We start from the raw sequence: 449,754 nt of genomic DNA on the forward strand, positions 1-449,754 counted from the left end.
GGTGCCGAGGGCGAAGTCCTGCGGGTTCTGCGTGCAGCCGTGCAGCATGAGCACCAGCGGCATCGGCGTGCCCGCGGCCGCGCCGGGGGGCACGCTGAGGTAGTAGTGGTCCTGCGGCGCGCCGGCCGGGCCAGCGAAGGCCACCCGCGTGAAACTGCCGGGAGCTTCCACACTCGCGTTGCGAGGCGATGGCGATGGCCGGTGCGCGTCCGGCGCCGGGGCGGCCGGCCGGTCGACCACCACCGCATCTTCCACGTCGGGCGCACCGAAGGGGGCCTTCCATGCCGCGGCAGGGCTGCTGGGCGCCGCGCCGAAGCGCTCGCGCCAGGCCGCCACACGCCCGGCGGCAGCGCTCCCCGCCGCGGTGGCTGCGGCCGTGCCTTGGCCGGCCAGGGCCTGCTGGATGGCGCGGGTGGCGTCGGCGAGCTGGCCGGTGCGCATCAGCGGGGTGACTTCGTTCAGAAGCTGCTTGACCTTCTTGTTCCAGTCCATGGGGAATCCTTTCGAAAAGCGGGCCACGGGGGCCCTGGCGTGCGGGGGCGGCACCGGGGCCCCCAGGGACATGCGTGCCGCGTTCGTCTCGTCGTGTCTCTTGTCTCGCCGCCGCCTTCAAATCGGGCCGGTCTGCCATGGTGGTCCGGTCGCCAGCGCCGAAGGCGCGGGTCCGTCCCTGTCGTCGTGTCCACCGGCGCGTGCGGGTGGGTGTCAGCCGATGCGGCCGGCCAGCGCGGCCTTGACCGCCGCGCTGGCGTGCAGCGCCCCCAGCACATGGACCGAGGCGATGGTCGCCTGGGCCAATGCAGGGGGCACGTCGTCGTCGATGGTGCACAGGCCCAGCACGCGGATCTCCAGCGTCTGCCCTGCGGCCTGGACGGCCTCCAGTTCGGCCCGGCCGAACCGCTGCAGCCCCAGCACCAGCGTCTTGCGGGCCACCACCTGCCGCACCGCATCGGCCTGGGCAACCAGCTGGTTGCGGATCGCGGTGCGGATGAAGTCCGTGCGGTTCGAATAGAACCCCTCGGACACCAGCAGGTCGATGTGGCCCAGGTCCACATACCCCAGGTTGATCGTCACCTTCTCCGAATCGGAAACCTTGTTGCTGCGCTCGAGTGCCGTCGTTGCCATAAAAACCTCGTTTTTCCATCCCATTGGATGGTAAATGGATGGTCTATGGAATCTTTCAAGGGCATCTGCGCGAAATAAAGGGGCCCGAAGGCCCCTGTCGTTGCCAGGGTGCGGCGGCTTCAGCCGGCGCCGCGCCCGCCCCCGCTGCCTGCCGCGCCCTGGCGCGACTGCACCTGGTTGCCGCTGCCGATGTGGGCATCACGGTCGTTCCGGCTTTCCGGCGTGCGCTGGGCTTCGTTCTTTTGGGTGGGCTCCTGGTTGCCTTGGCGGTTGTGGTCGTTTTCCACTTTGCCCTTGCCGGGCTCCTGCTTGTCGTTGGCCATGGTGTGTCTCCTTGCGAACGGGGGAATGAAACGATGGGATCGATGGGGGGCGAAAAAGCCGCCCTCAGGACAGCGACAGTTCCTTGTGCTCGCCCATGTCCTTGGGCGGGTTGCCCGTAACGGCCGCCTTGGCCATCTTGAACAGCTGGGTCATCTTGCTTTCCTTGACGTCCCAGTACTCGGCGTGGCTGATGTGGATGGCCAGCAGCACGAGGTTGGGGTCGTTCACGCCGTCCGGAAACCAGGCCTTCGCCATGGGCGACCACAGCGCCTCTTTCTTGGCGATGTCTTCGATGAAGCCGGCCGCGCCGGACAGCGAGACATAGCTGTCCTTCTCGGGGTTGGAGTAGGTCACGTTGACCTGGCTGTCCGAGCGCAGGCGTTCGAACAGCTCTCCGTCGCGCGGGATGAAGAAGAACAGTTGCGACTGCTCGTCAATGTCCTTGTTCTGAGTCGTCAGGGGGTGGGCATGCAGCATGCCGCTGGCGGCGCGGTGCGTGAGCATGCCGAAGCGGATGTCCTTGATCAGCCGCCACAGCGTGGCATGGGGGGAAGTGGTGTCGTCGTTGCTCATGGGTGTCTCCGGCAAGCAGGGAAGGAGGCCGAACGCCGCGCGCACAGGGCGCTCGGCGCGGGAGGGAGGTCCCAATGTAGGGGGGCCCTGCTGCGCGCACGGTCGGCTCGCGGCCCGGGGCCCTGTGGGGCATGTCCGACATCTCCGCGCGGGCCGGGCTCAGGCCGCCGGGCGCCGCTCCAGCGCAAACGGCGGCAACCCCTTCAGCAGCCGCTGCCCGTACGACGTGCGCACCAGCCGCTTGTCGTAGCAGTACACGTGGGCGCGGTCTTCCTCCGTGCGGATCGCGCGGCCCACCCACTGCGCCAGGCGGATGGCCGTGGCCGGCACCACCAGTTCGCTGAAAGGGTCGCGCCCCGCCGCCCGCAGCCACTCGGCGCGCGACTCGCCCACCGGGTCGTCGGGCGGCGCGAACGGCAGCTTGGTGATGAACAGCGATTCGCACAGCGCGCCCGGCAGGTCCAGCCCCTCGCCGAACGACTGCATGCCGAAGATGATGGACGGCTCGCCGCTGGCCACGCGCTCGCGGTGGCGCGCCAGCAGCTGGGTGCGGGGCAGCGCGGTCTGCACCAGCACGCTGCCGCGCATGGCGGTGGGCAGCGCATCGACGGCCTGGCGCATCTGGTCGCGCGAGGTGAAGAGCACCAGCGCGCCGGACTCGACCATGGCCAGGTCGGTCAGCAGCGCATCCACCATTTCGGCGGTGAAGGCCTGGGCCTCGCGCGGGTCGGCCACGGTCTCGGTGGCGATCAGCGTGCCCTGCAGCGCGTAGTCGAAGGGGCTGGGCACCTCCAGGGTGGTGACGGTCTCGTCGCCGAACAGCCCCGCCTCGCGCAGGAAGAAGTCGAACTGCCCGCAGCTCGTCAGCGTGGCCGATGTGAGCACCGCCCCGCGCACGGCCGACCACAGGTGGTGGCGCAGCGTGTTGCCCGGCAGGATGGGGCTGGCGTGCGCCTTCACGACGATGAAGTCGCCCTCCACCTCCAGCGTGAACCATTTGGCGGCGGGCACCGCGCCCTCGGGCGCGTCCTGCAGCAGCAGTTGCGCGGTGGCGTGCACGCCCTCCAGCCGGGGCGCGAGCGCGCCGACCTGGGCATAGAGCGTGGACAGGCGCCGCGCCTCGTCGGGCTTGTCGCGGATCTCGGCGCGCAGGGCCTTGGCGATGGCGCGCAGCGCGTTCAGAAAGCCCTCGGCGTGGTGCGCCATCTGGCCCAGCGGCTCCACCAGCGCCTCGGGCAGCACGCCGCCGGCCACGCGGGCCCGGGTGGGCATGCCGGGCGCCTGCGGGCGGGCGCGGCCGCCCCAGGCCGGCCTGGGGGCGCGCAGCTGCTCGCCGTACACGTCCATCACCAGCCGGGCCACGTCCTGCAGCGCGGCGCGCAGGCGCGCGGAATGGTTGGGGATGTCGGCGATCTCCTCCACCTCGACCAGCGCGCCGATGCGCAGCGCGCGGCTGGCCAGGCGGTCGATCCAGGTCAGGCGGGACAGGTCGGCCTCGCACGCGAACTGGTCGAGCGCGGTCGCGGGCAGGTGGTGCGCCTCGTCCAGCACCAGCAGGCAGTTGTCCAGCTCGGGCAGCAGCCGCGCGCCCAGCGAGGACAGCAGCAGGTCGTGGTTGGCCACGATGACCTGCGCGGCCACCAGCGCCTTGCGCCGGTCGTAATAGGTGCACTGGCTGAAGGCCGGGCAGTGCTTGCCGGTGCAGGAGCTGGCCTCGGCCGCCACGGGGCTCCACACCTCGGACTCGGGCGGCACCTCCAGGCTGTCGCGGTCGCCGTCCCAGGCGCCCTTGGCGAGCACGTCGGCCATGGTGGCGTAGAACTTCATGCGCGCCTCGGTCTCCTGGCGTGGGCGCGCGACGCGGGTAGCGGCCTCTTCCTCGGCGAAGAGGTCTTCCTCCTCCGGCGAATGGGCCTCGCCCGTGCCGGCGAGCCGCTCCAGCTTGAGCTTGCACACATAGCGCCCGCGGCCCTTGGCCAGGGCGAACTTGAAGGGCTGCTCCATGCGCGCGGCCAGGGCCGGGAGGTCCTTGTTGACGAGCTGCTCCTGCAGCGCCACCGTGGCCGTGGAGATCAGCACCCGCGTGCCGCGTGAGATCGCCATGGCGATGGCCGGCACGCTGTAGGCCAGCGATTTGCCGACCCCCGTGCCCGCCTGCACGACGGCGATGGAGCGCGTGGGCGGCGGCGCCTCGCCGTCGGGCCCCTCCTCCACCTTGCCCAGCTGCGCCACGCTGAAGGTGTGCGCCACCTGCTCGGCCATGCGCCGCTGGCCGGCGCGGCTGCGGAACCCCTCGGTGGCGCCCACCACCGCATCGAAAGACTGCAGGGCCTGCGCGGCCCATTCCTGTTGAGACATACAGTAGTGTGGCATGCCCGGGCCGGCCCCGGAAACGGTTCGGGTTCTCGACAGGGCACGGCCGGAGGTCCCTAAACTCCCGGGACGTCCCTTCGTTCCCACCCTCCAACCGACCGAAACGAGACCCCCATGGCAGAACACCTAGCCTCCATCACCTGGCAGCGCGGCAGCGACGCCTTCCTGGACCGGCGCTACCACCGCGCCCACCAATGGCAGTTCGACGGCGGGGCCACCGTCGCCGCGTCGTCCTCGCCGCACGTCGTGCCCCTGCCTTACTCCGACGCAGCCGCGGTGGACCCGGAAGAGGCCTTCGTCGCGGCGCTGTCGAGCTGCCACATGCTGTGGTTCCTGGACCTGGCCTGCCGCGACGGCTGGCGCGTGGACCACTACCGCGACGATGCGGTGGGCACCATGGCGCCTGACGACCAGGGCCGCCCCGTGGTCGCCCACGTGCAGCTGCGCCCCGTCACCCGGTTCGACCCGGCCCACGCGCCCAGCCAGGAGGCGCTGGAGGCGCTGCACCACCGGGCGCACGCGGCGTGCTTTCTCGCCAACTCGGTCCGCACGCGCATCGACTGCGCGCCCGTGCTGGAAACGGCGGACGCGGCCTGAGGGGCTTCGATCCCGCCGTGGATTGCGCGCGGGGCCGGCACCGCCGCGGCGGGCGGCCGGGTGCCGAAGCACCACCCGGTTGCTATCTAATTAATAGCAATACGCCCTAGTATTGATTGCACCAGCGGCCTGAAAGGCTTCAAATCGCTCCCGCCGTCGCCGGCTGTGCGCACCCGCCTACAGACGCCACCGGAGGGCTTTCCTAGCATCGAGGCCATGCCTTTTCGGCACAGCCACACGACAGGAGCCCCCCCGATGTCCACCCCCCGCGATTCCCTTTCCGACGCCCCGGTGCCCGAGCGCAAGGAGCGCCGCGTCGACACCACGCAGTCGCACCCCGCCCCCGACGCCGACAGCAAGAACCCCGACGGCCCCGAGCCCCGCCTGCCGCACGAGCGCGATCAGGCCGTGGAGATGACCGGCGGCGAGCCGTCCGAAGAAATGCAGCAGGCCTACAAGGACGTGAAGCGCGGCCTGCAGGACACCGACCGCGGCAAGCCGGCCCACGAGGCCTACCAGAAGCAAAAGCGCTGAGCGGACGGCGGCGGGGGCCGCGCACGCGCCCCGCCGCAGCAGCCCCCTCGCCCGCCCCCGTCGTCACTCCAGCATTTCCACCCGCAGCCGCACCGGCGCCTGCACGCACAGGCCCGGCACCTCGCGCAGTTGCTCCAGCACCGCCTGCACCTGCGCATCGACGGCCTCGTGCGTGAGCGCCAGCACCTGGTCCACGGCCGCATCGCCCTGGGCCGCCGCAACGGCATGCACCCTCAGCGATTGCACCGCGACTCCGGCGCGCGCCAGATGCTCCGACACCACCGCGATGGCATCCGCCCGCCCCGCCGCCACCGGCACGCGCAGGTAATGCCGCGTGCGCACATCCCCGATGGACTTCACCGCCCGGTCCTGCTGCGCATGCGGATGGAACGCCAGGTGCGGCACGCGGTGCGCGGCGCTGCCGTCGGCCGCCAGGCGCGCCACGTCCACCAGATCGGCCACCACGGCCGACGCGGTGGGCTCGGACCCTGCGCCCGCACCGTAGTACATCGTCACGCCACAGGCATCGCCCTTGACCAGCACCGCGTTCATCGACCCGTCCACCTGCGCCAGAAGGTGCCGCGCAGGCACCAGGGCGGGATGCACGCGCAGCTCCACGCCCTGGTCTTCGCCCTCGCCCTCTTCCAGATTCCGCCGCGCCATGCCCAGCAGCTTGATGCGAAAGCCCAGCGCTTCGGCGCACGCCACGTCGATTGCCTGCAGCCCGCGAATGCCTTCCACGTGCGCCCGCTCGAAGCGCACGGGCATGCCGAACGCATTGGCCGCCAGCAGCGTGGCCTTGTGCGCGGCGTCCACGCCGTCCACGTCGAACGACGGGTCGGCCTCGGCATAGCCCAGCGCCTGCGCCTGGCCGAGCGCCGCCGCGAAGTCCAGCCCCTCATCGCGCATCTGGGTCAGGATGAAATTGGTGGTGCCGTTGATGATGCCGGCCACCCACTCGATGCGGTTGGCCGTGAGGCCCTCGCGCAGCGCCTTGACGATGGGGATGCTCACCGCCACCGCCCCCTCGTAGGCCACCGCCACGCCCCGCTGCTGCGCCGCCGCGAAGATCTCGTTGCCGTGCACCGCCAGCAGCGCCTTGTTGGCCGTCACCACGTGCTTGCCGTGCGCGATGGCCGCCAGCACCCAATCGCGCGCCGGGCCGGTGCCGCCAGCGGCCTCCACCACCACGTCCACGCCGGGGTGGGTCGCCACGCGCAGCGGGTCGTCCGTCAACTCCACGCCCTCGGCGCCGTCCAGCACCGCCGCGGCCCGCGCCAGGTTGCGCGCCGCCACGGCCACGATCTCGATGCCCCGGCCCGCGCGCCCCGCAATGGCGGCCTGGTTGCGGCGCAGCACCCGCCAGGTGCCGGCGCCCACCGTGCCGATGCCGATCATTCCCACGCGCAGCGGACGCTGCATGGGGATGGGCGCGCGGGCCTCGCCAGGGCCGGCGGACCAGGGACTCAGGTGGGGGTCGTTGAACATGCTCACTCTCTCCAGAAACGGGCCACAAAACGGCCAACAAAAAACCCAGCTGCCAGGCTGGGTTCGTTCGGGGGAGGGAATGACACCAGGTGGCCGCCGGGACGGCCACCCTGCACCAAGGCTAGGTCGCCGCGGTGGTAATGGTGGTAATCATTCGTGCGTTCATCCGGGCCCGCGCGGTGGCGGGCGGCACCGCGGCGCGACCCGGGCGGGCAACGCGAGCGACGGTGGAGACGGAAGAACGGCACGACATGGGCGGCAAGTGTACAGGACGCGATGCACGCCCCACAACCGCTGCCCAAATGCTATTTAATTGATAGCAATATGCCCTAGTATCGCTTGTGCTGAAGGCCATTTCGGCTCCAATGCGCGGCGCCGGCCGCGCGGGCGGCACGGCGCCTGCCGTCAGGCCTGGAGCGTGGCGGTCAGCGTGATCTCGGGCACGCTCGCCAGGGCCTTGGACAGCGGGCAGTTCGCCTTGGCCTCGGCGGCGATCTTCTGGAACTGCGCCTCATCCACGCCCGGCACCTTGGCCGTCAGCGTGAGGGCGATGCGGTCGATCTTGAAGCCCTCGCCCTCCTTGGCCAGCCGCACCTTGGCGGTGGTGTCGAGAGTCTCGGTCGAGATGCCGGCCTTCTCGCAGGCAAACGCGAAGGCCATCGTGAAGCAGGCCGCGTGCGCCGCACCCACGATCTCTTCCGGATTGGTGCCCTTGCGGTCGTCGCCGAAGCGGCTGCCGAAACCATAGGGGTGCTGCTTGAGCGCGCCGGTCTCGGTGCTGATCTGGCCCTGGCCGGTCTTGCCAGCGCCTTCCCAATGGACGGATGCGGATTTTTCGGACATGCGGTGCTCCTTGTGCGGTGAACAACAAAACAAACAAGACGCGATCACAACACGCAGGGATCCGATCGCGGGTGGGCCCAGCGCCCCGACGCCTGACCCGATTTGTCCTACAGCACCCGCAGGCCGCTCAGCCGGTGCGCACCATGTCGATCGCATCGAACGGACAGCGCACCGCGCACAGCGCGCACCCCGTGCAGGCCGGCGCATCGTGCAGCACCGACTGCTTGCGCCCCCACGGCTGCGGGCCCGGCACCTGCAGCGACAGCACATGCGGCGGACACACGGCCACGCACCAGCCGCAGCCGGTGCAGCGGGGATCGATGCGGGGCAGGGCCTTGCGCGGGGCGTTCATCGCAAAACGAAGAAGAAAAGAAAACGGAGAAGAAGCGGAAGGGACGCGCGGGATCTTGCCGCTTCCTACCGTGCAGGCACAAGCAGGTAGCCCCCTTCGAATCGGGGAGACTGGGTGTCCACGCGCACGCAGGTCCTCGGCCGACCCTGGTGAGTGCACTGGGCGACCTCCAGCCCCGCGCCCGCCTTTCTGAGCCGATCCATGTCGGCCAACAGCGTCTGCCGCTCGGCGCGCAGTTCCTTCAGCTCTCTTTCGGTCGGAGACAGGTAGGCCATCGCCGCCGCGATCAGGACCACCACGGCCAGTGCCCCCGTGCAGGCATACGCCAGCATCTTCCACTGCAGTTTTTCCTGCGCCGCTGCGAAGGTCTTCGTGGCCTCGGCGGCCGCCGCGTTCGCCTGGGCCCAGGTGGCGGTCATCTTCGCTGCGGCTTTTTCCGCGGCCGGCTCGAGCACCGTTTCGATGGCGGCGCCCACGGTCAAGGGCAGCCGGTCGCTGGCCCGTTTCAGCGCGTCCGAGGCCTGGCGTGACTGGACCACGGAGGCATCGGCCTTTTGCTGCAGCACCGCCGCCTGTTGCATCAGCGACTGCAGCATGTCGGACAGCTGGTGGATGCGCTCCACGCTGCGTTGTGCATCGTTCATCACAGAGACAGGCCCTTCTCCTGGGGCTTGTGCTCCAGGGCGCGCTCCTGCGCGATGCTGGCGCTCCGCTCGTCCGCCTGCTGCCGGTGGACCTGCAACTCCTGGCGCAGCTCCCGGATGCTTTCGAGCGCGATGTAGTGCAGCGTCCCGTCCTGGCCCACGGACACCAGCAGCCCCGATGAGGATGTGCCCGACTTGCCGGAGAAAGCGGCCACCGCGTCCAGATAGTGCTGGATGAGGGCATTGGGAAACTCCTCGGCCTGCGCCTTTCCCACCGTCTCCGCCAGGGATTGCGTGAATGCTTGAAAGTCGAGTGGAGAGCTCTGGCCCCCCGCGAAGTCCAGGTAGGGGCAGACCCGGGTGCGCCAGTCCAATGGCCCCTTGGAGGACTCCACGTACCAATGGATGGCGCGGGACACCTGCTGCAGCGCCGGCTCGTTTTCAAGCGACAGCTTGAGGGTGTCGAGTTTGTCCGACTCCTTGTCGCTGTTGTTGGACGCCCGCTTGAACTCGATCAGCCGGACGACGCCTGGATAGCGGAGCAGCACATCCCCCAAGGGACCGTCGAGCGGCGTCTGCTGGAGCAGGTTCACCACCCCCGGCAACGGCTTGTCCGGAAACCGCCGCCCGATCACGAGCCCCAGGCTGTAGAGGAAATTGCCGATCAGGATGTTTTCGTAGGGGTCTTTCATTTCGTCTACCTCCCTGTGTCGTTGTTCATTCCATTGGCCTGAACTTTAACCAACGAGGCAACCACTTTTGGACAGCTCGCTTCCTGGAATAACCTCCCAGCTCGGGTAAAAGCAGTCCATCGGCCCACCACATGCCTACTCGATGCTTCCCATCACATCGCCAGATCTGACGCTAGCGCGGAAACCCCGCCTCGAACTTGCCCTGGCGCGATCTGAGCGCCGACAGTCGAAGTCAGAACAGGCTTCCGCTTTTAAGCACACGAAAGTCCCTCGGGTTCAGCAGCTTGGCGGTCCGAGGCGTCACATGAATGTCGCCTGCGCAGCTAACGACCTCGTGCTGCCGGTGCGCCATGATGGCCAGGTCGTAGTCGGTCACGCCAAGTTCAATCGCGACGTGTTTGTCTTGGTCCGTGACCTTTGTGGCCACCATCACCGTACCAGTCTCACTGCCTACCGGTCGGTCCAGCCGTTTGATAACTCCAGTGACCGTTCGATCAGGTAAAACGTAATTGTCCTTGTAGTACTCCGACGCCTTCGCGAGCGCGGTCACCTGCTTCGCGTCAAATGCGAAAACTTTGTTCTCGCCTTCAAACATGGGGCTTCGGGCCGCCGAGATGCGTATCTCGAAGGCCCTCTTACGATCCTGCCCGCTGAGTCCAAGCAATGCGTCGCACAAGTTCGAGCTTGCCCCGCGCTGTACCGCTGAATCGAAGGCAGTCAGGTCATGGCGCTGGCCGTAATCGGTCGTTGCAGCAGACAGAGCTTCAAGGCCTGAGGCAAGACTTGCCGTGACTGCGGTCGCTAATGGCACGGTCGGAACGCCCTCCGGGGTTGAGCTGGCTGAGGCGGGCGGGATCGGTGCAAAAACGTTGATGACATAGCTGCCAATCTCAGTCTGACCAAGAAGCAGCGAGTCGAGGTAGGCCTTGGCTTCGTCGGTCGGGTGACCGGAAAACTGCCGCCGCTTCGCGTACAAGGCCAGAGCAGCGGACTTAAGCATGTCCCGTGCGCGTGCCACAAGCAGGACGCCATCGTTGATTGGAATCGTCCCCTCGCTGGTGTCGTCATGAATGACGCGGACCGCAATCAGGTCGGCGAAGGCTCGTCTGACATCGATAAGCACCTCGCCAACTGGCCGTCTCTCATGCTCGGCTATCGAGTTGAGAGCATCTGAGATCCGTTGCTCGAAATCTTTCAGCGATTCCGCGGCCGGGAGCACGACCTCCGCGTTGCTGTCGTCTGAGCGACGCCAGATGGTGGCGACCTGCCGAAGCGCGCCCTCCATGCCCCATTGCTTCGAAACAAGATAGGACTGCAGCTGCGAAAGTGAGACCGGCTCACGCTTACGAGCGACGCCGCCGTTCATGCCGATTCCCCGTTGCTGGCCAGCTTCATCAGCTCGATCAACGCGCTCGTCGTCAAACGCTGGGCAAGCGGCACCTCCACCACGACCTGCGACGTATTGGTGCTGTCAGGGGCGTGCCGAATTGAGGTCCAGTAGCAGCAGTTGTGAAGTGAGATGTGCCCGTCGTGATGATGCAGCCAGTCCTCAGGGGTCTCAGGTACCAGTAGAACCGCAAGGTAGCGGGGACTAACAACGTTCTCGCCACGGAGGTCGTCGTAGTTCTTTTTCTTGAGAGGAAATTTGATGACCTCTCCGCTCAGGTAGTGCCCGGAGGTGCACTTGAGCTGAAGGTCGATCTTTGGGTTCCTCAGCAGCCCACCCGGGAAGTTCCTTGCGACGAGCGTGATGTCAACGCTATCGTCATCCACGAACAGCGACTCGTAGTTCAACCCAGCTTGCGCCGCCAGGGCGCAGACATACGCGACGTTGAACAGCTCCTTCCGTTTACCGATCTCCATCCCTGCGCTCCTGCGGCCTCTTTTCGGGCCGTAGCGAGATATTAGCCTGAGGCACGCCTAAGCTTCTGCCGGTTTATCTGAGACTGAATCGCCCCGGCTGAACTAAACACCCTCGAGCCTCAAACCTGAGGCCCAATAGGAGGTGCCATGACAAAGCAGCCATATCCCGAAGAATTCAAGATCGAAGCGGTCAAGCAGATCACGGAGCGAGGCCATCGGGTGGCCGATGTGTCCACCCGAATCGGCGTGAGCCAGCACAGCCTGTACAAGTGGATCAAGGCCTATGCGGTGTCCGGTCAGCAGTTGATACAGCAACACACCTAGGCTGTAGATGTCTCCGCGGAGTAGGGCGTCGAAGGTCCCCCTACGGGATGCGCATCCACCAGCGAAAGGTCGGATCTTTTTCCAGCTTTTCGTAGTTGCGAATCAGCTCGATGGAGGGCACTTCATCCACCGAATGGGTGCCGACGTTGGAGTGATCGCTAATTGAGCGGGGTGTGCTCGGTGTAGTCGCGGTTGTCGCGGATGACGTACCGGGCCATTTAGGAGCACGCGAAAAAAAGAGCCCGGCAATGCCGGGCCTTCATGCGTCATGTTTTTGAGTGGCTGAATGCCCGATGCGAGCCTCAGATCACCACGACGACCGGCAGAGCTTTGCGTTCAGAAAGGCAAAACGTTGTTCGCTTCCACACAAACGTGTTGAGCAACCCATAAGGCGCGAAACCAACCTGTTGGGAATCAATGACTTCCTCACCGACTGCAGGCATAACGTGAGAAATTTGCAGGCATAAGCGGAGAAATCGCTTCATGCGAAAACACGTCCAACCAGAAAAGTGATGGCGCTTTCATTGCAAAGCGCACTACTCCGGATACCGTTGCCTGCTGCGTGATGCAGGCTGGCGAAGACCTATCTATACCCCGAAACAGCCACTATTTTCAGGTAGTTTTCATTCAGCTCGGGGATCGGTGCCACATCGGCAACTGGTAGGTTATGGCCTAGACGCTGCATATTTCGACTCGACGTGGATACGTTTTTCTGATGCTCGTGAACAGAGAGTTTGGGAGATCGTGAGCGGGGGTTTCGAAACGGTGGTCAGCCGCGGGACTGCGTCCACTTCAGGCATTACTGTTGCGGCCGCCTTCTACCGTAGATTCGAAAGAACTGGCTGGACTGCCCCTTCCACGCTTCCGTCAGCTCTTCAATCGTCCAATACTGAACTGGCCAGCGAAGGACGTGGCGGCGCGATGCGGGGGCATTTACGCTGTGGCCCCTATCTGTGAATGGCAGTGACTCAGCATTCAACAACGTGCACGTCACAGCAATTGGCCCCTCCGGCCCTGCTGACTGCATCACTGCCTTAGCCACCATGAATGCATCACGGAAGGCAAAGTCATGAAACCATGAAGCTGCTGGCCTCCCTTCCACTTCAGGAAAGGTCCAGACGGCCGCAAAGAGATGCCCATCTTGATGAAGCTCTGTCCCATATCCAGAATCCTCTGTCGGGCTCCTTGACGCAATGCCGTCAAACACCAGCTTTGGCCGTCCTGAGCCCTCGAAAGCACACCACCAATGGTCTTCCCGAATGTCGCGTGCACCCTCAGACAGTGCATTAGTCAACTCGGCCTGCTCAAGGTCAAATACACATGGCATCTGCGGTTGGAATTGCCAAAGAATCAGTGGCTTTTCTTGAAGTCCATAGTCTGCGACGAAGCTCGCCCTCTTCTTTTCGAATTGGCGCTCCATACGGTCTTCAGGGTGTACTACGCTTTCAACATTCATCTTGCACCGCCATATGTCCAATTGTTGCGTTCAGATTTGGGCATTCCTGATGAACATTCCCCACAGCGCCTCTGCTGCGCCCTCTTGCGAAAGATTGGCATCTCTTTGCCCAGCTGACCAGCCCATGCTCATAGAGGACTTCATATGCATGGCTTGGTCTGTCACATCGATGCTTAGTAGCTCGTTGTATGAGCCTCGCTCCGTCGACGTGTCAGTGGAGTACGCGATGCCGTCCTCCCTGCCGAACCCATCAATCCGAATGGAGCATTGGGCAATGGTTTTGCCGTTGCGGTAGAGCATCGCAGCCATCCTGCGCGAGTCCACTTGTTCAAAATTTGACTCCAACTGGGGATTGCGGGCCTGCAGCTCCTGCAAGCTGCCCTGGAAGAACCGGCAGATGTACTCAAACGTCGCGCGCACGAACTGATGCCTGTCACGCTCAGTGAATTCTTGCTTAAGCCTCAGGTTGCTGGAACGCGGAAGGGATGCAGCACCAGCCACCGCGTTCATGGCACTCCCCTCGTCTGCCGCCTCCGGCAACCTCGCAGGAGCACGAGCTGCGGGAACAGCTTTCTTCGTCGACGTAGGTGTACCCACGAGGCGTCGAATCTGCGCAGCAACGTCTGCAAAGGCTTCGTCTTGGTTTGGCCACAGAGTGACGGCCCGCCCATCGCGTGGAACGGCTAGGAGCGTGCCAAACGGGGCAGAGTGCCAGTCACAGGGCCGCAGAATGACAGGTACTACTCGAGCTTCCCCTGCTTCATGCCGCTCAACTGCACGCTGCATTTCCTTCGAATAGCAGTAGGTCGACTTAATGAAGTCCGAGCTGATAAGCAACAGGATGATGTCAGCTGCCTCCAGCTGTACATCGATGGCAGTATCGATTTCGTCTCCAGCGCCGATCCTGCGGTCATGCCAGACTTCAATATGGCCTTGCTGCAGCAGCAGCCCAAGGTGGGCTTCGAGTTCGTTGCGCAGTGCTTCGTCTTTGTGGCTGTATGAGAAGAACAGTGTGGTCATCAGCTTGTCTCGATTAGTGAAATGAACCCGTTTCGAATAAGAGGCTAAGGACCGGCCTTGCTAAAGAATGCGGCCCAAGCAGGCAGATTTATCGAGGGTCCATAGATGTAGGCGATGGCGACTAAACCAGCCCACCGCCCCACGTTGCACACCTCGCGCACAACCAGCGCCCGGAAGCGGTACTTATCGTTCTTGAAGCCGCAGTAGGGATCGGTATCCTTGCTATGTGGCGCACTCTTTTCTTTTGTGCCATCGGCCATTTCATGCTCCCGTGGCATTGCGTTGACGTCTGGGGCGAACAGGCGAAGGCACGGTTTCACCTCCCCCTAAGGTTGCTGCGTTAAATACCGGACGACGACGCCCCCGTGACTTTTTAGAGGGTTCGTCATCAGCTTCTGACTCCGTCGCACCCGCCAAAACTACCGCCGGCCCTGGGGGAATCGGGAGCACTGTGGACACCGCAACAGCGACATCGGCTTTCTTTGACTGCTCTGCAGCGACGTGCTCCCTGGCCTGCTGCCAATAGAGGAGGCGGCCGCGTAAGCGGCCGTTTTCCTTTGTGTCACGCACGACGCACCTCCTGGATGAGGCTGGCAAACCGGCTCTCCAGACCTTCCAGCTCGGATCGGAGTTGTGCTCGCTCCGCACGAAGTGTTTCCAAGTCCACGTTACAGACCTGCTCTATGGCTTCCACATAGCGAACCACGTTGAGGTTGCAGTCGTTCTGCAGGATTTCTTCCAACGACACCAAGCGGGCGTAGCCCTCAACATCCGCCCTGGCTGCATAGGTGGACCCGATCTGAGCGAGGTCTTCATCGCGTAATTGGTTCTGGGGTTTCCCGTGCTCAAACTGGCGGCTGGCGTCGATGAAGAGCACGCGCCCGTCGCTCTTGTCCTTGCGTAGTACCAGAAGTGCAATCGGCAGCGGCGTGTTTGGAAGCAGCTTGACTGGCAGCGCGATCACTGTGTCCACCAGGCCTTCCTCCAGCATTTGCCTGCGAATCTGCAGCTCCGCACCGCTGCGGAAAAGGACACCATGGGAGACCACCACTGCCATTCGGCCGTGACCAGGCTTGAGCGTCTCCACCATGTGGCTGATGAAAGCGTAGTCAGCCGAAGCGCGCGGCGGAACTCCGCGTCGGTAGCGCATGTAGGGATCGGTTGCGGCGGCATCTTGTCCCCAATCCTTCACATTGAAGGGCGGGCTTGAAACCACCACGTCGAACGTCTGCAGTTGGCCTTGAGCCACCAGGCGCGGGTCTTTGAGGGTGTCTCCCCATGCCAACTGCGCGGCAAGTTCCCCATGCAAAAACATGTTGATTTTTGCGAGGGCCCAGGTGCTGCCGTTCTTCTCTTGGCCGAACAACCGACAGCCCTCACCGCCAGAGTGAGTACGCGCGAAGGCGCTGCAGGTCAGCAGCAACGTGCCAGAACCGCAGCATGGATCGCCAACGCTCTCGTCGACTTCTGGCTGGAGGATTTCGGCAATAAGCCGGGAAACCTCGGGCGGAGTGAAGAACTCGGCACCGCGCTTGCCAGCGACGGCTGCCGCCTCCTTAATGAGCGTTTCGCAGGCAAAGCCAGCCACTTCAGCACTTGCGCCGCCTCGAAAGTCGAACTCTGGCAAACCGAAGCAGCTCAGCAGATCAGCGATGAGGTGTTGCCTTTGCTTGGGTTCGCCCAGCAGGGATGAGTCGAAACGGACACTGTGAAAAGCGTCATGCAGCAGCGGGTGCTGCTTCTCCAATTCAGCAAGTGCCCGGTCAATGCGCTGCCCGATATCGGGCATGTGCTTTGCGTTGAGCAGTTGCTCAAACGACGGCGCCGATCCGCCATTCGTGCTGGGCAAAATCGCATGGCTAGCTTCTTCGGCAGTACGGTCAGAGGCGTATTTCAACACCAGCAATGCCAGTAGATGGTCACGGGCCTCTCCAACATCGGCCACGCCACGAACTGAGTCGAAGCAGCGCCAGAGTGCATGACAGATGGTCCGTTTTGCTTGGGCATCAAGCATAGTCGCCTCCAAGGTGCGAAAAGAGGCCGGCCATCTGAGTTACCTCAATCACATCCAGTTCTGTCAAACGATGCCGGATGGCAGCGATCCGCCCCGCGAGTTCAGCAATCTCCGCGATACGGCGTTGGCCTCCCATATTGAGGAGGTCCACCTCCAGCGTCTGAAGAGCCGTCTTGGTCAGCGCTTTGATACTGGTGCCGGTCAGCATTTGCTTGAGCTTGGCACCGGTGGTTGGCAGGTTGAGAAACCACACCAAGTAACCGGCATCCAATGTGGCAGCGGGTCGGATCACATTCAACTGACCCACCGGCAGAACTGGCAGGTCTGCCCCGGTAAAAAGCCATGCCCTGTAGTAGTCGCCCCGTGAGGGGATGACCACATCACCCTCTTGCAGGCAATTCGCGAGGTATTTTGCCGCCACAACAACCCGCGGCAGTTCGCTCCAGTTCACAGGAGTCGAAGACACAACATCCCGGATGGCCAACGCACGCACGTTGCCTTCGGGATGTTCTTGCGGTGCTTGATCGCGGAAGACCACTGCTGTGTGGAGTTCGGCCAAATCGCTGAGGGTATGGGCGGTTTTCATCAAATAACTCTACTGCTGGCAAAGTTTAGCGCCAGTTGCGCCGCAGTGCAAGCAGTAGAGTAATTTGTATGCTACAGGCTCAGCATTGGCCTGTCCGGCAAGTCAAGTTGCGTCTCCTTAACGATGCCAATCAAGAGCGACGGTCCCACAGCTTTCGCAACTTATGGGCCTCAAATTCGCGCCTTATGCCTCGCTCTACACCAACTCAAACGTCGATATTCCCCGCCCGCAAAGCATTCGTCTCGATGAAATCCCGCCGCGGCTCCACCTCGTCGCCCATCAGCATGGTGAACACCCGGTCCGCCTCGATCGCATCGTCTATCTGCACGCGCAGCAGGCGGCGCACTTCGGGGTCCATGGTGGTTTCCCAGAGCTGCTCGGGGTTCATTTCGCCCAGGCCCTTGTAGCGCTGGCGGCTGGTGGTGCGCTCGGCCTCGGAGATCAGCCAGGCCATGGCCTGGCGGAAGTCAGACACCTTTTCTTCCTTCTGCTTCTCGCCTTCGCCGCGCAGGGCCTTGGCGCCCTCGCCGACCAGGCCGCGGAAGGTGCTGGCGGCTTCGGCCAGGGCGGCGTAGTCGGCGCCGTGCACGAAGTCCTGGGTGATCAGGCTGCTCTTCACGTTGCCGTGGTGGCGGCGGCTGATGCGCAGAATGGGCTTGTCGGTGCGCACGTCGAACTCGCCGGCCACTTCGGCGGGGATGCCGTTGGTGGTCAGCTCGCGCAGCTTGGCCTGCAGCTGCACGGCGCTGGCTTCGGCGTCGGCCACGGTGTCCAGGTTCAGGCTCACGCCGTCGGCGATGGCGCGCAGGGCCTCCTTGTCCATGAAGGCGGACAGGCGGTGGATGACGGCCTCGGCCAACTGGTGCTTTTGCGCCAGGGCGGTGAGGGTGTCGCCGGTCAGGGTCTGCGGGCTGGCGCCGCCGGTGGTCACGCTGGCGTCCTTGAGCGCGATGCGCAGCAGGAAGGTGTCGAGCGCGGGGGCGTCCTTCAGGTACAGCTCTTCCTTGCCGGCCTTGACCTTGTACAGCGGCGGCTGCGCGATGTAGATGTGGCCGCGCTCGACCAGCTCGGGCATCTGGCGGTAGAAGAAGGTCAGCAGCAGGGTGCGGATGTGGGCGCCGTCCACGTCGGCGTCGGTCATGATGATGATGCGGTGGTAGCGCAGCTTGGCGGCGTCGAAGTCGTCCACGCCGCTCTTGCCGGATTCGACCGCGGCCTTGCCGATGCCGGTGCCCAGGGCGGTGATGAGCGTGACGATTTCATTGCTGGTCAGCAGCTTTTCGTAGCGCGCTTTTTCCACATTCAGGATCTTGCCGCGCAGCGGCAGGATGGCCTGGAATTTGCGGTCGCGGCCCTGCTTGGCGGAGCCGCCGGCGGAGTCGCCCTCGACGATGTAGATCTCGCACAGCGCGGGGTCTTTTTCCTGGCAGTCGGCCAGCTTGCCGGGCAGGCCCATGCCGTCCAGCACGCCCTTGCGGCGCGTCATTTCGCGCGCCTTGCGGGCGGCTTCGCGGGCGCGGGCGGCTTCGATGATCTTGCCGCACAGGATCTTGGCGTCGTTGGGGCGCTCTTCCAGGTAGTCGGTCAGCGTCTTGGCGACGATGTCCTCCACCGGCGCGCGCACTTCGCTGGACACCAGCTTGTCCTTGGTCTGGCTGCTGAACTTGGGCTCGGGCACCTTCACGCTCAGCACGCAGCACAGGCCTTCGCGCATGTCGTCGCCGCTCACCTCGACCTTGGCCTTCTTGGCCAGCTCGTGCGCGTCGATGTACTTGCCGATGACGCGGGTCATGGCGGCGCGCAGGCCGGTCAGGTGGGTGCCGCCGTCGCGCTGCGGGATGTTGTTGGTGAAACAGAGAACTTGCTCGCTGTAGCCGTCGTTCCACTGCATGGCCACCTCGACGCCGATCTCGGTGCCGGGAATGCCGCCGTAGGTTTCGGCCGGGCGCGCGCCCGTGGCGTAGAACGCGGTGGGGTGCAGCACCTTCTTGTTGGCGTTGATGAAGCCGACGAAGCCCTTCACGCCGCCGGCGCCGGAGAAGTCGTCTTCCTTGCCGGTGCGCTCGTCCTTCAAGCGGATGCGCACGCCGTTGTTCAGGAACGAGAGCTCGCGCAGGCGCTTGGCCAGGATCTCGTAGTGGAAGTCGTTGTTCTCTTTGAAGATCTCGGTGTCGGGCAGGAAGTGCACCTCGGTGCCGCGCTTGTCGGTGTCGCCGATGACCTTCATGGGCGAGATCTCGACGCCGTTCACGGTCTCGATGATGCGGTTCTGCACGAAGCCCTGGCTGAACTCGAGCACGTGCACCTTGCCCTCGCGGCGCACCGTCAGGCGCAGCATCTTGCTGAGCGCGTTCACGCAACTCACGCCCACGCCGTGCAGGCCGCCCGAGACCTTGTAGCTGTTCTGGTTGAACTTGCCGCCCGCATGCAGTTCGGTCAGCGCGATCTCGGAGGCCGAGCGCTTGGGCTCGTGCTTGTCGTCCATCTTCACGCCGGTGGGAATGCCGCGGCCGTTGTCGGTCACGCTGATGGAGTTGTCCGAGTGGATGGTGACGACGATGTCGTCGCAGTGCCCGGCCAGCGCCTCGTCGATGGAGTTGTCCACCACTTCGAAGACGAGGTGGTGCAGGCCCGTGCCGTCGGACGTGTCGCCGATGTACATGCCGGGGCGCTTGCGCACGGCCTCCAGGCCTTCCAGGATCTGGATCGCGCCTTCGCCGTAGCCTTCGCTGGCGCCCGCCTGCTGGGTGTCGATCTTGGTGAAGGGCTGCGCTTCGCCCGCGCCGTCGGAGGAAGGCTCGGGCAGGGTGTTCTCAGCGGTCATGGATGGCCTTGGGGTCCGTGGAAACCGGGGGGTTTCCTGAATGTTCAATAAGGGTCAAATCGGCCTCCAGCGCATATTCTTCTAGGGCATATAGCTACAAAAAACATAGCACTCACCCCCGGCGCTGGAAGACGGGTGCGTCAGATGCGCATGGGCATCACGACGTACTTGAAGGTCTCGTTCTCGGGGATGGTCAACAGCGCCGAGCTGTTGCCGTCCGACAGCTCCACCTTCACCATGTCCTGGCCCATGTTGGCCAGGGCGTCGATGAGGTAGGTGACGTTGAAACCGATCTCGATGGTGTCGCCGCCGTAGTCGATGTCGAGTTCGTCCACGGCCTCTTCCTGCTCGGCGTTGTTGGACGCCACGCGCAGGGTGCCGGGCTCCAGGTTCAGGCGCACGCCCTTGAACTTGTCGCTGGTCATGATGGCGGTACGCTGCAGGCTGGCCAGCAGCGGGGCGCGGCCCAGGGTCACGCTGTTCTTGTGGTTCTTGGGGATCACGCGGTTGTAGTCGGGGAACTTGCCCTCGACCAGCTTCGTGACGAACTCCATGCCGCCGAACGTGAACTTCGCCTGGTTGTTGGCGAACTGCATCTCGATGTGCGGCTGGTTCTCGCCGCCCGCATCCGACAGCAGGCGCTGCAGCTCCAGCACGGTCTTGCGCGGCAGGATGACTTCCTGCTTGGGCACTTCGACGTCCAGCGTGGCGCTGGCGAAGGCCAGGCGGTGGCCGTCGGTGGCGACCAGGCTCAGCTGCTGGCCTTCGGCCACGAACAGAATGCCGTTCAGGTAGTAGCGGATGTCCTGCACCGCCATGGCGAACGACACCTGGCCCAGCAGATCCTTGAGCACCTTCTGCGGCACGCTGAAGGCGGGGCCGAAGGCGGCCGATTCCTGCACCAGGGGAAAGTCCTCGGCCGGCAGCGACTGCAGCGTGAAGCGGCTCTTGCCGCCCTTGAGGATCAGCTTGGCCTGGCTCGACTCCAGGCTCACGGTCTGGTCGCCGGGCATGGTCTTCAGGATGTCGATCAGCTTGCGCGCGCCCACCGTGGTGGTGAAGTCGCCCGTGTCGCCGCCCAGCTCGGCGGTGGTGCGGATCTGGATTTCCAGGTCGCTCGTGGTCAGCTGCAGCGCGTTGCCCGTCTTGCGGATCAGCACGTTCGCCAGGATGGGCAGGGTGTGCCGGCGCTCGACGATGCCGGACACCGATTGCAGAACCGCGAGAACCTTGTCTTGTGTTGCCTTCAGGACAATCATGTCGTCAACCTTTGGTGGTTTTGGGAAACGTGCCAGGACGGCGGCATGGGCCATGCCCCCTCATGCCGTCCAGCACGCCATTTTGCCCGTGAACCGGGCGCGCTCCGTGGGGGTGCGGGGCCAATTCGGCATCAACCCTTGAGCGTCTGCTCCAGCACGTGCAGCTGCTGGTTCAGTTCGGTGAGCTGCTGGCGCTCGCCCGCGATCTTGCGCACCGCGTGCAGCACCGTGGTGTGGTCGCGCCCGCCGAACAGCTCGCCGATCTCGGGCAGGCTCTTTTGCGTGAGCTCCTTGGCCAGGTACATGGCGATCTGGCGCGGCCGGGCGATGCTGGCGGGGCGCTTCTTGCTGTACATGTCGGCGACCTTGATCTTGTAGTAGTCGGCCACCGTCTTCTGGATGTTTTCCACCGAGATCTGCCGGTTCTGGATCGACAGCAGGTCGCGCAGCGCCTCGCGGGCGAGCTGGATGGAGACTTCCTTCTGATTGAAGCGCGAGTACGCCAGGATCTTGCGCAGCGCGCCTTCCAGTTCGCGCACGTTGCTGCGCACGTTCTTGGCGACGAAGAAGGCCACTTCCTCGGGCATGTCGGCGCTTTCGGCGCGGGCCTTGTTGATCAGGATGGCCACGCGCATTTCCAGCTCGGGCGGCTCGATGGTCACCGTGAGGCCGGAATCGAAGCGCGAGACGAGCCGCTCGTGGATGTTGGCCAGGCCCTTCGGGTAGGTGTCCGAGGTCATCACGATGTGGCTCTTCTTGGCCAGCAGCGCCTCGAACGCGTTGAAGAACTCTTCCTGCGTGCGGTCCTTGTTGGCGAAGAACTGCACGTCATCGATCAGCAGCAGATCGAGGGAGTGGTAGTGCTCCTTGAACTCGTCGAACGTGCGCCGCTGGTACGCCTTAACCACATCCGACACGAACTGCTCGGCATGGATGTAGAGAACTTTCGCGTCGGGCTTGTCGGCCAGCAACTTGTTGCCCACCGCGTGCACCAGATGGGTCTTGCCCAGGCCGACGCCGCCATAGATGAAAAGCGGGTTGTACAGGTGGCCGGGCGAGCCCGCCACGTGCATGGCCGCCGAGCGCGCCATGCGGTTGGCCGTGCCCTCCACCAGCGTCTCGAACGTGAGAGCGGCGTTCAGACGCGAGCGGAATGCGCCGGCCACCGGCTCGTCGCTGGGCGCCGCGGCGGGCGTGGGCTCGGACGACACCACCTGGCCCGTCGGCGTGGATCGCACGTAAGTGCGGGCAACGGTCTCGCGCTGAGCGAGCGCTAACTCAAGCGACACCGGCTGGCCGTAGAGGCCTTCCAGCAGGGCTGCGATGCGGCCGGCGTATTGCGCACGGATCCAGTCGAGCTTGAAGCGGTTGGCCACCAACAGGGTGACCTTGGAGAAGTCGGGAGCGACCTGGGCGGTGAGCGGCTTGATCCAGGTGTTGAACTGCTGCTCCGGCAGGTCTTGCGCAAGCTGCTCGACGCAGGCTTGCCACAGTCCTTGTCCGGCATCGGCGCCTGGGTCGTTGTCGGGGCTGCGGGAAGGTTCCTCGGTCATTGATGGCGGTTCTTGTTGTGGATAGGAGGAACGATTCAGGGCCGCAGATTGTACCTTTTCAAAGGGTTATCCACAACCTCGGCCAGGGCGCCCACGGCGCGCGCCACCCGCGCCGCAAACCCCCTGTACTGCCGCCTCGCCATTGCCACGCCGGCACAAGCCTGCAATAATCGCCGGTTTCCCTGAATGCGTTCAGGGCAATAACGCCCGGGCCAAGCGCTTTGATCTTGATCGAAGTGCCGCATCCGGAGGGCCTGGAACCCGCATCTTGCGAGTTGCGCCCGGAACCTAACCCTCAAGGACATTGACCATGAAACGTACTTACCAGCCTTCCAAGACGCGCCGTGCGCGCACCCACGGTTTCCTCGTGCGCATGAAGACGCGCGGCGGCCGTGCCGTCATCAACGCACGCCGCGCCAAGGGCCGCAAGCGCCTGGCCGTCTAAGGCCGCCACGGCACTCGGCCCGGTTCCGGGCGGGAACCCTCCCATGCAACGGCTGAAAACCCGTCCGCAGTTCCAGGCCGCCATGGCCGGGGGAACGGTCTCCCGCACCGCACACTTCGCACTGCACCGACTGGGGCTCGCTCCCACCGGCGCAGCGGCCGCATCGCCTCCCGCACCTCCCACAGGGCCCGGCCCCTTGCCTTACGCGCAAGGGCCGCAGGCCCTGTTTGGCATGGCCGAGCCGCCCGGCGTCTGGATGGGCGCCATGGTGCCCAAGCGCTGGGCCCGCCGCGCGGTCACCCGCAACACCATCAAGCGGCAGATCCATGCCGTGGCCGCCTCGTTCGAGTCCCAGTTGCCGCAGGCCGCGCACGTGGTGCGCCTGCGGGCGACGTTCGACCGCAAACAGTTCACCAGCGCCACGTCCGATGCCCTCAAGCAGGCGGTTCGCGCCGAACTGCTGCAGCTGTTCGGCTACGCCGTGCGGCGCAGCGGCGGCGCTGCCACCGCCACTGGGGCACCGACGGCGGCGACCCACCAGCCCGCCCCGGCGCCTGTGTCATGATGCGCGCGCTGCTGATGGCGCTGGTGCGTGGCTACCGGCTGGTGCTGAGCCCCTGGCTCGGATCGGCCTGCCGTTTCGAGCCCACGTGTTCGGCCTATTCGCTGCAGGCACTTGAACGCCATGGCGCCGCGGCCGGAACTTATCTGACGCTGCACCGTCTGGCACGGTGCCAGCCCTGGTGCGATGGAGGGCATGATCCGGTGCCTGATGAACTGCCCCGCGCACTGCGGCTGTTCTCGCGCCTGTCTCCTTCCACGTCCTCCACCCCCTCCTCACCGAAGAAGTCTTCATGAACGACATTCGCCGCACCATCCTGTGGGTGATATTTGGCTTTTCCATGGTTCTGCTATGGGACAAGTGGCAAGTGCACAACGGCCACAAGGCCACCTTCTTCCCCGGTGCAACGCCTGCCGCCGTCGCGCCCGCGTCTTCGGCGCCAGCTGCCTCGGGCACCGCCGGCGCTTCCACCGTGCCGGCCCCCACGGCCGCAGCGGCGCCCGCGAATGCGCAGCAGGTGCCGGGCGGCGTGCCGCAGCCGGCAGCGGCGGCACAGCGCCAGCGCGTCACCCTGACCAGCGACGTGCTGCGCCTGACCTTCGACAGCGAAGGCGGCTCGCTCACGCATGGCGAACTGCTCAAGTACCCCGACATGGCCGACAAGTCCAAGCCGTTCATGCTGCTGGACGAAAGCGCGCAGCGCGTGTACGTGGCGCAGACCGGCCTGATCGGCGGCGCCTACCCCACGCACAAGACGGCGATGTCGGTGGTGGCCGGCAACCGCGACCTGCAGGACGGCCAGAACGAGATCAGCGTGCGCTTCGAATCCGCCGACCTGGGCGGCGTGAAGCTGGCCAAGACCTGGACCGTGAAGCGCGGCGCCTACGACGTGGCCGTGAAGCACGAGATCGTGAACACCGGCACCGCGCCCGTGTCGCCCCAGCTGTACCTGCAGTTGGTGCGCGACGGCAACAAGCCGCCGGGCGAGTCGTCGTTCTATTCGACCTTCACCGGCCCCGCGGTCTATACCGAAGCCAAGAAGTACCACAAGGTCGAATTCAAGGACATCGAGAACGGCAAGGCCGAAATCGACAAGTCCTCCACCAACGGCTACGTGGCCATGGTGCAGCATTACTTCGCCAGCGCCTGGTTGCTGGGCAACGACGTGCAGCGCGACCTGTTCGTGCGCAAGGTGGACACCAACCTGTACTCGGTCGGCATGATCACCCCGGTCGGCGAGATCGCACCGGGGCAGTCCAAGACGGTGGACGCACGCCTGTTCGCCGGCCCGCAGGTCGAGACGATGCTGGAATCGCTCACCCCCGGCCTGGAATTGGTGAAGGACTACGGCTGGCTCACCATCCTGGCCAAGCCCCTGTACTGGCTGCTCGACCAGCTGCACAAGGTGCTGAACAACTGGGGCTGGTCCATCGTGGCGCTGGTGTTCCTGCTGAAGATCGCGTTCTACTGGCTCAATGCGAAGGCGTACGCCAGCATGGCCAAGATGAAGGCCATCAACCCCAAGATCATGGAGATGCGCGAGCGCCTGAAGGACAAGCCGCAACAGATGCAGCAGGAGATGATGCGCATCTACCGCGAGGAGAAGGTCAACCCGATGGGCGGCTGCTTCCCCATCATGATCCAGATCCCCGTGTTCATCGCGCTCTACTGGGTGCTGCTGTCCAGCGTGGAAATGCGCAACGCGCCGTGGATCGGCTGGATCAAGGACCTGTCCTCGCCCGACCCGTTCTTCATCCTGCCGCTGCTGATGACCGCCAGCTCGCTGCTGCAGACCGCGCTGAACCCCGCACCGCCCGATCCGCTGCAGGCCAAGATGATGTGGTTCATGCCGCTGATCTTCAGCGTGATGTTCTTCTTCTTCCCGGCGGGTCTGGTGCTGTACTGGCTGACGAACAACATCCTGTCGATCGCGCAGCAGTGGATCATCAACACGCGCATGGGCGTGCCGCCGCAGTTCAACCTGCCGAAGTTCCGCTGACCCGCAACGCAGCGCGGACGCGCTGCGTTTGCGACACATTCCACGGCCGCTGTACAGCGGCCGTTTTTCATTGGGTACGATGCTTGCTTGCCACCTGCGGCATCTTTCATCCACTTTCGTTAACCGACGAGGAGACCTGGCCAATGAAACAGCAGCGTACGACTTTCAAATGGAGCGCACTGGGCATCGCGGTCCTGCTGGCAGCAGGATCGGCCCATGCCGCAACGATGCGGTGGGCCGGCGCCAACGACATCCTGACCGTGGACCCCCACGCCCAGAACCACCAGACGACGCATGCCTTCCTGCAGCAGGTGTACGAGAGCCTGGTGCGCTATGACGAGAAGTACCAGATCCAGCCCGCTCTCGGCACGAAGTGGACCCAGATCTCCCCCACGCAGGTGCGCTTCGAACTGCGCAAGGGCGTCAAATTCCACGACGGTGCGCCGTTCACGGCCGACGATGTGGTGTTCTCGCTCACCCGCGCCATGACGCCCCCCTCGAACATGCAGTCCGCCGTGCAGAGCATCAAGGAAGTGAAGAAAGTCGACGACTTCACCGTGGACCTGATCTTGAAGGGCCCCAACCCCGTGCTGCTGCGCGAGCTGACCGAGGCCCGCATCATGAACAAGGCCTGGGCCGAGAAGAACAACTCGACCAAAGCGCAGGACTATGCCGGCAAGGAAGAGAACTTCGCCTCGCGCAACGCCAACGGCACCGGCCCCTTCATCATGGTGGGCTGGCAGCCCGACGTGAAGGTCACGCTCAAGAAGAACCCGGACTGGTGGGACAAGCCCAAGGGCAACATCGACGAAGTCGTGTTCACTCCCATCAAGTCGGCGGCCACGCGCTCGGCCGCGCTGATTTCCGGCCAGGTCGATTTCGTCGTCGATCCGCCCACGCAAGATCTGGCGCGCATGAAGTCCAGCCCCGACATCACGCTGATCGAAGGCGCCGAGAACCGCACCATCTACCTGGGCCTGGACCAGTTCCGCGACGAACTGCCGGGTGCCGGCACGCCGGGCAAGAACCCGCTCAAGGACAAGCGCGTGCGCCAGGCGCTCTACCAGGCCATCGATTCGGCCGGCATCCACAGCCGCACCATGCGCAACCTGTCGGTGCCTGCCGGCACCATGGTCGCGCCCATGGTCCACGGCTGGAGCAAGAGCCTGGACGAGCGTGCCGCCAAGTACGACGTCGAAGCCGCCAAGAAGCTGCTGGCCGATGCGGGCTACCCCCAGGGCTTTTCGCTCAAGCTCGACTGCCCCAATGACCGCTACGTGAACGACGAAGCGATCTGCCAGGCCGTCACCGCCATGTGGACGCGCATCGGCGTGAAGACCACGCTGCAGGCCGCCCCCATGGCCCAGTTCGTCAGCCGCGTGATGAACAACGACGTGAGCGCCTATCTGTTCGGCTGGGGCGTGGCGACGTTCGACTCGCTCTATTCGCTGGATTCGTTGATGGCCACCAAGGCCGGCAAGACGGCTGCGGGCACCTACAACGGCGGCCGCTTCAGCGATGCCAAGCTCGACGAAATGATCAGCCAGATCAAGGTGGAGATGGATGCGCCCAAGCGCGACGCGCTGATCGCCGATGCCCTCAAGCTGGTCAAGGACGAGTACTACTACCTGCCCCTGCACCACCAGATCCGCCCCTGGGCGATGCGCAAGGGCGTGGAGACGCTGCACCGCGCGGACGACCGCCCGATGCCCAACTGGACCACGATCAAGTAAGCCCTCCGATCGGACCGAACGCAAAGCCCGCCCCTGGCGGGCTTTGTCTTTTGCGGGCGTGGTGCCGCGCCCCGTGCAGGGGTGTGCCATGCGAATGGCGCAGCTATCATGCCCCGGTCCCCCAGCCCACTCTCTTCGCATGCTGCCCCGCCACTCCGACCCCATCGCCGCCATCGCCACCGCACCGGGGCGCGGCGCCGTGGGCATCGTGCGGGTCTCGGGCCGGGGTCTGGGACCGCTCACCGAGGCGCTGTGCGGGCGCGCCCTGCGACCGCGCGAAGCCACGTACCTGCCCTTTCGCGATGCGGCCGGCCAGTCCATCGACCAGGGGCTGGCGCTGTATTTTCCCGCGCCCCACAGCTACACGGGCGAGGACGTGCTGGAGCTGCAGGCGCACGGCGGCCCCGTGGTGCTGCAGCTACTGCTGGCGCGCTGCCTGGAAGCCGCCACCCAGGCCGACGCGGCCAGCGGCCGGGCCCGCCTGCCCGGCCTGCGCCTGGCACAACCGGGCGAGTTCACCGAGCGGGCCTTCTTCAACGACAAGATCGATCTGGCGCAGGCTGAAGCCATTGCCGACCTGATCGATGCAAGCACCGAAGCCGCGGCGCGAAGCGCCAGCCGTTCCCTGGCGGGCGCGTTCTCGCACGAGATCCACCGCCTGCGCGATGCCCTCATCCACCTGCGCATGCTGGTGGAGGCCACGCTCGACTTTCCCGAAGAAGAAATCGACTTCCTGCGCAAGGCAGACGCCAGCGGGCAGCTGTCGAATTTGCAGCAGACGCTGGCCGCCGTCATGCAGCGCACGCGCCAGGGCGCGCTGCTGCGCGAGGGCATCAAGGTAGTGATCGCCGGGCAGCCCAACGCCGGCAAGAGTTCGCTGCTGAATGCCCTGGCTGGCGCCGAGCTGGCCATCGTCACGCCCATCGCCGGCACCACGCGCGACAAGGTGCAGCAGACCATCCAGATCGAGGGCGTGCCGCTGCACGTGATCGACACGGCGGGCCTGCGCGAGAGCGACGACGAGGTGGAGAAGATCGGCATCGCGCGCGCCTGGGACGAGATCGCCGCGGCCGACGCCGTGCTCTTCCTACACGACCTCACGCGCGCCGATGCGGCCGACTACCAGTCGGCCGATGCCGACATCGCCGGCACCATCGCCCGGACGCTGCCCAGCCATGTGCCGGTCATCGACGTGTGGAACAAAACCGATCAGGCACCGGGCCACAGCGCTACCGCCATGCCGGACCGACCGGCGGTCCACCTCTCGGCCCGCACGGGGGACGGGCTGGACGCACTGCGCCGCCTGCTGCTGGACGTGGCCGGATGGCAGTCGGCCCCCGAGGGCGTCTACATCGCTCGGGCGCGGCATTTGCAGGCGCTCCAGGCAGTGGACGGCCACCTGATGGAGGCCGCGGCGCAGCTGCATTCGCCAGGCCCGGCGCTCGATCTGCTGGCCGAGGAACTGCGGCTGGCGCAGCAGGCCCTCAATGCCATCACGGGGGAATTCACCTCCGACGATCTGCTGGGCGTGATCTTCTCCAGCTTCTGCATCGGAAAATGACGCACCCGCGGAACGGTTGCGTTTTGTAAGGAGTGGTAAAGAGTGCTTGTGCGCCGAACGCATCGGGCTTAACTTCCGCGCCACTATGAATGCTGTGCTGTCATCCCACACCCCAAAAATGGACCTCACGGGTCTCGTGCAGGCCATCGCCCAAGCGCCGGCGGAAGACAGCATGATGAACCCGCTGACCACGGAGCAATGGGACCTGCTGTCGGGCTACCTGCTGCCCATGTCACTCGCCACCGGCCACACCCTGTTCACGCAAGGCGCCAGCGACCGCACGCTGTACTTCGTGGAAAGCGGCAGCCTCAGCGTGCACTACGAAGACGAAAAAGACCGCCTGCGCCTGGCGATCGTCGGCCCCGGCTCCGTCGTGGGCGAGAGCGCCTTCTTCTCGCACAAGCCCCGCACCGCCACCGTGCAGGCAGGCGCTCCGTCCAAGCTCTGGAACCTGACGGCGCTGCGGTTTTCCGAGCTCTCCAACCGCCAGCCGGCCGTGGCCCTCAGCCTGGCCATGGCCATGGGTTCGGTGCTGTCCAAGCGGCTCGGCAACCGCCGCCGGCGTGTTGCTGCGACCTGACACCTGAGCCCCCATCGGGCCCGTGCCGGCGCCTGCGGACGCGGGAAAGCCATTGGCTCCCGGAGCGCGCGTTACACTCGTTTTCGAACTTTTGGCGCTATCCGAAAAAGGCACGGCATGTCACTTTTCAGTTGGTTCAACCGCAAACCCCCTGCGCCCCGGCAGCGCCCGGCGGTGGAGCCCTCCGGTCTGCTGAATGCAGACGCCACGGTGCCCCTGGTGCCCGGACGCGGCCCCGGCAAACCGATGGCCGAGCCTGCGGCAGAACACGCGGCCAACCGCAAGAACGAGCGCATGGAGCGGCGCGAACTGCTCTACACCGTGGTGCGCGATGCCATGGTCCGCGCGGGCGTGCTGTCCGCGGGCTACAAATTCAAGGTGCTGTCCCTGGACCAGCGCGGCCGCCAGTTCCTGGTGATGATGGACCTGGCCCGCGAATACGGCGGCGAGACCGTCCGCCTGAGCGAGATCGAGGCGCTCATCGCCCAGACCGCCAAGACCCGCTTCGACATTCTGGTGACCGCCGTGTACTGGCGCATCAACGACCACGTGGCCGTCGGCATGCCCAGCAAAGGCCTCGCGCCCCACGGCGTAGCCGGCCCTTCCGTGCTGCACGTGCCGGCCCCGGTGGCGCGTCCTCCGGCCCACGCGCCGGCCCCTGCACCCGTGGCCGCCCCGCCCATCGATCCGCTGCTCGCGCCGCGCAGCGCGCCCCTGGTGCCCCCAGCGCCGCCGGCCCGCGCCCCTGCCAAGGCGTTCGACCCGATTGAGGCCGACGAAGTGGCGGCCTTCAAGCGGGCCCTGGACAACGCCGCCGCGGCCAAGCCCCCCGCACCGGCACCGCGCACGGGGGTGTCCACGCGCTCGGGACCGCTGCTGCCTTCGACGCCCACCGGTTTCGAAGACACGGAAATGCCGGGCAGCGACGCGCGCTCACCCGATCTGAGCAACACGCAGTACGGCGACCTGCGCTGAGCCGCACCAGCGGCGGCACGGGCCTCATCCCCCAGCCGCCGCCGCGTGTCGGCCTGCAACGGATCAGTACACGTCGCGCCGGTAGCGGCCCTCGGTGATCAGCGCATCGACGGCATCGGCGCCGAGCACCTCCACCATCGCCGCGTCCACGCCGGCCGCCATGCCTTCGGCGCTGCCGCACACATAGACCACCGCGCCCTGCGCGATCCATTCGCGCAAGGGGCCCGCCGCATCGCGCAGCCGGTCCTGCACATGGCGATGGGCCTCCCCATCGCGGGAGAAAACCCGGTCCAGCCGTTCGAGAAAGCCCTGGTTCTGCCAGCCACCGATTTCTTCGGCGCACAGGTTGTCATGGGCCCGCTGGCGCTCGCCGAACAGCAGCCAGTTGCGCCGGTGGCCCGCACGCACCCGGGCCCGCAGGTGGGAGCGCAGGCCTGCCAGGCCCGATCCATTGCCGATGAAGAGGCAAGGTGCGTCGCCCGGGGCGGCATCGAAGCGCGGATTGGCCACCAGGCGCAAAGCCACTTCGGCACCCAGCGGGGCATGGGCGGTGAGCCAGCCCGACGCCAGCCCCAGCCCCTGGGAATGCCGCTCCTGGCGGACCAGCAACTGCAGCGCGCCGTCGCCAGGCAGGGAGGCCACGGAATAGGTGCGAGGCGCCAGGGCCACCAGCGCATCGGCACAGGCCTGGGCAGATGCCCCGGCAGCGTCCGACGGCGGCGGGGGCAGCACGCTCACCGCCAGGGCCTCGGCCAGCGTGGTCCTGCCGCCCCCGTGCTGCACCGGCGCAGCGCCATCGGCGCCCGCAGCTTGCAACCAGGCCGCGACGGCCCCGGGCGCGTGGCGCGGCAGCACCTCCACCAAGGCGCCCGGATGCCATTCGGCCGGGGTGCCTGCGGTGAACGACACCTCGAACAAGGGGTGGCCCAGGCTGCCCGGATTGAGGCAATCGCGCCGCTCCAGGCGCCACGGCGCGTAGATGGGCGCCATACCGCCTTCCAACGCCCCCTCCAGGGCCAGATGCGCGACGCCGTCCAGTGCGGCCAGGGCCTCGCTCCAGCGGGCCAGGGCCGCAGGATCTGCATCGTCCACTTCGATGAGCGGAAACAGCGGCACGGCGCCCGCCCGGCGCAGGCCTTCGTCCAGGGCGTGGCCGAAGCCGCAAAAGCGCTTGTAGTTGCGGTCGCCCAGCGCGAGCAGGCCGTAGCGCACGCCCTGCAGCGAGTCCAGCGGCTGTTGTGTCAGCAACCGGGCGAAACGGCGGGCGTTGTCGGGCGGCTCGCCCTCGCCGAAGCTGCTGGCCACCAGCAGCACGCGGCGGTGCCCGGCCAGCATCGCGGGCGTGAGCGCCTGCAGCGATTGCACAGCCACACCCAAGCCGGCGCGCTGCAATGCGGCCGCGCTCTGCAGCGCCATGCGCTCGGCTTGGCCGGCCTGGCTGGCGTAGGCGACCAGCAGCGTGTCGGCGCCCTGCGCCGCGCCGCCTGCCGCCAGTGGTGCGGGCTGCCCGTGGGCGGCGCGCGCGGCCTCCGTGGCACGGCGCTGGCGACGGCGCCCCAGGTAGAGCATCCAGCCGGTGACCGCGAAGAGCGGCATGGCCAGGCTGGCCACCATCACCGCCACCCGGCCGGGCAGGCCGAAGTAGGTGCCCATGTGCAAGGGATAGATGGTGGCGAGCGCGCGTGCCGCGGTGCTGCGCTGGGCATGGCGGTCGTCCAACGGTACCTCGCCGGTCAAGGGCTCGATGGACATCCGGTTGCGCTGGCGGTCATGCGTCGCGTCCGCGGCCAGCCAGGTGAACTGCACGGCCTGCGTGGGCCGCGCTGGCAGGCGCAGGCTGGCCTGAGTCCAGGGCCCTGCCCGCTGCTCGAACGTGCGCCAGGCGCGCGTGAGGTCCAGCGGCGCGGCATCGGCGGCATCGGGCCCGGCCTTGCCGCCCGCGCGCGGGGCAGGGGCTGCCGTGCGCGCTGGGCGCGGAATGCCGGCCCAGCCGTCCACCGTGTCGCGCACCGCATCGAACGCCCAGTAAAGCCCGGTGGCGGTGAGCACGAGGTACACCACCAGCGCCCACGTGCCGACCACCGAATGCAGCGCCCACAGGAGCGAGCGGCCCTTGAGCGCCGGATCGAACGTGAGCCAGGTGCGCCAGCGCAGCGGGTGGCGCGGCCAGCGCAGGTACAGGCCCGAGAGCGACAGTGCAAGCAGGCACAGCGCGAGCACGCCCGTGGCCACGCGGCCGGAGTCGCGCGGCAGCAGCAGCCAGCGGTGCAGCGCCTCGATCCATTCGAAGGCGTCCTGCCCCTTCAGCGCCGGCTGCAGCGCGCCGGTGTAGGGGTGCACGTAGACGGTGTCGCCCCGGCGCTCGCCGGGACGCGCCTGGAAGATCACCCGCGCCGCCGCACCGGGTTGCGATTGCACCGTCAGGGTGCTGATGCGTGGGTAGCCGGGCACGCGCGCCACAGCGTCCACGATCTGCTGCGGGGTGAGCATGGGCCCGGCGTGCGGCGTGACCTGGCGCACGCCGGGGTTGAGGGCGTCCAGGATTTCCTCATGGAAGGACAGCAGCGCCCCGGACAAGCCGATGGCCACGAGCACGGTCCCCGCCGTGATGCCCAGGAACCAGTGCACCTGGAACCACGCCTGCCGCAGCGAGGGCAGCGCCAGCCGGCGCCATGGTGCACGCCGGGCCTCCGATGCCCCGCCCTGCGGCTGGCAAGCCCCGTCAGGGGCCAACGCACCAGCGCTCCGGGCCAGCGGCTGGGATGTGGCGCCGTCGCGGTTCACAGGCCCGCCCCTTCGCCAGGTCCGGCGTGCGCCAGAGCCTGGCCGGGGGCGGAAAGAGAGACAGCCCGCAGGCCGGAGCGGCGCGGGTCGAACGGGACAAGGCGGGACATAGCGGACGGAACCCAGGAAAGAAGCGAACGAGAAAAGCCATTCCATCTGCAGCAGCGCCAACGCCCCACGCCGCGGCGGTCTCCAGCCGAACGCCGGAACGAATCCGCCGGATGAGAATGATTGCTAATTTTATCGCGCCTGCCCACCCAGGGGCCGTGGCGGGCCCGGCCAGCGGCTTTCCGTCCCGGACTCAGTGGCCGGCGAAGTCCACCAGCGTGTACAGCGGCAGGCCCGCGTCCCGCAGACGCTGCGAGCCACCCAGCTCGGGCAGGTCCACGATGGCCGCGCCCTCGGTCACCATCGCGCCCAGCCGCTCTAGCAGATTCTTGCCCGCCATCATCGTGCCGCCCGTGGCGATCAGATCGTCGATGAGCAGCACGCGGTCGCCCGGCTTCACGGCGTCGGCATGCAACTCCACGGTGGCGCTGCCGTATTCCAGTTCGTAGGTTTCCTCGACCGTGGTGAAGGGCAGCTTGCCTTTCTTGCGGATCGGCACGAAGCCCACGTTCAGCTCATAGGCCACGACCGCGCCCAGAATGAAGCCGCGCGCATCCAGCCCGGCCACCACATCGGGCCGCAGGGCCCGGTCCATGTAGCGGTGCACGAAGGCATCGATGAGCACGCGGAACACCTTCGGGTCCTGCAGCAGCGGGGTGATGTCCCGGAACTGCACGCCCGGCGCGGGCCAGTCGGGCACCGTGCGGATGTGCTGGCGAAGGTATTCGTTGACGCTGAGGGCTTGCATGGCGCGGTGGAGAAGGCTGGAAGGAAAAGGCCGCCCGCTCGCGGCAGCACAGGTGCCGCCACGCCAGGGGGAGGGAAAGAAGGGAAGGAATGCAGTGTATCGGCGGGGCAGCCGCTTGCGGCTGCCGGACGCTCACACCCGCAGCAAGGCGTCTTCCGCCAGCGCCAGCGCCGTGGGGTGGCCCGAGAGCACCAGCGTGTCGCCTTCCGCCAGCACCGTGGCATCGTCCGGCTGCGACATGCGGCCGTCCTTGTGGCGCAGGTTCACCACCCGAACGCCCATCGCATGCAGGGCCAGCGGCCCCAGCGTCTGGCCCAGCGGCCGCACCCCGGGGGGCAGCGTGATGGACGCCAGCCGCTCCTGGTCGCGCTCGGACACGGTGTCGTCGTCCGCCCCGTGGAAGTAGCCGCGCAGCAGGTTGTAGCGGGCATCGCGCTGGTCCTGCACCAGGCGCAGCACGCGCCGCATGGGCACACCGACCAGCGCCAGCGCATGGCTGGCCAGCATCAGCGAACCTTCGATGGCCTCGGGCACCACCTCGGTCGCGCCGGCGGCCTGCAATTTGTCGAGGTATTGGTCGTCCTGCGTGCGCACCACCACCGGCACCTGCGGCGCGTGCTCGCGCGTGTTGGCCAGCACCTTGAGCGTGGCGGGAATGTCCAGGTACGTCACCGCCACGGCACTGGCGCGCACCAGCCCGGCCGCCATCAGGGCCTGCAGCCGCGTGGCATCGCCGTACACCACGGAATCCCCGGCCGCCGCGGCCTGGCGTACCCGGTCGGGGTCCAGGTCCAGCGCCATGTAGGGAATGCCTTCGCGCTCCAGCATCCGCGCCAGGTTCTGGCCGCAGCGCCCATAGCCGCAGATCAGCACGTGCTTGCTGGTGTTGATCGACTTGCGTGCGATGGTGGTCATCTGCAGCGACTGCTGCAGCCAGTCGCTGGCGACCAGCTTCATCACGATGCGGTTGCTGTACAGGATGAGGAACGGCGTCGCCAGCATCGACAGCACCATCGCGGCCAGGATGGGGTTCATCAGCGCGGGCTGCACCAGCCCGTGCTCCTGCGTGAGCGACAGCAGCACGAAACCGAACTCCCCCGCCTGCGCCAGATACAGCCCCGTGCGCAGCGACACGCCCGTGGTGGCGCCCATGCCGCGCGCCAGCACCAGGATCACGCCGGCCTTGACCAGCAGGGGCACCACCAGGAGCAGCAGCACCAGCGCCCAGCGCTCCAGCAGGATGTGCCAGTCCAGCATCATCCCCACGGTGATGAAGAACAGGCCCAGCAGCACGTCGTGGAAGGGCCGGATGTCCGTGCCCACCTGGTGGCGGTATTCGGTTTCGGACACCAGCACGCCGGCGATGAAGGCCCCGAGCGCCAGCGACAGCCCCGCCGTCTCGGTCAGCCAGGCCAACCCCAGCGTGATGAGCAGCAGGTTCAGCATGAACAGCTCGTCGCTCTTGCGGCGCGCCACCAGCGTGAGCCACCAGCGCATCACCCGCTGGCCACCCGCCAGCAGCACGCCCACCAGCACCGTGGCCTTGAGCAGCGCCAGGCCCAGCGCCACGAACAGCTGGTCCGGCCGGGAGCCGAGCGCCGGGATCAACACCAGCAGCGGCACCACGGCCAGGTCCTGGAACAGCAGGATGCCCAGGACGCGGCGGCCGTGCTCGCTCTCCAGTTCCGCCCGCTCGGCCATCAGCTTGACCACGATGGCGGTGCTGCTCATCACCAGCGTGCCGGCCAGGGCCAGCGCCGTCTGCCAGCCCATGTCCCAGATGCCGCCCACGTAGCGCGACAGCAGCAGCACGCCCGCCATGGTGGCCGCCATGGTCAGCGCCACCTGCATCAGGCCCAGGCCGAACACGAACTGCCGCATGGCGCGCAGCTTGGACAGGCTGAACTCCAGGCCGATGGCGAACATGAGGAACACCACGCCGAACTCGCCCAGGTGGCGCACGCCTTCGGAGTTCTGGGCCAGCGCCAGCGCATGGGGCCCGATCAGGATGCCCGCCGCCAAGTAGCCCAGCATCGGCGGCAGCTTGAGGCTGCGGCACGCCACCACCCCCAGCACGGCAGCCAGCAGGTAGAGCAACGTCAAGGCAAGTGAGGACATGCACGGATGCTAGCCCAGGCGCGGCGCAGGCCCATGGTCCGGCCGATAGAATCCGCGCATGCTTTCCGCCCCCGCCGCGCCTGCGCCCTTCCATGCCGACCAGGCGCTGCGCCTGGCCCGCGAAACCTTCGATATCGAGGCCGCCGCCCTGACCGGCCTGTCGGCCCGTGTGGACGCGAGCTTCGCCAGCGCCGTCGAGCGCGTGCTCGCCACCACGGGGCGCGTCGTGGTGATGGGCATGGGCAAGAGCGGCCACATCGGCCGCAAGATCGCCGCCACCCTGGCCTCTACCGGCACACCCGCCTTTTTCGTGCATCCTGCGGAAGCCAGCCATGGCGACCTGGGCATGGTCACGCCGGGCGATCTGGTCCTGGGCATCTCCAACAGCGGCGAAAGCGCCGAGCTCACCGTGCTGCTGCCCGTGCTCAAGCGCTTGGGCGTACCGCTCGTGGCCATGACCGGGGGGCTTCAGTCCACCCTGGCGCGCCATGCCGATCTGGTGCTGGACTGCAGCGTGGACCGCGAGGCCTGCCCGCTCAACCTGGCCCCCACCGCCAGCACCACCGCGCAGCTGGCCATGGGCGACGCCCTGGCCGTCGCCCTGCTGGACGCCCGCGGGTTCCGGTCCGAAGACTTCGCGCGCTCCCACCCCGGCGGGGCCCTGGGCCGCAAGCTGCTCACGCACGTGAGCGACGTCATGCGCTCGGGCGAGGAGATCGCGCGCGTGGCGCCCGGCGCATCGTTCAGCGAACTCATGCGCGAGATGAGCGCCAAGCGCCTGGGCGCCTCGGCCGTGGTGGACGGTGCGGGCCGCGTGCTCGGCATCTTCACCGACGGCGACCTGCGCCGGCGCATCGAAGCCGGCGCGGAACTGCGCGGCGCCACCGCGGGCGAGGTCATGCACCCCGGCCCGCGCACCATCGCCCCCGACGCGCTGGCCGTGGACGCCGCCGAGATGATGGAGCGCCACGCCATTACCAGCGTGCTGGTGGCCCATCCGGACGGTCTTCTCGTCGGCGTGGTGCACATCGGCGACCTGATGCGCGCGAAGGTCATCTGATGGACCAGCCCCTCGCCCGCGCCACGGCCGGTGCGGCAACGCCCGCCAGCCAGCCGCTGCCGCCCCTGCAGCCCGCCCTGCAGTTCGATGCGCAACTGCTGCTGCGCGCGCAGGGCGTGCGCGTGGCGTTTTTCGACGTGGACGGCGTACTCACCGACGGCGGCCTGTACTTCAGCGAAGCCGGCGAGACGCTCAAGCGCTTTCACACGCTCGACGGCCACGGCATCAAGCTGCTGCAAAAGGCCGGAATCACCCCCGCCGTGGTGACGGGCCGCGATGCCCCCGCGCTGCGCCTGCGCCTGAAGAACCTGGGCGTGGTGCATGCCCGCTTCGGCACCGAAGACAAGCGCCCGGCCGCCGAATCCATCCTGGCCGAACTGGGACTCGACTGGGCACAGGCCGCCGTGATCGGCGATGACTGGCCCGACCTGCCTCTGATGCGCCGCTGCGCACTCGCCTGCGCGCCCTGCCATGCTCACATCGAGGCCCGCGCCGTGGCCCACCACGTCACCGCCGCAGCGGGCGGGGCCGGCGCGGCGCGCGAGTTCTGCGACCTGCTGCTGGTGGCCAGTGGCCGCTATGCCCAACTGCTGGAGGCCTACACCGCATGATCGCCACGCTGCGCCGGGGCTGGGACCGGCTGTCCATCTACCTTCCCGTGGCCCTCATGGGGCTCATGGCGCTGGGCACGTGGTGGCTGGTGCGCAACGCGCCCACACCGGCCAAGCCCGTGCAGGAACGCCCGCCGACGCACGAGCCGGACTATTTCATGAAGACCTTCTCGGTCAAGAGCTTCGATGCCACCGGCCGGCTGCAAAGCGATGTCCGCGGCGACTTCGCGCGCCACTACCTGGACACCGACACGCTGGAGATCGACAAGGCCCACATGCGCTCGGTCGCGCCCGATGGCCGCCTGACCATCGCCACGGCCGACCGCGCGCTCACCAATGCGGACGGCTCCGAGGTGCAGCTGTTCGGCAACGCCATCGTCACCCGCGAGCCCCTGGTGCGGCCCGGGCGCGAGCCGCTGCCGCGCCTGCAGTTCCGGGGCGAGTTCCTGCACGCGTGGCTGAACGACGAGCGGGTGCAGTCGAACCAGCCGGTCACGCTGACGCGGGGCAAGGACCAGTTCACCGCCGACACCATGGACTACAACAACCTCAGCCAGATCATGCAGCTGCAGGGCCGCGTGAAGGGCATGCTGATGCCGCCGGCCGGCAAGTGACCGGCACTGGACGGCGCACGATGCCTAACCACCCCTCAGGAGCCCCCATGCCTTCCAGCCCCCTGGTGTTCATCACCGGCGCATCCAGCGGCATCGGCCAGGCGCTCGCCCTGCGCTTTCACCAGGCCGGCTACCGGCTCGCGCTGGTGGCCCGCCGCACGGCAGAGATGCAATCGTGGGCCAGCGCAAACAACATCCCGGCAGATAGCTATCAAATTTATAGCGCCGATGTGGCACAGCCCGAAAGCATCGTGGCGGCGGGCCAGGATTGCATGGCCCGGCAAGGGGTGCCCGATGTCGTCATCGCCAACGCGGGCATCAGCGTGGGCATGGACACCGCCGTGCGCGAGGACATCGACGTGATGGCACGCACCTTCGCCACCAACAACATCGGCATGGCGGCCACGTTCCAGCCGTTCGTGGATGCGATGGCCCAACGCGGCAGCGGGGCGCTCGTGGGCATCGGCAGCGTCGCCGGCATCCGGGGCCTGCCCGGCCACGGCGCCTACTGCGGCAGCAAGGCGGCGGTCATCAGCTACTGCGAAAGCCTGCGGGGCGAATTGCGTTCGTCGGGGGTGCGGGTGGTCACGCTGTGCCCGGGGTACATCGACACCCCGCTCACCCGGCAGAACCGCTACGCCATGCCTTTCTTGATGCAGCCCGGTGACTTTGCCGACCGCGCGTTCGCCGCGATCCGCGCGGGCGCGAGCTACCGCGTCATTCCCTGGCAGATGGGCGTGGTGGCCAAGTTGCTGCGTGTGCTGCCGAACGGGCTTTTCGACCGCCTGCTGTCGGGCCGCCCGAGAAAGCACCGGCAAAAAAGCGGCGCCCCGCACTGACCGGGCACGGGGCCCGCCTCGGGGTTCCAGCCGGCGGCGCCCACAAAAAAGGCCCCTGACAAGGGGCCTTTTGTTCTTGCGCGAGAAGCCTTCACGGATGGGAAGGGCCCTCGCTGCGGGAGAGGATCAGTAGCCGCCGTTGCCGCCACCACCGTAGCCGCCACCGCCACCACCGTTGCGGCCACCGCCGCCGCCATTGCGCGAACCGGAGCCGTAGGGGCTGCGGAAACCGCCATCGCCGCGACCACCGCCGCCGCCATAACCACCACCGCCGCCTTCGCCGCGGCCACCACCACCGTAGCCACCGCCGCCGCCATCACTGCGGCCGCCACCGTAGCCACCGCCGCCGCCATCACTGCGGCCGCCACCGTAGCCACCGCCACCGCTGCGACCACCGCCGCCGCCGTATCCGCCGCCGCCACCACCGCCGTAGCCGCCACCACCACCACCGCCGCCAAAACCGCCGCTGCGGGGGGGACGGGGTTCCATGGGACGCGCCTCGTTCACCACGATGCTGCGGCCGCCCAGGGGCTGGCCGTTCATGCCCTGGATGGCGGCTTGCGCTTCAGGGTCGCTGCCCATCTCGACGAAGCCAAAGCCCTTCGAGCGGCCCGTGTCGCGCTCCATCATGACTTTGGCGCTCGTCACGGCTCCGAATTGGCCGAAGGCCTGCTCTAGGTCACTGTCACGCACCGAGTACGGCAAATTGCCGACGTACAGTTTGTTGCCCATTACGGGACTCCTCAAAAACACATTGATAAAGCGATGGAGTCCCGAAAACGCAGCCAGTGAATCACAAAGATGTCCCATGCGCGAAACTGACGGATCCCCGCAAACGTCGACGCGAAAAATATCTCGCCGATGCATTATGGGCCATAAATTCCGCAAAAAAGCAAGGTGCCGGACACGGGCCAAACGCGCTGGCTCAGCCATGAAAAAAGGGCCCCGAAGGACCCTTTTTTGAAATGCTGTCAGCGTGAGCTTAGTAGCTGCTGCGGCCACCGCCGTAGCCACCACCGCCACCACCGCCGCCGAAACCACCGCTGCGGCCGCCACCACCGCCGTAGCCGCCGCCACCGCCGTTGCCGCCACCGAAGCCGCCGCCACCGCTGCGGGGGGGACGGGGTTCCATCGGACGGGCTTCGTTGACCACGAGGTCACGGCCGCCGAAGTTTTGACCATGCGCGCCTTGGATGGCGGCTTGCGCTTCGGCATCGCTGCCCATTTCGACGAAGCCGAAACCCTTGGAGCGGCCGGTGTCACGTTCCATCATGACCTTGGCGCTTTGCACGGCGCCGTACTGGCTGAACGTTTGTTGCAGGTCGTCGTCGCGGAAAGAATAGGGCAGGTTGCCCACGTAGAGTTTGTTGCCCATGAAGGACTCCTAAAAAAACAAGAAAACGCGATGGAGCCCGACGCAATCAACAAACCTGTGACGACTTCAAAGACGCGAAACCGACCAATCACCGCTACTTGCGTTCCTGCTTGGCAGAAAGGCAAGGCCCATTATTAACCATCTATTCGGGGTCCAAGCACGAAAATTGGCGCGTCTGCAACGTTTTCGTTGGGTATTTACCCGAAGGCTGGAAGCGCATCGTTACAATCGGCCCGTCTTTGGGGAGTAGCCCGCCCGGCGCACAGACCGCACGGGGGCATGCATCAACAAACTCGGGCCTGCGCGGCCTGTGGTGCATGCGGTTCCATCGGAACTGGGCGAGACCATTGACTGCACACCGATCCCAAAGGCCGGCGTCGGGGTGCAGTCAATGCTCTGCGACCTGTCCGGCCGGACAACTCCCTGCCCCCATGGAAGCCTTTTTCGTTTCGACCGCCATCGTCGCCCTCGCGGAGATGGGGGACAAGACCCAACTCCTTTCCCTCGTTCTCGCGGCGCGTTTTCGCAAGCCCTGGCCGATCGTGCTCGGCATCCTGGTCGCCACGCTGGCCAACCACGCGCTGGCCGGCGCCGTGGGCGCCTGGGTGACGACCGTCGTGGGGCCGCAGGTGCTGCGCTGGGGTCTCGGGCTGTCGTTCATCGCGATGGCGGTGTGGATGCTCATCCCCGATCGGCTGGACGACGACGCATCGGGCGGCGCACCGCGCTTTGGCGTGTTCGGCACCACGCTGATCGCGTTCTTCCTGGCCGAGATGGGCGACAAGACCCAGGTCGCCACGGTGATGCTGGCCGCGCGCTACAGCGCCTACTGGTGGGTGGTGGCCGGCACGACGCTGGGCATGATGCTGGCCAACGCGCCCGTGGTGTGGCTGGGCGAGCGCATCACGCGGCGGGTGCCGATCCGCGCGGTGCACATGGTGTCGGCGGTGATCTTCCTCGCGTTGGGGCTGATCGCGCTTTTCGCACCCGCGGCCTGAACACGCACGGGCCCATGGCCGGCGCGCCCGGGCTTTGGTATAGTGCCCCTTGCGCCGATTTGCATAGCTTGCGGGCGCTTTATAAATACCGCTAAAGACCCGTCCGCCAAGTGACAGACACACCGACCCGGCCTCGTTTTTAGCGACGCCGGGTTTTTTCATGTCCTTCATTGCCACGCCCCAGTCCCTGCATTTCGCCGACGCGCTGCCGCTGCAGGGCGGCGGCGCCATCCGCGACTACACCCTCGCCTTCGAGACCTACGGCACGCTCAACGCCGACCGCTCCAACGCGGTGCTGGTGTGCCATGCGCTGAACGCCTCGCACCACGTGGCGGGCGTGTACGAAGGACAGCCCAAGAGCGAGGGCTGGTGGAACAACATGATCGGCCCCGGCAAGCCGGTGGACACGAACCGCTTCTTCGTGATTGGCATCAACAACCTGGGCTCGTGCTTCGGATCGACCGGCCCGATGGACACGCACCCGGACACGGGCGAGGTGTATGGCGCCGACTTCCCCGTGGTGACGGTGGAGGACTGGGTGAACGCGCAGGCCCGCCTGCTGGACCGCATCGGCGTGCAGCAGCTCGCTGCGGTGCTGGGAGGCAGCCTGGGCGGCATGCAGGCGCTGTCGTGGACGCTGCAGTACCCCGAGCGCGTGCGCCATGCGGTCGTGGTGGCCAGCGCCCCCAATCTCACGGCGGAGAACATCGCCTTCAACGAGGTGGCGCGCCGGGCCATCGTGACCGACCCGGACTTCCATGGCGGGCACTTCTACCGGCACGGGGCGATCCCGCAGCGCGGCCTGCGCATCGCGCGGATGATCGGCCACATCACGTACCTGTCGGACGACGTGATGAACGAAAAATTCGGCCGCCAGCTGCGCCAGACGGTGATGGAAGAGACGCTGCCGGCGGGCACCGCCCCCGGCACGCCCGGCGCAGGGCCGGGCTACCGCTACAGCACGCAGGACATCGAGTTCCAGATCGAGAGCTACCTGCGCTACCAGGGCGACAAGTTCAGCGAGTATTTCGACGCCAACACCTACCTGCTGATCACCCGCGCGCTCGATTACTTCGACCCCGCGCTCGCCTACGGCGGCAACCTCACGCTGGCGCTGGCGCGCGCGACGGCCCGGTTCCTGCTGGTGAGCTTCACCACCGACTGGCGCTTTTCGCCCGCGCGCAGCCGCGAGATCGTGAAGGCGCTGCTCGACAACCGCCGCGACGTGAGCTACGCCGAGATCGACGCACCGCACGGCCACGACGCCTTCCTGCTCGACGACGCCCGCTACATGGGCGTCATCGGCTCGTATTTCGACAGCATCGCCAAGGAGTTCGCATGACCGAGAAAGCCACCATGCATGCGATTTCCCGGCTGGTGCCGCACGGCGCGCGGGTGCTGGACCTGGGCTGCGGCGACGGCGCGATGCTGTCGTACCTGCAGCGCGAGCGCGGCTGCACGGGCTACGGCATCGAGATCGACGACGCCAACGTGCTCGCCTGCGTGCGCCGCGGGGTGAACGTGGTGCAGCTCAACCTGGAGGAAGGGCTGGCGATGTTCGGCGACAACTCGTTCGACCTGGTGCTGCAGATCGACACGCTGCAGCACCTGCGCAACACCGAGGTGATGCTGCGCGAGACGGCCCGCGTGGGCCGCGCGGGCGTGGTGGCGTTTCCCAATTTCGCCCACTGGCCCAACCGGCTGTCGGTGCTGCGCGGGCGCATGCCCGTCACGCGCCGGCTGCCCTACCAGTGGTACGACACGCCCAACATCCGCGTGGGCACGTTCAAGGATTTCGAGGTGCTGGCGCACAAGAACGCCCTGCGCGTGATCGACGCGTTCGGCCTGCAGGACGGGCGCGAGGTGCGCTTCCTGCCGAACGCCCTGGCGGGCACGGCGGTGTTCCACTTCGAGCACGCCTGACGGGCGCGGGGCTGCGGCCCGGAGGCCGACTTGCCGAGGCACGGGGCTGCGTCGGGCGCTGTCCCACGTGCCCAAGCTCCCCCGCACCGGGTCGCCAACACCGTGGAAGTGTCACGAGCACTACAAAACACTCGAACATCCGATTGCTATTATTAATGTAGCAATACGCCCTAGAAAAACATGCCCTGAAGGCATTTTTCGCCCCCGAAATCGCTGCTGCCAAGCAGACTGAATCCCTCAGTACATAGGGTTTTCCCTTAAAGGATTGCCTTCATCCTGCCAAAGTTACGGTTGCTTACGATGGGGTCGGCGTCTTCCGCAGCGCATCCGCCCCGTCTCCCTTCCCTGCGACCGAACCCAAAAAACCGCCATGAGTCCACCCGTCCGCACCCGATCGGTCGCCCGCCGCGTCACCCTGCTGGCCCTGTCCCTGGTGGCGCTGGCCCTCATTGCGGTGGGCATCGCGATCTCGCTCATCACCACGAAGGCCGCGCGCACGCAGATCACCGAAGGTGTGCGCGATGCGGTCGATGCGGTAGGCCAGTCGCTCAACGCGGTGGACGAGGCCAACCGCGAACTGGTGCGCCGCTCGGCCCAGGCGTTCCAGCGCGGCTTCGACCCCGGCATGCAGCTGGACGAGGCCAGCGGGCAGCTGACGAGCTTCGGCGTCGCGGTGAACGCCGATTACGGCACGGTGGACAAGTTCAGCCAGGACACGGGCGGCGTGGCCACGGTGTTCGCGAGGAAGGGCGAGGACTTCATCCGCATCACCACCTCGGTGAAGAACGAAAAGGGCGAGCGCGCCCAGGGCACGCTGCTCGACCGCGCCAGCCCCGCCTACCCGCCCATGCTCGCGGGCCAGCCGTACACGGGCCGCACCATGCTGTTCGGCAAGCCCTACATGGCGCACTACGCGCCGGTGAAGGACGCGGCGGGCAAGGTGATCGCCATCCTGTTCGTGGGCAACGACCTGTCGGCTTTCCAGGAGCAGATGCAAAAGCAGGTGGCCAGCATGCAGTTCTACGAGCACGGCGGCATGTACGTGATCGATCCGCGCAAGGGCCCGCAGGATGCGGTGTTCGTCGCGCACCCCACGGCGCGCGGCAAGAAGGTGCTGGAGGCCTATCCGGGCGCGGCCGATTTCCTCGCCGCCCTGAACACCAGCGCCGACGGCTTCGTGCCGCAGGCCGCCGCGCTGCTGCCCGCCCAGGGCGCGGACCCGTGGGCCATGAGCCTGCGGACCGGCTCGGGCTGGCAGGTGGTGGCCGAGGTGTCCGACCACGAGGCGCTGGCCAGCCAGCGGCGCGCGATGGGGGCGGTGTGGCTGGTGATGGCCGTCGCCCTGGCGGTGGTGGGCGCGGGCATCTTCGCGATGGTGCGCCGCGGCGTGAGCGAGCCGCTGCGCGAGCTGACCGGCGCCGTGACGCTGGTGGCGCAGGGCGACCTCACCCAGGCGTTCGAGACGCGCCGCGCCGACGAAATGGGCGCCCTGGTGCGCGAGGTGGAGGGCATGCGCCAGCGCTACCTGCAGGTGCTGCAGCAGGTGCGCACGGCGGTGGACAGCATCACCACCGCCAGCGCCGAGATCGCCACCGGCAACCAGGACCTGTCGGCGCGCACCGAGAACGCCGCCAGCAGCATCGCCCAGACGGCGCAGAGCATGGAGCAGCTGACGGGCACGGTGCGCCAGTCGGCCGACGCGGCGCGGCAGGCCAACCAGTTGGCCGGATCGGCCGCCGAGGTGGCCCAGCGCGGCGGGCGCGTGGTGGGCGAGGTGGTGTCCACCATGGCCGACATCGACGCCAGCTCGCGCAAGATCGCGGACATCATCGGCGTGATCGACGGCATCGCCTTCCAGACCAACATCCTCGCGCTGAACGCGGCCGTGGAGGCCGCCCGCGCGGGCGAGCAGGGCCGGGGCTTCGCCGTGGTGGCGAGCGAGGTGCGCTCGCTGGCCGGGCGCAGCGCCGAGGCGGCGCGCGAGATCAAGGCGCTCATCGGCAACTCGGTGGCCCGGGTGGAGGCCGGCACGCGGCTGGTGGAGGACGCCGGGCGCACCATGGGCGAGATCGTGGGCTCGGTGCAGCGGGTGGGCGACATCATCGGGGAGATCACCGCCGCCGCGTCCGAGCAGTCGGACGGCATCGTCACGGTCAACACGGCCGTCAACCAGCTCGACCAGATGACGCAGCAGAACGCCGCGCTGGTGGAGGAATCGGCCGCGGCGGCGCAAAGCCTGCGCGACCAGGCGTCGCAGCTGGCGGATGCCGTGCAGGTGTTCCGCCTGACCACGGCGCAGGCCACGCCGCTCGCTCAGCCCGCGCGCCCCGCCCTCGCGGCGGGCTGAGCCGAACACGCCCCTGCGCCAAGCGGCGCACCAACGGCTGCGCCGCTCGCGCAGCGCAGCGCTGCCGCGCCCAGCCATTCCACCCGGGCCAACCGGCCGGCCGGTGCGGTGGTATATGCTGCGGCCCCCGAGCTGCCCTGGCCGGCACGCCCCACTGCACCCGACATGCCCACTTTTGCCATCGATCTGCCCACGCTGCTGGCGATGACCGTCATCGGTTCCGTCGTCATGGCCGCCTGCCTGGTGCTGGTCGGCCACGAGCGTCGCCGCGATGGCCTGGGCCTGTGGGCCGCCGCCCTGGTGCTGCAGTCGCTGGCCTACGTGCTGCTGGCCCTGCGCGGCCGCGTGCCGGACATGCTCTCCATCGTGGTCGCCAACGGCCTGCTGTCCAGCGTGTTCGCCTGCCTGCTGGCGGCCGTGTGCCAGTTCCACCGCCGCCCGCTGCCCTGGGGGCGGCTGATCGGGCCGGTCGTGCTCACGCTGGCGCTCTTCCTGGCGTTCCTGCAGGACTACGAAATGCGCCTGGTGCTGGCGGGCGTGGTCTTTCCCGCGCAGCTGGCCCTGGTGCTGTGGACGTTGTGGCGCTTTCCGTCGCCCGGGCGCGGCGCCGGCCTGGTGGCGCTGGGCATCGTGCTGCAGATGTCGGTGCTGGTGGTGCGCGCCGTGGCCGCGGCGACGGGCGCCATGCCGCTGAACGGGCTGCTGCAGGGCGGCTGGCTGCAGCACGCCACGTTCCTGTCCACCTTCATCGCCGAGCAGGCCTCGTCGTTCGGCTTCATCTTCATGGCGCGCGACCGCGCCGACGACACCAACCGCCGCATGGCCGCGCGCGACCCGCTCACGGGCGTGGCCAACCGCCGCGCGGCCATCGCCGCGCTGGACCGCGACATCGCCCGGGCCATCCGCACGCGCGAGCCGCTGTCGCTCATGATGGTGGACATCGACCACTTCAAGCGCATCAACGACGGGCTGGGCCACCTCGTGGGCGACCAGGTGCTGTGCCGCGTGGTCGATGCCATGGGCGAGCGCCTGCGGGCGCAGGACATGATCGGGCGCTACGGCGGCGAGGAGTTCCTCGTGGTGCTGCCCGACACGCCGCTGCACGGCGCGCGGCAGCTGGCCATCCAGCTGTGCCGGGCGATCGAGCAGACGCGCTTCGACCTGGGCGGGCACACCGTGCCGGTCACCCTGAGCATCGGCGTGTTCGGCGGACGCATCGAGGAGGGTGACAGCTGGGACATGCTGATCGCCGCCGCCGACCGCGCCATGTACGAGGCCAAGCGCAGCGGACGCAACCGCGTTGCCGTCGCGGGCGATCTGCGCGGGGTGGTGCCCGCCTCCGCACTGCACGACAATCCGGAAACCCTTCCTCCACCGGAGCGGTGAACTGCAACGCACCGGCGCGCCCGCCGGATGCCGCGGCCGGTGGCAGGATCTTTTCCTGGAATGCCCCCGAGGAACCGCCATGAACGCCCGCACCGCCCCCGATCTCCTGCAACCCGCCGAAGCCCTGGCCCACGTCAGCCGCCAATGGGACGGCGACATCCTGCGCCAGCTCACCGAATACATCGAGATCCCCGCCAAGTCGCCCGGCTTCGCCCCCGACTGGGAGCAGCTCGGATACCTGGACCGCGTGCTGCGCAATGCCGCGAACTGGGTCGAAGCGCAGAAGGTGGCGGGCCTCACGCTCGAGATCGTGCGCCTGCCCGGCCGCACGCCGGTGCTGTTCTTCGAGGTGGCCGCCACGCAGCCCCAGTCGAGCCAGACCGTGCTGATGTACGGCCACCTGGACAAGCAGCCCGAGTTCGAGGGCTGGCGCAAGGACCTGGGCCCCTGGACGCCCAAATACGAGGACGGCAAGCTCTACGGCCGCGGCGGCGCCGACGACGGCTACGCGGTGTATGCCAGCATCGCCGCCGTGCAGGAGCTCAAGCGCCAGAACGTGCCGCACCCGCGCATCGTCGGCCTGATCGAGACCTGCGAGGAAAGCGGCTCGGGCGACCTGCTGCCCTACATCGACCTGCTGCGCACCCGCTTGGGAAGCGTGGCCCTGGTGATCTGCCTCGATAGCGGCGCCGGCAACTACGACCAGCTGTGGCTCACCACCAGCCTGCGCGGCATGGCCAGCGGCACGCTCAAGGTGGAGATCCTCACCGAGGGCATCCACTCGGGCGATTCGTCGGGCCTCGTGCCCTCGTCGTTCCGCATCATGCGTCAGGTGCTGGACCGGCTCGAGGACAGTGCCACCGGCCGCCTGCTGCCCGCCAGCTTCCACTGTGAAGTGCCCACCGACCGCCTGGCGCAGGCCCGCGCCACCGCCGGCATCCTGGGCGAAGAGGTGTACAAGCGCTTTCCCTGGGCGCACTACGACTGCGGCGGCTCCACCACCTTCGCGCTGCCCACCACCACCGACCCGGTGCAGGCCCTGCTCAAGCGCACCTGGGAGCCCACGCTCAGCGTGACCGGCGCCGAGGGCTTTCCGGCCCTGAAGGACGCGGGCAACGTGCTGCGCCCCTACACCGCCTTCAAGCTCAGCCTGCGCCTGCCCCCGCTGGTGGACGCCGCGCAGTGCGTGCAGGAGATGAAGGCACTGCTGGAGGACAACGCGCCCTACCAAGCCAAGGTCACCTTCGAGGGCGGCGGCGCGGCCAGCGGCTGGAACGCGCCCGACACCGCACCGTGGTTCGAGGGCGCGCTCAACGCCGCCAGCCAGGCCCACTTCGGCGCGCCGTGCGGCTACATCGGCCAGGGCGGCACCATCCCGCTCATGAACATGCTGAGCCAGGGCTTTCCGAAGGCGCAGATGATGGTCTGCGGCGTGCTGGGCCCCAAGAGCAACGCGCACGGCCCCAACGAGTTCCTGCACGTGCCCTACGCCAAGAAGCTCACCGCCGCCGTGGCGCAGGTCATCGCCAGCCTGCCGCCCGCCGGCGCGCAGGACAGCACGGCCGCGGCCGCCTGAAGCCGCTGCCCGCCGCCACCGTGGCCGCGGCCATCGCCAGAACCCGCCCGCGCCCCGGCGCGGGGCGCACGGGCTGACGCCGGCTGCGCCCACCCCCCTTTCACGCGCGCGCCACCATGGCGCGCCTTTTCCGACAAGCCCCCGCCCCATCGCATGGTCGATCCCGACGCCCCCTCAACCCTCAGCCCCTTCACCGCCGCCGATGGCGAGAACCTCGCCCTGCAGGACTGGCCGCTGCCCCATGCCGACGCGCGCGCCACCGTGCTGCTCGTGCACGGCCTGGGCGAACACGTGGGCCGGTACAACCGGCTCGCCCGGCGGCTGAACGCCTGGGGTTTTGCCGTGCGCGGCTACGACCAGTACGGCCATGGCGAATCGGGCGGGCTGCGTGGCGCCCTCACGCCGCCGAACCGGCTGATGGTGGACCTGGCCGACATCGTCGATGCGACGCGGGCCCGGATGCCGCCCGGCCAGCCGCTGGTGCTGCTGGGCCACAGCCTGGGCGGGCTGGTGGCGGCGGACTTCGTGGCGCAGGCGCTGCGCCCCGTGGATGCGCTGGTGCTCTCCTCCCCCGCGCTGGACCCGGGCCTGAGCTGGACGCAGAAGTTCCTGGTGGCCACGCTGCCCCGTGTGCTGCCGAACCTGCGCCTGGCCACCGGGATCGACCCCGCGCACCTGTCCCACGACCCCGCCGTCGTCGCGGCCTACCGCGCCGACCCGCGCTGCCACGACCGCGTCGGCGCCGGGCTCGCGCGCTTCATCGCCTACACCGGCCCGGCCGTCGTGGCCCGCGCCGCGCAGTGGAGCGTGCCCACCCTGCTGATGTGGGCGGGCGCCGACCGGCTGGTCAATCCCGCCGGCAGCCGGGCCTTCGCCCGGGCCGCCCCGCCGGGCGTGGTGCACGCGCAGGAGTTCGCCCTGGCGTACCACGAGCTGTTCAAGGAAAGCCCCGAGCACGCCGCGCCCGTGTTCGCGGCCTTGCAGCAATGGCTGGACGCCCGTTGCCCCCGCGCCAGCGGCCTGGAACAAAATCGGGCTCCAGCACAATAAATACTAGGGCGTATTGCTATATTTTTAATAGCAACTTGCAGGCATTGCGCCGGGCCGGGTCACAGGAAAGCGGGAGGCCCCTTGTCGGCCTTGCTTTCCACCGGGTTGGCCAGCAGCCAGTTGGCCGGGTACTGGCGCATGAACTCCCGCGCCTTCTCCGGCCGGGCCGACAGCCAGGCGCCGTAGGCGCCCTCGTTGAGCAGGGCCGGCATGCGCTTTTCGCTGCCGGGCGGCTGGTAGCGGTGGATCAGCGCATGGCTGTTGGCGTTCACGGTGAGCACGGTGTAGCTGACCAGCTCCTCGCCCTCGGGGCCGGTCCAGCGGGCCCACAGGCCCGCCGCGGCCATCGGCAGGCCATCGACGCGCGCGATGCGCGTGGGCACGGCCTTGCCGCTGCGCCAGTCGTCCTCGAAAAACGCCGCCATGGGCACGATGCAGCGCTGGCCTTTCAGCCACGCCTCGCGGAACGGCGTGGCGGTGGAGACCGTCTCGGAGCGCGCGTTCACCAGCTTGGGGGCGCGCAGCCGCCCGTCGGAGGCCGATTTCACCCAGTGCGGCACCAGCCCCCACTGCGCGTGCACCAGTTCGCGCGCCAGCCGGGGGGCGCCGTCCGCATCGGAACCGGCATCGGGATCTGCCCCGGCCGCCGATTCGGCATCGCCCGGCGGGACATCGGTCGGCGCCGGCCCTGGCGTGCCCGGCGGGGGCGCCAGGGCGCGGATGAAGAAGCCGGGCTTGCGGGGCTTCACGTAGCGTTCGCCGCGCGTGTCCGGCGGCTCCACGCCGAAGGCCTCGCGGTAGGTTTCGGGCAGGGGCAGGGTCTCGTAGCGCGTGGTCATCCGGGGATCGTACCTGCGGCCCCGGCCGCCCCCGCCCCTTCCTCGCACGGGGCCGCCCAGACCGCCCGGTCGCGCCCCTGCGCCTTGGCCGCATAGAGCGCGCGGTCCGCCCGCTCCAGCGTCTGCTCGATCGACTCGCCCACCACGTGCTGCGCCAGGCCGATGGAGACGGTCAGGTGGATCGGCGCCGACCCCGGATGCGTGAGCCGCAGCGCCGAGACGGTGCGGCGCACCCGCTCCAGCAGCGCGCTGGCATCGGCCGGCTGGGTGTTGCACAGCATCAGCACGAACTCCTCGCCGCCCCAGCGCGAGAGCACGTCGGAGTCGCGCACGCTGGCTTTCACCGAGCGGGCAAAGGCCTGCAGCGCGCGGTCGCCCGCCGCATGGCCGTGGGTGTCGTTGATGGCCTTGAAATGGTCCAGGTCCAGCTGCACGAGCACCAGCGAATGCCCGCTGCGCGCGGTGCGGCGCTGCTCCAGCCGCATCAACTCGATCATGTGGCGGCGGTTGAGCAGCCCGGTCAGCTCGTCGTGCGTGGCCAGCTCGCGGATGTGCTCCAGCGCCTCGGCCAGATCGTGCTTTTGCTGGCGCAGCTGCTGGCGCGTGGCCTGCACCCGCGTCGTGAGGAAGGTGCTGCCCAGCAGCACCACGAAAATCATGATCCCGTAGGCGGCGGCCATCGCGGGGCCCTGGTGCAGGTCCTCGCGCAGTTCCAGCAGCACGCCCCCGGCCCCGAACGCCGCCAGCGAATAGAACAGCACCCCCACCATCTGCCGCGTGGACAGCCCGAAGATCCCGAACATCAGGATCACCGCCAGGATCGGCAGCGTGATGCCCCGCGCCGGCCCCGCGATCACGAAGGCCGCGGCGTTGCAGGCCACGGCATAGAGCATCTGGAACAGCGTGAGCGAAGGGTCACGAAAGCGCCGCGACACCCCGCTGCGGATCAGCGCGAACACCCCGATCAGGCCCGAGACGCAAAACACCGTCCACGTGTTGACCCATTGCACTTCCGCGATGCCCGCCCGGGCCACGATGTGCATCGCCGCCACGCAGCACAGCATGAGCAGCCCCGCCAACCCCGCCATGGCCGATCGCACGCGCAGGCGCCGCTCGGTGCCCAGCAGCCCATCGAGCACGCGGGAGGGTGTACGGAACAGGGCGCGGTCGCGCCATCTCGCAAGCCGTGGCGGCAAGGGATCTCCTCGGAGTGGGTCGCAGGCCAGGCCGGCCATCGGGCGGCCCACGGAGGCGCCGGGTGGGCCAGCACCGATGGTGCCTGCGGAATTCTAGGAGTCCTGTCGCCTGCGCGGCCACCCGGCATGGGAGGGTTTATACCCATCCCTCTGGCCCGGCCTTGCAACGCGGGCCCTGCCCTGTCGCTGTCAGGGGACGGCCGCGAGCCGTTTCTTCATCGACGGTGCCGGGTGGAGCGCATAGCCCCTGCGCTCGTAGAACGCGATGGCCTCGGGCCGCGCGTCCAGGAACACCACGGCCATGGCGCGCGCCTGCGCATCGGCTTCGGCGTAGGCCATCAGCGCCCGGCCGGCGCCGCTGCCCCGCACGGCGGCATCCACCACGAGGTCATCGACATGCAGGTAGGCCCCGCGCGCCAGGGTCTGCACGGGCCGCATTCCCATGACCCCGACCAAGGCGCCGCCCTGGTAGGCGCCCACGAGTTCATAGCCGGCGCACGACTGCTGGCGCACGCGCCGCAGGAACTCGGCCTCGTCCAGCGCGCGCAGCTGCGCCATCACCGGATAGGCGTCCTTCCACTGCGCAGGCAAAAGCCTCCGGATTTGCAGGGCAGCGTCGGGGTCTTGGGTCATGGCAATGGCATCTTTCATGCGGGCACCGGCTCCAGCACCGGCACGCCGCGCCGCTTGGCCACGGCGATGGGTGGGGCCCAGCGCGAGCCCTGGGGCTTCTTGCTGGTCACCAGGGTGATCTCGGCGGGCTCGAAGACTTCCAGGTTGTGGGTGATGGGCGTGGTCAGCACGTATTGCGCCTGGGTGGAGCGCAGAAAGTGGCCGACCAGCTGGATGTTGCGCACGTCCAGGTGGGCGAAGGGCTCGTCGATGAACACGAAGCCGCCCGAGCCGCTTTCCTCGTCCTTGAGCAGTCCCACGAGCAGGATGAGCGACTTGATGACCTGCTGGCCGCCCGAGGCCTCGCCGTCGTTCATGCCGATGCTGCCCTTGCCGTCGAACGCGAAGTGCACCTTCAGGCCCGCCTGCGCGAGCACGGTGTCGTCGTTCTCCAGCAGCGGCAGGTCGGCCGCCACCTCCACGCCGGCGAGGGCACCCAGCTCCTGGATGTTCTTGCGGTAGCGGCGCACGGTGCTGCGCAGCACCTCGATGTAGCTCTCGCGCGCGTTGTGCACGGCGGTGCCGGCCTGGGCATTCTTGGCCTGGTGGTCCGACAAGCTCAGGGTCTGCTCGCGCACGGTGGTCTCCATGCGGCGGTGGCGCTCCTCGACGGTGGCGTCCTGCTCCCAGGTGTTGTGCTCCAGCTCCTGCTCCACGGACTGCAGCCGCAGGCGGGCCTGGGTGTCGTTGACGTATTCGTCCACCAGGGCCTCGCGCGTGGCCGGGGCGATCCAGCGCGGCGGAAAGCCGTGGCGCTGGCGCTGGCTGTGCCCGGCCGCGGCCACGTGGTTGCGCCGGCGGGCGGTCCATTCGTGCGCGGCGCGGTCGCTGTCGCTGCGGGCGCGCTGCAGCTGCTGCTCCAGGCGCTGGTGCTCGTCGGCGAAGGCGCGGTGGCGGTCGTGGGCGCGGGTGGCCTCGGTGTCCAGGCGCTGCCAGCGCTGGGCGGCGGCGATGCGCGCCTGCCTGGCCGCGGGCAGCACCTCGCGCGCCTGGGCGAACTCGTCGCTGCGGCGCGCCAGCTCTTCGGCGGCGCTGTGGCCTTCGAGCGCGCGGCGGGTGTCGGTGATCTGCCGCTTGAGCGCCAGCACGCGGTCCAGCACGGGTGCCAGTTGCGCATCGATCTGGGCCGCGTCGCGCTCGGCGGCGGCGCGGCGGGCGTGCACGGCGGCGGCGCCGAACTGGTGCTCGCGCGGCTCCACCCACATGGAGCGGGCGCCGCGCCCGTCGTGCATGTAGGCCTGCGGCGTGATCCAGGTGCCGCCCAGGCGCTTGCCCTCGCGCGGGTCGGCCACGCAGCGCAGCTGCTGCATCTGCTGCACCAGCCAGCGCGGCACGGGCGCGGTGAAGCGCACGTGGGACAGCAGCGTGCCGGGATCGCCCTTCAGGGCCTTCTCACCCGGGCCGACGAGGTAGTGGCGGTAGCGCTCGCGCTCGCCGATCTCGTAGGCCTCGGCCAGGTCGCTGTCCTTGTCCAGCAGCACCACCCAGCGGTGGCCGCGCAGCACGCCTTCGATGGCGGCGCGCCATTGCTCGTCGGCCACCTCGACCACCTCGGCCACGAACCGATGGCCGATGCCCTGGGCCACCAGGCGCTTGCGGAACTGCTGCACCTCGTGCGGCAGCGGCGGCAGGTGCTGGCCTTCCAGGGCCTGGAGGGCCTGCTGCGCGAGCTTGCGCCGCTGCTGCAGGGCCGATCGCTCGTCCTGCGCCTCGGCCTCTTCGGCCTGCAGCCGGGCCAGGTGGGACTGCAGTTCGTCAGCGTTGCTGCCCTTGTCCACCAGCGCCAGCAGCTCCTGCTCGCGCTTGGCGAGTTGCTCCAGGGGCGATTCGTGGCGCGTGGCGTCGTCCAGCGCGGTGCGGGCCTCATCGCGCTCAGCCAGCAGCCGGGTGGCGTCGGACTGGGCGCGGGCGCTTTCCTCGATCAGGGTGAGCAGGCGCTTGTTCTGCACGGCCTGGTCGGCCAGGGCGCTGCGGTGCTGGGTCTTTTGGCGGCGCAGCTCGCGCGCCTGTTTGGCCAGGGCCTCGCGCTCGCCGTGCCAGGCCAGCACGGGCAGCACTTCGGTGGCCAGGCGCTCGCGCTCGGCCACCTTGAACTGCCAGCTCTGGTAGCTGGCCACGCGGTTTTGCAACTCGGCCAGTTGCGCACGGCCGTGGTCCAGCTCGCGCTCGGCCTGGGCCATCTCGCGCACGAGCTGCTGCTGGTGCTCGCGCGCCTGGTCGTAGGCATCGAGCACCTGCTGGTCGCCGAACACGTCGAACACCAGGCGCAGCAGCTCGCGCGGGCTGAATTCGCACAGGCGGTCGGTCTGGCCCTGCTCCAGAGAGAGCACGCGGGCGATGGCGGGCGACAGGCCCGCCGCGCCCAGCACGCGGCCCCAGGCCTCCACGCCCATGAACCCGAGGTCTTTCTCGGGCGTGTCGCGCAGTTGTTCGATGCCCACGTCGCCGTCGAGCAGGCAGTAGCGGCGCTGCCAGTCGCCGCCGTTGCGGTCGATGCGGCAGGCCAGCGTGACCTGGTCGCCGTACAGCAGGCGCCGCGCGAACGGGCGGCTGGAGGTCTGGCGGCCCTGGGGCCGGTTGTCCACCACGGCGCGCAGCCAGGCGGTCTGCGCGCCGGCGTGGCGCGCGTAGGTGCGGTAGTCGCGCGGGGCCGAGCAGCGCAGGCCCAGCAGGGTGCGCATGGCATCGAGCAGCGTGGTCTTGCCCGAGCCGTTGGGCCCGGCGATGGTGATGATGGACGCATCGAGCGGCAGGGCCACGCGCTGGCAGTAGTCCCAGTGGACGAGTTCGAGGGTTTGCAGGTGGAACATGGGGCGCGGGGTTCGTCGTCGGTCAGGCGGCGGGCGCCGGGGTGGGGTCCGTGGCGGGCGTTGCAGCGCCCGGCGCGGCAGCGGCGGCCTCGCTGCGCTCGCGCGCCAGCACGTCGGCCAGGGCGCCGTCCAGGATGCGTGGGGCCATCACGTCGTAATCGAGCAGCACGTCCAGCAGCGGGCCTTCGGCGATCTCGTCCTGGCGGCGCAGGATGAAGCCGTGGCGCTCCAGCAGCTTGAGGTTGGCATCGAGCCGCATCTTCTTGCCCAGCTGGTTGCCGTAGTCCTCCAGCAGGGTCTTGTACGACAGCACGGGGCTCACCAGCCGCGCGGACGGCAGCGGCTTGGCGCCGGGGAACATGTCGTTCTGGCCCTCGTCGGCCTGCTCCACGCGGCTGGTCTGGCGCTCGCGCTTCGGTAAAACGATCAGCGCCCACAGCACCACCAGCAGCGCCTGCGCGTCGCGCGGCAGGTCCAGGTTGTTGTTGGCGTTGACGCCGGCCTCGCCCAGCACGGCGGTCTGCGCGGGCGGCAGCAGGGCCACGCTCACGTGGTCGGCGTAGATGCTGTCCATGAAGCGCAGGCCCACCTGGGCCAGGCGCTGCTCGACCAGGGCGAAGAGTTCGGCATCGACCAGCGCGCGCTTGACGCGCGGGTGGCTGCGCGGCAGCCAGCGGCGCGTGAGGAGTTCGGCAATCAGCAGGGCGGCATCGTCCATGGGGGTCTTCAAGGGGTCTCGGGGCCGGGGTTCGGCGAAGGGTCGGGCGCGGTGGCGGCCTTGGCCGATGCGTCGGCCGGCACGGCGGTGGCGGGCACCATGCGGCCCTGGCTCAGCAGCTCCACCTGGGGATGGTCGACGGCCTCGGTGGCGGCCTCCCACTGCACGCGCCAGGGCAGGCGCGCCAGCGCGCCGGTGGCGCCCGGCAGCACGCCGGCCTGGGGGTCGCCCAGCAGGGGCAGCAACTGGGCCTTGTAGGCGACCTGGGCGTAGCGGGCATCGGCGGGCGTGGCGCCCAGCAGCGCCGCGGCCACGCCGTGCGGCGCTGCCTCGCCGTCCCCTTCGATCGACCAGGCCTGCAGCAGGGCCGACAGGTCGCCCAGCTCGCTCGGCAGGGCCACGGCGGTGAGGTTGCCGGCCGGCGCCGGCTGCGCGCCGGGCAGTTCCTCGGCTGGGCCGGCGACGGGGCGATCGCGTTCGAACTCGGCCTCGGTCACGTCCAGCAGCTCGTGCGGGGCCAGGGCCGACAGGCCGGCGGGCACGCCCAGGGCGCCGTCCAGCAGCGCATGGGGCGAGCGCACGGTCTGCAGCCAGCGCTTGACGTCGGTGCTGGTGATGCCGGTGGTGCCCAGGGTCACGCGCTGGCGGTCCACCTGCTGCAGCGCGCGGTTGAACTGGCTGGCCATGGCCAGCAGCCGCGACTGGGCCTGCCCCAGCCCGCGCGCGGCGCGCTCCAGCGCGATGTGGCCGTGCGCGTGGCCGATGATGGCGGTGATGGCCTCGGAGGCGCGGTCGATCAGCACCGCCGCGCGGTCGTAGCGCTGGCGCGCGGCGCGCAGGCGGAACTCCGACCCGCTGGCGATGGCATCGGCGAATTCGCCGTGCAGCCGGGTGAGCTGCGCCTGCAGCAGCTGCACCTGGCCCGCATCCAGCGCGCCGAGCTGGTTGGCGCCCACCACCTGGCCGAGCAGCGCGGCCAGCTCGCCGCCGTCCTCGTCCCCGCCGCCATCGCTGGACAGGGGCGCCAGCAGGCCGGCCACGCGCTGCGCGAGCGGCGGCAGCGCATAGGTGCGGGCGCTGTCGTCCCAGGCCAGCAGGCCCACGTCGCGAAAGCGCTTGAGCACGGTGTCCAGCGCCTCGGGGCGCAGGGCGTGGAATATCTCGTCGATGCGCTCGCGCGCCAGCGTGGCCTCGCCCTGGCGCGCCAGCTGCAGGAAGGCCCACAGCCGCAGCTGCACCAGCGCCGCCGGGCCGTGGAACAGCCCGCTCAGCGCCTGGGTGACAGCCTGCTCGCGCGCAATGCGCCACAGCAGGGCCGAATCGCCCGCCGCATCGGCATCCCGGAAAAAGTCGAACAGCCCGCCCTCGTTCTCCGCCCCTCCAGGCCACGGCGCCTCGGCCGCCAACACAGTGCTCTCCATGCCGTCCTGTTCAGTGTTCCGTCGTCATTCGAAGGCCAACTGCGCCAGCGCGGCGACCGAGGCGGTCTCGGCCCGCAGCACGCGCGCCCCCAGGCTGGCCGGCGCGAAGCCGTGGGCCAGCGCCAGGTCTTCCTCCTGCGCGGTCAGCCCGCCCTCGGGGCCATGCAGCACCTGCACGCGGCCGGCACTGCCGACCGCCTCGCGCAGCGGGCGGGAGCCGTCCCGCAGCGACAGCACGAGGCGCGCCAGGCCGCCCTCCGCCGCGTGGGCCTCGGCCGCGTGCGCGCGCAGCCAGTCGGCCAGGGCCAGCGGGGCATGCACCTCGGGCACGCGGTTGCGCCCGCACTGCTCGCAGGCCGCCACGGCGATCGCCTGCCAGTGGGCCTGGCGCTTTTGCGCGCGCTCGCCCGACAGTTTCAGCACGCTGCGCGCGGCGGCCACCGGCTGGATGCTGGCCGCGCCCAGTTCGGCGGCTTTCTCCACGAGCCAGTCCATGCGCTCGTTGGCCGGCATGCCCACCACCAGGTGCACGGCGCGCGCGGCCTCGCGCTCCACGGGGTCGTGCGCGCCGACCTCCACGTCCACATCGGAGCGGCCCATGCGGGTGATGGTGGCGGCGTATTCGCCCCCGCGCCCGTCGAACAGCGTGATCGCGTCGCCGGGCTGCAGGCGCAGCACCTGCACGTGGCGCGCGGCCGAGGGCGGCAGCGCCAGCGCGGCGCCGCCCGCCAGGGGCAAGGGGCAATGGAAACGGGGCATTTGCTACTATTTTTATAGCTACACGCCATAGTATTGATTGCGGCGGTAGCGGTTTTGACTCAAACTCTTCCGAAAGCGAAGCCGGTGGCTTCCTGCATGCCTTCGATCTCGTCCACCAGCCGCAGCAGCGGCTTGAGCTCGCGGTAGCGGCTGGCCGTCGAGCGGATGTAGCCGATAAAACGCGGCGTGTCCGCCAGGTACTTGGGCTTGCCGTCGCGCAGCGTGATCCGCGCGAAGATGCCGGCCACCTTCAGGTGCCGCTGCAGGCCCATCCATTCGACCGCGCGGTAGAACTCGCCGAAGTCCGCGCCCCAGCCGCTGGCGCTCGCCGCACCGACCAATCCCGACTTTCGCGCCTTTTCCCAGTAACGCACGGTAATGTCGATGACGAAATCCTCTTCCCAGCTGATGAACGCATCGCGCAGCAGACTGGCGATGTCGTAAGTGATGGGCCCATACACGGCGTCCTGAAAATCCAGCACGCCCAACGGCCCGCCCGCCGGGGGCGCCATGAGGTTGCGCATCATGAAGTCGCGGTGCACGAACACGCTGGGGGCTTCCAGATTGTTGGCGACCAGCACGTCGAAGGTCTTGGCGAGCACGCCCTGCTGCGCCTCGGTGAGCGCCACGCCGCGGTGGCGCGCCAGGTACCAGTCGGGAAAAAGGGCCAGTTCGCGCCGCAGCAGGGCCTCGTCGTAGGGCGGCAGCACGCCGGGGCGCGAGGCCTGCTGCCACTGCAGCAGCACGTCGCTGGCCTGCAGGTACCAGGCGTGCGCCGCCTCGGGCGCCGCGGGGTCGAGCCGCTCGATGACCGTCTGCGCGCCCAGGTCGGACAGCAGCATGAAGCCGTGGGGTTCGTCCCAGGCCAGCACCTCGGGCACGTGCAGGCCCGCGTCGGACATCAGGCGCTGCACGTGGGCGAAGGGGCGGCAGTCCTCCTTGTCCGGCGGGGCGTCCATCACGATGCGGCTGGTGCCGTCGGCGGCATCGATGCGCAGGTAGCGGCGAAAGCTCGCGTCCGCCGAGGCGGGGCGCACGCTCGCGGGGTGCAGGCCGTGCGTGGCGGCCAGCGGCGCCAGCCAGGCCTCGAACGCGGTGCGGCGGGCGGCGTCGGGCCAGGCGACGGCGGGAAAGGCGGGAGCGGCAGCCGCAGCGCCGGCCGGGGCCGGATCGGCCACGATGGGGGAAGGAGGGTGGCTCATGGATAATCCGATTTTACAAACCCGGCCTGCCCGGACCGGGTGGCCTGCGGTGCCTGCTCCGCGCCGCCGACCGGCTGATTCCATGGACATCCCTTCCTTGCCCGATCCGTTCCGACCGACGCCCCCCTTCCTGCCCGCCCGCCGCGGCGCTGCGGCCCGCCGTCCCTCGGCGCCAGCGTTCGAGCGCCGCGCGGTGGCCCGCCTGATCGCCTGGATGCTGTGCGGCGCGCCCCTGGCAGCGCTCGCCCAGTCGGAGGCGGAGCCCGGCGCGCCGGCCGTGCCCGAGGCGGCGCCCGCCCTGCGCGCCAGCCCCCTGCTGCAGGAAAAGATCCCCGAAGCCGTGCGCCCGCAGCTGCCGATCTTCGTGAAGGGCGACAGCGTGACGGGCCAGCCGGACATCAACGCCGTCGTCGAAGGCAATGCCGAACTGCGCCGCGGCGACACCATCATCCACGCCGACCGGCTGGAATACGTGGTGCCCGACGACCTCGCCAAGGCGCGCGGCCAGGTGCGCATCAACCGCGCGGGCAACGTGTACGAGGGCTCGGAGCTGGAACTGCGGGTCGACGCCTTCTCGGGCTACTTCGATGCCGCCAACTACCGATTCCTGATGAACGGCGCCCACGGCGAAGCCAGCCGCGTGGACTTCATCGACCGCGACCGCTCGGTGGTGCACAACGCCACCTACACCACCTGCCAGAAGAACGACGAAGCCACCTGGCAGCCCGACTGGGTGCTGCGCGCGCGGTCGATCCGCATCGACAACGAAGAGCAGGTGGGCACGGCCGACGGCGCGGTGCTGGAGTTCAAGGGCCTGCCCATCCTGCCCATCCCGCACATCACGTTCCCGCTGTCCGACCGCCGCAAGTCGGGGCTGCTGCCGCCCACCGTGGCCATCGACAACGTGAGCGGCGTCGAGTACGCGCAGCCCTACTACTGGAACATCGCGCCCAACCGCGACGCCACCATCACGCCCACCGTCATGTCCAAGCGCGGCGTGAACCTGGGCGGCGAATTCCGCTACCTGGAGCCCACCTACCGGGGCGAGTTGCGCGGCGACTACATGCCGGCCGACAAGCTGCGCGACCGCGACCGCTGGGGCTACGGCCTCAAGCACAGCGGCACGTTCGACACGCCGCTGGGCGGCCTGAACTTCAACATGGACGTGAGCCGGGTCAGCGACGACAACTACTGGCGCGACTTCACGCGCAACGTGACCGGCATGACCCAGCTCACCCAGCGCCTGCTGCCCGGCGACGCCACGCTGTCCTGGGGCAAGGACGACATGTCGCTCAGCCTGCGCACGCTCAAGTGGCAGACGCTGCAGGACGTGAGCGCGCCCATCGTGCCGCCCTACGACCGCATGCCGCAACTGCGCTGGGGCTACAACCCCACGATGCTGCCCTACGGCCTGGATGCCAGCGTGGAGGCCGACTACACCAGCTTCCATGCGGACCGCTCCCTGACCGGCCAGCCCAACGCCCAGCGCAGCTACGCCATGGCGCAGATCAGCCGGCCGTTCCTCGCGCCGGCCGGCTTCGTGACCCCGCGCGTGCAGCTGCACGCCACGCAGTACCAGTTCGACAGCCCGCTGGCCAACGGCCAGCGCAACGCGCAGCGCACGCTGCCCACGTTCAGCCTGGACAGCGGCCTGGTGTTCGAGCGCGATGCGCGCTACTTCGGCCGCAACTTCCTGCAGACGCTGGAGCCGCGTGCCTTCTACACCTACACGCCCTACCGCGACCAGAGCCTGCTGCCGGTGTACGACACGGCGGCGAACGACTTCAACTTCGCCACCATCTACACCGAGAACGGCTACGGCGGCAACGACCGCCTGGCCGACAACAACCTGCTCACCCTGGGCGTGACCACGCGGCTGCTGGACCCGGACGACGGCGCCGAGGCGGCCCGCTTCGGCATCGCCCAGCGGGTGCGGTTCTCGGACCAGAAGGTCGTGCTGCCCGGCGAGTCCACCGTCAGCGAACGGCTGTCGGACGTGCTGCTGGGCGCGGGCCTGAACTGGACGAAGCAGTGGGGCTTCGACTCCACGGTGCAGTACAACCCCAAGACGGGCCGCTCCATCCGCTCCACCGTGGGCGCGCGCTACAACCCCAGCGCCTACCGCGTCATCAGCGCCGCCTACCGCCTGCAGCGCGGCACCAGCGAGCAGATCGACGTGGGCTGGCAATGGCCCATCAACGACCTGTGGGGCGACAAGGGCCAGGACCTCGGCCCGGGCCGCGGGCAGGGCCCCGGCCGCTGGTACACCGTGGGCCGCCTGAACTACAGCATGCAGGACCGCAAGCTGGTGGACACCGTGGTGGGCTTCGAATACGACAGCTGCTGCTGGGTCGGCCGCGTGGTGCTCGAGCGCCTGCAAAGCAGCGTGACCACCGCCAACACCCGGCTGCTGTTCCAGATCGAGTTCGTGGGCTTTTCCCGCCTCTCGCTCGGCTCCAACCCCCTCACCAGCCTGAAGCAGAACATCCCGCGCTACCAGTACCTGCGCGAGCAGACCAGCACGCCCAGCCGCTTCACCAATTACGACTAACCCGACACCTGCCAACCACATGAACCATCGCGCTTTCACCCTGGGCCTGGTGTGCCTGGCCACCCTGGCCACCCTGGCCTCCCTCGCACCCGCGGGCGCCTCCGCGCAAGGACTGCGCGCCTCGGGCGCTGCCAGCGGCACCGGCGGTACCGGGCTGTCCTCGCGCGCCCTGCCGCCCGTCACCGTGCCGGACGCCCGCACCGGCGCGGACCGCAGCGGCATCCGCCAGGCCGACTACATCGTGGCCGTGGTCAACACCGCCCCCATCACCAACAACGAGGTGCAGACCCGCGTGGCCCGCGTCGAGCAGCAGCTGGCCGCCCAGGGCGGCGAGCGCCCGTCCCGCGACGTGGTGGCGCGCGAAGTGCTCGAGCGCGTGATCAATGAAAAGATCCAGGTGCAGATGGCCAACGAGAGCGGCATCAAGGTGGACGACATCGCCGTCTCCCAGGCCGAGCAGTCGGTGGCGCGCCAGAACAACGTGAGCCTGGAGGAAATGCACCGCCGCCTCGCGATCGACGGCATCAGCAAGGACCGCTTCCGCGAAGAACTGCGCAACCAGCTGCTGGTGCAGCGCCTGCGCGAGCGCGACGTCGAAGCCCGGGTGCGCGTGAGCGACCTGGACGTGGACCAGTACCTGCGCGAGCAGCAGTCCGCCTCCGATCCCGCCAAGGTCGAACTGAACCTGGGCCACATCCTGGTGCTCGTGCCCGAGAACGCCAGCCCCGAGGTGGTGGAGCAGCGCCTGCTGCGCGCGCAGCAGGCGGCCGACAAGGTGCGTGCCGGCGACGATTTCGGCCAGGTGGCGCGCGAGTTCTCCGATGCGGCCGAAGGCGCCTCCGGCGGCCTGCTGGGCCTGCGTCCGGCCGACCGCTACCCCGAGCTTTTCGTGCGCTCGACCCAACAGACGCCCGTGGGCGGCATCGTCGGCCCCGTGCGGTCGCCGGCCGGGTTCCACGTGCTGAAAGTGGTGGAAAAGACCAATGCCGCAGCCCCCACCGTGGCGGTGCAAAGCCATGCGCGGCACATCTTGCTGCGTGCCAATCCGCAGCTGACCGAGACCGCGGCGGCCGCACGGCTGGCCGACTACCGCCGGCGCATCCTGGCGGGCCAGGCGGACTTCGCCACGCTCGCGCGCGAGAACTCGCAGGACGGCAGCTCCAAGCAGGGCGGCGACCTCGGATGGGCCAGCCCGGGCCGCTACGTGCCCGAGTTCGAGGAAGCGCTCAATGCGCTCAAGCCGGGTGAGATCAGCGAGCCCATCATCACGCGGTTCGGCGTGCACCTGATTCAGCTGCTGGAGCGCCGCGAGGCCAAGCTCACCCAGCGCGAACAGCGCGACATGGTGCGCGACGTGGTGCGCGAAAAGAAGCTGGACGAGGCCTACGCCACCTGGGCACAGGAAGCCCGGGCCCGCGCGTACGTGGAATACCGCGATCCGCCGCAATGACGCGCCGCCTGCCCACGCGCCTTCGCCGCGCAGCGCCATGAAGCACATCCCCCGCAAGCGCTTCGGCCAGCATTTCCTGTCGGACCACGGCATCATCGATGCCATCGTGCGCGCCATCGGCCCCGAGCCGGGCCAGCCCATGGTGGAGATCGGTCCCGGCCTGGCGGCCCTCACGCAGCCGCTGGTCGAGCGCCTGGGGCGCCTCACCGTGATCGAGCTGGACCGCGACCTGGCAGCGCGGTTGCGCCTGCACGGCCAGCTGGACGTGATCGAATCCGACGTGCTGAAGGTGGACTTCGCCCAGGTCGCCCAATCGCTGAACGCGCCCAAGGTGCGCGTGGTCGGCAACCTGCCGTACAACATCTCCACGCCCATCCTGTTCCATCTGCTGGAGCAGGTCGACGTCATTCAGGACCAGCATTTCATGCTGCAAAAGGAAGTGATCGACCGCATGGTGGCGAGCCCCTCGACCGGCGACTACGGCCGGCTGTCGGTCATGCTGCAGTGGCGCTATGCGATGGAGGATGTGCTGTTCGTGCCGCCGGAGAGCTTCGATCCGCCGCCGCGCGTGGACAGCGCCGTCGTGCGCATGGTGCCCCATGCCTCACCGGCCGCCGTATCGCCGGCGCTGCTATCGGAACTGGTGCAGGTGGCCTTCAGCCAACGCCGCAAGCTGCTGCGGCACACGCTGGGCCGCTGGCTGCAGGAGCGCGCCTTCCCGGGCACCTTCGATACCCAGCGCCGGGCCGAGGAAGTGCCGGTGCACGAGTACGTGGCCCTGGCTCAGTCACTGCACCCTGCCTGAGCGCAGGCGGTGCAATGCGGGGACCGGGCCACCCAGCCCCCTGCACTGAAAAGAGTCAAGCGCGGCAAGCAGTGGCCTGAGGGCCTCGCCTGCTGCGCACTACCGCCTGGGATCAGGCGGCGGCAAGCCAATAACCCGCGTTGAACGGGCTACTCATGCGCAGCGCCAGGGGCGATACGTCGACGAGCTTGTCGGTCGGCATTTTTTCCGCGGAAGGATCGACTGCGATTTCAATGGGCTGCGCTGCGGCGGTCTCGTTAGCCTCGTTCGCCCGTTCTGCCTGGCTGGTGGATGCAGAACGGGCTACAGAAAAGAATAGAAACACCGGAACGGTATCTTTCGATCGCTCCAGTAGTCCGCCGCTTCCCGGAAGATGTCGAGCAACTGCTCGCGTGCTTCCTTGTCGAACTTCACCGTGGTCGGAATCTGCTCCAGCACCACGATGAAGCCCGGTTGCGGGCCCGATTTATGCAATGGGTCCGTCATGCAGTCGTACAGCGCGTCGAAGTTCTTTCCGAAGTGCGCCGGGAACATGAACTGGCCTGCGATCAGGTCCAGCACGTCCTGTTTGGTTTGTGCGTGTGCAAGGTTGGCGTACAGGAAGTGTTGGCCGAGCGCCTTGGCCGACTCTTGCAGGTCTTGCACGCGAAAAGCGCGAATAGACTGCACGATGTTGGGGCGCACGCCACGCAATGGGTTTTCCTGATCGTTACGAAGTGGCATTTCCATCTCCGCTGCTCTTTCTTTATGTAGTCACCAATGAGGAATATCCGGAAGTTCGGTCCAGCGGCCCGCCACCAAGGCGGGGGGCCGACAGGCGGGCAACCGATCGCGGCAATGCCGGCGAGCGCTTTTGGCGTCCAGCGTCATTCAACAATTTTTCGAAAGCTCGCGTAGTGGTCGCCGGTGTAGTAGCAGGCATCGGGAACGCGGGGCGCTCCTCCGCACACGATGCGCCGGGCACCACGGTTCTTCGCACCCGGCGTTCTGACGGTGTATTCGCGGTAATAGCCCCGTTTTTCCAGGGGCAGCAACCGTTCGCGATTGCCGAACACCGAACCATCCTTGTCGTAAGGAAATGGTCCACCTTCGCGGATGAGCCCGTAGGTCGCCCGCCCTTGCGGGGGCAACTCGGCCAGTGCGATGGTGGTCACTCCGTCGGAAGACGGGGGTTTTCGGGCCTGTCCCGTGGTCGGGACCAGAACGAACGCGGCACCCAGTACGCACGCAAGACCTGTCTTGTACGCCTGGATGGCGATAGCCTTCAGCATCAACTACACCTTTCAGAAACTACGGGTTTACCCGAAATTTCGAGCCGTTAGTTTGACTTAATCGCCCCCAAAAAGCAAGCGCCTGCCCAATAATTGGGCAGGCGCTTTCAAGGCCAAACGCGTCTAAAAGTTAGCGCTTGCTACGTCATCACCGCTCTACCGGGAGGCATTTGCATCAGCCACCGTGAGTGCCGTCATGTTGACGATGCGGCGCACGGTGGCGCTGGCTGTCAGGATGTGCACCGGTTCCGCCGCGCCCAGCAGCACGGGGCCGATGGCGATGCCACCGCCGGCCGCCGTCTTGAGCAGGTTGTAGGAAATGTTGGCCGCGTCGATGTTGGGCAGGACCAGCAGGTTGGCGCTGCCGGCGAGCGTGCTGTGGGGCATGACCACGGCGCGCTGGGCCGCATCCAGGGCGACATCGCCGTGCATCTCGCCATCCACTTCGAGCCACGGCGCCTGGATGCGCAGCAGGTCGAGGGTCTGGCGCATCTTGACGGCGCTCGGCTGGTTGCTGCTGCCGAAGTTGGAGTGCGACAGCAGCGCGGCCTTGGGCTTGATGCCGAAGCGCATCATCTCTTCGGCCGCCATGACGGTGATCTCGGCCAGTTGCTCGGCCGTCGGGTCGTAGTTGACGTGCGTGTCCACCAGGAACACCTGGCGGTCGGGCAGCAGCAGGCCGTTCATGCAGGCGTAGGTGTTCACGCCGGCGCGCTTGCCGATCACCTGATCGATGTAGTTCAGGTGCAGCGCCGTGTGGCCCCAGGTACCGACGATGAGGCCATCGACCTCGCCCTTGTGCAGCAGCATGGAGCCGATCAGCGCCAGGCGGCGGCGCATCTCGATCTTGGCGATGGGCACGGTGATGCCCTTGCGCTCGGTCATGCGGTGGTAGGTCTGCCAGAAGTCGCGGTAGCGGTGGTCGTTCTCGACGTTGACCACGTCGTAGTCCACGCCTTCCTTCAGGCGCAGGCCGAACTTCTCGATGCGCTGCGCGATGATGGACGGGCGCCCGATGAGCGTGGGCCGTGCGACTTTTTCGTCCACCACGATCTGCGCGGCGCGCAGCACGCGTTCTTCCTCGCCCTCGGCATAGGCCACGCGCTTCTTGGCGGCCGTCTTGGCGGCGGTGAAGATGGGCTTCATCGTGGTGCCGGAGGCATACACGAAGGTCTGCAGATGGTCGCGGTACGCGTCCATGTCGATGATCGGGCGCAGGGCCACGCCGCTGTCGGCGGCGGCCTGGGCCACGGCCGGGGCGATCTTCATCATCAGCCGCGGGTCGAACGGCTTGGGGATCAGGTATTCGGGGCCGAAGGCCAGCGGCTCGCCCACGTATGCGGCGGCCACCACCTCGCTCTGCTCGGCCTGGGCCAGTTCGGCGATGGCGTGCACGGCGGCGATTTCCATCTCCAGCGTGATCGTCGTCGCGCCGCAGTCCAGCGCGCCGCGGAAGATGTACGGAAAGCACAGGACGTTGTTGACCTGGTTCGGGTAGTCCGTGCGGCCGGTCGCCATCACGACGTCGCCGCGCACGGCGTGGGCGTCTTCGGGCGTGATCTCGGGATTGGGATTGGCCAGCGCGAAGATGACCGGGCGCGCGGCCATCTTGGCCACCATGGCGGGCTTGAGCACGCCGCCAGCGGAGAGGCCCAGGAACACGTCGGCGCCCTCAATGACTTCGGACAGGCTGCGGGCTTCGGTCTTCTGGGCGAACAGGATCTTGTCCTCGTCCATCAGCTCGGTGCGGCCCTCGTAAACCACGCCGGCCAGGTCGGTGACGAACACGTTCTCGCGCTTCAAGCCCACCTTCAGCAGCAGGTTCAGGCAGGCGAGTGCTGCGGCACCCGCGCCCGAGGTGACGAGGCGCACGGAACCGATGTCCTTGTTCACCACCTTCAGGGCGTTGAGCATGGCGGCGGCCACCGTGATGGCGGTGCCGTGCTGGTCGTCGTGGAAGACGGGGATGTTCAGCCGCTTGCGCAACTCGCGCTCCACGTAGAAGCACTCGGGCGCCTTGATGTCTTCCAGGTTGATGGCGCCGAAGGTCGGCTCCAGCGCGGCGATGACCTCGACGAGCTTGACCGGGTCCTTCTCGTTGATCTCGATGTCGAACACGTCCACGCCGGCGAACTTCTTGAACAGGACGCCCTTGCCTTCCATGACGGGCTTGGAAGCCAGCGCGCCGATGTCGCCCAGTCCGAGAACCGCGGTACCGTTGGAGATCACGCCAACGAGGTTTCCGCGCGAGGTGTAGCGGAAGGCGGCGGCAGGGTCCTTGACGATCTCTTCGCAGGGAGCGGCCACGCCCGGGGAGTAGGCCAGCGCCAGATCGTGCTGGTTGACCATCTGCTTCGTCGCGGCGATCGCGATCTTCCCCGGCTTCGGAAACTCGTGGTACTCAAGGGCAGCCTGGCGCAGCAGGGCGCGTTTGTCGGGCGTGGCATTCACCGGGGGGGTCTCGGACATCAAGCGTCTCCAGCTCTATGAAATTCTGCCGAACCCCGCGCCACGGAGGGTTCCAGGGCGAGGTCACGTCTTCAAGGGTGTGAGATTGTAGTCAGCCCGCCGTAGAAACCCTGGTAAGCAATTCCGCTTAACCGGGGCAAAGCACCCATGACCTGGAAACCCTCAGCGCCGCTCCGCCGCTCAGGCCGGATCGAGCGGGAACACCGGCCGGCGCACGTTCCTGAACGGGAACAGCGCGTAGTTGGAACTCGTCACCCCTGTGGGACTGTCGCACTCGACCAGCGCGTGCGACAGCGGCACGAACACCGGGCGGCAGTACATGCGCGATTTGAGCAGCACGAAACGGTGGGCCGTGGGGTCCAGGCCCACGCAGGAGAACACGCCCAGGTCCCACGGCTCGTGCGTGCGCTCGGTCACCACGATGCGCGCCGCGCCGGTATCGAACAGCACCGTGCGCCCCATGGCGCAGCGCTGGCCGGTGTAGATGGGGCCGGTCACGGTGTATTCGCCGTCGCTGACGGCCACCACCATGCCCTCGACCGCCACGGGCGCCTTGGCCACGCCGAGTTGCGTGAGCGGCACCTTGTTGCCCAGCCGCACCGCGACGCGCGCGCCGACGCCGGCCGCCACCAGTTCGGCGACCGCCCCGGGGTCGCACAGCGGGCCCACAGCGATGTCTTGCAGGCCGTTGGCGAGCGCCGCCTGCAGCACGTCCATGGCATCGCAGGTGCCGCCGGACATGCAGTTGTCGCTGTGGTCCAGCAGCAGCACGGGGCGGTCCGCGCCCACGGCCAGGGCCTGCGCGCGCTGCAGGGACTGATCTAGCGGCTCGCTGTCGTAGACGAACTCGGCGCGCTCGCTCCAGATGGCGGCGGCGATGCGGTCGGCGGCCGCCTGGGCCGGTTCGGGATTGTCGGCCGGGGCCGTGACCACCACGCTCATGCACGGCGCCTCGATATCGGCGAGCGAAAAGCCGGCGAACACCGTCACCGCCGGAATGCCGCCGGCCTCGGCCGCGCGGGCCGCGTCCACCGCGCGGAGCATGGCACCCTGCAGCGTGGTGCTGCGCAGCGTGTGGCCCATCATGGGCAGCGGGTGCCAGCGCACGGTGTAGCGCGCCTGGCCGTGCAGCATGGCCAGCAGCAGGCGCCCGGCGTGTTCGCCGGTTTCGTACATGTCGATGTGCGGGTAGGTCTTGAAGCCCACCATCACGTCGGCATTGGCGACCATCTTGGGGGTGATGTTGCCGTGCAGGTCCAGCGCCACGCCGACGGGCACGCCCGGTGCGGCGGCCCGCACGCGCTCCAGCAGGTCGCCTTCGCCGTCGGGGCTGTTCTCGGCCACCATGGCGCCGTGCAGGTCCAGCAGGATGGCATCGCAGCCCGGGGCGGCGTCCACGATGCGGCGGGTCAGTTCATCGTAGGCCGCGGCATGCACCGGCCCGCTGGGGTTGGCCATGGCCGACACGGGCGTGACCAGTGTGGCGCCCAGCCCCTTGGCCAGGTCGATGAACGCCGCCATGGCCGTGCGCATGCCCTCGTTCTCCTGCAGCGCCTGCGCGCCATAGGCGGGCGAAAAGGCCTCCAGCGGCGTGGGCACGGGCGAGAAAGTGTTGGTCTCGTGGTTGAGCCGCGCGATCAGGATCTTCATTCCGCCACCCCCGCGCTGCGCAGCATGGCCTGCAGCAGCACGTTGCAGCCGGCCTCCAGGTGCTCGGGCTTGGCGTCTTCGATCTCGTTGTGGCTGATGCCGTCCGCGCACGGCACGAACACCATGGCGGTGGGCGCCAGCCGCGCCAGGTACACGGCATCGTGCCCGGCACCGCTCACCACGTCCATGGCGGTGTAGCCCAGGGCCTGGGCGTCGGCGCGCACGCCCTCGACCAGCGCCGGGGCGAAGGGCTGCGGCGGAAAGTACACGACCTGCTCCACGGCCACCGGCGTGCGGTGGGCCGCGCCGATGCGCTCGCAGGCAGCGCGCAGGGCCGCGTCCATCTGCAGCAGCACCGCGTCGTCGGCGGCGCGCAGGTCCACGGTCATGCGCACGCTGCCGGGGATGACGTTGCGCGAGCTGGGGAAGACGTCCAGCACACCCACCGTGCCGCGCGCGTGCGGGGCGTGGTCGAGGGCGATGCGATTGACTTCGGCCACCAGGCGACTCGCCGCCAGCAGCGCGTCGCGGCGCAACTCCATCGGCGTGGGGCCGGCGTGGGCCTCCATGCCCTGCACGGTCACGTCGTACCAACGCTGGCCGAGCGCGCCCTGCACCACGCCGATCACGCAGTCGTTGGCCTCCAGCACCGGCCCCTGCTCGATGTGCGCCTCGAAATACGCGCCCACCGCGGGCGTGGGGCCCGACGTGCCGGCATACCCGATGGCGGTCAGCGCCTCGGCCACGCTGGTGCCCTGTGCATCGCGCTGGGCCAGTGCATGTTCGAGCGTGAAGGCCCCGGCGAACACGCCCGAGCCCATCATCACGGGCACGAAGCGCGAGCCTTCCTCATTGGTCCACACCGCCACCTCGATCGGGGCTTCGGTCTCGATGCCCGCATCGTTGAGGCTGCGCACCACCTCCAGGCCGGCCAGCACGCCGTAGTTGCCATCGAACTTGCCCCCCGTGGGCTGCGTGTCGATGTGGCTGCCGGTCATCACCGGGGGCAGGGCATCGTTGCGGCCCGCGCGGTGCGCGAAGAGATTGCCGATGGCGTCGATGCGAACGCTGCAGCCGGCCTCGTGTGCCCAGCGCACGAAGAGGTCGCGGCCTTCGCCGTCCAGCGCCGTGAGCGCCAGCCGGCACACGCCGCCCTTGGGGGTGGCGCCGATGCGCGCCAGGTCCATCAGCGATTGCCACAGGCGCGCGCCGTTCACACGGGGCTGCAGGGCAGGAGAAAGGGTCTTCATGTCCACGGTGGTGATCCTGAAAGAGAAAGCAGAAGCAGAAAGCCGGTTTCGAACAGGCAGGCTCAGGCCAGGCCCACGCCCAGGTAGCGGTCCTTGGTGGCCTCGTCGGCCAGGAACGCGGCGTTGCCGGCCTCGTGCACGATGGCGCCCTGCTCGATGATGTAGTGGCGGTCGGCCAGCTGGGTGCAGACCTCCAGGTTCTGCTCCACCAGCAGGATGGCCACGCCAGCAGCCTTGATGGCTTGGAGCTGCGCCACGATCTCCTCGACGATCACGGGGGCCAGGCCCTCGACGGGCTCGTCGAGCATGAGCAGGCGCGGCGCGTTCATCAGCGCGCGGCCGATCGCCAGCATCTGCTGCTCGCCGCCCGACAGCTGCCCGCCGCCGTTGCGGCGCCGCTCTTTGAGGCGCGGAAAGATGCGGTAGATGTCGGCCAGTTGCCAGGGCGACTGCTTGCGCAGGCCCAGCAGCAGGTTCTCTTCCACCGTCAGCAGCCGGAAGATGCCCCGGTGCTCCGGCACCAGGCACACGCCGCGCTGGGCGATGCGGTGCGCGGGCAGGCCCTGCACGTCGTCGCCCATGAAGCGCACACGCCCCTGGCTGGGCGGCACCACACCGCAGATGGCCTTGAGCGTGGTGGTCTTGCCTGCGCCGTTGCGCCCGAGCAGCGTGACCAGTTCGCCATCGTTCACGTGCAGGTCCACGCCCTGCAGCACATGGCTCTTGCCGTAGTGGGCGTGCAGCCCTTCGATCTGCAGGATCGTCATGCCTTGCCCCCGGTGATCATGTTGCCCAGATAGGCGCTGCGCACCCGCTCGTCGCTGCGGATGGCGTGCGGGTGCCCCTCGGCCAGCACGCGGCCCTGCTGCATCACGGTGACGGTGTCGGAGATGTCCATCACGATGTTCATGTTGTGCTCGATGAGCACCACGGTGTGCTCGTCCTTGAGGCCCTGGATCAGGCGCTTCATCTCGTCCAGGTCGTCGATGCCCATGCCCGAGGTGGGTTCGTCCAGAAAGATCGCCTTCGGCCCCGCCGCCAGCGCCATGCCCACCTCCAGCCGCCGCTGCTGCCCGTGCGAGAGGTTGCCGACCGGCGTGTCCGCATGGCGCTCCAGGCCGAGGCGTGCCAGCACGCTGGCCACCACGTCGGCGCGGGAGCGGGCACCCACGGGCGCGCTCCAGCAGTTCAGGGCCTGCGCGGGCGCGGTGCCCTGCGCGGCCAGGCGCAGGTTCTCGCGCACGGGCAGGGTGAGGAACAGGCTGGTGACCTGAAACGAGCGGGCCATGCCGCGCTGCACGCGCCGGTGGTCGGGCTCGCGCGTGACGTCGTGGCCATCGAACACGATGCGCCCGCCGCTCACGCCCTTGGTGCCGGTGAGCATGTGGAACAGCGTGGTCTTGCCCGCGCCGTTGGGGCCGATCACCGAATGCACGGTGTTCGCGCGCACCTTCAGATCCACGCCCGAGAGCGCGGCGAACTTGTCGTAGCGCTTTTCCACGCCGATGGCTTCCAGCAGGATGGGTGCGGCGGTCATGCTTTGTCTCCCGTGCCGGCGGCGGTGGCGTTCGCGCCGCCCTGGAGGCCGCGCAGGCGCCCCCATACGGATTCCAGCAGGCCCCAAAGGCCGCGCTGCATGCCCAGGCTCACCGCCATCAGCACCACGCCCAGCAGCAGCAGCCAGCGCGGCCACAAGGTGGAGAGCCAGTCGCCCACGATGAGGTAGAAGGCCGATCCCAGCAGCGAGGCCAGCAGGTTGCCGGTGCCGCCGATCACCGTCATCACCAGGATCATCTCGCTCGTGTGGTACTCGGCGCTCGCCAGCGGGGCGATGCCGGTCATCATGGCGTGCAGCGCGCCGGCCAGGCCCGTCACCGCGCCCGAGATCACGAACGCCTGCAGCTTGAGCAGCCGCAGGTTGTAGCCGATGGCGCCCGCGCGCTCCTCGTTGTCGCGCACGGCCAGCAGCGTGCGACCGAAGATCGACGCCGACACCTTCTGCAGCAGCCAGAAGGCCAGCAGGAACACCACCGCCACGAAGCCGTAGTACTCCCAGGGCGACTGCAGCGGCCACAGCGTGAACCCGCCCACGGCCAGCGAGGGGCGCGGAATGTCCATCAGGCCGTTGTCCCCACCCGTGAGGCTGGGCAGGGAATAGGCCAGGAAATAGAACATCTGCGCGAACGCGAGCGTCAGCATCACGAAGTAGGTGCCGCGCTGGCGGATGGCCACCCAGCCCACCAGGGCCGCGCCCAGCGCGCCCGCCGCCACGGCGAGCGCCAGCGCGAGCGGCATGGGCAGCGGCCACCGCGTGAGCGTGAGGGCGATGGTGTAGCTGCCCAGCCCGAAGAAGATGCCCTGCCCGAAGGACAGCAGCCCCGTGTGGCCCAGCAGCAGGTTGCAGCCCATGGCCGCCAGGCCGTAGATCAGCACCTCGCTGGCGAGCGAGCCCGACTGCATGGTGAGCGGCATCGCCAGCACGAAGGCCAGGGCCAGCAGCAGGTGGAAGTGTTTGCGCAAGATCGTCATGGCGGTGTTCATCCTTTGCGGCCCAGCAGGCCATGCGGGCGCAGCAGCAGCACGGCGGCCATGGCGATGTAGATCATCAGACGCGCGCCCTCGGGCCACACCGTGCTCATCACGCTCTGCACGATGCCGATCAGCAGGCCGCCGACCAGCGCCCCGCCGAAGCTGCCCATGCCGCCCACCACCACGACCACGAAGGCCACGCCCAGCGCCTCGATGCCCATGAAGGGCTCGGCGCCGCGGATCGGCGCGGCCAGCACGCCCGCGATGGCGGCGGTGGCCGCACCCAGCGCGAACACCAGGCTGAAGATGCGGAACACGTTGATGCCCAGCAGCGACACCATCTCGGTCGATTCGCTGCCCGCGCGCACCGCGCTGCCCAGGCGCGTGCCTTCGAGCACCCACCACAGGCCCACGGCCAGCACGGCGGTGAAGCCGATCACGAAAAGGCGGTACTTGGGATACACGAAGCTGCCCCACATCACCACGCCCTGCAGCAGGTCGGGCACCGCCACGCTGTCGCCCAGCGGCCCCCACTGCAGGATGACCAACTCCTGGATCGCCAGCGCCAGGCCCACGGTGACCAGGATGTGGAACTCGTGCGGCTTGGCATAGACGTGGCGCAGCACGAGCTTTTCGGTCAGCCAGCCGAGCGCGCCCACCACGAGCGGCACCACGGCCAGCGCGAGCCAGAAGCTCAGGCCCCAGCGCGTCATCTGGTAGCAGAAATACGCGCCCAGCAGGTAGAACGCGCCGTGCGCGAAGTTCACGAAGCGCAGCAGGCCGAACACGATGGACAGGCCGACGGCCAGCAGGAAATACAGCATGCCGATGCCGATCCCGTTGATGACCTGTAGCAGGTAGATGCTCATGGAGGTGGGGCAGTCAAGGCTTTGGCCCCGCAGTTGCGGGGCGAACAGTGAGGGGCAGGGCGCGGGGCGCAGGAAGGCAGGAGCGAGCGGTCAGCCCAGCTTGCAGCCGGTCTGGTCCAGCGGCAGGAACGACTTGCCCGAACTCACCACGTCCACGTAGTCGTCCTTGTTGGCCATCCTGGCCTTGGGCTTGCCCTTGAGCAGGTAGTAGTTCTTGAGCACCTGGTGGTCGCCCTTGCGGATCTCTTCCTCGCCCGTGAGTCCCGCGTACTTCATGCCCTCCAGCGCGGCGATCACCGCCTTCTGGTCCACCGTGCCGGCCTTGAGGATGCCGTCGATCAGCAGCTTGGTGCAGATGTACGAGCCCGCCAGGCTGTAGTTGGGGTTGGACTTGAACTTGTCGTTGCTGCGCTTGACCAGTTCCAGGTTCAGCGGGGCGTCGGCGGTGTGCCAGTACTGCGCGCCGAAATACACGCCGTCGCACAGGTCCGCGCCCAGCGACTCGAACTGCTCCAGCCCCGAGGCCCAGGCGATCAGGATGGTCATGTTCTTGTGCATGCCGAAGCTCACCGCCTGGCGCAGCGCATCCGAAGACTGCGAGCCGAAGTTCAGCAGCAGCAGCACGTCGGGCTTGGCGGCCATGGCGTTGGTCAGGTAGCCGCTGAACTCCTTCTCGGCCAGCGAGTGGTAGCTGTTGCCCACGTGCTCCAGGCCCTTTTCCTTGAAGACGTTCTTGGCGGCCGACAGCAGGCCGTCGCCGAACACGTACTGCGGCGTGATGGTGTACCAGCGCTTGGCTTTGGGCAGCGCTTCGGCCAGCGGGCGCACCGTCTGCTCGATGGCGCCGAAGGTCGGCACCGACCAGCGGAACGTGGCGCTGTTGCAGTCCTTGCCGGTGATCTCGTCGGCCCCGGCCGTGGTGATGAAGATGCCGCCCGCCTTCTCGGCCTCCTTGCCCATGGCCAGCGATTCGGACGACAGGATGCCGCCCGCGAAAAAGCGCGTGCCCTGCTGCTGCGACGACTCCTGCACCTTGCGCACGGCCGTTGCGGGCTTGCCCTCGGTGTCCAGCACCGTGTAGGCCAGAGGGCGCTTGAGGGCCGAGCCGTACTGCTCGATGGCCAGCTTCATGCCCAGGTCGGCGAACTTTCCGTTGGCGGCGAAGGCGCCCGACATGGGCACCGGGCAGCCGAACTGGATGGCGCCGGCGGACTGCGCCCAGGCGCTGCGTGCCAGGCCCAGCGATGCGGGCAGCGCGCCCAGTGCGGAGATTTGCAAGAGTTGACGACGGTGCATGAAGGGGCTCCTGTGGGGGGTTGGGTCGGCCGGCCTGCAGGCCAGGGCACGGCTTTTTGCAAAGCACGCGGCGTGCCACGTGTTTTTCCTATTTATAGTGATAAATAGAACAAATCGCGTGCACGTAAACCCTGCCCGACCCGCCGCTGCACGGCCCTGGTGCATACACTGCACCACGGAAGCGACAGCCGGGTGCCAGGCACCGCGCTGCGCCTTGCCCCGTCTTCAACCCAGCAACGCACCCATGGCCACGAAACCGCCCGCCGGCAAGCCGATCAAGCCCCTGAAGCGCCCCGACCTGGTGGCGCAGGAGATCAAGCGGCTCATCACCGAAAAGAACCTGAGCCCGGGCGACCGCCTGCCGCGCGAGAGCGAGCTGCAGGCGCAGTTCGAAGTGAGCAAGGGCACCATCCGCGAGGCGCTCAAGTCGCTGGAGGTGCAGGGCCTGGTGACCATCTCCACCGGCCCCTCGGGCGGCGGCACCATCGCCGAGGTGTCGCTGGACCGCACGCTGCAGTTCCTGCAGAACTACCTGTTCTTCCAGGACGTGACGATCGACAACATCTACGCCGTGCGCCAGTTCCTGGAGCCCGAGCTGGCCGCCGGCGCCGTGCCGCACCTGACCGAGGCCGATTTCGAGGCGCTGGAGCACAGCATCGCCTGCTGCGACCCCAACTCCAGCAGCGAGGACCTGCTGAGCCAGCGCCGCGAGGACGTCAACTTCCACGACATCCTGGCCGCGGCCAACCCCAATCCGTTCCTGCGCTTCACCTGCGAGCTGATCAACGAGATGCTGCGCCAGCTCATCGTGTACGGCAACCGCACCCCGAAGTCCGAGCACCGGCGCTTCGGCGAGGCCAACGCCAACTTCCATCGCGAGATCGTTCAGGCGGCGCGCGCCCGGGACGCAGAGAAAGTGCGCGAACTGATGGCCCGGCACATGCTGGATGCGGCCAGCAGCGTCAAGCGCATGAAAGGCCGCATCCAGGGGCGCCTGATCCTGGACGCCGACACGCTGCGCAGCCCCCGTTCAGCCCACGTCCGCAGCCGCTGACCGGGGTCCCTGACTCCCAAAATCCCCAAAAGCTGGTGTTGGGGCGTGTTATTTTTGAATCAATTGGTATCTTCGGGAACCTTTGACATCGATTTCGCGGCTTCCGCGGCGACACTTCGCGCCTGCGGGCCCCCAATGACCGGGAAAGCGCGACCGGGAGGGCGCGGCCGGCTCGGGCACCCGATACATTCCATTTCCATTCTTTGATGCACCCATGAACGCAGTTCTTCCGTGGGCCGGCTGGCTGGCGGCCGCCATGCTGTCCGCTGCGGTCCACGCCGGGGCGAAACCCCCCATGGCGCTCGACCCCGCCCAGTGCCAGCCCCCGGACGCGGACCTTTCGCTGCCGGCGGCCTGGGAGCCCTACCGCGACGCGGTGCGCGCCTGCCCACTGGTACAGGGCGGCGCCGCCGGGAATGCGCCGGCCAAGGCCGCCAAGGTGCGCCTGCTGGCCGTGTTCACCGACGCCCACTACCGCGGCCTGCCGCCCGATGCGCCGTGGGAGCGCTTTCCGCTGCCCCTGCTGGTGGACGACACCGGCCGCTGCGTCGGCAAATTGACCCACCTCTTTCCCGCGGACCCGCCCGAGGAACTGGACGTGGTCCCCGGCCGCTGGCGCGACGGCGTGCCGCACGAGATCCAGCTCCAGGTGCGCTCGCCCGCCGTGGGTGGCGACTACCACCTGCCCACCCTGCGGTGGGATGCCAAGAACCGCCTGTACCGGCCGGCAGCCTCCGGGCCCGCCTCCGCCAAGCCCCCGACGCCCCCGGACCAGGACAAGACCCCATGCCCGTAGACGCCACTGCGGTCGCGAAGCTGAAGCAGGCCTGCGACCAGGCCGCCGACCTCCATCCCAACTCCTGCAGCCACGCCGTCTGGCACGTGATCAAGCAGTACCTGCCCGACCAGCCCTACATGAGCGCCAACGCGCTGATGGACCACGTGCAGGGGCAGCGCCACTGGCGCTCCGTGCCCGCCTCGCAGGTGGGCGACCTCGCGCGCGGCGGGGCGGTCATCGTCGGGGGCAAGAAGGAGTCAGGCAACGGCCACGTCATCGTGGTCTACCCGGGCCCCGACAAGGCCGCCGGCGGCTATGCCTACACCCGCGGCGGCAAGACCGAAACGCTGCGCACGCGCGGCAGCTACCCGCCCGCGATGTCCACCTCGCTGGGCAACTGGGAAGGCGCCCGCAGCAAGGGCGACAAGACCATCTGGGACCCCTGGGCGAGCGACGCCAAGTTCGCCAGCGTGACCTTCTGGCAGCTGGTGCAGTAAGCCCTTCGCCGCCCGCCGCCTCGCCCGGCCCCTCCCCCCGATCCGTTTTTTTCATTCACAGCAACAGGTGATCTCCATGGCCTCTCACAGCAAACTTCTGGGTCTTCTTTTCAGCGCCGCGCTCCTGGGCGGCTGCGCCAACACGTCCAACACCGAAGCCAGCACGGCGGCTGCAGACGCATCGGCCCAGGCGGCCGCAGCGCCCGCCCCGGCGCCCGTCGCGCCCCCGCCAGCACCCGAACCCGAGCCGCTGCGCATTCCCGAAGACGGCACCGTGGCCGAGTTCTCGGGCCTGGAGACCGAACTGCCGGCCGATACGCCTGCGCTGCTCGACATCCTGACCGCCGACAAGGCCGGCAACCAGCGCTGGGAGATCAAGGGCTACGCCGACCGCAAGACCGCCAAGAACGCCCGCGAGGTCGCCCTGGCGCGTGCCCTGGCCGTGCGCAAGGAACTGGTGTCGCGCGGCGTACCGGCGAAGAACCTGCGCGTGATGTTCAGCACCGACCAGGCCCGCAACGCGGTGACCGTGCTGCCGCGCTGATCGCGCGCGCATCCGTCGCCTGCACCGGGGTCATCGCCCGGGCAGGCCACCCGGCGGCCCGGGCGCCTTGCGCGCCCCGGGCCGCTGTGCTTCGTGGGGCTCAGCGGCTGCTCGGGAAGGCGAACACCGCACCTTCGCGCACGCCGGCCGAAGGCCAGCGCTGCGTGATGGTCTTGCGCTTGGTGTAAAAGCGCACCGCGTCGGGACCGTAGGCGTGCAGATCGCCGAACAGGCTGCGCTTCCACCCGCCGAACGAGTGGTAGGCCACGGGCACCGGCAGCGGCACGTTCACGCCCACCATGCCGACCTGGATGTGGTCGGTGAAATAGCGGGCCGCCTCGCCGTCGCGCGTGAAGATGCAGGTGCCGTTGCCGTACTCGTGGTCGTTGATGAGCTGCATGGCTTCCTGCAGCGTCTTCACGCGCACCACGCCGAGCACGGGGCCGAAGATCTCTTCCTGGTAGATCTTCATGCCGGGCTTCACATGGTCGAACAGGCAGGCGCCCAGGAAATATCCCGCCTCATGGCCGGCCACCTGCATGCCGCGGCCATCGACCACCAGCATCGCGCCTTCGGCCACACCGCTGTCCACATAGGCCTTGACCTTCTCGAAGTGCGCTTGCGTGACCAGCGGGCCCATGTCGTTGCCGCCGTTGTCGGTCTGGGTACCGGGGCCGACCTTCATCTTGGCGATCTCGGTCTTCAGGCCGGCGATCACCGCGTCGCCCACCGCATCGCCCACGGCCACCAGCAGCGGGATCGCCATGCAGCGCTCGCCGCACGAGCCATACGCCGCGCCCATCAGGGCGCTCACGGCGTTGTCCACGTCGGCATCGGGCATGAGCACCGCATGGTTCTTGGCGCCGCCCAGGGCCTGCACGCGCTTGCCGTGTTTGCAGCCTTCCGAATAGATGTACTCGGCGATCGGCGTGGAGCCCACGAAGCTCACCGCCTTCACGCGCGGGTCGCGCAGCAGCGTGTCCACCGCCGTCTTGTCGCCGTTGACCACGTTCAGCACGCCGGGCGGCAGGCCGGCTTGCAGCGCCAGCTGGGCGATGAACAGCGTGCTGCTCGGGTCGCGCTCGGACGGTTTCAGCACGAAGGTGTTGCCGCAGGCGATGGCCATGGGCCACATCCACAGCGGCACCATGGCCGGAAAGTTGAACGGCGTGATGCCGGCGGTGACGCCCAGCGCCTGGAACTCGCTCCACGAGTCGATGTTCGGGCCCACGTTGCGGCTGTGCTCTCCCTTGAGCAGTTCGGGCGCGTAGCTGGCGTATTCCACGTTCTCGATGCCGCGCTGCAGCTCGCCGTGCGCATCGCTCAGCACCTTGCCGTGCTCGGCGGTGATGAGGGCGGCGATTTCATCGGCGTGCTCTTCCAGCAGCACCTTGAGCCTGGACATCACGCGGGCGCGCTTGAGCGGCGGCGTGTTGCGCCAGGCAGGGAAGGCTGCTTCGGCCGAAGCGATGGCCTGCTCCACCGTCGCCTGCGAGGCCAGCGCCACGCTGGTGGACGACTGGCCCGTGGCCGGGTTGAACACGGGCTGCGTGCGAGCGGTGTCGGCCACGATCTGGCCGTCGATCAGGTGGCCGATGGTGGCGGTGACGTTCTGGTCTTGGTGCATGGGAATGGAGTTCAGGGTAAAAAGTGCCCCCAGTGCATATTCCACTAGGGCATACAGCTACAAAATAAATAGCAAACGCTGGCAGCGGGGCTCAAGCCGTCTCGGCCAGCGCATCGCCCAGGGCGCTCACCAGCCGGTCGATCTCGGCGCGTTCGCTGATGAACGGCGGCGCCAACTGGATCGTGTCGCCGCCGTAGCGCACGTAAAAGCCCTTCTTCCAGCAGTTCATGGCGATCTCGTAGGGCCGGCGGGCCGGCTCGCCCGGCAGCGGCGCGATGGTGAAGCCCGCGGCCAGGCCGTAGTTGCGGATGTCCAGCACATGCTGCGCGCCTTTCAAGCTGTGTACCGCCTGCTCGAAGTACGGCGCCAGTGCCTTGGCGCGGCCGGGCATGTCTTCCTTTTGCAGGATGTCGAGCACCGCCAAGCCGGCGGCGCAGGCCACGGGGTGGGCCGAATAGGTATAGCCGTGCGGGAATTCGAGCATGTACTCGGGCCCGCCCTGCGCCATGAAGGTGTCGTAGATTTCCTTGGAGGCCACCACGCCGCCCAGCGGCTGCGCGCCGTTGGTCACCTGCTTGGCGAAGTTGAGGATGTCGGGCGTCACGCCGAAGGCCTCCGCCCCCGTCCACGCGCCGCAGCGGCCGAAGCCGGTGATGACCTCGTCGAAGATCAGCAGGATGTGGTTCTGCGTGCAGATCTCGCGGATGCGCTCCAGGTAGCCCTTGGGCGGAATCACCACGCCGGCCGAGCCCGAGAACGGCTCCACGATCACCGCCGCGATGTTGGAGGCGTCGTGCAGCGCGATCACGTCCAGCAGCTTGTCGGCCAGCGCACGGCCGCCGTCCTCGGCCATGCCACGCACGAACGAGCCCATCGCCGGCTGCGTGTGCGGCAGGTGGTCCGCCTCCACGCCCTGGCCGAAGGTCTTGCGGTTGCCCACCATGCCGCCCACCGAGATGCCGCCGAAGTTCACCCCGTGGTAGCCCTTCTCGCGGCCGATCAGGCGCGTCTTGCCGGCCTGGCCCTTGGCACGCCAGTAGGCACGCGCCATCTTGAGCGAGGTGTCGGCCGACTCCGAGCCCGAGCCGGTGAAGAACACGTAGTCCAGCCCCGCAGGCGTGAGTTCCTTGATCTTGTTGGCCAGCGCGAACGACGCGGGATGGCCGAACTGGAAGGCCGGCGAATAGTCGAGCGTGGCGGCCGCCTTGCCGATCGCCTCGGCGACGTCCTTGCGGCCATGGCCCAGCCCCGCGCACCACAGGCCCGAGAGGCCGTCGAAGATCTTGCGGCCTTCGGAGTCGGTGTAGTAGGCGCCCTGGCCCGAGACGATCATGCGCGGCGCGGCCTTGAACTGCCGGTTGGCGGTGAAGGGCATCCAGTGCGCGTCCAGCCAAGCCGCGTCCATGCGCGGCGCGGTGGCTTCGGGAGCGGAGTCGAGGACGGTGAAGCTCATGGTCGGTCCAATCACAAAGAAAACAAAAGGGGCGCAAGGCGCTGCCGCACAGGCCGCGGGCGGCCCTGCCAGCGGGCTGGGTGGCCCCATTGTTCCGGCGGTCGATAATCCCTCCAATGGACAAATATCAATGTTTACTTGACGATTCATGCAAGTAAAGCCCACCCCGCTCAGCATGCCCGACGACGCCCCGCCCCCCGCCTCGCCCGCGCTGCCGACCCCAGCGCCCCAGGCCCCGCGCGAACGCGCCGTGCTCGGCCAGTTGAGCGACATGGACCTGCGCCTGCTGCAGGTCTTCAAGAGCGTGGTCGATTGCGGCGGCATGGCCGCGGCCGAGCTGGAGCTGAACATCGGCACCAGCACCGTCAGCCGCCACGTGAAGGACCTCGAAACCCGCCTGGGGCTGACCCTGTGCCGGCGTGGGCGGGCGGGCTTCGCGCTCACCCCGGAAGGCCAGCGCGTGTACGACGAAACCCTGCGCCTATTGGCCGCCGTGCAGGGCTTTCGCGACAGCGTGGACGGCATCCACTCGCGCATGGGCGGGCAACTGGCCGTGGCCGTCTTCGACAAGACCGCGAGCAACCCGGCCGCGCGCATCGGCGAGGCCATCGCCGCCTTCACCGCCCAGGCGCCGGACGTGCACCTACAGATGCACGTGGGCTCGATCAACGCCATCGAGCGCGGCGTGATCGACGGCACCTACCAAGTGGGAATCATCCCCGCCCACCGCGCATCGCAGAGCCTGCTGTACACCGACCTGTTCGGCGAGACCATGCTGCTCTACTGCGGCACGGGCCACCCGCTGTTCGGGGCGGACCACTCGGCGCTCGACTGGGACGCCGTGCGCGCGCACCCGTTCGCCGGCCTGGGCTACCACTCGCCCAACATGGAGCTGAGCCACCAGGCCCGCCTCACCCGCACCGCCACGGGCTTCGACCAGGAATCCATCGCCACGCTGGTGCTCTCGGGCCGCTACCTGGGCTTCCTGCCCGACCACTACGCCGAGGCGTTCGAGCGCCGGGGCCGCCTGCAGGCCGTGCGGCCCGAGGCGCTGCGCTACGACTGCCAGTTCGTGAGCCTGCTGCGAAGGTCGCCCGAGCCGCCGAGGGCGGCGCAAGCGTTTCAGCGGTGCTTGGTGGCGGCACACACCCGGCGCTGAGAGAGGCGGTCATCCGGGGGCATCGGCCTCGGCTTGGCTGGCCGCCGCGCCGCTCAAACTCCGGTCACGAAAGCGCTCGGCTCAGGGAGTCCACGATGCGGGACTGCTGGTCGTCGGTGATGCCCACCCACAGGGGCAGTCGGATCAAACGCTCCGATTGCCGTTGCGTGACCTCCAGCGGGCCATGGGATTTACCGTACCGCAAACCCGCGGGGGCCGAGTGCAACGGCACATAGTGAAACACCGAACTGATGCCATCCCGCTTCAACGAAGCCATGACCTCCGCACGGTTGGCATCCTCCGGCAGCAGGACGTAGTACATGTGCGCGTTGTGCTGGCACTCGGCCGGAATGATGGGCCGGCGCAGCAGGCCCCGGACCTCCATCGGTGCGAGCAGGGCATGGTATTGATCCCATCTCCCCAGGCGGCTTTCGGTAATGGCCTGCGCCTCTTCCAATTGAGCCCACAGAAACGCCGCGATCAATTCCCCGGGCAGAAACGACGAACCGACCTCCTGCCAAGTGTATTTATCCACCTCCCCGCGAAAGAAACGGCTGCGATCGGTGCCTTTCTCGCGAATCACCTCGGCCAACACCGCCAAGTCGGGATCGTTCACGATCAGCGCACCGCCCTCGCCGGAAATGACGTTCTTGGTCTCGTGAAAGCTGAACGCCCCCAGATCGCCGATGCTGCCCAACGCCCGGCCTTTGTAGAAGGACATGACCCCCTGCGCCGCGTCCTCCACGACCTTGATTCCGTGCCGGCGTGCGATGGCCATGATGGCATCCATCTCGCACGACACCCCCGCGTAATGCACGGGAACAATCGCCCGGGTGCGCGAGGTGATGGCGCTTTCGATCAGCGTTTCATCGATGTTCAGCGTGTCTTCGCGGATATCGACGAACACCGGAACCGCACCCCGCAACACGAAGGCATTCGCCGTCGATACAAACGTGTACGACGGCATGATCACTTCGTCCCCCGGCTGGATATGGATCAGCAGCGCGGCCATTTCCAAAGCCGCCGTGCAGGAATGCGTCAACAAAGCCTTTTTGCAACCGCATTGGTGCTCCAGCCAGCCATGGCATTTCTTGGTGAACGTGCCATCGCCGGCCAGCGCATGCAGGCCATTGGCTTGCGCGATGTATTGCAATTCCTTGCCCGTCATGAAGGGGCGATTGAAGGGGATTTTCTCAGCGTTCAAATCAGCCTCTTTGATCTGCATATTCATTCATTGGGCGGTGGAGCCGTTAAACGCGTGCCACGATGATGGTTCCGATCACGATGAAAGCGACGCCCAGCGATTTTTGAAAGGTAATCGGCTCGTGCAAAATCCAACCGCTCAGAACCAGCACGATGACGAAGTTCAGGCTCATGAATGGATAGGCGTGGCTCAATTCGAATTTGGAAATCGCCGCCATCCATGCCAAGGACGCCAGAAAAGCGGCAAAAAATCCAGAAAATACCCAGGGATCGAAAATCAGGAAAACCAGGAACCTGATCTTCTCAAAGAACTCGGTAGGCATCCCGGAAATTTGATTCATTCGCCACTTCAAGACCAACTGGCCATACACCGTGAAAAATATGGTGGCAGCCAGATACAGATAATGGGTTATCTTGATATTCATTTCGACTCCAGCACCGCCAGGCCCACGCCAGTCGCCCCGTAGCCATTCCCGTTGTACAGCATGAAGGTTTGGCCATCGTGCTGGAATACGTGCGGGTATTCGATCATTTCGGAATCCCACCCGGTCTCCGACACCGAAATGCCCGCCAGCGCATCGCGGCGGCTCCAATCGATGCCATTCTCGGATTCCGCATAGCCGATCCTGTAAGCCGCGCCCCGATGGGAATACCACATGCGCCAAAGCCCACCTGCGTAAAGGACAGAGGGCCGGGAAATGGCATATTCCTGCGAATCCCCAAAATCGATGGCCACCTGGCCTGTTCGGCGCCAATCCACTCCATCGTCGGACTCGGCATATTTGATGTGATAGTGGTGCGAAGGCCGACCGTCCCTGACCTCCCAGCCGGTACAGGACAAATACCACATTCGCCAAACATCAGCCCCTGGAATCACGCAGCAACTGGCGCAGAAATGAGGCTCACGCATCGTTCTGTCCACGATGGGGCCTTCGTATATTTTCTCGAAGTTGCGCGTTGGCGCACCCATTGCCAGACCGATGGAGTTTCGAAAGGGCACGGTCACGCCCAGATTCCAGCCGATGTAATACAGATAGCGCTGACCGTTCCATTCCGCCAGCCAAGTGGCCATGGCACCACTGTCGTCAAAGGTACCTAGCGCCCCAATGTCGAGAACCGGGTTTTCAGAAAGCTCCAGGATGGCTTGCGGTTTTTGGAGATCGATGACCACATAGCCGGTCCGGCTCCGATTGGTGGCGTCTCTCGTGCTGAAATAAATTCGGTAAAGGTCGCCCTCGATACGCTCTGCAATGGGGACGGCGGCATGGGTCTGCATCCAGCCGAAATTCTGGTTGGGGCAGAAGACCAACCCCCTTTTTTTCCATGCCTTCATATCTTCTTCAAGCGATGGCTTGGCACCTTGGATCTTTCGGTCGCCGTGCCGACATACAGCCCGTCAGGTTCGGTGTCCGACAGGATGAGCGCCCCGGCACCGATCACACACCGATCGCCGATCGTGATGTGATCCCGCAGCGTGGCATTCACGCCGATGAAGCACTGCTCGCCGATGGTCACCCCGCCGGACACCACGACATGGGAGGCGATGAAGGTGTGGCTCTTGATCACGGAGTGGTGCCCGATGTGGTTCCCACTCCACAAAGTGACATTGTTTTCGATCCTGACGAATGGCTGGATCGTGTTGTCTTCCAGGATGAAACAGTTCTCTCCCACGCGCCCTTCATTCAAAAGACTGGCGCGGGAGCTGATGTAGCTCGCGATGGAGTAACCCGCGGCTTTGGCATCCAGGTATTTCTGCTTTCGGATGGCGTTCAGCGCTGAGTAGCTCAGCGCCACGAAAAAATCGCAGGCCGCCGGAGGAAATCGGGCGATGGCCTCTTCCAGCGTGATGACGGGGAGACTGCAGAGCGTGTCGCTCGTTCGATAGGCCGCATCCACGACGAAAGCCGCCACGCCATAGGCGGAGTCCGACTGGAAATAGAAATGGGCAAGTTCTGCGATTTCGCCCGCGCCGAAAATCAGGAGCTGCTTTTTCAAACCGATTTCCTCACCAAAATAGTGAATTCATAAAGCCCGTAGTCATGCAAAAGCGATACGTGGCGCGAGTAATGGGTTTTGCAAAAATCGAACACCCAGCAGGGGTCCGCATAATAGAGGTAATCACGTTTTTTATCCTCGTCCGAATAAGACGTCAGGCAGTTGAACGCAAATCCCATGCGACTTGAGCGATCAAGGGCATCCAGCGTGCTCTTGAAATAGGGCACCCAATCTTCCACGCTCACACCCAGCTTGACATTGAAGAGACCGCTGGCCACACTGAAATCACATACATCCTCGGGTTGAGAGGCCTGCCTGAATTGGGCCAACGGGCGGTCCCCGTGTCGCTCTTTTGCAGCTGCCAGCATTTCGCTCGAAATATCGACGCCGAAATAATCGAATGCCTCATATTTCGCAAGCATATGATCCAGCAGGGCCGCGTAACCACAGCCGAGATCGTTCAACGAAAAATGACCAGGCCGATCGATGATGCGGCACAACTGCTCGAAGCGAATATTTTGGCTTTCGGCACCATTCCAATCTACGCCCCGTGCCGTGGCACCGTGCGTCGCCAGTTTTTCGGAATAGTATTCCGCCACCTCATTCATGAAACTATTCGGACTGGCTTGCATAGATTTTCCTGATGATGGTATAGGGACGCTGCTTGCTCTCGGAATAAATCTTGGATAGGTAAATTCCCACCACACCGATGAACGAGATGATCATTCCGCCCAGCAACCATATCGAGGCCATCACGGAGGTCCAGCCGCTCAAGGGCTTTACCAAAAAGGCCCACCGGAAAACAAGATACCCCGCATAAAGCGCCGCCAAGGTGGAAATGATCAGGCCCAAATAAAAGATGCCCATCAGCGGCGCCTGACTGAAAGAAGCAATGGAATTGGCCATGATGGCCACTTTTCGCCGCAACGTGTAGGTCGTCTCGCTGGTGCTGTGCTTTTTCACGATCCGGGCTCGCTGGTCGAACCCGGTGATGTGCCACAGGCCCGCGATGAAAATCTCCCGTTCCCTGTGGAGCACCAACGCCTCCACATACCGCCGGGTCATCAACCGGGCCGTCAGCACGTTTTGCGGCAGGGTGAGGCCTGTGAGAAGGCTGAACAGGGAATAGAACCATTGCCCCGTCCATCGTTCGAACCAGCGGCCTTTTCGCTTTTCCTGCATTCCGTAGACGACGTCGCAGTCTTCAGCCGCCATCTGCTCGGCAAAGGGAAGCAAATATTCCGGATCTTCTTCCAGATCGCTGTCGATCAGAAAAACATGCTCGCCCTTGGCATGGGCCAGCCCGGTCATCATGGCCTTGTGATGGCCGAAGTTGCGCGACAGGTCGATCACCACGACCTTGGGGTCTGATTTCGTCAGTCCGACGGCCAGTGCCAGGCTTTCATCGGGTGAGCCGTCGTTCACCATGATGATTTCGTAGTCGCCGCCGGCCTGTTCAATGGCCACCCGGGTGGCCCGCTGATAGAACTCGGTGATGTAGGGAGCGGACTGGTAAAGGGTCGTGACGATGGACAGCTTCATGGCGCGGACTTCTTCATGTAGTCTCGCGACCCTTTTCCGCAATTGAAGAAGAGATCGAGCACGCTGACTTCATGCACAAAATCGCCCCACAGCTGAGGGTATTGCGGATACCCTGAGTAATCGAACCAAGATACCTGGACGCCACTGGCCGCAAAAATGCTTTCATCGATATAGTCTTTCGCGGCAGGACCTGAGACATAGATGTCTCCATGGCATTGCTTGCACAAATCGACCAGGCGCTCGACTTTATCGTCTTGCAAAACATAATCCCAAGATTTGGTGATCGATGTGGTGATTTCCAAATAATCACAACAGGCCTCTATCAACGAACAATTCAATTCTGAAATGTTGCTCGGATAAGCGGCTTTGGCATACAGAGGCTGCAGCCACGCTGCTATTTCTTCAAAGAAGGGAGCACGTTTGTAATTTTGCTCCAAGGCCTTCCAATGCATCGATGCCCAGTCGGCTCCGTCGATTTGGGTGTCCCGTATTTTCTGGTGATAGCGGCCTTTGACCATGACGGGAACGGTCAGCCATTGGACACCCTGAGGTGTTTTTATTTTGTTGCGATTGCGCCAATCCCTGCGGGTATATTGCATGTCATCGTAGATAACCAACTCATCGACCGAGGCAATGATATCGAAATACCCTTTCCAGGGAATATAGTTCGATTGCAAAATGGCGACCTTCTTCATTGCTCGCGCTTTCTATTGGATTCACATGCCTTCACGGCCTGAACAGAATCCCGTTGGGGCCGATGAAGCCATTGCACTGTTTTTCTGACCGCGTGGACACTGCTGCCCACCACTTGGTAATCACGCTCCAGATCGGCGCCAAAGCCGTTCAGTATTTCAGGAGAAAGGGTCCCGATCCCCTTGGGCTCCGAAACCAGCCAGGCGGACACCAGCTGATCACAGGGGACTTTCTTGAGGGCTTCCTGCACATAGCCTTGGCTGCCTGGATAACCTCCCAGAGACCATGGCACGCCGATGCTGGTGGCCTGTAGTGCGAACAAGATTCCGGGTGAATTTCCGCTCAAGTCGAGCATCGGCGTGCCGGCGGAAAAACCGTGGTCCCGGGCCAACCGGTTGAACGACGTTACGTATTCGTTGTCGGCAAGCGAGAGGAGCAGGGTTTTGCCAGGTCCACCGAAATCCACGCGTTCCGCGCTACTGTAAAGCGGTTGCAATTGCCGATAAGGGAACAGGAAGGCCCCCTGGACCACGCCGGCCAGTGCGACTTGAAGCAAAAGCGTGTACAGCACCAGTTTCTGGGGGAAATGCGGCGTCGAGACCAGCGGCCTCAGCGACCAGGCCGCGGCCAGCGCGACGAAGAAAACAGCGCCGTTGATCGAAACCCAGTAGCTGTTGCTCGACCCGAAAGCGTAGGCGTACGGCAAAGCGGCGAGCAACACGCAAAGGGGAAGGGTTTGGCGAGCTCCCGAGCGCAAGGCGGAGAAAAATCCAGGCAACAGCGCACCGGCAGCCAACGCGAACAGAACCAACGCGCGGTTTTCACCCTGGATTTTGGAGAGGGCGAAATAGCCCAGGCCAGCGACGCCCACAAGCGCCACCACAGGCAGGGCGGCGCGGCCGGTCCTCGGGAGTGCTTCCAAGGGTTTCGTGGCCCACAGGCTGGCAAAGGACAAGGCAGCACCAAGGAGCAGCGCCAGGGCGGTGGCGAGGTCCATCGACAGTCCGTCCATCCTGAAAATTTTGCCGATGCCCCCGGCATTTGCATCAAGCAATCCCGCCAGCCGCAAGCCCTCGGTATTTCGGTGGATGAATGGCAGGACGCCTCCATCCGTCACCAGCGCAGTGACCAAGGCAGCGGCGGCGGCAGTGGCTGCGGGAATCCATGCCGCTTGCCAACGAAAGTGGCCGCTGAAGACCAGATAGAGCACGACCAGCACGGCCAGCGCAGCAGCCGAGGTCGGTTTGCCCAGAAAGGCAACCCAGCCGCCCAACCCGACGATCACGTAACCCAACGCGCTCGCGCGCTCCTGTCTCGGCGCGGCCATCAGCAGCCCTGTCAGGGTGATCAGCAGCCCCTGGAACGCCAATGCGTTGTAGCTGGGCGTGGGAATCCACATGCCTGCGAACACAGCGGACAGAAGCGTCAGGCAGGCGAGGCCCGATGCGACGACCAGCTTGGTCGCGACGTCGATTTTTTCTGCGAATGCCTTGCCCAGCAGCGTCCAGGCGGCGGCGCCTCCGAGCAACAGCGTGAAAAGGAAATTCAGTTGCCGAAGCGTGCCGATGTTTCCGTCCGCCAGCAGGTACAGCGGATGGTAGAAAAATCCGAACTGGGAAATCGAAGCGGAATACAGGAACGGATTGGAAATCCAGTTCAAATAAAAACCTTCATCCGTGTAGTCCACGCCGTGCCGAACATACAGAGCCACCCAGACGATGAACAAAGCGGTCAAGCAGGCAGAAAGTGCCAGCAATGGCGTTCCGGAGGGACTTTTGCCGACGCTTTGAACGGAAGCATTTTTTAAGCGAGGCATCGGTATTTCGTTTTCATATCGGGACAGGCAGACCCATGGTGCGCGAGGGGGTGCGGCCGCCCTGCCGGGCAATGGGCGTTCCGCGGCGAATTATCGATGGATGGAGCCCAGGCACAGACACTTCCTGCTCGCATACACATCACCGCACCTGCGCGGGCGCGTTCGGGTTGCCGCCGGCACACGGGCCAGGGAGGTTCAACGCAGCCTTTGAAACGCCGATGGCCCGCCAATGCGGGCCATCGGGGCGGGGGCCTTCATCGCGCCCGCGAACGGTCAGGAACGTCAGTCAATCCGCCGAAGCCCCCGACTTCTTCACCAGTTCCGCCCAGCGCGGAATCTCCTTGGCCATGTGCGCCGCCAGCGCTTCCGGCGTGCTGCCCACGATGTCCATGCCCAGCTGCGTATGCAGCTTGTCCACCACGTCCGGCTGCTTCAATGCCTTGACGATCTCGGCGTTCAGCCGCTGGACCACGGCCTTGGGCGTGCCCTTGGGGGCGTACACGGCCTGCCAGGACGACATCTCGAAGCCGGCCACGCCCGATTCGATCATGGTGGGCAGCTCGGGCGCGAGGGCGATGCGCTGGCCGGTGGTCACGGCCAGCAGCTTCACGCGGCCGGCCTTGGCCAGGGGCAGGGCGGCGGTCATCTGGTCGAACATGAACGACACCTGGCCGGCGGCCACGTCGGTGAGGGCGGGCGGCGTGCCCTTGTACGGCACGTGGGTGAGCTTCACGCCGATCAGGTCGCCGAACATCTCGCCCGCCAGGTGGGTGGAGGTGCCCGCGCCCGACGACGCGAACATGCGTTTGGACGGGTCTTTCTTGAGCAGCTCGATCAGTTCCTTCACCGAGTTCACGCCCAGCGCGGGGTTGACGATGAGCACGTTGGGCAGCGTGGCCACCAGGGCCACGGGCTCGAAGTCCTTGACCGGGTTGTACGACAGGTTCTTGTACAGGCTGGCGTTGATGGCGTGCGTGCTGATGGTGCCGCCGAAGAGGGTGTAGCCGTCCGGCGGAGCCTTGGCCGCGTACGAAGCGCCGATGCCGCCGGCCTGGCCGGGCTTGTTGTCCACCACCACCGATTGCTTGAGCGCCTCGCCCAGCTTGTTGGCGAGCACGCGGCCGATGATGTCGGTGGAGCCGCCGGGCGTGAACGGCACGACGTAGGTGATGGGCTTGGCGGTGGGCCATTCCTGGGCGCCCGCAAGGAATGGAGCCAGGGCCAGGGCGGCCAGCAGGGCGGTGTGTCGGATGAATCGCATGGGGTTTGTCTCCGGGTGTCGTTGTGGTGCTGCGATGTGGGGAACGGGGGAACAGCGGAAAAAAGCGGTGCGGGCGGTATGGGCCGGGTGTCAGCGACCTTTCTCGGCGCGCCAGGCGGCGAAGTCGCCGTGGGTGGCGGGGTCGGTGGGCGGGTACAGGCCGATGATCGAGCGGCCTTCCAGCACCTTCTCGGTCACGAAGTCTTCGAAGGCGGTCATCTCGGTGGCTTCAGCGGCGATCTCGTCGGCCAGGTGCGCTGGGATGACGATGACGCCCTCGCCATCGCCCACCAGCACGTCGCCGGGAAACACGGCCACGTCGCCGCAGGCGATGGGCCCGTTGATGTCGATGGCCTGGTGCAGCGTGAGGTTGGTGGGCGCCGAGGGGCGCTGGTGGTAGGCCGGCATGTCGAGCGCGGCGATCTCGGGCGTGTCGCGAAAGCCGCCGTCGGTGACCAGCCCGGCCACGCCGCGCTTCATGAGGCGCGAGGCGAGGATGGAGCCGGCCGATGCGGCGCGCGCGTCCTTGCGGCTGTCGATGACCAGCACGGCGCCGGGCGGGCAATCTTCCACGGCCTTGCGCTGCGGGTGGTCGGGGTTCTTGAACACGTCGATGGTGTTCAGGTCTTCGCGCGCCGGGATGTAGCGCAGCGTGAAGGCCTCGCCCACCATGTTGGCGCGGCCGGTGCGCAGGGGGTGCACGTTCTGCAGGAACTGGTTGCGCAGCCCCTTCTTGAAGAGGGCGGTGCACAGCGTGGCGGTGCTGACGTGGGCGAGGCGGTCGCGGGTGGCGGGGTTCAAGGGCATGTCTCCGGGGGTCAGAAGATGTCGGGCTCGGGCACGGGAGCGCCGAAGCCGGTTTCGAGGAAATCGAAGTCGCAGCCCTGGTCGGCCTGCAGGATGTGGCGGCTGAACATCCACCCGTAGCCGCGCTGGTAGCGCGCGGGCGGCGGCGTCCAGGCGGCGCGGCGGCGGGCGAGTTCTTCGTCGCTCACTTCCATGTGGATGCGGCGCGCGGGCACGTCCACGGTGATGAGGTCGCCGGTTTTCACGAGCGCCAGCGGGCCGCCGATGTAGGCCTCGGGCGCGGCGTGCAGGATGCAGGCGCCGTAGCTGGTGCCGCTCATGCGCGCATCGGACAGGCGCAGCATGTCGCGCACGCCCTGCTTCACCAGCTTCGCGGGGATAGGCAACATGCCCCACTCGGGCATGCCGGGGCCGCCCTGCGGGCCGGCGTTGCGCAGCACCAGGATGTGGTCGGCCGTCACGTCGAGGTCGGGGTCTTCCACCGCGGCCTTCATGCTGGGGTAGTCGTCGAACACCAGCGCCGGACCGGTGTGCTGCTGCAGGTGCGGCGCGCAGGCGCTGGGCTTGATGACGGCGCCGTCGGGCGCGAGGTTGCCGCGCAGCACGGCGAGCGCGCCCTCGGCGTAGATGGGGTTGGACAGCGGCCGGATCACGTCGTCGTTGAACACGGCGGCGCCTTCGATGTTCTCGCCCAGCGTGCGGCCGGTGACGGTGCGCGCACCGAGGTGCAGGTGCTGCGGCATGCTCGACATGAGGCCGGGCAGGCCGCCGGCGTAGTAGAAGTCCTCCATCAGGTAGGTGTCGCCGCTGGGCCGCACGTTGGCGATCACGGGCACGTGGCGGCTGGCGGCGTCGAAATCATCCAGCGTGACGGCGCAGTGCGCGCCCGCGCGGCGCGACATGGCCACCAGGTGGACGATGGCGTTGGTGGAGCAGCCCACGGCCATGGCCACGTTGATGCCGTTCAGGAACGATTCGCGGCTCAGCAGCTTCGCCGGGGTCTCGTCCTGCCAGACCATCTCGACGATGCGGCGGCCGCTCTCGGCGCTCATGCGCACGTGGTTGGCGTCCGGCGCGGGGATGGACGAGGCGCCCGGCAGCGTCATGCCGATGGCCTCGGCGATCGCCGTCATGGTGCTGGCCGTGCCCATGGTCATGCAGGTGCCGTGGCTGCGGGCGATGCCGCCTTCCACCCCGAGCCACTGTGTCTGCGTGATCTGGCCGGCGCGGCGCTCGTCCCAGAGCTTCCACGCGTCCGATCCCGAGCCCAGCACCTGCCCGTTGTAGTTGCCGCGCAGCATGGGGCCGGCGGGCACGAAGACGCAGGGCAGGCCCATGCTGATGGCGCCCATCAGCAGGCCGGGGCCGGTCTTGTCGCAGCCGCCCATCAGCACCGCGCCATCGACCGGGTGGCTGCGCAGCAACTCTTCGGTCTCCATGGCCAGCAGGTTGCGGTAGAGCATGGTGGTGGGCTTGACGAAGGCCTCGGCCAGCGAGATGGCCGGCAGCTCGATGGGAAAGCCGCCCGCCTGCAGCACGCCGCGCTTGACGTCTTCCACCCGCTGCTTGAAGTGGCCGTGGCAGGGGTTGATGTCCGACCACGTGTTGACGATGGCGATGATGGGCTTGCCCACCCAGTCTTCGGGCGCGTAGCCCATTTGCATGATGCGGGAGCGGTGGCCGAAGGAGCGCAGGTCGTCGGGGGCGAACCAGCGTGCGCTGCGCAGGGACTCGGGGGTACGGCGGGTCGTCGTCATAGGCTCCATCACAGGTTTCGGTGCATTAAAGCACTAATATATTAGTACATCAAAATCGTGCGGTGCGACAATCCGCCGCCTATGAACGTGAGAGACAAAGTCCACCTCGACCGGTCGCGCCACGCGGCGCCGCAGATCTTCGAAAAGCTGCGCGCGGCCATCGTGTCGCTGGACCTCACACCCGGCACCGTGCTGGCCCGTGCCGAACTGGCCGAGCGCTTCGGCATCAGCCAGACGCCCGTGCGCGATGCGCTGATGCGGCTGGGCGAAGAGGGGCTGGTGGACATCTTTCCGCAGCACGCCACGGTGGTGAGCCGCATCGACGTGGCCGCCGCACGGCAGGCCCACTACCTGCGCCGGTCCATCGAGCTGGAGGTGGTGCGCACGCTGGCGCTGCAGGGCGGCGAGGCCGTCGCCCGGCGCCTGCAGGCCCAGATCGGCGTGATGCAGGCCGCGGCCGAGCCTCTGGAGCCCGAGGCGTTCTCGCAGGCCGATCTGGCGTTCCACCGCCTGATGTACGAAGCTGCCGAGGTGCCGCGCCTGTGGGAGCTGGTGCGCAGCCACTCCGGCCATGTGGACCGTCTGCGCCACCTGCACCTGCCCAGCGCGGGCAAGGCCGCGTCGGTACTGGCCGACCACCGCCGCATCGCCGAGGCCATCGCGCAGGGGGACGCGCCTGGCGCCCAGGAGGCGCTGCGCACGCACCTGTCGGGCACGCTCAGCCAGGTGGACGAGATCTGCGCCCGCCATCCGGAGTACGTGAACGCCGACTGAAGGGCGGAGCGGACCCGGGCGGCTCCGGGCGAAAGGCACCGGCGCCCGTGCTGGCCCATGGTCAGCCCCATCGGCCTCCAGCGCAATATTTACTAGGGCATGCTGCTATTTAATTAATAGCAATCGAGATCAAGCGATGAACCGGATGGTCTGCGCCACCAGGCCGAAGGTGCCGGCGGCCACCTGCGCCTGGATCTCCACGGAGCGGTTCTCGGCCAGGTCGGACGCGGTGCCGCCCTCGAAGCGGGCGCTGGCGTAGTGGACCGGCACGCCGCGCACCACGATCACCGAGGCCGCCGGGATCACGCGCTGGATCGATCCCTTCACGTCGAAGCTGCGGCTGGCCAGGCTGCCGGCCTCTTCCAGCGCGATCTCGCTCGCATTGAACTGGCCGCTCACGAACACGCCCTTCACGTCCACGCGCCGGCCCAGCGCCAGGCCCGCAGGCGGGTTGGCCACGCCGCTGGCGTTCACCGGCACGCCGTTCACGCTGAAGGCCGTGTTGCTGGTGAACGCGGTGATGTAGCCCTTGAGTTCGACCGCCACGTTGTTGCCGCTGGGCAGCGTCACGCTGCTGGCGGTGGTGCGCAGGGCCGAGGCCACCCAGCGGCCGGACGCGTCGGGCGCCGTCTGCAGCTCCACGCGGGCGTACTGCCCGTTGGCGATGCCGGGGGCCTGCGACGCGACGGCGCCGTAGGCGATCACCGCGCCGCCGATGCGGAAGGTCTGCGCCGTGCCGTCCAGCGCGGAGACCACGCCGCGCAGCTTGTAGCGAGTGGGCACGGGCTCGTCGCGCACCACCAGCGTGGCGCTGTACAGCCCGTCGGGGTTGCGAAGGCCGAACACCTGCACCACCTGGCCCACCGCCAGGCTGGCCGCGCCATTGGGCAGGTTGTCGCTGTAGAGCGTGGCATCGGCCCACTGCACGGTCTGGCCCAGCACGGCGAAGGTGCGGGCGGCGGTGTCGATGGCGGTGATGGGCCCCTCGATCTCGCTGCGCAGGCTGATGGTCGAGGCCACGGAGCGGCGCAGCCCGCTGGCGTCCACCGCGATGCCCGAGCCGTTCACCTCCACCACCATGCCCAGCCGCAGGGCGGCGGTGGTGACGGCCTGGCCGGCATCGTCCAGGATGCGCGCGGCGGTGTCGTCGTAGCGCAGGTTGTTGACGATGATGGAGCCGAAGCCGCTGATGGGGCCGCTGGAGAACGACGCATCGGCCGCGCTGCCGACGCCGGAGACATCGCCACCGCCGCCGCCCCCTCCACCGCAGCCGAACAGCACCAGGGTGGCGGAAGCCGCGCCACCGGCCAGCAGGCGGCGGCGCGCAGGGGATGACGGGTGGACGGCGGGGAGCAAGGTGGACTGCATGGAAACCTCCGAAGGCGATGGGATGTTGAAACGGCGAGGCCGGGCGGCGCTGGCGGGTGCGCGGCCAGAACCGATGCCGCGCGCCACGCCAGCGCCTGGCATCTTGTAATCACCGGTCGCGCCAATGATTTCAATATGTGTACTTACTTGTTCAGTTTTAGAAGGGATTTGGCCACGTCGCCGACCGGCTTTGGCGGGGCGCCTGTCTCGATACCTCTCGATACCGCGCCCGGCATGCGCTGCGGCACGCAGCCGAACACCGGGCCGGCCGTGCGGCCAGCGCCATTTCATTTTGAAACACTCATGTACGGTTTAGCGTTTCGCTTCACGCCGGGCACTGCGTGCCGTGGTGAAAAAACCAACGTCTCGGCTATGCCGAGGCCAGCGCAGGGGCCTGCGCTCGTTCCAAGCCGTTTGCACGGCCGGGCTGGTCATTCCTGCACCTGCGGCGGATAATCCAGGCACTTTCTCGCCCTCCACCGGAGCACTCTCATGGCCTCTGTTTCCTCGATCGCCGCCTCCGGCCTGCGCGCTGCCCAGGTGCGCATGGATGTCTCCGCCAACAACGTCGCCAACATGAACACCCCCGGGTTCAAGCGCCAGACGGTGGACCAGGAGGCCGTGGCCTCCCAAGGCGGCGTGGCCACCACCAATGTGGGCCGTGCGGCGCAGGAAGGCGCCTCGCTCGAGGCCGATGCGGTCGATCAGATCTCGGCCACCTATGCGTTCAAGGCCAATCTGCAGGTTTTGCGCACCGAAGACCGCATGATGGGCTCGCTGCTCGACACCCGGGCCTGACCCGCCGAAGACGCCTCTTACCCGTCCGCTGGGCCAGCCTGGGCCGACGGCAGCCTGGCGGCCCTCTTTCGTTTTCCCTCTTCTCTCAGACCATCACAGCGCGCCGGCCAGGCCAGCCAGCCGCTCGATCAGCCAGTGCTGAAACGGCCCGGCCGCCTGCCGGGGGCGTGGATTCGGTGCGGTGTTCATGGCCGTGCCTCAAGCCGCCAGCGGCGCATCGCCGGCCGCTGCCGCGCGGCGTCGGGCCGCCCGCTCCCAGGCCTTTTCGTGGAAGAAGAACGCCACCGCCTGCACCGTGGGCTCCAGCAGGCTCAGCGTGATCGAGGCGATCAGGTTGCCGGTGACCGCGTAGGCCACCAGGGCCGCCACGCAGATGTGGATGAGGTAGTAGCTGCCCGTCTTCATGAGGGTGGGCAGGTTGCGGAGCGTGGCTTGGCGGATGCGGGACATGGCGGACTCCTGTAGGGCGATCTCGGATGGGGAACAGACGACTGCAAGAATGCTAGTGATTCGCATTGGCGAGCGCCAATTGATCGTGTCCAACGCCGCGATAGCCAAGCCCCGGGGCGCCGCTATGATGGCCGCACTTTCCAACCCCTCCGCACACCTCGAACGGGAGCACCGCATGGCCCTCATGGACTTCATCAAGAAACAGTTCATCGACATCATCCAGTGGACCGAGGACAGCGACGGCACGCTGGCCTGGCGCTTCCCGATGCGGGACATGGAAATCCAGAACGGCGGCACGCTCGTGGTGCGCGAGTCGCAGATGGCGGTCTTCGTCAACGAAGGCCAGGTGGCCGACGTGTTCGGCCCCGGCACCTACAAGCTCACCACGCAGACGCTGCCGGTGCTCACCTACCTGAAGAACTGGGACAAGCTCTTCGAATCCCCGTTCAAGAGCGACGTGTACTTCTTCAGCACACGCCAGCAGGTGGACCAGAAGTGGGGCACGCCCCAGCCCATCACCATCCGCGACAAGGACTTCGGCGCCGTGCGCCTGCGCGCCTTCGGCAACTACGCCTTCCGCGTGGCCGACCCCAAGCTGTTCCACACCGAGATCTCGGGCACGCGCGCCGAGTACACCGTCTCCGAGATCGACGGCCAGCTGCGCGGCCTGGTGCTGCAGAACATCAGCAACGCCATCGCGGGCAGCGGCCTGCCGTTCCTCGACCTGGCGGCCAACCAGGTGATGTTCGCCGAGGCCCTGGCCAAGGAGCTGCAGCCCGCGTTCGCCAAGATCGGCCTGCTGCTGGAGGGCATGACGGTGCAGAACGTCTCGCTGCCCGAAGAGCTGCAGAAGATCCTGGACCAGAAGATCGGCATGGGCATGGTCGGCAACGACATGGGCAAGTTCATGCAGTACCAGACGGCGCAGGCGATCCCGAAGTTCGCCGAAGGCTCGGGCAACGGCGGCGGCGGCATTGCCGGCGACGCCATGGGCCTGGGCGCCGGCGTGGCGCTGGGCCAGGTGCTGGCTCAGAACCTGCAGCAGGGCCTGCAGGGCCAGAACCCCGGCGCAGCCCAGCAGGCCGCCGCCGCGGTGGCGGCCGCGCCTGCGGCGGGCGTCAAGCCCGAAGACGTGATGGCCACGCTGGAGAAGCTGGGCGAGCTCAAGGCCAAGGGCATCCTCACGCAGGAGGAGTTCGACGCCAAGAAGGCCGAACTGCTCAAGAAGCTGGTCTAGATTTCGCTATTGATTGAATAGCGTCCTGCCCAATCGATACTAGGGCAGGAGGCCAAAAACACTCCAAAAAAACATGGCCGAGAGCGGCACCCAGCGTACCTACCGCGCGCCCTGCCCCGGCTGCGGCGCGCCGGTCGAATTCAAGAGCGCGCAGTCCACCCACGCCGTCTGCCCCTACTGCCAGAGCACGGTGGTGCGCAGCGGCGAGGTGCTCACGCGCGTGGGCAAGATGGCCGAGGTCTTCGACGACCACAGCCCCCTGCAGCTCATGGCCAGCGGCCGCATCGTGCTGGACGGGAAGGACCTGCCCTTCACGCTGATCGGGCGCCTGCAATACAAGGGCGACGCCGGCACCTGGACCGAATGGAACGCCTTCCTGGAGGACGGCAGCACCGCCACGCTGGGCGAGGACAACGGCGCCTACGTGTTCACGCGCCCGGCCGCGGCGGGGCGTGAGTTGCCCGCGGCCGAGCAGTTCCGCGTCGGCATGACCACGGCGGTGGCCGGCAAGCCCTACAGCGTGGCCGCCAACGTGCAGGCGCAGCTCATCTCCGCCCAGGGCGAGCTGCCCAAACTGCCGCCGCTGGGCCACCCGTTCAGCATGGTGGAGCTGCGCAGCGCCGACGGCGAGGTGCTGTCGATCGACTACGGCAGCACGCCCCCGAAGGTGGACCGCGGCCGGGCCGTGCAGCTCGACGATTTGAAGCTGCAGGGCCTGAAAGACGCGTCCGCCAAGGACGAGACAGGCCGGCAGTTCAACTGCCCCAACTGCGGCGCGCCGGTGCCCGTGAAGCTGGGCAGCACCAAGAGCCTGACCTGTCCGTCGTGCCACAGCCTCATCGACCTGTCCAGCGGCCTGGGGGCCGAACTGCGCCACGCCGTGCAGGACGAGCCGTTGAACCCGCTCATCCCGCTGGGCCAGACCGGGCAGCTGGAGGGCGTGCACTGGCAGGTCGTGGGCTTTCAACACCGCATGGGCGTGGAGCCGGGCGACGACGAGCATTTCGGCTGGGACGAATACCTGCTCTACAACCAAAAGCGTGGCTTCGCCTTCCTGGTGGACGCGACCGACGGCTGGAGCCTGGTGCGGCCCACCACGGGCGCGCCGCAGCTGACCGGCGGCGGCCAGAGCGCGACCTACCTGGGCACCACCTACCGCCTGTCCAGCCAGTACGACGCCGAGACCACCTACGTGGCCGGCGAGTTCTACTGGCCCGTGGAGCGCGGCCAGAAAAGCGCCAACCGCGACTTCGCCAGCAGCACCGGCCGCGGCCTGCTGTCGATGGAGCAGACCCCGCGCGAGATCACCTGGTCCAGCGGCAGCAAGATCGACAGTGCGGTGGTGGCGCAGGCCTTCAAGCTCGGCGGCCAGCAGGACATGTTCAAGCGCGAGGACGCCGCGCCCCTGGCCAGCGCCACCAGCCTGGGCTGCGGGACCATCATCGTCATTGCGATCGTGCTCATCATCCTGCTGCTGCTCATGAGCAACTGCTCGGGATCGTCGGGCGGCGGCTACCGCAGCTCGGGCGGCTCCTTCGGCGGGTATTCCAGCGGGGGCGGGCACAAATGACGAAACGGCGACGCCCCTGCGCTCCCTTGTTGCAACCCCTTTTCATCTGACGGAGGTCATCATCATGGCTCTTGAATGGCTGCGGCCCGCCGCGTTTTTCGGCTCCATCCTGTTCGCGCTCATCGGCGTGCTGGTGTTCTGGGTGAGCTTCATCATCATCGACAAGCTCACGCCCTACGACCTGTGGGCCGAGATCGTCGAAAAGCAGAACAAGGCCCTCGCCATGGTGGTGGCGGCCATGTGCCTGGGGATCAGCATCATCGTGGCGGCGGCGATGCACGGGGGGTGAGGCGCGGGGCAGGGGCGGATGGCCGCCCGAATGCCCTTTTTTCGGTCAGATTACAAATACGAATCGTTATCAGTAACGTTACAATTTTGCTCTTTCCGATACAAACGGCTGCCCCTGCCGGGCGGCCGTTTTCTTTTCCAGAGAGAGCGAATGACACATCCGGACCATGCACCAGCGGCCGCCGCCCTGGCCTTCTTCCATCCCCGGGCCACGGCCATCGCGGCGGCGCTGCTCGCCGGCATGGCGGGCCTGCCGGCCACCGCCCTGTCCCAGCCGCAGGCCGAAGCCGCGTCCCAGGCGGCCCTGCCCACCGTGCACGTCACGTCGGAGTACGACGCCGACGACGTGCGCCCCGAAGGCGTGACCACTGCCACCAAGACCTACATGGCGCCCAAGGACATCCCGCAGACCATCGACACGCTGGAGGTCAACAAGTACAAGAGCTACGGCATCAACGACCTGGCCGTCATGCTGGACGGCGTGCCCGGCGTGAACACCAAGTACGACATGCGGGGCGAAGGCGTGATGATCCGCGGCTTCAACGCCGACTCGGGCGACATCTACCGCGACGGCGTGCGCGAAAGCGGCCAGGTGCGCCGCAGCACCGCCAACGTGGAGCGCATCGAGATCCTCAAGGGCCCGGCGTCGGTGCTGTACGGCCGCAGCAGCGGCGGCGGCATCATCAACATGGTGAGCAAGCAGGCCCGCTTCGATGCCAAGAGCAGCATCAACCTGCGCGGCGGCTCGTGGGACAACGTAGGCGGCACGCTGGACATCAACCGCGTGCTGAACGAGAACGTGGCCGTGCGGCTGACGGCCGACCGCGAGCAGGCAAACAGTTTTCGCAGCGGCATCCGCAACCGCAATGAAATGGTCTCGCCCAGCATCCTCGTGGACACGCGCACCGGCCTGCGCTGGACGGGGCAATACACGTACGACACGGTGTGGCGCGTGCCCGACCGTGGCCCGGCCTACGACCAGCTGCCCGCCGGCGTGTCGATCCGCACCGGTTTCGCCCACCCCGACGACATGGTGGAAGACCGGCTGCGCGTGCTGCGCTCGGACCTGAGCTACGACTTCAACCCGGCCTGGAGCGTGCGCTGGGTGGCGAGCAAGCGCGAGGCCAGCCAGGACTTCGACCACTACTTCGCCGGCACCTACTGCAACGCCCGGGGCCGCACCTCCACGGGCGCCAGCTGCGACTACGCCGGCCGCGTGCGGCCCAACTACGCCTGGCAGCAGACGCGCAACGAGACGCTTTCCAACACCGTGGACCTCACCGGCAAATTCACGCTGGCCGGCCTGCAGCACGACCTGCTCGTGGGCATGGAAGCCAGCGAGGAAGAACGCCAGCCGCGCCTGTCCAGCGGCGCGGCCAGCTTCACCTACGATCCGCTGCGCCCCATTCCCTGGGCTCCCAAGCCTGCCCAGGGCGCGCCCACCCAGTACAACCTGCACGAGGCGCAGAGCCGCGCGCTCTACCTGCAGGACCTCGTGAGCCTGGGCACGCAGTGGAAGCTGCTGGCCGGGCTGCGCTACGACCGGTTCGACTTCCACAGCACCAACCTGCTCACGTCCGCCGGGCGCGGCTACGACGGCGACTCGGTCAGCCCCCGCCTGGGTGTGGTCTGGCAGCCGGTGCGCGAGCACAGCATCTATGCCTCGTGGAACAAGAGCTACTCTCCCTACGGCGGGCGCGGCATGATCACCGTGGACACCTCGGCCAGCGCCGTGTACGACGACGAGCCCCAGCATTCGCGCCAGTTCGAAATCGGCGCCAAGAGCGACTGGCTGGACGGAAAGCTGTCCACGCAGGTGTCGGTCTACCAGCTGGAGCACTACAACATCCGGTACCGCCCAGATGCGGTCAACGACCCGTTCACCTGGGCCGTGCGCGGCAAAGAGCGCTCGCGCGGCATCGAGTTCAGCGCGGCCGGCCGCGTGGCGCCCTCGTGGTACGTGCGCGGCGGCGTGGGCCTCATGAGCGCCAAGGTCACCGAGGACCGCAGCGCGCCCGCGAACGTCGGCAAGTACCTGCAGGACACGGCCCAGCGCAATGGCAACGTCTTCCTGCGCTATGCGCCGCAGAGCCCGTGGTACGGCGAGATCGGCGTGACGCACACCAGCGCCCGCTGGCTCAACGCGGCCAACACCTCGCGCCTGCCGGCCTACACCCGCTGGGATGCCATGGTGGGCTGGCGCGCCGCGCCCTGGACCGTGACCGTCGCGGTCACCAACCTGCTGGACAAGGAATACTGGCGCTCCGTCGACATGCCCGGTGCGCCGCGCGGCGTGCTGGTGAGCGCCACCTACCAGTTCTGACCCGGGGGCCCGGGCGATGCCGGGCGGGCGAAGAAGGCGCCTTCGCCCGGCGGGCCTGCGGCGGCCGCCGCCGGGGCCCATCCCGCAAAATAGCGGCTTGACCGCCGCTGCCCACCCCACCCCTTCCGCCGCGCCCGCGCCCCGCCCCATCGACATCGCGCTGCTCGCCAGCGTCTTCGTCGTCGCCGCCTGTGGCCTGCTCTACGAGCTGGCCGCAGGCGCGCTCGCCTCGTACGTACTGGGCGATTCGGTGCTGCAGTTCTCCACCATCATCGGCACCTACCTCTTCGCCATGGGCGTGGGATCGTGGCTGTCGCGCTACTTCGAGCGGCAATTGCCCGCGCACTTCCTGCGCATCGAACTGCTGGTGGCCCTGGTGGGCGGCGCGCTGCCGGCCACGCTGTTCCTGGCCAACGCCTATGCGCCGGGCGCGTTCCGCGTGCTGCTGTACGGCATGGTGCTGCTGGTGGGCACGCTGGTGGGGCTGGAGATCCCGCTGGTGATGCGCATCCTCAAGCGCAACGCGGTGCTGAAGGACCTGGTCTCGCAGGTGCTCACGTTCGACTACCTCGGGGCGCTGGCGGTGTCGCTCGCGTTCCCGCTGCTGCTGGTGCCGCACCTGGGGCTGATCCGCACGGGGCTGCTGTTCGGCCTGATGAACGCGGCGGTGGCGCTGTGGGCGGTCTGGCTGTTTCGCCACGAGCTGCGGCGCCTGCGCGCGCACGTGCTGGCCTGCGTGGCCGTGTTCGGCGTGCTGCTGGCGGGGCTGGTGGGGGCGGAGCACATCACGCGCTTTGCCGAGGACAAGTTCTACCAGGACCGCATCGTGGTGAGCCGCGCCACGCCCTACCAGCGCATCGTGGTCACCGAGGGCAAGGCGGGGCACCGGCTGTACCTCAACGGCAACCTGCAGTTCGCCGAGCGCGACGAGTACCGCTACCACGAGGCCCTGGTGCACCCGGCGATGGCGGCGTTCGCCTCGGGCGGCGCCGGGCCGCGGCGCGTGGCGGTGCTGGGCGGCGGCGACGGCATGGCGGTGCGCGAGATCCTCAAGTACCCCTCGGTCGAGTCGGTCACGCTGGTCGAGCTGGACCCGGCGATGACGCGCCTGTTCACCGACGACCCCACGCTCGCGCGGCTGAACGGTGGAGCGCTGTCCAACCCCAAGGTGCATGTCGTGAACACCGACGCGTTCCAGTGGCTGCAGCAGGGGAGCGTGGGGGCGCAAGACTCCAGCGCCGCCGGGCCGCCCCAAGGCGCGGGGGCCCCCTCGGGGGGCAGCGAACCACGCGCAGCGGGGAGCGTGGGGGCGCAAGAATTTTTCGACGTGATCGTGGTGGATTTCCCCGACCCGACCAACTTCGCCATCGGCAAGCTCTACACCAACAGCTTCTACGCCTTGCTGGCGCAGCGCCTGTCCGCGAGCGGCTATGCCGTGGTGCAGACCACGTCGCCGCTGGTGGCGCGCCAGAGCTTCTGGACGGTGGTGCAGACCATCGAGTCGCTGGGCCTGCGCACCGCCCCCTACCACGCCCATGTGCCCAGCTTCGGCGAATGGGGCTTCGTGATCGCCAGCCGCCGGCCCTGGCACCTGCCGCAGGCGCTGCCCGAGGGGCTGCGATTCCTGTCGGTTCCCACGCTGGCGCTGCTGTTCGACTTTCCGCGCGACATGGCGCGCGTGCCGGCCGAGGTCAACCGCCTGTCCAACCAGGTGCTGGTGCACACCTACGAGCAGGAGTGGGGTAAGGTGGCGGCCCACTGACCTCGCTGGCCGCCCGGCCGCACCGCCCACATGCAACGCCGCCAATTCCTCGCCGCCTCGGCCACCTCGGCCGCTGCCGCCGCCCTCGCCGGGTGCGGCGCCCCGCCCGAACTGGAGGGCGGCTTTGCCGGCATCGACATGGCGCGCGGCCATGCGCTGCGCGACCGGCTCCAGAAGGGCGGGCCGATCGAGCCCGACATCGTCCGGCGCACCCAGGTGGTGATCGCGGGCGGAGGCGTGGCCGGCCTGGCGGCCGCGCGCTCGCTGCGGCTGGCCGGCACCGACGACTTCGTGGTGCTGGAGCTGGAGGACACCGCCGGCGGCAACAGCCGCGCCGGCAGCGTGGCCGGGATGGCCTGCCCGCTGGGCGCGCACTACCTGCCCGTGCCGGGCGACAGCGCGCGCGAGGTGCAGGACCTGCTGGAAGAGCTGGGCCTGCGCCAGCGCGTGGCCGGGCGCTGGCGCTACGACGAACGCCACCTGTGCCACAGCCCGCAGGAGCGACTGTTCTTCCAGGGCCAATGGCAGGACGGGCTGCTGCCCGTGCAGGGAGTGGGCGCCGAAACGCTGGCGCAGTACCGGCGCTTTTCCACCCGCGTGGCCGAACTGGGCCGCGCGGCGCCCTTCACCATGCCGGTGGTCAAAGGATGGAAGCCCAATCAGCCCCTGGCGCAGATTCATCTAGGGCTTGACGCTATTACTTTCATAGCATGGCTGGAGCAGGAGGATTTCGACGACACGCACCTGCGCTGGTACCTGGACTACTGCTGCCGCGACGACTACGGCGCCGGCACGGCGCGCGTGTCGGCCTGGGCGGGCATCCACTACTTCGCCAGCCGCCACGGCTTCCATGCGCCCGGCGATGCGGCCACCGAAGACCGCGAGGGCGTGCTCACCTGGCCCGAGGGCAACGGCTGGCTCACCCAGCGCCTGGCCGCGCAGCTGCAGGCCGGCGGGCAGCTGCGCACCGGCAGCTCGGTGCTGCGCATCGAGGAAACCCGCCAGGGCGTGGAGGTGGACGTGTTCCACCACGCGAGCGAAAGCGTGGAGCGCTGGCAGGCGCGCCGCTGCATCGTGGCGCTGCCGGTCTTCATCGCGGCGCGCGTGGTGCGCAACCCGCCCGGCTTCCTGCAGCAGGCGGCGCAGCGCCTGTCGTGGGCGCCCTGGCTGGTGGCCAACATCCACATCGACGCCCCGCTGGCCGACCGCGAAGGCGCAGCCCCCGCCTGGGACAACGTGCTCTACGCCGACCCCACGCCCGGCGGCCTGGGCTACGTGAACGCCGGCCACCAGCGGCTGGACCCGCGCCCGGCCGCCACCGTGCTCACCTACTACCAGGCGCTGGGCGACGTGGCCGACGGCCGCCGGCAGTTGGCGGAGCAACCCTGGGCGCACTGGCGCGACGCCATCCTCGCCGGTCTGGCCGCGCCGCACCCCGAACTGGCCAAGCATGCGCGGCGCATGGAGATCACGCGCTACGGCCACGCCATGTCGATCCCGGTGCCTGGCACCCAGGCGTTCCTGGGCCGGATCGCCCCCCAGCGCCCGTCCAGCAAGCGCTACCAGCTATCGAACGGAGAGCGCGTGGCCGTGCCGCCCACGCCCGGCACCGCGCGGCTGGCGTTCGCGCATGCGGACTGGTCGGGCTATTCGGTGTTCGAAGAGGCTTTCACGCGCGGGCACGCGGCGGCGTTCGCCTGACCCTTTTGCGGCTGGGGGCATTGCGCAGTCGTTGGATTGCGCATCGTATTTCGATATATCTTATTGAAAAAGATATATCGGAAACACAATGAAAGACCTCGACATTTCCCAGCTGCACGGCGCCGGCGGGCGGCGCGGTGGCGGTGGCGGCCGCGTGTTCGGCCACGGTGGCCTGCGCCTCGTGCTGCTGCAGCTCATCGCCGACAAGCCGCGCCACGGCTACGAACTCATCAAGGCCATCGAAGACCGGCTGAACGGTGCCTACAGCCCCAGCCCCGGCGTGATCTACCCCACGCTCACCCTGCTGGAAGAGATGGGCCATGTCACCGTCACCGCCGATGGCGGCCGCAAGCTGCACACGCTGACCGATGCGGGGCGCGACCACCTGGCCGAACACCGCACCGAGGTGGATGCGCTGCTGGCCCGCATGGCCAGCGGCCTGCCGATGCGCGGCGGCGGTCACGGCGAGCGCCCGGCGCCCATCGAGCGCGCCGTGCACAACCTGCGCCATGCACTGCACCTTCGCCTGGCGCGCGAGCCGCTGGCCGAGGCGCAGATCCATGCCATCGCCGATGCGCTGGACGCCGCGGCGCGGCAGATCGAGCGCCTTTAGAACCAACCTGTTCCCCGCCGGCCTGCAGGACGCCCCAGAGCGACCGCCCCGGCCCCCGTTGCCCGGAGTGCGCCCCACGACGCCCTGGCCTCCCTCCGCAACGCCGGCATCGATCCGGCAGAAAGCCCTGAAATGACCCACCCGTCCCCGTCGACCACCCCAGCCGTCCCCTCCGCCGCCGCTGCAGCGCAGCAGCCTTCCGCCGAGCTCCTGGCGGCCCGCGCGCCCCAGCGCATGCGCCATGAACTGCGCCGGCGCATCCTAACCGTGCAAAGTGCCGAGCGCGTCACGCCGCACTGCGTCCGCATCGTCCTCACCGGCCCCGACCTGGAGGGCTTCGACAGCGCGGGCTTCGACGACCACGTAAAGCTCATCCTGCCCGACCCCGCCACGGGCCGGATCGACTTTCCCGTGCCGGCAGAAACCGGGGGCCTCGCGCCCGACTCGCCCCGGCCCACCATGCGCGACTACACGCCGCGCCACCACGACATCGCCGCGCGCACCCTCACCATCGACTTCGCGCTGCACGACGCGGGCCCGGCCACGCAATGGGCGCTGCAGGCCGCCCCCGGGCACACCGTCGGCGTGGGGGGCCCGCGCGGCTCCATGGTCATTCCGACCGCGTTCGACGGCTACGTGCTGATCGGCGACGACACTGCCCTGCCCGCCATCGCCCGCCGCCTCACCGAACTGCCCGCCGGCGCGCCCGTGCTGGTGCTGGCCGAGGTGGACGGCCCGGCCGACGAGCAGCCCCTGCCCACCGCCGCCGATGCCCGCATCGTCTGGGTGCACCGCCAGGGCACCGAGGCCGGCACCGCCGAGCCCCTGCTGCAGGCGCTGCGCGCGCAGACCCTGCCCGCGGGCGACTTCCACGCCTGGGTGGCCTGCGAATCGGCCGTGGCCAAGGCCCTGCGCGCGCACCTGGTGGGTGAGCGCGGCGCCTACCCCAAGTGGGTCAAGGCCTCGGGCTACTGGCGCCGGGGCAGCGCGGCCACGCACGACACGCACGAGGACTGACCGGCAGGGATCGGCAGGTGCCGCGCGGGCCCCTCATGCGGGCTGCGCGGCCAGCCCCTGCGCCACATGGTCGATCCAGGCCCGCACCCGCGCCGGCAGAAAGCGGTTGGGCGGGTACAGCAGCCAGGCCGTGCCGGAATACGCCGTGGTGTGGCGCCAGCCGGGCAGCACGCGCACCAGCGTGCCGGCCGCCAGGGCCGCCTGCGCCGTGAAGCCCGGCAGCGAGGCGATGCCCAGGCCGCCCAGGGCGGCCTCGCACCGCACCTCGCTGTGGTTGGCCACGTAGCGGCCGCGCACCTTCACCACGGCGGATTCCGCCGGGCCGCCACCGCCGGCCCCTCCGGCCCCTCCGGCCCCACCACCCGGCCGCTCGAAGCGCCAGTGCCGGTCGCGCTCGTCCTCGCCCAGGGGCAGGCAGTCGTGCAGCGCCAGGTCGCGCGGGTGCTCCGGCAGGCCGCGCTGCGCCAGGTAGGCCGGGCTGGCGCACACTACGTGTTCCACCGGCTCGAGCGGCCGGCCCGCCAGCCCCGGGGGCGGCGCGTCGGTGATGCGCACCGCCACGTCGATGTGCTCGGTGAACAGGTCCACGGTACGGTCGGTGATGACCAACTGCACGTCCACCTGCGGGTGCGCGGCCAGGAAGGACGGCACCAGCGGGTGCAGCCGCTGGCGTCCGTAGGCCTTGGGCGCGCTCATGCACACCAGGCCGCTGGGCACGTCGGCATGGTGGCCGGCCAGCGCCAGCACCTCGCGCGCGCACGACTCCAGCGCCTGGCAGCGCGCGAACGCCGCGTGGCCCGCCTCGGTCAGGCGCAGGCGCCGGGTGGTGCGCTCCAGCAGCCGCACGCGCAGCACGCCTTCCAGGCGCGCCACCTGGCGGCTGACGGCCGACGGAGTCAGGCCCAGTTCACGCGCCGCCGCGGAAAAGCTGCCCGCCGCCGCCACGCGGGCAAACACCGCCATGTCGGGCAGGCAGTCCAGGGCTTCATTTGTGCGCATGGGGAACCAATGTTGTTCTCTGAAGGGCCATTATCGATGGCATGGCATGAATCTACGATCGCCGCATGACCACGCTGCCCCTCGCCCGCCCCGCCACGCTGCTGCGCAGCGCCGACCTCGTCCTGCTGCTGGTGGCCGTGGTCTGGGGCACCAGCTACGGCGTGGCCAAGGGGGCGCTGGCGTTCTACCCGGTGCTGGGGTTCCTGGCCGTGCGCTTCCTGCTCACGGCGGCGCTGCTGGCCCCGGCGTGCCTGCGGGCCACGCGGGCGCAATGGCACGGCGCCCTGCGCGCCGGCCTGCCGTTGGGCGCGCTGCTGATGGCGATCTTCGTGTGCGAGACCTATGGCGTGGCGCACACGCAGGCCAGCCAGGCGGCGTTCCTCATCAGCCTGTGCGTGGTGTTCACCCCGTTCGCCGAATGGTGGATGCTGGGCCGGCGGCCGGCCGGCGCCGTGTTCGGCTTTGCGGCCGTTTCGCTGCTGGGCGCGGCGCTGCTGGCGGGCGGCGGCCTGCAGATTCGATGGGGCCTGGGCGACGGACTGATGCTGGCCGCCGCCGCGCTGCGCGCCGTGACCGTGTGCGCCACCAGCCGCCTCACCCGGCGGCATGCCCAGGCGCCCATGCTGCTGCTCACCGCCGTGCAGTCCGCCGTGGTGGGGCTGGGGTGCCTGCTGGTGGCCGTGTCGCTGCCGGGCGGTCTGCCCGCCCTGCCGGCCGAGGGCGCCTTCTGGGCCGCGAGCCTGTACCTGGTGCTGGGCTGCACGGTGTTCGCCTTCATCGCGCAGAACTGGGCGCTGAAACACACCGCCCCCAGCCGCGTGGGCCTGCTGATGGGCACCGAACCGGCCTGGGGCGCGTTGTTCGCCGTGCTGTGGCTGGGGGAGAGTCTGGGCCCGGTGCAATGGCTGGGCGGGGCGCTGATCGTGGGGGCGGCGTGGTGGACGCTCGCGCGCCAGCGCGCGGGCTGATCACCGGCTCGAAGCTCCCATTGCACCGCGACACTGCACGGCGATACTCCGGCAGACAACGCGCCCGCCCGAGCCGCCGTGGCGGCGCCGACCCCCACAAGGAGCTTTCCGATGACCGACCTTCGCGACATCCTGGCGCACCTGCGCGCAGGGCGCTGGAACGAGGCCCACCAGCAGGTGCAGTACGATGCGACGCCGCTGGGCGCATGGCTGCACGGCATCGTGCATCTGCAGGAAGGCGACCTGGAAGACGCCGAATACTGGTACGACCAGGCCCAGCGCCACTTTCGCAGCCGCGGCACGCTGGAGGAAGAGATGCAGCGGCTGGAAGCGGCCCTGCTGCAGAAGTAGCCTGGAAAGCGCCGCGCACAGGCGCGGCCCTGCGCCGTCATGGCCCTGTAACGGCGCGCCGGCATCGTTGCGGTTTTCGTTCGCCACAAGCCATCGCATGCTGCCCTCGTTCCGCCTCGCCCCCTTCGCCCTGCTGGCCTGCGCCGCCGCCCTGCTACCCGCCCACGCCCAGCAGGCTTTTCCCGCCACGCTCGCCGGCCATGCGGTGCTGCCGGCGCAGACCTTCATTCCCGCGCCCAAGGATGCCCCGGCCGATCTGCAGACCAGCGGCAAGTTCACCACGCCGCAGCGCGTGGACCAGCTGGGCAGCGTGGGAGGCACCTCCGCCGGCCGGCCCACGGGCGTGTCGCTGCCGTTCAAGGGCCAGCCCGCGCAGGGCCATTCGGGCATCAAGCGCATGGCCGACGGGTCGTTCTGGATCCTGACCGACAACGGCGCGGGGGCCAAGGCCAACTCGCCGGACTTCATGCTCTACCTGAACCACTACACGGTGGACTTCCAAAGCGGCCAGTTCAAGCGCCAGAAGACGGTGTTCCTGCACGACCCGGACAAGAAGGTGCCGTTCCGCATCGCCGAAGAGGGCACGAAGGAACGCTACCTGACCGGCTCGGACTTCGATCCCGAGAGCTTCCAGTTCGCCGGCGGCGCGCTGTGGATCGGCGAGGAGTTCGGCCCCTACCTCATCAAGGCCGATCTGTCCGGCCGCCTGCTGGCCGTGTTCGAGACGCAGGTGGACGGCAAGGTCGTGCGCTCGCCCGACCACCCGGCCATCACCGCCGCAGGCGCGCCCGATGCCAAGGCGCCGGCGTTCGAGATCAAGCGCTCCAAGGGCTTCGAAGGCATGGCGTCGTCCAGGGACGGCAGCAAGCTCTACGCGCTGCTGGAAGGCCCGGTGTGGAACGAATCGGCCAAGGCCTACGAAGCGGTGGAAGGCGGCAAACAATACCTGCGCGTGCTGGAGTTCGACGTGAAGCAGGAAAAGTGGACGGGCCGCCACTGGAAGTACGTGCTGGAGGCCAACCACCACGCCATCGGCGACTTCAACATGATCGATGAGAACACCGGCCTGATCATCGAGCGCGACAACGGCGAGGGCACGGCCGACAAGGCCTGCCCCGAAGGCCAGAAGCGCACCGACTGCTTCCACGACATGGCGAAGTTCAAGCGCGTGTACAAGGTGGAGCTGACCGATGCCAACGCGGGCGCCGAGCTGCGCAAGGTGGGCTACATCGACTTGCTGAACATCCAGGACCCGCAGCGCCTGGCGAAGAAGCCTCTGAACAACGGCGTGCTCACCTTCCCGTTCTTCACCATCGAGAACGTGGACGTGGTGGACGCCACGCACATCGTGGTGGGCAACGACAACAACCTGCCGTTCAGCTCCAGCCGCGAGCCCAACCGGGCCGACGACAACGAACTGGTGCTGCTGGAAGTGGGCGAGCTGCTGCGCGCGCGCTGAAACCCTGCAGGCGGCGGGCCCCGACCCGGGTGGCAAAATTGCCGCACCCTCGGGGCCGCCGGTTGCGCGGCGCTGCCCCCGGCGGCCTTTTTCCACGCACCGGGAATCCACACGCATGTTCACTGGCATCGTCCAAGCCACGGCGGCCCTCGCCGCCATCCATGACCGCGAAGGCCTGCGGACCTTCATCATCGATTTTCCGCCCGGCTTCTGCCAGGACCTCGCCGTGGGCGCGAGCGTGGCGGTGGACGGCGTGTGCCTCACGGTGACCGAGCTGCTGCCGCCCAACGCGGCGGCGTTCGACGTGGTGCTGCAGAGCCTGAACGTGACCACCCTGGGCAGCTACGCCGTGGGCGACCGCGTGAACGTGGAGCGCGCGGCCAGGGACGGCGCCGAGATCGGCGGGCACCCGCTGTCGGGCCACATCGACTTCGCCACCACGCTGCAGTCGGTGCGCGAGTCGGACAACAACCGCGTGTGGCGCGTGGACATTCCGCCCGCCTTCCGCAAGTACATCTTCGCCAAGGGCTACATCGCCATCCACGGAGCGAGCCTGACGGTCTCCGAGGTGAACCGCGCCGAGGGCTGGTTCGAGGTGTGGCTGATCCCCGAGACGCGCCGCGCCACGGTGTTCGAGCACAAGCAGGCGGGCGACCGCCTCAACATCGAGATCGAGCGCAGCACGCAGGTGGTGGTGGACACCGTGCGCGAGGCGGTGCAGGAAAGCCTGGGGGCCCTGCAGCCGGTGCTGGAGGCGCTGCTGCGCGACAAGGGCCTGTCGCTCGAAGACTTCGTGCAGCCGCCCGTGCTGCCGCGCTGAAGGGCCACCGGGCTCCGGGTGTGGCAGCCCGGCATCAAAACGGGCTTCAGCACATATTCCACTAGGGCGTATCGCTATTAATTCAATAGCAAACACCTGAACACGTCAAAGAATGACCAGCTCCCCGGCGCCCGTGTCCGCCCGGGGCTCGGCCAGCACCACGCGGTTGCGGCCCGTTTCCTTGGCGCGGTACATCGCCGCGTCGGCCTCGGACAGCAATTGGTCCAGCACCAGGCCGTGGCGGCCGGAATCGGCCACGCCGAAGCTCGCCGTCACGCGCAGCGGCTCGGGCGATGCCGGCAGCAGCAGCTGCAGGTTCGCCACCACCTCGCGCAGGCGCTCGGCCAGCCGCACGCCGTGCGCGGGGTCACAGTGGCTCAGCAGCACCACGAACTCCTCGCCGCCGAAGCGGCCCACCAGATCGCCCAGCCGCAGTTCGGCCCGCAGCGCGCGCGCCACCGACACGAGCGCCTGGTCACCCACCGCATGGCCCCACTGGTCGTTGAGCATCTTGAAGCGGTCCACGTCCAGGATGACGATGACCACGCCGAAGCCGTGGCGCCGGGCCTGCGCGAGCACGCTTTCCGCCGCGTCGAAGAAGGCGCGCCGGTTGGGCAGGCCGGTGAGGAAGTCGGTGTTGGACTGCTCGCGCAGCTGCGCGATCAGACTGTTGCGCTCGCGCTCCAGGGCCTCGCGCTGGCGGGTCTGCAGCTGCAGTTCGCGCGCGGCGCGGATCACCGCGGCCATTTCGTCGTTGGCGGCGGGCTGGGGCAGGGGCGCATCCAGGTCGTTGTTGGCCAACGCCTTCAGCGCCCGCGCGGTCTGCACCAGCGGGCGCAGGACGCGGCGGTCCACCATCGACAGCGCCACCAGCAGCAGCGCCAGCAGCACCACCGAGCCCGCAGCCACCAGGCCGAGCATGCGCACGGCCCGGGTGTATTCGGCGCTGGCGCGCTCGCGCAGCTGGTTGAGCAGCGTGTCGCGCACATCGAAGATGGTGTTCATGTCGGGTACGTAGAGCGCCGCGAAGCCCGCGGCGTCCAGCCCGTAGCGGCCGTTGCCCTCGCCGGCGGCGATCATGCGGTCGATGAGCGGCCCGGTGTCCCGGAAGTAGCGCTGCTGCACCGTCTGCCACGCCTGGGCGATGGGGCGCGGCTGCTCGGGGACCGAAAGCCGCAGCTCGATCAGGAAGCGCAGCTGCGCGATGCGCCCGCGCGTTTGCTCGATGGCCCGGCGCTCCTCGGCCGTGAACGGCTGCTGGCGCGCCAGCGCCGCCGTGAAATGCGAACCCAGCAGCCCCGCGAACTCCCGCAGTTCGGCCGTGAGGCGCGCGACCTGCACGTCATCGGCCAGGGCCGGATAGTGCTGCCGCGCGGCATTGGCCAGGCTGCTCGTGACCGGGGCCAGCAGCGGCACGATCGCCACCATGCCGTAGACGGCCGAACGAATCGACTCCGGCCCCCGCGCCTCGCGCGGCTGTGCCACCACCTGGTCGACCGCCGCACGGGCCGTGGCCAGCGCCATCTTGGCGGCGAGCACGCGCCGCGCGCTGTCGGCCAGCGTGGAATCGCCATTGCGCGCTGCCAGCACGCCATGCAGCGCGTCGAAGGCGCGGTCGGTGCGGGCGCGGGCCTGCGCCAGCGGCTGCTGCAGTTCCGGCGGCAGGGGCGACGGGCCGCCCAGCGCCCCGTTGGTGGGACCGCGCTCGCGCGACACCATCTCGGCGGCGAGCAGCCCCGCGCGCAGCTGGTCGATGGCCTCCACGCTGGCCGCCGACGCGCGCACCGACTGGTACTCCGTCGTGGCGATGCGGCCGACCAGCAGCATCGTAGCCAACACCACGAGGGCCCCGAAAAGGCGAAGGAATCGGCTTAAAGACATGGTGGTCTGGCATCAATACGGCAGGGCAGCGGTGTGGAAATTCTCTCACCTGCATCCGATCGGGGCGCTCCGGCCGCGAACGGATGGGCCAAATGGCGACGGTTTTCGGGGAATTGGCAACGAAAGGGTGCAAGAAATGCGCCTGCACGGGCCGGCGGGCACCGGCCGTAGGATGGAAGGCCTTCGCTGCCCGTACCGCCCCTTCGCACCGCCCACGCCCATGCCCGCCCACGCCCGATCCCACCCCCTGCCATCCGCACCGCCCCGGGCGCGCCCGCTGGCCGCGGCCGATCTGCCCGGCCTGCTGCAGGTGCAGCGCGCCTGCTATGGCGAGGGATTCGAGGAAAGCCATGCGGTCTTCCTGCGCCGCCTGGCGAGCCCGGCGCAGTGCTCGCTGGCCCTGGAGCGGGACGGCCACCTGGGCGCCTATCTGGCGGCCTACCGCTCGCTGCGGGGCAAGGTCACGCCGCTGCACGGCGATTTCGAGGCCGCCCAGGCCCCCGACACGCTGTACCTGCACGACATGGCCGTGGCGCCCGCGCTGGCGGGACAGGGCCTGGCGCAGGTGCTGCTGGCCGAGGCCTGGGCTGCGGCACGCAGCGAAGGGCTGCGCCACAGCGCGCTGGTCTCGGTGCAGGGCTCGCAGGGCTACTGGGCACGGCACGGCTATGCCCCCGCACCGCTGCAGGACGCTGCGCAGCGCGCACGGCTGGCCACCTACGGCGAGGGCGCGGTGTACATGGTGCGGGACCTGCCGGGGGATTGAGCGCCCCGCCCGCAGCAGGGCTCAAGCGCCGCCGCCGCGCTCCTGCCCGGCCTGCGCGACGATCCAGTCGCGGAAACGCCGCAGCTCCGGATCGATGAGCGCGGGCGCCGCATAGACCAGGTGGTACGCCAGCGGCGTGGCCAGCGCACCCGCCTGCACGCCGATCAAGGCGCGCGTGGCCAGCTCGCGGCCGATGAGCGCGCGGCGCACCAGCGCGAAGCCCCGGCCGGCCACGGCGGCTTCGATGGCGCCGTTGGAATCGGCGAACACCACGCCTTGTTCGGTGTTTACCCGGGGCATACGGTGGGCTTCGCACCACAGCCGCCAGTCGCCCCGGTGTTCGTCGTGCAGCAGGCGGGGGCCGTCGATGTCGCGGGCGCGCGCGATGCGCCGCGGCGCGATGAGGCGGGGGCTGCACACGGGCACGAGATCGTCGGCCAGCAGCGCTTCCGCCCGCAGGCCCGGGTACTTCCCCATGCCGTGGCGCACCGCGAAATGCACGCCCTCGCCGGCCAGATCGACCGTGCGGTTAGTGGTGCTCACGTGCACGTCCAGGCCGGCTGCGTGCTGCTGGAAGTCCTGCAGGCGCGGCACCAGCCACTGCACGGCGAAGCCGGGCGTGCAGCTGACCAGCACCACGCGCCGCGCGCCGGCGGCCACCCGCGAGGTGGCGTGGCCGATGACCGCGAGCGCATCGCTGCAGGCCGACTGGTATTCGGCACCCGCCCGCGTGAGCGCCAGGCCGCGCGGCAGGCGCTCGAACAGCGTGCAGCCCAGGAACTCCTCCAGCTTGCGCACCTGCTGCGACACCGCGCCCGGCGTGACGTGCAGCTCGGCGGCGGCGCGGCGCACGCTCAGATGGCGCGCAGTGGCTTCGAAAAATCGCACGGCGATGAGGGGAGGCAGGCGCATGACCGTTCAGTCAAAATAAACAGTCGCGCAGCATAAATGGTTTGCGCGAACCCACCGGATTTCGAAGAATGGGCCTCCAGCGCCGGGGGCGTCCCGGGCCCGCCAGGGCTCGGCGAAAGCCTTCGGTTTCGTCGTTTCGTTTTGCCGATTCGGCGGGGTCCGCGCCCCGCCGGCGCCGCCCATGACCCTCGCCAGCCTGATCCGCCTGTTCGCCCTGGCCGCCCTGTGGGGCGGCAGTTTTCTGTTCATGCGCATCGCCGTGCCGGTGCTGGGCGCGGTGCCCACGGCCTTCGGGCGCGTGGCGCTGGCGGCGGCCGGGCTGATGGCGTTGCTGGCGTTCGCGCGGCTGCGGCCGGCCTTTCACGGCAAGCTGGGCGCGGCGCTGGTGCTGGGCGTGGTCAATTCGGGGGTGCCGTTCCTGATGTTCGCGCTCGCGGCCCGCACGCTGCCGGCGGGCTACAGCGCCATCCTGAACGCCACCACGCCGCTCATGGGCGTGCTGATCGGCGCCGCGGCCTTCGGCGAGCGGATCACCGCCGCGCGCACGGCCGGCGTGCTGCTGGGCATGGCCGGGGTGGCCGTGCTGGCGCAGACGGGCCCCGTGGCCCTGTCACCGCAGGTGCTGGCAGGCATGGGCGCCTGCCTGGTGGCCACGGCCTGCTACGGCGCGGCGGGCTTTCTCACGCGCCGCTGGATCACCGCGCGCGGCGGGCTCGACAGCCGCCTGGTGGCGGTGGGCAGCCAGTGGGGCGCCGTGCTGGTGCTGGCGCCGTTCGCGGCCTGGGAGGTGTGGCGCCAGCCCGGCCTGCCCGCCACCTGGATGGCCGCGCCGCCCGTGGTGTGGGCCGCCATGCTCGCCATGGGGCTGCTGTGCACGGCCCTGGCCTATGTGCTGTATTTCCGGCTCATCGCCGACGTGGGGCCGCTCAAGGCGCTGTCGGTGACCTTCCTGGTGCCGCTGTTCGGCGTGGCCTGGGGCTGGCTGGTGCTGGGCGAGGCCGCCACCGCCGCGCACGCGGCCGGCGGCGGGCTGATCGCCGCGGCGCTGTGGCTGGTGCTGCGGCCGACGCCAGTGGCGAAACCTGGACGTTAGCCCGGCAGCGAGGGTGGGGCGGCCGGCGGTCCGCCCGCGCCGTCCAGCAGCCAGCGCCGCACCTGTGCGACCGATTCGGGGTGCCGTTGCTTGCGGGGGTGCACGAGGTAGTAGCCCGCGCCGGTGCGCAGGGCCTCGGGAAAAGCCAGCACCAGCCGCCCGGCCGCCAGATCCGGCGCCACGAATTCCTGCTGGGCCAGCGCCAGGCCCTGCCCCATGGCGGCGGCATCGATGGCGAGCGTGGTCTGGTTGAAATGCAGGGCGCGCGTCGCAGGCGGCCTGGCCTGCGGCGCGCACTGTTCGAAGTAGGTCTCCCATGGCGACTGGGCATCGTGCAGCAGCACCTGCTCGGCCTGCACGCCCGGCTCCCGCCACCGCGGGCTGCAAACGGCGACCAGGCATTCCTCGAACAGCAGATCGGCGGACAACCCGGGACCGAACGGGGGCCTGCCATAGCGCACGGCCAGGTCCACCGCTTCGTTGTGGAAGTGCGCCAGCCGCTCCGTGGCCAGGATGCGCAGATCGACGCCTGGGTGCCGGCGCGTGTAGCCGTCGAGCCGCGGGATGAGCCATTTGGTGGCGAAGGTGGGCGTCACGCTCACGGTCAGTCGCAGGGGCTGGGGGACCAGGCTCTCCGTGGCCTGGGCCAGCAGTTCGAAGGCCCGCCGAACGCCGACGATGTAGCGCTGGCCGTTGGACGTGAGCGCCAGCGCGCGGGGCAGGCGCTCGAAGAGCTTCAGGCCCAGTTCCGCCTCCAGGGCCCGCACCTGCTGCGCCACGGCGCCTTGCGTCACCCCCAGTTCCAGCCCGGCCAGCCGGAAGTTGAGGTGGCGGCTCGTGGCCTCGAAGGCACGCAGGGCATTGAGCGAGGGCATGCGCCCGAGGGGTTCTGTCATGGGTGCAGATTTTCTACTGATTCGAGGCAGGCGATCTGCCGGGCTCCATGCCCCCGAAATGCCTGGGCTGTCGAACAATCTCCAGGTGCCACTGGCGGCACGCAAGGACCGAAAAATGGCAGTAGAAAAAGTGGCGCTCATCACCGCCGGCGGCAGTGGCATGGGGGCGGCGGCCGCACGCCGGCTGGCCGCCGATGGCTTTCGCATCGGCATCCTTTCCTCCTCCGGCAAAGGGCAGGCGCTCGCCGAGGCGCTGGGGGGCGTGGGGGTCACCGGCTCCAACCAGTCGGTGGAGGACATCGGGCGGCTGGTGGACCAGGCCCATCGGCGCTGGGGCCGCATCGACGTACTGGTCAACAGCGCCGGCCACGGGCCTCGGGCGCCATTGCTGGACCTGTCCGACGAACAGTGGCTCGAAGGCATGAACACCTACCTGTTGAACGTGGTCCGGCCCACCCGCCTGGTGGCGCCCCTCATGCAAAGGCAGGGCGGCGGGGCGATCGTCAACATCTCCTCGGCCTGGGCACTGGAGCCCAGCGCGCTGTTCCCGGCGTCGTCCGTCATGCGCGCCGGCCTGGCCTCGTTCACGCGCATCTTCGTCGACAGCTTCTCAGCCGACAACGTGCGGATGAACAACGTGCTGCCCGGCTGGATCGACAGCCTGCCCGTGTGGGAAGAGCGGCGCACCGCCGTGCCGCTGCAGCGCTACGGCACCGTGGAGGAAGTGGCCGCCACGGTCGCCTTCCTGGCCTCCGACGGGGCGGCCTACATCACGGGGCAGAGCCTGCGGGTGGACGGCGGGCTCATGCGCGCGCCGTGATCCGTCCGGGCCCTTCCACGGCCACGGCGGCGGCCCTATGATCCGCGCACCGGGAACACAGCCTCCCGTCCCGCCCCGGGTAGACGGTGTCCCGTCCAAGTGCTGGCAGCTCTCATGGAATCGATCATGGACACCGCCTTGCCCGACGACGCCGCATCGGCACGCCCCCACTCGCTGCCGCTTTCCGAGGCCTTGCTTTTCTGGCTGAAGCTCGGCTTCATCAGCTTCGGCGGCCCGGCCGGGCAAATCGCCCTCATGCATGCCGAACTGGTGGAGCGCCGCCGGTGGATCTCGGAAAAGCGCTTTCTCCACGCCCTGAACTACTGCATGCTGCTACCCGGGCCCGAGGCCCAGCAGCTGGCCACCTACCTCGGCTGGCTGCTGCACCGGACCGGGGGCGGCATCCTCGCCGGCACGCTGTTCGTGCTGCCGTCGCTGTGCCTCCTCATCGGGCTGTCCTGGCTCTACATGGCGCATGGGGACATGCCGGTAATCGCCGGGGTGTTCTACGGCATCAAGCCGGCCGTCACGGCGTTGGTGGTGCAGGCCGCCTGGCGGATCGGAGGCAGAACGCTGAAGAACCGCTGGCTGTGGGGCATCGCGGTGGCCGCGTTTGTAGCCATCTTCGCGCTGCAGGTGCCGTTTCCCGCGATCGTGCTGCTCGCGGCGTTGGTCGGCCATGTGGGCGGCCGGGTGTCGCCACAGGCGTTTTCCGCCGGCGGCGCCCAAGGCGCGGCAGCGGCATCGGCCGGGCGGGCACTGATCGACGACGACACGCCCGCGCCGCCCCACGCCTTGTTTTCGTGGGCGCATTTCGCCAAGGTGCTGCTGGTGGGCGCGGGGTTGTGGCTGCTGGCGCTGGGAGGGCTCTGGGCGCTGTTCGGATGGCATGGGGTACTGACCCAGATGGGGTGGTTTTTCACCAAGGCCGCGCTGATGACCTTCGGTGGCGCCTACGCCGTGCTCCCCTACGTCTACCAGGGCGCCGTCGACCACCACCACTGGCTGAGCGCCACGCAGATGATCGACGGCCTGGCGCTGGGCGAGACCACGCCCGGCCCGCTCATCATGGTGGTGTCGTTCGTGGCCTTCGTCGGGGGATGGACCCATGCCCTCTTCGGGCCCGGATCGCTGTTCCTGGCAGGCGCCGTGGCCGCCACCGCAGTGGCGTTCTTCACCTTCCTGCCCTCGTTCGTCTTCATCCTGCTGGGCGGTCCGTTCATCGAGTCCACCCACGGCAACCTGAAGTTCACCGCGCCGCTGACCGGCATCACCGCCGCCGTGGTCGGCGTGATCGCCAACCTGGCGGTGTTCTTCGCCTATCACGTGCTGTGGCCGCAGGGCCTGGGAGGCCGCTTCGACGCCGCCTCGGCCGCCATCGGCGTGCTGGCCGCGGTGGCCCTGTTCCGGCTCCGATGGGGTGTGATTCCAGTGCTGGCGCTCTGCGGACTGCTCGGCGTCGCGTGCCGGCTGTCAGGGGTGTGAGCCGCTGCAGCGCGCAGCCACCGTCACTCCGGATTCACCAGCTTGATGGCGCGCGTTCCGATCTCCGCGCCCGTCACCGCATCGATCGCGATGGGCTGGATGTCGGTTCCCCGCTCGGCGTCCTGAAAGCGCACCAGCGGGCCGGTGCCCCGGTGCTTTCGCCCCCACGCGCCGATCATGAAAAGCACCGGCAGGTAGTCGCGCCCCGCCTGGGTCAGGACGTATTCCTCGCGCGGCGGGCGTTCGGAGTACTGGCGCTTTTCGAGCAGCTTTTCCTCGGTCATGGCGGCCAGCCGCTTGGTCAGCATGGTGGGCGCGATCCCGAGGCTCTTTTTGAACTGATCGAAGCGCGTGAGGCCGGCATGCGCATCCCGAAGGATCAGCATGGTCCAGGCATCGCCCAGAACCTGCAGGCTGCGCGCGATGGGGCAGGGGCTGTCGCCCGATTTTTCAGCGTTCATATCGTTTCGGTATTGACTAACTATTAAATCGATACTAACATGCGGACCTCTGCCAGTCCACCCATGGAAACCATCCCAATGCCCTATTTCACCCTGAATTCCTCGCCGTCGATCAAGACCCCATTGCCTGCTTCGCCCGCCGCCCCGGTACGCCTTCGGGCCACGGTGGCCGCGGCACTGGCGCTGGCGAGCGCCTTGGCGATGCCCACCCATGCACAGGAGCGCAACGCGACGCAGCAGCAACAGCCCACGCTGTCCCGCGCCGAGGTGATCGCCGACCTCGCCCTGTGGCGTCGCGCGGGCGCCGACCGGTACGAAGGGTTGTCGCGTTCGTACGGCCTGGAAACGCAGGCCTACGACGCGGCCCAGCAGGAGTACCTGCGCCTTCGCCAGAGCGAGGCATTCCCGGCGGAAGTCCGCAAACAGCAGGCAGCGGACGGCCAGTGAGCCCGCGCACGGTGGGACACGGCGGCGCCCTCGGGCGGCCTCCGCCTCACCCTGCGAGCAAGGCCTTGGCCGGCGCCACCTGCATCTGCGGCGGGATCGCCACCCCGTTGCGGACACTCAGCACCTCGGCCATGACGCTCACGGCGATCTCCGCCGGCGTCTTGCTGCCGATGAACAGGCCGATGGGCCCCTTCAACCGCGCCAGCGCCGGTGCGTCCAGGTCGAAGTGCTCGGCCAGCCGCTGGCGCCGCGCTGCGTTGTTGCGCCGGCTGCCGATGGCGCCGATATAGAACGCATCCGTCTTCAGCGCCTCCAGCAGGGCGAGGTCGTCCAGCTTGGGGTCGTGCGTCAGCGCGATCACGGCGCTGCGCCGGTCGGGCCGGAAGGCCAGCACCACGTCGTCGGGCATGCCGTCGGCCAACGCGGCGCTGGGCACCGACCACGCACCGCGGTATTCCACCCGCGGGTCGCACACCGTCACCGCGAAGCCGTTGAAGCCGGCCATGGTGGCCAGGTATTCGGCCAGTTGCCCCGCGCCGATCAGCAGCATGCGGTACTGCGGGCCGAAGGTGCTGGCCACCGTCTGCGCATCCGCATGGAAGGCCTGCGCGCCGCGGGCCTCGGACAGGGTGACCGCCCCATCGGAGAGCCGCACGCTGCGGCGCACCAAGCAGCCGTCGGCCAGCGACTCGACCAGGGCCTGCAGCGAGTCGAGCGCCGGATCGCGCTCTACCAGCAGCTCCAGCGTGCCGCCGCAGGGCAGTCCGAACCGGTGGGCCTCGTCGGCGGACACGCCGTACTTCAGGAGCACCGGCTTCGCCGGGTCCCGGGGCAGGGCATCGTCCCGGCCGGGCGTGCAGCACCGGGCGATCAGATCGTCTTCGATGCAGCCGCCACTGACGGAGCCCACGACCGCGCCGCGGTCCGACAGCGCGAGGATGGAGCCCATGGGCCGGGGCGACGAGCCCCACGTCCGCACCACGGTGACGAGCCAGCCGTGCACCCCCGCGCGGCGCCAGTCGAGCAGGGTGTGCAGCACCCGGAAATCGAGGTTGTCCACGGCGCGTTACCTCCAGCGTCAGGCCTGGGCCGGCAGGTGCGGCAGCAGCTTGTCCAGGGTGATGGGGTAGTCGCGCACCCGCGCACCCGTGGCGTTGTAGACCGCGTTGGCCACGGCGGCGCCGACGCCGCACAGGCCCAGCTCGCCCACGCCCTTGGCCTTCATGGGCGAGGAGATGGGGTCGGTCTCCGGCAGGAAGATGACCTCCTGGTGCGGGATGTCGGCATGCACCGGCACCTCGTAGCCGGCCAGGTCGTGGTTGACGAAGAAGCCCCGGCGCTTGTCCACGGCCAGTTCTTCCATGAGCGCCGAGCCCACGCCCATGGTCATCGCGCCGATGACCTGGCTGCGGGCGGTCTTGGGGTTGAGGATGCGGCCCGCCGCGCACACGGCCAGCATGCGGCGCACCCGCACTTCGCCCGTGTCCACCGCCACGCCCACCTCGACGAAATGCCCGGCGAAGGTGGACTGCTGGTACTGCTTGTCGAGGTCGCCGTATTCGATGGCGTCCTCGGCCACCAGGCCGGCCTCGCCCGCCGCCTCGCCCAAGGGCACCGAACGCCCCGCCGCGCGCACCATGCCATCGGCGAACACGGCATCGGCCGGCGCCACGCCGAGCTTGCGCGCGATCGTCTCGCGCAGCTTCATGCAGGCCGCGTACACGCCGGCCGTCGCATTGTTGGCGCCCCACTGGCCGCCCGAGCCGGCCGAGGCCGGAAAGGCGGAATCGCCCAGGCGCACGTCCACCTGCTGGAGCGCGACGCCCATCACCTCGGCGGCCGTCTGGCCCATGATGGTGTAGCTGCCGGTGCCGATGTCGGTCATGTCGCTCTCCACGGTCACGCGACCCGTGCGGTCCAGGCGCACGCGCGCGGCCGACTTCATCAGCAGGTTGTTGCGAAAACCCGCGGCCACGCCCATGCCCACCAGCCACCGGCCCTCGCGCCGCTGGCCCGGTGCCGCGCTGCGCTGGCTCCAGCCGAAGCGCTCCGCGCCCAGGCGCAGGCACTCGACCAGCTGGCGCTGCGAGAACTTGCGGCCCGGCTTCTCGGGGTCGGTCTGGGTGTCGTTGAGGACGCGGAATTCGATGGGGTCGATGCCCAGCCGCTCGGCCATTTCGTCCATGGCGATCTCCAGCGCCATCAGCCCGGGCGCCTCGCCGGGCGCGCGCATGGCATTGCCCTCGGGCAGGTCCAGCTGCGAGATGCGCAGCGCCGTATAGCGGTGGGCGCCGGCATACAGCAGCCGCGTCTGCGCGATGGCGTCCTCGGGATCGCCGCCGGGCAGGTTGCCGGACCAGCTTTCATGGCCGATGGCGGTGATGCGCCCGTCCTGGCCCGCGCCGATGCGGATGCGCTGGATGGTCGCGGGCCGGTGCGTGCCGTTGTTGGCCATGAGCGGGCGCTGCATCGCCACCTTGACCGGCCGGCCTGCCGCGCGCGCGCCCAGCGCGGCCAGCACGGTGTCGGCCCGCAGGAAGAGCTTGCCGCCGAAGCCGCCGCCGATGTAGGGCGACACCAGCCGCACCTTGTCCGGCGCCAGGCCCAGCGTCTTGGCCAGGTCGCCCGCGGTCCAGGCGATCATCTGGTTGGACAGCCACACCGTGAGGTGGTCGCCCTCCCACGCGGCCAGCGAGGCGAAGGGCTCCATCATCGCGTGGGTGTGGTCGGGCGTGGTGTAGGTGACATCCAGCCGCACCGGGGCCTCGGGATAGCGGCCGGCGAAGTTGCCGAACGCGCTCTCGGGCTTGGAGGACTTGGGCACGGTGGCGGAACCGCGCTCGGCCGCCAGGTCGAACGCGCCGGGCGTGCTGACGTAATCGATCTTCAGCAGATGCGCCGCGGCGCGGGCCTGCTCGAAGGTCTCGGCCACGACCAGCGCGACGGCTTGGTGGTAGTGCTCGATGCCGCTGCCGCCCAGCAGGCGGGCGACGTTCATCTTGCCCTTGCCGAGCTTGCCCGCGTTCTGGGCATTGACGATGGCCAGCACGCCCGGCGCGGCGCGCGCGGCGGTCAGGTCCATTGAGGCGATCCGCCCCTTGGCGATGGACGATCCCACGATGTAGCCGTACGCCTGGCGCGCCACGACGTCGTGCTGCTCGTAGGCATAGCGCGCCTGTCCGCTGGTCTTGAGCGGGCCGTCGATGCGGTCCAGCGGCTGGCCGACCACCTTGAGCTGGTCGATGGCATTGTGCGAAGCCGGGGTGTCGAATTTCATGATTGGCCTTTCGCCTCGGCCAGCACGCCGGCGAGCGTGCGCTCGACCAGGGCCACCTTGAATGCGTTTTCGTGGGTGGGGCGCGCCGCGCCCAGCAACTGCGCCGTGGCGGCCCGCGCGCCTTGCGGCAGGGCCGCGTCCGCCGACGCCATGCGCCAGGGCTTGTGCGCCACGCCGCCCAGGGCGACGCGGCCCGTGCCGTCCTTTTGCAGCACGGCCGCCACGGAAATGAGCGCGAAGGCGTACGAGGAGCGGTCGCGCACCTTGCGGTAGATGTGGGTGCCGCCCGTGGGCGCGGGCAGCGTCACGGCGGTGATGAATTCGCCAGCGTCGAGCGCGGTCTCGATGTGCGGGGTGTTGCCCGGCAGCCGGTGGAAGTCGGCAATGGGAATGCGGCGTGGCTGGCCGTCCGCCCGCACCGTCTCGACCACCGCATCCAGCGCCCGCATGGCGACGGCCATGTCGCTCGGGTGGGTGGCGATGCAGGCCTCGCTCGCGCCCACCACCGCATGCTGGCGCGTGACGCCGCCGATGGCCGCGCAGCCCGCGCCCGGCTGGCGCTTGTTGCACGGCATGTTGGTGTCGTAGAAGTAGGGGCAGCGCGTGCGCTGCAGCAGGTTGCCGGCGGTGGTCGCCTTGTTGCGCAACTGGCCCGACGCACCGGCCAGCAGGGCGCGCGACAGCAGGCCGTAGTCGCGCCGCACGCCGGCATGCGCCGCCAGGTCGGTGTTGCGCACCAGCGCACCGATCCGCAGGCCGCCCTCCGGCACGGGCTCGATGCGGTCCAGGCCCAGGCCGTTGATGTCGATGAGGTGCGTGGGCGCCTCGATCTGCAGCTTCATCAGGTCCAGCAGGTTCGTGCCGCCGGCGATGAACCGGGCCTGCGGGTTGCCTGCGGCGGCTGCTGCGGCGGCCTGCACCGAGGTCGCGCGTTCGTAGGTGAATGGCTTCATGCAGCACCCCCGTTCGTGGTGGCCACTTCGGTGATCGCATCCAGGATGTTGGAATAGGCCCCGCAGCGGCACAGGTTGCCGCTCATGCGTTCGCGGATCTCGTCGGCCGAGAGCAGGGGCTGCGCCGTGAGGTCGCCGCTCACATGGCTGGGAATGCCGGCCTTGATTTCCTGCAGCACCCCCACGGCCGAGCAGATCTGGCCCGGCGTGCAGTAGCCGCACTGGTAGCCGTCGTGCTTGACGAACGCGGCCTGCAGCGGGTGCAGCTTCTGCGGCTGGCCCAGGCCTTCGATGGTGGTGACCTGCGCGCCCTCGTGCATCACCGCCAGGGTCAGGCAGGCATTGATGCGGCGGCCATCGACGATGACCGTGCAGGCACCGCACTGCCCGTGGTCGCAGCCCTTCTTGGTGCCGGTGAGGTGCAAGTGCTCGCGCAGGGCGTCGAGCAGCGTCGTGCGGGTGTCCAGCGACAGGGTCTGCTGCTGGCCGTTGATGGTCATGCGCACCGGCAGGGTGGTCTCGCCCTGGGGCGTCAGCGCGCCGGGCTTTGGCGACGGTGAAGCGGCCTGCGCCGTGGTTCGGGCGGCGGCCCCGGTGGCGGCCACCGCCGAAGCCGAGGCGGCCCCCACGACGAACAGGTCTCGCCGGGTCAGCGCTGGGTCGGTGAAGTTTTGCATCGTGGGATCCTTTTTTGGGGGCAGGGCAGGGGAGCCCTCTGACCACTCGCCAGGGTGCGGGAGTGCGAGCGCGGGCATGTCTTTGCAAGCCTCGCCCGATCCATCTTGCGCAGAGGGCGGGGAAAAGGTTTGGAGGCCAATGCCGCGTCTGCCTGTCAGCCACGCGAAGCCACGCCAAGGGAGCGGTCCTCTTCATTCTGCGCTGCGCCACGCCCAAAAACAGGGCCTTGCCATCCCCAAAACGGATGGCATGCGTTCTCCAACCGGCATCGGTTCGCGCTGTCTTTCGGCATCCAATCGGTGCCTGAGGCCGGTCACCCGGCACACCGATCACACCGCCGAACGGCGGATCCACCAGCCCATCGGAAAGGAAACCCCATGAACCCATTCAACTTCAACCGGCGCGGGGCCGTCCAGGCGATGGGCCTGGCCCTCGCCGCAGCCGCAGCCGCCGCGGGCGGCGGTGCTGCGCGCGCGAGGGCGGCGCCCCCCGCCACCACGCCCTCCGCCTCGGGGGCGAACCCGAGCATCCTGATCGTGGTGTCGAGCCATGACCGAAAAGGCCAGGACCTGGTGGCGGGCTTCTGGTTTCCGGAACTGACGCACCCGGCCCAGGCGTTTGCGCAGGCCGGCCTCGCCTACGACATCGCCAGCCCCCAGGGCGGGATGCCGCCGTTCGACGGCTTCGACCTCCAGGACGAGGGCAACCGCTGGTTCTGGATTCAGCCGGAACTGAGGAACCGGCTGGCCAACAGCCTTCCCCTGTCCCGGGTCGATCCCTCCCGCTACGCCGCCGTGGTGCTCGTGGGCGGCCACGGCCCGATGTGGGACTTCGCGGGGAACGCCGGCCTACAGGCGATCGTTCGCTCGGTCTACGAGCGCGGGGGCATCGTGGGCGCGGTGTGCCACGGCCCGGCGGGCTTGCTGGACCTCAAGCTGTCCGACGGAACGCCGTTGATCGCCGGCCGCCGGCTGACGGCGTTCACCAACGAGGAAGAGGCCTCGCGCCAATACGACCGACTGGTCCCCTTCGCGCTGGAGTCGGCCCTGAAGGCGGGACGGGCCGTGTTCGAGGAAGCCGGCATCTTCCAGAGCCATGTGGTGGTCGACGGGCGATTGATCACCGGCCAGAACCCCGCTTCGGCCCGGCCGTTCGGCGAGGCGGTGGCCGCTGCGCTGGCAGCCCGGGCCCGGCCGTAGCAGGCCACGGGGCGACGCGTTTTCGGCATGGGAGCGCGACAATCCATGCCGATCACCGGGGCGCATGCCGCATGCGTCCATGCGCGCCCGGCCCATGCCAACGGAAGGAGGGGCGCAGCCCATGAACGACCTGCCGATCTCGGCTTTGCGGACCTTCCGCGCGCTCGCGCGCTGCGGCAGCTTCACGGCCACGGCCCGCGACCTGCGCGTGGCGCAGTCGGCCGTCAGCCGGCACATCGCGGCCCTGGAAGCGCATCTGCGCCAGACGCTGGTGCTGCGCGGCCACCGCCGCGTGCAGCTCACGCCGGCGGGCGAGCTGTACCTGGACACCGTGCAGCGGGTGCTGGACGAACTGGACCAGGGCGCCGTGCGGGCCGCCCGCTCGGGGGGCCGGCCGGTGGTCAAGATCCTGGCCATGCCGTCGTTCGCGGCCCGCTGGCTCGTGCCGCGGCTCGCCCGGCTGCCCGCCCGCATCGATGCCGAGATCGAGCTGGCGACGTCGATCTGGGATGCCGACTTCCACAAGGAGCGGTTCGACATCGCCATCCACTATGGGGACGGGGCATGGCCCGGCGCCCGCCTGCTCATGCACGACAGCCTCGTTCCCGTCGTCTCGCCGCGCCTGCTGGCCGGACCGGGGCTGCAGCGGATCGAAGACCTCGCCCGATTCTGCTGGCTGCACGACAGCCTGCGCAGCAGCAAATGGCCCCAGTGGCTCGCGGCGTTCCACCTCGGCGACCTCGCGAGCGAGCGGCACATGAAGCTGCAGGACACCGAGGCGACCCTCACCGCCGCCGTGGCAGGCCTGGGGATCGCGGTGGGCCACGCGGTCCTGATCGAGCACGACGTGAGCGAGGGCCGGCTGGCCGAGGCGTGGCCCGGGCACATGCCGCTGGCGGCGGGCTACCACCTGCTGCAGTCCAAGCGGTCGGCGCGCAATGCCGCCGCACAGGCGCTCGTCGCCTGGCTGTTCGACGAGGCCGAAGCGTTCCGCCGCACCCAACAGATCCCGGACGCCCGGCGTGGGGCTCCGCCCGGCCAGCCCTTCGCGAGGGGTTGAACCGGCTGCGGAAAATCAGCGCCCCCTGTCGCGCATCCCCTACACGGCCTGACATGCCCCCTCGTCATAATGGCCGCCATGCCGAACCGCTGGAAACCCAACGTCACCGTGGCCGCCGTCATCGAACAGGACGGCCGCTTCCTGCTGGTGGAAGAAGACACAGCCGACGGCCTGAGGCTGAACAACCCGGCAGGGCACCTGGACCCGGGCGAGTCGCCCATCGACGGCTGCGTGCGCGAGGTGCTGGAGGAAACCGCCTGCGACTTCACCCCCACGGCGCTGGTGGGCGTGTACCTCAACCGCTTCACGCGCACCCGCACGGGCGACGACATCACCTACCTGCGCTTCGCCTTCGCCGGCTCGGTGGGGCCGGTGCATGCCTGGCGCACGCTGGACGACGGCATCGTGCGCACCGTGTGGATGACGCTCGAGGAGATCCGCTGCTGCGCGGACCGCCACCGCAGCCCGCTGGTGATGGAGTGCATCGAGGACTACCTGGCCGGCAAGCGCTACCCGCTGGAGCTGATCCACACGGACGCCAGCGTGCTGCAGCCGCGCTGACCCCGGCGGGCCGCACGGCGCCCGCCACCGCCGCGTTTGGCCCTGATCGCCTCCATGCCGGCGGATTGATTGCCCTCTTTGCTATTAATTCAATAGCACAACAAATCTGACCGGATCGCATGCCCCGCGGCGCACCCGGCGTTCTGCCGGCACGCCCCCGGCCGCGGCGGCATAAAAAATACAATCCCGGCCATGACAGCAACCCCCAAGCACCGCGTCGTCGTCGGCCTGTCCGGCGGCGTGGATTCTGCGGTCACCGCCCATCTGCTGAAAGCCATGGGCCATGAGGTCGTCGGCATCTTCATGAAGAACTGGGAAGACGACGACGACAGCGAATACTGCGCCTCCAACATCGACTTCGTGGATGCGGCCGCCGTGGCCGACGTGATCGGCATCGAGATCGAGCACGTGAACTTCGCCGCCGAGTACAAGGACCGCGTGTTCGCCGAGTTCCTGCGCGAGTACCAGGCCGGCCGCACGCCCAACCCCGACGTGCTGTGCAACGCCGAGATCAAGTTCAAGGCCTTCCTGGACCACGCCATGCGCCTGGGCGCCGAGAAGATCGCGACCGGCCATTACGCGCGGGTGCGGCAGGACGCGGCGAGCGGCCTGTTCGAACTGCTCAAGGGCCTGGACCCCTCCAAGGACCAGAGCTATTTCCTGCACCGCCTGAACCAGGCGCAGCTGTCGAAGACGCTGTTTCCCGTGGGCGAACTGCACAAGACCGAGGTGCGCCGCATCGCCGAAGAGATCGGCCTGCCCAATGCCAAAAAGAAGGATTCCACCGGCATCTGCTTCATCGGGGAGCGGCCGTTCCGCGAGTTCCTGAACCGCTACATCGCCCATGCGGCGGGGCCGATCCAGGACGAGCGCGGGCGCACGCTGGGCCGCCACCAGGGCCTGAGCTTCTACACGCTGGGCCAGCGTCAGGGCCTGGGGATCGGCGGCGTGAAGGAAAAGGGCGCGCAGCGGGGCAGCGGAGACCACGCCCCCTGGTTCGTCGCGCGCAAGGACCTGGACAAGAACGTGCTGCGCGTGGTGCAGGGCCATGACCACCCCTGGCTGCAGTCGCACACGCTGCAGGCGGGCGATGCGAGCTGGGTGGCCGGCGCGCCGCCCGCCGCCGGCCTGCTGGCGGCCAAGACGCGCTACCGACAGGCCGACGCGCCCTGCCGCATCGAGCCGCTGGCGGACGGCGGCTTCGCGCTGGAATTTCCCGAAGCGCAGTGGGCCGTCACCCCGGGCCAGTCCGCCGTGCTGTACGAAGGCGAGGTGTGCCTCGGGGGCGGCGTGATCGCGTCGGCCACCACCGTCGCCTGACGGGCCCGCCGCACGCATGGCCCCGCCGCGCATTCCGCCGATCCAGGGCCTGCTGGCATTCGAGGCGCTGGCGCGGCTGCGCAGCGTGACGCACGCGGCCGAGGAGATGAGCGTGACGCCGAGCGCGGTGAGCCACCGCATCCGCCAGATGGAGACGCTGCTGGCCGTCAAGCTCTTCGCGCGCGGCGATTTCAGCCTGACGCCCGCCGGCGCCGCCTACCTGGAGCGGGTGCGCGAGGCCATCGCCGCGCTGCAGCACGTGCCCGGCACCCTGGGCGTGGGCCAGGCGACGCGCCTGCGCCTGGGCGTGACGCCGACCTTCGCGCGCCAGATGCTGCTGCCGCGCATCGCACAGTTCCGCCACGCCTACCCGGACATCGAGCTGCAGTTGCAGGTGTCGCTGCCGGTACACCACATGATGGCCGAGGAGGCCGACGTGGAGGTGCGCTTCGGCACCGGGCACTTTCCCGACCGCGAATCGGTGCAGCTCTTCGCCGACCGGATCACGCCGGTGTGCAGCCCCGAATACCTGGCCGAGACCGGTCCGCTGGACGGCCTGGCGACGGAAGAGGCGGCGGCGCGCGTGCGCTTCATCCGCTGCGCGCTGGAGCCCTGGCGCACCTGGTTCAAGGCCGTGGGCATCGCCCAGCCCGAGCCGGTGGTGGGCAGCCAGTTCAACGACCTGGGCATGGCCTGGGACGCGGCGGTGGCTGGCTTCGGCGTGGCGCTGCTGCGCCTGCGCGCGGGGCAGCCCTGGCTGGAGAGCGGCCAGCTCGTGCGCCTGTCGCGCGACAGCCTGCCGTCGCCGCACGACTATTTCCTGTGCTGGAAGGCCGGCGCGCTCGAGCGCTGGGAGTGCGCGGCCTTCGTGGACTGGCTGCGCCAGGCGCTGCACGACGGCCCCTGACGGGCGCCGGGCGCTCCGGGGTGGCGGGGCGCAGCCCCTGCGGGCGCAGCGGCTGACACGGAACTGACACGGTTTGAAAAGCCTTCACGCGGGCCGCGAAGGTTTTTCACGCCGCGCGCTCCGCAAATTTCTACAGTGGGCCGGCGCAGGTCCCGGCAGAGGGCCGCGGCACGGGGCCCCGCGGTCCGCACACCGATAGAACACCGGAGACAAATCCATGACCTGGCAGCAAATCTACGACCCGTTCGGCAACATGATCATTTCCACCGCGCTGGCCGCGATCCCGGTGGTCGTGATGCTCGCCGCGCTGGGCTTCTTTCACATCAAGGCGCACATCGCGGCCGGGCTGGGCCTGGTCGCGGCGCTGCTGGTGGCCATCTTTGCCTACGGCATGCCGGCCGACATGGCCGGGCGGGCGGCGCTGTACGGCGGCTTCACCGGCCTGCTGCCCATCGGCTGGATCGTGCTGAACATCATCTTCCTGCACCAGCTGACCGAGCAGAACGGCAGCTTCAAGGTGCTGCAGGATTCGCTCTCGGGCATCACCGGCGACCGGCGCATCCAGTTGCTGCTGATCGCCTTCAGCTTCGGCGCGTTCTTCGAGGGCGCGGCGGGCTTCGGCACCCCGGTGGCGGTGACGGCGGCCATCCTGATCGGGCTGGGGTTCTCGCCGCTGGCCGCCTCGGGCCTGTCGCTCATCGCCAACACAGCGCCGGTGGCGTTCGGGGCGCTGGGCACCCCGGTCATCACGCTGGCCAAGGTGCACGGCTACGACCTGATGGAGGTGACGGCGATGGTGGGGCGGCAGCTGCCGTTCTTCTCGCTGCTGGTGCCGTTCTGGCTGATCTGGGCCTTCGCGGGCCGCAAGGGCATGTGGGAGATCTGGCCCGCCATCCTGGTGACGGCGGTGTCCTTCGCCGTGCCCCAGTATCTGGTGTCCAACTTCATCGGTCCCGAGCTGGTGGACATCATCGCCGCCATCGTCTCCATGGCTTCGCTGGTGGCGTTCCTGCGCGTGTGGAAGCCCAAGACGGTGTGGACCTCGGCCTCGCTGCGCGGGCGCGACGTGAGCGCCTCGGAGGCCAAGCCGCCCCAGCCCGTCACCGCGCACAGCCGCGCCGCGCTGGTGGCCGCCTGGACGCCCTGGGTCATCCTGTCGGTGTTCGTGTTCATCTGGGGCCTGCCGCCGGTCAAGGCCTGGCTCAACAGCCTGTTCGCGCCCGCCTTCCCCATGGCCGGCCTGCACAACCTGATCGAGAAGGTGCCGCCCGTGGTGCCCACGCCCACCAAGGAGGGCGCGGTGTACACGCTGAACCTGCTGTCGGCCACCGGCACCGCCATCCTGCTGTCGGCGGTGGTGAGCGCGTTCTTCATGAAATACAACCCGGTCGCCATCGCGCGCACGTTCTTCAAGACGGTGTGGCTGGTGCGCTTTTCGCTGCTCACCATCGTGCTCATGCTGGCCCTGGGCACGCTCACGCGCTATTCGGGCACCGACACCACGCTGGGGCTGGCGTTCGCCAACACCGGCGTGTTCTACCCGTTCTTCGGCACGCTGATGGGCTGGCTGGGCGTGGCGCTCACCGGCTCGGACACGGCCTCGAACGTGCTGTTCGGCGGCATGCAGAAGGTCGCGGCCGAGCAGCTGGGCCTGTCGCCCAACCTCATGGGCGCGGCCAACAGCTCAGGCGGGGTGATGGGCAAGATGATCGACGCGCAATCGATCGTGGTCGCATCGACGGCCACCCGCTGGTTCAACCACGAGGGCGACATCCTGCGCTACGTGTTCTTCCACTCGATCGCGCTGGCCTGCCTGGTGGGGCTGTACGTGACGCTGCAGGCGTACGTGTGGCCCTTCCACCTGATGGTGGTGCACTGAACGGGCCGTGGAACCGGCGGCGGCCTCGACGTCAGGCGCTTGAAGCCTTTTTGGCCGCGACCGCATGTTCCACTAGGGCATACCGCTATATTTTCAATAGCAAAACAAAAAGGGGCGCACGGGCGCCCCTTTTTGTTTTTTTGCTGCGCTGCCGCGCCGCGTCAGCCGTTGCGCTTGGCGTCCGGGTCGCTCGGGCCGTTGCGGTCGGAGAGCATCTCGGCCGGTGGCTCCAGGTCGCCGCTGTCGCTGCCCTCGGCCTCCCAGGTGCCGCCGTCGCGGCCGGTCTTGCCGCGGGGGTGGGCCATGTCGGTGCCGTCGTCGAAGTTCAGCGGGCCGCCGCTGCGCGGGTCGTCGAAGGCCTGCACCGAGATGTCCTCGATGCCGTCCGAAACGTCCTGCTCGGCTTCCAGGTGGTCGTTGATGTCGTCGCCTTCCGGCATTTCAGCCGTGGGATCGTCGGTGGGGTCGATGGCGGTGTCGGGAACGATGGGGGTGCGCATGGCAGGCTCCTTGGGTCGGTCGGTGGGGACGCGGTCGTGAAACGGTGCGCCGGATGCCCACAGCTTCGCCCCGTGCCGGCGCCGGGGCAGTGGGCCCGGCACCTGTTACCGGGTAGGAGCGATCCCGCACGGCCCGGCGTCGGTGCTCAGGCGGCCGGCGGCGTCCCGAACGCGTTCAACGGAATGCGCAGGTAGGCGATGCCGTTCGCCTCGGGGGGCGGCAGTTGCCCGGCGCGCATGTTGACCTGCAGGGAGGGCAACAGCAGCGCCGGCGCGCCCAGCGTGGCGTCGCGCGCGCGGCGCAGGGCGACGAAATCCGCCTCGGCCACGCCGCCGCCCACGTGGATGTTGTGTTCGCGCTGTGCCTGCACCGTGGTCTCCCATTGCGGCGCGCGCCCGGCCGGTGGGTAGTCGTGGCACACGAACAGGCGCGTGTCGCCCGGCAGCGCCAGCAGCCGCTGGATGGAACGGTAGAGCGTGGCCGCATCGCCGCCGGGAAAGTCCGCCCGCGCCGTGCCCACGTCGGGCATGAAGAGCGTGTCGCCCACGAAGGCCGCGCCGTCCACGAGGTAGGCCATGTCGGCCGGCGTGTGCCCCGGCACCCACAGGGCCGTGACGGGCGTGTCGCCCAGCAGCAGCGTCTCGCCATCGCGCACCAGATGGTCGAACGGGCTGCCGTCCGCCGCGCCGGTTTCGGCGGGAAAGAGCCGGCCGAAGGCGGCCTGCACCACGCGGATGTGCTCGCCCACCGCGATGCGGCCCCCCGCCTGCGCCTTCAGGTACGGCGCGGCCGACAGGTGGTCGGCATGCGCGTGGGTCTCCAGGATCCACTGCACCGTGAGCCCCCGCTCGCGCACGCAGGCCAGCACCGCATCGGCCGAGCGGGTGGCGGTGCGGCCCGCGGCGGCATCGAAGTCGAGCACCGGATCGATGATGGCCGCGCACCGCGTCGCCAGATCCCACACGAGGTGGGTCACCGTGCCCGTGGCGGGATCGAAGAACGACTGCAGGGAAGTGGTGCGGGGCATGGCGGGCGGCCTTTCGGGCGGTTCAGCGGACAACAATCTTTCCACAGATATTATGTGATTTGATATATTGAATCCAGCGCCGACCTTTCGGTGGCCTTGTGACGGCTTTTGCATCGATCTTCCCATGGACCCCACCCCCATTGACCCCGAGCGCCTGCGCCAGGCGGCCAGCCAGGCCGTCTCGGCCCTGAAGGCCCTGGCCAACGAAGACCGGCTGCTGCTGCTGTGCCAGCTGTCGCAGGGCGAGCAGTGCGTGAGCGACCTGCAGGCGCGCCTGGGCATCCAGCAGCCCACGCTGTCGCAGCAACTGGGCGTGCTGCGCACCCAGGGCGTGGTGGAGACCCGGCGCGAGGGCAAGAACATCCACTACCGCGTGGCCGATGCCGCGCTGCTCGAGATCCTGGCGGTGCTGTACCGCCTGTACTGCCCCAAGGAGTGAATCCCATGGCCATCGACTGGAACGCCTTCACCCCCGGCACCGCGTTGGCGGGCGGCGCGCTCATCGGCCTGGCGGCCGGGGGCTTTTTCCTGCTGTCGGGGCGCATCGCCGGCATCAGCGGCGTGGTGGGAGGCCTGCTGCGGCCCCGGCGCGGCGACCGGGCCTGGCGCGTGGCCTTCGTGGCGGGCCTGATCGCGGCGCCGCTGGCCTATGTGCTGGCCGCGCCGCTGCCGGCGGTGCGCATCGACGCCGGCCCGGGCCTGCTCATCGCCGCAGGCCTGCTGGTGGGCGTGGGAACGCGCTACGGTGCGGGGTGCACCAGCGGCCACGGCGTGTGCGGACTGTCGCGCTGGTCGGTGCGCTCGCTGGTGGCCACGCTGGTTTTCATGGCGGCCGGCATGGGCACGGTCTTCGTGCTGCGGCACCTGGGCTGAACGGAGGGAACGCGACATGACCGTTCTGATCGCTTTTGCCGCGGGCCTGGTCTTCGGGCTGGGGCTGCTGGTGTCCGGCATGGCCGACCCGGCCAAGGTGCTGGGGTTCCTGGACATCGCGGGGCCCTGGGACCCGTCGCTCGCCCTGGTGATGGCCGGCGCCGTAGGCGTGGCCCTGGTGGCGTTTGCGCTCGCGCGCCGCCGGGGCACCACGCTGCGCGGCACACCGCTGCAGTGGCCCGCCGCGCACGGCATCGACGCGCGGCTGGTGGGCGGCAGCATGCTGTTCGGCATCGGCTGGGGCTTGGCCGGCATCTGCCCCGGCCCGGCCCTGGTGCTGCTGGGCATGGGGGTGCCGGACGGCGTGTGGTTCGTGGCCGCCCTGCTGGCCGGCATGGCCGTGTTCGAGGGCATCGAGCGCTGGCGCGGGCGCGGCTGACGACCGCCGTGCAGGCGGATGTCCTGCGCCGCGATGGCAGTTAGCCGACACGCCACGGGCACCACGGCCCCTAGATTGGTGGCCTTTGAAAGGATCCCACCCATGACCGCATCTTCCCCTGCCGCCGGCACCCGCACCGTCGCCATCCTCGTGACCGACGGCTTCGAACAGGTCGAACTGACCGGCCCGCGCGACGCGCTGCAGAAGGCCGGCATCGCCACCCGGATCATCGCCCCGAAGGCCGGCCAGGTGCAGGGCTTCAACCACGACGAGAAGGCCGACACCTTCACGGTGGACGGCACCCTCGACCAGGCCGATCCCGCCCGGTTCGATGCCGTGCTGCTGCCCGGCGGCGTGCTCAACGCCGACACGCTGCGCACGGACGCGAAGGCCCAGGCCTTCGTGCAGGCCATCGACCAGGCCGGCAAGCCCATCGCCGTGATCTGCCATGGCGCCTGGCTGCTGGTGGACGCCGGCCTGGTGAGCGGCAAGACCCTGACCAGCTGGCCCAGCCTGGCCACCGACCTGCGCAACGCCGGCGCCACCTGGGTGGACGAAACCGTGCACGTCGAGGGGCACTGGGTCAGCAGCCGCAAGCCCGACGACATTCCGGTGTTCAACCAGAAGTTGCTGCAGGCCGTGGGCGCCTGACCGCGATGGACGACTGGCTCGGCCTTTTGCAATGGCCGGCATTCGCGGCCTCGGTGCTGGCGGCTTGGCTGGTCGCCTCCACGCACCCAGCGCGGCGCAATACCGGCTTCTGGGTCTTTCTCGGCAGCAACGTGCTGTGGCTGGCCTGGGGATGGCACACCCGCGCCTGGGCGCTCATGGCGCTGCAGTGCTGCCTGGCGGCGATGAACGTGCGGGGCCTGTGGAAAACGGAGCCGGCCGGCGAGGAAAAGGAAGGCGCGGGCAAGGAAGCCGCATGAAGAGAGCAGCCCGTCGTTGGCCCGGCACCCCGCGCGAAAAAGGTGCGAAAAAGGCCTGTCTCCTTGCGAAGACAGGCCTTTCATGGGCCACGACGGCGCGACGGCTTCAGAACGGAATGTCGTCGTCCATGTCGTCGAAGCCCGAGGCCGCGCGCGGCGCCTGGGCAGCGGGCGCCGGTGCCGGGCGCGGTGCGGGCGCGGCAGGGCGCTGGACCGGTGCCGGTGCCGGGCGGCGTGCCGGAGCGGGCGGGGCGCTGTTGTCGTAGCCGCCGTCGTTGCCACCGCCGCCGTAGCCGCTGTCTTCGTAGCCGCCACCGCCGCCCTGGCCGCCGCCCATGCCCTGGCGGCTGCCCAGCATCTGCATGGTGTCGGCGCGGATTTCGGTGGTGAATTTTTCCTGGCCGGCCTGGTCGGTCCACTTGCGGGTGCGCAGGCTGCCTTCCACATAGACCTGCGAGCCCTTGCGCAGGTACTGGCCGACGATTTCGGCCAGGCGGCCGTTGAACACCACGCGGTGCCACTCGGTGGCTTCCTTGTTCTCGCCGGTGTTCTTGTCGCGCCAGCGGTCGGTGGTGGCGATGGTGACGTTGGCGACCTGGTCGCCGCTGGGGAAGGTGCGCATTTCGGGATCGCGCCCGAGATTGCCCACGATGATGACTTTGTTGACGGATGCCATGGTGTAAGGGCCTGTAGAGAATGGTGGAGAGAAGGCACTACGGCCTGCGCGGCCTGCCAGGGGCCGCGGGGAGCCGTCGATTGTGCCCGATTCGCCCCGTGAGCGGACCGGCCGTGCGACAAGCCCGTGCCACAATCAAAACGCCTTGTTCCACCGCCTGCCCTGGCCATTTCCCATGCATCGCGAACCCGACTTTCTTCACAACCTGCGGCAGGAGTTCGCGGACGGCTGGCGGTGGGTGGAGCGCGCGATCGTGCTGGCCTACGCCGCGGCGGCCGGGCTCTTCGTGGTGGCGTTCACGGTCCTGGGGGAATGGGCGTTCGCACGCTTCGAGCAGGTGCTGCACTGGCAGGGCGGCTGGGGCGTGCTGCTGTGGACCCCGGCGCTCACGGCCGCCATCGTGTGGGCCACGCGCCGCTTCGTCCCCGGGGCCGCGGGCTCGGGCATTCCGCAGGTGATGGCGGCGCTGGAGCCGGGCCTGCCGCCCGGCCAGCGCGGCTACTTCGTCTCGCTGCGCATGTCGCTGGGCAAGGTGCTGCTGGGCAGCGCGGGCTTTCTGGCCGGGCTTTCCATGGGCCGAGAAGGCCCGTCGGTGCAGGTCGCGGCGGGCGTGATGCAGCACGCGCAGCGCTGGCTCGGGCCGCGCTCGGGCATCACCAGCCATGCATTGCTGGTGGCGGGCGGGGCCGCCGGCATCGCCGCGGCGTTCAATGCGCCGCTGGCAGGCGTGGTGTTCGCGATCGAGGAGCTGTCGCGCAAGCTCGAATCGCGCAGCAGCGGGCTCATCATCGCGGCCATCGTGCTGGCCGGGCTGATGGGCGTGTCCTTCTTCGGCAACCTGACCTATTTCGGGGTGATCCGCGTGCCCCGCCTGGGCTGGGACGCGCTGCTGCCCGGCCTGGGCGTGGCCCTGGTGTGCGGCGTGCTGGGCGGCCTGTTCGCGAAGCTCATCACCGCCTCGCTCACCGGTGCGCCGGGCCGGCTCAACCAATGGCGCGCCCGGTTCCCGGTGCGCTTCGCGGCGGCGGGCGGTCTGGCGGTGGCGGTGATCGGCCTGGCCACGGGCGGCGCCACCTTCGGCGCCGGCTCCGAGGCAGTCAAGCACATGCTGGCGGGGCAGGCCGATGTCCCGGCGTTCTATGTCACGCTGAAATTCATCGCCACCTGGCTCACGGCCTGGTGCGGCGTGCCCGGCGGCTTCTTTGCGCCGGCGCTGTCGATCGGCGCGGGAGTGGGGCACAACATCTCGCTGCTGACCGGCGCGGACATCGCCCCGGCCCTGATCGCCATGGGCATGGCGGCCTTCCTGGCGGCGGTCACGCAGGCGCCGCTCACGGCCTTCATCATCGTGATGGAGATGGTGGACGGCCATGCCATGGTGCTGAGCCTGATGGCCTCGGCCATGCTGGCCAGCCTGGTGTCGCGCATGCTGGTGCGCCCGCTGTACGAAACGCTGGCGGAACACCTGCTGAACAAGGTGGGCGCGGCACCGGCGGCACCGGCGGACGCATCGCCCCGCTGACATCCACACTCGCGCGCATGGTGCCGCAGCACATCCGTTACCCTCGGCGCATGCGTGCCTCCCTCTGCCTTGCACTGTTGTCCGCCGCCTTGCTGCTGGCCGGCTGCGGCACCACGCCGCAGCCGCGTTCGCCGCGCGGCAACGTGACGTATTCGCAGCTGTCGCCCGACCAGTCGAGCGACATCGCCATCCATGCGCTGGGGCTGGTGGGCACGCCGTACCGCTATGGCGGCAACACGCCCGAGGGCGGGTTCGACTGCAGCGGCCTCATCGGCTATGTGTACAAGAGCCGCGCGGGCATCGCCCCTCCGCGCACCGTGGCGCAGCTGAGCGACTTCGGGCTGCCGGTGGACAGCGGCGACCTGCGCACGGGCGACCTGGTGGTGTTCGGCGCGGGCCGGCCGACGCATGCGGGCATCTACGTGGGCGAGGGCCGCTTCGTGCACGCTCCCTCCACCGGCGGCGAGGTGCGGATGGACCGGCTCGATTCGCGCTACTGGTCGCGGCAGAAAACCGCCTTCCGCCGGCCCTGAGCGGGGCCGAGGGGCAGCGGCGGGCGGCGCGCGACAATCGCCGCCATGACGACCGCAGCCACCCCCCACGTGCACCGCACCGCCACCCCGCTCTCCACCCACGACACGACCCGCATCGACGACACGCGCATCAAGGCCGTGCGCCCGCTGATCACGCCTGCGCTGCTGCAGGAATGGCTGCCCACGCCGCCCGGCGCGCTGCAACTGGTCGAGACCAGCCGCGCGGCGATCTCGCGCGTGCTGCACGGCCAGGACGACCGGCTCGTCGTGGTGGTGGGGCCCTGCTCGATCCACGACCACGGGCAGGCCATGGAATACGCCCACCAGCTCAAAACGCAGGCCGACGCGCTGTCGCAGGACCTGCTGATCGTGATGCGCGTGTATTTCGAGAAGCCCCGCACCACCGTCGGCTGGAAGGGCTACATCAACGACCCGCACCTGGACGGCAGCTTCGCCATCAACGAGGGGCTGGAGATGGCCCGCGCGCTGCTCCTGGACATCCTGGCGCTGGGCCTGCCGGTGGGCACCGAATTCCTCGACCTGCTCAGCCCGCAGTTCATCAGCGACCTGGTGAGCTGGGGCGCGATCGGGGCGCGCACCACCGAAAGCCAGAGCCACCGGCAGCTGGCCAGCGGCCTGTCGTGCCCGGTGGGCTTCAAGAACGGCACCGACGGCGGCGTGAAGGTGGCCAGCGACGCCATCCTGGCGGCCCAGGCGCCGCATGCCTTCATGGGCATGACCAAGATGGGCCAGTCCGCCATCTTCGAGACGCGCGGCAACAACGACTGCCACGTGATCCTGCGCGGCGGCAAGCAGCCCAACTACGCGGCGCCGTCCGTGGACGCGGCCTGCCAGCTGCTGCAGGCGGCGGGGCTGCGCGCGCAGGTGATGGTCGACGTGTCGCATGCCAACAGCAGCAAGCAGCACAGCCGCCAGATCGACGTGGCGGCCGACGTCGCCGGGCAGGTGGCCGGGGGCGACCATCGCATCGTGGGCCTGATGATCGAGAGCCACCTGCAGGAAGGCCGGCAGGACATCGTCGCCGGCCAGCCCCTGGCGCACGGCGTGTCGGTGACCGACGCCTGCATCAGCATGGCGCAGACGGTGCCGGTGCTGCAGGGCCTGGCGCAGGCGGTGCGCGAACGGCGCCGGACCCGATAGGGCCAGGAAGCAACACCGGCCGTCGCGGTGCCGGTGTAGCATTGACCGTTACTTTTTGTAGTCATTTGCCGCCGCAGATCCCGATCCGCCCGAATCCCATGCAGGTGTTGTCGCCTACCGACCCATGCCAACGGCCACTTTCCCGTCCGCTGGCCTTCTGAGCGTGCCGCCCAAGGCCGCTCCCGTGGGCAAACGCCTGGAGGCGCTGCGCGCCTGCGCAGTGCTGGACACCCCGGCGGAAGAGGCGTTCGATCAGCTGACCCGGCTGGCCGCCCGCCTGTGCGGCATGCCCATGGCGGCGATCGGTTTCATCGACCAGGGGCGCGAGTGGTTCAAGGCCAGCACCGGCATCGAACTGCAGTCGCTGGATGCGGCCCACCCGCTGTGCGCCCTGGCGGTGGACGGCCGGGTGGTGCAGGTGCAGGACACGCATGCCCATTCCACGCTGCGCCGCCATCCGCTGGTGATCGCCGGGCCGCGCGTGCGCGCCGTGGCCTGCATGCCGCTGATCACCGCGGAGAAATGGGTGCTGGGCGCCGTGGTGGTGATGTCCACCGAGCCGTGCGTGCTGCAGCCGCCCCAGCTCGAATCGCTGCGCGCGGTCGCCGGGCAGGCCATCGCCCTGCTGGAGCTGCGCCGCAGCCAGCGCAACCAGGCGCGCATGGCCACCGAGCGGGCCGCCAGCGACGAGCGCTTTCACCTGGTGGCGCGCGCCACGGCCGACGCCATCTGGGACTGGAACCTGCACGACGACTCCATGTGGTGGAACGAGGGCATGCAGACGCTGTTCGGCGTGCCCATGCAGACCCTGCCGCACGACAGCACGTCGTGGACGCTGCGGCTGCACCCGGAAGACAGCGACGCGGTGCTGGAGAGCATCCACGCGGCGATCGAGGGCACGGCCAAGCACTGGGCCGAGGAATACCGCTTTCGCCGCTACGACGGCAGCTACGCCTGGGTGCAGGACCGCGGCTTCGTGATCCGCGACGCCGAGGGCCGCGCGGTCCGCATGGTGGGCGGCATGACCGACATCAGCGCGCAAAAGGACAGCGCGCTGCAAGCCAAGGACGAGGCCCGCACCCACGCCGAGCTGGTACGCGTGCAGCAGAAGATTTCGTCGCTCGAGCTGTCCATGGATGAGGTGCTGCAGCTGGTGGCCCGCACCGCGATGGAACTGTCCGATGCGGGCGGTGCAATGGTGGTGATGCGCGAAGGCGACAAAGCCCGGGTGCAGGCCAGCACCGGCATGCGCGCCGTCCCGCTGAACGACGTGCGCCCACTGGAAGGCTACGAGTTGTGGCACCGCATCGACGCGGGCGAGACCGTCTGCAGCCAGCCGGCCGTTGCCCAGGCCATGCCCTCGGCCGCCCTGTGCGAGCCCGGGCCGGTGGCTTTCATCGCGGCGCCGGTGCGCGCGGGCGATGCGGTGGTGGGCATGCTCAAGGTCAACGGCGACCCGCTGGCGTCGTTCTCGCAGCGCCACCTGGCGCACGTGCAGATCCTGGCCGAGTCGCTGGGCGCCGTGGTGCAGCTGCGGCGCTATGCCGCGCAGCTGCACGCGTCCGAGCAGCAGTACCGCCTGCTGTTCGATGCGCACCCGCAGCCCATGTGGGTGTACGAGCTGGGCACCCTGCGCATCCTGGCCGTCAACCGGGCCATGGTGCGCCACTACGGGTACAGCGAGGCGGAACTGCTGTGCATGACCACGCCCGACCTCTGGCCCCAGGACAACCGCGAAGCCCGCACCCGGGAAGCGCACACCATTCCGCACAATGCCCGGCGCGACGCCGTGCACCGGCGCCACCGCAAGAAGGACGGCACGGTGATCGACACCGAGGTGTACGCCGGGGGCATCGAATTCAACGGCGTGCCCGCCCGCCAGGTGCTGGCCACCGACGTCACCCAGCGCATGCGCCTCGAACGGGAGCTGGCGCGGGTGGGCAGCATCCAGCGGCTGCTGGCCGCCTGCAACGAATCGCTGGTGCGCGCGACCTCCGAGGCCGACCTGCTGCGCGAGGTCTGCCGCATCGCCACGGACGTGGGCGGCTACCGGATGGCCTGGGTCGGCATGGTGCGCGACGATGCGCGCCAGAGCATCGAGCCCGTGGCCTGGGGCGGCCAGCACAGCGACCACTATGCCGAGACACTGCAGCTGAGCTGGTCGGCCGACCAGCCGGGCGGCCAGGGCCCGGCCGGGCTGGCAGTGCGCAGCGGCCGCCCGGTGATCGTGCGCGACATCCGGCTCGACCCGACGTTCGCCAGCTGGACCGAGCGCATGCTGCGGCAAGGCCTGCATTCGGTGATCAGCCTGCCGCTGCGCAACGCCGAGCGCTCGTTCGGCCTGCTGTACCTCTACCCGCCCGGAGTGCTGGAGATCGGCTCCGAGGAGACCGAGTTGCTGCAGCAGCTGGCCAACGACCTGGCCTTCGGCATCGAGAGCCTGCGCACCCGCCAGGACCAGCAGCGCCTGCAGAGCGTGGTGCTCAAGGCCGCCGCCGCCATCTCGGCCAGCACCGGGACCGAATTCTTCAAGCAGCTGGCCAGCAACATGGCCGACGCCCTGGGCGCGCAGGCTGGCTGCGTCACGCGGCTGCTGCCGCCGGTGGAGGGACAGCCGCCGCGCGCCGTCACGCTCTCGCGCGTGCAGGACGGCGTGGTGCAGCCCAATGCCGAGTATTCGCTGGAGGGCACGCCCAGCCTGCGGCTGGCGACCGAGTCCGAATACGTGGTGACGTCCGGCGTCTGCGAGCTGTACCCGCGCTCACCCATCGCGGCGCTGGGCGCCCAAAGCTACGTGGGCCAGCAGCTGCGCGACGCCGAGGGGCGGCCCATCGGGCTGATCTTCGTGATCTTCCGCGAGCCGCTGGAGCGGCCGGCGCTGGTCTCCTCGACCTTGCGCATCTTCGCGGCGCGCGCCACCGCCGAAATGGCCCGCCAGGCATCGGACGCCCACATCCGGCGCCAGGCCTCGCTGCTGGACAAGGCCCGCGACGCCATCATCGTGCGCGACCTGGAGCACCGCATCACGTTCTGGAACCAGGGCGCCGAGCGCATGTACGGCTGGTCGCAAGCGCAGGTGCTGGGCCGCACCATCGACACGCTGCTCTACCAGAACGCCACCGAATTCCTGCGTGCCACCGAGGCCACCCTGGCCCAGGGCGAGTGGACGGGCGAGATCGTGCAGTTCCACCAGGACGGGCATGCGATCGACGTGGAAGGCCGCTGGACCCTGGTGCGCGACGAGAGCGGCCAGCCCGAATCCATCCTGGCCATCCACACCGACATCGGCCACCGCAAGGCCACCGAGCGCGAGATCCAGCGCCTGGCGTTCTTCGACTCGCTCACCGGCCTGCCCAACCGCATGCTGCTCATGGACCGCATGCACCAGGCACTTGCCACGGCGCAGCGCCAGCGGCAGGGCGGGGCGCTGCTGTTCATTGACCTGGACAACTTCAAGACGCTGAACGACACGCTCGGCCACGACAAGGGCGACCTGCTGCTGCAGCAGGTGGCGCAGCGCCTGAACACCTGCGTGCGCACCGTCGATACCGTGGCGCGGCTGGGCGGCGACGAGTTCGTGGTGATGATCGAGGCGCTCAGCCCCCGGCCCGACGAACTGGCCGTGAGCGCCCGCGTGGTGGGCGAGAAGATCCTGTCGGTGCTGAGCGCCCCCTATGCGCTGGACGGCTACCAGTACCGCAGCACGCCCAGCATCGGCGTCGCCCCGTTCACCGACGGGCAGTCCACCGTGGGCGAGTTGCTCAAGCAGGCGGACCTGGCCATGTACCAGGCCAAGACCGCCGGCCGCAACACCCTGCGCTTTTTCGACCCCGGCATGCAGGCCGTGGTGACGGCCCGGGCCGCGCTGGAAGACGACCTGCGCACCGCGATCGCCCGCGAGGAATTCCTGCTGCACTACCAGCCCCAGGTGGACACGATGAACCGCGTGGTCGGGGTGGAGGCGCTGGTGCGCTGGCCGCACGCCAAGCGGGGCATGGTGCCGCCGGGCGATTTCATCCCGCTGGCCGAAGAAACCGGCCTCGTGCTGCCCCTGGGCCGCTGGGTGCTGCACACCGCCTGCACCTTGCTGGCCAGCTGGCAGGACGAGCCCTCCCTGTCGCACCTCACCATGGCGGTGAACGTGAGCTCGCGCCAGTTCCACCACGCGGGCTTCGTGGACGACGTGGTGCGTGCGCTGGTGTTCACCGGGGCGCCGGCCGACCAGCTCAAGCTGGAGCTGACCGAAAGCCTCTTCGTGGACGACATGGAGACCACCATCGCCACCATGTCGGCGCTGCGCGCCCATGGGGTGGGTTTCTCGCTGGACGACTTCGGCACCGGCTACTCTTCCCTGAGCTACCTCAAGCGCATGCCGCTGGACCAGCTCAAGATCGACCAGAGCTTCGTGCGCGACCTGCTCAGCGATCCCAACGATGCGGCCATCGTGGACACCATCATCGCGCTCTCGCGCAGCCTGGGCCTGAACGTCATCGCCGAAGGCGTCGAGACCGGCGCCCAGCGCAACCGCCTGGCGCAGGCGGGCTGCCAGCTCTACCAGGGCTATTTCTTCAGCCGGCCGCTGCCGGCCGACGTGCTCGAGCGCTTCCTGCGGAACGCGCCCGTCTGATCTTTTTCCTCTGACAGCCCCTGGCAGGCCCCTGCCGGGCGGCTGGGCAGCCCTCCACGCGCCGGGTGGCCCCTCCCCCTGCCTCCGCTGTGCCGAAGGCCCCTGACGCCTTCCTGCGCCACGAGCGTCTCGTTCTGCCACACCTCCTGGCCATCCGGGGCGGGCCGCGGGCGACGGTTTTTTCTGTCTTCTCCTTAATGTCTTTATCAATCCATAGTAGTCGTAGTAAGCACGGCCTCCCTCTGTGGACAACTGCATTTTTCCTTTGCGGATCAACGGACTTGCGATGCCGTGAACCTTGTGGGCGGCACCCGGCTCCCGCTGTCGCGGCGGCGGGGACAAAACCGGCGCATCGCCCTTCGCTGTGGACAAGTGGCCGGTTGTGCGGGAAATATCCACAGACTTGTTCCCGTGGCCACCCCTTTTCGCCCGTTGGCGCGAAAGCGGTCCGGTTCCGGGCAGTGCTACCAGGTCCGACACACCTGCCGGGCATGGATCGGGCGCAGCCCACCGATCGGATGGCGAGGCGTTCGCCCCTTTCTCCTTTTTTCTTTTCCCACGGCGGGTGGGATGCCTTCGTTTTGCGCCGGGCCCGGGTGACCTCAGGCAAGGAGCGCGGCGGTCGGTTTTTCGGCGGTCCGGAGGTTCCTTGTTATTCCATTAAAGGATCTATCAATACATAGCAGTAGTAGTAGAGGAGCCCTGGTTCTGTGGACAAGGCCGATTTCCTCAACGCTGCCAAGCACTTGGATGGCCGCAAACCCTGTGGCGCTGACCGGGTGAACCGGCATGCCGGGTGACAACAACTTCGGCGCATCGGCGCCTTCTGTGGATAACCCATGGGTTGCTCTGGAAATGTCCCCAGGCTTGTCCACAATGCGCCCCGGATCGGCATCGGCCAAAGAAAAAGGGCCCCGAAGGGCCCTTGTTGGCATGGATGAAGCAGGCAGGGATCAGAAGTGGTACGCGTAGCGCAGCTGCACGAAGTTCTCGCCCGGGTTGGGCTTCTTGATGCCCGCGTTGGACAGGTGCTGCACCCGCAGCACGATCTCGTGCTGGCGCTGCGCGCCCAGGCTGTAGCCCACGCCCAAGTGGGAGCCGAAGTTGTAGCGGGTGCTGAACTCCTTGTCGGGGGTGTGGTACTTGCGGTCGGCATACGTGATGCCGACGCCCCCTTCCCAGAACCAGTTGGCGCGGCCGTTGTCCGGGCGCAGGCGGAAGGTGGGCGTGAAGCCGACCACGGTCAGGTCGCCTGAGCCGTTGACCCCGTTGTACGACCAGCGGCTGGCGGAAATGTCCCAGTAGCCGCGCACTTCATGGCCCCACAGCTCGCTCTGCCAGTTCCAGGGCAGCGTCACACCCACGGCGGCGGAATCGGTCTGGTGTTCTGCCCAGCCGCCCTGCACGTAGACGGACGGGCTGGTGCCCGAAGGCTGGGCGTGAACGGCGCCCGCGCCGGCGACGCAGGCCAGCGCCATGAAAAAAGCGTTCCCGCGCAGCAGGGCGCGGGAACGCAGGAGGTGGATGATCGGCATGGAAATTCCCTCGATGGAATGACTGTGGGTTTGCACAACGTGTGTAACCCACTGTATGCCGCCCATCGGGGGGTGCGTTGTAGGCAGTCGCCTCAACCGTACTGATCGGTCGGGATCTGACCGGAGGGTATGCAGGGATGGCCAGACTGTGCGCAAACCCCCCGGACCGATCGCTTACTGCGGCGCAGGTGCGGGCACCGGCGGCACGGCCGGGCGTTCGCCGCGCGGGCCGCCGTGGCGTCCGTCCTTGCCGCGCTCACCATCGCGTGGGCCGCCCATGCCGGGGTGGCGGTGCATGCGGCGGCTTTCCTGGTCGAACGTCTTTTGCTGCGCCGGGGTCAGCGTGGCGTAGAAGGCCTTGGTGGCTTCATCGCGGCGGTCGGCCTCCGCGCTGTGCTGGGCGCGCATGGCCCGCATGCGGTCGATGCGCTCGGGCGTGGTCAGCTGGTCGAGGCCCTTGGGATCGAGCCGCGCGCCGCGCTCCTGTGGCTGCATCGCGGCCTTGAAGGTTTCCCAGGCGGGCTGCTGGGCCGGGGTGAGCTGCAGCTTTTGCTGCAGGGCGTTGGCACGCTGCTCCATGTGCGCCTTGCGCTGCTCGGGGCTGGGCATGCGGTGGCGCTGGCCGTCCTGCGACTGGCCGGCGGCGGGCGGCGCAGACGGGGCGGGGGGAGGGGTCTGCGCGAAGGCGGGCGCGGCCAGGGCGGCCAGCAGGGCGGTGGCGGCGGCAGCGCCGGCGATGCGTCGTTGGAAGAAGATGGACATGGTGGTTCCTTTCTTGCCCCAGGGGGCGAGTGGGTCCGCCGCAACGACCGTTGCAGCGGTTGAGGGCCAGTGTCTTCCCCCTGTGTAACGCCGGCGTGAGGCGTTCGTGTGGCTGTGTAAAGTTGTGACAAGGGTTGGTTGCCCTGTCCGTGCAATGGGGGACGGGAATGGCCCCATGCCGGCGTATCGATTGCCTGTGCAGCTATTAAATAAATAGCAAACGGGGTGCCATGCCGGTGAAAGCCGCGCCAGGCCGCGGGCCCGGCGCCGACCGCACCCCCGACAATGGCACCCCGCTGCACCGCGCCGCGCCCCCGGGCGGGCGCCCCAGGGTGTGCCAATGAACGTCAGAGCTGAAGGATTTCCGTGTTCAAGAACATGATCGTGTACCGCATCGCGCCGCAGTGGCAGGTGGACCTGTCGCAGGTGGAAGAGGCGCTGGCCAAGACGCCGTTCGTGGAGTGCGGCGCCACGCAGGAAAAATCGCTGGGCTGGGTGCCGCCGCGGGGCGACGCGCACGACCTCATGGCCGAATCCGTGGGCGGGCAGTGGGTGCTGCGCTTCATGGTCGAGTCCAAGATGCTGCCCGGCTCGGTGCTCAACCGCAAGGTCAAGGAAAAGGCCGCGCGCATCGAGCAGGAAACCGGCCGCAAGCCCGGCAAGAAGGAAGCCAAGGAGCTCAAGGACGAGGCCAAGCTCGACCTGCTGCCCATGGCCTTCACCAAGCAGGGATCGATGTGGGTGTGGATCGACCCGCAGGCCCACTGGCTGGTGCTGGACACCAGCAGCCAGGGCCGCGCCGACGAGGTCGTCACGCTGCTGGTCGAGGCGCTGCCCGGCCTGTCGGTGGCGCTGCTCGATACGCAGACCTCGCCCCAGGCCGCCATGTCGCACTGGCTCAGCACACAGGAGCCGCCCGTGGGCTTCAGCGTGGACCGCGAGTGCGAGCTCAAGAGCGCCGACGAGGCCAAGGCCGTGGTGCGCTATGCCCGCCATCCGCTGGACATCGACGAGGTGCGCGAGCACATCGCCGCCGGCAAGCTGCCCACCAAGCTCGCGATGACCTGGGATGATCGCGTGTCCTTTTTGCTGAGCGAAGGCCTGCAGGTGCGCAAGATATCGTTCCTGGACACGGTGTTCGAAGGCACCAAGGCCGATGACGGCGGCTTCGATACCGACGTGGCCATCGCCACGGGCGAGCTCAGCAAGTTGATTCCCGACCTGATCGAGGCGCTGGGCGGCGAGGGCCGCACCGAACTGGGCGGCACGCCCCCGGCAGCGTCGGCGGCCGACACTGCCGCCCCTGCGCCTTCGAGCGGCCCTGCTGCCGTGGCGGCCAACGGTGCCGAAGACGACGACGCACCGTTCTGACCCGCGGGCCCGCGGCCCGGGACAGCGCGGTGCCGCGCGGGCGCGAACCCGCATCGCCGTGGGGCCATCGTTTGGCGATGCGCCCCGCTGCGTGCACGATGGCTGTCGCGGCAGGGCCGGCCTGGACCGATGGCCGACCGGCGCATTCCCCACGTCCCGTGAAAACCGTTGCCTGGAGGTATCCGATGACCGTCATCACCCGTTCCGTTGTCAGCACCGCCGTTGCCCTGGCGGCCCTGTGCGCCGGCCCCGCGCAGGCGCACCACGGCTGGTCCTGGGCGGAAGAAGCCCAGTCCGAGCTGGCCGGCACCGTGCAGCGCGTGCAGATCGCGCCGCCCCATCCCACGCTGGAGGTCAAGACCGCCGAGGGCGCCCTCTGGCGCGTGGAGCTGGGCAATCCGTCGCAGACCGAGCGCTCCGGTTTCACCGCGGCCTCCGCCAAGCCGGGCGATGCCATCACCGCCATCGGCAACCGTGACCGGGACACTTCCCAGCGGCGCATGAAGGCCGTGCAGATCCAGGTCGGCGGCAAGACCTACGACCTCTACCCCGAACGCATCCAGAACCCCAAACGCTAGAAGGCCCCATGGATTTCGCCGGGCTCACGCTCCTGCTGGACACCCTGGCTGCGTCCGCCCCGGCCGCGTGGCTGCGCCAGTCCGGCACGGCCTACCTCGTGGTCAACGCCCTGCACATCGCCGTGCTGGGCCTGGGCGTGGGCGCCGCCGTGCTGCTGGACCTGCGCCTGTGGGGCGCCATCGGCCGGCGCATTCCCCTGGCGCTGCTGGGTCCGTTCCTGTCGCGCGCGGCGGGGGCGGGGATCGCGCTGGCCCTGGTCACCGGGCTGTGGCTGTTCGCCACCCGGCCGGCCGACTACCTGGCCAATCCGGCGTTCCTGGTGAAGGTGGCGGTCATCGGGCTGGCGCTGCTGAATGCGCTGGCGCTGCATGCCGGCGGGCACTGGGCGCGCGCCCTGCGCGAAGGGCGCGCCGGCGGCTGGGTGCGCATGCAGGCCGCGGTGTCGCTCGCGCTGTGGCTGGGGGCCGTGCTGGCGGGGCGCTGGATCGGATTTCTCTGAGAACGCTGGGCGATTGCGCGCCAACGCGATCTCCAAAAAGACATTGAACAGGTTCTCAGGGTCCGTGCGGCTACCATCCCGGCCATGGCGCTCAACTGGGTCTGGATCGGGTTCTTCACCGTGGCGTTCGCCACCGCTGTCGTGCGCTGGCTGCTGGGCGCGGACGGCATCTTCCAGGCCTTGCTGGCCGCGCTGTTCGATGCGGCCCGCTCGGGCTTCGAGATCTCGCTGGGCCTGGCCGGCGTGATGGCGCTGTGGCTGGGCCTGCTGCGCGTGGGCGAGCGCGCCGGCATGATCGAGCTGCTCGCCCGCGCCGCCGCCCCGCTGCTGCGCCGGCTGTTCCCCGGGGTGCCCGACGGCCACCCGGCGCAGGGCGCGATGACCATGAACCTCTCGGCCAACCTGCTGGGCCTGGACAACGCCGCCACGCCGCTCGGCCTCACGGCCATGCGCGAGCTGCAAAGCATCAACCCCGGCCCGCCCGACACCGCCAGCAACGCGCAGATCATGTTCGTGGTGATGAACACCGCGGGGCTCACGCTCATTCCCACCTCGGTCATCGCCATCCGCCAGAGCCTGGCCCTGAAGCAGGGGTTGGGCGCGGGCTTCAACGCGGCGGACATCTTTTTGCCGACGCTGCTGGTCACCTTCGCGTCGCTGCTGGCGGGCGTGCTGGCCGTGGCCGTGTGCCAGCGCCTGCCCCTGTGGCGCGCGCGCCTGCTGCTGCCGGTGCTGGCCGTGGCCGGTCTGCTGGCGGCGGCGGTCACCGCGCTGGCCCGGTTGCCGGCCGAGCAGGCCGCGCGCATCGCCGGCACCACCGGGGCGGCGGTCATCCTGGGCGTGGTCATGCTCTTCGTGCTGGCGGGCGCCGTGCGGCGCGTGAACGTCTACGATGCCTTCATCGAAGGCGCCAAGGAAGGCTTCGGCGTGGCGGTGCAGATCGTGCCCTACCTCATCGCCATCCTCGCGGCCATCGGCGTCTTCCGCGCCGCGGGCTGCATGGATGCACTGCTGGGCGCCATCGGCGCGGGCGTGGCGGCGATGGGCTGGGACACCGCGTTCCTGCCGGCCCTGCCCGTGGGGCTGATGAAGGTGCTCTCCGGCGCCGGCGCGCGGGGCCTGATGATCGACGTCATGCAGACGCACGGCGTCGATTCCTTCGCCGGCCGCCTGGCCGCCATCGTGCAGGGATCGACGGAAACCACGTTCTACGTGCTGGCGGTGTACTTCGGCAGCGTGGGCATCCGGCATGCACGCCATGCGCTGGCGTGCGCGCTGGTGGCGGATGCGGTGGGGCTGGCGGCGGCGATCGGGGTGGGGTACGCGATGCTGCGGTGACTGCGATGCCTCTCAAACCTTGGACAATTCACCCCTTCGACTGCCATCCCATTCACGCCTTCCCTCAGAAAGCCTTTCCGTGACCGACGCTCCGCAACGCCCCGACCTGCCCGACCACCTCTCCATCGACCCGCGCAGCCCGCACCATGTCGCCGCCGTGTTCGAGCACGACATCGGGATCCGCTTCAATGGCAAGGAGCGCTTCGACGTGGAGGAGTACTGCGTGAGCGGGGGGTGGGTGAAGGTGCCCGCGGGCAAGACGGTGGACCGCAAGGGCCGGCCGCTGATGATCACGCTCAAGGGCGCGGTGGAAGCGTTCTATAAGTGAAAACCCTGCCATGCCGGCGGATTGCTTGCCTGGATTGCTATTAAAAATATAGCGAATTGACGGCGGTGCCTGTCGCGGCAGATTCCCGCCTGCTGGGCCGTCCGCCGCGCGCCCTCAGGCGCGGCTCACTCGCACTGGAAGCGCGTCTGCAGCGTGGCCGGGTTCTTCGTGGTGCTCGATCGGGCGGTGCAGCGCTTCACCGCGTCGTCCACGCGCTGCACCACGCGCACGGCGCCGCCGGCGTAGTCGCATGCGAGGAACTTGCCCTGCGGGTAGTCGCCTTCGAAATTCCACACGGCCGTGGCGCCACCTCTTCCGGGCTTGTCCGACTGGGGCATGAGGACGGCGCCCTGGGCGGGCGGGCCGTCGAAGACGTTGTGGCCGGTCAGGCGCAGAGGGCTCTGGTCGAGCACGATCTCGGTGCCCGCCGGCAGACCGGCAGCCTCCGCGCGGGGCGAGGTGAGGCGCACGGTGGCAGGGCATTCCAGCGATGCTGTGGCGGCAATCGCTGGAGCGGACACGCCAGAGAAGAGCGCTGCGGTGAGGGCAACCAGCGCCGCCGCTCGGGCTGCAGGGCGGCGCAAAAGGGGGGTGGAGCGCATGTGGGCCTTTTCTTGGTCGGTCACTCGATGACGGAATACGCGGCGGCGTTGTTGCTGGGATCGACGAAATCCCCGTTCTTGCGCTGGACCTGGGGGCGGATGTAGCGCATGGACACCTTGGGTTTTTGCGTATCGCTCAGCCACTGGTCCATGACCCAGATGCCGCCGGGGTCCTGCGAGATGAAGAACGCCGCGTGGTTGCCCGTGGGCAGGCTGCCGTAGTGGCCCTTGCCGTTGAAGGTGGCGATCGCCGTGCCCTTCTTGATGTTGGCGTTGCCGAAGACGGTCTCGCCCGGTTTCCAGGAACTGGTGTGGGGCAGTTGCGCATAGTGCTGCAGCAGGGCCACGCAGTGCTTGCTGCCGACCTTGCTGGTTCCCTCCAGGGCTTCGGCGTTTTGGTAGATGTAAGGCATCGTCGAGTGGGCGGACAAAAGCAGCGATCCTAGTCGGCCGCGTGCCTTTTGCCCCGGCTGTTTCCAACCGTTTCAAACCCGCTCGAAGATGGCCGCGATGCCCTGCCCGCCGCCGATGCACATCGTGACCAGCGCATAGCGCCCGCCGGTGCGGTGCAGCTCGGCGACGGCCTTGGTCGTGATGATCGCGCCGGTGGCTCCCACGGGGTGGCCCAGGGAGATGCCCGAGCCGTTGGGGTTGACCTTGGCGGGGTCCAGGCCGAGTTCCTGAATGACGGCGCAGGCCTGGGCGGCGAAGGCCTCGTTGGCTTCAATGACGTCCATGTCCTCGATCTTCAGGCCCGTGCGCTGCAGCACCTGGCGCGTGGCGGGCACGGGGCCGATGCCCATGTAGGCCGGGTCCACGCCCGCGTGCGCGTAGCCGACCAGGCGGGCGAGCGGCTTGGCGTTCAGCGCGGCCACGCGGTCGCCGGCCACCAGCACCACAGCGGCCGCGCCGTCGTTGATGCCCGACGCATTGCCGGCGGTGACGCTGCCGCCGTCCTTCTTGAACGCGGGCTTCATGCCGGCCAGCACGTCGAGCGTGGTGTTGCCGCGCACGTGTTCGTCGGTGTCGAACAGCACGGTGCCCTTGCGCGTGGCGATCTCGACCGGAACGATCTGCGCCTTGAAGTGCCCGGCGGCGATGGCCGCGGCGGCGCGGTGCTGGCTGGCGGCGGCCAGTTCGTCCTGCATGTCGCGGCTGATGCGGTAGCGCTCGGCCACGTTCTCGGCGGTGATGCCCATGTGCATCTTCTGCCAGGGGTCGTGCAGGATGCCCAGCATGTAGTCGATGCTCTTGGCGTCGCCCATGCGCTGGCCGTAGCGCGCGGCGGTGTCGAAGTAGGGGCCGCGGCTCATGGATTCGCTGCCGCCGCCGATGGCCACGTCGCAGTCGCCCAGCACGATGGCCTGCGCGGCCGACACGATGGCCTGCAGGCCGGAGCCGCACAGGCGGTTGACGTTGAAGGCCGGCGTCTCGATGGGGCAGCCCGCATCGATGGCGGCCACGCGGGCCAGGTAGGCGTCCTTGGTATCGGTCGGGATGACGTTGCCCATGACCACGTGGCCCACCGTGTCGGGTGCGAGGCCGCTGCGTTCGATGGCGGCGCGCGTGACCGTGGTGGCCAGCTGTGTGTTGGGCACGTCCTTGAGCGTGCCGCCGAAGGTGCCGATGGCGGTGCGGGCGGTGCCGACGATGAAGACGTCGCGGTGGTTCATGGCAGGGGTCTCCTCAAGGAATGAATGAATGAACGGACAGGTGCTGAAAATCAGGTGCCGCACGGTGCGCTGCGCTGCGGATCGGACGGAATGGTAGGGCCGGGCGGCCGGCAGGGCAGGCGTGTGGGCGTCAGCCGCCGCTGCCGTGTCGTGCCCTGCCGCGCAGGTTTGCCTATCGCCCTTCGAAGCGCGGCTTTTCCTTGGCGTAGAAGGCGGCGATGCCCGCGGCCAGGTCGGCCGTGCGCGCGCAGTCGCCGAAGGCGCGGGTTTCCGCCTCCAGTTGCGCGGGCAGGTCGCGGTCGAACGAGGCGCGCATCAGCCGGCGCATGTGGCCCAGCGCGACCGTGGGGCCGGCCGCCAGGCGCTCGGCGAGTGCGTCCACCGCCGCATCGAGCTGGTCGGCGGGCACCACCCGGTTGACCAGGCCCAGGCGCTCGGCATCGGCGCTGGTGAGCGTGTCGCCGAGCAGGGCGATCTCCAGCGCGCGGCGCAGGCCCACCTGGCGCGGCAGGGCCCACGAGGCGCCCACGTCGCAGCTGGTGCCCAGGTTGATGTAGGCCAGATTGAAGCGCGTGCCCTCGGCGGCGAGGATGAAGTCGGCCAGCAGCATCAGGCTCATCCCGGCCCCGGCGGCCACGCCGTGCACCTTGGCGATGACGGGCGCGTCGATGTTCGCGAGCAGTGTGGCGGCCTCGTTGAGCGGGCCCAGCAGGTCCGCGGCGCCCTGGACGGGGTCTTCGCGCAAAGTGGCCAGATCGCCCCCCGCCATGAAGCCCTTGCCCGCGCCGCACAGCACCACGGCCCGTACGCCCGGATCGGCCGCGATGCTGCGCGCGGCCGCGCACAGGGCCTGGGCCATGGGCACGTCGATGGCGTTGAGCGCGGTGGGGCGGTGGAACTGCAGCGTGGCGATGGCGCCCTCGCGGCGAAAGACCAGGGGCGGGCTGGCGGCGTCGGGTGCGGGTGGTTGCGGCATCGTTGTCTCCTGTGTTTTGCTATTGAAAAATGAGCTGCTACCGCTTTTGCTGCAGCCATTTGCGAGGCTTTTTTGCCTGGAGGGCAATGAATGCTAGGGCATGCTGCTATCTTTTTTGATGCGGATAGGCGACTGCGCAGCGCTTTCGGGCGCTGCGGCCAGATCGTCCAGGATCGGGCAGTCCGGCCGCTCGTCCCCCTGGCAGCAGCCCACCAGCGACTGCAGCGTGCGCTGCATGGCCTGCATGGCGGCGATGCGCTGGGCCAGGTCGTCGATGTGCGCTTGGGCGATCTGCTTGACGTGGGCGCTGGCGCGGCGCTTGTCCTGCCACAGGCCGAGCAGGGTGGCGATCTCTTCCATCGAGAAGCCCAAGTCGCGACTGCGGCGGATGAAGCGCAAGGTGTGGACGTCGGCCTCGGTGTACTGGCGGTAGCCGCTGCCGGTGCGCGCCACGCCGGCCAGCAGGCCCAGGGCCTCGTAGTGGCGGACCATGCGGGGCGACACGCCGGCCCGTTCGGCGGCCGTGCCGATGGCGACGGGCCAGCCCTGCGGTGTGGCGGTCACGGCCGGCGTGCTCATGCGGCGACCGTGTAGCCCTCTTCGGTGATCGCGGCGGCCAGCGCGTCGCGCGCCCGGTCGCTCTCGACGACCACCTTGCCCTGGGCCAGATCCACCTGCACGGTGGCGTCGGGATCGACCTGGCGGACGGCGTGGACGACGGCGCGTTCGCAGTGGCCGCAGGTCATGCCGGTGACTTGGAGATGGTGTTGCATGGGGTGCTCCGTTCAGTGGGTGGAGGAAAAAGGGAGAAGGGTGTCTGCATCATGAACCCTGACATGGTGGCAGAGTCAAGCGGCCCCGTGCTTTCCGCGGTGCGCTTGACCTTGCCATCGCGTCAAGGTTTAAGGTGCCCCCCATGAACCCGACACCCACCGCCCCGCCATCCCCCTCCGATTCCGCCCCGGGCACGCTCGACCTGGGCATCGGCGGCATGACCTGCGCGAGCTGCTCGGGCCGGGTGGAGCGCGCACTGCGCAAGGTGCCGGGCGTGCAGGAGGCCACGGTCAACCTGGCGACCGAGCGGGCCCATGTGGTCTATGCGGCCAGTGCTGCCGGTGTGGCCGGTGCGGGCGCGGCGATGGAGGCGCAACTGCGCCGGGCGGTGCGCAACGCGGGCTACGAGCCCCGCGCCCCGCAGGCGCAGGACGCCGAGGCGCGCGGCCAGTCGCCCTGGGCGGGCTTCGGGCCGGTGGCCCTGGGGCTGGCGCTGTCGGCGCCGCTGGTGCTTCCGATGCTGCTGGGCCTCTTACCGGAGCGCTTCGGCGCGCTGCTCGGCCCGCACGGCATGCTGCCGGCATGGCTGCAGTGGCTGCTGGCGACGCCCGTGCAGTTCTTGCTGGGCGCGCGCTTTTACAAGGCGGGGTGGCACGCCCTCAAGGCGCGCGCCGGCAACATGGACCTGCTGGTGGCGATCGGCACCAGCGCGGGCTACGGGCTGTCGCTCTGGCTGTGGCTGACCGCGCCCGCCGGCCATGCCCCGCACCTGTACTTCGAGGCCTCGGCCGTGGTGATCACGCTGGTGCTGCTGGGCAAGTGGCTGGAGGCGCGGGCCAAGCGCCAGACCACGGCGGCCATCCGGGCGCTGCACGCCCTGCGGCCCGACGTGGCGCACCTGGTGGGTGCCGATGGCGAGGTGGACGTGCCCGTGGCCGAGGTGATGGCCGGCGACCGGATCGTGGTGCGCCCGGGCGAGCGCATCCCCGTGGACGGCACGGTGCTGGAGGGGCACACGCAGGTGGATGAATCCATGCTGACCGGCGAGCCGCTGCCGGTGCCGCGCACCGCGGGCGAGGCGCTCACGGGCGGCTCGATCAACGGCGACGGGCGGGTGGTGGTGCAGGTGTCGGCCGTGGGGGCCGAGACGGTGCTGGCCCGCATCATCCGGCTGGTGGAAGACGCGCAGGCCGGCAAGGCACCGATCCAGCGGCTGGTGGACCGGGTGTCGGCGGTGTTCGTGCCGGTGGTGCTGGGCATCGCGCTGGCCACGCTGCTGGGCTGGCTCTGGGTGGGCGCCGGCGGCGAGGCGGCGGTGATCCACGCCGTGGCGGTGCTGGTGATCGCCTGCCCCTGCGCTTTGGGCCTGGCGACGCCGGCGGCCATCATGGCGGGCACGGGCGTGGCGGCCCGGCACGGCATCCTGATCCGGGACGCCGAGGCGCTGGAGCGCGCGCACCGCGTGGGCACAGTCGCCTTCGACAAGACGGGCACGCTGACGGTGGGCCAGCCCCGGCTGACCGCCTTCGAGGTGGCGCCCGGGCAGGACGGTGACGCGTTGCTCGCGGCGGTGGCCGGCGTGCAGGGCGGCAGCGAACACCCGCTGGCCCGCGCCGTGGTGCAGGAGGCCCACCGCCGCGGCTTGCAGCCACCCGCGCCGCAGGCCGTGAGCGCCGTGCCGGGCCGGGGCACCGAGGGCACGGCGGCCGGGCGCCATTTCCGCGTGGGCAGCCTGCGCTGGATGGAGGAGCTGGGCGTGCCGCTGGGCGCCCTGGCCGCACCCGCCGCCGCGCTGCAATCGGCTGGCGCCACCGTGTCGGCAGTGGCCGAGGCACCGCCGGGCGAAGTACCAACGGGCGAGGGGGTGGCTGGCCCGGCGTGGGTGCTGCGGGCGCTGCTGGCCTTCGGCGACGAGCCCAAGCCCGGTGCGCGCGAGGCCCTGGCGGCGTTGCGGGCGCGCGGCCTGCGCGTGGTGATGGTGTCGGGCGACCACCGGGGCGCGGCCGAGGCCATGGCGCGCCGCCTGGGGCTGGACCCGGAGGCCGGCGAGGTGATGGCCGAGGTGCTGCCCGGCGACAAGGCGGCGTGCGTGGCGCGCCTGCGGTCCGAGGCCGCGGCGGGGCCGGGCGCTCACCGCCCGGCACGCCAAGCGGTGGCCATGGTGGGCGACGGCGTGAACGATGCGCCGGCCCTGGCTGCCGCCGACGTGGGCATGGCCATGGGCAACGGCACCGATGTGGCCATGCAGGCCGCGGGCATCACGCTGATGCGCGGCGACCCCCGGCTGGTGGCCGCGGCGCTGGACATTTCGCACCGCACGGTCGCCAAGATCCGGCAGAACCTGTTCTGGGCGTTTGCCTACAACGTGGCCGGCATTCCCCTGGCCGCACTGGGCTACCTGAGCCCCGTGGTGGCGGGCGCGGCCATGGCCCTCAGCTCGGTGAGTGTGATGGCGAACGCTTTGCTATTGAAGCGCTGGCGCGTTTGATAGTTACATTCGGTTAAAAGTCGGCAGGTCTGGCACACTGCAACGTTTGGTTGCATATGGTGCGCCTCCTTTTGCTGGTCACCGAAGAGATTAGAGGACGACAACTATGAATTTCTTTTCGCTCATGCGGGGTTTTTCCATCCGGGTACGCATGCTGGGTGCGATCGGCGTGGTGCTGGGATTGCTGGGATTGCTGGGGGGCGCAGGCATGCTGGGCATGTTCCGCATCCACGCGATGAGCGAGGAATTCATGGCGAATTCCTTCTCCGAGGTGGGCTACATGGCCGAACTGCGCGGCGAGATGGGGGCCATCCGCCAGTTCGAGAAGGACATGATCATCCAGTACGAGAAGCCCGAGGGCGTCAAGCAGGCGCACACGGCCTGGCTGGCCAGCCTGGACCGCGCCAAGAAGGTCGCGGCCCGCTTCCTCGAAGGCCCCGAAGACCCGGACAACGCCCTGGTGCGCGACATCGTCAAGCGGCTGGACAGCTACCGCGAGCAGTTCGCGCACGTGGCGCGGCAGCTGGAGGCCGGCGGCTACGACACGGCCACCATCGCCAACCGCATGAGCGGCAAGGCGGTGGCCGAGTTCGCCGAGGCCGACAAGCTCATGGTCCAGCTCGACACCAGCCTGCGCAACGAGGTGGCCGAGGTGGCGGCCCGCCAAAAGCAGGTGTCCGGCGAAACCCAGTGGCTGTTCGTGCTGGCGGTGCTCATCACCATCGTGGTGGTGGTGCCGCTGACCTTGCTGAACATGGTGTCCATCTGCCGTCCGCTGGCCGAGGCCCGGCGCATGGCGCAGGCCATCGCCGGCGGCGACCTCTCGCAGCGGGTGCAGGTGGAGGGCCGCGACGAAGTGGCCGACCTGCAGCGCGCGCTGGACGACATGCAGCAGGGGCTGGGGGCGCTGGTCTCGCAGGTGCGCGATGCGAGCGGCAGCATCGCCACCGCCAGCGCCGAGATCGCCACCGGCAACCAGGACCTGTCCGGCCGCACCGAGCAGACGGCCAGCAACGCCCAGGAGGCCGTGGCCTCGCTGGCGGAGCTCACCACCACGGTGCAGCAGACGGCATCGTCCTCGCAGGTGGCCAACCAATTGGCGTCGTCCGCCTCGGGCATCGCCACGCGTGGCGGCAGCGTGGTGCAGCAGGCCGTGGCCAGCATGCACGAGATCTCCAGCTCCAGCCGCAAGATCAGCGACATCATCGGCGTGATCGACGGCATCGCCTTCCAGACCAACATCCTGGCGCTGAACGCGGCCGTGGAAGCGGCCCGGGCGGGCGAACAGGGCCGCGGCTTCGCGGTGGTGGCCGGCGAGGTGCGCAGCCTGGCCCAGCGCTCGGCCGAAGCGGCCAAGGAAATCAAGGCGCTGATCAGCTCCAGCGTGACCGCGGTGGACGGCGGCGTGCGCCATGTCGAGGACGCCGGCGCGGCCATGAAGGAAATCGTGGACAGCGTGCAACGCGTGTCGGACATCATCGGCGAGATCAATTCCGCCTCGGCCGAGCAGACCACCGGCATCGGCCAGGTCAACGGCTCGGTGGGCGAGATCGACCGCATGACGCAGCAGAACGCCGCGCTGGTGGAGCAATCCGCCGCCGCCGCCGAATCGCTGCGCGAGCAGGCCGCGCGCCTGTCGCAGGTGGTGCAGCAGTTCCACCTGGCCGACGGGCAGGCCTACGCGTCCGTGCACGCTGGTGCGGCGCTGCAGGGCCTGCCTGCCTCCAGCGGCCCGGTGCGGCCGCAGCTCACCGGGGGCTGACCCGGCGGGAGGGCCGGTTCTCCCGGCCTTTCCTGTTCCCTGTTTCCCCGACCGGCGCCGTGGCGGCGCGGGCCGGGGGGCTTTCAGGTCAACGCCCTGGGGGGCTCACCGCCGGGCGAGGGTTCATCGGCACGGCCCTTGCGCGGCCCGAACCACGCCACATACAGTGCCGGCAGCACCACCAGCGTGAGCAGCGTCGCCGTCACCAGCCCGCCGATCACCACGATGGCCAGGGGCCGCTGCGTCTCCGAGCCGATCTCGTGCGACAGGGCCATGGGCAGGAGTCCCAGCATGGCCAGCATGGCGGTCATCAGCACCGTGCGCAGGCGCTGCATGGAGCCCTGGCGCACGGCATCGACCACGGCCATGCCGCCCGACTGCAGCTGCTGGAACACCGACAGCATCACCACCCCGTTGAGCACCGCCTGGCCCGACAGTGCGATGAAGCCGATGGCGGCCGACACCGACAGCGGGATGCCGAACACCCACAGCGCGATGAACCCGCCGATGAGCGCCAGCGGCACGTTGATGAGGATCAGCGAGGCCATCTTGAACGACTTGAAGGCGTCGAACAGCAGCACGAAGATCAGCAGCAGCGAGATGGGCACCACCACCGACAGGCGCTTCATCGCGCGTTCCTGGTTCTCGAACTCGCCCGACCAGTTGACCTGGTAGTTGGACGGGATCTTGACGTTCTTTTCCACGCGGGCCTTCATGTCGGCCACCACCGAGCCCATGTCGCGGCCCGCGATGAAGATGCCGATGGCCGTGGTGCGGCGCCCGGCCTCGCGGGCGATGTTCATGGCACCCGTGCCCTCGCGGATGTGCACCACGTCGCCCAGCTGCACGTAGCCGCCGTCGGGCGTGGCGATGGGGGTTCGCGGCAGGTTGGAGATCACGCGCTCGTCCTTGGGCAGGCGAACGGCCACGGCGAACTTGCGCTCGCCCTCCCACAGGCTGGTGGCGGCCTTGCCGGCCAGGGCGGCCTCGATCACGTCCTGGATGTCGCCCACGTTCAGGCCGTAGCGCGCGGCGCGGTCGCGGTCGATGTCCAGCAGCAGCTGCGGCACTTGGCCGTCGCGGTCGATCTCGGCGCGGGCCACGCCCTGCACCTGCTTGATCTCGCGCGCGATCTCGTCGGTGATGCGCTTCATCTCCACCAGGTCGTCGCCCGCGAGCTTGATGACGATCTGGCCCTTGATCTGCGAGATCGACTCCAGCACGTTGTCGCGGATGGGCTGCGAGAACGCGGGGTCGATGCCGGGGATGGCCGACAGCGCGCGGCCCATCTCCTCGGTGATCTTCTCGCGCGTCATGCCGGGGCGCCATTGGTCCTCGGGCTTCACGTCCACGAAGATCTCGGCCATGGAGATGGTCTTGGGGTCGGTGCCGTCCTCGGGCTGGCCGGCCTTGGAGACCGTGGTGCGCACCTCGGGCACGCTCAGCAGGGCCTTGCGGGCCATGCGCAGCACGCGCGCCGCCTCGTCGGTGGAGACGTTGGGCGAGAGGGTGAAGTTGACCCAGGTGGTGCCCTCGTCCAGCTCGGGCAGGAACTCCGAGCCCAGGCGCGATGCGGCCACCAGCGCCAGGCCGAACACGGCCAGCGCGATCACCACCACCGTGCGGCGGCGGGCCAGGGCCCAGTCCAGCACCGGGGCATAGGCGCGCTTGGCGAAGGTGACCACGCGGTTGTCGCCGTGCGGCAGCTTCTTGCGCAGCATCCAGTAGGCCAGCAGCGGCACCAGGGTGAGCGAGAAGATCAGCGAGCCGACGAGCGCGGCCGAGACCGACAGCGCCATGGGCTGGAAGATGCGGCCTTCGTGGCGCTGCAGCGCGAAGATGGGGATGTGCGCCGCGATGATGATGAGCATCGAAAACAGCGTGGGCCGGCCCACTTCGCCGGCGGCCTCGATGATGGTGTCGCGCCGGTCGCGGTCGTCCATGTCCTCGCCACGCTCGGCCAGGCGGTGCATGATGTTCTCGATCACGATCACCGCGCCGTCCACGATGATGCCGAAGTCCATGGCGCCCAGGCTCAGCAGGTTGGCCGGCACGCCCATGATCTTGAGGCCCATGAAGGTCGAGAGCAGGGCCAGCGGAATGACCACCACCACGGCCAGGCTGGCGCGCAGGTTGGACAAGAAGATGTACAGCACCAGCGCCACCAGCAGCGCGCCTTCCACGAGGTTGTGGAACACCGTGGTGAGCGTCTTGTCCATGAGCCAGGTGCGGTCGTAGAACGGCACGATCTGCACGCCCGGCGGCAGGCCGCGCGCGTTCAGTTCGGCGATGCGGTCCTTCACGCCCTTGAGCACCACGCTCGGGTTCTCGCCCTTGCGCATCACGACGATGCCGGTGACCACGTCGTCGTCCAGGTCCTGGCCGACCACGCCCAGGCGCGGCACGGCGCCGATCTTGACCTGGCCGATGTCGCGGATCAGCACGGGCGTGCCGTTGCGTGAGGCCACCACGATGCGGCCGATGTCGTCGGCCGAGCGCAGCAGGCCCAGCCCGCGGATGGTGTACTGCTGCGCGCCTTGCGCGACGTAGCTGCCGCCGGCGTTGGCGTTGCCCCGGCCCAGCGCGTCCAGCAGGTTCTGGAACGTGACCTTGTACGCGCGCAGCCGGTCCATGTCGGGCTGCACCTCGTACTGCTTGATCGAGCCGCCCATGGCCACCACGTCGGCCACGCCGGGCACCTGGCGCAGCGCGCGCTCCACCGTCCAGTCCTCCACGGTGCGGATGTCGGTGGTCGACAGGCCGTCGCCCTTGAGGCGGTAGCGCATGATCTCGCCCACCGGCGTGGCGTTGGGCGCGATCTCGGCCTGCACGCCGGGCGGCAGGTCGATGCTGGACAGCCGCTCGGCCACCTGCTGGCGCACGATGTTGGTGTTGGCCGCGTCGTCGTACGTGACCACGCTGAACGACAGGCCGAACTGCGTGTGCGAGAACACGCGGATCGAATTGGGCAGGCCCGCCAGGGCCGTCTCGATGGGCAGGGTGACCTGCTTTTCGACTTCCTCGGGCGCGCGGCCCGGGTACAGGGCGATCACCGTCACCTGGGTGTCCGTCACGTCGGGAAAGGCCTCGACGGACAGGTTCTTGAACGAGATGAATCCCGCCAGGGCGAACAGCACCGTGCCCAGCACGATGAACAGCGGCTGGTGCAGCGCGTAGTGGATGAGGCGCCTCATGGCTTGGCCGTCCCTTCCGCCTTGCCGCCCGCCTGGCTGGCGGGCGCGCCGGGCGCCGGTGCGGGCGCGTCTTCCTCGGCCGCCTGGAACTGGCGGGCCAGCAGCAGCACGTTCTCGGCCACCACCTTCTCGCCGGCTTCCAGCCCGCGGGAGACGACCACCTCGCGCGGGCCTTCGTAGCCCAGCACCACCTTGCGCGGCTCGAACACGCCGGGCTCGCGCTGCACGTACACGGTGTGCTGCGTGCCGTTCAGGGTCACGGCGGCGGCGGGGATGACGACCCCGCCCTCGCGGCTTTCCTGCACGTGCACGGTGGCCAGCATCTCGGCCTTCAGGCGCCGATCGGCATTGGGCACCACGCCGCGCACCTTGAGCGTTCGCGTGCCGGGGTCGATCGCGTCAGCCGCGGCGGTCACGCGGCCGGTGAAGGTGGCCTCGGGATAGGCGGGCACCTGCAGGGTGAAGCTGTCGCCGGGGCGCAGCGAGGCCAGGTCGCCCTCGCGCGCGTCGATCTGCACCCACAGCGAGGCGGGGTCGGTCACCACGAACAGCGCCGGGTTGCCGGGGCCGGACTGGTCGGGCCGCACCTCCTGGCCGGGATTGAGGTTGCGCTCCACCACCACGCCCGCCATGCCGGCCGTGAGTGCGAGCTGCTGGTTCACGGCATTGCCGCCGCCGTAGAGGCTGGTGCGCGCGGCGGCGCGGGCCACTTCGGCCTGGGCGCGGGCGGCGTCGGCCTCGGCCTGCTCCAGGTCCTTGCGGGCCACGATGCCGGCTTCGAACAGTTCACGCTGGCGGCGCAGGCCCTGCTGGGCGAACGACTGGTCGGCGCGGGCCTTGGCCGTGTCCGCCTGGGCCTGGCCGAAGTCGGGTGAGGCCAGCAGCGCCAGCGGCGCGCCCGCCTTGACCGACTGGCCCAGGTCGGCGCGGATGGCCGTGACGCGGCCGGCGAACGCGGGGTACACGCGCTGGGTGCGTTCCTCGTTCCACACCAGGCGTGCGGGCAGGTCCACGGCGATGTCCTTGCTGGCGCGCGCGGGGGCCACGGTCAGCAACGCCAGCTGCGGGTGGCCGGGCGGAAAGCGCAGCTGCCCCGACTGGGCGATGGGCGGTGCGGCTTCCGGCGCCGTGGCGGGTTCGGCGGCCTTGCTGCAGCCTTGCAGCAGCGCGCCGCCGCCCAGGGCGAGGACGAGCAGGCCGCAGGTGGTCAGGCGCGGGAGGGAGAGGGCAGGGTGCACCATGGTGGACTTCGCGATACGAGAGGTGGAAGGGGAACGGCGGGGCATGGATTGGCGTGGCTGGACTTGGGGCGGGGGCGTTCAGGGCAGGCTGCCCAGCAGGGCTTGCGGCTGCGTGCGCAGCAGCCAGGCGCCCTGGGCCTTGGCATAGTCGGCACGGGCCGAGAGCGCCTCCAGCGCCGTGGCGCGCAGGGTGCGCTGGGCATCCAGCAGGTCGGTCAGCGGCATGGCGCCCTTGCGGTAGGCCAGCTCGGCGCTCTGCGCCACCTGGCGGGCGCGCGGCAGCACGCCTTCGTCGTAGCTGGCGGCGCGGCGCGCGGCGCTCACCGCGGCCTGCTGCAGGTGCTGCAGGTCCAAAAGGGCCAGGCGGCGCGTGTTGTCCAGCGCGTCCTGCGCGCGGGTCAGCTCGGCCTGGGCGCGGCCGATCTCGCCCTGGAACTGGTAGCCCCACTGCAGCGGGATCTGCACCCGCACTTCCAGCAGGCGGTTGGAGGTGCCGGGGTAGTGGTCCACCGAGGCACCCACCGTCCAGTCGGACTTGCGCAGGGCGCTGGCGTTGTCCAGCGCCGCCTGGGCGGACTGCACGCGGGCGATGGCGGCGCGCACGTCGGCGCGGGCCTCGGCCCAGGCGCCCAGATCGCCGCCGCCGTCCAGCGGGCCGCTGCCGGGGGCCGCGCCGGAGGCGGCGGCCGGGGGCAGGGCGGGCCAGTCGGTGCCGCCGGCCTGCACCGCCAGGCTGCTGGCCGTGACCTGCGCTAGCGCCAGCGCGGCCTGCTCCTGCAGTTGCGTGGCGGCTTGCGTGTCGGCGCGGGCGCGCTCGGCCTCGATGCGGGTGCGCGACGCATCCTGCGCGGACAGGTCGCCCGCCTTCACGCGGCGGTCGGCCAGGCGGGCCAGCTCGGCCACGCTGCGTTCGATCTCGGCGGTTTCGCGCACGCGCTCCTGCGCGGCCAGCAGGTCGTAGTAGGCGGCCAGTGCGGCCTGCAGCTGCTGGGTCTGCGTGTCTTCCACATCCGCCTGGGCCGCATCGGCGGCGCGCTGGGCGGCTTGCGTGCGCAGCTCGCGCTTGTTGCCGCGCTCCCAGGTCCAGTCGATGCCCACCGACTTGTCGATGCGCTTGCGCGTGAGCACGTTGCCGGGCCCCAGGCCGTGCTGCAGGTCCATGGAGGTGGCCTTGGAGCTGAACACCGGCAAGGGGGCATGGTCGGCGCTCAGCACGTCGGCGCGCGCCGCGGCCAGGGCCTGGCGGGACTGGATCACGTCGCTGTTGTCGCGGGCGGCGGCCAGGGCCTGCGCCAGCGTCCACTGTGGCGCCAGGGGGGCAGCGGCAGGGGCCGTGGCGACCGGCGCTGCGGGGCTGTCGGAGGCGCGGGTCTGGCTCCAGCCCGGCAGTGCGCAGGCCAAGGCGCAAAGAAGGATGCAGGGGTGTCGTATGCTCATGCCGCGTTTATCGGCGGGGGTGCCTGACCGCTACCTGACCTCGGGACTGCGGAAACTGCGTACCCCTTGCCCCGACGCACCGCACAGCCGCCCAACAACCCAGCCCCAACCCATGCGAATCCTGGTCGTGGAAGACGATGACGTGCTGCGCGGCGTGATGCTTCGCAGCCTGACCGATGCGGGCCACCGCGTGGATGCCGCCGCCAGCGTGGCCGAGGCGCACCACTTCTGGAGCGTGCAGCCCTTCGATGCCGTGCTGCTGGACCTGAACCTGCCGCAGGGCGGCCCGCCAGGCGGCGCCCTCACCAGTGCAACGGCCAGCGGCCTCACGGTGCTGCGCGCGGCGCGGGCCCGGGGCGACCGCACGCCGGTGCTGGTGCTCACCGCGCGCGACCGCACCGAGGAGCGCATCGCCGGCCTGGATGCCGGCGCCGACGACTACCTGGGCAAGCCCTTCGATCTGGCCGAGGTGGAGGCCCGCCTGCGCGCCCTGGCCCGGCGCACGCTGGGCGCGGACGACCGCGCCGCCGTCGGCGCCCTGGTGCTGGACCGCCGGGCGCGCCGCTTCACTTTGCACGGCGCGCCGGCCGAACTGCCCGCGCGCGAATTCGAGGTGCTGTGGGAGCTGATGACGCCGCCCGGGCGCGTGGTGAGCAAGCGCACCCTGTCGGACAAGCTCTCCGACTTCGACGAGGCCCTGGGCGACAACGCGCTGGAGGCCTTCATCTCCCGCCTGCGCAAGAAGCTGCAGGGCAGCGGCGCGGGCATCCGCACGCTGCGCGGCCTGGGCTACATGGTGGAGCCCGAGGCGGGCGGGCCCGGCGCGCCATGACCGCCACCAACCCCCCCTCGCCCCCGCCGGCGCCGGCGCAGCGCGAGCCGCGCTCGCTGCAGGCGCGGCTGCTGCGCCACGTGCTGGTGCCGCTGGGCCTGACGTGGCTGGTGGGCACGGCCGGCTCGGTGCTGCTGGCCAATGCCTTCACCCAGCGCGCGTTCGATCGCTCGCTGCTCGACGATGCCTACGCGGTGGCGGCCAACGTGCGCGCCAAGGGCGATGGGCTCGATTTCGCGCTCACCTCGCGCGAGGTCAAGGCCGTGCTGTTCGACCAGGTGGAGACGGTGTACTTCGCGGTGCTGCGGCCCGATGGCTCCATGCTGGCGGGCAATGCCGGCGGCATGCCGGTGCCGCCGCCGCGCGGCGACGAGGCCTACCGGTTCTCCGACATCCAGTTCCATGGCCGGGCGCTGCGCGCGGTGCGGCTCGATGTGCGCGAGCCCCTGCCGTTCGAGGTCGTCACCGCCCAGACCGTGCACAGCCGCAGCGCCATGCTGCGCAGCGTGCTGCTGTACTCGGGCGTGTCGCAACTGCTGCTGCTGGTGGCGCTGGCCGTGTGGCTGCGCCGCGCCATCCAGCGCGACCTGCAGCCCCTGGCCGCGTTCCAGCAGGCGCTGGACCGCCGCGACGCGCGCGACCTGGCGCCCGTGCCCGTGGAGGCCTCCACCCGCGACGTGCAGCACCTGGGCGCTGCGGTGAACGACCTGCTCGCGCGCGTGGCCCAGGGGGTGCGCGCGCAGCGCGAGTTCGCCGGCAACGTGGCGCACGAACTGCGCACCCCGCTGGCGGGCATCCGCGCGCTGGCGGGCTATGGCCTGGCCCACAGGGACCCCGCCGTGTGGCGCGAGCAGCTGGCCGGCATTGCCGACAGCGAGGCCCGCGCCAGCCACCTGGTGGACCAGCTGCTCGCACTGGCCCTGGCCGACGAGGCCCGCGGCGCCATGCCCCGCCAGCCCGTGGCCCTGGACGAGCTGGCGCGCGACGCCGTGCTGCGCTTCCTGCCCCGCGCCGATGCGGCGGGCGTGGACCTGGGCGCCACCGGCCTGGACCAGCCCGTGGTCGTGCAGGGCCAGCCGCTGCTCATCGAAGGGGTGCTGGGCAACCTGATCGACAACGCCCTGCGCTACGGCCGCCCGGGCGCCGGCACGCGGCCCCGCGTGACCGTGGAAATCTCGCGCGAGGCCGCGGCCGATGGCCGCGAAGCCACCGTGCTGGCCGTGGTCGACAACGGCCCGGGCCTGTCGGCCGCGCAGCGCACGGACCTGCTGCAGCGCTGGGCCCAGGGCCGCGAGGGCGAGCGCCTGGGGCAGGGCGCGGGCCTGGGCCTCGCCATCGTGGCGCGCTACGCCGAGCTGCTGGGTGTGCGCCTGGCGCTGGAGCCGGGCCCGCAGGGCGAAGGCCTGTGCGTGCGGCTGGTGTTCGCGGGGTGACAGAGGCTCCGGGCCGCCCGGCGCCCTTGACTCATTCGAAGACGGGTCGGAAGAAGCTGCGCTCGTAGCTCAGGATGCAGCGCGTTTCCTGCGCGTAGCGGAAGGCGGCGAGGCATTCCGGGTCCTGCATCGACTGCGCGCGGTAGGTCTCGTAAGCCGCCAGCGAGGGAAAGGTGAACAGCGCCAGCGCGATGTTGTTCGCGCCTTCGGACGGCAGGAAATAGCCGTGGTGCTGGCCGCCGAATTTCTCCACCAGCGGGATCCAGAGCTTGCCGTAGTGCTCGAATTCGGCGAGCTGGTGGGGGTCGATGACGTAACGCAGGTAGCAGGTGACCATGGGAAGGTGCCGTGAAAAAAAGGGGACGAAAAAAAGCCCGCCGGGCCTTCGGAGCCGTGGCGGGCCGTGCCAGCGGGCACTTTACGCTGCGGCGCGCGTCAGGCGGCCTTTTCCGCCAGCGTGGGGTAGTCGGTGTAGCCCTTCTCGCCGCCGCCGTAGAACGTGCTTTGGTCCCATGCGTTGAGCGGTGCGTTCTGGCGCAGGCGCTCGACCAGGTCCGGGTTGGAGATGAAGGGCTTGCCGAAGGCGACGATGTCGGCATCGCCGCTGGCCACTGCCTGGGTGGCGAGGGCGCCGTCGTAGGCGTTGTTCACCATCCACGCGCCCTTGCCGCCGGCCGCGCGGTAGGCGGCCTTGAGCGCGGCGTAGTCGAAGGGGCGGCCTTCCACTTCGCGCGGGCCGCCGGTGGCGCCTTCGATCACATGGATGTAGGCCAGGCCCAGTGGTGCGAGCTGGCGGATCACGTAGTCGAACAGGGGCTGCGGATCGGCATCGGCGATGTCGTTGGCCGGCGTCACGGGCGACAGGCGGATGCCCACCTTGCCGCCGCCAATGGCATCGACCGCGGCGCGCGTGGCCTCCAGCAGCAGGCGGGCGCGGTTTTCGATGCTGCCGCCGTAGTCGTCCGTGCGCTGGTTGGCGCCGGTCTTGAGGAACTGGTCCAGCAGGTAGCCGTTGGCCCCGTGGATCTCCACGCCGTCGAAGCCCGCCGTCTCGACCGCGTTGCGCGCGGCGGCGGCGTAGTCATGCACGATGCCGGGCAGCTCGCCCGCATCGAGCGCGCGGGGCTCGGACGTGGGCACGAACTGGCCCTTGCCAGTCGCGCGGTCCACCAGGTAGGTCTTGGACTTGGCGGTGATGGCCGATGGGGCCACGGGCTTACCGCCGTCCGGCTGCAGGTCGTTGTGCGAGATGCGGCCCACGTGCCACAGCTGGGTCACGATCTTGCCGCCGCGCGCGTGCACGGCTTCGGTCACGCGCTTCCAGCCATCGAGCTGCTCGGTGCCGTACAGGCCCGGCACGTCGGCATAGCCCTGGCCCTGGTGGCTGATGGCGGTGGCTTCGGTGATGAGCAGGCCGGCGGTGGCGCGCTGGGCGTAGTAGGTGGCCGTGATGTCCTTCGGGATGGCCTCGGGCGAGCGGTTGCGCGTGAGCGGCGCCATGGCAATGCGGTTGGCCAGGTGCAGATCGCCGGCCTGGACCGGATCGAAGAGAGTCGTCATGACAAGGGTGCTTTCTTTGGAGGGACAGGGAAAAAACGGGGCCTGGGCTCCGGGGTGGCACGGGGCCGGGCCCGTTCCAAGCCAGGGACACGAACTTACCGCCATTTCCCGAAGGCTGCAGTGCACTGGCGACCCCAAGGATTTGCCGACTGTGCTAGCGGCAGTGGCGCCCCCGCGCGCCGCAGGCGTGCTGCGGCGCGCTGATGCGTTTTCCGGATATCGATGCGCGAAACGGGCGCATGCGGCGCGAGGGCCGGTTCCTAGAATTTTGTGCAAGGGCCCATCGACGGCCCGGCCCGCGCACTCTGCGCCCCAGGGCTGCCCGTTGCGGGCGCCCCTTTCTTTTGCTCCAAGGACCCCCTCATGCAATCCCCGTTCTCCGCCACCCGCAGGGCCGCCGTGCGCGGCCTTTCCGTCCTGCTGGGCGCCACCTTGTTCTGCGCGGCGGCCGGGGCGCAGGGCAAGAAGGAGGTGGTGATCGGCTACCAGGACATGGTCGTGCCGTGGCGCTACGCGCAGGAGACCCAAGAGGTCGAAAAGCGCACGGGCTACCAGGTCACCTACCGCAAGCTGGGCAGCGGGGCCGAGGTGGTGCGCGCGCTGGCCTCCGGTGCGATCCACATCGGCGAGGCGGGGTCTTCGCCGTTCGCCTCGGCGCTGTCGCAAGGCGTGCCCATCGAGGTGTTCTGGATCCTGGACGACATCCACGAGGCAGAAGCCCTGGTGGCCCGCAACGGCTCGGGCGTGAAGCAGCTGGCGGACTTGAAGGGCAAGAAGATCGGCCTGCCGTTCGTCTCGACCACGCACTTCCACACGCTGGTGGCGCTGCAGGCGGCGGGCGTGGACCCCAAGGGCGTGAAGATCGTGAACCTGCGCCCGCCCGAGATCCTGGCGGCGTGGGAGCGCGGTGACATCGACGCCACGTTCGTGTGGGACCCGGTGCTGGCCAAGGCCAAGCAAAGCGGCACGGTGATCGCCACCTCGGGCCAGATCGCCGCGCAGACCGGCAAGGCCACGTTCGATGCGCTGGCTGTGTCCAAGCCGTTCGCGCGCGAGCACGATGCCTTCCTGACCCAGTTCGTGCAGGTGCTGGCCGATGCCGACCGGGCGTACACGGCCCAGAAGGCCGCCTGGACGGCCGATTCGCCCCAGGTCAAGGCGGTGGCGAAGTGGACCGGCGCCGAGGCGCCCACGGTGCCTGCCAGCCTGGCGCTGTATGCCTTCGTGCCGCCGGCCGAGCAGGCCTCGCCGAAATGGCTGGGCGGCGGCGCGCAGTCGGTGGCGGCCCAGTCGCTGGCCGCCACGGCCGCCTTCCTGAAAGAGCAGGGCACCATCCAGGCCGTGCTGCCCGACTATTCGGTGGGCGTGAACCCCACCTGGGTGCAGCGTGCGAAGTAGCCTGCTGGCCGCGGGCGAAGACCCTGCGGCCTTGCCGCCCGTGGCCCATGGCGCGGGCGATCTGGTCATCCGCGGCCTGAGCGTGCGCTACGCCGGCGCGCGCGGGGCCGCGCCGGTGCTGGCGCTCGCCGGCGTGGACCTGGACATCGCCGCGGGCGAACTCGTCGTCGCCCTGGGCGCATCGGGCTGCGGCAAGACCACGCTGCTCAACTGCATTGCCGGATTCACGCCGGCCTCGGCGGGGCACATCGCGCTGGGCGGGCGCGTGGTGCGCGGGCCGGGGGCCGAGCGCGGCGTGGTGTTCCAAAAGCATGCGCTGATGCCCTGGCTCAACGTGATCGACAACGTGGCGCTGGGCCTGCGGCTGCGCGGTGTTCCACGTGGAACGCGCCGGGCGGTGGCGGTCGAGACGCTGGCCCTGGTGGGGCTGGAGGCGTTTGCCCAGGCGCCCGTGTGGCAGCTGTCGGGCGGCATGCAGCAGCGCGTGGGCATTGCCCGCGTGCTGGCCAGCGACCCGGACGTGATGCTGATGGACGAGCCGCTGGGCGCGCTCGACGCCTTCACGCGCGAATCGCTGCAGGAACTGGTGCTGCGGCTGTGGCAGCGCACGGGCAAGACCATTTTCTTCATCACCCACGACGTGGAGGAGGCGCTGTTCCTCGCCTCGCGCCTGGTGGTGATGTCGCCCCGCCCGGGCCGCATCGTGCGCGAGCAGGCCCTGGCGTTCAACCGCGCCCATTTGAGCGGCCAGGCGGCGCGCGCGGTGAAATCCAGCCCGGACTTCATCGCCTGGCGCGAGCGGGTGCTGGACTGGGTGGGACCGCAGGCCGGGGTGCCCGGGCCGGTGGGGGCCGGGGCATGAGCGGGGGGATGGGGCAGCCGGCGGCCCCGCAGGGCGCGGCGCTGCGGCCCGCCGTCCCGGAGCCCGATCCGGCCACGGTGCGCCCCGTGTCGCCCTTCCTGCGGCCCGGTGCGGGCAGCAGCCAGGCCTTGAGCGCCCTGTGCGTCGTGGCGCTGCTGGGCCTGTGGTGGGCCGCCACGCACTGGCGCTGGGTGCCGCCGCTGTTCCTGCCTGCGCCGAGCGCCGTGGCGCGGGCGTTCTCCGATGCCTGGCACGGGCGGATCCAGGGCGGCGAGCCCCTGTGGGTGCACCTGCAGTGGAGCGCCCTGCGCGTGTTCGGCGCGTTTGCCCTGGCCGCGGTGACGGCCGTGCCGGTGGGCATCGCCATGGGGGTGAGCCGCATCGCGCGCGGGGTGTTCGACCCGCCGATCGAGTTCTACCGGCCCCTGCCGCCCCTGGCCTACCTGCCGCTCATCGTGATCTGGCTGGGCATTGACGAAGCCTCGAAGGTGCTGCTGATCTACCTGGCGTGCTTCGCGCCCATCGCCCTGGCGGCCAAGGCCGGCGTGCGCAGCGCCAGCACCGAGCAGCTCAATGCCGCGGCCTCGCTGGGGGCGAGCCGCCTGCAGGTGGTGTGGCATGTGGTGGTGCCGGCGGCGCTGCCGGAGATCCTGGTGGGCCTGCGCATCGCCCTGGGCTTCGGCTGGACTACGCTGGTGGCGGCGGAGATGGTGGCCGCCACCGTGGGCGTGGGGCAGATGGTGCTCAACGCCTCGAACTTCCTGCGCACCGACCTGGTGGTGATGGGCATTCTGGTGATCGGCCTGGTAGCCTGGTCTTTCGACCTGGCCGTGCGCTGGGCCGAGGCGCGGCTGGTGCCGTGGAAGGGGCGTGCCTGAATCCCGGCACCGAAGGCACGCCCGACCCCAGCCGTTGGTCTGGCTTACTTGAGCAGGCCTTCGGCCTTGAGGGCCGCCTGCACCGCAGGGCGGGCGCCTACGCGGGCGTGGTGGGCCGACAGGTGGGTCAGGTGGGACGTGTCCAGGCCCACCACCTTGCCCCAGCCCACGACGGTGAACAGGTAGCCGTCGGCCACCGAGAAATGCTCACCCATGAGCCATTCCTTGCCGTCGAGCTGGCTGTCCACCCACTGCAGGCGCGACAGGAGCTTTTCGCGCACGGTGGTCTTGTATTCCTCGGGCGTGGCCGAACCGAACAGCGGGCTGAAGCCCTTGTGCAGCTCGGTGCCGATGAAGGTCAGCCATTCCTGCAGGCGGTAGCGGGCCAGGGTGCCGTTGGCGGGGGCCAGGTTCTTGAGGGGGGCCTGGTCGGCGATGTATTGCACGATGGCCGGGCCTTCGCGCAGGCGGGTGCCGTCGTCCAGCTCCAGCAGGGGCACGTAGCCCAGCGGGTTGATCGTGTAGTAGTCCGTGCCGTCTTGCAGCTTGTGGCTCTTGGTGCTGGCCAGCACGGGGGTGAAGGCCAGGCCCGCTTCGTGCAGGGCGATGTGGGGGGAGAGCGAGCAGGCGCCGGGGCTGTAGTAGAGCTTCATGGATGACCCGAAGGTGTGGTGTTGGACAAGCTCTGCATGCTAGCCGGAAGCGGCCGAGGCCGCTGAAGGCGGGGGCGCCGGGCGCGTGACCGCCTCCAGCTGGCCCAGGTAGTGCAGGGCGTGGGCCCGGTCCGGCCCGCACATGGCCGGCTCGGGCTGCAGCGAGCCGCACACGGCCGGGCGCTCCGGGTGGCCGAAGATGCGGCAGCGCTGCGCATCGTCCAGCTGGATGCAGCGCACGCCGGCCGGCTTGCCCTGGGGCATGCCGGGGATCGGGCTGGTGATCGAGGGGGCCGTGCAGCAGGCGCCGCAGCCGGGCCGGCAGGTCGTCAAATGGAACATTCCATTGGATACTATTAAATTGATAGCAATATGCCCTAGTGGATATTGCGCTGGAGGCCGTTTTGAGGGTTGGAGCAGGGCGGGTGCCCCGCCCCAGGCCGCGCGCAGGCGCTTCGCCCGGCCGCTCGCATCTTCGCATGCCGACCCGTGCCGGGCGGGCCGCCGTCCTAGCATGGCAGTCCCCCTGGGCGCTTGGTGCCTTCACGGGGAACCGGCGGCCCACGCCGGTCCAAAAAAACCATCGAAAGGGATTTCATCTTGAAAGTCGCACAGCCTTCCTCCGCTCAGCCGCATGGCGGCCTGTCCCGCAGCGAATCCATGCCCACGCAGGGGGGGCCGAAACTGGCGCCGGAAGTCCGGCGATTCGACACGTTGCAGCACCCGCTCGGGTCGCGCAACGCTCGCAATCCCGGCACCGTCAGCATCGCACGCAATAACCCCAGCGAATGGTCGCGCGTTGCGTGCACCGAGGGGTCGCTGCTGTCCAACATCGAGGTTCGCCCGCACAAGCGCCTTTTGAACCTGACCGGATCGGACCTCTTCGCCACGGGCGGTTTGAGCCAGACGCAAAAGCGGGACCTGCAGCGCGCGGTCACGTCGGTGGTGATGGCCTACAACACGCTGGCGGAGAAGGCAGGCGCCAAGCCCATCACCATCCATGAAAACCACCTGGCGGGGGACGGCAAGGTGCACGAAGACCGCAAGATCCCCCGCGCATCCAACGAGCGGGACTACGACTACTACCACACGCTGGGCGTCAGCTTCGCCGACAACGGCCGCATGCTTCCGCACTACCACCTGGAGTTCGGCGACAAGATGGGCCGCCACAACGTCGCCCCCATCCTGCAGAGCCTGCGCCACATCGGCCAGCAGGTGTTGGGGCAAGACATCCTGGGCGACAAGGAGATCGCCGCGATTCTCGCCAAGCTGCCCGCGGGCCTGCCGGTGGAAGGCCTGAACGCGCAGCAGATCGAAGCCGCCCGCCAGCGGCTCCCCAACGAGCAGGCCGCTCCCGAAGAGCGCGCGAAAAGCCGCGACGATCTCGAATCCGCCTTCATCGCGTTGTCCAGCCAGAACACGGAAGATGCCGAGCCCAAGCGCTTCATCCGCAACATGCACATGAACTCGTTCCGTCCGGCCGAGCCGATGCTCGAATGCTTCTCTGCGGGGCACACGTCGGTCATGGACGACCTGGCCAAGGTCGAGGCATACCCCGATTCGGCCGCAGGCCAGCCCGTCGATGCCAAGGAGTGGCTCGCGGTGTACCTGGGATTGCGCACCGCCTCGCGGGAACTGGGAGGGTACGAAGGGGGTTCGGAGCCGGAGCGCCAGGCGATCCAGCAGCGCCTGACCGGCGCCATGGGCAAGATTCAGCAGATGCTCAGCCTGCCCTGACAGGGGCCGGCCCCGCGCCCGCTGCGTGCCGCACTCAGGCGGCCAGGCCCGGCGTGCCCAGCCGGTCGGCCGCCCACAGCACTTGGTCCACCACCGCGCGCACGCGCTGGCGGTGCGGCTCGTGGGCCAGAGTGCCCTGGTCGTCCAGGGCGCTGGCCGCCAGGCCCAGGGCGAAGGACTGCGGGGCCACCCAGCACTCCAGGTTGATGAGCAGGGGCGCCAGGTGGCTCTGCGAGCGCAGGCCGCCCAGGCCGCCGTTGGAAGCGCTCAGCATGCCCACCACCTTGCCGCGGAAGGGGCGGGTGCCGTCGCTCCACACCGGGTGTCCGGCCACGGGGCTGGAGGCCCAGTCGATGGTGTTCTTGAGCAGGGCGGTGTAGCTGCCGTTGTATTCGGGCGAGCAGATGATCCAGCCCGGGTGGGCGTCCAGCGCGGCCTTCAGGCGCAGCACGTCGGGCGGGGTGCCGGCGGCTTCCAGGTCGGCGTTGTACATGGGGATGTCGAAGTCCGACAGTTCGAGCAGCGTCACGTCGGCTCCGGCGTCGCGCGCGATATCGGCGGTGGCGCGGGCGAGACGGCGGTTGAACGACTGCTGGCGGGTACTGCCCGCGAAGACGAGGAGTTTTTGCATGGCCGCGATTGAAGCACACCGATGGGGCAGGAAACCTGCAAGAAACCCGTTGTTGCAGGGCGCCTGTTCCACGTGAAACAGCACCGGTGGCAGGGACGGGCGCGAAGTGGGAAAATCACCGGTTTTCCAGCCTGCCAGGGCCGGCCTTCGGCGCCGCTCCTGCCGGGCACGCCCCGCGCCCTGTGGCGGCGATCGGATCGATGAACGGCCCCGCGGGGCCCCGGAGCAGTCCCATGTTGTACCCCCAGGAATTTGATGTCATCGTCGTCGGTGGCGGCCATGCCGGCACCGAGGCCGCGTTGGCCGCCGCGCGCATGGGGCAGCGCACGCTGCTGCTCACGCACAACATCGAGACGCTGGGGCAGATGAGCTGCAACCCCTCCATCGGCGGCATCGGCAAGGGCCACTTGGTCAAGGAAGTGGATGCGCTGGGCGGCGCCATGGCGCTGGCCACGGACGAGGGCGGCATTCAGTTCCGCATCCTCAACAGTTCCAAAGGACCGGCCGTGCGGGCCACGCGCGCGCAGGCCGACCGCATCCTGTACAAGGCCGCCATCCGCCGCATGCTGGAGAACCAGCCCAACCTGTGGCTGTTCCAGCAAGCGGTGGACGACCTGATGGTCGAGGGCGACCGCGTGGTGGGCGCCGTCACGCAGGTGGGCCTGCGGTTTCGCAGCCGCACCGTGGTACTCACCGCCGGCACCTTCCTGGACGGCAAGATCCATGTGGGCCTGAACAACTACGCCGCCGGCCGGGCGGGCGACCCGCCGGCTGCCAGCCTGTCGGCCCGCTTGAAGGAACTGAAGCTGCCGCAGGGGCGCCTGAAAACCGGCACGCCGCCGCGCATCGACGGCCGCAGCATCGACTTTTCCCAATGCGAGGAGCAGCCCGGCGACGGCATGCCCGGCGGCGTGAACGAGGGCACGGTGCCGGTGTTCAGCTTCATGGCGCATGCGCACGGCGGGGCGGCGATGCACCCGCGCCAGGTGCCGTGCTGGATGACCCACACCAACGAGCGCACGCACGACATCATCCGCAGCGGCTTCGACCGCAGCCCGATGTTCACCGGCAAGATCGAAGGCGTCGGCCCGCGCTACTGCCCGAGCGTGGAAGACAAGATCAACCGGTTCGCCGACAAGGACAGCCACCAGATCTTCCTGGAGCCCGAAGGCCTGACCACGCACGAGTTCTACCCCAACGGCATCAGCACCAGTCTGCCGTTCGACATCCAGTACGACCTGGTGCGCAGCATGGCGGGGCTGCAGAATGCGCACATCCTGCGCCCCGGCTACGCCATCGAGTACGACTATTTCGACCCGCGCTCGCTCAAGAGCACGTTCGAGACGCGGCAGGTGCAGGGATTGTTCTTCGCCGGTCAGATCAACGGCACCACGGGCTACGAAGAGGCCGCGGCGCAGGGGTTGTTCGCCGGCATCAATGCCGCGCTGCAGTGCCGCCAGATCAAGGGCGAGGCCAACGATTTCGGCGGCGCCTGGCTGCCGCGGCGGGACGAGGCCTACCTGGGCGTGATGGTGGACGACCTCATCACCAAGGGGGTGACCGAGCCCTATCGCATGTTCACCAGCCGCGCCGAGTTCCGCCTGCAGCTGCGCGAGGACAACGCCGACATGCGCCTGACCGAGGCCGGCCGCCAGCTGGGTCTGGTGGACGACGCGCGGTGGGATGCCTTCAGCCGCAAGCGCGACGCGGTTTCACGTGAAACAGAGCGTCTCAAGGCCACGTGGGTGAACCCCCGAAGCCTGCCGGCCGAGGAGTCGGCGCGGGTGCTGGGCAAATCCATCGAGCACGAATACAACCTGTTCGACCTGCTTCGCCGACCGGAAGTGGACTACGCCACGCTCATGGGCATGGACGGTGGCCGGCTGGCGTCGCCGGACGTTTCACGTGAAACACTCGGTGAGCTGGCCGACCCGGTGGTGGAGCAGGTAGAGATTGCCGCCAAATACTCCGGCTACATCGACCGACAAAAGGACGAGGTGCAGCGCGCCGCCCATTTCGAAACCCTGCGCCTGCCGGCCGAGCTGGATTACCTGCAGGTGCCGGCCCTGTCCATCGAGGTGCGCCAGAAGCTGCAGAAGCACCGTCCGGAAACCCTGGGCCAGGCTTCGCGCATCTCGGGCGTGACGCCCGCCGCGATCTCGCTGCTGCTGGTGCATTTGAAGAAGGGCGGTTTCAAGGGCTTCAGCGCTGCGCCTGCGGCAGCGGAGGTGCCCGCATGAACGCGCAGGCGTTGCAGGACACGCTGGCCGAAGGCGCGCAGGCCCTGGGGCTGGGGCTCGGCAGCGCCCAGATCGGCCAGTTGATGGATTTCCTGGCGTTGCTGCAGAAGTGGAACAAGGTCTACAACCTGACGGCCGTGCGTGACCCGCAGGAAATGCTTACCCACCACCTGCTGGACAGCCTGGCGGCGGTGCCGCCGCTGCGCCGCCAGCTGGCGCAGGTGCCGGCGGACCTGGATGCCAATCCCGCGCTGCCGCCCCGGCTGCTGGACGTGGGCTCGGGCGGCGGGTTGCCTGGCGTGGTGTTCGCCATCTGCTGCCCGGGCCTAGACGTGAGTTGCGTGGACACCGTGGCAAAGAAGGCGGCGTTCATCCAGCAGGCCGCCGTGACGCTGCGCCTGCCCAACCTGCACGGCATCCACGCCCGGGTCGAGACCCTGGCCGGGCCGTACGATCTGGTGAGCTGCCGCGCCTTCGCCTCGCTGCCGGACTTCACCACCTGGTCGAGCGGCGCCATGGCAGGGCACGCCGTATGGCTGGCCATGAAGGGCAAGCGGCCCGACGACGAGATCGCCGCGCTGCCGGCGGGCGTGCAGGTGTTTCACGTGGAACCTCTCGCCGTGCCCGGCCTGGATGCCGAGCGCTGCATCGTCTGGATGCGGCGCCCGGCGGGTGCGCCGCCGGCCGTCGCTTAAACTCGCTCCTCCAGTTTTCGGGGGGCTTTCATGTTTGGCGTAGCAGATTACGGCGCGTTCGTCGCAGCCATCGTGTTGTTCCTCGCCATTCCCGGCCCCGGCAACCTGGCGCTCATCACCTCCACCAGCAAGGGCGGCGTGCGCGCCGGCCTGGCCGCCACGCTGGGCGTGATGGCCGGCGACCAGGTGCTGATGTGGATGGCGGTGGCGGGCGTCGCCGCGCTGCTGGCCTCGTACCCGGCGGCCTTCCATGCCGTGCAGTGGCTGGGCGCGGCCTACCTGGCGTGGCTGGGCTTCAAGATGCTGACCGCCCGGCCCGGCGGCCAGCCGGTGCTCCACATCGAGCCCCGGCACTACTTCCAGCAGGCGGCGTGGATCACGCTGCTCAACCCCAAGGCCATCGTGTTCTACATGGCGTTCTTCCCGCTGTTCGTGGACCCGGCGCGCCACCAGGGCCTGCTGACCTTCGGTGCCATGGCGGCCACCATCGCGGTGCTCACCTTCCTGTACGGCCTCGTCGTCGTGCTGCTGACCCACCGCCTGGCCGAGCGCATGCGCGCCAACCCGAAGATCGCGCGCGGGCTGGAGAAGATCGCCGGCGTCTTCCTCATCGGCTTCGGCATCAAGCTGGCCCTCTCCAAATAATTTCCGCGAAACGAAAGCAGTCATGGCCAAGATTTTTTGCATTGCCAATCAGAAGGGCGGGGTGGGCAAGACCACGACCTCCGTCAACCTGGCCGCGGGGCTGGCCAAGATCGGCCAGCGGGTGCTGATGGTCGATCTGGACCCGCAGGGCAATGCCACCATGGGCTCGGGCGTGGACAAACGCGCGCTGGAGCTGACGGTGTACGACGTGCTGCTGGAGTCGTCTTCCGTCAAGGAGGCGGCGGTGCTGTCGGAAAAGTGCGGCTACCACGTGCTGGGCGCCAACCGCGAACTGGCCGGCGCCGAGGTCGAACTCGTGGCGCTGGAGCACCGCGAGCGCCGCCTGAAGGCCGCCCTCGCCGAGGTGGACGCGGACTACGACTTCATCCTCATCGATTGCCCGCCGTCCCTGAGCATGCTGACCCTGAACGGCCTGTGCTGCGCCCACGGCGTCATCGTGCCCATGCAGTGCGAGTATTTCGCGCTGGAGGGGCTGACCGATCTGGTCAACACCATCAAGCAGGTGCACGCCAACCTGAACAAGGACCTGCAGATCATCGGCCTGCTGCGCGTGATGTTCGACCCGCGCATCACGCTGCAAAGCCAGGTGAGCGAGCAGCTCAAGGACCACTTCGGCGACAAGGTGTTCAACACGGTGATCCCGCGCAACGTGCGCCTGGCCGAGGCGCCGAGCTACGGCCTGCCCGGCGTGGTGTTCGACCCGTCCGCCAAGGGCAGCCAGGCGTTCGTGGACTTCGCCCGCGAGATGGTCAAGCGCGTCAAGCGCATGTAGGCCGCAGCGGGTTTTAGCGCCAGATCGCCCCATGCCGGCGGATTCATTGCCCTCTTTGCTATCAAAAACATAGTATGAAACCAGACAACGTGCTGCTGCTGCCCGGTTGGCAGAACTCCGGGGAAGACCACTGGCAAAGCCGCTGGGAGCGCCTGCACGGCTACCGGCGCGTGGAGCAGCACGACTGGATGCACCCGCTGCGCGGCGACTGGTCCGCCCGCCTGGAAGAGGTGGTGGTGGACGCCGACGGCCCCGTGGTGCTGGTGGCGCACAGCCTGGGTTGCATCCTCACCGCCTGGTGGGCGGCGCATTCGAAGAACGCCCACCGGGTGCACGGCGCGCTGCTGGTGGCCCCCGGCGACGTGGAGCACCCCGATATTGCGCCCCTGCTGCCCGGCTGGGCCCCCATCGCGCGCCAGCCGCTGCCGTTCCCCGCCGTGTTGGTGGGTAGCCGCAACGATCCGTACTGCAGCTTCGAGCGCGTGCAGGGGCTGGGCCGCGACTGGGGCGCGCGCTTCGTCGATGCGGGCGCTCTCGGCCACATCAATGCCGAATCGGGCCTTGGGGACTGGGCGCAAGGCCACGGCTGGCTGGAGGCCCTGTCGCGGTGATGCGGCGACAGCCCCCGGGCGCCTCGGCCGAGGGGCCGGGGCCCATGCCTCAGGCCCGTGCCACGCCGCTTTCCTGGATCGCACGGCTCAAGGCGGGCGCGGCGTCCAGCCTGCAGGTGGCCGCGGAGTGCGGCGTGGGCCTGCTGAGCCTGGCCGGGGTTCCGGTCATGGTGTTCACCGGCAAGCTGTTCGCCGCCGCCGTGCTGGCCGCGATCGCGCTCGGGGTGTTCCTGCGGTTCGCGGCGCGGCGGGGAACGCCCGGGTCGGCCGCCACACCGCCTGCACCGCTGTGGCTGTCTGCGGCGGTGGCCCTGCTCACGGCGCTCGAAGTGGCCCTGGCGGTAGAGGCCGCGGGCCTGCCGGTTCGTCACGGCCAGCCAGGGTTTTCGCAGGGGAACTGGCTGTGGGTGCTGCTGGCGTTCGCAGGGCTTTTCTGGGGCCAGCGGCGCTGGCTGAACCGGCGCCTTGCCCGCCGCCGCGGGTCCGATCCGCACGGCACCCGCCACCCTTTTTGATTTGTACGAGGAACGACAACATGGTCACCAAGAAACCCAAAGGCCTCGGCCGCGGCCTGGAAGCATTGCTGGGCCCCAAGGTCGCGGAAAAGGGCGATGCCGCCCCGCCGCCGCCCGAAGGCACTCCCACCACGCTGGCCCTGGCCGACATGGTGCCCGGCATGTACCAGCCCCGCACGCGCATGGACGAGGGCGCGCTGTACGAGCTGGCCGAGTCGATCAAGGCGCAGGGCATCATGCAGCCGATCCTGGTGCGTCGGCTGGCGCAGGGCGACCACGCGGGCCGCTACGAGATCATCGCCGGCGAGCGGCGCTTTCGGGCCGCGCGGCTGGCGGGCCTAGCCGAGGTGCCGGTGCTGGTGCGCGACGTGCCCGACGAGTCGGCCGCTGCCATGGCGCTCATCGAGAACATCCAGCGCGAGGACCTGAACCCGCTGGAAGAGGCGCAGGGCCTGTCGCGGCTGGTCAAGGAATTCGGCCTCACGCACGAGCAGGCCGCGCAGGCCGTGGGCCGCTCACGCAGCGCCGCCAGCAACCTGCTGCGCCTGCTGAACCTGGCCGATCCGGTGCAGACGATGCTGATGGCCGGCGACATCGACATGGGCCATGCGCGCGCGCTGCTGTCGCTGGACCGGGCGGCGCAGATCACAGCGGGCAACCAGATCGCGGCCAAGAAGCTGTCGGTGCGCGAGGCCGAGGCCCTGGTCAAGAAGATCGGCGCCGAATTCAGCCTGGTGCCGCAAAAGCCCAAGAAGGACGCCAAGTCGCGCGACCTCAAGCGGGTGGAGGAGGAACTGTCCGACCTGCTCATGGCCGAGGTCGAGGTGCGTGTCAAAAAGCGCGTCAAGCGTGGCAGCCGCACCGAAGAGATGGGCGAGCTGGCGATCCAGTTCGGCTCGATCGAGGCGCTCAACGGCCTGATCGAGCGCCTGCGGGGCTGACCGGCCCTCCCCGCAGGGGTATCTGCGCATTGCGCAGGTCGATATGCGAAATCCGCGCTTTGCGCAGGCGCGATCCCTGTTCAGAATCGGCGCCCCGTCGGCATGGCTCCACTGGTGGCGTTGGGCCGCGCAGGGAGGCCGGCGGACAGGGAGGTGCATACCAATGAAAGTGACAGTGAACGCTGCCGAGGTGAAACACCGGCAGCCCGAATCCACCGGGGCCGATGGCGCGCCGGCCCTCAGCAAAAGCGGGCCCGCTGCGGCGGGGCCATCGGGCCATCCGGACCTGGCGGCCAGGCAACCCCGTTCCCCAGGCGCCGAGGCCGTGCGATCGCGCGTGCCGCTGTCGGCGCTGCCGACCGGCGCGGGCCCGTCCGTGCCGCCAAAGGCGCCGCTCGCCGTGGGCACGGCGGACACCGCCTTGCTGCACCGGCTCCTGAAGGCCGTGGCCGATGCGCCGGCGAGCGCCACAGGCACTGGCAAGCCGTCGCTCGCTGCCGCATTGGGCGCCGCAGGCCATTCCCACGTGCTGGAGGGTGCACAGCTGCCCGAGGGCGGTCCTGCTCTGCGGGGTTGGGATCTCTCGGGCGTGGATTTCAAGCGCTGCCAGTTCGGCGGCAGCTCCCTGGCGGACACGCGCATCGAGGGCAGCCACTTCGAGGGCTGCCGGTTTGAAGGCGTGTCGTTCGCGAATGCCGCGTTGCACGAAACCGCCTTCAAGGGCTGCGAATTCGGGGAGACGATGTTTGTCAACGCCGCACTGAGCGGCGTTCGCTTCGAAGACAGCCGGCTGCAGCACAGCAGCTTCGAGGATGCGAGCTTCGAGGGGAACTGCGTGTTCAAGGGCGTGCACATGCCGGGCACGCACTTCCTCAGCGCCTCGGTGTCGAAGGACACGCGGATCGAAGCGTCCGACCTGACCGACACGGTGTTCCTGGACACGCGGGCCCGCTTTGCCATCGATGCGGCTTCCGCGGACACGGCACGCCTGACCCGGCCCACCACGGCCACGCTGGTCTCGCACGAGTCGCGGGGCGTCACCGTTCCGCGTGTCGGGGCCAAGATCGCGGCCGTGGCGGGCACCTTGCCGCTGCGGGTGGAGATGCGGGTGGCCTCGGTGCAGGCGGCGGTGGTGGATGCCGAGGTCGAGGCCCACCTCGACCGCCTGGCCTCGCAGCCGGCCGGCGACCACTCCTTGCCCCAGCGCCTCGTGGCCGACGCCCTGGCGGACCCCCAGGCCTTGCCGAAGATCGCGCAGATCCTGGCCAAGGCCGAGATCCTGGCCCGGCATGTGGACTCCGTCGTGCTGCCCGGCGGCGAAGACCTTTCGCCCCGCCTGTATAACCAGCAGGCCGAGCCGCAGACGGACTGGAAGGGCGACTACCGCCGGTCCGTGCTCGAAATGGGCCTGCTGCACCAGTGCTTTCACCGCGGCGTGCCCCTGATGGCGATCTGCCGCGGATTCCAGATGACCAACGTCTTTTTCGGTGCACCGCTGCAGCAGCACGTGGGGCGCCACGTCGGTGTGCGCACGCTCGGCGACGACCGGGCCGGCGGGGCGGCATCGGCGCAGGACCCTGCCGCCACGGAGGGTGCGAAGAAGGAGGCCAGCGTCTTCGGCAACGCGCTGCAGGACATCCGCGCAGCCGTCCTGCACCACCAGGCCGTGATCGACGATCCGGCCGGCCGCCCGCACCTGAGCACTGCCTTGAGCCGCACCATTGCCTCGGAGGAGGGCGGGACCGCATGGCGGGCCATCATGGCGATCGAATCGTCCCAGCCGCGGGCGCCGCTGATCGGCTTGCAGTTCCACCCGGAGTTCTTCGAGGGATCGACCGCGAGGGGCGGCGATGCCCGCCCCTTGTCCAATGCCGAGCTGGAGCAGCTGGGCAAGGGCTACACGCGGCCGGGGTCGCAGACACCGGGCTTGCAGAACGGGACGGACCTGGTCGCCAGCGGCATCGTGGACCACATGTCGCCCGGCAACGATGCTCTGTGGAAGATCCTGTCGGACGCGGCGACCGCGCACCGCCACAAGGCCGCCATCACGGCCGAGGCGCTGGCGGAGGGCCGGGCGAAGCTGCGGCCTGCGGAGCCGGCAGTAGAGCCGGCCATTGGCTGACGCACCGCGCCAGCGCGCTCACCTGACGGCTTCGCCCCCCGCGCGCCGGCGCTCCAGCACCCCGATGGCCACGAAGCCGCACAGCACGGCGAACCACAGCGTGGCCACGCGGATGCCCACGGCCGCCAGCGTGGCCAGGCCCAGCGGCACGGCGTGCAGCGCCAGCAGGGCGACCAGGGTGGCCTCGGTGGTGCCGATGCCGGCCGGCAGCATGGACGCGGCGCCGGCCAGCATGGCGGTAGGGTAGAGGGAGGCGGCATCGCGCCAGGGCAGGTCGATCCCCAGCCCGCGCAGCAGCCAGGCGAACGACAGCGCCACCAGGCCCCACGCGGCCAGGCCCAGGCCCAGCGAAATCCCCAGGTCCAGCGGGTGCAGCCACGCCTTGCAGCCGGCCAATCCCAGCGCCAGGGCCCGCACCGCGCGCGACAGGCGCGGCCAGCCGCGGCGGCGCAGCCGGGCGGCACCGCGCAGCAGCCATGCGGGCCGTGCCGCCACCAGCACGACGGCGCCGATCATGCCCGCCACGAACGCCACCAGCACCGCGAACAGCGGCAGGGCGGGGATGGCCAGCACCGCCAGCAGCACCACGCACAGCAGGTCGAATGCACGCTCGTAGACGAAGGCCGAGACGGTGCGCGCCGCCGGCACGCCGCCGTGCGCGAAGTAGCGCACGCGCACCAGCTCGCCCACCTTGCCGGGGGTGGCGGTGAAGGCGAAGCCCGAGAGGTAGGCCAGAAAGCCCGCACCCCAGGGCACGGCGTGCCCCGCGCGGGCCAGCAGCCAGCGCCAGCGCAGGTAGCGCAGCAGGTACGAGGCGAAGGCGATCGCCGCCATCGAGGGCATCCACGCGAGCACCTGCGGCAGTTGCGCGAAGACCTGGTTGCGCGCGTCGGCCCACACCAGGGCGGCCACGTAGGCCGCCGTGCAGGCCCCGGCCGCAGCGACGGCGTGGCCGGGCTTCATGCGCGGTCGGCGAAGGACCAGCGCTTGTGGCCCAGGTAGCTCGTGAACACCGGCACGGCCACGCCCACGGCATGGGCGATCTCGGGCACGAAGGCGGTCACGCCCAGCGCCGGCAGCACCTGGCGCGCCAGCAGCAGGCTCACGGCCCAGGTCTGCGCCACCGCCACGAGGTTCACCAGCACGAAGAACGCGGCGGACTTGCGCACCGACTGCTGGCTGCCCTGGAACACGAAGGCGCGCGCCAGCAGGAAGGCCGTGACCATGCCCACGCCGTAGGCCAGCACCACGGCGTAGGAAAACGGCATCCACTGGTTGAGCACGATGCGCGCGATGAAATTGGCGAGCGCGGCCAGGCCGCCCGTCACCAGGAAGGCCACGAACTGCCGGGAGCGGAACTGCGCGAGCATGCGGGGCCTAGACCGGTGCCGTGGCCGCCTGCGCGGCCATCTGGCGCCCGAAGCCGATGCTCTCGGAGATGCCGCGGTCCTCGGGGTAGTAGTAGGACGTGTCGGCCACCCACAGGCCGCGCACGGGCAGCTGCACGGGCGGCAGGCTGTCCAGGTAGTTGGGCGGGCAGATGGGCTGGGCGTAGCGGTAGCGGCTGGCGCGCAGGGCCAGGAAGTCGCTGTCCTGCAGCTTCGGGTTGATGGCCTTCAGGTAGCGGCGCACCTTGTCGAGGAAGGCCGCGTCGGGCTCTGCGAACTTGGGATGCTTGCCGGGCATGTAGAACGGCACGTACACCACCGACTCCGCCAGCGGGCGCAGGTTGCTGTATTCGACCAGGCCGGGAATGTCCATGTCCGGATCGTTCACGTTGAGCCAGAAGTTCTCGGTCAGCGGCTGGCGCAGCTTGGCGATCACGCAGACCACGGCGATGTTCTGCAGCGCGCCGTACTGCGCCAGCAGCGCGGGCGGCAGGTCGGGCATGGTGCGCGGCACGTAGGGCAGGGGGATGGTGCTCACCACCTTGTCGAAGGCCTCGAAGCCCTGCGCCGTTTCCACGCCCTGCACGCGCGTGGCGTCCATGCGCACGCGGGTGACGGGCGTGGACAGGCGGATCTCGCCGCCGTGGCGCTGGATGTCGGCCACCATGCCGTCCAGCAGCGTGGCCGAGCCGCCGTCGAGGTGGCCGAGCTTTTCGCGCATCAGGCTGTAGCGCGAGCGGCCGATGCGGCGGATGCGGCTCCAGATCCACGCGGCCGACAGGTTGCCGGCGTGGTCGTAGAACTTGTAGTCGAACAGGCGCCGCCACAGCACCTCGTAGGCCTCCTTGCCCACCCAGCGGCGGATCCAGCCCGTGGCCTCTTCGCCGTCGAGCGGCTTCCAGTCGGTGCGCTTCGTGGACAGGAACGCGTGCAGGCCGTAGCGGAACTTGGCGACCAGCCCCAGACCCTGAAAGCGCAGCAGCGCCACCGGGTTGCCCCAGGGCTGCAGGCGCTTTTGGAACCAGTAGCCCATGCGCGTGGCGCGCCAGCGCATCCGGTCCGAGAGCCCCAGCTCGTCGAGCATCTGCAGGAAGGCGTGGTCGGAGGTGCAGTGGAAGTGGTAGTAGCGCTCGATGGGCAGGCCGTCGAAGTCGAACATCGCGGTCATGCCACCCACGCGGTCGTCGGCCTCGAAGACCACGGGCCGGTGGCCGTCGCGCGCGAGCTGGTAGGCCACCGCCAGGCCCATGGGGCCGGCGCCCAGCACGGCGATGCGCTGGCCCGGCGCGGCGGCCGTGGATGCGGAAGGAGAGGGGGGGTGCGCACTCATCAGAACTCCAGCACCACGCGGCTGTATTCCGGGTGGTTGAAGGTTTCGTGGATGGCCTCGGCGAAGGGCGTGGCGCGCACACCGAAGATGCCGGGCCAGTCGATCACCTCGAACTCGTCGTGGGCCACCAGCGCCTTGAGCTGGGCGGCGGTGAACGGCGGGTCCTTGTCGAACAGCGCCCACACCTTGAGCAGCAGGTAGAAAAGGCCGTAGGGGATCTTCACGATCCAGGCGCCCGCGCCCGTGGCGGCCTTGATCTGGCGAATGATATCGATGTAGTCCACCTTCTCCAGCCCCGTGATGTTGAACACGCCGCCCACGCGGCGCTCCTCGATGCAGCGCACGATGATGCGGCAGAAGTCCGCCGCGTACAGCGGCTGGCGCATGTAGCGGCCGCTGCCCGGAATGGGGAACACCGGCACCTTGCGCATGAAGCGCGACAGCCAGCCCAGGTGCTTGCGGTCGAACCAGCCGAACATCAGCGTGGGCCGCAGCACCACGCAGGGAATGCCGCTGTCCAGTACCATCTTTTCCTGCGCGCGCTTGGTCTCGGTGTAGTGGTCCTGGGCGACCGACTCCACCACCGAGGAGCTGATGTGCACGGTCTGCGCGATGCGGTGGCGCTGGATCAGATCGAGGATGCGGCCGGTGGAGGTGAGGTTGTTGCGCACGAACGGGTCGGCCTGCGGCGCGCCGATCTGCGCCTGCAGCATGACCACCACGTCCGCGCCCTCGAAGTGGCGCTCCCACGCGCCGGGCTCGGCCAGGTCGGCGTCCTCGGCCACGATGTCGGGGTGCACCTGGCGCAGGATGGCGAGGTTGCTCGCGTGCTTGTCCAGCACGACGAGGTTGTGATAGCCGTGCAGCTTCAGGTGGGCCACGAGGTTCTGGCCCACGAGGCCGGCGCCTCCCGGCAGGATGATTTTGGCGTTTTTCATGGTGTTGGTTTTTCTCGGCGGGTTCGAGTCGCTCATTGCGGCGCCGGTATCTGCAGAGCCACCGAGCAGTCGGTGCCGGGTGCGGTCAGGGTCACGGCGGTGGGCAGCGCCTCGGGCGCGGCCTGCAGGTAGGCGGTGAAGGTCAGGTAGCGTGCGGGCGCATGGGGGCCACCCGGCGCACTCAGCTTGCGCCAGCGGTGGGGCACGCCCAGGCCCACCACGGTGCCATCGGGCGCGACGAGGCGCATCGAGGGCGGCGGCGCGTCGCCTTCGGAGGGCAGCAGTGCGCCGCTCACCGAGACGAAGCGCGGGTCGCCGGGCACGCGCTGCACCCAGTCCACGAAGGCCGTGCAGCGGGCGGGCGGCACGTCCGCGTGCGAGCCCAGGGCCGTGGCGGCGTCGGCGAGCGGTGGCTGGCCGAAGATCGAGTGGCCGTGCTGGCGGGCCTTGGCGACGATGCGCTCGCCCAGGGCCCGGTCCCAGATCAGCATGCCGATGCGCCGTTCGTCGTTCACGCCCATCGCCAGCGCCAGCGCGCCGGTCATGCGCAGGTGCGCGACATCGCTGCGCCGGGTCTCGCGCAGCTGCACCGACAGCATCTGCACCAGCACGACCACCAGCAGCACGGCGGCGCCGGCGCGCGCGAGGCCGCGCAGGGCCAGCACGCGCGGGGCGTACAGCACGCCCAGGGCGGCCCAGGCCATCATCGTGGGCGTGGTGTAGCGGCTGGCCAGCGAGCCCTCCATGCTGAACTGCAGCCGGCCGCTGGCGGTGGCGAAGGCGATGCCCGCTACGAAGGCCACGAAGGTGAGCAGCGACAGCTCCAGCGCGTGCGTGCGCGGGGCGCGCAGCGCGGGCACCAGGCGAGCCAGCGCCAGCACGGTGAACAGCACGCCGAAGGCCTGGCTGATCCACATCGTCTCCATCTTGCGCGCCAGGTGCTGGAACGGGCTGCCCAGGTATTGCAGCGTGTACTGCAGCAGGCCCAGCGGCCGGCTCTGCAGCATGGCCAGCAGGCCGGGGCGGGGCGTCGGCGCGGCGAAGTCCGCCATGTAAATGCCGATGCCTGCGGCGCCCAGCAGCGCCAGCAGCGCCACGCGGCGCCAGCCCATGCGCGCCACGGCGGCGTAGAGCGCCATCATCGGCAGCGCCATGATGCCGTTGGCCATGGTGCCGATGCTCAGCACGCCCAGGGCGCAGCCGCCGGCGAACCAGCGCTCGCCATGCCACCCCGTGCCCTGCGGCGCCTGCGTGGCGCGGTACAGGCAGTACAGCCCGGCCAGCGGCAGCCACTGGGCCAGGAAGAACTGGCTCTGGAACGCCCAGGTGAGGTTTTCCTGCTGCACCCACGACAGCAGCCAGACGGACAGCAGCGCCAGGGCCGCCACCGACGCCGTGCGGGTCATCGGCCCCAGGCGCGCCTTCAGGAATGCCCAGAAGGTGGCGATGCTGCCCGCCACCAGCAGGTAGTTGACCGCGATCAGGAAGGCCTGCGTGCCACCGAACCAGCGGTATTCCATCCAGAACAAGGCCTTGGACAGCACGATGCGGTGCTCGTTGAAGAGCCGCCACCAGGCCTGCCAGCCGGCGCCATCGCGCACATCGGCATAGAACTCCAGTGCGCCCCACATGTCCCAGATCGGCACGGACGTGAAGGTGCGCCAGGCCGCCACGGCCGTCACCAGGGCAAAGAGCGTGGCATAGCCCGCAAGGGCCACCGCCGCCCAGAGGCGGCGGCGTTCAGGGGTCCATGGCATGGGTCAGATGTCCATCTTGTGGAAGACCGCGCGCGGCAGGTTGCGGATCACGGCCATGATGAGCGCCCATTTCGCCGGGGCATAGACCACGGGCGTGCCGCGGGCCATGCCGCGCACCACCGCCTGGGCCACCTGCTCCACGCTGGCGAGCTTGGCGCCGCGCGCCTTGAGGTGCGCCGTCATCGGCGTGTCGGTGGGGCCCGGCTTGATGAGCACCACCTTCACGCCCGAGCCCGCCAGGCGGTGCTGCAGGCCTTCGGCGTAGCGCTCCACCAGGCCCTTGGCGGCGCCGTACACGTAGTTGGATTTGCGGCCGCGGTCGCCGGCCACCGAACCGATGATGCCGATCGTGCCCCGCCCCGCCACCTGCATCGCGCCGGCGAACGCCTCCGCGCACAGCGCGGGCGACAGGCCGTTGACGGCCATGGCCTGCTCGGCGCTGGCCAGATCGCCCTGGCACCGGGCCTGGTCGGGCAGGCTGCCGTGGGCGATGAGCACGGTGTCCGGCACACCCTGCGCCACCAGGTGCTGCACCAGCGCGGCGATGGAGGCCGCCTGCGTCACGTCGCCGGCCATCACGTCGATGCGGGCCTGGGGCTGGCGCACCTGCAGGTCGTCGGCCACGCCCTGCAGACGGGCCGCGTCGCGCCCCACGAGCACCACGCGGCCGATGCCGCCGGCCTGCAGCCATTGGCGCGCGCAGTGCTGCGCGATCAGCGAGGTGGCGCCGACGATCACGAGGGTCTGCCCTGCGTTGCTGGCGTTGTTGTTGTTCTGCATGTTGGCGGTGAGTTCGTTCTTGTCTTGGAGAAAAAGCCGCAGGTCAGTCGCCCATCAGGCGCCGCGACATCGCGGACCGGATGTTCGGGTCGCGGTACGGAAGGAATTGGGCGAGCTTCGGGTAGCCGGCCTCGAACAGGGCGCGCGGCATGCGCGCGTCCTTGGCGGGGTACAGGCGCCCGCCGGCCTCGGCCACGACGGCATCGAGCCGGTCGAACAGCCGCAGCGTGCGCTCGCCGAGGTTGGGAAAGTCGAGCGCCAGCGTGACGCCCGGCTGCGGAAAGCTCAGCAGGCCCACCGATTCGCGGTCGCCGAAGGTCTTGAGCACGCCCAGGAAGCTGCCCTGGCCCGACGCGGTGATCTCGCGCAGCAGGCCGCCGACGGCATCGGGGCCGTGCGGGCGGGGCACCACGCACTGGTACTGGTAGAAGCCCCGGCGGCCGTAGATGCGGTTCCATTCCTGCAGGTTGTCCAGCGGGTAGGAGAACGGTTCGTAGTGCTGCAGCGCGCGGCCGGCGCGGCGGCGGTTCAGGTGGTAGTACGCCGCGTTGAAGGGGCGCAGGCTCAGGCGGTTGACCAGCGAGACGGGCGGCGCGAACGGCACGGTGCGCTGGCGGTCCTTCGGGGTGGGGCCGTGCTGGGACTCGGGCGCGGCGGCATTGGCGCGCAGGAAGATACCGCGCGTGGCGCCGGCCCGGGCGCCCGAGAGGCAGTCGATCCACGAGACGGTGTGCTCCCAGCCCGCCTCGGAGGCATCGGCGAGGGCGAAGAACTCGCCCAGCGAGCCGTAGGGCAGGGTCTCGGTGTCCAGCCAGGGGCCGGGCACGCGCCGCAGCCGCAGCGTGGCCTGGGTGACCACGCCGGTCAGGCCCAGGCCGCCCACCGTGGCGGCGAACCAGTCGGGGTGCAACTGCGGGCCGCAGCGGATCGACAGCCCGTCGGTGCGCAGCAGCCGCAGTTCCTGCACGTGGTCGCCGAAGGAGCCATGCACATGGTGGTTCTTGCCGTGCACGTCGTTGGCGATGGCGCCGCCCACGGTGGCCAGCTGGGTGCCCGGGGTCACGGGCAGCATCCAGCCGCGCGGCACGAAGGTGCGCTGGATGTCGCGCAGCAGCATGCCGGCCTCGCAGGTCAGGTCGCCGGTGGCCTCGTCCCAGGCGATGAAGCGGTCCAGCCCGCGCAGCGACCACAGCGCGCCGCCGGGGTTCAGGCACACGTCGCCGTAGCTGCGGCCCATGCCGAACGCCAGCCCGTGCTGGCCGGGCTCGCGCGGCAGGTGCGCGAGCGGGCGCTCGGCCAGGATGCGCAGATCGTGGTCGTCGGCGCTCAGGCGGCCCCAGGAGCGCACGGCTACCACGGCAGTCCCAGGGCGGCGGCGACCATCGCCAGGCTGAACAGCGCGCCCGCGGCCAGGCTGGCGCGATCCTTGAAGGCGAAGACCAGCGGGTCGTCATGCATCTGCCCGCGCACCGCGCGCAGCCACATCCAGCTCACCCAGAACACCATCACGGGCACGGCGGCCCAGATCATCTCCGGCGCGCGGTACATCAGCAGCACCGATTCGCTGTTGAGGTACAGCGCCAGCACCACCACGGCCGTGTAGCCGGCGGCGATGCCCAGGTTCTGCACGATGGGTGCGTCCGAGGTGAGGTAGCCGCGCCCGTGCGCCTGCGTCTTGCCCGCGGCCTGCTGCACCATCAGCTCGGCATAGCGCTTGACGAAGGCCAGCGACAGGAAGAGAAAGCCCGAGAACGCCAGCAGCCAGAACGACAGCGGCTGCGTGATGGCGTAGGCGCCCGCCACGATGCGCAGCGTGTAGAGCACCGCGAGCGCGATGCAATCGACCAGCACCCAGCGCTTGAGCGCCAGCGAATACGCCCAGGTGATGGCGAAGTACCCCAGCAGCCAGCCGAAGAACCCCTGGCCCACCTGCCAGGCCAGCGCGAAGCTCGCCGCCGTGAGCACCGGCACCAGGGCCACGCCCTGCCAGGCGGCCAGCGCGCCCGAGGCGAAGGGCCGCAGGCGCTTGCGCGGGTGTCGGCGGTCGCTTTCCAGATCGAGCAGGTCGTTGGCCACGTAGACCGACGAGGCGCACAGGCTGAAGGCCAGGAAGGCCACCAGCAGCAGGCCCCAGGCCTCGCCGTCGGCCACGCGGTGGGCGGCCACCAGCGGCACGAACAGCAGCAGGTTCTTGAGCCACTGGTGCAGCCGCAGGGCCTTGCGCCAGGGCTTGAGGCCCGCGGGCTCGCGGGGAAAGCGTTCGACCACGTTGCCGTGCGCCTCGGCCCGCCGGGTGACGGCGCCCGAGGCATTGACCACGATGGCCGAGCGCGCGGCCTGCCACACCGGCACGTCCGCCTGCGAGTTGCCGGCGTAGTCGAAGCCGCGCTCGCCAAAGGCCTGCACCAGCGCGGCGGCCTTGGCCCGCCCGGCGAGGTTGGTGGCGCCATCGCTGGCCATGACTTGGTCGAAGCACCCCAGGTGGGCGGCGATGGCCTGCGCCACCGAGCGGTCGGAGGCCGTGCACAGCACGGTGCGCCGCCCGGCCGCGTGCTGGTTGCGCAGCCACTGCACGAAAGGCACGTTGTAGGGCAGCGTGGCCACGTCCATCTGCACCCGCTGCCCGATCTCCTGCTTGAGCGCCGCCTTGCCCCGCGCCAGCCACACGGGCAGGGCCAGCGCGCGCCACGGCCCGTCCCGCAGCAGTTGCAGCGACGATTCGTGCAGCATGTCCGTCAGGATGAGCGTGCCGTCCAGGTCCACCACCAGGGGCGGTTCCGAGGACGGGCCCGGGGTGGGCAGGGACGAATCAAGGGGCGGGCGCAAAAGAAACCTTTGGTGGAATGGCGTGATGGGGAGGCGCGGCGTATTGGTAACGCTCTGTGCGCAATGGCAACAGGACATTGTAAAAGCCGCCATCCACACCGCCGGCACCGCCGCCCCGGCGTTACACCCTGCCCGCACGGGTGTGGCGAAGATGCCGCAGCCCGCCCGCCACCCCCGCCGCGCTCAGCCTTGCAGCATGTACGACACGTCCGGTTCGCGCTGCGTGGCGATGAAGCGCTCGAACCGGCGCGATTCCAGGTGGAAGACCCCGACCCGGTCGTCGTCCTGGCTCACGAAGGCCCAGGGCCGGGTGGGATGCAGGCTGACCGCGATGGGGCGCGCATCCATGGGAATGTGGGCCTGCTCGGAGAGCGTCGCCGGGTCCACGATGGACAGGCTGCGGTCGCCGTAGTGGGACACCAGCAGCCGGCCGTCTCGGCAGCGGTAGATGCGCGTGGGATCGTTGCGCGCGGGTGCGCTGCGCACGACCTTCATGGTGGCCGTGTCGATGGCGCACAGCGTGTTGCTCCAGCGGCAGGTGACGTACAGCGTGCGCTCGTCGGCGCTGAGCGCGTTGCCTTCGGGCTTGTCGCCGGGCACGCAGGCCACGGGCGCGAACGCGGCGTCGTGCGGCTTGAACTGCGTCACCGAGTGCGTGAGCAGGTTCATCGCGTAGGCCGTCTGGCCGTCCCGGGTGAGCGCGAACAGATGGCTCTTGATGCCACCCACCGGCACCGCGCGCCGCACGGCGGTGTCGGTCTCGGGCCGGTCCAGCACGGCCAGTTGCGCGCGGTCCTCGCTCAGCACGTAGAGGCGGCCCGACTGGTCCATCTGGATGCCGTGCAGGCGGTTGAATGGCGCCAGGTCGATGGTGCGCGCCAGCGTGCGCGTGGCCAGGTCGATCTGCAGCACGCTGGTGCCGCCCGGGCCCGGGTGCCCCGAGGTCTCCACGCCGTAGTGGCCCACGTAGGCGTACCGCTGCGCCGCGTCCACCACGAATTCGTGCGGGAACGGGGGCAGGGCGATGGTGTGCAGCCGCTCGCCGCTGGCGATGTCGTAGTGGCTGATGCAGTGGCTCGATTTCTCGATCAGCAGCAGCACCTCGCGCGGCGCGCGCCCCGCCGGGGCCTGGGCGAGGACCGTGGCCGGCCCCAGGGTGGATGCGGCCAGCGAAAGGCCGGCGGTCTTCAGAAGCTCCCGACGTTGCATGGTGGTGGTCTCCCTTGGTGTGGATCGAACAGCGCCCTGGCGGTCGCGCGGCGGGCGCATCGCCGCTTTTTTTTGCGCGCTTTCAGCGCCCCCAGCGCAGCACCAGCGGATCGAGCCGCCGCGCGATGCCGATGAGCTGGCGGCGCACCTCGGGGTGCATCGGTGGCCAGGGCGCGCGCGGCGCCTCGCAGGCGATCACGCCGCCTTCCTTCATGAGCGCCTTGGCGGCCAGGAAGCCCGCCTGGCGGTTCTCGTGGTTGATGAGCGGCAGCCAGCGCTGGTAGTGGGCGAAGGCCGCGTCCGCATCGCCCTGCCGATGCGCCTCCAGGATGGGGCGGATGCCGTCGGCAAAGCCCGCGCCGGTCATGGCGCCGGTGGCGCCGGCCTCCAGGTCGGCCAGCAGGGTGATGGCTTCCTCGCCGTCCCACGGGCCTTCGATGGCCTCGCCGCCCAGGGCGATCAGCTCGCGCAGCTTCGTTGCGGCGCCGGCCGTCTCCATCTTGAAGTAGCACACCTGCTCGATCGTCGTCGCCATGTCGGCCAGGAAGGCGGGCGACAGCGGCGTGCCGGCCGCCGGTGCGTCCTGGACCATGATGGGAATGCCGATGGCGTCCGACACCCCCTGGTAGAAGGCGCGCACCGGCGCCTCGCCGAAGCGGAAGGTGGCGCCGTGGTAGGGCGGCATGACCATGACCATCGCCGCGCCCATGTCCTGCGCGCGACGGCTGCGGGCGGCGCAGACGGCGGTGCTGGTGTGTGTGGTGGTGACGATCACCGGCACGCGGCCGGCGACGTGTTCCAGCGCGGTGCGCGTCAGCACCTCGCGTTCGTCGTCCGACAGCAGGAACTGCTCGGAGAAATTGGCCAGGATGCACAGGCCGTCCACGCCCGAGTCGATCATGAAGTCCAGGCAGCGCCTCTGGCTGGCCAGGTCCAGCGTGCCGTCTTCGTGGAACGGGGTGGGCGCGACGGGGAAGATGCCGCGGTAGCGGGGGTGGGAGAGACTGGCCATGGGACGCCGCCTTACTCGATGATGTCGAACTGGTCGAGGTACTCGGTCTTGAGCGAAAGGCCCAGGCCCGGCACGTCGTCCTGGAGCTGCAGGAAGCCGTTCTCCGCGATGGGCTCGCCGTCGAAGAGGTACCAGAACAGCTCGTTGCCCACCTCCACGTCGAAGATGGGAAAGTACTCCGCCATGGGCGAGGCCAGCGTGCTCATGGTCAGGTGGTAGTTGTGCATCTGGCCCGCGTGCGGAATCACCGGCACGGAATGCGCCTCGCACAGCGCGTTGATCTTGTGCGCGGCGGTGATGCCGCCCACCCGGTTGGTGTCGTACTGCACGACGCTCACGGCTTTTTTGTCGAGCAGCTGCTTGAAGCCGTACAGGCCGAACTCGTGCTCGCCGCCCGAGATGGGGATGATGTTCATTGCGTTCAGTTCGGCATAGCCGTCGATGTCGTCGGCGATCACGGGTTCCTCCAGCCAGCGCGGCTCGAACTTCGCGAGTTTGGGCAGCATGCGCTTGGCGTATTCCAGGTTCCAGCCCATGTAGCACTCGAGCATCAGGTCGGTGTCGTAGCCGATGACTTCGCGGATGGCTTCGACCGACTTCAGGTTCTCCTGCACGCCGTGCTGCAGGTGCGCGGGGCCGTAGCCGAAGCGCATCTTGAAGGCCTTGAAGCCCTGGTCGAGGAAGGTTTGCGCCTCGTCCTGCATCGCCTTCAGGTCGGTGCGGTAGAGCTTGCTGTAGTAGCAGGGGATCTTCTCCTTGGTGCGGCCGCCCAGCAGCTTGAACACGGGCTTGTTCACGCTCTTGCCCAGGATGTCCCAGATCGCCAGGTCCACCGCCGAGATGGCGGCCATGGCCACGCCCTTGCGGCCCCAGGCGTGCGTGCTGCGGTACATGCGCTGCCACAGGTATTCGTAGTCCCACGGGTCCTGGCCGATGACCAGGGGCGCAAGATATTCGTCGATGATGGCCTTGGCGATCTTCGGCGCCAGCGCCACGTTGCCGAGGCCCACGATGCCGTCGTCGGTCTCGATCTCGACCACCGTCCAAGAATGGAAACGGAAGGTGCTCATGCTCTCGGCCGGCGAATACAGCAGGTCCATGGCGTTGGAGCAGAAGTGGCCCTGCGGCGGCACGGTCTGGCCCTTCCACTGGAACACACGGGCGCGGACGGATTGGATTTTCATGGTGGTGTCTCTGAATGGTGGGAAGGGGGTCAGGCGGCGGCCAGCGCCTTGGCGCGCTGCGCGCTGCCCATGCGGCAGGCGATCTGGAAGGCCTGCCAGGTCGCCTCGGCGCTGGCCCGGCCCTGGCCGGCGATGTCGTAGGCCGTGCCGTGCGCGGGTGTGGTGATCGGGATCGGCAGGCCGCCCTGCACCGTGACCCCGCGCGAGAAGCCCAGCAGCTTGATCGCGATCTGGCCCTGGTCGTGGTACATGGTCACGATGGCCTGGTACTCGCCGGCCTGCGCCTTCAGGAAGATGGTGTCGGCCGGAAACGGGCCGTGAAAAGGCGCTGGCGTGGGCCAGTCGCGTGCCTGCAGCGCCTGCACGGCAGGCACGATGGTGTCGATCTCCTCGCGCCCGCACACGCCGCCGTCGCCGCCGTGCGGGTTGAAGGCGGCAATGGCCACCTTCGGTGCCGCCACGCCGCTGGCGAGCAGCGAGCGGTAGATCAGCTCGGCCGCCTGCTGGATGCGCTCCACGCTCAGGTAGCTCGCCACGTCCTTGAGCGGCACGTGTGAGGAGATGCGCGAGGTCCACAGGTCGCCCAGCGTGTTGAACTCGCAGAAGTAGCCGGTCACGCCCAGGTGCTGCGCGAAGTGGTGCAGCTCGTCCTCGTGCTGCATGCCGCCGATCTTCATGGCCTGCTTGTTCAGCGGCGCAAAGCAGATGGCGTCGATGTCGCCGGCCAGCGCCGCATCCATGCAGCGGTCCAGCACCTGCAGCACCGAGCGGCCCCCGGCCGCCCCGGCGCGGCTGCGCTGCACGTCGGCCGCGGCCACCGTGTCCAGGGCCAGGAAGGCGGGCCGGGCGGTGCCGGCGCGGCCCCGCACATCGGCCAGCGCGCCTACGGCATCGGTCGCCACCTGCACGCCGGCGATGCGCTGGCCGTCCTCCCACAGCCAGGGGTCGCCCACCAGCACGGTGTTGGCCCGCTGCGCGGTTTCGGGCCTGGCCAGCAGGCGGGCGATGAGTTCGGGGCCGATGCCGGCGGGGTCGCCGAGCGTGAGGGCCACCACGGGGCGGTCTTGCGTGTTCATGGGCGGCTTGTCCTGCTAGTCGATGCGGATGTTGTTCTTGCGGATGAGGTCGCCGTAGCGCTTGAACTCGGCGTTCTGGAAGGCGATGAACTCGGCCTGCGAGATCGGCTTGAGTTCGGCCCCGACGGCGCCCAGGCGGGTCTGTGTCTCGGGCATGGCCAGCACCTCGTTCACCGCGTCGTGCACCTTCTGCTGCACCGCCTTGGGCGTGGCGGCGGGCATGTAAATGCCGTACCAGGCGCTGATGTCCACCTGCGGCAGGCCGGCCTCGGCCATGGTGGGCACCTGCGGCAGCTGCGGGTTGCGCTGCGGCGTGGTCACGGCCAGGGCGCGCATCTTGGCGGACTTGATCTGGCCCAGCACCGAGGGCATGGTGTCGAAGCTCATCTGCACCTGGCCGCCCACCAAGTCGACCAGCGCGGTGCCGCTGCCCTTGTACGGCACGTGCATCAGGTCGATGCCGGCCGCGTCCTTGAACATCTCGGCCGCGATGTGCTGGGTGCTGCCCGCGCCGCTGCTGGCGAAGTTGATGGTGCCGGGCGCTTTCTTCGCCAGGGCCACCAGCTCCTTGACCGACTGCGCGGGCAGGGCGTTGGTCACCACCAGCACGTTGGGCACCGCGCCCACGAACGCCACCGGCACCAGATCGCGGTTGTTGTCGTAGGCCAGCTTCAAGAGGTGCGGGGCAATGGCGTGCGCGGTGACCACGCCCATCACCATCGTGTGGCCGTCGGTGGACTTGGCGGTGGCATCGGCCGCCAGCGTGTTGGAGGCTCCCGGGCGGTTTTCCACCACCGTGGGTTGCTTGAGCAGCGGGCCCAGCCGGTCGGCCACGGCGCGGGCCATGGCGTCGGTGCCGCCGCCGGGGGCCGAGCCCACCAGGATGCGGACGGGCCGGGTCGGCCAGTCCTGGGCGCTGGCGCCCAGGGGGATGAGGACGGCGGCGGCCAGAGCCAGGCCGGGCAGGGGGATGCGGCACCACATGGTTTGTCTCCTGTTGTATGCATGCCCATGGACCGGGCATTGAGGGGCATCCTAGGGCGCGGCCTGCGGGCCGTAAATTGAAATGAAATGATGGATTGATACCCATTGGTTATCGTTTCCGGTCGCGTCTTGATGCCACCGGAATGGGGGCCTGCGGTTGAATGCCCCGCGCGCGGCTCACTAAACTCGGCGCTGCTCCCTCCCCACCGGATTCCCACCCTCCATGCACCGACTGCCCTGGCCCCTGCCCGCCCTCCTGGCCTGGGCCGCCGCATGGCTGGCGTACCTGGGCCTTCAGGGCCGGATGGCGCCGGTGGCGGCGCTGATCGCGGCCTGCGCCGTGGGCACCGCGGCCAGCGTGCTCGGCACGGGCTGGTGGCGCCGCGGGCTGATCGCGGCGGGGTTTCCGCTGTCGCTGGCGCTGTCCGGCGCGGCCAGCGTGCCGGCCTGGGCCTGGCTGGTGCCGCTCGCGCTGCTGCTGCTGGTGTACCCGCTCAACGCCTGGCGCGATGCGCCCCTGTTTCCCACGCCGCACGATGCGCTGCTCGGCCTGGCCCGCGCGGTGGCGCTCCCGGCGGGCGCGCGGGTGCTGGACGCCGGCTGCGGCCTGGGCGACGGCCTGCTCGCCCTGCGCCGCGCCTACCCGCAGGCGCGGCTGGCGGGCGTGGAGTGGAGCCGGCCGCTGCGCCTGCTGTGCTCGCTGCGCTGCCCGTGGGCCGAGGTGCGTCGGGGCGACCTGTGGCGCGCCGACTGGAGCGGCTGCACGATGGTGTATTTGTTCCAGCGCCCCGAGAGCATGGCCCGCGCCGCGGCCAAGGCGCAGGCGGAAATGGCGCCGGGCACCTGGCTGGTCAGCCTGGCGTTCGAGGTGCCGGGGGCCACGCCACATGCCCGCCTGCAGCCGGACGGCGGGCATGCGGTGTGGATCTACCGCATGGGCGCCGCGCCGGTGGCCAGCTGCCCGGCCGCGGCGCTATGATCCGTCGCCGCCCCTGGCAGGCCGGGCGTTCCGGCCGACGCCCTTGCTCGCGCCCTTTCGCCGCAAGGTGGCGTCTCCACCCTTTTCCCTGAGAGGTACCCTCCAATGTCCAAGAAGACCTTGCCACTGCTGGCCGCCGCCTGTGCCGCCGTCCTGCTGACGGGCTGCGAAACCACCAACATGAAGATGGGCAGCGCCGAGTCCAAGACGGTCGCCACCGGCGCGGCCGCCGGCGGTGCCACGGCCAACGAAAGCAGCGACCTGCAAAAGTGCGCTTCGCCCCTGGGCACCGTGTCGCTGGTGGAAAACCAGCAGGCCGGCTGGTACACCATCCTGCGCAACGAATACCGCCTGCCGCCCACGGCCAACCTGCTGCGCCTGCTGATCCAGCAATCGAACTGCTTCATCGTGGTGGAGCGCAGCGCCTCGGGCATGACGGCCATGGACCGCGAGCGCGCGCTCATGCAGTCCGGCGAAATGCGCGGCGGCAGCAACTTCGGCAAGGGCCAGATGGTCGCCTCCGACTACGGCCTGTCGCCCGAGATCGTGTTCTCCAACAGCGATGCCGGCGGCATCGGCGGCGTGCTGGGCGGCCTCATCGGCGGCGGCAGCGGCCGGGCCATCGGCGCCCTGGGCGGCGGGCTCAAGACGCGCGAGGCCAGCGCCATGCTGACCCTGGTGGACAACCGCTCGGGCGTGCAGATCTCGGCCTCCGAGGGCAGCGCCTCCAAGAGCGATTTCGCCGGCTTCGGCAGCCTGTTCGGCGGCTCGGCCGGCGGCTCGCTGGGCGGCTACCAGAACACGGCGCAGGGCAAGGTGCTCACCGCCGCGTTCATGGACGCGTACAACCAGATGGTCGTGGCGCTGCGCAATTACAAGGCGCAAAGCGTGCAGGGCCAGGGCCTGGGCGGCGGCGGCCGCCTGGGCGTGGACGGCGGTGCCGCACCGTCGCAGACCCGTGCCGGCGTTCCCGCGCCGGCCGGGGCCCCGGCCGGCGCCCCTGCCATGTCGGTGCGCGAGGCGCAGGAGCGCCTGAACGCCCTGGGCTACAACGTGGGCACGCCCGATGGCGCTGCCGGCGCCCGCACGGCCACCGCGCTGCGCAACTTCCAAAAATCGAAGGGCCTGCCGATCACGGGCCGCGTGGACGCCGCCACGGCCGACGCGCTCTCGCACTGAAGCCAAAAGCGCGAAGGGGACCGCCGGCCCGCGCCTGCCCGTCCCCTTTTGCGCGGCGCCGGGCCTGGCCCCGGCGCCGCCATGCCACCCCGGTCACTGCCCCCCGATGGGCGCCACCGTGTTCCACAGCGCGGTGCAGTGGGCCGCCGAATCGATGGACGATGCCGGGAGGCTGCTGGGGCCGCCCGCGGTGCTCCATTGCGAAAGCGACGAGGTCAGGCCGGCATAGGGCGTCCAGGCCGTCGGCAGCTGCGCGCCGCTGGCGGCCTCCGGCGTCCATGGCGCCGGGCTGGCGGGGCTGTTCACGAAGCTCGCCCAGGCGGCGGCCATGGTCTGGGCCAGGGCCTGGTCGGCGGGCGGCGGTGGCTGGTTGCCGCGGGTGTACACCGAATAGGCCGTTCCCAGGGTGTTGAACACGTAGGGCAGTTCGTTGCCGTGGCAGACGTTGCCGTCCTTGCCCGGCGCGCAGGCCGCGACTTCCGTGGGCGGCTTGCCGGCGCTGTAGAGGTCGATCAGCGGCGGCTGGGCGAACAGGTAGCCGAAGGCCGGCAGCGCGGGGCTCGCCTGCGCGTTGCGGGCGGCTGCCCGGTTCGCCATGGCCAGGTTGCCGCAGCGGAACGCGAAGTCGTTGATCACGCTGGACAGCGTCGCCGCCGTGCCGTTCATGTAGCTCGGCGCGGGCAGGGTGGGCGCGCGGTACGGGAAGACCGGCTGACCCTGCACCGTGGTGCTGTAGCCCAGGATCGCCTTGGCATCGTCCGGCCAGACCTTCGGCACCAGCCCCCCGTTGAAGACCGGGGGATTGAGAGCCACCCCCAGCTTCAGGAACGCCAGGTTGGCGAAGACGGCGCCCTCGTCGCGGTTCACGCCGAAGACGAAGGGCTTGGGCGGCATCGAGGCCGTGGCGGACACCGCGTTGTAGCCGGCCAGGGGCTGGCCCACGATGACCTTGCCGTCCACGGTGGGCGACCAGGGCAGGCCATCGTTGACCTGAGGCGACGCCTGGGCCAGAAGCCCCACCAGCGGGCGCGTGGCGGCCTCGCGTTCGGCGGCGGTCAGGGCCTTGGGGTTGCCGGCCTTGCCCCGGGTGCCAAACAGCTGGCCCGCCTGGGCCGCGACGATCTGCGCCGGCGTGGCCTTCAGCAGGATGGGCTTCTTGGCAAGGCACCCGCCCACCTGGGTGCACAGGGCATCGCGGAACAGGCTTCCTATGCCTTGCGCCTGCGCGGGCGTGCGGTACACCGAGCCCACCGGGTTGCTCTCCATGATGGCGGCCTGAAAGCGCGTGGCGCTGTCCGGTGCCGAGAACAGGTGCAGCCCCGCCGACATGGCCCCGGCGCTCTCGCCCGCGACCGTCACCCGGGTGGCATCGCCCCCGAAGGCGCCGATGTACTTCTGCACCCAGTCCAGCGCCGCCTGCTGGTCCAGGATGCCGAAATTGCCCTGCAGCGGGCCCCCGACGGTGGGGTTTTCCACCGGGTTGTCGAGGGCCAGGAAGCCCAACGCCCCCAGGCGGTAGTTGATGGTGACGACCACCATGTCGCCCGCCGCCGCGAGGTACGAGCCGTCGTACAGGTTGCCCACCGTGGCGCCCTTGGCGCTGTCGTACAGCGGCAGGTAGCCGCTGCCCTCCACGAACGCGCCGCCGTGGATGAAGAACAGCACCGGCCGCTGGGGCTGCGCGCCGATGGCCGACTGCGGCGTGAAGACGTTCAGGTACAGGCAGTTCTCGCTCTGCGCGCTGGTGGGAAGGTTCGGCCGCGCGGCCTGCGGGCAGAACGGGCCGGCGGCCGTCTGCGCCACGTTGCTGCCGGCCGGGACGGTCGCCGCCGGGGGCTGGAACCGCGCGGCCGTCGCGTACTGGATGCCCAGGTAGGCGTTCACCGGCACCGACGCCGATGCGCCCGCAGGGGTGACGGGCGTCTGCAGCCCGCACAGCGTGGGCGCCGCGGGCGCGCCGGCGATGGTGACGGTGGTGCCGCTCGCGCAGGCCGGTGCCGTGGCGGCCGCGGCCATGTTCGGAGCGCCCAGGCACAGCAGGGCAGGGGCCGCCAGCGCCAGCAGGGCGCGTCGGGCGGAAGGGGGTCGTTGCATGGAAATCTCCCTCTCTTGTTCGATGGATCGGTGTGTCGCGCCCCCCGGGCGGGGGGCAGGTCCATTCTTGGAGAAAGCACGGGCCCCGGGCCGCCGCAGCGCCTGAAGCCTTCTGAATCGTTCTGGAGTGGCGGTGCCGGCCCAGGGTGCCGCGTGCAAGGCGTTACCTGCGGTCACAGCTCCTTGGAATCCTTGGCCTGGCCTGTCATGTTTGCTATTGAAATAATAGCTATCAAGGCATGTTTCACTAGGGCGTACGGCCTGAAAGGCTTGCAGTCGATCTATACTCCCGCCCGTTGGTGCTCGCGCGGTCATTGCGACCGCGCAGTTAAACGGGAACCAGGGAGGGCGCATGCGGCACGCAGCGCGCCCCAACCTGGGCTGCCCCCGCAACGGTAAGCGAAAGAAGGCCTCGCCTTCACCCCGTGGATCGCGCCCACTGGATGCCCCCGGCATCTGGGAAGGGCCCACGGGTTTTCGCCAGCCCGGAGACCGGCCGACAGGGGGCCGCGCGCTCCAAGGCTCAGGCCTTGGAGCGCGCGGCCCATTTCACGGAACCTGCGGGGAGGCAGGGGTCCGGGCGAATGCATTCTGTGGTCTCCATGCACCTCTTTCCTGCGCTGGCGCCTGCGCCAGCCCCGTGGCCATGACGCCGGGCACCGTCTGGTTCGTCGGCGCCGGGCCGGGCGATCCCGAACTCATCACCGTCAAGGGCCGCGCGCTCATCGAGCGCGCCGGCGCCATCCTGTTCGCGGGCTCGCTCGTGAACGAGGCCGTCACGCGCTGGGCGCCGCCCGGCTGCACCATCGCCGACAGCAAGGACATGACGCTGCCGCAGATGGCCGCGTGGCTCATCCTGCAGGCGCAAAAGCACGACACGGTGATCCGCCTGCAGACCGGCGATCCGGCCCTGTACGGCGCGCTGATCGAGGTGGTCCAGCCGCTGGACGCCGCGGGCGTGCCGGTGCGCGTGGTGCCGGGGGTGTCCTCGGCCATGGCCTCGGCCGCGGCGGCGGTGGAGAGCTTCACCCTGCCCGAGGTCACGCAGAGCGTGATCTTCACCCGCGTGGAGGGCCGCACGCCCATGCCGCCGGGCGAGTCGCTGGCCGAGCTGGGCCGCCACCACTGCACGCTGTGCATCTTTCTGTCGATCACGCTGCTGCACAAGGTGCAGGCCGGGCTGCGCGAGGCCGGCTGGGCCGAGGACGCGCCCCTGCTCGTGGTGCACAAGGCGAGCTGGCCGGGCGAGGAGCTGATCGTGCGCGGCACGCTGGCCGACATCCGCGACCGCTGCCGCGAGGCCCAGGTGGTAAGCCAGGCCATGGTGATCGCCAGCCCCACGCTGGGCGCCCGCCAGTGGACGGAGCTGGCCAAGTCCAAGCTGTACGACCCCACCTTCACGCACCGCTTTCGCCGGGCGAGCGAGCCCGCCCGCCCCACCCAACCGCCTCTGGAACGTGCCCCATGAACACCACCATCCTGCTGATCGGCCATGGCTCGCGCGAGCCCGAGGGCAACGACGAGATCCACACCTTCGTGGCGCAGTGGCGCGCGCGCCAGCCGGCCTGGCGCATTGAGGTGTGCTTCATCGAGTTCGCGCCGCCCGGCCTGCACGACGGCCTGCTGCAGGCCGCGCAGGGCAGCCAGCGCGTGCTGGTGCTGCCGCTCATCCTCAACGCGGCGGGCCACGTGAAGATGGAGATCCCCGAGGCCATCGAGCATGCGCGCGCGCACTGCCCCGGCGTGGCGTTTCTCTACGGCCCGCACCTCACGGCGTGCGAGCCCATCCTGGCCATCCTGCAGCGCCAGCTGCGCCAGTGCATGAACGCGCTGGACATGCCCGACCCCACCACCACCGGCGTGGTGCTGCTGGGCCGGGGATCGTCCGACCGGCAGGCCAACGGCGACGTCGCCAAGATGGCGCGCTGGCTGCAGGAAGACGGCCACCATGAACTGGTCGAGATCGCCTTCACCGGCATCACCTGGCCGCGCCTGGAGCGCGTGGTGCAGCGCCAGGTGCTGCTGGGCATGAAGCAGATCGTGGTGCTGCCGTACTACCTGTACACCGGCACGCTGATGCAGCGCATCGGCCGGCAGGTGGCGCACCTGCGCGCGCAGTACCCGCAGGTGCGCTTCGCGCAGTCGCCGCACTTCGGCCTGGAGCGCGAGATCTTCGAGTTGCTGGAGGGCCGCGTGGCCGACTTGCTGGAGGGCACCCCGGGCAGCCTGCTGCCCTGCGACGGCTGCAAGTACCGCGAGATCGCGCACGACCTGGGGCACGGCCACAGCCACGAACACACGCACGCCGCGGCGGCCGCGCCCGCGCCGACCCCCGAGGCGGTGGTGGCCCTCGCCGCGGGCGGGGCGCCGGTGCACCGGCACGCGCACGCCCCGCACGGGGCCGACCACGCCCATGGCGCGGCGCACCCGCACCCGCACCCGCACGAGACCGCCGCCGCATGAGCACCGTCAACACCGTCACCGAGCAGCTCACGCGCGCCGGCCAGGCCATCGAGCACGACAGCTTCGCCATCATCGATGCCGAGGCCGGCCCGCACCCCTACAGCGCGGCGCAGTGGCCCATCGTGCGCCGCATGATCCACGCCAACGCCGATTTCGAGTTCAACGGCCTGACCGACTTTCACCCGAAGGCGGTGGAGGCCGGCATCGCCGCCCTGCTGCGCGGCGGCGCGCCCGTGGTGGCCGACGTGGAGATGATCTGCTCGGGCCTGTCGCAGCCGCGCCTGGCCCACTTCGGCATGCGCACGCACCAGTTCATCAGCGACGCCGACGTGATCGCCCAGGCCCAGGCCGAGGACACCACGCGCGCCGTGCAGGCCATGCGCAAGGCGCACCGGCACGGGCTGCTGCAGGGGGCCGTCGTCGGCATCGGCAACGCGCCCACGGCGCTCATCGAGCTGGTGCGGCTGATCCGCGAGGAGGGCGTGCGCCCGGCGCTCGTGGTGGGCATGCCGGTGGGCTTCGTCTCCGCCGCCGAATCCAAGGACCTGATGGCCGGCGTGGACGCGGTGCCGTGGATCGTCATCCGCGGCCGCAAGGGCGGCTCCACGCTGGTGGTGGCCGCGCTGCACGCGCTGCTGGCGCTGGCTGAGGCCCGCCAGAAGGCCACGATGCCGGGGACGCCGTCGCCATGATGGAAAAGACCGTGCGCCGCGGCACGCGCACCGGCTTCACCACCGGGGCGTGCTCGGCCGCCGCCGCGCGCGCCGCGGTGCTGGGGCTGGTGCACGGCTGCGTGCCCGAGGCGGTGGACTGCCTGCTGCCCAATGGCGACGTGGTGCGCTTTGCCGTGAACGACGGCCGCTGCGATGGGCAGGCCGCGCATGCCATGGTCATCAAGGACGCGGGCGACGACCCCGACTGCACCGACAAGGCCCACCTGACCGCCGACGTGCGCGTGCTGCCCGGCGATGCCGGCGCGGTGCGGCTGGCGGGCGGCTTCGGCGTGGGCACCGTCACCATGGCCGGCCTGGGCCTGGCGGTGGGCGGCCCGGCCATCAACCCGGTGCCGCGCCAAAACATCGAAGAGAACGTGCGCGCCGTGGGCGAGGCGCTGCTCGCCCATGCGGGGCTGGAGGTCACCATCTCCGTGCCGCAGGGCGTGGACATGGCCAAGAAGACGCTCAACGCGCGCCTGGGCATCCTGGGCGGCATCTCCATCCTCGGCACCACCGGCATCGTCAAGCCCTATTCCACCTCGGCCTACCGCGCGAGCGTGGTGCAGGGCGTGCAGGTGGCGGCCACGCTGTGCCACGGCGTGGTGGTGCTCACCACCGGCGGGCGCACCGAGCAGTTCGCCATGAAGGAGCGCGCGCAGCTGCCCGCCGCCTGCTTCGTGCAGATGGGCGACTTCCTGCGCTACGCGCTCGACGAGGCCGTGGCCCAGGGGCTGCGCGAGGTCGTCATCGGCGGCATGGTGGGAAAGCTCACCAAGATCGCCCAGGGCGAGACCATCACCCACGCCAATCGCGCCGAGGTCGACACGCAACTGCTGGCCGAGCTGGCCGCCGGCATCGGCGCGTCGGCCGACGTGTGCGCCGAGATCGCCGCCGCCGAGACCGCGCGCTTCGCCGCCGAGCGCATGGAGGCGCTGGGCCTGGCCGCACCCTTTCACGCCGCGCTGGCCCGCGCGGTGGTGGACACCCTCATGGCCCCCGACCGCTACGGTGGCCGCTTCCAGCTCCAGGTGCTCGTCTGCGACTTCGACGGCCGCAAGATGGCCGAGGCCTGCTCCGCATGAACGCCCCCGACACCGTGACCGCCTTGACCACTGCCCCGACCGCCATGCCCGACCCCCAACCCTGCCGCATCATCGGCGTGCTCGACGACGGTGCGGCCAGCCTGGGCGCCACCGCGCTGGCCCTGCTGCGCCGCGCCGACCTGGTGGTGGGCGGCACGCGCGCGCTCGCGCTGTTCGAAGACGACATCGCCCCCGGCGCCACGCGGCGCGACCTCACGGGGCAGCTCTCCGCCGTGCCCGGCTGGATCGCCGCCGCGCGCGATGCGCAGCAGGCCAGCGTGGTGCTGGCCACGGGCGACCCGCTGTGCCACGGCATCGCCAGCTACCTGGCCTCGCGCCTGTGCATCGAGGCCATCGAGGTGATTCCCAACGTCTCCACGCTGCAGCTGGCCTGCGCCCGCCTGGGGCTGGCCTGGCAGGACGCGCGCATCGTCTCGGTGCATGCCAGGGATGCGGGCGAGTGGCAGCAGGGCGCGGCGCCGTCGCACGGCCTGTATGCGCTGGCGCAGGCCGTGCGCGCGCACGACCGGCTGGCGGTGCTCACCAGCCCCGACAACACGCCTGCGCGCATCGCCCGCCTGCTGGTGGCCGAGGGCCTGCAGGACGACTTCCAGCTCAGCGTGGCCGAGCGCCTGTGCACGGCCGACGAGCGCGTGTGCGCCGACCTGGCGCCGGCCGACGCGGCGCAGCAGGCCTTCGCCGACCCCAACGTGGTGCTGCTGGTGCGCACGCGCCAGCGGCCCGCGCCGGTGCGCTTCGGCCTGCCCGATGCGGCCTACCACCAGCGCCAACCGGACAAGGGCCTCATCACCAAGCAGGAGGTGCGTGCCGTGTCGCTGGCGCGCCTGCAGCTGCGCGCCGACAGCCGCGTGTGGGACATCGGCGCGGGCAGCGGCTCGGTGGGGCTGGAGGCCGCGCGCCTATGCCCCCAGGGCCATGTGTGGGCCATCGAGAAGAACGAGGCCGATGCGGCCATCGCGCGGCAGAACGTGCAGGCCTTCGGCGTCTCCAACCACACGCTGGTGCACGGCAAGGCGCCCGAGGGGCTGGATGCGTGGCCTGACCCGGATGCCGTCTTCATCGGCGGCTCGGGGGGCGAGCTGGCCGAGCTGATCGCGCTGTGCCTGAAACGCCTGCGTCCGGGCGGCTGGCTGGTGATGAACTTCGTCACGTTGGAGAACCTGGCGGCCGCTACGCAGGCCCTGCAGGCCGCGGGCGCCGCGTGGGACGTGCTGCAGCTGCAGGCCGCGCGCAGCAAGCCCATCCTGCACATGCACCGCATGGCGGCCGAGAACCCGGTGTGGATCGTCTGCGCGCAGGCCGTGGGCACGGAGGCCCCGGCAGCGTCGGTGGTGGAGGAGGGCGCATGACCGATACGACCCCGTCCAGCGCCGCCCTGGGCCGCCTCATCGGCGTGTCGCTCGGCCCCGGCGACCCCGGCCTCATCACCCGCGCCGCCTGGGCGCAGCTGCAGCGCAGCGATGCCGTGTGGACCTACCCGGCCCGCAGCACCAAGACGCCCAGCTACGCCTTCGACATCGTGCAGCGCGCAGGACTGATGCCGCCCGCCGTGCACCAGACGCTGCTGTTTCCCATGACGCACGACGGCGACAAGCTCGCCCGCGCCTGGGCGCGCGCCGCCGCCGCCGTGCTGCCCTGGCTGCAGGCCGGGCAGGACGTGCTGTTCCTGGTGGAGGGCGATGCCAGCACCTACGCCACCTTCGGCCACCTGGCGCGCACCGTGCGGGCGCTGGATGCGCGCATCGAGGTGCCGGTGATCGCGGGCGTGAACGCCTTCACCGCCGCCTGCGCCGCGCGCGGCATGCCGCTGGCCGAGCAGGACGACACCGTCGCCATCGTGCCCGCCGCCTACGGCGTGGGCGCGGTGGACCGCCTGCTGCCCGACTTCGACACCCTGGTGCTCATGAAGGTCAAGCCGCTGATGGACGAGCTCATCGACTGGCTCGTGCGGCGCGGGCTGCTGCCGCACACGCAGTTCATCGAGCGCGTGGGCGCGCCCGACGAGCGCTGCGTGAACGGCCCGGACCTGCCGGCCCTGCGCGGCACCAAGGTCAGCTACCTCTCGCTCATGGTGGTCAAGAACCCGCACCGCATCCGCGGCGAGCGCATCAAGGGCTGCCTCAAGAAATCCCTGCCCACCGATGTGGGCGCCTTCGTATCCGAACCGGAGCCTGCCGAATGAATTCCCCCGCCGCCACCCCCACCGTGGTGCTCTCCGCGCCCGCGCAGCCGCTGGAGGCCGTGCGCGTGTGCCTCGTCGCCATCACCCGCCACGGCGCCGCGCAGGCCGCGCAGCTGGCCCGCGACGTGCCGCAGGCCCATGTGTGCACTGCCGCTAAATTCGCCAGCGCGTTCGAGGGCCTGCCCAACACCCTGCGGGCCTACGAAGGCGCGCTGCGCGACGAGATCGCGCCGCTCTTCGCTGCCTACGACCAGCTGGTGTTCTTCGTCTCGCTCGGCGCCGTGGTGCGGCTCATCGCGCCGGTGCTGAAATCCAAGGACGAGGACCCCGGCGTGACGGTGGTGGACGACGCGGGCCAGTTCGTGATCCCCGTGCTGTCGGGCCATGTGGGCGGCGCCAACGACTGGAGCGAGCGCATCGCCGCGCTGATCGGCGCCACGCCCGTGCTCACCACCGCGTCGGACGTGGGCAAGACCATTCCCGTGGACATTCTCGGGCGCCACCTGGGCTGGCGCGTGGAGGCGCCCAAGATCAACATCACGCGCGTGTCGGCCCACGTCGTCAACGGCGAGCCCATCGCCGTGGTGCAGGAGGCCGGCCGCCGCGACTGGTGGAACCGCCCGACGCCGCTGCCCGCCAACATCGCCTGCTTCGACCGCCTGGGCGATGTCGATCTGGCGCACTACCGGGCCGTGCTGTGGGTCACCCATGCGCCGGTGCCGCCCGAGCAGTGGCAGGCCCTGCAAGAGCGCCTGGTGGTCTACCGCCCGCCGCTGGAAGGCGCTGCGGCATGACGGCGGCGCCCGGCACCGGTGGGCTGCGGCTGGCCATCGGCCTGGGCTGCGACCGCGGCACGCCCGAGGCCACCGTTCAGGCCTGCCTGCTGCAAGCCCTGGCGCAGGTGCCCGCCGACCTGCGCCACGTGGCTGCCGCCGCCAGCATCGCCGCCAAGGCCGACGAGGCCGCCTTTCTCGCATTGGCGGCGCGCCACGGCTGGCCGCTGCAGTGGTACACCGCCGCGCAACTGGCGGCCGTGCCCGTGCCCAATCCTTCGGCCACGGTGCTGCGCTACATGGGCACCCCGTCGGTCAGCGAGGCCGCGGCGCTGCTGGCGGCCGGTGCCGCGCACGACGCATCCGCCCTGCTGGTGGAAAAGCACCGGCTGCGCGGCGCGGACGGCCGCAACGCCACCGTGTCGATCGCGCGCATGGCGCACGCGGCCGGTTGATCCCTTCGTTCCGATTTTTCCCCTTCTTCACCCCAAAAGGCCCACACCATGCACATCGAAATCGGCATCCTTTCGCAGGACAAGATCGCCTTTGCCTCCGTCGCCGCCACGGCGCTGCTGGGCGCGCACGCGCTGCCCCTGCTCAAAAGCCCCACCGCCTGGCTGCGCACGGTGCTGGCGGCCTTTTTCTTCAGCGTGCTCATGCAGGTCTGGCACATGCCCGTGGGGCCGTCGGAGCTGCACTTCGTGGGCGCCATGCCCATCTACCTGCTGTTCGGCTTCATTCCCACGCTGTTCGGCTTCGGGCTGGGGCTGCTCGCCCAGGCCCTCGTGTTCGAGCCGCAGGACCTGGCGCACCTGGCCATCAACTTCCTGAGCCTGGCCGTGCCGCTGGTGGCCGTGCACCACGGCCTGGGAAAGCGCATGCAGCGCATCAGCGTGGCCAACGTGCTCAAGCTCGATGCCATGTACTACGCCGGCGTGACGCTCATGGTGGGCTTCTGGCTGTCCATCAGCAGCGATGCGGCGCCCGTGGCCGACTGGGCGCTGTTCGCCGCGTCGTACCTGAGCCTCGTGGCGGTGGAGCCGCTGCTCACCATCGGCATCACGCTCGGCGCCGCCCGCCTGCGCGGCCGCCGCTGGCTGGCCGCCTGCATCGACGAGCGCACGCTGCAGCGCGTCGCATCCCCCGCCCCGGCGGCCGCTGCGTGAGGGGCCCCGCGACCATGTCCGCAGGAAAGATCATGCTCGTGGGCATCGGCCCCGGCAGCACCGACCACATGACGGCGCGCGCGCGCGCCGCCATCGCCGAGGCCGACACCATCATCGGCTACGTCACCTACATCAAGCTGGTGGCCGATCTCATCGAGGGCAAGGAGATCATCCGCAAGTCCATGACCGAGGAGCTGGACCGCGCCATCGAATCGCTGGCCCGCGCCCGCGAGGGCAAGAAGGTGGCGCTCATCTCCTCGGGCGATGCGGGCGTGTACGGCATGGCCGGCCCCACGTTCGAGGTGCTGTTCCAGGCCGGCTGGACGCCGCCCGCCTTCGACGAGAACGGCGTGGTCGAGCCCGGCGGCATCGAGGTTGAGATCGTGCCCGGCGCCTCGGCCATCAACAGCTGCGCCGCCCGAGTGGGCGCGCCGCTCACGCACGACTTCTGCGCCATCTCACTGTCCGATCTGCTCACGCCCTGGCCCACCATCGCGCGCCGGCTCGATGCGGCCGCCCTGGCCGACTTCGTGGTCGCGCTCTACAACCCCAAGAGCGGCCGGCGCACGCGGCAGATCGAGGAGGCCCAGCGCCTCTTTCTGCGCCACCGCAGTCCGGACACGCCGGTGGCCATCGTCAAGAGCGCTTACCGCCGCCGCGAGCGCATCGAGTTCGCCACGCTGGCCACCATGTGCGATGCCGACATCGGCATGCTCAGCACGGTGCTGATCGGCAACAGCAACACCATCGTGCAGCACGGCCTCATGGTCACCCCGCGTGGCTATGCCAACAAGTACGACGTGGAAGGCGGCGGCGCCACGCGGGCCGGCGAGCGGCCGGGCCGGTCGCTCTCCACCGGCCTCAACGGCTGGCTGGAGAATCTGCAGCTCGACCACGCGGCCGGCGAGAGCATCGAGGCCCTGGCCCGGCGCCACCGCCTGCCGGTCGATTACATTCGCGACACCCTGGCCCAGCCCCTGGCGGCCGAGGCCGTCGCCACCACCGAGGAAGAGGCATGAGCCAGCAAGACCCCACCACCGCCACCGCCACGACCGCAGCGCCCGAAGGGGTGCGCGTGGCCATCCGGCCGAAGATCGGTGCCTACCGCCGCCACATCCTCATCTGCACCGGCCCGCGCTGTGCCGAAGACGGCCAGGCGCAGGCCCTGTTCGACAGCCTGGGCGACAAGTTCAAGGCCGCGGGCCTGAACGATGGCGAGCTGCGCGTCAAGCGCAGCCGCGTGAGCTGCTTCGCCGCCTGCAAGGGCGGGCCGGTGATGTGCGTGCAGCCCGACGGCACCTGGTACTACGACGTCACGCCCGCCAACATGGACCGCATCATCGAAAGCCACCTGGTGGGCGGCCAGCCGGTGCAGGACCTGGTGTTCCACCAGGGGCCATCCGGGGGCTGAACGGCGCGGGTGCGGCGGTCAAGGGGGGCCGGGCGGGCACCATGCGGCCGGCTTCACGGACCGGTGGCCAGCCTCTCCTGCAGGAACTCGATGAAACGCAGCGTTTTCGCCGGCAGGAGCCGCGTTTCGGTCAAGGCGTAGACCGGGACGGGTGTTCCGTACCAGCCGGGCAGGATGCGACGCAGGCGCCCTTCGGCCACATGGTCCGCGACGACGCCTTCCGCCAGCAGCGCGATGCCCTGGTCCAGCACGGCCAGGCTGCGGCACATCCCCACGCTGTTGACCTTGAAGCGCTGGCCGATAGCGACTTCCACGGTGGCCCCTCCCTCGTCGGCGTTCAGCACCCACGGGCCGAGCTTCGGAGAGCCGATGCACTCATGCTGTGACAGCGCGGCGGGGTCTGCGGGCTCGCCCGCTGCCTGCAGATAGCGGGGCGACGCGTACAGGTGGGTGGTCAGGCGGGCCAGCTGGCGCGCGACCAGCGTCGAGTCCGGTTGCTCGCCCATGCGGATGGCCACATCGAAGGGCTCGGCCACCAGGTCCACCCGGCGCGGGCTGAGGTCCAGATCGAAGGCGATGCCCGGATAGCGGCGGGCGAACTCCGCGATCAGCGGCGCCACATAGATGGTCGCAAAGTCCACCGGCAGCGAGGCACGCAGCACCCCGCTGGGCTGGGCCAGCAGGTCGCCCAACTGCTCGTGCGCGATCCGCGCCTCCTCGACGATGCGCCGGCAGCGCTCGTAGTAGATCTGTCCCGCTTCGGTCAGCTCGATCCTGCGGGTCGTGCGATGCAGCAGGCGCAGGCCGATCGATTTCTCCAGCGCGCCGATCCGCCGTGACAAGGTCGAGTTGGGCACCCCCGTCGCATCGCCGGCTGCGCGAAAGCTCTTGGCTTTCACCACCTCCACGAAAAGCGCCATGTCGTTCAAGTATTCGAGGGCCATTGCGTCAATTTTGGATCAATCATTCCCATCAAACCATCTTTATCTCATGGGTAGGTTAATCGAAGATGCAGCTTCGCAACCGGAGAAACCCATGACCGCCCTTTTCAGCCCTGCCACCGTCGGCCGCTACACCCTCTCGAACCGCCTCGTGATGGCGCCGATGACGCGTTCCCGCGCCGCGCCCGACGGCACGCCCACGGCCCTCGCGGCCACCTACTACGCGCAGCGCGCCGATGTCGGGCTGATCGTCTCCGAAGGCACGCAGCCCTCCGACGACGGCCAGGGCTACCTCACCACCCCCGGCATCTACACCGATGCCCATGTGGCCGGCTGGCAGGCCATCACTGCCGCCGTGCACGCCAAAGGCGCGCGCCTGTTCATCCAGCTCATGCACGTGGGCCGCATGTCGCACCCCGATAACACGCCCCACCACCGGCAGGCCGTGGCCCCTTCGGCGATCGCGCCCAGCGCGCCGATGTTCACGATGACGGGCATGCAACCCATCCCCGAGCCGCGCGCGCTGACCACCGAGGAGATTCGCCAGACCGTGGCGGACTTTCGCCTGGCCGCTCGCCGGGCGATCGAGGCGGGTGCCGACGGTGTCGAAATCCACGGTGCCAATGGCTATCTGGTCCAGCAGTTCTTCGCCCCGAGCGCCAACACCCGCACCGACCAGTACGGCGGATCGATCGAGAACCGAGCCCGTTTTGCGATCGAAGTGGCCACCGCGATCGCCGAGGAAATCGGCGCGGACCGTACCGCCATTCGCCTGTCGCCCGGCGCCCAGCTGGGGGGCATCGATGAGGGGCCCGAAGGGCCGGCCCTGTACCGCTACCTGAGCGCCGAACTCTCCCGGCTGGGCCTGGCTTATGTGCATGTGATGCACGTGGGCGACGAAGCCCTGGTGGCGGACATTCGCAAGCTCTGGCGCGGCACGCTCATCGTGAACCGCCCGGGGCGTGCACGCGAGCAGATCGGCACCGACCTGGCGTCGAGCCTGGCCGATCTGGAGGCCTACGGACAGATGGTGCTGGCCAACCCCGACTTCGTCGAGCGCCTGAAAACCAACGCCCCGATGAACGCGCCGGACCACAACACCTACTACGGCGGTGGTGCCAAGGGCTACACCGATTACCCGGGCCTGGGCGGCGCGGCCGCCTGAAACGGCGCGCCCCGCCATCGACACCTGCACAGGAGAACCTCCCATGACAACGACCCAACGCGCAGTCCTGATCCGCGCCTACGGCGGCGCGTCGGCCGCCGAGATCGGCGAGATCCCGAAACCCTCCGCCGGCGACGGCCAGGTGCTGGTCCGGGTTCGCGCGGCCGGCGTGAACGGCATCGACTGGAAAGTCCGCGAAGGCCTGGTCCAGAAGGCTTTCCCGATTCCCCTGCCTGCGGTGCTCGGCATCGAATTGGCCGGCACCGTCGAGGCCGTCGGGCCGGGGGCCTCGCGCTTTCGGGTCGGCGACCGCGTCATGGGCCCGCTGGGCCGGCTCGGCGCGTACACGGAATTCGTGCCGGTGGCCGAGGCGAACCTGGTGCACACGCCCGCGGGGCTGGACGATGTCCAGGCCGCCGGCATCCCCGTAGCGGCCGTCGCGGCCTGGCAGAGCCTGCACCAGGCGGGGCCCATCGCGGCAGGCCAGCGCATCCTGATCCACGGCGCTGCGGGAGGGCTGGGCGGCTATGCCGTGCAGTACGCCAAGCGGGCCGGCGCCGAGGTCTTCGCCACGGCCTCCGCAGCGCACCTCGACCATGTCCGAAGCCTGGGCGCGGACCACGTCATCGACCACCGAAGCGAGCGTTTCGAGTCGGTGGCGCAGGGCATCGGCCTGGTGCTGGACTACGTTGGCGGCGAGGCGCTCGATCGCTCGTGGGCCGTGCTGGCCGAAGGCGGCGCCATCGTCAGCGCGGCCGTGCCCGACATCGCCGCACGCACCCCTGCCGGCCGTCGCGGACTGTGGTTCGTGAACCAGGCGGACGCCGTGCTCCTGGCGCAGTTCGCGCAGGAAATTGCCCAAGGCTCGCTGATCTCGAAGCTGAGCGATACCGTGGGCTTCAACGGCATTCCGGCAGCCATCGAACGCAGTCGCACCGGCCCCCGCATCGGCAAGGTGGTGGCCGACTTCACGCGCTGACCGCTCCCCGGCCGCGAATGCCCGGGAGGCGAACGTCTTCGGCGGTGTATTGCGCCGGCCTTACCGCTGCGCCGGCGGGCGCGCCAGCCAGCGCACCCCCACCCCGGCCAGGTACAGCATCAGCGCCGAGGGCAGCGTGAACATCGACCCCCACGCGCCGATCATGAGCACCGAATACGCCGCGTCCGACAGCCCGGGGGCCGCGGCGCATTGCATGCCCGAGCCCTCGTTGCCTTCGCAGCCGAGCAGGCGCAGCAGCGGCCACGACAGCAAGAGCAGCAGCACCGGCGCGAGGCCGAGGACGATGCACAGCAGGCCGAACCAGCAGCGCACGGCGAAACGGCGCAGCGCGGCGGCCCTCATGCCGGGCCGTCCCCGTCCATTGCAGCCACCCCGCACCGCGCAGGGGCCGGCTGCGGGCCGTGCCTTCGCATCACTTCTTCGCGCCCAGCACCAGCAGCAGGCCGCCGACGGCGATGGCGCCGATGCCTACCCACAGCGGGATGTTGACGGTCTCCTTCTCCTTGGCCGAGATCTCCAGCGGACCGACCTTCACCACGGTGGTGTCCTTCGTGTAGCTGAAGCCGCCGTAGGCCAGGCCCAGGGCGCCGGCCACGATCAAAACGATGGCGATCAGTCGGGTGGGGTTCATGTGTCGTCGCTCCGCGTCAGGCGCGCCACCGCCGGGGTCAGCAGCAGCATGCGATGGGCGCCGGGTTTTCAAAAAAGGATCGCTGCGTGCGCCAGCAGCATAAGCGCTACAGGCTGGGGTGTTCAGGAAAGCTGGGTGCCGATGGGTTCTGTGTCGTTGGCACCGCACAGGCCCTGCTCGGTGCGATGCCCAGGCCGTCGTGGCGCACCGCCACTGCGAGATCGGGGCTGCCCGCCAAGGCATCGCAATGGCATGCAACGCTTCGCACGGCAGGCGCCCTGCGGAAACGATCGCGGCACGATGCAATCGATGGGTCTGCCGGTTGGTGCGGCGAACCACAACTCCAGAAATTTCTCTTTCCATGACCACACCCGTTGCGGCCCGCAACCCGGCCTTGCCCGCGCAGGCCGCGCCGTTACCGGTGCAAGAGGCAACCCCGCCGCCGCCAATGCATCGTGCGCCGGTGGAAACCGGCCCGCTCGCTTCCCGTGCCGTTCCACAGGAAGCCGGAGCGATGGCGCCTCGGCAATCACTGGCTGCGCGCCAGGGTGGGGCGCAGGCTTCCTCTTCCGGTGCCGCGGCCCGGGCCACCGAATCTGCCGTGCAGCGGCAGGCCCACGCGCTTTTCGAACGCGCCCGGAAAGCGTTGCTGGACCGCGTGGCGTTGAGCAGCGGCCAGTTTTCAGACATCGTGGCCCTGGCGGTGGATTCACGGATGGGCGAAGCCGAGCGGCGCGCACTGGCCGAGGCCCTGGCAGGGCATCCACGGGGTCTGTCGGCCTTGTACTCGCTGGAAAAAATGGAAGGGGCGACGGTCGAGGCCCTCTCGATCGTCGCAGCGGCGGTGGCTGGGCGTCATCGGTTCGATTTGGAAAAGCGCCGCATACCGGAGTTGCTCGCCCTGCCAGAGCCCGTGCGCCTTGCGGTAGCGCTCGCGCAGCAGGCGCTGGATGCAAAGAACATGCAGTTCCACGGTCGCCATCGCAGTGGCTTTTACCAGCTCGATCTGGCCCCCGCTAGCCATTCGCGGATGTTTGCGCAGGCAATGCGGCTTTTTGTGCCCCTTGCCACCCGCGAAGAGTTGGCCCGGCTGGTGGGCGAAGAATTCCAGCGTTGGAAGCCCGTCTGGGGCAGTTTCACCGAGATGACGCATTCGGACCCTGCAGTCCGTTTGCATGCGCTGCAGAAAATACTGGCTGGCATGCAGCTTCAACCGGTGCTCCAGCGTGTGGTCGATGGCGATCCCATCCACCGGGGTGCCCAGGCGCGCGCGACGCATCAGCAATGGGCCCTCGAAGCCGCGGTCATGTTCGGCGGCCTGCCACCCTCGGGGCTTGCGGCACTGGAGGGCTCCTTGCAGTCTTTGGCGCGACTGCACGCGCCCCTTTTGCGCCGGCAATTGACGGAGCGGCTGGCGTTGCCGGCCCATGCCGGTGACGATGCCCGCGACTATCTGCAATTTTCAGTGCCGTTTCACCGGCCGCACATGCGCAGCCTGGCCATCGCGCTGTATCCGCTGTTTGCGAGTCCTGCCCGGCCTCCTGCGGAATTGCTGAAGATCCTGGGCTCGTCCGATCTCAAGAACAGCCATTGGCTGCACCGCGCGTTGAAGGATCTGCTCCTGCTGGCGGACAGCGAGTGCGATCTCTCTCATGAGGAGCGCCGCCAGCTTCTGGAGCATGCGCTGCCTCCCGGTGCAACGGTGTCACCTTGTCGTGGCTTTCTCGACAACCTGCGTTCTATCGCCATCGCGGTGCAGTGCGCCACGGGAGAGGATGCGCAGTCTTCCATGGTGCTCGACAAGCTGACCGATCTGGCGCGATCCCCGGACAGGCCTGCATCGATCAAGGACGCCATTGCACCCGTGCTGCGTCTTGCGATGCCGGGAGTGGGAGCCCAGGACGCGGGCCCTGAAAGCCTGGTGGCCTGGAAGGCGTTTCTCTCTTCCTGGCGGCAACCCGAAGCGCTGATCGTCCATGCGCAGAACATCCGCTCCAACCTCGACGAGGACGAGGGGAAAGAGGCGGTCCTGAACGCATTGAATGGGTTTGCCGACAGCGCCGTCTGGTCGCGGGACGGGCTCGCCCAGTTCCGGGCCATGCGTTACGCCACCAACGCATCGCCCCATCTGGCCGAGATCGAGAAGCAGGCTCCCGAGGCCTATGCGCAGTGGAAGAAGCCAGCGGTACTGGAGACTGTTGCACAGGCATTCGCCGTCGAGGACACCGACCACCCGGAAGATCTGCTGCTGTGTGGAACCGACGTTGCGAGTTGCCAGAGCGTCAATGACGACGCAATGCGCAGCAAGGCCCTGATGGGCTATGTGATCGATGGGAAATACCGCATGCTGATGGCCCGGGCACCCGACGGCACCATCGCTGCCCGGCGCATGGTCCGGCTTCTGCTGGACGAGGCGACGGGACGGCCGGTTCTGTATGTCGAAAAGCTGTATGCCAACACGGGCATAGAGGCCGACAGTCCGGCAGACAAGGCCTTGGTGCAACTCGCCCGGTGCAAGGCCGACGCCATGGGGTGCGCGCTGGTGTGCGCCGCCTCCGGGAGCAACGAAGAGGACGAGACGTTGCCAGCCTATGAGGGCTTACTGAAGTCTCTCGGCAGTCCGGCGCCTTTCGAGTACGTGGACGCGGACCACATCGACGCGGACGACGAAGAACAAGATGAAGGCGGAGTCGTCAAGGGCGGCAGATACACGGTGGAAAACGCCTATCGGCTGCAGTGAGGCTGCGCCCCACCCCGGCGGCCGCTCAGCGCGGCCGGTGCATCTTGAACAGCTGCTCCGGCCCCACCGTGAAATAGTCCGCCGGGCCGCCCGCGCGCAGGATGTGACCGGCATGGGCCGTGTCGTACACCCCGTCCTTGAGTAGCGCGCGGTCGATGTGCACCGCCACCACCTCGCCCAGCACCAGCCAGGTGGGCACCTTCTCGCCGTCCGCGCCCTCGAGCTGCACGATCTGCGTGCGGCGGCATTCCATGGCCACCGGGCTTTCGGCGACGCGGGGCACGGACACGATCCGCGAGGCCGCGGGGGTGAGGCCACCGAGCGTGAACTCGTCCACCTCGGGCGGCACGGCGGCGCAGGTCCGGTTCATGGCCTCGGCCAGCGGGCGGGTGGCCAGGTTCCAGACGAACTCGCCCGTGGCCTCGATGTTGGCGAGCGTGTCCTTGGCGCCGATGCTGGCGAATCCGATGATGGGCGGCGTGTAGTTGAAGGCGTTGAAGAAGCTGTAGGGCGCCAGGTTGAGCACGCCGGCCGCGCTGCGCGAGGCGATCCAGCCGATGGGGCGCGGCCCCACGATGGCGTTGAAGGGGTCGTGCGGCAGGCCGTGGCCCTGGCGCGGCTCGTAGCTGTGGATGCCGGAGGCGGCCGGGGCGGCGTCGTGGGGGGAGGTGGCGGTCGTCATGCCTGCACGATACACAAACGGTTTCGGATTCGCCGGCCAGGGTATTTGCTATTATTTTTATAGCTATCAGGGCAATCAATCTCCCGGCGTGCGGCCTGAAAGGTTCGAAAAGGCTGCGAACGCCCCCTTCACCACCCGCCCGGGCACCTTCAGTCCAGCAGGCAGGCGGCCACCGCGCCCAGCAGCTCGCCCAGGTCCGCCACCGGCACGGCGCCGGGCAGGGCGATGTCGCCGTGCAGCACGTACACCGGCTTGCCCCACTTGAGGCCCAGCGCCATCTCCGACAGCGTGCCCATGCCGCCGCCCACGGTCACCAGGCAGCGGCTGCTGCGCGCGATGAGGGCGTTGCGCATCTCGCCCATGCCGGTGGGAACGGCCACGCTGAGCCATTCGTTGGCGTGGCGGTCGTCGTCCTCGGGCAGCAGGCCGATGGCGATGCCGCCCGCGTCGTGCGCGCCGCGCGAGGCCGCGGCCATCACGCCGCCGCGCCCGCCGCAGACGATGGCCATGCCCGCGGCCGCCAGGTGGCGCCCCACGGCGTAGGCGGCCTGGCATTCGCGCACGCCGCCGTCGCCGGGGCCGATGACGCCCACCGGCTGGGCATGGCGGCGCGGGCCGCGCTGGCGGGCGGCCAGCCGCGCCAGCGCCTCAACGGTGGTTTCGGGAAGCATCGCGCTCCCGTTGGCGGGTGGCCACATCTCCAACTCCCATCACGATCACACACACGACCATGAGCACCAGCGAGAGCGCCGCCGCCATGGAAAAGTCGTTGCCCCCGTCGCTGACCTGCGCGAGCAGCATCAGCGGCAGGATGTTCAGCTGCGTGCCCACCAGCGCCAGCGCGGTGCCGTAAGTGCCCATGGCCAGCGCGGCCACGGTGCAGGCGCTGGCGAGCACGGAGGGTGCCACCTCGGGCACCACGGTGTCCCAGAACGCGCGCAGCGGCGTGGCGCCCAGCGTGCGCGCGGCGGCCAGGGGCCGCAGGTCCAGGTGCGCGAACACGGGGTACAGCGACAGGGCCACGCGCGGCACGAGGTAGTAGGCATAGGCCAGGCCCAGGCCGCCCACGCTGTAGATCCAGCCGCCCACCACGGCGGGGTCGGCGCCCAGCCGGGCGGCCAGCTGCGTGACCAGGCCCGCGCGGCCGAACGCCAGGATGAAGCCGTAGGCGATCACCAGCCCCGAGAAGGCCAGCGGCAGCCCCAGCATCGCCATGAGCCAGCGGCGCCGGCCCTCGGGCTGGCGCGCCAGTTCGAGGGCCAGGCAGCTGCCCACCACGGCCGACACCGCGCCGCTGCCCAGCCCCAGCAGCAGCGTGTTGCGCAGCGCGCCCGCGAACAGCGGGTGGTGTAGCAGCCGCCCGAAGGCCGCGCCGTGATCGGCCAGGGCCTCAGGCAGCAGCGCCGCCAGCGGCACGGCCAGAAAGAGCGCCATGAAGGCCCAGGCGGGCCAGGCACCGAATCGCCGCATGGCGTTCAGCGGCCCACGGTGGCCTCGGCCCAGAGGCGGTCCACCTCGGCCTTGCGCGCGGAGGCCTTCACCACGTCCAGCGGGCGGATCTGCGGCGCGGCGGGCATCTTCGCGGCGATGTCGGCGGCCAGCGGCACGCCCGGCACGGCGGGGCGCACGAAGCCCTGGGCGAACAGCGCCTGGCCGGCCTGGCTCATGGTGAAGTTCAGCCACAGCTTGCCGGCGTTGGGGTTGGGGCCGTTCTTGACGAGGCTGATGGCATAGGGCGCGGCCACGCTGGCCTCGCGGGGGATCACCACCTCCAGCGCATCGCCCATGCCGTCCACGTGCTTGGCCTTGAGGCCGTCGTTCTCGTAGCCGATCCAGATGGGGATCTCGCCCTTGAGGAACTTGGCGTACGGCGTGGTGCCCTCCACGCGCAGCACGTTGCCGGCCGCATGCAGGCGGCCCAGGTAGTCGGTGCCGGGCTTGACGTCGTCCACGCTGCCGCCCATGGCGTAGGCGGCGGCAAACGCCACCACCTGGCCCACGCCGGCGGTGCGCGGGTCCAGGTACACCACGGCGTTGCGGTACTCGGGCCGCAGCAGGTCGGCCCAGCCGGTGGGCACGGTCTTCACGAGCTGGCGGTTCACCAGGAAGGCGATGTTGAGCGTGTGGATGGTGAACCAGCGGCCTTCGGCCTCGCGGAACACCGGTGGCAGGTGCTCGAAGTTCACCGGCTTGAACGGGGCCACCACGTCCTTGGCGGCGGCGTCCACGGCCGAGGCCGCGAAGTAGTAGGCGGTGTCGGCCTGGGGGCGGCGGCGGGTCTTCTCCAGCGCCAGCACGGTGGCGGCCGAGCCGATGTCGTTGTAGGTCAGCTCGATCTCGGGGTAGCGCTTCTTGAACTCGCGAAACAGCGCCTTCCAGTTCGCCCATTCGGGGCCGGTGTCGAACGACACGCACAGGCCTTCCTTCTGCGCGGCCTGGTAGAGCGCCTTCTCGCCGGCGTACAGCTCGGGGCCGTCGAACGAGAAGGCGGCGGGCGCGAGGGCGGTCAGCGGCAGGGCGCCGGCGGCCTGGATGAGTTGTCTGCGTTGCATGGGGAAATCTCCGAAAGGGTCGGTGGGAATGCGGGGAATCGGATGGGGGCGGGCAGCGCCGCGCGGTCAGTCGTCCAGCAGGCGGATGTGCTCGGGCGCGATGGCGACGGCGGCCTGGGCCGGCTGCGGCGACTCGGCCAGCAGCGGCGTGGGCGCGCCGGGCACCGCGAAGTCGTAGCGCGTGGTGCTGCCCAGGTAGCGCAGCGCGCCGGTCCGACCCTCCAGGCGGTTGACGGCGCGCGGGGCCGGGTCGGGCCGCACGTGCTCGGGGCGCACCAGGGCGTGCACGGCCTGGCCCGGGGCGCGCGGGCCGGTGGGCGTGCAGAGCGTCGCAAAGCCCAGGTCGATGCGGTCCGGCCCCGCCACGGTGGCGGGCCAGACGGTGGACAGGCCCACGAACCGCGCCACCGCGCGGCTGGCGGGCGCCTCGTAGAGCTGGCGCGGCGTGGCGAACTGCAGCAGGCGCCCGTCCTGCAGCAGGGCCACGCGGTCGGCCATGGCCAGGGCCTCTTCCTGGTCGTGCGTGACCAGCAGCGTGGTCGCGCCGAAGCGCCGCTGCAGCTGGCGGATCTCGTCGCGCAGGTGGCCGCGCACGCTGGCGTCCAGGGCGGACAGCGGCTCGTCCAGCAGCAGCGCGCGCGGGTCGATGGCCAGCGCGCGCGCCAGGGCCACGCGCTGCTGCTGGCCGCCCGACAGCCGCGCCACCGGGTGCGCGGCGCGGTCGGCCAGGCCCACCGTCTCCAGCAGCGCCAACGCGCGGCGCCGGCGTTCGGGGGCCGGCACGCCGCGCATGTGCAGGCCGTAGGCCACGTTGTCGATCACCGGCAGGTGCGGGAACAGCGCGTAGTTCTGGAACACCATGCCGATGCCGCGGCGGTGCACCGGCGTGTGGGCGAGGTCTTCGCCGGCCAGCAGGATGCGCCCGCCGTGGCCCGCGCCCTGCAGGCCCGCGACGAGCTGCAGCAGCGTGGACTTGCCCGATCCGCTCGGGCCGATGACCGCCACCAGCTCGCCGGTGGCGACCTCCAGGGACACGCCGTGCAGCCCGTGCGGGCTGTCCGGGTAGCGGTAGTGGACGTCTTGGAGAACGAGGCTCATGGGCGGTGTTTCACGAGGGACGAGGAAAAGAGCGCCGCCGAACCCGCCAGCACCAGCAGCACCACCGTGGCCGCGCAGGCGAAGCCGGTGGCGCCGTAGAAGGCCTGCAGCAGCAGCACCGGGTACGTGCGGCTCTGGAAGCCCGCCAGCAGGTTGGACAGGTTGAACTCGCCCACCGACAGCGCCGCCACCATCACCAGCCCGCTGAGCAGGCTCTGGCGCAGGCTGGGCAGCACCACGGTGGTGAACTGGCGCCAGCCCGAGGCACCCAGCGTGGCGGCGGCGGCCTCCAGCCGGGCCAGGTCCTGGTGGCGCAGGTCGGCCAGCAGCGTCTGGGTGAGGTAGGGCAGGGTGGCGACGGCGTGCGCGGCGATCAGCAGCGGCAGCGAGCCCAGCCAGGGCAGGGCGTCGGTGTTGAACACGATCACGTAGCCGAACGCCAGCGTGACCGGCGGCACGGCGATGGGCAGCGCGCTCACCAGCCGCGCCATGCCGGCGCGGCCCCGGCGGGCGCCGTGGTACAGCGCATGGGCCAGCGGCAGCGCCAGCACCGTGTTGATGGCGCAGGCCGACAGCGCCACCAGCAGGCTGGTGCCGAAGGCTTTGCGGAACGCGGGGTCGGCCCACAGTTCGGCGTACCAGCGGCCGGTCAGTCCCGTGGGCAGCAGCGTGTTCGTCCAGCGCTCGCCCACGCTGCCCAGCAGCAGCAGGGCGATGGGCAGCAGCAGGTAGGCGGCGTAGAGCAGGGCGGCGGCGCGGACCAAGGGGTGACTCCGGTGGAGGGGACGGGGCGAGGGGCTTTGCAGGCACCGGGCGACCCGGCATACTTTCCTGAAGCGCCACATTGCCGATGGCGGTGTGGAAGATTCATCAAAATTCTAGGAATAACGGTGCCATCGATGGGTGAAACCTGGATGACGTTGCTTGAGCAAAAGGAAAGTGTTTTTCACATCCGTGTCATGCGGGCCGGCTGCGTTGCCGCCCGGGGCGCTGTCCAGGGGGCCGCATGAAGCGCACCTGTCCCACGATCCAGGAGCTGCTGGCGTTCGATGCCGTGGCGCGGTATGAAAGCCTCACGCTGGCCGCGCAGGCGCTGTGCGTCACGGTGAGCGCGGTCAGCAAGCAGGTGGCCGGGCTGGAGGCCTTCATCGGCCGGCCGCTGCTGCAAAAAAGCGGGCGCGGCGTGCAGCTCACGCCCCAGGGCCACGTGTATTGGCAGAAGGTGGCGGGCGGGCTGCGCGCCATCGAGGCGGCCACCTTCGAGGCCCGGGCGGGTGATGCGGGGGCGGGGTTGCTCACGCTGGCCAGCGTGCCCACCTTCCTCACCAAGTGGCTGATCCCCCGGCTGCCGGCCTTTCGCCAGCAAAGCCGCCAGGTCACCCTGAGCTTCAGCCGCCACCTGGAGCCCACCGACGGCATGCCGCCCGGCGTGGACGCGGCCATCCGCTACGGGCCGGACGGCTGGCCCGGCGTGGTGTCCGAATACATCGCGGGGCGCGAATTCGTGCTGGTGGCGGCGCGCACGCTGGTGGACGCGCACCACCGCATCGCCCGGCCCGAGGACCTGCTGGGCCACACCTTGCTGCACCACGAAAACGCGCCCACCGCCTGGCGCCAGTGGGCCGCGCAGCACGGGGTGGCTGCGGCGCACACGGCGGCGGGGCCGCGCTTTGCGCAGTACGCGCCGCTCATCCAGGCCGCGCTCGCGGGCCTGGGCATCGGCCTGGTCCCCCGGGTGCTGGTGCAGGAGGAACTGGCCGAGGGGGCGTTGGTGAGCCCCTGCGGCGAGCCCGTGGCCATCGACCAGGGCCACTACCTGTGCTACCACCCGGGGCGGCTCAAGCTGCCGGCGTTCGCGGCGTTCCGCGAGTGGCTGCTGGCCGAGGGTCAGCGATCGCGCGGCCCCGTGGGCTGATCGATCGCGCGCGGGGCGCTACCCCGGGCCCAGGCCCGCGGGCGACTGCAGGCCCAGAAAGCGGGCCGGGGGCATGCCCACGGCCCGCCGCACCATGGCGCTGAAGGCGCTGGCGCTGTAGCCCAGTTCGGCCGCGATCTGCCCCACGGGCAGCCGCTCGGCGGCCAGCGCCACCGCCTTGGCCAGGATCACCTGCTGGCGCCACTGCGTGAAGGTGCTGCCCAGTTCGGCGCGGAACAGCCGCGCCACAGTACGCGGGCTGGCCCCGGTGTCGCGCGCCCAGTCCTCCAGGGCCTCGTGGCGCGTGGGGTCGGCCAGCACGGCCTCGCACAGGTGCAGCAGGCGCTTGTCGCGCGGCAGGTCCACGCCCAGGCGCAGGGCGGCGGCGCGGCGCAGCTCCTCGCAGATCAGGGCGCTCAGGTGGCGCTCGCGCCGCAGCAGCTCGGGCGTCGGGGGCGTGGCGCTGTCGTCGGGCTCGGAGGGCATCTCGCACACCAGGGCGCGCAGCAGCGGCGACACCTCCAGCACGCGGCACTGGCGCCAGGCCGCGTCGTCCGCGCGCGCCGCGCCGATGGGCACGCCCGGCCCGCAGCGCCCGCGCGGCTGGTGGAAGTACAGCGTGCGCAGGTCGGCGTCCTGCACCATGGTCACGGCATGCTCCACGCCGGGCGGAATCCACAGCGCGCGAGAGGGCGGCACGATGTAGGTGCCCTGCGCGGCGGTGAGGCGGATCACCCCCGTGGTCGAGATCGCCACCTGCGCCCACGGGTGGCTGTGGGGCAGCACCTGCGTGTCGGCGGGCAGCCAGCGGGCCTTGGCGCGCACCGGGCGCGTGCCGGCGGGCACGAACAGGTCGGGCGTGAGCGAGCTGACGTACGACACCGCGCGGCGCGGGCGCGGTGCGGCGCTGGGGGCCGGCGCGGGAGTGGAATGGGCAGTGCTTGGCATGATCGCGACAGAAGTTGGCAGTCTATCGTCAACCTGCCGCCGCGCCGCTGCCTAAGATCGCTGCCATGACCTCCACCGCATCCCCCCACCCCGCAGCGCCCGCCGGCACGCTGCGCCAGGACGCCCGTACCATCGGCCTCATCGGCCTGGCCCACGGCTCCTCGCATTTCTTTCACATGCTGCTGCCGCCGCTGTTTCCATTCCTGATCGCGGAGTTCGGCTTCAACTACTCGGAGCTGGGGCTGCTGGTGTCGGTGTTCTTCGTGATCTCGGGCGTGGGCCAGGCGCTGTCGGGCTTTCTGGTGGACCGGGTGGGCGCGCGCCCCATCCTGTTCTTCGCGCTCTCCAGCTTCGCCGTGGCGGGCATCGTGGCCGGCACGGCGCAGGGCTACGCGGGGCTGATGCTGGCGGCGGCGCTGGCGGGGCTGGGCAATGCGCCCTTCCATCCGGTGGACTTCACCATCCTGAACAAGCGCGTGTCGCCGCAGCGCCTGGGCCATGGCTTCTCGGTGCACGGCATCTCGGGCAACCTGGGCTGGGCCACGGCGCCGGTCTTCATGGCCGGCATCGCCACGGCCACCGGGTCGTGGCGCACCGCCTGCCTGTGCGGGGCCGCGCTGGCGGCGGTGGTGCTGGCCATCATGGTGTGGCAGCGCGACGCGCTCGATGACCGCCAGGGCGCCTGGGCCCACGCGCCCAAGCCCGGCACCGCCGGCGCGCCGGGCGCTGCGGCCGTGGCCGAGCACCCCATGGCCTTCCTCAAGCTGCCCTCGGTGTGGCTGTGCTTCTCGTTCTTCTTCTGGACCACCTGCGCCCTGAGCGCCATCCAGAGCTTCGCCAGCCCCGCGCTGCAGCAGATGTACGGCCTGCCGCTGGCGGTGACCTCCATGGTGGTCACGGGCTACATGCTGTGCGGCGCCGCCGGCATGGTGGTGGGCGGCTTCCTCGCCGGCCGCGTGGCGCGGCTGGAGGGCATCATCACCGTGTGCCTGCTGGCCACCGGCGTGCTGCTGCTGCTGGTGGGCACCGGCTGGCTGCCCGGCATGGGCGCCGTGGCGTTCGCCGCCATCGCGGGCCTGGGCACGGGCCTGGCGGGCCCCTCGCGCGACATGCTCATCAAGCGGGCCGCGCCCCCCGGGGCGACGGGCCGGGTCTATGGCACGGTGTATTCGGGCCTGGACCTGGGCTTTTGCGTGGCAGCGCCGATCTTCGGCGCGCTGCTGGACTGCGGCGCGGCGCACGGGATCTTCTATGGATCGGCCGCGGCGCTGGTGCTGGGCGTGGCCTCGGCCGGCGTGGTCGGTGCGGGCGTGGCGGCCCGGGCCCGCGCGGCCCGGCCCATGGCCGCCTGACGCGGGGCGCCAGCAGGAAGGGTTCCGAGCCTTTCAGGGCTCCAGGGCAGATTCCACTAGGGCATATTGCTATTAAAATCGTAGCAATGTGCTTTGGGGCTCAGAACGCTTCGGTATCCACCTCGGCCTGTGCTTGGGGCGGGTAGCGGTCGCCCGCCATGGCGCGGTCATGGACGAGCGCATCGAGCTGCGCCAGCAGTTCGGGCGGCAGTCGCACATCCGCCGCGCCCAGGTCGTCGCGCAGGTGCGCCACGCTCGTGGTGCCGGGAATCGGGATGATCTCCGGCCCCTGCGCCAGCAGCCAGGCCAGGGCCAGCTGCGCGGGCGTGCAGCCGGCCTCGCGGGCGAGGGCCTCGTAGGCGCCCAGCAGCCGCAGGTTGGCCGCGTAGGCCTCGGGCGCGAAGCGGGGCATCGTGCGGCGGATGTCGCCCGGCGCCAGCGTGGACACATCGCGCAGCGCGCCGCCCAGGAAGCCCCGCGCCAGCGGGCTGAACGCCACGAACGCCGTGCCCAGCTCGCGGCAGGCCTGCAGCACGGCGATCTCGGGGTTGCGCGTGCACAGCGAATATTCGGTCTGCAGCGCGGTGATCGGGTATTCGGCGTGCGCGCGGCGCAGCGTGGCCGCCGACACCTCCGACAGGCCCACGCCGCGGATCTTGCCCTCGCGCACCAGGTCGCCCAGCGTGCCCACGCTGTCTTCGATGGGCACGCGCCGGTCCCAGCGGTGCAGGTAGTACAGGTCGATCACGTCCGTGCGCAGCCGGCGCAGGCTGGCCTCGCAGGTCGCGCGCAAGGTGGCGGGGCGGCCATCGATCACGCGCACCAGCTTGCCGTCGCCGTTCGCGTCCACGCCCTGCATGCCGCACTTGCTCGCCAGCGTGATGCGCTGGCGGTGCGGCGCGAGGATCTCGCCCACCAGCGTTTCGTTGGCCCCGAAGCCGTAGAGCGCCGCGGTGTCGAACAGCGTCACGCCCTCGTCGAGCGCGGTGAGCAGCACCCGCTCGGCCTGCTCGCGCGAGGCCGGCACGCCGTAGGCATGGCTGAGGTTCATGCAGCCCAGGCCGATGGGGTGGACCTGGAAGGGGCCGAGGGAGCGGGGGGTGGTGGGCATCGAATGGCGCTGGTGTGCGAAGCGGAAGGTGGCGTGACGGTAGCGGCCGGGCAGGCACCGGTCAATACACGATGCGCGCCACCGCACGCAGCGCTTCGGGCGTGGCCCCGCCCCAGCCGAAGAACTCCAGGTACGCGGGAATCATCTCGAACAGCATGTCGGTGCCCTGCTGCACCGGGCAGCCCCGGGCCATCGCGGCCTGCAGCAGCGGGGTGTGGGCCTGCGCCATCACCACCTCGCCCACGAAGGTGCCGGGGGCGATGCGGTCCACGTCGAAGGGCAGGGGGTCGTCCTCACGCATGCCCAGGGGCGTGGCGTTGACGACCAGGTCGAAGCCGGCGGGGTCGTTGCGGCCCACCACCGTGCGCAGGGCGGGGTAGTGCTGCCGCAGCCGGTCGGCCAGCGCCTGCGCGCGGTGGCCGTCCACGTCGAACAGGGCCAGCTCGGACACCCCTGCGGCGGCCAGCGAGGCGGCGATGGCCGACCCGACCCCGCCGCTGCCGGACACCAGCGCGCGCCGGTCCGCCAGGGCCAGGCCCTTGCGCTGCACGCCGCGCACGAAGCCCGCGCCGTCGAACTGGTCGCCCAGCAGCGTGCCGTCGGGTAGGCGCACGATGGCGTTGCAGGCCCCGGCGATGCGCGCCGTGGGCGTGAGCGCATCCACCAGCGCCAGCGTGCTCACCTTGTGCGGCATGGTCACCAGCGCGCCGTGCCAGTTGGTCATGCGGCGCAGCACCTGCAGCGTGGCGGGGTAGTCCTCGGCCTGCACGCCCATGGGCACCACCAGCGCGTTGATGCCCTGCTGCGCGAACCACGGGTTGTAGATCATCGGGGCCTTGAAGGCCTCGGTCGGGTAGCCCAGGTGGGCGATCAGGCGGGTGCTGCCGTTGATGGTTTGCTGTTGCATGGGGAACGATGTGGGCCGATTGCCGTGGGTCTTTCAGCGGCCGCGCCCGTGGCCGCGCAGGGCTTCCTGGCGGGCCTGTTCGTATGCGGCCTTGGACAGGGGCTGGGCATCGGGCTGGCCCAGGTCCTGCGTGGGAATGCGGAAGGTCTCGCGCGCCGACCACGCGGCCAGCGCCGCGATGGCCGTCACGCCGAATGCGATCGCGCCCACGGTGGCCGGCACGTTGGTGGAGCCGGGCGGCGCCACGGCGGCGAACAGCGCGGGCAGCAAGGCGGTGAGCGTGGTGCCCACGTTCTGCGAGATGGCCATCGAGGTCACGCGGGTGCGGGCCGGGAACAGCTCGGGGTAGAAGCTCGGGAACACCGCGTTGTAGCCCTGGTACACCACGCCCCACATGAGCAGCGACATGCCGATCGCCATCGGCACGTGGTGGATGCTGATGGCATGCAGGTACAGGAACGCCAGCAGCCCCGACAGCAGCGCGCCCACGATGATCGGCGGGCGCCGGCCGATGCGGTCCGACAGGTTGCCCACGTGCGGGATCACCAGCACCGCGACGATGTTGCCCAGCACCGGAATCCACAGGTACACGCTCTTGTCGAAGCCCACGCCATAGCCCGGCTGCACGGCATAGGCCGCGCCGAACACCGTCGCCACCACCGGGATTACGTTCATGAGCGCCATGCAAACCACGCGCAGCATGTTCGGCCCGTTCTCCTGGAAGGCCTGCACGATGGGCGCGCGCGGCACGGCGCCCTGCCGGCGCTCGGCGGTGAACACGGGGGTTTCCTGCACTTCGCGGCGGATGTAGTAGCCCACCAGGATCACGATGAAGCTCAGCAGGAACGGCACGCGCCAGCCCCAGGTGTTGAACTGCTCGGCCGGCAGGAAATACGCCAGCGGCAGGAACACCGCCGCCGCCAGCACCTGCCCCGCCTGCACGCCCTGCAGCGCGAAGCTGGCATAAAAGCCCCGCCGCCCGGTCGGCGCGTGCTCCAGGATCATCGAGCTGGCCCCCGAGATCTCGCCGGCCACCGCGAAGCCCTGGATCAAACGCAGCACCACGAGCATCGCCGGGGCCAGCAGGCCGGCCTGCGCATAGGTGGGCAGCAGGCCCACGGCCAGGGTGGAAAAGCCCATCAGGAACATGCACAGCACCAGCACCTGCTTGCGGCCATGGGTGTCGCCCCAGTGGCCGAGCACCAGGGCCCCGATGGGCCGGGCCACGTAGCCCACGCCGTAGGTGGCGAGCGAGGCCACGATGGCCGCCGTCGGGTTGCCTGCGGGAAAGAAGATCTGCGGAAAGATCAGCGATGCGGCGGTGGCGTAGATGAAGAAGTCGTAGTACTCCAGCACCGAGCCGATCCAGCCACTGGCGGTGGCCTTGCGCGTTTGCTGTAAGCCGCTGTCGGCGGCGTGGTGGTCTGGCATGGGTTTGTCTCCCCTGTTGGAATGGTTGGATGGACGCAAAAGCCTGCGTTGGGCGTTTGGCGGAGCATCTCATGCCTTGGGGTGCCTTTTGGCCATCCGTGCATGGCGGGTGGCGCCGGCCGGCGGTGCATCAGGCCTTGCGTTCGAGTTCCCTGGCGTACCGGTGGCTGGCAATGCCCAGGACGATGCCGAAAACGATGAACCCCAGCCCGAAGGCATGGCCGAAACTGAACCATGACCCTTTGCCGCTACCGGAAAAGGCGATGAACAGGGCCCCGGCGAAGATGAAGAACAGGGGCGCGAGGAACCGGTTGCGCCGCTGCGCGGCCAGCACCACGCTGCTTTGCGCGACCTGCGAATCCAGCGTGCGCGCCTTGGTCTCGCAAGGGCCCTGGCTGCAGCAGATGGAATGGCCCAGGTCCTTGGCGCAGGCCGGGCAGACCCCCTTGTTGCAGGCGCGGCAGGTGCCCACGGCGTCGGCGGCCTGGTGTACGAAGCACTTCATGGATTCTCCTGGTGGGTGGTGGCCCTTGGGTCAGACTTTAGCGTTGCAGGCGACGCGGTCCCAGGCGTCATGCCCCCTCGGCTGGACGCGGCGGGGCGGCGTCGATGGGCGCCCAGCCTGCCACGGATTCCAGCGTGGCCTGGGCGGAGAAGGCCGTGGATCGAGCTGCAAAGACTTGCTGGTAATGGAGGGTGGCCCCCTCCCATCGGAAGTCCTGCGCAAAGCCCTTGGCCAGCACCTCCAGCCGGGCGATCTTCCACCTGTCCACGTCGATCAGCGCAGCGCAGGTGATGGGCCCCGTGGCGTAGTCGGTGGTCAGCCATTCCTGCGTGGCCAGAAAGCGCGAGTCGGGCGACCACAGGAGGGGCTGGCCGAAGATCCGGTGCGGGATGCCGCGGCCGTCGATCGACAGGCGAAAGTACTCGGGGCCGAATCGGATCTCGCCTTCGAAGCGCAGCACCGCCCGGTGGGTTCCGTCCGGAGAACGTGCCATGTTTTGAATCGCTGCAAGGGGCCGGCCTTCGGCCGCCCGCGTCACAGCGCGAAGATCTTGCCCGGGTTCAGGATGTTCTTCGGGTCCAGCGCGCGCTTGATGGCCCGCATCATGTCCACCGCGCCCGCGCCGGTCTCGTCCAGCAGGAAGCCCATCTTGTGCAGGCCCACGCCGTGCTCGCCCGTGCAGGTGCCGCCCAGGCGCAGGGCGCGGGCGACGAGCTGGTGGTTCAGGTCCTCGGCCTTCAGGCGCTCTTCGGCGCTCTCGGGGTCGATCAGGTAGCCGAAGTGGAAGTTGCCGTCGCCCACGTGGCCGACGAGGAAGTAGGGGATGCCGCTTGCGTCGGCCTCGGTCACCGAGTCGAGCAGGCAGTCGGCCAGGCGGCTGATGGGCACGCAGGTGTCGGTGCTGATGGCGCGGCAGCCGGGGCGGCTTTGCACCGCGGCGAAGTAGGCGTTGTGCCGCGCGGTCCACAGGCGGGTGCGCTCCTCGGGGGTGGTGGCCCATTCGAACGCGTTGCCGCCGAACTCGGCCGCGATCTCCTGCACCACCTCGGCCTGCTCCTTCACGCCGGCCGGCGAGCCGTGGAATTCCATGAGCAGCATGGGCTCCTCGCGCAGGCCCAACTTGCTGTGGGCGTTGACCATGCGCACGGTGTGCGCGTCGATCAGCTCCACGCGCGCGATCGGCACGCCCAGCTGGATGGTCTGGATGGTGGTGCGCACGGCGGCCTCGATGCTCGGGAACGAGCAAATGGCGGCCGACACGGCCTCTGGCAGCGGGTACAGGCGCACGGTGACCTCGGTGATCACACCCAGCGTGCCTTCGCTGCCCACCATGAGGCGGGTGAGGTCGTAGCCCGCCGCGCTCTTCTTGGCGCGTGTGCCGGTGCGGATGGCCTCGCCACCGGCCGTCACCACTTCGAGGGCCAGCACGTTCTCGCGCATGGTGCCGTAGCGCACGGCGTTGGTGCCGCTGGCGCGGGTGGCGCACATGCCGCCGATGCTGGCGTCCGCGCCGGGGTCGATGGGAAAGAACAGGCCCGTGTCCTTGATGGCATCGTTGAGCTGCTTGCGCGTGATGCCGGGCTGCACGGTCACGGTGAGGTCGTCGGCATCGACGCTGAGCACGCGGTTCATGCGGTTCACGTCGATGCTGATGCCGCCCTGCACGGCCAGCAGGTGGCCTTCGAGCGAGGAGCCCGCGCCGTACGGAATCACCGGCACGTCGTGCTGCGCGGCGAGCTTCACGGCGTCGGCCACGTCCTGCGTGGTTTCGGCGAACACCACGGCTGAGGGAGGGGGCGCCTTGAGCGAGCCCTCGTCGCGGCCGTGCTGTTCACGCACCGCCTGGGCCGTGGAGCACTGCGCGCCGAAGCGGGCGGCCAGTGCGTCGAGCAGTGCCTGCGGAACGGGGCGCAGGTGGATTTCAGGAAGCAGGTGCTTGGCGGCGGCGGGGGCGTTCATGGCGTGTCTCCAGGCTGGAATGGGTGCGGCTTTTTCATTGTAGGCAGCCCGTCGCAGGCAGGGGATTGCCCGGGATTGACGGTCTCGCTGCCGCGTATTTACATTACGTTCGAAATGTATAACGTTTGCCGCCGATGATCCATCGCACGCCCCGCCGCACCCATGCCGAGCGCAGCGCCGCCACCCAGCAGCGCCTGATCGCCACGGCCATCGAGGTCATCCAGTCGCGCAGCTTCGAGGCGATGTCGATCCACGAGCTGGCCCGCACGGCGGGAATGACGTCGGGGGCGGTGCAGCACCACTTCGAGTCGAAGGCCGCGCTGATGATGCGCGTGCTCGCCGAGCTGATCGCGGCGCAGGACCGCGAGGGCCTGCTGTGGCCCGCCGCATCGCTGCCGGCGTTGCAGCGCGCGCAGCATTTCGTGCGGTCCGCGTGGCACATCGTCTATGCGCAGCCGCGCTTCATGGCGGCGTGGAACGTCTACCTGGGCAGCCGCAACCAGCCCGAGGTGGTGGCGCACATCGCCGCGCTGCGCCAGGACCTCAATGCGCGCATGCACACGGGGTTCTTCGAGGCGTTCCCTGAACTGGCGGGCGACCCGGAGCGCGAAGGGTTCGTGGGGCTGGTGTTCTCCACCCTGCGCGGCCTGGGCCTGCTGGAGATGTTCCGCCCCGCGGACGAAGCCACCCATGCGCAGCTCGATTGCCTGACCACGCTCATCGCGCAGCGCTGCGATGGCCGGGCCCGCGCGGGCGCTCCGGCATCGAAACCCCGACCCCGCGCCAGGCCCCCGCGCGCGGCATGACCGGCGCCGTGCCCTGGCCCGGGCACGTTCGCACCCCAGGGCACCCGGCATCCATCACGACAACAGGAGACACACCATGAACCCCCCTCGCACAGGCGCACGGCGCGCCCTGGCCGGCGCCGCGCTCGCGTCGCTGGCCTTCGCGGCCGGCGCCCAGCCCGCGGCCTACCCCGCCAAGCCGATCCAGCTCATCGCCCAGCAGCCGCCGGGCAGCGCGTCCGATGCGATGACGCGCGCCTGGGCCGACTGCGCCGCGCGCGAGATGGGCCAGCCCGTGGTGGTGCAGAACAAGCCGGGGGCCAACGGCATCCTGGCGGTCAATGCGCTCAAGTCCCAGCCGGCCGACGGCTACACGCTGATGACCATCGGCATGTCGCAGATGACCATCACGCCCTACGTCTACCGGCAGCCGCCCTACGACCCGCTGCACGACTTCGACAGCGTGGCGGTGCTGGGCAGCACGCCGCTGGTGCTGGCCGTGCCGGCGGGGCTGGGCATCACGCGGCTGGCGCAGCTGGCGGACCAGGCCAGGGCCCACCCGGGCGGGCTCGACTTCGGCTCGCCCGGCAAGGGCAGCCCGGCGCATCTGCTGACGTCGGCGCTGCTCGACCGCATGGGCGTGTCCGGCACGCACGTGCCCTTCGTGGGCGAGGGCGCCGGCCTCACCGCCCTCATGGGCCAGCAGATCCAGGCGATGACGCTGGTCATCGGCACGGCCGCGCCGCATGCCAGGTCGGGCAAGCTCGTGCCCCTGGCGGTGTTCGCGCCGCAGCGCTCGCCCCTGCTGCCGGATGTGCCCTCGATCGGCGAGGCCCTGCCGGCCGCCAAGGACCTGGCCCGCACCGCGTGGATCGCCGTGGTGGCCCGGGCCGGCACGCCGCCCGCGCTGCTGGGCACACTCAATGCCGCGACCGAGAAATGCCGCAGCGGCGATGCGTCCTACCGCGCGCGGATGGAGGCCATGAACGTGACGCTGGCCGCGTCCGTCCCGGGGGATGCGCGCACCTGGGCGGCACGCGATACTTCGGTCTGGAAACCGTTGATCGACAAACTGGGATTGGCCACTGAATGACTCTGGATACCGTGCCGTGCGTGCACCTTTCCCACGGAGGTGGGCTGCAGGGGCGCCTTGACCGTGGCGTCGCCGTGTTTCGCGGCGTGCCTTATGCGCAGGCCCCGCAAGGCGCACTGCGCTTTCTAGCCCCCCAGCCCGCGCCCGCCTGGTCGGGACTGCGCGAGGCGATGGCTTTCGCGCCGGTGCCGCCCCAGTGGCCGCGCGGCGGCGGTGCCCGGGCCCGCCCGCTGGGCGGCCCGGACTGCCTGGCGGTGAACGTGTGGACCCCCGAGCCCCGTGCGGGTGCGAACCTGCCGGTGATGGTGTGGATTCCCGGCGGCGGCTTTCTGCGCGGCGGTGCGAGCGACCCGCTGTACGACGGCGCGTCGTTCGCGCGCAAGGGCATCGTGTTCGTGTCGCTGCAATACCGGCTGGGCGTGGACGGCTTCATGCACTTCGGTGGCGAGGCGCCTGCCAACCGGGGCCTGCTCGACCTGCTGGCCGCGCTGCGCTGGGTGCGGGAGCACATCGCGGCTTTCGGCGGGGATGCCGGGCGCGTGACGGTGTTCGGCCAGTCGGCGGGCGCGGGCGCCATCGCCTGCCTGATGGGCATGCCGGCGGCGCAGGGCCTGTTCCAGCGCGTCATCCTGCAAAGCCCGAGCGTGGCCTGCCAGACCGTCGAAGAGGCCACCGTGGTGCGCACTGCCGTGGCGCAACTGCTGGGCGTGGCCCCCACGCTCGCAGCGCTGGGCGCGGCGCCGCCGGCGGACGTGCTGTTCGCCGTGCACCGGCTGGCCGAGGACGCGGCCCTGCGCGACCAGCACGGCATCAGCCGCCGCAACGTGTTCCCGCTGCGTCCGGTGATCGACGGTCAGGTGCTCGCCCAGGCGCCGCTGGCAGCGCTGCAGCGCCAATGGTCCGATCCGTCGCGGCCGCGGCCGCCGCTGCAGGTGCTGGTGGGCAGCAATGCCGAGGAGATGCGCCTGTACCACGTGCCCGGCGGCGCCATCGACCGCGTGACCGATGAACAGGTCACGGTCTTCATGCGGGACACGGGCCTGCCGCCCGCGGCGCGTGCGGCGTATGCGGCGCTGCCCGCGTGCGAGGGCGGCGCCCATGCCGGCGAGATGCTGTGCGCCATGCAGTCCGACTACTACTACCGCGTGCCGGCACGGCGCATCGCGGCCCTGGCCGCCGCGAACCGGCTGCCGGTGCACCGGTACGAGCTGGAATGGCGCTCGCCGCAGTGCGGCGGGCAACTGGGCGCCGCGCACGGGGTGGAACTGCCGTTCGTCTTCGACCGCCTGGCCACGTCCACCGGCAGCGAGTTGACCGGCGATGCCCCGCCGCAGCCGCTGGCCGATGCCATGCACGGTGCGTGGGCGGACTTCGTGGTGCAGGGCGACCCCGGCTGGCCGGAGCACGGTCCCGGAACGCCCTGGATGCAGTTCTTCGACGACCTGGGCTGGTGCGGCCCGGCGCCGGCCTCCGCCACGCTGGACGCGTGGGACGGCGTGCTTTGAACTGAACGGATCCGGGGCGGCCCGCCAGTCGCCAAACTGGTGCATCTGACTTGTATACCAGTTGGCACGGAACCTGCGTAGTTCTGTGGCAATGACCAGCGCCACTGAAATCAGCAACCGCATCATCGAAGCCGTGATGGCCCAGAAGCTCGCCCCCGGCGCGCGCCTGGGGGAGCAGCAACTCGCCATGCTGTTCGACTGCAGCCGCACCATCGTGCGCGAGGCGCTGACGCGTCTGTCCACGCGTGGCATCGTCACCGTCAGTGCGCGCCGTGGCTGGTACGTGATCGAGCCCTCCGAGGACGAAGCGCGCGAGGCCTTCGAGGCGCGCCGCGTCATCGAACTGGGCCTGCTGCACCAGCTGAAGACGGTGGACAAGGCCGCGGTGCGCAAGCTGCGGGCCCATCTGCAGCGCGAGAAGGCGGCCCTGGCGGGCAGCGACGTGGGCGCGCGCAGCTTCCTGCTGGGCGACTTCCATGTGTGCCTGGCCGAGTGCCTTGGCAACGGCCTGCTGGCCGACACGCTGCGCGACTTCACCGCGCGCACCACGCTCATCGCCATGCTGTACCAGTCGTCGCACGACGCGGCGCAATCGTGCGAAGACCACGTGCGCATCGTCGAGGCACTGGAGGCGGGCGACATCGCCCGCGCCGAATCGCTGATGGCCGAGCACATCGGCTCGGTGCAGTCCGCCCTGCGGCTGCAGGCCAGCGCCGATCCGCTCGAACACCTGCGCAGCGCGCTGGCGCCCGTGCGCGCCGGCGCCGCCAGTGGCCCGGCCGCCCCTTCCGCTTCCCCTTCCCCCGCCGCGTCCCCAGGCGACGCATCCACCTACCTAGGAGCCTTGCTATGACCTTCGCCACCCGCTTTCTCTCCCGCCGCCTGGCCCTGGGCCTCGTGGCCGCCGCCGGCCTCGTGTGCGCCGTGGCGCCTGCACAGGCGCAGACCGCGCTGGACGACATCCTGAAGTCCAAGACCATCAAGATCGCCATCCCCACCGACTACCCGCCCTACGGCTTCGTCGGCACCGACCTCAAGCCCCAGGGCCTGGACATCGACATGGCCGAGCTCATCGCCGCCAAGCTGGGCGTGAAGGTGGAACTGGTCGCCGTCACCAGCGCCAACCGCATCGCCTACCTGCAGACCAAGAAGGCCGACCTCGTCATCTCCACGCTGGGCAAGAACCCCGAGCGCGAGAAGGTCATCGACTTCACCTCGGCCTATGCGCCGTTCTACCAGGCCGTGTTCGGTCCAAAGTCCCTCACGGCCAAGGCCTGGAGCGACCTGGCCGGCAAGAGCGTGGCGGTCACGCGCGGTGCCATGGAGGACCAGGAACTCGCCAAGGTCGCCCCGCCCAGCATCGACGTGAAACGCTTCGAGGACAACAACGCCACCATCGCCGCCTTTGTGGCCGGCCAGACGCAGTTCGTGGCCACCAGCGCCTCGGTGGCGGGCAACATGATGCAGAAGAACCCGCAGCTGCAGGCCGAGTACAAGCTGCTGCTCAAGGACAGCCCGTGCTTCATCGGCCTGCCCAAGGGCGAGGCCGCGCTGATGGCCAAGGTCAATGAAATCATCGCCGGCGCCAAGAAGAGCGGCGAGCTGGACACCATGGCCAAGAAGTGGCTGGGCCGTCCCGCCGGCGACCTGCCGGTGTGAGACCCCGGCCGCCCGCATACCTCCACCCGTTGACCTGATCGGCTAGCCCATGCGCATCGAGTTCGACTTCATGGCCGTGCTGTCGCAGTGGCCGCTGCTGGCCACGGGCGTGGCCTGGACCCTGGCCCTCACGGCCGTGGCTACCGTGGTGGGCATGGCGGTGGGCATCGCCTGCGCCTGGGCACGGTCCCAGGGGCCGGCGGCGCTGCGCTGGCCGGTGGCGGCCTATGTGGAACTCGTCCGCAACACGCCCTTCATCGTGCAGCTGTTCTTCATCTTCTTCGGGCTGCCCGCGGCGGGCCTGAAGCTCTCGCCTGAGGCGGCCTCGTTCATCGCCATGGTGATGAACCTGGGGGCCTACTCGACCGAGATCGTCCGCGCCGGCATCCAGGCCACGCCGCGCGGCCAGATCGAGGCGGCGGTGAGTCTGGCGCTGTCGCGGGTACAGGTCTTCACGCGCGTGGTGCTGCCGCCCGCGCTCAAGAAGGTGTGGCCGGCCATGGTGAGCCAGATCGTCATCGTGATGCTGGGCTCGGCCGTGTGCAGCCAGATCTCGGTGCAGGACCTGAGCTACGCCGCCAACCTGATCCAGAGCCGCAACTTCCGCGCCTTCGAATCGTTCATCGTGGCCACGGGCATCTACCTCGTGCTCTCGATCGCGCTGCGCCGGCTGCTGCACTGGGTGGGCCCGCGCTTTCTCTTCGGCCGCTGAGCATGGCCCGGGCATTTTTCTAGGAACGCGAGATGGTCGATTTCACCTTCTGGGACATCCTGCGCAACCTGCTGCTGGCCGCGCGCTGGACCGTCGTGCTCTCGCTGATCGCCTTCGTCGGCGGCGGCCTGGTGGGCGGGCTGCTGCTTGTGGCCCGGCTCACCGGCGGCCGCGTGGCCGAGCGTGCCGTGGGCGTTTACGTGCAGGTCTTCCAGGGCACGCCGCTGCTGATGCAGCTGTTCCTGTCGTACTTCGGCCTGGCGCTGCTCGGGCTCAACGTGTCGGCCTGGACCTCGGCCGCCGTGGCGCTTACGCTCTACACCAGCGCCTTCCTGGTGGAGATCTGGCGCGGCTGCGTGGCCGCCGTGCCCAAGGGCCAGTGGGAGGCCTCGGGCAGCCTGGCCCTGTCGTTCGGCGAGCAGATGCGCCACGTGATCCTGCCACAGGCCGTGCGCATCGCCACGGCGCCCACGGTGGGCTTTCTGGTGCAGGTGGTCAAGGGCACGGCGCTGGCCTCGGTGATCGGCTTCGTGGAGCTGACCAAGGCCGGGGGAATGATCGCCAACACCACCTTCAAGCCGTTCGCCGTCTTCGCCTGCGTGGCGCTCGTCTATTTCGCGCTGTGCTTTCCCGTGAGCCTGTATGCGCAACACCTCGAAAGGAAGTTCCATGGCCGCCGCTGAAACCCTGGCCGACGCGCCCGCCGTGCCCGCGCCGTCGGGCCGGCCCATCGTGCAGGTCACCGCGCTGCGCAAGTCCTACGGCACCAACGAGGTGCTCAAGGGCATCGACCTCACGGTGCAGCCCGGCGAGGTGATCGCCATCATCGGCAAGAGCGGCTCGGGCAAGAGCACGCTGCTGCGCTGCATCAACGGCCTGGAAACCTTCCAGGACGGCGCGCTCACGGTGGACGGCAAGCCGCTGCTGCACGACAGCGCCATGGCCATGCGCGAGCTGCGCCAGCGCGTGGGCATGATCTTCCAGAACTTCAATCTCTTTCCGCACCTCTCGGTGGGCCGCAACGTCATGCTGGCCCCCACGCTGGTCAAGCAGCGTTCGCAAAAGGACGCGGCCGCACAGGCGGCCCGGCTGCTGCAGCGCGTGGGCCTGGGCGAGAAATTCGACGCCATGCCCGACCAGCTGTCGGGTGGTCAGCAGCAGCGCGTGGCCATCGCCCGCGCGCTGGCCATGGAGCCGGCCGTGCTCCTGTGCGACGAGATCACCTCGGCCCTCGACCCCGAACTGGTGGGCGAGGTGCTGCGCGTCGTGGAGTCGCTGGCCCGCGAGGGCATGACCCTGCTGATGGTCACGCACGAGATGGCCTTCGCCCGCAAGGTGAGCAACCGCGTGATCTTCATGCACCAGGGCCGCGTGCACGAGATGGGTCCGCCGCAGGACCTGTTCGGCGACCCGCAGACGCCGGAACTGCGGCAGTTCCTGTCGTCGCTCAAGGATTGAGCTGCCCTCGCCGGCAGCCCCCCTGACGGCGGGCCGTCCGTGCCCGCACACGCATCAAGGCCCGCATGCTCCTCAGCATGCGGGCCCGTCGGGGTGGAGTGGAGTTCGTGTGGTAGTTGCTCCGGGCGGCGTCAGGAGTGGGCGCCGGCCTCGAATTCCGAGCGCGACAGGGCACCGTTATGGTCCTTGTCGAGCTCCTTGAAACGGTTGCCGATGGCGGGCAGGCGTGCGGCCTCTGCCAGGGTCAGTTGTCCGTTCTTGTCGCTGTCAACGCGATCGAATGCGCTGGAAGTTTGTGCGGCTGGCTGCGAGCCGCCGAAGGTGGCGCCCTTGGCGCCGGGATGCAGGCCCATGGAGGTGCCCGACGCGGTCTGGGGAGGTTGGTTGGACGGGGAGGTGAGGGTCGGGGAAGGCGTTTGTGCATGCACTGCGGCACCTCCCAGGGTGATCGCCGCGAACAGCATCACGCTGCGGCTGTCGAAAGGAAGGGTGCGTCGTTGCTGAGGTGCCATGGGTTCACGCTCCGTGAAAGTTGAACAGGATTGCATTGCACCGCAACCTGCGGTGCCCGGCCAGTGATTTTGCCCGCTGTTGCCCTGATACACATTTGCCTGCCGGTTGTAACGCACAATGCCCGCGGCCGCCTCCAGCGCGGCTTGCAACGCACAAGGAGCAGCCCATGGGCAACCGACTGACACAGATCGCCACGCGCACCGGAGACGACGGCACCACGGGCCTGGGCGACAACACCCGCGTCTCCAAGGACAGCCCGCGCCCGCATGCCATGGGCGATGTGGACGAGCTCAATTCCCACATCGGCCTGCTGCTGTGCGAGCCGTTGCCGGCCGAGGTGCGCACGCTGCTGTCGGACGTGCAGCACCAGCTGTTCAACCTGGGCGGCGAACTGTCGATTCCCGGTTTCGAGCTGCTCAAGGACGAGGCGCTCGTGCAGCTCGACGAGGCCCTGGCCACCCACAATGCGGCGCTGCCGCGGCTGGCCGAATTCATCCTGCCCGCCGGCACGCGCGCCGCGGCGCAGGCCCACGTGTGCCGCACCGTCGCCCGCCGCGCCGAGCGTGCGGTGGTGGCCCTGGGCGCCGCCGAGCCGGTGCGCGATGCGCCGCGGCGCTACCTCAACCGGCTGTCGGACCTGATGTTCGTGCTGGCGCGCGTGCTCAACCGCCTGGATGGCGGCGACGACGTGTACTGGAAGAGCGAGCGCCTAGCGCGCGCGGAGTCCGGGGCCTCGTAGGCTAGTGCAAAGAAAGAATACATTCGCTACCTATTGCACCTTAAAGAATCAATGAGCGACGCGATGAAATCTCCTGTCCCGTGGAGCGCTCTACCGATGTGGTGTAGGGTTAAGGTGAGCTTTTGCTGAGAGAGTTTGTAATGCCGTTCGACATTGTGTTTGGACGCGGCAACTTCGTCTGTTGCAAGCGAAACAGCCCGGCCTTCGCTACCCGAAGAAGTTCGAGGATTGGCTGGAAGAACAAGCCCATTTGGGACTGACCTCAACCGCAGTCTGAGGAATGTCCTTCCTGCACAAAGCAGAGCATCGAAACAGACTTCAAACATGCCTACCCGGCAATTGCAACATACGTATAGTCCCGGCTCGCGGCGCTCACAAAAGCATTTCGGGCATGGCGCGGGTTCTTGGTGCCATTTACCAAGAGATGGCTTGGGATGATCTTGAAGAACGCAGGATTTGAAACAGAAGAACAGCTTGTGCAGGCAATTGCTGCCAGTATTAGGCGTGCTCGCAGTCGACAGTACAAAGTTGAATTCGAGGTCGACGCAGGGGTTGGAATTGCGGACCTTGTGCTGTCCAAGAGGACGCCCAGCAGTTCTAAAGCCTTGAGAGCCCTGGCGAGCATTTCGCCACGCGTCGCGGTTCTTCTTGATGGCAGCATTGGAGCATCCATCCATTCCTTGGACGAGCTCGCGGCTTGTGTCGGTGTGTCCAGATCAAGTGCCCATAGGCTCCTAGGTCAACTGTTGGCCTCTGGACTCGCACGTCCCTCTAAAGACGGCTTCGCTCTTGTGGCGGTGTCCACTCCGCCCTACGGACGCATCATCGCGGTAGAAGCAAAGCTGAGCAGTTGGCAAAGGGCCCTCATCCAGGCTTACCGCAATCTTCAGTTCGCTGACGAATCTTGGGTCGTTATGGACCACAAGTTTGCTCGCGCTGCCATCGCTCAGATCGAACGGTTCAAGGCTTCTGGTGTGGGCCTTGCTTCACTGAGCCGACCTCAAGGTCTCTTCATCCACTGCTCAGCTCACTCTGCGGGCCCCGTGAGCACCGGCAAACGTTGGCAAGCCCAGGCCGTTCTGGCGGCTCGAGCGACAGGGAAGTAGCGTCAAAGAGCCTGTAATACAGATCGCCAGGCTGGGAGGTGGCCCCCTTGCCCATGTCGTTCAAGCTGCACACCTTTCGAGCTCAGTTCACGGTATGCCCAAAGACCGATCTCAACACGTCTCAACAAGTAAGCTCGCCGATCACGGAGATTGAATTCGTTTAGCTCCTGCACAATGTCATGGGTGTTCGAGAAGTAATGTTTGTACAGCGGGGGTTGATTGAAAGTCGGCTCAAGAGGTCGCTCTAGTGCCTCTTCCGACCAGTCCGTTGGACGGTAAATCTCCCTCCACACCTCAGGCGCACGTGCACGGATACTCTTGGCATCTTCAAACTGAACCCAGTTCAGAAGGCCCGGCAGGTAGATACGGGCCTTTGGCCCCCGCCGGTCTCCTTCAGATTCCAAGAATTTATCGACGGAGAAGATTCGCGTGTTCTCGAATGCCCCCATGGTGATATCCAGATCGCCAGCGGCAGTCAGCAGAAGTCCTTCAGTGTTCGTATAGCCGACCGTCAACCGCAGGCCTGTGGCCAGCACGTCCTTAAAGAAGCGGATGCCCTCTCTCAAAAATTCGGGGTCCTGTATTTGCTTCAAATCGCGCTCATGCTGGTACATGAGATACATCTCTTCCACATTGGGGAAGGACGTGATCCAGTTCAGCAGCATGTTCCGCCATGTCGGATCCAGGATCATGTGCGAGGTGACCGCCACCGACAAACACAGGGGCTTGCCCTGAGCCTGTTCGATGAAGGCATCGACAGTGAATCGCCCCTGCCTCTCGAAGTAGTCCGGGTACATCTGATTCAGGAATCGAGTGGGTACGACAACCGCCCGGAAACCTTGCTCCACCTGAAAGTCGATGCATGCCTTGGCCACCATTGACGCGTGGGATACGAACGTTGAGGTCTGGAAGCCGCCATCAACTCCTTCAGGAAAGAATGGATAGCTCAGAAGCTTCTGCTTTCTGGAACTGGGAAGATAGAACTGCGGATCAAACAGCGAGACCTCGCGAGTTGCCCGCGAAAGCTCCTCCACCTTATTCTTCGCTTGGTGTAGTGGGCTGAGGATGAGGCCGTCACCACAACCGTCCTCCTCAAAAGAACTGACGTTCCAGTTGCTGTTATGTCCAACCTGATGTAACAAGCCTATCGGCATCAAACACTCCTCATTGCGTTCAACTCGGTGATGAATATCTCGGGAGTTCTGTGGCGCTGCCATGGCTTCTTCATCATCGCTTTCTCGACAAAGGCGGAGAACGCCATTGAAGCACCGCAGAAATCTTTCAGGACCGGAGGGTCAAACGACTCAGTGGCTTCCGCCACTTCAGCCATGTCCATTCTTGTCCGTAGATGAAACGGCTTGGCCCCACTCAGGAGGTAGTACATCAGGACTCCGAGAGCAAAGAAGTCGGACTTGAAACTGATTGCTGCCTTGTCGTTTGCGATCTGCTCAGGCGCCGCATACCCCACCGTTACCGGAGCTCGGCCCCATCCCTCTTGAGTGAGTCCTTCGACACCTGTCTCTCTGGCGATTCCCAGATCAATGACAACGACTTCTCCCGAAGGTCTAATCAAAATGTTTGCCGGTTTTATGTCCCGGTGAACAAATCTTTTGGGGTGCTCCCACAAAGGGAATATTGCGTTGGCCACGCCGATCGCCAGTTCGACAATGGCTGGCTCGTTACCTCGATACCGGTCAAGGACCTCATTAAGTGGTTTTGACTCAATGAACTCTTCTACGGTGACATACAGCCCTTCTGCAAGGCGCACTTCTGTGACTGGATTCTCCGTAAACAAGTTGCTGTACAGCAGCTTCGGAAAATCTGCCGGACGCACCTCTTCAAGGATTGCAGTCTCAGCCTGAAGCCTCGCAAGTGTGTCGGCCCCTGCGCCAGACACCACTTTCACTACGATCTGCCCCCATCCACCCCAGCCATAAAGGAAGCCTGCTTTATCAGGTTCCTCGTCTGGAGGTGGTATGTCTACGGGAATCAGAGAGTCGTCAAAATGGGCGAAGTACACCACCCTTTGGCCCGACTCGGCAGCAACCTCATCGATGATAAGGCTCGGCAAACATGCGCATAGGTGACCACGTAGTTGTGGCGTATCGGTTGGCATTCTCCCCCCTGTAACTTATACGTTTCAGCTTAGCGCAAAATTTGCTGGCAATTTCTATATAAGAAAGATAGCAGGAGAAAACCAACTTCGCCACTGAGAAAAACACCTGAATCTAATGTTTGCATTACACCTTCCGTGCCCTCGCCCTTCTGTACTTGACCGGCGAGTCTGCGATCCAGAGTCTTGAGCTCATTCACGACTTCACATTTAGCCTTGCCACGAGATCAGCGCGGCGCCAGCATGGCGATCGTGATGCGCGACACGCAGGTCAGCTCGCCTTCGTCGTTGACCATGTCGATCTGCCACACCTGCGTGGTGCGGCCGATGTGCACGGGCCTGGCGGTGCCGGTCACCCAGCCGCTGCGGGCCGAGCGCAGGTGGTTGGCGTTGATGTCCAGCCCCACGGCGTGCCAGCCCTCGGGCGATGCATATACCGCGCCCACCGAGCCGAGCGTCTCGGCCAGCACCACGCTCACGCCGCCGTGCAGCAGGCCGAAGGGCTGCTTGGTGCGCGTATCGACGGGCACGCGGGCGCGCAGGAAGTCGTCGCCGATCTCGGTGAATTCGATACCGAGGTGGGACACGGCGGTGCCTTCGTTGCCGGCTTGCACGGTGGACAGGTCGATGGGGCGCTTCCAGATGGGCATGGGGATTCCTCGCGTTGGTGGGTGGGGCCGGCCCGCCGCGGGCGGCCGGGAAAGTGGCCCGGATTATCCGGCGCCCTTGCCGCCGCAGGAGTCGCTCAGGCGCGCATGGTGCCGGTGCGCACGTAGCGCTCGTGCCAGGACAGCGCCTCGCCCAGCAGGTGGGGCGTGTGGCGGCCGCAGCCGCTGGCCTCGGCGCGGGCCACGTAGTCGCGCAGCGCGGGGCGGAAGTCCGGGTGCGCGCAGCGTTCGATCACCACGCGCGAGCGCTGCGAGGGCGACAGCCCGCGCAGGTCGGCCAGGCCCTGCTCGGTCACGATCACCTGCACGTCGTGCTCGGTGTGGTCCACATGCGAGGCCATGGGCACGATGCACGAGATGGCGCCGCCCTTGGCCAGCGACGGCGTGAGGAACATCGACAGATAGGCGTTGCGCGCATAGTCGCCCGAGCCGCCGATGCCGTTCATGATGGACGAGCCCATCACGTGCGTGGAGTTCACGTTGCCGTAGAGATCGGCCTCGATCATGCCGTTCATCGAGATCAGGCCCAGGCGGCGGATCAGCTCGGGGTGGTTGCTGATCTCCTGCGGGCGCAGCACGATGCGCTCTCGGTAGAAGTCGATGTGGCGGGTGAATTCCTCGGTGGCCGCCGGGCTGAGCGACAGCGCCGTGGCCGAGGCGCTGTCGAGCTTGCCCGAACGCAGCATGTCCAGCATGCCGTCCTGCAGCACCTCCGTGTAGGCCGTCATGTGGTCGAACGGGCCGGCGTTCAGGCCGGCCAGCACGGCGTTGGCGATGTTGCCCACGCCGGATTGCAGCGGCAGCAGGCCGGGCGGCAGGCGGCCCTGCGCCACCTCGTGCTGCAGGAACTCGATGATGTGGCCGGCGATGCGCTCTGAGGTGTCGTCCGGTGCGGCATAGGCCGAGTTGCGGTCCGGCGCGTGCGTGGCCACCACGGCGACCACCTTGGCCGGGTCGCAGCGCAGGTAGGGCTCGCCGATGCGGTCGGCCGGGCGCACCAGCGGGATCGGCACGCGGTTGGGCGGCAGATCGGTGCCGTAGTAGATGTCGTGCATGCCCTCCAGGCCCTCGGGCTGCCAGCTGTTGACCTCCAGGATGATGCGGTCCGCCTGGTCCAGCCAGGTCTTGTTGTTGCCCACCGACGATGAGGGGATCAGCCGGCCGTCGGGCAGCACGCCGGCCACCTCGATCACCGCCACGTCCAGCTTGCCCCACAAGCCGAACCACACGTAGGGCGCCACGTGCGACAGGTGGGTGTCCACGTACTGCATCTGGCCGGCATTGATCTGCTGGCGGCAGGTGGGGTCGGACTGGTAGGGCATGCGCATGCTGATGCCGCCCACCTTGGCCAGCGCGCCGTCCAGCTCCGGCGCGGTGGAGGCCCCTGTCCACAGCCCGATGCGAAAGGCCTCGCCGGCCGCATGCAGCCTCTCGATGCGGCGGGCCAGCGCCGCCGGCACGGCCTTGGGATAGCCCGCGCCGGTGAAGCCGCTCATGCCCACGCGCGCGCCGTCGGGAATCAGCTCGGCGGCCTGTTCGGCCGACAGGGTGCGTTCGCGCAGCAGGGGGTTGAGAACGCGGCTGGGTGGGGTCATAGGAGGGTGCTTTCTGCGCAAGGAGAGGCGGCCGCAAGGGACCGCAAGGCGGCTCGAAATCTTAGCAGCCGCCTGTGTCGCCACTCAGGGTTTACCCGTGAGCGAAAGCGGTCCCGGTCACTTTGGAATGCACCCGCGGCGACCGGCGGTACGATCGATGCCGCCCATGTCCACGACCTCCCTTTGCCCCTCCTGCCGGCAGCCCGCCGAGTCCCATCGCTTCCGCTCGCACGGCAGCGAGACCATCGAGCTGGACCTGTGTTTTGCCTGCCAGGGCCTGTGGTTCGACCCGCGGGAGAACACGCGCCTGGCCCCGGCCGGGGTGGTGGCGCTGTTCGAGCTGTTGCACCAGCACCGCGGGGATGCGCGCCACCCGGTGGCCCAGCGGCTGCAATGCCCGCACTGCCCGCGCGCGCTGGAGCCCGGCTTCGACGTGGTCAAGGGCGGGCGGTACAAGACCTTCCGCTGCCCCGCGGGGCACGGCCGGTTCAGCACCTTCGGCTCGCTCATGGTGGAAAAGGGGTTCGTGCGGCACCTGTCGGTGGCGGAGATCGACGCGCTGGCCGAGCGAGTGGGCACCATCCAGTGCACCAGTTGCGGCGGCACGGTGGACATCCGCAACGACCACGCCTGTCCCTATTGCCGCTCGGCCCTGTCGCTGCTGGACCCGCAGGCCGTGGACCGGGCACTGGACCGCCACGCCAGCGCGGCGCGGGCCACACCGGCTACCTCTGCGCCCGGGCCCTCCGACGTGGCCGATGCGCTGGTGGCCCTGGAGCGCGTGCGTTCGCGCGAGCGGCGCGAGATGGAGCGGGAGCGGCTGACCGGCGCGGGCGAAGGTTTCGATCTGCTGGCCGCGGGGCTGGAACTGGTCTGGACGCTGGTGCGGCGCTGAGGCCGCACCAGCGGCCGGGCGCCCGCTGCGGCAGGGGTCAGCGCCGGCGGTTCAGCAGCGCGTAGAGGCCGATGGCGCCGAAGGTGGCGGTGCCGATGCCGCCCAGCGCGAAGTCGCCGAATTTCAGCGTGAAGTCCCCCGTGCCGATGATGAGCGTGATGGCCGCCACGATGAGGTTCTTGTTGTCCGAGAAGTCCACCCGGTTGTCCACCCAGATCTTGGCGCCGGCCACGGCGATGAGGCCGAACACGACGATGGAGACGCCGCCCATCACCGGCAGCGGAATCGCCTGGATCAGCGCGCCGAACTTCGGGCTGAAGCCCAGCAGCAGCGCGATCAGCCCCGCCACCAGGAACACGGCGGTGGAGTAGATCTTGGTGGCGGCCATCACGCCGATGTTCTCGGCATAGGTGGTCACGCCCGTGCCGCCCGCACTGCCGCTCACCATGGTGGCGATGCCGTCGCCGATGAAGGCGCGGCCCATGTAGCGATCCAGGTTCTGGCCCGTCATGGCCGTCACGGCCTTGATGTGGCCCAGGTTCTCGGCCACCAGGATGACGGCCACGGGCGCGATCAGCAGCATGGCCGGGCCGCTGAACACCGGCGCCGTGAAGTGCGGCAGGCCCAGCCAGGGGGCGGAGGCCAGGGCCGACAGGTCGATCGGCTTGCCCCAGCCCAGCAGATTGGTGAACACGGCATAGACCACGCTGGCGGCGATCAGCCCCAGCAGGATCAGCAGGCGCTGCGCCATGCCCCGCGTGAGCACGGCCACCAGGCCCACGCACACGAAGGTGACGGCCTGCATCCAGCTCTCGAAGTTGTTGGCCGCCATGTTCTTGATGGGAATGCCGGCCAGGTTCAGCCCGATCACCGCCACCACCGCGCCCGTCACCACGGGGGGCATGAAGCGCTCGATCCAGCCGGTGCCGATGGCCTGCACCAGCGCGCCGATCAGGGTGTAGACCAGGCCGCACGCGACGATGCCGCCCAGCGCTACGGCCATGTTGGCATTGGGTCCCTGGCCGGCGTAGCCCGATGCGGCCACGACCACGCCGATGAAGGCGAAGCTGGAGCCCAGGTAGCTCGGCACCCGCCCGCCGGTGATGAGAAAGAAGATCAGCGTGCCCAGCCCGCTCATCAGGATGGCCACGTTGGGGTCGAACCCCATCAGGATGGGCGCGAGCACCGTGGCGCCGAACATCGCGATCACGTGCTGCACGCCCATCACGGCGGTCTGCCCCCAGGGCAGGCGTTCGTCGGGGGCGACGACGGCGCCCTGGGCAGCGGTGGTCACCCGCCAGCGGGGAAAGTAGGGGGAAGTCACGGGAAGGTCTCCTGAAAAGGTATGGGCACCTCGGCGTGCGGGTGCCGTCTGGATGGGGGAACGGCCGGTGGGGCGTGGGCGAGTTTAGGGTCAATGCACACCGGTGCGGCCGGGGGGCGAGGCGGCGCGTTTCGGCCCCTGGACCCACAGCCGCGTAGGACAGGGCCGACCTGTGGCCGCCGGGGCCTGCGATAACGTAGCCCTTCGGTATCGCAGCACGTCCCGCCGCCCGCCCCCGGGGCTTTTTTGACCTTTTCGAACCCTTCTGACGCACATGCCGCGCCACCGCCTCCGCTGGATTGCCCTGGGCGCCACTGCCGTGGCGCTGGCGTGCGCGGCCGCCTTGGCGATCTGGTGGCCGTCCGAGGCCGAGCTGGCCCGCCGCGCAGGCGATGCCGCGACCGAGCGGCTGGGCGTGCCGGTCAAGGTCGGCCAGTTGCACTGGTCGCTGTTTCCTTCGCCGCGCGTGGAACTGCGCGACGTGCGCACCGAACAGGAAGCCCCCTTGAGCGCCGAGCGCCTCTCGGCCGGCGTGCGCTGGGGCGACCTGCTGCACCGGCGACTGGCGCTGACCGACCTGCAACTGGAGAACGCCACCATCCCGCAGGCCTCGCTTTCGGAGTTCCAGGTGCGGCCCACCGATGATGGCGCCGAATCCTCCCTGCCGTTCACCCTGGCTCCCATCCCGGTGGAGCGGGCTGACTGGCAAGGCGTGCGCTGGATCGGCCGCAACGGCCGCACGCTCGTCTACGCCGGCAGCGCTGAATTCGACACCGCATGGCGGCCCCGCCAGGCCTGGCTGGAGCGCACTGGCGCACCCGTGCCCACACGCATGGCTATCACGCGCGAGGGCGCCGAGGACCGCTGGCGGGCCGATGTGTCCGCCGGCGGGCGCACCGAGCAGGGCACCCTGCGCCTGCAGGAGATCAACGGCCGTTATCGGGTCACGGGCGCCATCGACTTCACCGGCGTCGATGTGGAGGGAGTCATGGCCGCCTTCGAGCGCCGCGCCGTGGTGGCCGGCAAGGCCAGCGGCCACACCGACCTGATCGCCGAGGGGGCCGACCCGGCCGAGGCGGTGCAGGCCCTGCACACCCGCACCCGTTTCACGGTGGCGCGGGCCCGGCTGCTGACCTTCGACCTGGAGCGGGCCGTGAAGACCGTGGGCACCCAGCGCGGTGGCACCACGCAGCTCGACAGCCTGGAAGGCGTGGTGCGCACCGAGGCGGACCGCGGCGGCACCATCGTGCGCTACAGCGACCTCAAGGCGACCTCCGGCGTGCTCACGGCCACGGGCGACGCGGTGCTGCAGAACCGGCGGGTGAGCGGCCACGTGGCCGTGGACCTGGTGGATGGCGTGGTGGGCATTCCACTCGAATTCGGCGGCACCATGGACGACACCACGCTGACCCTTCCGCCGGCCGCGCTGGCCGGGGCGGCCGTGGGCACGGCCGTGGCGCCGGGCGTCGGCACGGCCATCGGCGCCCGCATCGGTGAAACCCTGCGCCGCATCTTCGGTGACGACGAGCCGGAGGTGCCGCCCCCCAAACGCCCGGCCCCGCGCCGCTGAGCGCGCCCGGAACCCGCCGCAAGGCCTGGATCTTCTTTTTTGGTGCAGCATGGATAACCCCATTGAAAAATGCCAGTCACCGCAATAAACACTAGGGCGTTATGCTATGAATTCAGGAGCAAATCAACAGGAAGGAGTGGTCGTATGACGGGTCGCAATCCGGCCCCGCCGGGCATGGGGCGGGTCGCTTTCGATCGATAGGAAGCCGTGCCATGTCCAGCGGTATCCCCACCCATCCCCCTTCGTTTCTCGCCTCCGGCGGCGAGATGGCGCAGCGCATCGCCCGACATGACTGGGCCGCCACGCCCCTCGGCCCCCTGGCCGCCTGGCCGGCCCACATGCAATGGGCCATTTCCACCATGCTGCACGCCGCCGTGCCCATGGCCACGCTGTGGGGCGAGTCCGGCGTGCTGCTCTACAACGACGCCTATGCGGCCTTCTCGGGCCAGCGCCATCCGCAGCTGCTGGGCTGCAACATCGGCGACGCCTGGCCCGAGGCGGCGCAGTTCAACCGCCACGTCGTGAAGACCGTCCTGGCCGGTGGCACCCTGAGCTACCGCGACCAGCCCTTCGTGCTGAACCTCAACGGGCGTGCCGAGCCGGTGTGGATCAACCTCGACTACTCGCCGCTGCTCGACGGGACCGGGCAGCCTGCGGGCGTGCTCGCACTGGTGGTGGACACCACCGCCAAGGTCCAGACCGAGCGACAGCTCAAGGGCGAGCAGGAGCGCTTCGCCCAGCTGTTCGAGCAGTCGCCCAGCTTCATGGCCATGCTGGAAGGGCCCGAGCACCGCATCGTGCTGGCCAACCCCGGCTACCTGCGGCTCGTGGGCAACCGGCCGCTGCTGGGCCTGACCGTGGCGCAGGCGCTGCCGGACGCGGCCACGCAGGGCTATGTCGAGCTGTTGGACCGGGTCTATGGCAGCGGAGAGGCCCTCACGGCGCATGCCGCCCGCTACGTCCGCCAGGCCGAGCCTGGCGGGCCGGAGCACGAGCTGTACGTGGACTTCGTCTTCCAGCCGATCCGCGATGCCGCGGGCGCGGTGACCGGCATCTTCGTGGAGGGTGTGGACATCACCGAGCGCATGGCGGCCGAGGCGCGGCGCGAGGCGCTGGCGCGGTTTTCCGACCAGTTGCGGTCGCTGGACAGCGTGGACGCCGTCTGCCTGGCCGCGGCCGAAACGCTGGGCCGCACCCTGAAGGTCAGCCGCGCGGGCTATGGCGCGGTGGATGCCGTCGCGCAGGCCGTGCACGTGCACCACGACTGGATGGCGCCCGGCTGCGATCCGCTCGCGCCGGTGCTGCACCTGCCCGATTTCGGCGGCTTCCTGGACGACCTGGCGCGCGATGAATCCGTGTGCGTGGCCGACGTGCGCGGCGACGCCCGCACCCGCGACCGGGCCCCGGCGCTGGAGGGGCTGTGCGCCCGCGCCTTCATGAACATGCCGGTGGTGGAACACGGCCAGCTGGTGGCCATGCTGTTCGCCCACCACGAGCACGTGCGCGAGTGGACGGGCGAGGAGATCGCCTTCATGCGCGAAGTGGCCGCCCGCACGCGCACCGCCGCCGAGCGCGCGCGCACCGAGGCCCAGCTGCGCGAGGTCAACGAGTCGCTGGAGCAGGCGGTGGCGCAGCGCACCCACGAGCTGATGGAGGTCGAGGCCAAGTACCGCCAGGCGCAGAAGATGGAGGCCATCGGCCAGCTGACCGGCGGCATCGCGCACGACTTCAACAACCTGCTGGGCGCCATGAGCGCCAGCCTGCAGGTGCTGGAAAAGCGCATCGCGCTGCACAAGTTCGACAACGCCGAGCGCTACATCGGCATGGCGCAGGGCTCGGTGCGCCGTGCCGCGTCCCTCACCCAGCGCCTGCTGGCCTTCTCGCGCCGCCAGACGCTGGACCCCAAGCCGGTGGACGTCAACCGGCTCATCGGCAGCATCGAGGAGATGGTGCGCCGCACGGTGGGCCCGGGCGTGGAGGTGGAGGTCGTCGGCGCGGGGGGGCTGTGGCTCACCCGGGTCGATCCGTCGCAACTGGAGAACGCGGTGCTCAACCTGTGCATCAACGCGCGCGACGCCATGTCGCCCCACGGCGGGCGGCTGACCATCGAGACCGCCAACAAGTGGCTGGACGACCGCGCCGCCACCGAGCGCGAGCTGGCGCCGGGCCAGTACATCTCGGTGTGCGTGACCGACACCGGCGCTGGCATGGCGCCCGACGTGGCCGCCCGCGCGTTCGACCCCTTCTTCACCACCAAGCCCATGGGGCAGGGCACGGGCCTGGGCCTGTCGATGGTGTACGGCTTCGTGCGCCAGTCGGGCGGGCAGGTGCGCATCTATTCGGTGCCCGGCGAGGGCACCACCATGTGCCTGTACCTGCCGCGGTACCTGGGCGACGCCGATGCCGAGGTGCCCGAGCTGCCGGCCATCGACGGCCACCGCGGCGAGGGCGAGGTGGTGCTGGTCATCGAGGACGAGTCCATCATCCGCGGGCTCATCGCCGAAGAGCTGGAAAACCTGGGCTACCGGGTCGTCTCGGTGGGCGACGGGCCGGCCGGCCTGCACGTGCTGCAGTCCGGGCGCCGCGTGGACCTGCTGCTCACCGACGTGGGGCTGCCCGGCGGCCTGAACGGCCGCCAGGTGGCCGACGCCGCCCGCGTCACGCGCCCCGGCCTCAAGGTGTTGTTCATCACCGGCTATGCCGAGAATGCGGCCGTGGGCAACGGCCTGCTGGAATACGGCATGGAGGTGATCACCAAGCCCTTCGACGTGGGCGCGCTGGCCGCCAAGGTGCGGGAGATGATTGAGCGCTGAGGGGCACGGGCCCCGTGCGCTTTTGGTTCAGGGGCGGACCCGCTGGGTGGCGTGCGTGAAGAACGTGTTGCCGCCCGAGGTCTTGAACTCGCTGAACTCGCGCGACGGCGCCCCCGAGCCGGCGGTGCGCCAGCCGAAGAGCCCGGTCGGGCTGGGGTCGGGCGCAAGGCCCTCCGTGGCCACCTCGAGCGCCGCGTTGTAGAAGGCCGTGTACTGGACGTTCCAGCGCAGGTTGGTGGCGTCGTTGACGAGTGCCAGCACCCCGTTGATCACCTTTTCCTGGCCCCCGCCCAGCCGGGGATACTGGTCGAATCCCTTGAACTGCACGCCGTGGGCGCTGGCCCGCACGATGTCCGTCAGGCTGCGCGCATTGGGGGCGCCGAAGTCCTGCGGCTTGCCCGAAGCGAGCCGGTTGTGGAGCACGCGCCGCATCATGCGCATGCCCTGCTTGGCGTCCTCGATGTCCTTCACGCCGGTGTCGCGCCACGTCTGCGGCGCCGGGGCCTCGGCCAGGAACAGGCGCATCAGCATGCCGGCCTCGGAGGCGGCATCGGGCAGCGACACCGGCTTTCGGATCGTGATGCTGACCAGCGGCGGGGTGATCGTCAGCAGCGGGGCGCCCGCGCCCTGCTGGACCTGGATGGCCAGCTTGGCATTGCCTTCGCGCAGGGCGGTGACCACGAAGGCCCACGAGTCGGCGCGGCTGTTGTGGGTGCTGCTCACCTCCAGCAGGTTGGGGATGTCGCTCACGGCGACGAGCTTCTGGCGCTTGTCGATGGCCTCGAGCTTGACGCGCAGCTTGTTGCCCACCACCAGGGTCAATACGCTGGGCACCGGGTCGTTGTAGGCGAACTTCAGGAGGGCATTGGGCATGGCAAAGGGCTCGGATCGGAAGAGAGAGAAATAAAGGAAAAAGGGGGCTGCAGCAGACCCGCAGGCAGGTGCTTCGGGCATCCACGGAATGCGCCGCGAAGTGGCAAGAGGGACGAGAAAAGGGAAAGGGGACGGGACAGGGCCGAGACGCCTGGAAGGCGCCCAGGGCGGCCTCAGTGCAGCGTCAGGGCGGCGGCTGGAACGCCGGCACGCGCACCGCGGTGCCGATGCGCCGGCACTGGCCCTGGATGCGCTCCACCCAGGGGCGGCTCACCAGGAAGGTGCTGGAGCCCACGGCCTCGTCGGTGGGCACCACGTCGGTCTTCAGGTTCACCGACTTGCCGTTCGCCAGGGCCGCGCCGCGCTCGGCCGGGTCGTCGTCCTGTGAGGTGTTCGGGGCCCCTGGCGGCACCGGCGGCGGCACCCGCAGCCGGTAGATGTGCGATCCGGTGGTCCAGACCATCCACACCAGGGCAAAGCCTTCCGGGTCGGCCTTGGACGGCGGAAACGCCTGCTGCACGAAGCAAAACGACTGGGGCCGCCGCGTCTGCCGCAGTTCCGTCAGGAACGCGCGGAGCATGGCCGGGCTGGCGATGTGTTCCGGGGCCGGGGTCGAGAAGGCCGGGTCGGCCGCCACGGGCTGCGGGCGGCCCGCGTCGGCCCAGGCGCCGGGCGCGAGAGTCGCCAGCAGGGTCGCCAGGCCCCAGGCGTGCAGCCTCGGGCGCGCCTTAGGAAACAGGGACAAAACGGGGCGCAGCCGGGGTACGTGCATGGGGCAGGAGGGGAAGCCGGGACCGGCGTAGTGTACGCAGGCGCCTGCCCCCGCCATGGCGCGGTGGCCAAGGCGAGGGCCCTGTGGCAGACCCCGCGGCGGGAGCGTCAGCCGTTGGTGGCGATCACTGCGCTGATGAGGCCGGGACCGGGGAAGTCGGCCATGACCATGCCCACCCGCCCGTGCAGTTCCCCACCTGGGCCCATGCGGGGGTACAGGAGCTGGTTCGTCCCGTCGAAGGCGATCGAGCAGATGCCGATGAAGCAGTTGACGCGGGGAAAGTCGGGCCAGCTGTTCTTCCAGCCCGGGGTGGTCCGCCCCGTCATGAGCAGGGGGGCGTTGGTCTGGGGGCTCGACGCCCCGCTGGCGACGAAATAGGGGAACGAGCCGGACGCGGCGCTCAGGTAGTTGATATAGGCCTGGTCGCGGCTTCCGGCGATCGCCGCGCGGGCATGTGCCTTGACCTTTTCCCACTTGTCGTACAGGTCCCAGTTGGTGCCCAGCTTCCATTCGTCCTGGATGCTGAACGCGCCGGGGTACGCGATACCGTACTGGTGCGTCGCGGTGAAGTTCTGCAGCACCACGATCTTGCCGCGCAGGTCCTTGAGCACGGGGTTGCCGCCGGTGCCGTCCGTGGGCGGCTGCCAGAAGGCGGCCTGGTTGGGTTGGTAGTAGCGATTCTTGAACGTGTCCTCGAAGGTCTCGGTGTTGCCGCCGCCGTCGCCCTCCTGCTTGATTCGCATGAACACGGTTTCCGACGGGTGGGTCTTCAGGAAGTCGATCACGGTGGCGAGCACGTCGGAGAAGTACGCGTACTGGAACTGGATGCCGTGGTAGATCGGCAGTTCGTCCTTGGTGTGGTTGCACCGGATGTCCAGCACGCGGATGCCGGATTTGAGTTGGTTCGCCAGCGGCATCGACTGCGTCTGGGTGATGTCGCCGCCATAGAACGACATGGTGTCGTGCGTGCCGGGCAGGGACAGCTCGCTGAGCCTGCGCCCGTCCGGCAGGTGCGCCATCCAGTCGGTGTTGCTGGTCTTTATTTCCGAATCATGTGAATATCCCTGCCGGCTGGCCGCCAGCTCGCCCGTGGGCACGTGGATCGCCGCGCATTGCATGAGCACCTGAGTCATCGTTCACCTCCTAAAAATGCATGTTTGTGAAAAATCGGTTGCCGGGCGGGTGGTGCCGCCCACCTGTAGCAGCCGGCACCCCCGACCCGCAAGACTAGAGAGGCAGTGCCTCGCGCGCATCCCTGATATCGGGGATGCGTGCCGTTTTTCCTGCGTGCAGCGCCCCTGCCGATGAGCGCGCCCGCACCACCGGCCGTGGCCGCCGTGCTGCTGGTGGAGGACGACCCCGCCTGCGCGCGGCGCCTGGCCCGCCTGCTCGGGCAGGTCCATCCCGGGGCATCGGTGACGCATGCCGGCAGCCTGGCCCAGGCCGGCGCGTTGTGGCCCGCGCGGGGCTTCGATCTGGCGCTGGTGGACCTGCACCTGCCCGATGGTTCGGGACTGGCGCTGCTGGAGGCGTTTTCGCGAGCCCGCCCGCCACTGGAGGCCGTGGTGGTCTCCGCCTGGGGGCACACCGACACCATCGTCGCGGCCATCCAGGCCGGCGCGCGGGGCTACCTGCTCAAGAGTGCCGAAGACGATGAACTGGTGCGCGCGCTGGCCTGCATGCGGGCCGGGGGGGCGCCCATCGACCCGCTGGTCGCCGCGCGCATCCTCGCCCTGCTGGCATCGGCCCCCGGCCACGGCGCCAGCACCGCACCGCCAGCCCCTGGCGCCGGCAGCGGCGCTGCCGACGGGGTGCTGCGCGTGGCGCTGTCGGCGCGCGAGTTGCAGGTGCTGCACCAGGTGGCGCTCGGCGACACCAACCGTGAGATCGCGCACACCCTGGGCCTGTCCGTGCACACCGTGGAATGCCACACACGCAGCATCTACCGCAAGCTGGTGGTGCGCACCCGCACGGAGGCCGTGGTCCTGGCACAGGCGCAAGGCTGGCTCTAGTGGAGCGCAGGGCGTCGCGTGGTGCCTCGCTGGCGCTGGCTGCCCTGCTCGCCCTGGGCGCGGTGGCCCTGCTGGTGAGCGCCTTGCTGCCGTCCCCGCGGGCCTGGGGGGCGGGCGATCTCCTGGCCTTCACCGCCGTGGAGTCGGTGCGCGGCGAGCCGCTGGAGTCCATGGCGCCCCAGGCGCCCGCCGTGGCCGTGCCGCCCGCGCACGGCTGGGTGCCCGTCACTTTGCCCGATGCCTGGAGCGACCGCTGGCCCGCGCACGACGGCGTGGTGTGGTACCGCCTGCGCTTCACGCTGCCGCCCGACATCCCCGCGGAGCGGGAGTTCGCACTCGCCCTGGACGCGATGAACATGGCCGGCGCGGTGTGGCTCGACGGCCAGCTGCTGTGGCGCGACGAGCGCCTGGCCGAACCCGGCTTGACCCGGGCCTGGAACCAGCCGCGCTTCGTGCGCCTGGGCGCGCTGCGGGCGCCAGGGCCGGGCCGTGCGCAGGCCGGGGGCGAGCACACGCTGCTGGTGCGCATCACCGGCTACGCGCCCTATGTGGGCGGCCTGAGTGAGGTGTGGCTGGGGGCTGCGGACCCGGTGCAGCGCCTGCATGCCCAGGCGCAATGGTGGCGCGTGGGCCTGCAGCAGGTGAGCCTGGGGGTCAACGTGGCCATGGCGCTGCTGTTTCTCATGCTGTGGATCTGCTGGCCGCGCGAACGGCTGTACGGATGGTTCGCGCTCACGGCGCTGGCGTGGTCCGCGGGCTGCTACAACCAGGTGGCCACGGGCGTGTGGCCGCTGCGCACCGTGCCCCAATGGCAGTTCGCGATGGCCGCGCTGCTGTTGCTGTTCGCCGGCAGCTACCTGGTCTTCGTCTTCCGCTTCGCCGGCCGGCGCCATGTCCGCTGCGAGGCCGCCCTGGCCTGCACCCTGGGCGCGGCCGTCCTCGCCGGCATCCTGGCCATGGGCCGGTATCCCCAGGCGCTGCCGGCCGTGCGGATGGCGACGTTGCTGGCCGGGCTGCTGCTGTTCATTCTGGCGGTGGCCTATGTGCTGCAGCATGCCCTGCGCACGCGCAGCCCCTCCAGCATCGCGCTGGCGCTGGCCGTGGTGATCGCGCTGGCCGGCGGGCTGCACGACATGGCGGCCCTTCTCGCGTGGATCGACGACACGCGCTATTACGCTGTGGTCTGTTCCACCTTCTCGCTCGTAAGCATGGCGTTCCTGCTGGCGTGGCGGCTGCGCAGCGCGTTCGAGCGCGAGGCTTACTTCAATGCGGAACTGCGCGAGAAGGTGGAGGGCGCGCGCGCCGAGCTGACCGCGGCGCTGGCCCGGCAGCGCGCCCTGGAACTGGCCAACGCCCGCCAGGCCGAGCGCATCGGCATGGTGCGCGACCTGCACGACGGCCTGGGCGGCACGCTGGTCCATGCGGCGGCCTGCTGGGGCGAGGCGCCGCAGGTGCCGGTGCCCGCGCCGCAGGCGCTCGCGGTGCTGGCGCAGATCAGCGACGACCTGCGGCTGATCATCGACACCACGGCCCATGTGCCGCAAGGGGATCTGCAGGCCCTGCTGGCCGCCCCCCGGCGGCGCCTGATGTCGCGCCTGCAGGCCGCGGGCATCGATGCCCGCTGGCATGCCGAGGGCCTGGACGGGGTGCGGCTGGAGGGGGCGCGTGCGCTGAACCTGCTGCGGCTCCTGCAGGAGGCGGTGACCAATGCCATCCGGCACAGCGGAGCGCGCCGCGTCGGCATATCGGTGCTGCGCCGGGGGCCGTGCCTGCAGGTCTGCGTGCAGGACGACGGCCGGGGTTTCGATGCCACGCGGGCCGGCGCGCAGGGGATGGGACTGGCGAACATGCGGCAGCGTGCGATCGCCCTGGAGACGGTGCTGCAGCTCGAAACCGCCCCGGGCCAGGGGTGCCGGGTGGCCGTCGACGTGGCATGGCAGGCCGCCGATCCGCCAGTTCCCCCGATCCCTTCGGGCGATTGACTTTTCAGTGCGCGCGGCTGGCGAGCGCCCGCTCGATGCGGTGCCGCGCCACGGTGGTCTTGGGCACCTTGAACGGGAACCAGGCGCGCACGTCCTCGTCCAGCCCGATGCCGTGCATGTAGTTGTAGATCGCCTTCTTCAGCGCGCCGCCCAGCGCGTCGTGGTCCACGCCCGTGGGATCGATGAAGGCCACGTCGTTCTTGGCGAAGTCGCCCGGCGGCAGCGGCGCGAGCGTGACGCCGTACTCCCCGGGGTTCTTGCCCACGGGCGAATGCACGGTGCAGGCGAAGCGGTGGAAGAACCCGCTCTGGATGCAGCCGTTGGCGAACAGCTGGCGCACGTATTCGAGCGCATCCACGGTGTCCTGCACCGTCTGGGTCGGAAAGCCGTACATCAGGTAGGCGTGCACGAGGATGCCGGCGTCGGTGAAGGCCCGCGTCACGCGCGCCACCTGGTCCACCGACACGCCCTTCTTCATGAGCTGCAGCAGCCGGTCCGAGGCCACCTCCAGCCCGCCCGAGATCGCGATGCAGCCGGAGTCGGCCATCAGCTCGGCCAGCTCGGGCGTGAAGGTCTTTTCGAACCGCACATTGCCCCACCACGAGATGCCGGCGTTGCGTTCGATCAGCTCGGTGGCGAGCGCCTTGAGGGCTTTCGGCGGGGCGGCCTCGTCCACGAAGTGAAAGCCGGTCTGCCCGGTCTCGCGCACGATCTGCTCGATGCGGTCGGCCAGCACGGCGGCGCTCGCGCCCTCGTAGCGGCTGATGTAGTCCAGGCTCACGTCGCAGAAGCTGCACTTCTTCCAGTAGCAGCCGTGGGCCACGGTGAGCTTGTTCCAGCGCCCGTCGCTCCACAGCCGGTGCATGGGGTTGAGCATGTCCAGCAGCGAGAGGTAGCGGTCCAGCGGCAGGCCGTCCCAGGTGGGCGTGCCCACCTCGGCGAAGGCGATGTCGGCCTCCATCATGTTCACGTACTGCACGGCGCCGTCGTCGCCCCGCACGAAGGTGCGCACCAGGCGCTGGCGGCCGCGCTGGCCCTGCACGTGCTCCAGCAGCGCGAGCAGCGGGCGCTCGCCCGCGTCCAGCGTGACGTAGTCGAAATGGTCGAACACGCGGGGCTCGGCCAGCTCGCGCAGCTCGGTGTTCACGAAGCCGCCGCCCAGCACCGTGGCGATGTGCGGGTAGCGCGCCTTGATGGCCTGGGCGATGCGAAAGGCCGCGTACACCGAGCCGGGAAAGGGCACGGACAGCAGCACCACGTCGGGCGTGTGGCGCGCGATGGCCTCGTGCGTGAGCGCCTCGAGCATCTCGTCCACCAGCGTGGGCGGCGCGGCCAGCGCGTCGGCCAGCGGATCGAAGGTGGGCTGGCTGCCGGCCAGCGACTCGGCATAGCGCACGAACTCGAAGCGCTCGTCCACCGCATCGCGCAATACGTCGGCCAGGTCGTTCAGGTACAGCGTGGCGATGTGCTTGGCCTTGTCGTGCAGGCCCAGGGCGCCGAAGGCCCAGCCCAGCGGGTCGCCGCCCTCGTCGTCCACATAGACGTCGAGCGAGGCGAAGCGCGGGCCCTCGGGCAGGTAGTGGCGCCCGGCGATGCGGTGCGCGAGAGTCGAGTCGCGCCCCTGCAGGAACGCGATGGCCGGCGCCACCGTGGCGAGGTAGCGGTCCTGCTGTGCGGCGAAGGACTGGACCGCCGGGCTGCGCTGCGCCTCGGGCAGGGCCTGCACCCGCGCGGCCACGGCCTGCAGGCCCTCGGGCGAGAGCAGGCGCAGCACCAGGGCCAGCGCCAGGTCTTCCTGGAACGCGGTGACGCCGCGCGAGCGCAGAAAGCCCGTCAGGTAGGCGCTGGAGGGGTAGGGCGTGTTCAGTTGCGTCATCGGCGGGATGACGGCCAGCACGCGGGGGGTCGAGGCGGACATGGGTGTGGGGCAGGGCGGCCGCGCAAAAGGCGGGGGGCAGCAAAGCGCGGCGGAAGGCGGGCGAGGGCCGATTATCCCGCCGGGCTCAGGCCGGCGCGCCGCGTGGGGGCTTCGTCCGCCCGGACACGGGCAGTGCGCCCGCCTGCCAGGCGAAGCGGAACGTGGGCACCCGCGTGCCGCCGGGCGCGTCCCACTGGTCGGCCTGCACGTTCGCGGCCCCGTGGGCGGCATAGAAGCGCTGCGCCTGCAGGTTGCTCGGCAGCACCCAGAGGTACAGCCCCGCATCGGCGCAGGCCGCGGCGCAGTGGTCCGCCACGGCGGCGAGCAGCTGCGCGCCGATGCCCGTCCCGTGCGCCTGCGCGCTCACGTGGATGTTGTCCAGCAGGCTGCCCCACACCGGGTCTTCGCCCGGGTAGGCGCAGACGAAGCCGAGCAGGCGGTCGCCTTCGGCGGCCACGATCACGTGCTGCCCTGCGGGCGGCTGCGGTGATTGAAGCCGCTGTGTCCAGAGCGCCAGCCGGTCGGCCTCCACGTCGGTGGCGAGGTAGTGCTCGGACAGGGCGCCCCGGTAGGCGAACCGCCAGCTGGCGGTGTGCAGGGCCGCGATGGCCGGGGCGTCGGAGGGTCGGGAGAGGCGCAGCAGCGCGGTCATGGCCGGCCTTTCTTTGCCGCGCGGTCGAACTTCTGCCAGTACCGGAATTCGTCTTCGTGCACCTCGATATCGACTTCGGCCACGCGCTGCTGCAGGCGCTCCTGCACGTCGGCCACTGCCTGGTTGTAGACGCTGGGTCCGATCTCCTCCAGAAAGAAGCCCAGCAGGCCGCTGGCGGCGATGTTGCCGATCTTCTCTTCCATGTTCTCGCGGAAATACCGCTCGATCGAGGCCACGGCCTGCTGGTGGACGTCCTTGGGCAATGCGATGGTCATGCGGGCTCCGGTGAGAAGAGGCCGGCTGCGGGAGAGAGGGAAGCCCCAAGCCGGCGACCCGGTCGATTCTGCCCGCCTTCGCTTCGCTCCCCGCCCGCCCGTGTCCTTTCAGCCGGCCACCGGCACCACCCGGTGGCCCGCGGCGGCCAGCAGGGCGCAGGCGCGTTCGCCGTCCGCCTGCGACACCAGCAGGTGGTCGCCGTCGAAGGTGGAGACCACGAAGATGCCGATGCCGTTCTCCGACAGCGGGCGGATCACCGACAGGACGATGCCCGTCTCGCCGAAGCCGAACGGCCCCACGAAACGGAACGCCACCCAGCCCCGGTCGGCCTGCACGCCGTCCGGCACGCGCGCCTGCAGGCAGGTGATCGACAGCTCCTCGCCGCTGCGCGAGATCGAGACGAACCCCTCGCCATCGGCCCACGGCGGAATGGCCGCCTGCGGCGCGAGCCGGGCGACGGCGTAGAGAGAGGGCAGGGTGGCGAGCGTGATGCTGCGGGTGGAGAGGAGGGGTGCGGTCATGGGGTGGAATGCAGTGGGGTGAAGGCCAGGAACAGCGCGATCGAGAACATCACCACCGCGATGCCCGCGTCCAGGCAGCGCCAGGCCACCGGCCGGGCGAACCACGGCGCCAGCCGCCGCGCGCCCAGCCCGAGGGTGAGGAACCACAGGGTGGAGGCCGTGGTGGCGCCCAGCGTGAAGCGCAGCTGCTGGCCCGCCGGCTGCTGGCCGCCCAGCGCGCCCAGCAGCACCACGGTGTCCAGGTACATGTGCGGGTTGAGCAGCGACACGGCCAGCACCGCCGCGAGCGCCTGCCGCGCCGTGGGGCCCGCGCCCGGCGCGCCCAGGCCAGCGGCCAGGGCGCCATCGGGCCGCAACGCGCGGCGCAGCGCCCCCAGGCCGTACCAGGCCAGGAACGCCGCGCCGCCCCAGCGGGCGATCGCCAGCAGCCACGGCTGGCCCTGGATCAGCGCGCCCATGCCGGCCACGCCCGCGGCGATCGCGATCACGTCGATGGCGATGCAGGTGCCCACCGTGAGGGCCACGTGCCGCCCGAGCAGGCCGACGCGCAGCACATGCGCGTTCTGCGCACCGATGGCGATGATCAGGCCGGCCCCGGCGCCGAAACCATGCAGAAAAGGGGTGATGGAAGACCACATCGGCGAATTGTCTGGGGCCGGGGCCGAATCCCATCCTGAATGGGGAAAATATCGACTTGGCTGAGAATTTCTCAGCTTTCAAACCCAAAGGCGCCATGGCACTGGATTCCAAACAATGCGAGGCCTTTCTCGCCGTGGCCGAGGCGGGCAGTTTCGAGCAGGCCGCCGCCGCGCTGCACATCACGCCCTCGGCGGTGTCGCTGCGCGTGCGCGCGCTGGAGACGCGGCTCGGCCAGCCGCTCATCGTGCGCGGGCGGCCCAGCCGCGCCACCCGGGCGGGCCGGCAACTGCTGCAGCACCTGCAGCGTGCCCGCGTCATGGAGCACGACCTGCTGGCGGGGCTGTCGGGCGGAGATGGGGAAGCGGATGCGTTCTTCGCCGTCACGCTCGCGGTCAACGCCGATTCGCTCGCCACCTGGCTGCTGCCGGCGCTGTCGGGCGTGCTGCAGCGCGAGCGCATCGCCATCGAACTGGTGGTGGACGACCAGGAGCACACGCACGCGCTGCTGGAGGCCGGCCTGGCCCATGCCTGCGTGTCGGCCCATCCGCATGCCATGCGCGGCTGCACGGCCGAGCCGCTGGGCCGCATGCGCTACCGGCTGGTGGCCTCGCCCGCATTCGCCGCGCAATGGTTCGGGCCGCGCGGCATCACCCGGGCGTCGGCGCGCCGGGCCCCCACGGTGGTGTTCAACCGCAAGGACCCGCTGCAGGCCAATGCGCTGCTCAATGCGTTCGGGCTGCAGGCCAGCGCCTATCCGAGCCATTACGTGCCGGCATCGGAGCCCTTCGTCGCGGCGATCCGGCTGGGGCTGGGCTACGGCATGGTGCCGGAGCTGCAGATCGGCGATGCCATCGCGCGCGGCGAGCTGATCGACGTGCTGCCCGATGCGGCGACGGACGTGGCCCTGTACTGGCACGGCTGGGCACAGCAGCCGCCCCGGCTGGAGCGGCTCGCCCAGCGGGTGATGCAGGCGGCCCGGGGGCTGCTGTAGGCCGCCGGCCGCCGTTCGCTCACGTGGCGGCGCTCGGCCTGGGCACGGCGTAGAAGCCCAGGAACATGTCCACCGCGTCGTGCAGCACCTGTCGCTGCTGGGCCGCCGTGAGCGACGGCTGCCCCAGCGCCAGTTGCGGCCAGAAGGCGAAGGCCTTGACCATGCCCTGCAGCTGGTGCGCGGCGTATTGCGGATCGACCCCGCCACGCAGGCGGCCGGCCTGCTGCGCCGCGTGGATCCACGCGGGAACGCCTTCTTCCTTCTCGCCCAGGCGCGCCACCATGGCCTGCGCGCGGGCCGGGGTGTGCAGCATCTCGGCCATGGCCACGCGCGACAGGTCCATGAACGCCGCATCGCCCAGCAGCGCCATCTTGCGCTCCAGCAGCTCCAGCAATTGCGCGCGCAGGGGCCGCTGCGGATCGTGCCCCGGGGCCGCCAGCGACTGGCTGCGGTCCCACAGCTGCCCGAGGATGGCGGCGAACAGGTCGTCCTTGCTGGGGAAATGGTTGTAAACCGTGCGTTTGGAGACCGCGGCCGCGGCGGCCACCCGGTCCATGCTGGTGCCGGCGAAGCCGTGCTCGCGGAACTCGCCGATCGCCGCCTGGACGATGGCATGGCGCTTGCGGTCGGTCAGGCGGGAGGGCGGCGGAGCGATGGCGGTCATAGGCAAAATTTTACACTGGGCAGTTTACTTTTCTGGATCGAACACTACACTGTGCAGTGCAGTTTTTGCGACGGCTTTGCTTCCTGCCTCGCCGCATGTTCCGGATTTCCCGGCTGCTTCACTCCCTACATCGCCATGGCTCACCGCATGTCCTCCTGTTCCGAATCGCCGGCCGCTCCGCACGGCCAGTCGCCCCAGTTCGTTGACGGGCGGTTTCGCAACGCGGCGCCCCGGCACCGCCTGGGCATGCTCAAGACGCTCGGCGTGCTGTGGCGCTTCGCCCTCGGCAAGCCCGCGGACACGGTGCCGGACCGGCCCATCGCCGTCCAGCCCCTGACCGCCGCCGCACTGCTGCAGGCGCCGGAAGACAGCCTGTGGCGGCTGGGGCATTCGACCCTGCTGCTCAAGCTCGACGGGCGGTTCTGGCTCACCGACCCGGTGTTTTCCGAGCGCGCCTCGCCGGTGCAGTTCCTGGGCCCCAAGCGCTTTCATGCGCCGCCGCTGGCCATCGAAGACCTGCCGCCCATCGCGGGCGTGATCCTCTCGCACGACCATTACGACCACCTGGACCACGCGGCGATCCTGAAACTCGCGCCCAAGGTGGAGCACTTCGTCGCGCCGCTGGGCGTGGGCGACCGGCTCATCGCCTGGGGCGTGCCGGCGGCCAAGGTGCAGCAGTTCGACTGGTGGCAGGGCACGACCCTCGGCGGGCTGCGCCTGGTGGCCACGCCGGCGCAGCATTTTTCGGGGCGCAGCCTGTCGGACGGCAACCGCACGCTGTGGGCGTCGTGGGTGCTGATGACGGCGGACACGCGCGTCTTCTTCACCGGCGACACGGGCTATTTCGACGGCTTCAAGGCCATCGGCGAGCGCTTCGGCCCGTTCGATCTCACGCTGGTGGAAACCGGCGCCTACAACGCCGACTGGCCCGACGTGCACATGCAGCCCGAGCAGAGCCTGCAGGCCCACCTGGACGTGAGGGGCCGCCACATGATGCCCATCCACAACGGCACGTTCGACCTGTCGCTGCACCCGTGGACCGAGCCGTTCGAGCGCATCACCGCGCTGGCCACCGCGGCCGGCGTGCCGCTGGCGGCGCCGGTGATGGGCGAACGGCTGGACATCCGGGCCCCGGCGCCGTCCCGCCAGTGGTGGCGCGAAGCCGCGGTGCCGCCCGCGCGCTGAAGGAGCGCGCCGCGCGGCGAGGGCTTCAGGCCGCCGTCGCGCCTGCCTGCGGCGCTGCGAGGTAGTTGTTCTTCACGCGCACGTAGTGCTCGGCCGAATACCGCAGGTACGCGATCTCCTGCGGTGTCAGCGCCCGCTGCCGCACGGCCGGGCGGCCCGTGTAGAGATAGCCGCTCTCCAGCGTCTTGCCCGGCGAGACCAGGCTACCGGCGCCCAGCATCACGCGGTCACCGATCACCGCGTCATCCATCACGATGCTGCCCATGCCGATCAGGCACTCGTTCCCAATGGTGCAGCCGTGCAGGATCACGGAGTGGCCCAGCGTGACGTAGTTGCCGATCACCAGGGGAGAGCCCTCCGGCTTGCCCGGATGGCGGTGCGACACATGGCCCATGGCCAGGTCCTGCACGTTGGAACATTCGCCCACCACGATGCGGTTCACGTCGCCGCGCAGCACCGCGTTGCACCACACCGAGCTGTCGCGCCCCAGGTGCACATCGCCGATCACCTGGGCGGAAGGGTGGAGGTAGACGCCGGCGTCCAGCGTGGGGGCGGTGTCCAGGTATGGGGCGAGGGGCATGGGCTATCCAGGGAAATGCGGTGCGTAAATGGTGGCTTGGCGGCCACGGGTCAGGTCAGGCCGTGGGGCGTTGGCGGGAGGCTCATTCAGCAGCCCCGTGGCATCGCATCGACACGATCGCGCTAGCGTATAGCCGTTCCTTGACCTCTGCCGCGCGGCGCATGGCGGTGCTGGCAAAAGCATGGGCTCCGGAAGGATCGGCGATGGATATCCATGGCTGCATCTGCTGGCTTTCCTGTTCTTGTCCGTCGTAGTCCAGATCGTGTTCCAGATACTGCCACCATGGCCAGTGAATCCAATCTTCCTGCCCATTGGGATAGTGCAGTTTCATCAAGCGCTGAATCTCAGGCCACATCAATGTGTCGCGCTTCGTCAACTCGCCATTCGTGTAGATGCCCCAGTAGAAAGTACCAGCCTCGGTCAGGTCGCTCGTCTCGTACCGAAGTCGCAAATCGCGCAAACCGAGGTCGAATTCAAAGCCGATCCACTCTTCCGACGTCTGCCAATCTTCGTCCCAATGGGCCGCTAAGGCACCGGGCGCCCCCGCCATCATTTGCATCTGCTCGTGAATCTTGCGAAGCAGAGCGCGCTTCATGTGCGGCATCGCTTGGGCAATGCGAATGGACGACGCGATATTCGCTTGGGTAGCCGTCATGGCGTCCACGATTTCCTGCGAGTTTTCCATCGAAGGCTCCCGAATGATTTTTTGTCGGATGAACTGCACGAGGGCGTCCACGAAAAGGCGCACGGTGGGGGCCTGGATGTGCAGGGCGCAGTCTTCCAGCCAGGCGACGATGCCGGGCCATTTCAGCCAGATGAACCGCCCCCGGTCTTCCATGGCCCGGAGGCTTTTTTCGTCGATGCTGCGGCTGCTGGGGCCGGCGCCGCACAGGTACACCAGCATCCAGGGCCTGCCGAGCGCGGCGCTTTCGAGATGGCGGGCGTAGTTCTGCAACTGCCCGATCTGGTCGGTGGCCCACGGCTTGTTCTCGATGCAGATGCAGCCGCGGTCCAGTTCCAGGTGGATGTCCATGCGGCCGCCGTCGATGGACTTCTCGCGCTGAATTCGGCAGCGCTGGCTGCCGAGCGTCCATGAAGCGTCTGGATGCTCCACCGAAAGCACCTGCAGAAAGCGGTGCAGGAACAAAGGTCCCTGCCCGTGGCTGTCCGCCGGATCGAGCAGCAGCGCCAGGTACTCCGAAATCGCCATCTCGTTCCTGCGCAGGTATTCCAGCAGGGAGAAGCCCGGGGCCAGTTGCCTGGCGAACTGCTGGGCGGCGATGCGGCGGGCCTGCTGCCGCACCTGCACCTGCTGCAGCAGCGCGTATTCGTTGCGATGGGCCGGGGTCATGTGGCGGGGGACTGGTGATTGGGGGTTGGCCGCGCTCATCGCAGCGGCGTTTGGGTATCCCGCCCGAGCGTACCGGACCGCCACGGACTGCGCCCCGTCAGCTCCCCCACGATGGCCGCCTTCAGCGGTGCCAGCCGCCGGGCGCCGTGCAGCACCAGTTGCCGCACGGCGCGGGGCAGGGGGCGCGCGTCGGTGTACAGCCGCACGATGGCGTTGGTGCCTTCGTAGATCGGCCAGGCGCGGCGATGGTGCGCGCGGCCATAGGGCCGCAGCGCGTCGGCGCTGCCGATGTCCTGGCCGCGCTGCCGGGCGTCGGCAATGGCGCGCGCCAAGCCCTCCACGCCGGCCAGGCCCAGGTTGTAGCCGTGGGCGGTCACCGGGTGCATGCCCACGGCGGCATCGCCCAGCAGCGCGCAGCGGTGGCCGGTGAACCGGTCCGCATAGGTGGCGACCAGCGGGTAGGCGTGGCGCTCGCCCACCAGCGCCATCACGCCGAGCCGGCCCGCGAACTGGGCCTGCACCTGCGCGGCGAACGTGGCGGCGTCCTGCGCCATCAGGGCCGCCGCCTCGGCCGCGCCGGTGGTGACGACCACGGAGCACTGCGGCGCGCCGTCCGCCGGGTCGTCCGGCAGCGGCAGCACGGCCAGGGTGCGGTCGTGGCCGAAGGCTTCGTGCGCGATGCCGTGGTGGGGCGCTGCGTGGCGCATGCGGCAGACGATGACGGTGCGCCCGAAGTCCGCCATGCGCGCGCCGATGCCCAGTTGCCGGCGCACGGCGGAAAACCGGCTGTCGGCGGCCACGACCAGCCGGGCCTGCAGGCGCGTGCGGGGCGCGGCCGGATCGCCTGCATCGCCAGCGGCCGGCATGGTTTCCACCGCGGCATGGTCGGCCGCCACGGACACCTGCGCCACCTGCGCGCCGGCCAGGATGCGCACGCCCGGCCGCTGCGACGCCACGGCGTGGGCGGTGCGGCGCAGCGCGTGGTTGGGCACGATCCAGCCCAGGTGCGTCACCGCCTCGCCGTGCGCCGCCAGGCCCGGGTGCAGCCGCAGCGGCGCGTGCCGCCCCACCGGTCCGTCGTGCACCCGGGCCTCGGCGATGCGGCCGATCTCGTGCGGGGCCAGCAGCGCCCAGGTGCCCAGGCGGCGCAGCGTGTCGCCGCTGGCGTGGGTGAGTGCGATCTCGCGGCCGTCGGGCGCGGGATCGGCGAGCGCGGTGGCGGGTTGCCGGTCCAGCACCGTGCTGGTGAAACCGGCCTGGCACAGGGCGATGGCCAGCGACAGGCCGGCCGGGCCCGCGCCGACGATGAGAACGTCGCAATGCTGCTGAGGCATGGGAGGAAAGACCAAGGAAGGCGAGCGCCCGGCGGGCGCCGGCGGCCATTGTGCGGGCCCCGCCGTTCCCCCGGCTTGCACTGGGTCAAGGGAATGTGGCCGGCTGCACTGGTTGATTTGCTATTGATTTAATAGCTACATGCCCTAGCATCGATTGCCTTTGGGGCCCAAAAGACCCCAATGCCTCGCGGCGGCACCCCGGCGGGCCATGGGGCCACGGCCCGCTGCTTCACACCGCCCGGTAGAAGAACGTGGTGCCGCACGGCGCGCCGTCGGGCATCAGGGCATAGCCCGGCACCTCGCCCACGCGCTGCCAGCCGGCGCGGGCGTAGAGCCGTTCGGCGTCGCCGCCGGTCACCGTGTCCAGCACCATCAGGGTCTTGCCCTCCTGCCGGGCGACGGCGTCCACGGCGTCCAGCAATTGCCGGGCCACGCCCTGGCGGCGGGCGCGGCGATGCACCAGCATCTTGGCCACGTCGGCCCGGTGCGGCTGGTTCTCGGGCTGCGCCAGCACGAGCTGCACGGTGCCCAGCACTGCGCCGCTGTCCACCGCTTCGGCGATGAGCAGCGCCCGTTCGCCGCGCGCCACGCCCTCGGCCACGCCGCGCCAGAAATCCACGGCCCTGTCGTGCGCCAGCGGGTGCATGAAGCTCACCGAGGCGCCGCCGGCCACGCAGTCGATCAGCACCTCGGCCAGGGCGGGCACGCAGGCGGCGGCTTCGTTCACGCCCAGACGGCGCACAGTCACGGCGGGGGCGTCGGCGGGAACTTCGGCAGAGGGCGTGGCGAGTGATGTGGCGGCGGTCATGTCGGGCTCCGGGTCGGGTGGGGTGGATTGGCGGGCAGGGTGGCCAGGGCCACCAGGTAGCGCGCGGGGCTGCGCGTGGGGTTGCGGTATTCGACGGCGCCCTCCAGCCGGTGGGCCAGGCAGTCGCCGGCTTCCAGCCGCCAGACCGTGCCGTCCAGCGCGATGTCCATGCGGCCGTCGATCATCCAGATCTGCTGGTGGATCTCCGCGCCGCGGTCGGCCCGCTCGTAGGCCACGCGCTGGCCCGGCGGAAACACCACGTCCACGAGCTGCAGCGGCGACGCCACCGTGGGCGACACGTTGCGCCGCAGGTAGCCGGAGGCGGGGTCGGTCCACACGGGCTGCTGCGCCACGCGGGCCACGGGCGAGGGCGCGGCGCGGCCTTCGTCGCCCTCGGCCTGGGGCGCATCGAACAGCGAGGCCAGCGCCACGCCCAAGCCGGTGGCCAGCTTGTCCAGCACGGTGGCGGTGGGGCTGCTTTCGCCGCGCTCGATGAGCGAGATGTTGGAGCGGCTCACGCCGCTGCGTTCGGCCAGGGCGTCGAGCGAGAGGCCGCGCGCATCGCGCAGTTCGCGCACGCGGCGGGCCAGGCGGGTATTGATGTCCATGCCTCCAGTTTAATGGAAATGATTCCAGAAAAATGGATGGGCGCCGGATCAAGGCCGGATCACGCCCCCTGCGCAGGCATCGCCCGCAGCGTCGCCGCCCAAAAGAGCAGCGCCGCCAGGCTGAGCCCCAAGCCCAGCGCGCGCACGCCGGGCCAGCCGGCAAGGCCGTACACCGCGGTCGATGCCACCGCCCCCAGGCCGCTGCCCACCGCGTAGAACAGCATGTAGCAGCCCACCAGGCGGCCGTGCGCCTCGGGCCGGGTGCGCAAGATCAGGCCCTGGTTGACCACGTGGACCGCCTGCCCGCCCAGGTCGAGCACGACGATGCCCACCGCCAGCGCCCACAGCGTGTGCGCCGCGAACGCGATGGGCACCCACGACACCAGCAGGCACGCCAGCGCGAGGCCGGTGGTCCATTGCCCCCGGCCCCGGTCCACGGAGCGGCCGGCCCGCGCGGCGGCCAGGGCGCCCACCACGCCGACCAGCCCGAACGCGCCGATGGCGGTGTGCGACAGGGCATGGGGCGGCGCGCTCAGCGGCAGCACCAGCGCGCTCCAGAAGACGCTGAACGCCGCGAACATCAGCAGCCCGATCACGCCGCGGATCTGCAGCACGCGCTCGGTCGCCAGCAGCGTGCCCATCGAGCGCAGCAGCGACCAGTAGCCCAACGTGGCCGGGCGCGCGCGGGCGGGCGGCAGGGCCTTCCACAGCAGCGCCAGCATCGCCAGCGACAACCCGCAGGAGACCAGGTACACGGCGCGCCAGCCCGCCAGGTCCGTGACCGCGCCGGCCAGCGTGCGGGCCAGCAGCAGGCCGATGACGACGCCGCCCTGCACGGTGCCGACCACGCGCCCCCGCTTGGCGGGAGGGGCCAGCGTGGCGGCGCAGGCGATCAGCCCTTGCGTCATGGCCGTTCCCAGCAGCCCGATGGCGGCCATGGCCGCCAGCAACAGCAGCGGCGTGGGCGCCCAGGCCACGCCCAGCAGCGCCAGCGCCAGCAGCACCAACTGCCCGCACAGCAGGTGCTTTCGGTCCACCCGATCGCCCAGCGCCACCACGAACAGCAGGGCGATGGCGCAGCCCACCTGGGTGGCGGTGATCACGCCGCCCACCGCCATGGCGGGGATGCCGAAATCCAGCGCGATGGCGTCCAGCAGGGGTTGGGCGTAGTAGACATTGGCAACGCTCACGCCGCAGCACACGGCCAGCAGGCGCACGAGGCCCGGCGGCAGGGGATGGCCGGGGGCGGCGTGCAGGGCGGACGGGTTGGCGGCGGTCATGGGGTGCTGATCTGGTTGCTGATTAAAACTGGATCGAGTGTAGTCCCATCCTGTTTTAAAATGAAACCACTTTGGTGCGTGGATCGAATGCCCGGTCCGCCACCGGCACCCAAGGAGTGGCCATGGCCAAAAGAAAAAGCCTCGCGGATTCCCCCTGCCCCGTGGCCCGTTCGCTCGACGTGGTGGGCGACCGCTGGTCGATGCTGATCGTGCGCGATGCGTTCGACGGGCTGCGGCGCTTCGGCGAGTTCCAGGCCAGCCTGGGCGCAGCGCGCAACATCCTCAGCGACCGCCTGCGCACGCTGGTGGAAGGGGGCGTGCTGGAGATCGCGCCCGCCTCCGATGGCAGTGCCTACCAGGAGTACGTGCTGACCGCCAAGGGCGAGACGCTGTTTCCGGTGGTCGTGGCCCTGCGCCAGTGGGGCGAGGCGCACCTGTACGCCCGGGGCGAGAAGCACTCGGTGCTCGTCGATCGCGCCACGGGCAAGCCGCTGCCGAAAGCCCTGCTGCGGCTGGAGGACGGGCGGGTCGTCCGGCCGGCGGACACCCTCGTGAAGAAGGTGCGTGCGCGGCCCTGATCCGCGAGGCCGCCGGCATACTGGGCCCATGCCCCGCAACATCGAAATCAAGGCACGCCTGCCGTCGCCCGGCGCATTGGCCGCGCTGGAGGCCCGCGCCGCAGCGCTGGCCGACCGCGGCCCGGAGCGGATCCATCAGGACGACACGTTCTTTCGCTGCGCGGCCGGCCGGCTCAAGCTGCGCGCGTTCTCCGCCGGCGCGGGCGAGCTGATCTTCTACCGCCGCCCCGACGTGCAGGGGCCCAGGACCGCGTTCTACGTGCGCACGCCCACGGCCGATCCCGACGGGCTGCGCGAGGCGCTCACGCTGGCGCACGGCCAGGCGGGGCGGGTGGTCAAGGAGCGCACGCTGTACCTGGTGGGCCGCACGCGCGTGCACCTGGACCGCGTGGCGGGCCTGGGCGAGTTCATGGAGCTGGAGGTGGTGCTGGACGAGGCCGAGCCCGAAGACGGCGGCCTGCGGGAGGCACACGACCTGATGGCCCGGCTCGGCGTGGCACCGGCGCAGTGGGTGGACTGCGCCTACGTCGATCTGCTGCGCGGCCGGGGCGGCTGACGCCCGGGCGCGCGCTGCGCCGCAGGGCTTTGGCCCCGCGGCACCGCCCTTCAGCAGGGCACGCCGTTGCGCTCGATGAGCCAGGCGGGGGCGTCCTGCAGCGCCACGGGGCGCAGGAACCGGTCCAGCGCCGCGTAGCCGACCGAGGTGGTGAACGGCGCGGTGCTGGCGGGGTAGGGGCCGCCGTGCATCTGCGCGCCGGTCACGGCCACGCCCGTGGGCACGCCCGCGAACAGCACGCGGCCGGCCACCTGCGTGGCGGCGCGCACCAGCGCGCGGTGTTCGGCCGTGTCGGCATCGGCGCCCCACAACGTGACGGTGAGCGAGCCGCCGATGGCCTGCAGCACGGCCACGGTCTCCTCGATGGAGGCCACGCGCACCACCAGCGCGGCGGAGCCGAAGACCTCTTCGTGCAGCGCAGGGTCGGCGATGAAGTCAGCCGCCTGCACTTCGCCCAGGAACGGGCGCGGCGTGGCGCCGGCCTCGGCCGTTTCGCTCACCAGGGCCCGGAGCTTGCCGTGGCCGCGCCATGCGGCCACGCCCCGGTCGAACGCGCCGCGGATGCCGGGGGTGAGCATGGCGTGCGGCGCCAGGGGGCGCAGCTTGTCGGCCAGGGCCTGCACGAAGGCATCGCCCGAGGCGTCCTGGCGCACGACGATCACGCCGGGGCTGGTGCAGAACTGGCCCGAGCCCAGGCAGATGGAGCCGGCCAGCGTCTCGGCCAGCGCGGCGCCGTTGGCCTTCAGCGCCGAAGGCAGCGCCACCAGCGGGTTCACCGAACCCAGCTCGCCGTAGAACGGGATCGGGCGCTGGCGCTCTGCGGCCACCTTGGCCAGCGCCGTGCCGCCCTTGAACGAGCCGGTGAACGCCACGGCCGCGACCGCCGGCGCCTGCACCAGGCGCACGCCGGCCTCGATCGAGCCGCCCTGCACCAGCTGGAACACGCCGGCCGGCAGGCCGCGCGCGGCCACCACGGATTGCGCCAGCGCCGCGGTCTGGCGCGACAGCTCGGGGTGTGCGGGGTGCGCCTTCACCACCACCGGGCAGCCGGCCGCCAGGGCCGAGGCCGTGTCGCCGCCCAGCACCGAGAACGCGAACGGGAAGTTGCTGGCCGAGAACATGGCCACCGGCCCCACGGGAACGCGCACGCGGGTCAGGCGTGGGCGGCCCGCGGGCGGCGCACCGGCCACGGCCGCGTCGTCCAGCACGGTGTGGGCCGCGCCGCGCTCCAGCACGTCGGCAAAGCCGCGCAGCTGGAAGGCCGTGCGGTCCAGCTCGCCGTTCAGGCGCACCGGGCCCAGGCCGCTTTCACGGTCGGCCACGGGCACCAGGGCTTCGCGCTGGGCCTCCAGGGCCTCGGCCAGCGCGCGCAGCAGGGCGGCGCGGTCGGCGGCCGGGGTGGCGGCGAAGGCATCGGCGGCGCTCGCGGCGGCGGCCACGGCGGCGTCGATCTCGGCCGGGGTGGATTCGGGCCAGGCGGCGCCGTGGGGCTGGCCGGTGCGGGCGTCGATGGATTGCAGGGTGTTGTCGGGCATGGAGGTTCCTGAAAAGGGCAAGGGCCGTCGCGGCCTGCTGTCTCACTGAATGGAATTGTTCGCCGATCGGCAGGGGCCCGCCGTTGGGAGCCTGCCATCGTAATGAAAGGGCGAGCCGCCTAAAATCCCTGCGGCCCGCCGTCCCCTTCCCGCGCGGTTCTGAATTCCATTTCGTGAGACAAACATGCCTGCATCGCCCGGAGACGGCACCGCCGCGCTCGAAAAAGCCCTCGACGTGCTGGACGCCGTGGGCGCCGCACCGCAGGGCCTGAGCCACGCCGACCTGGCGGCCCGGCTGGCGTTGCCCCGCACCACGGCCTACCGCCTGCTGGCCACGCTGGTGGCGCGCGGCATGCTGCGCCGCGATCCGCTGCGCAAGGTGTACTGTCTGGGCGTGCGCTGCTTCGAGCTGGCGCGCCAGGCCCATGCCATGCCCGACCTGGCCGCGGCGGCCGTGATGGAACTGCGCACGTTGCGCGACCTGACGGGCGAGACCACCTACCTGGCCGCACTGGATGGGCGCGACGTGGTGTCGCTGGAGCGCTGCGATGGCGCGCACAGCCAGCGCTCGGCCAGCGCCCTGGGCCAGCGCAAGCCGGTGTACTGCACCAGCCAGGGCAAGGCCATCCTCTCCGCCATGGACGGCGCGGCGCGCGATGCCCTGGTGCGCGAACTGGTGCTGCGCCCCGTCACGCCCCGCACGCTGACCGACCGGCGGCGCCTGCTGGCGGAGCTGCGCGTGACGGCGGCGCGCGGCTACGCCATCGACGACGAAGAGATCGTGCCCGGCGTGCGCTGCGTGGGCGCGCCCATCATCGACGGCCTGGGCCAGGTGCGCGGCGCGCTCAGCGTGGCCGGGCCGGCCTGGCGGCTCACGCCCGAGCGGCTGGAGCTGCTGGGCCCCGAGGTGGCCGAGGCCGCGCGCCGTGTGGGCGCGCAGTTGCACGGCGTGCGCCCCACCCTGGGCGATGCCGAGGCCCGCCCCGTGCCCGGCCCCTGGGCGTTCCACGGCGCCCACCCGCGCTGGTGCGCGGCCAGCGGCCGGCTGTTCTGGGCCGACACCCTCGCCCCCGCGCTGCGGGCGGTGGGACCGGGGGACGAAGGCGACACGCTCTGGGCCGAGGCCGAAGGCCCCGTGCACGGCCTGCTGCTGGGGCAGGACGGCAGCAGCGGCGAGGCGCAAGCGACCGGTGCCGGTCCCGCCACCGCGCCCCCGCCCATCGCCTGGTGCGCCCACGGCGCCTTCGCGCTCCCCCAGGGTGGGCCGGCGCAGCGCCTGGCCCCCTGGCCCGCGCTGCCGGCCCAGGCCGTCTGCCGCGGTGCCGGCGGCGAGCTGTGGCTGGCGTGCGAGACGCTCGAGGGCGGCAGCGCCGTGGGCTGCCTGCGGCCCGGCGCGCCGCTGGAGGTGCGCTGGCGCCTGCCCGAGCCGGTGCAGTGCCTGCGCTGGCGCGCGGCGGACGGCACCCTCTGGGCCGCCGTGCCGGACACGGGCGCCATCCTGTCGCTGCAGCCCGAGACCGGCGCCGTGCGCCGCCTCGTCTCCGTGCCCAAGGGCTCGGGCCGGGTGAGCGGCCTGGCGCTGGATGCGGAGGGCGGGGTGTGGACGGCCCTGCGCGATGGGTGGAGCGTGGTGCGTTTTCTGCCTGACGGCAGCCTGGACCGCGTCGTCGCGCTGCCGGTGCCCTGTCCCACCGACGTGGAACTGGGCGGGGCCGACGGGCGGCGGCTGTTCATCACCACGGCGCGCCAGCCGGTGCCGCTGGATGTGCTGGCCAAGGCCCCGCTGTCGGGCCGGCTGTTCGAGGTGGCGGTGTAGCGGAGCGCCGTTTCGTTCCCCGTTAATGGCATCTTTATTGAAACAAAAGGTTGTGTACGGGATGGTTCACCCTATGGCGCCAGGGCGTTTCGTTACTTTGTAAAGCGGCGGAAGCGGTGGCCAGGCTGTGGATACAACTCGATGCATTCGCGGCGGCACACCGTATGGGCTTTCAAAGGCCCGTGAAACAATTTCCGCCTGCCCGGTCCACTCCATGGCCGCCAAGGGGCCGCAGAGCCTCTCGAGCACCGCATCCGTCGCCCCTTGGCGCTTGTTTCCAGACCTCAACGAAAGTGTTTCCATGAAGAAGTTCTCACTGAGCGCCGTCGCGCTCGCCCTGCTGCTGTCCGGTTGCGCCACCACGGGCGATGGCAGCAAGAGCGGTTCCGGCACCTCGGCCATCTCCAGCGTGCTGGGCGCCGCCACCGCCGGCGGTTCCAGCTCCAGCAGCACCGAGAACAAGGCGGGCGCCGCGCTGGACGTGTTCAAGGCCGTGACCGTGTCCGACGAAGAACTCAAGACCGTCTCGCTGCAGTACCGCAACTACGAAGACCGCACCGAGAACGCCGCCCCGGCCAACAACAAGTACGCGCAGCGCCTGGCGCGCCTGACCAGGAAGCACGTCAACGAAGACGGCATGAAGCTGAACTTCAAGGTGTACCTGAGCAAGGACGTGAACGCCAACGCCACGGCCGACGGCTCCATCCGCGTGTACAGCGGCCTCATGGACATGATGAACGACCAGGAACTGCTGGGCGTGATCGGCCACGAAATCGGCCACGTGAAGCTGCAGCACTCGCTGTCGGCCATGCGCACGGCCTACATGGCCTCCGCCGGCCGCAAGGCCGCGTCCGCCGCGGGCGGCGTGGGCCGCCTGGCCGACTCCGACCTGGGCGCCCTGGGCGAGAAGCTGGTCAACAGCCAGTTCTCGCAAAGCCAGGAAACCGCCGCCGACGACTACGGCCTGGCCTTCATGAAGAAGCACAAGTACAAGGTGCAGGCCATGGAGTCGGCCTTCCGCAAGATCGCCTCGCTGAGCGGCAAGAGCGGCGGCATGGACGCCATGCTGTCCACCCACCCGGATGCGGGCGGCCGTGCGGACCGCATGCGCGACCTGGCCTCGGCGAAGTAATCGGCCATCCTGAGGCAACCAGCAGAAAAGGCGGCGGGCGAAGGCCCGGCCGCCTTTTTTGGTTTTTGCAGGGCGTGGGGGGGTTGGGCGCCTTCCGGTCCCACCCTCCCGCGAGAGGTGTTTTCCTACGCCCCGCCAGAACCCCGCTCGATAGAGTGGACAGCCTTTGCGTCTCATTTCCGAAAAGGACTCCCACATGCGCGTAGACATCTATCGCCGAGCCGAAGCCGATGGCAAGTTCTCCCACCTCGCCGTGCCCGAAGGGCGCCCCATCCCGCAGGAGGCGATCAACGTGGACTGGGACACCGAAGCCCGTGGCCAGGAGATGGACGAGAACGCCGACCACTGGGACGACTACGGCATCGCGCAGCCGGCCGCGCAGATCGAAGAAAAGGGCTACGCCATCACCAGCGTGCACGAGCTGACCGACTGACCCCGGGGCCGGCGGGCAGGGCCCCGCTGCCGCCCCCTTCGCAAAGCCGCCCGCCGCACCCGGCCGGTGGCTTTGTCCATTCGGGGACGCCCGCCCGGTGACAGCGGCGGTGGCGCACGCTACGCTGCGGCGCCATGGAGACAAAAAACACCCCCCCGTTCATTCCCCAGATCCGCCTGTACCAGGACTGGCTGCAGGCCCGCCACGGCCTCGTCTTCGCCGACTACGACGCGCTCTGGCGCTGGTCCGTCACCGACCTCGATGCGTTCTGGCAGAGCATCTGGGCCTACTTCGATCTGCAGTCGCCCACCCCGCACACGGCCGTGCTGGCGCGCAATGCCATGCCGGGGGCCGTGTGGTTCCCCGGGGCGCAGGTCAACTACGCGCGCCAGGTGCTGCGCCATGTGGACCCGGCGCACGCCGCGGGCCTGCCGGCCGTGGTGAGCCGCAACGAGCGCGGCCTGCACCGCGAGCTGTCCTGGCCCGAGCTGCGCCGCCAGGTCGCCTCGCTCGCGCTGCACCTGCGCCGCCAGGGCGTGCGGCGCGGCGACCGCGTGGCGGCCTACCTGCCCAACGTCCCCGAGGCCATGGTGGCGCTGCTGGCCACGGCCAGCCTGGGCGCGGTGTGGAGCGTGTGCGCGCCCGACATGGGCACGGCCGCCGTGCTGGACCGCTTCCGCCAGATCGCGCCCAAGGTGCTGATCGCGGTGGACGGCGTGACCTACGGCGGGCGCGACCACGACCGCAGCGGCGTGCTGGCCGAACTGCGCGCGGCGCTGCCCTCGGTCACCCACATGGTGGTGGTGCAGCACCTGCATGCTCCTGAAACCATAGCAGACACGGCAGATTTTTCTAGGGCATGCGGCCAAAAAGATGCCGAAGTGGCTGCGTTCGAGCCCGAGTGGCTGCCGTTCGACCACCCGCTGTGGATCGTCTACTCCAGCGGCACCACCGGCCTGCCCAAGCCCATCGTGCACGGCCACGGCGGCATGGTGCTGGTGGCGCTGCAGCTCAAGGGGCTGCACAACGACATCGGCTGCAGCTACGAGCCCAATTCGTTCGGCGAGCGCTACCACTGGTACAGCTCGACCGGCTGGGTGATGTGGAACGCGCAGGTGAGCGGCCTGCTGGCGGGCACGACGTGCGTGATCTACGACGGCAACCCGGGCGGCAGCCGCGAGCGGCCCGACTGGGGCACGCTCTGGCGCTTCGCCGCCGAGACGGGCGTGACGTTCTTCGGTGCGGGCGCGGCCTTCTACGCCAACTGCATGAAGTCGGGCCTGTCGCTCACGGACTGCGGCGATCTCTCGCGCGTGCGGGCGCTGGGCACCACCGGCTCGCCGCTCGCGCCCGAGGTGCAGGCCTGGGGCACGGCGCAGTTCCGCGCGCTGGGCGTGTCGGGGCATGCGGACGGCGACATCTGGTGGAACAACATCTCCGGCGGCACCGATTTTTGCGGCGCCTTCATCGGCGGGCACCGCGAACTGCCCCAGGTGCCCGGCGAGATGCAGTGCCGCATGCTGGGCGCGGCGGTCGAGGCCTGGAACGCCGAGGGCCAGCCGGTGATCGACGAGGTGGGCGAACTGGTGTGCACGCAGCCCATCCCGTCCATGCCGCTGTACCTGTGGGGCGATGGCGAGCCGGGCCCCGCGGGGCAGGGCGGCGACCCGAACGGAAAACGCTACCTGGCGAGCTACTTCGACATGTACCCGCCGGGCCACGGCCGGCGGCCGGGCGGGGGCGACGGGCCCGTGGACATGGGCCCGGTCTGGCGCCACGGCGACTGGATCCGCATCGGCCGCTACGGCGGCTGCGTGATCTACGGGCGCAGCGACGCCACCATCAACCGCCACGGCCTGCGCATGGGCACGAGCGAGATCTACCGCGCCGTCGAGGCCCTGCCCGAGGTGCTGGACAGCCTGGTGGTCGATCTGGAATCGCTGGGCCGCGACAGCTACATGCCGCTGTTTGTCGCGCTGCGGGGCGGCGTCGAGCTGGACGATGCCCTGCGCGGGCGCATCGCCGCGGCCATCCGCACCGCGCTGTCGCCGCGCTTCGTGCCGGACGAGATCGTGCAGGTGGCCGAGGTGCCGCGCACGCTGAGCGGCAAGAAGCAGGAGCTGCCCATCAAGAAGCTGCTGCTGGGCCAGCCGCTGGACAAAGTGGTCAACCAGGACGCCATGGCCAACCCGGGCTGCCTGCCGTGGTACGTGGCGTTCGCGCAGCGGCGCGCGGCCACCGTGGCGGCGCACTAGCGCTGCAGTACGTCAGCGCACCGTCACGCGGCCGTGGGGCGGGCGCGCACTAGCGTGCTCTTGCCGAACAGGCTCTGCACCAGGTCGACCACCAGCTCGGCGGTCTGGTTGCGGATGTCGAGCGCGGGGTTCAGCTCCACGATGTCCAGCGAGGCCAGGCGGCCCGTGTCCGCGATCATCTCCATGCACAGCTGCGCCTCGCGGTAATTGGGGCCGCCGCGCACGGTGGTGCCGGTGCCGGGGGCGATCTCGGGGTCGAGGAAGTCCACGTCGAAGCTCAGGTGCAGGTGCACGCCTTCGCCGGCCTCGCCCTCCAGCCCGTCGAGCGCACGGCGCATGACCTCGCGCATGCCGAGCTCGTCGATGGAGCGCATGTCGTACACCTCGATGCCCAGCTCGCGGATGAGGCGCTTTTCCTCGTCGTCCACGCTGCGCAGGCCGATCTGGCACAGCTGCGCGCCCTGCAGCGCGGGCACGGCGCCGCCCAGGGCCGACAGCGATTCGGGGCCGAAGCCGTACAGGCTCGCCACGGGAATGCCGTGCACGTTGCCGCTGGGCGAGATGGCGGGCGTGTTGCAGTCTGCGTGGGCATCGAGCCAGAGCACGCGCAGGCGCTTGCCCGTCTGGCGGCAGCGCCGCGCGACCGCGCTGATCGAGCCCACCGCCAGATGGTGGTCGCCCCCGAGCAGGATGGGCATGCGGCCGGCGGCGAACTGCGCGGACACGGCGTCGTGCACCGCGCGGTTCCACGCCACGCATTCCGCCAGATTGCGCAGCCCGTGGTCGCCCCGCGCGCTTTGCGGGTTGGGCGGGCCGAAGAGGTTGCCGGCATCTTCCACGTCCACGCCGAACCGCGCGAGGGCCGGGCCCAGCTGGGCGACGCGCAGGGCGTCGGGCCCCATGGCCGCGCCCAGGCGCGCGGCGCCGGCGTCGGTGGGGGCGCCGATGAGGGTGGCGCGCGTGTGCGGGGCGGCGGGGGTAGCGATGTCGGTCATGGGTTCATCTCCTGGAAACGCACGGCGTGCGGGCGCCGTGGCGCCAAAGTTTTCACCCACATGCGGTCTGGCGGCATGCGGAAAAAGGGATGGGGCGCGTGCAGTGTGCACGCGGATGGTGACGATGGGTGCCGTGTGCTGGCGCGGCCCACCCGTGCTTAAAGCGCTTCCGCCAGGTGGGCGGCGGCCTGCACCAGCGGGGGCGCGCCTGCGGGCGTGCCCAGGGCGATCCACGGCTGGATCTGCGCGTACAGGTCCTTGGGGTCGGTCTGGTCGGGAATCAGCTCCAGCGGCTGCAGCAGGCCCGCGCTGCGGCCCAGGGCACGCATGAAGCGCAGGGCGGAATAGTCCTCCAGCGCAAAGCCCACCGAGTCGAACACGGTGACCTGCGCGAGCGACGTGCGGGCCGGCGCCTCGCCGCGCACCACGCGCCAGAACTCGGTCACGGGGAAGTCGGCAGGCATCTGCTGCAGGTCGCCTTCGATGCGGGTCTGGGGTTCGTACTCCACGAACACGCTGGCCGCCCGCAGCACCTCGGCCGCCAGTTCGGTCTTGCCGGGGCAGTCGCCGCCCACGGCGTTGATGTGCATGCCAGGCTCGACCAGGTCGCCGTGCAGGATCGTGGCGTAGGCCTTGTCGGCGGTGACGGTGGTGACGATGTCCGCGCCGCGCACGGCCTCGGCGGTGCTGGCGCAGCGGACGATCTCCAGCTCCCCCCGCGCCACCAGCGGCGCGAGGTTGGCCGCCAGCTTGGCCGTGGCGGCCGGGTCGATGTCGTACAGGCGCAGCTCGCCGATGCCCAGCAGGCCCACGAAGGCCAGGGCCTGGAACTCGCTCTGCGCGCCGTTGCCGATCAGCGCCATGCTGCGGCTGTCCGGGCGGGCCAGGTAGCGCGCGGCCATGGCCGACGTGGCCGCGGTGCGCAGTGCCGTGGTCAGGGTGAGCTCGCTCAGGAAGGAGGGGTGGCCGGTGGCCACGTCGGCCAGCGCGCCGAAGGCCATCACCGTGGGCAGGCCGTGGCGGGTGTTGACCGGGTGGCCGTTCACGTACTTGAATGCGTAGTCGCGGGCGTCGGCGACGGGCATGAGTTCGATGACGCCGTTGGGCGAATGGCTCGCGGTGCGCGCGGACTTGTCGAAGTCCTGCCACCGGGCGTAGTCCTCTTCAATGGCCTGCGCCATGCCGCGCAGGCATTCCACCACGCCGGTGCGGCCGACCAATTGCGCGGCGCGCGTGGCGCTCAGGAACTCGGTGGACATGGTGCCGGGGATGGGGCGTTGGTCGGGGGTCATGGGATCGGCTCCTCGTCGGTGGGCGCGCCACGCGACGGGGGGCGGGGCGGCATGGGGTTCCCAAGCGTCCCACAAGGGCGCGCCAATTCAAATCGGCAAAAATGCACGCATAAGCGCAAAAAACTGGCTTTTTGCTCAAAGGAATTGCCGAAATGGACAATATCGACCAGCAACTGATCGCCCAGCTGCGACACAACGCCCGCGCCAGCGTCGCCACGCTGGCCACGCGGCTGGGCGTGTCGCGCGGCACCGTCACCAACCGCATCCGCCGGCTGGAGGACACGGGCGTGATCGTCGGCTACACGGTGCGGCTGCGGCCCGAGCGCGAGACGGGCGGCGGACTGCAGGCCTGGACCAGCATCTCCATCGAGGGCAACGACGCGCGCCGGGTCACGGCCTCGCTGCTGGGCGAGCCCAGCGTGCTGGCGCTGCACAGCACCAATGGCCGGTGGGACCTGCTGGCCGAACTGCAGGTGGGCAGCCTGGCGGAGCTGGCGCACGCGCTGGAGCGCATCCGCCTCATCAAGGGCATCAGCAACACCGAGACCAGCATCCACCTGGAGACCGTGCGCGCGCCCATCGCGTCCGGCGGGCGCGGCACGGCCGGGCCGTAGCGGGGCCGTAGGACATGCCTGACGGTGCGCCCCTCGGGGCGCCGCCCATAATCGGCAGGCATTGCCACCGCGGCCTTCCACGGCGCACGGCGGCCGCCACCCACCCAGGAGAGTCCATGTCCCAGTCCACCCCCAAGCGCTTTTCGATGATCCGCGAGTTCCACCTCGCCGACTGGTTCACGCTGGGCAACGCCGTGTGCGGCGTGGGGGCGCTGTTCTCGTCCATGACGTTTCTGGAGACCGGCGAGGTGCGCCACGTGTACTTCGCCTGCGCGCTGGTGCTGGCGGCGCTGATCTTCGACGTGCTGGACGGCCGCATCGCGCGCTGGCGGCAAAAGTCCTCGGCCATGGGGCGCGAGCTCGATTCGCTGGCCGACGTGATCTCGTTCGGCGTGGCCCCGGCCATCATCGCCTACGCCTGCGGCATGCAGGGCCTGTACGACCGCATCGTGCTGGCGTACTTCGTGGCCTGCGGCGTCTCGCGCCTGGCGCGCTACAACGTCACCGCCGAAACGCTGTCGGAAGGCTCGGGCAAGGTCAAATACTTCGAGGGCACGCCGATCCCCACCTCCATCGTGCTCGTGGCCCTGATGGCGCTGGCCGCCGCCCTGGGCGCGGTGCGCGAGCACCTGTGGTTCGGCAGCGTGGTGCTGGGCGGGTTCACGCTGCACCCGCTGGTGCTGCTGTTCGCGCTGTCGGGCTCGCTCATGATCAGCCGCGTCCGCATCCCCAAGTTCTGAAGGGGGTGACCGGCTTCGGGAGACGAAGTTTTGCTATGAAAATAATAGCTGCATGCCGGTGATTTGATTGCGCTGAGACCCGATTCGATCCGGGGTGCCGGCGCCTGCCGCACGCGGCCTGCAGGCATGGGCTTGTCCGGCCGGGCCTCGGCGCCAAGCTGCCTGCCCCATGCGGCGCGTGGCGCGCGGATACGTCCCGCGACAGGCACCGGCGGGCCCCCACGGTACACTTCGCGCCTTCGGGCCGGGCGTACCGCTCCCCCTTTTTTCCGCACCACGCACCCCCCTTCCATGGCCGTTGACACGGCGGGCCAGGCCCGCACCAGCTTTGACCTCAAGAGCGCCCAGCTGCCCGTGGTGGCGGTCGTGCTCAAGACCACCGACGTCGGCGTACTCGCCGCCGACCTGGCCGCACGGCTGGAGAGCGACCCGGACTTCTTCGACAACGACCCCGTGCTGATCGACCTGGCCGGCGTGCGCGAGGCCGGCGACGCCATCGATTTCGACGCCCTGTGCGCCGCGCTGCGCGGCCACCATACCCAGCCCGTGGCCGTGCGCGGCGGCAGCCCCGCGCAGATGGAGGCCGCGCACGCCGCCGGCCTGATCGCCGCGCCCGAGGCGCCGCCGGCCCGCGTGCACGCCCCGGCGGCCGACGCCCTGCGCGACGCGGCCCCGCCCCCGCGCGAGGTGGTGCGCGAAGTCATCCGCGAGGTCGAAGTGGTGCGCGAGGTGCCCGCCGGCGGCCCGACCACCGTGGTGGTGGACAAGCCGCTGCGCTCGGGCCAGCAGGTGTATGCCCGTGGCGCCGACCTGGTCGTGATGGCCGTGGTGAGCTTCGGCGCCGAGGTGATCGCGGACGGCAACATCCACGTCTATGCGCCCATGCGCGGGCGGGCCATCGCCGGCGCGCGCGGCGACACCAGCGCGCGCATCTTCAGCACGTGCCTGGAGCCGCAGCTCGTGTCGATCGCAGGCATCTACCGCACCACCGAGACCGAGCTGCCGGACGCCGTGCGCGGCAAGCCGGCCCAGGTGCGGCTCGACGGCGAGAAGCTGCTCATCGAGCCGCTCTAGAACCCGTTCTGACCGCCTTCTTCTTTCATTCGGACCAACGCAGGGAATTTTCACAACATGGCCAAAATCGTCGTCGTGACCTCCGGCAAGGGTGGCGTGGGCAAGACCACCACCAGTGCCAGCTTCGCATCCGGCCTCGCACTGCGCGGCCACAAGACCGCGGTGATCGACTTCGACGTCGGCCTGCGCAACCTGGACCTCATCATGGGCTGCGAACGCCGCGTGGTGTATGACCTCATCAACGTGATCCAGGGCGAGGCCAACCTGAACCAGGCCCTCATCAAGGACAAGCAGTGCGACAACCTGTTCGTGCTGGCCGCCAGCCAGACGCGCGACAAGGATGCGCTCACGCAGGACGGCGTGGAGAAGATCCTGAACGACCTGTCCGGCATGGGCTTCGAGTACATCGTCTGCGACTCGCCCGCCGGCATCGAGAGCGGCGCGCTCATGGCCATGCACTTCGCCGACGAGGCGCTGCTGGTGACCAACCCCGAGGTGTCCTCGGTGCGCGACTCCGACCGCATCCTGGGCATGCTGGGCAGCAAGACCAAGCGCGCCATCGCCGGCGGCGAGCCCGTGAAGGAGCACCTGCTCATCACGCGCTACAACCCCAACCGCGTGGAAGACGGGCAGATGCTGTCGCTGGAGGACATCCAGGACATCCTGCGCATCGAGCTGATCGGCGTGGTGCCCGAGTCCGAGAACGTGCTGCAGGCCTCCAACCAGGGCACGCCCGCCATCCACATGCAGGGTACCGATGTGTCCGAGGCCTACAAGGACGTGGTGGCCCGCTTCCTCGGCGAGGACAAGCCCCTGCGGTTCATCGACGCGCACAAGCCCGGCTTCTTCAAACGCATCTTCGGTGGGAGGTAACGCATGTCTCTGTTGTCTTTCCTGCTGGGCGAGAAGAAGAAGACCGCCTCGGTCGCCAAGGAGCGCCTGCAGATCATCCTCGCGCACGAACGCAACGGCCGCAACGCCTCCACGCCCGACTACCTGCCCGCGCTGCAGCGCGAGCTGGTGGCGGTGATCTCCAAGTACGTGTCGATCCACGCCGACGACATCAAGGTGCACCTGGAGCGCCAGGACAACCTGGAAGTGCTGGAGGTCAAGATCGAGCTGCCGGACGGCGTGAAATAGCCGCCGCCCTGGCCGTTCTTTCCCCGCCGCGCCGCGTGCCCCCTCGAAGGGCCCGCGGCGCCGTCATTTGCGGATCTCGGCCTGCAGCGCGGGCGCGGCGCCCAGCGGGTGCTCGGTGTAGAACGTGCCGCCGTGGTAGAGCAGCGGCGAGGCGCCCGTGCGGTGGCTGCAGCGCTCCACCTCGCCCACGAAGATCGTGTGGTCGCCCTCCACGTACTGGCTGCGGTTGAAGCACTCGAACACCGCCGCGGCGCCGTCCAGCACCGGGGCGCCGGCGATGCCCGGCTGGTGGGCCACGCCGGCCCAGCGGTCCACGCCGCGCGAGGCGAAGCGCTCGGCCAGCGCGCGCTGGTCGGCCGCCAGCACGTTGATCGCGTAGTGGGAGCCGGCCGACAGGGCGGTCAGCGTGGAGGCCTTGTGCGCCAGGCTCCACAGCACCAGCGGGGGCTGCAGCGACACCGAATTGAAGGAACTGGCCGTGAGGCCGATGAGCCCGCCGTCCGGGCCGCGCGCGGTGACGATGGTCACGCCCGTGGCGAACATGCCCAGCGCATCGCGGAACTCGCGCGTGGAGAAACCGGGCGGACGGGCGGCGATGGGGCGGTGCAGGGGGCTGTTCACGAAGGCGCGGGCGCGGGCGGCCGGAGGGAAGGGGTCGGCTATTATGGTCCGGCGCCTGGCGATTTGCTGCCGGCGGCCGCGGCGCCTGCCGTTCTCTTCATGGCCCTTCTACCCACTTTCACGACCCTCGGATCCGGACCCACCGTGCTCATGCTGCACGACGCGGACGGCGACCACCTCACCTTCGCTCCCCAGGTCGAGACCCTGGCGACGGCCGGCTACCGCGCCGTGGCCTGGGACATGCCCGGCTATGGCCGCAGCGCCCCCATCGAGCCCTACAGCTTCAAGGGCCTGGCCAACAGCTGCGTGCAGTTGCTGCAGGCGCTGCAGTGCGGCCCCGCCGTGCTGGTGGGCCACGGCCTGGGCGCCATGATCGCCATCGAGGTGGCGCTGCGCGAGCCTTCGCTGGTGCGCCGGCTGGTGCTGTGCAGCGGCGGGCCGGCCCTGGATGCGCACAGCCTGGACGAATGGGTGGCGCCGCGCCTGGCCGAGCTGGACGCCGGGCAGTCGATGGAGCAGATCGCCCAGCGCCTGGTGCCGCGCCACATCGGCACCGGCGCATTGCCCGAGGGCGTGCGCCTGGCCGGCCACGCCATGGGCCAGGTGCACCGCTCGGCCTACCGCCGTGCGCTGGAGGCGCTGCCCACGTTCGCGCGCAGCGCGGCCGAGCTGTCGCGCCTGCACATGCCCACCTTGCTGCTGGGCGGCGAGCAGGACCGCTGCACCCCGCCCGAGGCGCTGCAGGCGCTGGCGCAGGTGCTGCCCGATGCGCGCCACCTGGACCTGCCCCACGTCGGCCACTGGCCGCAGCTGGAAGACCCCGACGGCTTCGACGGCGCGCTGCTGGCGTTCCTGGCTGCTTCCGAGCGGGTGCTGCATTGAGCGCCGTCGACCGCATGCCGCGCGGCGCCGCCGCGGCCGCCCTGCCCTGGCTGCTGCCCCTGGGGGCGGCGCTGGCCCTGGCGCTGATGGGCACGCGCATCTGGAACCCGGACCTGATGGGCGGCGCGCGCGTGCCGCTCGGCGAGGGGCCGGCCACCGCCCAGGTGACGGTGCCTGCCCGCATGGCCGGCATCCAGTCGGCCGTAATCGTGCAGCCCCGTTCTCCGCAGGCGCCCTTGCCGCAAACCCGCACGCCGGAACGGGGCGTGGCCCCTTCCAGTGCCGGCCCCGGCGCGCCGCACAAGGCGGCGTCCGCACCGGCCCCGGCGCCATCGCCGCCCGGCACGGCCGCCGTGGGCACCGCCGCCGCGGAGCCCGACACCGCCTGCCCGCTGCTCCTGCCGCGCCTGCCCGGCATCTCCAAGGCCCAGTGCCAGTCCGCCCACCTGGTGCCCAGCGGCGCGCTGTCGCGCAACGGCATCCCCCTGTACTGGCGCGACGTGCCGCCGGCCGGCCTGGCCCCGGGCACGGTGCCGCTGCGCGTGCTGGTGGTGGGCGCCATGCATGGCGACGAGCCCACGGCGGCGTCGCTCGCGCTGCGCTGGATCGGGTTCGCCGAAACGCGCCTGCTGCCCACGCGGCGGCCGGTGCACTGGCGGTTCATTCCCGCGCTGAACCCGGACGGCATGCTCGCCAAGCCCGCCACCCGGGTGAACGCGCGCGGCGTGGACCTGAACCGCAACTTCCCCACCCCTAACTGGGAGCGCGACGCCCCCGTCTACTGGGAAAAGCGCACCCGCCGCGACCCCCGCCGCTGGCCCGGCCCCGCGGCGCTGTCGGAGCCCGAATCGCAGTTCCTGCACACGCAGATGGCGCAGTTCGAGCCCGATCTGGTGGTCAGCATCCATGCGCCCTACGGCGTGCTCGACTTCGACGGCCCGCAGCCGCCGCCCAGCCGGCTGGGGCGCCTGCGGCTGGACCAGCTGGGCATCTTCCCGGGCTCGCTCGGGCACTACGGCAGCGTGCACCTGGGGCTGCCCGTGGTCACCATCGAGCTGCAGCACGAGCTGCGCATGCCGCAGGACGACGAGGTGCGCGTGATGTGGCGCGACCTGCTGCGCTGGATGGACGAGCACCTGGCCGTCGTGGACGGCCAGGCATCACCGCAAAAATAGCCTCCAGCGCAGATTCGACTAGGGCGTTATGCTATTAAAAATGTAGCGGCCGATGCCAGGGCCTGCGCATCGGACTGCACCGCGCCGGACGGGCCGCCCTTGCCCCACAGGGCGCCGCCCCAGGGCATGGCCAGGAACTGCGCGCACAGCCGCACCGAATCGATCATGGGCTGCGCCTTGGCGCGGTCGCCGCTGGTGGTGATGAGCCGCAGCGTCTTGGCGGCCATGGGCTCCTTGAACGGCTGGCCCGGAATGCGCATCCAGCCGCTCCAGTGGTCCAGGTAGGTCTTGAGCGGCGAGGGAATGCTGTACCAGTACACGGGTGCGACGAACACGATGTCGGTCGCGGCGAGCGTGGCCTCCAGCAGCGTCTTCATGTCGCCGGAGGGGGCGGGGTACTCGCCGGTGGTGTGGCGCCGGTCCACGAAGGGCGGCAGTTCCATCCGCGCGAGGTTCAGCCAGGTCTGAACGGTGTCCGCCGGCAGGGCCGCGGCGGCCTGCCGCGCCAGCCATTCGGTGTTGCCGACATGGCCGGGCTCGCGGGTGGAGGTGGTGAGGAACAGGGTGTGGGAAGGCATGCCCGGCATGGTAGCGCCGGCCGGATTCGCCGCCCCCCGGTCAGGCCGCGACCGGGGCGGACGCGGCGGCACCCGCGGCCACGCCCTGGCCCAGGAAGCCGAAGGCCATGGCCGGCCGCTCGCCGCTGATCAGCTCGGCCACCGCCTTGCCGGAACCCGCGCCGTGCGTCCAGCCCAGCGTGCCGTGGCCCGCGTTGACCCACAGCTTGCCCACGCGCGTGCGGCCGATGAACGGAATGTTGGTGGGCGTGGCCGGGCGCAGGCCGGTCCAGTACTGCGGGTCGCCGCCTTCCTCGGGCGTGCGGGTGTCGCACACGCCGGGCAGGATGGCCTCGATGCGGCGCGACAGCATGTGGCAGCGCGCCCGCGCCAGGGGGCTGTCCAGCGACAGGTCGTAGCCGCCCAGCTCGATGGTGCCGGCCACGCGCAGCACGTTGCCCAGGCGGCTCATGGCGATCTTCTTGCCGTCGTCGATGGTCGAGACCAGCGGCGCGCCCTCGGGCCGCAGCAGCGGGAAGGTCGCGCTGTAGCCCTTTCCGGGGTAGATCGGCAGGTCCACGCCCACGGTGCGCAGCAGCGGGGCGCTGTAGGTGCCGCAGGCGACGACGATCGCGTCGGCGGTGAGGTTTTGGTCTTTCTGGCCTCCAGCGCTAGTGTTTCTTGCGCGGACAGCTACTGATTCGATAGCGCCACCGGCCTGGTTCAGGCGCACCACGTCGTGGCCGTAGAGGAACTGCACGCCGCGCTCGGCGCAGCGGCGCGCGAGCTCCTGCGTGAACAGGCGGGCGTCGCCGCTTTCGTCGGTGCTGGTGTAGGTGCCGCCGGTGATGTGATCGCCGTAGGCGCGGAAGGCCGGCTCGATCTGCAGCAACTCGTCGCGGCTGACCAGGCGGCGCTGCACGCCGTGCCGGCGCATCACCTCGACCGCGTGGCCGGCGGCGTCGAACGATTTCTGGTCGGTGTAGAAGTGGGCGATGCCGCGCTCCAGCCGGTGGTATTCGATGCCGGTGGCACGCACCACGTCCTTCAGGGCGGCATGGCTGTAGGCGCCCAGGGCCACGATCTGCTGCACGTTGCGCTCGAACGCCGCATCGTTGCACTGCGCGAGGAATTTCAGGCCCCAGCGCCACTGGTCCCAATCGAGCTGCGGGCGAAACAGCAGGGGCGCCTCCTTGTCGAACATCCACTTGAGCGCCTTGAGCGGCGCATCGCGGTTGGCCCAGGGCTCGCAGTAGCTCACCGAGATCTGCCCCGCGTTGGCGAAGCTGGTCTCCAGCGCCGCGCCGGGCTGGCGGTCCACGACGGTGACTTCATGGCCGCGCTCGAGCAGATGCCAGGCGGTGCTGATGCCGATGATGCCGGCGCCCAGGACGATGGTTTTCATGGGCCGGAGTGTGGATCGCGTTGCGGCGAATTAAAAGCAAAATTAAACTTCATCCAAATTCATCAGAACCTCTAATGCACGCACGCCCATGAGCAGCTTCGATCCCGCCGCACTGGAATGCCTGGCCGCCATCGTGGAGGAGGGCGGCTTCGAGCGCGCCGCCCAGCGCCTGAACGTCACGCAGTCGGCCGTCTCCCAGCGGCTGCGCGCCCTGGAGGCGCAGGTGGGCTCGGTGCTCATTGTGCGCAGCCGGCCGCTCAAACCCACCACCGCCGGCCAGCTGCTGCTCAAGCACACCAAGCAGCTGCGCCTTCTGCGCGCCGACCTGGAGCGCGACCTGCAGGAACTCGCCCCGAGCGCCCCCGGCGGCGCGCGCGAGGACGAGCGCATCTCGATTGCCATCAACGCCGACAGCATCGCCACCTGGGCGCTGGAGGCGCTGCACGATCTGGTGCGCCAGCGCCTGCCCGTCGAGATCATCGTGGATGACCAGGATTTCACGCAGGAGTGGCTGCGCTCGGGCCAGGTGCTGGGCTGCGTCACCACGCTCAAGCAGGCGCTTCGCGGCTGCAAGGTCGTGCCGCTCGGGGCCATGCATTACGTGGCCGTGGCCTCGCCGGCGCTCGCGGCGCGCTACCTGCCGCACGGGCTCACGCCGCACAACTTCCGCGACGTGCCGTTCCTGTCGTTCAACCGCAAGGACGACATGCAGGCCGAGTTCGTGATGCGCGCCTTCGGCCTCAAGCGCGTGGCGCTGCACCACCTGTTCGTGCCCAGCTCCGAAGGCCAGGTGCGCGCCGCCACCGCCGGCTGGGGCGCGGGCGTGGTGCCCGAATTGCTGGTGCGCGGGGCGCTGGCCGACGGCAGCCTGGTGGACCTGGCGCCCGGCCATTCGCTGCCGATCCAGCTGTACTGGCACTGCTGGAACCTCGAATCGGAGGTGCTGGATGCGCTGTCCGAGGCGCTGACCCGCACCGCGGCCCGCATGCTGGCGGTGTAGGCCCCGGGCTGTCCCGGTACCGGGGGCCGCGGCCGGTCGCTAAGATGCGCCGCATGAACACGCCCCCGTCCCGCCCCTCCTTCAAGGCGCAAATGCACCAGGCACGGGAAGAGGCCATCGTGGCGGCGGCGGGCCGCCTGCTCGGCGAAAAGGGCTTCGAGGCCATGACGCTGGACGACGTGGCCGCCGAAGTGGGCGTGGCCAAGGCCAGCCTGTACAAGCACTTCGCCGGCAAGGACGACCTGTGCGCCGCCGCCATGGTGCATGCCGTGGACCGGCTGCAAGGGTTTTTGCAGAGCGTGCCGCCCGGCCAGTCCGCCATCGAGCGCCTGCAGGCGCTGCTGCGCTGGATGCTGTCGCTGCAGCTGACCGACGAGATGCCCCTGCTGCTGAGCCGCAATTCCGGCCTGGCCGGGCCGCTGCGCGACTGCGAGCGCTACCAGGCGTCGCTGCAGACCGCCAGCGCGCGGATCACCACCTGGATCGTGGAAGCCCAGGAGGCCGGCCAGCTGAACGCCCAATGGCCGCCCGACGTGGTGCTGTGGGCGCTGCTGGCCCGTTCGGCCGACCCGCTGCCGGCCATGCTGCGCGCCACCGGGCGGTACACCGATGCGCGCATCCTCGACTGGGCGGTGGAAACGTGCTTCGGCGGCCTGGCCGCGCAAGGGGTCAGCGCACCAGCAGCACCGGCACCTGGCTGTTCGCCAGCACCTGGGTACTGACCGAGCCCATCACCAGCTTGCCGAGCGCGCCGTGGCCGTGCGAGCCCATCACGAGCAGGTCGAACTTTCCGGTGTCCGCCACCTTGCCGAGGGTTTCGCCGATGGGGCCGGTCTTCACGATCCGCTGGGCGACCACCCCGTGGCGGGCGAGGAACTTGACCACCGGGCCGATGATTTTCTCGGCCTCTTCGGCGTGGTACTTCTCGACGGTTTCCTTGCCCAGGGCAGCGCGGGCGCGGGGCGGCAGGGCGGGCTGCACGGTCACCACGGTGTAATCGTGCGTGCCGGCCAGCAGTTCCTCGTGGGTGGCGAGGTAGGCGAGCATTTTCTTGGTGTACGGGCTGCCGTCGACGGCGAGGAGGATGTTCATGAAGACGTCTCCGAAAGAGAAGGGACCAGACTAATCTGCGCGTGCGCCTGTTGTCTTGACCTGCGTCATCTTTGTATGCCCTGCGCGGCGAAAGCGCCGGCGTGGAAGCCGGCACCTGCGAACGATCATACGGTGGCGGTGAAATGCGGCGAGAAGGTGTCCTGCTCGCCCTTGCGGGCATAGCCCAGCGGGTTGGCCACCACGCGGCAGCGCCAGGGCGTTCCATCGGCCCGCGCGCCCTGCACCGTGTAGTCGCTCGGCGAATGCAGGTGGCCGTGCATCCACAGCTGGGCATGGGGCAGCAGATCGTCCAGCGCATTGCAGAACCCCGCGGTGCCGGGAATCAGCCCGTAGCGCGGGTCGGCGCTCTTGAGGCTCGGGGCGAAGTGCGTCACGGCCACGGTGGGGCCGTCGAACGGGCGCGCGAGCGCGTCGCGCAGCCAGGCCTGGCAGGCCAGGGACTGCTCGCGCATCGGCTCGGCCAGGAAGGGCTCGCCGCTGCGGGTGCCGCCGGTCTTGCGCAGGTAGAAGTTGGCGGCGCGAAAGGCCTTCTCGCGCTGGCGCAGGCGGCGCGCGAGGTCGGTGCTGCCTTCGTCCTCGGCCAGCGCGTCGAAGTCGCTCCAGAGGGTGGTGCCGACGAAGCGCACGCCCTCCAGCACCACGCTTTCGCGTTCCAGCCAGATCAGGCCCAGGCGGTCGCACACCTGGCGCAGGCGCTGCTGGGCGGCGTCGAAATCCTGCATGTCGTATTCATGGTTGCCGGGCACGAACAGCACGGGGGTCGGCCAGCCGGCGAACTGCGGCAGTGGGGAAAAGCGCGCCAGCCCGAAGTCGTCGTCGGCCAGCTGCGAGCCGGATTGGTAGGAGCCGATGTCGCCGGCCAGCACGAGCACGTCGGCGCCCGGGGTGGGGCTGGGGGCGAAGGCAGGGTGGGCTTCCAGGTGCAGATCGGACAGCAGTTGAATCTTCATGCGCCGATTGTGGAGGCTGACGCGGTGCCGCCGTCAGGCCACGGGAGGGCGCCGGGCCGTGGGCAGGGCCGAGCGCGCCATCGCGCCCCGCAGCCAGCGGTGGGCCGCATCGTGCAGGCGGCGGCGGTGCCACAGCGCATCGACATGCACCGTGGGCAGCGGCATGGGCAGCGGGCGCCACACCAGTTCGCCGGCGATGCTGGCCACGCCCACGAAGTGGCGCGGCAGCACGGTGAGCAGGTCGGTGGTGGTCACCACGCGCCCAGCGGTGAAGAACTGGTTCACCGTGAGCACGATGCGCCGCTCGCGGCCCAGCGCGGTGAGCGCCTCGTCGATGAAGCCGTAGGGCTTGCCGGAAAAGCTCACCAGCAGGTGGCGCGCGTTGCAGTACAGGTCGAGCGTCATCGGCACCTGGGCGAGCGGGTGGCCGTGGCGCATCACGCACACGTATTCGCCGTCGTAGAGGCGCACGCTTTCGAAGGCCACCACGCTGTCGGTCTGGGCGCGCGCGGTCAGGTCGGCCATCACCGCGGGGAAGTAGCCCACGGCCATGTCGGCGGACTCGTCGTCCAGCATGCTGCGCGGGTCGCGCGTGGTGAGCGGCACCACGCGCACGGACACCCCGGGCGCCTCGCGCTCGATGATCTCCACCAGCGGCGGAATCAGCGTGGCGCCCGTGGCGTCGGCCATGGCCAACACGAACGTGGAACTGGCGGTGGCAGGGTCGAAATCCCCCGGCGCCAGCGACTGTTGCAATTGCGCCAAGGCCTGCCGCACCGGCGGCCACAGCGTGAGCGCCCGGGGCGTGGGCTGCACGCCCTGCCCGCTGCGCACCACCAGGTCGTCGCCCAGCACCTCGCGCAGGCGCCGCAGCGCGTTGCTCACGGCCGGCTGGGTGAGCGACAGCTTGTGCGCCGCACGGGTGAGGTTGCGCTCGGTCATCACCTCGTCGAACACGCGCAGCAGGTTCAGGTCGAGCGAGCGGAAGTTGAGAGGCAGCATGTTGAACCATCACCTCAATGAATGACTGAGATTCAAAATATAAAGTGGAACAGCCATGGGGTAAACCCTAAGATTCACCCATTCGCCCGGCAATTTCGCCAAAAGCGTCTGAAAAGGGTCCTCATCATGGCAAATTTTGTACACATCGAATACCGCACCGAACACCCCGGCGTGCAGCGCGCAGAGCGCTTCGCCGCTTCCCTGAAGGGCGCTGCCGCCAGCCTGGACGGCGCACGGGGCGCATCCTCCCTCCTGCTGGCCGCCGTCGTGGCCGCCGTGCTGGTGGTCGCCAACCAAGTGGTCGACACCCGCGCCGAAGGCCACATGCTGGCCGCCTGGATGGTCATGTGGGTGATCGCCTTCGCCGCGCTGGCCCTCCTGGCCGGTCCCGCCCGCCGCGCCAGCGCCGTGTTGCGCTCCGGCTACAAGGCCTGGGCCGAAGCCCGCCGCCGTGAAGCCGAAGACGAAAAGACCTGGAACGCCGCACTGTACGACGCCCGCATCATGGCCGACCTGAGCCGTGCCATGAACGGCATCGCCGTGGACAACATCCGCCGCTACTACTGAGATCGGCGGCCGGACCGGCCGCGAAGTCTCCCCATCAAGGGCGCCCCACCAGGCGCCCTTTTTCTTTTTCATGGCGCGCCGGGTACGGGCTCCGCACCCCTTGCCAGCCACCGCTGGCGCCAGCGCTCCAGGCCGTAATAGATGACAGGGGTGGTGTACAGCGTGAGCAACTGGCTGACCGCCAGCCCCCCCATGATGGCCAGGCCCAGCGGCCGCCGCAACTCGGAGCCTTCGCCCGTGCCGAGCACCAGGGGCAGCGCGCCGAGCAGGCCTGCCAGATTGGTCATCAGGATCGGGCGCAGCCGCAGCGCCGCCGCGCGGCGGATCGCCTGCTGCGGCGGCAATCCCTCGCGGCGCTGGGCGTCGAGCGCGAAGTCGATCATCAGGATGGCGTTCTTCATGACCACGCCGATGAGCAGAAATAGCCCCAGCAGCGCCATGAGGCTGAACGGGGTGTTGGTCAGCCACAACGCCAGCAGCGCGCCGACGCCCGCCGGCGGGACGGTGGAGAGGATCGTGAGCGGGTGTACCAGGCTCTCGTACAGCACCCCCAGCACCAGGTACACGGCCAGCACCACGCCGAGGATGAGCCAGGGCTGCGAGCGCACCGCGCTGGCCCGTGCCGCGTCTTCCCCGGACGGCGCCAGGTGCACCGAGGCGGGCAGCATGACGCGCGCCATCACGGCGTTGAGGGCACGCTGCCCCTGCTCCTGCGTCACGCCGGGGGCGAGGCTGTAGCCGATGTACATCGACGCGAACAGCGCGTCGTGCCACACCTGGTCCTCCGCCAGCCCGTAGCGCCACGTGGCAAAGGCGGTGAGCGGCACGCGCGATCCGTTCGGGGTGAGCACCTGCATCTGCGCCAGCGATTGCGGCTGCGAAGTGAAGCGCGGGTCCACCTCCATCACCACGCGGTACTGGTTGAGCCGGTCGTACAGCGTGGTCACCTGGCGCTGGGCGTAGGAATTGTTCAGCACGGACGCCACGGCCTGCATGTCCACCCCCAGCCGCTGCGCGGCCTCGCGGTCGATGTCCACCACCACCTGCTGCGCGCCGCCGTCGCTCACGGCCTGCACGTCGGTGAATTCCGGTGCCTCGCCCATGGCCAGCGACACCTTCCGGGCCCAGGTGCGCAGCGAGCGCACTTCGCCCGAGCGCAGGATGACGGCCGTATCGGCCTCGCCGAACGACACGCCACCGATCTGGATGTCCTGCTCGATGCTGGGGCTCAACACCCCGCCCGGCACAGCCGGCGCCTTCTCGCGAAGCCGGTTGACCACGGCTTGCGTCGGCTCGCCGCCACGCTCCGCCAGGGGTTTGAGGCTGACGACGAAAAAACTGTTGGCGATGCTGCCGCTGCCGCCGCTGGTGCCGGCCACGTGGGCCACGGCTGGGTCGGCCAGCAGCAGGCGGCGGTAGGCCTCGATCTTGGGCTGCATGACCTGGAACGAAAAGCCATCGTCGCCGCGGATGAAAGCGTGGACGATGCCGGTGTCCTGACGCGGCATCATGATCTTGGGCAGCGACTGGTAGAGCCACACGTTCACGCCCACCACGGCCAGGAAGGCGAGCAGCACCAAGAAGCTGTGGCGCAGCGCCCAGCCCAGGCTGCGGTCGTAGCCGTGGCGCAGGTCGGCCAGCATCGCGGCGCTGGCGGCCCCCACGCGAGCGGTCCAGGCATGGCGCGCCTGTGCCTGGCGTGCGCTGCGCTGCCCGCGCAGCCCATAGGCGCACAGCACGGGCGTGAGCGTCAGGGACACCACCAGCGAGATCACCACCGCCGCCGCCAGCGTGATGGAGAACTCGCGGAACAGCCGCTGCACCACGCCGCCCATGAACAGGATCGAGACGAAGACCACCACGAGGGCGAGCGTCATCGCCACCAGCGTGAAACCCACCTCGCCCGCGCCGCGCAGCGCAGCGCGCAACGGCGTCATGCCGCGTTCGATGTAGCGCTCCACGTTTTCCAGCACCACGATCGCGTCGTCCACCACCAGGCCGGCCGCCACGATGAGGGCCATGAGCGACAGGTTGTTGAGCGAAAAGCCCGCCAGGTACATCACCGTGAACGTGCCGATGAGCGACACCGGGATCGCCACGGTGGGAATGAGCGCCGTGTGCAGCCGCCCGAGGAAGGCCGCCACCACGGCCACCACCAGCGCCACCGAGAGCGCGAGCGTGAGATGCGCCTCGCGCAGCGTGGCCCGGATGCCCTGCGAACGCTCGACGACGATGTCCAGCCGTGCGCTCGCAGGCACCAGCGTGCGCAGGTAGGGCAGCTGCGCGCGGATGGCGTCCACGGTCGCCACCGTATTGGCGCCGGGCTGGCGCCGCACCTGCAGGATGACGGCATCGCGCTCGTTGTGGAAGCCGCTGCTGTAGCGGTTCTCGGTGGAGTCGGTCACCCGCGCCACGTCGGACAGGCGCACCGGGGCGTTCTCGGCCCAGCGCACCACGAGCGACGCGTAGTCGGCCGCGCGGGCCGGTGCGCCATCCAGCGCCAGGGGCCAGTGGCGGGCGCCTTCTTCCACCGCGCCCAGGGGCTGCACCGAGCCGGCCCGCACGATGGCCGACCGCACCTCGTCCAGCGACAGCCCCTGGTGCGCCAGGGCGCCCGGATCGAGTTGCACCCGCACCGCCGGCAGCGAGGCGCCCCCGACCGAGACATCGGACACACCCGGCACCTGCGCGATCTTCTGCGCCAGGATCGTGGAGGCGGCGTCGTACAGCGCCGAGGGCGCCAGGTCCGGCGAAGACAGTGCCAGCACCACGATGGGACGCTGGGACGACTGGATCTTGCGGAAGGTCGGGTTGCCCTTCATGCCCGCCGGCAACTGGCTGCGCACTGCGTTGATCGCCGCCTGCACGTCGCGCGCGGCCGCATCCAGGTCGCGGCCCAGCACGAACTCGAGCTTCACCTCCGTCGTGCCCTGGTTGCTGCTGGACGAGATGGCCGCCACGCCGGCAATCGCACCGAGGGCGCGCTCCAGCGGGGCGGCCACGGTGGCGGCCATGCTTTCGGGGCTGCCGCCGGGCAGGCTGGCGCTCACGCGGATGACGGGGTAGTCCACCTGCGGCAGCGCCGCCACGGGCAGCAGCCGCCAGGCCAGCAGGCCCATCAGCACCAGCGCCAGCGACAGCAGCGAGGTGGCCACCGGGCGGCGGATGCACAGGCGCGCCAGGTTCATGGCCCGCTGCCCGCCGTGCCGTCCTGCCAGGCCGCACGGCGGCGCGAAAGCCGCTGGCCCAGCCGGTCGAAATACAGATACACCACGGGGGTGGTGAAGAGCGTGAGCACCTGGCTGACCACCAGCCCGCCCACCATCACGATGCCCAGCGGCTGGCGCAACTCCGCGCCCGAGCCCTGTGCGAGCATGAGGGGCAACGCGCCCACCAGGGCGGCCAGCGTCGTCATGAGGATGGGGCGCAGGCGCAGCAGCGCGGCACGCCGGATGGCCTCGTGCGCGGGCAGCCCGAGGCGGCGCTGCGCATCCAGGGCGAAGTCCACCATCATGATCCCGTTCTTCTTCACCAAGCCGATGAGCAGCACGATGCCGATCACCGCGATCAGGTCCAGCGGGCGGCCGCTGACGAGCAGGGCCAGCAGCGCGCCGACGGTGGCCGAGGGCAGCGTGGAAAGGATGGTGATGGGGTGGATGGTGCTTTCGTACAGCACCCCGAGCACGATGTACATGGTGACCACCGCGGCCAACACCAGCCACAGCGTGTTGGACAGCGATGCGCGGAACGCCTCGGCCGCGCCCTGAAAGCGCGTCTCGATCTGGGGCGGCACGCCGGTGGCCGCAAGCTCCCGTTCGATGGCCGCCACGGCCGCCCCGAGCGAGTGGCCCGCGCCCAGGTTGAACGACACCGTGGCCGCCGGAAACTGGCCCTGCTGCAGGACCTGCAGCGGCGCGGGCTGCTGGGTGATGCGCGCCACGGCCGCCAGCGGCACGCTGCGCCCGGACGGCGTGGACACGAACGTGGTCTGCAGCGCATCCAGCCCGCGTGCGTGGCGCGGATCGACCTCCAGCACCACGCGGTACTGGCTGGCCTGGGTGAACAGCGTGGCGATCTGCCGCTGCGCGTAGGCGTTCTGCAAGGCGGTGGCGATGTCGGCCACGGTGAGGCCCAGCCGCGCAGCGGCGTCGCGGTCCACCTCCACATGCGCCTGCCGGCCTTGCTGCTGCAGGTCACTGGCCACGTCTGCCAGTTCGCCGCGGGCGCGCAGCCGTTCCACGAGCCGGGGCACCCAGGTGTCGAGCAATGCCGGGTCCGGCGTGGTCAGGGTGAACAGGTACTGCGTGCGGCTCACGCGGTCTTCGATGGAGAGTTCCTGCACAGGCTGGAACCAGGCCGTGATGCCGCCCACCTGGCGCGCGCGGGCGCGCAGGCTGTCCAGGATGGCGCTGGCGCTGGCCTGCCGTTCTCCATGGGCGCGCAGGTTGATGAGCATGCGCCCGCTGGAGAGCGAGGCATTGCTGCCGTCCACCCCCACGAAGGACGAAAGGCTCGCCACATCCGGCTCCTGCAGCAGTGCGTCGGCCAGCGCCTGCTGGCGCTGCGACACCACGGTGAACGAGCTGTCGGGCGCCACCTCGGTCACCACCTGGACCACCCCGCTGTCCTGCACCGGAAAGAATCCCTTGGGCACGGCCAGGTAGAGCAGGACGGTGAGGACCAACGTGGCCAGCATCGCCAGCATCGTCAGGCCCTGGTGCGCGAGCACCGTGTCGATCGCGCGGCCATAGCGCTCGAGCATGCGGTCCATGAAGCCCGTGCCCTTGCCTTCGCCGGGCGGCGCGTGAAGGGGGGCCTTGAGCAGCCGGGCGCTCATCATCGGCGTGAGCGTGAGCGATACCAGCAGCGAGATTCCGATGGCCACGGCCAGCGTGAGTGCGAACTCGTGGAACAGCCGCCCGACCACGTCGCGCATGAACAGCAGCGGAATCAGCACGGCCACCAGCGACACGGTGAGCGAGACCAAGGTGAACCCGATCTCCGACGCGCCCTTGAGCGCTGCCTGCAGCGGCGGCAGGCCCTGCTCTCGGTGGCGCGCAATGTTCTCCAGCATGACGATGGCATCGTCCACCACGAAGCCCGTGGCGATGGTGAGCGCCATCAGACTCAGGTTGTTGACCGAAAAGCCCAGCAGGTACATCACGCCGAAGGTGCCCACCAGCGACAGCGGCACCACCACGCCCGGAATGAAAGTGGCCGTGGCGCTGCGCAGGACCAGGAAGGTCACCAGCACGACCAGACCCACCGCGAACACCAACTCGAGTTGCACGTCGCGCACCGAGGCGCGGATGCTCTGCGTGCGGTCGGTGAGGAGCGCCACCTCCACGGCGGCGGGCAGGGTGGCGGTGAGTTGGGGCAGCAGGGCGCGCACCCGGTCGGCGACGTCGATCACGTTGGCACCCGGTTGCCGCTGCACATTGAGCAGCACGGCCGGCTGCCGGTCGGCCCATGCGGCGAGGAAGCGATCCTCCGGCCCGGATTCGATGGTGGCCACGTCGCCCAGGCGGATCGGAGCGCCCGGCGGCGCAGTGCCCGTGCCGGCGACGGCCGGGTTGGACGCCACTGTGCCGGTGGGGGTGCGCCAGGCGACGATGAGCCGGCGGTAGGCGTCCGGCGAGGTGATCTGGTCGTTCGCGTCCAGCAAGGTGGTGCGGTACGGGCCGTCGAAGCTGCCCTTGGGCTGGTTGGCATTGGCGCCCGCGATCGCCCGGCGCACGTCTTCCATGCCCAGTTGCTGCGCCGCCAGCGCCGTGGGGTTGACCCGCACGCGCAGGGCCGGGCGCTGACCGCCGGCCAGGCTCACCAGACCCACGCCCGACAGCTGCGCGAGCTTTTGCGCCATGCGCGTTTCCACGAGGTCGTGCACCTCGTGCAGCGGCAGGCTCGCCGAGGTGATGGCCAGGGTGAGGATGGGCGCGTCGGCCGGGTTCACCTTGCGGTAGATCGGCGGTGCGGGCAGGTCGGCGGGCAGCAGGCTGGCCGCGGTGTTGAGCGCGGACTGCACGTTTTGCTCGCCCACGGCCAGGTCCGCGTCCAGCATGAACTGCAGCGTGATGACCGAGGCACCGCTGGAGCTGGTGGACGACATTTGCCGCAGACCTGGGATCTGCCCGAGCCGGCGCTCCAGCGGTGCGGTGATGGCGCGGGCCGTGACATCCGGGCTGGCGCCGGGCTGGAAGGTGAACACCTGGATGACGGGGTAGTCCACCTGCGGCAGCGCCGCCACCGGCAGCAGGCGCCAGGCGATCGCCCCTGCGATGAGCAGCGCCAGCATGAGCAGCAGCGTCGCCACCGGGCGCAGGATGAACGCGCGCGATAGATTCATGGCAGCGGCGGCACCAGGGCGACGGTCGGGTGGGCGTTGCGGGACATCGCCATCAGCGCGCGGTGCTGGCGGGGGTGGAGGCGGGTTGCGCCGCGCTGGAGGCCGCGGCGGCCTGCGCCTTCGCGCGCTGCTGCAACTGCTGCGCGGTCCGGGGGGGCTCGCCATCCACCACCTGCGCCACGTCGATGCCGTCCCGCAGGCGATCCAACCCTTCCAGCACGACGGAATCGCCTTCGGCCAGGCCCTGGGTCACGACCAGGCGCTCGCCATCGCTGGCACCCAGCGCCACGCGGCGCAGCACGGCTTTGCCATCCCGCACGGTGTACACGTAGGGGCCCTGGCTGCCGTGCTGAACCGCATCGGCCGGCACGACGAGGGCGTTCTCCAGCGTGCGCACTTTCAGCCGCACGTTGACGAACTGGTTGGGAAAGAGCGCGTCGTCGGCATTGTCGAACTGGGCCTTGAGCCGCAAGGTGCCAGTGGCCGTGTCGATCTGGTTGTCCAGGGTGGTCAGCCGGCCGGTACCCAGCAGGGCGGCTTCGGCACGGTCCCAGGCCTGCACCACCAGGGGCCGGGCGCCGCGTGCGCCGGCACGCACGGCCGGCAGTTGGGTTTCGGGAATGGCGAACAGCACCGTGATGGGGTGCGTCTGCGTGATGGACACCAGGCCCTGGGCATCGGCCGTCGCGACCAGATTGCCCGCATCGACCCGCCGCATGCCCAGGCGGCCGGCCACCGGGGCCTCGATCCGCGTGTACGACAGCTGCAACTGGGCCTCCTGCACCTGGGCGCGCACGGTCGCCAGGCTGCCGCGCAGTTGGGCCACCAGGGCTTCCTGGGTTTCCAGCTGCTGCCGCGCGATGGAGTCCTGCTGCAGCAGCGTGCGGTAGCGCGCCACGTCGCGCTCCGCGCTCTGCAGCTGCGCCTGCATCTGCTGCTGCAGGCCCTCGGCCTGTGCCAGTTTCACGCGAAAGGGCGCGGGGTCGATCTCAGCCAGCACCTGACCACGCCGCACCTCTTGGCCCTCCTGGAACAGCACGCGCGCCAACTGGCCGTCCACGCGGCTGCGCACGGTCACGCTTTGCAGCGCAGTCACGGTGCCGATGGCCTTGATCTGCTCGTCCATGGCCTGCCGCTGCACACCCACGAGGCGCACCGGAATGGGACCGCTCCAGGGGCTGGGCCCTGTCTCCTGCAGCGCAGGCTGGCGCCACATGAGATACCACGCCACCCAGGCCAGCAACACCAGCACCACGCAGCCCAGCAGTCGCAGCCAGAGACGGCGTGTGGATGCCGCCGGCATCCGCTCAGAAACCATTTCAACCATGTCGGGCCCGTCGAGGGGAGAAGAGTGCCAGCGCCGAGGGCGCAGGAAGCGGGTGCGCAACCCGGCGAACCGGGCGGCGCAGCGGCATTGTCGGCCCCATGCGAAGACGGGGCAGTGGGGACGTGTGCGGTGCGATGCCCGGTGGGAGTTGGCCGCCTGCGAATTTAGCCGAAAGAACGGTCTAAATGATAATGACTTTTAATTGGAAGGTGATCTGTGCCACCACGAAAAAGCGCCCGGGCCGCTGTGCGGACCGGGCGCTGTGCATCGAACGGCCATTCGGGGCGTGGCGCCACCGAACCCCGTGCGCGAAGGGATCAGCCAGCCAGGCGCTTTTCCAGCGCGGCCTTCGTGTCCAGCAACGCGGCAGGCAGGTGGTAGGCCAGTTGATCGAAATGGGCTGTGTGCAGCTTCAGTTCGTCGGCCCAGGCGGCGGCATCGATGCGGGTGACCGTGTCGAACTGGGCCGGGGTGAATTCGATGCCCGTCCAGTTGATCTCGCCGTACTGGGGGGCGGTGCCGATCGGCGTGTCCTGGCCGCTGGCCTGGCCTTCGATGCGGTCGATCATCCACTTGAGCACACGCATGTTGTCGCCATAGCCGGGCCAGACGAACTTGCCGTCGTCGCCCTTGCGGAACCAGTTGGTGGTGTAGATCTTCGGCTGTTGTGCGCCGGCGGCCGCGATTTTCTCGCCCATGTTCAGCCAGTGCTGGAAGTAGTCGCTCATGTTGTAGCCCATGAAGGGCAGCATGGCGAACGGGTCGCGGCGCACCACGCCCTGCTGGCCGGCGGCGGCGGCAGTCGTCTCGGAGCCCATGGTGGCGGCCATGTAGACGCCCTCCGTCCAGTTGCGGGCTTCGGTCACCAGCGGCACCGTGGTGGAGCGGCGGCCACCGAAGATGAACGCGTCGATCTTCACGCCCTTGGGGTCGTCCCAGGCTTCGTCGAGCGCGGGGTTGTTGGTGGCAGCCACGGTAAAGCGCGCGTTGGGGTGGGCGGCCTTGGCGCCGGTTTCCTTGGCGATCTGGGGCGTCCAGTCCTTGCCTTGCCAGTCGATCAGGTGGTCGGGCAGCTTGCCGATGTCCTTTTCCATGCCTTCCCACCACACGTCGCCGTCGTCGGTCAGCGCGACGTTCGTGAAGATCACGTTCTTGTCCAGGCTGGCCATGCAGTTGGGGTTGGTGTGGTAGTTCGTACCCGGGGCCACGCCGAAATAGCCGGCTTCGGGGTTGATGGCGCGCAGGCTGCCATCGGCCTGGGGCTTGATCCAGGCGATGTCGTCGCCGATGGTGGTGACCTTCCAGCCTTCGAACGCCTTGGGTGGCACCAGCATGGAGAAGTTGGTCTTGCCGCAGGCGCTCGGGAAGGCGGCGGCCACGTGGTACTTCTTGCCTTCGGGGTTCGAGACACCCAGGATCAGCATGTGCTCAGCCAGCCAGCCCTGGTCACGGCCCATGGTGGAAGCGATGCGCAGCGCGAAGCACTTCTTGCCCAGCAGCGCGTTGCCGCCGTAGCCCGAGCCATACGACCAGATCTCGCGCGTTTCGGGGTAGTGCACGATGTACTTGGTCTTGTTGCAAGGCCAGGACACGTCCTTCTGGCCGGCTTGCAGGGGTGCGCCCACGGTGTGCACGCAGGGAACGAAGTCGCCTTCCATGCCCAGCACGTCGTACACGGCACGGCCCATGCGGGTCATGATCTTCATGTTCACGGCGACGTAGGGGCTGTCGGACAGCTCGATGCCCACGTGTGCGATGGGCGAGCCCAGCGGGCCCATGCTGAACGGCACCACGTACATGGTGCGGCCCTTCATGCAGCCGTCGAACAGCGGCTGCAGCGTGGCGCGCATTTCGGCCGGTGCCATCCAGTTGTTGGTGGGGCCGGCATCTTCCTTCTGGGCGGAGCAGATGTAGGTGCGGTCTTCCACACGGGCCACGTCGCTCGGGTCGGACCAGGCAAGGTAGCTGCCGGGGCGCTTGGTGGGGTTGAGTTTCTGGAACGTGCCGGCATCGACCAGTTGCTGGCAGAGGCGGTCGTACTCTTCCTGGGAGCCGTCGCACCAGTAGATGGTGTCGGGCTTGCAGAGGACGGCCATGTCGGCCACCCAGGCGAGCAGGCGGGCGTTTTTGACGTAGGCGGGGGCTTTGAGATCCAGGCCTTGCATGGTGGGTGCGTTCATCGGGAGCTTCCTGAAGTTGAAAAACAGTTTTTTCAAAGGAAGCTGCCGACGAGCGGCGCGACGTGGGGGCCTGCGCATGGGTCTTCTGAGCGCTGCCTTTGAAAAAACGGCTGGATGCTCAGTCGGCGGGCGGGGAGTGCGGCGAAAGCTGCAGGGGCCGCGGGTCGGCTGGGATGACGATTTTATGAATCCCACCCGCGCCTGTCTGTCAGACAGGCATTACTTTCATGCAAAAAAGGCATGGGGTTATGTGAATGGTGAGCATGATCTGGACTGCCATGTCGCTGCCGGGACAAATCTGCCGGTTTTTCCGTAGTCGCCTGCTTGCATGCCCTACGGATTTCTCCGAAAGTTCAATTACCGCCCGGCAGGTAAAAAATGGATTGCAGTGTTTTGGCCGTGGCGAGATTCCATGCCAAACAAGGAGATATATGGACTTCCAGACCTTGCAACTCGCGGTGCAGGACCGCATCGCCGTCGTGACGCTGAACCGGCCACCGGTCAATGCCCAGAACGCGGAGCTGCGTGCCGAGATCACTCAGGTATTCGATGAATTGTCGGATCGGGAGGACGTCTCGGTCGTGGTGTTGACCGGCGCAGGCAAAGTTTTTTCCGCGGGTGCCGACATCCGCGAGCGCCCCAACCTCGGTGCGACCGCGGGCGCCTACGGCCGCCACAACCGGCTGGTGCGTGAATCGTTCTACGCCGTCGTCGAATGCTCCAAGCCCGTCATCGCGGCCATCAACGGGCCCGCCATGGGTGCGGGCTTCGGTCTGGTGATGGCCTCCGACATCTGGGTGGCTTCCGAGGACTGCTATGTGTCGATGCCTGAGATCAACGTCGGGCTCGCAGGGGGCGTGACTTTCCTGCAGGAGGTGTTCGGCCGTTCACGCGCACGTCGCATGTTCTTCACCGGCATGAAGGTCAGTGGCGCCGAACTCTATCGCCTCGGCCTGGTGGAGGCCTGCCTGCCTGCCGAGGAACTGATGCCCTACGCGATGGACCTGGCGCGCGAGATCGCATCCAAAAGCCCCATTGCGCTGCGACTGGCCAAGGAGGCTGCACGACTGACGCAGTTGATGCCATCGCGCGACGCCTATCGCTACGAGCAGGGCAACACCGTCGCGTTGTCCAAGACGGAGGATGCCAAGGAGGCCCAGCGCGCCTTCCTGGAAAAGCGCGCCCCGGTTTACGTGGGTCGCTGACGGGCAGAGAGAGCAGCCGGGCCTGCGCCCAGGACGCTGCTGCAAAATGGAGGCTGCACGACACCATCCCCATCGCAGCGATGCGAGGGGTTTGTGGCACCGGGGCGCCGCCGATCCGTCGCCCGGCCGGCTGCCAGAACTACAAAAGAGAGGAGGCCTCCCCCTATGGCAAACCGTCCAGCCGCTTCGGCGAACGACCCCGTCGACTCGGCGCCCACGACCCGCTCCGACACCCGGCAGGAACAGCTCATCGACATTGCATGCCGCCTGTTTGCGCAGCGCGGGTACGAGGGCACTTCGCTGCGTGACATCGCCGAAGAGGCCAAGATCACCAAGGCGGCGCTGTACTACCACTTTCCCAACAAGGAAGCGCTCTACGAGCGCATCGTGCTGGAATCCATGCAGGCGCTGGTGGACTCTGTGCGCGAGGCGATGGCCGGGGGCGCCACGCCGGTCGACAAGGTGCGATTGTTCATGCAGTCGTCGGCCGACTTCCTCGACCGCAGCCGCCATTCCTGGATCGCTGGCTCCAACGCCTTCTGGTCCGGCAGCGCGGTTGACCCGCGTGCCATGGCCGTCTATCTGCGCGACGAGTACGAACACCTGCTGCGCGACAGCATCGCGCAGGCCACCGCAGCAGGGCAGTTCCGCGCGGTGGACCCGGCCATGGCCGGGCGCATGCTGCTGTCCATGCTGAACCACATCGCGCGGTGGCATGTGCCTGGAGGGCGCCTCACCACCCGGCAGGTGATCGAGCAGTACCTCGACATGGCGTTCGGCGGCCTGCTGCAGTAAAGCGCCACCTTCTCCCGGGCACCACCCGAGCCGCCCCGGCCTGCGCCGGGGCGGCTTGTTCGTTTCTGGCCTTCCTGGCGCGCGGCGCGGGTTTTCCCTGTTCATTTACTTGCCGGCCGTTTAGTAGACTTTTCGCAGGAGTCTACCCATGCGCACTGACCGCCGCCATTTCCTCTTTTTGCCCTGGAGTGCAGGCCTGGCCTGTGCCCAGGCGCGGGCGCAAGGCGTGGTGGGCGTCGAGGGACTGATGGGGTCCAGGCCCGTCCAGATCGTCGTCCCCTATGCCGCCGGAGGTCTGACGGACAACCTGGCACGCCCAATCGCGTCGGCCCTCTCGGCGCGGTGGTCCCGGCCGGTGGTGGTCGACAACCGCAACGGCGGGGGCGGCACCATCGGTACGGCGGTGGTGGCGCGCGCGCCGGGCGATGGCCATACGCTGCTGCTCACGGCATTCGGCTACATCGCCAATCCGCTGTTGATGAAACAGCTGCCTTACGATCCGCGCGCCCTGACTCCCCTCGCCATGGTGGGCGACACGCCCAGCGTCTTGTACGTGAGCACGCGCCTGCCCGTCACGTCGGTGGCCGAGTTGGTGGCGTACGGCAAAGCACACCCGGGCAAGCTGGTGTTCGCTTCGTCCGGCAATGGGTCCAGTCCGCACATCGCCGCAGAACTGCTGGCGTCCCTCACGGGCATGGACATCGTGCATGTGCCTTACCGCGGCAATGGGCCCGCGCTGAACGATCTGCTGGGCGGGCAAGTGCATGCCATGTTCGATTCGGTGGCGTCGTTCTCCCATGTGCGCAGCGGACGGCTGCGGGCACTGGGCGTTGCGAGCACCGCCCCGCTGGCCCGGGCGCCCGAACTGTTGCCCATCGCCCAGTCCGGCGTGCCGGAGCTGGCCCATTTCACCGCAGGGGGCTGGTTCGGCTTTTTCCTGCCGGCATCCACTGCGCCGGCACTGCAGCGATGGCTGCATGCCGAGTTGCGCCAGGTTCTGAAGCAGCCCGCCGTGCGCGAGGCCGTGGAGCGTGCCGGTGTCGAGCCCCGCAACCTAGAGCTGGAGGCCTTTGCGGCTTACCTGCGCGCGGAGAGCGAGCGCTGGCCCCCCGTTTTCCGTGAACGCAACATCCAACTGGACTGATGCGTGCCGTGGCTTCCACCCCGCCTGCGCGCGCAGCCGCCACGCCGCGGCACTCCACCGGCACCCGCCCTGACGGCCGCACCGTGGTCCAGGGCTGTGGCTTCCTTCTTTCCTGCAACGAACCGGGGCTAGCGCCCCAGCACTTCCAAGCACCATGACGATCCCCAACCCTTCATCGCACACCCTCGACCCCTACGATGCCTTCCGCGAGGAACTGCGCCAGTTCGCCGAGTCCGAATGCCCGCCGGCCCTGAAGGAGGTCGTTCGCACCAACCAGAAGGTCACGCGCAACGAGTACCGCATCTGGCAGGAAAAGCTCTTCGCGCGCGGCTGGGGTGCGCCCAACTGGCCGGTGGAATACGGCGGCACGGGCTGGGACCTGCAGCAGCGCTACTTGTTCGAGGAGGTCACCGCGCAGGCCGACTGCCCGCCCCAGTATCACCACGGCCTGGGCCACATCGGCCCGGTGATCATGCACTTCGGAACGCCCGAGCAGAAGGCGCGCTTTCTGCCGCGCATCCTGGACGGCAGCGAGTGGTGGTGTCAGGGCTACTCCGAGCCCGGCGCGGGCTCGGACCTGGCGTCGCTCAAGACGGCGGCGGTGCGTGATGGCGACCACTACGTGATCAACGGGCAGAAGATCTGGACCTCGCACGCGCAGGAGGCCGACATGATGTACACGCTGGTGCGCACGTCGAACGAGGGGCGCAAGCAGGCCGGCATCTCGCTGCTGCTCGTGCCCATGGACACGCCGGGCATCGAGGTACGGCCCATCCCCACGATCGACCATTGGCACCACGTCAACGAGGTGTTCCTCAACGACGTGCGCGTGCCCTGCGCCAACCTCCTGGGCGTGGAGGGCGAGGGTTGGAAGTGCGCCAAGTTCCTGCTTGACCGTGAGCGGCTTTCGCCCGCGACGGTGCCGCGCCTGGCCCGCCTGGCCGAGCAGGTCGGGGAACTGCTGCGCGCGCGCGGCGCTGGCGGATCGGCGCCCAGCGCGAGCCAGCATGTGCTGCTCGAACGCCTGTACCTGGCCCAGGCCGGCGTGGCGGGCGCGCGCGAGATGCTGCTCAGCGCGATCCAGGAGGAGATGCAGGGCACGCTGGCAGCCTCGAAATCGTCGGCGCTCAAGCTCTACTGCTCGGACCTGTCCCAGCAGCTCATCGGCATCGCGCTGGACATTGCCGGTCCCGAGTACGCCGCACGCCTGGTCGATACCGTCGCGGCCACGGGTCAGGAGGTGGCAAGCGATGCGGACGACCCCCTGCGCCAGCTCATCCACACCTACCTGTTCTACCGCTCGCGCACCATCGCCGGGGGCACCAGCGAAGTGCAGAAGAACGTGATCGCCCGCGACCTTTTCGGAGCCTGACCCATGACATTCCACGCGACGCCGATGTTCCCCGGCGACCTCTATGACACCACCGCCCGCGTGGCCGCTGCGGCGCCCGTGGCCGAGACCTTCGAATCCCAGGAGCCCAGCGAGACTTGGAGCCAATTCCTGCAACTGGGCTGGCAGGGGGTGCTGATCGACGAGGCGCACGACGGCGCCGGCGCCTCGCTGGGCGACGTGGCCGCCATCGCCGAAGCCGCGGGCCGGCATGCGCTGGCGCAGCCCCTGGCCGCACGGTGTGCCGTGGTGCCCCTGCTGCTGGCCGGCCTGCCGGGCGCCAGCGACGTGCTGCGGGCCATGGCTGCGGGCGAGGCCTCGGTCTGCCCCGTGCTGGACACGGGCCCGGTGCCCCTGGCTGCCGTGCGCGATGGCGATCGCCTCACACTCAACGGCCGCCTGCATGGCGCCGACCTGACCGAGCCCGCCACGCACTTCGTGTTCGTCGCCACGCAGGACGATGGCCTGCCGCTGCTGGTGCTGGCACCGCGCGATGCCGTGCCGGGCCACGCCAGCACCTGGCTGGGCATCGACGGGCGCCAGACGGCCGACATCGCCCTGGCCGGCGTCACGCTGGCGGCGTCCAGCGTGCTGGCGCAGGGCGAGGACGTGTACACCCGGGTGGAGCGCGCCAGCGCGGTCGGCGGCCTGCTGGCCTGCGCCCAGACCGTGGGCGCCATCGGCGCGATGATCGAGCAGACCATCGAGTACCTCACCACGCGCGTGCAGTTCGGCGTGGCGCTGGCCACGTTCCAGGCGCTGCGCCACCGCGTGGTGGAGATGTACGTGGCCTACGAGAACGTGCGCGGCATGGTGCGCCGGCAGGTGCTGGACCTGTGCGAGGGCCCCGCCAGCGGCTCGCCGCGCGACATCGCGCTGGTCAAGCTTTACCTGTCGGTCACGGGGCGCCAGGTGGCCGAGTCCGCGATCCAGCTGCACGGGGGCATCGGCATGTCACGCGAACTGCCCGCGGCGCGCCTGGCCATGCACGCGCTGGCCTGCAGCCTGCAGTGGGGCGATCGCTTCGCGCACCTGGACCGCTTGGCGCGGCCCGCGCTGCACTGAGCTGCCCCGGCCACGCCACCCTCCCGAACCGACCAGACAGAGACCCCCGTACAGAAGGACGCTTCCCCATGCATTCGTTGCACCCGCTGTTCCACCCCACGTCGGTCGCCCTGGTGGGCGCCTCGTCGGACCCCGAGCGCATCGGCGGCAGGCCGCTGCGTTTCATGCTCGAAGGGGGCTTCGAGGCGCCGCTGTACCCCGTCAACCGCAGCGGTGACACCATCCAGGGTCTGCCGGCCTACGCCAGCGTGCGCGACATCCCACACCCCGTGGACCACGCCATCATCTGCGTGCCCGTGGCGGGCGTGGAGGCGGCGGTGCGCGACAGCATCGCCCAGGGCGTGAAGGCCATCCAGGTGCTCACAGCCGGGTTCGCCGAGGTGGACGCCGAGGGGCGCGCGCTGCAGGACCGCATCGTGGGCCTGTGCCGCGATGCCGGGGTGCGCATGGTCGGCCCCAACTCCCTGGGCCTGCTGAACGTGCCCACGCGCTTCTTCGCCACCTTCTCCACGGCGCTCAATGGCTTGAAGCCGCGCCCCGGCCCCATCGCCCTGGCCACCCAGAGCGGTGCCTTCGGTTCGGCTGCCTACGGCGCGGCATCGTTGCGCGGACTGGGCTTCAGCAAGATCGTGGCCACGGGCAACGAGGCGGACGTGGATGTCGCCGAGTGCATCGACTACCTCGTGGACGATCCTGATACGCGCGTCATCTGCGCGGCGCTCGAGTCCTGCCGCGATGGCGATCGCCTGCGCGCCGCCCTGCTCAAGGCCGCGCATGCCGGCAAGCCCGTGGTCATCATGAAGGTGGGGCGCACGGAGCTGGGCGCAGCCGCCGCATCCACGCACACCGGCTCGCTGGCCGGCGACGACGCGGTGTACGACACGGTGTTCGAGGAGTGCGGCGCCTGGCGCGCCGCTTCGATCGAGGAGATGCTCGACATCGCCTACCTGCACTCCACCGCGGGCCGGCTGCCGCAGAACACCGATGTCGGCGTGGTTACCGGCTCGGGCGGCATCGGCATCCTGATGGCCGACGACGCGGGCGAGCGCGGGTTGCAGCTGTCGCCGCTGCCGGCCGCCGCGCGGGCCGCGGCGCTGGAGCTGCTGCCGTTCGCCGTGGCCAGCAACCCGCTGGACATGACTGCGCAGGTGACCGCCGTGCCGCAGGGCGTGCCGCGCACCGTGGCACTGATGCTGGACCAGGCCGCCTACGGCACCGTGTTCGCCTACCTTGCGCATGTGGGCCTGTCGCCGCAGCGCTTCGCGGCCACGCAGGCGGAGCTGATCGCGCTCAAGCAGCGCCATCCGCACCGGCTGCTGGTGCTCGTCATGCTCTCGCGGCCCGAGGTGAATGCGGCGCTGGAACAGCACGGCATCGCCGTGTTCGAAGACCCGTCGCGCGCCGTGCAGGCCGTGGCGGCGATGGCCCACGTGCACCAGCGCCGGAGCGCCCTGCACCTGCCGCCCCCACCGACCGGGCCTTCCGCGCCGCTGGGGAACGTGGCCACCGAAGACGGCGCCAAACGTGCGCTGGCGGCCGCGGGCCTGCCCGTGCTGCCCGAGCGGATCTGCCGCAGCGCCACGGAGGCTGCCGAGGCGGCCTCCGCCATGGGCTACCCCGTGGTGGCCAAGATCGTCTCGCCCGACATCGTGCACAAGACCGAAGTGGGGGGCGTGCTGCTGAACCTGCCCGACGCGCAGGCCGTGGCCGAAGGCTTTGCCACGCTGATGCAGCGCGCGCAATCGGCCCGGCCCGATGCCCGGCTCGATGGCGTGTTGGTGGCGCCCATGCTGAAGGGCGGCGTGGAACTGATCGCCGGCATCCACCGGGACCCGACCTTCGGACCCATGGTGATGTTCGGCTCGGGCGGCACGGCCGTGGAGCTTTTCAAGGACGTGGCTTTTGCGTCGGCACCGCTCACGCCGCAGCGGGCCCGGGCGCTGATGGAGCGCGTGCGCTCCACACAGTTGCTGCGTGGCTGGCGCGGCGGTCCGCAGTACGACGAACAGGCCCTGGCCGACGCGCTGTGCAGGCTGTCGGAGTTCGCCTTCTCGCATGCCGACCAGATCGAGAGCATCGACATCAACCCGCTGGTGGTGCGCGTGCAGGGCGCCGCATGCCTGGATGCCGTGATCGCCGTGCGCGCTCCCGCGCGAGGGGACTCCCATGGCACCCATTGAAGCGCGCCTGACGGCGCTGGAGGCCGGGTGGCAAGCCCTGGCCGACAAGGATGCCATCCGCGAATGCCTGTACCGCTACAGCCGGGGCATCGACCGCTGCGATGCGGAGGCCCTGCGCAGCGCCTACTGGCCCGACGCTACCGACCGCCACGGCCCCTACCAGGGCAGTGCGGAGGGATTCATCGACTGGGCCCTGGACAAGCTGCCGGGGGGCGGCCGGATGGTGCACCTGCTGGGCAATATCGCGATCGAACTGCGGGGCGAGCAGGCCGCGGTGGAGAGCTACTTCCAGGCCTTCCAGACGGGTACCGGCGCCCAGGGGGAGGCCGCCGAGACATTTCTGTGCGGCCGCTACATCGACCGCTTCGAGCGCCGCGCTGGGCAATGGCGCGTGGCGGCCCGCACCGTGGTCTACGACTGGATCCGCGAGGCGCCCGCCGCCCCGGGCACGGATGCGCAGCGCTTCGGCGTGCGCATGCCTGTGGGCGCGCACAAGCCGGCGGATGCGTGGTATGCGCTGCTGTCTGGATTACCCGATGGATAATTTCGACGCCTGATTTTCTTTGGGCTTCAATAATAGCCTGGATGAATAATCCAGGCTATTGATGCTGGATTTTTGATTTTCGGATGGGTTTTCTTCGATGGTCGGTGAATACCCGTAGTCGATCGGTGCATACCCTGCAATTGCTATGTAGGTCATTGAAATCAATGGGATTTTTTCTTACCATTTTTTAACCGGTCGACAGGTAATTGATGAATTTGCTTTGGGTGGCCGGTCATGTGCCAACCCTGGCGGGTGGCGATTCATATTGCTGCGTGAGGAGACATTCGATGTCGGAAATATTCAACAAAACAGCCGGCTGCATTCGCCGGGGCATCCAGGGCACGCCATCACGCGTGCTATTGGGCGCCATGGCCGCCTGGGCCTGTGGCCAAGCGCCGGCGTGGGCGCAACAGGCGCAGAAAGAAGAGCTGCGCCAGATCACCACGCCCGCGGGCGGCATGGCCGCCGCCGCATCCAGCGTGACCCTTTATGGACTGATCGACACCAGCATCGCCTATGCCTCCGGCGCAGGCGGGCGCATCACCAAGCTGGACAGCGGGCACATGAATGGATCGCGGTTCGGTTTCCGGGGCTCCGAAGACCTGGGCGGCGGGCTGCGTGCCAATTTCTGGCTGGAGGCGGGCATCAACTCCGACACGGGTGGCTCGGGGCAGAACCAGGGCGCAGGTGCCAAGTTCTTCGGCCGGGGTTCCCTGGTCAGCCTCACGGGCGACTTCGGCGAGGTGCGGCTGGGCCGCACGGTGACCACGATCAGCTCCGAGGCGCAGGCCGTGGGCGATGCCTTCGGTTTGGGGGGCGCCGGCAACCTGCAGGGCATCCAGCCGGCCACAGGCCGCGCAAACAACACGGTCTGGTATCAGTCGCCCTCGCTGTCCGGATTCATCGGCAAGTTCTCGTACTCCTTCGGCGAGCGCACCAGTGCCACCGGCGGCACCCAGGCCGCCAACCAGGCCGCCGTCGCGTTGTTCTATTCCGGCCAGGCGCTCAGCGGCGCGGTGGCGTACACCACCTTGCGCCATCCCACGGACCTGAGCACGGTGCGCTGGCTCAACTCCAGCCTGGCCTACAACTTCGGCGGCTTCAAGCTGTTCGGCTCGTTCGCGACATTCAAGAACCCCGGCGCCGACCTCAGCCCGGCCGTGCATGCCGCGCTGGATGGCAATGTGCAGTTGGCGGGCATTCCGACCGTGGGCTACTACGCCGGGCAGGACGACCGCAGCGCCTCTCTGGGCGTGGCGGTACCGTTCGGGGCCAGCACGGTGCTCGCGCAGGTCGTCAAGGTGGATGACCGCGGCCCGCTGAACCGCGATGCCACGCAGTTCGGTGTGGCCTATCTGTATGCCCTGTCCAAGCGCACCACGCTGTATGCGGATTACGGCAAGGTGAAGAACCGCAACGGTGCAGGCTACGCGCTGACGGGCGCGACGTCGCAGGCCGGTCTCGGTGACGGCGGCAACAGCGATGCCGTGCACGTGGGCGTGCGCCACGCCTTCTGAAACCCGCGGTCGCGGGCAGGCCCACCTGGTGGGGACGGGGCCTGACCTGATGGCGCGCGGAGCAGCAGGAGTCCAGGGGCACCGGCCGCGTTGCAGCGCGGGTCGGCTGCCGGGTACCAAGCTCTGGAAGGCGCGGTGCGCAGGCTCGACGGGCCTGCGCACCGCGCCCGCAGGCGTTTCAGCCGGCGGCGGGCCGGCCCCAGCCGCCCATGGGCAGCGAGCCCATGAGCGTGTGCGCCAGACCACCGTCCACCAGCAATTCGGCGCCATGCACGTAGGCCGCGTCGGGGCCCAGCAGGAAGGCGGCCACGCTTGCCATGTCATCGGCTTCGGCCAGTCGCCGAAGGGGCACGCGCGCCTCGCGCAGCGTGCGGGCCTCGGGGTCGGCATAGGCCGCAGCCGTGCCCGGCGTGAGCGTCAGCCCGGGCGAGAGCGCGTTCACGCGGATGCCCTCGGGGCCCCACTCGGCGGCCATCTGGCGCATCAGCATGAGCGCGGCGGCTTTGCTTGCGCTGTAGGCGCCCAGCGGCGGCGTGGCATGGCTGCCCGAGATCGAGGTGATGAACAGCACGGTGCCGCGCGTGGTTTTCAGCGCCGGGTAGGCGGCCTGAGCCAGCAACAGCGGCGCGCGCGTGTTGACGGCGAAGACGCGGTCCCACATGGCCGGGTCGTACGTGGCCAGCGGGCCCGGTGCCGCGAAACCCGCGTTGCTGACCACGGCGTCCAGGCCCCCGAAGGCGTTCACGGCCTGCGCGCACAGGCGGGCCGGAAAGGCCGCGTCGGCCAGGTCGCCGCCCAGCGTGAGCGCGGTGCCGCCGAGTTGCCGGATCTCGGCCGCCACGGGCTCCAGCTCGGCCAGGTGCTGGTCCGCCAGCGCGATCCAGGCGCCGCCGTGGGGCGCGGCGTTGCGCGCCAGGCGCAGTGCGATGGCGCGGCCGATGCCCCGCGCGGCGCCGGTGATGATGCAGCGGTTCACGAGGCCTCCGCTGGCGTGGTAACGCCGGGCTGGCCGATGGAAGGGAAAGGAAGGTGTGCCATGGGGTTCAAGGGTTGGAATGAAGGCTTGCGGGAAGGAAAGCGGTCCGCCGTGCGGGCCCGTGCCTGTGTCGCGCGCAGGGCTGCCGGTGGTGGCGGGTGCCCGCACAATGGGCCGGCCATGCCATGCACGTGCCGCGTTGTCTCTGGAGCTTTCCCATGCCCACCAGCACGGTGAAGTCGGCAACGCGCGTGCTGCAGGTGCTGGAACACTTCGCGCAGGTGCGCACGCCCCTGCCGCTCAAGCACATCAGCGAGGCGCTGGGCTACCCCCAGTCGAGCACCACGGTGCTGCTCAAGAACCTCATCGCCATGGGCTACCTGCGCTATGACCGCACCGAGCGCCTGTACTTCCCCACGCCGCGGGTCACTTCGCTGGGCGACTGGATCTCGCAGGCGCTGTTCGGGCAGGGCCGCATCTTCGAACTGATGCACGACCTGCACGGCGCCACGGGCGAGACGGTGTCCATCGCCATGCTCAACGACATCTATGTGCAGTACATCCGCGTCATCCAGTCGACGCATGCCATCCGCTTTCACACTGACGAGGGCAGCCTGCGGCCGCTGACGCGCTCGGCCGTGGGCTGGCTACTGCTCACCGACCGCACCGATGCGGAGGTGGAAAAGCTCGTGCACCGCGCCAACATTGCCGTGCAAGAGCGCGAAGACCGGGTGCCGCTGGAGACCATCGCCCCCGAGGTGGCCGGCGCCCGGCTGCGCAAGGCGCTCTACCTGGAGAACCTGCCGCTGCTGGGCGGCGCCACCATCGGCGTGGTGCTGCCCTGGCGCGTGCAGGGCCGCCTCGTGGTGCTGGGCATGGGTGGCACCATCGAGCGCATGCGGCCCCACCGGGCGCGCTACACCGCGCTCATGCGGCGGCTGGCCCTGCAGCTGGAGCAACAGCAGCCCGAGCCGGGCCGCGCATAGCGCACGCATCGGGCAGGACGGCGCGGGCGGTCAGCCCGCCACCGCTGCTTCGGCAGGGGCTTCCTGGCCCGTGTGCGGCACCGGCCGCGCCAGGGTTGGGCGCTGGAAGGTGAAGTTGCGGTAGCCATCCTGCGCGGCGGCCGCGCAGTGCTCGCGGTACTTGGCGAAGCCTCCGGTGAACAGCGTGAGGCCCTGCGGCTTGTCCTTCACGTTGGCACCCACGTACCAGGTCTTGGCCTTGAGCAGCAGCGAGCGCTGCGACAGCGTGTAGACCAGGTCCATCCAGCCCTGCTCGGCCTGGGCGGTGGGCTCGATGGTGGCCAGGCCCTGGCGCTGCATGTGCTGCATGGCGGCGGCGATCCAGTCCACGTCGTTCTCGCTGATGCGGATGATGTTGGCCAGCGCGGCGGGGCCGTTGGGGCCGGTGGTCATGAAGAGGTTGGGGAAGCCCTCCATCATCAGGCCCAGGTAGGAGCGTGCGCCGTCCTGCCACTTGCCGTTGACGGTGCGGCCGTCGCGCCCGACCACGTCGAAGGCCAGCAGCGCGCCCGTCAGGCCGTCGTAGCCGGTGGCCAGGATGAGCATGTCCAGCTCGACCTCGCCGGACTGCGTGCGAACGCCCTTCTCGGTGATCTCCACGATCGGGTCGTTCAGCAGGTCCACCAGGTGCACGTTGGGGCGGTTGTAGGTCTCGTAGTAGCTGGAGTCGAGGCAGGGGCGGCGGGCGAAGATGGGGTAACCGCGCGGCTTGAGCTGCTCGGCTGTCACCGGGTCTTTCACGACCTCCCCGATCTTACCGCGCACGAATTGCGCCACATGCTCGTTGGCTTCGGCGTTGGTCATCAGGTCGCAGAAGGTGCCGAGCATGGCCAGGCCGCCGCTCTTCCAGGCATCTTCCAGCAGCTGCTGGCGCTGCCGTGGCGTCACGCTGAAGAACGCGCGGGTGGATTGCGGGCGCACGCCGCCCACGGCACTGTTGCGCGCGGACTCACGGATGCCGGCGTAGTGGCGCCTGACCTCGGCCATGTACTCGGGCGTGAGGTCTTCGTTGCGCATGGGCATGGTGAAGCTGGGCGTGCGCTGGAAGACGAACAGCTCGCCGGCATCCTTGCCCACCTCCTGCACGATCTGGATGCCGGTGGAGCCGGTGCCGATCACGCCCACGCGCAGGCCTTCGAAGCGCACGGGCTCGTGCGGCCACCTGGCCGCGCGCAGCAGGCGGCCCTTGAAGCGCTCCAGGCCGGGGATCTCGGGGTCCTTGGGGATGGAGAGCGGGCCAGTGGCCATGATGCAGTAGGTGGCTTCGTAGACGGCGCCGCGGTCGGTCTTCACCGTCCACAGCTGGCGCTCCTCGCTCCACACGGCGCTGGTCACGCGCGTGTTGAACTGGATGTGCCGGCGCAGGTCGAGCCGGTCGGCCACGAAGTTGATGTAGCGCAGCAACTCGGGCTGGGCCGCGAACTGCTCCGACCAGGTCCACTCCTGCTCGATCTCGGGCGAGAAGGAGAAGCTGTAGTCGATGCTGGGCAGGTCCACGCGCGCGCCGGGGTAGCGGTTCCAGTACCACACGCCGCCCACGTCGCCGCCGGCCTCGAAGCCCTGGATCTTCAGGCCCATTTCCCGGAACTTGTACACGGCGTACATGCCGCCGAAGCCCGCGCCGACGATGGCCACGTCGATGCGCTGGGGCGGGGTGGGAACGTTGGCGTTCCCGTGCAGGGTTTGCGTTGTCATGTTGTCTCCTCTGGGGGGCGGCATGGTCCGTGCCGCGGATGGTTTCAGGTGGGGTCAGGTCGCCATCGGCGCTGCGCTGGCGCTTGCGGCGTGCGGTCTGTCCTGCGGGAAATGATGCGTTCGCGCCGTGCGCGCATCAAGCAAATGCACGGGTGGGGCCTGCAACATCACATCCATGATTTCCGGGTGCTCGCGCGGCCCGTGCCCGCCTGCCTCAGACGGCCAGCGTGCCGCCGTCCACCGGCAGCGTCACGCCGTTGACGAAGCTCGCCATGTCCGAGGCGAGGAACACCGCCGGCCCTGCCAGCTCGTGCGGCTGGCCCAGTCGGCCGGCGGGAATGCGCTGCATGAAGCGCGCGAGCCGCTCGGGGTTGGCGCGCGTGGCCTCGGTCATCGGTGTGTCGATCACGCCCGGCGCCAGCGCGTTGACGCGGATGCCATCGGGCGCGAGGTCGAGCGCCAGGGTCTGCGTGAACATCTTCACCGCCGCCTTCGAGGGCGAGTAGCCCAGCGCACCGCCCTGCGCGATGAATGCCGCGCCCGAGGCCACATTGATGATGCTGCCGCGCGTGCGCCGCAGCGCGGGCAGCCAGGCGTGCACCGTGTGGAACACCCCGAAGAGGTTCACGTCCATCGTGCGGCGCAGGTTCTCGGCGGCGCGCGGGCTGTCGATGCCTTCGCGGATGATCACCCCCGCGTTGTTGACGAGCGTGTCCACATCGCCGACCGACTGCGCCACCTGCGTGGCGAGGTCATGGCAGGCCTGGGCGCTGGACACGTCGAGCGCCCAGGCCCAGCCCTCGGTGCCAGCGGCGCGCACATCGCGCAGCGTGTCTGCACAGCGGTCGGCCTGCAGGTCGGTCACGATGACGCGCGCGCCGGCCTGGGCGAAGGCCACGGCCACCGCGCGGCCGATGCCGCTGGCCGCGCCCGTGACAAGGGCCAGGCGGCCGGCCAGCAGCCCGGGGGTGGCCGGCCAGGTGGGGGGAAGTGCATGGGCTGGCATGGGGTCTTCCTACAGCGGTGCCGCGCCGCGCTGGCGGCGGCTGGCGAGATAGGCCTGGAACTGGCCGACGATGCCCTTGCGGAACAGCATGACCACGATGACGAACACCACGCCCTGCAGGATCAGCACCCACTCGGCGAACGAGGCGAGGTAGTTCTCCATGGTCACGATGACCATGGCGCCCACCACCGGGCCCAGCAGCGTCTGCATGCCGCCCACGATGCAGATGAGCAGGGCCTCGCCCGAGGTGGCCCAGTGCACGTCGGTCAGCGAGGCGAGCTGGAACACCAGCGCCTTGAGCGAGCCCGCGAAGCCCGCGATGGCGGCCGACAGCACGAAGGCCAGCAGCTTGTAGCGGTTGACGCGGTAGCCCAGGCTCTGGGCGCGCGGCTCGTTGTCGCGGATGGCGCGCAGCACCTGCCCGAAGGGCGAGTGCACCAGCCGGTGGATCAGCCAGAACGCGCCGCCGATGAGCACCGTGACGAAGTAGTACAGCACCAGCGTGTTCTCCAGCGAGAACAGACCCAGCACGGTGGGACGCGGGATGTTCTGGATGCCGTCTTCGCCGCCCGTGAACGGCAGGCGCAGCGCCATGAAGTACACCAGCTGCGCGAAGGCCAGCGTGATCATCGAGAAGTAGATGCCCTGGCGGCGGATGGCCAGCAGCCCCGTCAGCAGGCCCAGCGCCGCGGCCGCGGCCGCGCCCAGGGCGATGCCGCTCAGGCCCTCCCAACCCCAGACCTTGACCGCGTGCGCGGTGATGTAGCCGGCGGTGCCGTAGAACATGGCGTGGCCGAACGACAGCAGGCCGACGTAGCCGACCAGCAGGTTGACCGATGCCGCCAGCAGCGCGAAGCACATCAGCTTCATGAGGAACATGGGATACACCACGAACGGCGCGGCGGCCAGGCAGGCCAGGGCGGCCAGCAGCAGCGCGTTGTGGGTGCGTCGACTCAGCAGGTCCATGGCGACTCCTAGTGGGCACGGCCGAAGAGGCCATGGGGACGGACGGCGAGCACGAGGATCATCACCACGAAGATGACCACCCCCGCGCCATCGGGATAGAAGACCTTGGTCAGGCCCTCGATGGCGCCCAGCGCGAAGCCGGTGACGATGGAGCCCAGGATGGAGCCCATGCCGCCGATCACCACCACCGCGAACACGACGATGATCAGGTTCGAGCCCATCAGCGGGCTCACCTGGTAGATCGGCGCGGCCATCACGCCGCTCAGGCCCGCCAGGCCCACGCCCAGCCCGTAGGTGAGCATGAGCATGCGCGGCACGTTGATGCCGAAGGTGCGCACCAGCGGGGCGTTCTCGTTGGCCGCGCGCAGGTACGCGCCCAGCTTGGTCTTCTCGATGAAGAACCAGGTGCCCAGGCAGACCGCCAGCGCCGCGGCGATCACCCACACGCGGTACAGCGGCAGGAAGGTCACGCCCACGTCGATGCCGCCCGTCAGCGGGTTGGGGTAGGGCTGGCCGCTCACGCCGAATTGCAAGCGGAAGGCGCCCTCCATGAGCAGCGCCACGCCGAAGGTCAGCAGCAGCGCGTACACATGGTCCAGCGCATACAGCCGGCGCAGCATCAGGCGCTCGAACACGACCCCGAAGCCCGCCACCACCAGCGGCGCGATGACGAGCGCCGGCCAGTAGCCGATGCCCAGGTATTCGAGCAGCCCCCACGCCACGAAAGCACCCAGCATGTACTGAGCGCCGTGGGCGAAATTGACCACGTGCAGCAGCCCGAAGATGATCGACAGCCCCAGGCTCATCAGGGCGTAGAAGGCGCCGTTGATGAGCCCGACCAGAAGCTGCCCGATCAGTGCAGCCCAGGGGATTCCGAATAGCCCGTCCATCGTGTTGTCCGTCCTGCGTTGGGTGAAGAAGGGCTCACAGGCCCAGAAGCGACTCGATGTGTTCGCGCTGCGTGTCGAGTTCGTCGCGGCGGAAGTGGCCCGCCACCTCGCCTTCCTCGATCACGTAGAAGCGGTCGGCCAGCGCGCAGGCGAAGCGGAAGTTCTGCTCCACCAGCAGCACGGTGAAGCCGCGCTCGCGCAGCATGCGGATGGTGGCGCCGATGCGCTCGACGATCACCGGCGCCAGGCCCTCGGTGGGCTCGTCCAGCAGCAGCAGCTTGGCGCCCGTGCGCAGGATGCGGGCGATGGCCAGCATCTGCTGCTCGCCGCCCGACAGCCGCGTGCCCGGGCTGTGCCGGCGCTGCTGCAGGTTGGGGAACAGCGTGTAGATCTCGGCCACGCTCAGGCCGCCGGGCAGCAGCACCGGCGGCAGCAGCAGGTTCTCTTCGGTCGAAAGGCTGGCGAAGATGCCGCGCTCTTCGGGGCAGTAGGCCGCGCCCAGGCGCGCGATCGCCTCGGGCGGCAGGCCCTCGGTGGGCTGGCCGCGCAGCGTGATCCGGCCCTCGCGCCGGCCCAGCAGTCCCATGATGGCGCGCAGCGTGGTGGTCTTGCCGGCGCCGTTGCGCCCCAGCAGGCACACCACCTCGCCCTCGTTCACGTCCAGGTCGATGCCTTGCAGCGCCAGGGTTTCGCCGTACCAGCCGCGCAGGCCGCGCACCTGCAGCAGGTGCTGCGCGTCGTGGGCCTCAGGCATGGGTACCTCCTACGTAGGCTTCGATGACGCGCGGGTCGCGCGAGACCTCGTCATAGCTGCCCTCGGCCAGCACCTGGCCGGCCTGCAGCACGGTCACGCGGTCGCACAGCTCGGCGATGACCTTCATGTTGTGCTCGACCATGAGCACCGTGCGTCCGCGCGCGGCCTCACGGATCAGCGCCACCACCGGGCCGATGTCTTCGTGGCCCAGGCCCGCCATGGGCTCGTCCAGCAGGATCATCTCGGGCTCCATGGCGATGGTGGTGGCCAGCTCCAGCGCGCGCTTGCGCCCGTAGGGCAGTTCGCCGGCGGGCGTGTCGCGCCAGCGCGTGAGGCCCACGCGTTCCAGCAGCTCCAGCGCCCGCGCGTCCAGCGTGCGCAGGACCTTCACGTTGCGCCAGAAGGCGAAGGTGCCGCCGTGGCGCTTCTGCAGCGCCACGCGCACGTTCTCCAGCACCGTCATCTGTCCGAAGACGGCCGAGATCTGGAACGATCGCACCAGGCCCGCCATGGCCACGGAAGCCGGGTCGCTGCGCGAAATGTCGCGGCCGTTGAAGACCACCGTGCCCGAAGACGGCCGCAGGAAGGTGGTGAGCAGGTTGAAGCAGGTCGTCTTGCCCGCGCCGTTGGGCCCGATGAGGGCGTGGACCGAGTGCCGGCGCACCCGCAGGTCCACGTCCTTGACGGCGTAGAAGCCGCGGAACTGCCGGCTGAGCTGGCGGGCTTCGAGGATGAAGGGGGCGTCCATGGCGGGGCGGCCGTTGGGCGGCTCAGAGGAAGGCATGGGTGACGCCGCCGTCCACGAGCAGCGACTCGCCGGTCACGAAGCTGGCGTCGTCCGAGGCCAGGAAGCATGCGGCCTTGGCGATGTCCTCCACCTCGCCCAGACGCTTCATCGGCGTCTTGGCGATGCGCAGCTTGGCCTTTTCGGCATCGACGTTGATCTTCACGCCCTCCGTGAGCACCGAGCCCGGGCAGATGGCGTTGACGCGGATGCCGCGCGGCCCCAGATCCACGGCGGCCGAGCGGGTCAGCCCCAGCACGCCGGCCTTCACGCCGCAGTACAGCATGCCCTCGGGCAGGCCCAGAAAGGCGGCCGACGAGGCGATGTTGACGATGCTGCCGCCGGCCTCCATGGCCTCGGCACCCACCTGGATGCCCCAGACCACCGAGTTGAAGCCCGTGCCTACCATGCGATCGAGCATCTCGGGCGTGATGGCGTCGATGGGGCCGTAGCGCACCCAGATGGCGTTGTTCACGAGCACGTCCAGGCGGCCGAAGCGCTCCTTGAGCGCACCCACGGCGTCGCTGAAGCTCGCGCGGCGCGCCACGTCGCCGCCGAAAGCCATGGCCTGAAGCCCCTGCGCCTGCAACTGCTCGGCGGCTTCGTGCGCCATGTCCTCTGCGCGGTCCAGGATGCCGACGGCGGCGCCTTCGGCCGCCATGGCGTCGGCGATGGCACGGCCGATGCCGCGCGCACCGCCGGTGATGAGGGCAACCTTGCCTTCGAAACGTCGGGTGGTCATTGAGGGGTCCTTGTCGAATGGTGAGAGGGGAGGTCGGCGAAGCGGGCTTCCTCCAGCCCGCGCACGCCCGTGCCGTGGATGGCGAACACGGCCCCCGCGTCGGGGTGGTCGCTGCGCAGCAGGTTGCCGCTGTCGCGGATGGAGGTGAGGTAGATCACGTCCAGCCCGGGGCCGCCGAAGCAGGGGCAGGTCACGAAGGTCACGGGCAGCTGGATGCGGCGCTCCAGCCGCCCGTCGGGCGTGAAGCGTGCGAGCTGGCCGTTCTGCACCAGCGCCACCCACAGGCAGCCCTCGGCGTCCACGGTGGCGCCGTCGGGCACGGAGCCCAGCGCGCGCGTGTCCACCATCACTTCAGCCGGGCCGATGTCGCCTGTGGCGGCGTCGTAGGCGTAGCGGCGCACTTGGTGCGTGGGGCTGTCGGCAAAGTACAGCCAGCGCCCATCGGGGCTGAAGCAGGTGCCGTTGGCCACGTGGATGCCCGTGTCCAGCGTGCGCACGGCGTGCGCGCCGAGCTGGTAGAGCGCGCCCTCGGGCGCCATGCGGCCCAGCGTCATCGATCCGACCACGAAGCGCCCGTTGCGGTCGGTGCGGCCGTCGTTCAGGCGCATCCGGTCGGCGCCGTGCGCTACCCGCACGCCCAGGGGCGAGAGGGTGCCCGTGTCCGGGTCCAGGTACTGGAAGTCGTCCTCCAGCGCCAGCAGCAGCCGGCCGCTGTCGCACAGCGCGATGGCGCCGATGTGCTGGGGCAGTTGCCACTGCACGCCGGCTCCGGTGGCCGGCGTGTGGCGTCGCACGATGCCGGCGCGCCCGTCGATCCAGTAGAGCGACTGCGTGCGAGCGTCCCACAGCGGGCATTCGCCTAGCAGGTCCCGCTGCGGGGCCAGGATGTCGATCCGAAGGTCCATGGTGGGGCTCGGGCTGCGTATCGGCCGGGCGCGGGCCTACTTGGCGGCGGCCTTGATGTAGTCGCAGCTGCTCTCGGACAGCGGGCGCCAGGTCTGCTCGGGCGGGATCTCGCCGCGCACCGTGTAGAAGTCGTTGGGGCCCTTGGACTCGGAGGGCTTCTTGACCTGTATGGCGTACACCGTGCGCAGCGCCTGGCCGTCCTCGCGGATCTTCACGTCCTTGGAGAAGAAGTCGTTGATGGGCAGCTCGCGCATCTTGGCCGCGACCTTGGCGCCGTCGTCGGTGCCTGCGGCCTTCACGGCCTGCAGGTAGTGCCAGGCGGCGCTGTAGGCGCCCGCGTGGATGTAGGTGGGCACCACGCCCTTGTTGCGCGCCATGAAGCGCTTGGCCCAGGCGCGCGAGGCCTCGTCGCGGTCCCAGTAGAACGGCAGCGTCAGCTGCAGGCCCTGGGCCACGTCCAGTCCCATGGCCGAGACGCTGTTGATCGTCATGCCGAACACCGTCACCACCTGGCCGCCGCGCGTGATCTTGTATTCCGCGGCCTGCTTGAGCGCGTTCGACAGATCGAGCCCCGCGTTCAGGATCACGATGGCCTGCGCGCCGCTGGATTGCGCCTGCAGCAGGTACGACGAGAAGTCGGTGGCGCCCAGCGGGTGCTTGACCGAGCCCACCACCTTGCCACCGGCGGCCTGGATGAAGCGCGTCGCATCGTCCTGGTAGGCCTGGCCGAAGGCGTAGTCCACGGTGATGAAATAGAAGCTCTTGATGCCCTGCTTCATCAGGCTCTGCACGCCGGCCTTGGGCAGCGCATAGGTGTCGGTGAGGAACTGGAAGTTCATCGGCGAGCAGGACTTGTTGGTCAGTTCCGCGCTCACCGTGCCCGCGATCAGGTAGGGCTTCTTGCGTTCCTTGAGCAGGCTGGAGATGCCCAGCGCGATCGACGAGGCCGAGCCGCCGACGATGGTGTCCACCTTCTCGGTGTCGAGCCACTTGCGGGCGATGTTCAAGCCCACGTCGGGCTTGTTCTGGTCGTCGGCCACGACCACCTCGACGGGCTTGCCGAGCACGGCGCCGCCGAAGTCCTCCGCGGCCATGCGCACGGCCAGCGTGGAGCCGGGGCCGCCGTTGCCCGAGTAGGGGCCGGTCTGGTCGGCCATGACACCGATGCGCACCACATCGTCGCTGATCTGGGCATGGGCCGCTGCGCCGCAGGCGAGGGCCAGGGCGGCAAGGGCAAGGCGGGAGCTGGGCAATGGCATGGGTGTGTCTCCTTGGTGTGTGCGTGTCTTCGGTCGGGACGGATGCATCCAGGGCCCCGCCGTCCGCGGGGTGTGCGATGCCAGCGGCCGGCAAGGGCCGCGGGGCGTGGGCTCAGGCCGCGTCGGTGGGCAGGCGGTGGTCGCGGAACAGCTCGCGCAGCCGCGTCTTTTGCAGCTTGCCGGTGGCGGTGTGGGGCAGCGCGTCGATGAACACCACGTCGTCGGGCATCCACCAGCGCGCGATGCGGTCCTTCATGAAGTCGAGGATCTCCGCGCCGCTCACCGACTCGCCCGCCTTGGGCACCACGATGAGCAGGGGGCGCTCCTGCCACTTGCTGTGGTAGGCGCCGATCACCGCGGCCTCCTGGACCTTGGGGTGGCCCACGGCCAGGTTCTCCAGGTCGATGGAGGAAATCCATTCGCCGCCGGACTTGATCACGTCCTTGGAGCGGTCGGTGATCTGCACGTAGCCCTCGGCGTCGATCAGCGCCACGTCGCCCGTGGCGAACCAGCCGTCCGCATCCAGGGCCGCGCCCGGCTCCTGGCCGTAGTAGGCCGACACCACCCAGGGCCCGCGCACCTTGAGATCGCCGGGGGTACGGTCGTCCTGCGCGCGCTGGCGCCCCTCAGCGTCGAACACCGCGATCTCCACGCCGAAGATGGCGCGCCCCTGGCGGGCCTGCACGGCATGGCGCCCTTCGGCGGGCAGGTCGGCATGCCGGGGCAGCAGGTTGCCGATGGTGGCCAGCGGGCTGGTCTCCGTCATGCCCCAGGCCTGGATCACGAACGCACCGAAGAGTCGGTCGAACTTCTCGATGATGGCGCGCGGCGCGGCCGATCCGCCCACCACCACGCGTTGCAGCCGCAGCGCCGCGCGCTCGGCGGCGGGCAACGCCTCGGCATGCTGGAAAAAGCCCAGCCACACCGTGGGCACGCCCAGCGAAAGCGTGCACTGTTCGTCGCGCAGCAGCGCGAAGAGGCGCTCGCCCGAGAGGTTGGGGCCGGGCAGCACGAGCTTGGCGCCGCTCATGGCACTGGCATACGGAATGCCCCAGGCGTTCACGTGGAACATGGGCACGGCCAGCAGCACGCTGTCGCGCGCACCCAGCCCCAGGCCGTCCGTGGCGCAGGCGGTCCACGAATGCAGCACCGTCGAGCGGTGGCTGTACAGCACGCCCTTGGGGTGGCCGGTGGTGCCCGAGGTGTAGCAGAGCGACGAGGCGGTGTTCTCGTCCAGCGCGGGCCAGGCGAAAGCGGCGTCGCCCGCGTCCACCAGGTCTTCGTAGCACAGCAGCGGCGCGGGCAGGTCCACCGCCGGCAACTGGTCGCGCCGGCACAGGGCCACGTAGGCCCTGACGGAGGGCAGGTGCGGCGCGATCTGGGCCACGAGCGGCGCGAAGTCCGGGTCGAAGCACAGGTACTCGTCGGCCGCGTGGTTGACGATGTAGCTGATCTGCTCGGGGAACAGGCGCGGGTTCACGGTGTGCAGGATGGCGCCCATGCCCGAGACCGCGTAGTACAGCTCCAGGTGCCGGTGCGTGTTCCAGGCCAGCGTGCCGACCCGCGCGCCCTGCGGCAGACCGCGGGCGTGCAGGGCGCTGGCCAGGCGCCGCGCGCGGTGGCCCACTTCGCCCCAGCTGGTGCGCAGGCTGGTGTGCGCGTTGACGTGCGAGACGATCTCCACGTCGCCGTGGTGGCGAGCCGCGTGCTCCAGCAACGTGGAGATGAGCAGTGCTCCGGATTGCATCAAACCCTGCATTTGTCTTCCTCTTTCTCTGCGGCGTCGCCCTGATTCCGTGAGCGATCTATTTTTTACATGCCGGCCGGTAAGTGAATTGATGCTAGCAGAACGACTCCGGACCAACAACGCCCGCGCGCTGGGTGAAAACCCTTGCGTCGCGAGGCATTCGACGCCGGGAGGGGACACAGGGAATGTGCGGAGACGGCCGGAAAGTGGCGCATCTCCGCAGTCGTCAAGGGCCTGGCGGCAACCCCGTCCACTGAAAGTAGCCTGCGCGCCGCAGTTCGCACGCCGGGCAGGTGCCGCAGCCGTAACCCCAGGCGTGCAGCGTGTCGCGCACCCCGTGGTAGCAGGTGTGGGAGCGCTGCACGATCAAATCCACCAGCGCATCGCCGCCCAGTTGGCGAGCCATCTCCCAGGTGGCGGCCTTGTCGATCCACATGAGCGGCGTCTCGAAGGTGAAGCGCTGCCCCATGCCCAGCGACACCGCCACCTGCAAGGCCTTGAGCGTGTCGTCGCGGCAGTCGGGGTAGCCCGAGAAATCGGTTTCGCACATGCCGCCCACCAGCGTGTGCAGCCCGCGCCGGTAGCCCACCGCGGCGGCGAGCTGGAAGAACAGCAGGTTGCGGCCGGGCACGAAGGTGTTGGGCAGGCCGGCCTCGGTCATCTGGATGGCGGTATCGCGCGTGAGCGCGGTGTCGCTGATCTGGCCCAGCACCGCGAGATCGACCATGTGGTCCTCGCCCATGCGGCCGGCCCATTGCGAGAACTCGGTGCGCAGCGCGGCCAGCACGTCCTGCCGTGCCTGAAGCTCCACGTGGTGCCGCTGGCCGTAGTCGAAGCCGATGGTTTCCACCCGCTCGAAGTGGGTCAGAGCCCAGGCCAGGCAGGTGGTGGAGTCTTGTCCACCGGAAAAAAGGACCAGGGCGTGGCCGGCTCTCATGGTGTGTTCCTTTGAAGGACGTGGGCGTAAAAAAGCCCCGCGGCGCGGGGCTCTGCGAAGGGGGAGGGGCCGGCGTTCAGGCCATGTAGATGGCGATGAAGGCCAGCAGGAACATCAGCACGCCGCCCACCACGGGCAGCACGATGGGCATCAGCGGGACCACGGCTTCGACGCCATCGGGGGCATGGTGGTGTTCGCCAACGTGCGGGGTGGTGGTCGTGTCGTGGGCCATGGGTTCTCCTGGTGGCTGCCTCAAAAAGTGATGAAATTCTAGCGGCAGCCGCCGGGCGGCCACCACAGGGTTTCGACGGGTGTCACACCAGCTTGCGATCCGCAGGGGCCGGCGGCACCCACTGGTAGAGCCACGTTTCGGTGATGGGCTCCTTGCCCACGCGCAGGAACAGGCGGATGGTGATGGGTTCGGTGCTGTCGTCCTCGGGCCGGATGTCGAACATCGCGCGCCAGCCGTTCACGGCGTCCAGGGGGCGGGCCGACGTGATCTCGACCTTGCCGCGGCTCACCGTGATCACGGGCTCCACCTTGGCATCGCGGCCGAGCGCCACGAGGTTCTCGCCCGCGAAGTCGACCGCGAAGCGCCACGAAAAATACTTGCGCGGCTGGCCCACCACGCCGCCCAGGCCCGTGCGCGTGGCCACGCAGCTGGCCAGCGCGGGCCGGGCCGGTGGGTGCGCGCCCCAGTACAGGCGGTAGCCCACCAGCAGCTCTTCGCCTGCCTTCGGCTTGCGCTCGGGGTTCCAGAACGCCACGATGTTGTCGAAGGTCTCGTCGATGGTGGGAATCTCCACCAGCTGGATCGAGCCCGCGCCCCAGTCGGCCTTGGGCTCCACCCACAGCGAGGGACGGCGCTCGTAGAACACGCCGTCGTCCTGGTAGTGGTCGAAGTTGCGGTCGCGCTGCAGCAAACCGAACCCGCGCGGGTTCTGGTCGGCAAAGGCGTTGAACTGCAGGTTCGCCGGATTGGTGAGCGGGCGCCACACCCATTCGCCGTTGCCGCGCCACATGGACAGGCCGTCGGAGTCGTGGATTTCCGGGCGCCAGTCGTTGGCCATGCGGTGGTCGTTCTCGCCGTGCTGGAACATGCTGGTGCAGGGGGCGATGCCGATGCGCTCGATTTCCTTGCGCGGGTACAGCGCGGCGTCGATCTCCATCACCTGCGTGTCGCCCGGGGTGATCGCGAAGCGGTAGGCGCCGGCCACGCTGGGGGAGTCGAGCAGGGCGAGCACCACCACGGTGTTGGAGCCCGGGGCCGGCCGTTCCAGGTAGAACGCGGTGAAGTCCGGAAACTCTTCCGGCCGCTGCATGCCGGTGTCGATGGCCAGGCCCCGCGCCGACAGGCCGTACTGCCACTCGCCGCCCACGGCCCGGAAGTAGCTGGCGCCCAGGAAGGCCGCCACGTCGCGCACGGGGTCGGTGTGGAAGTTCAGGCGAAAGCCCGCAAAGCCCAGGTCGGCGGGCAGGTCGCCGGCCTTGAGGCCGCTCTTGCCGTAGTCGAACATGGCCGGGTCATAGGCCAGCTCCTGCGCCTGGCCGTTGGCCAGCTCGTACATGTGCACGGGTTTCTTGAAGAACAGGCCCAGGTGGAAGAATTTGGCCTGGAAGCGCAGCTTCTCGTCGGCCCACAGGGAGTGGTCGGGCCGGAACTGCATGGACTGGTACTGGTCCCAGTCGAGCGACGTGACCGAGGGGGGCAGGGTGCCCTGGTACGGCTCGTAAGCCTTGGCTGCGAGGGCGCGGGCCTGGCCCTTGAGGGCGGCGAAATCGAAGGGCTGCGGCTTGCCCAGGGGCTTGAGCGTGGCGAAGGCCTGGGTCCAGTTCAGGCCGAGGGTCCCGGCCGAAGCCAGGGCGGCGCCTCGGCCGAGGGTGCGCAGGAAATGGCGTCGTTTTGGTTGCTGCATGGGCCAGCAGTGTGCCGAAAACCGCGCGCCATCCCATGCAACGCCGTGTATTCGGCGGGGAATTTCGGCAAAAAAACGCGTTTCTCCTACAAAAAACCCGCAGCCCGGAGCGGACGCCTTTCGGTGCCTCAGATCAGGTCGGCCTCCATGTGGGCTGCGCGCAATTGCTCCAGCACCTGCTGCACGTGTGCCTTGCCGCGCGTCTGCAGCACGAGTTCGATCTCCACGTTCTGGGCGGCCAGCATGGTGAAGGCCCGCTGGTGATGCACCTCCTCGATGTTGGCGCCGGCTTCGGCCACGGTGGCGGTGATGCGCGCCAGCACGCCCGGGATGTCGCGCGCGCTGACCTTGATGCGGGCCAGCCGCCCGGAGCGCACCATGCCGCGCTCGATGATGGCGGCCAGCAGCAGCGGGTCGATGTTGCCCCCGCACAGCACCAGGCCCACCTTCTTGCCCTGAAAGCGTTCCGGGTAGCGCACGAGCGCCGCCAGGCCCGCGGCGCCGGCGCCCTCGACCAGCGTCTTTTCGATTTCCAGCAGCATGAGCACGGCCTGCTCGATGTCGCCCTCCTGCACCAGCACCAGGTCGTCCACCAGCCGCGCGATCACTTCGCGGGTGAGGGTGCCCGGCGTGCCCACGGCGATGCCCTCGGCGATGGTGGAGGTGCCCTGCGGATGCTGCGTGCCCTTGATGGCATTGACCATGGCCGGAAAGCGCGCGGTCTGCACGCCCACGATCTCGATGCCGGGGCGGATCGCCTTGGCGGCCGTCGCCACGCCGGAGATCAGTCCGCCGCCGCCCACCGCGATCACCAGGGTGTCCAGGTCCGGCACGGCCTGCAGCATCTCCAGGCCCAGCGTGCCCTGGCCGGCGGCCACGGCCTCGTCGTCGTAGGGGTGCACGAAGGTCAGGCCACGCTCCTCGGCCAATGCATAGGCGTGGGCGCGGGATTCCTCCAGCGTGTCGCCGTGCAACACCACCTCGGCGCCAAAGCCGCGCGTGCGCTCCACCTTCACGCCCGGCGTGAAGCGCGGCATCACGATCACGGCGCGCAGGCCCAGGCGCTGCGCGTGGTAGGCCACGCCCTGGGCGTGGTTGCCGGCGCTCATCGCGATCACGCCGCGCTGCTGCTCTTCGGGCGACAGCTGGCTGAGCTTGTTGCAAGCGCCGCGCTCCTTGAAGGAGGCGGTGAACTGCAGGTTCTCGAACTTGAGGAACACCTGGGCGCCCACGATCTGCGAGAGCGTCTTGGATTCCACGCACGGCGTGTCGAGCACATGGCCGCGCAGGCGGGCGGCGGCATCCTGGATGGTTTGGAGCGTGAGCATGGCCGCCATTGTGGCGCGTGCTGGACCGCGCGCCGGTCATGACAACGCCAACCCACCGGCGGCGCCGGCCCGCCGGTTCGCCTCCAGCGCACCCCTTTCGGAGTGTGGGCGACCCTGGGTTCGGGCCCGGGGCAGCATGTCGGCGTTCTTCACTCCGCGATGCGCCATGCCCCTGTCCGGCCCTTCCCGTGCGCTGTCCGTGCCGGCCGCGCTGCCACCGCAGAGGCCGGCCGATCACGTGGCCGCGCCGGTCGCCCCGCCGGAGAGGCACACGCTCGGATCGCTGTTGGGAATGCCCCTGGGGGCCATGGCGGCGCGGGCCCCTTCGGCACCAGGGGCCACCGCCGCCGCGCCGATGCCCGCGCCCCCCGTGCGCCGCACGCTGGGGGAGTTGCTGGGAATCCCGCCCGCGCCCGCCGCAGGCGGGGCCGCGCACGGCGCACCAGCCACGCCCGCGCCGCCGGCCGCAGCATCCGCCCCGGGCCCAGCGGCCGAGGCGCCAGCCGTGCCCTTGCCGGCATGGACGGACTGGCTGCAAGCGCCTGCCTCCGCCCAGTATCTGCACGCCAAGGCACTGGCCCCCGCGCAGCGCGCGCTTCTCGCGCAAACCCTGGAAGCGCACTGGCGAAAGCATCCCGACCTGCAGGCGCCCTCCCCGGAGATGAACCTGTGGATGTCGGTAATGAAGGCGCAACTGCGGGCCCGCCGCGAGGTCCGCCACGATGCCGGGCGTCTGGCCCAGGCCGGCCAGCGGGTCCTGTCCCTGCTGCGGGCCTGCGCCCCGCTCGATGGCGGGGTGGCGGTCCGCGACGGGGAGGGTCGCATGCGGGGCCCGGAATACCGCGCGGCGTTCAACCACCTCCTGCGGGTGATCGGTGACGAATCGCTCGCGCAGCCCCTGCGCGATGCGGCCGCACGTGCCTTGCAGGCCCATTGCGAGAACGGCGCCACGCTCACGCCGGACCATGCCGCACGGCTGTCCCGAGAGGGCATCGTGGCCCTCGCGGAGCGGGGCTACCGGGCGATCGGTGCCGGGGCCCTGCACAAAGCCACGCCACCCCACCTTCGATCCGAGCTGCGGGAGCCCTTCTCGCTCTGGCTGGAAGCCCAGGAGGCCTTCGATGGGGAGGAAAACGCGCCCGCGTTCGCCCATTTGCTGGAACGAAGGCTGCCGTCCACCCCGGCGCTGCAGAAAGCCCACGGGCCGGGCGCCACCCTCCTGCAGGAAGGGGCGCAGGTGATTCGGGCCATCGCCCGCGACGGTCCGCTCCGGGCGCGGGTGCTGGCCATGGCCGAGAACGCGCTCGGATCGTGCGGCGACAACGTGGCCGAAGGCTTTTCCGCCATCGTCCTCGCGGTGCGCAACCACCAGATGGCCCAGGCGGTGCAAGAGGGCCGCATCGACGCGGCGGGGTTGGACGGCTGGGCGCGGCAGCAGTTCCGGCTGGGAGCGTTGGAGACGGCCGTGCACCATTTCATCCGGCAGGCGCTGGAAACGCCCGGCATTCCCGAGGAGATGGAGCGGCAGCTGCGCAGGGAACCCCTGGAGACCATGCTGCACGCCAAGGTCAGCCTGAAGGCCCTGCTGGTGCTGCCGGGCAGCGTGCCTTCCGAGATGACCTATGCCGCGCAAAGCGTGCTGACGCCCGGCGACCTGTCGGCCCTGGCCGCGGGGGTGATGGACGCCGAAGGCGACGACCGACAGCTCACGGCCTACCTGCTGTCCAACGAAACCTGGCGCGTCGGCATGCGGCACCTGCATCACGAGCCGTTCGCCGCACTCGAAGCGGCTTTCGACGAAGACCCGTTCCATGACCGCGATCTGCCTCGCGATGGCGATGCCCACGTGGAGGAGCGCGTGGCCTACAACGAGGCCGCCGCCGAGTTCCTGCAACGCCAGCGCGCTGCCGAGGACGCTTTGCTGCTGCAGCTGGGGCGGCGTGCCGGGGTGAGCCCTCTCCCTGGCGGTGGTGCCGGAACGACCGCCGGCGCGGCCTCGTCCATCCCGAAAGGTCCGGCGGATCCGATTTCAAGCGAAAACAGCGGTATGCCGGGATATCACATGCCTGTGATGCTATTAAATTTATAGCAAACTCTGGAGGGTGAAGGCAACGCCCGCTGGACTGCCCACCGGTCTCCCGTCAGCATCAGCGTCTGCGGCGTTGTCGTGTCTTCTGCGGTGCGGTACTGGAGGAGGCTGTGGCGGCGGTGGTGGCCAGCGCCTGTCTCAGAACGCCGATCCGGGCTTCGAAGGTCTTGAGCCGTTGCATGCCATCCAGCGAGACCTTGAGCATCTGCCGCACCAGATGCGTGTTGCTGTCGTCGCGCACCTGCTTGAGGGCGAAGGTGTTCTGCTCGGACAGGCTGCGGTGGAGCAAGTCGATCAACTCGGTGCAGCCGGTCAGGTCCGAGGCCGTGCGCAGCGGCTGGTCCGGCCCCAGGAACCTCGCCAGCCAATCGGACGCCAGCTGGGCCTGAACGATGCTGCTTTCGAATTTGCCCCGCCATATCAGCATGCCGAACGCGCCCATGACATTGGCTTTCTCCGCGTTCGCGATGTCGGCATAGTCCGGGAGTTGGCTTTCCAAGTCCAGCCGCTGCGCCAGGTGCTCCATGCTGTCGTCGATTTTCTGGGTCGCGCGTTCATACCGGTCGGTGATGGTCATCAGGCCATCCCTGACGTCGCGGTGCCTGCTGGCCTGTCGGGCATGGATGTCGATCGCCATCTTCCGGCACTCCAGGAGATGGCCCAGACCTTCCAGGCTGCGCTGCATCAGCGTCACCAGCCGTTCGCTCTGGCGCACATTCGCGCCGTCGATGGCGGCCGACTGGCGGTCGCTGCGCGATTGCAGGCGCAGGCTGGCTTCCAGGTAATCGCTCAGGGCGTCGGTCGCATCCTGGTGGAAGGACAGTGCGGCGTTGGCGAACTGCTTGGCCACGCGGGGCCGTTCGGCCACGGAGGCCTGGGCGATGGCTTGCGAGGCCTCATGAAAGAGCGGCAGCAGACCGGAGGCCACCCGGGCCGCGTAGGCCATCTCGCTGAGCCGGTTGCGGGAGGACTGGTAGTCCCGCGCCATCTCCGGCAGGGCACCGGGCGGCACCGTTTTCGGCAGGCTGGCGCGCAGTTCGGTGGCACGCTGCGCGATGGCGGCTGCGTTCTTCGCCATGTCCAGGTCTTCCTCCGTCGTCGGCAGGGCAGGCGGCGCCGCGGGAGTTGCCACAGTCAACAAGCCCTCGGCCGTGATCTGGAAAGGCAGGTCGAAAACCAGTTCATGCGTTGCGAGAAGGCGATCGCTGAGCTGCCACACCGCAGCGGAAAGGGCCTCGTCGCTGGCTTCGCACAGGGCATCGATCGCCTTCATGTCGTGGAGCACGGCAGCGCCGATGGCATCCGTGCGCAGGCCTTCGCACCAGAGTGCCCACTGCTGCAGGGGGGCCGCCAATCCCGTGCGCGCGGCTTCCCGTGCCTGCTTGGCGGCGGTTTCCAGCACGGCGGCGCGCGCCAACGCCTCGGCCGGCGTGCCCAGCGGCATGCGCAGCCCTTCCCCGGCTTTGGCCAGGGGGACGAAGGCCTTGGCGAAGAACGCGACCACCTGGTGCTCCAGCAGGGGCGTGCCCTCAAGAGGAATTTGGAGCGCGCCGTGGAAGCCCTGGGCCGCGTCCAGGGCCTGGTGGGCCAGCGAGTGCGCCAAGGCGGGTTCCGGCCCATCCGCTGGCTCTGCCGACAGCATTTGCGCCCCGGCGCGCCAGATCGTCTCGAAAGCCCGGTGCAGGTCGGAAATCGCGCCTTCGAGCGCGGCCTTGCCTCCAGCGGCGATACGGGTTTTCAGTGCGCCGATGGCCTCGCTCGACTCCTGGCGCTGCTCGTCGCTCCACGACGAGATATGGCCGTCGAGCGTGGCCTGCGCGTCACGCGCGGCGCGAAGTCCCCGGTTCAACGGGTCCAGAACGTCGCCGTGGCGCGGCCATGGATGGGTGGGCGAGGTCTGCGCATCGGCGGCAGGCCGTGGCCGTTGGTCCAGCGCCATGAGCACCGGCGCCATGGCTGCCTGCAGGGCGCCTTCACGCTGCGCCTGAAGCTTGCCAGCGGCCTGCGCCTCCATGGCGGCCCGTGCCTCCAGTTGGCGGGCGGCCTGCGCCTGCATGCCAGCCGCCGCAGTCAGCGTGTCCGTGCGGGCAGCCTCGCAGAGGTCGGCCAGCTGGTGCATGGCGGGAGCCAGCGCCCCTTGGGCCGCCTGCCGTGCCCGTTGCTCGGCCACCTGCAGGCGTGCTGGGTGTTGCTGCGTCTCGGCCAGCGTCTGGGGAACCCCGGCCATGTCGTCGCAAGCCTGGGCGACGGCGGTGCATACCCAACGGCACTGCTCCAGCGAAGGGGCGGCGATGCGGGGGTGTACCCTGGATTGCTTCAGCTCCGCCAGGGCATGCCGCGCCGCCGCTGCCAAGCCGGGCAACGCGGCCCGGGCTTCGGCCTGGCCGTCGCCGGCTTCGCCGCGCGTCCTCTGCAGCATGCCAATGCCTTGCTGAATCAGGTGGTCGAGCGTCTGATGCAGGGCTGCGCTGCCTTGTTGCGACGCGTGCTCCCGGGCGGTGGCGATGCGGGTTTGCAGATCATCGATGACCTTCCGCGAGGCCTCGCATTGTTCGGCGCTCCACTGCGCGGTATGTTCCTGGAGCGTGCGCTCGGCATTGTCCGCGCGTTGCAATGCGAGGTTCAGGTCGTTGAACACCTTCAACGTGGGCAGCCAGGGCGCCTGTGGCGCGGTGTCCTGCCCTGCGGTGGATTGGTCTGGCAGCCTTTGCTCCCGGACCAGCAAGGAATCGATGGCCTTGGTCAGTGCGGCTTCCCGCCGCAGGGCTGCACGGGTTTCCCGGGCCTGAGGGCCGAGCATGGCCCTGGCAATCTGGGCCGCTTCGGCAATCGGCCCAGCGGGCGGGTGCGCCCAGGCGGCCAGCAAGCTCTGCGCTGCTGCTTCGAGGGCGGCGCAGGACTGCACGTACTGCGTCAGGCCGTCCTCGTCCATGGCCTCGGGCTGACGGGCTTGGCTGCCCGGCGGCGTCGAACGGGAGGCGGTGCTTTTCAATTCACCACTGGGGCCGATGTTGTTCAAAAGGTCCTTCATCGACGGACCGATGCCCGCCAGCTGCTGGCGGAGCGCCGCGTCGATGTCCGCCACATTCGGGGGCAGTGCATGCAGGGGCTCGCGTTCGCGCAGGGCGCAGGCCTCGCGCAGGCGGCCTGCGGCCTCGTTCTGGGTGCGGGCCTTGCCCACGGCTCGCGCATAGGGAAACTGCAGCGGCAGCAAAAGACCGCTCAGGGCTTTTTCCTGCGCGCGCACCCGGTAGGCCACCGCCTCCCATTGCAACAGCTGGTAGTCGAGCACGTCGGGGCTCGCATGGGGCAGCAGCAGGTCGCGGGCGGACAGCGCGGCCTGGTGGTGCTCCACGGCGGCCTCCCAGGCGTTCGCTGCCGTCTCCAGGCGCCGGATGGCCTGCTTGGCCTCCATGAAGCCGTTGGTGCGATGGTCGTAAGTGGGTTGAAGCGCCTTGGAGATGTCCGCGCCGGTGGGCAGTGCGCTGCTTTGCGCCGCTTGCCACGCCGTTTGCACGGCTTGCGCCACCATGGCGTTCAAGGCTTCGGGCGTGCGTGCCTGTGCCAAGGCCTGCGTGAGTTCGGCGATCCGGTCCTGGCGCGCGGCGTGGAGGGCACTGTCGTCCACGATGACGTCGAGGCTTGCCTCGGAGCCTGCGTCGGAATCCGAATCCGAGTTCGAATCCCAATCCATCTCGATGCCGAACTCTTTGGCTTGCTGCCGCATGAGGGCCTGCAGTTGTTCGCTGGAGCTGGACCTGCCAATTCCGGTGAGCCGTGGTGCCATCGACGTGCCCGGCGACGCTGGCGTGGCCTGGCGGGAGGACAGCGTGCCGTGCCGCAGGTGGGGCGATGGCGAACGCGAAGGCGAGCGGCCTGGAGCCTCGGGTGCCGCGGGTTCGCCGGAAACGTTCGGTCGCGCTGACGGGGAAGAGGGGCGTGTGGGGATGGGATGCATGGGGCGCTTTGCGGACGGGTGGCGCAGGGGCCAACGGCGGGCCGTGGCGGATGCCGCCGCATGGTGCGGCAGCCCTGGCCGCTCGCCAGGCGGCCGCGCGAAGCCCCGCGCCATGGCGCGAAGGGCGCCGCCGGGCGGATCACGCCGGAAACGCCCGTTCCAGAATCGCCCCGGTGTCCATCGCTCGGGTGTCGATGGCGCCCACGACGCGGCCTGCGCCGCCGTCCTCCAGCCGGGTGGCAATGAACGCATCCGCCACCGCCTGCGGCGCATGGCGGCGCAGCAGGCAGGCTTGCGCCACCAGCACCAGGCGCTGCACGAGCTGGCGACCCAGGGGCTCCAGCTGTTCGGGCGGGAGGGCCAGCAGGCCTTCGAGCGGCCGGAGCGCGTCGAGGATGCACGGCTCGCCGGCCGCGGCGTCGGCGAAGTCCTGCAGCAGCGCCGACGCGGCCTCGGGCTCGCGCGCCAGGGCGCGCAGCACGTCCAGGCACATCACATTGCCCGAGCCTTCCCAGATCGAATTGACGGGCGATTCGAGAAAGAGGCGCGCCATCACGCCGTCCTGCACGTAGCCGTTGCCGCCGAAGACCTCCATGGCCTCGCCGGCCAGCCCCACGCCGCGCTTGCAGACCCAGAACTTGGCGGCAGGCGTCATCACACGCTTCCAGGCGCGGTCGGTCGCGCTGACGGTGCCGTCGTCGTCGCGTTCGAAAGCCTCGGCCAGGCGCATCAGCAGCGCCAGCGCGGCCTCGCTCTCCAGCGCCAGGTCGGCCAGCACGGCGCGCATCAGCGGCTGCTCGGCGAGGGCCCGGCCGAAGGCGTGGCGCTGGCGGGCATAGGCGATGGCCTGCACGGTGGCCTGGCGCAGGATGGCGGCGCTGCCGGCCACGCAGTTCAGGCGCGTGGTGGTCGCCATCTCGATGATCGTGGGAATGCCCCGGCCTTCCTCGCCCATCAGCAGGCCCCAGGCGCCGTCGAATTCCACCTCGCCGCTGGCATTGCTGCGGTTGCCCACCTTGTCCTTCAGGCGCTGCACGTGTACCGCGTTGAGCGTGCCGTCGGGCCGCCAGCGCGGCACGTAGAAGCAGGCGAAGGGGCCGCCCTCGCCGGTGCGCGCCACCACCAGGTGCGCGTCGCTCTGCGGGGTGGAGAAGAACCACTTGTGGCCTTGCAGCCGGTATTCGCCGCCGCGCCCGCCCGCGCCGACGGGCGTGGCCACGGTGGTGTTGGCGCGCACGTCAGAGCCGCCCTGCTTTTCGGTCATGCCCATGCCCAGCCAGACGCTGGATTTTTCCTGCGCGGGCCGGTCGCGCGGGTCGTGGGTGCGGCTGTGGAGCTTGTCCTCCAGCTGCGCCCAAAGCGCGGGCTCCTTGCGCAGCAGCGGGATCGCGGCCTGCGTCATGGTGGCGGGGCACAGGGTGCCCTGCTCGACCTGGCCATGCAGGTAAAAGCCCGCGGCCCAGGCGGCCCAGCGGCCGGGCTGGTCGCTGTCGAAGGGCATGGAGACCAAGCCCTGCGCGCGGTAGAGCGCCATGAGCGCGTCCCACGCGGGATGGAACTCGACCCGGTCGATGCGCCGGCCCCGGTTGTCGAAGCGGTGCAGTTGCGGCGTGTGGCGGTTGGCCTGTTCGGCCAGGGCCCATGTCCCGGCGGTGCCGAGCTGCCGTGCGTAGGCGCCTAGGGCGGGCAGGGCGCCTTGCGCACCCGTGCGATGCAGGCTGTCCTGCAGCGCGGCATCGGTGGTGAGCAGGTCGTAGTCGGTGCGTTCGGAAAACTGGTTGAAAACTGCGTGGGTGGCCTGGGCCATGGGTCGTCTCCTGCGCGTGGGGGCGCACCGTGCGCCCAGGCCGCCATGGTGCCCCCATTGGCACGGGCCTGCACGCCCTGGCGTGCGGTCAGGAGGCGGGTGCCGCGGCCTCGCGCAGGGCGCGCAGCATGCTGGCCACGGCCACCCGGTCGGTGGTGTTCTCGCGCCAGTACATCGACACCGAGCCGAAGCCCGACAGCCGCACTGGCAGCACGCGCAGCGCGCCCATGTGCGAAAACCGCAGCGCCGCGCGGTGCGAGGCCATGCCGATCATGTCGCTGTGGCCCAGCAGCGTGAGGTTGAGCGTGACGGAGTTGGACTCCACGCTGCCCTGCGGAAGCGCATGCCCGGCGGTTGCCAGAGCGCCTTCCAGCGCATTGCGGATCGGCGTGCCGCGCGGCCAGACGAGCCAGCGGTAGGCCATGAGATCGCCCCATTCCAGCGCGCGCTCCTGCCGCAGCAGCGGGTGCTGCGGGCGCGCCACCAGGTGGATGGGCTCCATGTACAGCATCTCGGTGTGGATGTGGGTGTCGTGCAGCTCGGGTGCGGAGCGGCCCACGACCACGTCCAGCTCGCCATGGGCCAGCTGCTGCATGAGCACGTTCATGGTGCTTTCGGCCAGCCGGATCTGTGCGCGCGGCAGCCACTCCAGCAGGCGCAGCACCGCCATGGGCACCACGTCGGACGCCGACGCGCCCGAGGTGCCCACCGCCACCAGCCCGCTGCCGCCGTCGCGCAGGGCCTGCATGTCGTCGCGGGCACTGTCCAGGTGGGCCTCGATGCGCCGGGCATGGGCGATCAGCGCCTCGCCCTGGGGCGTGGGCTTGAGCCCGCGCGCATGGCGCTCGAACAGCACCATGCCCAGGTCCTCCTCCAGCTCCTTGAGCCACTTGGAGAGCGCGGGCTGCGCGGTGTGGAGCAACTGTGCCGATTGGCTCATGTTGCCGGTCTGCGCCAGGCTCAAAAGCATCTGCAGCTGTCGCAGGCGCAGGCGGTGGGTCCAGTCCATGGGGTCGGTGGGTGGGTTGAAGGTATATCCAAAAGATTATGGATAAGACCAATAAATGATTTTACGGACTATCGACGGGTTCGAATAATCCGCCCCATGGACCGGCTGGCAGCGCGCATTCGAGTGCTTTGGCATGGCTGGCCGCAGACACAGGAGACAACGCATGGACACGCCCACCCTGGCATCGCCGCCTGCCGCCGCATCCGCCGACCGGCAGGCCTACTACGACCACATCGCCCGCCACGGCATGGCCCCGCTCTGGGAATCGCTGCACAGCCTGGTGCCGCGCGAACCCCGCCCGCGGGCCGTGCCCGCCTTCTGGAAATACGAGGACGTGCGCCCGCTCGTCATGCAGGCGGGAGAGGTCATCAGCGCCGAGGAGGCCGTGCGCCGCGTGCTCATCCTGGAAAACCCCGGCCTGCCCGGCCGCGCCAGCATCACCTCCACGCTGTACGCGGGGCTGCAGCTCATCCTGCCCGGCGAGGTCGCGCCCAGCCACCGCCACACGCAGTCGGCGCTGCGCTTCATCGTGGAAGGGCAGGGTGCCTACACGGCCGTCAACGGCGAGCGCACCACCATGCACCCGGGCGACTTCATCATCACCCCCTCGTGGACCTGGCACGACCACGGCAACCCGGCGGTGGCGGACGGCGGCGAGCCCGTGGTCTGGCTCGACGGGCTCGACATTCCCCTCATCGACCACCTGGATGCGGGCTTCGCGGAAAACTACCCCGAGGCGGTGCAGCCCGTGAGCCGGGCCGAGGGGCACAGCTTTGCCGCCTTCGGCCACAACATGGTGCCGGTGCGCCACCGCGCTGCGGAGGGCTCGACCTCGCCCCTCTTCAGCTACCCCTACGAGCGCAGCCGCGAGGCGCTGGACCGGCTGTTCCGCCAGGGCGAGCTGGACGCCTGGGACGGCGTCAAGCTGCGCTACGTGAACCCCGCCACCGGGGGGTGGCCCATGCCCACCATGGCCACGTTCATGCAGTTCCTGCCGGCCGGCTTCCAGGGCCGCACCTACCGCACCACCGACGCGACCGTGTTCAGCGTGGTCGAGGGTCAGGGCACGGCGCGCATCGGCGAACGCACCTTCCAGTTCGGCCCGCGCGACACCTTCGTCGCTCCCTCGTGGGCGCCCGTGCAGCTGGCCGCGACGCAGGACGCGGTGCTGTTCAGCTATTCCGACCGCCCGGTGCAGGCCGCCCTGGGCCTGCTGCGCGAAGAGCGCCTGTGAGCCGCTGCGCATCCTGAATCTTCGTTCTCCGTTTGAAAGACATCTCCATGGCCTTCGTGTTTCCCGCTCCTCCCTCCGTTGCCGTGCCTGTTGCAGGCAGCAGCGATGCCTTCGCCGTGCGCCGCGTCTACTGCGTGGGCCGCAATTACGCGGCCCACGCCCGCGAGATGGGGTTCGATCCCGACCGCGAGCCGCCCTTCTTCTTCTGCAAGCCGGCCGATGCCGTCATCCCCGTGGCTCATGGCGAGACGCTGCGCTTGCCGTACCCCTCGCGCACGGACAACTTCCACTACGAGGCTGAACTGGTGGTCGCCATCGGCAAAGCGGGCAGTGACATCGCCCGCGAGAACGCGCTGCAGCACGCCTGGGGCTATGCCGTGGGCCTGGACATGACCCGCCGCGACCGGCAGATGGAGATGCGCCAGATGGGCCGGCCCTGGGAGATCGGCAAGGCCTTCGATGCCTCCGCGCCCATCGGCCCCATCCACCGCGCCAGCGACGTGGGCCACTTCGAGCAGGCCGGCATCTGGCTCACCGTGAACGGCGCGGACCGCCAGCGCAGCGATGTGTCGCACCTGATCTGGTCGGTGGCCGAGACCATCGCCGACCTCTCCACCTGGTTCCGCCTGGAGCCGGGCGACCTGATCTACACCGGCACCCCCGAAGGCGTGGGCCCGGTGGTGCGCGGCGACCGCATGGTCGTGGGCGTGGAGCGCCTGGGCGAGCTGCGGGTGGACGTGGTCTGACGCCATGGAGCCCGCCGTGCAGCTCTACAGCTTCTTCAACAGCTCCACCTCGTACCGGGTGCGCATCGCGCTGGCCCTCAAAGGGCTGCCCGCCGACTACCACGGGGTGAACATCCGCACCGGCGAGCACCGCGCCGCGGGCTATGCCGAACTGAACGCCTCGCGCGTCGTGCCCACGCTGGTGGATGGCGACTTCGCCCTGGGCCAGTCCATGGCCATCCTCGACTACCTGGACCAGCGCCACCCCGAGCCGCGCCTGATCCCGCTGGAGCCCCGGCTGCGTGCCCGTGTGCTGGAGCTGGCGAACGTGATCGCCTGCGACATGCACCCGGTCAACAACCTGCGCATCCTGAAGTACCTGCAAGGGCCGCTGGGCTTGAGCGCGGCGCAGAAGGATGCGTGGTACGCCCACTGGGCAGCCGAGGGCTTCGAGGCTGTGGAGCGGCTGCTGGCCAGGCACGGTGACGACGGCGGCCCCTGGTGCTTTGGCGACCAGCCCACGCTGGCCGACGTATGCCTGGTGCCCCAGGTGGCCAACGCGCTGCGCGCAGGCTGCGACCTCCAACCCCATGCGCGTGCCATGGCTGTGTACGCGCACGCCGAACGGCACCCCGCCTTCATCGCGGCCCGACCGCAGGAGCAGCCCGACTACCAGCCTTGATTTTTCCTGTGGTCCCCGGCCCATGAGCCACCCCCATCCCTACAAGACGGAGAGAGACAAAATGACCCCATCCATGGCCGCCGGCATTCCGGCGGCAGACCGCGCTGCCTTCGGGCCGCTGCAGCTGCGCGTGACGCTGCTGTGCGCCATCGTCGCCATGCTCGACGGCTTCGATACCCAGTCCATCGCCTACGTGGCGCCGCGCATCGCGGAAGACTGGGGGCTCAAGCCCTCGGAGTTCGGGCCCATCTTCGCGGCCGGCCTCTTCGGCCTCATGGCCGGCGCCTTCCTGCTCAGCCCGGCCGCCGACCGCTGGGGCCGCAAGAAGATCATCCTGCTGTCCACCTTCATCTTCGGCCTGTTCGCGCTGCTCACGGCCTGGGCCACCAGCATGAACGAGCTGCTGGCCTATCGCTTCATCACCGGCGTGGGCCTGGGCGCGGCCATGCCCAACATCATCGCCCTGACCAGCGAATATGCGCCGCAGCGCCTGCGCGCCACGCTGGTCACGGTGATGTTCTGCGGCTTTCCGCTCGGCTCCACGCTGGGCGGGCTGATCTCCAGCTGGCTCATCGCGCATTTCGACTGGCATTCGGTGTTCGTGCTGGGCGGCGTGCTGCCCCTGCTGCTGCTGCCGGTGCTGGCCGCGCTGCTGCCCGAATCGCTGCGTTACCTGGCCGCCAGCGGCGCCGCGCCCGCGCGCTACGAGCCCATCGTCAAGAGCGCCTACCCGGGCGAAGACCCGGCCACGGTGATGGCCGGGCTGCGCGGCGAGGCCGCGGGCGTGCAGGCGGGCTTCTCGGTGTTCGAGTTGTTCCGCCATGGCCGCCTGCCCACCACCATGCTGCTGTGGCTGGCGTTCTTCATGAACCTGCTGGTCATGTACTTCCTGGTCAACTGGCTGCCCACGCTGCTCAAAAGCGCCGGCCTGCCGCTCGAAAAGGCCATTCTCTCCACCGCCATGCTCAACCTGGGCGGCGTGGTCGGCGCGCTCGCGCTGGGCCGGCTCATCGACCGCTTCAGCGCCTACACCGTGCTGGGCGCGGCCTACGCCGCCTCGGCCGGTTTCATCGCGCTGATCGCCTTCAGCGGGCAGAACCTCACGGGGCTGCTGGCCGGCGCCGCGCTCTCGGGCTTCGGCGTGGTGGGCGCGCAGATCGGCTGCAACGCGCTGGCCGCCGCCATCTACCCCACCCACATCCGCGCGACCGGCGTGGGCTGGGCGCTGGGCGTGGGCCGCATCGGCGCCATCGTCGGGCCGCTGGCAGGCGGCGCCCTGCTGGCTGCGGCCTGGACGCCTGCGTCCATCATCCTGGTGGCCGCCGTGCCCGCGGTGCTGGCGGCCGCAGCGGTGCTGCTGCTCGGGCGTGTGCGCAGGGGCGCCTGAGCCGAGCGCCCATTCAAGCCCAAACGGCCCGCAGCGCACAGGGAGAGCGCACCATGGCATCCACAAGCATAGCAATGCAGTCGGAGCCGACCGGCGACAGGCAGGCCATGGAATGCGCCATCCGCACGTGGAGCACCGATGCCGTTCCTGCCGCGCAGCGGGCGGACTACTGGGTCGGCGCGGTCTGCGACTGCTTCCTCGACATGGAGGTGGAGCCCGGCCAGCGCCAGGCTTTTTCGGCCACGCTCGCCTCCATGCCCTGCGGCGGCTTGCGCGTCAACCGCGTGAGCGGCAGCGCGCAGCGCGTGCGCCGCACCTTGCAGGGCATTCGCCGCAGCGGGGGCGACAACTTCTACTACCTGCTCTGCAAGGAGTCGTCGCCCTGCCACGTCGCGCAGGACGATGCCGGCGCCGCGCGCCTGCTGCCCGGCGACCTGGCACTGATCGATTCGCGCCGCCGCTATTTGCTGGAGTTTCCCGAGGCGGTAGACACCGTCTCCATCCAGATCCCCATCGGCTGGCTGGACACCTGGCTGCCCGCCGCCGACTGCTGGCTGGGCCGGCGCGTGGACGGCGCCGCCGGATGGGGCCGGGTGCTGAGCGCCTACGTGACCCAGCTGCGCACCGAACAGCCCGCCCGCCTGGGCACGCTGCAGGCCGAACACCCTGGGCGGTTTGTTGTCGCTGGCCTGCGGTACTGCGCCCGAGGCGCCGCCCCAGCCCGGCCTGCTGCAGCGCATCGAGCATTGCGTGTGCCAGCGCTTTGGCGAGCACGGCCTCACCGCCGCCGCCGTGGCCGATGACGTCGGTGTCTCGCTGCGCACCCTGCACCGCGCCCTGTCGGCGGGCGGCAGCACCTTCGCGCTGCTGCTCATGCGCGAGCGCATGGCGGTGGCGCAGCGCATGCTGCATGCGCCCTCGCATCGGCACCTGACGGTGGCCGAGATCGGCCGGCGCGCGGGCTTTCTGGACCCGTCGCACTTCGCGCGCGCCTGCCGCCAGTGGTGCGGCAGAACCCCCGCGCAGGAGCGCTGCGCGCCAACGCAAGCCTTCGCCAGCCCGCACTGAAACGGCCTGGATTCAGTCGAACAACCAGGCAAGGGTCGCCGCAGGCAGTGCTGCAGCACTGCCAGGCAGACCCAACGGCCTGCGCCGGTGGAAGGCCACCGCACGGCACGCAGCGTCCGCCACGCTGGCACGCATCGGCCATCCACGGCCCGGCAGGCACGACACCATGGGTCTCCCACATCACAAGGAGACAACGACATGGCGGACACCTACGTCCTGGTCCACGGCGCCTGGCACACGGGCGACACGCTGCAAGCCACCGCCGAGCACCTGCGCGCACGCGGCCACACCGTGCACTGCCCCACGCTGCCGGGCAACCGCCCCGGCGACGGCACGGCTCCGCTGGGCCTGCAGGATGCGATCGACGGGCTGGTGCAGTTCCTCGCGTCGAACGACCTGCGCGAAGTGCGGCTTGTCGGCCACAGCTACGGCGGCATGCTGCTGTCCGGCGCCGCCGACCGCGTGCCCGAGCGCATCCGGCGGCTGGTCTATGTGAACGCCTTCGTGCCGCTGCCCGGCGAGGCCCTGTGCGACATGGCACCCCCGCACTACCGCGCCCTGTTCGAGGGCCTTGCGGCCGCTGGCGGCGGTGGCGTGCAATTGCCCTTCGAGGTCTGGCGCGAATGCTTCATCAACGACGCCGATGCCGATCTGGCGCGCAGCACCTATGCCCTGCTGCACCCGCAGCCGCTGCGCTGCCTGACCGACCCCATCGCCCTGTCGCAGCCCACCGCCGCGCTGGCGCTGGGCAAGTCGTACCTGAACTGCCGCGAAGACACCGCGCTGCCCCACAGCCTGCCCTGGCACCCGCGCCTGTCGGAACGGCTGGGCCTGTTCCGCTACGTGGAGGCGAGCGGCAGCCACGAGGCGCTGTTCACCGACCCCGAAGGCTTCGCACGCGGCATCGAGCGGGCCGGCCGGGACTGATCGGCAGGCGCCGCTGCGGCGCCCACGCCGCAGCACGGCAAAAGCGAAGCGAAGACACAGACAAATCAATCCAGGAGACGACACCATGCAATGCATTGCACACCATTACATCACCGCGCGCTCTTTCTCGGCGCGGCCCGCTTGCCCAGGCGCCCGGGCGCGCAAAGCCGTCGCTGGCTTGGCCGTGTCAGTCGCTGTCGGCAGCCTCATCGCGGCACTGCCCGCACAGGCATACGCGCAGACCCCGGCATCGCCGGATGCGTCATCGCCCTCGCCCTGGCGCATCTACACGGGCCCCGCGCACATCGGCTTCAGCACCTCGGCCGAAGTGCGGGCCGGCGGGCAGATCGTGCCCGGCGCCAGCGCCAAGGCCGACTCCAACGACAGCATCGGCTTCGGCGCCATCTACGACTTCCACCCAGGCTGGAGCGCCGAACTCGCCCTGGGCCTGCCGCCCACCACCGCGCTCAAGGGCACCGGCGCCCTGGCTGGCGCGGGCACGCTCGGCAAGGTGAAGTACGGCCCCGCGGTGCTGTCCGTGCGCCGCCAGCTGTGGGATGGCGGCCCCGTGCGGCCCTACATCGGCGCCGGCATCAACTACACGCTGGTGCTGGAATCCCGCGACGGCTTCGTGTCGAGCCTGCATGTGAAGAACGGCATCGGCCCCGTGCTGCAGGCCGGCTTGGAGGTGCCGCTGGACGCACGCTGGAGCTTCTTCGTGGATGCCAAGAAGATCTGGCTCAAGACCACTGCGACCGGCACGCTGCCGGCACTGGGCGGAGCGCCCGCACATGCGAAGGTGCGGCTGGATCGGTTGGTGGTGACGGCGGGGGTGAGTTATCGGTTTTGAGGGGGCTTGTGTTGGTTCGGGTGAGCCGGTGGACAAGGCGTATCGGGGGGAGGCTCCGATACGCTACTAATCGCTTTTGAAAGACTGCTTGGCAGCGATTGCGGCCCGTTGCTGCGTCAGGTTGACCTCACGCTGATCGCCATCAAGCGGTCGCTGGCCCGGACGGCAAGCGTGCCCGCGGAGGTCAGCTATGCGAGGTGCAGTGGTCGTTCGCGCTGCTCGTGGTCACCAAGGCCAATCCTATGACAGCTCTTTCCGGCCATGAGCAGGTGCTCAGGACCCGTCACGTACATCCGCTACCCGAAGTGAGTGGCCATGAAGTCGCCACTCGGCCCGATCCTCGGTACCGAAGAAACTGTGTCGCCAAATGGACCGTCAGCCGGCGAACAGCTTATCCCTCGCTCTTATCGTGGCCTCCGAAGAGCAGACTCCCGATGCACCAAACGGCGTGGCCGAAGTTGCGAATCAGCTGCTCGCCCTGTCGCAGATACGAAGCCGCAGCGTCGATGCCAGCGAGCTTGAGGGCTTCGCTGATCTTCGAGCTAGTCGGGTGCGCGTCACCAAGGCGCATGTCATAGGCGCCGGCGATGGCAGCGAAAACCTCTCGTGCGCGCTCCTCCCCTGCCTTCTGGGCAAGGATGCTTTGCAGCAGCTTGTTTGAGCCCAGCCTGTCCTTATCAGGGTGGTTGGACAGCTTTCGAAGAGCGCGCACGTCGAGTCGGTCTGAGAAGATTCGTACAAGCTCTTTGGCGAGCCGCAAGAGTGAAGCCTGGTCCTTGCTCGAAAAGCGAGAGACTTGCTGCATCGATGCGGCATCGTCAATCTCATGCGAGAACAGCGAGACATTGAACGTCTTGAGAAATTCGGCTTCCAGCAGTCGCATGCACCCGAATAGCATTTCCTCCACGGCGTGGGTGTCCGCTGGCTGCGCCTTGACCTGAGAGGCCAGGAGCTCTGCGCTGACCTTGCCTTCGGGCGCGACGTTGCTTGCGGCCCAGAGGAACTGCTCCCAGGCCGATAGCTTAGCGATGTCGTAGGCGTAGACGGTGATGAGCTCCGAGGCGTTAACACCGAAGTGGGTTGAGTACCCCGAAGTGGATTCGATCGTGCCGGCTTCAGCCGTGTACCAATCCAGGGAGAAGCCTCGATGGCTCAGGAGCTCGTCAATCACGGACGGGCGGAACCAGAGCCACCGTCCAACGTCCTCATTGTTGAGCTCTGCGGAGAACTTGCGCGCACCGTCTGTGTCGACGATGAAGTGCGGGAGATTCTGATCCTCGTCCCCGCGCACACGAGTGCTCTTCCCCTGATGTTCGATCCACTCGTCTCGCCAGAACTCCCCCTCAACGCGCACACCGGGGTAGCCGCTTCGATGGCCCCTGGCGCTTTCTGAAGCGGTGTTGTCGTTCGTCTCAGGCCCCATGACCGGAGCGTCTTCCTCATCGTCGACATCGGTGCGCCACATACGAAACGACGCCCAGCTCCCGCCGAACACAGCGTTCAGCTCCGTGATGCGCAGCTCGTACCGTCCAGCTTCACGCTGCTCCTGGATCTCGTTCAGGCCGGCATAGGGGCTGTCCTTGAGTTCGGCCACGTTCGCAACGCGCTGGCGGTAGTACGACAGGCGAAGTGACAGGCCGCGCGCGGCCAGGTAGTCCATCAGGAACTCGCGCTTGATCTCTATGAGGCGATGGCTACCATCGCTGTCCACCACCTCCCTGGCGACCACGACAAAGTCCTCTTCCGGCCTGACCCAATTCGGCCCTTCCTTGATTAGTCGAAGCGCGACAACCAGGTCAGGATTCAGGATCCACTGTCGGCCGCCGACCACGGGCTGTGGGTGCTCGAAAACAAAGTTGATCCCGATGGGCTCCTTGTTGTTGTACTGGTATTCATCAATCGGCGAGTAATGGCCGTCCGAGTACGCATACGGTGCCACGGTGTGCCCGATGCCGATGTCGCTCCAACTCAATCGCTCGGCGAGTTCGCGATGCTTGTTTGGAAAGGCGACGGAGCCGCAAGCGAATACGTCACCGATGTACCCAACTTCCTTCACGTTGCCCTTTTCGTCATTGAGCGACGCCCTGAGTGGGACCCAGGTCGCCCGAGAGAACGGACGCCGAATTTCAGATGTTTGAAGAATCCATGCTTCGTTCATTGATTGTGTCTCGTCGTGTCTCGAAATGATCTCTGCAGTCGCTACCGCTGATCCAGCGGCTGCGCAGGAATTATGCGGACGCCGCTCGTGGATCGTAGGAACGGAAGTAAGCTCTGCATCGGGGCGAGTTGGGCGGGAAGCGATGGCTCAAGAGTAGTCACAGACGAGCGCTGGCTCCTGGCCGGCATACAGCCGGGTACCACCGGCGCTAAGGGCTTGGCAACTGGCGCATTCACACTATGCTGCGCGTGCAAGTGTCGAACCGTTGACGCGTGGCTTAAAAGACATTCGTTAGGCCGCTGCGAACGTGTTCGATCTTGGTTGCGAAAACTGCCAGCGGCTTCTCGTCGGGCGCTCCCCAGATCACGCCGCAAACCTCAGACATTTCCGGTTCCCACCGGATACCGGCCTTCATTGAAGCAATGGCCCGAGTGTTCCAAAGTGCGCTTCCACTCATCCCCTTCGGATGGGGCAGAGGTACGTCCTGGCCGTCGCTAGCGCGCGTACCTCGCTCTGGGTAATGCACGGCGACGTGCTTTGTGCTGTTGAACGCAGGGTGCGTAACGCTGGCGATGTCCTTGATTGCCTGCATCAGCATCGGCTTCCACGGCGTGCTCAGCTGTTCATACATGCTGACCCGTAACGTCGCAGGTGTAGCGAGGTCATCACGATTGACCGCATGGCCCGGGAAACCAATCCAGAAGAGCAACTCGTCCTCGTCCGCTTCGAAGCACTGAGCAATGGCGGACTGAGGAAGGACGCGACTAGGCGCTGGCAGGAACTTGGGATCGGGATACACCGGCAGCGCAGCCACATCCTCCGCCCCGCCTTTGACCTCGGGCGTGCCGAACGCACCGTTGTACTCGCCATCGGGTACTGGCAGGTGCGCCAAGCGTCCGCCCGCAGGCACTTCCATGACCACGTGCCCTGCAGTGAGAACCCAGACGTGCCGCGCCCCCTGAATGTACGTGCCCGATCCCCATGCGACGCCCGAGCCGTATTCTTTCGACATGCTCAGTGGCGTCACAAAGTTCGCCACATACTTGCTCATGCGCGTTGTGACGTCCGAGCACAGTTGCCCCCAAACGGCCTGATTCATTGGGATCTCCTTTTGCATAACGAGAACGATGTTAGAGCACGTAATCCCGGGATGACCATGCAGGTAAGGGGCGAGCTCAACGATTGCCGCGATTGTCGGCAATCAGCCTGCGCATGAGCCGCTTACCGGCGCCCAAAGAATCTCTGCGCAGTGCAACTGTTGCTTGGACATTCCAAGCTGGAGTCGAAAGTGAGGTACCTCGGCATCGAGGTCGATGACGCCCTGGATATCTCCGAACAGACGGAAATCTGAAGTCGTCGACCGGGCTGCGCCGCTTTACCGTCCGTGTTGTCGGCGCGGCCGTCTTAAATGTCGGCTGTGTGGTGCTGCGCTGCACTGGCAGTTTCGGCCAGTAGCGGCCGGTCGCAAGAGGAAACGCTGAGTGAAGTACGTTTATGCAGCGTCATTCACGAGCGACGTTGCGCGCAGCGCGAGTATGGCGCCGTCCTGCGGCAACAGACAGATCGGCCGGGTCGAACGAACGATAGCTACCGCTGTGACGTTGCCTGCGGCTGAGCAATCGTCGGCTCGACGCGCGAGTGCCGCACGCCCGTTGCATGGAAGCTGCGTGAAACGCGAACACGCATCGAAGTGTGTTCAGAATACGTACCCATGAGAAATCACAGTCGAGAAACGGCCTTTGTTCATCCAAACCAGGGTGCGGGTGAATCCCTCGGGTCTTCAGATGCCCCTTCCGGATCGGCAAGACCGGAGGACGTACAGTCGCTGCGATCCCTTGTGAGCGCCTACGCCAACGCGTCAATTGAATCCGCGATTGTTGTCCAGTACGTTGAGCGCCTCGAGGAGCTGCTGGAGCGTCTGAAGTCCAGAGGCTTCGATACTGACGACCTGCTTAGCAAGGTGGTCACAGCTCTGCAAGACAAGGACACGGGCGGATACGCCAACCTCGCCTGCGAGCTCAGCGCGGTTGACCACTTTTTGACTGGCTACCCTGACGAATTTCGCTATCAGGTTCTGAGCAATGCTCCAAGAGCTGGTGAAGGGACGAGGAAGAGCTTCGATTTCTCCTTCGAAGCCCAGGGCATCACCTTCAATGTGGAGGTAAAGGCTTTTGCGCGCAATCGCGACAGCTTCAATGGACCGCCGGTCAAGTCGTTCCTGCTGCCATCGGCTACCCATGCGCTTTACAAACAAGGAGCAACTTTTTCGAGAAACTGTGCGCCAGCCATAGGACGCTATCTACTGGATGCCAACAGCCAGCTGACCAGGCCTGCCCGCGGGATCAGTGTCATGCTCTTGTGCTGCAACGATCTCGACGAGCAGGCAGACGCGCTCACCTGCTTTATCGGAAAGCATGGGATTTGTAGTCAAACCGAGACCCAGGGAAAGGTGCCGGCTCCGGCGGAGCTGCCGAATGTCGACGCGGTGGTGATCTGCCACCTCGGCCTTCTCCAAAGCGGTGTTCTTGACCCGGAGGGCTTCACCGTTGCGCTTGGAGGGAGCAATGCTCGCCTCAATGATGGCAGCAGCGCATGGGACTACTCGCGATCGTTTCCAGTCGCTTTTCCCTTGCAAGCGGATCGGGTGCCTCTCGATATGCAGACTCCGTTTGGCGAGATTTTTCTATCCGTTCACGCTGGTGTCGCAATGCACATGCAGAAGAATGGCGGCGATTTGCAAGCCGCGCTGTTCTCAGTCTTCAATGAGGTCATGAGACTCAACATGAGGTCATGAGACTCAACGCCGGAGTGGCTACAAATTGCGGACACAGTTCAAGGATGTCGCTTGAGGGATAACAGTGCCAGTTCGGCTCACGCCGAACCGGTCATGCGGATTCGTATCAACCACCACTTCCCCGAGTGCCCGGTTTTGGATGTGACGCGGTTATACGAGCCGTTGGCCAACGAATTTCAGGTCATGAGCGCATCGGTCGCTCGGGGTGTTTGCCCTGAATGACTCAGATCAGCCTGTAGGCGACATTGCGCCGCTCTGCTCCAGGTAGACAAGCGTCGCCACAGCAATATGTCCATAAACCTGGTGGCTAAGTCATGAGGAAGTGCATGCACAACCTCACTCCCCTTCCGCAAACATCTCCACCAACACCCCCCGCAGCCACTGGTTCCCCGGGTCCCGGTGGTACTTCGTATGCCAGAACAGGTTGATGGCTACCTGTGGCAGCTTGGCCGGGTGGGGCGCATACGCCAGGCCGAAGGGCTCGGCCATGCTCTGGGCCATTTTCTCGGGCACGGTGGCGACCATTTGCGTGGCCTGCAGGATGTGGCCGATGGCGACGAAATGCGGCACGGTGAGCCGCACGTCGCGGGCCACGCCCATGCGCTCCAGCAGTTCGTCCACCTTGCCGTGGCCCGTGCCTTCGGAGACGACCACCACGTGCTCCGCCTTGGAAAAATCCGCCAGTGCGATGCTGCGGCGCTTGTGCAGCGGGTGGCCCTCGCGGAACAGGCACACGTAGGGTTGGCGGAACAGCCGGCGCTGGAAGAAGCCGGCCTTGAGCTGCGGCAGCAGACCCACGGCGAGGTCCACCTTGCCGGCTTCCATGGCGTCCCTCAGGTCGGTGGCTGAATTGCGCACGGTGGTCAGGCGCACGCCCGGTGCCACCTGCGCCAGCCGCTCCAGCAGGCGGGGCAAAAAGTAGATCTCGCCGATGTCCGTCATGCCCACCTTGAACACGCGTCGGCTGGTGGCGGGATCGAACCCCAGCTTGTGATTGAGGGCGCCGTGGATCATGGCCAGCGCGTACGACACCGACTCCGCCAACTGGTCGGCATAGGGCGTGGGCTGCATGCCCTGGGCCGTGCGCAAGAAAAGCTCGTCACCCAGCAGGCGGCGCAGCCGCGCCAGCGCGTTGCTCACCGCCGGTTGCGTCAGGCCCAGGTTTTCTGCGGCCTGCGACACCTTGCGCGTCACCAGCAGTTGCTGAAAGACCACCAGCAAATTCAGATCGATGTCTTCCAGTTCCACGGGGCACCTTTATTCATCAGAGTGATGCGGTGTATTCACGCCATTCTATTGGCTGATTATCGGATCGCGGGAATGATCGGGGCCATAACAACGACCGTGAGTGAGACAACCCGATGGAACTGCATATCGAGCCGCTGGGCCGCGTGTTGCCCGTGGCACCGGGCGCCAACCTGCTGGAAGTGCTGCGCGAGCACCAGATTCCCGTTTCCTACAGTTGCATGGCCGGGCGCTGCGGCACCTGCCGCTGCAAGGTGCTTTCGGGCGAGGTGATCGATGCGGGCCAGGCGCTGCGCATGCCGCCGCTGGGCGGCGGCGAGGGGCAGTACGTGATGGCCTGCCAGACGGTGCTGAGCGAGTCCTGCACCATCGAGATCCCCGAGCCCGACGAGGTGGTGGTGCACACTGCCCGCACGCTCAAGGCCACGGTGATGGCGGTGGAAACGCTCACGCACGACATCCGCCGCCTGCGCCTCAAGCCGGCCAAGCCGCTGGACTTCTCGCCGGGGCAATACGCGCAGTTGCAGTTCGGCCCGGGCCTGGTGCGGCCGTATTCGATGGCCGGGTTGCCGAACGATGACGAACTCGAATTCCACGTGCGGCTGGTCGAGGGCGGGCGGGTGTCCACCCATGTGGCCCAGGTGCTGGCCGTGGGCGATGCGGTGCGCGTGAGCGGGCCGCTGGGTTCTGCCTACCTGCGCCGCAAGTACGAAGGTCCCATGCTCTGCGTGGCGGGCGGCACGGGGCTGGCGCCCATCCTCTCCATCGTGCGCGGCGCGCTGGAGTCGGGCATGCCCAACCCCATCCACGTCTACGCCGGCGCCCGGTCGGCGCGCGATGTCTACGGCCTGCCGTGGCTGAAAGATCTGCAGCAGCGCCACCCGCAATTGCAGGTGCATGCCGTGGTGGCCGCGGCCGATGCGGCGCCGGGCCAGCGCACGGGCCTGGTCACCGACGCGATCGCGCAGGACTGGCCCACGCTGGAAGGCTGGCGCGCCTACCTGTGCGGATCGCCGCCCATGGTGGAGGCCGTGTCGCTGCTGGCGCGCCAGCGTAGCGTCGCCGCCGAGCATCTCTATGCGGATGCCTTCTACGCCAGCACGCCGTGAGGCAGGGGCCAGTGCCCCTTCCTGCGCGCCCTTCCTTCTCTTGATTCGCAACGCCCCATAACAAGTCCCAAGGAGACAACGCCATGAGTACGCCCCATCCCGTCTTCCCATTGCATCCGACCTGGGAAAGCCCCGGCACGCACCGCGTGCCCTTCGCGGCCTACACCAGCGAGGACATCTACCGCCGCGAACTGGAGCGGTTCTTCTACCGCGGCCACTGGTGCTACGTGGGCCTGGAGGCCGAGGTGCCGAACTCCGGCGACTTCAAGCGCACGGCCATCGGCGAGCGCTCGGTGATCCTGGTGCGCGGCGAGGACCTGCAGCTGCACGTGGTGGAGAACGTGTGCGCGCACCGCGGCATGCGGTTTTGCCGGGAGCGCCATGGCAACCGCAAGGAGTTCGTCTGCCCCTACCACCAGTGGAACTACAAGCTCGACGGCGCGCTGCAGGGCGTGCCTTTCCGGCGCGGCGTCAAGCAGGACGGCAAGGTCCACGGCGGCATGCCGGCGGATTTCAAGCTGGAGGAACATAGCCTGACGCGGCTCAAGGTGGCCACGCGCGGCGGCGTGGTTTTTGCCTCGTTCGACCACGGCGTGGAGTCGCTGGAGGATTTCCTCGGGCCGGTGATCCTGGGTTACTTCGACCGCCTGTTCAACGGCCGCAAGCTCAAGATCCTGGGCTACAACCGCCAGCGCATTCCGGGCAACTGGAAGCTGATGCAGGAGAACATCAAGGACCCCTACCACCCCGGTCTGCTGCACACCTGGTTCGTCACCTTCGGGCTCTGGCGGGCCGACAACAAGTCGGAGCTGAAGATGGATGCGCGCCACCGCCACGCGGCCATGGTGTCCACGCGCGGCGAGGCCAAGAAGCAGTCCGACGTGTCCAACGTCTCCAGCTTCAAGGCCGGCATGCAGCTGGAAGACCCGCGCTTTCTCGACATCGTGCCCGAGCCCTGGTGGGGCGGGCCCACGGCGGTGATGATCACGCTGTTCCCCAGCGTGATCCTGCAGCAGCAGGTCAACAGCGTTTCCACGCGCCACATCCAGCCCGTGGGCCACGATGCCTTCGATTTCGAATGGACGCATTTCGGCTTCGAGGACGACACCGACGAGATGACCGAGCGCCGGCTGCGCCAGGCCAACCTGTTCGGGCCGGCGGGCTTCGTCTCGGCCGACGACGGTGAGGTGATCGAGTTCTCGCAGCAGGGCTTCGAGCAAAAACCTTTCCATCGCGCGCTGGTGGAGCTCGGCGGCCGGGAGGTGGGAGACACCGACCACATGGTCACCGAGACGCTGATCCGCGGGATGTACGAGTACTGGCGCGGCGTGATGGAAAAGGAGGACTGAACCATGGACGCCCAATCCACCGCGATCGAATTCGCCGACTACTTCGCCCTGCAGCAGCTCTACGCCGACTACGCCGCCGCGCTGGACGCAGCGCAGTGGGACCGGTGGCCCGGCTTCTTCACCGAAGACTGCCTCTACCGCCTGCAGCCGCGCGAGAACCACGAGCGCGGCCTGCCGCTGGCCACGCTGTCCTTCGACAGCCAGGGCATGCTCAAGGACCGCGTCTACGGTATCCGCGAGACGCTGTTCCACGACCCGTATTACCAGCGCCACGTGATCGGCGCGCCGATGGTGCGGCAGGCCGGGGAGGGCCGCTGGGCGTGCGAGGCGAACTACGCCGTCTTTCGCACCAAGCTCTCGGAGCCCTCCACGGTGTTCAACGTCGGGCGCTACCTGGACGTGGTGGTGCGCACGCCCGAAGGCCTGCGCTTCGCCCGCAAGGAGTGCATCTACGACAGCGAAATGATCCCGAATTCCATCATCTACCCCATCTGAGAGGAGACACACCATGCCAGCAATCGACACCGGATGGACCGAGGCGACCGCGCGCGCCGACCTGCCCGAGGACGACGTGGTGGGCGTGACCGTCGAGGGACGCGACGTGGCGCTCTACGCCGTGGACGGCGAGGTGTTCGCCACCGACAACCTGTGCACGCACGGCAATGCGCGGCTGTGCGACGGTTTCCTGGAGGGGCACGAAATCGAATGCCCGCTGCACCAGGGCCGCTTCGACGTGCGGGACGGCAGCGCGCTGTGCGCGCCACTCACCCAGGGCTTGCGCAGCTACCCCGTCCGCGTGGAGCAGGGAACGGTGTACCTCAAGCTCGCTTGACGCGAGGCGGCATGCGCCGCCGGCTCAGGTGGGCGCCGCCAGCGTGCCGCGCGGCGTCTGGAACTGGAACCCCTCCACCACGCTTTTCAGCCGCCCGGCATGCTCCAGCAGGCTGGCCGCCGCGGCGGAGGACTGCTCGACCAGCGCGGCGTTCTGCTGGGTCATGTGGTCGAGCTCGGTGACCGACGTGCTCACGCGGCCCAGGTCGCTGGACTGGCCTTCGACCGATGTGCTGATGGTGCCCACCACCTGCGAGGCGCGCCGCGCGCAATCGACCACGTTCTGCATGTTGCGGCCCGCGTCGGCCGCCAGCGTGCTGCCGCGCTCGGCCTGCGCCACCGAGGCGGCGATCAGCGTGCGCACCTCGCGCGCGGCCTCGGCGCTGCGCCCGGCCAGGGCCCGCACCTCGCTGGCCACCACGGCGAAGCCCCGGCCCTGCTCGCCGGCACGGGCGGCTTCCACGGCCGCGTTCAGCGCCAATATGTTGGTCTGGAAGGCGATGCCGTCGATCACGCCCACGATGTCGGCAATGCGGCCGGCGCTGGAATGGATGCCCTCCATGGTGGCCACCACCTCCGTTACCACTCCGCCGCATCGCTCGGCCAGTTGCGTGGCCTCCTGCGTCAGGCGGCGCGCGGCCACGGCCTCCTGCACGCTGTGGCGCACCACGCCGTCCAGTTGCTCCATGGAAGCGGCGGCCTCCTGCAGGTGCGAGGCGGTGCGCTCGGTGCGCTGGCTCAGGTCGCGGTTGCCGGAGGCGATCTCGCCCGAGGCCGACGCCAGCCCGGCCGCAGCCTGGTGCACATCCGCCACCACGCCGTTGAGGCGTCCCAAGGCGCCCTGCAGCGCCCGGGCCGCCGCGCTGCGCACGGCCACATGGCCCACGTCCAGCGAAAGCTGGCCGTTCGGCTGCAGGCGGCACAGCTGCTGCAGCTCGGCCGACTCGATGGCATCGGCCCGCGTGCGCACGGCGATGGCGACTTCCACCGCGGTCTGCACCACCACGAAGCTGGCATGGATGAGGATGCGGCTGAAGTCGGGCTCGGTCAGGCAATAGATCGGCAGCCCCGCCAGTTGCAGCCGGTCGAACGCGATGTGGTGCACGGCGATCAGCCCTGCCGCGAAGAGGATGGGCCGCCAGTCGCGGTAGGCCAGCAGGAAGGCCAGGAACACGAAGACGCCGAAGTGCATTTCGGTGGCGCCCAGGCTGAGCTGGATGTGCAGCGCCACCATGCCCATGCCGGCCACCACCATGGCCAGGCGGCTGAGCAGCGTGCCGCGTGCCAGGAGGTAGGCCAGAGCGGCCAGGCCCGTCAGCCCCAGGCCCCACAGCGCGGCGGTGCCGGGCCGGCCGTGCACCACGCCGATCCAGAGGGCGATACCCCAGCCCAGGGCGACGATGCCCAGCAGGAGGGCGTCGGCCCGGCGGCCGATCGCATGCAGGGCGTCGTGCGCGCCCATGGAGATGTCGTGGATGCCTTCGCCTCGTGCCATGCGGAATGCTCCCTGCAGTTTCATTGGGACAGGCCGCGGGGCAGGCAACGCATGGGGTTGCTCCCGAGAATCGGAACCAGCAATCAGGACGCGGCGGGAAACATGTTGTAACGCAGCGGGCCCTCAGGCGTCAACCGAAAAGGTGTGGCGGGGCCTTTCTGCTCAGGCAGGCAAGGCCGGCGGTTGTGCAGGCGCCGGGCCGCTGTGGCCGGCAGCCCGCTGCGCCAGCCAGAAGACGGGCAAGGCCAGCACCGCACATCCCGCCAACACGGCGAACGCGAGGCCGAAATGCCCCTGCGCCCCGACCACGCTGTTGGCAACGGCGGGGCTCAGCGCGGCGCCCACGCCTTGCAGCGTCATCACCAGCCCCAGCGCGGTGTTGTAGCGGCCGCTGCCGCGCACGTACCGTTCCACCATCAGCGGCGTGGCCACGCCCAGCGCGCCGGCCGCCAGGCCGTCGAGCACCTGCACCGGGATGTTGGCCCAGGCATCGGGGATGGCCCAGGCGATGACGCCCCGCACGGGGAGCGCCAGGATGGCGATGTAGACGAAAACCTGCAGGTCCCACCGCCGGCTGCGCGACACCCACAGGGCCACCGGCACCATGGTGAGTTGGGCGACCACGATGGCAACGCCCGTCCACAGCAGCGGGGACGAGTCGGGCACCGTGGCGGCGAGCCGCTGGTTCAGCAGCGGCAACATGGACGCATTGCCCAGATGAAAGAGCGCGCAGGCCAGCCCGAAGCACCAAAGCGCGCGGTGGCCCAGAAACGCGCGAAAACCTTCGGGTGCCACGGCTTCGGGATGGGAGGAGAGGGAAGGCTTGGCACCGTCGGCTTCGGCGCCGCGCGCAGCCACATGGTCGATGTCGTCTGGCCGGATCGCCCGCAGGCACGCCAGCGCACCCACGGCCATGGCGGTCATGACGACGAGCATCCAGGGCGCGCCCATCCAGTGCGCAAAGGCTGCGGCCCCCAGCGCGGACACGATGTTGCCGGCATGGCTGTAGGCCTCGTTGCGGCCGGTCTGGTGGCGCAGGCCGGCGCTGCGCGCCAGCCCGAGCGTGAGCGCGGCCAGTGCGGCCGCCAGCACGGCGCCGGCAGCGCCGGTGAGCACCTGCGACAGCACGAGCAGGCTGGGCGACCGGGTCAGGAAGGCGACGGCGCTGGCGCCCAGCACCGCCAGCGCACAGACGGCCACCAGTGCCCGCTTGGCGCGCGTACGGTCCGCGAGGGCGCCGGCCAGCGGCGTGGCCGCCATGGCGGCCAGCCCCCCGGCGGACAGCACGATGCCGATCATCGTCTGGTCGATGCGCTGGGTCTGCAGGTAGGTGGCGAGGAACGGACCGAGCCCGTCGCGCACGTCCGCCATGAAGAACGCCATCCAGGCCAGGGCGGTCAGGGAAGCCCCGGCCGCAACGCCCGTGCGGGCGGGCGGCGGTACGGCCGGGGTGGGCGCGGAAAGCGCGCCGGGGGCGGTGTGCGCGGCGGTCATGGCGTTACGGCTTGGCGGGTTTGCCCGGCACGGCGTGGCCGTTGACGGTGTGCGCCTCGATCACGTGGGCGCCGGTGCTGCCGCGCAAGGGCCGTGCGGGGCCCTCGGCCGTCACCGCATCGCCCGGCTTCAGGTGCAGCCGGGCGAAGCCGTCGGGCCGTGTGTGGATGAAATCGCCCGTGTCCAGCACCACGCCGTTGGGCTCGCCGTGCCGGGCGTGGTGCAGGCGCGCCACATGGCCTTTCACCTCGCGCGGTGCGTCGTCCGGCGCGAACGCCTGGCCGTCGATGGACACCAGCCGCTCGAACGCATAGACCTCGTGCGCGGCCTCGCCATGGGGAGGCGGTGGCGCCACGGTGCCATCGACGACCACCGTCTGGCCGGCGCGCAGGGCCTCGAAGGACTGGGCCGCACGGTCGTCGTGCTTGCCGAACACGAACTGCGCAGGCACGCCGTCCACGTCGATCATCACGCCCTCGACGTCGCCGCGCGGGCTGTAGAGGGCATGCTGGAACTGGCCTTCGAGGGACCAGACGTCGATCATTTCCTGGGGTTTGCTCATGGTGTCTCCGAATGGGTGAGGAAAGAAGAAACGGGTGTATGACGCGGGCCGGGCGGCGGCTTCACGGGCGCAGCGCCGGGGCGCCGATCGGGCCGCCCAGCATGTCCTGCAGGGTGTCCGGCGTGGCGCCCATCTGCGCCGCTTCCATGCCGGTGCCCAGCGCGTTGCGGGTGCCCCAGCCGCGCACCGCCACGGCGGCGCCGGGTTTGAGCAGCGCCGCGACCGACGTGCCCATGTGGGGCGGAAAGCGCACGACCACGCCGTCTTCCAGCAGCAGGCCATGCGCATCGCCGCGGCTGTTGAACAGCACCTGGGCCACGCGGCCATTGGCCTGCAGGGCGGTCAGGGCTTCGCGCGGGGGTGGCGGGGGGCGCTGGCCGGGCGTGGGCGGCGTGTCCTGCACCGTGCGCCCCTGCGACTGGAAGGTCTCGGCGCGCAGCACGGGGGCATCGGGACGGTGCCAGCCGGTCACCTCCAACGGGTCGCCGGGGCGCAGCCACGCGGTGAGGGACTCCGACAGGTGGGGCGGGAAGGCGATCTGCGTGCCGTCCTGCAGCAGCAGGCCGTCCGCTTCGCCGTTCGGGTTGGGCAGCCAGCGCTGCAGCCGGCCGCTCGCGGTCGCGGACTGCTCGGCGGCAGGGGCCTGGGCCAGGGGGCCCGGCCCGCCGGGCGGGGGTGGGGGCAACTGTGCGTGGGCGCTGGCGGCGGCGAGGGCGGCGGCCATCAGGCTGGTGCGGAGCAAGGGGTGGAGCGTCATGAAAGTCATCCTTTCGAGTGGTGGTGCGCTTTCTCACTCAAGACGCGTGCCAGGGCTGAACTCCTTATGAATCAACCACTTGCGTGCGATGGTGGGCGCGCGAAGTGGGTGGAACGGCGACAGGTTGTCTGCTTTTGCGACAGGCCGGCGGTCATTCGATGCCGTATTGCGTGAGCTTGCTGTAGAGCAATTGGCGGTGAATGCCCAACCGCCGGGCCGCGAGCGAGCGGTTGCCCTGGGCCTGCGCGAGCGCGTGTGCCAGCATCCGCCGCTCCAACTGCTCGATGGCCTGGGGCAGCGATCCCTCCAGCCAGGCGGCAGGCAACGCGTCGCCCGCCCCGGCGCGGTGGCTGTGGCCGGGGTCATCGGGCGGGGTCGGCGATGGCTGCAGCCCCAGGTCGGCGGCCCCCACCACCGGGCCGCGCTGCAGGGCATGGCAGCGCTCCATGGCATTGCGCAGTTCGCGCACGTTGCCCGGCCAGGCGTGGTCCAGCAGCGCACGCGCCGCGGCAGCCGACAGCCGTTTGGCGGGCTGCGGCGCTGCCGCGACGCGCAGGAAATGCTCGCCCAGCGGCACGATGTCGGCCAGGCGCTCGCGCAGCGGCGGCAGCACGATGTGCAGCACGTCCAGCCGGTAGCGCAGGTCTTCGCGAAACCGCCCTTCGCGCACGGCCGCCGCGAGGTCGCGGTGCGTGGCGGCCAGCACGCGCACGTTCACCTTCACGGGCCGGTGGCTGCCCAACGGCGTGACTTCGCCCTCCTGCAGCGCGCGCAGCAGCTTGGCCTGCACCTCCGGCGCCATGTCGCCGATCTCGTCGAGCAGCAGCACCCCGCCATCGGCTGCGCGAAAGCACCCGGGCCGCTCGGTGGCCGCGCCGGTGAAGGCGCCCTTCACATGGCCGAACAGCTCGCTTTCCAGCAGTTCCTTCGGAATCGCCGCGCAGTTCACCGCCATGAACGGACCCGCCGCGCGTGTGGAATGGCGGTGCAGGGCGCGCGCCACCAGCTCCTTTCCCGTGCCGGTCTCGCCCTCGATCAGCACCGGGGCGTCGCTTGCGGCGGCCATGCCGATGCGCTTGTGCACCTCGCGCATGGCTTCGCTGATGCCGATGAGTTCGCCGTCCTCTTGTGCATCGGGCGGCGGTGCGGGCGCGGCGGCCGTGGCACCGGCGTCGGCCTCGGAGCGCAGGGCGCGCTCCAGCACCTCCACCACGGCCGCGCGGCTCACGGGCTTGGTCAAGTGATCGAACGCCCCCAGGCGCATGGCCTCGATGGTGCCCGAGCCGCTGGCGTAGGCGGTGAGCACCAGCACGGGCGGCAGCCGGGCCATGCGAGCGGCCAGCGCCTCCAGCGTTTGCAGCCCGTCCATGCCGGGCATGCGCTGGTCCAGGAAGATGGCGCTGTAACGGTGGCTCTCCACCCGGAGCAGCGCCTCGGCCCCGCCACCGGCGCCGTGCACTTCGTGGCCCAGGCTCTGCAGGGTTTCGACCAGCGATTCGCGGAAGGCCGCGTCGTCATCGACGACTAAGAGGCGCGCCATGGCAGCTCCAGGATGAAACGGGCGCCGCCGCCTTCGCGGGGCGCGTAGTGCAGGTCGCCGCCATGGGCCAGCGCCACTTCGCGCGCCAGGGCCAGCCCCAGGCCGTTGCCGTCGGCGCGGCCGGTGGCGAAGGGCTCGAACAGTTGTGCTCGCAGGTCTTCGGGCACGCCGGGGCCGTCGTCCTCCACCGTCAGCGTGCACAGTGTGCGCGCCGCATCCACCTGCGCCGACAGCACGGCCTCGCCGCCAGCCGGCGCATGGCGCACGGCGTTGTCCAGCAGGTTGTCGATGGCGCGGGCCGCATGCACGGGGTCGAACACGGCGTCGGCGGGCGCCTCGCCGCGCAGCGCCAGCCGCACGCCGCGGGCTTGCGAACCCGGGCGGGCGGTGTCCAGCCGTTCCTGCAGCCAGGGGCCGAGCGGCACGGTGCGGGGGCTGAGGTTGAGCGGCTGCACCAGCGAGAGCAGGCTTTGCACCAGGCCTTCTAGCCGGTCGATCTGCGTGACGATGGACGCCAGCGCGTCGGCATGGCGGGCCGGCGGCGCGGCCAGGGCGTTGTCCGCCTTCAGGCGCATGGCGGCGATGGGGTTGCGGATCTCGTGCGCGACCGAGGCCGTCATGCGGCCCAGGGCGGTCAGGCGCAGGTCGCGGTGGCGCTGGGCCAGGGCCTCCTTCAGCCGGGCCCGGGCGTCTTCCAGGCGGGTGCCGAACGCGTTGAAGCCGTCGACGATGCGGTCCAGCTCGCGGATGCCGGTGCGCTCCAGGTGCGGCACGGCGTCGCCCTGGGCCTGCGCCAGCGCGCCTTCCAGGCGCCGCACCTGGCGCAGGCCGCGCAGCAGCATCCAGCCCAGCCAGGCACCCGATCCCACCACCAGCAGTGCCAGCACCGCGATGCCGGTGCGCAGGGTGTCCTGTGCGGCGATGGCGCCGGCGTGGGCGCGCGTCATGGTCCACACCGCGGTGCCAGGGTGCGCGGCCAGGGGGCAGGCCGCGACGACCAGCACCTCGCGGCTGCCGCGCACCAGGTTCACGATGGGCTGGCCGGTGCTGCCGGCCTGCTTGGCCGACTCGACGATGAGGGGCTGCTCGGCGGCCGGCACGTCGATCTTGACGCCGCTGCCTTCATAGGTGGGGTAGGCGTAGGCCAGCATGCCGCTGCCGGCGCGCCACACGCCGCCTTCCACCTGCGGCACTTCCAGCAGCACCACGTGCAGCAGCACGCGCAGCAGGTCGGTCTGGGGGCTGTCGGCCGGCACGGTGGGCACCGACTTGGCGTAGCGCGTGGCGATGTCCTCGCAGGCCTGCGTGGCGCGTGCCCGGCTGGACGCCACCTGGGCGCCCGAGCCCGTCTGGTAGAGCACCACGATGATGGCCGCGACCAGGGCACAGGCGGCCAGCAGAAAGGCCCAGAAAAGAAGCAGTTGGATGCGCAAAGACCGCACGGTAGCCCATCGGAGTGAGGACGGCGGATCGTAAGGGCGAACACGCGGCCGCCCGGTAGGAAAGCGGCGTGTCTTGCATCGCCCGGTGGTGGCCGCGGCCCGTGCCGGGGCCAGGGGCTTCGAATGGGGCCGATCCGGCCCCATTGGGATCAGGCGGCCTCGGGGTAGAACAGCTTGCGCGCCGGCACGGGCGCCACGGCCTGGCCGATGGCCGCGATGTGGTCCGGCGTGGTGCCGCAGCAGCCGCCCACGATGTTGACCAGCCCTTCGGCGGCGAATTCATGCACCAGCCGGCTGGTCACCTCGGGCGTCTCGTCGAACCCCGTGTCGCTCATCGGGTTGGGCAGGCCCGCATTGGGGTAGCAGCTGATGAAGGTGTCTTCCGCCACCCGGTTCAGCTCCTGGATGTAGGGGCGCATCAGGGTGGCGCCCAAAGCGCAGTTCAGGCCGATGGCCAGCGGGCGGGCGTGGCGCACGCTGTGCCAGAAGGCCGTCACCGTCTGGCCCGAGAGAATCCGGCCGGAGGCGTCGGTCACCGTGCCGCTGATGATGAGCGGCAGGCGCTCACCGCTTTTCTCGAAGAACTCGTCGATGGCGAAGAGGGCCGCCTTGGCGTTGAGCGTGTCGAAGATGGTCTCGACCAGCAGCACGTCGGAGCCGCCTTCGACCAGGGCCTCGGTCTGCTCGTAGTAGGCCGCGCGCAATTGCTCGAAATCGACGTTGCGTGCGCCCGGGTCGTTCACGTCGGGGCTGATGCTGGCCGTCTTGGGCGTGGGGCCCAGGGCGCCGGCCACGAAGCGGGGCTTGTCGGGCGTGGCGTATTTGTCGCAGGCGGCACGGGCCAGCTGCGCCGATTTCAGGTTCATCTCGCGCGCGAGATCGGCCATCTTGTAGTCCTCCTGCGCGATGGTCGTGGCGCCGAAGGTGTTGGTCTCGATCAGGTCCGCGCCGGCGGCCAGATAGCGCTCGTGGATGTCGCGGATCACGTCGGGGCGTGTGAGGCTCAGCAGCTCGTTGTTGCCCTTCACGTCGCGCGGAAAGTCCTTGAACCGGTCACCCGCGCCGTCCGGGCCGCTGTAGCCCTCGCCGCGGTACTGGGCCTCGCCCAGCTTGAAGCGCTGGATCATGGTGCCCATGGCGCCGTCGAGGATGGCGATGCGGCGGGCCAGGATGTCGGGTAGCTGCTGTCCGCGGGTATAGGTAATCTGCTGCATGGCTGAATTGTAAGAACGCTGCATGCCGGCCACGCCGCCGCCGCTGGTGTTCTGTAGAAATGTATTAATAGGTAATATGAGTGACTCGCGGTTTTTGCCGCGATGCGGGCCGCCGCCAGGCGGGCGTCGTTCGCCGGCCTGTCGCCCGGCCCGCCCCTTCCTCGTTCCATGGAGGCGAAAATGCCCTCACCCACTGCCTTGCCCCCGCTTCTTCGCCGGCTCCGGCCCCTTTGCCTGTGCGTTGCCGCGGTGTGGGCGGTCGCCTCTGGGGCGCAGACCCCGGAGCTGCCCGCTGCGGCGCCGGTCGAGTCGCACGAGACCGCGCCGCACGACGGCCATGAATGGGGCTACACCGGCCCTGCAGGCGCCGAGCATTGGGCGGACCTGGCCAAGGAAAACGCGCTGTGCGGCAGTGGGCAGCAAAACAGCCCCGTCGACCTTCGGCAGGCGGTCGCGGCCGATCTGGGGCCCTTGCTGCTGAACTACCGTTCGGTGCCGATGGCGGTGCGCAACACCGGGCATTCCATCCAGCTCGACCTTCCCGGCGGCGGCACGATGCGCACCGGTGGCCGCCAGTACGAGGCGCTGCAGATCCATTTCCACCACCCCAGCGAGCATCTGCTGAATGGCCGGCGCTTTCCGATGGAGGCGCACATCGTTCACCAGGGCCCCGACGGAACGCTGGGGGTGCTGGGGATCTTCTTCGAAACGGGCAAGAGCAACCCCGTGTTCCAGCGGGTGCTGGATGCCATGCCCCGGGACAAGGGCCAGACCCAGGCGGTGGCCCATGCCTCGATCAAGGCCAGCGACTTTCTTCCGCCACAAAAGCACCGCCGCTTCTTCCGCTACGAAGGATCGCTCACCACCCCGCCTTGCACCGAAACCGTGGACTGGGTGGTCCTGAGCGCGCCCCTGCAGGTCTCCGCGGCGCAGATCGATGCGTTCGAGCGCGTCTACCCGTTCAATGCCCGCCCGCTGCAGCCGCTGCACCGCCGGTTCCTGCTGAAGAGCCGCTGAAGAGGGCTGCACGGCGGCGGTGCTTTGCTCGCGGGCCCGCTTGCCTTCCTCTCGCCTTGGGTCCGGCCATCAGCGGCCCGGGTTTTCCGGCCGGGGGCTGCTCCGGGCTGCGGTTGCGGCCATGTCCAGAAAGGTTTGCAGCGCCGGGGTCACCGCTTCTCCATGCCACGCCAGCACACCCACCGTGGGGTGGTGAAGAAGGGCAATCGGCACGAACCGCACGCCCTGGACGGCCGCCTGCGCCATCGAGGCCGGCACCAGGGCCACGCCCATGCGCATGGCCACCAGCGCCACCACGGTGAGCCATTGCCGGGTGGCATGGCGCGTGTGGGGGTGGATGCCGGCACGGTGGAAGAGGGCGATGACGTTGTCGTGGTTGGCCGGCGCCACGTCGCGCGCGAACATCACGAAGGTCTCGTCGGCGAGGCTACGCAGGTCGACTTCCGCCTGGCCCGCCAGGGTGTGGTCCTGCGGTAGGCAGGCCACGAAATGGTCCTCGGCCAGCGGCAGGCTGCGCAGGGGCGCTGGCACGACGCTGGCATTGATGAAGCCGGCATGCAACTGCCGGTGCAGCAGGGCTTCGAGCTGCTCGCCCGAGGACATCTCGCGCAGGTTGACCTCGATGCCCGGCGCGCGCTCGCCGAAGGCGCGCACGATGGCGGGCATGTCGCGGTACACCATGGAGCCGGTGAAGCCGATGTCCAGCCGGCCGCGCTGCCCCGCGGCCACGGCGCGGGCCGTCTCGCCGGCGCGGGCCACGCGGTCGAGCGCCACGCGCACCTCGGCCAGGTAGGCATGGCCGGCGGGCGTGAGCGCCACCTGCTTGCTGGTGCGCTCGAACAGCCGCACGCCCAGTTCGTCCTCCAGCGCCTTGATGCCCGAGCTGAGCGGTGGCTGCGTGATGGCCAGCCGCTCGGCCGCCCGGCCGAAGTGCAGTTCCTCGGCCAGCACGGCGAAGTAGCGCAGGAGGTGCAGTTTCATGGCGGCGATGATGCCAGCGCGGCCCGCAGCGCCGACACCGGCTTGCGGCCGTTCAATAGGATTTCGGCAGGCCCAGCACCTTCTCGGCGATGAAGCACAGGATGAGCTGCGGGCTCACCGGCGCCAGGCGCGGTATCCACGACTCGCGCAGGTAGCGCTCCACGTGGTATTCCTTCGCGTAGCCCATGCCGCCGTGGGTGAAGATGGCGCGCTCGCACGCGTGGTAGGCGGCCTCGGCCGCCAGGTACTTGGCGGCGTTGGCCTCTGCCGCGCACGGCAGGTGCTGGTCGTACAGCCATGCGGCTTTCTGCACCATGAGGTGCGCGGCCTCCAGCTCCATCCACGACAGGGCCAGCGGGTGCTGGATGCCCTGGTTCTGGCCGATGGGGCGGCCGAACACCTCGCGCTCCCTGGCATAGCCTGCGGCGCGCGCCAGCGCCGCGCGGCCCAGGCCCACGGCCTCGCTGGCGATCAGGATACGCTCGGGGTTCAGGCCGTGCAGGATGTACTGGAAGCCCTGCCCTTCCTCGCCCACCCGGTCTTCCACCGGAATGCGCAGGCCGTCGATGAACACCTGGTTCGAATCCACGCATTTGCGCCCCAGCTTGTCGATCTCGCGCACCTCGACCGTGCGGCGGTCCAGGTCGGTGTAGAACAGGCTCAGGCCCTCGGTGCCGCGGCATTGCTCCACCGGCGTGGTGCGCGCCAGCAGCAGGATCTTGTTGGCCACCTGCGCGGTGCTGATCCAGACCTTCTGGCCGTGCACCACGTAATGGTCGCCCTCCCGCACCGCGCGGGTCTTGAGCTGGAGCGTGTTCAGCCCGGTGTTGGGTTCGGTCACGCCGAAGCAGGCCTTGTCGCGGCCCGCGATCAGCGGCGGCAGCCAGCGCGCCTTCTGTGCCTCGGTGCCGAACACCACCACCGGGTGCAGGCCGAAGATGTTCATGTGCACCGCGGAGGCGCCGGACAGCCCCGCGCCCGTGGCGGAGATCGTGTGCATCATCAGCGCGGCCTCGCGGATCCCCAGGCCGGCGCCGCCGTAGGCCTCGGGCATGGCGATGCCCAGCCAGCCGGCATCGGCCAGCGCGCGGTGGAAGTCGTCCGGAAAGCCGCCCTCGCGGTCGCGGCGCAGCCAGTAGTCGGCGTCGAACGGGGCGCACACGCGCTCGATGGCGTCCTGGATCTGGGCGTGTTCGGGAGAGAGGTCGAAGTTCATGGGGCGGGCCGGATCACCTTGTCGGGCGACTCGCCGTAGGGCGGGCTGTAGATCACCAGCAGCTTCACGGGGGTGTCGCTGGTCACGGTGAAGACATGCATCTGGTCGGCCGGAAAGAAGCACATGTCGCCCGGCACCATGTCGAAGGCTTCGCCCGCCACTTCGGCGCGGGCCGTGCCTTCGAGCAGGTAGCACGATTGCTCGATGCCCGGATGGGCATGGGGCAGGGCGCCGCCGCCCTTGTGCAGCGTGCCCAGCAGCACCTCCATCTGCCGCGCGCCCACCGTCTCGGGGCCGATCAGGCGCTGGTTGTGCGTGTGGTGGTGGTTGGCGGGCTGGTAGCTGGGCACCTGGGCGGCGCGCACGCGGTACCGGGGCGCGGTGGTGGTGGCGGTGGCGGGGGTCATGCGGGTTCTCCGGTGGCGGCGTGGCAGGCGTTTTGCGTGAGCAGGGCGTCGATCTGGGTGGGGGTGTAGCCGGCCTCGGCCAGCAGGGCACGGGTGTGTTCGCCCAGTTGCGGCGCAGGCGACAGGGTGCGGGGCGGCGGGGTGGCCGACCAGCGCGTGGGATGGGCCATGGCGTGCATGGGCCCCTCGGTGGGGTGCACGCTGTCGTGCAGGAAGCCCGTGGCGCGCAGCTGCGGGTTGGTGAGCAGGTCGGCCGGCGAGTTCATCGGCATGTGCGGCACGTCGGCGGCATCCAGCAGCGCCTGCCATTGGGCCGTGGTGCGGGTGCGCAGGATGCGCGCCACCTCGGCATAGACGGCATCGATGTTCGCCGCGCGGGCGCCGTGCGTGGCAAAGCGCGGGTCCTGCGCCAGGCCCTGCGCCTCGCCGATCTCGCCGATGGCCGCGAAGAAGCTGCGCCAGTGCTTGTCGTTGTAGATCAGCACGCAGAGCATGCCGTCGGCGGTTGCATAGGGCTTGCGGTGCGTGGTCAGCAGCCGGGCGTAGCCGGCCTCGCCCTGCGGCGGCTCGAAGGTCAGGCCCGCCATGTGGTCGCCCAGGATGAATTGCGCCATGGCCTCGAACATGGGCACGACGATGGCCTGGCCCTGGCCCGTCTTCTCGCGGGCATAGAGCGCCGCCGTCACCGCGTACACCGCATGCAGCCCGGTCACGCGGTCCGACAGCGTGGTCGGCGCATAGGCCGGCTCGGGCGCGCCGTAGCGCTGCATGAGCCACGGGATGCCGGTGGCGCCCTGGATCAGGTCGTCGTAGGCGGGGCGGGCCGCGTCGGGGCCCTCCTGGTCGAAGCCGCAGCAGCTCACGTGGATGAGGCGCGGGTTGCACGCGGCCACACTGGCCGGGTCCAGGCCCAGCCGCGCCAGCGCCTGCGGGCGCACGTTGCTGATGAGCACGTCGCAGCGCTCGGCCAGCCGCAGCGCGGCCTCGCGGCCCTCCGGGTGCTTGAGGTCCAGCGCGATGCTGCGCTTGCCCGCGTTGGCATGCAGGAAGATGTGGCCCATGCCGGGGTGGCGCATGGGGCCCACGTGGCGCATGTTGTCGCCATCGGGCGTTTCCACCTTGATGACCTCCGCGCCCAGCTGGGCGAGGATCTGCGTGGCGAACGGGCCCATGATGACCGAGGTCAGGTCCAGGATCCGCACGCCCGCCAGGGGGCCGGTGCGTGAAGTGCTATGCGTGTTGTCGGTCATGCCATTCTCCAGAACGTCTGACAGGGGCAGCGGCTGGTGCCACCGGTGCGGCCCGCGCGAGCAGACGCTGCTCAGGGGTATGTCGTTCATTCGGGCTGGATGCGGGCCTGCTGGATCAGCGTGCGCCAGTGGGCCAGCTGGTCGGCCACGTAGGTCGCGAACTCCTGCGGCGTCTTGCTGGGCCACACCTGGAAGCCGATCTGCGCGAGCTTGTCCTGCGTGTCCTTTTCGGCCAGCACGGCCTGCAGCTCCGTGTTCAGGCGGTTCACGATGGCCGGCGGCATGCCGGCCGGCCCGAAGATGCCGTTCCACGACGTGAGGTCGAAGCCCTTCACCGTCTGCCCGATCGGCGGCACGCCCGGCAGCAGGGGCGAGGGCTGCGTGGTGGTGATGCCCAGCGTGCGCACTTTGTCGCTGGTGAGCATGCTCTTGCCCGAACCCAGGTCGGCCACGTAGACCTGCACCTGCCCGCCCACCAGATCCGTCATGGCCTGGGGGCTCGACTTGTAGGGGATGCTCAGCACATCGACCTGGGCGATGTGCTTGATGCTCTCCATCGCCACCAGCGAGGTGCTGTTGGGCGTGGCGTAGCTCAGCTTGCCCGGGTTGGCGCGCGCGTAGTCGATCAGTTCGGCCAGCGTCTTCGCCGGCACGCCGGGGTGCACCGCCAGCGCGAAGGGCAGCTCGCCCACCCGCGCCACGGGCGTGAAGTCCTTGATGGGGTCGTACTTCAGGTGGCTGTAGAGCGCCGGGTTGGCCGAGTGCGACGTGTTGGTCGTCATGAACAGCGTGTAGCCGTCCGGCTTGGCCTTGGCCGCGATCTGCGCGGCCACCTGCGCGTTGGCGCCGGGCTTGTTGTCCACCAGCACCGGCTGCTTCAGGCGCTCCGCGAGCTTTTGTCCCACCGTGCGCGCGACCGAGTCCGTGCCGCTGCCGGCCGCGAACGGCACGATCAGGGTGATGGGGGCGTTGGGGTACGGCGGCTGCTGGGCCCGTGCGGGCGCCACGGCGGCGGCCAGGCCGCAGGCTGCCAGCAGGGCCGGGATGAGGTGCTTCATGTCGTTTGTCTCCTGGGTCGGTAGGCCATGCCCCTGTGCCGGGGCTGAAGGCATCTTGTCCGGCGCAGCGATTCGCGTCCAATTGAATAATCGGAGCGATCCATTCGCGTTGCGAATCGTTGGGGGCCACCGGCCGGTGGTGGGGGCGCGGGGCCGGCGCACAATAAGCGCCTTTCCCGGTGGGCCGCCTGGCGCGGCGGGGCCGGGAAATTTCTGTCCAATCGGCCTCTAGTGCATATTCCACTAGGGCGATCTGCTATCAAAAAGAGAGTATTCGATTTTGTCCCCCGCGCATTTCGTTCTGCACGACGTCTTTGGCTATGACCAGTTCCGCGGCCCCCAGCAGGCCATCGTCGAGCACGTGATCGCCGGCGGCGATGCGCTGGTGCTGATGCCCACGGGCGGCGGCAAGTCGCTGTGCTATCAGGTGCCGGCCATCGTGCGGCGCGATGCGGGGCAGGGCGTGGCCATCGTCGTCTCGCCGCTCATCGCGCTCATGCACGACCAGGTGGGCGCGCTGCACGAGGCGGGCGTCGATGCGGCCTACCTCAATTCCACGCTCGACTGGCAGCAGACGCAGGACCTGGAGCGGCGCGTGGCGCGTGGCGACATCACCATGCTCTACGCTGCGCCCGAGCGGCTGACCACGCCGCGATTCCTGGAACTGCTCGATGGGCTGCACCAGCGCGGGCAACTGTCGATGTTCGCCATCGACGAGGCGCATTGCGTGAGCCAGTGGGGCCACGACTTCCGTCCCGAATACCGCGCGCTCACCGTGCTGCACGAGCGCTATGCCGGCGTGCCGCGCATCGCGCTCACCGCCACGGCCGATGCGCTCACGCGGGCCGACATCGTCGAGCGGCTGCAACTGGAAGGCGCGCAGCACTTCGTCAGCAGCTTCGACCGGCCCAACATCCGCTACCGCATCGAAGAAAAGAAGGAGCCGCTCGCGCAGCTGCTGCGCTTCATCGAGCGCGAACACCCCGAAGACGCGGGCGTGGTCTATTGCCAGTCACGCAAGCGCGTCGAAGAGATGTCCGCCGCGCTGGTGGATGCGGGCCTGAAATCGCTGCCCTACCACGCCGGTCTTCCGCCTGAGGTGCGCCAGCAGAACCAGGACCGCTTCCTGCGCGAGGATGGCATCGTGATGGTGGCCACCATCGCCTTCGGCATGGGCATCGACAAGCCCGACGTGCGCTTCGTCGCGCACGTGGACATGCCCAAGAACATCGAGGGCTACTACCAGGAAACCGGCCGCGCCGGCCGCGACGGCCTGCCGGCCGATGCCTGGATGGCCTACGGCCTGCAGGACGTGGTGAACCAGCGCCGCATGATCGACGAAAGCCCGGCGGGCGAGGAATTCAAGCAGGTCATGCGCGGCAAGCTCGACGCGCTGCTGGCCCTGGCCGAGGCCACCGATTGCCGGCGCGTGCGGCTGCTGGGCTATTTCGGCGAGCCGTCCGAGCCCTGCGGCAACTGCGACAACTGCATCAGCCCGCCCGCGGTGTGGGATGGCACGGATGCGGCGCGCAAGCTGCTGTCCACCATCTACCGCGTGCACGAGGCCAGCGGCCTGACCTTCGGCACCGGGCACATCATGGACATCGTGCGCGGCAAGGACACCGAAAAGGTCAAGCAGTTCGGCCACGACCAGCTCTCCACCTTCGGCTTGGGCAAGGATTACTCCGAGGCGCAGTTGCGCGGCGTGCTGCGCCAGTTGCTGGCCACCGGCGCCGTGGGCTTGCACAAGGTGATGCTGGAGAGCGGTCACAGCTTCGACACGCTCAGCCTCACCGACGGATCGCGCCCGGTGCTCAAGGGCCAGACGCCGGTGCAGCTGCGCGAATCCACGGCCGCCACGCCGGCCCGGCGCACGCGCCGCAGCGCCGCCCCACCGGCCGCCGCGGCCAACCTGGGGCCGGACGCGCAGGTGCGCTTCATCAACCTCAAGGCCTGGCGCGCCGAGGTCGCGCGCGAGCACAACCTGCCCGCCTACGTGATCTTCCACGACGCCACGCTGGCCGCGATCGCCGAACGCAACCCGTCCACGCTGGACGATCTGCAGGGTATCAGCGGCATGGGCGCCAAGAAGATGGAGGCGTATGGGGCCGAGGTGCTGCGGGTTTGCGGGCAGGGCGAGAGCACCGTTGGATGACACCCGCCTGACACTGCGGCCTTAATTGATTCAGCTCGTAAGAAGACTGGATCAGGTGTAACGCGCCCGGTACCATCCGCCGGCGTTCGCTCTCGAACGCTGCGCCGGGCGTTGCCATGGCCCCCGGTCTTGCCCGAAGCGCATGGCCTGGCGCGCGCATGCTTTGCCTGTCCTTCCTTGGGGCCAGCGCACCGTGTTTCCTTCTTTTTCTAGGCGGATGTCCATGGTTTCCCCCTCATCGTCATGTCGCAGTGCCTGCCCGTCGGTTGGCGTGCCCGCCGCCACCCGGGCGCTGGGGGTGCTGGCGTCCTTCCTGTTGCTGGCAGGGGTGGCCAATGCCGCCTCCGCACAGAACGACGTTCCTTCCTCTCGCCAGGTGCTGGAGTCTTTCCCGGTGAATGGCCAGCCGGCGCCTGGGGTGCGGCAGGGCTACGAGCTTTCCCTTGCCGCATGCAAGGATGCGGCCTGTGCTTTCGAGGTTCGCCTGCTGTCCGGGGCCGGGGAGCCGCTGGCCGAAGGCGGTGCGGGTGTGTCGGTACTGGGGGCCGCGGCGCTGGAGTGGCCTGCCTCTGCAGCGCCCGCGCAGCCGCTGGACGCCCCGCAGCCGGGAACCGGCCCGTTTCTGGCAAACACCGCCGCGTCCCGCGTCTGGTCGACCGGGGAAGAGGAAGGCACGGTCACCGCGTCGGCCAGCGCCGTGCCGGTGGAGCCGGGCAAGCCCTCTGGTGCGCGCGCCTTGCTGGTCACGCAGATGGCCGGTTTCGACCACCCCAAGCGCCGCCACGCGCTGTACGTGGCGGCGCAGGGCGCTCTCAAGACGGCCTGGTCGCGCAGCGAACCTCAGGGGCCCTACGTGTCCCAGGTCATCGCCACGCCAGGCCATGCGCCCATGTACCTTTCCGTGTTCTTTTCCCCCGATGACGATGCGGCCGACAAGGTGTCCGCCCAGCGCCTGGCGTGGAACGCCAAACGGCAGGTGTTTTCCGAAGAACCGTCTCTGGCCGCCGTGCAAGCGGTGGTGGCGGGTTCGTATCCCACCGTCCGTGCGGCCCGCGCTGCACGCGCCGCATCGGCCTGTTTCGCGGGATATGGCGTGGTGGACACCTGGCCTGGCAAAGGGCGGGTGCCCCACCGCTACGCGCTGATCGCACTGGCGGTGGCACCCGAGCAGGCCAGTGCAGAGGCGGCGCGCCTGGGACACTGCCAGCCAGGCCTGCAGGCACGGCAGCATCTGCTCAGTCGCCTGTCGCCGCGTTCATCTTCCAACCCCTAAGCCCGAACCATCGCACCGAGGGAGCACCATGCCGGACATCAAGGACAGCGTCGGAGAAGGCGCCAAGAACCAGGGCCACGACGTGGCACTTCTGCAAGCCATGCTACGGGTCATCAAGGACGCCAAGAATGCGCCCTACCTCAGCGTGGACTACGACGGCAGCTACGGTGGGCAGACCCGCGCGGCGATCGAACGCTTTCAGATCGACCAGAAGCTGGCGCAGAGCCCGGTCGCCAAGGCCGCTGCAGCGAAAGGGCCTGCAGCGGTACCACCCGTGCCGGCTGCGGCGGGCGGAGCCCAGGAGACACTGGGTCTGGTCGCCCCTGGCAGCGCGACGTTGCAAAAAATCAATGCCATGCTGCCGGCCACGCACCAGGCGATGCGCTCTTCCCCCGGCTCCAAGACGGTGTACATCGCGGCCGATGCCAAGGATGCGGCCACCAGCAAGGCGGCGATCGCCAGCGATGCGGAGTACGAGCCCACCTTTCGCGCCAAGCTGTCCAACCTGGTGCAGCAGATGTACGACACCCACAAGATCGTCCTGTGGATCACGCCCACGGGCCGCCGCCGCACCTTCGCCCAGCAGGCGGCAGAGACGCAGACCAATGCCGGGCCCGGCGAGAGCAACCACAACTTCGGCCGCGCGGCGGACATCGGCTTTCGGCGGTTCCAGTGGGTCAAGGGCAACGGGGTGATCGCCACCGATGCCGACTGGCTCAACGGGCTCGAAGCCGCCAAGGCCGGCGAAGCGACCCGCTGGTGGAACGAGCGCGATCTGCTGGCCGCCAAGGAAGGGCTGCTGCCGCTGAACTTCGAGCGGGTGCATCTGCAGGCGTTCGCGCAGAAGGGCGTGAGCAACCAGCGATCGCTGGCCCAGCTGTTGAACGCGGTGTCCGCGAGCAACATGCGCTGGAAAGCGGCCTACCAGGCCGACCTGCAGTCCCAGGGCAAATACTGGGCGAATGTCGGCACGGCGAAAGCCATCTGGGCCGGCAACGCGGCGGTGACGAAATCCGACCTGGCCAAGGCGCGAACCGCGGTCACCGGAAAGCAGGTCAAGGATGCCGACATTGCGCAGGCCGAGGTCGACGCCATGCGCAAGACGCTGAAGGCGGACTTCCAGGCCGCCGATGACAACTGGGTGAAGTGGACCGCCGTGCCCTGATGCACGGGTCCCGGACCGGGCCTCGGTGCCTTGGCCGGTCCGTACCTGCAGGCGTCTTCGCCCCTGCGAAGTTTTGCCGTTCGACATTCCATGCCCGAGGGGCCCTATCTTGAGAAATGACTTTTCCCTGGAGGGTGCCGCGCGCATCCCCTTGCCCTTCAATCCCGAGTCCGCCAGCGCGATGCCTTCGGGACCGCGCTCTCCACAGGACGTGCTGTCTTGCGTCAAGGTCGCTTCGCACGAGCTTCAGGGTTTCCGGCCCATCGCCGAGAGCATCGAGTGGGACCTGGGCCATCTGCATTGGGCCCGGGCGGGGCTGCTGGCGTTCGCCGAGAACGAAGTGCCGTTCGTGGTGAACAACAGTGGGCGGCTGTCGGAAGACGCGGCTGCGCTGCTGTTCAACCACTGCATGTCGACCGAGCCGGCCGGCCCGATCCATGTGCTCGAACTGGGCGCGGGCTGCGGCTTGTTCGCCCGCTATTTTCTGCAGGCCTTCAATCAGCTGTGCCAGCAGGAAGGCCGTGCCTTCGACAGGCAACTGGTGTATTTCGTCACCGATGCGTCCGAGCGCACATTGGCGCAGTGGCGCGAGCGCCGCATGTTCGATGCATTCGGGGCACAGGTGGTCATGGCGCGATGCGATGCCACCCGGCCGACCGAGATCCGCCTCGCTGACGGAAGGGTCCAGTCGCTGCAAGCGCTGCAGGCCGTGTTCTGCAACTACGTGCTCGACGTGCTGCCCGCCACGGTGCTGCGCCGCCAGGGGGAACGCATCGAGGAACTGCGCGTGCGCACCCGGCTGACCGACAACGCCGACCTGGTGCGCCAGTACACCCCCTTGGGCCTGGAGGAGATTCGGGCCTTGGCGAATGCCCACGATCCGGACCAACGCGCATTGCTGCTGCCGCTGGCAGGCCTGTTCGATTACGAGGTGGACTTCTTTCCGCTGGAGGGCGAACTGCCGCCATTTGCCGAGCAGGCGCTGGAGCGGGCCGATCCGGTGCCGAAGCTGCTGGTCAACCACGGGGCATTCGGCGCACTGCACACGCTGCAGGGGCAGTTGGTGGACGGGGGATTCATCCTCATCAACGACTATGGTGCCAGCACGCCCCAGGCAGCTGCGGAGTCGGCGGCGCCCCAGCGCTTCGGCAAGACCAGCGCGATCGGGCTGAATTTCCCGCTGCTCGGGCAACTGTTCGACCGCGACGGCTGGCGCGTGGTGGTGCCGGAGGGCGATGCCACGCGCGCCATCCATGCCCGCCTGTTGGTCAAGGCGGAGCAGGAGCGCACCATTGCGGCGTTTAGTAACCGCTTTTGCGCCGATGCGCAGCAGTTCTTCGATGGCCCGGCGCAGGACGCGCGCGGGCATCTGCAGGCCGGCCGGCAGGATGCCGCGCTCGAAAGCTACCGCCTGGCCATTGCGCGCAATCCGCGGGACTGGCGGCTGCTGGGCGAGGTGGCGGAGTTCGTGGGCATCCAGTTGCGTGACTTCGCCGCAGGCATCGAGTTGGCGCGCAGCGCGCTGGACATCAACCCGTGGCTGAGCGCCTGGCTGTGGAACGTCCTGGGCGATTGCCTTTACTGCCTGGAGCGGCATGGCGAGGCCCAGGAGGCGTACTTCCAGGCGCAGCGCATCGATCCGAAGGACGCGCGCACCCAGCTCAACCTGGCCTATGCCTGGCAGCAGCGCGCGGATTTCGAGAAGGCGCTCGGTGCGGTGGCGCGGGGCCTGGCGGGCGACGTGCACGGCATCCACGGCCCCCGCCTGCTGGAAAAGCAGCAGCAGATCCTGGCCCAGATGGCATCGCTGCGGGCCACGGAAATGCAGCGCTCCGCAGAGCGCGCCGCGCGGCTGCAGGCGGCTTAGAGCGGCTGCCTGCTTCCCGCCTGGGGTCCCGCCGGCGCCCCGCGGCCCTTGGCCGGTATCCGGTCCTGCAGCATCGTCTGCGTGATCGCGCGGCCCACCTGTTCGAAGGCCTTGCCGGCCTCCTTCATCTCGTCCAGCCCTTCGGCGCAGGCGGCCACCACGATGGCGTTGCGGCCGTTGTCCTGCGGGTCGATCACGCCCATGTGGCAGGCCCGGTGCAGCTGCGTGCCGGTCTTGTGGATGAACCGCACGGTGCGCGGCAGGCCGGCCTCCAGGCGGTAGGCGTCGTAGGTGTCGAACTTCAGGTCCTTGTAGAGCAGTTGCTGGTGCGCCGGCGAAACGAGCTGGCCGCGCACCAGCTTTTCCAGCATGGCGCCGTAGCCCTCCAGCGTGGCGGTGTTGTGGTTCGTGCGGTAGTAGCGGTCGTAGGCCTCGTCCAGGGTCTGCACGCGCAGCGCGGAGGGCGCCACGCCGAGCGTGCGGGCGAGCGCCTGCAGGCGCTTGGGGCCCACGGGGGCGCCTGCGATGCGCACCAGGTCCATGTTGGAGAGCCGGCGCGCGTCGGGGTGGGCCTCGGCATAGACCTGGTAGCGCACCTCGGTGAAGTTGGTGATGCGGCCCACGCCGCGGCCGCCCAGCAGGGCCTGCGCGCGCTGGTTCAGCGTGTCTTCGCCCACCGCGCGGATGAGCATGTTGGCGGCCGTGTTGTCGCTCTCCATCAGCATGCGCTGCAGCAGCGATTGCACGCTGTGGCGCGTGCCTTCGGGCTGCCAGACCACGGCGCCCGAGCCGTCGACCTTGTCGCGCGCCTGCACCACGAGTTGCTGGTCCAGGCGCAGGCGGCCGGCTTCTGCCTCCTGCAGCACGGCGATCGCCACCGGCAGCTTGACGGACGAGGCCAGGTACCAGGGCCGGTCGGCCGCATGCGCGAAGGTCTCGCCGTTGTCGAGCCGCTTGACGTACAGGCCCAGTTGGCCGGGTGTGGCCTGTTCGATGCGTTCCACCTGCTGTCGCAGCGCATCGGCCCAGGCGGGCGCGGCATGGGCGGGCTCAGGGTGGGTCGTCGTCCACGCCAGCGCCAGGACCAGCAGGGCCAGGGTGGCCCCCCGGGCCCGTGGTGCCGGAAGGGGCCGCGGCGCGGCTCGGCACGGTTTGGCAGGGAGTTTCATGGGGTTTTCCATCCGACAACAGGCCCGACTGGCAGAGGGCGATGCCGACCTGCCGAAGCGTGCGGTCGGACCGGGCCGTGGACAGTTCGCCGCGCGTGCAGGCCACCACGATCACGCGCCGGTCTGTCGGCAGGCGCGGCACCGTCACGAGGCCCGAGTCGCATGTTCGGGCGCGCTGCGTGCCGGTCTTGTGGGCGAAGCGCGCACGGGTGGGTAGTCCGGCCTTGATGCGGTTCGGGCCGGTCTTCACGCGTTCCATCACGCCCAGCAGGTAGGCCGTGTGGCGCGGCTCCAGGAGCTTGCCTTCCACCAGCTGCGCGAGCAGTTCGGCGTACGCATCGAGCCGGCCGGAGTTGAGCCCGCTGGCGTAGTAGGCCTCGTAGGCCTCGCCCACCGACAGGGGCCGAAGGCCATCGGCCGGCACCCGCAGCAGGCGTGCGAGGGTGGCCTTCACATCGGCATCGGTGCGCTGCTGGTGCAGTGCGATGAAGTCGCGCCCCGACAGGTGCACGGCCTCGGGCGTGAGCTGGGCGTAGGCCTGGCGCCGCACATCCGCCAGGTGCGTGATGCGCTCGAAGCCGCCGGGCACCACCGACTGCACCAGCGCGTTCACCTCGCGCAGGCCGACGAGGTCGATCAGCATGTCGCTGGCGGTGTTGTCGCTGTACACGATCATCTGCTCCAGCAGCCAGCGCACGCTCAGCGCCGCGCCCACCGGCTGGTTCTTGGCGGGCCCGGCGCCGTCCACGTAGTCGGTGGCGCGCAGGGTGAGCGGCGTGTCCAGCGTGTAGTCGCCGCGTTCCACGCCGCGCAGCACGGCGATGGCCACCGGCACCTTGATGGACGAGGCCAGGTACCAGCGCTCCTCGCCGTGAAAGGAGAAGGACTGCCCCGTGTCCAAGTCGCGCACGTGCACGCCGAAGGCCGCGCTGCTGTGCGCGGCGACGTGGTCCAGCTCGCGCTGCAGGGCCTTGGCCCAGGGCGGCGCAGGGGTGGTTGCCGGGGGCGAGGGGTCGGGCGGCGTGGCGAGCGCGGGCGGCGGCAGCATCAATGCCGCCCCTGCGGTCCAGGCCAGGGCGATGGGGCGCAAGCGTGCGAAGGCGGTAGAGGGCATGCGTGGCGTATGGGGACAACCGGGAAGGAATGCGAAGCCGCCAAGGTACACCGGCCCCCGGCCCGGCGGCGTAACACCCCGTGCGGCGTGGGTGTGGGACAGGAGCGCATGGCAGGCTGCGGGCACTGTTTTTATAATCAGTGCCTTCGCGCACCCCCACCCTCGCACGCACCTTCGCACCCGGCCCCCCACCGCCTCCCCACCATGCCCGAGCCCACGCTCACCCGTTCCCACCGCACCCGCCTGATGCAGATCTGGCGTTCGGCCGGCTGGCCCTGCCAGGACGCGCTGGAGATCGACCTGCTGGCGGCGCGCATGGTCGCGCTGCACACCGCGCCCGAGGGCCACGCGGTGCTGCGCCTGACGGACGCGGGCATCCAGTGGCTGGCCGAGGCCCGCCAGCGCGGCCTGCGGGCCCTGAGCGCGCACGACCGGCTGGCCCAGCGCTTTGCCGAGCACCTGCTGGGCGCCGGCCGCATCGTCTGGCGCGAGCTGTCGCTGCGCGCCGCCATCGAGCCGGCGCCCCCGGAGGTGGCCCTGGCCGCCGAAGGGCCCGCCGCAACGCCGGTGGCGGGCCGTGCCGCGGCACCGGGGCGGCTTTGGGCCGACGAGGCCGATGCGCCCCCGGCCCGCGCCGCCGCCCAGGTCTGGCGCATGGCGCGGCCCGATCTGTTCTCGGTGCGCAACACCACCGTGCCCGCCTACCTGCAGCCCATGGTGCACGAGGTGAAGGCCAGCCGCGCCGACCTGCTGTCCGACCTGCGGCACGGCGCCAAGCGCCAGGCCTACCAGTGGCTGTGCGAGGAGTGCTACTACGTGTTCCCGGCCGGCGTGGCCGCGCCCGAGGAGATTCCCGAGCAGTTCGGCGTGTGGGTGCTGCACGGCGAGATCGACCACGGCCGGTTTGAGCTGCTGCGCCCCGCCCGCCACGCGGGCTGCAGCCTGCCGTTCGCCGTCTGGATGGCGCTGTGCAAGGCCACGCCGCTGCGCAGCGAGGGCGAGCCGGCGCAGGGGCTGCTGGGCGAGGGGCTGGCCGGCCTGGAGGACGCCGACCTTTCGCGGGAGGCGGCCCGGGGGCCGGCGCCGGGCCCCTGCGAGGGCGCGGCCTGATGTACACCGTGGCCGTGCGCGAGCTGTGCGAGTTCACGGCCAAGCAGGGCGATCTGGACCTGCGCTTCACCCCCGCGCCCACCGCGCTCGAAGGCATCGCCGGCCATGCCACCGTGGCCCAGCGGCGCATGGCGGGCCGGGGTGCGGGCGCCGGCCCGGGCTACGAGAGCGAGGTGGCGCTGGAGGGCCACTACCGCCACCTGCATGTGCGCGGCCGGGCCGACGGATTCGATCCCGCCGCGGGCCGGCTGGACGAGGTCAAGACCTTCAAGGGCCGGCTGGACGAGGTCAAGACCTTCAAGGGCCGGCTGGACCGGCAGCCCGACTCGCACCGCGCGCTGCATTGGGCGCAGGCCAGGGTCTATGGGTGGCTGCTGTGCCAGGCGCGGCAGCTCGCGCGGATCGACGTGGCCCTGGTGTACTTCGATATCGGCAGCCAGCAGGAGACGGTGCTGGTCGAGCCCTGTACGGCCGACGCCCTGCGCGCCCACTTCGAGGCGCAGTGCGAGCGCTTTCTCGGCTGGGCCGAGCAGGAAGCGGCCCACCGCGCCACACGCGATGCGGCGCTGCGCGCGGCGGTGTTTCCGTTCGGAGGCTTTCGCACCGGGCAGCGGCCCCTGGCCGAGGCCGTGTACCGCAGCGCCACCGCCGGGCGCTGCCTGCTGGCGCAGGCGCCCACCGGCATCGGCAAGACGGTGGGCACGCTGTTCCCGCTGCTCAAGGCGGCGCCGGGCGAGCGGCTGGACAAGGTGTTCTTCCTCACCGCCAAGACCTCGGGCCGGCAGGTGGCGCTGGATGCGCTGGCCCGCATCGCCGCGGCGCAGTCGGTGGCGGACCCGGCCGCTGCGCCGGGGGGCGATGGCGCACAGGCCCCGGCGCCTGCCGGCCGCCTGCCGCTGCGCGTGCTGGAACTGATCGCGCGCGACAAGGCCTGCGAGCATCCCGGGCAGGCCTGCCACGGCGAGTCGTGCCCGCTGGCCCGGGGTTTCTACGACCGTTTGCCGGCCGCGCGCGCGGCGGCGCTTTCGCCCACGGCTGGCGGCGGCGACCGGCCCCTGCTGGACCAGGCCCACGTGCGCGAGGCCGCCCTGGCCCACGGCGTGTGCCCCTACTACCTGGGCCAGGAACTCGCCCGCTGGGCCGACGTGGTCGTGGGCGACTACCACTACTACTTCGATGCCGGCGCGCTGCTGCACGGCCTGGCGCAGGCCAACCAGTGGCGCGTGGCGGTGCTGGTGGACGAGGCGCACAACCTCCTGGAGCGCGGCCGCCGCATGTACACGGCCGAGCTGCTGCCCGATTCGCTCTACCAGGCGCGGCATTCGGACACCGCCGCCCGCGTGCCGACGGTGAAGAAGGCGCTCGACAAGGTGCGCCGCGCCTGGGTGGCGCTGGACAAGGCGCAGCCGGGGGCCTACGCCGTGCACGAGGCCTTCCCCGTCGCGCTGCTGGCCGCGCTGCAGCAGTGCGGCAGCGCCCTGGCCGACCATTTCGCGGAGCACCCCGAGCAGATGGACCCGGCGCTGCAGGCCTTCTACCTGGAGCTGCTGCACACCCAGCGGCTGGCCGAGTGCCTGGACACGCATTCGATGGTGGACGTGGCCCGCGCCCCCGGCGGCGCGCCCGGCAGCTCGGTGGTCTGCCTGCGCAACGTGGTGCCGGCACCGTTCCTGGCGCCGCGCTTCGCGGCGGCGCACACCAGCACGCTGTTTTCCGCCACGCTGCAGCCGGCGCGCTACTACGCCGACCTGCTCGGCCTGCCGGCCGGCCATGCCGGCGTGGACGTGGCCTCGCCGTTCCAGGCCGCCCAGCTGCGCGTGGCCGTGGCCCGCCACATCTCCACGCGCTACCCGGACCGGTCCGCCTCGCTCGTGCCGATCGCGGACCTGATGGCGCAGCAGTTCGCTGACCGGCCGGGCAACTACCTGGCGTTCTTCAGCAGCTACGAATACCTGCAGCAGGTGGCCGAGGCGTTCGCGCGGCGCCACCCGCAGGTGCCGCACTGGCTGCAGTCGCGCCGCATGCAGGAGGCCGGGCAGCGCGAGTTCCTGGCGCGCTTCACCGAGGGCGGCGAGGGCATCGGCTTCGCCGTGCTGGGCGGCGCGTTCTCCGAGGGCATCGACCTGCCGGGCCGGCGCCTGATCGGCGCGTTCCTGTCCACGCTCGGGCTGCCGCAGATGAACCCGGTGAACGAGCAGATCCGCCAGCGCATGCACGCCCTCTTCGGCGCGGGCTACGACTACACCTACCTCTACCCGGGTTTGCAGAAGGTGGTGCAGGCGGCCGGCCGTGTGATCCGCTCGCCCAGCGACGAGGGCGTGGTGCACCTCATCGACGACCGCTTCGCGCGGGCCGAGGTGCAGCGGCTGCTGCCGGCCTGGTGGGCCGTGGAGGGTTAGGTCTCCAATCGGCCTCCAGCACAGATTCTTCTAGGGCATATTGCTATTCAATTTGTAGCAAATGATGCCGCGCCGCCGGGGGCATGCGGCCGCGTTCGCCGGGAAGTCCGTGGACGCGGCCAGCGCGCGCCATTGTTCGGTTTCCGCCTGCACGAACGCGTGCTTGTCGGCAATGGCCTGCAGCGTGTCGGTGCCCAGCGGCAGGCGCAGGGGCGGCGCGGGGCTGTCCACCAGTTGCAGGATGGCCTGGGCCAGGCGCACGGGGTCGCCGGGCTGGTTCAGGTGGATGCGGCGGGCCGCCTCGCGCACGGCGCCGGCGCTGGTGGCGTAGTCCTGCACGACCCGGGGCGAGATCGCCAGCGACGCCGTGTCGAGGAATTCGGTGCGAAAGTAGCCCGGCTCCACCACCGTGGCGTGGATGCCCAGCGGTGCCAGCTCGGCGTGCAGGGCTTCGGTCAGGCCCTCGACCGCGAACTTGGTCGAGCAATACACGCCGAAACCCGCACTCGATTGCACCCCGCCCAGCGACGAGATGTTGATCACGTGGCCGGCGCGTTGCGCGCGCAGGGTGGGCAGCACGGCACGGGTCACGTTCAGCAAGCCGAACACGTTGGTGTCGTAGAGGCTGCGCACCTCGTCGGCGGTGGCCTCTTCCACCGCGCCCAGCAGGCCGTAGCCCGCGTTGTTGACCAGCACGTCGATGCGGCCGAAGCGTTCCAGCGCGGCGCCCACCGCCTGGCGGGCCTGCGCCTCGTCGGTCACGTCCAGGGCCACGGCCAGCAGTGCTTCGTGGGTGCCCAGCCGCTGGGTGACGGACTGCGCGCTGCGCGAGGTGGCCACCACGGCATCGCCCCGGGCCAGCGCGGCCTCTGCGATGCGGGCACCGATGCCGCGCGAGGCGCCGGTGATCAGCCAGACGCGGGGATGGGAAGACGACGAAGCGGAGGTGGAAGCGGAAGTGGAAGCGGAAGTGGCAATGGAAGCGGTGGCGGTCATGGAAAGGTCCTCGGGTCGATGGGTGTCTGCTCGGTCCGGCAGGCCGGTCGATCCGGCTGCCGTGGGTGGGACTTTAGGCACGCCATTGCCATTGCACTAGCCCATAATCCCTCGATTCATACGCAAGTGATACTTGTCAATCGACGGTCAATCAAGGGGAAATGCCATGGCCATCAACGAACTGCGGGCCATCGCCACCTTCGCGAAAGCCGCCGAACTCGGCAGCCTGCGCCAGGCGGCCTCGGCACAAGGCGTCACGCCGCAGGCGGCCAGCCTGGCGCTGGCACAGCTGGAGGCGCACCTGGGCGTGCGGCTGTTCCACCGCACCACGCGCAGCCTCAGCCTGACGGAGGAGGGCCGCCGGTTTCTCGATGCCGCGCAGCCCGGGCTGGCCACCTTGCAGCGGGCGGTGCACGGCACGCGGCGCGGGCGTGAGGAGATCGCCGGGCCGCTGCGCATCACCGCGCCGCGGTCGATGATGCTGGAGGTCATCTGGCCCGTGTTGGACGCGTTCTGCCGCCGCTATCCGCAAGTGGAGCCCGATGTGCAGCTGGACGACCGCATCGGCAACTGGGTGGAGGACCGGGTGGACGTTGGCTTTCGCTCCGGCTACCCGCCCGAGGGCGGGGTCGTCGCGCGGCGCCTGATGGCGCTGCAGCTCGTGGTGTGCGCCACGCCGGAATACCTGGCGCGCCATGGCGTGCCGTTGCGCATCGAAGACCTGGCCGGGCACCGCTGCAGCGGTTTTCGCCACCCCGCCACGGGCAAGCCCATGCCGTGGGAGTTCCGCGTGGGCGAAGAGATCGTGGCCCACGCCGTCGCGCCGGCGTTCTGCGTCAACGACATCGAGCTGGAGGCGCGCGCCGTGCTGGGCGGCCACGCGATCGGACAGCTGGTGGGCACCACCGCCGCGCCGCTGGTGCGCAGCGGCCGGCTGGTGCCGGTGCTGACCGATGTGGTCGCGCACCACCTGGGCCTGTACGTCTACTACGGCAGCCGTGCGGCCCAGCCGGCGCGGGTGCGTGCCTTCATCGACCTGGCGGTGGACATGCTGGCGGACAACCCGGCGTTCGGCCTGAGCCCGCAGGAGTTGGCGGGGGCCAGCGCGGCGCACGCGAAGGCGCTGAAGAAAAGCCAGAAAGCCGCTGCCGCCCGGGCGCCGACCCGCTCGGGGTGATGCGCCAGGCGGGGCCTGCCCCTCGGCGCAGCGCCCGTGTCAGCCGCGGCGCAGCCGGCACGCCATCAGGATTTCGTCGTGGTACTGGCCATCGACGCAAAGGTACTCCCGCTCGACGCCGTACGCCACGAAGCCCAGCGCCCGGTACAGCGCCACCGCCGCCGTGTTCGACGCGGTCACCCCCAGGTTGACCTGGCGCACGCCCAGCGGATCGACGGCGTAGTCCAGGGCATGGCGGAGCAGGCGCCGCCCCACGGACCGGCGCCGCGCTTCGGGCGCCACGTACATGCCCCAGAGGAACGCCTTGTGCGAGAGCTGACGCATGTCCTCGCGCTTGATGCCCACGGTGGCGACGAGCGTGCCGCCGTCGAACGCGCCCAGCACGGCCCGGCCGGGCTGGGGCTGCAGGCGGCGTTCGAAGTCGGCCAGGGGCGTGGCGGCCTCTTCCTCGTAGCTGGACGAGAACGCCTGCGGGCATTCGCGCAGCCCGCGCAGCCGCAGGGCGGCGAACGGCGCGGCGTCGCCGGGGGTGAGGGGGCGCAACTGCAGGGCGTCGAGGTCGGGGGGCATGGAGGGCATGGGTCAAGCGGGGCGGCCGAGAAGGGCCGGGGGGCCGGGCCGTCGCGGCGGCTTCCGGGGGCGGGTGAACGATCCGGTGCGGGGATGCGTTCCGTTATACCAACCTGCACGGCGAAGGCGGGTTGGCGAACCGCCAGAATCGGTGCACAGTTCCGCGAACGCACCGCCCCACCGCCGGCCGAACCCCCACCCCTCACCCCGCTCCACGCCATGTCCGCCTCCATCGATCCGCCCCGCGCTCCGCTCGCCCCGGTGGCGCGCGTGCTGGCGGAAGCGGCGCTGCAGCGGCAGAACACCCTGCTCGGCGTCGATGCCTCGGGGGTGCCCGCGGCGGGAGGTGCCGATGGCGGCACCCCGGTGCCCGGCGCGTTGCCCCTGCCCCCCACGGCGCAGCGCCCGCCCCTGCCCGCGCCGGCCGACCGCGTCAGCATTTCTCCGCAGGCCCGCCAGAGCCTGGAGGGCGCGGCGACCGGGCCGGCGGGCGCGGCATCCGCCGCCCGTGTGGCCGTCCCGGGGCCGGGTGCTTCCGCCACGGCAGCGCCGGCCGCTGGGCTTGCCGGTGCCGCACCGGCACCGGGCGCGGCCGCCGTGCAGGGCCTGCCCTGGCCCACCAGCGGCGTCGGCGCCCCGTTGCGCCAGATGCTCGGCGCGCTGCTGCAGCAACTCACGGCACCCACGGGGCGGCCTCAGCAGGTCGCCGTGGCGCAGCCGTGGCCCGCGGCCCTGGCGCAGGGCGCGGCGGACGAGCTGCCGCCCCTGCAGACCTGGCTGGCGCGCCAGGGCGTGGTGGAAACGGCCGATGGCCCGCGCGGCTACGCCCTCACGCTGCGGGTGCCGGCGGCGTGGCTGCAGCAGCAACAGCCGTCGGCGGCGGCAGGCGGGTCGCCCGCGTCGGCAGGGGCCGGCCCGGCGGTGCCCGGCGAAGCCTCGCCGCCGCTCGTCTTCGCGGGTCGCCCGCAGGCGCTGCAGTCGGGGCTGTTCGCGCTGGTGCTGCAGTCGGGCGAGGGCGCGGCGGCCAGCCGCACCAGTGCCCTGCTGGCCCTGGACCTGGCGCCGCACGCCCAGGCGGCGGCCGTGGTGTACGGGCGGGACATGCTGGCCCTGCAGCGCTCCGATCCCTGGCTGCAGATGGCCGCGCTGCAGGCCAGCGGCTGGCGCCCCGAGGACGACGAGGCCGGGCGCAGCGGGCAGGGCGAGGCGTGCGACACGGCGGGCTGCCCCTACGCGGGCCGGGCGCCCTGCGTGCAGCCCTTTTGCGTGGCGCTGCGGGTCTTCGAGGCTGGTGCGGCGCGGCCGGCGGGCGATGCGCCGCAGGGCTCCGGCCCGCCGCCCTGACCGGCGTACGGGCATGAAAAAACCGCCAGGCCCGGTGGGGCGCTGGCGGTCCATTCCAGGGAAGGGCGCCGGCCGGGTAGGCCGGCGGACCCTCCTCGGGCCAAGGCGGGTCAGGGGTACAGACCGCGCATTTCGCGGGCGTGCAGGATGCGCTGGCACGCCACGATGAAGGTGGCCGTGCGCAGGCTCACCTTGTGTTCCTGCGCCACGTGCCAGATGCCGGCGAAGGCCTCCTGCATGATGCGCACGAGGCGGGCGTTGATCTCGTCCTCGCTCCAGAAGAAGCTGGAGAAATCCTGCACCCATTCGAAGTAGCTCACCGTCACGCCGCCGGCGTTGGCGATCACGTCGGGCAGCACCAGCACGCCCTTGTCGTGCAGGATGTCGTCGGCCTCGGTGGTCGTGGGGCCGTTGGCGCCCTCGATCACGAGCTTGGCCTTGATCTGGCCGGCGTTGTGCTTGGTGATCTGGCCTTCCAGCGCGGCGGGGATGAGGATCTCGCAGTCCACGCCCCAAAAGTCTTCCTTGGCGATCGCATCGGCGCCGGCGAAGCCGCCCACGCCGCCCGTCTTCTTGACGTGCTCCAGCAGGGCGGGCACGTCCAGGCCGCCCTGGTGGAAGATGGTGCCGGTGTGGTCCTGCACGGCCACGACCTTGGCGCCCGCTTCGGCGAACAGCTTGCCGGCGATGCCGCCCACGTTGCCGAAGCCCTGCACCGCGATGCGCGCGCCTTCCAGCGGCAGACCCGTCAGCTTGGCGGCTTCCACGCCCACGGTGTACACGCCGCGGCCGGTGGCCTCGACGCGGCCGAGCGAGCCGCCCAGGTCCACCGGCTTGCCGGTGACCACGCCCGTGGCGGTGGCGCCGGTGTTCATGGAGTACGTGTCCATCATCCAGGCCATGACCTGGCCGTTGGTGTTCACGTCAGGGGCGGGGATGTCCTTGGAAGGGCCGATGAGCAGGCCGATCTCGCTGGTGTAGCGGCGCGTCAGGCGCTCCAGCTCGCCGCGCGACAGCTTCTTGGGATCGACGCGGATGCCGCCCTTGGCACCGCCGTAGGGCACGTTCACGGCCGCGTTCTTGACCGACATCCAGGCCGACAGGGCCATCACCTCGGACAGCGTGACGTCCTGGTGGAAGCGCACGCCGCCCTTGCCGGGACCGCGGCTCAGGTTGTGCTGCACGCGGTAGCCCTCGAAGTGGGCGATGGTGCCGTTGTCCAGCTCGATCGGCACGTCCACGATCAGGATGCGCTTGGGGCGCTTGAGCGTTTCCACCCAGCGCGCCAGGTTGCCCAGGTAGGGCGTGACGCGGTCCACCTGCTGCAGGTAGTTGCCCCACGGGCCGAGGTCGTCGGCCTGGAGGTAGGAGGGCAGTTCGTGCTGGGTGCGGGTGCCGTTGGTGTTCGACATGAGGGGGTTTCCTTGAAGGAGGGATCAGTTCAGACAACGGAGCTTATGCCTGCCCCCGGCAACTGTCCAAGGCCGGAGTGTTACAGGTTTATGCGCCAAATGCATAATCTGGGCAACGGGTCGCAACGCCGTTTTTCAAGGGCCGGCCGACGGGCGGTCGCGCGGCTCATTCCACCTGGATGCCCGCCAGCGCGGGATCGCCTTCGGGGTAGCGCAGGCCGAGCCGGGCCAGCACCTCGCGCAGCACGGTGGCGATCATGAGGTTGCGGTGGGTCTTGGAGTCGGCGGGCACGATGGTCCAGGGGGCCCACGGCGTGTGCGTGGCGGCCAGCAGGGTGGCGTAGGCGCGCTGGTAGTCGTCCCACTGCTTGCGCGCGGCGATGTCGCCCAGGTCGAATTTCCAGTGCTTGGCCGGGTCGTCCAGGCGCTCCTGCAGGCGCTTGCGCTGCTCGTCCCGGCTGATGTGCAGCATGAACTTCACCACCACGGTGCCGGTTTCGGTCAGCAGGCGTTCGAAGTCGTTGATGTGCGCCAGCCGCTGGCGGTGCTGCTCGGGTGTGATCCAGCCGTTCACCACGGGCACCAGCACGTCTTCATAGTGGCTGCGGTTGAACACGGTCAGCTCGCCCGCGCCGGGCACCTGCTGGTGGATGCGCCAGAGGTAGTCGTGGGCGCGTTCGGTGTCGGTGGGGGCCTTCCAGCCCACGGCGTGCACGCCCAGCGCGCTCATGCGGCCGAACACCCCGCGCACCGTGCCGTCCTTGCCGGAGGTGTCGGTGCCCTGCAGGATCACCAGGAGCTTGTAGCGCTTGTCGGCGTACAGCAGGTCCTGCAGGGTGTCCAGTTCGAGGGCCAGGGCTTCGACGCGCGCCTTGTCGCTGGCCTTGTCGCCCTGCGAGAAGGGCTTGGCCGAGGGGTCGAAGCGGGCCAGGTCCAGGGCGGGCAGGGGGGCTTCTTTCGCCGCTGCCTTGGCCTCGGCCTTCGCGGCCTTGCCGGCCGGCTCCGCGTGGGCCGGCGCGGGCTGCCATGGCGCCAGGCGCCGGGCGATCTCGTCGGGGGTCAGGGGAGCGGGGGCGGGGGCTTTGGCGGCCATGGCGGGTCCTGGTGGGGTGGAAAAGTCCGTAGTGTCGCGCGGGCCGCACAATCATCGCCCGAGCCCCTGAACGAGAAAGCCCTGCCATGCCCGTCGACCCCGCCGTGAATTCCGCCGATTCCTCCCCTCCGGTTGCCGGGGCTGCCGCGGTCGCGCAGGCCCTGCTGCAGGCCCGCGCCACTGCCGTGCCCGCCGACGCGCAGCCGCTGGCGGCGGCCCTGCCGGACGCCGATGCGGCCTATGCCGTGCAGGGCGCCGTGGCGCAGGCGCTGGGCTGGTGGTCCACCGGCGTGCCCCGGTGCTGGAAATCCGGCGGTGCGGACCGCGCGACCGTGCTGACCCACGCCCCGCTGCCCGAGGCGGGCGTGTGGACCCATCCGGCCCAGGCGCAGGCTTGGCCGTTCGCGCTGCGCGGCATCGAGGCCGAGATCGCCCTGCGGCTGGGCCAGGCGGTGGATGCCGCCGCTGCGGCCCGGCTGGCCGACGGCGAGGGCGCGCACCTGATCGACGCGATGGCCGTGTCGATCGAGATCGTGGAAACGCGCTGGGCCCAGGACGGCGCGGTGGCCGGCCTGCTCACGCTGGCCGACCAGCAGTCGCACGGCGCGCTGGTGCTGGGCGACTGGGTGCCGTTCGATGCCGGCGTGCCGCCCGACTGGGCGCAGCAGCGCTGCACGGTGCGCATCACGGGCCAGGACGCGGTGGAGCGCCAGGGCACGCATTCGCTGGGCGATCCCGCCTGGCTGCTGGCCGCGTGGCTGCGCCATGCCACGCAGCACTTCGGCACCCTGCCGGCCGGCACGGTGGTCACCACCGGCAACTGGGCCGGGCGGCTGAACGCCCGCCTGGGCGATGCGGTGGAGGTGGCGTTCGACGGCATCGGCAACGCGAGCGTGCAGCTGTAGGGCAGTTCTTTTGTCGTCTCGACCACAGATTAAGCGCTCTTGCAAATGTGCCCTTGGGCTCTAATGGCCCTAGCCTGTGGAGGTTGGCTTGGTCGCACTTAAACCTGACAGCCTTGATAGGCTTCAGGAGCGGAAGAAAGTCCGTCCATATAGTTCTTCTGGGCTGGGTTATGACTTTTTCACTACCTCTGCCGTCAAATTAATTACCTTATTTGCGAGAGCCTGAACGTCTAAAGGAAAAGAGGTGGAGCTATCAGCTTTTCCGTTTCCAAAAAAGACTCTTCTTGCTAACTCGACCTTTATTGCATCCCGAGCGCTTTGTTCTTGGACCTCCGCTAGATAAGGAGTAAGTGCTAAAAAATCAAGCGAAGTTCGCCGTAACTCTATCGATTGAGCTCTGTGCTTTCCTGCCTCTCTTGCAAGGTATCCTGTAGGTACCGCAATAATGAGCGAAATGATAATGCGCACGACTGCATCTTTCCAGTCAGCCGGGGACGCAGCCAGGGTATACAAAGTGTGAGACAAGATTACGAAAGTTGCGAACATAAGCACGATGCTTAGTCCTCGAAAGATATCTGCAGAGCGTTCTTCTTTCCCAGCACTGCCTGCGTAACCGTGGGATAGAACTCTGTTGGCCATCGCATCTAATATCGACTCTGCCTTTTTTTCGTAGACCACAAAATGTTCTGAGCGCTCCGAAACCGCCCGTAAGGCATCACTGAACCGCCGTTCGAGGTCTACGAGTTGCCCCTCCAAATGTTTGCGCACCACTTCTGATTGGTGGGACACATCATTCTCTACACGCTGCACCGCACGATCAGCGGTATCGGCTAGAGCTTTTAGCCTCGCTTCCATTGCTAACATTTGCCTATCGGTTGTCTCTAGCCTCGCCTGAGCCTCGGTCACGTCCCGCAAAAGGCGATCATTTTTTTCAGGTGAATCGGAATTTAGCGATGGAGCATTTGTTAGGGTCGGGTTTCCCATCAGGCTCGTTACGTCGATTGCATGCGCTTCGCAATAGTTTTTTAGATCCTCGGAAATATTTTTTAGTTGTTCTCGCTCAGCATTCCCTTTGTTGGCAAAAGAGGGGGAGGCCAAAAGCGCGAAATTTATGTTTAAACCACAGTTAGCAATGGCCAATGCCGCCTCCACTGCGGCATCAAGCCAATCCTCACGAATTACTGTTTGTTGAAATGCGTTGTATCGATTTGCCATAAAACTTGCTGGGTCCGCAACGGCTTTTGGCAAATGTGGATTTCCTAGCGCTGTCTGCAGCCCCCAAAACCCGTTTAGCACTGCTTCTGTCTTTTGCGCAAGAACGGATGGGTCTGCGCGATCAGTGGGATAAGAGTTCATTTTTTGATCTGTTAAGAGGAAGTTGTTCTAAGGCGTTATATCGTACTGGCAACCTGTCTTTAATCTGGTATACGAACTGCTACGCTCGTTATCGGTGCGGTTCCATAAATTGGTTTTCTTTTGCGTTGGATATTCACTACACCTGCTCCATTAACAAGGCTGGTTGACCCACTTCGTTACCTAAGAACTTGTTACCGCACACCCGCGACTGAAATCCTCAGACGCTTAAATTTGCTATAAAAAATATAGCCATACGCCCTAGTGGAATATGCGCTAAGGCCTGTTTTGGCTCAAAGGCCGCGCGGCCTGCCCGTCGATCAGCTCCACGAAGCGCCGCGCGCCCAGGCCCAGCGGGCGCTCCTTGGACCACACCACGTCCACCCACAGCGCAACGCCGTTGCTCAGGTTCTCGAAGGGCATCTCCACCAGCGAGCCCGCCGCGATGCGCGGCTGCACCAGCGCGCGCGGCTGCCAGCCCCAGCCCAGGCCCGCCTCGATCAGGCCCAGCGCGGCCAGGTGGTTGTCGGTGCGCCAGTGGTGGCGCGCGAACACGAAGCGCGGATCGGTCTGCGCCAGGTCGCGGCTGGCCACGACGATCTGGCGCGTGGTGGTCAGGTGCTCCTCGCGGAGCAGGGCGGCGGCGGGGGGCTCGCCGCGCTCCGCGGCCGCGGCCTGCGCGGCGGCCAGCACGGGGTGGCCCGGCGCCATCACGGCGACCAGGATTTCGCTGCCCACCTCCTGGAAGCCCTCGCGCCCGTCCATGCTGGGCCGCTCGAACACCAGCGCCAGCTGCGCGCGCCCGGCGTGCAGCAGCGCCAGCGCATCGGCCTGCGGCGCGGCCAGCACCTCGACCTGCAGCAGCGGGTGCTCCTCAGCCAGGGCCGCCAGCGGGCTGCGCCAGTGGGCGGCCAGCAGCTCGGGCGCGATGGCCAGGGTCAGGCGTTCCTCCAGCCCCTGGGTGAGGGCCAGCGCCTGCGCGTTCAGCTGCTTGAGCTGCGCCGCCAGCAGCCGCGCCTGGGGCTCCAGCGCACGGGCCGCGGCGGTGGGGCGAGGCTCGCGGCCGGTGCGGTCGAACAGCGGCACGGCCAGCTCGGCTTCGAGGTGGGCGATGGTCATGCTCACGGCCGAGGGCACGCGCGACAGCGCCCGCGCCGCGGCCGAGAACGAGCCCTGGTCCAGCACGGCCAGAAACACCTGCACGCTGTCGGAAGAAAACGCCATGGGGCCGGAGTATCTATCAATAAAACTGAAACAAGCTGACTTTATGTATCAGCCGAGCGCACATACAGTGGCCCCATGTCCACGCAAACCGCCCCAGCTACCCACCGCCCCACCGGCCTGCAAGGCCTGCGGCGCCGCGTTCTCTACGTCACCCTGTACGAGCTCATCGCCATCGTGGCCGCCACGGCGGCGCTGGCGTGGCTCACGGGGCAGGGGCCGGGGCATTCGGGCGTGGTCGCGGTGGCCGCCTCGGCCATCGCGGTGGTGTGGAACCTCGTGTTCAACTGGGCGTTCGAGCGCTGGGAGGCGCGCCAGCCGGTGCGCGGGCGCAGCACGGCGCGCCGCATCGCCCATGCCATCGGGTTCGAGGGCGGCCTGGTCTTCACCCTGGTGCCGCTGTTCGCCTGGTGGTTCAAGGTCAGCCTGTGGCAGGCCTTCGTGATGGACCTGGGGCTGATCGCCTTCTTTCTTTGCTACACCTTCGTCTTCAACTGGGGCTTCGACCGCATCTTCGGCCTGCCGGCATCGGCCCAGGCGGGACCGTCCGGCGTTCAGGCCACCACGAAGGCCACCCCCCAGACCGTGATTCAGTGATTCAGTAAGGCAGCGCGAAGCCGTTGCGTCCGGCGTTGATGCGCGTGACCGTGGGGGTGCCGTTCACCTCCTGCGCGGTGAGCGATACGCTGGCGCCCGGCACCAGCAGGCTGCGGTCGCCGCCGCGGAAGGTCACCACCGGTGCGCCGGGCGGCACGATGACGGTCTTCTCGCCACCCTGGTAGGTGAGCTTCAGCGTGCGGCCCTTGGCGGCCCCGCCGGCGGCATCGGACACGCCTGCCACGTCGGCCACGGTGGCGTTGGTCATGGTGCTTTGGGGCTGCAGGTCGAACGGGCGGTGGCCCTCGCCGGCCCCGCGCGCGGATTCGGGGAACACCGTGACGGCGATGGCGCGCTGGGTGCCGTCCGCCTGGGGCAGCGCAGCCGTGCCGATGAAGCTGCCCGGCTGGATGTCCGCCAGCGCGATCGGATAGACCTCCTGCACCACCAGCGTGGGCGAAAGCGCCAGCGTGACAGTCTGCCCGCCGCGTTCCTTGACGGTGAGCGACGTGGGCGTGGCGGCTTCGATGGTGCCGCGCAGGCGCACGGTCTGGGCGGGTGCGGCGGCGGGGGATGCCGCCGTGGGCGCTGCGGCCGGGGCTGTCTGGGCCGTGGCCGCGCCGGCGCCCAGGATCAGGGTGGCCGCCACGAAGAGCGGGGACAGGCGTGCGGGGTCGGGAAGGGGTTTCATGGCGTGGCGCGGCAGCGTGCAGTGAAAGAGGCTGCCCATGATGCCCGAAGCGCCCGGGCCAGGCGTTGCCGGGCGTTTCAGTGTGCCGAGCCGGCGCCGAAGCGAAAGCTTGACGCCGTCACGCCGCCGTACACGCCTTCCTCGTGGTACACGCAGTCGGCCCGTTCGGCCTCGGCCGCGCCAGCCGCGACCATGAGCGGAATCAGGTGGTCCTCGCGCGGGTGGGCGATGCGGGCCGCCGGCGCGCTTTCCCAGCCCATCAGCCGCGCGGGCCGGTCGGCCGGATCCGCGTGCACCAGCGCGTCCTGCAGCCATTGGTCGAACGCCACCGAAGGCGCCCGCCCGGCCTCGCCGAAGCGGCGCAGGTTGTGGTAGCTCAGCCCGCTGCCGACGATCAGCACGCCTTCATGGCGCAGCGGCGCCAGCGCGCGGCCGAGCGCCAGGTGCTGGGCCGGGTCCAGATCGCGCTGCAGCGACACCTGGATCACCGGCACGTCGGCGGCCGGATACATCACCTGCAGCGGCGCGAAGGTGCCGTGGTCGAAGCCCCGCTCGGCATCGAGCCTGCTGGGCAGGCCGGCTGCCCCGATGAGAGCCGAGACCCGCTGCGCCAGGGCGGGCGCGCCCGGCGCCGGGTAGCGCACCTCGTAGGTGTGGGGCGGAAAGCCGTGGTAGTCGTACACCATCGGCGGCCGGGGGCTGGACATCACGGCGAAGGCCTCGTCCTCCCAGTGGCCGGACACCACCAGCACGGCCTGCGGGCGGGTGGCGATCTGGCGCGGGATGTCCTGCAGCGATTGCTCGAGCGCGCGCATGGTGCGGCGCATCTCGGGCACGTACGGCCAGGGGCCGCCGCCGTGCGACAGGAAATAGGTGGGCAGGGGGGAGGAGGGCGGGTGCATGGCGGTGGTCCGTGGGGGTGGGTGGGGCGGTCGAGGGCGAAAGGCGCCGGCGAGGGTGTCAGGCGCCGCGCGGGCGGATCGGCGCGCGCCGGGCGCGGCCCCATAGCACGAAGGTGCACAGCGCCAGCAGCACGAGGTTGAGCGGCACCACCATCGCCTCGCCCCGGCTCAGGTGAAAGGCGATGGCGAGCCCCTGCAGCACCACGCAGCACAGGGCCGCCAGCACGGTGAGCCGGGGCAGGATGCGTGTCAGCGCGGGCAGCAGGATGCCCAGGCCGCCCGCGATGTCGATCAGCCCAATGGCCCGCACGAAGGCGACGGGGTACTGCCCCGTCCACGGCATCATCGCGCTCAGTTCGGGAATGGGCGTGGTCAGCTTCACGACGCCCGAGGCGCAGAACACCGCGGCGACCAGCACCTGGGCGATCCAGAGGCCGATGCGCAGCGCCCGGCCCGCGGACGGGGTGGCGGCGGTGGGCGAATACGGGGTGGCGGGCATGGCGGTTCTCCAAGGGGGCCACAGAGCGTGGCGATGAAAGGGAATGGGACTGGACGCAATTTAAGATTTCCCCCAAAGGAAATCGATGGCGTTAGAGTGATGGCATCCTTTCCTTATTTGGCAACCATGAACCCTGCAGACCTGGAACTGACCGGCCTGCGCGTGTTCCAGGCGATCGTCGAAGCCGGCAGCTTCAGTGCCGCCGCGGACCGCCTGGGCATGGCGCCGCCCATGGTGAGCAAGCACATCGCCCGGCTGGAACGCACGCTGGGCGCGCGCCTGCTGCACCGCACGAGCCGCAGCATGAGCCTGACGGAGGCCGGCACGGCCTTCTACGAGCAGGGCCGGCAGGCGCTGGAACTGCTCGACGCCGCCGCGGCCTCGGTGGGCCACGGGCAGAACCGGCCGCGGGGCGAGTTGCGCATCAGCGCCCCCGTGTGGTGTGCGACGCCGCGCTTTGCCCGGCTGCTGGCCGACTATCGCCGGGCATGCCCCGAGGTGCGGCTGGACCTGCACCTGGACAACCGCATGGTGGACCTCGTCTCGGAGGGGTTCGACGTGGCGCTGCGCATGACCGCCGAGCCCGCGCCCCAGCTGATCGCGCGGCCCCTGTGCCAGATGGCGTTCCATCTGGTCGCGGCGCCCGGCTTCCAGCCCGGCCCCGACGGGGGCGTTGATTCGGGCGGTGCGCCCCGGCCCATCCCGATGGTCATGCCCAACTACGTGCAACTCGAGCGCCTCAAGAATGCCCTGCAGGAAGGCATGCACCGGCACATCGACGCCGTGATGAAGTCCAGTGACAGCACCCTGAGCTACCACGCCGTGGTGGCCGGCATGGGCGCGGCCTTCCTGCCCGCATGGCTGGTGGACGACGACCTGGCCAGCGGGCGGCTGGAGCAACTGCCGGGCGATACGGAGTTCGTGGGCACGCTGTATGCCGTCTATGCCAGCCGGCGACAGATGCCGCTCAAGCTGCGCAGCTTCATCGACTTTCTGGCCGAGCGCCTGGGTGGGGCGCCATTGCCGTCCTGACGCTCGCGCACCGATGACAATGCGCACAGCCGCCGCCGGAGATCCCACCACCCAAGGTAGCCCATTCCAACGCCATGCGATCCCCTGGAGAGCGCGATGACAGAAACGAGGACCCTCCCGTCGCAAGGATCGCTGCTGTCGGTGCAGGCCATGGGGCAAGGCCTGCCCGTCGTGTTCCTCCACGCCGCGGTGTGCGACAGGCGCATGTGGGCGGCCCAGATGGGCGCACTGGCCGGCACCTGCCGGGTGATGGCCTATGACCGCCCCGGATTCGGTGACTCGCCCCTGCGCACGGCCGATTCGTCATCAATGGCGGATGGGCTGGCCGTTCTGGAGGGTCTGGGCGTGACGGAACCGGCTGTCGTGGTGGCCTGCTCCCAGGGCGGCCGCATCGCGCTGGAGATGGCGTTGGCGCATCCGTCCAGGGTGCGGGGCCTCTTTCTGATCGCCCCCTCGCTCAGCGGCGCCCCGGCGCCGGCGTATCCCCCCGAGATCGAAAGCCTGCTGCAAGCGCAGCAACTCGCGGAGCAGGCGCGGGACTGGGAGGCACTGAACCAGATCAAGGCACGCCTCTGGCTGGATGGCCCCCTGTCGCCCGAACTCCGGGTGGGGGGCGACGCGCGAAAGCTGTTCCTGGCGATGAATGCGATCGCCATCGCGAACAGGCTCCGGGGCGGAGAGACAGACAACGTGCCGGTGTACGGCAGGCTCGCGGAGATTCGGTTGCCTGCCCAAGTGGTCTGGGGTGACCTGGATTTTCCCCACGTTCAGCAGCGCGCCCAGATGGTTGCAGACCAGATTCCGAATGCACAGGGGATCGCGTTGCACGGCGTGGCGCATCTGCCGTCCCTGGAGTGCCCCGATGCCGTCACGGGTTGGCTGAGGCGGTTTTTGGGCGAGGTATGAAGCCGGTGGAGAGGCTGTTGTCTCTGCCACGCGAACCCGTGTCCGAAGGTTTTCCCTGCAAGCAGGCGCTCTGCCCGTCTGTCGAATCACCCTATCGATCCAGCCGCTTGCTGGACAGAAACTGCTGCATCTGATCGGCCACCTGCACGTTGTTCAGGTCGGAGAACGGGAAGTGCGTGTTGCCGCGTATTCCGATCTCGGGAAGAAGCACCAGCTTCGCGTCGCCGCCATGCCGGTTGACGGCCTCGACCCACAGCCGTGCCATTGCCAGCCGCACGCGCCAGTTGTCCAGTCCGGGGTCAGTGCTCGGCGCTGCAGGGATGTTGTCGCCGTAGTAGAGGACGATGGGAATCCGCGTGAGCGCCTTGAACTGCGCCATCGGCACCGCGACCCCGTTCAGCGGGCCGGTCAGGCTGGGCAGGGTGGGGGGCACTTCGCCTTCGGGAAACACAAAGCCGCTTCCGGGCTCGTAGGAGACGACGGCGCGGATGGCGGGGTTGTCCATGACGGCCTTCCAGCCGAGCCCACCGCTGTAGGAGTGCGTCACCAACACGCCGGGCCCGATGCGCCGGAACAGCGCGGACATGGCATCGACGGCCACGGGGTTGTCCAGGGGGCCGGTGTCGGGCGCCATTTGCCGAAAGAACTGGTTCAAGGACTCCGGGTCGCCCGGAAACTGCACCTGCGGATAGAAATTCGGCCAGACACCCAGGCGAAAAACGTTGAACCAGCGCTGCTCGTCGGGCTCCGCCGTGATCTGGCCGGCCACGGTGCTGCGGCCGGCACCCCCTCTGCGCGGCTGATCGACGAGGTAGACCGGAAATCGGCGGCGCAGAAAGATCGTCTGGAACCCTTCGCGGCCATCGGGCGTGGTCTCCCACGTTTTGGAGAACACGCCGAAGCCGTGCCACATCACCAGGGGCAGTTGGCGCGCGTTCACCGGGATCTGGTAGGTCACGCGGGCATGGTCGCCGTGCAAGGTCTGCCCGGCCGGTCCCGGCTGTCCGAGGACGTAGGTGCCAGGACTTTGCACGACGGTGCCGCCGACCGCGAAACTGCCCTGCGCCTGGACGGCGATGGGTGCAGAAGCCGCAGTCTCCTGCGGCGCGGCATGGGCGTGAAGAGCGACCGTGCCGCCGAGCAGCGCGGTCAGGGTCTTGCAGAGATGGCGTTGCATGGTGTTCCTACACGGGGTCGGGGCTTTGTGCTTTCTCATTGGACAGGGGTCTTGAAGACGTCCCGCGCCACGCCGGCAGCCGTCACGGCGTTCGGCCAGCCCGCATAGAACGCCAGGTGTGTCAGGGCCTCGACCAGTTCCGACTCGGTGACGCCGTTTTGCCGCGCCAGCGCCATGTGCGAGCGCAGCTGGTCGGGGCGGTTCATCGCAATCAGTGCGCTGACGGTGACCAGGCTCCGGTCACGCGGCGACAGGCCCGGCCTGGCCCAGACATCGCCGAACAGCACGTCGTCGGTGAGCTGGGCCAGCTTCGGCGCGACGTCGCCGAGCAACTGCTGGGCACGGGAGGGCTGGGCCGCAGAAGCGGAGGGGGTCGGGGGCGTGTCCGTGCGCGGCTTTGCCTGGTAGTCCTGTTCGCTGACCGGCTCCAGCCAGTCCACGGTCTTGCCGTCCTGCGCTTCCTGGATGGCGATGTGCGCCATGGCGCTGTCCGGTGCGGCGCCGTGCCAGTGGCGTGCATGGGGCGGGATGCGCACGACATCGCCCGGACGTATTTCCTCGACGGGTCCACCCCAGCGCTGCACGCGGCCGACCCCTTCCGTCACGACCAGCGTCTGGCCCAGCGGATGGGTGTGCCACGCGGTGCGGGCACCGGGGGCGAAGCGGACTTTGCCCGCCGAGGTGCGGGTGCCGCCGTCGGGGGTGAAGAGCATCTCGACCTGGACCGTGCCGGTGAAGTTCTGCGCCGGTGCCGACTGCACCGGGCGCGAGGCCGCGCGGGAGATCCGGATTTCCGGCTCGGCGGCGCCGGCGGTGTTCAGCATCGAGAGCGCAAGCGCAGCGGCTGCGATGGGTTTCATGGTGTGCCTCCTTGGCGTGTGGTGGACGGGAGATGGGCTTGCAGCCATTGCGTCACCTGGGCCATGGTGCGCCGCTCCTGGTCCGCCTCCATGGCGAAGCCGCGGTGCAGCCGCGCCTTCGGCGCATGGGCGGCGAGCACGGACGGGCTGTTTCCCAATCCGTAGCCCCCGTGGGTGACGAAGGGGATCAAGGCCTTGCCTGCAAGATCGTGTGTGGAGAGGAACGAGCGGATGGCAGGAGGTGCCGTCTCGCCCCAGATCGGAAAGCCCAGGAAGATCGTGTCGTAGCGGCCGATGCCCGGCACCTGCGCATGCAGCGCGGGTTCAAGGCCGCTGTCGCGCTCTTTCCGGGCTTGCTCGACCACCGCGAGGTATTCCGCGGGATAGGGCGCGGCCGTCTGGATCTCGAAGAAATCGGCACCGTGGGCGCGCTGGATCAGGCCGGCCACGACGCGCGTGTTGCCGGTGCGCGAGAAGCAGGCCACCAGCGTGGTCGGCGATGGGCCTGGGCGCGGCCCCTCCGATCGGGTGCTGGCGCCTGCCGGGCCGCCGAGCGACAGCCCCGCCAGCGAGGCCATCAGCGCACGCCGGTCAGCTGCTGGTGGGAATGCCATGCGAGCGCCTGTGCATCAACGTCCCACGCGCGCCTGCAGCGCTGCGGGATAGCGGTCGCCTTTGATCGGCACTTCGGCCAGCACGCGCGCGATACTGCGGAGATCGTCGGCGGAAAGCGCCAGGGATGCCGCGCCCAGGTTCTCGTCCAGACGGTGCCGCTTCGTCGTTCCGGGAATGGGCACGATCCACGGTTTTTGCGCCAGCAGCCACGCCAGGGCCACCTGTGCGGGCGTCACGCCCTTGGCTTGCGCAATGGCGCCCAAGGACTCGACCAGCGCCTGGTTGGCCTGGCGCGCCTGCGGACTGAAGCGGGGCACGATGCTGCGGAAGTCGTCCTGGCCGAAGGGCGTGGTCGGGTCGATGGCCCCGGTGAGAAACCCCTTGCCCAGGGGGCTGAACGGTACGAAGCCGATCCCCAGCTCTTCCAGGGTCGGCAGGATCGCCTGCTCCGGTTCGCGCCACCACAGGGAGTATTCACTCTGCAAGGCGGTCACCGGCTGCACCGCGTGGGCACGGCGGATGGTCTGCGCCCCGGCCTCCGACAGGCCGAAGTGGCGCACCTTGCCTTCGGCGATCAGCGCCTTCACGGTGCCGGCGACATCCTCGATCGGCACATCGGGGTCCACCCGGTGCTGGTAGAGCAGGTCGATCACGTCCGTGCGCAGGCGCTTGAGCGAACCCTCCACCGCCCGGCGGATGTGCTCGGGCCGGCTGTTGAGAATCTGCTGCTTGCCGTCGTCCCCGAAGGTGAAGCCGAACTTGGTGGCGATCACGACCTGATCGCGCATCGGTGCCAAGGCTTCGCCGACCACCTCCTCGTTGAGATAGGGGCCGTACACCTCTGCGGTGTCGAAGAAGGTCACGCCGCGCTCCACCGCGGCCCGGATGAGAGAGACCGCCTGCTGCCGGTCGGTCGCCGGCCCATAGCCATGGCTCAGGCCCATGCAGCCCAGGCCCAGTGCGGCCACCTGCAGGCCGGATTGGCCCAGTTGACGTTTTTCCATGGGGTTCACCTCACAACGTCTTTGCGTAGAACGCAGTCAGCTTGGCCATGGCCGCATTCACGTAGCGCGGGACCCAATAGGTCTCGATGTGGGTGGCCCCTTCGATCTTGAACAGTTCCTTGTCCTTGGCGCCGGTGGCCTTGGCGAAGGCGTCCTCGCTCATGTACAGGCTGTCGGCCTGGCTGCCGGCGATCATCAGCAAGGGCTGCTCGATCAGGTCGATATGGTCGGTCGCATCCCAGCGCATCAGGTCCACCAGGCTGCTCATCGTGTACTTGAAGGTCGAGTTCGGGTGTGCGTGCGTCTTCCAGTAATACGCGTAGCCCTGGCGGTACAGGTCGAAGGGCAGCTTTGCGATCTGCTCGTCGGTGAGGTTGGCGTCGCCTGCGTAAAGGACTTCTCCGCCCGCGGCCTCCTGCGCCCGGGCGGCCGAAGCCTGCTGCAGCCGTTGCGGCACGGTGTGGAGTTGGGAATCCGCATAGCCATTGCGGCGCACCCGTCCCGAATTGAACATGCTGACCGTCGCGACCGACTTGAACCGCTTGTCCGTCTGGGCCGCAGCCAGCGAATACCCACCGCCGCCGCACAGGCCCAGCAGCGCCATGCGCTGGGGGTCCACCCCGGCATACCGCGCCAGGAAATCCGCCATGCCGTGGATGTCCTCGATGCGGTTCGCGGGTTTGTCCACGCTGCGAGGCAGCCCGCCGCTGGCACCCTGGTAGGCCGCATCCGCCGCGATCGTGATGTAGCCCTGCTCGGCCAGTCGTTGCGCGTACAGGCCCGCCACCTGCTCCTTGACCCCGCCGTTCGGATGCGCGACCACGACGGCGGGATAGGCCTTGGCGGGGTCGAAATGGGCCGGCGTGTAGACGTTCGCGGAAATGTCCAGGCCATTGAGCACGTATCTGACGGGGTGGATCTGAACCTTGCCGGGCTCGTTCCTGGTGATCGCACCTTCGTAGACCAGGGTGAAGGGGTTCTTCTCATGGTCCGCCGCGACGGCCTCTGCGCCGGCGATGCCGACCATCGCCGCAAGAAGCGTGGTTTTCAATGGGTTGGGAATCATGGGCGAGGCTCCTGTCCAGAAAGGGTTGTGGAATCCGGGTGGCTGCGCACGCTGCGACTGGCAACGGATCGTTGTCATCGCGACTGCGCAGCGTTCCACCCTTGCCTCGGACTTTAGGCAGTGGGGCTGCAAGCCACTAGCCCGCTTCAGCTTGCACCAGTGGCAAGTAAAGGTTGATACTGGGGCGCGCCGACAGCGTGTTCTCATCCGGTCACACCCACCATGCCCATCAATGAATTCAAGGCGATCTCCACCTTCGCCAAGGCCGTCGAACTGGGGAGCATCCGACAGGCGGCCCTGGCGCAAGGGGTCTCTCCGCAGGCGGCGAGTCAGGCCATCGCCCAACTGGAGCAGCACCTCGGTGTTCGGCTGCTTCACCGCACGACCCGCCATCTCGCGCTCACCGAAGAGGGACAGAACCTGCTGGAGAGCACACAGCCGGCACTGGCGGCGCTGGACCGGGCCCTGGCCTCGGCCCGCCAGAGCAAGGAGGGCATTGCCGGTCCCCTGCGCATCGTCGGACCCAGGACCTCCTTTGCGGAAATCCTGATGCCGGTGCTGGACGAGTTCTGCCAGGCCCATCCCGGCATTCAACCGGACGTTCACCTGGACGACGGCATTGGCAACTGGGTGCAGGACCGGGTCGATATCGGTTTCAGAATCGGGGCATCGCCCCAGGAGGGGGTGATCGGCCGCCAGTTGTTTCCGATCCAGATGATCGTGTGCGCCGCCCCGGCGTATCTGGCTGCGCACGGCATGCCCCACACGCTGGAGGATCTGGCCACACACCGATGCAGCGTGTACCGCCATCCGGCCACGGGGAAGGTCTCCGCCTGGTATCTGACCGTCGATGGAAAGGTCGAGCACCGGCAGATGTCGCCAGCGTTCGCGACCAACGATTCCGAGCTGGAATTGCAGGCCGTGCTGTCGGGGCAGGTGATCGGGCAGCTCGCGAATTTCTCCGCGGCCTCGCATATCCGGGCGGGGCGGTTGGTGCCCGTGCTGGTGGCGCACCTCAGCACCCACATCGGCCTGCATATCTACTACGGAAACCGCACCGCCCAGCCCAGGCGGGTGCGGGCGTTCCTGGACCTTGCGATCGCTCGCCTGCTCGATTGCCCCGCTTACGTGCTCTCCGGCAAGGAACTGGCCTCGGCCACGCAGGGAGCGAGGCGCGCGTTGTCGAAGGGCGCCGTGGCCCGGCCCTAGTCCTGCAGCAGCTGCCCTGCCAGCGCCGCCGCGGCGGTGCGCGTTTCCACGCCGAGCTTTTCGAAGATGTGCTCCAGGTGCTTGTTCACGGTGCGCGGGCTCATGCCCAAAATATCAGCGATGTCGCGGTTGGTCTTGCCCTTGGCGAGCCACGACAGCACCTCGGTCTCGCGCGGGGTCAGCGCCACGGGCGGCAACCGCGGCGCGGCGGTGCCTGCGGCCGGGCCCTGGCTCAGCAGCAGCATCGACTCGGCCAGGCCGCTCGCGCCCAGGTGGCGGGCCTGCAACTGGAGGCCGCCGGGCAGGGGCGTGCTGGCTTCGCCCTGCCGCTGGGCCTGCGCCAGCCAGCGCGCGGGGTCGCCCGCGGGAGCGTCGCCGTGCCCGCCGAAGGCGGCCTCCAGCCAGCGCGTGGCCTGCGGCGAGCGCCAGGCGATGCGGTCCTGGCCGTCGAGCACGACCACGCCCAGGCCCGCCACGTCCACGGCCTCGCGCGCCAGCCGGGCCGCCTGCGCGTTGGCCACGTGGGTGGCCAGCCGGGCCATCACCTCGGGAATGCGCAGGGGCTTGACCACATAGTCCACGCCGCCGCTGGCAAAGCCGCGCAGGATCTGCTCGGTCTCCGACAGCCCGGTCATGAAGACGATGGGCACGTGCGCCCACGGCGGCGTGGCCTTGATGCGGCGGCACAGCGCGAAGCCGTCGGTGCCGGGCATCACCGCATCGAGCAGCATGCCGTCGGGCACGGTCACCTCGAAGCGCTCGATGGCCTCGTCGGCATCGCGCGCGGCCAGCACGGCATAGCCTTCGCCTGCCAGCGCATCGCACAACATGCGCAGGGTGTCCAGCGCATCGTCCACCACCAGGATGACGCGGCGCGGGGCGGCGGCCTGCACGCTGTCAGGGGAGTTCGTCATGTTCGGGTTCTCGCAGAAGGTGGGCCAGGGCATCGAAGTCGAAGCGGTCCGCGCAGGCCTGCAGCTGCGCCAGCGCGGCGGCATGGCCAGGCAGGCCTTCGCGTGCGCTGCGCAGCCGCTCGCGCACGGCGGCGGCCTGGCCCTGCCGCGCCAGGCGGTTCAGGTCTTCGCGCAGCTCGGCAGGCAGGGTGTGGGGCGGCGGCGCGGGGCTGGCGGGTGGCGATCCCGGGGTGGCAGGGGCCTTGGCCGGCGTGTTGTCGTGCACCCATTCCAGTTGCAGGGCGGCCTGCAGGGCCTGCAGCAGCTCCGATTCGATGATGGGCTTGCCCACGAAACCCTGGTACTCGGCCGCTCCCAGCCGCGTGGGCTCGTTGTCGAACTGGTTGGCCGAGACGAAGACGATCGGCAGCGCTGCCGCCGGGCGCAGCGCCCGCAGCAGGGCGGCCGTCTGCCAGCCGTCGAGGTCGTCCATGGTGATGTCCAGCAGCACGAGGTCGGGGGGCGCCTGCCGCACGATCTCCAGGCATTCGCGGCCGCTGGCTGCCTCGCGCACGGTGAACCCCAGCGGCACCAGCAACCCGGCCAGCAGCTGGCGCTGCAGCGGCTGGTCGTCCACCACCAGCAGCGTGCGGCGCGGCGCGATGTGGCCGATGACAGGCCGCAGGGCCACGGCGTGCGTGGGGCGCCAGGCCGGGTCGGGGGAGATGCCGGGCAGGTACAGCCGCACGGTGAAGGTGCTGCCCTGCCCGTGCCGGCTGGCCACGGTGAGCTGGCCCCCCATGAGTTCGGTGAGCAGGTGCGTGATGGTGAGGCCCAGGCCCGTGCCCGCCTCGCTCGCGCGGCGCCCGGCGCTGCCGCGCTCGAACGGCAGGAAGATGCGCTCCAGGTCCTGCGGCTCGATGCCGATGCCGGTGTCGATCACCTCGATGCGCGAGACGTGCGGGCGAAAGTCCAGGCGCAGCCGCACCTCGCCCTGCTGGGTGAAGCGCACGGCGTTGGACAGCAGGTTGATGAGGATCTGGCGCAGCCGCTTTCCATCGGCCCGGATCCAGTCGGGCACGGTGCCCAGCGTCTCCACCACGAAGGCCAGGCCCCGGGCCTCGGCCTGCGGGCGCAGCATGCCTTCGACATTGCGGATCAGCTCGGCCAGCGGCAGCGGCGCCAGGTCCAGCCGCAGCCGGCCCGCCTCGATGCGGGCCAGCTCGAGCGAGCCGTCGATCAGCGCGTGCATGTGCTGGCCGCTGTGCTGCATGGTGGACAGCGTCTCGCGCATCCAGCCGTCGGTCTCGGGGTTCTTGAGCAGGATCTGCGTGTAGCCGAGGATGCTGTTGAGCGGCGAGCGCAGCTCGTGCGTCATGCCGGCCACGTAGCGCGTCTTGGCCATGCTGGCGGATTCGGCCCGGTCCTTGGCGGCCTGCAGCTCGGCATCGGTGCGCTTGTGGGCTTCGATCTCCTGCAGCAGCAGCTGCGTCTGCCGCTCGGACTCGTCCTGCGCCATGCGCCGGCTGTCGGTGCTGAGCACCACCCACCAGGCGCACACGGCCGCCAGCAGGGACAGCAGGGCGAACACCTTCAGGAACGGGGTGCGCAGGAACTGGGCCGGTGTCTCCAGCCCCTCCTGCACATAGACCACGCCCACCAGGAACGCCATCACCGCGCACAGCGACACCAGCACCATCAGGTACTGGCCGAGGCGGAAGTTCACCCGGGCCGCCCAGGTGCGCGGCAGCAGCAGCGCGGCCACCGCGCGCAATTGGTCGGCCGCGCGCGAGCCGGTCTTGCAGCGGTCGTGGCAGCGCGATTCGAGCGAGCAGCACAGCGAGCAGATGGGCGCGCCGTAAGCCGGGCAGCGGGCCATGTCTTCGGACTCGAACGGGTTCTCGCACACCGCGCAACGCACGGACTCGCCGGGCTTCCACAGCGTGTCCGGCATGCGGGCCAGGTAGTAGCGCCCGCCGGTGGCCCAGGCCAGCAGCGGCGACAGCGCCATCGACAGCGCCAGCGCGATGAAGGGAGAGAACGCGGCCGCATGGTCGCCCAGCAGGCCGGCGTAGGCGCAGCAGGCCACGGCGGCCGCCAGCACCATGGCCCCCAGGCCCACGGGGTTGAAGTCGTACAAATGCGCCCGCCGGAACTCGATGCCCCGGGGCGACAGGCCCAGCGGCTTGTTGATGACGAGATCGGCCACCAGCGCACCCACCCAGGCGATGGCCACGTTGCTGTACACGGCCAGCACCTTCTCCAGCGCGCCGAACACGCCCAGCGTCATCAGGAGCGTGGCGATGCCCACGTTGAACACCAGCCACACCACGCGTCCCGGGTGGCTGCGCGTGATGCGGGCGAAGAAATTGGACCAGGCGAGCGAGCCCGCGTAGGCATTGGTCACGTTGATCTTCACCTGCGAGACCACCACGAACACCACCGTGACCGCCACGGCCAGGCCCGGCAGCCCCAGCGCCTGCATGACCTGCTGAAAGCCGGCCAGGAACATCTGCGTGGGCTCGGCCGCACGGTGCGTTCCCACCTCGAACTGCAGCGCGGCGAAGGCGAGGAACGCGCCGCCCGCCATCTTGAGCATGCCCATCACGATCCAGCCCGGGCCGGCCACCAGCACCGCGCCCCACCAGCGCCAGCGGTTGGCGGCGGTGCGCTCGGGCAGAAAGCGCAGGATGTCCACCTGCTCGCCGATCTGCACCACCAGGGAGAAGATCACCGCCGCCGCGGCGCCGAACATGAGCGGATCGAACTGGCTGCTGCCGCTCTTGAGGCCCGACAGCCCCGCGAAGTCGCGGTACAGCTGCGGCTGCGCGAGCGCGATCCACACGAAGGGCAGCAGCAGCAGGAAGAGCCACAGCGGCTGCGTCCACGCCTGCAGCCGGGAGATGAGCGTGATGCCGCGCATGGCCAGCGGCAGGATCACGAGGGACGACAGCACATAGCACCACTGCAGCGGCCAGTCCACCACCATCTGCAGTGCCAGCGCCATGATGGCGGCCTCCAGCGCGAAGAAGATGAAGGTGAACACCGCGTAGATCAGCGAGGTGATGGTGGAGCCCAGGTAGCCGAAGCCCGCGCCGCGCGTGAGCAGGTCCATGTCCAGCCCGTAGCGCGCCGCGCAGTAGGCGATCGGCAGGCCGGTGAGAAAGATCAGCACGCCCACCGCCAGGATGGCCCACATCGCATTGGCGAAGCCGTAGTTGAGCGCGATGGCGCCGCCGATGGCTTCGAGCGCCAGGAACGACAGCGAGCCGAACGCCGTGTTGGCCACGCGCCATTCGCTCCAGCGCCGAAAGCCCTTGGGCGTGTAGCGCAGCGCGTAGTCCTCCATCGTCTCGTCGGCCACCCAGGCGTTGTATTCGCGGCGGAACCGAAAAATGGTCTGCGGCGCGGTCTGGGGGGTGGGCGGTGCGATCGGGGCCATGCCGGGCCTGCATGCAAGAAACGTTCTTGTCCGCGCCGTACGCCGGGGCCGGGCGGGCGGCTACGTCAATTGACGTATGGGCGCGCAGCAGGGTTGTCCCTAATCTTGGCCCCAGCGCGGAACCACCGACGCCATCCAACCACCCCGTATTGCCTGTTGCAAGGAGCGCTCCCATGAAGCACCCCCTCGATCCGAATGTCTCCCCCCTCCTGGCCGCGGATGCGGGCCGCCGCCGGCTGCTGCAGGCCATGGGGGCCGCCTCGGTGGCGGGCCTGCCCGCATGGTCCTTCGCGCAGCCCACGGCGCAGGTCAACACCACCAAGCTGGCGGTGACGGACACCGAGGTCACCGTGGGCCAGCTGCATTCGGCGACCGGCACCATGGCCATCTCGGAGACGGGATCGATCCAGGCCGAGCAGCTCGCCATCGACCAGATCAACGCCATGGGCGGCGTGCTGGGCCGCAAGATCAAGGTCATCAAGGAAGACGGCGCCTCCGACTGGCCGACGTTCGCCGAAAAGTCCAAGAAGCTGCTCATCAACGACCACTGCGCCGCCGTGTTCGGCTGCTGGACCAGCGCATCGCGCAAGGCCGTGCTGCCCGTGTTCGAGAAGGAGAACGGCCTGCTGTACTACCCCACGTTCTACGAGGGCCTGGAGCAGTCCAAGAACGTGATCTACACCGGCCAGGAGGCCACGCAGCAGATCCTGTACAGCCTGGAATGGGCCAAGACCGAGAAGAAGGCCAAGACCTTCTTCCTGATCGGCTCGGACTACATCTGGCCGCGCACCTCGATGAAGATCGCGCGCAAGCACGTGGAGAACTTCCAGAAGGGCAAGGTCGTGGGCGAGGAGTACTACCCGCTGGGCAGCACCAACTTCGGCTCGCTCATGAACAAGATCAAGGTGCAAAAGCCCGACTGCCTGTTCGTCGCCGTGGTGGGCGGCTCCAACGTGGCGTTCTACAAGGCGCTCAAGGCGGCGGGCATCACGGGCGACAAGCAGCTGCTGGTGACGCTGTCGGTCACCGAGGACGAGATGACCGGCGTGGGCGGCGAGAACTTCGCGGGCTTCTATTCATCGATGAAGTACTTCCAGTCGCTGGACAACGAGAACAACAAGAAGTTCGTGGCCGCCTTCAAGGCCAAGTACGGCCCCAATGCGGTGATCGGCGACGTCACGCAGGCGGGCTACCTGGGCCCCTGGCTGTGGAAGGCCGCTGTCGAGAAGGCCAAGAGCTTCGACGTGGACAAGGTGGTGGCCGCATCGCCGGGCATCGAACTCAAGACCGCGCCCGAGGGCTACGTGAAGGTGGACGTCAACCACCACCTGTGGAGCAAGTCGCGCATCGCGCAGGGGCTGCCGGACGCCACGTTCAAGGTGGTGGCCGAATCGCCCGAACTCATCAAGCCCGATCCCTTCCCCAAGGGATACCAGTGACCACCCCCTGAGGCGCTGCGCGCCTTCCCCCTCTCGCTGCGCGGGAGGGGGACGACACCTTCGGTGCGGGGCGGCCCTTCCTCGGTGTCCCCGGCATGAGGCCGCGCCGGTCGTCAGTCCCGCGCCTGGTGCGGACCGTCGTGAGGGCGGCACTGCCGCATCGGTATTTTTTCCTTGATGGGCTTGCACGCAGGAGCTGCACCATGACCTTTTCCGAAATGATGAACATCGGCCTGATGCAGGGCTTCGCCGGCCTGAGCCTGTTCGCCGTGCTGCTGCTCATGGGCCTGGGGCTGGCGATCATCTTCGGCCAGATGGGTGTCATCAACATGGCGCACGGCGAGTTCATGACCATCGGCGCCTACACCATCTACCTGGGCTCCACGCTCGCGTCCACGCACGCGCCGCAGTGGATGCCGTTCTATTTCCCGCTGGCCATCGCCGCGGCCTTCGGCTTCGCGTTCATCGCGGGTTGGCTGGTGGAGTGGGGCCTGATCCGCCACCTGTACAAGCGCCCGCTGGACACCCTGCTGGCCACCTGGGGCATCAGCCTGGGGCTGCAGCAGTGCTTTCGCACCTTCATCGGCCCCAAGGAAGTGAGCCCGACCCTGCCCGACTGGCTGCTCGGATCGTGGGCGCCCGCCGAGGGGCTGGACATTCCCATCAACGGCCTGTTCGTGCTGGCGCTCACGCTGGTGGTGACGGCGGGCGTGCTGCTCGCGCTGCACAGGAGCCGCTGGGGCCTGCGGGTACGCGCCACGGTCAGCAACCGGGTAATGGCCAACGCCATCGGCATCGATACGAAGAAGACCGACCGCCTCACCTTTGCCATCGGCTGCGGTATCGCGGGGGTGGCGGGCGCTGCGTTCACCACCATCGGCTCCACGGGGCCCACCTCGGGCTCGCTCTACATCGTTGATGCGTTCCTCGTCGTCACCTTCGGCGGCGCGGCGAGCCTGCTGGGCACGGTGGTGTCGGCCTTCGGCATCGCGCAGACGCAGTCGATCACCGAGTTCTTCCTGGCCGGCTCCATGGCCAAGGTGATCACGCTGTCGCTGATCGTGCTGATCCTGATGGTGCGGCCGCAGGGCCTGTTCGCCTCGAAGGTGCGCCGCTGAACGCGCGCCCACTGCTTTTCCCCCACCCTGCACCCACCGGAGTCGTCCCATGAATGCCCTTAAAGCCTGGATCCTGCGCTACCAGTTGGCCAGCCTGGTGCTGCTCACGGTGCTGCTGGCCGTGGTGCTGCCGCTTGCCCTGGACATCTTCCGGCTGAACCTCGTGGGCAAGTACCTCACCTATGCCTTCGTGGCCATCGGCCTGGTGATGGTGTGGGGCTATGGCGGTGTGCTCAGCCTGGGGCAGGGCGTGTTCTTCGGACTGGGCGGCTATGCCATGGCGATGTTCCTCAAGCTCGAAGCCTCCGATCCCGTGAGCACCAGGATCCAGTCCACGCCCGGCATCCCCGACTTCATGGACTGGAACCAGATCACCGAGCTGCCCGCCTTCTGGGTGCCTTTCAAGAGTTTGCCGTTCGCGCTGGCGGCGGTGATCGTGGTGCCTACGCTGCTGGCCTGGATCGTGAGCTTCGCCATGTTCAAGCGCCGCGTGGGCGGGGTGTACTTCGCCATCATCACGCAGGCGGTGGCGCTGATCTGCACGGTGCTCATCATCGGCCAGCAGGGCTACACGGGCGGCGTGAACGGCATGACCGACCTGAAGACCCTTTGGGGATGGGACACACGCACCGACAGCGCCAAGTACATCCTGTACTACGTGTGCGTGGCACTTTTGGTGCTGTCCATCGTGCTGTGCCGCTTCATCCAGACCAGCAAACTGGGCACGCTGCTGCTGGCCATGCGCGACAAGGAAGACCGCGTGCGCTTCTCGGGCTACGACGTGGCCAATTTCAAGGTCTTCACCTTCTGCTTGGCGGCGGCGCTCTCAGGCATCGGCGGTGCGCTGTTCACGCTGCAGGTGGGCTTCATGTCGCCGAGCTTCGTGGGCATCGTGCCGTCCATCGAGATGGTGATCTACGCCGCCGTGGGCGGGCGCATGAGCCTGGTGGGCGCGGTGTACGGCACGCTGCTGGTGAACGCGGGCAAGACGTACTTCTCGGAGAGCTTTCCCGACTTGTGGCTGTTCCTCATGGCGGGGCTGTTCATTGGCGTGACCATGGCCTTCCCGCTGGGGCTGGCCGGCCTGTGGGAAAGCCGCATCGTGCCCTGGTGGAAGGGCCGCCGCGAGGCCTTGCGCCAGGCGGCGGTGCCCGCGCCGCACGCCGCCGCGGCACGCAGCGCCGCGGTGGATACCGAGCCGGCGGCGCACGAGCCCGGCCTGCCCGAAGGCACCCGCCGCCAGAGCGCCTGAGCGCACGCAACCGGAGCACCTCCCATGAGCAACACCGACTTCGCCCTGGCCGTGGAAGACCTGACCGTCTCGTTCGACGGCTTCAAGGCCATCGACACCCTCACGCTGTACGTGGACAGGAACGAGCTGCGCGTGATCATCGGCCCCAACGGCGCGGGCAAGACAACGCTGCTGGACCTGATCTGCGGCAAGACGCGCGCCACCAGCGGCAGCATCAAGTTCAAGAACGAGGAGCTGACGCGCATGGCCGAGCACAAGCGCGTGCGGCTGGGCATCGGCCGCAAGTTCCAGACGCCGTCCATCTACGAGAACCTGTCGGTCTTCCAGAACCTGGAGGTGTCCTATCCCACCGGGCGCACCGTGTTCGGCGCGCTGGCCTTTCGCTGCACCAGCGCGGTGAAGGAGCGGGTGCAGGACGTGGCCGACGACATCGGCCTGGGCGGGCTGCTCGCCACCGAGGCCGGCCTGCTCTCGCACGGCCAGAAGCAATGGCTGGAGATCGGCATGCTGCTGATGCAGGAGCCCGAGCTGCTGATGCTGGACGAGCCCATCGCCGGCATGAGCGCGCGCGAGCGTGAACTCACGGCCGAGCTGCTGCAGCGCATCTGCAGGAACCGCGCGGTGATCGTGATCGAGCACGACATGGAGTTCGTCAAGCGCATCGCGCACAAGGTCACCGTGATGCACCAGGGAAAGATCCTGGCCGAAGGGTCGATGGACAAGGTCCAGAACGACCCCAAGGTGATCGACGTGTACCTCGGCCACTGAGACGCGCCGCTGTCCTTTGCCCACGCCCTGAGTTTTCTGGAGCCTCAATCCATGCTGAAAGTCACAGACCTGCACGTCGCCTATGGGCAGAGCGAAGCGCTGCACGGCATCTCGTTCGAAGGCCGCGCCAATGAAACCGTGGCCATCATGGGCCGCAACGGCATGGGCAAGACCACGCTGTTCAAGAGCCTGATGGGCGTGATGCCGGTCAAGAGCGGCTGCATCAGCGTGGCCGGCCAGGAGGTGACGCGGGACGAGAGCTTTCGGCGCGTGGCCAAAGGCATCGCCTACGTGCCGCAGGGCCGCATGATCTTTCCCACGCTGACGGTGGAGGAGAACATCCAGACCGGCCTGGAGAACTCGAAGACCCGCCAGATCCCCGAAGAGATCTATGCGCTGTTCCCGGTGCTGTGGGACATGCGCCGGCGCAAGGGCGGCAATCTTTCGGGCGGGCAGCAGCAGCAGCTGGCCATCGCCCGTGCGCTGGTGACCGATCCCAAGGTGCTGCTTCTGGACGAGCCCACCGAGGGCATCCAGCCTTCGATCATCAAGGACATCGCCCGCGCGCTCAACGAGATCCGCAAGCTGCGCCAGATCACCATCGTGGTGAGCGAGCAGGTGCTCTCGTTCGCCATGGACGTGGCCGACCGCCTGTTCGTGATCGAAGGCGGCCGCCTGGTGCATGAAACCGCTCGCGCTGACACCGACCAGCAGCGCATCAAGGCCTACCTGTCCGTGTGAACGGTCACTGCCCGCGACGGATTTCCGTTCCTTCCCTCTCGCCTTCTCTTCCCTTCACTTTCCAGGAGCACGCCATGGCTGAAACCCTCATCCACGTCGATCTGAGCCAATCGCCGACCCAGAACGAGAACATCCACAACCGCTGGCACCCCGACATTCCGATGGCTTGCTGGGTGAACCCGGGCGACGATTTCATTCTGGAAACCTTCGACTGGACCGGCGGCTTCATCAAGAACAACGACAGCGCCGACGACGTGCGCGACATCGACCTGACCACGGTGCACTACCTCTCGGGCCCGGTGGGCGTCAAGGGCGCGGAGCCAGGCGACCTGCTGGTGGTGGACCTGCTCGACATCGGCGCCAAGCAGGACAGCCTGTGGGGCTTCAACGGCTTCTTCTCCAAGAAGAACGGCGGCGGCTTCCTGACCGAGCATTTCCCCGAGGCGCAGAAATCGATCTGGGACTTCAAGGGCATGTTCACCAGCTCGCGCCACATCCCGGGCGTCAACTTCGCCGGCCTGATCCACCCCGGCCTGATCGGGTGCCTGCCCGACAAGAAAATGCTCGACCTCTGGAACGAGCGTGAGCAAAAGCTCATCGACACCGATCCCACCGCCGGCCTGGCCAACCCCCCCTCGGCCGGCACCGCCCACATGGGCCGCCTGACCGGCGAAGCCAAGGCCAAGGCCGCGGCCGAAGGCGCGCGCACCGTGCCGCCGCGCGAGCACGGGGGCAACTGCGACATCAAGGACCTGTCGCGCGGATCGAAGGTGTTCTTCCCGGTCTATGTCGACGGCGCGGGCCTCTCGGTGGGCGACCTGCATTTCAGCCAGGGTGATGGCGAAATCACGTTCTGCGGCGCGATCGAAATGGCCGGCTGGGTGCACATGAAGGTGACGCTGATCAAGGGCGGCATGGCCAAGTACGGCATCAAGAACCCCATCTTCAAGCCCAGCCCGATCGTGCCGACCTACAACGATTATTTGATCTTCGAAGGCATCTCGGTCGACGAGGCGGGCAAGCAGTACTACCTGGACGTGAACGTGGCCTACCGCCAGGCCTGCCTGAACGCGATCGAGTACCTGAAGAAGTTCGGATACAGCGGCGCCCAGGCGTATTCGATCCTGGGAACGGCCCCGGTGCAGGGCCACATCAGCGGCGTGGTCGATGTGCCCAACGCCTGCGCCACGCTGTGGCTGCCGACGCAGATCTTCGAGTTCGACATCAACCCGAACGCCAGCGGCCCGGTGAAGATGCTGGACGGCAGCATCGACATGCCGCTGTCGCCCGACCTCGTCTGATTCCCGCCACGACAGGACCCCGCGCCATGCCCACCTACGACTACCAGTGCGCCACGTGTGGCGGTTTCGATGCCTTGCGCAGCCTGGCGCTGCGCAACGAGCCCGCTGCCTGCCCCCGGTGCAGCGCTGAATCCCCCCGCGTCTTCGCCAGCGCTCCCCGGCTGGCCTGCGTGAGCCCGGAGCAGCGCCGTGCGTTCGACACCAACGAGCGGGCGCAGCATGCGCCGCGCTCCTCCCACAACGGAGACGAAGGCAGTTACGGCCGGATGCGCCATCCGGCGGGGTGCGGCTGCTGCGGCTCTGGCAAGCGCAGCGCCACGGTGACGGCGGCGAACGGAGCAAAGGCGTTTCCGTCCAAGCGGCCCTGGATGATCAGCCACTAGGCGATCGGGATTTCGGCGGGCCGTGGGGCACCGCCCTGCGGCAACGCATGGCCTGAGCAACGGGGCCATGGCGCCCCCTAGAAGCACGGCTGCGATGTTGTCTTACCCCTGGGCGGTGCCTGTTGCGACACATTTCGCCCATGGCAAATCGTGTTGCAAGGTGGGTTGAGCCCTGGCGCCTGGCGGTTTGCGGCCGCCGGGCTGGACTGGCGTGGCTGCCGCTTCTCGCGGCACTGGTCGGCTGTGAAGGCCGCCATGATCTGGCTTCCAGCGGATGCCTGCCGCTGCGTGCGCCGGCCCGTGTGGTGCTGCTGCAGGAATCCGGCCTCTACCAGGTGCGTGATGCGCCGACGCTCGTGCTCTCACCGCATCCGCGCGATACGGCGAACGACCGCTTTCACGGCCTGCAGCGGGTCCGCACGCTGCCGCCGGGGACGCCGCTGGAGATCGCGCGGCTGGAACAGGCCTGGGGTTTCGACGTGGGCAAAGGGCGCATCAGCGCGTTCGGCACGTCGCCGCAGGGCGAACCCTTCGAGTACGGTTGGGGTGGTGGCACGCAGATCGGCCGCGCGCCCTGGGAACCGGCCTCCGTTGCGCCACTTCGGGCGGTGCGGTGTGGTGATTGATCCCCCGCAAGACAAAGGAGCACAGATGGCATTTTCTTTTCGCAGCGCTGCATGCATTGCGGTCATGGCCGCAGCGGCCCCGGCTTTCGCCCAGAGCGTGCTGTACACCGCGCGCCCGGCCATCGGGCTGAGCGTGAGCGACAAGATGGCGACCCGCCAACCGCGTGTGGAGTTCACCGTGACCATGCCGGACGGGAAGACGACCACCGCGACCGCCGAGCCCCAAGGGGGCGGCGAGCGGGCTGGCACCGTGCACTATCCCAGCGATTTCGGCAACGCGGGCACCCGCGTGGGCGACTACACCTGGGTGGCGCGCATCGGTGGCAAGGTGGTGCTCGACGGACGCTTCAGCTATCGGCCGACGCCGGAGGGACAGCTGCTGTTCGTTCCCCTGTAGAGGCGGTCCGATCCGGCGGCCAGGATAAAAAAAGCGCCTGCCCGCATCGCAGTGGGCAGGCGCTTCAGGGGCAGGTGGCCGGCCCGTGCGCAAGGGCCGGCGTTTTCGCGCTGGATCAGGCGGTCACGGCAGCCAGCGCCGCGTTCAGCGTGGCGCTGGGGCGCATCACGGCCTCGGTCTTCTTCGGGTCGGGCAGGTAGTACCCGCCGATGTCTGCCGGCTTGCCCTGCACGTCCGCCAGTTCACCGACGATCTTCTGCTCGTTGTCGGCCAGCGTCTTGGCCAGCCCGGCGAACTTGGCGGCCAGGGCCGTGTCCTCGGTCTGCGCGGCCAGTTCCTGGGCCCAGTACAGGGACAGGTAGAACTGGCTGCCGCGGTTGTCCAACTGGCCGGTCTTGGGGCTGGGGTTCTTGTTGTTGTCCAGCAGCTTGCCGGTGGCGGTGTCCAGCGTCCTGGCCAGCAGGGTGGCTTGCTGGTTGCCGGTCTTCAGGCCCAGGTCTTCCAGGCTGACGGCCAGGGCCAGGAACTCGCCCAGCGAATCCCAGCGCAGGTGGTTTTCTTCCACCAGTTGCTGCACGTGCTTGGGTGCCGAGCCGCCGGCACCCGTTTCGTACATGCCGCCGCCGGCCATCAGGGGCACGACGGACAGCATCTTGGCGCTGGTGCCCAGTTCCATGATGGGGAACAGGTCGGTCAGGTAGTCGCGCAGGATGTTGCCGGTGACGCTGATCGTGTCCAGGCCGCGGATCACGCGCTCCAGCGTGTAGCGCATGGCGCGCACCTGGCTCATGATCTGGATGTCCAGGCCGGTCGTGTCGTGGTCCTTCAGGTAGGTTTTCACCTTCTTGATGACTTCGTTCTCATGAGGGCGGTACGGGTCCAGCCAGAACACGGCGGGCATGCCGGAGTTGCGGGCGCGGGTCACGGCCAGCTTCACCCAGTCGCGGATCGGCGCGTCCTTCACCTGGCACATGCGCCAGATGTCGCCTTCTTCCACGTTCTGGCTCAGCAGCACTTCGCCCGTGGCCAGATCGACGATGTTGGCCACGCCGGCTTCAGGCACTTCGAACGTCTTGTCGTGCGAACCGTACTCTTCGGCCTGCTGGGCCATCAGGCCCACGTTGGGCACGGTGCCCATGGTCTTGGGGTCGAAGGCGCCATGCCATTTGCAGAAGTTGATGATCTCCTGGTAGATGCGGGCAAAGGTGCTCTCGGGGATTACCGCCTTGGTGTCCTTCAGGCGGCCGTCGGCGCCCCACATCTTGCCGCCGTTGCGGATCATGGCGGGCATCGAGGCATCGACGATCACGTCGTTGGGCGAGTGGAAGTTGGTGATGCCCTTGGCCGAATCGACCATCGCCAGCTCGGGGCGGTTTTCGTGGCAGGCGTGCAGGTCGCGCTTGATCTCGTCCTGCTTGCTCTGCGGCAGCGTGGCGATCTTGTTGTACAGATCGACCATGCCGTTGTTCACGTTCACGCCCAGCTCTTCGAACAGCTGCGCATGCTTGGCGAAGGCTTCCTTGTAGAAGATGCGCACGGCGTGGCCGAAGACGATCGGGTGCGACACCTTCATCATCGTCGCCTTGACGTGCAGCGAGAACATCACGCCGGTCTTGTGCGCGTCTTCGATCTCTTTTTCATAGAACTCGAGCAGGGCCGTCTTGCTCATGAACATGCTGTCGATGATTTCGCCGTCCTTCAGCGACACCTTGGGCTTGAGCACCGTGGTCTTGCCGCTCTTGCCGACCAGTTCCATCTTCACGTCGCGCGCCTTGTCGAGCGTGATCGACTTTTCACCGTGGTAGAAGTCGCCATGGTGCATGTGCGAGACGTGCGAGCGCGATGCCTGGCTCCACTCGGCCATGCTGTGCGGGTTCTTGCGGGCGTATTCCTTGACGGCCTTGGGTGCGCGGCGGTCGGAGTTGCCTTCGCGCAGAACCGGGTTCACCGCGCTGCCGATGCACTTGTTGTAGCGGGCGCGAATGTCCTTTTCTTCGTCGGTCGTCGGATTTTCGGGGTAGTCGGGAATCGCATAGCCCTTGCCCTGCAGCTCCTTGATGGCGGCCACCAGCTGCGATACCGATGCGCTGATGTTGGGCAGCTTGATGATGTTGGCGTCGGGCGAGAGCGTCAGCTTGCCCAGGGCGGCCAGGTTGTCGGGCACGCGCTGTGCCTCGGTCAGGCGCTCGGGAAACTGGCCCAGGATGCGGCCGGCGACCGAGATGTCGCTGGTCTCCACATGGATGCCCGCTGGGGCCGCGAAGGTCCGCACGATCGGCAGAAAGGCGGCGGTCGCCAGGGCGGGGGCTTCGTCGGTCAGCGTGTAGATGATGGTCGGTTGCGTCGTGCTCATTCGCTTGCGTTCCTTGGGAAGGGGTGACAGATCAGCCTGTGATTTTCGCGCTTTCTGAAGGCAGTCGGCACAGATGCCCCTCAGCGCCGTTCGGGGCGGGTGCCCACGCGCCCGATCATGGGCATGAAAGGGGTGCCCGCTCGACGCGCTGCTGCAGGCTCACGCGCGCGGTGCCGCTACCCGCGTAACCAGCCAGATGCCGCCGCACACCAGCACCAGGGCCACCGCGTTGCGCCATTCGAGCAGGCTTTCTTCCAGGAACCAGGCCGACAGCAAGGTGCCGAACACGGGCACCATGAAGTTGAACGCCGTGATGAGGCTCACCCGGTTGTGCTTGAGCAGCAGGCTCCAGATCGAGATCGCCAGGGACGACAGCACCACCAGATAGGCCAGCAGCGACGACGAGGCCCAGGTCACCTCGCCCAGCGCGCCGCCCGTGGCATAGCCGAGCGCCAGCAGCACCAGGCCGCCGATGGTCAACTGGTAGGCGGTCATCACGATGGGATCCATCCCCTGGGAAATGCGCTTGCCGTAGACGCCGCCCAGCGCCAGCACCAGGGCGGCGATCACCACGAAACCCTCGCCCAGCAGGGCGAACTCGAAGTCGCTCAGCGTCCCGGCCAACCCGGCGCCGAGGTTGACCGCCATGACCCCGGCGAAGCCCACGATGCAGCCCCAGGCCTTGGCATGGCTGATGCGGTCGTTGTGGTACAGGAAATGCGCCAGCAGCACGCTGAAGAAGGTGCCGGTGGCGTTCATGATCGAGGCCTTCACCCCCGTCGTGTTCGCCACGCCGATGTAGAAGAAGATGTACTGCAGCGTGGTCTGCAACAGGCCCAGCAGCGCCAATTGGCCCCAGGCCCGGGCCGGCCAGCCGCCGATCTGCCGGCCGCTGGCGGCCACCCAGGCCAGCAGCGCCAGGCCCGCCAGGGCGAAGCGCCAGCCGGCGAACACGAGTTTGGACGGGGTGTCGCTGCTGTCGATGCCGAACAGGGCGTAGCCATTCTTGATCGCAGGGTACGAACTGCCCCAGAGCAGGCAGCAAAACAACGCCAACAGGAAGACGTTCCTGCGTTGCGCTAAGGGGGAGATGGGGGGCGACATGGCTTCTTTCCAGACGGGGTGGTGCCCCAAAAAGGTGAATTTTGCACAAGTTGTACGACAACTCGGCGTGAAAATATCCTGCCTTGGCGGAATGCGGCCTCGTTTAGCTCTATTTGCGCCTCATTGTCCGATGACTATCCAAAACCGCAGTGACCGTGGACATCCAGCCCTGTGGGCGGCAACTGCCAACAGTCGGTGCCCTGCCCAGGCGATCCTGCGAGGCCGGTGCAGATACGCAAGGAATGCCTCGGCAGTTTCAGGAACCCTCGGGTGCTTTCCAGCCTTGTCGATAATGCGGCGCCATGCGATCGACTTTCGTTCCGCTCCTCCTATCCTGTTGCGCGATGGTGGCCCTGTCCGGCTGCAGCAGCCCGCCTGCGCCCCATGGCGAGGTCAAAGGCGCGTCTGCGAATGGCAGCGAATTGGGGCAGTCCGACGTGAATCGCATGGCGACGCTGGCCATGCGCGAGAACCTGGACAGTCTCTACCGGCTGATGGACAAGCTTTACCGCCGCAACCCTGCCGAATGGCGCAAGACCAGCGCCGTGGGCCGCGAGCAGGCCATGGAGCAGGTCCGCACCACCATCGAGAAGGGCGGGGTCTGGGCGCCCTTGCAGGGGCGGCGCGACATCGCGGCGATGGCCGCGGCCCTGGCGCCCGAATTCGCGGGCGACCGCGTGGCGGCGTTCATCTACGCCACGGCCGACATGCTGATCACCGCGCACGACGGAAAGATCGAGTTCTTCCTGCTCGACAGCCTGGATGCCCAGCACCTGTACAACGCGGCGCGCAACGTGGAGATCGCCGTGTGGATGCTGTCTCAGCGCCGCACCGCGGCGGGCCAGCCGCTGCTGCTGGCCGACGAGATCGGTCCGCAGGGGCGCAACCTGAGCTTCGAGCGCGAGTTCGGCAAGATCGTCGGCCGGCTCGACCTGCTGTCGGCGGTGGCCACCGAAAAGTACCGTCGCGCCGCCATCACCTATGTGCAGGGGTTGGTGGGCGGTTCTTTCCTGCAGTTCTTGCCGGTGCGATGAATCAGAGGGTGGCGGTGGGCGCTGTTTCCGGTGCTGCTCACTTGAACATGTCGGCCGAGAAGCTCTGGCGGAACCATTTCATGGCGTTGACCATGAGGGCGCCCGACGAACGGATGTTTGCCAGAAAGCGGTTGATCTCGTCCTTCAGCCGTGCCTCGTTTTGCCGAAGGCCGATATAGCATGGGCTCTCTTTGAGGAGCGCCACCTGGTGCACACGGGTCCGCAGACCGACATCCTTGATGGATTCCACCAGCACGTTGCCACCCGCGAAGAATTCGAAATGGCCTGCGGCATAGGCGTCCAGCAACGCGGCGCTGCCTTTGAATCCCTGGATTTTCGCGGCTGGCAGGAATGCCCGGACCAGGGATTCCTCGAGGCTGTTTTCCGCCGCTCCGACGACCGGGGCTGGCAGTTTCAGCAATTCGTCGCGGCTCAATTTCTGCTGGCTGAAGACACCGAGGTAGGTCGGGGCGTAGACACTGGAGAAGTCGATGCTTTTCTCGCGCTCGGGCGTCTTGCCCAGGCTGGAGATGATGATGTCGACGCGGTCTTCCAGCAGTGCCGCCAGCCGGTCCCCGCTGGGCACCGGCACCATCTGCGGCGACACGCCCAGGTGCATCGAAAGCATCTTGGCGATGGAAATGTCGAAGCCCACCAACTCGCTGCCCTGCGGAAAGCCGAACGGTGGGAAGTCCTGCGGGACCGCCACGCGCAGGACCCGGGCGGATCGGATGCGTTCCAGCTGATCGCGATGTTCGGCGGCCGCCAGCGGGCCCGACAGGCCCAGGGCCAGAATGGAGCCGCACACCAGGCGGCGTCGTTGCAGAATCTCACCGGCCCATAGGCTGGGCGTTGCACCATCGAAGGGCGATTGCATGGGAGGGCTCCTTCCTGGGAAGCGGCCAAGCACTTTCCATGCCGCTGTCCGGAGAACCCGCTCAGGAGGCGGGGCGCGGTGATGGCCCGGGCGCAGGGCGCGTAAAATCCGGCCGCCCCCGAGGAGCGTTGCAGCGCCTGCCGATCAACCGGCTCAACCAGGCGTCAGGCTCGGGCGGCGATGGCCCCACTGTCCAACGACGCTCGCCTGTTCCCAACTACCGATTGCGCAGGTGAGCCTGATGTCCGCCCCCCTTATCCCGCCTCCCATGAAGCTCTCGGGCCTCGAACCGGTTTCCATCGGCGAGGGTACGCTGTTCGTCAACATCGGCGAGCGTACCAACGTCACCGGCTCCAAGGCCTTCGCCCGCATGATCCTGAACGGCCAGTACGAAGAGGCCCTGGCTGTCGCGCGCCAGCAGGTGGAGAACGGCGCGCAGGTCATCGACATCAACATGGACGAGGCCATGCTCGACAGCAAGGCGGCCATGGTGCGCTTCCTGCAGCTGATCGCCTCCGAGCCCGACATCGCGCGCGTGCCGATCATGGTGGACTCCTCCAAGTGGGACGTGATCGAGGCCGGCCTGCGCTGCATCCAGGGCAAGGGCATCGTCAACTCCATCTCCATGAAAGAGGGCGTGGAGAAGTTCAAGCACGAGGCGCGCCTCGTGAAGCGCTACGGCGCCGCTGCCGTGGTGATGGCCTTCGACGAGGTGGGGCAGGCAGATACCTACGAGCGCAAGATCGAGATCTGCGAGCGGGCCTACCGCGTGCTGGTCGATGAGGTGGGCTTTCCGCCCGAGGACATCATCTTCGACCCCAACATCTTTGCGGTGGCCACCGGCATCGAAGAGCACAACAACTACGCAGTCGATTTCATCGAGGCCGTGCGCTGGATCAAGCAGAACCTGCCGGGCGCCAAGGTCTCGGGCGGCGTGTCGAACGTGAGCTTCAGCTTCCGCGGCAACGACCCGGTGCGCGAGGCCATCCACACCGTGTTCCTGTACCACGCCATCCAGGCCGGCATGGACATGGGCATCGTCAACGCGGGCATGGTCGGCGTGTACGACGACCTGGAACCCACCTTGCGCGATCGCGTGGAAGACGTGGTGCTCAACCGCCGCCCCGATGCCGGCGAACGTCTGGTCGAGGTGGCCGAGACGGCCCGCAGCGGTGCCAAGGACGAAAGCAAGCGGCTCGAATGGCGCGGCACGCCCGAGCACCCGAAGACCGTGGGCGAACGCCTGTCGCACGCGCTGGTGCACGGCATCACCGACTTCATCGTCGAGGACACCGAAGAGGCCTACCAGGCCATCGTCGCCAAGGGCGGGCGGCCGCTGCACGTGATCGAAGGCCCGCTCATGGACGGCATGAACGTGGTGGGCGACCTGTTCGGTGCGGGCAAGATGTTCCTGCCGCAGGTGGTCAAGAGCGCCCGGGTGATGAAGTCCGCCGTGGCCCACCTGATCCCCTACATCGAGGAAGAAAAACGCCAGGACGAACTGGCCGGCCGCGACGTGCGCAGCAAGGGCAAGATCATCATCGCCACCGTGAAGGGCGACGTGCACGACATCGGCAAGAACATCGTCACCGTGGTCCTGCAGTGCAACAACTTCGAGGTGGTGAACATGGGCGTGATGGTGCCGTGCCACGAGATCCTGGCGCGCGCCAAGGTCGAGGGCGCGGACATCGTGGGCCTGTCGGGCCTGATCACGCCCAGCCTGGAAGAGATGCAATACGTGGCCGGCGAAATGCAAAAGGACGAGCACTTTCGCATCAAGAAGATCCCACTGCTCATCGGCGGGGCCACCACCAGCCGCGTGCACACCGCCGTCAAGATCGCGCCGCATTACGAAGGCCCCGTGGTCTATGTGCCCGATGCGTCCCGCAGCGTGAGCGTGGCGCAGAGCCTGCTGGGCGACGGCGTGCAAAGCTATGTCGATGAGCTGAACGCCGACTACGACAAGGTGCGCACCCAGCACGCCAACAAGAAGCAGACGCCCCTGTGGCCGCTGGCGAAGGCCCGCGCCAACCGCACGCCCATCGACTGGTCGGCCTATCGCCCGGCCACGCCGCGGCTGCTGGGGCGGCGCATGTTCAAGAACTTCGACCTCAACGAGCTGGCCCGGTACATCGACTGGGGCCCGTTCTTCCAGACCTGGGACCTGGCCGGCCCGTACCCTGCCATCCTGACCGACGAGGTGGTGGGCGAGCAGGCCACGCGCGTCTTCGCCGACGGCAAGGCCATGCTGCGCCGGCTGGTGGAGGGCCGCTGGCTGAGTGCCAGCGGCGTGCTGGCGCTGTACCCGGCCAACAGCGTGGGCGACGACATCGAGTTCTACACCGACGAATCGCGCACCGAGGTCGCCATGACCTGGTACGGCCTGCGCCAGCAGACCGAAAAGCACGTGATCGACGGCGTGCCGCGCCCCAGCCGGTGCCTGGCCGACTTCGTGGCGCCCAAGGAAAGCGGTGTGGCCGACTACGCGGGCCTCTTTGCCGTCACGGCGGGCCTGGGCGTGGAGAAGAAAGAGCAGGCCTTTGTCGATGCGCTGGACGATTATTCGGCCATCATGCTCAAGAGCCTGGCCGACCGCTTGGCCGAAGCCTTTGCCGAATGCCTGCACCACCGCGTGCGCACCGACCTGTGGGGCTATGCGGCCGGCGAGCAGTTGAGCAACGACGACATGATCGCTGAGAAGTACCAGGGCATCCGCCCCGCGCCCGGCTACCCGGCCTGCCCGGACCACAGCGCCAAGAGCGAACTGTTCCGCGTGCTGCAGTGCGGCGAGATCGGCATGGGCCTCACCGAAAGCCTGGCCATGACGCCCGCCGCCAGCGTGAGTGGTTTCTACATCGGCCATCCCGAGAGCCAGTACTTCAACGTCGGCAAGATCGGCGAAGACCAGGTGCACGACCTGGCCACGCGGCGCGGCATGGACGAAGGCATCCTGCAGCGCCTGCTCGCACCCAACCTCTGACGGGCGGCAGCGTCACGGCGGTGCCCCCGCCGCGTCACGCTGACGTCACTCTGGCGCCACAGTCGGCGGGAAGAATGAAGGACTTCATTCCTTCCCTTCTTCCCACGCCATGACCATCCCTCTGCAGCGCTCGCCGCTGCCCCTGATCGGCCGCCCGTTGCCGGGCGCCAGCGCGCTCTTTCTTGCCCTGCTGCTGGCGGGCTGCGGCGGCAGCGGTGGCTCGGATGCCACCGTTCCCGCCGCGGCGGCCACGTGCGCCAGTCCGGACACGCACTGCGCGCCCAAGCCCTGAACGGGGCAGCCCCCCGGAACCCCGCTCACGGACAAGAAAGACTCCTCCAAATGACCGTCGATTCCTCCAAACGCAATTTCCTCACGACCGCGCTCGGCGTGGGCGCGGCTTCGGCCACGCTGACCGCCTTCCCTCCAGCCATCCGGCGTGCCCTGGCCATCGAGGCGCACAACGCCACCGGCACCATCCAGGACGTGCAGCACGTCGTCCTGCTGATGATGGAGAACCGCTCGTTCGATGGGTACTTCGGCACCTTCAAGGGCGTGCGCGGCTTCGGTGACCGTTTCCCGATCCCGACGCCCAACGGCCGCAACGTTTTCTACCAGACCTACACCAAGACGTCGCCGCCCAGCACCTATGTGCCCTATCGCCTGGACGAAGCCAAGGGCAACGCGCAGCGCGCCGGCAGCACGCCCCACACCTGGCTGGACTCGCAGGCGGCCTGGGACCACGGGCGCATGTCCCAATGGCCCGACGCTAAGCTGCCTCTGTCGATGGGCTACTACGAAACGACGGAGGTGCCGTTCCAGCGCGCGCTGGCCGACGCCTTCACGCTGTGCGACCACTACCACTGCGGCATGCACACCGGCACCATCGCCAACCGGCTTTTCTACTGGACCGGCACCAACGGCCCGAACGGTGTCAGCCCCATCGATGGCTCCAAGGTCCGTGTCGCGGGCCTGAACAACCAGTTCAACGGCGGCAACGACATCGGCGCTTCCACCGACGGCTGGACCTGGACCACCTACGCCGACCGCCTGGAGAAAGCGGGCGTGAAATGGAAGGTCTACCAGAGCCTGATCGACAACTTCGGCTGCAATGAGATGATGGGCTTTCGCCACTGGCGCGCCGAGATCGAGAAGATGCCCGCGGACCGCAAGCCGATCTACGTCGCCAAGACCGACATCACGCAGCCGGTCGATCTGGCCGGGCCGTTCTACAACGCCAGGATCGACGATCCGCTGAGCCCGTTGGCCAAGGGCTTCGGCAACACCATGCCGCAGGGCTTTCTGGAGACTTTCCGCGAGGACATCCGCCAGGGCACGCTGCCGGCGGTGTCGTGGATCATTCCGCCTTCGGTCTACAGCGAGCACCCCGGGCCATCGAGCCCCGCACAGGGCGGCTGGTACGTGCAGGAGGTGCTGGACGCGCTCACGGCCAACCCCGAGGTCTGGAGCAAGACCGTGCTGCTGATCAACTACGACGAGAACGACGGCTTCTTCGACCACCTGCCTTCGCCCGCCGCACCGTCGCGCAATCCCGATGGCAGCCTGGCCGGTGCCTGCACGCTGCCCGCCGCCGACGTGGCGGTGGAGTACCACGACTTCCAGCCCGCCACGCCGAGCCAGCCGGCGGCCGACGGCAAGCCCTACGGCCCGGGCCCGCGCGTGCCGATGTGGGTGGTGTCGCCCTGGAGCCGGGGCGGCTGGGTCAATTCGCAGGTGTTCGACCACACCTCCACCCTGCTGTTCCTGGAAAAGCGCTTCGGCGTGGCCGAGCCGCAGGTCAGCCCCTACCGCCGCGCGGTCTGCGGCGACCTGACGAGCTGCTTCAACTTCGTCAACCCCAACACCGAAACCCTGCCGACCCTCACGGGCCGCACCAACAAGGTCGCGGTGGACGCGCGGGTGGCTGCGCAGGCCGCTGCGGCCAAGCTGCCCCAGCCCACGGCCACGGCCGATGCCGCCCTGCCGGTGCAGGCCGAAGGCGTGCGGCCCTCGCGGGCGCTGCCCTACGAGCTGCACACCACGGCCCAGGCCAGCGCCGGTGCCGGCACGGTCACTTTGCTGTTCGCCCACACCGGTAAAACGGGCACCGCGGCGGCAGTGTTCCACGTGTACGACAAGAACCACCTTGACCGGATTCCGCGGCGCTACGTCGTGGAGGCTGGCAAGGCCCTGAGCGGCGTCTGGAACGCCGCGGCCGATGGCGGGCGGTACGACCTGTGGGTGCTCGGCCCCAACGGCTACCACCGCGAGTTCATTGGCGACCTGCAGCAGCAGGGGGCCACCGGCGGCCCCGAGGTGCAGGTCTGCTACGAGCTGTGCGAGCCGCCGCAGGTGCGGGTCAAGCTCTACAACCGCAGCAGCAGCGCGATGACGTTCTCCGCCGAGGCGCGGGCCTATCGCAGCGACGGTCCCTGGACGCGCAGCGTGGCGCCCGGCGCCGTGGAGGAACTCGCCTGGCCCCTGGGCGACAGCGGCAATTGGTACGACTTCGTGGTGCGCTGCAGTGCCGCACCTGCGTTCCAGCGCCGCTTCGCCGGCCGCATCGAGACCGGCAAGGACTCGGTGTCCGACCCTGCCATGGGCCACGCTGGCTGAGGCTGCAGGCGGACTGGCGAACTGTTCCGACACCTGGCCGCGCGGCCCTGGTGTGCAATGGGCGCCATGTCCCCATCGTTTCTCACGCCATGGATCGAGCGCGCGAAAGCGCTCGCCAGCCCGATCATGCCGCTGGTGCGGGCGGCCAATCTCTGGCTGGATGCGGACGGCCTGCGCATGAGCGCGGCGATGTCGTTCTACGGCCTGCTGAGCCTGGCGCCGGTGCTGCTCCTGCTGGTGGGGGTGCTGGGCTGGTGGATCGACAAGTCCTACCTGGAAAGCACCATGGTCAGCCAGGTGCGCGGCGTCATGGGCGACCGCGTGGCCGAAGTGGTGCAGCTGGCGCTGTCCAGCGCGCGGGCGCCGTCGGAAGGGCGGATCGCTTCCATCGTTGGCTTCGTGCTGCTGCTGTCCGGCGCCACGGGCGTGTTCGTGGAGCTGCAGTCGGCGCTGGAGCGGCTTTGGGCGCGCGATTCGGCCCCGGTGCCGGAGCAGAAGGCGTGGTGGCGCATGGCTTCGCTGCGGGTGCGGGGGCTGGCCTATGTGCTGGCCATCGGTTTCCTGCTGCTGATCTCGTTGGTGGTGTCCACCGTGATCCACGTGGTGGCCACCTGGGCCAGCGCGCGGCTGCCCATGGCCACGGGCCCGCTGCTGCAGCTGGCGAACGAATTGGTCGCCTTCGGCATTGCCGTGCTGCTGTTCGTGGGGCTGATGCGCATCGGCGGCGGCCAGAAGCCGCCGCTCATCTGCCTGGTGTTCGGGGCGGTGGTGGGCGCCATCCTCTTCACCGTGGGCAAGCAGCTGCTGGCGCTGTACCTGGCCACCGCGGCGGTGGTGTCGGCATATGGCGCTGCCGGCTCGCTGGTGGTGGTGCTGATGTGGATCTACTTTTCGTCGGCCGTGCTGCTGTTCTCGGCCAGTTGTGCGCGGGCCTTCCAGGAGGTGCGGGAGGAAAACCTGGAGGGGCCGCCGGCCCGGCATCGCTGAGGCGGCCGAGAGGCACTCGCAAGTCTGGGCCGCCGTGTCAGGCCCGTGGCGGGGCCGCCTCCAGGTGCGTGCCCAGTTGCAGATAGCGTGCGAGCCGCAGGGCGTTCTCGGGCGCGTGGATCTTCATGGTGTTGTCGAAGAAGCAGAACACGTCGCGTTCGGTCCGACGCGGTGCCGTGTCCGGTGGCGCGGCCGTCTCCAGCCCCTTCGGTGCCTGGCCGTTGGCCCAGGCGCGGATGCGTTCGCCCCACTGCGCGATCTGCGCGTCGCTGTAGCCGCTGGCATAGAGCTGCTGAGCACCGTGCAGCCGCAGGTAAAGGAAGTCCGCCGTCACATCGCCCAGTTCGGGCCATCGCCCGCCGGTATCGGCCACCACCAGGGCCACGCGGTGGCGCCGCAGCAGGTCGATGCACTCCGGCGTGCGGTAGCTGGCGTGCCGCACTTCCAGGGCATGGCGCAGGCGCCAGGGGCGGGACGGCTGGAGTAGCTCGCGGCCGTGCATGCGGTCCTCCCGCGCCTGCGCGAGCGTGGCGGCAGCGTCGGTATCGTGCGGCAGCAGGGCGAGAAAGTCCTCCAGCAGCGCCGCATCGAATGGCAGGCTCGGCGGCAATTGCCACAGGATGGGTCCGAGCTTGGCGCCCAGCGCGAACAACCCCGACGCCATGAAGTTGGCCACCGCCGCCCGCGCCTCGCGCAGCCGCAGGATGTGGGTGATGTAGCGCGGCGCCTTGACGGTGAACACAAAGCCCTCGGGCGTGTCCGCCGCCCACCGGGCGTAGCTGGACGGGCGCTGCAACGCGTAGAACGAGCCGTTCAGCTCGATCGCGGGGAACTGGTGCGATGCGAAAGCCAGTTCCTTCGCCTGGACCAGATCTTCTGGATAGAACGCGCCCCGCCAGGGCGCATAGCGCCAGCCGGACACCCCGATGCGGATCTGTGCAGCCATCTGCGTGCCCCCTCCTTTACGCACGCCGGGTGGCATGCGTGGCGCCAGTGTGGTGTGTGGCCGACATTCCCGCCACCGCCCGTCGGCGCGCCTGGTGGTAGGCGCATTCGCACAATCGGGTTGGGCAAACAGCTACTTACTTCGTTTACAGAACGCCCTGCTGTGTGAAGCGGACCCGCGTGTACCCTGCCTTCGAAACACCTGAAAAAGGAGAACACCATGGGTCTCATCGTCCGAAACAATCCCTCCCTCGCGCCGGCGCTCGGCGCCTCCGCAGCTCCCGTCGGGGGCGCATCCGTCAAATGGCTGTGGGCGGCCGTGGGTGCGCTGGGCGTGAGCGTGCTGGCATTGGGCGCCACCCTGGTCATGCAGCAGCGCGGCGGCAGCGCCCCCGCCGAATCCGCCGCGCAGGTCGCGCAACTGGCCCCCGGTGCCACGCGCACGCCTGAAGCCGAAGTCATCAATGAACGGGCGGGCGCCCAGCCCGCACGGCAACCGCAGCCCCTGGCCCAGAACATCGTGAACCGGGCCCCGGCCTCGCCGCAGTACGGCAGCGGGTCGGGCGGTGGGTACGACGCTTCCGCGGACGCCGGCCGGCCGGTGGCCATGCCGGCCCAGGCGCCGGTGTGCAGCACCTGCGGCCGAATCGAGTCGGTGCAGACGGTGCAGCAGGCCGCTCCCGCGTCCGGCGTGGGCGCCGTGGCGGGTGGGGTGCTGGGGGCCGTCGTGGGCAACCAGGTGGGCAAGGGCTCGGGCCGCGCGGCGGCCACCGTGCTGGGCGCGGTGGGCGGCGGCTACCTGGGCCACACGGTGGAGCAGCGCACCCGCACCACCACGGCCTACCAGATGCGCGTGCGCATGGATGACGGCTCGGTGCGCACCTTCACGCGCTCGCAGCCGGTGGCCGAGGGCACGCCGGTGCGCGTGGAGGGCCGCAGCTTCCGCGTGGACAACCGGCCGCAGGGCCAGGCCGGCTACACGCAGGGCGCGCAGTCGATGCGCGTGGCCAACAACGGCTACTGATCAGCGGGGCCTGCGCAGGCCCCTTGCCCTCATTCACTGTCCCACGGGCGGCCTTGGCCGCCCGTTGCCGTTGGGGGCGGCGGTTCCGGGGCCGCCGGCCACCGGGGCGGTATCCCGTGTTTTGTGCTTCCAGCGCAATCAGTACTAGGGCATGTTGCTATTAATTTAATAGCAATTGAGGGGATGGACTTGTCGACGGACCGGTGCTGCGTGAGGCCGGTGCCTCGGGGGTAGGGCCGGCCTCTGCCATCCCGGGCCCACCCGCGCCCGGCGCGTCACTTCATTTCTCGACGAACGCGCGTTCGATCACGAAGTCGCCGGGCTTCGTGGTGTTGCCTTCCTCGAAGTCGCGGTGCTCCAGAATGGCCTTGAGCGATGCCAGCATCTCGGGGCTGCCGCACAGCATGACGCGGTCCACCAGCGGGTCCAGCGGGGGCACGCCCAGGTCGGTGAAGAGCTTGCCGCTTTCGATCAGGTCGTTGATGCGGCCCTGGTTGCGGAACGGCTCGCGGGTCACCGTGGGGTAGTACTTGAGCTGCTTGGACACCGTCTCGCCCAGGAACTCGTGCTGCGGCAGCGTTTCGGTGATGAAGTCGTGGTAGGCCAGTTCCTTGACCTGGCGCACGCCGTGCACCAGCACCACTTCCTCGAACTTCTCATAGGTCTCGGGGTCGCGGATCACCGACAGGAAGGGCGCGAGGCCCGTGCCCGTGGAGATCAAATACAGGCGCTTGGCGGGCAGCAGGTAGTCGATGAGCAGCGTGCCCGTGGGCTTTCTGCCCACCACGATGGAGTCGCCCACCTGGATGTTCTGCAGGCGCGAGGTCAGCGGGCCGTCCGGCACCTTGATCGACAGGAACTCCAGGTGCTCTTCGTAGTTGGCGCTGGCGATGCTGTAGGCCCGCAGCAGCGGCTTGTCGTTCACCTTGAGGCCGATCATGGTGAAGTGGCCGTTGGAGAACCGCAGCGCCGGGTCGCGCGTGGTGGTGAAGGAAAACAGGCGGTCTGTCCAGTGGTGGACGGAAAGGACTCGTTCTTCGTTGAATGCGCTCATGGAAATGGTGCAGATTGGGTGTGAGACGAAAGAAGCCTTCAGGGGCAGGGCCGGTGGCGGATGGGCGCATTGCGCGACCTGGGCTGCCCCCTGCCATGCGGGCAAACCCGCACATTGTCGGGCAAACCGGCCCCGCGGCCTTATGGCATCTGCGCATGTGCTTATGCCAGCCGGGCCCGGTGGGGGCCGGCTGGCGCCGGAGCGCTCCCGCAATCGGCGGTGCCGGGCGCTTCAGGCGCCGTCGGCCGGGTCCACCGCGTAGCCGCGCAAGAACACGTCAATGGCCCGCCCGATGGCTTGGCGCATCTTCACCTTGGACAGGTTGTCCTCCAGGCCGAAGAGGCGCGGCGTGGCCGTCTCCGACTCCATCAGGGCCATGAAGTGGCGCGCCGCGGTCAGCGGATCGGCCTGCCGCAGCAGGCCTTTGCGCATCTGGGCTTCCAGGAACGAACCCAGGGCCTGAATGCCCTTGTGGGGGCCCAGTTCGAAGAAGCGTTTGCCGATGTCGCTGCGGCCCGATTCGGCGACGAAGGCGCGCTTGGCCTGGATGGCCGGCTCGCTGCAGATCACGGCCAGCATCTTCTCGGCGAAGGTCTTCAGCGCGGTTTCCAGCTCGCTCTCGTCCTGCTCGAGCGCGAGAAAGAACAATTCGATGTGCTGCTTGGCCGCGCCGATGGCGACCTCCAGGAACAGCTCTTCCTTGGAGCTGAAATACCCGTACAGCGTGGATTTGGAGCCCCCGACCCGGGCGGCGATCTCCGCCATTGACGCCCCCTCGAACCCCGATTCCGAAAAAACCTGGGAGGCAATTTCCACGATCGCGTCCCGCTTGGCTTCCGTCTTGACGCGCATCTACCGACTTCCGTTTTCTGTATTCATGCGTCCGAGTATTGATGGGAGAAGAATCGAAGTCAAATTTATTTTACCGTACAGTACGGTTTGTATATCATCGGCGCATTGTTCTTTGGAGATTGCCCATGCGACCCGTTCATCGCCCCTTGCTCACGCTGTCGGCCGCAGCTGCCATGGCCTGTCTGCTCGCCGCCTGCGGCAAGCCCCCGGGCGGCCCGCCGGCACCGCAGGGCACGCCCATCGTCGGTGTGATGACCGTGCAGCCGCAGCCTGTGGCGCTGAGCACCGAACTGCCCGGCCGCACCGTGCCCTACCTGGTCGCTGACGTGCGGCCCCAGGTGGGCGGCATCGTGAAGGCGCGCAAGTTCCGCGAGGGCAGCGATGTGAAGGCCGGCGAGGCGCTCTACCAGATCGACCCCGCCACCTACCAGGCCACCTACGACAGCAACGTGGCCGCCCTGGCCAAGGCCCAGGCCAGCCTCAAGACCACCCGGCTCAAGGCCGACCGCTACAAGGAGCTGGTGGCCATCCAGGCCGTGAGCCAGCAGGATTACGACGACGCGGCCGCATCGCTGGGCCAGGGCGAGGCCGACGTGGCATCGGCCCGGGCGAACGTGGAAACGAGCCGCATCAACCTGGCCTATGCGCGGGTCGATGCGCCCATCTCGGGCCGCATCGGCAAGTCGAGCGTCACGCCGGGCGCGCTGGTCACCGCCAGCCAGGCCACGGCGCTGGCGACCATCCAGCAACTGGACCCGATCTACGTGGACGTGACGCAGCCCAGCGCCGCGCTGCTGCGCCTCAAGCAGGCCCTGGCCCGCGGCGATCTGCAAAAGGCGGGTGCCAATGCCGCCAAGGTGCGGCTGATGCTGGAAGACGGCAGCGCCTACCCCTTGGAAGGCAAGCTGGAGTTCTCGGACGTCACCGTGGACCAGAGCACCGGCGCGATCACGCTGCGCGCCGTGTTCCCCAACCCGCGGGCCGATCTGCTGCCCGGCATGTACGTGCGCGCCGTGCTGCAGGAAGGCGTGAAGGAGCAGGGCCTGCTCGTGCCGCAGCAGGCCGTCACGCGCGACAGCACCGGCAAGCCCATGGCCTACGTGGTCGGCGCCGACAGCAAGCTGCAGCGGCGGGCCCTGGAGACCGAGCGCACGGTGGGCGACCAGTGGCTGGTGCGCACCGGGCTGCAGGCCGGAGACCGGCTCGTGGTGGACGGGCAGCAGCGGGCCGCGCCCGGCGCCCTGGTGAAGGCGATGCCCTGGACACCCAAGGCCGCGGCCGCGCCCGTGGCACAGGCCACCGCCCCCGAGGGTGCCGCCAACCCCGCGAACTGACGCGCGCGAAAGAACCCCATGGCACGCTTTTTCATCGACCGCCCCATCTTCGCGTGGGTCCTGGCCATCATCGTGATGCTGGCCGGCGCCCTGTCGATCTTCACCCTGCCGATCGCGCAGTACCCCAGCATCGCGCCGCCCGCCGTGGCGATCACGGCCAACTACCCCGGCGCCTCCGCCAAGACGCTGGAGGACACCGTCACCCAGGTCATCGAGCAGAAGATGAAGGGGCTGGACCGGCTCAGCTACATGGCCTCGACCAGCGAGTCGTCCGGCCAGGTCACCATCACGCTCACGTTCGACAACGGCACCGACCCCGATACCGCCCAGGTGCAGGTGCAGAACAAGCTGTCGCTGGCCACGCCGCTGCTGCCGCAAGAGGTGCAGCAGCAGGGCGTCACGGTCACCAAGTCGGCCACCAACTTCCTGAACGTGCTGGCCTTCACCTCCGAAGACGGCAGCATGAACGGCTCCGACCTGTCGGACTACGTGGCCGCCAACGTGCAGGACGCGATCAGCCGCGTGGAAGGCGTGGGCGACACCACCCTGTTCGGCTCGCAGTACGCCATGCGGGTCTGGCTCGATCCGGACAAGCTGGCCAACTTCGGTCTCACGCCGCTCGACGTGAAGACCGCCATCCAGGCGCAGAACGCGCAGGTCTCGGCCGGCCAGCTGGGTGCGCTGCCAGCGGCCGGCAACCAGCAGATCAACGCCACCATCACCGCGCAGACGCGCATGAAGACGGCGCCGGAGTTCGAGGAGATCCTGCTGCGCACCCTGACCAACGGCTCGCAGGTGCGGCTGCGCGATGTGGCGCGCATCGAACTGGGCAGCGAAAACTACAGCACCGTCGGCCGCTACAACGGCAAGCCGGCCGCCGGCCTGGCGATCAAGCTGGCTACCGGCGCCAATGCCCTCGACACGGTCCGCGCGATTGACGCGCGGGTGGACGAACTGCAGAAGTTCTTTCCTCCGGGCATGAAGGTGCAAAAGCCCTACGACACCACGCCGTTCGTGCGCATCTCCATTGAGGAGGTGGTGCGGACCCTGGTCGAGGCCGTGGTGCTGGTGTTCCTGGTGATGTACCTGTTCCTGCAGAACTTCCGCGCCACGCTGATCCCCACCATTGCGGTGCCCGTGGTGCTGCTGGGCACCTTCGGCGTGCTCGCGGCGTTCGGCTTCACGATCAACACGCTGACCATGTTCGCGATGGTGCTGGCCATCGGGCTGCTGGTGGACGATGCCATCGTGGTCGTGGAGAACGTCGAGCGGGTGATGACCGAGGAGGGACTGTCGCCCAAAGAGGCCACGCGCAAGTCGATGGGCCAGATCACCGGAGCGCTCGTCGGCGTGGCCCTGGTTCTGGCCGCGGTGTTCGTGCCCATGGCGTTCTTCAGCGGCTCGACCGGGGTGATCTACCGCCAGTTCTCCATCACCATCGTCTCGGCGATGACGCTCTCGGTGCTGGTGGCGATGGTGCTGACGCCCGCCCTGTGCGCCACGCTCCTCAAGCCGGTGCCCAAGGGCCACGCCATGGCGACGACCGGCTTCTTCGGTGCGTTCAACCGCGCCTTCGATCGCGGCAACCGCGGCTACCAGGGCATCGTGCGGCACATGCTGGGCAAGGGCTGGCGCTACATGGCGCTGTATGCGGTGCTGCTGGCGGCGGTGGTGTTCGGCTTCATGAAGCTGCCCGTGGGCTTTCTGCCCGACGAGGACCAGGGCACGATGTTCGTGCTGGTGCAGCTGCCACCCGGTGCCGCCAACGCGCGCACCGAAGAGGTCATCCACCAGGTGGAGAAGCACTTCCTGGAGGACCAGAAGGATGCGGTGGCAGGCGTGTTCTCGGTGTCCGGCTTCAGCTTCGCCGGCAGCGGCCAGAACACGGGGTTCGCCTTCGTCAAGCTCAAGCCCTGGGACGAGCGCAAGGGCGAGGCGCTGAGCGTGTCGGGCGTTTCGCAAAAGGCCGGCGCGTTCTTCGCGACGATCCGCGATGCGCAGGTGTTCGCCTTCGCGCCGCCTGCCGTGTCCGAACTGGGCAACGCCACCGGGTTCGACCTGATGCTGCAGGACCGTGCCAACCTGGGCCATACCGCGCTGATGCAGGCGCGCAACCAGTTGCTGGGCGAGCTGTCCAAGGACCCGCGCCTGGTGGCGGTGCGCCCCAACGGACTGGAGGACACGCCGGAGTTCCGCCTGGAGATCGATCCGCACAAGGCGGGGGCGCTGGGGCTGTCGATGGCCGACATCAACAACACGTTCTCGGCCGCCTGGGGCAGCAGCTATGTCAACGATTTCATCGACAAGGGGCGCGTGAAGAAGGTGATGCTGCAGGCCGACGCACCGTTTCGCATGCTGCCCGAGGACATCGACCGCTGGTACGTGCGCAACAGCGCCGGCACGATGGTGCCCTTCACCTCGTTCGCCAAGGCCAGCTGGACATCGGGTTCGCCGCGGCTGGAGCGCTACAACGGCGTGCCCTCCATGGAAATCCTGGGCATGGCGATGCCGGGCGCGGCATCGAGCGGCGAGGCGCTGGCGATCGTCGAGGCGGCGGTGGCCAAGCTGCCGCCCGGCATCGGCTTCGAGTGGACCGGGCTGTCGCGCCAGGAGAAGGCCTCGACCGGCCAGACCGGCCTGCTCTATGCGCTGTCGATCCTGATCGTGTTCCTGTGCCTGGCGGCGCTCTATGAAAGCTGGGCGATCCCGTTCTCGGTGATCCTCGTGGTGCCGCTGGGCGTGTTCGGCGCGCTGCTCGGGGCCATGCTGACCTGGAAGATGAACGACGTGTACTTCCAGGTGGGCCTGCTCACCACCATCGGGCTGGCCTCCAAGAACGCCATCCTGATCGTGGAGTTCGCCAAAGAGCTGTACGAGGGCGGCAAAGGCCTGGTCGAGTCGGCCATGGAGGCCGTGCGCATGCGCCTTCGCCCCATCCTGATGACATCGCTGGCGTTCATCCTGGGGGTACTGCCGCTGGTGCTGGGCAGTGGCGCCGGGGCGGGCGCGCAGCATGCGCTGGGCACGGCCGTGATCGGCGGCATGCTGTCCGGAACCGTCCTCGCGATCTTCTTCGTGCCGCTGTTCTTCGTGCTGATCGTGGGTCTGTTCCGGCGCAAGCCGGCCGCCCCGAACGCCCAGGCCGCGCACGGTGCGCTGCCACACCCTGCTTCGGAAGGTGCCTGACATGTCCCGCTTCCTCTTCGCTCCCCTGGCCCTGGCCGCGGCATCCCTGGCTGGCTGCAGCCTGATGCCGGCCTACGTGCAGCCCGCCGCGCCCGTGGCCGCCACCTTCGCCGGCGATGCCGGCACGCCCGCCGCGGTGCCGGTGGCCGACATCGGCTGGCGCGACGTGTTCACCGACCCCTCGCTGCAGCGGGTGATCGAGATGGCCATCGCCAACAACCGCGACCTGCGCGTGGCGGCGCTCAACATCGAGCGGGCGCGTGCGCAGTACCGCGTGCAGGACGCGGCGCTGTTCCCGACCGTCAACGCCAGCGGCGGCGGCAGCGGCAGCCGCACGCCGGCAGACCTGTCCGGCGCGGGCCGGCCCGTGGTGGCCCACAGCTACAGCGCCACCGTGGGCTTCAGCGCCTACGAGCTGGACCTGTTCGGCCGCGTGCGCAGCCTGAATGCGCAGGCGCTGGAGCAGTTCTTCGCCACGGCGGAGGCCCGCCGCAGCACGCACATCAGCCTGGTGTCCGAAGTGGCGTCGGCCTACCTCACGCTGGCGGCCGACCAGGACCGGCTGCGCCTGGCGCAGGACACGCTCGCCAACCAGAGCAATGCCTTCGCCCTCAACCAGCGCAGCTTCGACCTGGGCGTGGCCTCGGCCCTCACGCTGCGGCAGGCGCAGACCAGCGTGGATTCGGCCCGGGTGGATGTGGAGCGCTACACCGCTCAGGTGGCCCAGGACCGCAATGCCCTGGTGCTGCTGGTGGGCGCCGAGGTGCCGCCCGAGTGGCTGCCGCAGGCCCTGCCCAGCGATGCCAGCGCGGCATCGAACCCGCTGGCCCAGGTTCCGCCGGGGCTGCCGTCGGACCTGCTGCAGCGCCGCCCGGACATCCTGCAGGCCGAGCGCACCTTGCGGGCCGCCAACGCCAGCATCGGTGCGGCCCGCGCCGCCTTCTACCCGCGCATCAGCCTGACGGCGTCGGCCGGTACCTCCAGCGCGGACCTGTCGGGCTTGTTCAAGGGCGGCTCGGGCAGCTGGACCTTCGCGCCGCAGGTCTCGCTGCCGATCTTCGACGGCGGCGCCAACCAGGCCAATCTGGACATCGCCCGGACCGACCGCGACATCGACGTGGCCCAGTACGAGAAGGCGATCCAGACCGCGTTCCGAGAGGTGTCCGATGCGCTGGCCCAGCGCAGCACGCTGGGCCGCCAGCTGGAGGCACAGCAGTCGCTGGTGGACACCACGGCCGACAGCTACCGCCTGTCGGATGCGCGTTTCAAGCGCGGGGTGGACAGCTACCTGACCGTGCTGGACTCGCAGCGCTCGCTCTACACCGCGCAGCAGAACCTGATCGGCACGCGGCTGTCGCGCTACACCAACCTCGTCACGCTCTACAAGACGCTCGGCGGCGGGTGGGTGGAGTCGACCGGAACACCGGTGGCCGCCGTCGGCACCGCGAAACCCTGATGCCCGCCGGGCACCTGACGGGGCCTGAGCGCCTGCCACCGTGGCCAAGCACACCAAGACCGAAGCGGAGCTGACGCGGGCGCGCATCGTCAGCGCGGCGTTGCAGGCCTTCGCCCGGCATGGGGTGCAAGGCGCCGGGCTGGGCGAGGTAGCGCGGCAGGCGGGGGTGTCCCGCGGCGCGATCTACTGGCACTTCGCGGACAAGACCGCGCTGCTGCAGGAGCTGCTCGGCCGCCTGCGGTGGCCGCTGGACATCGGTGCCCGCCTCGATGCCTACCAGAGCGCGGCGCAGCCCCTGTCGCTCCTGCACCGCTGCCTGGCCCACCAGATCGGCGAGTGCCGTGAAGACCCGGTGCAATGGCCGCTGGTGCAATGGGTGCTGCGCGAAGCCGGTGAGGCAGTGGGGTGGGAGGGCCTGCGACCGCGCGCGGCGGTGGCCCAGGCGGCGGCCGTTCGCCACCTGGAGTCCGCGCTGGCCGTGGCGGCGCGCCGGGGCCACTTGCGCGAGGGCCTGGAGCCGGCCCTGGCGGCGCGCTGCCTGCATGCGGTCGGGCGCAGCGTGCTGGCCGAGCCGGTGGAGGAGACCGATCCGGCCGGATACCGGCGGCATGTGGACGCCTGCCTTGGGTTTCTGATGGACGGCATGGCGCCGGGCAGGCCGCGCGCTGCCCTCGCCCCCAGCCCCTGACGCGGGCTCAGGCAAACGCATCGATGCGCGCCACGTGCGCCTCGATCACCTGCGCCATCCAGTCCATCACCACGCGCACGCGGCGGGGCAGGTGGCGGCGGTGGGCGTAGAGCAGGGTCAAGGCCATCGGCGGGGCCGGGTGGTCGGGCAGCACCTGCACCAGCGTGCCGCGCTCCAGGTGCGCATGCACCCCGATCAGCGGCGCCTGCACGATGCCCAGCCCCGCCAGGCAGGCGGCCTGGTACGCCTCGGCCCCGTTGACGGTGATGGGGCCGGCCATCGGCTGGCGCACGGTTTCGCCCTCGCGCAGGTACTCGAACCCGCCGGACCTCGCACCCAGCGTGGTCACGTAGTGGATCAGGTGGTGGTGCGCCAGGTCCTGCACGGACTGCGGCTGCCCGGCCCGCGCCACATAGCCCGGGCTGGCGCAATTGACCATGCGCAACTGCCCGAGCGGCCGCGCCACCAGGCCCGGCTCCGACACCGTGCCCACGCGCACCACGCAATCGAAGCCCTCGCGAACCAGGTCCACGCGGCGGTCGGTGCTGCTGAGCTCGATCTCCAGGCGCGGGTGGCGCTGCAGCAGCTCGGGCAGCTGCGGCAGGACCACGCGGCGCGCGATGCCGGTGGACATGTCGATGCGCACCCGCCCCCGCAGCGCTTCGCCCCCGGGCTGCTGGAACATGGACTGCAGCTCGTCCACATCGGCCAGCAGGTCTTTGCAGCGCTCGTAGTAGGCCTGGCCGTCCTGCGTGAGTTGCACCCGCCGCGTGGTCCGGTGCAGCAACCGGGTGCCGAGCTGGCTTTCGAGCTGCTGAACCGCCACCGACGCCGCGGCTTTCGGGATGCCGAGCGCATCGGCGGCCTGGGTGAAGCTGGACAGCTCCGAAACGCGGACGAACACCAGCATGCGGTCGAGGGGGTTCATTGTCTTTCTGGGGTGAACAAACTGATCAATTTTTGCCGATTTATGAAAGGGTGCCTGCTCAATAGACTGCCAAGCACGCTGTTTTCATGTCCACTGAAAGGCCTGCCATGACCGCTTCTCTCCCCTCCCCATCCTCCACCGCGTCCTCGCCGGAAGCCGGCGCGCCCATCGCCTTGGTCACCGGCGGCAGCCGCGGCCTGGGCCGCAATGCCGCGCTGCACATCGCCCGGCAGGGCATCGACGTGATCCTGACCTACCGCAGCCAGGCGGCCGAAGCCCAGGCCACCGTGGCCGAGATCGAACGCCTGGGCCGGCGCGCCGTGGCCCTGCCGCTCGACGTCTCGCAGAGCGCCGGCTTCGCCACGTTCGCGGCCCAGGTGCGCGAGGTGTTGTCCAGCCGCTGGCAGCGCGAGCGCTTCGACTTCCTGGTGAACAACGCGGGCATCGGCATCCATGCCGGCTTCATGGAGACGACCGAGGCGCAGTTCGACCAGCTCGTCGACATCCATTTCAAGGGCGTGTTCTTCCTCACGCAAAAGCTGTTGCCGCTCATGAACGACGGGGGGCGCATCGTCAACGTGTCCACCGGCTTGGCCCGCTTCGCGCTGCCGGGGTTCGCGGCCTATGCGGCCATGAAGGGCGCCGTGGAAGTGCTGACCCGCTATCTGGCCAAGGAACTCGGCCCGCGCGGCATCGCCGTGAACGTGGTCGCCCCGGGTGCCATCGAGACGGACTTCGGCGGCGGTGCGGTGCGCGACAACGCGCAGATGAACGCGTTCATCGCGTCCCAGACCGCGCTGGGCCGGGTCGGCCAGCCGGACGACATCGGCGGCGTGATCGCCTCGCTGCTGCTGCCCGGCAGCCGCTGGGTCAACGCGCAGCGCATCGAGGCGTCCGGCGGCATGTTCCTGTAACCCTCAGGTCACGCCGCGCTGCGGTGCAGCACCCGCCGGTACTGCACGGCCTCGGCCACGTGCGCCGGTGCGATGGCCGCGCTGCCCGCCAGGTCCGCGATCGTGCGGGCCACCTTCAGCGCGCGGTGCGTGCTGCGGGCCGACCAGGCCAGCCGGGTCGCGGCGGCCTGCAGAAAGCGCGCGGCTGCATCGTCCAGCGCCAGGTGGGTGTCGATCTGCTGGCCCTGCAGTGCCTGGTTGGGCAGGCCCTGGCGGTCGATGGCCCGCTGGCGGGCCTGCACCACGCGCTCGCGCACCGCCGCCGTGGCCTCACCGGGCGGGGCCAGCAGCAGCTCGCCCGGGGGCAGCGCGGGCACTTCCACATGCAGATCGATGCGGTCCAGCAGCGGGCCGCTGAGCTTGCCCTGGTAGCGTGCCACCTGGTCGGGCGTGCAGCGGCATGTGCGCTGGCCGGAGCCGAGAAAACCGCAAGGGCAGGGATTCATCGCGGCCACCAACTGGAAGCGGGCAGGGTATTCGGCCCGCTGTGCCGCACGGGCGATGGTGATGCGGCCCGTCTCCAGCGGTTCGCGCAGGGCTTCCAGCGCGCTGCGGGCGTATTCCGGAAATTCATCGAGAAAAAGGACGCCATGGTGGGCGAGCGAGATTTCGCCGGGCCGTGGGGGTGAGCCGCCGCCGACCAGTGCAATCGCGCTGCAGGTGTGGTGCGGAGCGCTCGTATTTCTGTTGCCCCATCTTTCCGGGCCGAAGCGGCCGGCCAGGCTCGCAATGGCCGCGCTCTCCAGCGCCTCGTCCACCGTCATCGGAGGCAGCAGCCCGGCAAAGCGGTGCGCCAGCATCGATTTGCCCGACCCCGGGGGGCCGACCAGCAGCAGACCGTGGCCGCCCGCAGCGGCGATCTCCAGCGCCCGCTTGGCGGCGGCCTGGCCCTTCACGTCGGCCAGATCCGCCGGCGGCGCTGCCGATTGCAGCGGTGAAGCCTGCAGCCGCACGAACCCCTCGCCGGCCGGCTCGGCGGGCGCATGGGCGGAGACGGGCAGAAAGTGCTGCACCACGTCGAGCAGGTGGCGCGCCCGGTACACCTCGGTGCCGGGCACCAGGGCGGCTTCCTCCGCGCTGCCGGGCGGCAGCACCATGCGCACGGCCACGCCGGCCGAGCGCAGGGCCAGGCTGGTGGCGAGCGCGCCGCGCACGGGGCGCAGCTCGCCGGACAGCGACAGTTCTCCCGCGAACTCGTGGCCTGCCAGGCGCGCGCTGTCGATCTGCCCGCTGGCCGCCAGAATCCCAAGCGCAATCGGCAGATCGAACCGGCCGGAGTCTTTGGGCAGATCGGCCGGCGCAAGATTGACCGTGATTTTCTGGTTGTGCGGAAACTCCAGCCCGGCATTCTGCAGTGCCGAGCGCACGCGTTCCCGCGCCTCCTTCACTTCCACATCCGCCAGACCGACCAGCGTGAAGCTGGGCAATCCGTTGGCCAGATGCACTTCGACCGTCACGCACGGGGCCTGCAGTCCCAGCAATGCCCGGCTCTGCACCAAAGCAAGACCCATGGTTGATTTTCTCCCTCGTTGGAAAGCCGGCTGTTCGCCAGCGCCTGAATTTCGAAGGGCGAGGATATCGGCAATCGCGACCCTTCCGGCACGGCAGCGGTGGCGAACCGGTGCAGATGGCGCCCAGGCTGGCTGCTCCATGGCGCGGGATCGCTCCATCGGTCGGCCTTCGCGCGCCGCCGTTGCGGTCCTGTTTTGAATGCCTTCGTTTGCCGGGGTTAATCAGGGTCGGCAAAGCCGGGGATTAATTCCATGGAAAGGTCGACCCGAAAAGATAAACGACGGTTTAATAATGTACAACTCCGTACTATATTCGCTTTGAATATTATTTTCACTCGATGGGTTAAATAAAATTTCCTTATGCTGCGAGGGAAAGAAGCATGGCCCCAGGGCCATTGATCGAATCACACGCAAGCAAATGAAACATAAAAACCCCATATTAAAAATGGCAGTGGTTTTTGATCTAGCCTAATACCGTGCTGCACTGCAACATCGAATCAACAACACGGAGGTTTCCATGGACCTGACCACGCGACTCATGCTTCAAAACCGTGCCTGGGCTGACGAAATGACGTCACGCGACCCGGCATTTTTCGAAAACCTGGTGGCCGGCCAGCAGCCGCGCGTCTTCTGGATCGGGTGCGCCGACAGCCGCGTGCCCGCCGAAAGCATCACCAATGCCTTGCCGGGCGAGTTGTTCGTGCACCGCAGCGTGGCGAACCTGGTCCGTCCGGACGATCCCAACATCATGAGCGCGCTGCAATACGCCCTCGACGTGCTCCAGGTGCGGTACGTGATCGTCTGTGGCCATGAAGGGTGCGGCGGCGTCCGGGCCGCGCTGATGCCGGCCGAAAGCGCAGTGCCGGCGCGCGGCGACTACCTGGCCGAGCACCTTCGCCCGCTGCGGGCACTGTACCGCCGCCGTGCGGGCGAGATCGACGGCCAGACCGTCCCCGACCCGGACGATGCCGATGAAGTCGCGGCCCGGGTGGGCCGCTTCGTGGAGCTGAACGTGGCCGATCAGGTGCACACGCTGGCGGCCACGCCCCAGGTGCAGCGCGCCTGGCAGCGGGGGCAGTCCCTGCAGCTGCTGGGCTGGGTCTACGCCTTGCGGGACGGGCGCCTGCGCCAAGTGCTGGACCTCGATGCCAGCAGCATCCAGCTGGCCGCGGCGGCCTGACCCGAAGGAGTGCGCACCATGCAAACCACCCTTCGCAACCCGGACGGCGCGTCGGCCGCCGGTCTTCTGTCCCACTGGCGCAGCGACGTGCCGGCGGGCGTCGTCGTCTTCCTCGTGGCCTTGCCCTTGTGCCTGGGCATCGCATTGGCCAGCGGCGTGCCGCTGATGGCGGGGCTTGTCTCCGGCATCGTGGGCGGGCTGGTCGTGGCCTGGCTGTCGGGCTCCCAGCTCAGCGTGAGCGGGCCGGCGGCCGGCCTGGTCGTGATCGTCGTCGATGCGATCGCCAAGCTGGGGAGCTTCGAGGCGTTCCTCGTGGCCGTGATGGTGGCGGGCGCGCTGCAGTGGCTGTTCGGCCGCCTGCAGGCCGGCGATCTGGGCGCCTGCTTTCCCTCGCCGGTCATCAAGGGCATGCTGGCCGCGATCGGGCTGATCCTCATCCTCAAGCAGCTTCCGGTGGCGTTCGGCTTCGTGTCGGGCGAGCAGGCCATGCGCCTGGTGCCCCGCACGATCGACGGCTTCGACGACCTGGGCCGGCTGGTCGGCGCCGTCACCGGCAGTGCGGTGATCATCGCCGCCGGTGCGCTGGCCATCCTGTTCGCCTGGGACTCCCCCTGGGCCAAGCGCCTGCCGCTGATCGGCCGGCTGCCCGGGCCGCTGCTGGCGGTGCTCTGGGGCATCGGGTACCAGGCCGTGGCCATGGCCACCGAGCCGTCCGTCGCGCTGCCCGACCACCAGCGCGTGGCCCTGCCCGAAGGCGACGGCCTGGCCGCGCTGTGGTCTCAGCTCGCTTCGCCCGACTGGTCGGCGCTGGCGCGGCCGGAGGTCTACACCATCGCCTTCACCCTCGCCGTCGTGGCCAGTCTGGAAACCCTGCTGAGCCTGGAGGCGGCCGACCGGCTCGATCCCCTCAAGCGCGTGGCGCCGCCCAACCGGGAGCTGCAGGCGCAAGGGGTGGGCAACATGCTGGCCGGCCTGCTGGGGGGGCTGCCGATCACGGCGGTGATCGTGCGCACCTCTGCCAACATCCAGTCCGGTGCGCGCACCCGGCTGTCGGCGGTGTTCCATGGCGTGCTGCTGCTGGCGAGCGTGCTGTTCCTGTCGGAGTTCCTGCAGTGGGTCCCACTGGCCGCGCTGGCCGCCGTGCTGCTGCACACCGGCTTCAAACTGGCCAAGCCGGCCATGATCGCGGCGGTCTGGCGCGAGGGCTGGTCGGCGTTCGTGCCGTTCGCGGTGACGGTGGGCGCGATCCTGGCGACCGACCTGCTCATCGGCATCCTCATCGGACTGGCCTGCAGCATGCTCTTCCTGATCCAGGCGAACACGCGCGGCGCGCTGACGATGATCTCCGAGGGCAACGTCCACCTGATCCGGCTCAGCAAGGATGTCTCGTTCTTCAGCAAGGCCACGCTGCGCAACCACCTGAACCGGGTGGAGCCGGGGCATTCGCTGGTCATCGACGGCTGCAACTGCGGCTTCATGGACCGCGACATCCGCGAGGCGCTGGATGATTTCATGGCCCATGCGCAGGAGCGCGGCATCCAGGTCGAACTGCGCTCCATGCCGCAGGCGGCGCCCCCCGCCCCGCCGGACGAGCCTCCGGCGCAGTGGCTCAAGGCCCGTTCAGCGCGCTGACGGCGGGGGCGCTTCCCCCCAAAACGGCGCGATCTGCCCCGGCGGGGCGGCGGGATGCACCAACGCAGTGTGTTCTGCCGCCCTGTCCCCATGGCGGTGCATGGCCGTGCGATCGCGGCGAATCGTGGCCTGGACAGCACTGCAATGGTGCAAAAAGTAACGCGGGCGCATAGCATGTAACCACTTTCGGCATACCTGCCAGGCCGGCGCCCAGGCCCGGACGGCAAAGTGCGAGGGAGATGGCACGGTCCATGCTTGGAGCGTGGACATCCCTAATCAGCCACCCCCGGAGGAACCATGTCCCGTGTATCCATGAAGTCCTTGAGCGTCGCCCTCGTTGCCGCCCTGCCTCTGCTGGCCAGCGCACAACTGACAGGCAACGTCAGCCTGACCACCAACTACAAGTTCCGTGGCCAGGACCAGGACGCCAGCCGGGTCAAGGCCGTCAAGCCCGCCATCCAGGGCGGCTTCGACTACAGCTTCGGCGACAGCGGCTGGTATCTGGGCAACTGGAACTCCAGCGTGGACTGGCTGCCGGGCAATTCCATCGAGATGGATTTCTACGGCGGCTACAAATTCAAGGCCGGCGACGTGGACCTGGACCTGGGCGCGCTGACCTATGCGTACCCCGGCAATTCCGTCGGCAACACCACCGAACTCTACGGCGCGGCCACCTACGGCCCGCTGACGGCGAAGTACTCGCACACCATCTCCAAGGACTACTTCGGCTGGGCTTCCGCCAAGACGACCAGCAACAAGGGCCGCAACACCGGCTACCTGAACCTGGCCTATGCGCAGGAAGTGGCTCCCAAGACGACGCTGAAGGCATCGGTCGGCTTCACGCGCTTCGCCAGCGACATCAAGGACCTGGGCGTGCCCAACTACATGGACTACAGCGTGGGCGGTGCCTATGACTTCGGTTCGGGCCTGTCCCTGTCGGCCGCCGTGGTGGGCGCCAACAAGAAGGCCTTCTTCGGCCCGGTCAACAAGTCGCGCCTGATCGTCGCGCTCACGAAAACCCTGTAAGACAACGGGCGCCGAGGGGTGCCTCCAATGGAGAAAAGCAACATGAAAATGGTGACAGCCATCATCAAACCCTTCAAGCTCGACGAGGTGCGCGAAGCCCTGTCGGATATCGGGGTCCAAGGGATTACGGTGACCGAGGTCAAGGGCTTCGGCCGCCAGAAGGGCCACACGGAGTTGTACCGCGGCGCCGAATACGTGGTGGACTTCCTCCCCAAGGTGAAGATCGAGGCAGCCGTGTCCGACGAGCTGGTGGACCGCGTCATCGAAGCCATCGAGGGGGCCGCGCGCACCGGCAAGATCGGCGACGGCAAAGTCTTCGTGTGCCACCTGGAGCAGGTCGTCCGCATCCGCACCGGCGAGACCGGCAAGGAAGCCCTGTAAGGCCCGGCCCCCCGCGCCTGTCACCAGACACCCAAGAGAAACTGCCATGAAAAAACTGCTTGCTTCCTTCCTGCTGGGGTTGAGCCTGATGGCCTCCGGCACCGCCGTGCTGGCCCAGACGCCCGCGGCATCCGAACCCGCATCGGCCACGGCGCCCGCCGCCGCTCCGGTCGCAGCCCCTGCGCCAGTGGCGGCTGCACCCGCACCGGCGCAAGCCGCCGAGGCCGCAGCACCTGCCGCCGCCCCCACGCCCAAGCTCGATTCGGGCGACACGGCCTGGATGCTGACCTCCACGCTGCTCGTGATCCTCATGACCATCCCGGGCCTGGCCCTGTTCTACGGCGGCCTGGCCCGCTCCAAGAACATGTTGTCGGTGCTGGTGCAGGTGTTCGTGATCTTCTCGCTGATGAGCGTGCTGTGGGCCGTGTACGGCTACACCCTCACGTTCGGCGGCGAAGGCACGTTCTTCGGCGGCTTCGACAAGATCTTCCTGAAGGGCATCGCGCCGGACACGCTCTCGGGCGCGCTGCCGACCATCCCCGAGTACGTGTTCGTGGCCTTCCAGGGCACCTTCGCGGCCATCACCGTGGCGCTGATCGTGGGCTCGTTCGCCGAACGCATCAAGTTCTCCGCCGTGCTGATCTTCAGCGTGCTGTGGTTCACCTTCAGCTATATCCCCATGGCGCACATGGTGTGGGGCGGCGGCCTGCTGGGCAAGGACGGCGCGCTCGACTTCGCCGGCGGCACCGTGGTGCACATCAACGCCGGGATCGCCGGCCTGGTGGGCGCCTACATGGTGGGCAAGCGCATCGGCTTCGGCAAGGAAGCGCTCACGCCCCACAGCCTGACGCTGACGATGGTCGGTGCCTCGCTGCTGTGGGTGGGCTGGTTCGGCTTCAACGCCGGCTCCGCCGGTGCCGCCAACGGCGCTGCGGGCCTGGCCTTCATCAACACCGTTCTGGCCACGGCCGCCGCCACGCTGAGCTGGCTGGCCGGCGAGTCGCTGCACAAGGGCAAGGCCTCCATGCTGGGCGCCGCATCGGGTGCCGTGGCGGGCCTGGTGGCCGTCACGCCGGCCGCCGGTTTCGTCGGTCCCATGGGCTCCATCGTGCTCGGCCTGATCGCCGGCGTGGTCTGCCTCTGGGGCGTGGGTGGCCTCAAGAAGATGCTGGGCGCCGACGATGCGTTCGACGTGTTCGGCGTGCACGGCGTGGGCGGCATCATCGGTGCCATCCTGACCGGTGTGTTCGCATCGCAAGGCCTGGGCGGCACGGGTGGCCTGACCCCCGACACGTTCGCCATGGGTGCACAGGTCTGGATCCAGCTCAAGAGCGTGCTGATCACCATCGTGTGGTCCGGCGTCGTGGCCTTCATCGCCTACAAGATCGCCGACCTGCTGGTGGGCCTGCGCGTGCCGGAAGAAGCCGAGCGCGAAGGCCTGGACATCACTTCGCACGGCGAGACCGCCTACAACCGCTGATCGGCTGAGATCCCTGCCGCGGTGACTGGTGGCATCGCGGCGGTGCGACAACAAGCGAGATATTCCTCCTGGACATTGGGCCCGCCGCAAGGTGGGCCTTTTTTTGGCCCGCGGCCACCGGCCGCGAATAATGGATGGAGCAGACCGGCGCGCCAGCGGTGGCGTGCCCGGCCCCTTCCACCGCCTTCCCAGGAGACCCCCCATGCCCATGGACTGGCGTCCCGCCACTTCCGAGCCCGACCAGTTGGGCGAATCGCCTTTCTGGCACCCCGTCGAATCGCGCCTGTACTGGGTGGACATCGCCGGCCGCGCGCTGTGCCGGGTGCACCCGGCCTCGGGCCGGGCCGAGCGCTGGGCCATGCCGTCCGAGCCCGGCTGCATCGCGCCCGCGCGCACCGCGGGCCAGCCCAGCGGCCTGGTGATCGCCCTGCGCGACACCCTCTACCGCGCCAAGGACTGGGGCGGCCCCCTGGTG

The 449,754-nt window shown here is 69.2% G+C and carries 408 protein-coding genes, 2 pseudogenes and 3 riboswitches (2 of these 413 only partly in view); of the genes and pseudogenes, 200 read left to right on the top strand and 210 right to left on the bottom strand.

Translation table 11 applies throughout. The annotated features are described in order from the left end of the window. The 5 genes from AVTE2539_RS08860 to dinG form a co-directional block, all read right to left on the bottom strand. Positions 1-492 carry the 5' end (the start) of an extracellular catalytic domain type 1 short-chain-length polyhydroxyalkanoate depolymerase gene (locus AVTE2539_RS08860; RefSeq protein WP_284409854.1) on the bottom strand. 732 nt of this gene lie to the left of the window's left edge, so only the first 492 of its 1,224 coding nucleotides appear in the window; its start codon is at positions 490-492; its stop codon lies off the left edge, out of view. A gap of 213 nt (positions 493-705) precedes the next feature. Continuing rightward, positions 706-1,125, bottom strand: a complete 420-nt coding sequence (locus AVTE2539_RS08865; RefSeq protein WP_284409858.1) for a ribbon-helix-helix domain-containing protein — start codon at positions 1,123-1,125, stop codon at positions 706-708. Between the two features lie 119 nt (positions 1,126-1,244). Beyond that, positions 1,245-1,448, bottom strand: a complete 204-nt coding sequence (locus AVTE2539_RS08870) for a hypothetical protein (protein ID WP_284400528.1) — start codon at positions 1,446-1,448, stop codon at positions 1,245-1,247. Positions 1,449-1,512: 64 nt separating this feature from the next. Then, positions 1,513-2,022, bottom strand: coding sequence for a pyridoxamine 5'-phosphate oxidase family protein (locus AVTE2539_RS08875; RefSeq protein ID WP_284400527.1), 510 nt, complete (start codon positions 2,020-2,022; stop codon positions 1,513-1,515). 159 nt (positions 2,023-2,181) lie between these two features. Beyond that, positions 2,182-4,380 (bottom strand): ATP-dependent DNA helicase DinG, encoded by a 2,199-nt coding sequence (dinG, locus tag AVTE2539_RS08880; protein WP_284409861.1) that lies wholly within the window; start codon positions 4,378-4,380, stop codon positions 2,182-2,184. Between the two features lie 129 nt (positions 4,381-4,509). Between dinG and AVTE2539_RS08885 the strand changes: the two genes are divergently transcribed. Next, the gene (locus AVTE2539_RS08885; protein ID WP_272566414.1) at positions 4,510-4,992 is read left to right on the top strand and encodes an OsmC family protein; all 483 of its coding nucleotides are present in this window, start codon (positions 4,510-4,512) and stop codon (positions 4,990-4,992) included. A 255-nt stretch (positions 4,993-5,247) separates the two neighbouring features. Continuing rightward, positions 5,248-5,526 carry a hypothetical protein gene (locus tag AVTE2539_RS08890; RefSeq protein ID WP_284409863.1) on the top strand — a complete coding sequence of 93 codons (279 nt, stop codon included), beginning with the start codon at positions 5,248-5,250 and terminating at the stop codon, positions 5,524-5,526. Between the two features lie 63 nt (positions 5,527-5,589). Here the strand turns inward: AVTE2539_RS08890 and AVTE2539_RS08895 are convergent, their stop codons facing one another. The 7 genes from AVTE2539_RS08895 to AVTE2539_RS08925 form a co-directional block, all read right to left on the bottom strand. Beyond that, positions 5,590-7,014: a homoserine dehydrogenase gene (locus AVTE2539_RS08895; protein WP_502868899.1), complete on the bottom strand. Its 1,425-nt coding sequence runs from the start codon at positions 7,012-7,014 to the stop codon at positions 5,590-5,592. Between the two features lie 405 nt (positions 7,015-7,419). Beyond that, complete coding sequence (locus AVTE2539_RS08900; protein WP_284409866.1) at positions 7,420-7,857, bottom strand: OsmC family protein; 438 nt, start codon at positions 7,855-7,857, stop codon at positions 7,420-7,422. Positions 7,858-7,984: 127 nt separating this feature from the next. Continuing rightward, a complete protein-coding gene (locus AVTE2539_RS08905) occupies positions 7,985-8,209 on the bottom strand; it encodes an ATP-binding protein (RefSeq protein WP_284409868.1) in 225 nt (74 codons plus the stop codon). 65 nt (positions 8,210-8,274) lie between these two features. Next, positions 8,275-8,853: a hypothetical protein gene (locus AVTE2539_RS08910; protein ID WP_284409870.1), complete on the bottom strand. Its 579-nt coding sequence runs from the start codon at positions 8,851-8,853 to the stop codon at positions 8,275-8,277. Beyond that, positions 8,853-9,545 carry a hypothetical protein gene (locus AVTE2539_RS08915; protein ID WP_284409872.1) on the bottom strand — a complete coding sequence of 231 codons (693 nt, stop codon included), beginning with the start codon at positions 9,543-9,545 and terminating at the stop codon, positions 8,853-8,855. Before AVTE2539_RS08915 ends, AVTE2539_RS08910 begins: the two co-directional genes overlap by 1 nt. 232 nt (positions 9,546-9,777) lie before the next feature. After that, complete coding sequence (locus AVTE2539_RS08920) at positions 9,778-10,911, bottom strand: hypothetical protein (protein ID WP_284409874.1); 1,134 nt, start codon at positions 10,909-10,911, stop codon at positions 9,778-9,780. Beyond that, positions 10,908-11,408 carry a DUF4365 domain-containing protein gene (locus tag AVTE2539_RS08925; protein ID WP_272566406.1) on the bottom strand — a complete coding sequence of 167 codons (501 nt, stop codon included), beginning with the start codon at positions 11,406-11,408 and terminating at the stop codon, positions 10,908-10,910. The genes AVTE2539_RS08920 and AVTE2539_RS08925 overlap by 4 nt, the downstream gene beginning before the upstream one ends. A 147-nt stretch (positions 11,409-11,555) precedes the next feature. On the opposite strand from AVTE2539_RS08925, the pseudogene AVTE2539_RS08930 reads away from it, so the two are divergent. After that, a pseudogene (locus AVTE2539_RS08930) lies at positions 11,556-11,711 on the top strand (transposase); the annotation flags it as partial. Between the two features lie 323 nt (positions 11,712-12,034). On the opposite strand, the gene AVTE2539_RS08935 reads toward AVTE2539_RS08930, so the two are convergent. The 8 genes from AVTE2539_RS08935 to dnaA form a co-directional block, all read right to left on the bottom strand. Further along, positions 12,035-12,217 carry a hypothetical protein gene (locus AVTE2539_RS08935; protein ID WP_284409876.1) on the bottom strand — a complete coding sequence of 61 codons (183 nt, stop codon included), beginning with the start codon at positions 12,215-12,217 and terminating at the stop codon, positions 12,035-12,037. Positions 12,218-12,531: 314 nt separating this feature from the next. After that, positions 12,532-13,188, bottom strand: coding sequence for a hypothetical protein (locus AVTE2539_RS08940; RefSeq protein WP_272566405.1), 657 nt, complete (start codon positions 13,186-13,188; stop codon positions 12,532-12,534). A gap of 30 nt (positions 13,189-13,218) precedes the next feature. After that, entirely contained in the window at positions 13,219-14,208 is a 990-nt protein-coding gene (locus tag AVTE2539_RS08945) for a toll/interleukin-1 receptor domain-containing protein (protein ID WP_284409878.1), read from the bottom strand. A 562-nt stretch (positions 14,209-14,770) separates the two neighbouring features. Further along, positions 14,771-16,222: an N-6 DNA methylase gene (locus AVTE2539_RS08950; protein ID WP_284409879.1), complete on the bottom strand. Its 1,452-nt coding sequence runs from the start codon at positions 16,220-16,222 to the stop codon at positions 14,771-14,773. Further along, a complete protein-coding gene (locus AVTE2539_RS08955; protein WP_284409881.1) occupies positions 16,215-16,808 on the bottom strand; it encodes a restriction endonuclease subunit S domain-containing protein in 594 nt (197 codons plus the stop codon). Before AVTE2539_RS08955 ends, AVTE2539_RS08950 begins: the two co-directional genes overlap by 8 nt. Positions 16,809-17,013: 205 nt before the next feature. Then, on the bottom strand, positions 17,014-19,632 hold the full coding sequence (gene gyrB, locus AVTE2539_RS08960) for a DNA topoisomerase (ATP-hydrolyzing) subunit B (protein ID WP_284409883.1): 2,619 nt from the start codon (positions 19,630-19,632) through the stop codon (positions 17,014-17,016). A gap of 140 nt (positions 19,633-19,772) precedes the next feature. Beyond that, positions 19,773-20,891: a DNA polymerase III subunit beta gene (gene dnaN, locus AVTE2539_RS08965; protein ID WP_092742492.1), complete on the bottom strand. Its 1,119-nt coding sequence runs from the start codon at positions 20,889-20,891 to the stop codon at positions 19,773-19,775. Between the two features lie 131 nt (positions 20,892-21,022). Next, positions 21,023-22,444, bottom strand: a complete 1,422-nt coding sequence (dnaA, locus tag AVTE2539_RS08970; protein ID WP_272566399.1) for a chromosomal replication initiator protein DnaA — start codon at positions 22,442-22,444, stop codon at positions 21,023-21,025. Positions 22,445-22,754: 310 nt separating this feature from the next. Here dnaA and rpmH point away from each other — a divergent pair, with 310 nt between their 5' ends. From rpmH to AVTE2539_RS09010, 8 genes are all read left to right on the top strand, one after another. After that, entirely contained in the window at positions 22,755-22,889 is a 135-nt protein-coding gene (gene rpmH, locus AVTE2539_RS08975; protein WP_005798102.1) for a 50S ribosomal protein L34, read from the top strand. Positions 22,890-22,932: 43 nt separating this feature from the next. Continuing rightward, positions 22,933-23,454: a ribonuclease P protein component gene (locus AVTE2539_RS08980; protein WP_284409886.1), complete on the top strand. Its 522-nt coding sequence runs from the start codon at positions 22,933-22,935 to the stop codon at positions 23,452-23,454. Continuing rightward, complete coding sequence (gene yidD / locus AVTE2539_RS08985) at positions 23,451-23,747, top strand: membrane protein insertion efficiency factor YidD (protein ID WP_284407093.1); 297 nt, start codon at positions 23,451-23,453, stop codon at positions 23,745-23,747. Before AVTE2539_RS08980 ends, yidD begins: the two co-directional genes overlap by 4 nt. Then, on the top strand, positions 23,744-25,450 hold the full coding sequence (gene yidC / locus AVTE2539_RS08990) for a membrane protein insertase YidC (RefSeq protein WP_272566397.1): 1,707 nt from the start codon (positions 23,744-23,746) through the stop codon (positions 25,448-25,450). Before yidD ends, yidC begins: the two co-directional genes overlap by 4 nt. A gap of 143 nt (positions 25,451-25,593) precedes the next feature. Then, positions 25,594-27,183 (top strand): ABC transporter substrate-binding protein, encoded by a 1,590-nt coding sequence (locus tag AVTE2539_RS08995; RefSeq protein WP_272566396.1) that lies wholly within the window; start codon positions 25,594-25,596, stop codon positions 27,181-27,183. A gap of 139 nt (positions 27,184-27,322) precedes the next feature. Next, on the top strand, positions 27,323-28,744 hold the full coding sequence (gene mnmE / locus AVTE2539_RS09000; RefSeq protein WP_284409887.1) for a tRNA uridine-5-carboxymethylaminomethyl(34) synthesis GTPase MnmE: 1,422 nt from the start codon (positions 27,323-27,325) through the stop codon (positions 28,742-28,744). Between the two features lie 85 nt (positions 28,745-28,829). Then, the gene (locus tag AVTE2539_RS09005) at positions 28,830-29,324 is read left to right on the top strand and encodes a Crp/Fnr family transcriptional regulator (protein WP_272566394.1); all 495 of its coding nucleotides are present in this window, start codon (positions 28,830-28,832) and stop codon (positions 29,322-29,324) included. A 117-nt stretch (positions 29,325-29,441) separates the two neighbouring features. Further along, positions 29,442-30,299, top strand: a complete 858-nt coding sequence (locus AVTE2539_RS09010) for a hypothetical protein (RefSeq protein WP_284409888.1) — start codon at positions 29,442-29,444, stop codon at positions 30,297-30,299. Between the two features lie 63 nt (positions 30,300-30,362). Here AVTE2539_RS09010 and AVTE2539_RS09015 read toward each other — a convergent pair whose 3' ends face one another. The 3 genes from AVTE2539_RS09015 to AVTE2539_RS09025 form a co-directional block, all read right to left on the bottom strand. Beyond that, positions 30,363-32,957, bottom strand: a complete 2,595-nt coding sequence (locus tag AVTE2539_RS09015) for a PepSY domain-containing protein (protein WP_284410656.1) — start codon at positions 32,955-32,957, stop codon at positions 30,363-30,365. A gap of 427 nt (positions 32,958-33,384) precedes the next feature. After that, a complete protein-coding gene (locus AVTE2539_RS09020) occupies positions 33,385-33,939 on the bottom strand; it encodes an adenine phosphoribosyltransferase (RefSeq protein WP_284409890.1) in 555 nt (184 codons plus the stop codon). Between the two features lie 132 nt (positions 33,940-34,071). Then, complete coding sequence (locus AVTE2539_RS09025; protein ID WP_284409892.1) at positions 34,072-36,057, bottom strand: monovalent cation:proton antiporter family protein; 1,986 nt, start codon at positions 36,055-36,057, stop codon at positions 34,072-34,074. Positions 36,058-36,115: 58 nt separating this feature from the next. Between AVTE2539_RS09025 and AVTE2539_RS09030 the strand changes: the two genes are divergently transcribed. The 4 genes from AVTE2539_RS09030 to AVTE2539_RS09045 are packed head-to-tail and all read left to right on the top strand — an operon-like array spanning position 36,116 to position 39,181. Next, on the top strand, positions 36,116-37,117 hold the full coding sequence (locus AVTE2539_RS09030; protein WP_284409895.1) for a KpsF/GutQ family sugar-phosphate isomerase: 1,002 nt from the start codon (positions 36,116-36,118) through the stop codon (positions 37,115-37,117). After that, the gene (locus AVTE2539_RS09035) at positions 37,117-37,728 is read left to right on the top strand and encodes a KdsC family phosphatase (protein ID WP_284409897.1); all 612 of its coding nucleotides are present in this window, start codon (positions 37,117-37,119) and stop codon (positions 37,726-37,728) included. The genes AVTE2539_RS09030 and AVTE2539_RS09035 overlap by 1 nt, the downstream gene beginning before the upstream one ends. Further along, on the top strand, positions 37,725-38,342 hold the full coding sequence (lptC, locus tag AVTE2539_RS09040; RefSeq protein ID WP_272566386.1) for an LPS export ABC transporter periplasmic protein LptC: 618 nt from the start codon (positions 37,725-37,727) through the stop codon (positions 38,340-38,342). Before AVTE2539_RS09035 ends, lptC begins: the two co-directional genes overlap by 4 nt. 47 nt (positions 38,343-38,389) lie before the next feature. Continuing rightward, positions 38,390-39,181: an SDR family oxidoreductase gene (locus tag AVTE2539_RS09045; protein ID WP_284409900.1), complete on the top strand. Its 792-nt coding sequence runs from the start codon at positions 38,390-38,392 to the stop codon at positions 39,179-39,181. A gap of 126 nt (positions 39,182-39,307) precedes the next feature. Here AVTE2539_RS09045 and rbp (AVTE2539_RS09050) read toward each other — a convergent pair whose 3' ends face one another. Both rbp (AVTE2539_RS09050) and rbp (AVTE2539_RS09055) read right to left on the bottom strand, forming a co-directional pair. After that, entirely contained in the window at positions 39,308-39,913 is a 606-nt protein-coding gene (gene rbp / locus AVTE2539_RS09050) for an RNA-binding regulator (RefSeq protein WP_284409901.1), read from the bottom strand. Between the two features lie 250 nt (positions 39,914-40,163). Continuing rightward, positions 40,164-40,556: an RNA-binding regulator gene (gene rbp, locus AVTE2539_RS09055; protein ID WP_092742454.1), complete on the bottom strand. Its 393-nt coding sequence runs from the start codon at positions 40,554-40,556 to the stop codon at positions 40,164-40,166. 224 nt (positions 40,557-40,780) lie between these two features. Continuing rightward, a riboswitch (yybP-ykoY riboswitch) is annotated at positions 40,781-40,978 on the top strand. 9 nt (positions 40,979-40,987) lie between these two features. On the opposite strand from rbp (AVTE2539_RS09055), the gene AVTE2539_RS09060 reads away from it, so the two are divergent. The 7 genes from AVTE2539_RS09060 (at position 40,988) to AVTE2539_RS09090 (ending at position 49,836) form a co-directional block, all read left to right on the top strand. Continuing rightward, positions 40,988-41,554, top strand: a complete 567-nt coding sequence (locus tag AVTE2539_RS09060; RefSeq protein WP_272566381.1) for a TMEM165/GDT1 family protein — start codon at positions 40,988-40,990, stop codon at positions 41,552-41,554. Positions 41,555-41,714: 160 nt separating this feature from the next. After that, the gene (gene metX, locus AVTE2539_RS09065) at positions 41,715-42,896 is read left to right on the top strand and encodes a homoserine O-acetyltransferase MetX (RefSeq protein WP_284409902.1); all 1,182 of its coding nucleotides are present in this window, start codon (positions 41,715-41,717) and stop codon (positions 42,894-42,896) included. Next, on the top strand, positions 42,893-43,477 hold the full coding sequence (metW, locus tag AVTE2539_RS09070) for a methionine biosynthesis protein MetW (protein ID WP_284397602.1): 585 nt from the start codon (positions 42,893-42,895) through the stop codon (positions 43,475-43,477). Before metX ends, metW begins: the two co-directional genes overlap by 4 nt. A 370-nt stretch (positions 43,478-43,847) precedes the next feature. Beyond that, on the top strand, positions 43,848-45,824 hold the full coding sequence (locus tag AVTE2539_RS09075) for a methyl-accepting chemotaxis protein (RefSeq protein ID WP_284409904.1): 1,977 nt from the start codon (positions 43,848-43,850) through the stop codon (positions 45,822-45,824). Positions 45,825-45,989: 165 nt separating this feature from the next. Next, positions 45,990-47,210, top strand: a complete 1,221-nt coding sequence (locus tag AVTE2539_RS09080; RefSeq protein ID WP_284409907.1) for a GGDEF domain-containing protein — start codon at positions 45,990-45,992, stop codon at positions 47,208-47,210. Between the two features lie 79 nt (positions 47,211-47,289). Then, positions 47,290-48,786, top strand: coding sequence for a M20 family metallopeptidase (locus tag AVTE2539_RS09085; RefSeq protein WP_284409909.1), 1,497 nt, complete (start codon positions 47,290-47,292; stop codon positions 48,784-48,786). A 153-nt stretch (positions 48,787-48,939) separates the two neighbouring features. Beyond that, positions 48,940-49,836, top strand: coding sequence for an alpha/beta hydrolase (locus AVTE2539_RS09090; protein WP_284409911.1), 897 nt, complete (start codon positions 48,940-48,942; stop codon positions 49,834-49,836). Positions 49,837-49,895: 59 nt separating this feature from the next. Here AVTE2539_RS09090 and AVTE2539_RS09095 read toward each other — a convergent pair whose 3' ends face one another. The 8 genes from AVTE2539_RS09095 to AVTE2539_RS09130 all read right to left on the bottom strand — a co-directional run bounded on the left by AVTE2539_RS09095 (position 49,896) and on the right by AVTE2539_RS09130 (position 59,453). Next, entirely contained in the window at positions 49,896-50,675 is a 780-nt protein-coding gene (locus AVTE2539_RS09095) for an SOS response-associated peptidase (protein ID WP_284409913.1), read from the bottom strand. Continuing rightward, positions 50,672-51,871, bottom strand: coding sequence for a GGDEF domain-containing protein (locus tag AVTE2539_RS09100; protein WP_349817204.1), 1,200 nt, complete (start codon positions 51,869-51,871; stop codon positions 50,672-50,674). Before AVTE2539_RS09100 ends, AVTE2539_RS09095 begins: the two co-directional genes overlap by 4 nt. A 189-nt stretch (positions 51,872-52,060) precedes the next feature. Further along, the gene (locus tag AVTE2539_RS09105) at positions 52,061-52,504 is read right to left on the bottom strand and encodes a GNAT family N-acetyltransferase (protein ID WP_284409915.1); all 444 of its coding nucleotides are present in this window, start codon (positions 52,502-52,504) and stop codon (positions 52,061-52,063) included. 14 nt (positions 52,505-52,518) lie between these two features. Further along, the gene (locus tag AVTE2539_RS09110; protein ID WP_284409917.1) at positions 52,519-55,353 is read right to left on the bottom strand and encodes an ATP-binding protein; all 2,835 of its coding nucleotides are present in this window, start codon (positions 55,351-55,353) and stop codon (positions 52,519-52,521) included. Positions 55,354-55,375: 22 nt separating this feature from the next. After that, positions 55,376-56,071: a hypothetical protein gene (locus tag AVTE2539_RS09115; protein WP_284410685.1), complete on the bottom strand. Its 696-nt coding sequence runs from the start codon at positions 56,069-56,071 to the stop codon at positions 55,376-55,378. A gap of 8 nt (positions 56,072-56,079) precedes the next feature. Beyond that, entirely contained in the window at positions 56,080-57,492 is a 1,413-nt protein-coding gene (locus AVTE2539_RS09120; RefSeq protein WP_284409919.1) for a hypothetical protein, read from the bottom strand. Between the two features lie 24 nt (positions 57,493-57,516). Then, a complete protein-coding gene (locus tag AVTE2539_RS09125) occupies positions 57,517-58,251 on the bottom strand; it encodes a 16S rRNA (uracil(1498)-N(3))-methyltransferase (RefSeq protein ID WP_284409921.1) in 735 nt (244 codons plus the stop codon). Between the two features lie 59 nt (positions 58,252-58,310). Further along, complete coding sequence (locus tag AVTE2539_RS09130; RefSeq protein ID WP_284409923.1) at positions 58,311-59,453, bottom strand: aminoglycoside phosphotransferase family protein; 1,143 nt, start codon at positions 59,451-59,453, stop codon at positions 58,311-58,313. Between the two features lie 82 nt (positions 59,454-59,535). On the opposite strand from AVTE2539_RS09130, the gene AVTE2539_RS09135 reads away from it, so the two are divergent. From AVTE2539_RS09135 to rsmA, 3 genes are read left to right on the top strand one after another with little or no spacing between them, the layout of a single operon-like run. Further along, on the top strand, positions 59,536-62,004 hold the full coding sequence (locus AVTE2539_RS09135) for an LPS-assembly protein LptD (RefSeq protein ID WP_284409925.1): 2,469 nt from the start codon (positions 59,536-59,538) through the stop codon (positions 62,002-62,004). 19 nt (positions 62,005-62,023) lie between these two features. Beyond that, positions 62,024-63,454 carry a peptidylprolyl isomerase gene (locus AVTE2539_RS09140; RefSeq protein ID WP_284409927.1) on the top strand — a complete coding sequence of 477 codons (1,431 nt, stop codon included), beginning with the start codon at positions 62,024-62,026 and terminating at the stop codon, positions 63,452-63,454. 37 nt (positions 63,455-63,491) lie between these two features. After that, the gene (rsmA, locus tag AVTE2539_RS09145; RefSeq protein ID WP_284409929.1) at positions 63,492-64,259 is read left to right on the top strand and encodes a 16S rRNA (adenine(1518)-N(6)/adenine(1519)-N(6))-dimethyltransferase RsmA; all 768 of its coding nucleotides are present in this window, start codon (positions 63,492-63,494) and stop codon (positions 64,257-64,259) included. Positions 64,260-64,371: 112 nt separating this feature from the next. On the opposite strand, the gene AVTE2539_RS09150 is transcribed toward rsmA, so the two are convergent. The 11 genes from AVTE2539_RS09150 to AVTE2539_RS09200 form a co-directional block, all read right to left on the bottom strand. Then, a complete protein-coding gene (locus AVTE2539_RS09150; RefSeq protein ID WP_217640151.1) occupies positions 64,372-64,584 on the bottom strand; it encodes a hypothetical protein in 213 nt (70 codons plus the stop codon). Next, a complete protein-coding gene (locus tag AVTE2539_RS09155) occupies positions 64,563-64,988 on the bottom strand; it encodes a barstar family protein (protein ID WP_092742419.1) in 426 nt (141 codons plus the stop codon). The genes AVTE2539_RS09150 and AVTE2539_RS09155 overlap by 22 nt, the downstream gene beginning before the upstream one ends. Positions 64,989-65,125: 137 nt before the next feature. Continuing rightward, the gene (locus tag AVTE2539_RS09160; protein ID WP_284409931.1) at positions 65,126-65,530 is read right to left on the bottom strand and encodes a guanyl-specific ribonuclease; all 405 of its coding nucleotides are present in this window, start codon (positions 65,528-65,530) and stop codon (positions 65,126-65,128) included. Positions 65,531-65,686: 156 nt separating this feature from the next. Next, positions 65,687-67,999 carry an NADP-dependent malic enzyme gene (locus AVTE2539_RS09165; RefSeq protein WP_284409933.1) on the bottom strand — a complete coding sequence of 771 codons (2,313 nt, stop codon included), beginning with the start codon at positions 67,997-67,999 and terminating at the stop codon, positions 65,687-65,689. A 180-nt stretch (positions 68,000-68,179) separates the two neighbouring features. Beyond that, the gene (locus tag AVTE2539_RS09170) at positions 68,180-69,649 is read right to left on the bottom strand and encodes a M81 family metallopeptidase (RefSeq protein ID WP_284409935.1); all 1,470 of its coding nucleotides are present in this window, start codon (positions 69,647-69,649) and stop codon (positions 68,180-68,182) included. After that, a complete protein-coding gene (locus tag AVTE2539_RS09175; RefSeq protein WP_284410686.1) occupies positions 69,646-70,899 on the bottom strand; it encodes a Zn-dependent hydrolase in 1,254 nt (417 codons plus the stop codon). The genes AVTE2539_RS09170 and AVTE2539_RS09175 overlap by 4 nt, the downstream gene beginning before the upstream one ends. A 62-nt stretch (positions 70,900-70,961) precedes the next feature. Continuing rightward, a complete protein-coding gene (locus AVTE2539_RS09180) occupies positions 70,962-71,666 on the bottom strand; it encodes an ABC transporter ATP-binding protein (protein ID WP_272550174.1) in 705 nt (234 codons plus the stop codon). Further along, positions 71,663-72,436, bottom strand: coding sequence for an ABC transporter ATP-binding protein (locus AVTE2539_RS09185; protein ID WP_284409937.1), 774 nt, complete (start codon positions 72,434-72,436; stop codon positions 71,663-71,665). Before AVTE2539_RS09185 ends, AVTE2539_RS09180 begins: the two co-directional genes overlap by 4 nt. Then, complete coding sequence (locus tag AVTE2539_RS09190) at positions 72,433-73,428, bottom strand: branched-chain amino acid ABC transporter permease (protein WP_284409940.1); 996 nt, start codon at positions 73,426-73,428, stop codon at positions 72,433-72,435. Before AVTE2539_RS09190 ends, AVTE2539_RS09185 begins: the two co-directional genes overlap by 4 nt. Positions 73,429-73,436: 8 nt before the next feature. Further along, the gene (locus tag AVTE2539_RS09195) at positions 73,437-74,297 is read right to left on the bottom strand and encodes a branched-chain amino acid ABC transporter permease (protein ID WP_284397499.1); all 861 of its coding nucleotides are present in this window, start codon (positions 74,295-74,297) and stop codon (positions 73,437-73,439) included. 90 nt (positions 74,298-74,387) lie between these two features. Then, positions 74,388-75,593, bottom strand: coding sequence for an ABC transporter substrate-binding protein (locus AVTE2539_RS09200; RefSeq protein WP_284409942.1), 1,206 nt, complete (start codon positions 75,591-75,593; stop codon positions 74,388-74,390). Positions 75,594-75,837: 244 nt separating this feature from the next. On the opposite strand from AVTE2539_RS09200, the gene AVTE2539_RS09205 reads away from it, so the two are divergent. From AVTE2539_RS09205 to AVTE2539_RS09220, 4 genes are all read left to right on the top strand, one after another. Then, on the top strand, positions 75,838-76,647 hold the full coding sequence (locus AVTE2539_RS09205) for a FadR/GntR family transcriptional regulator (protein WP_284397492.1): 810 nt from the start codon (positions 75,838-75,840) through the stop codon (positions 76,645-76,647). A 214-nt stretch (positions 76,648-76,861) separates the two neighbouring features. Then, positions 76,862-77,443, top strand: coding sequence for a hypothetical protein (locus tag AVTE2539_RS09210; RefSeq protein WP_284407123.1), 582 nt, complete (start codon positions 76,862-76,864; stop codon positions 77,441-77,443). Continuing rightward, positions 77,434-77,922 carry a hypothetical protein gene (locus AVTE2539_RS09215; protein WP_284409944.1) on the top strand — a complete coding sequence of 163 codons (489 nt, stop codon included), beginning with the start codon at positions 77,434-77,436 and terminating at the stop codon, positions 77,920-77,922. The genes AVTE2539_RS09210 and AVTE2539_RS09215 overlap by 10 nt, the downstream gene beginning before the upstream one ends. A 76-nt stretch (positions 77,923-77,998) precedes the next feature. Next, positions 77,999-78,466: an OmpA family protein gene (locus tag AVTE2539_RS09220; protein ID WP_272566442.1), complete on the top strand. Its 468-nt coding sequence runs from the start codon at positions 77,999-78,001 to the stop codon at positions 78,464-78,466. A 100-nt stretch (positions 78,467-78,566) separates the two neighbouring features. On the opposite strand, the gene AVTE2539_RS09225 is transcribed toward AVTE2539_RS09220, so the two are convergent. Both AVTE2539_RS09225 and aptA read right to left on the bottom strand, forming a co-directional pair. Continuing rightward, positions 78,567-80,093 (bottom strand): CoA-acylating methylmalonate-semialdehyde dehydrogenase, encoded by a 1,527-nt coding sequence (locus AVTE2539_RS09225; protein ID WP_284409946.1) that lies wholly within the window; start codon positions 80,091-80,093, stop codon positions 78,567-78,569. 91 nt (positions 80,094-80,184) lie between these two features. Next, positions 80,185-81,546, bottom strand: coding sequence for an omega-aminotransferase AptA (aptA, locus tag AVTE2539_RS09230; RefSeq protein WP_284409948.1), 1,362 nt, complete (start codon positions 81,544-81,546; stop codon positions 80,185-80,187). Between the two features lie 175 nt (positions 81,547-81,721). Here aptA and AVTE2539_RS09235 point away from each other — a divergent pair, with 175 nt between their 5' ends. Continuing rightward, entirely contained in the window at positions 81,722-82,705 is a 984-nt protein-coding gene (locus AVTE2539_RS09235; RefSeq protein ID WP_502868905.1) for a LysR family transcriptional regulator, read from the top strand. Positions 82,706-82,769: 64 nt separating this feature from the next. On the opposite strand, the gene rffA is transcribed toward AVTE2539_RS09235, so the two are convergent. The 11 genes from rffA to araD all read right to left on the bottom strand — a co-directional run bounded on the left by rffA (position 82,770) and on the right by araD (position 93,779). Continuing rightward, entirely contained in the window at positions 82,770-83,930 is a 1,161-nt protein-coding gene (gene rffA / locus AVTE2539_RS09240) for a dTDP-4-amino-4,6-dideoxygalactose transaminase (RefSeq protein WP_284410688.1), read from the bottom strand. 25 nt (positions 83,931-83,955) lie between these two features. Beyond that, positions 83,956-84,333, bottom strand: coding sequence for an EamA family transporter (locus tag AVTE2539_RS09245; RefSeq protein ID WP_284409953.1), 378 nt, complete (start codon positions 84,331-84,333; stop codon positions 83,956-83,958). Then, entirely contained in the window at positions 84,330-85,241 is a 912-nt protein-coding gene (locus AVTE2539_RS09250; protein WP_284409955.1) for a glycoside hydrolase family protein, read from the bottom strand. Before AVTE2539_RS09250 ends, AVTE2539_RS09245 begins: the two co-directional genes overlap by 4 nt. Beyond that, on the bottom strand, positions 85,238-85,903 hold the full coding sequence (locus tag AVTE2539_RS09255) for an acetyltransferase (RefSeq protein WP_284409957.1): 666 nt from the start codon (positions 85,901-85,903) through the stop codon (positions 85,238-85,240). The genes AVTE2539_RS09250 and AVTE2539_RS09255 overlap by 4 nt, the downstream gene beginning before the upstream one ends. Next, complete coding sequence (locus AVTE2539_RS09260; protein ID WP_272550153.1) at positions 85,900-86,535, bottom strand: class I SAM-dependent methyltransferase; 636 nt, start codon at positions 86,533-86,535, stop codon at positions 85,900-85,902. The genes AVTE2539_RS09255 and AVTE2539_RS09260 overlap by 4 nt, the downstream gene beginning before the upstream one ends. Beyond that, positions 86,516-87,445: a glycosyltransferase family 2 protein gene (locus AVTE2539_RS09265; RefSeq protein WP_284409962.1), complete on the bottom strand. Its 930-nt coding sequence runs from the start codon at positions 87,443-87,445 to the stop codon at positions 86,516-86,518. Before AVTE2539_RS09265 ends, AVTE2539_RS09260 begins: the two co-directional genes overlap by 20 nt. Next, entirely contained in the window at positions 87,442-88,140 is a 699-nt protein-coding gene (locus tag AVTE2539_RS09270) for a WbqC family protein (protein ID WP_284409963.1), read from the bottom strand. The genes AVTE2539_RS09265 and AVTE2539_RS09270 overlap by 4 nt, the downstream gene beginning before the upstream one ends. Then, positions 88,137-89,864: a hypothetical protein gene (locus AVTE2539_RS09275; protein WP_284409965.1), complete on the bottom strand. Its 1,728-nt coding sequence runs from the start codon at positions 89,862-89,864 to the stop codon at positions 88,137-88,139. Before AVTE2539_RS09275 ends, AVTE2539_RS09270 begins: the two co-directional genes overlap by 4 nt. Before the next feature lie 376 nt (positions 89,865-90,240). Beyond that, the gene (locus AVTE2539_RS09280) at positions 90,241-91,215 is read right to left on the bottom strand and encodes a Bug family tripartite tricarboxylate transporter substrate binding protein (protein WP_284409967.1); all 975 of its coding nucleotides are present in this window, start codon (positions 91,213-91,215) and stop codon (positions 90,241-90,243) included. Between the two features lie 90 nt (positions 91,216-91,305). Beyond that, positions 91,306-92,016, bottom strand: coding sequence for a ribonuclease activity regulator RraA (locus AVTE2539_RS09285; RefSeq protein ID WP_284397471.1), 711 nt, complete (start codon positions 92,014-92,016; stop codon positions 91,306-91,308). Positions 92,017-92,033: 17 nt separating this feature from the next. Continuing rightward, positions 92,034-93,779 (bottom strand): L-arabinonate dehydratase, encoded by a 1,746-nt coding sequence (araD, locus tag AVTE2539_RS09290; protein ID WP_284409969.1) that lies wholly within the window; start codon positions 93,777-93,779, stop codon positions 92,034-92,036. Between the two features lie 81 nt (positions 93,780-93,860). Between araD and AVTE2539_RS09295 the strand changes: the two genes are divergently transcribed. Continuing rightward, positions 93,861-94,553, top strand: a complete 693-nt coding sequence (locus AVTE2539_RS09295) for a GntR family transcriptional regulator (RefSeq protein WP_284409971.1) — start codon at positions 93,861-93,863, stop codon at positions 94,551-94,553. 129 nt (positions 94,554-94,682) lie between these two features. Here the strand turns inward: AVTE2539_RS09295 and AVTE2539_RS09300 are convergent, their stop codons facing one another. Further along, on the bottom strand, positions 94,683-95,921 hold the full coding sequence (locus AVTE2539_RS09300) for a DUF5666 domain-containing protein (RefSeq protein ID WP_284409973.1): 1,239 nt from the start codon (positions 95,919-95,921) through the stop codon (positions 94,683-94,685). A gap of 492 nt (positions 95,922-96,413) precedes the next feature. Here AVTE2539_RS09300 and AVTE2539_RS09305 point away from each other — a divergent pair, with 492 nt between their 5' ends. Next, the gene (locus tag AVTE2539_RS09305) at positions 96,414-96,719 is read left to right on the top strand and encodes a flagellar basal body rod protein FlgC (RefSeq protein WP_272566450.1); all 306 of its coding nucleotides are present in this window, start codon (positions 96,414-96,416) and stop codon (positions 96,717-96,719) included. Positions 96,720-96,917: 198 nt separating this feature from the next. On the opposite strand, the gene AVTE2539_RS09310 is transcribed toward AVTE2539_RS09305, so the two are convergent. After that, the gene (locus AVTE2539_RS09310; protein WP_272566451.1) at positions 96,918-97,169 is read right to left on the bottom strand and encodes a DUF2061 domain-containing protein; all 252 of its coding nucleotides are present in this window, start codon (positions 97,167-97,169) and stop codon (positions 96,918-96,920) included. 175 nt (positions 97,170-97,344) lie between these two features. Here AVTE2539_RS09310 and AVTE2539_RS09315 point away from each other — a divergent pair, with 175 nt between their 5' ends. The 8 genes from AVTE2539_RS09315 to AVTE2539_RS09350 all read left to right on the top strand — a co-directional run bounded on the left by AVTE2539_RS09315 (position 97,345) and on the right by AVTE2539_RS09350 (position 107,680). After that, positions 97,345-98,406, top strand: coding sequence for an SPFH domain-containing protein (locus AVTE2539_RS09315; RefSeq protein ID WP_284410690.1), 1,062 nt, complete (start codon positions 97,345-97,347; stop codon positions 98,404-98,406). A 73-nt stretch (positions 98,407-98,479) separates the two neighbouring features. Then, the gene (locus tag AVTE2539_RS09320) at positions 98,480-99,976 is read left to right on the top strand and encodes a DUF4178 domain-containing protein (protein WP_284409975.1); all 1,497 of its coding nucleotides are present in this window, start codon (positions 98,480-98,482) and stop codon (positions 99,974-99,976) included. Positions 99,977-100,040: 64 nt separating this feature from the next. After that, positions 100,041-100,265, top strand: a complete 225-nt coding sequence (locus AVTE2539_RS09325) for a DUF350 domain-containing protein (protein WP_272566455.1) — start codon at positions 100,041-100,043, stop codon at positions 100,263-100,265. A gap of 150 nt (positions 100,266-100,415) precedes the next feature. Next, entirely contained in the window at positions 100,416-102,587 is a 2,172-nt protein-coding gene (locus tag AVTE2539_RS09330; protein ID WP_284409977.1) for a TonB-dependent receptor, read from the top strand. 97 nt (positions 102,588-102,684) lie between these two features. Beyond that, complete coding sequence (locus tag AVTE2539_RS09335) at positions 102,685-104,349, top strand: polyamine aminopropyltransferase (protein WP_284409979.1); 1,665 nt, start codon at positions 102,685-102,687, stop codon at positions 104,347-104,349. Between the two features lie 30 nt (positions 104,350-104,379). Continuing rightward, positions 104,380-106,050, top strand: a complete 1,671-nt coding sequence (locus tag AVTE2539_RS09340) for an NAD(P)-binding protein (protein ID WP_284409982.1) — start codon at positions 104,380-104,382, stop codon at positions 106,048-106,050. An 88-nt stretch (positions 106,051-106,138) separates the two neighbouring features. Next, on the top strand, positions 106,139-106,663 hold the full coding sequence (locus AVTE2539_RS09345) for a PadR family transcriptional regulator (RefSeq protein ID WP_272566463.1): 525 nt from the start codon (positions 106,139-106,141) through the stop codon (positions 106,661-106,663). A 234-nt stretch (positions 106,664-106,897) separates the two neighbouring features. Further along, positions 106,898-107,680 (top strand): siderophore-interacting protein, encoded by a 783-nt coding sequence (locus AVTE2539_RS09350; protein WP_284410692.1) that lies wholly within the window; start codon positions 106,898-106,900, stop codon positions 107,678-107,680. Positions 107,681-107,713: 33 nt separating this feature from the next. Here the strand turns inward: AVTE2539_RS09350 and AVTE2539_RS09355 are convergent, their stop codons facing one another. Then, positions 107,714-108,679: a LysR family transcriptional regulator gene (locus AVTE2539_RS09355; protein WP_284409985.1), complete on the bottom strand. Its 966-nt coding sequence runs from the start codon at positions 108,677-108,679 to the stop codon at positions 107,714-107,716. Positions 108,680-108,744: 65 nt separating this feature from the next. On the opposite strand from AVTE2539_RS09355, the gene AVTE2539_RS09360 reads away from it, so the two are divergent. From AVTE2539_RS09360 to AVTE2539_RS09375, 4 genes are all read left to right on the top strand, one after another. Further along, positions 108,745-109,647 carry a DMT family transporter gene (locus AVTE2539_RS09360; RefSeq protein ID WP_284409987.1) on the top strand — a complete coding sequence of 301 codons (903 nt, stop codon included), beginning with the start codon at positions 108,745-108,747 and terminating at the stop codon, positions 109,645-109,647. 111 nt (positions 109,648-109,758) lie between these two features. Next, positions 109,759-109,998 carry a hypothetical protein gene (locus AVTE2539_RS09365; RefSeq protein WP_284409988.1) on the top strand — a complete coding sequence of 80 codons (240 nt, stop codon included), beginning with the start codon at positions 109,759-109,761 and terminating at the stop codon, positions 109,996-109,998. 97 nt (positions 109,999-110,095) lie between these two features. Continuing rightward, complete coding sequence (locus AVTE2539_RS09370; protein WP_284409990.1) at positions 110,096-111,457, top strand: esterase-like activity of phytase family protein; 1,362 nt, start codon at positions 110,096-110,098, stop codon at positions 111,455-111,457. 115 nt (positions 111,458-111,572) lie between these two features. Beyond that, positions 111,573-112,277, top strand: a complete 705-nt coding sequence (locus AVTE2539_RS09375) for a riboflavin synthase subunit alpha (RefSeq protein WP_284409993.1) — start codon at positions 111,573-111,575, stop codon at positions 112,275-112,277. 105 nt (positions 112,278-112,382) lie between these two features. On the opposite strand, the gene AVTE2539_RS09380 is transcribed toward AVTE2539_RS09375, so the two are convergent. Beyond that, entirely contained in the window at positions 112,383-114,158 is a 1,776-nt protein-coding gene (locus tag AVTE2539_RS09380; protein ID WP_284409996.1) for a diguanylate cyclase, read from the bottom strand. 220 nt (positions 114,159-114,378) lie between these two features. Between AVTE2539_RS09380 and AVTE2539_RS09385 the strand changes: the two genes are divergently transcribed. Continuing rightward, positions 114,379-114,924, top strand: a complete 546-nt coding sequence (locus tag AVTE2539_RS09385) for a GNAT family N-acetyltransferase (protein ID WP_284409999.1) — start codon at positions 114,379-114,381, stop codon at positions 114,922-114,924. 21 nt (positions 114,925-114,945) lie between these two features. On the opposite strand, the gene AVTE2539_RS09390 is transcribed toward AVTE2539_RS09385, so the two are convergent. After that, a complete protein-coding gene (locus tag AVTE2539_RS09390; protein WP_284410000.1) occupies positions 114,946-115,836 on the bottom strand; it encodes a LysR substrate-binding domain-containing protein in 891 nt (296 codons plus the stop codon). A 181-nt stretch (positions 115,837-116,017) separates the two neighbouring features. On the opposite strand from AVTE2539_RS09390, the gene AVTE2539_RS09395 reads away from it, so the two are divergent. After that, on the top strand, positions 116,018-116,929 hold the full coding sequence (locus AVTE2539_RS09395; RefSeq protein WP_272566473.1) for a DMT family transporter: 912 nt from the start codon (positions 116,018-116,020) through the stop codon (positions 116,927-116,929). On the opposite strand, the gene AVTE2539_RS09400 is transcribed toward AVTE2539_RS09395, so the two are convergent. Beyond that, complete coding sequence (locus AVTE2539_RS09400; RefSeq protein WP_284410003.1) at positions 116,926-117,825, bottom strand: LysR substrate-binding domain-containing protein; 900 nt, start codon at positions 117,823-117,825, stop codon at positions 116,926-116,928. The genes AVTE2539_RS09395 and AVTE2539_RS09400 overlap by 4 nt on opposite strands. Before the next feature lie 115 nt (positions 117,826-117,940). Here AVTE2539_RS09400 and AVTE2539_RS09405 point away from each other — a divergent pair, with 115 nt between their 5' ends. Both AVTE2539_RS09405 and chrA read left to right on the top strand, forming a co-directional pair. Continuing rightward, on the top strand, positions 117,941-118,645 hold the full coding sequence (locus tag AVTE2539_RS09405; protein ID WP_284410005.1) for an SDR family oxidoreductase: 705 nt from the start codon (positions 117,941-117,943) through the stop codon (positions 118,643-118,645). Positions 118,646-118,771: 126 nt separating this feature from the next. Beyond that, positions 118,772-120,130 carry a chromate efflux transporter gene (gene chrA, locus AVTE2539_RS09410; RefSeq protein ID WP_284410007.1) on the top strand — a complete coding sequence of 453 codons (1,359 nt, stop codon included), beginning with the start codon at positions 118,772-118,774 and terminating at the stop codon, positions 120,128-120,130. 23 nt (positions 120,131-120,153) lie between these two features. Here chrA and AVTE2539_RS09415 read toward each other — a convergent pair whose 3' ends face one another. Then, positions 120,154-120,591 carry a winged helix-turn-helix transcriptional regulator gene (locus AVTE2539_RS09415; protein WP_272566480.1) on the bottom strand — a complete coding sequence of 146 codons (438 nt, stop codon included), beginning with the start codon at positions 120,589-120,591 and terminating at the stop codon, positions 120,154-120,156. 63 nt (positions 120,592-120,654) lie between these two features. Between AVTE2539_RS09415 and AVTE2539_RS09420 the strand changes: the two genes are divergently transcribed. Further along, complete coding sequence (locus tag AVTE2539_RS09420) at positions 120,655-121,038, top strand: DUF4148 domain-containing protein (protein ID WP_284410008.1); 384 nt, start codon at positions 120,655-120,657, stop codon at positions 121,036-121,038. Between the two features lie 46 nt (positions 121,039-121,084). Here AVTE2539_RS09420 and AVTE2539_RS09425 read toward each other — a convergent pair whose 3' ends face one another. Genes AVTE2539_RS09425 through paoA form a run of 4 tightly spaced genes read right to left on the bottom strand, consistent with a single transcriptional unit; the run spans position 121,085 to position 125,945 of the window. Further along, complete coding sequence (locus tag AVTE2539_RS09425) at positions 121,085-122,098, bottom strand: XdhC family protein (RefSeq protein ID WP_284410010.1); 1,014 nt, start codon at positions 122,096-122,098, stop codon at positions 121,085-121,087. 18 nt (positions 122,099-122,116) lie between these two features. Beyond that, positions 122,117-124,315 (bottom strand): aldehyde oxidoreductase molybdenum-binding subunit PaoC, encoded by a 2,199-nt coding sequence (gene paoC / locus AVTE2539_RS09430; RefSeq protein ID WP_284410012.1) that lies wholly within the window; start codon positions 124,313-124,315, stop codon positions 122,117-122,119. Beyond that, on the bottom strand, positions 124,312-125,268 hold the full coding sequence (locus AVTE2539_RS09435; RefSeq protein WP_284410014.1) for an FAD binding domain-containing protein: 957 nt from the start codon (positions 125,266-125,268) through the stop codon (positions 124,312-124,314). Before AVTE2539_RS09435 ends, paoC begins: the two co-directional genes overlap by 4 nt. Next, entirely contained in the window at positions 125,265-125,945 is a 681-nt protein-coding gene (gene paoA / locus AVTE2539_RS09440) for an aldehyde dehydrogenase iron-sulfur subunit PaoA (protein WP_284410016.1), read from the bottom strand. The genes AVTE2539_RS09435 and paoA overlap by 4 nt, the downstream gene beginning before the upstream one ends. A gap of 378 nt (positions 125,946-126,323) precedes the next feature. Here paoA and AVTE2539_RS09445 point away from each other — a divergent pair, with 378 nt between their 5' ends. From AVTE2539_RS09445 to AVTE2539_RS09470, 6 genes are all read left to right on the top strand, one after another. After that, positions 126,324-127,145 (top strand): type 1 glutamine amidotransferase domain-containing protein, encoded by an 822-nt coding sequence (locus AVTE2539_RS09445; RefSeq protein ID WP_284410018.1) that lies wholly within the window; start codon positions 126,324-126,326, stop codon positions 127,143-127,145. Between the two features lie 121 nt (positions 127,146-127,266). Next, positions 127,267-128,205 (top strand): LysR substrate-binding domain-containing protein, encoded by a 939-nt coding sequence (locus AVTE2539_RS09450; RefSeq protein WP_284410021.1) that lies wholly within the window; start codon positions 127,267-127,269, stop codon positions 128,203-128,205. A gap of 78 nt (positions 128,206-128,283) precedes the next feature. Next, positions 128,284-128,766, top strand: a complete 483-nt coding sequence (locus tag AVTE2539_RS09455) for an NUDIX hydrolase (protein ID WP_284410023.1) — start codon at positions 128,284-128,286, stop codon at positions 128,764-128,766. A 192-nt stretch (positions 128,767-128,958) separates the two neighbouring features. After that, entirely contained in the window at positions 128,959-130,086 is a 1,128-nt protein-coding gene (mnmA, locus tag AVTE2539_RS09460; protein WP_284410025.1) for a tRNA 2-thiouridine(34) synthase MnmA, read from the top strand. A gap of 16 nt (positions 130,087-130,102) precedes the next feature. Further along, entirely contained in the window at positions 130,103-130,993 is an 891-nt protein-coding gene (locus AVTE2539_RS09465; RefSeq protein WP_284410027.1) for a LysR substrate-binding domain-containing protein, read from the top strand. Positions 130,994-131,210: 217 nt separating this feature from the next. Continuing rightward, positions 131,211-132,872: an L-lactate permease gene (locus tag AVTE2539_RS09470; RefSeq protein ID WP_284410029.1), complete on the top strand. Its 1,662-nt coding sequence runs from the start codon at positions 131,211-131,213 to the stop codon at positions 132,870-132,872. Between the two features lie 161 nt (positions 132,873-133,033). On the opposite strand, the gene AVTE2539_RS09475 is transcribed toward AVTE2539_RS09470, so the two are convergent. Beyond that, positions 133,034-133,372: a serine/threonine protein kinase gene (locus tag AVTE2539_RS09475; protein WP_272566318.1), complete on the bottom strand. Its 339-nt coding sequence runs from the start codon at positions 133,370-133,372 to the stop codon at positions 133,034-133,036. Positions 133,373-133,518: 146 nt separating this feature from the next. Continuing rightward, positions 133,519-134,400, bottom strand: coding sequence for an MBL fold metallo-hydrolase (locus AVTE2539_RS09480; RefSeq protein ID WP_284410032.1), 882 nt, complete (start codon positions 134,398-134,400; stop codon positions 133,519-133,521). 124 nt (positions 134,401-134,524) lie between these two features. Here AVTE2539_RS09480 and AVTE2539_RS09485 point away from each other — a divergent pair, with 124 nt between their 5' ends. The 5 genes from AVTE2539_RS09485 (at position 134,525) to AVTE2539_RS09505 (ending at position 136,641) form a co-directional block, all read left to right on the top strand. Further along, complete coding sequence (locus AVTE2539_RS09485; RefSeq protein WP_284397363.1) at positions 134,525-134,839, top strand: ArsR/SmtB family transcription factor; 315 nt, start codon at positions 134,525-134,527, stop codon at positions 134,837-134,839. 5 nt (positions 134,840-134,844) lie between these two features. After that, positions 134,845-135,273, top strand: coding sequence for a YeeE/YedE family protein (locus AVTE2539_RS09490; RefSeq protein ID WP_284410034.1), 429 nt, complete (start codon positions 134,845-134,847; stop codon positions 135,271-135,273). Between the two features lie 16 nt (positions 135,274-135,289). Then, positions 135,290-135,712 (top strand): DUF6691 family protein, encoded by a 423-nt coding sequence (locus AVTE2539_RS09495; RefSeq protein ID WP_272566322.1) that lies wholly within the window; start codon positions 135,290-135,292, stop codon positions 135,710-135,712. A gap of 102 nt (positions 135,713-135,814) precedes the next feature. Then, positions 135,815-136,363 (top strand): type 1 glutamine amidotransferase domain-containing protein, encoded by a 549-nt coding sequence (locus AVTE2539_RS09500; protein ID WP_272566323.1) that lies wholly within the window; start codon positions 135,815-135,817, stop codon positions 136,361-136,363. Between the two features lie 5 nt (positions 136,364-136,368). Beyond that, a complete protein-coding gene (locus AVTE2539_RS09505; RefSeq protein WP_272566324.1) occupies positions 136,369-136,641 on the top strand; it encodes a hypothetical protein in 273 nt (90 codons plus the stop codon). 106 nt (positions 136,642-136,747) lie between these two features. On the opposite strand, the gene ssb is transcribed toward AVTE2539_RS09505, so the two are convergent. Continuing rightward, entirely contained in the window at positions 136,748-137,317 is a 570-nt protein-coding gene (ssb, locus tag AVTE2539_RS09510; protein ID WP_272566325.1) for a single-stranded DNA-binding protein, read from the bottom strand. A gap of 175 nt (positions 137,318-137,492) precedes the next feature. Between ssb and AVTE2539_RS09515 the strand changes: the two genes are divergently transcribed. The 4 genes from AVTE2539_RS09515 (at position 137,493) to AVTE2539_RS09530 (ending at position 145,160) form a co-directional block, all read left to right on the top strand. Then, complete coding sequence (locus AVTE2539_RS09515; RefSeq protein ID WP_284410038.1) at positions 137,493-138,839, top strand: chloride channel protein; 1,347 nt, start codon at positions 137,493-137,495, stop codon at positions 138,837-138,839. Between the two features lie 50 nt (positions 138,840-138,889). Then, positions 138,890-139,372 carry a C40 family peptidase gene (locus AVTE2539_RS09520; protein ID WP_284410040.1) on the top strand — a complete coding sequence of 161 codons (483 nt, stop codon included), beginning with the start codon at positions 138,890-138,892 and terminating at the stop codon, positions 139,370-139,372. A gap of 45 nt (positions 139,373-139,417) precedes the next feature. Beyond that, positions 139,418-140,533, top strand: a complete 1,116-nt coding sequence (locus tag AVTE2539_RS09525) for a 3-deoxy-7-phosphoheptulonate synthase (RefSeq protein WP_284410044.1) — start codon at positions 139,418-139,420, stop codon at positions 140,531-140,533. Between the two features lie 124 nt (positions 140,534-140,657). Continuing rightward, on the top strand, positions 140,658-145,160 hold the full coding sequence (locus AVTE2539_RS09530) for an EAL domain-containing protein (protein WP_284410047.1): 4,503 nt from the start codon (positions 140,658-140,660) through the stop codon (positions 145,158-145,160). A gap of 953 nt (positions 145,161-146,113) precedes the next feature. Here AVTE2539_RS09530 and AVTE2539_RS09535 read toward each other — a convergent pair. Both AVTE2539_RS09535 and AVTE2539_RS09540 read right to left on the bottom strand, forming a co-directional pair. After that, positions 146,114-146,695, bottom strand: a complete 582-nt coding sequence (locus tag AVTE2539_RS09535) for an acyloxyacyl hydrolase (protein WP_502868900.1) — start codon at positions 146,693-146,695, stop codon at positions 146,114-146,116. A 174-nt stretch (positions 146,696-146,869) separates the two neighbouring features. Beyond that, complete coding sequence (locus AVTE2539_RS09540; protein ID WP_284410050.1) at positions 146,870-147,457, bottom strand: Spy/CpxP family protein refolding chaperone; 588 nt, start codon at positions 147,455-147,457, stop codon at positions 146,870-146,872. A 366-nt stretch (positions 147,458-147,823) separates the two neighbouring features. On the opposite strand from AVTE2539_RS09540, the gene AVTE2539_RS09545 reads away from it, so the two are divergent. The 5 genes from AVTE2539_RS09545 to AVTE2539_RS09565 all read left to right on the top strand — a co-directional run bounded on the left by AVTE2539_RS09545 (position 147,824) and on the right by AVTE2539_RS09565 (position 151,572). Further along, positions 147,824-148,828, top strand: coding sequence for a recombination-associated protein RdgC (locus AVTE2539_RS09545; RefSeq protein ID WP_284410052.1), 1,005 nt, complete (start codon positions 147,824-147,826; stop codon positions 148,826-148,828). Between the two features lie 185 nt (positions 148,829-149,013). Beyond that, positions 149,014-149,406 (top strand): DUF6152 family protein, encoded by a 393-nt coding sequence (locus AVTE2539_RS09550; RefSeq protein WP_284410053.1) that lies wholly within the window; start codon positions 149,014-149,016, stop codon positions 149,404-149,406. 8 nt (positions 149,407-149,414) lie between these two features. Then, a complete protein-coding gene (locus tag AVTE2539_RS09555; RefSeq protein ID WP_284410055.1) occupies positions 149,415-149,906 on the top strand; it encodes a DUF2214 domain-containing protein in 492 nt (163 codons plus the stop codon). 84 nt (positions 149,907-149,990) lie between these two features. Continuing rightward, positions 149,991-151,244 carry a spore maturation protein gene (locus AVTE2539_RS09560; protein ID WP_284410057.1) on the top strand — a complete coding sequence of 418 codons (1,254 nt, stop codon included), beginning with the start codon at positions 149,991-149,993 and terminating at the stop codon, positions 151,242-151,244. Between the two features lie 79 nt (positions 151,245-151,323). Further along, positions 151,324-151,572, top strand: coding sequence for a DUF3297 family protein (locus tag AVTE2539_RS09565; RefSeq protein ID WP_284397321.1), 249 nt, complete (start codon positions 151,324-151,326; stop codon positions 151,570-151,572). Positions 151,573-151,697: 125 nt separating this feature from the next. On the opposite strand, the gene AVTE2539_RS09570 is transcribed toward AVTE2539_RS09565, so the two are convergent. The 6 genes from AVTE2539_RS09570 to AVTE2539_RS09595 all read right to left on the bottom strand — a co-directional run bounded on the left by AVTE2539_RS09570 (position 151,698) and on the right by AVTE2539_RS09595 (position 155,596). Beyond that, a complete protein-coding gene (locus tag AVTE2539_RS09570; RefSeq protein ID WP_284410059.1) occupies positions 151,698-152,174 on the bottom strand; it encodes an STY0301 family protein in 477 nt (158 codons plus the stop codon). 20 nt (positions 152,175-152,194) lie between these two features. Continuing rightward, complete coding sequence (locus AVTE2539_RS09575; protein ID WP_284410060.1) at positions 152,195-152,587, bottom strand: BPSL0067 family protein; 393 nt, start codon at positions 152,585-152,587, stop codon at positions 152,195-152,197. Between the two features lie 72 nt (positions 152,588-152,659). Next, the gene (locus tag AVTE2539_RS09580; protein WP_284410062.1) at positions 152,660-153,847 is read right to left on the bottom strand and encodes an acetyl-CoA C-acyltransferase family protein; all 1,188 of its coding nucleotides are present in this window, start codon (positions 153,845-153,847) and stop codon (positions 152,660-152,662) included. Positions 153,848-154,019: 172 nt separating this feature from the next. Further along, positions 154,020-154,823 carry an enoyl-CoA hydratase/isomerase family protein gene (locus AVTE2539_RS09585; protein ID WP_284410064.1) on the bottom strand — a complete coding sequence of 268 codons (804 nt, stop codon included), beginning with the start codon at positions 154,821-154,823 and terminating at the stop codon, positions 154,020-154,022. A 93-nt stretch (positions 154,824-154,916) separates the two neighbouring features. Then, positions 154,917-155,402 carry a Cu(I)-responsive transcriptional regulator gene (gene cueR / locus AVTE2539_RS09590; RefSeq protein WP_284410066.1) on the bottom strand — a complete coding sequence of 162 codons (486 nt, stop codon included), beginning with the start codon at positions 155,400-155,402 and terminating at the stop codon, positions 154,917-154,919. After that, the gene (locus AVTE2539_RS09595; RefSeq protein WP_272566301.1) at positions 155,399-155,596 is read right to left on the bottom strand and encodes a heavy-metal-associated domain-containing protein; all 198 of its coding nucleotides are present in this window, start codon (positions 155,594-155,596) and stop codon (positions 155,399-155,401) included. Before AVTE2539_RS09595 ends, cueR begins: the two co-directional genes overlap by 4 nt. 143 nt (positions 155,597-155,739) lie before the next feature. Between AVTE2539_RS09595 and AVTE2539_RS09600 the strand changes: the two genes are divergently transcribed. Then, a complete protein-coding gene (locus AVTE2539_RS09600; protein WP_284410067.1) occupies positions 155,740-158,085 on the top strand; it encodes a heavy metal translocating P-type ATPase in 2,346 nt (781 codons plus the stop codon). Positions 158,086-158,191: 106 nt separating this feature from the next. Further along, positions 158,192-159,847 (top strand): methyl-accepting chemotaxis protein, encoded by a 1,656-nt coding sequence (locus AVTE2539_RS09605; protein WP_284410069.1) that lies wholly within the window; start codon positions 158,192-158,194, stop codon positions 159,845-159,847. 83 nt (positions 159,848-159,930) lie between these two features. Here AVTE2539_RS09605 and AVTE2539_RS09610 read toward each other — a convergent pair whose 3' ends face one another. The 3 genes from AVTE2539_RS09610 to AVTE2539_RS09620 all read right to left on the bottom strand — a co-directional run bounded on the left by AVTE2539_RS09610 (position 159,931) and on the right by AVTE2539_RS09620 (position 165,719). Continuing rightward, positions 159,931-163,041 (bottom strand): efflux RND transporter permease subunit, encoded by a 3,111-nt coding sequence (locus AVTE2539_RS09610; RefSeq protein ID WP_284410071.1) that lies wholly within the window; start codon positions 163,039-163,041, stop codon positions 159,931-159,933. Next, entirely contained in the window at positions 163,038-164,282 is a 1,245-nt protein-coding gene (locus tag AVTE2539_RS09615; RefSeq protein WP_502868906.1) for an efflux RND transporter periplasmic adaptor subunit, read from the bottom strand. The genes AVTE2539_RS09610 and AVTE2539_RS09615 overlap by 4 nt, the downstream gene beginning before the upstream one ends. Before the next feature lie 78 nt (positions 164,283-164,360). Further along, entirely contained in the window at positions 164,361-165,719 is a 1,359-nt protein-coding gene (locus AVTE2539_RS09620) for a TolC family protein (RefSeq protein ID WP_284410075.1), read from the bottom strand. 112 nt (positions 165,720-165,831) lie between these two features. Here AVTE2539_RS09620 and AVTE2539_RS09625 point away from each other — a divergent pair, with 112 nt between their 5' ends. Continuing rightward, on the top strand, positions 165,832-166,551 hold the full coding sequence (locus AVTE2539_RS09625) for a response regulator transcription factor (protein WP_284410077.1): 720 nt from the start codon (positions 165,832-165,834) through the stop codon (positions 166,549-166,551). Then, positions 166,548-167,984, top strand: coding sequence for a sensor histidine kinase (locus AVTE2539_RS09630; RefSeq protein ID WP_284410079.1), 1,437 nt, complete (start codon positions 166,548-166,550; stop codon positions 167,982-167,984). The genes AVTE2539_RS09625 and AVTE2539_RS09630 overlap by 4 nt, the downstream gene beginning before the upstream one ends. A gap of 31 nt (positions 167,985-168,015) precedes the next feature. Here the strand turns inward: AVTE2539_RS09630 and AVTE2539_RS09635 are convergent, their stop codons facing one another. Beyond that, the gene (locus AVTE2539_RS09635; protein ID WP_272566289.1) at positions 168,016-168,321 is read right to left on the bottom strand and encodes an NIPSNAP family protein; all 306 of its coding nucleotides are present in this window, start codon (positions 168,319-168,321) and stop codon (positions 168,016-168,018) included. Between the two features lie 98 nt (positions 168,322-168,419). Next, positions 168,420-169,544 carry an alkene reductase gene (locus AVTE2539_RS09640; RefSeq protein WP_284397273.1) on the bottom strand — a complete coding sequence of 375 codons (1,125 nt, stop codon included), beginning with the start codon at positions 169,542-169,544 and terminating at the stop codon, positions 168,420-168,422. Between the two features lie 363 nt (positions 169,545-169,907). Between AVTE2539_RS09640 and tauA the strand changes: the two genes are divergently transcribed. Genes tauA through AVTE2539_RS09655 form a run of 3 tightly spaced genes read left to right on the top strand, consistent with a single transcriptional unit; the run spans position 169,908 to position 172,682 of the window. Then, positions 169,908-170,942 (top strand): taurine ABC transporter substrate-binding protein, encoded by a 1,035-nt coding sequence (tauA, locus tag AVTE2539_RS09645; protein WP_284410082.1) that lies wholly within the window; start codon positions 169,908-169,910, stop codon positions 170,940-170,942. Between the two features lie 40 nt (positions 170,943-170,982). Further along, a complete protein-coding gene (locus AVTE2539_RS09650; RefSeq protein WP_502868907.1) occupies positions 170,983-171,804 on the top strand; it encodes a taurine ABC transporter ATP-binding protein in 822 nt (273 codons plus the stop codon). Between the two features lie 8 nt (positions 171,805-171,812). After that, entirely contained in the window at positions 171,813-172,682 is an 870-nt protein-coding gene (locus AVTE2539_RS09655) for an ABC transporter permease subunit (RefSeq protein WP_284410084.1), read from the top strand. Between the two features lie 44 nt (positions 172,683-172,726). Here the strand turns inward: AVTE2539_RS09655 and gstA are convergent, their stop codons facing one another. Continuing rightward, on the bottom strand, positions 172,727-173,335 hold the full coding sequence (gene gstA, locus AVTE2539_RS09660; protein ID WP_284410086.1) for a glutathione transferase GstA: 609 nt from the start codon (positions 173,333-173,335) through the stop codon (positions 172,727-172,729). 39 nt (positions 173,336-173,374) lie between these two features. Continuing rightward, a complete protein-coding gene (locus AVTE2539_RS09665) occupies positions 173,375-173,677 on the bottom strand; it encodes a YkgJ family cysteine cluster protein (RefSeq protein ID WP_284410088.1) in 303 nt (100 codons plus the stop codon). A gap of 258 nt (positions 173,678-173,935) precedes the next feature. Here AVTE2539_RS09665 and AVTE2539_RS09670 point away from each other — a divergent pair, with 258 nt between their 5' ends. Further along, entirely contained in the window at positions 173,936-175,072 is a 1,137-nt protein-coding gene (locus AVTE2539_RS09670) for a hypothetical protein (RefSeq protein WP_284410090.1), read from the top strand. A gap of 34 nt (positions 175,073-175,106) precedes the next feature. Here AVTE2539_RS09670 and AVTE2539_RS09675 read toward each other — a convergent pair whose 3' ends face one another. Further along, positions 175,107-175,703, bottom strand: a complete 597-nt coding sequence (locus AVTE2539_RS09675; protein WP_284410091.1) for an NADPH-dependent FMN reductase — start codon at positions 175,701-175,703, stop codon at positions 175,107-175,109. 233 nt (positions 175,704-175,936) lie between these two features. On the opposite strand from AVTE2539_RS09675, the gene mnmG reads away from it, so the two are divergent. The 8 genes from mnmG (at position 175,937) to AVTE2539_RS09715 (ending at position 184,265) form a co-directional block, all read left to right on the top strand. Continuing rightward, positions 175,937-177,943 carry a tRNA uridine-5-carboxymethylaminomethyl(34) synthesis enzyme MnmG gene (gene mnmG / locus AVTE2539_RS09680; RefSeq protein WP_284410092.1) on the top strand — a complete coding sequence of 669 codons (2,007 nt, stop codon included), beginning with the start codon at positions 175,937-175,939 and terminating at the stop codon, positions 177,941-177,943. Then, a complete protein-coding gene (gene rsmG / locus AVTE2539_RS09685) occupies positions 177,940-178,638 on the top strand; it encodes a 16S rRNA (guanine(527)-N(7))-methyltransferase RsmG (protein WP_284410094.1) in 699 nt (232 codons plus the stop codon). Before mnmG ends, rsmG begins: the two co-directional genes overlap by 4 nt. A 30-nt stretch (positions 178,639-178,668) precedes the next feature. Further along, complete coding sequence (locus AVTE2539_RS09690; protein WP_284410096.1) at positions 178,669-179,283, top strand: LysE family transporter; 615 nt, start codon at positions 178,669-178,671, stop codon at positions 179,281-179,283. Positions 179,284-179,305: 22 nt separating this feature from the next. After that, positions 179,306-180,076: a ParA family protein gene (locus AVTE2539_RS09695; protein WP_284397247.1), complete on the top strand. Its 771-nt coding sequence runs from the start codon at positions 179,306-179,308 to the stop codon at positions 180,074-180,076. A gap of 74 nt (positions 180,077-180,150) precedes the next feature. Further along, complete coding sequence (locus AVTE2539_RS09700; RefSeq protein WP_284397241.1) at positions 180,151-180,687, top strand: RBBP9/YdeN family alpha/beta hydrolase; 537 nt, start codon at positions 180,151-180,153, stop codon at positions 180,685-180,687. Between the two features lie 44 nt (positions 180,688-180,731). Next, positions 180,732-181,202: a hypothetical protein gene (locus tag AVTE2539_RS09705; RefSeq protein WP_284410098.1), complete on the top strand. Its 471-nt coding sequence runs from the start codon at positions 180,732-180,734 to the stop codon at positions 181,200-181,202. A gap of 20 nt (positions 181,203-181,222) precedes the next feature. Then, positions 181,223-182,143 carry a ParB/RepB/Spo0J family partition protein gene (locus AVTE2539_RS09710; RefSeq protein WP_284397235.1) on the top strand — a complete coding sequence of 307 codons (921 nt, stop codon included), beginning with the start codon at positions 181,223-181,225 and terminating at the stop codon, positions 182,141-182,143. Positions 182,144-182,306: 163 nt separating this feature from the next. After that, on the top strand, positions 182,307-184,265 hold the full coding sequence (locus AVTE2539_RS09715; protein WP_284410100.1) for a gamma-glutamyl-gamma-aminobutyrate hydrolase family protein: 1,959 nt from the start codon (positions 182,307-182,309) through the stop codon (positions 184,263-184,265). 18 nt (positions 184,266-184,283) lie between these two features. On the opposite strand, the gene AVTE2539_RS09720 is transcribed toward AVTE2539_RS09715, so the two are convergent. The 13 genes from AVTE2539_RS09720 to AVTE2539_RS09780 form a co-directional block, all read right to left on the bottom strand. Further along, on the bottom strand, positions 184,284-185,228 hold the full coding sequence (locus AVTE2539_RS09720) for a lysylphosphatidylglycerol synthase transmembrane domain-containing protein (RefSeq protein ID WP_284410102.1): 945 nt from the start codon (positions 185,226-185,228) through the stop codon (positions 184,284-184,286). Further along, positions 185,225-185,635 (bottom strand): GtrA family protein, encoded by a 411-nt coding sequence (locus AVTE2539_RS09725; protein ID WP_272566270.1) that lies wholly within the window; start codon positions 185,633-185,635, stop codon positions 185,225-185,227. The genes AVTE2539_RS09720 and AVTE2539_RS09725 overlap by 4 nt, the downstream gene beginning before the upstream one ends. A gap of 7 nt (positions 185,636-185,642) precedes the next feature. Beyond that, a complete protein-coding gene (locus AVTE2539_RS09730; protein WP_284410104.1) occupies positions 185,643-186,983 on the bottom strand; it encodes an NAD(P)/FAD-dependent oxidoreductase in 1,341 nt (446 codons plus the stop codon). Further along, the gene (locus AVTE2539_RS09735) at positions 186,983-187,921 is read right to left on the bottom strand and encodes an NAD-dependent epimerase/dehydratase family protein (RefSeq protein WP_284410108.1); all 939 of its coding nucleotides are present in this window, start codon (positions 187,919-187,921) and stop codon (positions 186,983-186,985) included. The genes AVTE2539_RS09730 and AVTE2539_RS09735 overlap by 1 nt, the downstream gene beginning before the upstream one ends. A 32-nt stretch (positions 187,922-187,953) precedes the next feature. Then, on the bottom strand, positions 187,954-189,678 hold the full coding sequence (locus tag AVTE2539_RS09740; protein WP_284410110.1) for a hypothetical protein: 1,725 nt from the start codon (positions 189,676-189,678) through the stop codon (positions 187,954-187,956). Positions 189,679-189,681: 3 nt separating this feature from the next. Next, the gene (locus AVTE2539_RS09745) at positions 189,682-190,458 is read right to left on the bottom strand and encodes an SDR family NAD(P)-dependent oxidoreductase (protein WP_284410112.1); all 777 of its coding nucleotides are present in this window, start codon (positions 190,456-190,458) and stop codon (positions 189,682-189,684) included. A 43-nt stretch (positions 190,459-190,501) separates the two neighbouring features. Then, positions 190,502-191,815: an FAD-binding oxidoreductase gene (locus AVTE2539_RS09750; protein WP_284410114.1), complete on the bottom strand. Its 1,314-nt coding sequence runs from the start codon at positions 191,813-191,815 to the stop codon at positions 190,502-190,504. Beyond that, positions 191,809-193,284, bottom strand: a complete 1,476-nt coding sequence (locus AVTE2539_RS09755; protein ID WP_284410117.1) for a UbiA family prenyltransferase — start codon at positions 193,282-193,284, stop codon at positions 191,809-191,811. The genes AVTE2539_RS09750 and AVTE2539_RS09755 overlap by 7 nt, the downstream gene beginning before the upstream one ends. 183 nt (positions 193,285-193,467) lie before the next feature. Continuing rightward, entirely contained in the window at positions 193,468-194,493 is a 1,026-nt protein-coding gene (locus AVTE2539_RS09760) for a YncE family protein (RefSeq protein WP_284410119.1), read from the bottom strand. 82 nt (positions 194,494-194,575) lie between these two features. Beyond that, the gene (locus AVTE2539_RS09765; RefSeq protein ID WP_284405576.1) at positions 194,576-195,505 is read right to left on the bottom strand and encodes a dihydrodipicolinate synthase family protein; all 930 of its coding nucleotides are present in this window, start codon (positions 195,503-195,505) and stop codon (positions 194,576-194,578) included. A gap of 11 nt (positions 195,506-195,516) precedes the next feature. Further along, positions 195,517-196,689: an L-rhamnonate dehydratase gene (locus AVTE2539_RS09770; RefSeq protein ID WP_284410121.1), complete on the bottom strand. Its 1,173-nt coding sequence runs from the start codon at positions 196,687-196,689 to the stop codon at positions 195,517-195,519. Positions 196,690-196,718: 29 nt separating this feature from the next. After that, entirely contained in the window at positions 196,719-197,765 is a 1,047-nt protein-coding gene (locus tag AVTE2539_RS09775) for a 4-hydroxythreonine-4-phosphate dehydrogenase PdxA (RefSeq protein ID WP_284410124.1), read from the bottom strand. Positions 197,766-197,780: 15 nt separating this feature from the next. Then, entirely contained in the window at positions 197,781-198,749 is a 969-nt protein-coding gene (locus AVTE2539_RS09780; RefSeq protein WP_284410125.1) for a Bug family tripartite tricarboxylate transporter substrate binding protein, read from the bottom strand. A 223-nt stretch (positions 198,750-198,972) separates the two neighbouring features. On the opposite strand from AVTE2539_RS09780, the gene AVTE2539_RS09785 reads away from it, so the two are divergent. Both AVTE2539_RS09785 and AVTE2539_RS09790 read left to right on the top strand, forming a co-directional pair. Further along, entirely contained in the window at positions 198,973-199,728 is a 756-nt protein-coding gene (locus AVTE2539_RS09785; protein WP_284410126.1) for a class I SAM-dependent methyltransferase, read from the top strand. A 105-nt stretch (positions 199,729-199,833) separates the two neighbouring features. After that, positions 199,834-200,907 carry a peptidoglycan-binding domain-containing protein gene (locus AVTE2539_RS09790; protein ID WP_284410128.1) on the top strand — a complete coding sequence of 358 codons (1,074 nt, stop codon included), beginning with the start codon at positions 199,834-199,836 and terminating at the stop codon, positions 200,905-200,907. 93 nt (positions 200,908-201,000) lie between these two features. Here the strand turns inward: AVTE2539_RS09790 and AVTE2539_RS09795 are convergent, their stop codons facing one another. Then, the gene (locus AVTE2539_RS09795; RefSeq protein WP_284410129.1) at positions 201,001-203,001 is read right to left on the bottom strand and encodes a carboxylesterase family protein; all 2,001 of its coding nucleotides are present in this window, start codon (positions 202,999-203,001) and stop codon (positions 201,001-201,003) included. Between the two features lie 280 nt (positions 203,002-203,281). Next, a riboswitch (cobalamin riboswitch) is annotated at positions 203,282-203,516 on the top strand. Between the two features lie 131 nt (positions 203,517-203,647). On the opposite strand from AVTE2539_RS09795, the gene cobM reads away from it, so the two are divergent. Genes cobM through AVTE2539_RS09850 form a run of 11 tightly spaced genes read left to right on the top strand, consistent with a single transcriptional unit; the run spans position 203,648 to position 212,815 of the window. Beyond that, the gene (gene cobM / locus AVTE2539_RS09800; RefSeq protein ID WP_284410131.1) at positions 203,648-204,469 is read left to right on the top strand and encodes a precorrin-4 C(11)-methyltransferase; all 822 of its coding nucleotides are present in this window, start codon (positions 203,648-203,650) and stop codon (positions 204,467-204,469) included. Then, positions 204,466-205,464 (top strand): sirohydrochlorin chelatase, encoded by a 999-nt coding sequence (locus tag AVTE2539_RS09805; protein ID WP_284410133.1) that lies wholly within the window; start codon positions 204,466-204,468, stop codon positions 205,462-205,464. The genes cobM and AVTE2539_RS09805 overlap by 4 nt, the downstream gene beginning before the upstream one ends. Then, a complete protein-coding gene (locus tag AVTE2539_RS09810) occupies positions 205,461-206,156 on the top strand; it encodes a precorrin-8X methylmutase (RefSeq protein WP_284410135.1) in 696 nt (231 codons plus the stop codon). Before AVTE2539_RS09805 ends, AVTE2539_RS09810 begins: the two co-directional genes overlap by 4 nt. Then, complete coding sequence (locus tag AVTE2539_RS09815) at positions 206,153-207,262, top strand: cobalt-precorrin-5B (C(1))-methyltransferase (RefSeq protein WP_284410136.1); 1,110 nt, start codon at positions 206,153-206,155, stop codon at positions 207,260-207,262. Before AVTE2539_RS09810 ends, AVTE2539_RS09815 begins: the two co-directional genes overlap by 4 nt. 44 nt (positions 207,263-207,306) lie before the next feature. Further along, positions 207,307-208,632, top strand: coding sequence for a precorrin-6y C5,15-methyltransferase (decarboxylating) subunit CbiE (gene cbiE / locus AVTE2539_RS09820; RefSeq protein WP_284410138.1), 1,326 nt, complete (start codon positions 207,307-207,309; stop codon positions 208,630-208,632). Then, complete coding sequence (cobI, locus tag AVTE2539_RS09825) at positions 208,629-209,465, top strand: precorrin-2 C(20)-methyltransferase (protein WP_284410139.1); 837 nt, start codon at positions 208,629-208,631, stop codon at positions 209,463-209,465. Before cbiE ends, cobI begins: the two co-directional genes overlap by 4 nt. Continuing rightward, on the top strand, positions 209,462-210,259 hold the full coding sequence (locus tag AVTE2539_RS09830) for a cobalamin biosynthesis central domain-containing protein (protein WP_284410141.1): 798 nt from the start codon (positions 209,462-209,464) through the stop codon (positions 210,257-210,259). The genes cobI and AVTE2539_RS09830 overlap by 4 nt, the downstream gene beginning before the upstream one ends. Next, positions 210,256-210,693: a cobalamin biosynthesis protein gene (locus AVTE2539_RS09835; RefSeq protein WP_284397164.1), complete on the top strand. Its 438-nt coding sequence runs from the start codon at positions 210,256-210,258 to the stop codon at positions 210,691-210,693. The genes AVTE2539_RS09830 and AVTE2539_RS09835 overlap by 4 nt, the downstream gene beginning before the upstream one ends. A gap of 48 nt (positions 210,694-210,741) precedes the next feature. Further along, positions 210,742-211,404, top strand: a complete 663-nt coding sequence (locus tag AVTE2539_RS09840) for an energy-coupling factor ABC transporter permease (RefSeq protein WP_272566245.1) — start codon at positions 210,742-210,744, stop codon at positions 211,402-211,404. A 14-nt stretch (positions 211,405-211,418) separates the two neighbouring features. Continuing rightward, complete coding sequence (cobJ, locus tag AVTE2539_RS09845; RefSeq protein WP_284410143.1) at positions 211,419-212,423, top strand: precorrin-3B C(17)-methyltransferase; 1,005 nt, start codon at positions 211,419-211,421, stop codon at positions 212,421-212,423. Continuing rightward, positions 212,420-212,815 (top strand): (2Fe-2S) ferredoxin domain-containing protein, encoded by a 396-nt coding sequence (locus AVTE2539_RS09850; RefSeq protein WP_272566243.1) that lies wholly within the window; start codon positions 212,420-212,422, stop codon positions 212,813-212,815. Before cobJ ends, AVTE2539_RS09850 begins: the two co-directional genes overlap by 4 nt. A gap of 53 nt (positions 212,816-212,868) precedes the next feature. On the opposite strand, the gene AVTE2539_RS09855 is transcribed toward AVTE2539_RS09850, so the two are convergent. After that, positions 212,869-213,759, bottom strand: coding sequence for a LysR family transcriptional regulator (locus AVTE2539_RS09855; protein WP_284410145.1), 891 nt, complete (start codon positions 213,757-213,759; stop codon positions 212,869-212,871). Positions 213,760-213,850: 91 nt separating this feature from the next. Here AVTE2539_RS09855 and AVTE2539_RS09860 point away from each other — a divergent pair, with 91 nt between their 5' ends. Together AVTE2539_RS09860 and AVTE2539_RS09865 are read left to right on the top strand one after the other, a co-directional pair. Further along, entirely contained in the window at positions 213,851-214,921 is a 1,071-nt protein-coding gene (locus AVTE2539_RS09860) for an alkene reductase (protein ID WP_284410148.1), read from the top strand. Positions 214,922-214,964: 43 nt separating this feature from the next. Next, positions 214,965-215,900 carry an NADP-dependent oxidoreductase gene (locus AVTE2539_RS09865; protein ID WP_284410150.1) on the top strand — a complete coding sequence of 312 codons (936 nt, stop codon included), beginning with the start codon at positions 214,965-214,967 and terminating at the stop codon, positions 215,898-215,900. Positions 215,901-215,960: 60 nt separating this feature from the next. On the opposite strand, the gene AVTE2539_RS09870 is transcribed toward AVTE2539_RS09865, so the two are convergent. Then, positions 215,961-216,263 carry a hypothetical protein gene (locus AVTE2539_RS09870; RefSeq protein ID WP_284410152.1) on the bottom strand — a complete coding sequence of 101 codons (303 nt, stop codon included), beginning with the start codon at positions 216,261-216,263 and terminating at the stop codon, positions 215,961-215,963. A gap of 70 nt (positions 216,264-216,333) precedes the next feature. Beyond that, positions 216,334-216,552 carry a hypothetical protein gene (locus tag AVTE2539_RS09875; protein WP_272566235.1) on the bottom strand — a complete coding sequence of 73 codons (219 nt, stop codon included), beginning with the start codon at positions 216,550-216,552 and terminating at the stop codon, positions 216,334-216,336. Between the two features lie 361 nt (positions 216,553-216,913). Here AVTE2539_RS09875 and AVTE2539_RS09880 point away from each other — a divergent pair, with 361 nt between their 5' ends. After that, entirely contained in the window at positions 216,914-219,292 is a 2,379-nt protein-coding gene (locus tag AVTE2539_RS09880) for an amino acid adenylation domain-containing protein (protein WP_284410154.1), read from the top strand. 25 nt (positions 219,293-219,317) lie between these two features. On the opposite strand, the gene AVTE2539_RS09885 is transcribed toward AVTE2539_RS09880, so the two are convergent. The 6 genes from AVTE2539_RS09885 to AVTE2539_RS09910 form a co-directional block, all read right to left on the bottom strand. After that, entirely contained in the window at positions 219,318-219,974 is a 657-nt protein-coding gene (locus AVTE2539_RS09885; RefSeq protein ID WP_284410156.1) for a flavin reductase family protein, read from the bottom strand. 149 nt (positions 219,975-220,123) lie between these two features. Then, on the bottom strand, positions 220,124-220,645 hold the full coding sequence (locus AVTE2539_RS09890) for a TIGR00725 family protein (RefSeq protein ID WP_284410158.1): 522 nt from the start codon (positions 220,643-220,645) through the stop codon (positions 220,124-220,126). Continuing rightward, entirely contained in the window at positions 220,623-221,444 is an 822-nt protein-coding gene (locus AVTE2539_RS09895) for an ABC transporter permease (protein WP_284410160.1), read from the bottom strand. Before AVTE2539_RS09895 ends, AVTE2539_RS09890 begins: the two co-directional genes overlap by 23 nt. Positions 221,445-221,449: 5 nt before the next feature. After that, complete coding sequence (locus AVTE2539_RS09900; protein ID WP_284410162.1) at positions 221,450-222,526, bottom strand: extracellular solute-binding protein; 1,077 nt, start codon at positions 222,524-222,526, stop codon at positions 221,450-221,452. A 66-nt stretch (positions 222,527-222,592) separates the two neighbouring features. Beyond that, the gene (locus AVTE2539_RS09905) at positions 222,593-223,624 is read right to left on the bottom strand and encodes an ABC transporter ATP-binding protein (protein ID WP_284410164.1); all 1,032 of its coding nucleotides are present in this window, start codon (positions 223,622-223,624) and stop codon (positions 222,593-222,595) included. After that, positions 223,621-224,388 carry an ABC transporter permease gene (locus AVTE2539_RS09910; protein WP_284397143.1) on the bottom strand — a complete coding sequence of 256 codons (768 nt, stop codon included), beginning with the start codon at positions 224,386-224,388 and terminating at the stop codon, positions 223,621-223,623. The genes AVTE2539_RS09905 and AVTE2539_RS09910 overlap by 4 nt, the downstream gene beginning before the upstream one ends. Positions 224,389-224,630: 242 nt before the next feature. Between AVTE2539_RS09910 and AVTE2539_RS09915 the strand changes: the two genes are divergently transcribed. Next, positions 224,631-225,539, top strand: a complete 909-nt coding sequence (locus AVTE2539_RS09915; protein WP_284397141.1) for a LysR substrate-binding domain-containing protein — start codon at positions 224,631-224,633, stop codon at positions 225,537-225,539. Positions 225,540-225,557: 18 nt separating this feature from the next. Here AVTE2539_RS09915 and AVTE2539_RS09920 read toward each other — a convergent pair whose 3' ends face one another. Continuing rightward, positions 225,558-226,487: an AraC family transcriptional regulator gene (locus AVTE2539_RS09920; protein ID WP_284397139.1), complete on the bottom strand. Its 930-nt coding sequence runs from the start codon at positions 226,485-226,487 to the stop codon at positions 225,558-225,560. A 65-nt stretch (positions 226,488-226,552) separates the two neighbouring features. On the opposite strand from AVTE2539_RS09920, the gene AVTE2539_RS09925 reads away from it, so the two are divergent. Continuing rightward, on the top strand, positions 226,553-227,839 hold the full coding sequence (locus AVTE2539_RS09925) for an MFS transporter (RefSeq protein ID WP_284410166.1): 1,287 nt from the start codon (positions 226,553-226,555) through the stop codon (positions 227,837-227,839). A 100-nt stretch (positions 227,840-227,939) separates the two neighbouring features. On the opposite strand, the gene AVTE2539_RS09930 is transcribed toward AVTE2539_RS09925, so the two are convergent. The 6 genes from AVTE2539_RS09930 to AVTE2539_RS09955 all read right to left on the bottom strand — a co-directional run bounded on the left by AVTE2539_RS09930 (position 227,940) and on the right by AVTE2539_RS09955 (position 233,752). Then, positions 227,940-228,950 (bottom strand): aldo/keto reductase, encoded by a 1,011-nt coding sequence (locus AVTE2539_RS09930; RefSeq protein WP_284410168.1) that lies wholly within the window; start codon positions 228,948-228,950, stop codon positions 227,940-227,942. 61 nt (positions 228,951-229,011) lie between these two features. Continuing rightward, on the bottom strand, positions 229,012-229,857 hold the full coding sequence (locus tag AVTE2539_RS09935) for a shikimate dehydrogenase family protein (protein WP_284410171.1): 846 nt from the start codon (positions 229,855-229,857) through the stop codon (positions 229,012-229,014). A gap of 33 nt (positions 229,858-229,890) precedes the next feature. After that, positions 229,891-231,288, bottom strand: coding sequence for an MFS transporter (locus AVTE2539_RS09940; protein ID WP_284410173.1), 1,398 nt, complete (start codon positions 231,286-231,288; stop codon positions 229,891-229,893). Between the two features lie 130 nt (positions 231,289-231,418). After that, the gene (locus AVTE2539_RS09945) at positions 231,419-231,793 is read right to left on the bottom strand and encodes a DUF485 domain-containing protein (protein ID WP_284410175.1); all 375 of its coding nucleotides are present in this window, start codon (positions 231,791-231,793) and stop codon (positions 231,419-231,421) included. Positions 231,794-231,860: 67 nt separating this feature from the next. Beyond that, positions 231,861-232,286 (bottom strand): hypothetical protein, encoded by a 426-nt coding sequence (locus AVTE2539_RS09950; protein WP_284410177.1) that lies wholly within the window; start codon positions 232,284-232,286, stop codon positions 231,861-231,863. 41 nt (positions 232,287-232,327) lie between these two features. Further along, positions 232,328-233,752, bottom strand: a complete 1,425-nt coding sequence (locus tag AVTE2539_RS09955) for an FAD-binding oxidoreductase (RefSeq protein WP_284410180.1) — start codon at positions 233,750-233,752, stop codon at positions 232,328-232,330. A gap of 134 nt (positions 233,753-233,886) precedes the next feature. Between AVTE2539_RS09955 and AVTE2539_RS09960 the strand changes: the two genes are divergently transcribed. The 8 genes from AVTE2539_RS09960 (at position 233,887) to AVTE2539_RS09995 (ending at position 240,964) form a co-directional block, all read left to right on the top strand. Continuing rightward, the gene (locus AVTE2539_RS09960; protein WP_284410186.1) at positions 233,887-234,558 is read left to right on the top strand and encodes a TetR/AcrR family transcriptional regulator; all 672 of its coding nucleotides are present in this window, start codon (positions 233,887-233,889) and stop codon (positions 234,556-234,558) included. 76 nt (positions 234,559-234,634) lie between these two features. Further along, positions 234,635-235,630: a Bug family tripartite tricarboxylate transporter substrate binding protein gene (locus AVTE2539_RS09965; RefSeq protein WP_272566210.1), complete on the top strand. Its 996-nt coding sequence runs from the start codon at positions 234,635-234,637 to the stop codon at positions 235,628-235,630. After that, positions 235,627-237,135 (top strand): carboxylesterase/lipase family protein, encoded by a 1,509-nt coding sequence (locus AVTE2539_RS09970; protein ID WP_284410195.1) that lies wholly within the window; start codon positions 235,627-235,629, stop codon positions 237,133-237,135. The genes AVTE2539_RS09965 and AVTE2539_RS09970 overlap by 4 nt, the downstream gene beginning before the upstream one ends. Before the next feature lie 91 nt (positions 237,136-237,226). Further along, on the top strand, positions 237,227-237,988 hold the full coding sequence (locus AVTE2539_RS09975) for a GntR family transcriptional regulator (protein ID WP_284397649.1): 762 nt from the start codon (positions 237,227-237,229) through the stop codon (positions 237,986-237,988). After that, positions 237,985-238,794 (top strand): transporter substrate-binding domain-containing protein, encoded by an 810-nt coding sequence (locus AVTE2539_RS09980; protein ID WP_272566205.1) that lies wholly within the window; start codon positions 237,985-237,987, stop codon positions 238,792-238,794. Before AVTE2539_RS09975 ends, AVTE2539_RS09980 begins: the two co-directional genes overlap by 4 nt. A 49-nt stretch (positions 238,795-238,843) precedes the next feature. Then, positions 238,844-239,506 (top strand): amino acid ABC transporter permease, encoded by a 663-nt coding sequence (locus tag AVTE2539_RS09985; RefSeq protein ID WP_284397113.1) that lies wholly within the window; start codon positions 238,844-238,846, stop codon positions 239,504-239,506. 32 nt (positions 239,507-239,538) lie between these two features. Continuing rightward, on the top strand, positions 239,539-240,189 hold the full coding sequence (locus AVTE2539_RS09990) for an amino acid ABC transporter permease (protein ID WP_272566202.1): 651 nt from the start codon (positions 239,539-239,541) through the stop codon (positions 240,187-240,189). Continuing rightward, positions 240,176-240,964 carry an amino acid ABC transporter ATP-binding protein gene (locus AVTE2539_RS09995; protein WP_284410205.1) on the top strand — a complete coding sequence of 263 codons (789 nt, stop codon included), beginning with the start codon at positions 240,176-240,178 and terminating at the stop codon, positions 240,962-240,964. Before AVTE2539_RS09990 ends, AVTE2539_RS09995 begins: the two co-directional genes overlap by 14 nt. 131 nt (positions 240,965-241,095) lie before the next feature. On the opposite strand, the gene AVTE2539_RS10000 is transcribed toward AVTE2539_RS09995, so the two are convergent. Beyond that, positions 241,096-241,476, bottom strand: a complete 381-nt coding sequence (locus tag AVTE2539_RS10000) for an EF-hand domain-containing protein (protein ID WP_284405612.1) — start codon at positions 241,474-241,476, stop codon at positions 241,096-241,098. A 167-nt stretch (positions 241,477-241,643) separates the two neighbouring features. On the opposite strand from AVTE2539_RS10000, the gene AVTE2539_RS10005 reads away from it, so the two are divergent. Both AVTE2539_RS10005 and AVTE2539_RS10010 read left to right on the top strand, forming a co-directional pair. Next, positions 241,644-242,216, top strand: a complete 573-nt coding sequence (locus AVTE2539_RS10005) for a cob(I)yrinic acid a,c-diamide adenosyltransferase (RefSeq protein ID WP_284410206.1) — start codon at positions 241,644-241,646, stop codon at positions 242,214-242,216. A 434-nt stretch (positions 242,217-242,650) separates the two neighbouring features. After that, complete coding sequence (locus tag AVTE2539_RS10010; RefSeq protein ID WP_284410208.1) at positions 242,651-243,322, top strand: helix-turn-helix domain-containing protein; 672 nt, start codon at positions 242,651-242,653, stop codon at positions 243,320-243,322. Positions 243,323-243,324: 2 nt separating this feature from the next. Here AVTE2539_RS10010 and AVTE2539_RS10015 read toward each other — a convergent pair whose 3' ends face one another. The 4 genes from AVTE2539_RS10015 to scpC form a co-directional block, all read right to left on the bottom strand. Beyond that, on the bottom strand, positions 243,325-244,539 hold the full coding sequence (locus AVTE2539_RS10015; RefSeq protein ID WP_284410210.1) for a hypothetical protein: 1,215 nt from the start codon (positions 244,537-244,539) through the stop codon (positions 243,325-243,327). Next, on the bottom strand, positions 244,476-245,393 hold the full coding sequence (locus tag AVTE2539_RS10020; protein WP_284410212.1) for a serine/threonine protein kinase: 918 nt from the start codon (positions 245,391-245,393) through the stop codon (positions 244,476-244,478). The genes AVTE2539_RS10015 and AVTE2539_RS10020 overlap by 64 nt, the downstream gene beginning before the upstream one ends. A gap of 269 nt (positions 245,394-245,662) precedes the next feature. Continuing rightward, the gene (locus AVTE2539_RS10025; protein ID WP_284410214.1) at positions 245,663-246,085 is read right to left on the bottom strand and encodes a hotdog fold thioesterase; all 423 of its coding nucleotides are present in this window, start codon (positions 246,083-246,085) and stop codon (positions 245,663-245,665) included. Positions 246,086-246,180: 95 nt separating this feature from the next. Beyond that, a complete protein-coding gene (scpC, locus tag AVTE2539_RS10030; RefSeq protein WP_284410216.1) occupies positions 246,181-247,698 on the bottom strand; it encodes a succinyl-CoA:acetate CoA-transferase ScpC in 1,518 nt (505 codons plus the stop codon). Positions 247,699-247,864: 166 nt separating this feature from the next. On the opposite strand from scpC, the gene AVTE2539_RS10035 reads away from it, so the two are divergent. Beyond that, a complete protein-coding gene (locus AVTE2539_RS10035; protein ID WP_284410218.1) occupies positions 247,865-248,593 on the top strand; it encodes a TFIIB-type zinc ribbon-containing protein in 729 nt (242 codons plus the stop codon). Positions 248,594-248,630: 37 nt separating this feature from the next. Here the strand turns inward: AVTE2539_RS10035 and AVTE2539_RS10040 are convergent, their stop codons facing one another. Next, positions 248,631-249,917, bottom strand: coding sequence for a solute carrier family 23 protein (locus tag AVTE2539_RS10040; RefSeq protein WP_284410222.1), 1,287 nt, complete (start codon positions 249,915-249,917; stop codon positions 248,631-248,633). A gap of 274 nt (positions 249,918-250,191) precedes the next feature. Here AVTE2539_RS10040 and AVTE2539_RS10045 point away from each other — a divergent pair, with 274 nt between their 5' ends. Both AVTE2539_RS10045 and AVTE2539_RS10050 read left to right on the top strand, forming a co-directional pair. Further along, the gene (locus AVTE2539_RS10045; RefSeq protein ID WP_284410224.1) at positions 250,192-251,487 is read left to right on the top strand and encodes an AsmA family protein; all 1,296 of its coding nucleotides are present in this window, start codon (positions 250,192-250,194) and stop codon (positions 251,485-251,487) included. 212 nt (positions 251,488-251,699) lie between these two features. After that, complete coding sequence (locus AVTE2539_RS10050) at positions 251,700-254,300, top strand: ATP-binding protein (RefSeq protein WP_284410241.1); 2,601 nt, start codon at positions 251,700-251,702, stop codon at positions 254,298-254,300. 27 nt (positions 254,301-254,327) lie between these two features. Here AVTE2539_RS10050 and AVTE2539_RS10055 read toward each other — a convergent pair whose 3' ends face one another. The 3 genes from AVTE2539_RS10055 to AVTE2539_RS10065 all read right to left on the bottom strand — a co-directional run bounded on the left by AVTE2539_RS10055 (position 254,328) and on the right by AVTE2539_RS10065 (position 257,078). Beyond that, the gene (locus tag AVTE2539_RS10055; RefSeq protein WP_284410243.1) at positions 254,328-255,173 is read right to left on the bottom strand and encodes a hypothetical protein; all 846 of its coding nucleotides are present in this window, start codon (positions 255,171-255,173) and stop codon (positions 254,328-254,330) included. A gap of 184 nt (positions 255,174-255,357) precedes the next feature. Then, entirely contained in the window at positions 255,358-255,918 is a 561-nt protein-coding gene (locus AVTE2539_RS10060; RefSeq protein ID WP_284410245.1) for a hypothetical protein, read from the bottom strand. Positions 255,919-256,052: 134 nt separating this feature from the next. Then, the gene (locus tag AVTE2539_RS10065; protein ID WP_284410246.1) at positions 256,053-257,078 is read right to left on the bottom strand and encodes a phosphatidylinositol-specific phospholipase C; all 1,026 of its coding nucleotides are present in this window, start codon (positions 257,076-257,078) and stop codon (positions 256,053-256,055) included. 171 nt (positions 257,079-257,249) lie between these two features. Here AVTE2539_RS10065 and AVTE2539_RS10070 point away from each other — a divergent pair, with 171 nt between their 5' ends. Both AVTE2539_RS10070 and AVTE2539_RS10075 read left to right on the top strand, forming a co-directional pair. Next, positions 257,250-257,957, top strand: a complete 708-nt coding sequence (locus AVTE2539_RS10070) for a response regulator transcription factor (RefSeq protein ID WP_284410248.1) — start codon at positions 257,250-257,252, stop codon at positions 257,955-257,957. After that, a complete protein-coding gene (locus tag AVTE2539_RS10075; protein ID WP_284410250.1) occupies positions 257,957-259,939 on the top strand; it encodes an ATP-binding protein in 1,983 nt (660 codons plus the stop codon). The genes AVTE2539_RS10070 and AVTE2539_RS10075 overlap by 1 nt, the downstream gene beginning before the upstream one ends. 4 nt (positions 259,940-259,943) lie before the next feature. Here AVTE2539_RS10075 and AVTE2539_RS10080 read toward each other — a convergent pair whose 3' ends face one another. From AVTE2539_RS10080 to AVTE2539_RS10100, 5 genes are all read right to left on the bottom strand, one after another. Next, on the bottom strand, positions 259,944-261,857 hold the full coding sequence (locus AVTE2539_RS10080; protein ID WP_284410252.1) for a B12-binding domain-containing radical SAM protein: 1,914 nt from the start codon (positions 261,855-261,857) through the stop codon (positions 259,944-259,946). A gap of 85 nt (positions 261,858-261,942) precedes the next feature. Continuing rightward, positions 261,943-262,509 (bottom strand): GNAT family N-acetyltransferase, encoded by a 567-nt coding sequence (locus AVTE2539_RS10085; protein WP_284410254.1) that lies wholly within the window; start codon positions 262,507-262,509, stop codon positions 261,943-261,945. Beyond that, entirely contained in the window at positions 262,506-262,784 is a 279-nt protein-coding gene (locus AVTE2539_RS10090) for a DUF2164 domain-containing protein (protein ID WP_284397064.1), read from the bottom strand. Before AVTE2539_RS10090 ends, AVTE2539_RS10085 begins: the two co-directional genes overlap by 4 nt. 108 nt (positions 262,785-262,892) lie before the next feature. Beyond that, entirely contained in the window at positions 262,893-263,306 is a 414-nt protein-coding gene (locus AVTE2539_RS10095; protein WP_284410262.1) for an ACT domain-containing protein, read from the bottom strand. After that, the gene (locus AVTE2539_RS10100) at positions 263,303-263,944 is read right to left on the bottom strand and encodes a LysE/ArgO family amino acid transporter (RefSeq protein WP_284397060.1); all 642 of its coding nucleotides are present in this window, start codon (positions 263,942-263,944) and stop codon (positions 263,303-263,305) included. The genes AVTE2539_RS10095 and AVTE2539_RS10100 overlap by 4 nt, the downstream gene beginning before the upstream one ends. 95 nt (positions 263,945-264,039) lie before the next feature. Here AVTE2539_RS10100 and AVTE2539_RS10105 point away from each other — a divergent pair, with 95 nt between their 5' ends. Next, positions 264,040-264,936 (top strand): LysR family transcriptional regulator ArgP, encoded by an 897-nt coding sequence (locus tag AVTE2539_RS10105; protein ID WP_284397058.1) that lies wholly within the window; start codon positions 264,040-264,042, stop codon positions 264,934-264,936. A 19-nt stretch (positions 264,937-264,955) separates the two neighbouring features. Here the strand turns inward: AVTE2539_RS10105 and AVTE2539_RS10110 are convergent, their stop codons facing one another. Then, positions 264,956-265,600, bottom strand: coding sequence for a TetR/AcrR family transcriptional regulator (locus tag AVTE2539_RS10110; RefSeq protein ID WP_284410268.1), 645 nt, complete (start codon positions 265,598-265,600; stop codon positions 264,956-264,958). A gap of 147 nt (positions 265,601-265,747) precedes the next feature. Between AVTE2539_RS10110 and AVTE2539_RS10115 the strand changes: the two genes are divergently transcribed. Further along, the gene (locus AVTE2539_RS10115; RefSeq protein ID WP_284410270.1) at positions 265,748-266,785 is read left to right on the top strand and encodes an MBL fold metallo-hydrolase; all 1,038 of its coding nucleotides are present in this window, start codon (positions 265,748-265,750) and stop codon (positions 266,783-266,785) included. Between the two features lie 25 nt (positions 266,786-266,810). Here AVTE2539_RS10115 and AVTE2539_RS10120 read toward each other — a convergent pair whose 3' ends face one another. From AVTE2539_RS10120 to AVTE2539_RS10145, 6 genes are all read right to left on the bottom strand, one after another. Further along, positions 266,811-267,365 carry a gamma carbonic anhydrase family protein gene (locus AVTE2539_RS10120; RefSeq protein ID WP_284410272.1) on the bottom strand — a complete coding sequence of 185 codons (555 nt, stop codon included), beginning with the start codon at positions 267,363-267,365 and terminating at the stop codon, positions 266,811-266,813. An 82-nt stretch (positions 267,366-267,447) separates the two neighbouring features. Beyond that, positions 267,448-268,716: a PDDEXK-like family protein gene (locus AVTE2539_RS10125; RefSeq protein ID WP_284410274.1), complete on the bottom strand. Its 1,269-nt coding sequence runs from the start codon at positions 268,714-268,716 to the stop codon at positions 267,448-267,450. A gap of 35 nt (positions 268,717-268,751) precedes the next feature. Further along, positions 268,752-270,050, bottom strand: coding sequence for a 5-demethoxyubiquinol-8 5-hydroxylase UbiM (ubiM, locus tag AVTE2539_RS10130; RefSeq protein WP_284410276.1), 1,299 nt, complete (start codon positions 270,048-270,050; stop codon positions 268,752-268,754). Positions 270,051-270,279: 229 nt separating this feature from the next. Beyond that, a complete protein-coding gene (locus tag AVTE2539_RS10135; RefSeq protein ID WP_284410280.1) occupies positions 270,280-270,858 on the bottom strand; it encodes a GNAT family N-acetyltransferase in 579 nt (192 codons plus the stop codon). Then, a complete protein-coding gene (locus AVTE2539_RS10140) occupies positions 270,855-271,466 on the bottom strand; it encodes a helix-turn-helix domain-containing protein (protein WP_284410282.1) in 612 nt (203 codons plus the stop codon). The genes AVTE2539_RS10135 and AVTE2539_RS10140 overlap by 4 nt, the downstream gene beginning before the upstream one ends. A 59-nt stretch (positions 271,467-271,525) precedes the next feature. After that, the gene (locus AVTE2539_RS10145; protein ID WP_284410284.1) at positions 271,526-272,746 is read right to left on the bottom strand and encodes an MFS transporter; all 1,221 of its coding nucleotides are present in this window, start codon (positions 272,744-272,746) and stop codon (positions 271,526-271,528) included. A 122-nt stretch (positions 272,747-272,868) separates the two neighbouring features. Between AVTE2539_RS10145 and AVTE2539_RS10150 the strand changes: the two genes are divergently transcribed. Together AVTE2539_RS10150 and AVTE2539_RS10155 are read left to right on the top strand one after the other, a co-directional pair. After that, positions 272,869-273,324 (top strand): winged helix-turn-helix transcriptional regulator, encoded by a 456-nt coding sequence (locus tag AVTE2539_RS10150; RefSeq protein ID WP_284410286.1) that lies wholly within the window; start codon positions 272,869-272,871, stop codon positions 273,322-273,324. Positions 273,325-273,352: 28 nt separating this feature from the next. Then, a complete protein-coding gene (locus tag AVTE2539_RS10155; protein ID WP_284410288.1) occupies positions 273,353-273,880 on the top strand; it encodes a class IV adenylate cyclase in 528 nt (175 codons plus the stop codon). A 50-nt stretch (positions 273,881-273,930) separates the two neighbouring features. Here AVTE2539_RS10155 and AVTE2539_RS10160 read toward each other — a convergent pair whose 3' ends face one another. After that, complete coding sequence (locus AVTE2539_RS10160; RefSeq protein WP_284410291.1) at positions 273,931-275,415, bottom strand: aldehyde dehydrogenase (NADP(+)); 1,485 nt, start codon at positions 275,413-275,415, stop codon at positions 273,931-273,933. A 184-nt stretch (positions 275,416-275,599) separates the two neighbouring features. Between AVTE2539_RS10160 and AVTE2539_RS10165 the strand changes: the two genes are divergently transcribed. From AVTE2539_RS10165 to AVTE2539_RS10180, 4 genes are all read left to right on the top strand, one after another. Then, positions 275,600-277,231, top strand: a complete 1,632-nt coding sequence (locus AVTE2539_RS10165) for an IclR family transcriptional regulator domain-containing protein (protein WP_284410292.1) — start codon at positions 275,600-275,602, stop codon at positions 277,229-277,231. Between the two features lie 301 nt (positions 277,232-277,532). Further along, a complete protein-coding gene (locus AVTE2539_RS10170; protein ID WP_284410293.1) occupies positions 277,533-278,363 on the top strand; it encodes a M48 family metallopeptidase in 831 nt (276 codons plus the stop codon). A 196-nt stretch (positions 278,364-278,559) separates the two neighbouring features. Continuing rightward, the gene (locus tag AVTE2539_RS10175; protein WP_272566159.1) at positions 278,560-278,796 is read left to right on the top strand and encodes a DUF6139 family protein; all 237 of its coding nucleotides are present in this window, start codon (positions 278,560-278,562) and stop codon (positions 278,794-278,796) included. Positions 278,797-278,930: 134 nt separating this feature from the next. Further along, complete coding sequence (locus tag AVTE2539_RS10180) at positions 278,931-281,051, top strand: acetoacetate--CoA ligase (protein ID WP_284410295.1); 2,121 nt, start codon at positions 278,931-278,933, stop codon at positions 281,049-281,051. A gap of 23 nt (positions 281,052-281,074) precedes the next feature. Here the strand turns inward: AVTE2539_RS10180 and rocF are convergent, their stop codons facing one another. Continuing rightward, positions 281,075-282,046: an arginase gene (gene rocF / locus AVTE2539_RS10185; protein ID WP_284410297.1), complete on the bottom strand. Its 972-nt coding sequence runs from the start codon at positions 282,044-282,046 to the stop codon at positions 281,075-281,077. A 158-nt stretch (positions 282,047-282,204) separates the two neighbouring features. After that, a complete protein-coding gene (ocd, locus tag AVTE2539_RS10190) occupies positions 282,205-283,338 on the bottom strand; it encodes an ornithine cyclodeaminase (protein WP_284410299.1) in 1,134 nt (377 codons plus the stop codon). A 152-nt stretch (positions 283,339-283,490) separates the two neighbouring features. Between ocd and AVTE2539_RS10195 the strand changes: the two genes are divergently transcribed. From AVTE2539_RS10195 to minE, 5 genes are all read left to right on the top strand, one after another. After that, on the top strand, positions 283,491-283,952 hold the full coding sequence (locus AVTE2539_RS10195; RefSeq protein WP_284397018.1) for an Lrp/AsnC family transcriptional regulator: 462 nt from the start codon (positions 283,491-283,493) through the stop codon (positions 283,950-283,952). A 116-nt stretch (positions 283,953-284,068) separates the two neighbouring features. Next, positions 284,069-284,692 carry a CDP-diacylglycerol--serine O-phosphatidyltransferase gene (gene pssA / locus AVTE2539_RS10200; RefSeq protein ID WP_284410301.1) on the top strand — a complete coding sequence of 208 codons (624 nt, stop codon included), beginning with the start codon at positions 284,069-284,071 and terminating at the stop codon, positions 284,690-284,692. Positions 284,693-284,983: 291 nt separating this feature from the next. Continuing rightward, positions 284,984-285,766 carry a septum site-determining protein MinC gene (gene minC / locus AVTE2539_RS10205; RefSeq protein WP_284410303.1) on the top strand — a complete coding sequence of 261 codons (783 nt, stop codon included), beginning with the start codon at positions 284,984-284,986 and terminating at the stop codon, positions 285,764-285,766. A gap of 57 nt (positions 285,767-285,823) precedes the next feature. Next, complete coding sequence (gene minD, locus AVTE2539_RS10210) at positions 285,824-286,639, top strand: septum site-determining protein MinD (protein WP_284397011.1); 816 nt, start codon at positions 285,824-285,826, stop codon at positions 286,637-286,639. Between the two features lie 3 nt (positions 286,640-286,642). Next, positions 286,643-286,906 (top strand): cell division topological specificity factor MinE, encoded by a 264-nt coding sequence (gene minE / locus AVTE2539_RS10215; RefSeq protein WP_092744488.1) that lies wholly within the window; start codon positions 286,643-286,645, stop codon positions 286,904-286,906. 63 nt (positions 286,907-286,969) lie between these two features. On the opposite strand, the gene AVTE2539_RS10220 is transcribed toward minE, so the two are convergent. Beyond that, positions 286,970-287,527: a flavin reductase family protein gene (locus AVTE2539_RS10220; RefSeq protein ID WP_272566146.1), complete on the bottom strand. Its 558-nt coding sequence runs from the start codon at positions 287,525-287,527 to the stop codon at positions 286,970-286,972. A 99-nt stretch (positions 287,528-287,626) separates the two neighbouring features. Here AVTE2539_RS10220 and AVTE2539_RS10225 point away from each other — a divergent pair, with 99 nt between their 5' ends. Together AVTE2539_RS10225 and AVTE2539_RS10230 are read left to right on the top strand one after the other, a co-directional pair. Next, the gene (locus AVTE2539_RS10225) at positions 287,627-288,409 is read left to right on the top strand and encodes an alpha/beta fold hydrolase (RefSeq protein ID WP_272566145.1); all 783 of its coding nucleotides are present in this window, start codon (positions 287,627-287,629) and stop codon (positions 288,407-288,409) included. Continuing rightward, complete coding sequence (locus tag AVTE2539_RS10230; protein ID WP_284410305.1) at positions 288,406-289,584, top strand: M14 family zinc carboxypeptidase; 1,179 nt, start codon at positions 288,406-288,408, stop codon at positions 289,582-289,584. Before AVTE2539_RS10225 ends, AVTE2539_RS10230 begins: the two co-directional genes overlap by 4 nt. Before the next feature lie 26 nt (positions 289,585-289,610). On the opposite strand, the gene AVTE2539_RS10235 is transcribed toward AVTE2539_RS10230, so the two are convergent. Both AVTE2539_RS10235 and AVTE2539_RS10240 read right to left on the bottom strand, forming a co-directional pair. After that, the gene (locus AVTE2539_RS10235) at positions 289,611-290,171 is read right to left on the bottom strand and encodes an NAD(P)H-dependent oxidoreductase (protein WP_284410307.1); all 561 of its coding nucleotides are present in this window, start codon (positions 290,169-290,171) and stop codon (positions 289,611-289,613) included. A gap of 31 nt (positions 290,172-290,202) precedes the next feature. Further along, positions 290,203-291,546 carry a D-amino acid dehydrogenase gene (locus AVTE2539_RS10240; protein ID WP_284410309.1) on the bottom strand — a complete coding sequence of 448 codons (1,344 nt, stop codon included), beginning with the start codon at positions 291,544-291,546 and terminating at the stop codon, positions 290,203-290,205. 88 nt (positions 291,547-291,634) lie between these two features. Between AVTE2539_RS10240 and AVTE2539_RS10245 the strand changes: the two genes are divergently transcribed. Continuing rightward, positions 291,635-292,546, top strand: a complete 912-nt coding sequence (locus tag AVTE2539_RS10245) for a LysR family transcriptional regulator ArgP (protein WP_272566141.1) — start codon at positions 291,635-291,637, stop codon at positions 292,544-292,546. Between the two features lie 53 nt (positions 292,547-292,599). Beyond that, positions 292,600-293,268, top strand: a complete 669-nt coding sequence (locus AVTE2539_RS10250) for a TetR/AcrR family transcriptional regulator (protein ID WP_284410311.1) — start codon at positions 292,600-292,602, stop codon at positions 293,266-293,268. Here the strand turns inward: AVTE2539_RS10250 and AVTE2539_RS10255 are convergent. The 3 genes from AVTE2539_RS10255 to AVTE2539_RS10265 form a co-directional block, all read right to left on the bottom strand. Then, on the bottom strand, positions 293,216-293,638 hold the full coding sequence (locus AVTE2539_RS10255) for a universal stress protein (RefSeq protein ID WP_272566139.1): 423 nt from the start codon (positions 293,636-293,638) through the stop codon (positions 293,216-293,218). The genes AVTE2539_RS10250 and AVTE2539_RS10255 overlap by 53 nt on opposite strands. Before the next feature lie 125 nt (positions 293,639-293,763). Beyond that, positions 293,764-294,609, bottom strand: a complete 846-nt coding sequence (locus tag AVTE2539_RS10260) for a metallophosphoesterase (protein WP_284410313.1) — start codon at positions 294,607-294,609, stop codon at positions 293,764-293,766. Positions 294,610-294,642: 33 nt separating this feature from the next. Next, on the bottom strand, positions 294,643-295,611 hold the full coding sequence (locus AVTE2539_RS10265; protein WP_284410315.1) for a LysR family transcriptional regulator: 969 nt from the start codon (positions 295,609-295,611) through the stop codon (positions 294,643-294,645). A gap of 126 nt (positions 295,612-295,737) precedes the next feature. Here AVTE2539_RS10265 and AVTE2539_RS10270 point away from each other — a divergent pair, with 126 nt between their 5' ends. Beyond that, positions 295,738-296,178, top strand: coding sequence for a hypothetical protein (locus AVTE2539_RS10270; protein WP_272566134.1), 441 nt, complete (start codon positions 295,738-295,740; stop codon positions 296,176-296,178). A 68-nt stretch (positions 296,179-296,246) separates the two neighbouring features. On the opposite strand, the gene AVTE2539_RS10275 is transcribed toward AVTE2539_RS10270, so the two are convergent. From AVTE2539_RS10275 to AVTE2539_RS10290, 4 genes are all read right to left on the bottom strand, one after another. Next, complete coding sequence (locus tag AVTE2539_RS10275) at positions 296,247-299,366, bottom strand: efflux RND transporter permease subunit (protein WP_284410317.1); 3,120 nt, start codon at positions 299,364-299,366, stop codon at positions 296,247-296,249. Then, complete coding sequence (locus AVTE2539_RS10280) at positions 299,363-302,524, bottom strand: efflux RND transporter permease subunit (RefSeq protein WP_284410319.1); 3,162 nt, start codon at positions 302,522-302,524, stop codon at positions 299,363-299,365. Before AVTE2539_RS10280 ends, AVTE2539_RS10275 begins: the two co-directional genes overlap by 4 nt. Before the next feature lie 52 nt (positions 302,525-302,576). Beyond that, entirely contained in the window at positions 302,577-303,842 is a 1,266-nt protein-coding gene (locus AVTE2539_RS10285; RefSeq protein ID WP_284410322.1) for an efflux RND transporter periplasmic adaptor subunit, read from the bottom strand. A 326-nt stretch (positions 303,843-304,168) separates the two neighbouring features. Continuing rightward, positions 304,169-306,031, bottom strand: a complete 1,863-nt coding sequence (locus AVTE2539_RS10290) for a phosphoenolpyruvate carboxykinase (GTP) (protein ID WP_284410324.1) — start codon at positions 306,029-306,031, stop codon at positions 304,169-304,171. Positions 306,032-306,462: 431 nt separating this feature from the next. Here AVTE2539_RS10290 and AVTE2539_RS10295 point away from each other — a divergent pair, with 431 nt between their 5' ends. The 8 genes from AVTE2539_RS10295 (at position 306,463) to AVTE2539_RS10330 (ending at position 315,871) form a co-directional block, all read left to right on the top strand. Beyond that, the gene (locus tag AVTE2539_RS10295) at positions 306,463-307,236 is read left to right on the top strand and encodes an enoyl-CoA hydratase/isomerase family protein (RefSeq protein ID WP_272566129.1); all 774 of its coding nucleotides are present in this window, start codon (positions 306,463-306,465) and stop codon (positions 307,234-307,236) included. Between the two features lie 165 nt (positions 307,237-307,401). After that, positions 307,402-308,031, top strand: a complete 630-nt coding sequence (locus AVTE2539_RS10300) for a TetR/AcrR family transcriptional regulator (protein ID WP_272566127.1) — start codon at positions 307,402-307,404, stop codon at positions 308,029-308,031. A gap of 148 nt (positions 308,032-308,179) precedes the next feature. Next, positions 308,180-309,175 carry a Bug family tripartite tricarboxylate transporter substrate binding protein gene (locus AVTE2539_RS10305; protein WP_284410327.1) on the top strand — a complete coding sequence of 332 codons (996 nt, stop codon included), beginning with the start codon at positions 308,180-308,182 and terminating at the stop codon, positions 309,173-309,175. A gap of 154 nt (positions 309,176-309,329) precedes the next feature. Next, positions 309,330-310,547: an acyl-CoA dehydrogenase family protein gene (locus AVTE2539_RS10310; protein ID WP_284410329.1), complete on the top strand. Its 1,218-nt coding sequence runs from the start codon at positions 309,330-309,332 to the stop codon at positions 310,545-310,547. Between the two features lie 3 nt (positions 310,548-310,550). Continuing rightward, positions 310,551-311,630: an acyl-CoA dehydrogenase family protein gene (locus AVTE2539_RS10315; RefSeq protein WP_284410330.1), complete on the top strand. Its 1,080-nt coding sequence runs from the start codon at positions 310,551-310,553 to the stop codon at positions 311,628-311,630. Positions 311,631-311,698: 68 nt separating this feature from the next. After that, positions 311,699-313,810 (top strand): acetate--CoA ligase family protein, encoded by a 2,112-nt coding sequence (locus AVTE2539_RS10320; protein ID WP_284410332.1) that lies wholly within the window; start codon positions 311,699-311,701, stop codon positions 313,808-313,810. Continuing rightward, a complete protein-coding gene (locus AVTE2539_RS10325) occupies positions 313,797-314,354 on the top strand; it encodes a nuclear transport factor 2 family protein (RefSeq protein WP_284410334.1) in 558 nt (185 codons plus the stop codon). Before AVTE2539_RS10320 ends, AVTE2539_RS10325 begins: the two co-directional genes overlap by 14 nt. A gap of 287 nt (positions 314,355-314,641) precedes the next feature. Continuing rightward, a complete protein-coding gene (locus tag AVTE2539_RS10330; RefSeq protein WP_284410336.1) occupies positions 314,642-315,871 on the top strand; it encodes a porin in 1,230 nt (409 codons plus the stop codon). Between the two features lie 178 nt (positions 315,872-316,049). Here the strand turns inward: AVTE2539_RS10330 and AVTE2539_RS10335 are convergent, their stop codons facing one another. Further along, on the bottom strand, positions 316,050-316,847 hold the full coding sequence (locus AVTE2539_RS10335) for an SDR family NAD(P)-dependent oxidoreductase (RefSeq protein ID WP_284410338.1): 798 nt from the start codon (positions 316,845-316,847) through the stop codon (positions 316,050-316,052). Between the two features lie 218 nt (positions 316,848-317,065). Here AVTE2539_RS10335 and AVTE2539_RS10340 point away from each other — a divergent pair, with 218 nt between their 5' ends. Beyond that, positions 317,066-317,833: an IclR family transcriptional regulator gene (locus tag AVTE2539_RS10340; RefSeq protein WP_284410341.1), complete on the top strand. Its 768-nt coding sequence runs from the start codon at positions 317,066-317,068 to the stop codon at positions 317,831-317,833. Positions 317,834-317,863: 30 nt separating this feature from the next. Here the strand turns inward: AVTE2539_RS10340 and AVTE2539_RS10345 are convergent, their stop codons facing one another. The 14 genes from AVTE2539_RS10345 to AVTE2539_RS10410 form a co-directional block, all read right to left on the bottom strand. Then, on the bottom strand, positions 317,864-319,567 hold the full coding sequence (locus AVTE2539_RS10345; RefSeq protein ID WP_284410343.1) for a flavin-containing monooxygenase: 1,704 nt from the start codon (positions 319,565-319,567) through the stop codon (positions 317,864-317,866). Between the two features lie 214 nt (positions 319,568-319,781). After that, positions 319,782-320,573, bottom strand: a complete 792-nt coding sequence (locus AVTE2539_RS10350; protein WP_284410345.1) for an SDR family NAD(P)-dependent oxidoreductase — start codon at positions 320,571-320,573, stop codon at positions 319,782-319,784. A 9-nt stretch (positions 320,574-320,582) separates the two neighbouring features. Next, positions 320,583-321,539 carry a branched-chain amino acid ABC transporter permease gene (locus AVTE2539_RS10355; RefSeq protein WP_284410347.1) on the bottom strand — a complete coding sequence of 319 codons (957 nt, stop codon included), beginning with the start codon at positions 321,537-321,539 and terminating at the stop codon, positions 320,583-320,585. Between the two features lie 8 nt (positions 321,540-321,547). Next, on the bottom strand, positions 321,548-322,429 hold the full coding sequence (locus tag AVTE2539_RS10360; protein WP_272566111.1) for a branched-chain amino acid ABC transporter permease: 882 nt from the start codon (positions 322,427-322,429) through the stop codon (positions 321,548-321,550). Between the two features lie 34 nt (positions 322,430-322,463). Next, complete coding sequence (locus AVTE2539_RS10365; RefSeq protein ID WP_284410348.1) at positions 322,464-323,183, bottom strand: ABC transporter ATP-binding protein; 720 nt, start codon at positions 323,181-323,183, stop codon at positions 322,464-322,466. Continuing rightward, positions 323,176-323,931 carry an ABC transporter ATP-binding protein gene (locus AVTE2539_RS10370; RefSeq protein ID WP_284410349.1) on the bottom strand — a complete coding sequence of 252 codons (756 nt, stop codon included), beginning with the start codon at positions 323,929-323,931 and terminating at the stop codon, positions 323,176-323,178. The genes AVTE2539_RS10365 and AVTE2539_RS10370 overlap by 8 nt, the downstream gene beginning before the upstream one ends. A gap of 22 nt (positions 323,932-323,953) precedes the next feature. Then, positions 323,954-324,709: an SDR family NAD(P)-dependent oxidoreductase gene (locus AVTE2539_RS10375; protein WP_272566107.1), complete on the bottom strand. Its 756-nt coding sequence runs from the start codon at positions 324,707-324,709 to the stop codon at positions 323,954-323,956. Further along, positions 324,706-325,614, bottom strand: a complete 909-nt coding sequence (locus AVTE2539_RS10380; protein ID WP_284410350.1) for an SMP-30/gluconolactonase/LRE family protein — start codon at positions 325,612-325,614, stop codon at positions 324,706-324,708. The genes AVTE2539_RS10375 and AVTE2539_RS10380 overlap by 4 nt, the downstream gene beginning before the upstream one ends. 36 nt (positions 325,615-325,650) lie before the next feature. Continuing rightward, positions 325,651-326,874 (bottom strand): ABC transporter substrate-binding protein, encoded by a 1,224-nt coding sequence (locus AVTE2539_RS10385; protein ID WP_272566105.1) that lies wholly within the window; start codon positions 326,872-326,874, stop codon positions 325,651-325,653. A gap of 112 nt (positions 326,875-326,986) precedes the next feature. After that, positions 326,987-328,633: a long-chain-fatty-acid--CoA ligase gene (locus AVTE2539_RS10390; protein ID WP_284410351.1), complete on the bottom strand. Its 1,647-nt coding sequence runs from the start codon at positions 328,631-328,633 to the stop codon at positions 326,987-326,989. 214 nt (positions 328,634-328,847) lie between these two features. Beyond that, positions 328,848-329,558: a 7-cyano-7-deazaguanine synthase QueC gene (gene queC / locus AVTE2539_RS10395; protein WP_284410352.1), complete on the bottom strand. Its 711-nt coding sequence runs from the start codon at positions 329,556-329,558 to the stop codon at positions 328,848-328,850. 76 nt (positions 329,559-329,634) lie between these two features. Further along, positions 329,635-329,790: a hypothetical protein gene (locus tag AVTE2539_RS10400; protein ID WP_272549895.1), complete on the bottom strand. Its 156-nt coding sequence runs from the start codon at positions 329,788-329,790 to the stop codon at positions 329,635-329,637. An 82-nt stretch (positions 329,791-329,872) separates the two neighbouring features. Continuing rightward, a complete protein-coding gene (locus AVTE2539_RS10405) occupies positions 329,873-331,474 on the bottom strand; it encodes an OpgD/OpgG family glucan biosynthesis protein (RefSeq protein WP_284410353.1) in 1,602 nt (533 codons plus the stop codon). A gap of 128 nt (positions 331,475-331,602) precedes the next feature. Continuing rightward, positions 331,603-332,811 carry a threonine ammonia-lyase gene (locus tag AVTE2539_RS10410; RefSeq protein ID WP_349817205.1) on the bottom strand — a complete coding sequence of 403 codons (1,209 nt, stop codon included), beginning with the start codon at positions 332,809-332,811 and terminating at the stop codon, positions 331,603-331,605. A gap of 157 nt (positions 332,812-332,968) precedes the next feature. Between AVTE2539_RS10410 and AVTE2539_RS10415 the strand changes: the two genes are divergently transcribed. Beyond that, positions 332,969-334,891, top strand: a complete 1,923-nt coding sequence (locus AVTE2539_RS10415; protein ID WP_284410355.1) for an NEL-type E3 ubiquitin ligase domain-containing protein — start codon at positions 332,969-332,971, stop codon at positions 334,889-334,891. 58 nt (positions 334,892-334,949) lie between these two features. Here the strand turns inward: AVTE2539_RS10415 and AVTE2539_RS10420 are convergent, their stop codons facing one another. The 3 genes from AVTE2539_RS10420 to AVTE2539_RS10430 form a co-directional block, all read right to left on the bottom strand. Beyond that, positions 334,950-338,849, bottom strand: a complete 3,900-nt coding sequence (locus tag AVTE2539_RS10420) for a hypothetical protein (protein WP_284410356.1) — start codon at positions 338,847-338,849, stop codon at positions 334,950-334,952. A 139-nt stretch (positions 338,850-338,988) separates the two neighbouring features. Further along, positions 338,989-340,656 (bottom strand): acyl-CoA dehydrogenase family protein, encoded by a 1,668-nt coding sequence (locus AVTE2539_RS10425; RefSeq protein ID WP_284410357.1) that lies wholly within the window; start codon positions 340,654-340,656, stop codon positions 338,989-338,991. An 88-nt stretch (positions 340,657-340,744) separates the two neighbouring features. After that, the gene (locus AVTE2539_RS10430; protein WP_284410358.1) at positions 340,745-341,665 is read right to left on the bottom strand and encodes a LysR family transcriptional regulator; all 921 of its coding nucleotides are present in this window, start codon (positions 341,663-341,665) and stop codon (positions 340,745-340,747) included. A 163-nt stretch (positions 341,666-341,828) separates the two neighbouring features. On the opposite strand from AVTE2539_RS10430, the gene gtdA reads away from it, so the two are divergent. The 8 genes from gtdA (at position 341,829) to AVTE2539_RS10470 (ending at position 348,538) form a co-directional block, all read left to right on the top strand. After that, on the top strand, positions 341,829-342,899 hold the full coding sequence (gene gtdA / locus AVTE2539_RS10435; protein WP_284410359.1) for a gentisate 1,2-dioxygenase: 1,071 nt from the start codon (positions 341,829-341,831) through the stop codon (positions 342,897-342,899). A 47-nt stretch (positions 342,900-342,946) separates the two neighbouring features. Next, positions 342,947-343,645 (top strand): fumarylacetoacetate hydrolase family protein, encoded by a 699-nt coding sequence (locus tag AVTE2539_RS10440; RefSeq protein ID WP_284410360.1) that lies wholly within the window; start codon positions 342,947-342,949, stop codon positions 343,643-343,645. A gap of 16 nt (positions 343,646-343,661) precedes the next feature. Further along, positions 343,662-344,306: a maleylacetoacetate isomerase gene (gene maiA, locus AVTE2539_RS10445; protein WP_284410700.1), complete on the top strand. Its 645-nt coding sequence runs from the start codon at positions 343,662-343,664 to the stop codon at positions 344,304-344,306. Between the two features lie 61 nt (positions 344,307-344,367). Next, positions 344,368-345,693 carry an MFS transporter gene (locus AVTE2539_RS10450; protein ID WP_284410361.1) on the top strand — a complete coding sequence of 442 codons (1,326 nt, stop codon included), beginning with the start codon at positions 344,368-344,370 and terminating at the stop codon, positions 345,691-345,693. A gap of 53 nt (positions 345,694-345,746) precedes the next feature. Beyond that, entirely contained in the window at positions 345,747-346,496 is a 750-nt protein-coding gene (locus AVTE2539_RS10455) for a cupin domain-containing protein (protein WP_284410362.1), read from the top strand. Next, positions 346,486-346,761 (top strand): helix-turn-helix transcriptional regulator, encoded by a 276-nt coding sequence (locus tag AVTE2539_RS10460; RefSeq protein WP_284410363.1) that lies wholly within the window; start codon positions 346,486-346,488, stop codon positions 346,759-346,761. The genes AVTE2539_RS10455 and AVTE2539_RS10460 overlap by 11 nt, the downstream gene beginning before the upstream one ends. A gap of 198 nt (positions 346,762-346,959) precedes the next feature. Continuing rightward, complete coding sequence (locus tag AVTE2539_RS10465; protein ID WP_284410364.1) at positions 346,960-347,688, top strand: alpha/beta hydrolase; 729 nt, start codon at positions 346,960-346,962, stop codon at positions 347,686-347,688. A gap of 184 nt (positions 347,689-347,872) precedes the next feature. Continuing rightward, positions 347,873-348,538: an OmpW/AlkL family protein gene (locus AVTE2539_RS10470; protein WP_284410365.1), complete on the top strand. Its 666-nt coding sequence runs from the start codon at positions 347,873-347,875 to the stop codon at positions 348,536-348,538. 391 nt (positions 348,539-348,929) lie between these two features. Here the strand turns inward: AVTE2539_RS10470 and AVTE2539_RS10475 are convergent, their stop codons facing one another. Both AVTE2539_RS10475 and AVTE2539_RS10480 read right to left on the bottom strand, forming a co-directional pair. Then, on the bottom strand, positions 348,930-350,696 hold the full coding sequence (locus AVTE2539_RS10475) for a hypothetical protein (RefSeq protein ID WP_284410366.1): 1,767 nt from the start codon (positions 350,694-350,696) through the stop codon (positions 348,930-348,932). Positions 350,697-350,973: 277 nt separating this feature from the next. Then, complete coding sequence (locus AVTE2539_RS10480) at positions 350,974-351,795, bottom strand: hypothetical protein (RefSeq protein ID WP_284410367.1); 822 nt, start codon at positions 351,793-351,795, stop codon at positions 350,974-350,976. A gap of 123 nt (positions 351,796-351,918) precedes the next feature. On the opposite strand from AVTE2539_RS10480, the pseudogene AVTE2539_RS10485 reads away from it, so the two are divergent. Together AVTE2539_RS10485 and AVTE2539_RS10490 are read left to right on the top strand one after the other, a co-directional pair. Then, positions 351,919-352,047, top strand: a pseudogene (locus tag AVTE2539_RS10485) (integrase); the annotation flags it as partial. A 486-nt stretch (positions 352,048-352,533) separates the two neighbouring features. Further along, positions 352,534-353,490 carry a hypothetical protein gene (locus AVTE2539_RS10490; protein ID WP_284410368.1) on the top strand — a complete coding sequence of 319 codons (957 nt, stop codon included), beginning with the start codon at positions 352,534-352,536 and terminating at the stop codon, positions 353,488-353,490. A gap of 336 nt (positions 353,491-353,826) precedes the next feature. On the opposite strand, the gene AVTE2539_RS10495 is transcribed toward AVTE2539_RS10490, so the two are convergent. Further along, positions 353,827-354,738 carry a LysR family transcriptional regulator gene (locus AVTE2539_RS10495; protein ID WP_284410369.1) on the bottom strand — a complete coding sequence of 304 codons (912 nt, stop codon included), beginning with the start codon at positions 354,736-354,738 and terminating at the stop codon, positions 353,827-353,829. 113 nt (positions 354,739-354,851) lie between these two features. On the opposite strand from AVTE2539_RS10495, the gene AVTE2539_RS10500 reads away from it, so the two are divergent. From AVTE2539_RS10500 to AVTE2539_RS10515, 4 genes are all read left to right on the top strand, one after another. Further along, entirely contained in the window at positions 354,852-355,844 is a 993-nt protein-coding gene (locus AVTE2539_RS10500; RefSeq protein WP_284410370.1) for a 2Fe-2S iron-sulfur cluster-binding protein, read from the top strand. Positions 355,845-355,927: 83 nt separating this feature from the next. After that, the gene (locus AVTE2539_RS10505) at positions 355,928-357,193 is read left to right on the top strand and encodes an aromatic ring-hydroxylating dioxygenase subunit alpha (RefSeq protein WP_284410371.1); all 1,266 of its coding nucleotides are present in this window, start codon (positions 355,928-355,930) and stop codon (positions 357,191-357,193) included. Positions 357,194-357,196: 3 nt separating this feature from the next. Further along, positions 357,197-357,688 carry an aromatic-ring-hydroxylating dioxygenase subunit beta gene (locus tag AVTE2539_RS10510; protein WP_284410372.1) on the top strand — a complete coding sequence of 164 codons (492 nt, stop codon included), beginning with the start codon at positions 357,197-357,199 and terminating at the stop codon, positions 357,686-357,688. Between the two features lie 13 nt (positions 357,689-357,701). Next, complete coding sequence (locus tag AVTE2539_RS10515) at positions 357,702-358,025, top strand: non-heme iron oxygenase ferredoxin subunit (protein WP_284410373.1); 324 nt, start codon at positions 357,702-357,704, stop codon at positions 358,023-358,025. A 24-nt stretch (positions 358,026-358,049) separates the two neighbouring features. On the opposite strand, the gene AVTE2539_RS10520 is transcribed toward AVTE2539_RS10515, so the two are convergent. The 7 genes from AVTE2539_RS10520 to AVTE2539_RS10550 all read right to left on the bottom strand — a co-directional run bounded on the left by AVTE2539_RS10520 (position 358,050) and on the right by AVTE2539_RS10550 (position 366,528). After that, complete coding sequence (locus AVTE2539_RS10520) at positions 358,050-359,519, bottom strand: methyl-accepting chemotaxis protein (protein ID WP_284410374.1); 1,470 nt, start codon at positions 359,517-359,519, stop codon at positions 358,050-358,052. A 162-nt stretch (positions 359,520-359,681) separates the two neighbouring features. Further along, the gene (locus tag AVTE2539_RS10525) at positions 359,682-361,013 is read right to left on the bottom strand and encodes an MFS transporter (RefSeq protein WP_284410376.1); all 1,332 of its coding nucleotides are present in this window, start codon (positions 361,011-361,013) and stop codon (positions 359,682-359,684) included. Between the two features lie 4 nt (positions 361,014-361,017). After that, complete coding sequence (locus AVTE2539_RS10530) at positions 361,018-361,575, bottom strand: hypothetical protein (protein WP_284394721.1); 558 nt, start codon at positions 361,573-361,575, stop codon at positions 361,018-361,020. Between the two features lie 61 nt (positions 361,576-361,636). Further along, positions 361,637-362,332: a hypothetical protein gene (locus AVTE2539_RS10535; RefSeq protein ID WP_284410378.1), complete on the bottom strand. Its 696-nt coding sequence runs from the start codon at positions 362,330-362,332 to the stop codon at positions 361,637-361,639. A gap of 151 nt (positions 362,333-362,483) precedes the next feature. Then, positions 362,484-363,872, bottom strand: a complete 1,389-nt coding sequence (locus AVTE2539_RS10540; RefSeq protein WP_284410380.1) for a sigma-54-dependent transcriptional regulator — start codon at positions 363,870-363,872, stop codon at positions 362,484-362,486. Further along, a complete protein-coding gene (locus AVTE2539_RS10545) occupies positions 363,857-365,314 on the bottom strand; it encodes a sensor histidine kinase (RefSeq protein ID WP_284410382.1) in 1,458 nt (485 codons plus the stop codon). Before AVTE2539_RS10545 ends, AVTE2539_RS10540 begins: the two co-directional genes overlap by 16 nt. Positions 365,315-365,463: 149 nt before the next feature. Next, positions 365,464-366,528, bottom strand: coding sequence for a homocysteine S-methyltransferase family protein (locus AVTE2539_RS10550; RefSeq protein WP_284410384.1), 1,065 nt, complete (start codon positions 366,526-366,528; stop codon positions 365,464-365,466). A gap of 180 nt (positions 366,529-366,708) precedes the next feature. Between AVTE2539_RS10550 and AVTE2539_RS10555 the strand changes: the two genes are divergently transcribed. After that, positions 366,709-367,545, top strand: coding sequence for a carbonic anhydrase (locus tag AVTE2539_RS10555; protein WP_284410387.1), 837 nt, complete (start codon positions 366,709-366,711; stop codon positions 367,543-367,545). Positions 367,546-367,614: 69 nt separating this feature from the next. Here AVTE2539_RS10555 and AVTE2539_RS10560 read toward each other — a convergent pair whose 3' ends face one another. The 5 genes from AVTE2539_RS10560 to AVTE2539_RS10580 all read right to left on the bottom strand — a co-directional run bounded on the left by AVTE2539_RS10560 (position 367,615) and on the right by AVTE2539_RS10580 (position 372,457). Beyond that, a complete protein-coding gene (locus AVTE2539_RS10560; protein WP_284410389.1) occupies positions 367,615-368,526 on the bottom strand; it encodes a LysR family transcriptional regulator in 912 nt (303 codons plus the stop codon). A gap of 52 nt (positions 368,527-368,578) precedes the next feature. Then, positions 368,579-369,742, bottom strand: coding sequence for an acyl-CoA dehydrogenase family protein (locus tag AVTE2539_RS10565; protein WP_284410391.1), 1,164 nt, complete (start codon positions 369,740-369,742; stop codon positions 368,579-368,581). After that, positions 369,739-370,149, bottom strand: coding sequence for a cupin domain-containing protein (locus tag AVTE2539_RS10570; RefSeq protein ID WP_284410393.1), 411 nt, complete (start codon positions 370,147-370,149; stop codon positions 369,739-369,741). Before AVTE2539_RS10570 ends, AVTE2539_RS10565 begins: the two co-directional genes overlap by 4 nt. Further along, complete coding sequence (locus tag AVTE2539_RS10575; protein ID WP_284410395.1) at positions 370,146-371,399, bottom strand: CaiB/BaiF CoA transferase family protein; 1,254 nt, start codon at positions 371,397-371,399, stop codon at positions 370,146-370,148. The genes AVTE2539_RS10570 and AVTE2539_RS10575 overlap by 4 nt, the downstream gene beginning before the upstream one ends. A gap of 86 nt (positions 371,400-371,485) precedes the next feature. Then, positions 371,486-372,457: a Bug family tripartite tricarboxylate transporter substrate binding protein gene (locus tag AVTE2539_RS10580; RefSeq protein ID WP_272549857.1), complete on the bottom strand. Its 972-nt coding sequence runs from the start codon at positions 372,455-372,457 to the stop codon at positions 371,486-371,488. A gap of 280 nt (positions 372,458-372,737) precedes the next feature. Here AVTE2539_RS10580 and recQ point away from each other — a divergent pair, with 280 nt between their 5' ends. The 4 genes from recQ to AVTE2539_RS10600 all read left to right on the top strand — a co-directional run bounded on the left by recQ (position 372,738) and on the right by AVTE2539_RS10600 (position 378,917). Then, complete coding sequence (recQ, locus tag AVTE2539_RS10585; RefSeq protein WP_284410400.1) at positions 372,738-374,612, top strand: DNA helicase RecQ; 1,875 nt, start codon at positions 372,738-372,740, stop codon at positions 374,610-374,612. 271 nt (positions 374,613-374,883) lie between these two features. Beyond that, the gene (locus AVTE2539_RS10590; protein WP_284410402.1) at positions 374,884-375,885 is read left to right on the top strand and encodes a hypothetical protein; all 1,002 of its coding nucleotides are present in this window, start codon (positions 374,884-374,886) and stop codon (positions 375,883-375,885) included. Between the two features lie 28 nt (positions 375,886-375,913). Beyond that, a complete protein-coding gene (locus AVTE2539_RS10595) occupies positions 375,914-377,050 on the top strand; it encodes a M15 family metallopeptidase (protein WP_284410404.1) in 1,137 nt (378 codons plus the stop codon). 151 nt (positions 377,051-377,201) lie between these two features. Further along, positions 377,202-378,917, top strand: coding sequence for an SAM-dependent methyltransferase (locus AVTE2539_RS10600; RefSeq protein ID WP_284410406.1), 1,716 nt, complete (start codon positions 377,202-377,204; stop codon positions 378,915-378,917). Here the strand turns inward: AVTE2539_RS10600 and AVTE2539_RS10605 are convergent. After that, complete coding sequence (locus AVTE2539_RS10605; protein WP_284410408.1) at positions 378,914-380,086, bottom strand: serine hydrolase; 1,173 nt, start codon at positions 380,084-380,086, stop codon at positions 378,914-378,916. The two genes, AVTE2539_RS10600 and AVTE2539_RS10605, sit on opposite strands and share 4 nt — an antisense overlap. After that, positions 379,968-381,134 (bottom strand): serine hydrolase, encoded by a 1,167-nt coding sequence (locus AVTE2539_RS10610; protein ID WP_284410411.1) that lies wholly within the window; start codon positions 381,132-381,134, stop codon positions 379,968-379,970. The genes AVTE2539_RS10605 and AVTE2539_RS10610 overlap by 119 nt, the downstream gene beginning before the upstream one ends. A 270-nt stretch (positions 381,135-381,404) precedes the next feature. Between AVTE2539_RS10610 and AVTE2539_RS10615 the strand changes: the two genes are divergently transcribed. Both AVTE2539_RS10615 and AVTE2539_RS10620 read left to right on the top strand, forming a co-directional pair. Further along, the gene (locus AVTE2539_RS10615; RefSeq protein ID WP_284410413.1) at positions 381,405-382,310 is read left to right on the top strand and encodes a hypothetical protein; all 906 of its coding nucleotides are present in this window, start codon (positions 381,405-381,407) and stop codon (positions 382,308-382,310) included. Further along, complete coding sequence (locus AVTE2539_RS10620) at positions 382,310-384,709, top strand: ATP-dependent DNA helicase (RefSeq protein WP_284410415.1); 2,400 nt, start codon at positions 382,310-382,312, stop codon at positions 384,707-384,709. The genes AVTE2539_RS10615 and AVTE2539_RS10620 overlap by 1 nt, the downstream gene beginning before the upstream one ends. Before the next feature lie 30 nt (positions 384,710-384,739). Here the strand turns inward: AVTE2539_RS10620 and AVTE2539_RS10625 are convergent, their stop codons facing one another. Next, entirely contained in the window at positions 384,740-385,705 is a 966-nt protein-coding gene (locus AVTE2539_RS10625) for an oxidoreductase (protein ID WP_284410416.1), read from the bottom strand. 166 nt (positions 385,706-385,871) lie between these two features. Between AVTE2539_RS10625 and AVTE2539_RS10630 the strand changes: the two genes are divergently transcribed. Then, a complete protein-coding gene (locus AVTE2539_RS10630; RefSeq protein WP_284410418.1) occupies positions 385,872-386,882 on the top strand; it encodes a LysR family transcriptional regulator in 1,011 nt (336 codons plus the stop codon). 39 nt (positions 386,883-386,921) lie between these two features. On the opposite strand, the gene AVTE2539_RS10635 is transcribed toward AVTE2539_RS10630, so the two are convergent. After that, positions 386,922-387,452 (bottom strand): GNAT family N-acetyltransferase, encoded by a 531-nt coding sequence (locus tag AVTE2539_RS10635; RefSeq protein WP_284410420.1) that lies wholly within the window; start codon positions 387,450-387,452, stop codon positions 386,922-386,924. A 219-nt stretch (positions 387,453-387,671) separates the two neighbouring features. Here AVTE2539_RS10635 and AVTE2539_RS10640 point away from each other — a divergent pair, with 219 nt between their 5' ends. Then, complete coding sequence (locus AVTE2539_RS10640; RefSeq protein WP_284410423.1) at positions 387,672-388,796, top strand: hypothetical protein; 1,125 nt, start codon at positions 387,672-387,674, stop codon at positions 388,794-388,796. A 110-nt stretch (positions 388,797-388,906) separates the two neighbouring features. On the opposite strand, the gene AVTE2539_RS10645 is transcribed toward AVTE2539_RS10640, so the two are convergent. Beyond that, positions 388,907-390,208, bottom strand: coding sequence for a Glu/Leu/Phe/Val family dehydrogenase (locus AVTE2539_RS10645; RefSeq protein ID WP_284394697.1), 1,302 nt, complete (start codon positions 390,206-390,208; stop codon positions 388,907-388,909). A 166-nt stretch (positions 390,209-390,374) separates the two neighbouring features. Beyond that, complete coding sequence (locus tag AVTE2539_RS10650; RefSeq protein ID WP_284410425.1) at positions 390,375-391,301, bottom strand: PPK2 family polyphosphate kinase; 927 nt, start codon at positions 391,299-391,301, stop codon at positions 390,375-390,377. 86 nt (positions 391,302-391,387) lie between these two features. Here AVTE2539_RS10650 and AVTE2539_RS10655 point away from each other — a divergent pair, with 86 nt between their 5' ends. Further along, positions 391,388-392,206 (top strand): fumarylacetoacetate hydrolase family protein, encoded by an 819-nt coding sequence (locus AVTE2539_RS10655; protein WP_284410427.1) that lies wholly within the window; start codon positions 391,388-391,390, stop codon positions 392,204-392,206. A 168-nt stretch (positions 392,207-392,374) separates the two neighbouring features. Here the strand turns inward: AVTE2539_RS10655 and AVTE2539_RS10660 are convergent, their stop codons facing one another. After that, positions 392,375-393,562 (bottom strand): hypothetical protein, encoded by a 1,188-nt coding sequence (locus AVTE2539_RS10660; protein WP_284410433.1) that lies wholly within the window; start codon positions 393,560-393,562, stop codon positions 392,375-392,377. 273 nt (positions 393,563-393,835) lie between these two features. Continuing rightward, positions 393,836-394,783, bottom strand: a complete 948-nt coding sequence (locus tag AVTE2539_RS10665; protein WP_284410435.1) for a LysR family transcriptional regulator — start codon at positions 394,781-394,783, stop codon at positions 393,836-393,838. A gap of 117 nt (positions 394,784-394,900) precedes the next feature. On the opposite strand from AVTE2539_RS10665, the gene AVTE2539_RS10670 reads away from it, so the two are divergent. After that, positions 394,901-395,377 (top strand): PACE efflux transporter, encoded by a 477-nt coding sequence (locus AVTE2539_RS10670; RefSeq protein WP_284410702.1) that lies wholly within the window; start codon positions 394,901-394,903, stop codon positions 395,375-395,377. A 1-nt stretch (position 395,378) separates the two neighbouring features. Here AVTE2539_RS10670 and AVTE2539_RS10675 read toward each other — a convergent pair whose 3' ends face one another. The 3 genes from AVTE2539_RS10675 to AVTE2539_RS10685 form a co-directional block, all read right to left on the bottom strand. Beyond that, entirely contained in the window at positions 395,379-396,068 is a 690-nt protein-coding gene (locus AVTE2539_RS10675) for a hypothetical protein (RefSeq protein WP_284410437.1), read from the bottom strand. Between the two features lie 77 nt (positions 396,069-396,145). Continuing rightward, positions 396,146-396,970 carry a DODA-type extradiol aromatic ring-opening family dioxygenase gene (locus AVTE2539_RS10680; protein WP_284410439.1) on the bottom strand — a complete coding sequence of 275 codons (825 nt, stop codon included), beginning with the start codon at positions 396,968-396,970 and terminating at the stop codon, positions 396,146-396,148. A 58-nt stretch (positions 396,971-397,028) separates the two neighbouring features. Further along, positions 397,029-397,469, bottom strand: coding sequence for a DoxX family protein (locus AVTE2539_RS10685; RefSeq protein WP_284394691.1), 441 nt, complete (start codon positions 397,467-397,469; stop codon positions 397,029-397,031). A gap of 126 nt (positions 397,470-397,595) precedes the next feature. Here AVTE2539_RS10685 and AVTE2539_RS10690 point away from each other — a divergent pair, with 126 nt between their 5' ends. After that, entirely contained in the window at positions 397,596-398,501 is a 906-nt protein-coding gene (locus tag AVTE2539_RS10690) for a LysR family transcriptional regulator (RefSeq protein ID WP_284410442.1), read from the top strand. Positions 398,502-398,651: 150 nt separating this feature from the next. Beyond that, positions 398,652-399,407, top strand: a complete 756-nt coding sequence (locus AVTE2539_RS10695) for an alpha/beta fold hydrolase (protein WP_284410445.1) — start codon at positions 398,652-398,654, stop codon at positions 399,405-399,407. A gap of 91 nt (positions 399,408-399,498) precedes the next feature. Here AVTE2539_RS10695 and AVTE2539_RS10700 read toward each other — a convergent pair whose 3' ends face one another. From AVTE2539_RS10700 to AVTE2539_RS10720, 5 genes are read right to left on the bottom strand one after another with little or no spacing between them, the layout of a single operon-like run. Beyond that, positions 399,499-400,584 carry an alpha/beta hydrolase gene (locus tag AVTE2539_RS10700; protein WP_284410447.1) on the bottom strand — a complete coding sequence of 362 codons (1,086 nt, stop codon included), beginning with the start codon at positions 400,582-400,584 and terminating at the stop codon, positions 399,499-399,501. A gap of 35 nt (positions 400,585-400,619) precedes the next feature. Beyond that, positions 400,620-401,444 (bottom strand): (R)-mandelonitrile lyase, encoded by an 825-nt coding sequence (locus tag AVTE2539_RS10705; RefSeq protein WP_284410449.1) that lies wholly within the window; start codon positions 401,442-401,444, stop codon positions 400,620-400,622. Further along, positions 401,441-402,058, bottom strand: a complete 618-nt coding sequence (locus AVTE2539_RS10710; protein ID WP_284410452.1) for a flavodoxin — start codon at positions 402,056-402,058, stop codon at positions 401,441-401,443. Before AVTE2539_RS10710 ends, AVTE2539_RS10705 begins: the two co-directional genes overlap by 4 nt. A 15-nt stretch (positions 402,059-402,073) precedes the next feature. Continuing rightward, complete coding sequence (locus tag AVTE2539_RS10715; RefSeq protein ID WP_284410454.1) at positions 402,074-403,063, bottom strand: aldo/keto reductase; 990 nt, start codon at positions 403,061-403,063, stop codon at positions 402,074-402,076. A gap of 10 nt (positions 403,064-403,073) precedes the next feature. Next, positions 403,074-404,090, bottom strand: coding sequence for an alpha/beta hydrolase (locus AVTE2539_RS10720; RefSeq protein WP_284410704.1), 1,017 nt, complete (start codon positions 404,088-404,090; stop codon positions 403,074-403,076). Between the two features lie 261 nt (positions 404,091-404,351). Between AVTE2539_RS10720 and AVTE2539_RS10725 the strand changes: the two genes are divergently transcribed. Further along, the gene (locus AVTE2539_RS10725) at positions 404,352-405,338 is read left to right on the top strand and encodes a LysR family transcriptional regulator (RefSeq protein ID WP_284410456.1); all 987 of its coding nucleotides are present in this window, start codon (positions 404,352-404,354) and stop codon (positions 405,336-405,338) included. Here the strand turns inward: AVTE2539_RS10725 and AVTE2539_RS10730 are convergent. Then, positions 405,335-406,252 carry a response regulator transcription factor gene (locus AVTE2539_RS10730; RefSeq protein ID WP_284410458.1) on the bottom strand — a complete coding sequence of 306 codons (918 nt, stop codon included), beginning with the start codon at positions 406,250-406,252 and terminating at the stop codon, positions 405,335-405,337. The two genes, AVTE2539_RS10725 and AVTE2539_RS10730, sit on opposite strands and share 4 nt — an antisense overlap. Beyond that, positions 406,236-409,673 carry a hybrid sensor histidine kinase/response regulator gene (locus tag AVTE2539_RS10735; RefSeq protein ID WP_284410460.1) on the bottom strand — a complete coding sequence of 1,146 codons (3,438 nt, stop codon included), beginning with the start codon at positions 409,671-409,673 and terminating at the stop codon, positions 406,236-406,238. Before AVTE2539_RS10735 ends, AVTE2539_RS10730 begins: the two co-directional genes overlap by 17 nt. 173 nt (positions 409,674-409,846) lie before the next feature. Between AVTE2539_RS10735 and urtA the strand changes: the two genes are divergently transcribed. The 9 genes from urtA (at position 409,847) to AVTE2539_RS10780 (ending at position 417,698) form a co-directional block, all read left to right on the top strand. Continuing rightward, positions 409,847-411,112: an urea ABC transporter substrate-binding protein gene (urtA, locus tag AVTE2539_RS10740; RefSeq protein ID WP_284410462.1), complete on the top strand. Its 1,266-nt coding sequence runs from the start codon at positions 409,847-409,849 to the stop codon at positions 411,110-411,112. A 203-nt stretch (positions 411,113-411,315) separates the two neighbouring features. Further along, a complete protein-coding gene (gene urtB, locus AVTE2539_RS10745; protein ID WP_284394685.1) occupies positions 411,316-412,230 on the top strand; it encodes an urea ABC transporter permease subunit UrtB in 915 nt (304 codons plus the stop codon). A gap of 49 nt (positions 412,231-412,279) precedes the next feature. Beyond that, positions 412,280-413,482: an urea ABC transporter permease subunit UrtC gene (urtC, locus tag AVTE2539_RS10750; protein ID WP_284410464.1), complete on the top strand. Its 1,203-nt coding sequence runs from the start codon at positions 412,280-412,282 to the stop codon at positions 413,480-413,482. A gap of 24 nt (positions 413,483-413,506) precedes the next feature. Next, the gene (gene urtD / locus AVTE2539_RS10755; RefSeq protein ID WP_284410467.1) at positions 413,507-414,250 is read left to right on the top strand and encodes an urea ABC transporter ATP-binding protein UrtD; all 744 of its coding nucleotides are present in this window, start codon (positions 413,507-413,509) and stop codon (positions 414,248-414,250) included. A gap of 51 nt (positions 414,251-414,301) precedes the next feature. Next, a complete protein-coding gene (gene urtE / locus AVTE2539_RS10760) occupies positions 414,302-414,991 on the top strand; it encodes an urea ABC transporter ATP-binding subunit UrtE (RefSeq protein ID WP_284410469.1) in 690 nt (229 codons plus the stop codon). 74 nt (positions 414,992-415,065) lie between these two features. Continuing rightward, a complete protein-coding gene (gene fmdA, locus AVTE2539_RS10765; RefSeq protein WP_272566030.1) occupies positions 415,066-416,292 on the top strand; it encodes a formamidase in 1,227 nt (408 codons plus the stop codon). Between the two features lie 26 nt (positions 416,293-416,318). Beyond that, positions 416,319-416,675, top strand: a complete 357-nt coding sequence (locus AVTE2539_RS10770) for an FmdB family zinc ribbon protein (protein ID WP_284410471.1) — start codon at positions 416,319-416,321, stop codon at positions 416,673-416,675. 140 nt (positions 416,676-416,815) lie between these two features. Next, on the top strand, positions 416,816-417,301 hold the full coding sequence (locus AVTE2539_RS10775; protein WP_284410473.1) for a hypothetical protein: 486 nt from the start codon (positions 416,816-416,818) through the stop codon (positions 417,299-417,301). 25 nt (positions 417,302-417,326) lie between these two features. Beyond that, positions 417,327-417,698 (top strand): hypothetical protein, encoded by a 372-nt coding sequence (locus AVTE2539_RS10780; protein WP_284410475.1) that lies wholly within the window; start codon positions 417,327-417,329, stop codon positions 417,696-417,698. Positions 417,699-417,813: 115 nt separating this feature from the next. On the opposite strand, the gene AVTE2539_RS10785 is transcribed toward AVTE2539_RS10780, so the two are convergent. Continuing rightward, the gene (locus tag AVTE2539_RS10785) at positions 417,814-420,051 is read right to left on the bottom strand and encodes an NADP-dependent isocitrate dehydrogenase (RefSeq protein WP_272566026.1); all 2,238 of its coding nucleotides are present in this window, start codon (positions 420,049-420,051) and stop codon (positions 417,814-417,816) included. 159 nt (positions 420,052-420,210) lie between these two features. Beyond that, positions 420,211-421,155, bottom strand: coding sequence for a DMT family transporter (locus AVTE2539_RS10790; protein WP_284394677.1), 945 nt, complete (start codon positions 421,153-421,155; stop codon positions 420,211-420,213). Between the two features lie 344 nt (positions 421,156-421,499). Here AVTE2539_RS10790 and AVTE2539_RS10795 point away from each other — a divergent pair, with 344 nt between their 5' ends. Next, complete coding sequence (locus AVTE2539_RS10795; RefSeq protein ID WP_284410477.1) at positions 421,500-422,189, top strand: hypothetical protein; 690 nt, start codon at positions 421,500-421,502, stop codon at positions 422,187-422,189. Positions 422,190-422,226: 37 nt separating this feature from the next. On the opposite strand, the gene AVTE2539_RS10800 is transcribed toward AVTE2539_RS10795, so the two are convergent. Further along, positions 422,227-423,066, bottom strand: coding sequence for a transporter substrate-binding domain-containing protein (locus AVTE2539_RS10800; protein WP_284410478.1), 840 nt, complete (start codon positions 423,064-423,066; stop codon positions 422,227-422,229). Positions 423,067-423,180: 114 nt separating this feature from the next. Next, a riboswitch (S-adenosyl-L-homocysteine riboswitch) is annotated at positions 423,181-423,278 on the top strand. Positions 423,279-423,298: 20 nt separating this feature from the next. Between AVTE2539_RS10800 and metH the strand changes: the two genes are divergently transcribed. From metH to AVTE2539_RS10820, 4 genes are all read left to right on the top strand, one after another. Beyond that, on the top strand, positions 423,299-426,046 hold the full coding sequence (gene metH / locus AVTE2539_RS10805; protein ID WP_284410480.1) for a methionine synthase: 2,748 nt from the start codon (positions 423,299-423,301) through the stop codon (positions 426,044-426,046). Positions 426,047-426,155: 109 nt separating this feature from the next. Continuing rightward, on the top strand, positions 426,156-426,338 hold the full coding sequence (locus AVTE2539_RS10810) for a hypothetical protein (protein WP_284394674.1): 183 nt from the start codon (positions 426,156-426,158) through the stop codon (positions 426,336-426,338). Between the two features lie 50 nt (positions 426,339-426,388). Continuing rightward, entirely contained in the window at positions 426,389-428,662 is a 2,274-nt protein-coding gene (locus tag AVTE2539_RS10815) for a phosphocholine-specific phospholipase C (protein ID WP_284410482.1), read from the top strand. Positions 428,663-428,728: 66 nt separating this feature from the next. Next, entirely contained in the window at positions 428,729-429,649 is a 921-nt protein-coding gene (locus tag AVTE2539_RS10820; protein ID WP_372588232.1) for a YihY/virulence factor BrkB family protein, read from the top strand. A gap of 37 nt (positions 429,650-429,686) precedes the next feature. Here the strand turns inward: AVTE2539_RS10820 and AVTE2539_RS10825 are convergent, their stop codons facing one another. Further along, on the bottom strand, positions 429,687-430,595 hold the full coding sequence (locus tag AVTE2539_RS10825) for a DUF72 domain-containing protein (protein WP_284410483.1): 909 nt from the start codon (positions 430,593-430,595) through the stop codon (positions 429,687-429,689). Between the two features lie 219 nt (positions 430,596-430,814). Here AVTE2539_RS10825 and AVTE2539_RS10830 point away from each other — a divergent pair, with 219 nt between their 5' ends. Further along, entirely contained in the window at positions 430,815-431,618 is an 804-nt protein-coding gene (locus tag AVTE2539_RS10830; RefSeq protein WP_284410485.1) for an outer membrane lipoprotein, read from the top strand. 280 nt (positions 431,619-431,898) lie between these two features. Here the strand turns inward: AVTE2539_RS10830 and AVTE2539_RS10835 are convergent, their stop codons facing one another. Both AVTE2539_RS10835 and AVTE2539_RS10840 read right to left on the bottom strand, forming a co-directional pair. After that, positions 431,899-432,672 (bottom strand): ferredoxin--NADP reductase, encoded by a 774-nt coding sequence (locus AVTE2539_RS10835; RefSeq protein WP_284410487.1) that lies wholly within the window; start codon positions 432,670-432,672, stop codon positions 431,899-431,901. A gap of 231 nt (positions 432,673-432,903) precedes the next feature. Then, positions 432,904-433,524, bottom strand: coding sequence for a TetR/AcrR family transcriptional regulator (locus AVTE2539_RS10840; RefSeq protein WP_284394670.1), 621 nt, complete (start codon positions 433,522-433,524; stop codon positions 432,904-432,906). Positions 433,525-433,649: 125 nt separating this feature from the next. Between AVTE2539_RS10840 and AVTE2539_RS10845 the strand changes: the two genes are divergently transcribed. From AVTE2539_RS10845 to AVTE2539_RS10860, 4 genes are read left to right on the top strand one after another with little or no spacing between them, the layout of a single operon-like run. After that, on the top strand, positions 433,650-434,858 hold the full coding sequence (locus AVTE2539_RS10845) for an efflux RND transporter periplasmic adaptor subunit (RefSeq protein ID WP_284410489.1): 1,209 nt from the start codon (positions 433,650-433,652) through the stop codon (positions 434,856-434,858). A gap of 18 nt (positions 434,859-434,876) precedes the next feature. Further along, positions 434,877-438,044: an efflux RND transporter permease subunit gene (locus AVTE2539_RS10850; RefSeq protein ID WP_284410491.1), complete on the top strand. Its 3,168-nt coding sequence runs from the start codon at positions 434,877-434,879 to the stop codon at positions 438,042-438,044. Between the two features lies 1 nt (position 438,045). Next, complete coding sequence (gene adeC / locus AVTE2539_RS10855) at positions 438,046-439,500, top strand: AdeC/AdeK/OprM family multidrug efflux complex outer membrane factor (protein ID WP_284410494.1); 1,455 nt, start codon at positions 438,046-438,048, stop codon at positions 439,498-439,500. 40 nt (positions 439,501-439,540) lie between these two features. Then, on the top strand, positions 439,541-440,188 hold the full coding sequence (locus AVTE2539_RS10860) for a TetR family transcriptional regulator (RefSeq protein WP_284410496.1): 648 nt from the start codon (positions 439,541-439,543) through the stop codon (positions 440,186-440,188). Positions 440,189-440,195: 7 nt separating this feature from the next. On the opposite strand, the gene AVTE2539_RS10865 is transcribed toward AVTE2539_RS10860, so the two are convergent. Continuing rightward, positions 440,196-441,116, bottom strand: a complete 921-nt coding sequence (locus AVTE2539_RS10865) for a LysR family transcriptional regulator (RefSeq protein ID WP_284410498.1) — start codon at positions 441,114-441,116, stop codon at positions 440,196-440,198. Positions 441,117-441,223: 107 nt separating this feature from the next. Between AVTE2539_RS10865 and AVTE2539_RS10870 the strand changes: the two genes are divergently transcribed. Then, on the top strand, positions 441,224-442,030 hold the full coding sequence (locus AVTE2539_RS10870) for an SDR family NAD(P)-dependent oxidoreductase (protein ID WP_284410500.1): 807 nt from the start codon (positions 441,224-441,226) through the stop codon (positions 442,028-442,030). An 8-nt stretch (positions 442,031-442,038) separates the two neighbouring features. Here AVTE2539_RS10870 and AVTE2539_RS10875 read toward each other — a convergent pair whose 3' ends face one another. Next, complete coding sequence (locus AVTE2539_RS10875) at positions 442,039-443,580, bottom strand: YifB family Mg chelatase-like AAA ATPase (protein ID WP_284410502.1); 1,542 nt, start codon at positions 443,578-443,580, stop codon at positions 442,039-442,041. A gap of 517 nt (positions 443,581-444,097) precedes the next feature. Here AVTE2539_RS10875 and AVTE2539_RS10880 point away from each other — a divergent pair. The 6 genes from AVTE2539_RS10880 to AVTE2539_RS10905 form a co-directional block, all read left to right on the top strand. Beyond that, positions 444,098-444,760: a carbonic anhydrase gene (locus AVTE2539_RS10880; protein WP_284405745.1), complete on the top strand. Its 663-nt coding sequence runs from the start codon at positions 444,098-444,100 to the stop codon at positions 444,758-444,760. A gap of 18 nt (positions 444,761-444,778) precedes the next feature. Next, positions 444,779-446,392, top strand: coding sequence for a SulP family inorganic anion transporter (locus tag AVTE2539_RS10885; protein WP_284410504.1), 1,614 nt, complete (start codon positions 444,779-444,781; stop codon positions 446,390-446,392). A gap of 297 nt (positions 446,393-446,689) precedes the next feature. Beyond that, entirely contained in the window at positions 446,690-447,418 is a 729-nt protein-coding gene (locus tag AVTE2539_RS10890; protein ID WP_272565959.1) for a TorF family putative porin, read from the top strand. A 42-nt stretch (positions 447,419-447,460) separates the two neighbouring features. Next, complete coding sequence (gene glnK / locus AVTE2539_RS10895; RefSeq protein WP_092744562.1) at positions 447,461-447,799, top strand: P-II family nitrogen regulator; 339 nt, start codon at positions 447,461-447,463, stop codon at positions 447,797-447,799. A gap of 46 nt (positions 447,800-447,845) precedes the next feature. Beyond that, positions 447,846-449,279, top strand: a complete 1,434-nt coding sequence (gene amt / locus AVTE2539_RS10900) for an ammonium transporter (protein ID WP_284410506.1) — start codon at positions 447,846-447,848, stop codon at positions 449,277-449,279. Between the two features lie 208 nt (positions 449,280-449,487). After that, positions 449,488-449,754: the 5' end (the start) of an SMP-30/gluconolactonase/LRE family protein gene (locus tag AVTE2539_RS10905; RefSeq protein WP_284410707.1), read on the top strand. Its footprint extends 705 nt past the window's final position; only the first 267 of its 972 coding nucleotides appear in the window; it begins with the start codon at positions 449,488-449,490; the stop codon falls past the right edge of the window.

The sequence above is a fragment of the Acidovorax sp. SUPP2539 genome, assembly GCF_030158975.1.
In the GTDB taxonomy this organism is placed as follows: Bacteria; Pseudomonadota; Gammaproteobacteria; order Burkholderiales; family Burkholderiaceae_C; genus Paracidovorax.

Coding starts and splice junctions, on each gene's coding strand:
- aptA (WP_284409948.1), bottom strand. CDS start 81,546: ATGAGCTTCACCGTCCTCGACTCCGCTCCCGAAGCCACCGCGCCGCGC.
- AVTE2539_RS09720 (WP_284410102.1), bottom strand. CDS start 185,228: ATGAAGCCCGGCCACGCCGTCGCTGCGGCCGGGGCCTGCACGGCGGCC.
- AVTE2539_RS09665 (WP_284410088.1), bottom strand. CDS start 173,677: ATGTTCCATTTGACGACCTGCCGGCCCGGCTGCGGCGCCTGCTGCACG.
- AVTE2539_RS10720 (WP_284410704.1), bottom strand. CDS start 404,090: ATGGTCGGCATCGCCGGCGCAGAGGCCGTCGCGGCGGACCATGAGAAG.
- AVTE2539_RS09490 (WP_284410034.1), top strand. CDS start 134,845: ATGGCCATCGACTGGAACGCCTTCACCCCCGGCACCGCGTTGGCGGGC.
- adeC (WP_284410494.1), top strand. CDS start 438,046: ATGTCCCGCTTCCTCTTCGCTCCCCTGGCCCTGGCCGCGGCATCCCTG.
- AVTE2539_RS09415 (WP_272566480.1), bottom strand. CDS start 120,591: ATGAACGCTGAAAAATCGGGCGACAGCCCCTGCCCCATCGCGCGCAGC.
- AVTE2539_RS08910 (WP_284409870.1), bottom strand. CDS start 8,853: ATGAACGATGCACAACGCAGCGTGGAGCGCATCCACCAGCTGTCCGAC.
- AVTE2539_RS10660 (WP_284410433.1), bottom strand. CDS start 393,562: ATGAACTCTTATCCCACTGATCGCGCAGACCCATCCGTTCTTGCGCAA.
- AVTE2539_RS10085 (WP_284410254.1), bottom strand. CDS start 262,509: ATGACCGCGCTGCTGCGCCTCTCCCGACCCTCCGACGCCCCGGCCATC.
- AVTE2539_RS09975 (WP_284397649.1), top strand. CDS start 237,227: ATGACCAGCGCCACTGAAATCAGCAACCGCATCATCGAAGCCGTGATG.
- AVTE2539_RS09730 (WP_284410104.1), bottom strand. CDS start 186,983: ATGAGTGCGCACCCCCCCTCTCCTTCCGCATCCACGGCCGCCGCGCCG.
- AVTE2539_RS09790 (WP_284410128.1), top strand. CDS start 199,834: ATGTCCAAGAAGACCTTGCCACTGCTGGCCGCCGCCTGTGCCGCCGTC.
- AVTE2539_RS09245 (WP_284409953.1), bottom strand. CDS start 84,333: ATGAATATCAAGATAACCCATTATCTGTATCTGGCTGCCACCATATTT.
- AVTE2539_RS09300 (WP_284409973.1), bottom strand. CDS start 95,921: ATGCAGTCCACCTTGCTCCCCGCCGTCCACCCGTCATCCCCTGCGCGC.
- AVTE2539_RS09025 (WP_284409892.1), bottom strand. CDS start 36,057: ATGTCCTCACTTGCCTTGACGTTGCTCTACCTGCTGGCTGCCGTGCTG.
- AVTE2539_RS08875 (WP_284400527.1), bottom strand. CDS start 2,022: ATGAGCAACGACGACACCACTTCCCCCCATGCCACGCTGTGGCGGCTG.
- AVTE2539_RS10260 (WP_284410313.1), bottom strand. CDS start 294,609: ATGAAGATTCAACTGCTGTCCGATCTGCACCTGGAAGCCCACCCTGCC.
- AVTE2539_RS09980 (WP_272566205.1), top strand. CDS start 237,985: ATGACCTTCGCCACCCGCTTTCTCTCCCGCCGCCTGGCCCTGGGCCTC.
- AVTE2539_RS08895 (WP_502868899.1), bottom strand. CDS start 7,014: ATGTTCAACGACCCCCACCTGAGTCCCTGGTCCGCCGGCCCTGGCGAG.
- gstA (WP_284410086.1), bottom strand. CDS start 173,335: ATGAAGCTCTACTACAGCCCCGGCGCCTGCTCGCTCTCCCCCCACATC.
- AVTE2539_RS09960 (WP_284410186.1), top strand. CDS start 233,887: ATGATCCATCGCACGCCCCGCCGCACCCATGCCGAGCGCAGCGCCGCC.
- rffA (WP_284410688.1), bottom strand. CDS start 83,930: ATGCAGATCAAAGAGGCTGATTTGAACGCTGAGAAAATCCCCTTCAAT.
- AVTE2539_RS10675 (WP_284410437.1), bottom strand. CDS start 396,068: ATGAAACCCCTTCCCGACCCCGCACGCCTGTCCCCGCTCTTCGTGGCG.
- metX (WP_284409902.1), top strand. CDS start 41,715: ATGTCCTTCATTGCCACGCCCCAGTCCCTGCATTTCGCCGACGCGCTG.
- AVTE2539_RS10345 (WP_284410343.1), bottom strand. CDS start 319,567: ATGACAACGCAAACCCTGCACGGGAACGCCAACGTTCCCACCCCGCCC.
- AVTE2539_RS09265 (WP_284409962.1), bottom strand. CDS start 87,445: ATGAAGCTGTCCATCGTCACGACCCTTTACCAGTCCGCTCCCTACATC.
- cueR (WP_284410066.1), bottom strand. CDS start 155,402: ATGAGCACGCCGGCCGTGACCGCCACACCGCAGGGCTGGCCCGTCGCC.
- AVTE2539_RS09885 (WP_284410156.1), bottom strand. CDS start 219,974: ATGACGACCGCCACCTCCCCCCACGACGCCGCCCCGGCCGCCTCCGGC.
- yidC (WP_272566397.1), top strand. CDS start 23,744: ATGAACGACATTCGCCGCACCATCCTGTGGGTGATATTTGGCTTTTCC.
- AVTE2539_RS10820 (WP_372588232.1), top strand. CDS start 428,729: ATGTCCCCATCGTTTCTCACGCCATGGATCGAGCGCGCGAAAGCGCTC.
- AVTE2539_RS10535 (WP_284410378.1), bottom strand. CDS start 362,332: ATGACGCTCCACCCCTTGCTCCGCACCAGCCTGATGGCCGCCGCCCTC.
- AVTE2539_RS09325 (WP_272566455.1), top strand. CDS start 100,041: ATGGCTCTTGAATGGCTGCGGCCCGCCGCGTTTTTCGGCTCCATCCTG.
- AVTE2539_RS09655 (WP_284410084.1), top strand. CDS start 171,813: ATGGGGCAGCCGGCGGCCCCGCAGGGCGCGGCGCTGCGGCCCGCCGTC.
- AVTE2539_RS10515 (WP_284410373.1), top strand. CDS start 357,702: ATGCCAGCAATCGACACCGGATGGACCGAGGCGACCGCGCGCGCCGAC.
- AVTE2539_RS10015 (WP_284410210.1), bottom strand. CDS start 244,539: ATGGCAGCGCCACAGAACTCCCGAGATATTCATCACCGAGTTGAACGC.
- AVTE2539_RS10320 (WP_284410332.1), top strand. CDS start 311,699: ATGCATTCGTTGCACCCGCTGTTCCACCCCACGTCGGTCGCCCTGGTG.
- AVTE2539_RS10700 (WP_284410447.1), bottom strand. CDS start 400,584: ATGCAACGCCATCTCTGCAAGACCCTGACCGCGCTGCTCGGCGGCACG.
- AVTE2539_RS09085 (WP_284409909.1), top strand. CDS start 47,290: ATGAACGCCCGCACCGCCCCCGATCTCCTGCAACCCGCCGAAGCCCTG.
- AVTE2539_RS09780 (WP_284410125.1), bottom strand. CDS start 198,749: ATGTGGTGCCGCATCCCCCTGCCCGGCCTGGCTCTGGCCGCCGCCGTC.
- AVTE2539_RS09170 (WP_284409935.1), bottom strand. CDS start 69,649: ATGAAGATCCTGATCGCGCGGCTCAACCACGAGACCAACACTTTCTCG.
- AVTE2539_RS09465 (WP_284410027.1), top strand. CDS start 130,103: ATGGCCCCGCCGCGCATTCCGCCGATCCAGGGCCTGCTGGCATTCGAG.
- rsmG (WP_284410094.1), top strand. CDS start 177,940: ATGAACGCGCAGGCGTTGCAGGACACGCTGGCCGAAGGCGCGCAGGCC.
- queC (WP_284410352.1), bottom strand. CDS start 329,558: ATGAGAGCCGGCCACGCCCTGGTCCTTTTTTCCGGTGGACAAGACTCC.
- urtD (WP_284410467.1), top strand. CDS start 413,507: ATGAGCAACACCGACTTCGCCCTGGCCGTGGAAGACCTGACCGTCTCG.
- AVTE2539_RS09585 (WP_284410064.1), bottom strand. CDS start 154,823: ATGCCGCAACCACCCGCACCCGACGCCGCCAGCCCGCCCCTGGTCTTT.
- AVTE2539_RS10455 (WP_284410362.1), top strand. CDS start 345,747: ATGGCATCCACAAGCATAGCAATGCAGTCGGAGCCGACCGGCGACAGG.
- AVTE2539_RS10115 (WP_284410270.1), top strand. CDS start 265,748: ATGTCCTCCTGTTCCGAATCGCCGGCCGCTCCGCACGGCCAGTCGCCC.
- AVTE2539_RS10135 (WP_284410280.1), bottom strand. CDS start 270,858: ATGACCGCCGCCACATCACTCGCCACGCCCTCTGCCGAAGTTCCCGCC.
- AVTE2539_RS10595 (WP_284410404.1), top strand. CDS start 375,914: ATGCCGGACATCAAGGACAGCGTCGGAGAAGGCGCCAAGAACCAGGGC.
- AVTE2539_RS09950 (WP_284410177.1), bottom strand. CDS start 232,286: ATGGCACGTTCTCCGGACGGAACCCACCGGGCGGTGCTGCGCTTCGAA.
- AVTE2539_RS09840 (WP_272566245.1), top strand. CDS start 210,742: ATGCACATCGAAATCGGCATCCTTTCGCAGGACAAGATCGCCTTTGCC.
- AVTE2539_RS10065 (WP_284410246.1), bottom strand. CDS start 257,078: ATGACTCAGGTGCTCATGCAATGCGCGGCGATCCACGTGCCCACGGGC.
- AVTE2539_RS10890 (WP_272565959.1), top strand. CDS start 446,690: ATGTCCCGTGTATCCATGAAGTCCTTGAGCGTCGCCCTCGTTGCCGCC.
- AVTE2539_RS09870 (WP_284410152.1), bottom strand. CDS start 216,263: ATGAGGGCCGCCGCGCTGCGCCGTTTCGCCGTGCGCTGCTGGTTCGGC.
- AVTE2539_RS09270 (WP_284409963.1), bottom strand. CDS start 88,140: ATGAAGAAGGTCGCCATTTTGCAATCGAACTATATTCCCTGGAAAGGG.
- AVTE2539_RS08955 (WP_284409881.1), bottom strand. CDS start 16,808: ATGAAAACCGCCCATACCCTCAGCGATTTGGCCGAACTCCACACAGCA.
- AVTE2539_RS09185 (WP_284409937.1), bottom strand. CDS start 72,436: ATGACCGCCGCACCCATCCTGCTGGAAGCCATCGGCGTGGAAAAGCGC.
- AVTE2539_RS10120 (WP_284410272.1), bottom strand. CDS start 267,365: ATGCCCCTCGCCCCATACCTGGACACCGCCCCCACGCTGGACGCCGGC.
- AVTE2539_RS09560 (WP_284410057.1), top strand. CDS start 149,991: ATGGCGCTCAACTGGGTCTGGATCGGGTTCTTCACCGTGGCGTTCGCC.
- AVTE2539_RS10425 (WP_284410357.1), bottom strand. CDS start 340,656: ATGGCCCAGGCCACCCACGCAGTTTTCAACCAGTTTTCCGAACGCACC.
- AVTE2539_RS09615 (WP_502868906.1), bottom strand. CDS start 164,282: ATGGTGCACCCTGCCCTCTCCCTCCCGCGCCTGACCACCTGCGGCCTG.
- AVTE2539_RS09190 (WP_284409940.1), bottom strand. CDS start 73,428: ATGACGATCTTGCGCAAACACTTCCACCTGCTGCTGGCCCTGGCCTTC.
- AVTE2539_RS09550 (WP_284410053.1), top strand. CDS start 149,014: ATGACCGTCATCACCCGTTCCGTTGTCAGCACCGCCGTTGCCCTGGCG.
- AVTE2539_RS10305 (WP_284410327.1), top strand. CDS start 308,180: ATGCGCACTGACCGCCGCCATTTCCTCTTTTTGCCCTGGAGTGCAGGC.
- AVTE2539_RS10370 (WP_284410349.1), bottom strand. CDS start 323,931: ATGGACGCCCCCTTCATCCTCGAAGCCCGCCAGCTCAGCCGGCAGTTC.
- AVTE2539_RS09105 (WP_284409915.1), bottom strand. CDS start 52,504: ATGACCCAAGACCCCGACGCTGCCCTGCAAATCCGGAGGCTTTTGCCT.
- AVTE2539_RS10235 (WP_284410307.1), bottom strand. CDS start 290,171: ATGCCGGGCATGCCTTCCCACACCCTGTTCCTCACCACCTCCACCCGC.
- AVTE2539_RS10240 (WP_284410309.1), bottom strand. CDS start 291,546: ATGAAAACCATCGTCCTGGGCGCCGGCATCATCGGCATCAGCACCGCC.
- AVTE2539_RS09200 (WP_284409942.1), bottom strand. CDS start 75,593: ATGCACCGTCGTCAACTCTTGCAAATCTCCGCACTGGGCGCGCTGCCC.
- mnmG (WP_284410092.1), top strand. CDS start 175,937: ATGTTGTACCCCCAGGAATTTGATGTCATCGTCGTCGGTGGCGGCCAT.
- AVTE2539_RS10885 (WP_284410504.1), top strand. CDS start 444,779: ATGCAAACCACCCTTCGCAACCCGGACGGCGCGTCGGCCGCCGGTCTT.
- AVTE2539_RS10340 (WP_284410341.1), top strand. CDS start 317,066: ATGCCCACCAGCACGGTGAAGTCGGCAACGCGCGTGCTGCAGGTGCTG.
- AVTE2539_RS09350 (WP_284410692.1), top strand. CDS start 106,898: ATGCGCCATGAACTGCGCCGGCGCATCCTAACCGTGCAAAGTGCCGAG.
- AVTE2539_RS09690 (WP_284410096.1), top strand. CDS start 178,669: ATGTTTGGCGTAGCAGATTACGGCGCGTTCGTCGCAGCCATCGTGTTG.
- AVTE2539_RS08905 (WP_284409868.1), bottom strand. CDS start 8,209: ATGAACGCCCCGCGCAAGGCCCTGCCCCGCATCGATCCCCGCTGCACC.
- AVTE2539_RS09205 (WP_284397492.1), top strand. CDS start 75,838: ATGGCCACGAAACCGCCCGCCGGCAAGCCGATCAAGCCCCTGAAGCGC.
- AVTE2539_RS10780 (WP_284410475.1), top strand. CDS start 417,327: ATGGCATTTTCTTTTCGCAGCGCTGCATGCATTGCGGTCATGGCCGCA.
- AVTE2539_RS09530 (WP_284410047.1), top strand. CDS start 140,658: ATGCCAACGGCCACTTTCCCGTCCGCTGGCCTTCTGAGCGTGCCGCCC.
- rbp (WP_284409901.1), bottom strand. CDS start 39,913: ATGGGCAACAAACTGTACGTCGGCAATTTGCCGTACTCGGTGCGTGAC.
- AVTE2539_RS09435 (WP_284410014.1), bottom strand. CDS start 125,268: ATGAAGCCATTCACCTACGAACGCGCGACCTCGGTGCAGGCCGCCGCA.
- AVTE2539_RS10645 (WP_284394697.1), bottom strand. CDS start 390,208: ATGTCGAACACCAACGGCACCCGCACCCAGCACGAACTGCCCTCCTAC.
- AVTE2539_RS10695 (WP_284410445.1), top strand. CDS start 398,652: ATGGGGCAAGGCCTGCCCGTCGTGTTCCTCCACGCCGCGGTGTGCGAC.
- AVTE2539_RS09375 (WP_284409993.1), top strand. CDS start 111,573: ATGTTCACTGGCATCGTCCAAGCCACGGCGGCCCTCGCCGCCATCCAT.
- AVTE2539_RS10525 (WP_284410376.1), bottom strand. CDS start 361,013: ATGACCGCCGCGCACACCGCCCCCGGCGCGCTTTCCGCGCCCACCCCG.
- AVTE2539_RS09990 (WP_272566202.1), top strand. CDS start 239,539: ATGGTCGATTTCACCTTCTGGGACATCCTGCGCAACCTGCTGCTGGCC.
- AVTE2539_RS09630 (WP_284410079.1), top strand. CDS start 166,548: ATGACCGCCACCAACCCCCCCTCGCCCCCGCCGGCGCCGGCGCAGCGC.
- AVTE2539_RS09710 (WP_284397235.1), top strand. CDS start 181,223: ATGGTCACCAAGAAACCCAAAGGCCTCGGCCGCGGCCTGGAAGCATTG.
- AVTE2539_RS10865 (WP_284410498.1), bottom strand. CDS start 441,116: ATGAACCCCCTCGACCGCATGCTGGTGTTCGTCCGCGTTTCGGAGCTG.
- AVTE2539_RS09045 (WP_284409900.1), top strand. CDS start 38,390: ATGCCTTCCAGCCCCCTGGTGTTCATCACCGGCGCATCCAGCGGCATC.
- AVTE2539_RS09020 (WP_284409890.1), bottom strand. CDS start 33,939: ATGCAAGCCCTCAGCGTCAACGAATACCTTCGCCAGCACATCCGCACG.
- AVTE2539_RS09890 (WP_284410158.1), bottom strand. CDS start 220,645: ATGCTTCCCGAAACCACCGTTGAGGCGCTGGCGCGGCTGGCCGCCCGC.
- AVTE2539_RS10055 (WP_284410243.1), bottom strand. CDS start 255,173: ATGCCCAATGCCCTCCTGAAGTTCGCCTACAACGACCCGGTGCCCAGC.
- AVTE2539_RS10650 (WP_284410425.1), bottom strand. CDS start 391,301: ATGGCCGCCAAAGCCCCCGCCCCCGCTCCCCTGACCCCCGACGAGATC.
- AVTE2539_RS09540 (WP_284410050.1), bottom strand. CDS start 147,457: ATGTCCATCTTCTTCCAACGACGCATCGCCGGCGCTGCCGCCGCCACC.
- AVTE2539_RS09480 (WP_284410032.1), bottom strand. CDS start 134,400: ATGCCCCGCACCACTTCCCTGCAGTCGTTCTTCGATCCCGCCACGGGC.
- AVTE2539_RS09810 (WP_284410135.1), top strand. CDS start 205,461: ATGAGCACCGTCAACACCGTCACCGAGCAGCTCACGCGCGCCGGCCAG.
- AVTE2539_RS09405 (WP_284410005.1), top strand. CDS start 117,941: ATGGCAGTAGAAAAAGTGGCGCTCATCACCGCCGGCGGCAGTGGCATG.
- AVTE2539_RS09515 (WP_284410038.1), top strand. CDS start 137,493: ATGCATCGCGAACCCGACTTTCTTCACAACCTGCGGCAGGAGTTCGCG.
- AVTE2539_RS10845 (WP_284410489.1), top strand. CDS start 433,650: ATGCGACCCGTTCATCGCCCCTTGCTCACGCTGTCGGCCGCAGCTGCC.
- AVTE2539_RS10635 (WP_284410420.1), bottom strand. CDS start 387,452: ATGCCCCCCGACCTCGACGCCCTGCAGTTGCGCCCCCTCACCCCCGGC.
- pssA (WP_284410301.1), top strand. CDS start 284,069: ATGTCCCAGTCCACCCCCAAGCGCTTTTCGATGATCCGCGAGTTCCAC.
- AVTE2539_RS09075 (WP_284409904.1), top strand. CDS start 43,848: ATGAGTCCACCCGTCCGCACCCGATCGGTCGCCCGCCGCGTCACCCTG.
- minC (WP_284410303.1), top strand. CDS start 284,984: ATGGCCGTTGACACGGCGGGCCAGGCCCGCACCAGCTTTGACCTCAAG.
- AVTE2539_RS10325 (WP_284410334.1), top strand. CDS start 313,797: ATGGCACCCATTGAAGCGCGCCTGACGGCGCTGGAGGCCGGGTGGCAA.
- AVTE2539_RS09450 (WP_284410021.1), top strand. CDS start 127,267: ATGAACGACCTGCCGATCTCGGCTTTGCGGACCTTCCGCGCGCTCGCG.
- AVTE2539_RS10400 (WP_272549895.1), bottom strand. CDS start 329,790: ATGGCCCACGACACGACCACCACCCCGCACGTTGGCGAACACCACCAT.
- AVTE2539_RS10540 (WP_284410380.1), bottom strand. CDS start 363,872: ATGGCGCGCCTCTTAGTCGTCGATGACGACGCGGCCTTCCGCGAATCG.
- AVTE2539_RS09600 (WP_284410067.1), top strand. CDS start 155,740: ATGAACCCGACACCCACCGCCCCGCCATCCCCCTCCGATTCCGCCCCG.
- AVTE2539_RS10875 (WP_284410502.1), bottom strand. CDS start 443,580: ATGGGTCTTGCTTTGGTGCAGAGCCGGGCATTGCTGGGACTGCAGGCC.
- AVTE2539_RS10480 (WP_284410367.1), bottom strand. CDS start 351,795: ATGAATCAGGCCGTTTGGGGGCAACTGTGCTCGGACGTCACAACGCGC.
- AVTE2539_RS09235 (WP_502868905.1), top strand. CDS start 81,722: ATGCCCGACGACGCCCCGCCCCCCGCCTCGCCCGCGCTGCCGACCCCA.
- AVTE2539_RS09740 (WP_284410110.1), bottom strand. CDS start 189,678: ATGCCATGGACCCCTGAACGCCGCCGCCTCTGGGCGGCGGTGGCCCTT.
- AVTE2539_RS10655 (WP_284410427.1), top strand. CDS start 391,388: ATGCCCGTCGACCCCGCCGTGAATTCCGCCGATTCCTCCCCTCCGGTT.
- AVTE2539_RS10050 (WP_284410241.1), top strand. CDS start 251,700: ATGTCCAGCGGTATCCCCACCCATCCCCCTTCGTTTCTCGCCTCCGGC.
- AVTE2539_RS09725 (WP_272566270.1), bottom strand. CDS start 185,635: ATGCTCGCGCAGTTCCGCTCCCGGCAGTTCGTGGCCTTCCTGGTGACG.
- AVTE2539_RS09360 (WP_284409987.1), top strand. CDS start 108,745: ATGACCACGCTGCCCCTCGCCCGCCCCGCCACGCTGCTGCGCAGCGCC.
- AVTE2539_RS09920 (WP_284397139.1), bottom strand. CDS start 226,487: ATGCCAAGCACTGCCCATTCCACTCCCGCGCCGGCCCCCAGCGCCGCA.
- AVTE2539_RS10685 (WP_284394691.1), bottom strand. CDS start 397,469: ATGCCCGCCACCCCGTATTCGCCCACCGCCGCCACCCCGTCCGCGGGC.
- AVTE2539_RS10150 (WP_284410286.1), top strand. CDS start 272,869: ATGGCCAAAAGAAAAAGCCTCGCGGATTCCCCCTGCCCCGTGGCCCGT.
- AVTE2539_RS09210 (WP_284407123.1), top strand. CDS start 76,862: ATGAACGCAGTTCTTCCGTGGGCCGGCTGGCTGGCGGCCGCCATGCTG.
- AVTE2539_RS09635 (WP_272566289.1), bottom strand. CDS start 168,321: ATGGTCACCTGCTACCTGCGTTACGTCATCGACCCCCACCAGCTCGCC.
- metW (WP_284397602.1), top strand. CDS start 42,893: ATGACCGAGAAAGCCACCATGCATGCGATTTCCCGGCTGGTGCCGCAC.
- AVTE2539_RS10665 (WP_284410435.1), bottom strand. CDS start 394,783: ATGGCGTTTTCTTCCGACAGCGTGCAGGTGTTTCTGGCCGTGCTGGAC.
- AVTE2539_RS09930 (WP_284410168.1), bottom strand. CDS start 228,950: ATGCCCACCACCCCCCGCTCCCTCGGCCCCTTCCAGGTCCACCCCATC.
- AVTE2539_RS10385 (WP_272566105.1), bottom strand. CDS start 326,874: ATGCCATTGCCCAGCTCCCGCCTTGCCCTTGCCGCCCTGGCCCTCGCC.
- AVTE2539_RS10045 (WP_284410224.1), top strand. CDS start 250,192: ATGCCGCGCCACCGCCTCCGCTGGATTGCCCTGGGCGCCACTGCCGTG.
- AVTE2539_RS09220 (WP_272566442.1), top strand. CDS start 77,999: ATGGCCTCTCACAGCAAACTTCTGGGTCTTCTTTTCAGCGCCGCGCTC.
- AVTE2539_RS09320 (WP_284409975.1), top strand. CDS start 98,480: ATGGCCGAGAGCGGCACCCAGCGTACCTACCGCGCGCCCTGCCCCGGC.
- AVTE2539_RS10270 (WP_272566134.1), top strand. CDS start 295,738: ATGGCAAATTTTGTACACATCGAATACCGCACCGAACACCCCGGCGTG.
- AVTE2539_RS09260 (WP_272550153.1), bottom strand. CDS start 86,535: ATGCAAGCCAGTCCGAATAGTTTCATGAATGAGGTGGCGGAATACTAT.
- AVTE2539_RS09795 (WP_284410129.1), bottom strand. CDS start 203,001: ATGCAACGACCCCCTTCCGCCCGACGCGCCCTGCTGGCGCTGGCGGCC.
- AVTE2539_RS10850 (WP_284410491.1), top strand. CDS start 434,877: ATGGCACGCTTTTTCATCGACCGCCCCATCTTCGCGTGGGTCCTGGCC.
- AVTE2539_RS10440 (WP_284410360.1), top strand. CDS start 342,947: ATGGCCTTCGTGTTTCCCGCTCCTCCCTCCGTTGCCGTGCCTGTTGCA.
- AVTE2539_RS08940 (WP_272566405.1), bottom strand. CDS start 13,188: ATGAATGTTGAAAGCGTAGTACACCCTGAAGACCGTATGGAGCGCCAA.
- AVTE2539_RS09495 (WP_272566322.1), top strand. CDS start 135,290: ATGACCGTTCTGATCGCTTTTGCCGCGGGCCTGGTCTTCGGGCTGGGG.
- AVTE2539_RS10035 (WP_284410218.1), top strand. CDS start 247,865: ATGTCCACGACCTCCCTTTGCCCCTCCTGCCGGCAGCCCGCCGAGTCC.
- AVTE2539_RS09745 (WP_284410112.1), bottom strand. CDS start 190,458: ATGCAGAACAACAACAACGCCAGCAACGCAGGGCAGACCCTCGTGATC.
- AVTE2539_RS10145 (WP_284410284.1), bottom strand. CDS start 272,746: ATGACCGCCGCCAACCCGTCCGCCCTGCACGCCGCCCCCGGCCATCCC.
- AVTE2539_RS10155 (WP_284410288.1), top strand. CDS start 273,353: ATGCCCCGCAACATCGAAATCAAGGCACGCCTGCCGTCGCCCGGCGCA.
- AVTE2539_RS10010 (WP_284410208.1), top strand. CDS start 242,651: ATGATCTTGAAGAACGCAGGATTTGAAACAGAAGAACAGCTTGTGCAG.
- AVTE2539_RS09110 (WP_284409917.1), bottom strand. CDS start 55,353: ATGTTCCACCTGCAAACCCTCGAACTCGTCCACTGGGACTACTGCCAG.
- AVTE2539_RS09735 (WP_284410108.1), bottom strand. CDS start 187,921: ATGAAAAACGCCAAAATCATCCTGCCGGGAGGCGCCGGCCTCGTGGGC.
- AVTE2539_RS09965 (WP_272566210.1), top strand. CDS start 234,635: ATGAACCCCCCTCGCACAGGCGCACGGCGCGCCCTGGCCGGCGCCGCG.
- AVTE2539_RS09535 (WP_502868900.1), bottom strand. CDS start 146,695: ATGCCGATCATCCACCTCCTGCGTTCCCGCGCCCTGCTGCGCGGGAAC.
- AVTE2539_RS09830 (WP_284410141.1), top strand. CDS start 209,462: ATGAATTCCCCCGCCGCCACCCCCACCGTGGTGCTCTCCGCGCCCGCG.
- AVTE2539_RS09340 (WP_284409982.1), top strand. CDS start 104,380: ATGCAACGCCGCCAATTCCTCGCCGCCTCGGCCACCTCGGCCGCTGCC.
- cbiE (WP_284410138.1), top strand. CDS start 207,307: ATGCCCGACCCCCAACCCTGCCGCATCATCGGCGTGCTCGACGACGGT.
- AVTE2539_RS10265 (WP_284410315.1), bottom strand. CDS start 295,611: ATGCTGCCTCTCAACTTCCGCTCGCTCGACCTGAACCTGCTGCGCGTG.
- AVTE2539_RS10715 (WP_284410454.1), bottom strand. CDS start 403,063: ATGGAAAAACGTCAACTGGGCCAATCCGGCCTGCAGGTGGCCGCACTG.
- AVTE2539_RS08935 (WP_284409876.1), bottom strand. CDS start 12,217: ATGAAGCGATTTCTCCGCTTATGCCTGCAAATTTCTCACGTTATGCCT.
- AVTE2539_RS09355 (WP_284409985.1), bottom strand. CDS start 108,679: ATGCGCACAAATGAAGCCCTGGACTGCCTGCCCGACATGGCGGTGTTT.
- urtC (WP_284410464.1), top strand. CDS start 412,280: ATGAATGCCCTTAAAGCCTGGATCCTGCGCTACCAGTTGGCCAGCCTG.
- AVTE2539_RS10785 (WP_272566026.1), bottom strand. CDS start 420,051: ATGAGCACGACGCAACCGACCATCATCTACACGCTGACCGACGAAGCC.
- cobM (WP_284410131.1), top strand. CDS start 203,648: ATGACGCCGGGCACCGTCTGGTTCGTCGGCGCCGGGCCGGGCGATCCC.
- rbp (WP_092742454.1), bottom strand. CDS start 40,556: ATGGGCAACAAACTCTACGTGGGCAACCTGCCCTATTCTTTCCGCGAC.
- AVTE2539_RS10195 (WP_284397018.1), top strand. CDS start 283,491: ATGGACAATATCGACCAGCAACTGATCGCCCAGCTGCGACACAACGCC.
- rsmA (WP_284409929.1), top strand. CDS start 63,492: ATGAAGCACATCCCCCGCAAGCGCTTCGGCCAGCATTTCCTGTCGGAC.
- AVTE2539_RS10000 (WP_284405612.1), bottom strand. CDS start 241,476: ATGGCACCTCAGCAACGACGCACCCTTCCTTTCGACAGCCGCAGCGTG.
- AVTE2539_RS09895 (WP_284410160.1), bottom strand. CDS start 221,444: ATGCGGCGATTCGGTGCCTGGCCCGCCTGGGCCTTCATGGCGCTCTTT.
- AVTE2539_RS09215 (WP_284409944.1), top strand. CDS start 77,434: ATGCCCGTAGACGCCACTGCGGTCGCGAAGCTGAAGCAGGCCTGCGAC.
- AVTE2539_RS09330 (WP_284409977.1), top strand. CDS start 100,416: ATGACACATCCGGACCATGCACCAGCGGCCGCCGCCCTGGCCTTCTTC.
- AVTE2539_RS09390 (WP_284410000.1), bottom strand. CDS start 115,836: ATGCGCCTGCCTCCCCTCATCGCCGTGCGATTTTTCGAAGCCACTGCG.
- AVTE2539_RS10175 (WP_272566159.1), top strand. CDS start 278,560: ATGCGCGTAGACATCTATCGCCGAGCCGAAGCCGATGGCAAGTTCTCC.
- AVTE2539_RS10790 (WP_284394677.1), bottom strand. CDS start 421,155: ATGTCGCCCCCCATCTCCCCCTTAGCGCAACGCAGGAACGTCTTCCTG.
- AVTE2539_RS10520 (WP_284410374.1), bottom strand. CDS start 359,519: ATGGCACGAGGCGAAGGCATCCACGACATCTCCATGGGCGCGCACGAC.
- AVTE2539_RS10295 (WP_272566129.1), top strand. CDS start 306,463: ATGGACTTCCAGACCTTGCAACTCGCGGTGCAGGACCGCATCGCCGTC.
- glnK (WP_092744562.1), top strand. CDS start 447,461: ATGAAAATGGTGACAGCCATCATCAAACCCTTCAAGCTCGACGAGGTG.
- AVTE2539_RS09970 (WP_284410195.1), top strand. CDS start 235,627: ATGACTCTGGATACCGTGCCGTGCGTGCACCTTTCCCACGGAGGTGGG.
- AVTE2539_RS10140 (WP_284410282.1), bottom strand. CDS start 271,466: ATGGACATCAATACCCGCCTGGCCCGCCGCGTGCGCGAACTGCGCGAT.
- AVTE2539_RS09305 (WP_272566450.1), top strand. CDS start 96,414: ATGGCCTCTGTTTCCTCGATCGCCGCCTCCGGCCTGCGCGCTGCCCAG.
- AVTE2539_RS09880 (WP_284410154.1), top strand. CDS start 216,914: ATGACCACACCCGTTGCGGCCCGCAACCCGGCCTTGCCCGCGCAGGCC.
- tauA (WP_284410082.1), top strand. CDS start 169,908: ATGCAATCCCCGTTCTCCGCCACCCGCAGGGCCGCCGTGCGCGGCCTT.
- AVTE2539_RS09030 (WP_284409895.1), top strand. CDS start 36,116: ATGCTTTCCGCCCCCGCCGCGCCTGCGCCCTTCCATGCCGACCAGGCG.
- AVTE2539_RS10880 (WP_284405745.1), top strand. CDS start 444,098: ATGGACCTGACCACGCGACTCATGCTTCAAAACCGTGCCTGGGCTGAC.
- AVTE2539_RS10450 (WP_284410361.1), top strand. CDS start 344,368: ATGACCCCATCCATGGCCGCCGGCATTCCGGCGGCAGACCGCGCTGCC.
- mnmA (WP_284410025.1), top strand. CDS start 128,959: ATGACAGCAACCCCCAAGCACCGCGTCGTCGTCGGCCTGTCCGGCGGC.
- AVTE2539_RS10710 (WP_284410452.1), bottom strand. CDS start 402,058: ATGGCATTCCCACCAGCAGCTGACCGGCGTGCGCTGATGGCCTCGCTG.
- AVTE2539_RS10555 (WP_284410387.1), top strand. CDS start 366,709: ATGCCCTCACCCACTGCCTTGCCCCCGCTTCTTCGCCGGCTCCGGCCC.
- AVTE2539_RS10795 (WP_284410477.1), top strand. CDS start 421,500: ATGGTGGCCCTGTCCGGCTGCAGCAGCCCGCCTGCGCCCCATGGCGAG.
- AVTE2539_RS10310 (WP_284410329.1), top strand. CDS start 309,330: ATGACGATCCCCAACCCTTCATCGCACACCCTCGACCCCTACGATGCC.
- AVTE2539_RS08980 (WP_284409886.1), top strand. CDS start 22,933: ATGCAACGGCTGAAAACCCGTCCGCAGTTCCAGGCCGCCATGGCCGGG.
- AVTE2539_RS09835 (WP_284397164.1), top strand. CDS start 210,256: ATGACGGCGGCGCCCGGCACCGGTGGGCTGCGGCTGGCCATCGGCCTG.
- AVTE2539_RS09060 (WP_272566381.1), top strand. CDS start 40,988: ATGGAAGCCTTTTTCGTTTCGACCGCCATCGTCGCCCTCGCGGAGATG.
- ocd (WP_284410299.1), bottom strand. CDS start 283,338: ATGACCCCCGACCAACGCCCCATCCCCGGCACCATGTCCACCGAGTTC.
- AVTE2539_RS09005 (WP_272566394.1), top strand. CDS start 28,830: ATGAATGCTGTGCTGTCATCCCACACCCCAAAAATGGACCTCACGGGT.
- AVTE2539_RS09955 (WP_284410180.1), bottom strand. CDS start 233,752: ATGAACGCCCCCGCCGCCGCCAAGCACCTGCTTCCTGAAATCCACCTG.
- AVTE2539_RS08870 (WP_284400528.1), bottom strand. CDS start 1,448: ATGGCCAACGACAAGCAGGAGCCCGGCAAGGGCAAAGTGGAAAACGAC.
- AVTE2539_RS10560 (WP_284410389.1), bottom strand. CDS start 368,526: ATGAAACTGCACCTCCTGCGCTACTTCGCCGTGCTGGCCGAGGAACTG.
- AVTE2539_RS09160 (WP_284409931.1), bottom strand. CDS start 65,530: ATGCTGAAGGCTATCGCCATCCAGGCGTACAAGACAGGTCTTGCGTGC.
- AVTE2539_RS10615 (WP_284410413.1), top strand. CDS start 381,405: ATGCCCGAGCCCACGCTCACCCGTTCCCACCGCACCCGCCTGATGCAG.
- urtA (WP_284410462.1), top strand. CDS start 409,847: ATGAAGCACCCCCTCGATCCGAATGTCTCCCCCCTCCTGGCCGCGGAT.
- AVTE2539_RS10870 (WP_284410500.1), top strand. CDS start 441,224: ATGACCGCTTCTCTCCCCTCCCCATCCTCCACCGCGTCCTCGCCGGAA.
- AVTE2539_RS09180 (WP_272550174.1), bottom strand. CDS start 71,666: ATGACGATCCTGCAGATCGAAGGGCTGCACGCCCACTACGGCAAGAGC.
- AVTE2539_RS09605 (WP_284410069.1), top strand. CDS start 158,192: ATGAATTTCTTTTCGCTCATGCGGGGTTTTTCCATCCGGGTACGCATG.
- AVTE2539_RS10165 (WP_284410292.1), top strand. CDS start 275,600: ATGCCTGCATCGCCCGGAGACGGCACCGCCGCGCTCGAAAAAGCCCTC.
- AVTE2539_RS10810 (WP_284394674.1), top strand. CDS start 426,156: ATGACCATCCCTCTGCAGCGCTCGCCGCTGCCCCTGATCGGCCGCCCG.
- yidD (WP_284407093.1), top strand. CDS start 23,451: ATGATGCGCGCGCTGCTGATGGCGCTGGTGCGTGGCTACCGGCTGGTG.
- AVTE2539_RS08885 (WP_272566414.1), top strand. CDS start 4,510: ATGGCAGAACACCTAGCCTCCATCACCTGGCAGCGCGGCAGCGACGCC.
- AVTE2539_RS10565 (WP_284410391.1), bottom strand. CDS start 369,742: ATGAACTTCGACCTCTCTCCCGAACACGCCCAGATCCAGGACGCCATC.
- AVTE2539_RS10640 (WP_284410423.1), top strand. CDS start 387,672: ATGTCCGCCTCCATCGATCCGCCCCGCGCTCCGCTCGCCCCGGTGGCG.
- AVTE2539_RS09905 (WP_284410164.1), bottom strand. CDS start 223,624: ATGAGCCTCGTTCTCCAAGACGTCCACTACCGCTACCCGGACAGCCCG.
- AVTE2539_RS10725 (WP_284410456.1), top strand. CDS start 404,352: ATGCCCATCAATGAATTCAAGGCGATCTCCACCTTCGCCAAGGCCGTC.
- AVTE2539_RS10815 (WP_284410482.1), top strand. CDS start 426,389: ATGACCGTCGATTCCTCCAAACGCAATTTCCTCACGACCGCGCTCGGC.
- AVTE2539_RS09175 (WP_284410686.1), bottom strand. CDS start 70,899: ATGAAGACCCTTTCTCCTGCCCTGCAGCCCCGTGTGAACGGCGCGCGC.
- AVTE2539_RS10080 (WP_284410252.1), bottom strand. CDS start 261,857: ATGTCCGCCTCGACCCCCCGCGTGCTGGCCGTCATCCCGCCGATGACG.
- AVTE2539_RS09470 (WP_284410029.1), top strand. CDS start 131,211: ATGACCTGGCAGCAAATCTACGACCCGTTCGGCAACATGATCATTTCC.
- AVTE2539_RS08925 (WP_272566406.1), bottom strand. CDS start 11,408: ATGGAGATCGGTAAACGGAAGGAGCTGTTCAACGTCGCGTATGTCTGC.
- AVTE2539_RS09090 (WP_284409911.1), top strand. CDS start 48,940: ATGGTCGATCCCGACGCCCCCTCAACCCTCAGCCCCTTCACCGCCGCC.
- AVTE2539_RS10380 (WP_284410350.1), bottom strand. CDS start 325,614: ATGGACCTTCGGATCGACATCCTGGCCCCGCAGCGGGACCTGCTAGGC.
- AVTE2539_RS10625 (WP_284410416.1), bottom strand. CDS start 385,705: ATGACCGCCACCGCTTCCATTGCCACTTCCGCTTCCACTTCCGCTTCC.
- dnaA (WP_272566399.1), bottom strand. CDS start 22,444: ATGACCGAGGAACCTTCCCGCAGCCCCGACAACGACCCAGGCGCCGAT.
- AVTE2539_RS09765 (WP_284405576.1), bottom strand. CDS start 195,505: ATGGCCAGTCTCTCCCACCCCCGCTACCGCGGCATCTTCCCCGTCGCG.
- AVTE2539_RS09135 (WP_284409925.1), top strand. CDS start 59,536: ATGGACATCCCTTCCTTGCCCGATCCGTTCCGACCGACGCCCCCCTTC.
- AVTE2539_RS10510 (WP_284410372.1), top strand. CDS start 357,197: ATGGACGCCCAATCCACCGCGATCGAATTCGCCGACTACTTCGCCCTG.
- AVTE2539_RS10315 (WP_284410330.1), top strand. CDS start 310,551: ATGACATTCCACGCGACGCCGATGTTCCCCGGCGACCTCTATGACACC.
- AVTE2539_RS09770 (WP_284410121.1), bottom strand. CDS start 196,689: ATGAAAATCCAATCCGTCCGCGCCCGTGTGTTCCAGTGGAAGGGCCAG.
- AVTE2539_RS10630 (WP_284410418.1), top strand. CDS start 385,872: ATGGCCATCAACGAACTGCGGGCCATCGCCACCTTCGCGAAAGCCGCC.
- AVTE2539_RS09310 (WP_272566451.1), bottom strand. CDS start 97,169: ATGTCCCGCATCCGCCAAGCCACGCTCCGCAACCTGCCCACCCTCATG.
- AVTE2539_RS10170 (WP_284410293.1), top strand. CDS start 277,533: ATGAAGAAGTTCTCACTGAGCGCCGTCGCGCTCGCCCTGCTGCTGTCC.
- scpC (WP_284410216.1), bottom strand. CDS start 247,698: ATGACCCCACCCAGCCGCGTTCTCAACCCCCTGCTGCGCGAACGCACC.
- AVTE2539_RS09555 (WP_284410055.1), top strand. CDS start 149,415: ATGGATTTCGCCGGGCTCACGCTCCTGCTGGACACCCTGGCTGCGTCC.
- AVTE2539_RS09400 (WP_284410003.1), bottom strand. CDS start 117,825: ATGACAGAACCCCTCGGGCGCATGCCCTCGCTCAATGCCCTGCGTGCC.
- AVTE2539_RS10100 (WP_284397060.1), bottom strand. CDS start 263,944: ATGTGGTCTTCCATCACCCCTTTTCTGCATGGTTTCGGCGCCGGGGCC.
- AVTE2539_RS09385 (WP_284409999.1), top strand. CDS start 114,379: ATGCCCGCCCACGCCCGATCCCACCCCCTGCCATCCGCACCGCCCCGG.
- AVTE2539_RS09865 (WP_284410150.1), top strand. CDS start 214,965: ATGACAACGACCCAACGCGCAGTCCTGATCCGCGCCTACGGCGGCGCG.
- AVTE2539_RS10250 (WP_284410311.1), top strand. CDS start 292,600: ATGAACACGCCCCCGTCCCGCCCCTCCTTCAAGGCGCAAATGCACCAG.
- AVTE2539_RS09985 (WP_284397113.1), top strand. CDS start 238,844: ATGCGCATCGAGTTCGACTTCATGGCCGTGCTGTCGCAGTGGCCGCTG.
- AVTE2539_RS10730 (WP_284410458.1), bottom strand. CDS start 406,252: ATGACGAACTCCCCTGACAGCGTGCAGGCCGCCGCCCCGCGCCGCGTC.
- urtE (WP_284410469.1), top strand. CDS start 414,302: ATGCTGAAAGTCACAGACCTGCACGTCGCCTATGGGCAGAGCGAAGCG.
- AVTE2539_RS09760 (WP_284410119.1), bottom strand. CDS start 194,493: ATGCAACGTCGGGAGCTTCTGAAGACCGCCGGCCTTTCGCTGGCCGCA.
- AVTE2539_RS09485 (WP_284397363.1), top strand. CDS start 134,525: ATGGACCCCACCCCCATTGACCCCGAGCGCCTGCGCCAGGCGGCCAGC.
- minE (WP_092744488.1), top strand. CDS start 286,643: ATGTCTCTGTTGTCTTTCCTGCTGGGCGAGAAGAAGAAGACCGCCTCG.
- rocF (WP_284410297.1), bottom strand. CDS start 282,046: ATGACCGACATCGCTACCCCCGCCGCCCCGCACACGCGCGCCACCCTC.
- AVTE2539_RS08900 (WP_284409866.1), bottom strand. CDS start 7,857: ATGTCCGAAAAATCCGCATCCGTCCATTGGGAAGGCGCTGGCAAGACC.
- AVTE2539_RS08865 (WP_284409858.1), bottom strand. CDS start 1,125: ATGGCAACGACGGCACTCGAGCGCAGCAACAAGGTTTCCGATTCGGAG.
- AVTE2539_RS10405 (WP_284410353.1), bottom strand. CDS start 331,474: ATGCAGCAACCAAAACGACGCCATTTCCTGCGCACCCTCGGCCGAGGC.
- AVTE2539_RS09625 (WP_284410077.1), top strand. CDS start 165,832: ATGCGAATCCTGGTCGTGGAAGACGATGACGTGCTGCGCGGCGTGATG.
- AVTE2539_RS08950 (WP_284409879.1), bottom strand. CDS start 16,222: ATGCTTGATGCCCAAGCAAAACGGACCATCTGTCATGCACTCTGGCGC.
- amt (WP_284410506.1), top strand. CDS start 447,846: ATGAAAAAACTGCTTGCTTCCTTCCTGCTGGGGTTGAGCCTGATGGCC.
- AVTE2539_RS10550 (WP_284410384.1), bottom strand. CDS start 366,528: ATGCAGCAGATTACCTATACCCGCGGACAGCAGCTACCCGACATCCTG.
- AVTE2539_RS09455 (WP_284410023.1), top strand. CDS start 128,284: ATGCCGAACCGCTGGAAACCCAACGTCACCGTGGCCGCCGTCATCGAA.
- AVTE2539_RS10005 (WP_284410206.1), top strand. CDS start 241,644: ATGGGCAACCGACTGACACAGATCGCCACGCGCACCGGAGACGACGGC.
- AVTE2539_RS09785 (WP_284410126.1), top strand. CDS start 198,973: ATGCACCGACTGCCCTGGCCCCTGCCCGCCCTCCTGGCCTGGGCCGCC.
- AVTE2539_RS10070 (WP_284410248.1), top strand. CDS start 257,250: ATGAGCGCGCCCGCACCACCGGCCGTGGCCGCCGTGCTGCTGGTGGAG.
- AVTE2539_RS10475 (WP_284410366.1), bottom strand. CDS start 350,696: ATGAACGAAGCATGGATTCTTCAAACATCTGAAATTCGGCGTCCGTTC.
- AVTE2539_RS09445 (WP_284410018.1), top strand. CDS start 126,324: ATGAACCCATTCAACTTCAACCGGCGCGGGGCCGTCCAGGCGATGGGC.
- AVTE2539_RS10125 (WP_284410274.1), bottom strand. CDS start 268,716: ATGACCCCGGCCCATCGCAACGAATACGCGCTGCTGCAGCAGGTGCAG.
- AVTE2539_RS10430 (WP_284410358.1), bottom strand. CDS start 341,665: ATGGACTGGACCCACCGCCTGCGCCTGCGACAGCTGCAGATGCTTTTG.
- AVTE2539_RS09500 (WP_272566323.1), top strand. CDS start 135,815: ATGACCGCATCTTCCCCTGCCGCCGGCACCCGCACCGTCGCCATCCTC.
- AVTE2539_RS09010 (WP_284409888.1), top strand. CDS start 29,442: ATGTCACTTTTCAGTTGGTTCAACCGCAAACCCCCTGCGCCCCGGCAG.
- AVTE2539_RS10330 (WP_284410336.1), top strand. CDS start 314,642: ATGTCGGAAATATTCAACAAAACAGCCGGCTGCATTCGCCGGGGCATC.
- AVTE2539_RS08920 (WP_284409874.1), bottom strand. CDS start 10,911: ATGAACGGCGGCGTCGCTCGTAAGCGTGAGCCGGTCTCACTTTCGCAG.
- cobJ (WP_284410143.1), top strand. CDS start 211,419: ATGTCCGCAGGAAAGATCATGCTCGTGGGCATCGGCCCCGGCAGCACC.
- AVTE2539_RS09805 (WP_284410133.1), top strand. CDS start 204,466: ATGAACACCACCATCCTGCTGATCGGCCATGGCTCGCGCGAGCCCGAG.
- AVTE2539_RS09700 (WP_284397241.1), top strand. CDS start 180,151: ATGAAACCAGACAACGTGCTGCTGCTGCCCGGTTGGCAGAACTCCGGG.
- fmdA (WP_272566030.1), top strand. CDS start 415,066: ATGGCTGAAACCCTCATCCACGTCGATCTGAGCCAATCGCCGACCCAG.
- AVTE2539_RS09380 (WP_284409996.1), bottom strand. CDS start 114,158: ATGTCTTTAAGCCGATTCCTTCGCCTTTTCGGGGCCCTCGTGGTGTTG.
- AVTE2539_RS09475 (WP_272566318.1), bottom strand. CDS start 133,372: ATGCGCACCCCCATCGTTCCCGACACCGCCATCGACCCCACCGACGAT.
- AVTE2539_RS10420 (WP_284410356.1), bottom strand. CDS start 338,849: ATGCATCCCATCCCCACACGCCCCTCTTCCCCGTCAGCGCGACCGAAC.
- AVTE2539_RS08890 (WP_284409863.1), top strand. CDS start 5,248: ATGTCCACCCCCCGCGATTCCCTTTCCGACGCCCCGGTGCCCGAGCGC.
- AVTE2539_RS09775 (WP_284410124.1), bottom strand. CDS start 197,765: ATGAACACGCAAGACCGCCCCGTGGTGGCCCTCACGCTCGGCGACCCC.
- AVTE2539_RS09120 (WP_284409919.1), bottom strand. CDS start 57,492: ATGGAGAGCACTGTGTTGGCGGCCGAGGCGCCGTGGCCTGGAGGGGCG.
- AVTE2539_RS09850 (WP_272566243.1), top strand. CDS start 212,420: ATGAGCCAGCAAGACCCCACCACCGCCACCGCCACGACCGCAGCGCCC.
- AVTE2539_RS09115 (WP_284410685.1), bottom strand. CDS start 56,071: ATGGACGATGCCGCCCTGCTGATTGCCGAACTCCTCACGCGCCGCTGG.
- AVTE2539_RS09155 (WP_092742419.1), bottom strand. CDS start 64,988: ATGGAAATGCCACTTCGTAACGATCAGGAAAACCCATTGCGTGGCGTG.
- AVTE2539_RS10680 (WP_284410439.1), bottom strand. CDS start 396,970: ATGCACCCGCCCTCCTCCCCCCTGCCCACCTATTTCCTGTCGCACGGC.
- AVTE2539_RS09695 (WP_284397247.1), top strand. CDS start 179,306: ATGGCCAAGATTTTTTGCATTGCCAATCAGAAGGGCGGGGTGGGCAAG.
- AVTE2539_RS10300 (WP_272566127.1), top strand. CDS start 307,402: ATGGCAAACCGTCCAGCCGCTTCGGCGAACGACCCCGTCGACTCGGCG.
- AVTE2539_RS09315 (WP_284410690.1), top strand. CDS start 97,345: ATGGCCCTCATGGACTTCATCAAGAAACAGTTCATCGACATCATCCAG.
- AVTE2539_RS09610 (WP_284410071.1), bottom strand. CDS start 163,041: ATGAGGCGCCTCATCCACTACGCGCTGCACCAGCCGCTGTTCATCGTG.
- dinG (WP_284409861.1), bottom strand. CDS start 4,380: ATGTCTCAACAGGAATGGGCCGCGCAGGCCCTGCAGTCTTTCGATGCG.
- AVTE2539_RS10105 (WP_284397058.1), top strand. CDS start 264,040: ATGGCACTGGATTCCAAACAATGCGAGGCCTTTCTCGCCGTGGCCGAG.
- AVTE2539_RS10375 (WP_272566107.1), bottom strand. CDS start 324,709: ATGACCACCCGACGTTTCGAAGGCAAGGTTGCCCTCATCACCGGCGGT.
- AVTE2539_RS10360 (WP_272566111.1), bottom strand. CDS start 322,429: ATGGACGGGCTATTCGGAATCCCCTGGGCTGCACTGATCGGGCAGCTT.
- AVTE2539_RS10245 (WP_272566141.1), top strand. CDS start 291,635: ATGAGCAGCTTCGATCCCGCCGCACTGGAATGCCTGGCCGCCATCGTG.
- AVTE2539_RS09525 (WP_284410044.1), top strand. CDS start 139,418: ATGACGACCGCAGCCACCCCCCACGTGCACCGCACCGCCACCCCGCTC.
- ubiM (WP_284410276.1), bottom strand. CDS start 270,050: ATGCCTCAGCAGCATTGCGACGTTCTCATCGTCGGCGCGGGCCCGGCC.
- AVTE2539_RS09095 (WP_284409913.1), bottom strand. CDS start 50,675: ATGACCACGCGCTACGAGACCCTGCCCCTGCCCGAAACCTACCGCGAG.
- paoC (WP_284410012.1), bottom strand. CDS start 124,315: ATGAAATTCGACACCCCGGCTTCGCACAATGCCATCGACCAGCTCAAG.
- cobI (WP_284410139.1), top strand. CDS start 208,629: ATGACCGATACGACCCCGTCCAGCGCCGCCCTGGGCCGCCTCATCGGC.
- AVTE2539_RS09995 (WP_284410205.1), top strand. CDS start 240,176: ATGGCCGCCGCTGAAACCCTGGCCGACGCGCCCGCCGTGCCCGCGCCG.
- AVTE2539_RS10110 (WP_284410268.1), bottom strand. CDS start 265,600: ATGACCGCCATCGCTCCGCCGCCCTCCCGCCTGACCGACCGCAAGCGC.
- dnaN (WP_092742492.1), bottom strand. CDS start 20,891: ATGATTGTCCTGAAGGCAACACAAGACAAGGTTCTCGCGGTTCTGCAA.
- AVTE2539_RS10275 (WP_284410317.1), bottom strand. CDS start 299,366: ATGAACCTGGCGCGCCTGTGCATCCGCCGCCCGGTGGCCACCTCGCTG.
- AVTE2539_RS10570 (WP_284410393.1), bottom strand. CDS start 370,149: ATGACCCCCGCCACCGCCACCACCACCGCGCCCCGGTACCGCGTGCGC.
- rpmH (WP_005798102.1), top strand. CDS start 22,755: ATGAAACGTACTTACCAGCCTTCCAAGACGCGCCGTGCGCGCACCCAC.
- AVTE2539_RS10835 (WP_284410487.1), bottom strand. CDS start 432,672: ATGAGCGCATTCAACGAAGAACGAGTCCTTTCCGTCCACCACTGGACA.
- AVTE2539_RS09395 (WP_272566473.1), top strand. CDS start 116,018: ATGACCCTCGCCAGCCTGATCCGCCTGTTCGCCCTGGCCGCCCTGTGG.
- AVTE2539_RS09925 (WP_284410166.1), top strand. CDS start 226,553: ATGACCTCCACCGCATCCCCCCACCCCGCAGCGCCCGCCGGCACGCTG.
- gtdA (WP_284410359.1), top strand. CDS start 341,829: ATGGACACGCCCACCCTGGCATCGCCGCCTGCCGCCGCATCCGCCGAC.
- AVTE2539_RS10830 (WP_284410485.1), top strand. CDS start 430,815: ATGGGTCTCATCGTCCGAAACAATCCCTCCCTCGCGCCGGCGCTCGGC.
- araD (WP_284409969.1), bottom strand. CDS start 93,779: ATGACGACGACCCGCCGTACCCCCGAGTCCCTGCGCAGCGCACGCTGG.
- AVTE2539_RS10775 (WP_284410473.1), top strand. CDS start 416,816: ATGGCAAATCGTGTTGCAAGGTGGGTTGAGCCCTGGCGCCTGGCGGTT.
- AVTE2539_RS09505 (WP_272566324.1), top strand. CDS start 136,369: ATGGACGACTGGCTCGGCCTTTTGCAATGGCCGGCATTCGCGGCCTCG.
- AVTE2539_RS09580 (WP_284410062.1), bottom strand. CDS start 153,847: ATGAACCACCGCGACGTCTTCATCGTCGGCACCGCCCGCACCGCCATC.
- mnmE (WP_284409887.1), top strand. CDS start 27,323: ATGCTGCCCCGCCACTCCGACCCCATCGCCGCCATCGCCACCGCACCG.
- AVTE2539_RS09165 (WP_284409933.1), bottom strand. CDS start 67,999: ATGTCCGAGACCCCCCCGGTGAATGCCACGCCCGACAAACGCGCCCTG.
- AVTE2539_RS09345 (WP_272566463.1), top strand. CDS start 106,139: ATGAAAGACCTCGACATTTCCCAGCTGCACGGCGCCGGCGGGCGGCGC.
- AVTE2539_RS10255 (WP_272566139.1), bottom strand. CDS start 293,638: ATGAACATCCTCCTCGCCGTCGACGGCAGCCCGTACACCAAGAAAATG.
- AVTE2539_RS10800 (WP_284410478.1), bottom strand. CDS start 423,066: ATGCAATCGCCCTTCGATGGTGCAACGCCCAGCCTATGGGCCGGTGAG.
- AVTE2539_RS10225 (WP_272566145.1), top strand. CDS start 287,627: ATGGCCCTTCTACCCACTTTCACGACCCTCGGATCCGGACCCACCGTG.
- AVTE2539_RS09855 (WP_284410145.1), bottom strand. CDS start 213,759: ATGGCCCTCGAATACTTGAACGACATGGCGCTTTTCGTGGAGGTGGTG.
- AVTE2539_RS10160 (WP_284410291.1), bottom strand. CDS start 275,415: ATGCCCGACAACACCCTGCAATCCATCGACGCCCGCACCGGCCAGCCC.
- AVTE2539_RS10575 (WP_284410395.1), bottom strand. CDS start 371,399: ATGACCGACAACACGCATAGCACTTCACGCACCGGCCCCCTGGCGGGC.
- AVTE2539_RS09900 (WP_284410162.1), bottom strand. CDS start 222,526: ATGCAACGCAGACAACTCATCCAGGCCGCCGGCGCCCTGCCGCTGACC.
- AVTE2539_RS10735 (WP_284410460.1), bottom strand. CDS start 409,673: ATGGCCCCGATCGCACCGCCCACCCCCCAGACCGCGCCGCAGACCATT.
- AVTE2539_RS10280 (WP_284410319.1), bottom strand. CDS start 302,524: ATGAATCTATCGCGCGCGTTCATCCTGCGCCCGGTGGCGACGCTGCTG.
- AVTE2539_RS09195 (WP_284397499.1), bottom strand. CDS start 74,297: ATGAGCATCTACCTGCTACAGGTCATCAACGGGATCGGCATCGGCATG.
- AVTE2539_RS09620 (WP_284410075.1), bottom strand. CDS start 165,719: ATGAGCATACGACACCCCTGCATCCTTCTTTGCGCCTTGGCCTGCGCA.
- AVTE2539_RS10095 (WP_284410262.1), bottom strand. CDS start 263,306: ATGACCGCACCCCTCCTCTCCACCCGCAGCATCACGCTCGCCACCCTG.
- AVTE2539_RS09705 (WP_284410098.1), top strand. CDS start 180,732: ATGCCTCAGGCCCGTGCCACGCCGCTTTCCTGGATCGCACGGCTCAAG.
- AVTE2539_RS09225 (WP_284409946.1), bottom strand. CDS start 80,093: ATGCACCAAGACCAGAACGTCACCGCCACCATCGGCCACCTGATCGAC.
- AVTE2539_RS09860 (WP_284410148.1), top strand. CDS start 213,851: ATGACCGCCCTTTTCAGCCCTGCCACCGTCGGCCGCTACACCCTCTCG.
- AVTE2539_RS09570 (WP_284410059.1), bottom strand. CDS start 152,174: ATGCGCTCCACCCCCCTTTTGCGCCGCCCTGCAGCCCGAGCGGCGGCG.
- minD (WP_284397011.1), top strand. CDS start 285,824: ATGGCCAAAATCGTCGTCGTGACCTCCGGCAAGGGTGGCGTGGGCAAG.
- AVTE2539_RS08915 (WP_284409872.1), bottom strand. CDS start 9,545: ATGAAAGACCCCTACGAAAACATCCTGATCGGCAATTTCCTCTACAGC.
- AVTE2539_RS09080 (WP_284409907.1), top strand. CDS start 45,990: ATGCCCACTTTTGCCATCGATCTGCCCACGCTGCTGGCGATGACCGTC.
- AVTE2539_RS09370 (WP_284409990.1), top strand. CDS start 110,096: ATGCTGCCCTCGTTCCGCCTCGCCCCCTTCGCCCTGCTGGCCTGCGCC.
- paoA (WP_284410016.1), bottom strand. CDS start 125,945: ATGCAAAACTTCACCGACCCAGCGCTGACCCGGCGAGACCTGTTCGTC.
- AVTE2539_RS10770 (WP_284410471.1), top strand. CDS start 416,319: ATGCCCACCTACGACTACCAGTGCGCCACGTGTGGCGGTTTCGATGCC.
- AVTE2539_RS09575 (WP_284410060.1), bottom strand. CDS start 152,587: ATGCCTTACATCTACCAAAACGCCGAAGCCCTGGAGGGAACCAGCAAG.
- AVTE2539_RS10530 (WP_284394721.1), bottom strand. CDS start 361,575: ATGAGCAAACCCCAGGAAATGATCGACGTCTGGTCCCTCGAAGGCCAG.
- AVTE2539_RS08995 (WP_272566396.1), top strand. CDS start 25,594: ATGAAACAGCAGCGTACGACTTTCAAATGGAGCGCACTGGGCATCGCG.
- AVTE2539_RS10605 (WP_284410408.1), bottom strand. CDS start 380,086: ATGAAACTCCCTGCCAAACCGTGCCGAGCCGCGCCGCGGCCCCTTCCG.
- AVTE2539_RS10285 (WP_284410322.1), bottom strand. CDS start 303,842: ATGGTTTCTGAGCGGATGCCGGCGGCATCCACACGCCGTCTCTGGCTG.
- AVTE2539_RS09130 (WP_284409923.1), bottom strand. CDS start 59,453: ATGAGCCACCCTCCTTCCCCCATCGTGGCCGATCCGGCCCCGGCCGGC.
- AVTE2539_RS09295 (WP_284409971.1), top strand. CDS start 93,861: ATGAACGTGAGAGACAAAGTCCACCTCGACCGGTCGCGCCACGCGGCG.
- AVTE2539_RS10180 (WP_284410295.1), top strand. CDS start 278,931: ATGGAGACAAAAAACACCCCCCCGTTCATTCCCCAGATCCGCCTGTAC.
- AVTE2539_RS10465 (WP_284410364.1), top strand. CDS start 346,960: ATGGCGGACACCTACGTCCTGGTCCACGGCGCCTGGCACACGGGCGAC.
- AVTE2539_RS10410 (WP_349817205.1), bottom strand. CDS start 332,811: ATGGCGGCCATGCTCACGCTCCAAACCATCCAGGATGCCGCCGCCCGC.
- AVTE2539_RS09935 (WP_284410171.1), bottom strand. CDS start 229,857: ATGCAACAGCAAACCATCAACGGCAGCACCCGCCTGATCGCCCACCTG.
- AVTE2539_RS09250 (WP_284409955.1), bottom strand. CDS start 85,241: ATGAAGGCATGGAAAAAAAGGGGGTTGGTCTTCTGCCCCAACCAGAAT.
- chrA (WP_284410007.1), top strand. CDS start 118,772: ATGGACACCGCCTTGCCCGACGACGCCGCATCGGCACGCCCCCACTCG.
- lptC (WP_272566386.1), top strand. CDS start 37,725: ATGATCGCCACGCTGCGCCGGGGCTGGGACCGGCTGTCCATCTACCTT.
- AVTE2539_RS10840 (WP_284394670.1), bottom strand. CDS start 433,524: ATGCGCGTCAAGACGGAAGCCAAGCGGGACGCGATCGTGGAAATTGCC.
- AVTE2539_RS10825 (WP_284410483.1), bottom strand. CDS start 430,595: ATGGCTGCACAGATCCGCATCGGGGTGTCCGGCTGGCGCTATGCGCCC.
- AVTE2539_RS10620 (WP_284410415.1), top strand. CDS start 382,310: ATGTACACCGTGGCCGTGCGCGAGCTGTGCGAGTTCACGGCCAAGCAG.
- AVTE2539_RS09280 (WP_284409967.1), bottom strand. CDS start 91,215: ATGCGATTCATCCGACACACCGCCCTGCTGGCCGCCCTGGCCCTGGCT.
- AVTE2539_RS10705 (WP_284410449.1), bottom strand. CDS start 401,444: ATGAAACCCATCGCAGCCGCTGCGCTTGCGCTCTCGATGCTGAACACC.
- AVTE2539_RS10415 (WP_284410355.1), top strand. CDS start 332,969: ATGCCCCTGTCCGGCCCTTCCCGTGCGCTGTCCGTGCCGGCCGCGCTG.
- AVTE2539_RS10690 (WP_284410442.1), top strand. CDS start 397,596: ATGAACCCTGCAGACCTGGAACTGACCGGCCTGCGCGTGTTCCAGGCG.
- AVTE2539_RS10365 (WP_284410348.1), bottom strand. CDS start 323,183: ATGCCTGAGGCCCACGACGCGCAGCACCTGCTGCAGGTGCGCGGCCTG.
- AVTE2539_RS09035 (WP_284409897.1), top strand. CDS start 37,117: ATGGACCAGCCCCTCGCCCGCGCCACGGCCGGTGCGGCAACGCCCGCC.
- AVTE2539_RS09940 (WP_284410173.1), bottom strand. CDS start 231,288: ATGCCAGACCACCACGCCGCCGACAGCGGCTTACAGCAAACGCGCAAG.
- AVTE2539_RS08945 (WP_284409878.1), bottom strand. CDS start 14,208: ATGACCACACTGTTCTTCTCATACAGCCACAAAGACGAAGCACTGCGC.
- AVTE2539_RS09875 (WP_272566235.1), bottom strand. CDS start 216,552: ATGAACCCCACCCGACTGATCGCCATCGTTTTGATCGTGGCCGGCGCC.
- AVTE2539_RS09140 (WP_284409927.1), top strand. CDS start 62,024: ATGAACCATCGCGCTTTCACCCTGGGCCTGGTGTGCCTGGCCACCCTG.
- AVTE2539_RS10390 (WP_284410351.1), bottom strand. CDS start 328,633: ATGCAGGGTTTGATGCAATCCGGAGCACTGCTCATCTCCACGTTGCTG.
- gyrB (WP_284409883.1), bottom strand. CDS start 19,632: ATGACCGCTGAGAACACCCTGCCCGAGCCTTCCTCCGACGGCGCGGGC.
- AVTE2539_RS09675 (WP_284410091.1), bottom strand. CDS start 175,703: ATGCAAAAACTCCTCGTCTTCGCGGGCAGTACCCGCCAGCAGTCGTTC.
- AVTE2539_RS10290 (WP_284410324.1), bottom strand. CDS start 306,031: ATGAACGCACCCACCATGCAAGGCCTGGATCTCAAAGCCCCCGCCTAC.
- AVTE2539_RS09715 (WP_284410100.1), top strand. CDS start 182,307: ATGAAAGTGACAGTGAACGCTGCCGAGGTGAAACACCGGCAGCCCGAA.
- AVTE2539_RS10505 (WP_284410371.1), top strand. CDS start 355,928: ATGAGTACGCCCCATCCCGTCTTCCCATTGCATCCGACCTGGGAAAGC.
- AVTE2539_RS10090 (WP_284397064.1), bottom strand. CDS start 262,784: ATGACCATCGCATTGCCCAAGGACGTCCACCAGCAGGCCGTGGCCTCG.
- urtB (WP_284394685.1), top strand. CDS start 411,316: ATGACCTTTTCCGAAATGATGAACATCGGCCTGATGCAGGGCTTCGCC.
- AVTE2539_RS09945 (WP_284410175.1), bottom strand. CDS start 231,793: ATGAAGTGCTTCGTACACCAGGCCGCCGACGCCGTGGGCACCTGCCGC.
- AVTE2539_RS09125 (WP_284409921.1), bottom strand. CDS start 58,251: ATGCCCCGTTTCCATTGCCCCTTGCCCCTGGCGGGCGGCGCCGCGCTG.
- AVTE2539_RS09815 (WP_284410136.1), top strand. CDS start 206,153: ATGATGGAAAAGACCGTGCGCCGCGGCACGCGCACCGGCTTCACCACC.
- AVTE2539_RS09420 (WP_284410008.1), top strand. CDS start 120,655: ATGGAAACCATCCCAATGCCCTATTTCACCCTGAATTCCTCGCCGTCG.
- ssb (WP_272566325.1), bottom strand. CDS start 137,317: ATGGCATCCGTCAACAAAGTCATCATCGTGGGCAATCTCGGGCGCGAT.
- AVTE2539_RS10355 (WP_284410347.1), bottom strand. CDS start 321,539: ATGGACCTGCTGAGTCGACGCACCCACAACGCGCTGCTGCTGGCCGCC.
- AVTE2539_RS09595 (WP_272566301.1), bottom strand. CDS start 155,596: ATGCAACACCATCTCCAAGTCACCGGCATGACCTGCGGCCACTGCGAA.
- AVTE2539_RS10500 (WP_284410370.1), top strand. CDS start 354,852: ATGGAACTGCATATCGAGCCGCTGGGCCGCGTGTTGCCCGTGGCACCG.
- AVTE2539_RS09915 (WP_284397141.1), top strand. CDS start 224,631: ATGAAGCGCACCTGTCCCACGATCCAGGAGCTGCTGGCGTTCGATGCC.
- AVTE2539_RS10610 (WP_284410411.1), bottom strand. CDS start 381,134: ATGCTGCCGCCGCCCGCGCTCGCCACGCCGCCCGACCCCTCGCCCCCG.
- AVTE2539_RS10025 (WP_284410214.1), bottom strand. CDS start 246,085: ATGCCCATCTGGAAGCGCCCCATCGACCTGTCCACCGTGCAAGCCGGC.
- AVTE2539_RS09640 (WP_284397273.1), bottom strand. CDS start 169,544: ATGACGACTCTCTTCGATCCGGTCCAGGCCGGCGATCTGCACCTGGCC.
- AVTE2539_RS09520 (WP_284410040.1), top strand. CDS start 138,890: ATGCGTGCCTCCCTCTGCCTTGCACTGTTGTCCGCCGCCTTGCTGCTG.
- AVTE2539_RS09365 (WP_284409988.1), top strand. CDS start 109,759: ATGACCGACCTTCGCGACATCCTGGCGCACCTGCGCGCAGGGCGCTGG.
- AVTE2539_RS10350 (WP_284410345.1), bottom strand. CDS start 320,573: ATGCCAGCCCATGCACTTCCCCCCACCTGGCCGGCCACCCCCGGGCTG.
- AVTE2539_RS10580 (WP_272549857.1), bottom strand. CDS start 372,457: ATGAAGCACCTCATCCCGGCCCTGCTGGCAGCCTGCGGCCTGGCCGCC.